Origin of the sequence: Pseudomonas sp. GXZC, from assembly GCF_026967615.1 — a bacterium.
Classification (GTDB): Bacteria; Pseudomonadota; Gammaproteobacteria; order Pseudomonadales; family Pseudomonadaceae; genus Aquipseudomonas; species Aquipseudomonas azotoformans_A.
Genome location: NZ_CP114115.1, coordinates 2,854,084 through 3,315,456, shown reverse-complemented (window position 1 = coordinate 3,315,456; position 461,373 = coordinate 2,854,084). Strand labels below are relative to the sequence as shown.

Below are 461,373 nucleotides of genomic sequence, written 5' to 3'. Positions count from 1 at the left end.
CACGGCAATGGCCTGGGCGCCCAGTGCACGCACCTGTTCGAGCACACGGTGGGCCGCCTCTTCGTCGGACTGATAGTTGATGCAGATGCGATAGCCCTGGCGAGCAGCCAGCAAGGCCGTCTCGGCGCCAATCCCACGACTGCCCCCGGTGATGATGACGACTTTGTCCATGCGTGCGGTCTCCTGATTCAACCTGATGTTTAGGGTTGGATCCAAGAATACCTGTCACGCACGGCTTTTGTCAGGCGCAACGGCCTCTTCGGCGCGTTGGATATCCGCCATGAAGCCCTCCGCCGGCAACGGGTGGCCCAGCAGGTAACCCTGGAGGGAATTGCAGCCCAACCGCGTCAGGAAATTCTGCTGCATATCCGTCTCGACACCCTCGGCAACAATCCGTAATCCCAAGGCCTGGCCAAGGGCGACGATGGCCGAGACGATGGCTGCGTCGTCGCTGTCGTGTTCCAGATCGCGCACAAAGCCCCGGTCAATCTTCAGCTCGTTGGCCGGCAGGCGCTTGAGGTACATCAGGCTGGAGTAGCCGGTGCCGAAGTCGTCGATGGACAAGTCGACGCCCATGTCCGACAGCTGCTGCAACACCGTCATGCTCGCGTCGGCGTCGCTCATGGCCGTGGTTTCGGTGATTTCCAGGGTCAGGCTGTTGGCCGGCAACTGGTGCCGCTCCAGCGCCGCCGCCACACTCTTGACCAGCCCGGCGTGGCAGAACTGCAAGGCCGACAGGTTTACCGCAATGCGCCAATCTTCGTAGCCCTGAACGTACCACAGGCTCATCTGGCGGCAGGCTTCGTTGAGTACCCATTCGCCGATGGGAATGATCAACCCGGTTTTTTCCGCCAGTTCGATAAACGTCGCCGGCAGCAGCAACCCCTGTTGTGGGTGCTCCCAACGCAGCAGGGCTTCGGCACCGACCGGAATACCGCTGACCGCGTCGAACTTGGGTTGGTAGTAGAGCCGGAATTGCTCCTGCTCCACAGCATTGCGCAAGTCTTGCAGCAGCTGCAATTGCTTGCGCGCGTTGGTGTTCATCGACACATCAAAGAAGCTGTAGCCGTTCTTGCCCATGCCCTTGGCGTGGTACATCGCGGCGTCGGCGTTCATCAACAGTTCCTGAGGGTTGTTGCCATTCCCCGGGAACATTGCAATGCCGACACTGGCAGAGATCTTCAGCTCATGCTCGGCCACCTGGAAGGCGCGGTTGATCAGGATCACCTGGCGTTCGGCAAGGCCCAGGGCATCGTCCGGCTGGGTCAGTTGCACCAGCAACACAAACTCGTCGCCGCCGATGCGCGCCAAGGTGTCCTGGCTGCGCAAGTCTTCGCGCAGACGCAGGCCGACTTCGCGCAGCAACTGGTCACCCATATGGTGACCAAACGCATCGTTGACGGGCTTGAAGCCATCGAGGTCGATAAACATCAGCGCGAAGCAACCGCCCTGCTCTTTTACGGCCTGCATGGCTTGCTGAATGCGGTCCGCAAGCAACGTACGGTTGGGCAGGCCGGTGAGCATGTCGTGCAGGGCCAGATGGGTCAGTTCCTGGTTGGCTTGGGTGAGGGAATCGGCCAGAACCGCCGTACGCGCTTCCAGGCGTGCATCGAGCAACGAGGTGAGCAAGGCGATGGCCAATACCGCCAGGGTCGTGACCAATACCAGATTATCCAGGCCCTTGCCGCTCAAGCCGCTCAGTGCAGCGCCGCAGAAACTCTCATCGGCAAAACGTGCGGCGGCCATGCCGGTGTAATGCATGCCGACGATGGCAAAGCCCATCACCACCGCTGCGCCCCCCCGTAAAAGGCGCACGTACGGTGTGTTACGGCGCAGATTGTGGGCGATCCACAGCGCAGCGCCAGACGCGACCACCGCGATCAGCAGCGACGCGCCAAACAAGGTGGGGTCATAGTCGATGCCTGGGGTCATACGCATGGCGGCCATGCCGGTGTAATGCATGCACGCGATGCCAGTGCCCATGACCAGCGCGCCAAACCCCAGTTGCCAGGCGGGCAAACGCGGCTGGCTGATCAGCCACAAGGCAAAGCCGCTGGACAACACCGCGATCAACAACGACAGCGCCGTGATACCCAGATCGAAGCCCAGGGCAAACGGCAAGCGCAGCGCCAGCATGCCGATGAAGTGCATCGACCACACCCCCACGCCCATCGCCATGGCGCCGCCGGCGATCCACAAATAAACGGCACGGCCTTTGGCGGTAGCGATGCGACCGGAAAGGTCCAAAGCGGTGTAGGAAGCGAGGATCGCGACAAACAGCGAGATCACGACCAGCGAGGGTGAATAACTACCGATGAGCATGGGACTTCTCGTGCGCAGCGGGCGTGAGAAGCCCGTGCCAGGTGGCAAAGCGGGCGATTGTAGCGAGAATAATTCTTGAGCAGTTGATTAATTATCAGAGGGCCATCAGTGGCATTTTGACGTCAATCAACTGGCTGCAAACCCCGCCAAAATCAGTCCTTCTCGGCAATCGGTGTCTGCCCGTCCCAACCACCGCCCAATGCCGCGATCAATTGCACACTGGCCACCAGGCGCGTCTGCAGAAGGGTCAACACCGTGCGCTCGTTGCTCAGTGCGGTCGCTTGCGTGGTGACCACATCCAGGTAGGCGATCAGACCCGCCTTGTATTGGTTCTGGGTCAGGCGCAACGACTCACGGGCGGCGTCGAGTGCTTCATTGCTGACCACCGCCTCGTCTTCCAGCACCTTGAGTTGCACCATGTAGTTTTCCACTTCACGGAACCCATCTAGCACGGTCTGGCGGTATTTGGCGACGGTCTCGTCGTAGCTGGCCACGGTGCGGTCGACTTCCGCCGAACGCTGGCCGCCGTCAAACAGCGTCATGGCCAGTTTCGGCCCCACCGACCAGAAGCGGTTCGGCAGGCTGATCCAGTCGGCATAGGTGCTGCTGGAGTAACCACCGGCCAGGCTCAGGCTCAGGTCCGGGTAGTAGGCGGCCTTGGCCACGCCGATATTGGCGTTGGCGGCGATCACTGAGCGTTCGGCCGAGGCGATGTCCGGGCGGCGCTCCAGCAGTTGCGACGGCAGGCTCACGGGAATCTGCGGCAGCGCCGGGATGTCCTTACTCACCGCCAGGTTGAAGTTGGCCGGTGCCTCGCCGATCAACACGGCAATCGCGTTTTCCAGTTGGGCGCGCTGCCAGATCAGGTCGATCAGGCTGGCCTGGGTGGTCTTGAGCTGGGTTTGTGCCTGGGCTACCGCGTCCTTGCCGGAAACCCCGGCGCGGTACTGGTTTTCGGTCATTTGCAGGGAACGTTGATAGGTTTCCAGCGTGGCTTGCAGCAAGCGCGTCTGTTCATCCATGACGCGCAGTTGGAGGTAGCTTTGCACCAGTTCGGACTGCTGGCTCAGACGCATCGCCGCAAGGTCCGCCGAGCTGGCTTCGGCGCTGGCTTCATTGGCTTCCAGGCCACGGCGCAATTTGCCCCAGATATCCGCTTCCCAGCTCACGCCCAACTGGGCATTGAGAGTGTCGCGGATACCGCTGCTGGAACTGCTCAGGCTTGCGTTGCTGCTGCCGGTGCCCTGGCTGGCGCGGGTTTTCCCAGCGCTCAGGTCAACGGTGGGGTAAAACGCGCCACGGGAGCTGCGCACCAGCGCCTGGGCCTGGCGAAAGCGCGCTTCGGCCTGGGCCACGGTTTGGTTGGACGTGTTCAGGCGCACCACCAAGTCATTGAGCTGGCGGTCGCCGTACAGTTCCCACCAGGCGCCACGGGCCAGGGAATCACTGGGGGTGGCCTGGCGCCAGCCCTGGGCTTCCTTGAATTGCGCCGGTTCGATGACTTCAGGGCGCTTGTAGTCGGGGCCGACGGCGCAGGCGCTGAGCAGCACGCCGCACAGCACCAGGCTCGCCACACGGGAGCCGCGGAACAGGGCCAGTCGGGCAAAGGTTGAATCGGTCATAGCGCAGTGTCCAGGGCAGCATCGGTACGCACGCCGCGCCATTTGTTGAAGCGATGGCGCGCGCGGTCGAGATAGAGGTAGACCACCGGGGTGGTGTAAAGGGTCAGGACCTGGCTGAACACCAGGCCGCCGATAATCGTCAGGCCCAAGGGACGGCGCATTTCCGCACCATCGCCCGCGCCCAGCAGTAACGGCAAGGCGCCGAGGATGGCGGCCAGGGTGGTCATCAGGATCGGGCGCAAACGCAACAGGCAGGCGCTGCGGATCGATTCCAACGGGCCCAGGCCATCGTGGCGTTCCAGCTGCAAAGCCAGGTCGATCATCAGGATCGCGTTTTTCTTCACCACGCCGATCAGCAGGAACAGGCCCAGCAAGGAGATCAAGCTGAACTCGCCCCCGGTCAGGTAGATCGCAAGCATCGCGCCGACACCGGCCGACGGCAACGTCGAGAGGATGGTCAGCGGGTGAATGTAGCTCTCATACAGAATGCCCAGCACCAGGTAAACCGCCACCAGCGCGCCGAGGATCATGAACGGCTGGCCCTTCTGCGTGGCGGCGAAGGCATCCGCGGTGCCGGCCATCTTGGCGATCACGTCTTCCGGCAGGCCAACCTTGGCAATCGCCCGTTCGATGGCGGCCGTGCCCTGCTCCACCGTCACGCCGGGCGCCATGTCGAAGGCGATGTTTTCCGAGGCGAACTGGCCTTCGTGGCTGACGCGGTCGTCGGCCAGGCTGTTCTCATAATGGGCAATGGTCGACAGCGGCACCCGCGCGCCCGTGGAGGTGATCACCTGCATCTGGTTGAGGGTGATCGGGTCCTGGGCGTATTTGGGATTGACCTCCATCACCACCTGATACTGGTTGAGGCTGTCGTAGATGGTGGAAATCTGCCGCTGGCTGTAGGCGTTGTTGAGCACCGCCGTGACCATGTCCATGTCGATGCCCAGGCGCTTGGCCTGGTCGCGGTCGACAATCAGCGTGACCTGCGCCGCGCCCCGCCCTTCGCGGGCGTCGATAGCGGTGAGTTGCGGCAGCTCGCGCAAGGCCGCCACTACTTTCGGGTACCACAGGCGCAAGGCCGCCAGGTCGCCGCTTTGCAGGATGTAGGAATACTGCGCGCTGGTCTGGTCGCGGCTACCGCCGAATTGCAGGTCCTGGTCAGCCATCAGGAACAACCGCCCGCCGGGCACCAGCGGCACGTCCTTGCGCAGGCGCTCGATCACCGCCTGGGCGGAAACCTTGCGCTCGCTGATGGGTTTAAGGCGCACCAGCATCACCGCATTGTTGGTGCCGTTGTTGCCGCCGATAAAGCCGGCCACGCTGAGTACCGCAGGGTCCTTGAGTACTGCCTTGCGGAAGGTTTCCATTTTCGGTTGCATCACGCTGAACGACAGGCCGTCATCGCCGCGCACAAAACCGATCAACTGGCCAGTGTCCTGCTGGGGCATGAAGGTCTTCGGCACCACCACGTACAGCGCGACGTTCATGCCGATGGTCAGCAACAGGCTGAGCAAAGTCAGGCGCCGATGGCGCAATACCCAGTCCAGGCTGGTGGCGTAGCCGGCGACCATGCGGTCGTTGACCTTCTGGCTCCAGCGCTGCAACCCGGTCATCTCGCCCTTCACATGCGGCTTGAGCCAGCGCGCACAGAGCATCGGGGTCAGGGTCAGCGAAACGATCAGCGACACAATGATCGCCGCCGACAAGGTGATGGAAAACTCGCGGAACAGGTTGGTGACGATCCCGCCCATGAACAGGATCGACAGGAACACCGCCACCAGCGACACGTTCATCGACAGCAAGGTAAAACCGACTTCCTTGGCCCCCAGGTACGCCGCCTTCATCGGCGGCACGCCTTCGTCGATATGCCGGGAAATGTTCTCCAGCACCACGATGGCATCGTCCACCACCAGGCCGGTGGCCAGGATCAACGCCATCAACGAGAAGTTGTTCAGCGAGAACCCATACAGGTACATCACCGCAAAGGTGCCCACCAGCGACACCGGCACCGCCAGCGTAGGAATGAGTGAAGCGCGGAAGTTACCCAAGAACAGGTACACCACCAGGATCACCAGGCCCACGGCAATCAGCAAGGTCATCTCGGCTTCATGCAAGGTTGCGGTGATCACCGGCGAGCGGTCCATGGCCAGGCTCAGCTTGACGCTGGACGGCAGCACCGCCTGCAACGCCGGCAACTGCGCCTTGATTTGCCGGACCGTCTCGATGATGTTGGCGCCAGACTGGCGGTTGATCACCAGCAGCACCGCCGGTTCGTTGTTGAAGAAACCGCTGTTGTAGCGGTCTTCCACGCCGTCACTGATCTTGGCCACATCGCCCAGGCGCAGGGCCGCGCCGTTCTGGTAGCGGATCAGCAGCGGCTCGTAGTCCTTGGCTTTTTCCAACTGGTCGTTGGCCTGGATCTGCCAGTTGCGCTGGCTGTCTTCCAGGGAACCCTTGGGCCGACGCTGGTTGGCGTTGGCGATGGTGTTGCGCACATCGTCGAGGGCCACGCCGTACTGGTCAAGGGCCTTGGGTTCCAGTTCGATGCGCACGGCGGGCAAGGAACTGCCGCCGATCTGCACTTCACCGACGCCGGGCACCTGGGACAGGCTCTGCGACAGGATGGTCGAGGCCAGGTCGTACAGCTGGCCCTTCTGCAACACGTCCGAGGTCAGCGACAGCACCATGATCGGCGCTTGGGACGGGTTGATCTTCTTGTAGGTCGGCATGCTGCGCATGCCACTGGGCAGCAGGTTGCGCGAGGCATTGATCGCCGCCTGCACTTCCCGCGCCGCGCCGTTGATATCGCGGTCGGAGTCAAACGCCAGGATCACCCGCGTAGAGCCCTGGCTCGACGAACTGCTCATGGTGGTGATGCCGGCAATCGCGCCGAACGAGCGCTCCAGCGGCGTCGCCACCGTGGATGCCATCACCTCGGGGCTGGCGCCGGGCAAGCTGGCCGACACCACGATCACCGGGAAGTCGATCTGCGGCAGCGGCGACACCGGCAGCAGGTTGAAACTCACGCCGCCCAGCAACAGGATCGCCAGGCTCAGCAGCATGGTCGCGACTGGCCGACGGATGAAAGGTCCGGACAGGTTCATGACTCAACCGGCTCCAGGCTTTGCGGCTCTTTGCGCCAGCGACGGCCCAGGCGATCGAAGTACAGGTAGATGACCGGCGTGGTGAACAGGGTCAACACCTGGCTCACCAGCAGGCCACCGACCATCACCAGGCCCAAGGGTTGGCGCAGTTCCGCGCCGGAACCGGTGGCCAGCATCAAGGGCACCGCGCCGAACAGTGCGGCCAGGGTGGTCATCAGGATCGGTCGGAAGCGCAGCAACGCTGCCTGGTAGATCGCGGTCTGAGGGTCGAGGCCCTGGTTGCGTTCGGCGTCGAGGGCGAAGTCGATCATCATGATCGCGTTCTTCTTGACGATACCGATCAACAAGATGATGCCGATGATCGCGATCATGCCCAGGTCATTGCCGCTGAGCAGCAACGCCAACAACGCTCCGACCGCCGCCGACGGCAAGGTCGAGAGAATGGTGATCGGGTGGATATAGCTCTCGTAGAGCACACCCAGCACGATATACATGGTGACCACCGCCGCCAGGATCAGCAGCAAGGTACTCGACAGCGAGGCTTCGAAGGCCTGGGCCGCACCCTGGAACTGAGTCTGCACGCCCACCGGCATGCCGATGTCTTTCTGGGTCTGGTTGATCAGCTCCACACCTTTGCCCAGCGCCACGCCGGGGGCCAGGTTGAACGACATCATCACCGCCGGGAACTGGCCGATGTGCGCAATCGCCAATTGCGCCTGGCGCTGCTCCACACGGGCCAGGCTGGACAAGCGCACCTGGCCGCCGTCGGTGGTTTTCACGTGGATCTGGTTCAGCGCATCCGGGCCGAGGGTTTCGCCGGACTGGGCCTGTAATACCACGCGGTACTGGCTGGCCTGGGTGTAGATCGTGGAGATCTGCCGCTGGCCGAAGGCGTCATACAGTGCATCAGTGATGGTCGACACACTGACGCCCAGGCGCGACGCCGCGTCGCGGTCGATCACCAGGTACACCTGCAGGCCCTTGTCCTGCAGGTCGCTGGCGACATCGGTGAGTTCGGGCAATTGGCTCAACGCGTGGACCAGTTTGTCGCTCCACAGCGCCAGCAACTCGGCATCCGGCGACGACATGCTGAACTGGTACTGGGTACGGCTCACGCGGTCTTCGATGGTCAGGTCCTGCACCGGCTGCATAAACAGGCGGATCCCCACCAGCTTATCGATTTCCGGCTGCAAACGCGTGATCACCTGGGCCGCGCTCAAGTCACGCTGGCCGTGGGCCTTGAGGTTGATCAGCAAACGCCCGCTGTTGAGGGTGGCGTTGTCGCCGTCCACACCAATATAGGAAGACAGGCTTTCCACCGCCGGGTCGGCCAGGATGATCTTGGCCAGTTCCTGCTGGCGCTGGCTCATGGCCGCGAAGGAGATCGACTGCGGCGCTTCGGAAATGCCCTGGATCACACCGGTGTCCTGCACCGGGAAGAAGCCCTTGGGCACGATCAGGTACAGGAACACCGTGAGGCCCAAGGTAGCGATGGCCACCAGCAGGGTCAGCGGCTGATGCTTGAGTACCCACTGCAACATGCTGCCGTAACGCGCGATCAACCAATCGATCCAGGCGCCGCTGGCCTTGTAAAAGCGGCTTTGTTCCTCTTCCTTCGGCTCACGCTTGAGCAAACGCGCGCACATCATGGGCGTGAGGGTCAGGGACACCACCAGGGAAATCAGGATCGCCACCGCCAGGGTGATGGCGAACTCTCGGAACAGGCGCCCGACCACGTCGGCCATGAACAGCAGCGGAATCAGTACCGCGATCAGCGACAGCGTCAGGGAAATCAGGGTGAAGCCGATCTGCTTGGCGCCCTTGAGCGCGGCGGCCAGCGGGGTCTCGCCTTCTTCGATGTAACGGGAAATGTTCTCCAGCATCACGATGGCATCGTCCACCACAAAACCAGTGGCGATGGTCAGGGCCATCAGCGTCAGGTTGTTGATGGAGAACCCCGCCAGGTACATCACGCCAAAGGTGCCCACCAGGGACAGTGGCACGGCGATGGACGGAATGATCGTGGCGCTGACCCGGCGCAGGAACAGGAACGTCACCATCACCACCAGGGCAATGGCGATGAGCAATTCGTGCTGCACGTCCTTGACCGAGGCACGGATGGTCTGGGTGCGGTCAGTGAGTACCGTTACGTCGAGGCCGGCTGGCAGGTTGTCGGTGATGCTTGGCAGCAATGCCTTGATGCGATCCACCACCTCGATCACGTTGGCGCCTGGCTGACGCTGGATGTTCAGCAGCACGGCCTGGTTTTCATTGGCCCAGGCGGCGAGGCGTTCGTTTTCGGCGCCGTCGACGATCTGGGCCACGTCTTTGAGGCGCAGCGGAGCGCCATTGTTGTAGGCCAGGATCAGTTCGGCATATTGCTGGGGCGAGACCAACTGGTCGTTGGCGTCGAGCATCGACACGCGGGTGGGGCCGTCAAAGTTGCCCTTGGGCTGGTTGACGTTGGACGCGGCGATCAGGGTGCGCACGTCGGACAGGTTCAAACCATTGGCCGCCAGGGCCTCGGGGTTGACCTTGATGCGCACGGCCTGGCGCTGGCCACCGGCGATGCTGACCATGCCGACACCGCTGATCTGCGCGATTTTCTGCGCCATGCGCGTGTCGACCAGGTCATTGAGCTTGGGCAGCAGCATGGTCTTTGAGGTGATTGCCAGGGTCAGCACCGGGGTATCCGCCGGGTTGACCTTGTTGTACACCGGCGGCGCCGGCAGGTCCTTGGGCAACAGGTTGGTCGCGGCGTTGATCGCGGCCTGCACCTGCTGCTCGGCGACATCCATATTGATGTCGAGGTTGAAACGCAGGGTCAACACGGACGCACCGCCGGAACTGGTGGAGGCCATCTGCGTAAGGCCGGGCATTTGACCGAATTGGCGCTCCAGCGGCGCGGTGACCGCACTGGTCATTACATCCGGGCTGGCGCCGGGGTACAGGGTCATCACGCGGATGGTCGGGTAATCCACCTGGGGCAACGCCGACACCGGCAACAGGCGATAAGCGATGATGCCGGCCAACACAATGGCCAGCATGCTCAGCGTGGTGGCGACCGGGCGAAGGATAAACAGCCGCGACAGGTTCATGAACCGACCTTTTGCGCCTTGCCGGCGGTGGTGCCGGTCTCCCCTTTCGCCGCAGGCTTGCCTTGCAGGTGTTCAGTCGGCGTGGTCGGCACTTCACTGCTATCGTTGACCACTTCGATTTCGCTGCCGTCCTTCAAGCGGTCGGTGCCTTCCAGTACCACGCGGTCGCCGGCCTTGAGGCCTTCCTTGATCACGGTGTTGTCGCCGTCGGTATCACCGACCACCAGCGGCTGCACCTTGACCTTCTTGTCGCCGTCGAGCACGTAGACGAAAGTACCGGTGTTGCCGAACTGGATCGCCGCCGACGGCGCCAGCACCACGTTATGCAGGGTGTCGGCCAGCAGGTGCACATTGACGAACTGGTTGGGGAACAGCGCCTGGTCCTTGTTATCGAAACGCGCCTTGAATTTCAGGGTGCCGGTGGTGACGTCGATCTGGTTGTCCAGGCTCTGCAACATGCCGACGGCCTGTTGCTTCACATCGCCACGGTCCCACGCTTCCACGGGCAGTTTGTTGCCGGCGTGGTAGCGGGTGAGTACGGTTTCCAGGGTATTTTCCGGCAGGGTGAAGGCCACGCTGATCGGCTGGGTCTGAGTGATCACGGCCAGGAACGTGGTGTCATTGGCCGCCACCAGGTTGCCCACGTCCACCTGACGCAGGCCGACACGGCCGCTGATCGGCGCGCGGATCTTGGTGAATTCGAGGTTGAGCTTGGCGTCATCGACCGCGCCCTGGTTGGTCTTGACCGTGCCCTGGTATTGCAGGACCAGCGCTTCGGCGGTGTCCAGGGTCTGCTTGGCGATACTGTCCTGGGCGTACAGGTCGCGGTAACGCTGCACGTCGACCTGGGCATTTTTAAGCTGGGCCTGGTTCTGCATCAACGTGCCCTGCGCCTGGAGCAAGGCGTTCTGGTAGCTGCGTGGGTCGATTTCTGCGAGCAGGTCGCCAGCCTTGACCATCTGGCCTTCTTCGAAGGCGATCTTCACCAACTCGCCGCCCACCCGGCTGCGCACATTGATGGTGTTGAGCGCGGTCACCGTGCCCAGCGCCTTGTAGTACACCGGGAACTCACCCAGCACCGCAGGCGCCACACGCACCGGCACCGGGCCGGTGTAGCCACCAAAGCCTGGGCGCATCATCCCCGACTTGCCGGCGCGTCCGGCGGGCGCCTGCGCAGCGGCATCCTTGTGGCTGCCAGGCCAGAATTTCCAGCACAAACCGGCGACAACCACCAGCACAAGCAGGGCGAACAGCCAGCGGCGGGACTTACGGGGGGAGGATTGCATGGAGTGATCAACCATTGGGCGCGAGAGCTTCTTCTTTGGGAGGCTGAAAGATAAGCACTGGGGCGCATTTAGAAAAGCGCCTTTACCGGCTATTTACCTTAGGCTTACAACTTTTAACTTCTGACCTTAGTTCATCGGCCGTTTCGCTAAGCATCTGAACCACAAATAAAAACGGCCTGGACTAGGCCAGGCCGCAATCATGCATCAAGCGTGTTACTGCAAAACGACAGTAACGTACCGAAACAGTTACTTCAAAACAGCCAGGGCTGCTTCGTAGTTCGGCTCTTGGCCGATTTCTGGCACCAGTTCGCTGTGCAGCACGTTGTTGTTCTCGTCCAGCACCACTACGGCGCGGGCGGTCAGGCCTTGCAGAGGGCCGTCGGCGAGGGAAACGCCGTAGTCCACTGCGAAGTCGGCGTTGCGAAAGTCCGACAGGCTCAGCACGTTGTCCAGGCCTTCGGTGCCGCAGAAACGCTTCTGGGCAAACGGCAGGTCAGAGGAGATGCACAGCACCACGGTGTTGCTCAGGTCGTTGGCCTGGGCGTTGAACTTGCGTACCGAAGTGGCGCAGGTCGGGGTGTCAACGCTTGGGAAGATGTTCAGAACCTTGCGCTTGCCAGCGAAAGTTTCCAGGGACGCTTCCGACAGGTCGACAGCAACAAGGCTGAACTCAGGAGCGGTGGAACCGGTTTTCGGCAATTCGCCTTCAACCTGGACAGGGTTACCACGAAGGGTGACTTGAGCCATGAACGGAATCCTTATGCTGATTTGGGTTTAACGAATTCGAGAGGCCGAAGTTAACCACAAAGTACGTTGGCTACCTACCGCCAAACATAAATTGTCATGCCGTAGGTTATGGTTTAATTGCGCGCTTTGCGCCCTGCCCCTCAAGGAAAACGATGTCGATGAGTGCCCCTGCCACCAAAGTACTGGTCATTGGATACGTCTGGCCGGAACCCCGTTCCTCGGCCGCAGGCGGGCATATGATGCAAATCCTTGAGAGTTTTCTTACGCAAGGTTGGGACATCACCTTCAGCAGCCCCGCCACTATTGGCGAACACAAGGCCGACTTGCCTGCGCTGGGCATCGCCGAATGCGCCATCGAACTCAATAACAGCAGTTTCGACGACTTTATCCGCGAACTGGCCCCGGACATCGTGCTGTTCGACCGATTCATGATGGAGGAACAGTTCGGCTGGCGCGTCGAGAAATGCTGCCCAAGCGCCCTGCGTGTGCTGGAAACCTCCGACCTTCAGAGCCTGCGCGACGCCCGTCACCAGCGGTTCAAGGATCACCTGAAGGCGCACCCCGACAGCGATGACTTCAGCGCGCTGTTTTCCCCGGCGCTGCAAGAAGAATTCCAGCTGATGGCCGACACCGACTTGGCCAAACGCGAAATCGCGGCGATCTACCGCTGCGATATCAGCCTGATGATCTCGGATGTGGAAATTCGCCTGCTCACCGAACAGTTCAAGGTGCCGGCCGCCCTGCTCCACTGGTGCCCACTGATGCTGGAGCCGCCGACCGAACCGTTCGCACCGTTTGAAGACCGCGCGCACTTCCTCAGCATCGGCAACTTCCGCCACGCGCCCAACTGGGATGCGGTGCTCTGGATGAAAAACAGCCTGTGGCCGTTGATCCGCCAGCAATTGCCGGGCGCGCAGCTGCATATCTACGGTGCCTACACGCCGCCCAAAGCCACCGCCTTGCACAACCCGGCTCAGGGCTTTCATGTGATGAACTGGGCCGAAGATGCCCTGCAAGTCATGACCGCCGCGCGTATCTGCCTGGCGCCCTTGCGCTTCGGCGCCGGCATCAAGGGCAAGCTGGCGGACGCGATGCTCTGCGGCACACCGAACATCACCACGCCCATCGGCGCCGAGGCCATGGGCGACGAGCAACCTTGGCCAGGCGTGATCGAACACAGCGCTCCGGCCCTGGCCGCGGCTGCGGTAGCGCTCTACCAGGACCGCAAACGCTGGACCCAAGCCCAGGAAAACGGCCGCCAACTGCTGGCCCGCCGCTATGCCCAGAACGTCCATGGCCCGGCGCTGGTGGCTTGCCTGGAACAGTGCCGCAGCACGCTAAATGCCCACCGACGCGATAACTTCACCGGCAGCATGCTGCGCCATCACGCGCATAAAAGTACGCAGTATATGTCCCAGTGGATCGAGGCGAAAAACCGCGTCGTATAAACACCGGAGCTGGCGAGGTGACGCGCGACGGGGCATTATCCTACGCAGCAACCACAATAAAGCGACGGCAGCATGACCCGAGCAACGCGTATCACCGACCCGTCCTACGAACTGATGGACGACCACAACGGCCTGTCCATCATCTATCGCCAGCACGGCTTTCCCTGCCCGCTGGTGCGCTGGCACTTCCACAAGGAGTACGAGCTGCATCTGATCGTCGCCAGTTCCGGCAAGGTGTTTATCGGCGACTACATCGGCAACTTCTACCCGGAAAGCCTGTTTCTCACTGGCCCCAACCTGCCCCACAACTGGATCAGCCAGGTGGAAGAAGACGAGGTGGTGCCCAAGCGCGACATGCTGGTGAACTTCACCGATGAGTTGTTCGAGCACGGCAGCCACATTTTTACCGAGTTAAAGAGCCTGGCGCCGTTGCTGGAGCGCGCTCAGTACGGCATCGAATTTCGCTGCAAAAAGACCATCGCCCAAGCCATGACTTTGATGCAGCGTATCGAAGACGCCCAGGGCATGGCGCGCCTGGGGCATTTCTTTATCCTGCTGGAGGTGCTGAGCGCGTGCGAGGACTACCAGCTACTGTCAGGAGTGACCACGCCACAACTGGCCGACGAGCACAGTATCGACCGCACCAACCGTGCAGTGGACTACATCTTTGCCCACTATGCGCGCGATTTGCCGCTGGAAGAGGTGGCGGATTACCTGGGGATGAAACCCACCTATTTTTCCAGGGTGTTCAAGCAGGCCACCGGGCGTACCTTCGTTGAATTCGTCAACCGCCTGCGCATCAGCAAGTCGTGCGAATTGCTCGCCGATGGCGAAAAACCCGTGACCGATGTGTGCTTCGAGTCGGGCTTCAACAATATTTCCAACTTCAATCGGCGCTTCCAGCAGCTCAAGGGCATGACCCCGTCGCACTACCGTCGGTTGGCAGTGCAGCGATTGACGGAGCAGAACCTGGCCTGACCACCCGTCGCTACTGTCAACTTTGACAGCTATACGCGCCACACCGAGGGGTGTGTGATTTCCTTACCCAGCTTTATGCTGCATAAGGAGCGCTCACTATGAAAAAACTCACGTCCTCCAACCTGCCCTGCCCTGTCTGCAAGCCCCATCGCCATGGGCCAAAGCCCCCCGTCATTGCCGACCCGCTGGACTCCCCCTTTGTCAGCGACGCAGTGCAGCCGATTCCAGGCGCTAAAATCGGTTTGAACATTCGACTGGTGCAGCCCTGGCTTACCGTACGTTTCAGCAAGTGGTTCAACTTCAATAAGGGCGACACGTTCAAGTTATTCATGGGCAGTTTCACTTACGCCATTGCCGCCGATGAAATCAGGCAAGAAGATTTGGATCCGGCTAAGAACTTTGTCACGCTGGTGATCCCAGAAGGATTGGTACCGAGGGGCTATATCTATCCGTGTTTTGGCCAAGTAAAGCGAGTGGGCAGCGACACCCTGAGCACCTCCCCTTATGAAACCTGGCTTGTCGAAACCGACCGCCCCGGCGGCGTCAGCACCAATCCCTATTATCACTCGCGGCTGATCATCCATTTACCGCCTGATCTGGTGGACGGTGTAATCGATCCCGAGCGGGCTGAGCAAGGCGTGGACTTGACAGTTGATCCTTATCCGAACATGGCGAAGGGGGACACTATTGAGACCTGGTGGAACGGGTTTAAGGTATTCCAGGAGATAGATCAGGACCACATCGACGGTATCAAGTCGATTGTCGTGCATGTGCCAGAGTCAACCATCATCGCCGGGGGCAGTGGCTGGGTGGTGATTTACTTCCGGATCTTCGACATCGTGTTCAACTATTCGGGGGAAGTGCCGCAGTGGTCGAAGCCTCTGAATGTAGAAGCGGACCTGGACCCGAACGCGCTCGAAAGGCCGCATTTGGTAGTCAACGGGAACTCTGTGACAGAAGTCAATGTAGACCTTGCGGGCGATGGCCCCTATAAAGGGGAGGTCTTCGTTCCCAAGCGCCTAGCCAACGGCACGACCACACCTGTCGGCACGCTGATCCACCTGACAGTCGTCGTCTTCGATGATGACGGCGGGAATACCGCCACCCCATTACCCGCGTTTCCCGCTCGAATCGGCCTGTCGGCCACCACTGACATTGACCCTAAATATATTGAAATGGCGGTCAATGGCCACCTCCAATTGCTCTACACACTGACCACCGCCACTGGAGGTCTCCTCGGAACCTCGCGACGCTTGAACGTCCCAGTTTCCGGCACGAAAAAGTCGATGTCTGCAATGACCATCGATAAAAACGAAGGTGGTTTTATTGACCCATCAACCCCCTACTTCCAGGCTCTTTTTCCGAAAAAAATCTCCCCCTATGACGCTGACTGGAGCGTGATCTTCCGCATGGAAGCCCTGGACTCGACAGGCAGGTTGGTCGAGTACGAAGAAGAATTGCTGGCTGGCGCGAAAGAGCCACCTCCGCCCCCGCGCACAGTGCTCCAGGAGCAGTTTTCGCGTTTCATCGGTCTGGGTTTGGTCCGCGTGTTCTACCTCATCAACGATGGCCGGATGCGGATCATGGGCTCAGGCATTCAGACGGTACGCAAGTCCGAGGTTCTGGAAGTGACCTTCGGCGCAGCCGTACGCTCGATGCCTGCACCGAAACTGCAATATGTAGACCTGTTCAACAATTTGGACATTGATAGCATTATTGGCACCACGCTCAACTTGACCTTGACCGAAACGCGTACGGCGCCCGGCGACATTTTTGAATGGTTTTTGAGAGGTTCTGCCAGCAACGGTTCCACCAGTGATGACATAAAACTGAACTCATCGACGGCAGGCAGGCAGGTCGTGCTTCCGGTAGACGCGAAATATGCCATTGCCAATAACGATGGGGAAATTCGTCTCAGCTACACACTGCAACCGGCGGATGGCAGCGCGAAACGTTTTTCCGATGTTTTGCTTATCACTGTAGGAAAAGCACTCACGCTGATACGACCGGAAGTCGCAGAAGCAACCCGCTACCCCGACCAACTGGCGGCAGTTGCCGCAACAGGGGGAGCGACCGTCGTGGCCAATATTGCGCAATTGCGGCCCACCGACCAAGTCGAGACCTGCTGGAGCGGAATCCCGGGAATTGGTACCTATTGCGAAACCCAGAATGGCAATACTTCGAAGGTCGTGTACACCGACATCGCCCCTGATGTAGTGGGTGCCAACATCCAGGAGAAGGGGCACTTTATCCAGGTGCAGTACACCGTAATCCAGGGCCTGCACAGAAGGCCATCGCCGGTGTTGAACCTGGAGTTGTTACCACCGCCATTCTCCAAACCCTATCTGGAAGGCCATGCATTGGATGCGGTGCTCGACCTCAGCACACTGAAGGGCACCGAACGCGCCCTTGTCGATCGCTGGTTCTTCATCCATCGCTTTCAGCGGGTGTGGTTCGAACTGTTCGGCACCTACGCAGACGACAAACAGTTCTACCATGCCTTCGACTATGGAGACCTGGTAGGGCTGGACGGCGAGCAGAACGGCCGTCATCCACTGGCGCCCATTGCAGAAATACGCAAGCTCAAGGACGGTACGCAATTGAGCATGCGCTGTGCCGTCACCTTCGACCAGAGCTCGGACCTGTCCAATGCCGCACGGTTTTTGCAACGCGACTACACCGTCAGCGCCTTGCCTGCGCAGTACCCGGTGCCCATCTTGGAAGAAGCAAGCGGTTCCGGCACGTTGGTGACATTGGCAGCGCAGGATGCACAAAACGGTGCAAATCTGCGGGTGAGCTATGGTCCGATGAGCACCACCGACAGGATCGATGTGGAAGTTCTAGGCAGCGCCGGCGCCGGCTCGGCTACGATCGGGCCGATTTATGGGGAAACCGATGGCACCGTCAATGTGCCCCTGCCCGCCGCATTGATTGCCGCCAATATCGGCAGTACCAGGACCCAATTCACGATCAGGTACACGGTAACCAAAGGTAAGGATACCCGGCCCTCTGTCTTGCTCACGGTGAATCTTGATCCGTTGTCTCAAGCCGAGCTGAAAAAAACCGTGCTGCAGATCGATGAAGCCACACCGGCCGGCATAATCGATTTGGACACGATCGGTAACGCCACAGCTCGGGCGGGGGTATGGCCATTCATTGCCCGGCACCAACCTGTATGGCTCAGGTTGTTCGGTACCGACCGCGACGGTAAGGCGTTCAACTTGACCCTGCTGGACGGTACGGTCAATGGCGAGGTAGACGCTGCCTGGATCAGCCAGCGTTATCACCTGGAAACAGTGTTGAGCAGTTACCTGCACAACCTTGGAAATGGCAGCCTGCTGACCCTGCAGTTGAAGGTGGCGCTCAACGGTATCAGGGATGAGTTGCGGGCGATTGAGTTCCCGCCAACGCGTTACACAATTAGAAGCGTGATGATCCACGACTGCACGTCGTTCACCGACAATTACGTGAATTACTGGCTCAGTGAGTGGCCTAATGCGGGCATCCGACGCGAACCCAATGGCAACTTCTTTTGGCAGGCAGGCCCCCTTACTGGCAATGGGGCCCGACTGTACAAAACCTTGACGCCTGCCACCGCAGGCTATTACCGGATCAGTTTCAGGTATCGGATCAACAAGTTTGCCACCATTGGCGCGCCAACGTTCCTTGAAATCCATCTGGGCACACTGAGAAGCACGCCTCAGGTCCCCGCGATCAATACCTGGCTGAATGTCGACATCCCGCTAGGCTACTTGCCCGGCAACCCGTTTGTCGCGTCGATAGCCTTCAGAAACCCAACCACCGGCGGGGTCTACGACCTGGATGATATTTGCATTATCCAGACCCCTTATCCGATTTGAGGCAAATGCAAAAAAACAGGGATCAGTACATGTACTGATCCCTGTGCACTCGCTTATTCATCTTACTAAGGCCAAACCTGGCGGGAAGATCAGGGCCTTACACAGGTTTGTAACGGCTCGCTGAATTCCAGACCCGAGGCGCAGGTAAAAGGGTATTGAGTCCATCGTTGATCGCGATCATTCCATACACAGCGGTAGTACCCACCGACCCTATCTTGACTTTTAAAATAGCCCGCCACTCGACAGGGCAGTTCATTGGTTTCGACTGGGGGAGTAGGTTCTGTTGTACAGGCACTGATCGAAACAGCAACGACCAAGCCCAATGCGATCTTATAAAGCGTGTTGTTTTTGAGGTTTACGCGAGAACAGTTCATAAACATCTCCTGGTTGGGTTGTGCCATACCATTAACCCTCCGCGACCTTTTAGCGTCTACTGTCAGAACTCACAGGTTGGCGCCCTCTCTGAGTGGTAGTGTCCGCCTTGCAAGCTCAGTGCAAAAAAGTATCAGCCGCAGTGTTCCCAAGGATTTGTCACAACGCCATTTGAAGGCTGTAATCAACGCACACTCTTCCAGCTGTCGTGGAAGACACAACAACAATAACTGTCCTTCCGTAGCCCCTGGGCGCGGAGATGGAGTGCGCGATGAAGTTCACAGCAAAAGCTCTAATTGCCTTTTCTTGCATGACCCTCAGCGCCGTCAGCCTTGGCGCGCAGACCCTGACCATTGCCACCGTCAACAACAGCGACATGATCCGCATGCAAAAGCTCTCGAAGACCTTCGAGGCCGAGCATCCGGAGATCAAGCTGAACTGGGTGGTGCTCGAAGAAAACGTGCTGCGCCAACGCCTGACCACCGATATCGCCACCCAGGGTGGGCAGTTTGACGTGTTGACCATCGGCATGTACGAAGCTGCACTGTGGGGTGCCAAGGGCTGGCTGGAGCCGATGAAGGATCTGCCGGCGTCCTACGACCTCGATGATGTGTTCCCTTCGGTGCGTGACGGTTTGTCCGTCAAGGGCTCGCTGTACGCCCTGCCGTTCTACGCTGAAAGCTCGATCACCTATTACCGCACCGACCTGTTCAAGGACGCCGGCCTGACCATGCCCGAGCACCCGACCTGGACCCAGATCGGCGAATTCGCCAGCAAACTCACCGACAAGACCAAAGAGCAATACGGCCTGTGCCTGCGGGGCAAAGCCGGTTGGGGTGAAAACATGGCGCTGATCACCACACTGGCCAACGGCTACGGTGCGCGCTGGTTCGATGAGAAGTGGCAGCCGGAATTCAACGGTCCAGAATGGAAAGACGCGCTTAACTTCTACGTCGACAACATGAAGAAATCCGGCCCACCGGGTGCTTCCAGCAACGGTTTCAACGAAAACCTGGCGCTGTTCAACAGCGGTAAGTGCGCGATCTGGGTCGACGCCAGCGTGGCCGGCTCGTTCGTCACCGACAAGACCCAGAGCAAAGTGGCTGACCATGTCGGCTTTACCTTTGCCCCGCACGAGAAGACCGATAAGGGTACTTCGTGGCTGTACTCCTGGAGCCTGGCGATCCCGACCAGTTCCAAGGCCAAGGACGCTGCCAAGGTATTCACCAGTTGGGCGACTTCCAAGGAATACGGCGCATTGGTCGCCAAGACCGATGGCATCGCCAACGTACCGCCAGGCACGCGCAAGTCAACCTACAGCGACGAGTACATGAAGGCCGCGCCGTTTGCCAAGGTGACCCTGGAATCGCTGAAAGTCGCGGATCCGACCAAGCCGACGCTCAAGCCGGTGCCGTATGTCGGTATCCAGTTGGTGACCATTCCTGAGTTCCAGGCGATTGGCACCCAGGTCGGCAAGTTCTTCTCGGGTGCGTTGACCGGTCAGCAGACGGTGGATGCCGCACTGACTGCCGCGCAGACCACCACCGAGCGTGAAATGAAGCGGGCCGGGTATCCCAAATAGTCCAGGCTCACCACCATAAATGTGGGAGCAAGGCTTTTGTGGGAGCTGGCTTGCCTGCGATGCAGACAACTTGGTCTGTCAGTTACACCGAGGTGATGCCATCGCAGGCAAGCCAGCTCCCACATTTGATCGCGCTCCGACTCTGGTTCTGCATGTAATCGACTGGCCTTGAATACCATGAATACACCCGCCAAAAACCGCCTGGCCAACCCCGGCTGGTTCCTTGTCAGCCCCTCGGTGGCCTTGCTGCTGCTGTGGATGATCGTGCCGCTGGGCATGACCCTGTACTTTTCGCTGATCCGCTACAACCTGCTCTACCCCGGCGAAAACCAATTCGTTGGGCTGGAAAACTTCACCTATTTCATCACCGACTCGGGCTTCCTGCCCGGCGCCACCAATACCTTGTTGCTGGTGGGCAGTGTGCTGCTGATCAGCGTGGTGTTCGGTGTGCTGATCAGCGCCCTGCTCGAAGCCAGTGAGTTCTTCGGCCGCGGCCTGGTGCGGGTGTTGCTGATTTCGCCGTTCTTCATCATGCCCACCGTCGGTGCGCTGATCTGGAAGAACCTGATTTTCCATCCGGTCTCGGGGATTCTCGCCGCCGTGTGGAAGTTCTTCGGCGCAGAACCCGTGGACTGGCTGGCGCACTACCCGTTGCTGTCGATCATCATCATCGTGTCGTGGCAGTGGCTGCCGTTCGCGATCCTGCTGCTGATGACCGCCATGCAGTCCCTCGACCAGGAACAAAAGGAAGCCGCGCGCCTGGACGGTGCCGGTGCCATTGCGATCTTCTGGCACCTGACCCTGCCGCACCTGGCCCGCCCGATTGCCGTGGTGGTGATGATCGAGACGATCTTTTTGCTCTCGGTATTCGCCGAGATCTTCACCACCACCAACGGTGGCCCCGGCTACGCCTCGACCAACCTCGCCTACCTGATCTACAACCAGGCGCTGGTGCAGTTCGATGTGGGCATGGCCTCGGCCGGCGGCTTGATTGCCGTGGTCATCGCCAATATCGCGGCGATCATCCTGGTGCGGATGATCGGCAAAAACCTGACTGACAAGCCTTGAGGGCCGCGCCATGACGCTTCAACAATCCCGCCGCCTGCAAAGCCTGTTGCTCGGCACGTTGGCCTGGGCCATCGCGATCCTGATCTTCTTCCCGATCTTCTGGATGGTGCTGACCAGCTTCAAGACCGAAATCGATGCGTTCGCCACGCCGCCGCAGTTCATCTTCACGCCGACGCTGGAGAACTACCTGCACATCAACGAGCGCAGCAATTACTTCAGCTATGCGTGGAACTCGGTGCTGATTTCCTTCAGCGCAACGGCGCTGTGCCTACTGATATCGGTGCCGGCCGCCTACTCCATGGCCTTCTACGAAACCCAACGCACCAAAGGCACGCTGCTGTGGATGCTGTCCACGAAGATGCTGCCGCCAGTGGGCGTGCTGATGCCGATCTACCTGTTGGCCAAGAGCTTTGGCCTGCTGGACACGCGCATTGCGCTGATCATCATCTACACCCTGATCAACCTGCCGATTGTGGTGTGGATGGTTTACACCTACTTCAAGGACATCCCCAAGGACATCCTCGAAGCCGCCCGCCTGGATGGCGCCACACTGTGGCAGGAAATGGTCCGCGTGCTGCTGCCGATTGCCAAGGGCGGCCTGGCCTCCACCGTGTTGCTGTCGCTGATCCTGTGCTGGAACGAGGCGTTCTGGTCGCTGAACCTGACCTCGTCCGCCGCGGCGCCGTTGACTGCGCTGATCGCCTCCTACTCCAGCCCCGAAGGCTTGTTCTGGGCCAAGTTGTCCGCCGTGTCGACCCTGGCCTGCGCGCCGATCCTGATCTTTGGCTGGATCAGCCAGAAACAGCTGGTGCGCGGTTTGTCCTTTGGCGCCGTCAAATAATAATTCCTAGCGGAGGCCCATCATGGCCAACCTGAAAATCAAGAATCTGCAAAAAGGCTTCGAAGGCTTTTCCATCATCAAGGGCATTGACCTGGAAGTGAACGACAAGGAGTTCGTGGTGTTCGTCGGCCCGTCGGGCTGCGGTAAATCCACCCTGCTGCGCCTGATCGCCGGCCTGGAAGAAGTCAGCGAAGGCACTATCGAACTGGACGGTCGCGACATCACCGAAGTGACCCCGGCCAAGCGTGACCTGGCGATGGTGTTCCAGACCTACGCGCTGTACCCACACATGAGCGTACGCAAGAACATGTCGTTTGCCCTGGACCTGGCCGGTGTCGACAAGAAGCTGGTGGAGAGCAAGGTCAGCGAAGCGGCGCGCATCCTGGAGCTGGGCCCGTTGCTGGAGCGCAAGCCCAAGCAGCTGTCTGGCGGCCAGCGCCAACGTGTGGCAATCGGCCGCGCGATTGTGCGCAACCCGAAGATCTTCCTGTTCGACGAACCGCTGTCCAACCTCGACGCCGCCCTGCGCGTGCAGATGCGCCTGGAACTGGCGCGCCTGCATAAAGAGCTGCAAGCGACCATGATCTACGTGACCCACGACCAGGTGGAGGCGATGACCCTGGCCGACAAGGTCGTGGTGTTGAACAGTGGCCGTATCGAGCAAGTCGGCTCGCCGTTGGAGCTGTACCACCAGCCGGCCAATCTGTTCGTGGCGGGTTTCCTCGGCACGCCGAAGATGGGTTTCCTCAAGGGCAACATCACCCGTGTTGAAAGTCAAAGCTGCGAAGTGCAGTTGGACGCTGGCACGCTGATCAGCCTGCCACTGAGCGGTGCCACCTTGAGCGTGGGCAGCGCGGTGACCCTGGGCATTCGTCCGGAACACCTGGAAATCGCCGCGCCCGGCCAAACCACCCTGACCGTCACCGCCGACGTCGGCGAGCGCTTGGGCAGCGACACCTTCTGCCACGTCAACACCGCCAACGGCGAGCCGCTGACCATGCGGATCCGTGGCGACATGGCCAGCCAGTACGGCGAAACGCTGCACCTGCACCTGGATCCGGCGCACTGCCATCTGTTCGACACCGACGGTGTTGCCGTGGCCCGCCCACTGCGCGCTGCCGCCTGATTTCGCGAGACTTTGCTGATGAAACTGAATAAACAAAACCTCACCCAGTTGGCGCCACACGTGAAACTGCCCGCCTACGCGATTGCCAGCACCACGCAAGGCATCGCCCATATCGGCGTCGGCGGTTTCCATCGCGCGCATCAGGCCTATTACACCGACGTGCTGATGAACACCGGCGTTGGCCTGGACTGGAGCATTTGCGGTGTCGGCCTGCGTGCCGAAGACCGCAAGGCCCGCGACGACCTGGCCGGCCAGGACTACCTGTTCACCCTGTATGAGCTGGGCGATACCGACGACACCGAAGTGCGCGTGATCGGCTCGATCAGTGACATGTTGCTGGCCGAAGACGGCGCCCAGGCGCTGATCGACAAACTGGCCGACCCGGCGATCCGTATCGTCTCGCTGACCATCACCGAAGGCGGCTACTGCATCGACGACAGCAACGGCGAGTTCATGGCCCACCTGCCGCAGATCCAGCATGATCTGGCGCACCCGAGCGCACCCAAGACCGTGTTTGGCTTTATCTGCGCCGCCCTGACCCAACGCCGCGCCGCCGGCACCCCGGCATTTACCGTGATGTCCTGCGATAACCTGCCGCACAACGGCGCCGTGACGCGTAAAGCCCTGTTGGCGTTTGCCGCGTTGCACAACGCCGAGCTGCACGATTGGATCAAGGCCAATGTGAGCTTTCCGAATGCGATGGTCGACCGCATCACACCGATGACCAGCACCGCGCATCGCCTGCAGTTGCATGATGACCACGGCATCGACGATGCCTGGCCAGTGGTATGCGAACCATTCGTGCAGTGGGTGCTGGAAGACAAGTTCGTCAACGGTCGCCCGGCCTGGGAACAAGTCGGCGTGCAGTTCACCGACGACGTCACGCCCTATGAAGAAATGAAGATCGGCCTGCTCAACGGCAGCCACCTGGCGCTGACCTACCTGGGGTTTCTCAAGGGTTATCGGTTTGTGCACGAGACCATGAACGACCCGGTGTTTGTCGCCTACATGCGCGCCTACATGGACCTGGACGTCACGCCGAACCTGGCGCCGGTGCCGGGCATCGACCTGACGGACTACAAGCAGACGCTGGTGGACCGCTTCTCCAACCAGGCGATTGCCGACCAGTTGGAACGCGTGTGTTCGGATGGCTCGTCGAAGTTTCCCAAGTTCACCGTGCCGACCATCAACCGCCTGATTGCCGATGGGCGCGAGACTGAGCGCGCGGCGTTGGTCGTTGCGGCGTGGGCGTTGTATTTGAAGGGCGTGGACGAGAACGGGGTGAGCTACACCATCCCGGATCCGCGTGCAGCGTTTTGCCAGGGGCTGGTGAGTGATGATGCGTTGATCAGCCAACGTTTGCTGGGGGTGGAAGAGATTTTTGGCAAGGCTATTCCCAATTCGCCTGAGTTTGTGGCAGCGTTCGAGCGGTGCTACAGGAGCCTGCAGGAAGTGGGTGTCAGCAGGACCCTGGAACGGTTACTCGCCAACATCCATTGAAGGCCCTCCCCATGACCCAGCAAAACCTGTTTCTCGGCATCGACTGCGGCACCCAAGGCACCAAGGCCATCGTCCTCGACACCACCAGCGGCAAGGTGCTGGGCTTGGGCGCAGCGGCACACACTTTGATCAGCGGCGCCAATGGTCGCCGCGAACAAGACACCCAGGAGTGGCTCGACGCCTTTACCGAAGCCACCCATCGCGCCCTGCAACAGGCCGGCGTGGACGGCCAGGACATCCTCGGCATCGGCGTCTCCGGCCAGCAACATGGTTTGGTGCTGCTGGATGACCAGGGCCAGGTACTGCGCCCGGCCAAACTGTGGTGCGACACCGAGACCACACCCGAGAACGACCGCCTCTTGCAGCACCTGGGTGGCGAAAGCGGCTCCCTGGAACGCCTCGGCGTGGCCATTGCGCCGGGCTACACCGTGTCCAAGCTGCTGTGGACCCGCGAACAGCACCCGGACATCTTTGCGCGCATCGCGCATATCCTGCTGCCCCACGACTACCTCAACTACTGGCTCACCGGCCGCGCCGTCGCGGAATACGGCGATGCGTCGGGCACCGGCTACTTCAACGTGCGCAGCCGTGGGTGGGATGTGGCGCTGCTCAGGCACATCGACCCGAGCGGTCGTCTTGAAAAGGCCCTTCCGCAGCTGATTGAGGCCGATCAGAGCGTCGGCACCGTTCTTCCGGCGATTGCCGAACGGCTGGGTATCAACCCCAACGCCATCGTCTCCAGCGGTGGCGGCGACAATATGATGGGCGCCATCGGCACCGGCAACATTGCCCCTGGCGTGATCACCATGAGCCTGGGCTCGTCGGGCACGGTGTACGCGTTTGCCGACCAGCCCAACGTCAGCCCACAGGCCTCGGTCGCCACCTTCTGTTCGTCCAGCGGCGGCTGGTTGCCGTTGATCTGCACCATGAACCTGACCAACGCCACCGGAGTGATCCGCGAGCTGTTCGATCTCGACCTGATTGCGTTCAACGCCTTGGTCGAGCAAGCACCGATAGGCGCCGACGGCGTGAGCATGTTGCCGTTCCTCAACGGCGAACGTGTGCCCGCCCTGCCCCACGCCACCGGCAGCCTGCACGGCCTGACCATGACCAACCTGACCCGCGCCAACCTGTGCCGCGCGGTGGTCGAAGGCACCACCTTCGGCCTGCGCTACGGCCTCGACCTGCTGCGCCAGACCGGCCTGCAAAGCCAGAGCATCCGCTTGATCGGCGGCGGCTCGAAAAGCCCGGTCTGGCGGCAGATGGTCGCCGATATCATGAACACCGAAGTGGTCTGCACCGAACAAAGTGAAGCCGCCGCCCTGGGCGCGGCGATCCAGGCGGCGTGGAGCCAGTCCGGCGAGTCGCTGGCCAGCCTGTGCGACAAATGTGTGAGCGTCGACCCGGCCAGCCGTACGCTGCCGGTGGCGGCCAGCGTCAGCGCGTATCAACACGCCTACGAGCGCTATCAACAGCTCGTGGCAACCCTTTAAGAGCGAACGACTATGTATTTGGTGTGTGGTGAAGCGCTGTTTGATTTTTTCAGCGAGGAAGATGCCAGCGGGCAGGCATCCAAGGTCAATTACAAGGCAATTGCCGGCGGTTCGCCGTTCAACGTCGCGGTCGGCTTGCGCCGCCTGGGTGTCGAGGCGGGCTTGTTCGGTGGGCTTTCCACCGACTTCCTGGGCCGCCGCTTGTTGCAGGTGCTCAAGGATGAAGGGGTCAGCGAGCAGTTCCTGGTGGAATTCGCCGCGCCGACCACCTTGTCGATGGTCGCCGTGGGCGCCAATGGCTCACCGCAGTACAACTTTCGCGGCGAAGGCTGCGCCGACCGACTGCTGGAAGTCGCCCACCTGCCCGAGCTGGGCGATTATATTCGTGGCTTGCACATCGGCTCGTTCTCCCTGGTGGTGCAACCCATCGGCGACACCTTGCTGAGCCTGGTCAAGCGTGAAAGCGGCAAGCGCCTGATCAGCCTCGATCCCAACGTGCGGCTCAACCCGCAGCCGGATATCCAGCTGTGGCGCGACCGTGTGGCAGAACTGGTCAAGCATGCCGACCTGATCAAGGTCAGCGACGAAGACCTGCACCTGCTCTATCCCGAGCAGTCGCCAGAAAGCGTGCTGCAGGGCTGGCTGCAACACCGTTGCCAATTGGTGTTCCTCACCCGTGGCGGCGACGGCGCCAGCGTATTCAGCCGCCAACATGGCCACTGGTCTGCACCGGCAGTCAAGGTGGTGATGGCCGATACAGTGGGGGCTGGCGACACCTTCCAGGCGGCGTTGATTGCCTGGTTGACCGAGCAGCAGTTGGACTCAGTGGACGGATTGCAACAACTCACCCGTGCGCAGATCGACACCATGCTCGGCTTCGCCATCCGCGCCGCCGCACTGACCTGCACCAAGACCGGCCCCGACCTGCCCTATCGCCAGCAGCTTGGATGAAGGTTTTGTCAGCCAGCTAAAAATTAATCGATGGTTAATCCCGCACGCCGACAGTGAAGTTGTACCCACTTGTTGCGGAGAACCACCATGAAACTGCGCACTCTCGTACTCGGCAGCGCCTTGGCGCTGGCCGCAGTATCAGGCCTGGCCCAGGCCGACGACCAAGGCGCCACTGTCAAACCCGTGCCTTACCAATACGGCATGCCGATGAACATCGACAAGGTCCTGGCCATGAACGAAACGCCCACCGATGAATGCAAAGTCATCAAGGCGGATATCAAGTTCCTGGATAAGGCGGGCAAGGTTGAGGACGTGAGCTATCGGAAAATGTCGGAAGCCTGCGACTTCCAGAACTGAGCCGTAAGCCGTCAGACGATACAGCGGGAATCAACCCCGTAAACATGTAGGATCTTTCTCAAAAACCCCAATTTAATCAATGGTTAAGCTTGGGAGACAACAGTGGCTTCGACCGCACCTCCATGGCCATCGGCTGAAGGTGCGGCCGCCGATTCATCACGCTGATGACCCGGACCACTGACGGAGAAACCTCATGAAAATGCGCAACGTATTTCTGCTCGGCTGCACCCTCGCCCTCACCACCGTATCGGCCATGGCCCAGGCTGAATCCAAAGCTGTGCCCTATCGGTACGGCATGCCCATGGACATCCAGAAAGTGATTGCCATGACCGAACCGGATACCCGTGAATGCAAGGTTATCAAGGCCGAGATCAAGTTTTTGGACAAGGCCGGTGAAGTGCAGCACGTGAGCTACAAGAAGTTATCCGAGGCCTGTTTGTTCCAGAACTGAACATGATGTTGATTAAGGGCGGCGTAACGCGTGAGCACGCGGTATCCTTTTGCACCTGTTAACCGTGCCGAAAGGATTCGCCATGCCGCCGCGCTTTCATACGCTCGCCCTCTTTACCGCCGTGCTCTGTTTTTCCCTGGCGCTGATATGGGGCCTGCGCCCCGAATGGATGCTATGGCTGTGGAGCGTGGAATATTCAAATACCACGGGCTTGGTGGCTCGGCGTAACGCCGCACTGTTCCTGGCTATCGGCGTGATGTTCTTCCGCGCACGCCACGCCCCACCTTCCGACACACGACGCGCCATGACCAGCGGTTTTGCCATTGGCTGTTGGGTGCTGGCGGTACTGGGGTTCAGTGAGTGGATAAACGGCAATGCCGGACCCGGCATCCTGCTGGCAGTGGCAACGGAAACCGTATTGGGCCTGGTGTTTATCCAGGCCCACAGGTCTTCGGTCATCCAACCCCAGGCATCTACCTAGTAGTAGCCGCGCCCTCCCACTCTTTGCAGGGCGGGTGCATGGCTGTGCTTGAGGTCTTCACGCAACCCGGTGATCAGGTTGCAAATGGCTCGACTGCTGTCGAGTTTGTCCGCGTTGATTCCTTTGACTTCCAAATCCACCCGGTCACGGTCGCGGTCGTCGTAGACCTTGATCGTCAGCGAAGCATCTTCGGCTTTGGTGCATTCGCACCGTTTGGGCAGGAAACTTCCTTCAATAATGCTGCGAAGTTCTAATTCCGAAAGCATGGTCAACCTCTCCTTTCTTGAGACTGCCAACAGATTTTTATGTGTCCGACGAGCGCTCACTCGTCGCGCCTTGCCGACCCTGGAAGACGCTTACAACACCCAAGCCTACTCGGCAAAATCAGCCTTCGTTGTAACTTTTCCTCATAAGCCCCGCGCCGGGTTATATATGTAAATTGGCCGTGTTTAAATCGTCGTCGAACCGCTGCGATTAAACGTTTAACTGTAGGCCTCAACGGCAACGGCGCCTTGTGCAGCCGCCCTTTCAGCAACATGTCGCAAACTATCGAAGTTGATGTTCGCCCCGGAATTGATCGCCACCAGGGTCTTCCCGCGCAGTTGATGGCGGGCGACATACTTGCGCACTCCCGCCACCGCCAAGGCACCGGAAGGCTCGGTGATCGAGCGGGTATCGTCGTAGATCAGCTTGATCGCACTGCACAGTTCATCGTTGCTGACAGTAATAACGTCATCCACCCAGTCCCGGCAGATTTCAAACCCGTAGGCACCGACTTGCGCCACCGCCGTGCCGTCGGCAAACCCGTCGACGCTGGGCAGCACCACACGTTCACCGGCCCGCAGCGCCGCCAGCAGACAGCTGGAGCCCTCAGGTTCGACGCCGATGATGCGCACCTCGGGCCGCAGGTATTTGACGTAGGCGGCGATCCCGGCGATAAGGCCACCCCCACCCACCGGCACGAAGATCGCGTCCAAGGGCCCTTGTTGCTGGCGCAGGATTTCCATGGCCACGGTGCCTTGTCCGGCGATCACCTCCGGATCGTCGAAGGGCGAGACAAAGGTGCAACCTGAGGTTTCGGCCAGTTGCAGCGCGTGGGCCAAGGCAAAGGGGAAGCTCTCGCCGTGCAGGACCGCTTCAGCGCCACGGGAGCGTACGCCGAGCACTTTCAACTCCGGCGTGGTGCTGGGCATGACGATCCGCGCCTGGATCCCCAACTCCCGCGCCGCCAACGCCACGCCCTGGGCATGATTGCCCGCCGATGCGGTGACCACGCCGCGCGCCTTTTGCTCGTCGCTCAACTGCACCAGTTTGTTGTAGGCGCCACGAATCTTGAAAGAGAACGTCGGTTGCAGGTCTTCGCGCTTGAGCAGCAGTTGATTGCCCAACAATGCCGACAGCGCCGGTGCCGCCTGCAACGGCGTGCGCACTGCCAGGTCGTAGACCGGCGCGGCGAGGATCTTCTTTACATAGTGTTCAAGCAAGCCTGTGTCAGCGGTAGGGGGACAGGTGCTCATGGGTATCTCCTGGCTTCTTGTTCGGGGCCCGGGAGACGGAAAAACAAAACCCGCCTCTAGGGCGGGTTTGGGTACAGCCGTGCGCTATCCCGCCAAATGAGGAATGGCGGTAATAATGCTTGGCTGGCTGCGAAAGGCTTGAAAGGTCATGTCACGAAATTAACCGCCCGTGACTGGACTCGTCAACAAAAGGTTTACTCAAAGCATACGAAACGCATACGCTTTGTATATCAACCCTGCACAGTGAACCCCATGGGCATCGTCAAGATCACCGACCAACTGCACGAACAACTGCGCCTGGCCAGCGCCGCGATGGACCGTTCCATCAACGCCCAGGCCGAGTTCTGGATCAAGATCGGCCTGCTCGCCGAGCTCAACCCCCACCTGCCCTACAACGAGCTGATCAACAAGCTGTTGCTGGACAAGCCCGATCTGATCCGGGGGCGCAGTTGATGATCAAGACTGCCGCCCAACTGGCCGTGATGCGTGAAGCCGGGCGCCTGCTGGCCCAGGTGTTCACGATGCTCGACGGCTTTGTCGCCGCCGGCCGTTCCACCCTGGAGCTGGACGCCGCCGTCGAAGCCTTCATCCGCAACGACCTCAAGGCCCGCCCCGCTAGCCTGGGCCAGTACGACTACCCCTTCTCCATCAACACTTCGATCAACGAGGTGGTGTGCCATGGCATGCCCAGCGCCAAGGACATCCTCAAGGACGGCGACATTATCAACATCGACATCACCCTGGAAAAAGGTGGCTTTATTGCCGACTCCAGCAAGATGTACATGATCGGCAGCGTCGCGCCCAAGGCCCAGCGCCTGGTCGAGAAAACCTTCGAAGCGATGTGGGCCGGCATCCGCCAGGTCAAGCCCGGCGCACGGTTGGGCGATATCGGCCACGCGTTCCAGAGCCATGCGCAGTCCAACGGCTACAGTGTGGTCCGCGAATACTGCGGCCACGGCATTGGCCGTCAGATGCATGAAGAGCCGCAAATCCTGCACTTCGGCCGCCCCGGCACCGGCTTGGAACTGCGCGAAGGCATGGTGTTTACCGTGGAGCCGATGCTCAACCAGGGCAGCTCGAAAGTGCGCAGCCTGAAGGATGGCTGGACGGTGGTGACCAAGGACAACAGCCTGTCGGCACAGTGGGAACATACCGTGGCGGTGACGGCGGATGGGTTTGAAGTGCTGACCCTACAACCTTCCTACAGGGTTTAGACGACATTGGCGCCGCCCGCTATCCGCTTCAGCCCCACGACCATCAAAGCAGCCCCGAGCCCCATCGCCGCCAGAAACAATGGGTACGACACCCACCACGGCGTCCCCGCCGTCATCATGCTGAACTCCGACATGCCGCCGATGCTCGCAATCAGGTTGAGCGGCAGGAACACCACGTTAATCAGGGTGAGCTTGCGCAACAGGTTGTTCATGCTGTTGTTCATCAGGTTGCCGCGGGCGTCGATCAGCCCGGAAAACACGTTGGAATAGATCTCCGCCTGTTTGTAGCACTGGTGGTTCTCGATGATCAGGTCGTCGATCAGCGCCAATATCTCCGAACTGAAATGCTCCTTTTCCGCGTGGTTGCGCAGCCGTGACAGCACCGCGCCGTTGCTGTGCAGCGCGTTGATGTAATAGATCAGGCTTTCGCTGAGGCTGAACATCTGCATCAAGTGGTGGTTGCTCATGGACGCATTGAACTGCTGCTGCAATTCCCGCGCGACCAGCTTGATCACCTTGAGATGGCCCAGGTAGTGATGGATGTTATTGAGCAGCAAGTCGAGCAACACATCCAGAGGCGTGTGCAGCGGGCGGCGTTTGCCGAGGCCGGTCAGCGGGGTTTCGTCGGTGGCGATCACCAGCAGGCGGCCCGGTGAAAACAGCAGCCCGCAGGACGACACTTCGAACACCAGGTTGCCGCCACCGGAGTAGTTTTCCGGGCGTTTCCAGATCAGGAACAGATTGTCCGGGTGAAACTCGATGCGCGAGACTTCGTCGGGGTCCAGCGCAGAGGCCAGGGCGTGTTCGTCCAGCTTATGGTGGGCGCGCAGCCACTCGCGCTCGGCCAGGTCAGGGTTGTTGAACAACTGGATCGGGGCATCGTCACGCTCCCCGCTGTGCAGCTTGCCATCGATCAGTTCGAAACGCTGGATCATCGCCGGGTCACCAGACCTGGCCCTGACGCTTCAACTCCAGGCGCCTGACGAACTCCTCCAGCACCAAACCGTACAAGTCGTCCTGCAAGTAGGCATCTTCAATACCCGCGTCCAGGTTGGGGTTGTCGTTGACTTCGATCACCACCACCTTGTCGCCGGACTGCTTGAGGTCGACGCCGTAAAGGCCATCGCCGATCAGGTTGGCGGTCTTCACGGCCAGTTCCACCACCGCCTTGGGCGCCTCGTGGACCGCCAGGGTGCGGCATTCACCGTTGATGGCCTGGCCGATGGCCTTGTGGTTGTAGATCTGCCAATGCCCTTTGGACATAAAGTACTGGCAGGCAAAGATCGGCTTGCGGTTGAGCACGCCGATGCGCCAGTCGTACTCGGTGTAGAAGAACTCCTGGGCCAGCAACAGCACCGAATGCTCGAACAACTCGGCAGTGGCCTTGAGCAAGGCCTCCTGGCTTTCGACCTTGATCACGCCACGAGAAAAACAGCCGTCGGGGATCTTCAGCACCAGTGGGAACCCCAGGCGCTCGCCGACCCGCTCAAAGTCTTCCGGTCGTTCCTTGTACAGAATCTCCGTGGCGGGCATGCCCAGTTGGTGACTGTTGAGCAGGTCGGTGAGGTAGACCTTGTTGGTGCAACGCAGGATCGACGCCGGGTCGTCCATCACCACCAGGCCTTCGCTTTCGGCTTTCTTGGCGAAGCGGTAGGTGTGGTTGTCGACGCTGGTGGTCTCGCGGATCAGCAAGGCGTCGTATTCGGCCAGGCGTGAATAATCCTTGCGTTCGATCAACTCCACATCGATGCCCAGGCCCTTGCCGACGCGGATGAAATTATCCAGGGCCTTGGCGTTGGACGGAGGCAATTGCTCTTGAGGGTCGTGCAAGATGGCCAGGTCATAACGGGCCAGGCGACGTGAGCGCGGCTGGCGCCAGATCTTGCGGCTGAAGTTGTCCAGAGCGTGGGCGAATTGATCTTCCTGATCGTCGCGTAACTTGTGCAATACGCCGGATTTAACGCCTTCTATATGCCAACCGTTATTCTTCTTGAACTCCACTAACAGGATCGGACACGGAAAGGCCTCAAATAACTGACGGGCCAAATCCTGCAACGGCTCTATATTGGTCCGGCCAAAATAAAGTGTCAGGGTGAAGCCTTCGGTATTGCTGTAAAGGTGATGACTCAAGGCTTTATCGAGGGTTTTATCCAGGTCGTCCAGGGCCAGGCCGTACAACGACTTCTTCGTCAGTTCGCTGATGGTACGCACCGACGGGATCACCTTGTGCCCACGGGCTTCAGCCAGCAGCGAGCAGTAATAACCGTGCCCCAGGTACTTGTAGCTGCGGCACAGGTTGATCACCTGTACGCGCTTGCCAGTCTCGTTTTCGCGGGTCTGCTCCAGGTATTCCTGGGCAGTGACGATGTCTTCGCTGGGGAAGTAGGAGGCCCAGTCTTCCTTGCGCTCGACAATGATCACGACTTGACTGCTGCCTTTCGGTGGTGCGGAAAAATAACCTTTATTGGTTATTGTCGCCGCGAGAGTTTGCTCGGATACTTCACGCCAATGACCTTGTACCGCCGACATATATTTGATCCGCTTTAGAGAACTCGACCTTTTCTATTAAGCACGATCTTTTAGAGAAGTCCCGTTTCGTTACGCAACTTTTACGGCGGTCATATGGCTCTTTGCTTTCGCGTTGCAACGCTCTTGGATGTGCCTGAATTACTGGCCTTGGAACAGCACTGCTTCACCACCGACAGGCTGTCACGGCGCAGTTTCCAGTGGATGATCAGCCGCGCCCACGGCGAGTTGCGGGTGGCGGAAAGTGCCGGGCAATTGCTCGGTTATGCGCTGGTGCTGTTTCGCCGTGGCACCTCGTTGGCGCGTCTGTATTCCATCGCCATTGCCGAACCTGCGCGTGGCATGGGGTTGGGTAGACAGTTGCTGAGCCGCGTTGAAGCTAGCGCCGTGGCACAGGGTTGCAATCGCCTACGCCTGGAAGTGCGCACCGACAACCCTGGCGCCCTTGCCCTCTACGAGCACAATGGTTACCGGCGCTTCGCCCTGATCAACGACTATTACGAAGACCACACCGCCGCCCTGCGCCTGGAGAAACCCATCGGCTAGCGCTGACCTGAAGTGAGCAAACTTCTTGTGGTGAGCGGGCTTGCCCCGCGCTGGGGCGCGAAGCGGCCCCAATAAAAAACACCACGTTCTGTCTGATAGAACGCGGTGTCTGTTTTAGGGCCGCTTCGCGCCCCAGCGCGGGGCAAGCCCGCTCACCACAACAAGCCCGCTCACCACAACAGCCCCCGCTCATCACACAGAGCCTGGCCACCACAGGAAGCCGGCTTACCCCAAAAAATGCGTCACGCCACCTGTTTGATCCCCGCCTTGGCTTCCAACTCTCGCACCAGCGGCAACACACGTTTGCCGAAGTACTCGACTTCTTCCTGAAAATGCAGAAAGCCCGCCAGCACCAAGTCCACCCCCACTGCCTTGAGCGCGACGATGCGCTCGGCAATCTGCTGGGGTGTACCGATCAGGTTGGTCTTGAAGCCATCGTTGTACTGCACCAAGTCTTCAAAGCTCGACTTGGCCCAGTTGCCCTCGCCTTCCGGTGACGCCTTGCCCGCTTGCCTGGCCGCATCACCAAAGGCGTTCACCGCCTCCGGATCGGCCTTGTCGATGATCTCTGCCAGCACGGCGCGGGCTTCTTCTTCGGTGTCGCGGGCGATCACGAAGGCGTTGACGCCGACTTTGACCGAATGGTTGTTCGCCGCCGCCTTGGCGCGGATGTCATCGACCTGGGCCTTGATGCCTTCCGGGGTGTTGCCGTTGGTGAAATACCAGTCCGACACCCGCGCTGCCATATCCCGCGCGGCCCGTGAGCTGCCTCCCTGGAACACCTCCGGCTGGCCCAGTGGCTTGGGCTTGAGGGTGTAGTTGTTGAAGCGGTAAAAGTCGCCCTTGAAGGTGAAATCGTCCTGTGTCCAGATGCCTTTGAGGGCCCGGATAAACTCTTCGGAACGGCGATAACGTTCATCGTGCTCCAGCCAGTGTTCGCCGATGGCCTGGAACTCGCCCTTGAACCAACCGCTGACGATATTCACGGCGATACGGCCGTTGGTGAGCTGGTCGATCGTCGCCAGTTGCTTGGCCGCCAACGCCGGTTGCCAGGGCCCTGGCAGGATCGCGGCGATCACCTTGAGCGTGGTGGTCGCGGCCAGCAGCGCATGGCTGAACGCCACGGACTCATGCTGGTTTTCGGCACCGTAGCCGGCGGTGAAGCGGATCTGTGTGAGGCCGTATTCGAAGCCGGCGGCTTCCGCCAATTGCGCCAGTTTGCGGTTGTAGTCGATGCCCCAGTGGGTGCGTTGTTCGATCTTGCTGACCACCAACCCACCGCTGACGTTGGGCACCCAGTAGGCAAATTTCACGGCTTGCTGGCTCATCTCGCGTTACCTCGCACAAAAGGGATGTACTGAGGGCTTGAGCAGCAAGCGTGCCAGGCCGTGGAAACGCACGGGCCATGGGCGTTGCACGCAATACCGCATGCAGCCGTCGATGTCGCAGAGCGGGCGGGTTTGTCGATCCGCTGTTGCCAGGGCAACAGTGGCTGAACGCTTTAGCCCCTGAATACGGGCGCCGATACCCGGCACGGAGTGTGCAATCCCCCTTGCATTGATCACTGCCCAGGAACCTTGCCCATGACCGAACAACACGTCATCAACCCCCTGTCCACTGGTGTCGACTACCCGACCCTGGCTGCGCGCTTCCGTCCGATTTTCCAACGCATCGCCGAAGGTGCGGTAGAGCGCGAACAGTCCCGCACCCTGCCCCATGAACCGATCCAGTGGCTCAAGGAAGCCGGTTTTGGCGCAGTACGCGTGCCGGTGGAATATGGCGGCGGCGGTGCTTCCCTGCCGCAATTGTTCGAACTGCTGATCGAACTGGCCGAAGCCGACTCCAACGTGCCCCAGGCCCTGCGTGGGCACTTCGCCTTTGCCGAAGACCGCCTGAACGCCCCGCCCAGTGCTGGCCGGGATCTGTGGTTCAAGCGGTTCGTGGACGGCGATCTCGTCGGCTGCGCCTGGACCGAGATTGGCAATGTGGCCATTGGCGATGTGGTCACCCAGGTCAGCCCTGACGGCGATAACTGGAAGCTCAACGGAGAGAAGTTCTACAGCACCGGCAGTATCTTCGCCGACTGGATCGATGTGTATGCCCAACGCAGCGACACCGGTGGTGATGTGATCGCGGCTACCCGCGCCCGCCAGCCGGGGGTGGTGCACAGTGACGATTGGGACGGCTTTGGCCAGCGCACTACCGGCAGCGGTACGTCGCGTTTTACCGACGCGGTGGTGGACGCGGAAAACGTCATCGACTTTGCCAGCCGGTTTAAATACCAGACGGCGTTCTACCAGCTGGTGTTGCTCGCCAGTTTGGCGGGGATTGGGCGAGCGGCCTTGCGCGATGTGGCGCATCAGGTACGCAGCCGTAAGCGTATCTACAGTCATGGTAATGCGGCGCATGTGAGCCAGGATGCGCAGGTTCTGCAGGTGGTGGGGGAAGTGGCTGCGCTGGTGTATGCCGCTGAGGCGAGTGCGTTGAAGGCGACGCTGCCGGCGCAACGAGCGTATGTGGCGCGGTTTGGGGGGGATGATGCGGTGGAGCGCGAGGCCAATGTGGCGGCCGAGATTGAGTCGGCTACGGCGCAGGTGGTGGTGTCGGGGTTGATTCAGCGGGCGACCAGTGAGTTGTTTAATGCGCTGGGGGCGTCGGATGTGCGGCAGGGGAAGGCGCTGGATCGGCATTGGCGGAATGCGCGGACGGTTTCGTCGCATAATCCGGTGATTTATAAGGCGCGGATTGTGGGGGATTGGGTGGTGAATGGGGTGGAGCCGCCGTTTGTTTGGCAGATTGGGAATGGGCGGGGTTGAATTGTGGGTTTGATTGGGGGCATATCCGTTATTTAGGTAATGGCGGGTATTGGTTCCGCCCTTACGGCGGCTCACTTTTGAAAAGCCGGAATGCCGGCCCAGCCAAAAGTAAGCAAAAGGCTCTTGCCCCAACACTCGGCACTTCGCCTAGGCTCGGTGTGCCCGTAATCCGACAGTGATTTGGGGGGCCGCCGCCACGCGCCATCCATGGCGCGGGGCGGCTAAACCGGCATCCCTGCCGGTTTACCCCCCCAAATCCCTGTCAGATTCCGGCCAGCGTGTTTGACGGGGCGCCTAAGATCAAAATCAAGATCAAAAGCAAAGCCAGAGCCAGAGCCAGAGCCGAATTGGATCTGCTTTTCTGTGGGAGCTGGCTTGCCTGCGAAGGTATCAACTCGATGTGCCTGATGTACCGAGGTGCCTGTATCGCAGGCAAGCCAGCTCCCACATTTTGACCGAGACCGGCTTTCAGGGACCGGTCGGCTACTAGGCCGCCGCGCTTTTGCTTTTGATCTGAGGCGCCCCGTCAAACACGCTGGCCGAACGCAGGCTTGAATCCGTGGGTAACCCGGCAGGACGCCGGGTTAGCCGCGCTGGGCCAAGGATGGCCCATCGCGGCGGCCCACGGATTCAAGCCGGAGCGAGGTGCCAAGTGTTGGGGCAAGAGCGCTTTGGTTACTTTCGCGCTTTTCGAAAGTGACCCGCCGTAAGGGCGGAACCAATACCCGCCATCACCCAAACAACGGATATGCCCCCAAATCAAAACGCCAACTTATAACCAATGGCCATCAACATAACCGCCAAGCAAGGCCGCAAAACCGCATCAGGCAACTTGCCCGTCATATGGCTACCCACATAGATCCCCGGCAACGACCCCATCAACAAAAACCCCAACAAATGCCAATCCATATTCCCCATGCTCGCATGCCCCAACCCCGCCACCAAGGTCAGCGGCACAGCATGCGCAATCTCAGTCCCCACCAACCGTCGCGTCGCCAGAAACGGATACAAAATAAACAACGCCACCGTACCCAAGGCCCCAGCACCGATGGACGTCAGCGCCACCATGGTGCCGAGGATCGCGCCGGTCACCACCGTCAACACATTCAAATTACGCGGGCTCATGTGATAGCTATCACCCGCATGCCGCTGCGCAAACGCCAACAAGCTCTTCTTGAACAGAATCGCCAACGCCGTCAGCAACAACACCACCCCAAGCGCCTGCTTGATCACCGCATTCATCACGCTAGGGTCAGTATGCAAACTGGCCAGGAACCACAAGGTCAACAGCACCGCAGGCACGCTGCCCAGGGTCAGCCAGCCAGTAATGGTCCAATCGATATTCTTGTTCTTGCTGTGTACCAGCACCCCACCCGACTTGGTAATGGCGGCATACAACAGGTCAGTGCCCACGGCGGTAGCCGGATTGATACCAAACCACAACAGGATCGGGGTCATCAAAGAGCCCCCGCCCACACCGGTCATGCCCACGATAAAACCAACGATCAGGCCAGCTACCACAAAACCAAAATTACCCACATCCATTCCAGCTACCTGCGGCCTTATAAATTTCTGGCCGCAGGATAGCGATTTTTCTTATAACGACTTATATCAATATGATCTGACTTTATGCCTTTTAACTCAGTCGATGACAGACATACGCCTGGGTCTGATACGGAAAGGCAACCGTGTCACGCCCCTTCAATGCCGGATGCGTGTCAATCAACGCCTGGAGTTGCGCGGTCACGACCGCCTTGGCCGCATCCGGCAGCGCGGCGATAAAGCTCACAGAGAGGAAGCGGTCCATGATCACCTCCTGAGGGCTGCCCACATGGCTGTAGGGAAAACAGGTCATTTCAGGCTCGGAAAAATACTCGCCAGTGAAGGCCTCACACCAACGTCCCGTATGAAAACGCGGCGTGTCGCCCTCGTACGGGGTAATGATGGCGGTGATGGCGGCGACCCAATCCACCGACTCATCCCGCACATTCCACACCAGGCCCAGTCGACCCTCGGGCTTGAGCACGCGATGGATTTCCGCCAGCGCGGCCTCGGTGGAAAACCAGTGAAATGCCTGGGCACACACCACCGCGTCGGCGCTGGCAGTCGGCAGTGGGATGGATTCAGCCGTGCCATTGACCAGGCGCACATCCGGCAGCAGCTTGGTCAACTGCGCGCCCATCGCCGCCACCGGCTCGACGGCAATCAAGGTCGGCGCCAGGGTGCTGAGCAAGCGGGTGAATTTGCCAGTGCCGGCGCCCAGGTCAATCACACTGGCATGCGCGTCAATGTGCAGTGTGTCGGCGAGCCAGCCCGTGAGTTGTCTTGGATAGTCCGGCCGGCCTTGGGCGTAGGTGACGGCCTGGGTCGAGAAACCTTGTTGAGCAGACGTGTGAACACCAGTCATTGCCAATCTCTCCTCGGGTAAAGCGGGGGCACAGTGTGCGCCCTCTCACTTTTATTTTCTAATCGCTGCATCCAATCGCGCAGGCCCTGGGTAGTCCTTTCAGAACCCCCGCTGTTTGACTGAAATGGAGACGTACCCATGAACGCTAAAGCACTGTTCTGCCTCACTGCCCTGCTCGCCGCCGCCCCCGCAGCCTTCGCCCAGACCGGCTTGCCGGACAGTATCAAGGTGCCGGACGGCCATAAGGTGGCGATGGAAACCACCGGCGTCGGCGAAATCACCTACGAATGCCGCGACAAGGCCAACGCCGTCGGCCAGACCGAGTGGACCTTCGTCGGGCCCAAGGCGGTGTTGAATGACCGCAGCGGCAAGCAAGTCGGCACCTACTTCGGCCCACCGGCCACCTGGCAGGCCAAGGACGGCTCGAAAGTCACCGGCACCCAATTGGCCGTGGCGCCGTCGGGCGCGGGCAACCTGCCGTATCAACTGGTCAAGGCCAACCCCGCTGAAGGCAAGGGCGCGATGAGCGGCGTGAGTTACATCCAGCGCGTGGCCCTCAAGGGTGGCGTAGCGCCGAGCAGCGAGTGCACGGCGGCCAACAAAGGCAAGCAGGAAGTGGTGAAGTACCAGGCGGATTACATCTTCTGGGCGGCCAACTGAGTAAAGTCGGCTACGCTGCCCCCCATGCCGATCATTGGGGGGTAGCCATCCGTGTTTGATTACGAAGCCTGTCTGCAGGCCTGCGCCCGTGGCGATCAACGCGCCTTGCGCCAGTTGTATGAGCAAGAAAGCAGCCATTTGCTCGGCGTGGCGATGCGCATCGCCAGGGACAAATCCCTGGCCGAAGACATCGTGCATGATGCGTTTATCAAGATCTGGCGCGGTGCCGGCAGTTTTGACCCCAGTCGTGGTTCGGCCCGTGGGTGGGTGTTCAGCGTGACCCGGCACCTGGCGCTCAATATCGTACGTAACCATTACCGCGAAATCCCGTTGGGCGACGAGCACGAACAAGTCGCTGCAACCGACACCTTTGAATTCAGCGCACGCTCCGGGCAAGTCCACACCTGTTTGGAGCAACTCGACCCGGCCCGTCGCACGTGCATCCTGCATGCTTATGTCGACGGTTATTCCCACAGCGAAATCGCCCAGAAACTCGACACCCCGCTGGGGACCGTCAAGGCCTGGATCAAACGTAGCCTCGCCGCGCTGCGGGAGTGCATGGCATGAGCAACCCACTGGACGAACTGGCCAGCGAATACGTGCTGGGCACCCTGCCCGGCGAACAACGCGCCGACGTCGAACAACGCCTGAAGCACGACGCTGAACTACGCGCCGCAGTGGATGCCTGGGAACAGCGCCTATTGCCGCTGACCGCCTTGGCGGAGCCGGTGCCGCCCTCCTCTGATCTGTGGCGACGTATCGAACGCAACATTGCCAGCGCCCGCACGCACTGGTGGGACCTGCTGGCCGTATGGCGCGGCCTGGCCGGTGCCGGGCTTTTGACCACGCTGGTACTGGCCGGGTTGCTACTGACCCGCCCGCCCACTGCCGACCCGACCTTTGTGGTGGTGCTGGTGGCGCCGCAAAGCCAGGCACCGGGTTGGGTGATCCAGGCGCGCAATGACCAGCAGATTCAGTTGATTCCCTTGGGGGTGATGGAAGTGCCGTCTGACAAGGCCCTGCAGTTCTGGACCAAAGGCGAAGGCTGGCAGGGGCCGGTGTCCCTGGGCCTGGTCAAACCGGGGCAGACGCTCTCGGTGCCGTTGGACAAGCTGCCGCCGCTCACCCCGAACCAGCTGTTCGAGCTGACCCTGGAAGACCCGCGCGGTTCGCCGACCGGCAAACCCACTGGGCCGATCCAGGCAATCGGCCGCGCGGTCAAGGTGCTCTGATCAGGCGACGGTGGGCAACCACACGCGAAACCGCGCACCGCCCAGCGGCGAAGCCAACGCCGTCAAGCTGCCGCCCTGGGCTTCCAGGGCGCGTCGGCTGATGGCCAGGCCCAGGCCAAAACCGCCGATGGCGCGGTCGCGGCTGCGGTCCAGGCGGTAGAACGGCTCGAAGATACGCTCGCGCTGGTCCACAGGGATGCCGATACCGTCATCGTCCACCCAGATTTCACAGCCCTCGGCGCACACCTTCACACCGACCTGGATGCGCTTGTCGCAGTAACGCGTGGCATTGCGCAACAGGTTCTGCAAGGCACGGGCAGTCAGACGCGGGTCGAGGCTGAAGCGCTCCACGGCGCAGTCGAGTGCCACATCGATGACGATCTCGGGGTTTTCCAATTCGTCATCGACGCTGCCCAGTACGCTGTCGATGAACTCATCGAGGACCACCTCGACCCGCTCCGGCAACTGCGCCGGGTTCTGCAGGCGGCTGTAGGACAGCAACTCCAGCACCAGCTCATCCAGCTCGCGGATATGCGCGACCAGACTTTGCAGGCGCTCGCGGCTGGCTTCGGGCAAGTCTTCGGACAACGCCAGGGCCAGGCCGAAATCCAGGCGCGTGAGCGGCGTGCGCAGTTCGTGGGACACCGCATTGAGCAGGTCGCGCTGTTGGTTGAGCAGGTGTTCGATGTCGTCGGCCATGGTGTCGAACACCGTGGCCAGGCTGCCGATGTTGGAGCTTGGGGGGATGTGTGTGCGCTCGCTCAGATTGCCCCGGCCCAATTGGGCGGCCGTGCTTTTCAGGCGCTCCAGGTCGCGCCAGTGGGGGCGCAGCCACATCAGCAGGCAGGCCAGCAATGCGGCGACGATCAACACATTGATCGCCCAGTACAGCACGTTCATGTCCAGTGGGTCGGGCGGTATGGTCAGCTTGACCGCGAACTGCTCGTTGATCGGCGAGCTGATTTCGGTCATCCAGCCCCACTCCCCCAGGCGCACGACCGACTTGCCTTGCTCCAGCAGTTGCTCTTCCGCCGGGGTGTAGCTGGCGTCCTGGCGCAGCAGCAGTTGCACTTTCAGCGGCGCAAAGTCGCGGCCCAGTTGCTCGGTCACCTGTGACCAGCGCTCCACCGGCGCCCGCAGGTATTGCTTGACGATCAGCTTCTGCTGGCCGCGGGTCTGCTCGATGTTGTAGTTCATGTAGCGGTGTTCGAACAGCTGGATCACCAGCGAGGGGATCAGGTAGATCGCCATGCTGTAGGTGACGATGGTGATCAGATAAAGCCGCAGCAGTACTCGAAACATGGCTCAGCATTCCCACTCGGAACGACTGAACAGGTAACCCTTGCCCCACACCGTCTTGATCTTGCGCGCTTCGCCGGCGTTGTCGTCAAACTTGCGGCGCAGCTTGGAGATGGCCACGTCCACCGAACGGTCGGTGCCGTTGAACTCGATACCGCGCAGGCGTTGCAGGATCTGGTCGCGACTCAGCACCTCTCCCGCATGGCGCGCCAGCACCACCAACAGGTTATATTCGCCGCTGGACAACTCCACCGGCTGCTCGCGCCAGGTCACGGTGCGCTCCGACAGGTCGATGCACAGGTTGCCCATGATGATCTGATCATTGGCCACCTGGGGCTCGGACAAACTGCTGCGCCGTAACAAGGTGCGCACCCGCGCCAGCAATACACGCGGCTCGCAGGGCTTGGTCACGTAGTCGTCGGCGCCCATTTCCAGGCCCAACACCTGGTCGTGGCTGTCATCACGGGCAGTGAGCATCAGGATCGGCAGGCCCGCCGAGTCGGCGCGCAGCAGGCGGCAGACTTGCAGGCCATCGAGGCCGGGCAGCATCAGGTCGAGAATCACCAGATCCGGCGGGTTCAGGCGCGCGCGTTCACGGACATGGTCGCCACGGCTGAGCACGCTGACGTGGTAGCCATTGCGCTCCAGGTAGCTGGCAATCAGCTCGGAGAGTGCGGCGTCGTCTTCCACCAGGAGGATGTTGGGCATGGTGTTTCCAAATAATGCGGTTTGTTGGTGTGTTGCAGGATTGTGCAAGGATATACGCCCCCGGCGCCCCGCGCGCCGCACCTTACATTTCTTCACAGACGAGCTACACAGCTTCACAGCACCAAGGCGCAGGTGACTTTAGGATGCGCCAGTCAATATTGGGATAAGAGCATGTCGAAGAATCTGTTTGCGCCATTTTGCCTGCTGGCCCTCACCCTGGCCCTGAGCGCGTGTGGCGACTCCGCCGCCGAAGCACCGCAGATGCCCCTGGCCAAAGTGCGCGTCGAAACCCTTGAAGCCAAACCCTTGGCCATCACCAGCGAACTCAGCGGCCGCATTGCCGCGCCGCGGATCGCCGAAGTGCGCGCACGGGTCGCCGGCGTGGTGATGCAACGGGTGTTCAAGGAAGGCCATGACGTGAAACAGGGCGACGTGCTGTTTCGCATCGATCCCGCGCCGTTCAAGGCCGACCTCGACAGCGCCCAGGCCAACCTGAGCAAGGCCGAGGCCGATGCCTTCAAGGCACGCCTGCAGGAGCAGCGCTACAGCCAATTGGTGGAAGGCAATGCCATCAGCGGCCAGGACTACGACAACGCCCGCGCCGCCGTGCGCCAGACCGCCGCCGAAGTCGCCGCCAACAAGGCCGCTGTCGAACGCGCCCGCTTGAACCTGGGCTACGCCACCGTGACCGCGCCGATTTCCGGGCGCATCGGCCGTGCGCTGGTCACCGAAGGTGCGCTGGTCGGCCAGAACGAGGCCACGCCGCTGGCACTCATCCAGCAACTGGACCCGATCCACGCCGACCTCACCCAGTCCACCCGCGAGCTGAATGACCTGCGTCGCGCCTTCCGCGCCGGCAGCTTGAAGCAGGTCGGCCAGGACCAGGCCAAGGCCACGCTGGTCGAGGACGATGGCAGCCTCTACCCGTTGCCGGGCAAGTTGCTGTTTGCCGAGATCAGCGTCGACCCTGGCACCGGGCAAATCATCCTGCGCAGCGAGTTCCCCAACCCGGACCTCGACCTGCTGCCCGGTAGCTTTGTGCGCGTGCGCCTGGAACAGGCCGTCGACAAACAAGGCATCAGCGTGCCGCAACGCGCCATCACCCGTGACAGCGCCGGTATACCGATGGTGTTGCTGCTGGACGCCGAGCAGACCGTGAGCCAGCAACCGGTAGAGCTGGGCGCGGTGATCAATGATCGCTGGATCGTCAGCAGCGGCCTCAAGCCCGGTGACCGCATCATCGTCGAAGGCCTGCAACACGCGCGCCCCGGTGAAAAAGTTGAAGTGGACGACAGCCCGCTCGTAAAGGAATAACCCGCCATGCCGCAGTTCTTTATTGACCGCCCGATCTTCGCCTGGGTGGTCGCCCTGTTTATCCTGCTGGCCGGTTTGCTGGCGATCCCGCAATTGCCGGTGGCGCAGTACCCCAACGTCGCGCCGCCGAAAGTCGAGATCTACGCGGTGTACCCCGGTGCGTCGGCGCAGACCCTGGATGAAAGCGTGGTGAGCCTGATCGAGCAGGAGCTCAACGGCGCCGATCACTTGCTGTATTTCGAGTCCCAGAGCAGCCTCGGTTCGGCCACCATCACCGCCACCTTCCAGCCCGGCACCAACCCGGAAATGGCCCAGGTCGACGTGCAGAACCGCCTCAAAGCGGTGGAGCCGCGCCTGCCGCAAGCGGTGACCCAGCAAGGCTTGCAGGTGGAGAAGGTCTCCGCCGGTTTTCTGCTGCTGGTGACCCTCACCTCCAATGACGGCAAACTCGATGACGTGGCGCTGAGTGATTACCTGGCGCGCAACGTGATGAACGAACTCAAGCGCCTCGACGGTGTGGGCAAGGCCCAGCTGTATGGCGCCGAGCGCGCCATGCGCATCTGGATCGACCCGCAGAAGCTGATTGGTTTCAACCTGACGCCGGCCGACGTGAACGCCGCGATCAGCGCGCAGAACGCCCAGGTTTCGGCCGGCAGCATCGGTGATTTGCCGGGCACCAACACCCAGGAAATCACCGCCGCGATCCTGGTCAAGGGCCAGCTTTCGACGCCTGCCGAATTTGCCGACATCGTGCTCAAGGCCAACCCTGACGGCTCCACCGTGCGCATCGGCGATGTGGCGCGGGTGGAAGTGGGCAGCCAGGAATACCAGTTCTCCACCCGCCTGAACGGCAAGCCCTCCACGGCGGTCAGCGTGCAGCTGTCGCCGGGCGCCAACGCGCTGAACACCGCGACGCTGGTGCGGGCGAAGATGGACGAGCTGTCGCGCTACTTCCCGGCCAATGTGGAATACAAGATCCCGTACGACACCTCGCCGTTCGTCAAGGTCTCGATCACCAAGGTGGTCTACACCCTGCTCGAAGCGATGGCGCTGGTGTTTGCGGTGATGTTCCTGTTCCTGCAGAACGTGCGCTACACCTTGATCCCGACGCTGGTGGTGCCGATTGCCCTGATGGGCACCTTCGCCACCATGTTGCTGCTGGGCTTCTCGATCAACGTACTGACCATGTTCGGCATGGTGCTGGCCATCGGCATCCTGGTGGACGACGCCATTGTGGTGGTGGAGAACGTCGAGCGCATTATGGCGACCGAGGGCTTGTCGCCCAAGGAGGCTACGAAAAAAGCCATGGGCCAGATCACCGGGGCCATCATCGGCATTACCCTGGTGCTGGTCGCGGTGTTCCTGCCGATGGCGTTCATGGCCGGTTCGGTGGGGGTGATCTACCAACAGTTCTCGTTGTCGATGGCGACCTCGATCCTGTTCTCGGCATTCCTCGCCCTGACCTTGACCCCGGCTCTGTGCGCCACCTTGCTCAAGCCGATCGCCAAGGGCGAGCACCATGCCAAGGGCGGTTTCTTCGGCTGGTTCAACCAGCGCTTTGAACGCCTTACCGACCGCTATGAAGGCTGGGTGGCCTATGCCCTCAAGCGCAGCGGCCGCTACCTGCTGATCTACCTGGTGCTGCTGGTCGGCCTGGGCTGGATGTTCAGCCGCCTGCCCTCCTCCTTCCTGCCGGTAGAAGACCAGGGTTACACCATCACTGACATCCAGCTGCCGCCCGGCGCGAGCAAGAACCGCACGGTGCAAGTGGCCGAGCAGATCGAAGCGCACAACGCCGAGGAACCTGGGGTGGGCGACACCACCATGATCATGGGCTTCAGCTTCTCCGGTTCCGGGCAGAACGCCGCGCTGGCGTTTACCACGCTCAAGGATTGGTCGCAGCGCAGCAGTGATGATTCGGCCTCTTCGATTGCCGACCGCGCCAACATGGCCTTCAGCGAGCTCAAGGATGCAATTGCCTACGCGGTGCTGCCGCCGCCGGTGGATGGCCTGGGCACCTCCAGTGGTTTCGAGTTCCGCCTGCAAGACCGTGGTGGCGTCGGCCATGCCGCGCTGATGGCGGCGCGTACCGAATTGCTGGCGGCTGCCGAGAAAAGCCCGATCCTGGCCAACGTGCGCGAAAGCGCCCTGGCCGAGGCGCCGCAAGTGCAACTGGAAGTGGACCGCAAGCAGGCCAACGCGCTGGGCGTATCGTTTGCGGACGTAGGCAATGTGCTGTCCTCGGCCATCGGTTCGGCCTACATCAACGACTTCCCCAACCAGGGCCGCATGCAACGGGTGGTGGTGCAGGCCGAAGGCGACCAGCGTAGCCAGGTCGCGGACTTGATGAAAATCAACGTGCGCAACAACGCTGGCAAGATGGTGCCGCTGTCGTCCTTTGTCGAAGCCAAATGGACCCAGGGCCCGACGCAACTGACCCGCTACAACGGCTACCCGGCTATCGCGATTTCCGGTGAAGCGGCTCCGGGGCACAGCACCGGTGAGGCAATGGACGAGATCCAGCGCCTGGTCAGCCAGTTGCCGGCAGGTCTTGGCCAGGAATGGACCGGTCTGTCGTTGCAGGAACGCCTGTCCGGTTCCCAGGCGCCCTTGCTGCTGGGCTTGTCGCTGCTGATCGTGTTCCTGTGCCTGGCGGCGCTGTATGAAAGTTGGTCGATCCCGACCTCGGTGTTGCTGGTGGTGCCGCTCGGTGTACTCGGCGCGGTGGTCGCGGTGAGCTTGCGCGGCATGCCCAACGATGTGTTCTTCAAGGTTGGCCTGATTACCATCATCGGCTTGTCGGCGAAGAACGCGATCCTGATCATCGAGTTCGCCAAGGACCTGTATGACCAGGGCGAAGACCTGGTCACCGCCACCTTGAAAGCCGCGCGGTTGCGCCTGCGGCCGATTATCATGACGTCCCTTGCGTTCATCCTCGGCGTGGTGCCACTGGCGATTGCCACCGGTGCCAGCTCGGCCAGCCAGCAGGCGATTGGTACAGGGGTGATCGGCGGGATGATCACCGCAACACTGGCCGTGGTGTTTGTGCCGGTGTTCTTCGTGGTGGTCATGAAGCTGGTGCGCAAGCGCCACAAGACCGAGTGATGCTATGGTGCTCACAACCGCCTGCGTTGTGAGCACCTATGTCGTTTCTAGCCCGCACCCACCCCCGCCTCTCCGCCGCCGCCGTGTTCGGGATTGCCGTGGGCATCCTGGTACCGGCCGACACCCTCGTCAGCAAAATCCTCATTGGCTGGAACGCCGGCGTCTGGACCTATCTGGTGCTGATGCTATGGCTGACCCGCCGCGCCAAAGCCGAAGACGTCAAACGCATCGCCGAGATCGAAGATGAAAACGCCGGCCTGGTGCTGTTCACGGTGTGCATCGCCGCCATTGCCAGTTTGGCGACCATCACCTTCGAACTGGTGGGCAGTAAAGACCTGGCGACCTCCGAGCGCCTGCTGCACTACGGTTTCACCGGGCTGACCGTGATCGGTTCGTGGTTGCTGATCGGGGTGATCTTCAGCGTGCATTACGCCCGCCTGTATTACACCTGGGACGGCAAGGAACCGGCATTGCGCTTTGCCGAGGGCCTGACCACCCCCAATTACTGGGACTTCCTGTACTTTTCCTTCACCATCGGCGTGGCGGTGCAGACCTCCGACGTGGGCGTCGCCACCCGTGGCATGCGCAAAGTGGTGCTGGGGCAATCGTTGATCGGCTTTCTGTTCAACACCGCGATCCTGGGGTTCTCGATCAACATCGCTGCCGGGCTGTTCGGTTGACGCTGCACAAACCTTCTAGACGCCCGGCACGCGCTGGGCGCTAATAGCCTCACTTAGTCCGCCTCGGTGTTTTATGGCCGCGCACAACTGGATCGACCTGTCCCAGGACGCCGACACCGGCATCGAGACCCTGCGCGCGCACTTTGAAGGCCACGCCTACGACCCTCACTGGCACGACAGCTACCTGATCGGCGTCACCGAACAAGGCGTGCAGCAATTCAACTGCCGCCGCACGCGCCACAATAGCGTACCGGGCCAGGTGTTCCTGGTGGAGCCCGGCGAGCTGCATGACGGTGACGCGCCCACCGCAGATGGTTTCACCTACCACATGCTCTACCTCGACCCGCACTGGCTGGCGCGGGAAGTCAGCGCGGTGTTCGAAGAAGCGCCGCTGGACAGCCAGTTGAGTTTCGCCAGCACCTTGACCAGCGACCCACGCCTGGCCCTGGCCACCAGTCAAGCCTTCCAGACCCTGCACAGCGGCGAACTGCGCATCGTGCGCCAGCGCGCCATGGACCAGTTGCTGGAGCGCCTTACCGGCCAGCTCTATTGGCGCACCCGCTACCGCGACGACCCGCGATTGCCCTTGGTGGCACACAAGGCACGGGAATACCTGCACGCTCATTTGCAGTTTGATGTGGGCATGGACGAACTGGCGCTCGCGTGTGGCGTCGACCGCTTCCGCCTGACCCGTGCGTTCAAGAGCGCGTTTGGCCTGCCGCCCCACGCGTATCTGGTGCAACTGCGCCTGGCCCGCGCCCGGCATTTGCTGGCCAAGGGCGAACAACCGGCAGATGTGGCGATTGCCCTGGGTTTTGCCGACCAGAGCCACCTGGGCCGCTGGTTCGTGCGCGTCTATGGGTTGACGCCTGCGGCGTACCGCAAGCGCTGCTCAAATCTTCCAGACAGGTCACCCGCGGGCTTGTGAAGATCGACTCCATCGATTGATTGTTCGGAGTCCACCATGCTGGCGTTTATCCTGTTTGCCTTTGTCGCATCCATCACCCCAGGCCCCACCAATATTCTGGTGCTCAGCAACAGCGCACGCTACGGTTTCAAGGCCGCGTTGCCGATCATTCTGGGGGCTTGCATGGGCGCGGCGGGCATTGTGCTGCTGGTGGGCGCGGGCGTCGGCCAGTCACTGGTGCAGTTGCCGAGGCTACACAGTGCCATGCAATGGGTCGGTGTGGCCTGGTTGAGCTATCTCGCGTGGCAGATTTTCAGCGCGCCCGCAGCGACCATAGAGGTGCAGTCAACACACAAGCGACTGGGCTTGCGTGGCGCCGCCGGCCTGCAATTGATCAATCCCAAGACCTGGATGATGGCGCTGGCCGTAGTCAGTGTATTCGCGGGTCACGGTGCAGAACGCCAGAGCCAGGTGCTGGTGCTGTCCCTGGTGTTTTTCCTGATAGCACTGCCGTGCCTCGGGGCCTGGGCGGTGTTGGGTGCGGGGTCGAGCCGGCTTCTGCGCTCGCCAAACGCCATGCAGCGCTTCAACCGATGCATGGCCCTGCTTCTGCTGGGTTCGACCTGGCTGAGTGTGCTGATCTGAACGCAAAAAAAAGGGGGAAGCCTTGGCTTCCCCCTGTTCAACTCAACGACAACGTTAGAAGTCGTAACGCACCCCGAAGTTGACACCCCACGGCTGATCGATCTTCTTGCCTTGGCTGGTTTCGACGTCAGCGTGCAACTTGACGTTCTCCGAAACCGACATCGCCAAACCGGCCGCCAGCTCGATGCGCGAGCCCGACAGGTCGTTGTTGAAGGTCTGGTCGTTGATGAACACCTTGTTGCTCTGATCGAACTCATGGGCCACGGCGGTACGCAAGTAAGGCTGCAACACACCGCCGCTTTCCAGCTGGATGTTCTTGCCGGCGGTCACGCCGAGCTTGCCCACCACGGAGCTGGAACGGTCGCCCTTGGCCTGCAGGCCGTTGGTCAACTCGTAGCTTTGCGCCTGAGTGATGGTTGCCGACAACTGGCCGTAGGGTTCCACGTAAAAGTCGTTGTCCAGCTTGATATGACGGCCGAACTCCGCCGAGGCGCCCACGGCATTTTGCGCGTAGTTGCCCTTGGCTTTCTTGCCATCGCTCATGGTCACGTCGTTTTCCGTGTGCAAGCGGTTGAGCTTGGCCACACCGTCGAAGTACAGCCCGCTTTCGGCATCCAGCCAGGTGGCGTAACCACCCACGTAGTAACTCTTCACTTCGCCGCTGCTGCCACGGGTCAGGCTGAGGTCGGAGGCACTGTGACCGGCCATCACACCCGCGATCCACTGGCCGTCACCGCCGGACAGTGGCGCATCGGCACCAATGGTGAAACCCTTCTGGTTCTGCGTGTAGCCCGCACCGTTCTTGTTCGCCGCCACGTCGAATTTGTTGCCGTAGCTGCGCATCCACATCCCGTTGCCAGCGCCTTCACTGAAGCGCAGTTCACCCATGCGCGTACGCAGGATGCTCATTTCGCCGTACAGCACGGTGGGCGCGCTGTTGAACAGGGCCAGTACCGAATGGGCGCTGGTGCTGGTGCCCTTACGGTTGGGGTCGAGGAACCAGTCGGTGCCGTCCTTCTGCAGACCGTAGGCGTACGCGCCGACATCCACCGTGCCGCTGGCCAGGCTGAACTGCGCATCACCGCCTTCAGTGTGGACCACTTTGATCGGCTCGCCGTCGGCCAGGTTCGAGCCGCTGGCGGCCAGCATCAGGCTATGGTTGCCTTCAGCCTTGCCTGCCACGTTGAGGAAGTCGGTCTGATGGGTCAGGAAATCGGTGTTCATGATGAACGTACCGTTGCCTTCCAGGCTCTTCACGTCCAACCGATAGAACTCATCCGCCCCACCGAAATGCACGGCGCCGCCGCCCATCTTCAAGGCGGTGACATTGCTGTCGCCCACCAGTACCCAATGGGAGGCGTCATTCACACTCAGCTCGGCGACGTTTTTCAACTGGCCGGTCAGCCAGGCGCCATTGTTGAGCTGCGCTTTGGCGGTGCTGCCCTCTTCGACCACGATGTCGCCGAACAACTCGCTGTGGTCGACGTTCATATTCGCAACGGAATTGCCGGTAACTTCCAGGATATTGCCGTTGCCGCCGGTCAGGGTCGAGCCATTGCGCACCTGAATATCAACTTGACCACCGCCCAGCTCATCCCCCTTCACCAGCAACGCAGCACCGTTTCGGCCCTCGGCATGTGTGCTGTCCAGTACAAGGCTGCTTGGGTTATCGATGTAGTATTCCTTCTCCAACACCACGCCATTCTGGCCGCCGATAATACGGCTGCCAATGGCGGTAGCATCCGCGCCCACCAGGTAGACGCCCACACCATCCTCTCGGGTTGCCGTGACATCTGAGTCGGTGAAATTCAATTGGCTGTACGCCGACGCAACTGCGCCCGTCGTCGAACCCGTGACGGTGCTGCCGAAAACATTCACGGTCGAGCCGTCAGTCGTCAAGAAATCGCGCCCTGCGACAATAGCCGCCCCGTTGGCATTGGTGATGGTGCTGGTGGTGATATCCGCTTCGCTGCCAATCAGTTGCAGGGCAAACGGCGAAGAACTGCGCGCTTCGACCGTCGCGCCATTCAAGGTGATTTTCGATCCATTGATAGCCTCGATGTCCTGGGCCAGGGTGCCTGCATTCAAGGTCATCCTTGCGCCAACCACCTGCGACTGACGCAGGGTCGAACCATTGGAGATCAGATGAGAGTCATTTTGGATATCCCAACTGTCGAGGTATTGACCCGGCCCGATCGTGTATTCATGGCCATCGATCAAGTGCGTGGTGGCTTGAGCAAGTGAAGCACCAAACAGCAGGAAACCCATTGCCGGGGCCTGGACCGCGATGGCCAATGGATGTTTTTGGAAACGTGTGTTGGTAGTCATTCTGCGTGTATACCCGTGAAGAACCTTCCCATAGGGAACGAATTGACCGGCACCAAGCGAGATAGGAGCAGGCCTTGAGGGGCCGCAGACTAGAGAGAGAGGAAGAATGAATATGTAGGATTTATCTGAGATGTAATGCGCAATGACGGAGGGGAATTGATGGGGCTTGAAGAGAAGCACCTGCGCTCCTCTTCAAGCTAAGTATTGCTAAGGCCAATTAGAGCCGTCGCAATAAGTCGGTGGCGAGCCGGAAACATAGGTCCTTACCAACGCAAGCAACTCGGCAGAGTCCGTAGGAGTGGGTCCAACAATAGGGACCGAATACTTGATGCGTACCGACCCCATATCCGTCATGTGGTCGTAGATTGGCTTGATATACATCGTCCCTGTTTCGATGCGCACTTTGAAACCGAACGCGATCTCACTGGTCGTTGTTATCGTATGAGGGAAAGTTCCCGAAGCCCCAGCGATTGGCATGTTGCCGGCATCATTGCTGTGTGCCTGCCACGACACTGGAATAGTCATACCTAAAGCGAAACGCGAGCTCGGCGGAACAATAACCTCCAAATAACCACCGGTCTGAGTTAAATTTTTAACTGCATTACAGGCAATGTACGTGACACCGCCGGCTACACCTGCCCCGTCTACAGTCGGTGCATCGAAGGAGGTTCCGTTTGCCGCGACATCAATGCCTTGAGCGGGTGAGATATCTCTATTGCTGGTGCCGGTCGTAACAATTTCATAATGTAACGGAATAGGATTGCCAGCGAGTGTATTGCCATATTTGGCAATGAACGGCCACGGCACGCTCGTATCAACGACACCGGAAGGCGGAAGGTTCAAGTTATCGACCGGGATAACAGCAACCCTTTCACCCGAGTAAAACAGGTGAATAGTGAACGCCCTGGCGGAAGGCAATGGCGCAACAGTCCACAAAGGAATCTTGACAGGAGCGTCCAGTCCCTTGTCACGGCCATCCAGTTGATTCGTCAAGCCTGACCCCGCCCCCGTCAATATCGGAAGTAGGAGATTCCTATTTGGCCGAGCAGGTTTGTCTGGGTTCACGGGGCCCGCTTTGGACAAGTCCAGTTCAACAGTGACTTCGTCGGTTGTAGCGATCCAATAGAACACCCCTCCGCGTTCTACCGCATAGCGGACGCTCATTGCAATGGGTCCAAAACTGGCAGTGCCATACAAAAACTCAAGTACGGGATAGTCGACAGGCAACTCCCCGGGCAAAACGGTCGAACCCACTGGCAGTGGGCCGACTCGGCGAGTGCCAATGCTGGTGGTGAGTTCGATGAATATATTGTCCCGCACACGATCCGCATCATAATTAGGGATGATGACGAGCGCCCCCGAAGCCGCTTCAGTATCATCCAGGTCGATCAGATGGTCGCCTGAGCCCGATAAGTTGACCGCAAACTTCACACCTGGAGCTCTCAAAATCGGCGCGGGACGAATCGCGATGCTCACGGACAGGCCGAGGGAGACACCACTGACATTACCCTCAACAGTCCGCAGTTGGTAATAGATGTCTTTCGCGCCCTCCCACAGCGCAGCCTGAGCCTCGGTCAATAGCACGACTTCATCGGGGAAGACATTACCGGTTGCAACCACTACCCCATTGGGACCGTCCAACAGCTCCCACTTGTCCCCTATATGCGCGCCCTGAGCGTCGTAATCTTGAATCCGAAGCCTTGCCACGCCACCATTGGCATCGAAATAGGCTTTAGTCAGCGGGCCGGAATGTCCTGCAGGCAACAACAAGGAGAACGGTCTAATACCTGCTGTATCAAAGGGTGCAATGCGGTTGACGATGAACCTTAGTGTTGCGGAGCCAGACTTGTTGACCCCACCACCCGGTATACGCCTCGACACTGCATATGTGTAGATGTGGGTGCCCTGGGTTAACCAAATCTGGGGAATCTCCGCTACATAAGGGCCCGGCGCAATGAGTACTTCCGATTTAAAAAGCCCACTTTGAAAATCCCCAATGTCATCAATATGATCATCTCGCGTAGAAGGATTAGCAACGGAGGATGGAGGAAACCATGTGGCTAGATTAAGTTTTAATGTGGGAGCGTCGACCGCTTTACGCGTCAATAAGCCCGGGTACTTAATGTTATCAACATAATCTTCAGGTTGAGCTACCGCTGCTGTCAGTGTAATAGGCACAGCAGTAATCGTATTTTTATTTTTAATTTGCGCGAACGGACCCAGTTTCTTTTTCATGTCAATTACTCACCATAGTTGAACACACAAGTATCGATAACTCGCCCCGGTGACGAGGCGAATCTATTTAAAGCGTGCGACAAGGTGAACGCCTGACACTTAAAACGCCCGCACCACTGCCCATCAGACCGCACCCGGTCGCGAGCAAGCGTCAGCACCGAATCACTCTGCTACTACTTAAATGTCTTAAAGTCCTGTAAGAGTTTTATCAACTTATCAATCAACTCATTGAGTTTGCCCAGTTGTCCGCTAGGCGAACGCTCCGGCGCTTCAAGCCATTGCACATCTGAGCCATCACAAAAACCGTGATCACCGGGTTGGCAGGGCTCTTCGGAGTTGGGGAACACTCGGTCTATGCGCACTTTGCCCATGGATGAATGACCAATAAGGACGCCGTTCCGGTAGAGGTAATATTCTGCTGTGGCCGAGGCGAACCTGCGCATCGGCTCGATCTTGGTGTCCCAAGGCAAGACCACCATCGGCACGCTTTTACTCACTAAGTGCTCATCTTTGATGGTCTCGCGCCCTTCGAACTCGGTACCTAAGATCGGTTGCTCCCAATTAATGACTTTGTACCCCTGCCAAAACAACCGAACTTCGTCATCAACCAGCATGCGCGAGTCGATAGGTATGGTCCAGCGAACGCCATGACAAGTGGCAGGCCGGGATTCACAGGTCAGAAGTTTGGCCCCGCCGTGCAGCGAATGGGCAATTACCGGCGCGTCAAGATCAAACAACGGATCAACATGCACATTCACCAAGGTTTCAGGCGCTTGCTGCTCATTCACGCCATTGCTGGTGGTATAGAACACCGGTAACGCAGCGTGATTGCCCTCTGCAACAATGTCCGTGCCTGAGAGATCGGGTACAAAACGAACCAGTTGATCGAACGCATCGCCTGTTTGCACGGTGTAGTACGCGAGCGGCCCTCTGTTCCCGTAATAGAGGGCAAGGACGTCGCCCTGTTTGGGATCGACGTACAAACGCACCCAGACACTGGCGCCCAACACCCGGTCCCGCTGGTCCAGTTCGTTGATCAACCCCGACCCATTGCCGATGACCTGCACCTTTGCAAGCGTAAGGTTAAGTTTGGCCGGCGCACCGGCATGGTCTTGGCCCGCGATGGTCCAGTCTTGCCAGAAAAAGTCGATAGGTGACGGGAACGGCGTGGGTCGACCGGGCCGATGTATCTCATATTGCACAGGCACCTGCTCACGCACCAAGGGGCCGGGTTGGCGCAAAATGCTCCAGGGAATCGGTACAGAAAAAGGAAAGCCGGTGATTCGCAGCGGCGGCAATACGCGCTGCCCGTTCCAGATCATCACAACCTCATCGCCCGTCATGAATCCAGGGTATTGAGGCGCAGGTATCTGGGCGGCAATACCTGCACGTGCATCGTCACGCTTGAGCAACGAGTCAAGGTAGGCAGGGGGTCGAATGACCGCCGCCAGCAGGCCGCTAGGTGAAGGGATCAAGCTGACGGGAAAGCTCGTTGAGGCCGTCAAAGGGCTGAAGTTTCCTGACCGGTCATAGGCCCGGCCAGCCATGTAAGCCGTGCCATTGGGCAAGGCTCGGAAATGGTCTCGGTCGACACAGATGATCAAAGGCTCATCGGTAAAATTGAGCGTCTTGATGACCGTATGGATCAATGGGAAGGGCGGTGTCACATTCGACAGATAAATAGAAATCCGGTCGCCCTTGGCTCGGGCCACAAAGGCGGGGAGTTCTATCTCTATACACGGATTGTCAGCGAGTACTTGTTCGGTGATGCCGGTGGCGGCGATGCTTGGATCAACAAATCTCGGGCCATCGGAAGGAAGCTGAAAGGTCGGTGGATTTCGATCTACCCTCAATGTCCTGAAGGGGGAATCCACATCGGGACTGCCAGGCTCTTTCACTCGATACAGCAGCTCAATGACAGCGTCGAAATACAGCATGTAATTGCGGGGTACGGACATCGAAAATGGGTCGGGCGCCGCTAAGTAATCTGCTCTATTGAACACTCGTGAATCCGCCACCGACTCGACACCGTTGACGCGCCAAATCAACTCCACCGTGTTGTCCCTAAACAGCGAAGGGCCTGGCGCCCATTTCTTGATCCAGCAAACCAAAGGCATCTCACGATAGGGGATAACGATCAGGCCTTCCGGATCAGATACAGGTACACCGACAATCTCGGCAAAGGGGTCGAGCGCCAACACACCGTTGCGCCGCGCTAGGGGGTAACCGGGGTTTTCCTTTCCAGACATGGCGTGCGCTCCCTTTAAGTAGCTGGTTCGTTAAGCACGATTAAGCGCCCGTCGCCCGTACCTGACTACTGTCAGAATTAACAGGTTCACCTGCCCATTCGTCGTTTCACCCCCATTGATTTCCCCAACATATTTTTCTCCATCGCTTGACGCCCCCCTTCACTTGGTGTTTTCTGAAACCGGTTTCAGCCCTGTCACTCATCCAATAAAAAAGGCCTGCCACAGTGACCCCTTTTTCCGCCGCCCAGCGCAGCCGCGTCACCATGCTCGACGTTGCCGAGCGCGCCGGTGTGTCCAAGGCCAGCGTGTCGCGTTTTATCGGCGACGACCGCGCCCTGCTCTCCGATGCCATTGCCTTGCGCATCGAGCAAGCCATTGAACAACTCGGCTACCGCCCCAACCAGATGGCCCGTGGTCTCAAGCGTGGCCGCACGCGGCTGATCGGCATGCTGGTGGCCGATATCCGCAACCCTTATTCCATTGCCGTGATGCACGGTGTCGAAACCGCCTGCCGCCAGCACGGCTACAGCCTGGTGGTGTGCAACACCGACCGCGATGACGAACAGGAGCGCCAGCATCTGGCCGCACTGCGTTCGTACAACATCGAAGGGTTGATCGTGAACACCCTCGGCCATCACCTCGACCAACTGCTGGAACTGCAACGGGAAATGCCCCTGGTGCTGGTGGACCGCAAAGTCGAGCCGCTGCACAGCGACCTGGTGGGGTTGGATAACCCTGCAGCCGTGCGTATGGCGGTCGAGCACTTGGAGCAACAGGGTTATCGCGATGTGCTGATGGTGAGCGAAGCCACCGATGGCACCAGTTCGCGCTTGGAGCGCCTGGACAGTTTCAAGGCTGAGATTGCCAGCCGCCTGGCATTGACCGGCGCCGTGCTGGAGTTGGATGGCGCGCTGCAACACCACCTGCAAACCTTTCTCGCAAAACCTGGCCCCAAGGCGCTGTTCTGTGCCAACGGCGTTGCGGCACTGGCCTGTACGCGTGCGCTCAAGAACCTTGGCTGCAACTTATTCGATGACGTAGGCCTGATCGCCCTGGATGACCTGGATTGGTATCCATTGGTGGGCGGCGGCATCACCGCCCTCGCCCAACCCACCGACGCCATTGGCGCCTCGGCGTTCGACTGCCTGCTCCAGCGCTTGCGCGGCGACACCGAGCCGACGCGTACCCTGGATTTCTTGCCCCAACTGATTATCCGAGGCTCAACACAGCTCCCACAGCTTTGATTTTCGCTTAAAAATGAAACCGGTTTCAGAGGTAAACAACAATGCATAAATACCCCGTCTCCATCAGCCTTTCCAGCTACGGCGCCGACTTGGTACGCCAGCAGGGCCAATTGAGTTTTGTCGAGGTCCTCGCCGCCGCCGGTGCACAGCGCATCGAATGGCGCGAAGAGCTTTTAACCGACGAACAGCCCACCGAACTGGCCCTGGCTGCGGCGCAACAGCACCTGGAATCGGTGTTCTCATCGCCCCTGGAACTGTGGGTCGCCGGCCGCGCCCAAGCGAATGCCGAACTTGCGGCCACTCTGGATCGGGCGCAGGCGTTCGGTTCACGCTGGCTGAAAGTCTCCCTCGGTTACTTCACCGACACCAACGACGTGGAAAGCCTGCACGCCCTGCTCAACCGTCACGCGGTTCAGCTGCTGGTAGAGAACGACCAGACCCTGCACGGCGGCCGCATCGAACCCATGCAGCGTTTCTTCACCGAAGTGGAACGCCTGGGCCTGCCGGTCAAGATGACCTTCGATATCGGCAACTGGCAGTGGCAGGACCAATCCGCCCTCACCGCCGCACGCCTGCTGGGCCGGCATGTGGATTACCTGCACTGCAAGGCCGTGGCCCGGCGCGCCGACGGCAAGCTGGTCGCCCTGCCGCCTGGCGCCACCGACCTGCATCTGTGGGAACAACTGCTCAAGCACATGACTCCAGGTATTAGCCGGGCAGTGGAATTTCCGCTGCAAGGCGATGACCTGGTCGCAATCACTGCTCAGCAGGTCGCCGCCCTCGCCCTGCTGGGCCAACCCCACGAGGAGCATGCTCATGTCTGAGATCGATATCCTGTCGTTTGGTGAAACCATGGCGATGTTTGTCGCCGAGCAAACCGGCGATTTGGCCCAGGTTGCACAGTTTCATAAACGCATCGCGGGCGCCGACAGCAATGTCGCCATCGGTTTGTCGCGCCTGGGTTTCAACGTGGCGTGGCTGAGTCGGGTGGGCAACGATTCACTCGGGCGCTTTGTGGTCGACACCTTGACCCAGGAAGGCCTGGATTGCCGGCATGTGGCGGTCGATCCGCTGCATCCCACCGGTTTTCAGTTCAAGTCCCGCGAAGAAGCCGGTGATGATCCCCAGGTGGAGTACTTCCGCAAGGGATCGGCGGCCAGTCACTTGTCCATCGCGGCCATCAGTCCGGCGTTGCTGCAAGCCCGCCATCTGCATGCCACCGGGATTCCGCCCGCGTTGTCCGAGGCCACACGCGAGTTATCCGTCGAGCTGATGACGCAGATGCGCAAGGCTGGGCGCAGTGTGTCGTTCGACCCCAACCTGCGCCCGTCCTTGTGGGCCAACCAACAGACGATGATTCGTGAAATCAACGCCCTTGCCGGTCTGGCCGACTGGGTCTTGCCGGGCCTGGGCGAAGGCCGTCTACTCACGGGTTTCGACGACCCGGCCGATATTGCCGCGTTCTATCTGGACCAGGGCGCCGAAGCCGTGACCATCAAGCTCGGCCCGGACGGCGCCTACTACCGCACTCACCTGGACCAAGGCTTTGTCGCCGCCGTGCGCGTGGACAAGGTCGTGGACACGGTCGGAGCCGGTGATGGTTTTGCCGTGGGCATGATCAGCGCCCTGCTGGAAAACCTCAGCTTTCCCGAGGCGGTACAGCGCGGCAACTGGATCGGCAGCCGCGCCGTGCAAAGCCGTGGCGACATGGAAGGCTTGCCCGCCCGCTCAGAGTTACCCATTCGATCCGTTGCCTAACCCACTACCTGTTGCCACAACTACAACAAGCTCAGGAGCAACCCCATGGACACCGTGAAACTCGCCACCCGCCGTTGGTGGTACATCATGCCCATCGTTTTTATCACCTACAGCCTGGCGTACCTGGACCGCGCCAACTACGGCTTCGCCGCAGCCTCCGGGATGGCCGAAGACCTGATGATCACCCCCGGCATGTCGTCCTTGCTGGGCGCGCTGTTTTTCCTTGGTTACTTTTTCTTCCAGGTACCGGGGGCGATCTACGCGCAAAAGCGCAGCGTCAAGAAGCTGATCTTCGTCAGCCTGATCCTGTGGGGCGGCCTCGCCACCCTGACCGGCGTGGTGTCCAACGCCTACATGCTGATCGTGATCCGCTTCATGCTCGGCGTGGTCGAAGCCGCCGTGATGCCGGCGATGCTGGTGTACCTGTGCCATTGGTTCACCCGTGCCGAACGCTCGCGCGCCAATACCTTCCTGATCCTCGGCAACCCGGTAACCATGCTGTGGATGTCGGTGGTGTCGGGCTATCTGGTGCAGCATTTCAGCTGGCGCTGGATGTTTATCATCGAAGGCCTGCCGGCGGTGCTGTGGGCGTTTATCTGGTGGAAGCTGGCCGATGAGCGTCCAAAAGATGCCAAGTGGCTGAGCGACACTGAGAAACAGGATCTGGAAACCGCGCTGGCCGCCGAGCAAGTCGGGATCAAGGCGGTGAAGAACTACGCCGAAGCCTTCCGCTCACCCAAGGTGATCATCCTGGCCCTGCAATTCTTTTGCTGGAGCATCGGCGTGTACGGCTTTGTGCTGTGGCTGCCGTCGATCCTCAAGCAAGGCTTGCAGATGGACATGGTCGAGGCCGGCTGGCTGTCGGCGCTGCCGTACCTGGCGGCGGTGATTGGCATGCTGGTCGTGTCCTGGGGCTCGGACAAGCTGCAAAAGCGCAAACGTTTCGTATGGCCGCCGTTGCTGATTGCCTCGATTGCTTTCTATGCGTCCTACGTGCTCGGTGCCGAACACTTCTGGTGGTCCTACACCTTGCTGGTGATCGCCGGGGCCTGCATGTACGCGCCCTACGGTCCGTTTTTTGCGATTGTCCCGGAGATCCTGCCGGCCAACGTCGCCGGGGGTGCCATGGCGCTGATCAACAGCATGGGGGCCCTGGGTTCATTCGGCGGCTCGTACCTGGTGGGCTACCTCAATAGCAGCACCGGTTCGCCCGGCGCTTCGTACCTGCTGATGAGCGGCGCGTTGCTGCTGTCGGTGGTGCTGACGATTTTTCTCAAGCCCGGCGCAAGTGATCGCACGCCGGTGCCCCACCTGGAATTGAAGGTAAAGACCGCATGAAAAAGTCTGTCGTGTTGTACAAGAAACTCTCCGCGCCACTGATGGCCCGCCTGCATGAACAGGCCGATGTCACCTTGATTGAAGCACTCGACGACACCGGCCTGGCCAAACTGCGCGACGCCCTGCCCGGCGCCCACGGCCTGCTGGGCGCCAGCCTGCGCTTGGACGCCAAGCTGCTCGACCTGGCGCCGCAGTTGCAAGCCGTGGCCAGCGTGTCGGTTGGCGTCGACAACTATGACATCGACTACCTGACCGCCCGCGGTATCCTGCTCAGCAACACCCCCGACGTACTCACTGAAACCACCGCCGACACCGGTTTTGCACTCATCCTCGCCACCGCCCGGCGTGTGGTGGAACTGGCCGATATGGTGCGCGCCGGCCAGTGGAACAAAAACATCGGCCCGGCGCATTTTGGCAGCGACGTGCATGGCAAGACCCTGGGCATCATCGGCATGGGCCGCATCGGTGAAGCCTTGGCCCAGCGTGGGCATTTTGGCTTTGGCATGCCGGTGATCTATCACAGCCATTCGCCCAAGCCGGCGGTGGAGGCGCGTTTTGGTGCGCAATACCGCAGCCTGAACGACTTGCTGCAACAGGCCGACTTTGTTTGCCTGACCTTGCCGCTCACCGCCGAAACCGAGAAATTGATTGGCGCCGAACAGTTCGCGCTGATGGGCCCGGAGACGATCTTCATCAACATTTCGCGGGGCAAAGTGGTGGATGAAGCAGCGCTGGTGGAGGCGCTGCAACAGCGCACCATTCGGGCGGCGGGGTTGGATGTGTTTGAGAAGGAGCCGCTGGATCACGACTCGCCGTTGTTGCGTTTGAACAACGTGGTGGCGACACCGCATATCGGTTCGGCCACCCATGAGACGCGGGAGGCCATGGCCAAATGTGCGGTGGATAATCTGTTGCAGGCGTTGGCCGGGGAAAGGCCAAAGAACCTTGTGAATGCAGCAGCGTGGAAACACTGATCCTACTGTAGTGAGCGAGCTTGCCTCGCGCGGGGCAAGCCCGCTCACTACAAAAAGCAGGTTCCTGACGCATTCAGATAACGAACCGCGCCACCATCCCATTCAAATCCACCGCCAGGCGCGACAGTTCATGGCTGGCCGCGCTGGTCTGGTTGGCACCCGCCGCCGACTGGGTCGCCAGGTCGCGGATGTTGACGAGGTTGCGGTCCACTTCGCGGGAGACTTGGGCCTGTTCTTCCGACGCACTGGCGATGACGAGGTTGCGTTCGTTGATCAGGCTGATGGATTGGGTGATCTGCTCCAGGGCCACACCGGCGGCGCGGGCCATTTCCAGGGTGTCCTGGGTGCGCTGGTTGCTCTGCTGCATCGACTGCACGGCTTCACCGGTGCCGTTCTGGATGCCGGCGACCATTTTCTCGATCTCCTGGGTCGACTGCGCGGTGCGATGGGCCAGTGCGCGCACTTCGTCGGCCACCACCGCAAAACCCCGCCCGGCTTCACCGGCACGCGCCGCCTCGATAGCGGCGTTAAGCGCCAGCAGGTTGGTCTGCTCGGCAATCGCGCGGATCACGTCCAGCACTTTGCCGATATCGCGGCCTTGGGTGGCCAAGCCTTCGATCATCGCGGCGGTGTTTTGTACGTCCTGGGTCATGGTCTGGATCGCACCGACGGTTTCCACCACGCGGTCGCGGCCTTCACGGGCGGCCTGGTTGGACTGGGTCGAGGCCTCAGAGGTGGAGACCGCGTTGCGCGCCACTTCTTCCACCGCCGCCGTCATCTCGTTGACCGCCGTGGCGGCCTGGTCGATTTCGTTGTTCTGCTGCTGCAAGCCTTTGGAGGCTTCTTCGGTGACCGCGCTCAACTCTTCCGCCGCTGAAGCAAGCTGCGTCGCGGAGCCGGCGATGTGCTGGATGGTCTGGCGCAGGTTGGCCTGCATCGCGGCCAGGGCGCCGAGCAGGCGGGCGGGTTCGTCCTTGCCGTCGTCTTCGATGGTTTTGCTCAGGTTACCGCTGGCGATGGTTTCTGCGACTTCCACGGCTTTGCGCAGCGGCGTGACGATGCTGCGCGTCAACAACCAGGCCAACAGCACGGTCAGCAGCGCGGCAGCGACCGAGACCGCAATCACGCCCGTGATGGCGCCGTCGTAACTTTGCCCGGCTTCAGCGTCGGCGGTCTTGGCATCCGCCGCGTTGATGGCGATGAGCTTATTCAACTGCTCGCCCATCTGGTCAGTGCCGTCCTTGATGCGCGTGTTGATCAAGGCACGCATGTCATCGAGGTTGCCCTGCCTGGACAGTGCCAGCATGTCGGCCTGGGCCTTGAAGTAGTTGTCCAGGGTGACCACAAACGTCTTGTAAAGCGCAGTCTCCTCCGGGCCGGCCGGCAGCGCAGCGTACGTGGCCTGGGCCGTCTTGACCTTGTCGGCGAGCACGCCCATGCGCGTTTCGGCTTCTTGCAGGCTGGCAGGCTCACGGTTGATCAACACACGGAACGACAGGATACGCAGGCGCAGTACGTTTTCCGTGATAACGCCCAGCGACGTCACGCTGGGCACCTGGTTGGCACTCATGTCCACCGAAGACTGCCGGATCTGCGTCATGCGGTTGACCGCAAACACCCCCAATAAAATCACTAACAATGCAATGAACGCGAAACCGAGAAACGCTCGTGGGGCAATATTCAGTTGACGGAGGGACATAGGGGGAGCTCTCAGAAGTAGTGTTTGCGAGCGTCCCTGCCGCGAAACGATCAGTCGACGTCAACGCGCCGTTCTAACCTTTGGTCACCACTGTTATCGTTGGTATGTGGGCCTATCCTCGATATCGGCAGGGCCTGGGGTTTCCCACAGGTCCTCCATAAATATTTTTTTACACTTCTGACGACCGGCAGTTTCTGGCATCCTGCGCCTCCATTTTCTGACCCGAGCCCGTATTTTGTCTGACGCTCAAGCCCCCCGCCCGCGCTATAAATCCGACCTGATCTACGGCCTGGAAGACCGCCCCCACTTCACCGCCGCGATTTTTGCCGCGCTGCAGCATGTGCTGGCGAGTTTTGTCGGGATCATCACGCCCACGCTGATCGTCGGCGGCGTGCTGGGCCTGGAAAGCGAAGTGCCGTATCTGGTGAGCATGGCGCTGTTTGTGTCGGGGCTCGGCACCTTTGTGCAGGCACGCAAGTTCGGCCCGATCGGTTCCGGACTGTTGTGCCTGCAGGGCACCAGTTTTTCGTTTATCAGCGTGATCCTCAGCGCCGGGTTTATGGTCAAGGCGCGTGGTGGCGGCACCGATGAGATTCTCTCGACGATCTTTGGTATCTGCTTTTTCGCCGCGTTTATCGAGGTGGTGCTGAGCCAGTTCATCGGCAAGCTGCGCATGCTGATCACCCCGGTGGTCACCGGTACCATCATTACCCTGATGGGCTTGTCACTGATCAAGGTCGCGGTCACCGACATGGCCGGCGGCTATGGCGCCCAGGACCTCGGCGCGGCCGCCAACATGGGCCTGGCGGCCTTGGTGCTGCTGACCATCGTCGTCCTCAACCGCTTCAGCAACCCGTTCCTGCGCCTGGGCTCCATCGTCATCGGCCTGACCCTGGGCTTTGTGGTGGCCTGGATGATCGGCCGCGTAGACATGGCGGCGTTGCCGCACGTGCCGTTGATCAGTGTGCCGGTGCCGTTCAAGTACGGGTTTTCGTTCGACTGGGTGGCGTTTATCCCGGTGGCGGTGATCTTCCTGATTTCGCCGTTGGAAGCGGCCGGTGACTTGACCGCCAACTCGATGATTTCCCAGCAGCCGGTCAAGGGCCCGCTGTACATCAAGCGCATCAAGTCGGGCCTGCTGGCCGACGGCCTCAACTCGGCAATGGCGGCCACCTTCAACAGCCTGCCGATGGTGACCTTTGCCCAGAATAACGGCGTGATCCAACTGACCGGCGTGGCCAGCCGCTACGTGGCGTACTTCATCGCCGGCCTGCTGGTGTTGCTGGGGCTGTTCCCGATGATTGGCGCGGTGTTGCAACTGATGCCCAAGCCGGTGCTGGGTGGCGCGACCCTGATCATGTTCGGCACCGTGGCGGTGGCGGGTATCAAGATCCTCGCCGAAGCCGGGCTGCACCGCCGTAACGTGCTGATTGTGGCGATCTCCCTGGGCATGGGCCTGGGCGTGGCCGCCGTACCGGAAGTGCTGCGCGACCTGCCCAAGGCGCTGCACAACATCTTCGAATCGCCGATCACCGTGGGGGCTTTCTGTGCAATCCTGCTGAACATTTTCCTGCCGGAAGAGTTCATAGAGCTGGAAGAAGATGAATTTGATCCGGAGTCCTCTACCCTCAAAGTGATGCAGGACCCGGACGTCACGACATAAGGGACACTTTTTATGCGCAAGCTCATGGTTCTATCGCTGTTGCTGCTGACCCTGAGCGCCTGCGCGCTGTTCCCCAACCGCGACCCGGTAAACATCAACGTGGTGGGCATCGAGCCCCTGCAAAGCCAGGACCTGGAAGTGCGCTTCGCCGTGAAACTGCGGGTGCAGAACCCCAATGAAACGGCAATCGACTACAACGGCGTGGCCCTGGACCTGGAGGTCAATGGTCGGCCGTTGGCGTCGGGAGTGAGTGATCAGGCCGGGAGCATCCCGCGCTTTTCCGAGACTGTCCTGATGGTTCCCGTCAGCGTTTCGGCATTTTCCGTGTTGCGTCAGACCCTGGGCCTGAGCCAGACCCAGAGTTTGAACAACCTGCCCTACGTGTTGCGCGGCAAATTGGCGGGTGGGCTGTTTGGCACCATGCGCTTCGTAGACCGTGGCACCCTCGACCTGCCGAACACCGCCACCTGGTAAATGCCATGCAACCCACCTTGTTCACCGAACGCCTGATCCTGCGCCCACTGACCCTGGATGACGCCGAGGGCATCCAGCAGCAGTTCCCCCATTGGGATGTGGTGCGCTACCTCAACGCCCTGGTGCCCTGGCCCTACCCGGCCGACGGCGCCCGCGACTACTTGCAACACGTCGCTCTGCCGGCCATGGCTCGGGGCGGGGAATGGCACTGGTCGATCCGCCTGAAAAGCGCACCGGAGCAGTTGATTGGCAATGTCAGCTTGATGGATGAAGTGGATAACAACCGAGGGTTCTGGCTTGGCCCGCAGTGGCAGGGGCAAGGGATGATGAGCGAGGCCAGCGCAGCGGTGACCGACTATTGGTTTGGCGTGCTGGAGCGGCCGTTGTTGCGGGTGCCCAAGGCGGCGCCCAACTTGGGGTCGCGGCGGATTTCCGAGCGTGAGGGGATGCGGTTGATCAGGACGGATGAAGGCGAGTTTGTTGAAGGCACCTTCCCACGGGACATTTGGGAAATGACACGTGCAGAGTGGCTGAAATCCAAATCCCCCAGCCGATGAAAACCAATGTGGGAGCTGGCTTGCCTGCGATAGCAGTGTGTCAGCTTGCACATCCGAGGCTGATGCTCCGCTATCGCAGCGATGCGGCGGCCCGACAAGCCAGCTCCCACATTTTTAATCCCTGTTTCAGTCAGTGATGAAGCGGACTCCGGGCTTTTCGCGTTCGTCTACGACCAACTCAAACACATCCGGCCGGGCATAGTGCCCCACCACGTCATAGTCATACCGCGCCCGCACCAGCTCATCGGTATCGATCTGTGCGGTCAACAACCCCGCCTCGCCCACCAACGGCCCGGCCAATACATCGCCCATCGGCCCGACAATCACACTGCCACCGGCAATCAACGGCCTTTGCGCCGGCCAATTGGCCACCTCCACGCCCAGCGCCTCGGGCGACGCCTGCACCTGGCACGCACTCACCACAAAACAGCGCCCTTCATGGGCCACATGGCGCATGCTCACCTGCCACATCTCACGCTCGTCCACCGTCGGCGCGCACCACACCTCCACGCCCTTGGCGTACATCGCCGTGCGCAGCAACGGCATCATGTTTTCCCAGCACACGGCGCCGCCGACACGTCCCACAGCCGTATCGATCACCGGCAGGGTCGAGCCGTCGCCCTTGCCCCAGATCAGCCGTTCGGTGCCGGTGGGCATCAACTTGCGGTGCTTGGCCACCAGGCCGTCCGTGGGTTCGAAATACAACACGGTGCAGTACAGCGTGCTACCGCTGCGCTCGATTACGCCGAGAACCAGGCTGGCGCCGGTGCGTGCCGACAGCCCGGCCAGTGCTTGCGTTTCAGGGCCTGGCACATCGATAGCATTGGCAAAATAGCGGGCAAAGGCTTCACGCCCTTCCGGCAGGCGGTAACCCAGTTGCGTGCCGAACCCTTCGCCCTTGGGATAGCCACCGAGCAACGCCTCCGGCATGACCACCAATTGCGCAGCGCTACGGGCGATTTCGTCTTCATAGCCCAGTATTTGCGCCAGGGTTTCAGCCTTGCCGCCAGGCAAGGAACCGATTTGCAACGCAGCCACGGTAGAAACAGGCATCACGATCACTCCAAAGTCAGGGGTTGCCCATTCTCCCGCCAGCCTCGATCATGAATAAAGCCCACTTCAGTGCTGAATGATATGAACCATATCAATATCGCCCAGGTCGATCTCAACCTGCTGAAAACCTTCGAGGCCCTGCATGACGAGTCCAGCGCCAGCCGCGCGGCCTTGCGCCTGGGCGTGACGCAATCGGCCATCAGCGCAGGCTTGCGGCGCTTGCGCGAGGTGTATGGCGATCAATTGTTCGTGCGCACCGGGCGTGGACTGGCGCCGACCTTGCGGGCCAACCAATTGAAACCGCTGATCAGTGAGGCACTGGATCGCTGTCGGCAGAGCCTGGCCATGGTCGACCCGAACAATCAGCACTATCAGGGGCGCTCCGTAGTGCTGGGGCTGTCGGACGATTTCGAGATTGCCTACGGGCGCCGTCTCATCGAAGAAATTGCACGACGGGCACCGAAGCTGCGGGTGATCTTCCGTCAGACTCATAGCCAGATCGTCGCAGGCGCCCTGCTCGACCGCACCCTGGACCTGGCGATCACCGCCGGTGGTTTTGCCCACGGCCGACTGAGCCGCCGCGTGCTGGGAGAAGGCGACTACCGTTGCCTTATGGATTCGGACCAGGCCAGCATCAGCCTGGACGAGTTCGTCGCACGCAAGCATGTGCTGGTGTCGTCCGGCGGGTTTATCGGGATCACTGACGAGGGTTTGGCGGCGCAAGGGCTGAGCCGCCAGGTGTGTGCGTCCACCAGCCACTTTGCTGCGCTGCCTTTTCTGCTCAAGGGCAGCCAGGCGGTGGCGACCATTCCCGGTCACGCCGCCGAGGCCATCGGCGCGATGACCGGCTTGCGGGTACTGGCTTGCCCACTGGCGCTGCCGCGCTACCCGGTGGAGTTGGGCTGGCGCACCCAGGCGCAGCTCGATCCGCTGCTGCTGAAAGTGCGTGAAGCGATTGTCGCGAGCGTTACTTAGCGGCCGCCATCAACTTGTTGACTTCACTGCGCACCATGTTGGAAAACTCCGGCGGCGACATGCCGTCCAGCTCCGCACGCACCCACTCGGCCCACTTGCCTTTGCGCTTGGCGCGTTCACCGAACAAACGTGCGGCCTCGCCCTTGGCCTTGCCCAGGTTGGTTTGCCACAGGTCGTAGAGGCGGGACTTTTCATCTTCCAGCTCGGCGCGTTCGGCGAGGGTCTTGTTGGCGAGATTGAAGCTCATGTTGATTTACCTGCTGCACAAATAGGCGACATCTTACACTGTAGGTTGAAATTTCCTGATTCGGATTTTGCTCAAGACCGGGCAACGGCAAAAAAACTGCAACTTTTGCCGTCGCCCGACACTCCATTGTTCACTGTCACATTCACCTGCAAGGAGTCACACAATGGCCCGCAAATCTGCCGCCCAAGCCGTCGAAGATCAAATCAAGGATCAAGCATTCAGTGAACTGACGGCGCTGATCGAAGAATCGGACAAATTGCTCAAAAGCAGCGCCTCCCTGGTAGGCGAAGAAGGCGAGACCCTGCGCGAACAGGTCGCCATCAAGCTCAAGCAGGCCCTGGACTCGGTCTCCAGCGTACGCGAACGCAGCAAGCCGGTGGTGGACGCCACCGAAACCTATATCGGTGGCCACCCTTGGCAGACCGTGGCGATTTCCGCAGGTTTTGGCCTGGTGGTCGGCCTGTTGCTGGGTCGTCGCAACTGAGTACAAAAGGCTGCGCCCAGCGCGCAGCCCTTTTTAGGCGTTTGCCAGGTCGCGCAAGTGCTGTAATTCGTCAGCGTTTACCACTATCCCTTCCTGCTCGGCCCTCGCCCTGGCGCGATGCCGACGATCCCCCGGTAACCGCCGCAACCCCGCCGCATGCATCTGCCGCACCAGCTCTTGGCTGCGCTCGGCAAACACCTGACCGCTGGTTTTGCTGGGGTCGATGACGATCAGCAGTTGGCCAGTCCAAGGCGTACGCGCCCCCGGATGATCGGCCCAATTGAACTCAAACGAGAAGTTGCCTCCCGTCAGTGCCGCTGCCAGTAATTCGACCATCATCGACAACGCCGAGCCCTTGTGCCCGCCAAATGGCAACAGCGCGCCACCCTCGAGAATGGCCTTGGGGTCTTGCGTCGGCTGGCCCAAGCCATCCACGCCCATGCCCGGCGGAAGACGCTCGCCCTTGCGTGCGGCAATCTGCACGTCGCCATGGGCGATGGCACTGGTGGCCAGGTCGAACACAATGGGCAAGCCGTCGGCGCGGGGTGCGGCGAAGGCAATCGGGTTAGTGCCAAACAACGGACGGTCGGCGCCATGGGGCACCACGCAGGTCATGCTGTTGACCACGCTCAACGCCACCAACCCTTGTTCAGCGAAGGGCTCGACGTCTGGCCACAAGGCCGCAAAGTGATGGGAGTTGTGGATCGCCAACAGCGCAATACCGGCGCTACGGGCTTTTTCCACCAACAATGGTCGGGCAGCTTCCAGCGCCGGCTGGGCAAAGCCATTACCGGCATCCACCCGCAGGAACCCTGACGCAACATCCGTGACCTGGGGGACGGCGCAGCCATTGACCCAGCCACTGGCCAGCGTGCTGATATAGCCAGGAATACGGAAAATGCCGTGGCTGTGGGCGCCGTCACGCTCGGCGCTGGCGCAGTTATTGGCAAGGATGGCCGCCACCTCCGGCGAGGTGCCATGGCGCACGAACACTTGTTGCAGCAAGGCTACCAGCGTACTGAAGCCTATAGAGACACTGGAACCTTCACTGACCTTGGACGGCGTAGACATCTGAAGCTCCGAATTATGATTGGAAGGGGCGACAAGACGAGAAACTAAGCCTGTGATTAAACAACGCGGCCTCGGCATGCTGTCAATCGACTTTGCCGGACCGCTCGTTTTTGCACCAGCTATCTACCGCAACCACAGCCTCGCCGCCGCTTAACGTGATGCTCATTTCCGCGCCAGCCCCCGGTGCAAGCAGAGAGCAGCCCATGACACACGTAAGCCCCCCCTATTTTTTCGATGAGTACCTAGGCTCGACTACAAGAACGCAGCCCACCGACCGAGAGCGTTTACTCGGCTTGACCCTCAAGGATGTCAACTGGCTGGGAACCCTCTTTGTCCCCAGCGATAGTGCGCGCCAGGACCGCGACACGCCAATGATCGTGGAAACGCTTCTATTGCAAAGACCCCGCAAGCCCGACATTGCACTGGCCGGAACGCTCATGATGAGCGCAAGCCCTGAGGGCAAAAAAACCGTGCTGTACACCCCTTACGCCGGAATCGAGGTTTTCGACCAGCGTGACGGTTGCCTGGCAGAGATCACGCGACGCTTGAGAAATCCGTTGTTATGCATTGATTTAAAACATTTTTTATCAATCGAGCAACGCAATGAACTTACCCATGACACCCCCTTTACCCTCACCACTGCCACGATCAAATACGCTGTATTCGAAGCCCAGGAACAAGCCATCAGGGCCAATCAGGCCATGGATCTACAGCGCGTGCTAAAAGAGTTACGCACCCTCCCTAAGCTACCCGAAATGCTCGGCGTAGCGCTTGGCTCCATGGGTATGACGATCCCCGGTATTCGCGGCCTCAATCTTGAAGACACTCGGGTCAACAGCTTCATGCCATCAACGCCGGACAACGATAACGGCGTGCCCCGCTGGATAGGCTCGGCCAGCCTTTTTGAAACCTTTCTTGAGTATTACGCCAAGAACGCATGGCCCGCAGATCGTACACGCACTTTCGTCACCCCCAAGCATGACACCAGCGGTTTTACCGCAGCCCAGCGTAAAAAAGACCTGGCTAACTGGGAGAAGTTGGTTCAGCTAGGCGCCAGTCTCCTGTCTAAATTACTCGGCGCGCAGCTCAATACCTGGTGGAACACACCCATCGATAAAGGTCCTTCGGGTGCGCAACAATCGCGCATGGAGCTGTTCACTCAGGTAATGAGCGACAAACTACGCGCACAAATGCTGTTTATGCGCCAGGCTGGAAGTCACGCGCTGTCCTCGGAGGAGGCTCACCGTCTGCTCGCCGTGTTTCTTCCAGACCAGGCGGCACGAAGCGCTTGGGACAAAAGCTTGCGCTTCGAAAAGATCAGGTTTTACGCGCCCTACCAGCATTATGTGGAGCTCGCCGCCACCCTACTGGTCACTGACAAACATGCCTACCTGTACAGCCAGTCACAGGGCTTGCAAGTGTTCAAGGACGTTGTCGATCTGAACGACACCCTGCTGAGCATGCTCAAGGCCGCCGGGCATAAGGACGAGTTGTCGAACTTCCTGTCCATGGAGGAGCGCAGCGCGTATCTCACCATGCGCGATGCGCAGGTCCGTGGGCAAGCGGTGGAAGGCGGTATATTTGAAGACATGGTCAAGGGGATTTACGACAAGCTCTTGAGCAACCTGGAGCACGCACTCACGGTGTTTCGCCGCAGCAATGGCACCGTGGATTTGACCGCATTGCTCGACAGCTCGCTGGATATACGCCCTATGCTGGACAGTCGCCTGCTGGACCTCGACGCCCAAGGGCGCTGGAGCCTGCATCCGATCAGCAGTGACAATGGCCGGCCTTCGACCGTGCAGGCCGAGCGCGCCAAACTGCAACTGCAGGCCCTGCAAGCCCAGGAAAAAACCTTGCTCAAGCATCGGGCCAAGCACCCGACCCTGCGCAGCCTGGCCACGAAGGCTCTGAATGACGAGATGAAAAAACGTTATTTGGGCCTGGATGCCAGCGACGTGTATGTCAATACCTATGCTACCGAAGCGCAGGAAAGGGAGGAGCGCCTGCCGGAGTCATCGGTGAATATGGTCGAGCACTTTATCCAACGCCTCGCCAACACCGCCGGACTAATAGGCAGTACGCCACGCATCGGTTTCTACAGCGCCCGTCGCGAAGGCGCGGCATTGAGCTGGAACGCCCTTAACAGCCGCATCTTCAATGACATCATCACGCAAATCACATCCAAGTTCCTGGGACACAATGTCCGAACGCTGCCCCGCCGTTTCCTCAAAACCCACGCTGACGAGATGGTCAAAGGCTTGATGCTCGGGTTGCGTAGCGAGGCGGACCTTCGGTTGCTCAACCACACCCTGAGCCCGGCCCACCATGCGATCATTGATACAGTATTACGCGCCGACAGCATGACCCGGGACAACCGCCATGGGCTGCAAGGGTTCTTGCCGGACGCCTTTGAAGTGACGGTGACTATCGGTGACCACGACACCCCTAAGGGCCTGGCCAACTGCTTCGTGTTGACGGAGCGCGGCGGCCTTGACCCGCAGCTCTCGGGCAAGGTGGTCTTGTGGACGCCTCAATACGGCCATGAACCCTTCGACTCGCTGACGGCCCTGCGCGCGACACTTACACAGCGCCTGAAGCAATCCACCCGGCGCGCCGGGTTGTTGCAAAACCTGCCTATCAGCCTTCGCCCTCCCCATCAGCGCTACAAACTGGGGCCCCTGCGCCGTATCGACAGTCATTTGCTGCTCAATCGCCAGTACAGCAACCTGGACAACCACCTGGACGCTATCGATAACTGGCTCTCCATGCCGCTGGGACCGACGCAATTGCAGGACCGCCTGGACGACGAGATGGGCCAGACGGCACCGTCAAACATCGGCAGGGCCAAGGCAATTGCCAATGCCATCATTCAACAGCAAAGCCTGCCTGCGTGGCTGGGCATGGCCTCGGCCGCAGACCAACTGCTGCATGCCGAGTTGCTTGAACAGTACCGCGTCAGCGCCCCTGACAACCAGGACTACCTGCACGGCCTGCCGACTTTGCGTGAACATGTCACTGAGGCCTTGAAAGCCCTGCTCAAGGCACATTTCCCGAACGACTTGCTAGACCCGGAAAACATCCTGATCCCCGCACGGATGGTGTTGAATGGGTATACCCAAAGCCTGACCGACTTCGCCTTACGCCACTTGCCTGACCTGCTGCCCGCCAACCTCACCCCCAGCGCACGCGGCACCACCCCATTACCGAAGTCACTGGACGGCAGTGCGATTGTCAATATTGTGCGCCAGTTGGACATTGGCAAAATCTTCCGCAACCTGCTCACCACCCACCTCACCGCCGACACCGACGATGCCCGAAAACGTCGCGATCTGTTCTGCAGCCAACTGCCCTGGCAAGTGCTGCGCCACGCCCACGAAGAGAAACTTGACGGGCGCCTGAGCGCGTCGGCCTGGGGCTTTATCCAGCAGATTTTCGATATGCCGGACGCCGTGGCGCGGGATGCCGTCAGCGGCGCAACCGCAATGATCCGCCCCCTGGAACTGATCGCCAAGCCAGGAGCGACCCCCGCAAAGGCACTCGGCGTGCACGTGATAGGCCCTGCGGCTAACGCCACCGGCCCGTTGGTGCTTTACGCACCGTATGCGCCATTCAACATACTGAAGGAGTATGGCAGCGAGGAAAAACTGCTGGCGGACATCTACACCCCAGGCCCGCTGCAGGAGTGGATCCTCCAACAACTGGGCGGACCGCAGCAGGCGACGTACCGCGATCTGTTCAAACAATCGGCGGGCGAGGAACAAAAAAAAGAAAAACCGAAAGAAGTCACGCTGGCTTCGAATCCAACTCGGGGCAATATCCTGCTGCATATGTTCCAGGACAATGCCGACCAACTACTGAAAATGCTCGCCTGCCAGTTCGAACGTAACGGCAAGGAACAGTGGAGTGCCGTCACCAACCTGTTGCGTAAAGGCCTTCCCATGGCACAGCAATTTGTTGCAGGCAAACTTAAATACCCGATGGTGATATGGAAAAGCTTCAAGCTGTTCTGGGCTTCAGCCAACGCTTTGCAAGATCAGCATTTTGGCGAAGGCTTGCGCACGTTTATCCAGGGCGTGGCGACGCTGGCATCGTTGCGCCACCCTTTAGACGAGCTGCTGCCATCCGCCAGCACGCCTGCAGACCCCGACACAGCAAAGGGCCCTGAACCCGCCACCACCATTGCAACCCTGGACGTCACGGACCCCCTGCGCACGTGGATGCGACGTTTTGAAAACGTGGCGGTGGCACTCAAAGACTTGCGTTTGGATTCAAGCAGCCATGTGTATACCCAACCCGTCGCCCATCGCAGCTATGTGCCAGTGGCGGGCCGGGTCTACCCGGTTGCACGCAGTGGTGAATACTGGCGCGTAAGCCTTCCAACGGAGTTGGGGCCTTTTGTCGAGCGTAACGCCCAAGGCCAATGGGTGTTGGATCTGTCCAAGGGTCACCCACGCTTTGGCCCGGCGTGGTCGCGCATGAAGACCCGGAGAGCCGAGCGCGACTCCATCAATATTGAAGCAGTAGGCATGCCAGCCATTCGTGGCCTGAGCTTTGACAAAGGGCTTGCCATTGACCGGGCGCTCACCGCTGCGCTGTATTACACCAACACCTGCCAACGCAACTTGACATTGTTTGCCCTGCAACGCGATCCCAACTCGAGGGTCGGCCGTTTTCTGACCGAGATGTTTGGCGTGTTCAACTTCAACCCGACGCAAGTCACAAAAATACAAGATCGAATCAAAGAGATCATGGACGGGTTGCTCCAGCCAGACCTGATAAAAATGGACTCAAGCCGATTCGTCTACGGAAAAGCGCGCTCAAGCAGAGATGGCGCAGTCGCATTCACGCTTGACGACGACGCAGAGAAAAAAATCTATTTGATGGAACCTTTTTTCAAGACGGGTACGTTGGTCTACCAGCCATACATTGATGTACCGTTTGACCTTGAAGATCACGCACGAGCAGCCACTCTGATTCATGAGATCAGCCACATTGTTTCGCGCACGGAAGACATTGCCTACTTGAATTCCATGCTCCCGTTCGCGGACCTGATCAATCGCACGACTGCCCAAGGCAAGAGCTTTTACACAAGCCAACATACCCTGCAGACAACCGCACTCTCGGTACTCACACCTGCAACCATGCTGTTCAAGATCAAGAACGAACTCACTGGCGCGTGGGAGGATTTAGGCCAAACCCAAGAGGCCGAAACTCGTAACAAGATACTGCGCCTCACCGGCGCCAGCACGTTGAACGAGGCCAGGCAAACGTTCATGAGCAATGCCGACCGTCGACTGGACATCATCCTGGCCAATGCCGACTCAGTGACCTTTTTGATTACCCATCTGGGCCGGCAGTTGGATCCGGGGGCCTGAACAGGCCCCCGAGGGGGTATCAGTCTTTCTGGTCACGCAGGATGTTGCCCGACGCACCATCGATACGCGCTTCATACACCGTGCCGTCGGACTTGCGCCCTTTGACTTCCCAATAGCCATTGTCATCGGCCTCGGCGGCATACACCTCGACATAACCGGCCTTGGTCTTGGCGACTTCAATCGCCTTCTCGATGGTGATCCAGCCTGCCCCCGGTTTATCGGCCAGGGCGGCACCGGCACTGAGCAGCGCGGAAGTTGCACACAGGGCGAGTAAGGTTTTCTTCAGCATTTTCGTTCTCCATTGTGGGAATGTCCTGAATCGTTTAGGTATTTCCAAACGAGAATAAGTTCCAATTGATGTGCAATCGCCATGATGGCTGTTCTCGCCGTCCACCCTGGGAGGTTAGAATGTGCGAAATCAGGATGAGTTAATGAGCGAAAAGTCCCTTTCAGAAGCCGAATATGACGCCATCACCGACGCCGCCGCGCATTGGTGCATGCGCCTGCACGCGGGTGATTGCACGGCGAGCGAGCGCCAGGCTTTTGAACAGTGGCACGATTCCCACCCGCTGCATGCCTTTGAATACGCGGCGATGCTGGAGATCTGGGACGTTGCCGACCACCTCCCCCGCCACGAACCCACGCCGGTGGTGGTGCCATTCAAGCCCCGCAGTCGCGTGCGCACCTACGCCGTGGCGGCGGCGATCTGCCTGGTCGCCCTGCCCCTGGCAGCCTTCACGGGTTGGGAAGCTGGTTGGCTGCCCAGTTCCTACGAGCGCTTCGAAGCTGCCAATGGTTTGCGCCAGGTGACCCTGGGTGATGGCAGCCAGGTGGAACTCAACCTGGGCACCGAGTTGGTCTACAGCAACTACAAGGACCAGCGCCGGGTCACGCTGAAAAAGGGCGAAGCGTTCTTCAAAGTCAGCCATGACAGCGCCCATCCCTTTATCGTGCACGCTGGCGCTGGCCAGGTTCGGGTGACGGGCACCCAGTTCAACGTCTGGAAATACGAAGACCAGGTACGGGTGATGTTGCTGGAAGGCTCAGTGCAGATTGCCAGCGACCAGGTCCACGGCAGCGTGCCCCTGACGCCCGGCATGCAGGCCAGTTACCAACAGGGTGATGCCACGCCCCGCGTGCGGACGATCAGCCCTGATGACACCGCCCTGGCCTGGCGCCAGGGCAAACTGATCCTCGACAACCTGGCGCTGGTCGACGCGTTGCCGTTGATCAACCGCTACCTCACCAAACCGGTGATGCTGGCCGACGCCAACACCGGGGCGATCCGCATCGGTGGCATCTACAACATCAGTGAGGTCAACCACCTCATTGCCTCCCTGCCAAAGGTTTTGCCGGTCTACCTGACCCAGAACCAGGACGGAAACCCCGTACTCAACGCCATTCCGCGTAAAGCGCCCAAGGGCTGAGCCTCTGCCCACCGTTGTGGGCTTTGTCATGCCTGAAGTGTCCGTTTTTTTAACACGTCCTTGCCCTGAAGCGCCCGTGCACAGCGGATTCATCGTTTTGCCATGGGCGGTGTTACAGCGCTGATACAACCGAGTGAAGCGTTTGCGCAGTGGCTGGGTAGCTGTGAATGGCCGGGGCGTTGTTTCATTCCTGAAACAGCGCTGCTATCACTTTGCCCATCGACGTCTTCAACTCCTTGAATAACCAAACAAAATAAAAAGCGGCACGGCTTCTGCTCTATCCCTTACAGCGCTGTTTAGGGTCAGCGCGAAGAATAAGGAATGCCGCCGTGAATACACTCACTCAAGGTTCGATGAACGTACTGCTGATCAGCTGTGTACTCAGCGCCAGCATCGTGGTTCCGAGCCATGCGGGTGACGGCGTGATCGTCACCGGGCGCGACGTACAGGGACATATGTACGGTCGGTCTTCGTTTGGTCCAGATCCTTACCCCCAGACCGCCAATGCCAATCCAAGCCGGGACATCCTCGGCGCCCTATCGGGCGAACTGAGCGACCGAGACTTCGGCGCCGTCAGCAGCGGCTTGAGTATCACCCGCGCCATCCAGCCTAACGGCAACCTCTCCGGCTTGAGTGCCACCCAGAACAGCATGTCCACGTTGGGCGCCGGCGCAGCCGCCAGCCGCTCCGGAGGCAGTGGCAGCATGGGGGGGCAGATTAGCGATTCGATCCAGCGTGGCCTGGCGCCCCTGAATAACATCGGCAGCATGATGGGGGGCAAATAATGAAACGTTCTCTGCTCCTTCTCGCCCTGCTCACCAGCGCCTCGGCCATGGCCGACAACACCGCCGTGATCAATAACAGCGGTAAAGCCTACCGCGGCAACCTGATGATCAACCAGGCCGCAGGCAACCAGCAGCAGACCGCCAACAACCGCGCCGTCGCGCTCGGCGGCCAGGCGACCACCAGCAATATCCAGAGAATGGACGGCAAGGTCGACCCTTCCCTGAACGCCAAAGCGGCGATCGAGGGCACTTCTTTCAGTAATGGCAACGGCATGTTGGGCATCAACCAGTCCGCCGGGGCCAATAACCAATTAGTCAATGCCGTGCGGATCAGCGTCAACCCTGGCCCGCAAAGCATCGACGACAGCGTCCTGTTGCAACAGAACACGACGACGCTGGCAACCGACTCAGGGCTCACCCCCACCACTGGCAGCCGCCAGGTCGTGACAAGCGACCAGGCCTTCACAGGCAGCCGAGGAGTGATTCAGGTGAACCAGAGTGCCGGGGTGGGGAACCGAGTGGCTAACACCCTGGGCATCACTATCAAGTAACCGCTTGGTAGCACTAGTTAGACCGTACCAACACTTAACCAACTAATTAGAAGCAAGGAGAAACACCATGAAACCTCAAATGGCTCTGAAACCAATGGTTTTCGCTCTCGCCGCACTCATGGCTGCTGCTGCTCAAGCAGGTGGCTGGCACCCTGCGCCTCAACCTACCGGCGTGGTTGCCTCGGTGGTTACCGATGTACAAAACAGCATCGGCAACAAATATGACGACACCAAAACTGAAAACAACGCCTCGGCCGATGGTTCGGTCACTTACAACAGCGGTAACACCGGCGTCAACATTCAAGCCGGCAGTGGTAACCAAGCCGACAACTCTGGCGCCATCTCCAGCGCCAAAGGCGACTTTGCTACCGTATTCGCCGTCGTTGATGTGAACCAGAACAGCGGTCTGAACAACTTCGTCAACAAAGGCACGCAAAACAACGCCTCCCTGGATAACTCCGTTAACCATAACTCCGGCAACGTGGGTTACAACGGCCAGGCCGGTCAAGGCAACCAAGGCAAAAACAACCTGGCAATCACCACCGCTGATGGCAAAAACATCGCAGCGGCGGCCAACACCGAGCAGAACTCGCTCGCCAACAACTACCTCAATACCGCTGCCACCGGGTACGGCCATCATGGCGGCAAACCTCAATACGTATCGAACAACGCAAGTGCCGACAACTCGATCAACAACAACTCCGGCAACATCGGTGTGAACCTGCAATCCGGTGCCGGCAACCAAGCCAGCAACAGCCTCTCTGTAGGCCAAGGTTGCAGCGTCTGCAGCAGCGGCGTGCGCTTCTGATCCAACGGGGCCTTGGCAACAAGGCCCTTTTTTATTCCAGTGTCCAACAGGTCATTCGATCATGCGCCTCGCGACCCTCACCCTCTTGATGCTGCTCACCGGCCCGACCTGGGCAGGCACCATGGCGATCTCCGCCATGCCTGGCGGTGCAGTCATCTACAAGAAGGTCGAGAGTATCCGTGAACGCAAGTTCGCCAACCTGGTGGAACAGAAAACCGATTTCAGCTGCGGTGCTGCGGCACTCGCCACCATCCTGCGCCAGGGCTATTGGCTCGACGTAGACGAAGACCACATCATAAAAGGCATGCTGGTCAATGCAGACCAGGACCTGGTACGTACCCAGGGTTTCTCCATGCTGGACATGAAGCGCTACCTCGAAAGCATCGGCATGCGTGCCCGGGGCTACAAGATCGGGCCAGACACCCTGGCGACCGTGAAGATCCCTGTGGTGGTGCTGCTGGAAATCCGGGGCTACAAGCACTTCGTGGTGTTGCAGCGCGCGGACAAGGACTGGGTCTATATCGGCGACCCGGTGCTGGGCCACAAACGCTATTCACACGATGACTTCGTCAAGGGTTGGAATGGCATCGTCTTCGCCGTGCTGGGTGAAGGTTACGACAAGGCCAACGCCTTGCTCGACCCGCCCACGCCACTGACCGCCAAGAACCAGTTGAATGAGTTCAGGCCCGTAGGCGATGCCGAGCTGATGGACTTCGGTTTCATCCAGAGCGACTTCTTCTAAGAAGCGCAATAAGGGGCAGGACGCTCCAGGAGCAGAAGATGAACACTTCCCGTTGGCTGACGGTCTTGTGTCTGGCAGCCTCAATGCCCGCTCATGCTTCGTCGGGGTTCAAGCCGATCGAACTCAAGGACTCGGAAATGGCCGAGCTGCGCGGTCGTTATGTGATGCCGGGGCGGATTATCAGCTTCGGTATTGTCATGAGCAGCACCTGGACCAATGCCGTGGGCGACACCATTACTGGCAAGGCCAGCATGCAAGTCGATTCCTCCACCATCACGCCACAATTCTACGTACAGACCACGGGCTCTACCGGTACGGGCACCAATCCAAATACGGGCACCGGTAACGTCAGCGGAGGCGCCGGCCTGGGCACAGGCACAGGTGTGACCCAAAGCGTGCGCGCAGCCGGCGACGGCAACACCGCGTACAACAATGTCGGGATCAACGTCACCGAGAACGGCTTCGCCCCGTCCAATATCGTGCAATCCGGCCAGGTACTGGTCGCCGGCGGCACCGTCACCGGGGACAGCGCGGCAGGTCGTGTGAGTGTGTCGGCCAACAATGGCGGCTTGCAGATGGCGATCCAGGGCAACCACAACCAAGGCAATAGCCTCCAGCAAATTGGCGGCGGCCAGGTGCTGCAAGGCACCGTGTTGACCGGCGATAGAAACTTCGTCTCCAACATGACCCAACTCAATGTAGTGATGAACAACGGCCTGAACAACCCGGCGCTGAACTGCAATCTGGATCAACTCAAAGGCCTACGCACTCTCGGTTATTGAACTACGCTGACCCTCGACACTTACGCATTAGAAAAGGACGGCTTATTTCATGCATCGATCGTTATCGCTACGTGCGGTGGTCTGTTTAAGTACGCTCTTGCCCGCATCCGTTCTGTATGCCGCGCCAGATGCCGATATCGAGACCCTCAAACAGGAACTTCTGGAACTCAAGCAGCGGTACGAAGTGCAGCAAAAAGCCTTGGCAGTATTGGAACAACGGGTTCGCCAAGTGGAGGACCAACCGGCGACGCCCGCGCCCAAACGCTTGGCCAAATCCCCGGCAGACTTCCAGAAAGCCAGTGGCGGCGCGACCGTGGCAGGCACAGGCGCTGCGGCCGCCTCCGGTGGGGCCGGTGGCGGTGGCGGTGGCAGTTCTTATGGGCAGTCGCTCAAGGACGACTCGGCACCCGCGCAAAGCGTGAGCAACCTCTACAACGAAGCCAGCGGCTTCTTCGGCAACGGCAAGTTCAGCTTTGAAACCGGTATTACCTACGCGCGCTACGATGCACGCCAGCTCACGCTCAACGGTTTCCTGGCACTGGACTCGATCTTCCTCGGTAATATCAACCTGGACAGGATCAAGGCGGATAACTGGACGCTGGACCTGACCGGTCGCTACAACCTCGATAACCGCTGGCAGTTCGACGTAAACGTGCCGGTGGTGTACCGCGAATCGACCTACCAGTCCGGCGGTGCGGGCAACAATGCCAATGCCACCTCCGAAGAGTCGGTGAGCCGCGACCCGACCATCGGCGACGTCAACTTCGGTGTGGCGTACAAATTCCTGGATGAAACCCCCACCCTGCCGGATGCGGTGGTGTCGCTGCGCGTCAAGGCGCCTACCGGTAAGGAGCCGTTCGGCATCAAGTTGGTACGCTCAACCGCCAACGACAACCTGTATGTACCGGAAAACCTGCCGACCGGTAACGGTGTCTGGTCGATCACGCCGGGAATCTCGCTGGTCAAGACGTTCGATCCGGCCGTGCTGTTTGGCTCGTTCTCCTACACCCACAACTTCGAAGAGTCGTTTGATGACATCAGCAGTGACGTCAACCAGAAAGTCGGCGGCAAGGTCAGCCTGGGCGACAGCTTTCAACTGGGTGTCGGTGTTGCCTTTGCACTGAACGAGAAGATGAGTATGTCGTTCTCGGTGTCCGACCTGATCCAGCGTAAAAGCAAGCTCAAGCCCAATGGCGGGGACTGGCAGTCCGTTGTGTCCAGCGATGCCAATGCCGGTTACTTCAACGTGGGCATGACGATTGCGGCGTCGGATAACCTGACGATCGTGCCGAACCTGGCGATCGGGATGACAGATGATGCGCCGGACTTTACGTTCAGCCTGAAATTCCCGTATTACTTCTGATTATAGTGAGCGGGCTTGTCGAATCGTCGCACCACCCGCGCCAGGAGGCGAAGCATCCCCGATAACAACGCCTCCATACTTCTGTTAGACCGAGGAGCCTGAGTTTAGGGCGGCTTCGCCACCCAGCGCGGGGCAAGCCCGCTCACTACAACCACACAAGGAAAAGCCCCGCAACGATAAGGGTCGTTGCGGGGCTTTTCGGTTTACCCGCCCTAGCGGATCTGGTGTTTATGCAGCAACCGGTAGAACGTGGGCCGGGAAACCCCCAGTACACGGGCTGCCACACTCAGGTTATCGCTGTGCCGGTTGAGCACGTCGCACAGCGCCTGACGTTCGGCGCGGTGCTTATAGTCTTCCAGTGTAGCCATAGGCGGCGAAATTGCCTGTTGGCCGTGTAATCCCAGATCAACGGCTTCGATCTGGCGCCCTTCGGCCAGTACCAGGCCGCGCCGGACTCGGTTGGCCAGCTCGCGGACGTTGCCCGGCCAAGCGTGTTCGCCCATTGCCACTAATGCATCGTCACTGAAGCTACGCGGACGACGGCCGGTTTCCTGACTGTAAAAGCGGGAAAAGTGGTTGGCCAGCATCGCCACGTCGCCATGCCGGTCCCGCAGGGGGGCTGTGATCACTTGCAGGACATTGAGGCGGTAATACAAATCTTCGCGGAAGGTGCCCTTCTCTACCGCAGCCTCCAGATCGACGTGAGTCGCGGCCAACACCCGCACATCCACGGGAATCGGCTGGCTGCCGCCGACGCGCTCAATCTGTTTTTCCTGCAGAAACCGCAGCAGGTTGGCCTGCAACTCCATCGGTAGATCGCCGATTTCATCGAGAAACAGTGTGCCGCCGTTGGCCGCTTCGATACGCCCGACCTTGCGCTGATGGGCGCCGGTAAACGCGCCCTTCTCATGACCGAACAATTCGGATTGGATCAAATGTTCAGGAATCGCCCCGCAGTTGATCGCCACAAACGGCTTGGCGTGGCGCTGGGACTGACGATGCAGGGTCTTGGCCACCAGCTCTTTGCCGGTGCCGCTGTCGCCACGGATCAGCACCGGAGATTCGGTGGGGGCAAGCTTGGACAATAACTTGCGCAGTTCGCGGATCGGTCGACTGTCACCCAGCAACTCATGCTCAGGTTCGTCCACTGGCATATGGCCCTTGCCGCGCAGACGTGCCATGCCAAAGGCACGCCCTAGCGTAACCTGCACGCGGGCCACATCGAACGGCAAGGTATGGAAATCGAAAAACCACTCACAAACGAAGTCACCGACGTTCTGCAGGCGCAACACGTCTTGACTGAGTACGGCGATCCACTCGGTGCCGCTGCGGCCGATCAGCTCCTTGACCGCTTCCGGACGCTCCAGGTGATAGGGCTGCAGGCGCAGCAGGCCGACATCGCAGGACCGGTCGCCCACGGCCTCCAGGGTACAGCTGTCCACTTCCCACCCGGCGGTGCGCAAACCGGGCAATAGCCCATGGCAGTCGTCACAGGGGTCGACCACGAGCAAGCGACGCTGCACAGGTGTAACAACCATGACTATTCCTTGGCGTCAAAATTGTTAAAGTTATTTAGAAACAACGGTTTGTAACGCCTGGCGCTAACACTAGCAAGGTCTTGACGCGTACCTTGTACCGTTTCGCTATAAGCCCCGGCAAAAAGCCCCTTGCGCGTCTTTACGCAAAAAAAATTACACGCCAGCGAAACTTTCATTCAGCTTTCAAAACAGCCGCTTACATGACGTTAATCACTAAAAGTTGAAAATAGTTGCTCTAACATGTGACCCGTACCCCGCCATCGTGCATCAGTACAAGTAACCCGCCGCACGGTCAGCCCAACCGCCGGCACTCACTTGAATGGGCAATGAGAGAGAACCCCACATGAACGCCCCGCTCCGCATCAACGAAGCTCTTTTGATCGCAGACCGTGCCTTCCAGCCCTTTCAGTGCGTGGCCTGGCATGACGGCAATGGCGCCCTGAGCCTGAGCGTCATCGACCGCACCAACAACCGTATCGGCAGCAAACAACTGTCTTCGAGCGCTTATACCGACCCGGCACAACTGGAAGACCTGCTGTTGCAGGCCCGCGCCGAGCTTGATAAAAGTGGCTACCAGTTGCAATCCTGGGCAATGCCAAAGTAATCCAACACGGCAACTTGCGCTTATCGGTTTAGATAAGCGCAAGTTCAGTGTTAGAGCGTATGACGCTTATTGAGCGGCCAGAATAAACCGTTCAATGGCCTCTGCGGCACCGTCCTCGATATTACTACCGGTTACAACGCTGGCCTGGCGCTTGACGGTTTCTTCAGCCTGGCCCATGGCAATCGACAAGCCGGCTACGTGAAACATTGCCGGATCATTGCCGCCATCACCTATAGCTGCCGTCTGTTCCATCGGGACGCCAAGGTGTGCAGCCAGCGTTTTCAAGGCCTCGCCCTTGTTAGCCAGCATCGCCGTCACATCCAGGTACACCGGCTGTGAACGCGACACCTGAGCCAGCCCTTGCACCTTGGGCTGCAACTGCGCCTCCAGTTCCACCAGCAATTGCGTGTTGTTGCTGGCCGCGACGATTTTATCCACTCGGTCCAGGTAGGGCTCAAAACTCTCTACCACAATCGGCCCGTAGCCCAGGCCATCGGCCTCGCGCTGCACCATCGGCCCTGGCGGGTCGCGGCGCAGCCAGTCGCCATCGGCAAACACCCAGACTTCCACGTCCGGCTCAGCCGAGAACAGCGCCAGGGTCACCAGCGCCGCCTCCGCCGGCAGATGGTGTGCAACCAGGATGCTGCCATCCGGGTTGATCAGCGTGCCGCCGTTAAAACCGGCCACGGGCACATCGATACCAAAGGTTTCGATCAGATGCAGCATGGCCTTGGGCGGGCGCCCGCTGGCCAGGCTGAAAAACACCCCGCTGTCACGCAAGGCCCGCACCGCGTCGGCGGTGCGTTGGCTGAGACTGTGATCGGGATGCAGCAAGGTGCCGTCCACGTCACTCAGGATAAAACGGATGGGATGGACCGCGGCATCACTCATCCGAGGCTATGCCAGGTGCGACCATCACGGGCCAGCAGTGCATCGGCGGCGGCCGGGCCGTCTTCACCAGCCTTGTAGGCCTGGATCCCGTCGTCTTCCTTCCACGCATCGAGAAATGGCTGCACCGCACGCCAGCCGTTCTCGATGTTGTCCGCGCGCTGGAACAAGGTCTGGTCGCCGGTCATGCAGTCGTAAATCAGGGTTTCGTACCCGGTCGACGGCTGCATTTCGAAGAAGTCCTTGTAGGCAAAACCCAGCTGGATATTGGCCATGTCCAGGGTCGGCCCAGGCTTTTTCGCCAGCAGGTCGAACCACATGCCTTCATTGGGCTGGATCTGGATTTTCAGGTAGGTGGGCTTTAGCTCATCCACTTCGGTATCGCGAAATTGCGCGTAAGGGGCAGGCTTGAAGCAGATGACGATCTCGGTGTCACGCACACTCATGCGCTTGCCGGTGCGCAGGTAGAACGGCACGCCGACCCAGCGCCAGTTGTCGATCATCACCTTGAGGGCGACAAACGTCTCGGTGCTGCTATCCGGGGCAACGTTGGCTTCTTCGCGGTAACCCGGCAGTTGTTTGCCGCCAATCTCTCCGGCGGTGTACTGACCGCGAACCGAGTTGGCCCGAGCATCTTCCAAGGACCAAGGACGTACCGCACCAATCACCTTGGCCTTTTCACCGCGCACGGCGTCGGCGCCAAAGGCTGCGGGCGGTTCCATGGCCACCATCGCCAGCAACTGGAAGAGGTGGTTGGGCACCATGTCGCGCAGGGTGCCGGTCTTCTCGAAGAAGTTGCCACGGGTTTCAACGCCGACGGTTTCGGCAGCGGTGATTTGCACGTGGTCAATGTAATGGTTGTTCCAGAACGCTTCGAACAGCACGTTGGAGAAGCGGCTGATCAGGATGTTCTGCACCGTTTCCTTGCCCAGGTAATGGTCGATGCGATAGATCTGCTTCTCGCTCATCACCTTGAGCAGGCTGGCATTCAACGCCTCGGCGGTGGCCAGGTCGGAACCGAACGGCTTCTCGATGACCACGCGACGGAAGCTGTCGTCAGTTTCCGTCAGCAGGCCGGCACTGCCCAGGCGCTGCACCACGTCACTGAAGAAGCGCGGTGCGGTGGCCAGGTAAAACACCGCGTTGCCCGTGCCGCTGTCAGCGATCTTCTTGCCGATGTCGGCGTAGGTGCCGTCGTCGAGGAAATCACCCTCGACGTAGCTGATGCCCTTGGCCAGTTGCGCCCACAGCTCAGAGTCCAGGGCGTTTTCGCCATTACCCCTGACCTTGCTCGCTGCTTCGGTGCGAATGAAGTCTTCGAGTTTCTTGGCGAAATCGGCGTCGCTGATGGCGTTGTGATCAACGCCAACGATGCGCAGGCCATCGCCCAGCAGCCCATCGCGGCTGAGGTTGTACAGCGCCGGCATGAGCAGGCGCTTGACAAGATCACCGTGGGCACCAAACAGAAACAGTGTGGTGGGCGGGGCAGGTTCGGCCTTGGGTTTCTTGCCGTTGGCGGTCATTTTTTGGAAGTCTCCACGTGGCCGCCAAAGCCGAAGCGCATGGCAGACAGCATTTTGTCACCGTAAGTGCTCTGCTGACGCGAACGGAAACGTGCGAACAGCGAGGTGGACAGCACTGGCACCGGCACGGCTTGTTCCATGGCGGCTTCGATGGTCCAGCGGCCTTCGCCACTGTCGGCCACGGAGCCGGAGTAACCGTCGAGTTTCGGGTCGGTGGCCAGGGCGTCGGCGGTCAGGTCCAGCAGCCAGGACGAAACCACACTGCCACGGCGCCAGACTTCAGCGATATCGGCGACGTTCAGGTCGAAGCGTTGGTCTTCGGGCAGGTTTTCCGAGTTCTTGGTCTTGAGGATGTCAAAACCTTCGGCAAACGCCTGCATCATTCCGTACTCGATGCCGTTGTGGATCATCTTGACGAAGTGCCCGGAACCCGCAGGACCGGCATGGATGTAGCCTTGCTCGGCGCGCGGGTCAGCGCTGTCTGAACGGTCCTTGGTGCGCGGGATATTACCCAGGCCTGGGGCCAGGCTCTTGAAGATCGGATCGAGGCGCTGCACGGTCTCGGCGTCGCCACCGATCATCATGCAGTAGCCACGTTCCAGGCCCCAGACGCCGCCGGAGGTGCCGACGTCAACATAGTGCAGGCCTTTTTCGGCCAGCGCCTTGGCGCGGCGGACGTCGTCCTTATAGTTGGTGTTGCCGCCGTCGATGATTGCGTCACCGTCTTCCAACAGCGTGCTCAATTCATTGATGGTGTCTTCAGTGGGTGCGCCGGCAGGCAGCATCACCCAAACGGTGCGTGGCTTTTGCAGCCCGGCCACCAGTGCCTTGAGGTCGGCAACGCCGGTGGCGCCCTCTTCGCTCAGGCCTTTTACAAATGCTTCGTTACGGTCGTAAACAACGGTGGTATGCCCATTGAGCATCAGGCGCCGTGCAATATTCCCGCCCATGCGGCCTAGTCCGATAATCCCCAGTTGCATGTGCTGATGCTCCTAACTACTAAAAAAATGTGTGCATAGTTTATAGCGCAATGAGGCCAATGAGGGTTAGTCAGGCGGATATCGATGTAGTTTCATGGAAAAAAGCTGCCACCATTTCACCATCACGACACGAAAAGTCACACGACCATCAAAAATAAAAAAGTTCCATTGCCCGCAAAAAGAATTCAGAATTGTCCTGACTGCTGCCGAGAACCTCGACTCAAGCGTTCTGGCACACCGCGACACACCGGCTATTTGCGAGGTAAGCAATGAGCACTGCACAGATGAATCGTCCGCCACAGACCCTCTACGTCACCATTCGACGCGACGAGTTGCGCCAGTTGAAAGACGAACGCGAACAATTGCAGCAAGAAGTCTTGCGCCTGCGCTCGCACATCATCCAAGCCCAGTTGGACCAGCCTTCCGGCGCCCAGCCACTGCTGTGCTAAGCCCTGTCATCGCTTTGTAAGATTACGCCTACGAAAATCTCACAAAGTTTTCACACGCCTCTCCCGATACTCCCGCCCGAAGGGCCACCCCATGCAAGGGTGGCCTCTGTTGCGCGCAGCCCTGCGTGTCGACTGAAAAATTATCGGGTTGGAGCGCTGGATGGCGATGTTCGAACGCAGCACGAAGTCTGCGAAAGGCTTTGATTGGGCCGGCCTTGGCTGGCTATTCGTGTTTTTCTGGTACTTCTCGGGTATTACCCAACTGCTGATTCAGCTCAGTGGCACCTCCGGCTTCAGTGGTTTCCGCCAGGCCTTCTTCATGAGTGCGATCTGGCTGGCGCCGCTGCTGATATTCCCCCGCCGCACGCGTTTGCTGGCCGCCTTGATCGGTGTGGTGCTGTGGGCCTGTTCCATGGCCAGCCTGGGTTATTTCTTCATCTACCAGCAGGAATTTTCCCAAAGCGTCATCTTCATCATGTTCGAGTCGAACATCTCTGAAGCTGGCGAATACGCAACCCAGTATTTCGCCTGGTGGATCGTACTGGCGTTCATTGCCCACACCGCCGTGGCTATTTTCCTATGGACACGCGTACGACCGGTCTATCTGCCACGCGGCCAGGCACTGATAGCGGCGACGGCCATCCTGGTGGGCATCGTCGGTTACCCGCTGGTCAAGCAGATCGCCCGCAGCGACACCCTCGACGATGCCATCGACCGCTTTGAATCACGCATCGAACCCGCTGTGCCGTGGCAGATGATCGTCGCCTACCGCCGCTACACCGAGCAGTTGGACAACATGCAAGGCATGCTCGACAGCGCCAGCCAGATTCCACCGCTCACCAACCTGAAGGACACCATGGCCGGCCAGCCGTCCACCCTGGTGCTGGTCATCGGTGAGTCGACCAACCGTCAGCGCATGAGCCTCTACGGCTACCCGCGCGACACCACGCCGGAATTGGACAAACTGCGCGACCAACTGGCGGTGTTTGACAACGTCATCACCCCGCGCCCCTACACCATCGAGGCGTTGCAACAGGTACTGACCTTCGCCGACGAAGAAAACCCGGACCTGTACCTCAAGACGCCGTCGATTGTCAGCGTGATGAAACAGGCAGGCTACAAGACCTACTGGATCACCAACCAGCAGACCATGACCAAGCGCAACACCATGCTCACGACCTTTTCCGAACAGGCCGACGAACAGGTGTACCTGAACAACAACCGCAACCAGAACGCCCGTCAATACGACGGCGATGTGCTGGCACCGTTTTCCAAGGCGTTGGCGGACCCTGCGGAACGTAAATTCATCGTGGTCCACTTGCTGGGCACCCACATGAGCTACCAATACCGCTACCCGCCGACCTTCGACAAATTCACCGACCGCCAGGGCGTACCGGCAGGCGTGACCGACGATCAACTGCCCACTTACAACAGCTACGACAATGCGGTGCTGTACAACGACTTTGTGGTCTCGAGCCTGATCAAGGACTACGCCAAGACCGACCCCAATGGCTTCCTGCTGTACCTGTCGGACCACGGCGAAGACGTGTTCGACTCGGCGGGCCACGCCACCCTGGGGCGAAACGAAGCCAAGCCGACGGCGCCGATGTACACCATTCCCTTCATGGCGTATGCCTCGCCAAAATGGCGGGAAACCCACGACTGGAGCTTCGCCGGCGATTTACAGCGGCCCTACAGCAGTTCGCAGTTGATTCACACCTGGGCAGACCTTGCCGGGCTGAGCTTCAAAGAGCTGGACCGCACGAAAAGCCTGGTGAGCGACAGCTTCACGGCCCGCCCACAAATGATCGGCAACCCCTACCTGCGTCAGCAGAAACCACTGATCGACTTCAGCCTGATCAAGCCGAAAAAAGTCAGTCCCACCGACGTTGTGCTTCAGGAAAAACCGGCGCTGTAACAGAAAGATAACAATCATTCTCGTTTAAGCCTAAAGTTCCTCCCCTCCTTTCGTCTTTGAACCATGGCCTTTTCCGACCGGAAAGGCCGCAAAGACGACAAGGAGTCTTCCGCGATGTTCGCGCCTTTCACCCGTTCCATGACCCTCACCCTCGGCCTCTTCAGTGTGGCCACCAGCCCTGCTCTGTTGGCGGAAACCGACCCCGAAAACAAAGCCCTGGAGTTGGGCGCCACCCGCATCTCCGCCGAAGGCCTGGGCGCCACCACCGAACACACCGGGGCCTACACCACCGGCTCCATGAGTACCGCCACCCGCCTCAACCTGTCCGTCAAGGAAACCCCCGCAATCGATCTCGGTGATCACGCGCCAGCAGATGGATGACTTCAATCTCAATACCTTGACCGAGGTGTTGCGCCAGACCACGGGGGTCAACGTCCAGCACAATGACTCGGACCGTGTGTCCTATTCATCGCGCGGCTATGGCATCAGCAACTTCCAGATTGACGGGATGCTCAACACGTTTGGCTACATGAAGTCCGATTCCGACACCATCATCTATGACCACATCGAAGTGGTGCGGGGCGCCACGGGCTTGACCACCGGCGCCGGCGACCCTTCCGCCACGGTCAATATGGTGCGCAAACGCCCGACGGCCCAATGGCAGGCGCAAACCGGGGTCAAGGCCGGCAGCTATGACAACTACTACAGCTACATGGACGTGGGCGGCCCGTTGGCATTTGACGGCAAGCTGCGCGGGCGGACGGTACTGGCCTACCGGGACAGCCAATCCTTTCGCGACAATTACGGGCTACAACGGGCGGTCGGCTACGGCATCCTTGAAGGCGACCTCTCAGACGATACGGTCTTGGCCGTAGGCTTTGATTACCAGAACAAGCAGGTCCAAGGCACCTCCTGGGGCACCGTCCCCTACTGGAACAGCCAGGGTGGCAAGGCCGGGCTGTCCCGCTCCACCAACATGGCGGCGCACTGGAGTTCCTGGCCACTCACGGACAAGACCACCTTCGCCACCCTCGATCATCGGCTCAGCGGTGACTGGCATTTGAAAGCCGCCTATACCCATCGCCAAAGCGACACGGATGGCAAGGTGTACTACGGCGGCGCGGGTTTCCCCAATGACGACCGCAGCGGCATGACCGCCTGGGCGAGCCACATGCGCAGCACCTCGAGAATGGAAGCGGTCGACCTCAACCTCGCCGGCAGCTACGCCCTGTTGGGCCGCGAACATGCACTGATGATGGGGTATGGAGAGGCGACACAGCGCGACGTGTCCCCGGTGATGCGCAGCAACATTCCTGACGGCTACTACACGATCGAAGACTGGAAATACATGGGCGGGATCGGCAAGTTCGGCGACACCGTCACCGGTCTCAAGGGCGAGCACAGCAGCAAGCAACAGAAAGCCGGCTACCTGGCAACGCGCCTGAGCCTCACCGACCGCCTGCACGCGGTACTCGGAAGCCGCTATGGCAGCTGGGAACTGGAAAGCGCGGCACCCGAATACGATGACAATGATCAGCTACTCAGGGCCAACAAGACCCGCCAGACCCACAACGATATGTGGACGCCCTATGCCGGCTTGCTCTACGACATCACGCCGGAGTACACCGTTTACGCGAGCTACACCGACATTTTCAAGCCGCAGAGCCTCAAGGACGTCAGCAACAAATACCTGGAACCGGTGGTGGGCAGCAACTATGAGGTCGGGCTCAAGGGGAGTCTGTTGAATGAGCGCCTGAACGTCGCGGCCGCGTATTTCTGGAGCAAGCAGGACAACGTTGCCGAACGGGATTATTCGGTGCCACTCAACCCAACCACCGGTGAGGAGTACTACAAGTCCGGCGGCAAGGGGAACAAGGTCAACGGCTTTGAACTGGAGGTTGCCGGCGAAGTAATGCCGGACTGGAACCTGACGGCAGGCTACACCTACACCCACTCGGTGAATGGCACGGACAAGCGCAACAACACCGGGCAGCCGCTCAACCTGGTGAAGGTTTCCAGCGCCTACCGGTTGCCAGGAGCATGGCGTAACCTGACGGTGGGCGGCGCGGTCAACTGGCAGAGCGATATCTACGAATTCAGCAACCGGCCTACAGGGCAACGCATCGGTAACAGGCTGGTGACCGAACGCGCGAAAATCACGCAACAGGCCTACACCGTGGTCAACCTGATGTCGCGCTACCAGTTTGACGAACAGGTTTCTGCGTCGATCAACGTCAATAATCTATTTGATAAAAAATATTACGAACGCGTCGGCTTTTATAACGGCGTTTATTGGGGCGACCCGCGTACTGTAACGCTTGCACTGGATTGGAAGCTTTAAAACATACTCCGCGCGCACTCCAACCTTAACGAAATCGTTAAGGTTGGAGGCTATCCAGTTAAGCTTCGCTTAATCGACCCTGCACATAATCGGCCCCACGAGTCTGATCTAAGAGAACAGACACCGATCACACTTTATGGGACTACCGACGATGAAACTCTCAACTCTGATGCTTGCTGGCTTGATGACCCTGACCTCCGCTGCCGCCTTCGCCGAGGGCGGCGCAGAGCGCTCCAAAGAGTTTTATGCCAACTTCAAGTTCATGCAGGACAAAGCGCACGGTACAGCGGAACAAACAGCCTCCAGTGATGTAAAGCAGCCAAACGTGAATGATACAGCGCAACCCAAAAGTTAAGGCAACGTTAACACCTTTGTCATTCCGCTCCGTTGACAAGGGTTAATTTGGCGCCACTCAGTGGCGCCTTTTTTATTTCTGGTTAAACCCAATAGTTTATAAAGGCTTATTCCAAAACAACATCGCACCATAAGCCGGATCAAACTTGGCACCATCAAACCCGAACTTGCGATAAGCCGACTTCGCCACTTCATTACCCTCGAGCACTTCCAGGGTGATCTTGCAGCAGCCGCGTTGACGGGCGATTTCCTCGACCTTTTGCAGCATTTTCTGACTCAAGCCCAAGCCACGAAATTGATCCATCACCACCACGTCATGCACGTTGACCAATGGGCGGCACGCGAAGGTCGAGAACCCTTCAAAACAATTCACCAGCCCGGCCGGCTCTCCGTTCACAAATGCCAATACGCTGAACGCGTGCGCACGCTTGGCCAATTCTGCCGGCAACTGCGCCAGCAAATCCGGGTCCAGGCTGTGCCCTCCCCCCATGGGATCTTCGGCGTAATGGTTGAGCACCAAAGCGATGGCTTCGGCATGCACGGCATTGGTGTAGCTGGCTTGCAGCACCAGGATGTCAGGGGTGTCCATTTCCTTCCTCGATAACGGCAACAAGGGATTCGGCTCCCTTTGAGAGGCATGATTGTAAGCGTGGAAGCGCCGTTAACTGAAGGAGATAAACTACAAATAGGCGTTTGAAAACGCCAAGGTTATCGCCCTAAAAAAGTCGGGACTGCTCGTTCCACAGGTTTCTTCGCACAGGCCTCAGGCAAAACGCTGCAATTGCATTTCTTGCAGGCGGCTCAAGGTACGGCGGAAAGGAAACTCCAGGTAACCCTCGGTATAGAGCTGTTCGAGCGGCACCTGCGCCTCAATGTACAACGGCACTTTACGGTCGTAACACTCGTCCACCAAGGCGATGAACCGCCGTACGCTGTCGTCGTGCACCGACAGCTCGGGCAATTCGCGATCACCTGCGACCACTCGCTGCGCACCATCTTCGGTACCACGAGCGATCCGGCCAGGTCGTTTTTGCGCGCTAAGGTTAGGCACTTCGCCCAGTAGAATCGCCTTGAAGCGATCGCATAGCTGCATGAAGTCCATGGCGGCCAAGGGTTGCTCGCACAGATCGGCATAACGGCACCACAGCACGGTGTCGCTCGATTGCACCGCAACGATGGAGCGATGCCCCACAGCAACCAGCCCGCTGCGGGTTGGCTGGCCTTCGGCCAATTGCGTGAACACGCTGGCCAGCGCCTCGGGCTGATTGACCCAATAGCGTTGAAGGCCCACACCCGGATGCAACCGGTGATCCTCTCCCCCATCCACCGCGACCACCTGTAGGTGCTGTTGTATGGCCGCAATTCCCGGCAAGAACCGCTCGCGGTTAAAACCATCGGCATACAGCTGGTCGGGCGGTTGGTTGGAGGTGCAGACCATCACCACGCCTTCCTCGAACATCACCTGAAACAGGCGCCCCAGGATAATCGCGTCCCCGATGTCATTGACGAACAGTTCGTCAAAGCACAGCACCCGCACTTCCCGGCTCAATTCCCGAGCAAGCGCCTGCAAAGGATCGTGCGTGCCGGTCAGGTGAAACAGGCGTTGATGCACCCAGCCCATGAAGTGGTGAAAATGCTGGCGACGCGCCAGCACCCTCAGGCTTTGGTAGAACTGATCCATCAGCAAGGTCTTGCCACGGCCCACCGGCCCCCACAGGTAAACGCCTGTGATCGGCGTACGGCCTTGGTGCAAGGCTTCATGGCAGGTTTGCAGGGCGTCCACCGCACGGCGCTGGGCGTCGTCGGCCAAGAAGCCCTGTTGAGCGATGGCGTGTTGGTAGGCTGCGAGGGGCGAGTCGAAAGTCATGTCCGCCAGTATGACCTACAGGGAAATATCCAGCCGCGAAATCTTGCCCTGTTCGTTCAAGCGAAAGGTGTAGCGCAGCTCCAAAGGACTGCCGGGAAAATTGCCTGACACCACATTGCTGACCAACACTTTGCCCGTACGGTGTTGCACCTTGAGCACTTCCACCCTTGGCTGGTAGCGGCGCGCGGTGTCTTCCATCCAGCGCGCGATGGCAGCAGTGCCAACTTGATGCTGCCCCTCGTCGAACACATTGGCGTCGTCGGCAAAACAGCGGGCGACCGCCGAGGTGTCACGGGCGTTGGCGGCTTCGAGGTAGGCCACGATGGCCGGTGCCAACTCAGGAATAGACATGGCACAGCTCCTTTCTTGATGATTTGTGACGCCATGCTAAGCCAGGGTTGTGTCAGTTTTTGTCAGGAGTAAACGGCCCGGACTCATTCTGTTCCATCAGCTTGCGCCAGCCGCGCAGCCAGTCGCTGCGCCGCCCCGGATAACGCTCGCCATGGGCCTCGGCGCTCGCCACACGGTCGGTACGAAAGGTGCGATACGCGCCACGCAACTCACACCAGGCGACGATCACCCGTACTTCGTTCAAAAAGCCCAGGGCCAGGGGCCAGATCAGGCGCTGGCTCTGGGTCTGACTGGCGTCCGCGTAATCGATATGCAGCTTGGCCTGGTTGCGGATGGCCTCGCGAAACACATTCAGCGGCACACGGTTCTCCGGGTAACCGAACCCGGGCGGGCCGGGCAACACCGTCGGGTTGCGCAAGGCTTCCTGGGCGGCAGGGTCGAGCACATCGGCGATTTTTGCCAGAGCGTTGGCGGCGGCGCGGCTGAGCACGTCATCACCGCGCTGATCCACGTAGCGCAAGCCAAGCACGATGGCCTCGGTTTCCTCGGCGTTCAGCATCAAGGGCGGCAGAAACAAGCCGCTGCGCAGCACATAACCTACCCCCGCCTCGCCGAAAATCGGCGCTCCCAGCGCCGTTAATTCCGCGATATCACGGTAAAGCGTGCGCTCGGAAACCTCCAACTGCGCCGCCAGCACGGCAGCCGTCACCGGGCGTTTCTTACCGCGTAAAGCCTGGAGCAAAGTCAGTAGACGAGTGGTACGCGACACGGAAAGCCCCGCCAAAAAACAAAGGTGCCGCAGCTTAGCAGAGCCCCCTGTCAGAAAACGTCAGCAGTGAAAAAGCCTCTTGACCGAATACATTACCAAGATCATATTAAATACATGTTGCTAGACATGTATGAAACATCACTGCCTCAGGAGTCCTTGTATGCGCAATAAAGTCTTTGGCCGCCGCAGCGGTCTGCAGGTATCTGAACTGGCCTTGGGCACCGGTAATTTCGGTACAGGCTGGGGCCATGGCGCCGAGCGCGATGAAGCCAAACAGATTTTCGACGGCTACTTGGAAGCCGGCGGCAACTTCCTCGATACCGCCAACGGCTACCAGTTTGGCCAGGCTGAAAAACTGCTGGGTGAATTTATCGCCACCGAGCGCGACAACCTGGTAGTGGCCACCAAGTACACCCTGCGCACCCAGCCGTCGGATGAAGGCACGATCAAGCTCGGCAACAACCGCAAGAACCTGGTTCGCTCGGTTGAAGAAAGCCTCAAGCGTCTGAACACCGACCGCATCGACCTGCTCTGGGCGCACATGAGCGACAACGTCACGCCCATGGAAGAGATCCTGCGTGGCCTCGATGACCTCGTCCGTGCCGGCAAGATCCACTACGCCGGCCTTTCCAACTTTCCGGCCTGGCGCATTGCCCGCGCCGACCTGCTGGCCGAAGTGCGCAACTTCGCGCCGATCATCGGCATTCAGGTGGAATACAGCCTGGTCGAGCGCACCGCCGACCGCGAACTGCTGCCGATGGCCGAAGCGCTGGGCCTAGCCGCCACCCTGTGGTCGCCCCTCGGCGGCGGCTTCCTCACCGGCAAGTACCGCAACACCCAGGACGACAACCGCGCCAACAAACTCGGGATCCTGGTGCACGCCGAACACAGTGCTCGCGAAACCGCCGTGTTGGATACACTGCTGGCAGTCGCCACCGAAGTGGACGCCTCGCCAACCCACGTTGCCATCGCCTGGCTGCGAGAAAAGGCGCGCCGCTCCACCACCGCACTGATCCCGATCCTGGGTTCGCGCACTCGCGCCCAACTGGACAGCACCTTGGGCGCGCTGACTGTGCAACTGTCAGCCGAGCAAGTCAGCCGTCTCGACAACGCCAGCGCTATACCCCTGGGTGTACCGCACGGCATCATCGCCGAGCGTTTCCCCATCGATCACGGCCTGGACACTCCTCGCCCACCCGTTATCTGAGGCGAAAAAAAACGGCCTGTCGAACAGGCCGTTTTTTTATTCAGCGATCCCGCTTAAGCCAGGCTCTTGCTGACCACCTCAAACACATCGCTCGACAGCTCACCCGACGCCCGAATGCGCTCCAGCTCCGCCTTCATCAGTGCCTGGCGCGCGCTGTCGTATTTACGCCAGCGGGTCAACGGCGCCAACTGGCGCGACGCGATCTGCGGGTTGAAGCCATTCAACTCGATCACCAGGTCTGCCAGGAAGCGATAGCCTGAACCGTCCGCCGCGTGGAAGTTGATCAGGTTCTGCCCGGCAAACGCGCCAATCAATGCACGCACCTTGTTCGGATTCTTCAGCGTGAACGCGGGATGTTCCATCAATGCCTTCACGCGCTCCAGCCCACCCGGCAAGGTGCTGCCGGCCTGTACGCTGAACCACTGGTCCATGACCAGCGGGTTGTCCTTGAAGTTCTCGGCAAACACCGCCAGGGCCTGGGCCTTCTCCGCTTCGAACGGCGAGTTCACCAGCACAGCCAATGCGGTCAGGCGCTCGGTCATGTTGTCGGCGGTGTCGAACTGTTCGAGAGTCGCCGCCAACACTTCCGGTTTGCCACTGAGCATCAGGTACGACAACGCAATATTCTGCAATGCACGGCGGGCAAAGTGCTCGGCCGCTGCCACATAAGGCGTTTGCTTGGACAGCTCGCGATTGGCCTGGTAGCGCAACCACAGTGCTTCGTGCAGATTCTCCGACAGTTGTTTGCGAGCAAACTCACGGGCGGCGTGGATGGCATCCACATCCGCGACCTCGCTGATTTCCGTAAGATAGGCTTCACCCGGCAGCGACAGCATCTCCGCCACCATGGCCTGGTCCAGACTTTCGTCGCTCAACACGCTGCGCAGCGCGGTGATCAAACGCTGATCCATGTGCAACGCCTGGCCCTGCTGATGCTGAGCGATCAGTTCCTGCAATACCTGCACCGACAACTGCTGGCCGGCATCCCAGCGGTTGAAGCCGTCGCTGTCATGCTGCATCAGGAACATCAGTTGATCGCGGTTGTACGGGAAACTCAGCTTCACCGGCGCCGAGAAGCCGCGCAGCAGCGAAGGCAATGGCTGCTCAGTGATATCAACGAAGGTGAAGGTCTGTTCGGCCTCGGTCACCGAAATCACGCGGGATGTCGCGCCAGCCACCGCTTCCCCAGCCAGGCGCAAGGCGATACCGGCGCCCTTCCCGTCCAGCAAGCCCAGTTCCACCGGGATCACGAACGGCAGTTTTTCCACTTTGTCCGGGGTTTCCGGGCAGCTCTGGCGGAAGGTCAGGCTGTAGGTTTTTGCCGTGGCGTCGTAGGACTCGCTCACTGCCAGACGTGGCGTGCCGGCCTGGCTGTACCAGCGCTTGAACTGGGTCAGGTCGGCGCCGTTGGCGTCTTCCATGGCCTTGATGAAATCATCACAGGTCACGGCCTGGCCGTCATGGCGTTCGAAGTACAGGTCACTGCCTTTGCGGAAGCCTTCGGCACCGAGCAAGGTGCGGATCATGCCCACAACTTCCGAGCCCTTTTCGTACACAGTCAGGGTGTAGAAGTTGGAGATTTCGATAAAGCTGTCCGGACGCACCGCGTGGGCCATCGGGCCGGCATCTTCGGCGAACTGGTGGGTACGCAGGTACGCCACATCCTGGATGCGCTTGACGGTGGCCGAGTTCATGTCGGCGGAGAACTGCGAGTCACGGTAAACGGTGAAGCCTTCCTTGAGCGACAGCTGGAACCAGTCGCGGCAAGTCACGCGGTTGCCCGACCAGTTGTGAAAGTATTCGTGGGCGACGATCGCCTCGACCCGCTGGTGCGCGGCGTCGGTAGCGGTTTCGGCGCGGGCCAGCACGGCGCTGGAGTTGAAAATGTTCAGGCCCTTGTTTTCCATGGCGCCCATGTTGAAGTCGTTTACCGCCACGATCATGAAGATGTCGAGGTCGTACTCGCGGCCGTAGGTTTCTTCGTCCCAGCGCATGGATTTTTTCAGGCTGGTCATGGCGTGCTGGCACTTGTCGATGTTTTCCGGCTCGACGTAGATGCGCAGCGCGACTTCGCGGCTGGTCATGGTGGTGAAGGTGTCTTCGACACACCACAAATCACCCGCCACCAGGGCAAACAGGTACGCCGGTTTCTTGAACGGGTCCTCCCAGGTCGCCCAGTGGCGGCCATCTTCACCGGGGCCGCTGGCAATCGGGTTGCCGTTGGACAGCAGGATCGGGTAGCGGTGTTGCTCGGCGATCACCGTGGTGGTGAAGATGCTCATCACGTCCGGGCGATCGAGGTAGTAAGTGATCTTGCGGAAACCTTCGGCCTCGCACTGGGTGCAGAACATGCTGCCGGACTTGTACAGGCCTTCCAGAGCGGTGTTGGTTTCCGGGTGGATTTTTACCGTGGTGTCCAGGGTAAAAGTCGCACTCTTCGGCTGTACCGTCAGATGGCTGTCGGTCAGTTGGTAGTCATCTGCCGTCAATTCCTGATCGGCCAGGTTGACACTCAACAGCTCAAGCTGCTGGCCGTCCAGCACCAATGGCGGCAAACCGGCGCCGCGCTCAGGGTTGCGGCGCATCACCAGTTGCGCGTGGACCAGGCTGTGGTCCTCGAACAACTCGAAGGTCAGGTGCGTCTCTTCGATCAGGTAGTCCGGCGCCTGATAGTCCTTCAGGTAGATCATCTTCGGTTGTTCGGTGCGCATGGGTGGCATCCTTCTACTGATGCACGGCGAGCTGGTAGGCCGTGTACTTACGAATGTTGATAACGCCGGTGTCGAAGATCAGGTATTGGCCTTTGATCCCCAGCAGCGTGCCTTCGGCAATCGGGTTCTTGTCCAGGTTGAAGCTGACGATCTTGGCCGGATACTGCTCGACCGGGTAGCGGATTTCGATCGGTTCGATGTCGGTTACCGCTTGGATGGCCTGCAGGCCAAAGCGTTCCTGCAAACCGAGCAAGCCTTCGGCGCAGGAGGCGAACAGCTCATCGCGCACCTGCTTGAGGTCGACGGCTTGGGCGTCGCCCTTGAGCAGCGCACGCCAGTTGGTTTTATCGGCTACCTGGCTGCGGAACAGGTCTTCGACGAAACCGGACTGCTGGCGGGTCGCCACGCGCATGATCGGCAGGGCCTGGCTCGCGCCCTGGTCCAGCCAGCGCGTCGGCAACTGGGTGGCGCGGGTGATGCCGACCTTGATCCCCGACGAATTCGCCAGGTACACCACGTGGTCGGTCATGCAGAATTTTTCGCCCCAGCCCGGATCGCGGCAAGTGCCGGCGTCGTAATGGCAACGTTCGGGGCTCATGATGCACAGGTCACACTGGGCCAGCTTGGTCATGCACGGGTAGCAGTAACCCTGGCTGAAGCTGGTCTTGGTCTTGCGGCCGCAATGGCTGCAATGGATGGCACCGAGGTATTCCAGGCGTACGTGCGTACCGATCAACGGGTTGACCGGCACCTCGACATCGCCCAGGCGAAACGCGTATTGAACGGTCGGCTCACCGAGTTGCGCTGACATTTTGCTGACTGCACCGCGACCAATTTCAATCAATGGATCGCATCCGACTTGAACAGGATATTCGGTACGGGCGCCGACTTGGACGCACATTCCTGTGGGCCCATGTAGCCGGTGCGCTGCTCTTCCGGCAGGTTCTGGATTTCCCAGGCGATCATGGCCTGCAACGACAGCTCGCGCTGTTCGGCGGAGAGTTTGCGGCCATCGGACCACTTGCCGATCTCTACGGCGAGCTTGAGGCTCTCGTAGATGTCCGGGGTGATGTTTTCGATCATTTCAGCAAAAGACGACATGTGAACAACCTCTGAGGTTCAGCGAGTACATGGGTGACGGGGCCTCTGGCCCGTCAGAATTCCTTGGAGAGCTTGACCTGCACAAGCTCCTTGTCCAGCAGGCGCCGGAATATCTGCGGCGCCGTGAAGGTGTAGGCGGCAAACGCCAGCCACAACCAATTGACCATTTCGGCCACTTGCGGGTAGCCCTGGTCGGTCAACGTGATCACCACGACACGGTAGACCACAAACATGCACAGCAGCAGAATGATGGCGCGGGTCGCGCTGCGCTCGTTCATCCAGCTGTTGAAGCGCCACCAGGTGCCGAGGAACACGTTGCTGCGGGCCTTGACGGCCGTGAGCAGGTGCAGCGCCGCAACGTTGGTGGCGTTTTGTTGCAGGGCCCAGATCGCGTGATCGCGAGCACCATTGATGTCCCCTTTACGCAGCAACAGATGGCCGAGTACCACCACGGCCGCCGCATTCGCAGGGTCGGCTTGCAACGCCTGGCGCGCGAATTGATATGCTTGGTCCCACTGGCTGCTGTCGCGGTGAAATTGCGCCATGGCGACCAGGTTAGCCGGATCGTCCGGCCCCAATTCCAGGGCTTTCTGCAACGGCTCGCGGCTCTGCGCCAAGCGGCCGGTAAGTTGGTACAACTCGGCCTGGCAACGGTAGTACGCCGGGTTCAGCGGCTCCATGTCCAACAACTGGGTCACGTGTTCCTGGGCCAACTTGAACTTGCGCAGGGCAATCGCTACCTGCGCGGCGGCATAGTGGGACAGCGGCAGTTGCGCATCGGCGGCCAAGGCCAGCTGCACTTCGCGCTTGGCGGCATGCACGCGGCGCATGTTCATCAAGCAGATCGCCAGCAAGGCGTGGGCCTCGGCGGAATCCGGGTCGCTGGCCAGCAGTTGGCGCAGGGCATCGATTGCGCCGTCGTTGTGGTCGGCCTGCAGGCGCTGGTAGGCCAGTTGCAGCAGATAGTCAGTATTCATCAGCTCACCACCAGGTACCACAAGGTGTACGGCAGCCATTTGACGACCATGCCTTTAAGCACGAAGCCACCAATCAACGCCAAGGGAAAACCAAAGCGGCTCAACTCGCCGCCGTAGTACTGGTAAATTTCGATGGTCGCGCTTTGCTGCATGTACAACAGGTAGCCCAGGGTGAGTTTCCACACCACCAGCACCAGCAAGGCGTACTGGATCTGCGCCTGCGTCTGCAGATAACCCGCACCCACCAGCTGCAACAAGGCAAAACCGATCACGATGCTGCCCAGCAGCGCAACGCCCGCCAGCACCCATTCGCGCACCCGCGTCGGGCTGCCGACGGCAATGGAGTTGAACACAAACCACGGCAGGCCCAGCCACGCGCCGCCGAGCATCAGGCCGAGCAGCGGCCAGAACGGCGAGACCGCCCACTTGGCCAAGGCGCCGGGACGCGGTTCATCCTCAATGCGATAACCTCCGTACTGCGCCATCAGCGACCCTTCCCGTGCTTGTCGAGGAAGGCCAGCACTTCGTCGTACTGGTTGCCTTCGTTGGCATAGCGCGCGTAATTGCGCGCGGTGGTCAGCCATTCCAGGGTGGTGGCGCGCACCTCTTTCAAGGCTTGCTTGAAATGCCGGTCGCAAATCGATTGTTCGGCACCGCTCTCGATGGAGGCTTCAATCGCCTCATCAGCAGCGGTTTCCACCAACTCGCTGAGGTCGGCACCGGAGAAGCCCGAGGTGTTCTTGGCCAGGAAGGCGAAGTCGATGTCGTCCGCCATCGGCCGACCTTTCATCATCGCCTTGAGCATGGCCTCCCGCGCCGGGCGGTCCGGTGGCGGTACAAACAGCACGCGGTCAAAGCGGCCAGGGCGACGGAACGCCGAGTCCACCGACCACGGCACGTTGGTCGCGGCCAGGATCAATACGCCGTGGTTGTCGTTGGTAAAGCCGTCCATCTCGGAGAGGAACTGGCTCACCAGCTTGGACGATGTCGACTCGCGGGTATTGGCACGTTTGCCACCCAGCGCCTCGACCTCGTCGAAAAACATCACCGCCGGCGCCTGGGCCCGCGCCTGTTCGAACAACGCGTGCAACTTGCGCTCGGATTCGCCGATGTACATGTCCAGCACATCGGAAATCGCCACGTTGAAAAACGTCGCCTTGCACTCCCCAGCCGTAGCCCGGGCCAGCATGGTCTTGCCGCAACCCGGTGGACCGTACAGCAGCACGCCGCCGCCGACTTTCTTGCGAAAGCGTTGGAACAGGCCCGGTTTCTGGTACGGCAGGATGATCTTTTTATGGATGGTCTTTTTCAGCTCATCCAGGCCGCCGATATCATCGAAGGTCAGGGTTTCGTTTTCCGGCACCAGCAGGCGCACGACTTCACTCTGGTCAGTGTCGTCATTGGAGATCACGCGAAGGCGCGGACGACCCTCGGCGCCAGGGAAATCCACCACCGACACGTTCAAGCGGCGCCACAGCGCCATGTCTTCCAGGGCTGGATTGGCGTCCACCGCTGCGCGGTATTCCACCTGGGCTTCCTTGAGACGCTCCAATGCCGCCAGGGCACGGGCCTTGAGCAGGCGCGAGGCCGGGTCTTCGCCTTTGATCAACGGCAGCGCCCTTTGCGCTTGACCGTCGGCCAGCAACAACTGCGCCGCCGCGAACTTCAAGGCGGGCGCGTCAGGCCATTGTTCAAGGTCGTCGGGCAACAGCTTCAGCCCGCGTGCGTGCTCGCCGCGCTCAACACTGGCGCTCAGCAGCACGGTCAGCAGCGCGACGTTACCAGGGGCCGCGGCCAGCGCAGCCTCCAGTTGGTCGAACGTCGAATCATCCATGGAGTTTCCTCAAAAGTGCATGTGCAGCGCGCAGGGGCTCATGTGAGCACCTCCGGCCGCTCGACATCGACCCAGACGAACTTGCGCGGGTCGAGGCGGGTTTCCTGGTCCAGGCGATAGGCGACCAGCTTGCCGTACAGCACCGCGCTGTAGTCCAGGCAAGCCAGGTTCTCGCGGATCGGCGCCGGTTTGCCGCTGCGCCAGTAGTGACCAACGAACAACAAGGGTTCGTCGACGCCGTAGCGCAGCAGGGAATTCTTTTCGGTGGACGACAACGGCGTGCGCGCCACCGGTTCCGGCAACGCGTCGGGCTGGAACACAATGTCGCCGTAGGTCTTGGGGTCGTCTTCCCAGAACTTGGTGCGAAAGAACGAGCGCGTCAGGCCATCGCCGCCGGTCAGCGTAAGGCCATCCGGCAGGCGCATGTCGGTGCCGCGCAGCAGCCGGTCGAAAGCGTTGCAGGCAAAACTGCCCGGCACGGCGGCGGCCTGCAAGAAATGCTGGTCGATGCAGCCATCCGGGAAGGTTGCGCGCAGCGGATCGATAAAGCCGTCATCCCAGCACGCATGCACCACGCGAAAGCGCCCGGCATCGACAAACAGCGGCATGTCGTAGAACCAGCCGAGGAAGTCGTGCCAGTCGGCCGGGTGGTGTTCGAACTGGGTCAGGGTCTCGTGGATCAACCGCGCATGCCGTGGGTTGTGCTCGCGCACGAACTGCTTGCCACTGCCCGGCGGCGCCGGTGTGGTCCAACCCAGGGCGTTGAATTCATGGTTGCCCATGATGCACAGCGCCTGGCCGGCCTCGGCCATGTCGTGGACGATGTGCAGCGCCTCGCGGATACGCGGCCCCCGGTCGATGATATCGCCGAGGAACACCGCCATGCGCGACGGATGGCGCCAGGTGCCGCCCTGCTTGTGGTAGCCCAACCGGTCGAGCAAATGCTCAAGGGTATGGGCGCAACCGTGCACGTCACCAATCAGGTCGTAGCTACGCGCGGGATCGAGCATCAGTCGCCTCCACCCCCCAAGCGGCTGCCCCAGCCCAGCTTGGTACGGCACACTTCGTAGTAGTTGTGGTCCAGCGGGTGGATCAACCGCAACTTCTGTGCCTTCTTGCTCACGGTGATGGTGTCACCGGGGGCGCAGGTGAAATGATTCTGCCCGTCACACGACACCTGCGGGTAGATCTGCATGTCTTTGGACACCACGATTTTCAGCTCACTGTTGCCGTCGACCACAATCGGCCTGCTCGACAACATATGGGGGTACATCGGCACGATCACAATGGCATCCAGCTTGGGATGCATGATCGGGCCACCCGCCGACAACGCGTAGGCGGTGGAACCGGTGGGCGTGGCCACGATCAGGCCGTCGGCCTTCTGGCTGCACACGAACTGGCCGTCTATATAGAGTTCGAACTCGATCATCCGCGTGGACTTGCCGGGGTGCAGCACCACGTCATTCAAGGCATCGCCCTGGCCGATGGCCTCGCCGTGGCGGCGCACTTCGGCTTGCAGCAGGAAGCGGTTCTCCACCAGGTAATGGCCGTCGAGCACCTTGGCCACTTCGACTTCCAGCTCATCAGGGCGGATATCGGTCAGAAAACCCAGGCTGCCCCGGTTGATCCCCAGCACCGGCACGTTATGCCGCGCCAAGGCACGGGCGGCCCCCAACAGGCTGCCGTCGCCGCCGACCACAATCACCATGTCACAGACTTCGCCGAGCATCTTGCGTGACGAGGTCTGCAGGCCGTGGCCGGGGAGGATTTCAGCGATGGTGTCTTCGAGGATCACATGCAGGTGGCGTTCCAGCAGGAATTTTTTCAGCCGGCGGACGGTGTCCAACACCTGGGTACTGCCCAGGCGACCGATAATGCCGATATTGCGAAATTGCTCCATGGGGCTCCTGCGGGATATGGGGTGTGGCAAAAAGAAGGATTATGGGCGAAAGGCCGCCCCAGGCAAAATCCTTTGTCGCCGTGACGCCTTGATGACAATGGTTCTCAGCCACCCATGCCCCTTGTAAACGGCTATGCTCGGACCATGACTGTGTTCCCGGATCTGCACAACCTGCCCCGCCAGCTGCGCCACCCCGAAGTGCGCGACCTGGCGTGGGTGATGCTCGCCCCGCCGATGCTGGCGCAGACACCTTGGCCGCAACGCCATCCGCTGGCCGACAGCGATTGGGTGCAGGCCCCGCATTTACTCGAGCAGTGGTTGCGCCAACTCGACCAGGACAGCAGCACCTTGCAGCAGTGGTTGAGCCAGTCGCGCACCCGGCGCCTGGGCCTGTATTACGAACGCTTGTGGCAGTTCGCCGTGCAGCATGCGCCGGGGGTTGAGTTGCTGGCGGCCAACCTGCCAATCCGGCGTGCCGGACATACCCTGGGCGAGCTGGACATGCTGCTGCGTGACCGCGACGGCGTGCATCACCTGGAACTGGCGATCAAACTCTATCTTGGGCCGCAGGACGGCAATGGCCAGGATACGGCGCAGTGGTTGGGGCCTGGCTGTCATGACCGGCTGGATCGAAAACTGGCGCATCTGGCCCAGCACCAACTGCCCATTTCAGCGCGGGCGGAAAGTCGCGAGGCGTTGGCGGCGTTGGATATCCAGCAGTTCGATGCGCATTTGTGGCTCGGCGGTTATCTGCTGTATCCCTGGCCTGGCGAGGCCCAAGCCCCCACTGGCGCCCATCCGCACCATTTGCGTGGGCGCTGGTTGCATCAGCGTGATTGGCAAGCGTTTGTCAGCCGCAGCCAGCCCGGCCGTTGGCAACCCTTGCCCCGGCATGCTTGGTTGGCGCCAGCGCATTACACGGCGGATCACGTCTGGAGTGAAGAACAGATGCGCGGCTGGCTGGCGGAGCTGGATCCGATGGCGCCGGCGCAGTTGTTGGTGCGCATGGTTCAAGTGGACGAGGATTGGGAGGAAGCCGAGCGGTTGTTTCTGGTGGCCGACCTGTGGCCGAACGTGCCCGGCAACACCTAATCGTCGATATGCCGGTAATCCAGTTGCAGCCCCACCGCCAGCGCCTGTGACCGACCCAACCGGATCGGCCCCCGCTCGATATCCACCAGCAAGCCAGGACACGCCAGCAAGGGCAACCCGTCGATATTCTTGAGTCGCCCATCCGTAATCACCAGCAACCGCTGTTGTTCAGCCGGATACCGCTTGCGCCGCTGCGCCAGCCACGCCCCGGCCTCGGTCAACGCCGCAAGCAACGGCGTACCACCGCCCGCGCCCAACTGATCCAGCCAACCCGCCAAGCCCTTCGCCGCCTTCAATCCCTGGACCTGCCATTTGGGCGAGTGCCCGCTGGCAGTCAACAACGCCATCCGCGCCCGTTGGCGGTAAGCATCATCAAACAGTTGCGCCAACAAACCCTTGGCGTCGGTGAGCGCGCTGTGCCGTCGGGTGGACGCCGAGGCATCCACAATCACCAGCCACAGCTCATGAGCCGAACGGCTGCGCAGGTGAAACAGCAAGTCTTCACGGGATTGGGGCCGACCACCGAGCAAGGTGCCCGGCCAATTGATCGAGCCTTGTTTCGCGCTGCGCGCCTTGCCGTGCCTGCCGCTGTCCAGTCGCCCGGCCTTGGGGCGGGCATCCGCCCCCACGTCAGGTCGGGGGCGAATGCCTAGGGCTTTTTTGGCCAGGTAGGTACATCCCGGCGCGCCCCCGTGGGCAGGGCCGGAGCGGGCATGTCGCCCCATTGGCCTTGGCCGGGCGAAGTGTCGGAGGGTTTGGGCGACTGCCCTTCGTTCGGAGGACTGGCCGGCGGCGCCTGCTCCTGGCGGCGGTGGCGCAAGGCAAACTCGGCAACCGCGTCGATATCTTCGTCGGCAATCGCGCTGGCGCCCCGCCAAGCAGCATGGGCCCTGGCACCCCGCAACCAGACAAGGTCCGCACGCAAACCATCGACGCCCGCGGCAAAACACCGCTCGGTGATCTGAGCCAGCGCGTCATCATCCAGCGCAATCGTGTCGAGCCGCGCCCGTGCCTGGGTGCAGCGTTCGCGCAAGGCCGACTGCGACGCTTCCCACTGCGCGCAGAACGCTGCCGGGGCGCTGTCGAAATCCAGGCGACGACGGATGATCTGCCCGCGCTCGGTCGGCAAGGTCTGCCCGCTCAACGCCACGTTGAAGCCGAAACGGTCGAGCAGTTGCGGGCGCAACTCGCCCTCCTCCGGGTTCATGGTGCCGATCAACACGAAGCGCGCCGAATGGCGATGGGAAATGCCGTCGCGCTCGATCAGGTTGGTGCCGCTGGCGGCCACGTCCAGCAGCAGGTCCACCAGGTGATCGGGCAGCAGGTTGACTTCATCGACGTACAACACGCCGCCATCCGCCTTCGCCAATACGCCGGGAGAAAACTGCGCACGGCCCTCGCCCAATGCAGCGTCCAGGTCCAACGTGCCGACAAGGCGCTCTTCAGTCGCGCCCAAGGGCAAGGTCACGAACTGACCGCTGGCCAGCAGGTCCGCCAAACCGCGCGCCAAGGTCGACTTGGCCATGCCGCGCGGGCCTTCGATCAGCACACCGCCGATCTTCGGGTCGATGGCGGTCAGGCACAGCGCCAGCTTCAGGTCATCGGCGCCAACTACGGCGGACAGCGGGAAATGGGGAATATCGGTCATCAGCTGTCTTCTTCTATATCGAGCAACAGGTTTTCCAACGCCTCGTGGTACGCCCCCGGCTCCTGCCACATGCCACGCTGTTGCGCTTCGAGCAAGCGCTCGGTCATATCCCGCAGCGCATCGGGGTTGTGTTGCTGCACAAAGGCGCGGGTGTCGGGGTCGAGCAAGTAAGCGTCGGCCAACAGGGCGTATTGGTGATCGTCAATCAGCGCCGTGGTGGCGTCGAAGGCGAACAGGTTGTCCACGGTCGCCGCCATCTCGAAGGCACCTTTATAGCCATGACGCTTCACGCCTTCGATCCACTTGGGGTTGGCGGCACGGGAACGGATCACCCGGTTCAGCTCTTCCTTCAGGGTACGGATCTTCGGCAGGTCCGGCTGGCTGTGGTCGCCATGATAGCTGGCAGCCTTGTCGCCACTGAGCGTTTCCACGGCAGCGAGCATGCCGCCCTGGAATTGGTAGTAATCGTTGGAGTCGAGCAAGTCGTGCTCGCGGTTGTCCTGGTTCTGCAACACCGCCTGCACCTGGCTCAAACGCTGGGCAAATTGCGCGCGGGCGGCGGTGCCTTCGTCGGAACCGCCATAGGCATAGCCGCCCCAGTTCAGGTAAACCTCGGCCAGGTCTTCACGGCTTTGCCAAAGACGACCATCCACCGCGCCCTGCACGCCCGCGCCGTAGGCACCGGGCTTGGCGCCGAAGATGCGCCAACCGGCCTGTTTCGCCGCCGCTTCTGCGTCCAGGCCAGACTCGAGCAGCGCCTCACGCTCACTGCGCACCTTGGCCGCCAGCGGGTTCATATCATCGGGCTCATCCAGCGCCGCCACGGCTTGCACTGCGGCGTCGAACAGGCGGATCAGGTTGGCGAACGCATCGCGGAAAAAGCCCGACACCCGCAAGGTCACGTCAACACGCGGGCGGTCCAACAGGCTGATCGGCAGGATCTCAAAATCATCCACCCGCTGGCTGCCGGTCGCCCACACCGGGCGCACGCCCATCAGGGCCATGGCTTGGGCGATATCGTCGCCGCCGGTGCGCATGGTGGCGGTGCCCCATACCGACAGGCCGAGCTGGCGCAGGTGGTCGCCGTGGTCTTGCAAATGCCGCTCAAGAATCAGGTTGGCGGACTGGAAGCCGATGCGCCAGGCCGTGGTGGTCGGCAGGTTGCGCACGTCGACGGTGAAAAAGTTGCGCCCCGTTGGCAGTACGTCCAAACGCCCGCGACTCGGTGCGCCACTCGGGCCTGCCGGCACAAAACGGCCGCTGAGGGCATCCAGCAATCCGAGCATTTCCGCCGGACCACAGGCATCCAGGCGCGGCGCAACCACAATGCGCAGGCTTTCGATAACCGCCTTCACCTCTTCCCAACCGGGTTCTTCCAACTGCTCAATCGGCCCTTCCAATGCTTGCTCGATCAATCGCGCCGCATAAAGCTCCAGGCGTTCGCGGGTATCGCCAGCGGTGCGCCACAACTGCGGATCAATCTTCTGCAACACCAACGGTCGACGCCCGGTCCAGGGCTCGGCCAAAGCACAGTCCAGCGGGTCGAACCCCAACTCAAAGGCCTTGGCCAGCACGCGCAGCAGGCTTGATTGCGGGCCACGGCCATCGCCACGCGGGATGCGCAGCAAGGCCAGCAAGGTGTCGATACGCAAGCGCCCTGTGGGCGACTCCCCAAAGATGTGCAGGCCATCGCGGATCTGCGACTCTTTCAAGTCGCATAGGTAAGTGTCCAGGCGCGGCAGCCACACGGCAGCGTCGGCGTCGCTCTCCAGCTCAAGTTCCTGGTCGATGCGGGTTTCGCGCACCAGCTTGAGGATGTCTTTCTGCAACTCCAGGGCGCGTCGCGGATCGAGCAGTTGCGCTTCGTAATATTCGTCGGCCAACAGCTCAAGGTTACGCAACGGGCCGTAGGTTTCGGCACGGGTCAGCGGCGGCATCAGGTGATCGATGATCACCGCCTGGGTGCGGCGCTTGGCCTGGGCGCCCTCGCCCGGATCGTTGACGATAAACGGGTAGATATTCGGCAGCGGCCCCAGCAGCGCATCAGGCCAGCAGTGTTCCGACAGGCCGACGCCCTTGCCCGGCAACCATTCAAGGTTGCCGTGCTTGCCCACATGGATCACACCATGGGCACCGTAGGTGTGGCGCAGCCAGAAATAGAACGCCAGGTAGCCGTGGGGCGGCACCAGGTCCGGGTCGTGGTAGACGGCGCTCGCGTCCACCTGATAACCCCGCGCTGGCTGGATACCAACGAACGTCAGGCCCAGGCGCAAACCAGCAATCATCAGGCGGCCGTCACGGAACATCGGGTCGTTATGGGGCGTGCCCCAGCGATCCAGCACGGCCTGGCGATTGGCCTCGGGCAAGCGACTGAACATCGCCTCGTACTCGTCCAGGCTCATGCTTTGGTGGCAGGGACGAAGGTCAAGGCTGTCCAGGTCGTTAGTGACGCCACCCAGCAAATCGTGGATCAGTGCCGTGCCATTTTCCGGCAGCGCATCCGGCACGGGATAACCCTCGGCGTGCAAGGCGCGCAGGATATTCAGCGCCGCTGCCGGCGTATCCAGGCCGACACCATTGCCGATACGCCCATCGCGGGTCGGGTAATTGGCGAGGATCAGCGCGATGCGTTTGTCGGCATTCGGCACCCGCGCCAGTTCGACCCAGCGTCGCGCCAATTCAGCGACAAAATCCATGCGCTCGGGCGCTGCGCGGTAGCACACCACGTCCGACTGACTGCGCTCGCTGCGCCACGCCAAATCCTTGAAGCTGATCGGCCGGCTGATGATGCGCCCGTCCAGCTCCGGCAAGGCAATGTGCATCGCCAGGTCACGCGGGCCGAGGCCTTGCTCGCTGGCTTCCCAACCGGGCTGGTTGTCCTGGGCACAAATGGCCTGGATCACCGGGATATTGCGGCGAAACGGGCGTAAATGTGGTGCTTCCGGGCTGGATTGGGCGAAGCCGGTGGTGTTGAGGATCACCGCCGCGCCCACCTCGTCCAGCAAGTCCTCGACCACCGCCAGGCAGCCGGGTTCTTTCAAGCTGGCCACCGCCATCGGCAACGGGTTGAGGCCCGCGGCCTGCAATCGCTGGCAGAACACATCGATAAAACCGGTATTCGCCGCCTGCAAATGAGAACGGTAGAACAGCACCGCCGCCACCGGCCACTCGGCATTCCAGTCGGCCTGCCAATGATTCAGCCGGGCGTTGGCGTGGCGCGGATGATAAATCGCCGTGCGCGGCAGGGTTTGCGGCTCGGCCCAGGCGTAATCACGGCCCAGATAGGCGCTGGCCAGACAGCGATAAAAATCCAGGGCATTGCCCAGGCCGCCCTGGCGCAGAAAGTGCCAGAGGCGATCACGCGCTTCGGCGCCGACGGTGCTCAGGCCACTGAGTTCCGGGTCCGGGCGATCATCCCCCGGCACCAGGATCAACTGCACACCCCGTTCGGCCAATTCCACCAGCCGCTCAATGCCGTAACGCCAATAACCGATGCCGCCATGCAGCGAAATCAGGATGACCTTGGCGTGGCGCAGTACCTCATCGACATACAGGTCCACCGAGGCATGGTTCTGCACCTGCATCGGGTTGGCCAGGCGAAAGCTGGGATAGTCGTCCGGCAACTGCTGCGCCGCTTCGGCCAGCAGCGCCAGGCTGGAATCGCCGCTGCACAGGATCACCAGGTCAGCGGGGGTTTGTCCGAGGTCGGCAATATTGTCGTCCGAGACGAAACCACCGGGCTGGGTCCTGAGCAGATGCATGGGTTAAACGCTGAGGGCAGCGCGCAGTTGCGCTTCGAGGCCAGCGGCGTCGAGGTCCTGACCGATCAGCACCAGACGCGTGATGCGCGCTTCGTCAGCGCTCCAGGCACGGTCGAAGTGCTTGTCGAAACGCGTACCCACGCCCTGGATCAGCAGGCGCATCGGCTTGTTCGGGATCGCGGCGAAGCCTTTGACGCGCAGGATGCCGTGTTGCACCACCAACTGGGTCAGGGCGTCGAGCAGCAGGGCTTCATCAGCTTGCGGCAGATCGATGGAGATGGAGTCGAAGGCATCGTGATCGTGATCGTCTTCACCTTCGTGATGATGATCGTGATGGCTGTGGCGACCGTCGATGTGCTCTTCGGAGCCCGCACCCAGGCCGATCAATACATCCAGGGGCAATCGGCCGCTGCTCGCCTCGATGATCTTCACCGCTGGCGGCAGTTCTTCCGCGACTTCCAGGCGCACGCGGGCCAGGTCTTCAGGGCTGATCAGGTCGGATTTGTTCAGGATAACGAGGTCGGCGCTGGCCAGTTGGTCGGCGAACAGCTCGTGCAGGGGCGATTCGTGGTCCAGGTTCGGGTCGAGCTTGCGCTGGGCATCCACTTGGTCCGGGAACGCAGCAAAGGTGCCGGCGGCTACAGCCGGGCTGTCGACCACGGTGATCACCGCGTCAACGGTGCAGGCGCTGCGGATTTCCGGCCACTGGAAGGCTTGAACCAACGGTTTTGGCAGGGCCAGGCCGGAGGTTTCGATGAGGATATGGTCGAGGTCACCGCGACGGGCCACCAATTCGCGCATCACCGGGAAGAACTCTTCCTGCACGGTGCAGCACAGGCAGCCGTTCGCCAGCTCGTAGACGCGGCCGTTGGCTTCTTCTTCGGTGCAGCCGATGGAACACTGCTTGAGGATTTCACCGTCGATACCCAGTTCGCCGAATTCGTTGACGATCACCGCAATGCGGCGGCCCTGGGCGTTGTCGAGCATGTGGCGCAGCAAGGTGGTCTTGCCCGAGCCGAGGAAGCCGGTGACGATGGTGACGGGGAGTTTGGCCAGTGTTTTCATCGGATGCCCTTGGGGGCGGGCATACGGGACGATAGGCCCTGCGACGGTGCGCAGCAGCGGATTTCGTCACCGGATCACCCCGCCCGGTTGAAGTAGAAAATCGGTTGCGAGGCAGGTCTCCTGGCTTGGGGCGTGCGGGTCTTGCGACCGGCGCTGACTGCGCCTTCCCGCCGGTTTGGCAGTGGCGTGGCAGTCAGCTGAACCCTTTACAGTTGCGGGGGCAGCCGCGGCTTGGACCGCGTTCCCTTCTTAGCTTCGGCCTGGGGCTGAAGAACCTCGAGGGTGCAAGGCTACGCAGTGCTTGGGGGATGGTCAATGATGGGGTTGGGTACATATCCGTTTCTGCGGTAACGGATACGCCCCCACCCAAAAGCACAACCCAATTGACTCCCCTCCCACCCCCATGCTCTCCTACACATCTTGTTTCGGGTGCCCTTCACAGGGTGAAACGGGAAACCGGTGCGTCATAACGATATGACCAGTCCGGTGCTGCCCCCGCAACGGTAAGCGAGCGAAGCGTCAGATCCACTGTGCCTACGGCATGGGAAGGCGATGCTTAATAGGCGCAATGCCCCTCGCAAGCCCGGAGACCGGCCCGAAAAAATCAGATAACAAACCCGCGGTGGGCGGGCGCTGTTCAAACCCTGCGTGCCCGGCTCGCGGGGTTTTCATGCGCTCGTTTCACCCTGACACCTGAAAGGGACGCGCCATGTCGATCATCAGCAGCACCTCGCACTCCGCCAGCAGCACCTCGACCCTGAGCCAACGCCTGACCGCCGCCATCGGCGCGTCGATCCTCGGCGCGTGCCTGGTGTATTTCGCCGGTTTCTCGCACATCGAGGCCGTGCACAACGCTGCCCACGATACCCGCCACAGCGCCGCGTTCCCGTGCCACTGAGACCTGCCGACATGATCAAGCGTATCGCGCAAACCGCAGGCTTCACCGGCCTGCTGGCTGCCCTGCTGCTGACCCTGCTGCAAAGCTTTTGGGTCGCCCCGCTGATTCTGCAGGCGGAAACCTTCGAAAAAGCCCCGGCCGCCACCGAAATGGCCCACGAACACGCCGAAGGCGCTGCCGCCCATACCCATGACGCAGAAGCCTGGGAGCCGGAAGATGGCTGGCAGCGCGTGCTGTCCACCACGGGTGGCAACCTGGTGGTCGCGGTCGGCTTTGCGCTGATGCTGGCCGGCCTCTACACGCTGCGTGCGCCAACCCGTACGGCCCAAGGCCTGCTGTGGGGCTTGGCCGGTTACGCAACCTTCGTACTGGCACCGACGCTGGGCCTGCCGCCTGAGCTGCCGGGCACCGCTGCCGCCGACCTGGCGCTGCGCCAGACCTGGTGGATCGGCACTGCGGCGTCTACTGCTGCCGGAATCGCTTTGATCGTGTTTGGTCGCAACTGGCTGCTGAAAGTGCTGGGCGTGGCGATCCTGGCGGTACCGCATGTGATCGGCGCGCCGCAACCGGAAGTGCATTCGATGCTCGCTCCAGAAGCCCTGGAAGCGCAGTTCAAGATCGCCTCGCAGTTGACCAACGTCGCCTTCTGGCTGGCCTTGGGCCTGATCAGCGCGTGGTTGTTCCGTCGCAACCGTGACGACCAATACTCGGCATGACTTTGGTGGTTGGCCTGGGTTGCCAGCGGGGTTGTGATCTTCACACCTTGTTGGCGTTGTTCGATTCTGCCCTCGCCGAGGGCGGTATCGAGCGCCAGCGCATTACTGCGCTGGCCAGTCTCGATCGCAAACAGCAGGAACCCGGATTGCTAGCACTGGCGCAGAAGCTGAACCTGCCGCTGCAGTGTTTCAGCGCTGAACAACTGGTGGTGTTTGAACACCGCCTGAGCCACAAATCCGACATCGCTTTTGCCCATACCGGCTGTTACGGCATAGCCGAAAGCGCCGCATTGGCCCTCGCTGAACAGCTCGCCGGCAGCCCTGCCCGCCTGTTGATCACTCGCCAAAAGAGCACCCAGGCCACCTTTGCATTGGCGTGCGCCGGCTAAAATCCCGATAATTGCCGACCTCGATCATGAGCAACATTCATGCTCGCCCGTTTTTAAACAGGAATTACCATGACCGTCTACTTCATCGGCGCAGGCCCCGGCGACCCGGAATTGATCACCGTCAAAGGCCAACGGCTGATCCGCAGCTGCCCGGTGATCATCTATGCCGGCTCGTTGGTGCCGGCGGCGGTTTTGGAAGGCCACTCGGCAGAAACGCTGGCCAACAGTGCCGAATTGCACCTGGAACAAATCATCGACCTGATCAAGACGGCCCACGCGAAGGGCCAGGATGTGGCGCGCGTCCATTCTGGGGACCCGAGCCTGTATGGCGCCATTGGCGAACAGATCCGCCACCTGCGGGAGCTGGGCATTCCCTTCCAGATCATTCCCGGCGTCACCGCCGTGGCTGCCTGCGCCGCCTTGCTGGAAAGCGAGCTGACCCTGCCTGACATCGCCCAGAGCGTGATCCTGACCCGCTACGCCGACAAGACCGGCATGCCCGCCGGCGAGGATTTCGACAGCCTGGCCCGACATGGCACCACCATGGCGATTCACCTGGGGGTCAATCACTTAGAGAAGATTGTCGCTGAACTGCTGCCGCATTACGGCGCGGACTGCCCGATTGCCGTGGTGCACCGGGCGACCTGGCCGGATCAGGATTGGGCGATGGGCACCTTGAGTGATATTGCCGACAAAGTGGCGGCCAAGGGCTTTCGGCGCACGGCATTGATTGTGGTCGGCCGGGTGTTGGCGAGTGACAGCTTCAGTGAATCGTCGCTGTATCGCGCGGGCCATGCCCATCTGTACCGCCCCTGAAACGGGACATAAAAAAACGGCGCTCACGGGGCGCCGTTTTTTTGTTCGCAGCGAACACCTTACTCAGTAGTAGGCGTTTTCTTTCTGCGTGTGGTCGGTCACGTCACGTACGCCCTTGAGCTCTGGAATGCGCTCCAGCAAGGTGCGCTCAATGCCTTCGCGCAGGGTCACGTCCGCTTGGCCGCAGCCTTGGCAGCCGCCACCAAACTTCAACACCGCAATGCCATCATCGACTACGTCGATCAGGCTGACCTGACCGCCGTGGCTGGCCAGGCCTGGGTTGATTTCGGTCTGCAGGTAGTAGTTGATACGCTCGTTCACCGGGCTGTCGGCGTTGACATTCGGCACCTTGGCGTTGGGCGCCTTGATGGTCAACTGGCCGCCCATGCGGTCGGTGGCGTAGTCGACTACGGCGTCATCGAGGAAGGCTTCGCTGAAGGCATCGATGTAGGCGGTGAAGCTTTTCAGCCCCAGGGCGGTGTCTTCAGGTTTCTCTTCCCCAGGCTTGCAGTAGGCGATGCAAGTCTCGGCGTATTGGGTGCCGGGCTGGGTGATAAAGACGCGGATGCCGATACCTGGGGTGTTCTGCTTGGACAGCAGGTCAGCCAGGTAATCGTGGGCGGCGTCGGTAATGGTTATGGCAGTCATGGAAACTCCTCACAGGCTTGCCGGCAGTTTACGCCAAAATATTACGCAGGTACAAAGTCCTAGTGTTTTTGTCGGGATAGGTTTGTTTGGGGGGGTGTACATATCCGTTATTTGGGTAACGGCGGCTATTGGTTCCGCCCTTACGGCGGGTCACTTTGGAAAAGCCTGTATGGACCGGACACATGGTGGACGGGTGTACGGGGACATGGTGGACACTTTTCGGCGAGCCAACTTCGCCGGAAAGCCATCATGCCCTGGAACACGAGAGACACCATGAGCCTGAAAGAAGAGTTCATTGCCTTTGCACGGCAACCCGGCAGTAATAAACGAGAGCTATGCCGACGATTCGGCATCAGTCCGCAAACGGCCTACAAGTGGCTCAAACGCTACGAAGCGCACGGTCAGCCAGGGCTGCAAGAGAGGTCTCGCAAACCGGCCACCAGTCCCAAACTGACCACCGCAGCTCTGGAAGCGCAGGTCATAGCACTTAGGCAAGACCATCCAGCATGGGGTGGACGCACAATCAGCAGCCTCTTGAACAAGCAGATCGCTCCCAGCACCGTCACCAATGTCCTGCACCGGCACGGTCTGATTCAGCCTTCTCAGAAGGAACAAGAGGCAAAGCTGAGATTTGAGCACGATGCGCCTAACGATCTTTGGCAGATGGATTTCAAAGGGCATTTTCCTACGCAAGAAGGCCGATGCCATCCGCTGACCATGCTGGACGACCATTCACGATTCAATTTGGCAATTCAGGCCTGTGACAACGAGCGTGGAGCTACGGTGAAGGAGAAGATGATCGAGGTATTCCAACGCTTCGGATTACCGGCTCGCATCAACGTTGATAACGGCCCGCCATGGGGCTCGCCACGCAACCCTGGTGAAATCACAGAGCTAAGTATCTGGTTGATTCGCCTAGGAATTCGGATCAGCTTCAGCCGTCCATACCATCCTCAAACAAATGGAAAAATCGAACGTTTCCACCGCTCACTCAAGGCCGAAGTGCTTGAAGGGCGTCATTTTTCCACTACCAAGGAGGCTCAAAAAGCGTTTGATCAATGGCGTGAGATTTATAACCTACAACGTCCTCATCAAGCGTTGGATTACAAGGTACCTATGGACCGGTATCGCTCCAGCCCCTGGATTTATCCGCAGCAGTTATCGGAGTTTGAATACGGTCCGGATGATAAGCTGGCTAAGGCTTATCACAGTCGATTTCGCTTTCAGAAACGCTATTTCAGCATTGCCAAGGGTTTGGCTGGGCTTCATATCGCGATACGGCCTAACCCTGAAAGTGATGGCCTTTTTGATGTCTACTTCTGTCATCACTTCCTACGAACGATCGACGTGAGCAAACCTGACTATGGTTCATAATGTGTCAACCATGTCCCCGCACATGTGTCCACCATGTATCCGGTCCATACAAAAAGCCCCAAAGTAACCAAAGGGCTCTTGCCCCAACACTCGGTACCTCGCCTAGGCTCGGTATGCCCGTAATCCGACAGTGATTTAGGGGGCCGCCGCCACGCGCCATCCATGGCGCGGGGCGGCTAAACCGGCATCCCTGCCGGTTTACCCCCCAAATCCCTGCCGAATTCCGGCCAGCGTGTTTAACGGGGCGCCTAAGATCAAAATCAAAAACAAGAGCAAGAGCAAGAGCACAGCGGCCTGACAGCCGGCTTGAGTGGTGTAGAGCGAAGGCAAGAGCAAACGCGGTCCCTTGTAGGAGCTGGCTTGCCTGCGATGGTCGTTAACGATGACGCGGGTAACCAGACAAAACGCGGCGTTCTCACGTTTTTCGCCGGCAAGCCGGCTCCTACAGTGGACCGCGTATCTACGATGCGAAGCGAGTCGCTCTTGATCTTGATCTGAGGCGCCCCGTCAAACACGCTGGCCGAACGCAGGCTTGAATCCGTGGGTAACCCGGCAGGACGCCGGGTTAGCCGCCCCGCGCCATGGATGGCGCGTGGCGGCGGCCCACGGATTCAAGCCGGAGTGAGGGCATGCCGAGCCTAGGCGAGGCACCGAGTGTTGGGGCGAAGGCCTTTTGGTTACTTTTGGGCCTTTCCAAAAGTGACCCGCTGTAAGAGCGGAACCATAAGCCGCCGTTACCTAAATAACGGATATGTACGCGCACCCCCCCTCACAAATTCTCATACCGATTCATATCCAACACCCCCTCCTCAACCGGCGTAGTCTCACGAATATACGCCGACAAATCATGGAAATACTGCCAAAACAGCGGATGACTACGCCGCACACCCCAACGATCCACAATCTTCTCAAACCGCTTGGCATCCTTGGCCCGCTCCATTTCAGCCACAAACTCCGGCACTTCCTGGGCCGGAATATTGAACATAAAGTTCGGATAGCTGCTCAACACACCCGGATAAATCGTCACCGTATCCAGGCCCGGCTGATAGCGATAAGCCTCACCCAACAGAAACGCCACGTTACTGTGCGCACGATTACGCAACATGCTGTAAACCACACGCTGACCGCTGGCAGTCTCAACCCGCAACATCGTCGCTTCCGGCAGCTGATCAATGACCTTGAGCCCGGCGGCCGGGCGTGACGTCAGGCGGCTCAGCGCCTGCTCCGCATCCTGAATGGCGGGGTCCACGCCATCACGGGAACAATAGGCACCCATACAACGGTTGATCGGATCCGGGCTCGCATTCAAATCGCCATAACGCGCCAGCAACTGGTTGGCAAAGTCACGCTTCGGATCCTTTTCGCTCAGGTGCAGGCCAGTAGGCTTATCGTCATCAATCGCCTCATAGTCCAGCCACAGCTTGAGTTTGCCGCTGTTCTGATACCAATCATCCATAAAGTCATCGCGAGAATCGGCCGGCATCAGGCGCAGGAAGTTCTGCTCGGCGCCATTGCGGATCAGGTCGAAGTACAACCGGGTCTGGGCCTGGTGCGACACGTTGCCGAACACATCGAAGTTCACCGCCAGCTGATAATAGGTGCGCTCCAGCAGCGGGTAGTCGAACAGCCACATCGTCTGCGGCACTTCACCAATCAAGCCCTTGGTCACCGAGGCGCTGTCGAAGTGGCGGAAGATGCTCAGCAAGGCATTGTCATTGCCGGCCCACAGGCTCGACCAGCTTGGCGGCGGCAAGTCGGCATAGCTGTCGCGGCGCAGGGCCTCGTAAGCATTGCGCTTGTCGCGGTAAGCCAGCCACAGACTGAGCACGCTGCCGACGTCATCGTTCTGCCCCGGCATGGCCAGCAACGGCGTGGCCTGGCCGCGATAGCGCGCATCGGTGATGTAGAGGTCGTGCTCCGGGTCCTGGAACAGGGTCCAGAAGTTGTCGCGGATCACGTCCGTGGCGATCTGCCCACGGCACACCGGTCCACGGATAAAGGTGCGTACGAAGTACTCGGCGTTGTCCAGCATGAACTGGTAACGTGCCTTGGCCGGGATGGCTTCGAAGGTTTCGAACGGATTGGCGCGACGGCCTGGGCCATAGCCCGGCAACGCGTCGACCTGCCAGTTGCCCGCGTAGAACAGCTCTTTAATACGTGCCATTTTCTCGGCACTGAACGGGTACGTGATGTGGGTCTTATGCACGATCACGCCCTGCACCGGCCACAGGCGATAATACACACGGGTGCCTGGGTCATCATTGGGGCGACGAGTGGCGATCAGGTCGATTGGCTGGCCGCTTGGCGTACGCGAGCGCACCCACTGGAAGAAATGCCCTGGCTCGCCGTTTTCAAAATAGATATGCGCGAGGAACAAGTGCTCGAACAGCCAGCGTGCCACCAGGCTTTCCCGCGCTCCGGGCTGGTTGAACAGGTTTTCCCACTGTTGCACCTGCAGGGCTTCCTTGGCACTGGGCGCCAAGCCTTGTTCATCTATAGGTGCGCCAGAAGCGAGCCAGCGTTGCAAGGTCTGGTACTGCTGGTCCGTCAGCCCCGTGACTGCCAACGGCATGCCTTCCTTGGGATGGGCACCCGCGTAAGCGTTGAACTCACCCGGCATGGCGCACATGTTTTCACGGTTCAGGCCCAGCACGATGTCTTCAGGCAACTTGGCGTTGGGTTGCAACGGTGCGTTATGGCCCAACTCCAGCATGCGCGCCATCAAGGCAGCCTGGCTGCCCTGGGCGTCCAGCACTGAATAGAAGCCCTTTTGCTGCCAGGCTTGCTTGCCAAACGCGTCATAAAACAAACGGGTGGTCGGCGTCGCCTGGCTGCGCTCGCCATCGTAAACCGGCACTTTGCTCGCACCACGGGCTGCGCCTTCGCCGCTGCCCAGGTTCAGTTGGCAGGCGGAGTCGTAGCAGGCGTGACAGGCCACGCATTTCTCGGTGAAGATGGGTTGAATGTCGCGGGTGTACGAAATCGCCGGGGCGGGTCCGTCGGCCTGTGCAATGCAGGCGACCAGTGCCAGGACGGCGCTGGTGATGAGGCGAAGTGACATGTATCCGGTCCCGATTCAATACGTACGCTGAAAATTTGCTGGTGATTCTACCGGGCCACACCCGACAGCAACATGAACGATATTCATGCAAAACCTGCACATGCTCTAAATCGGCACAGGTTTGCTATGATTCACGCCCTCCGAAATGCCTGACCAGAGTAGTCCCATGTCCGATCGTAGCGTTCGTCTGCAAGCCCTTCATCAAGCCCTCAAGGAACGTATCCTGATCCTCGACGGCGGTATGGGCACGATGATCCAGAGCTACAAGCTTGAGGAAAATGACTACCGTGGCAAACGCTTCGCCGATTGGCCAAGCGACGTCAAGGGTAACAACGACCTGCTGGTGATCACCCGTCCGGACGTGATCGGTGGCATCGAAAAAGCCTACCTGGATGCCGGTGCCGACATCCTCGAAACCAACACCTTCAACGCCACGCGCATCTCCATGGCCGACTACGGCATGGAAGAACTGGCCTATGAGCTAAACGTAGAAGGCGCACGCCTGGCGCGCAAGATCGCCGACGCCAAGACCGCCGAAAACCCGGCCAAGCCGCGTTTCGTCGCCGGCGTGCTCGGCCCGACCAGCCGCACCTGCTCGCTGTCGCCCGACGTCAACAACCCCGGCTACCGCAACGTAACCTTCGATGAGCTGGTGGAGAACTACACCGAGGCCACCAAAGGGCTGATCGAAGGCGGCGCCGACCTGATCCTGATCGAGACCATTTTCGACACCCTCAACGCCAAGGCCGCGATCTTTGCCGTGCAGGGCGTGTTCGAGGCATTGAACATCGAACTGCCGATCATGATCTCCGGCACCATCACCGACGCCTCCGGCCGCACCCTGTCGGGCCAAACCACCGAAGCGTTCTGGAACTCCGTGGCCCACGCCAAGCCGATTTCCGTGGGGCTGAACTGCGCCCTGGGTGCCAGCGAGCTGCGTCCGTACCTGGAAGAGTTGTCGAACAAGGCCAACACCCACGTTTCTGCGCACCCGAACGCCGGCCTGCCGAACGAGTTCGGCGAGTACGATGAATTGCCGTCACAAACCGCCAAGGTCATCGAAGAGTTCGCCCAGAGCGGCTTTCTCAACATTGTCGGCGGTTGCTGCGGTACCACGCCGGGCCACATCGAGGCCATCGCCAAGGCCGTGGCCGGTTACGCGCCGCGCCAGATCCCGGATATCCCCAAGGCCTGCCGCCTGTCGGGCCTGGAACCTTTCACCATCGACCGCAGCTCGTTGTTCGTCAACGTCGGTGAGCGCACCAACATCACCGGCTCGGCCAAGTTCGCCCGCCTGATCCGCGAGGACAACTACACCGAAGCCCTGGAAGTCGCCCTGCAGCAGGTGGAAGCCGGCGCCCAGGTAATCGACATCAACATGGACGAGGGCATGCTGGATTCGAAGAAGGCCATGGTGACCTTCCTCAATCTGATTGCCGGCGAGCCGGACATCTCCCGCGTGCCGATCATGATCGACTCCTCTAAGTGGGAAGTGATCGAGGCTGGCCTCAAATGCATCCAGGGCAAGGGTATCGTCAACTCCATCAGCATGAAGGAAGGCGTGGAGCAGTTCATCCACCACGCCAAGCTGTGCAAGCGCTACGGCGCCGCCGTGGTGGTGATGGCGTTCGACGAAGCCGGCCAGGCCGACACCGAAGCGCGCAAGAAAGAGATCTGCAAGCGCTCCTACGACATTCTGGTGAACGAAGTCGGCTTCCCGCCGGAAGACATCATCTTTGACCCGAACATCTTCGCGGTCGCCACCGGGATTGAAGAGCACAACAACTACGCCGTCGACTTCATCAACGCCTGTGCCTACATCCGCGATGAACTGCCCTACGCATTGAGCTCCGGCGGCGTGTCCAACGTGTCGTTCTCGTTCCGTGGCAACAACCCGGTGCGTGAGGCGATCCACTCGGTGTTCCTGCTGTATGCGATCCGCAACGGCCTGACCATGGGCATCGTCAACGCCGGCCAGCTGGAGATCTACGACCAGATCCCGGCCGAGCTGCGTGACGCCGTGGAAGACGTGGTGCTCAACCGCACGCCGGACGGCACCGACGCCCTCCTCGCCATCGCCGACAAGTACAAGGGCGACGGCAGCGTCAAGGAAGCCGAGACCGAAGAATGGCGCGGCTGGCCGGTGAACAAGCGCCTGGAACATGCCCTGGTCAAGGGCATCACCACGCATATTGTCGAGGACACCGAAGAGTCGCGACTGTCGTTCGCACGCCCGATCGAAGTGATCGAAGGCCCGCTGATGTCCGGCATGAACATCGTCGGCGACCTGTTTGGCGCGGGCAAAATGTTCCTGCCCCAAGTGGTGAAATCCGCCCGCGTGATGAAGCAGGCCGTGGCGCACTTGATTCCGTTCATCGAGCTGGAAAAAGGCGACAAACCCGAAGCCAAGGGCAAGATCCTGATGGCCACGGTGAAAGGCGACGTGCACGACATCGGCAAGAACATCGTCGGCGTGGTGCTGGGTTGCAACGGCTACGACATCGTCGACCTGGGCGTGATGGTGCCAGCGGAGAAGATCCTGCAGGTGGCCAAGGAGCAGAAGTGCGACATCATCGGGCTGTCCGGCCTGATCACGCCGTCCCTGGACGAGATGGTGCACGTGGCCCGTGAGATGCAGCGCCAGGACTTCCACCTGCCGCTGATGATCGGTGGCGCCACCACCTCCAAGGCGCACACGGCGGTGAAGATCGAGCCCAAGTACAGCAACGATGCCGTGGTGTATGTCACCGACGCCTCGCGTGCGGTCGGCGTGGCGACTCAGTTGCTGTCCAAGGAGCTGAAAGCCGGCTTCGTGGAGCGTACCCGCGAAGAATACGTGGAAGTGCGTGAACGCACCGCAAACCGCAGCGCCCGCACCGAACGCCTGAGCTACCCGGCCGCCATCGCCAAGAAGCCGCAGTTCGACTGGAGCACCTACACGCCGGTAGTGCCGACCTTTACCGGCGCCAAGGTGCTGGACAATATCGACCTCAAGGTGCTGGCCGAGTACATCGACTGGACGCCGTTCTTCATTTCCTGGGACCTGGCGGGGAAATTCCCACGCATCCTCACCGATGAAGTCGTCGGCGAAGCGGCTACCGCGTTGTACGCCGACGCCCAGGAAATGCTCGCCAAGCTGATCCACGAAAAACTCATCAGCGCCCGTGCAGTGTTTGGTTTCTGGCCAGCCAACCAAGTCAAGGACGATGACCTGGAAGTTTACGGCGAAGACGGCAAGCCGCTGGCGACCTTGCATCACTTGCGCCAGCAGATTATCAAGACCGACGGCAAGCCGAACTTCTCCCTGGCCGACTTCGTGGCGCCCAAGGACAGCGGCGTGACCGACTACATCGGTGGTTTCATCACCACTGCCGGCATCGGCGCCGAAGAAGTGGCCAAGGCCTACCAGGACGCGGGCGACGACTACAACTCGATCATGGTCAAGGCCCTGGCCGACCGCCTGGCCGAAGCCTGCGCCGAATGGCTGCACCAGCAAGTGCGTAAAGACTACTGGGGTTACGCCAAGGACGAGCAACTGGACAACGAGGCGCTGATCAAGGAGCAGTACAGCGGCATCCGCCCTGCCCCGGGCTACCCGGCGTGCCCGGACCACACCGAGAAAGGCGCCTTGTTCCAACTGCTGGACCCGGAGGCACGTGAGATGGAAGCGGGCCGCAGTGGCGTGTTCCTCACCGAGCACTACGCGATGTTCCCGGCGGCAGCGGTCAGCGGTTGGTACTTTGCCCACCCGCAGGCGCAGTACTTTGCCGTGGGCAAGATCGACAAGGACCAGGTGGCGAGCTACACCGCGCGCAAAGGCCAGGACCTGAGCGTGACCGAGCGTTGGTTGGCGCCGAACCTGGGTTACGACAACTGATTGACAACCCGACTGCTGGGCGTGTGTGTTTTGTGGTGAGCTAACTTGTTGTGGTGAGCGGGCTTGCTGTGGTGAGCGGGCTTGCCCCGCGCTGGGTGGCGAAGCCGCCCCAAAACCAGACGCTACAGTCTTACTGAAACACCGCGGCCCTCTGGTCGGGGCGGCTTCGCCACCCAGCGCGGGGCAAGCCCGCTCACTACAGACGGGATAGGGTCGGCTATGCTGTCCCTCACACACCTTGTGTCGAGGGATGTATGGACGATCCAGTCAACAACAAGCCCCCTACCTTCTGGCAAATGCTGCACAGCGTGATGGCGGCTGCGTTTGGCGTGCAAAGCGGCAAGAACCGCGCCCGCGACTTCACCCACGGCAAGCCCAGCCACTTTGTTGTGTTGGGCGTTCTGTTCACGGCGGTGTTTGCCTTGACACTGTTCGGCATCGTCAAGCTGGTGCTGCTGTTGGCCGGTGTCTAGCGCAGCAGCAGTTGCAGGCTGAACGGGTAACGGTAGGACACCGGCTTGCCGACGGCAGACAGTGCGCGAAAATCGACAGGCGCCGTGGGCCCCAGCAAGCGTTGTGCCTGGGAGGCGCCTATCAGCTGGAACAGCGCCTCCTGGCGGTCACGCCCACCATGGGCGCTAATATCCACGCCCTTGGCGTCATCATTGATCAACACCATCGCCCAGCCGCCCAGGGTGAAATGCCCGGCGACCAGCGTACTCAAGCGCCCCTCCAGCCGCGCCTGCAAGATCTGCGGCGAACTGTTCACCGCGCTGAACAACACCTCCTTGCCCGGCACGCGACCGCTGTCCTGCAACGCCTGCATGGCACCCAGCGCCATCTCGTCGTTGGCCGACCACACCAGCGCGGTTTGCGGATAGCGCTTGAACAGCAGCGTGGCTTGCTCGAACGCACGTTGACGGCTCCATTCGCCGTAGACCAACTGGCGCAGGCGAACTTCAGGGTGCTCGGCCAGGGCGCGGCGCAGGCCCTGTTCGCGCAATTGCGCGGCTGGGGTGGTCTTGGTGCCGGAGAATGCCAGCAGGTCGATGGTCTCACCGGCTGCGACCGGACCGTGCTGGCGCAGTAGATCGGTGAGCATCAGGTAGCCGGCCTGTTCGTCGTCGGCAACCATGCTGGCGATCCAGCCTGCACTGTTGCCGAGCAATTGCACCTGATCGGCGGTCAGCGCGTTGTTCACGATCAGCAGCTTCACCCCACTGCCCTGGGCCATGCGCAGGATCTGCGGGGCGACGTACTGCTCGTTCACCAGCACCAGATAATCCGGCCGCTCGCTGCCTTGCAGTGCTTCGCGGGCCTGGTTCAGGGTGTTATGGGCGTCACGCTCGGCATAGCGCACACGCAAATGCAGGCCGAGGTCCTTGGCACCGGCCTGCATGAATTGCGCGTAGCTGACCCAGAAGGTTTCCGTCGACATGCCAGGGTTGAGAAACACCACCGACGTGGCATGGGCCATCGCCCCGTACGCCGATCCCAGCAACCACACACACGTAATCAGCACCTTCGACATGGATGTTCAAGCCTTGAATATTGACCGCCATGATAGTGGCATTGCGACAGTCAATCGAGGCTGTTTACTGGTGGCTTACCCAGAACACGGCAGTTCCCACGACCAGAATGATCAGGAACAGGATGGCCCAGGCATCAACGGTACTGTCGGGTTTACGGGCTTTTGTCGGATTGCTCATCGCATCGCCTCTTGTCGGTTTTATAGGTGATTGCTAGGGGGCGTTCTCATCGATTTTCCCCGCCGCGCCGGGTCTGCTGCTGTGCAGGGCAAGGCGCGAGAAGCGTAGTTTGGTTTTTCCAAATAAGCTTCGAGCAACGCAGCCCTGCACAGCAGCAGGCCCGGCCCTTCGGGTTGTGCCTGAAAGCGGGCCATGCTGCGTTGCAGGCCTTGGAAAGGGAACACCATTCCCGGCGGCCTGCGCCTTGCCTGGCCCGCTTTAAGACACAACGCGGCGGGGAAAATCGATGAGAACGCCCCCTAAACACGCTCACAGTAAAGTTGACGATTGCCCGCATGACAAATGTGGGTATGGCGATAACGGTTCTCATTAGGCGATTTGGTTATTTGCATATACTCAAACATCACTTTTGCGCATAAACGCAAACTGGTATCGTGCGCCGGCTCCGTTGGGAGTGCGCGGCCGTGCGCGCAGATTTGCCGAGAACAGGACCTATATGTACGTATACGACGAATACGATCAGCGCATCATCGAGGACCGCGTCAAGCAGTTCCGTGATCAGACCCGACGCTATCTGGCAGGTGAACTGAGCGAAGAAGAGTTCCGCCCTCTGCGCCTGCAAAATGGCCTTTATGTTCAGCGCTTTGCGCCGATGCTGCGGGTGGCCGTGCCCTATGGCCAACTGACGTCGCGCCAGACGCGCATGATGGCCAAGATTGCCCGCGACTTCGACAAAGGCTATGCCCACATCAGTACCCGCCAGAACGTACAGTTCAACTGGCCGGCGCTGGAAGATGTGCCGGACATCCTGGCTGAGTTGGCCACCGTGCAGATGCACGCCATTCAGACCAGCGGTAACTGCCTACGCAACGTGACCACCGACCAATTCGCCGGTGTTGCCGCCGACGAGCTGATCGACCCACGCCCCTGGTGCGAAATCGTCCGTCAATGGACCACCTTCCACCCCGAATTCGCCTACCTGCCGCGCAAGTTCAAGATCGCCATCAATGGCTCGACCTCGGACCGTGCGGCCATCGAGGTGCACGATATCGGCCTGGAGCCGGTGCACAACGCAGCCGGCGAGCTGGGCTTTCGCGTATTGGTCGGTGGCGGCCTGGGCCGTACCCCGGTGGTCGGTGCCTTCATCAACGAGTTCCTGCCGTGGCAGGACCTGTTGAGCTACCTCGACGCGATCCTGCGGGTCTACAACCGCTACGGCCGTCGTGACAACAAGTACAAGGCCCGGATCAAGATCCTGGTCAAGGCGCTGACCCCTGAGGTGTTCGCCCAGAAAGTCGACGCCGAGATGGAACACCTGCGCGGCGGCCAGACCACCCTGACCGAAGCCGAAGTGCACCGCGTCGCCAAGCACTTCGTCGACCCTGAATACAAAGCCCTGAGCAATCAGGACGCCGAGTTCGCAGCGCTGGACCAAGAACACCCAGGCTTCGCCCGCTGGCGTGGCCGCAACACCCTGGCGCACAAGAAGCCGGGATACGTGGCGGTGACCCTGTCGCTGAAACCGACCGGCGTTGCACCGGGCGATATCACCGACAAGCAGCTGGACGCCGTCGCCGACCTGGCCGAGCGCTACAGCTTCGGTCAACTGCGCACCTCCCACGAGCAGAACATCATCCTCGCGGACGTCGAACAGAGCCAACTGTTCACCCTGTGGGGCGAGCTGCGCGAAGGCGGTTTCGCCACGCCGAACATCGGCCTGCTGACCGACATCATCTGCTGCCCGGGCGGCGACTTCTGCTCCCTGGCCAATGCCAAGTCGATCCCGATTGCCGAATCGATCCAGCGCCGTTTCGACGACCTGGACTACCTGTTCGACATCGGCGAGCTGGACCTGAACATCTCCGGTTGCATGAACGCCTGTGGTCACCACCACGTCGGCCACATCGGCATCCTGGGCGTGGACAAGAAAGGCGAAGAATTCTACCAAGTGTCCCTGGGTGGCAGCGCCAGCCGCGATGCGAGCCTGGGCAAGATCCTCGGCCCATCCTTCGCCCAGGAAGCCATGCCTGAGGTGATCGGCAAGTTGATCGACGTGTACATCGAACAGCGCACCGAAGATGAGCGTTTCATCGACACCTACCAGCGCATCGGCATCGACCTGTTCAAGGAGCGCGTCTATGCAGCGAATCATTAAGAACAACGAAGTCCTCGACGAAACCTGGCACCTGCTGCCCAAGGACGCGAGCTTCGACGGCATTTCCAACTGCGACGACCTGATCGTGCCGTTGGCCCTGTGGCGCGAACACGCGCACGCTCTCAAGGCGCGCGATGGCGGCCTGGGTGTGTGGCTGGATGCAGAGGAAGAAGCCGAAGAAATCGGTGACGACGTGGAGCACTTCCAGGTCATCGCCCTGAACTTTCCGGCCTTCACCGACGGCCGCAACTACTCCAACGCGCGCCTGCTGCGTGACCGTTATGGTTACAAAGGCGAGCTGCGCGCGATTGGCGATGTGCTGCGCGACCAACTGTTCTACCTGCGCCGCTGCGGGTTCGATGCCTTCGCCCTGCGCGCCGACAAAGACCCCTACGAAGCACTGGAAAGCCTCAAGGACTTCTCGGTGACGTACCAGGCCGCCACGGATGAACCACTGCCGTTGTTCCGCCGTCGCTGAGTCTTGGCGCATTAAAAAAGCCCTGGCATGCCAGGGCTTTTTTATGCGTTGAGTTTGATCGACGCCAGCACCTGCTTTTGCCCCATGCTGCACGGCACACCTTCGGGCTGCGCCCGCACCGCTTCGATCACCCCCAGCAATTGCGCCTTGCTATGAGCCAGTTGCGCTTGCATCTCTTCGATCTGCGCGACCTTGCGCTCCAGCGCCTCGATCAGCTCTTCACGCTTGTGCTCACCCGGCGCCGGCATCAGCGCCTTGAGTTCCTGCAAGGTAAAACCGGCCTGTTGCGCGCTCTGAATCAGCTGCAACGTCTGCAACGCTTCCGCCGAGTAGCGCCGATAACCATTGGCCTGGCGCCCCACCTGGCTGATCAGCCCCTCGGCCTCATAAAAGCGGATCCGCGACGCCGCCAGCCCACTCTGCTTTGCCAGCTCACCAATATTCATCGCCGCACCTGCTTGACATTAAAGTTAACTTTAAGCTTAGCCTGAGGCCTCCCCCGCTCAGGAGTCAACCCATGTCACCCTTTGAAGCCCTGCAACTGCCCAATGGCCAAGTCCTCTCCAACCGCATCGCCAAGGCCGCGATGGAAGAAAACATGGCCGATGGCAATCAGGCGCCGTCCCCTGAACTGAAGCAGCTGTACAAGGCCTGGGCGCAGGGCGAGCCTGGCTTGTTGATCACCGGCAACGTGATGGTCGACCGCCGCGCCATGACCGGCCCTGGCGGCGTGGCCCTTGAAGACGAGCAGCACCTGGCGAGCTTTCGCGAGTGGGCCGACGTGGCGCGCGGCAACGGCGTGCACTTCTGGGTTCAGCTCAGCCACCCAGGCCGCCAGACACCGGCCAACTTGCGCCAGCAAGCCATTGCTCCGTCCGCCGTGGCGCTCGACCTGGGCGGTTTCTCCAAGATGTTTGCCACGCCCAAGGCCATGACCGAGGACGATATCCAGGATGTGATCCAGCGCTTTGCCACCAGCGCACGCCTGGCTGAAAAAGCCGGGTTTACCGGCGTGCAGATCCACGGCGCCCATGGCTACTTGCTCAGCCAGTTCCTGTCGCCGTTGAGCAATCAACGCACCGACCGCTGGGGCGGCTCCCTGGAGAACCGCGCACGGTTGTTGCTGGAAGTGATCCGTGCGGTACGCGCCAACGTCAGCCCGTCGTTTTGTGTCGCCGTCAAACTCAACTCCGCCGACTTCCAACGGGGCGGTTTTGCAGAAGCCGATGCACGCGCCGTGGTCGAAATGCTCAACCCGCTGCCCATCGACCTGCTGGAATTATCCGGCGGCAGTTACGAAGCACCGGCCATGCAAGGCGAAGCGCGTGACGGCCGCACCCTGGCGCGGGAGGCGTACTTCCTGGAGTTCGCCAGCCAACTGGCAACCCTCGCCAAGATGCCGGTGATGGTCACCGGCGGCATCCGTCGCCTGCCCATCGTGCAACAGGTGCTGGACAGCGGCGTCGCCATGGCCGGGATCGCTACCGCCCTGACGCTGGAACCGCAGCTGATCCAGCACTGGCGCGAAGGTCGCGACCCCAACCCGCAGCTCAAGCCCATCGACTGGAAGCGCAAACCCCTGGCCTCCCTCGCCATCCTCGCCGTGGTGCGCTACCAGATGCGCCGCCTCAGCCGCGGCCATTTGCCCAAGGCCAACGTCGCGCCGTGCATGGCGCTGGTGCGTGATCAATGGTTTCTGGCGCGACGCACCCGGCAATACCGGGCGGCCATGACGCAATCTTCACATTAAAGGATGAACATCCGCCGTGATCGAACTGTCCCCTATTGATCAGCAGTTTTTAACCTCACTGACGATTGGAGTTCTTCATGGCGAAAATCAACCTGGCCCAGCAATTGGCGACCACCCTTGAACAGGCGGGTATCAAGCGCATCTGGGGGCTGACCGGCGACAGCCTCAACGGCCTCACCGACGCCCTGCGCACCATGGACAGTATCGAGTGGATGCATGTGCGTCATGAGGAAGTGGCTGCGTTCGCCGCCGGCGCCGAAGCGGCGGCCACCGGAGAACTGACCGTGTGTGCCGGCAGCTGCGGGCCGGGCAACCTGCATTTGATCAATGGCCTGTTCGACTGCCATCGCAACCATGTGCCGGTGCTGGCAATTGCCGCGCAGATTCCGTCGTCGGAGATCGGCCTGAACTACTTCCAGGAAACTCATCCGCAGGAACTGTTCAAGGAGTGCAGCCACTTTATCGAGCTGGTCACCAACCCCGAACAGATGCCTCACGTGCTGCACCGCGCCATGCGTTCGGCGATCCTCAATCGCGGCGTGGCGGTGGTGGTGATTCCGGGCGATGTGTCGCTGCTGGAAGTCGAAGACAAGCTCAAGCCGTGGCCCGCCTTGCATGCGCCACGCACGCTGCCGGCGGAGCAGGACCTGCAACGCCTCACCGATATCCTGGAAAGCAGCCAGAAAACCACCCTGCTGTGTGGCAGCGGCTGTGCCGGCGCCCATGACCAGGTGGTCGCCCTGGCTGACGCCCTCGGCGCCCCCGTGGTACACGCCCTGCGCGGTAAAGAGCACGTGGAATGGGACAACCCGTTCGACGTGGGCATGACCGGCCTGATCGGCTTCAGCTCCGGCTACCATGCCATGCTCGACTGCGACACCTTGATCATGCTCGGCACCGACTTCCCCTACCGCCAGTTCTACCCAACCGACGCCAAGATCATTCAGGTCGACCGTAACCCGCAGGCCCTCGGCCGCCGCGCCACACTGGACCTGGGTATTGCCGCGGATGTCAGCGAAACCATCGGCGCCCTGCTGCCGCGCCTGACGCGCAAGACCGATCGCAGCTTTCTCGAAACGTCCCTGAAGCATTACGAGAAAGCCCGCCAAGGGCTGGACGACCTCGCTCAACCCTCAAAAGCCAATCGACCGATTCACCCGCAATACGTCGCACGTTTGCTCAGTGAATTGGCGGATGACGATGCAATCTTTACCGCCGATGTCGGATCGCCCACCGTGTGGGCTGCACGCTATTTGAAGATGAACGGCAAGCGCCGCCTGATCGGTTCGTTCAACCACGGCTCGATGGCCAACGCCATGCCCCAAGCCATTGGTGCCCAGGCAGCCTTTCCGGATCGTCAGGTGATCTCGATGTCCGGTGATGGTGGTTTCGCCATGCTGATGGGGGACTTCATCTCGTTGGCACAGCTGAAACTGCCGGTGAAGGTCATCGTGTTCGATAACTCTTCCTTGGGGTTCGTAGCCATGGAAATGAAGGCTGCGGGTTATCTGGATACCGGTACCGAGCTGAAAAACCCGGACTTCGCCGCCATGTCCAACGCCATGGGCATTCTCGGCATTCGCGTGGAGCAATCCGAAGACCTGGAACCGGCCCTGCGCCGCGCCCTCGACCATGACGGCCCGGTGCTGGTGGACGTGGTCACCGCGACCCAAGAGTTGGTGATGCCGCCGACCATCAAGCTGGAACAGGCCAAGGGGTTCAGCCTGTATATGCTCAAGGCGGTGATGAGTGGCCGTGGCGATGAGGTGATCGAACTGGCGCGGACCAACTGGTTGCGCTAGCGCAAGGAAGCGCCGTAGCGGACCACTACTTCGGTGATCACCTCGACCATGCGTGGGTCCGCCTCCGGCGCGCTGAACAGGCGGAACTCGGCATCGGGCAATTCGGGTAACCCGTGCTCGGCGCCGAGTACCGTCAAGCCGGGCACCAGTTGGCTGCGCGCGATCGGTGCAATGGCAAACCCCGCCAACGCAGCGGCATGCAGCGCCGCATAGCTTGAGCACAGCATAGCGGTACGCTGGACAATGCCCGCCTGGGCCAGACGTGAAAGCGCCGCTTCGCGATAAGGACAAGGCTCGGGAAACAGCGCCAAGGGCAAGGGCGTCGGCAACGTCGTCAGCGGTTGCGCAGACCAGGCCCACACCAGCGGCTCCTGCCACAGCGCCAGGCCAGGCTCGCTGGATTCGCACAATGAACCCACGACCACATCCAATTCGCCCAGCTTCATCAACGCCAGCAATGAACCGGGAATACCCACCTGCACAGTGATTTGCAGGCCGGGGTATTGCGCGGCAACCTCCTGCAACTCGCGCAACAGACGCGCATCCGCGAACTCTTCCGACACTCCAACGCGCAAGCTTCCTTCAAATGCCGAGCGCGTCAGCTCGGCCCAGGCATTGCGATTCAGCGCCAGGATGCCCCGTGCGTAGGCCATCAAGCGTTCGCCGTCCGGCGTAAGTTGCTGGGAGCGCGTGGTGCGGGTGAGCAAGGGCTTGCCCACCTGTTCCTCCAAACGACGCAGATGCCCGCTGACCGCCGATTGGGTGAGGTGCAAACGGGCAGCGGCGCGGCTGAAGCCTTCTTCATCCACCACGGCGACAAAGGTTTTTAGCAGGACGGTATCGAACATATTCTTAAAACAGATTAATCAGGCAATAAAACACGATTTATATTTCACTTAGCGTTATGTTGCAATGCTTGGGTCATCTTTCTCCGAGACCCGCCATGACCACCCTCCTGCACATCGAATGCTCACCGCGCAAACAGCGCTCCGCCTCTTTGGAAATCGCCCGCCAGTTTATCGCGCGGTATCAGCAGAACGCGCCGGATACCCAGGTGAATACCCTGGACCTCTGGGCGCTCGACCTTCCCGAATTCGACGGCCCGATCATGGACGCCAAATACGCCGGGCTCAGTGGAACGCCCTTGAGCGAAGAACAAGCCCTCGCCTGGGAAACGCTGAAAAGGCTGGCGGCCCAACTGCATCAGGCTGACGTGCTGGTGTTCTCGGTTCCGCTGTGGAATTTCGCCGTGCCCTACAAGCTCAAGCACTTTATCGACGTGGTGTCGCAGAAGGACGTGTTGTTCGAATTCAGCCCGGAGCACGGGTTGCGCGGGCTGCTGCGCAACAAGACGGCGGTGAGCGTGTATGCGCGGGGTATGGATTTTTCGGCGCCGGACACTCAGGCGATGGATTTCCAGAAGCCTTACATGGAGGCCTGGCTAGGCTTTATCGGGGTGACGGATGTGCACTCGTTGTATGTAGAGAAGACCATCCTGGGGCCGGAGGTCGATCAGGCGTCGCGCCTGAAGAGCACAGCGTTGGCGCTGTTGCTTGCGGATCAGTTGGCCTGACAACACGCAAAAGACCCGGCCGCTTTGGCCGGGTCTACAGCCGTCAACCGTGCTGTTTTTCGACCCACTTGCCATAGGCGTCAATGAACGCCTGCAGGAACGGCTTGGTCTTTTCCGAGAGCTTGCCCGCCTCGTCAAACACACTGCCCGCGCCGCCCAGATAGGCCTCCGGCTGCTGCATGCACGGCACATCGAGAAATACCAGGGACTGGCGCAGGTGATGGTTGGCGCCAAATCCGCCAATCGCACCCGGCGAGACACTGATGATCGCCCCCGGCTTGCCACTCCAGGCACTCTGCCCGTACGGCCGCGAACCGACGTCGATGGCGTTCTTCAACGGGGCGGGCACGGAGCGGTTGTATTCCGGGGTCACGAACAACACCGCGTCGGATGAACTCACGTGTTTGCGGAAAGTACTGTAGGCTGCCGGCGGTGTCGCACCGTCAATGTCTTCGTTGTAGAGCGGCAAATCGCCAATTTCCACAATGTTCAACTTCAGGTTGGCCGGGGCCAGTTCGGCCAGTGCCAGTGCGACCTTGCGGTTGATCGAGTCTTTTCTCAAGCTGCCGACCACGACGGCTACGGTGTAGACCTTGCTCATTGGGGTTTCCCGACGTCTGACTAAAGGAGCTTGTAGTTATAGAGTCTTCGCGGCGTGTTCACCAGAAGGTTTTGATATTCCTGCGGGCGTTTGCCTGGCGCTGCGACACGTAGGAAGCATCTGAAAATATCAGCGAATAGTATTTTTATTCCGTAAGTAAACTACCCCGCTCCATGACGGTCTACAGAACCGCAAATCGAGTGTTTATCTCCAGAGGTTCTAAACAGATGGCAGCAGTATTAGTCGGACAGTTTCATGCCAGAGACGCAGAAGGACGCGTGTATTCGGTGCATGAGTTCCAGGAATCCAACCCGGCGCAAGGCGACCTGGCTGGCTCGGCACCTACCACCACCTACAAGCTGGCCATTGGCGACCGTGTAGAGAAACTGGAAGGCGACGAATTCAAGTTGATCCAATCGGGCACCATTCTTGTGCGCGAATCGCAAACTACCCTCGCGTCATAAGATCTCGCCCTATCCACCTGCTCAGTCCTGGCCATTGACGGCATTGACTGGGCTGGGGTGATCACGGACGACGGATTTCCGTGACCTCGATGCCCTGCTCTCCCTGTACCTTCTTCAGCGTGACCATCAACCGCCCCCGCTCGCCTTCAACGGCATACAGCGAACGCTGGTAGCCCGCCGAGTTGTAGCCCGGATGCGCGACCACCTGCCTGACCAACTCCATGCCCAGCACCGAGCCCACCTGCTCGACCACCTGTTCCTGGGAGCGGATAAAGGCTTCAAGGGCCAGGTTTTCCGGCGCGGTTTCGTTTTGAGTGTCGAGGAGATAAGCAGCCACGCAGCCGACGGTCACCAGGACCAGCAGTTGCTTGGCCGTTACCCCGAGGAAAATCGAGGGTAAAGGCATATGAGACCAGACCTGTTTTTGTTGTTAATGCCGGTAGCCGGCTGTGGTCGTTGATGATCAGCGCAGCCATTCTATTGAATACCCGGCCCGCTGCACATAGACTCCGGCGATGCGTTTACGTCATATCGAAGTGATTCAAGCCATCTTGCAGACCGGACACCCAGGCTTGGCCGCCGAGTGGTTGCAACTCTCCGTGGGCGATGTGGACGCGGCGCTCAAGGACGCCGAGCAGCAGCTGGGCTTTATGCTGTTCGCCAGTGTGCGTGGACGCTTGCAGGCCACCCGGGAAACCCTGGAACTGCAAGCTGAGATCGCCCACGTCTATGAAGCGCTGGAGCCGGTGCAACGTCTGGCCAGCCGCTTGAAACACCATCATGCCCCCACTCTGCGCGCCCTCTGCACGCCGCCCCTGGCCAATCAACTGCTACCGCAAAGCATTGCAGCGTTGCGCCGACGCTTTCAGGACACACCGTGCAACCTGTCGAGCCAACCGACCCGAGAGATCGTCAGGAGTTTGCTGCTGCACGAAGCCGATGTGGGTTTGAGCCTGCATGACCCGGAACATCCGCAGATCCACTGCACGGTATTGGCCCAGGGCAAACTGCAATTGCTCGCCCCCCATGGCTGGCTCAAGCCCAAGCAAAAATACATCGCGCTACAGGATCTGGCCGGGCAATCGATGATCGGCCTGGAAGGCCAGGACCCGCTCAGCCGCCTGCTGGATGCCAAGCTGCAAGCCCTGCGCCCGCTGCCCGTGGTGCAGACACGCGTACAGACCTACCAAATGATGCGCAGCATGGTAGAAGCGGGAGAAGGCCTGGCAGTGGTCGACCCCTTCACCGCGTTCGGCGCGCGTGAGGCGGGGCTGGATGCCTGCCCGGTGTCGCCGCCGATCATGGTCAGCCTGTACGCGCTGACCCTCAAGGATGGCGTGACCTCGCCCGCATTGAATGCGCTGCTGGAAATCGTGACGCAAAAGGCCGAGGGCCTGCTGGCGGGTTAAGGCTTGTCGACTTCGCTCTTGAACAGCCGATACCAGAATATCGCCACTTCACGGGTTTGCGGATCGATGCCGCGATAGCGCAGGTGATCGACCCCGCCCATCACATAACCGCAACGCTCATACAATCGGCAGGCGCCCAGGTTGTTGTTCTGGGTTTCCAGCATCATGCCCGGCAGGTTCTTCTTGCGACTCCAGAACTGCGCCACATCCAGCAACGCCTTGGCCACCCCGTGGCGCCGCGCGGGCAAGGCCACCGCCAGTTCGTCGACGTGGGCAAAACCGTTCCAGTTGGTGCTGACCACGATATGCCCCACCGGGCGATCATCCAGGTAGGCCATGAAGATCGCGCTGTCGGGCGCGTCACGGAAACTGGCGAACTCTTCAGGGTCGATGCCATAGCACTTGCGGTACGGCAGGATGCGCTCCACGGGCCATTGATCGACCCGCTTGCCCATCTGCGGCTCACCGTAGGCACTGACCTCAAAGCTGAAATCATTGCCCCACACGTAGGCATCAAAGCCTTCGTCGGCGACCCGTACACTGAGCCCCGGATACTTCGGGTTCATTACAGCTTGCATAACCATCCTTAAGCCTTGATGCAATCGACGGTGTAACAACGACCACTGCCGTCATCTTCGTGTTGCAACCCATGAACATCGGCGACAAAACCGGGAAAACTGCTATCGAACGTCCGGGCAAACGCCAGGTAGTCGATGATCGAGCGCGTCGACTCGGTAAAGCGCTCGCCCGGCATGATCAATGGAATACCGGGCGGGTAAGGCACCAGCATCACTGCTGCGACGCGGCCTTGCAAGGCATCAATGGACACTGCCTCCACTTCGCCCCTCACCAATTGATCGTAGGCGTCGGCCGGTTTCATCGCGATTTCCGGCAAGACGGTGTACATGCGCTTGAGGTGTTTCGCCGTGGCATTGCTGCGGTAACAGCCGTGCAATTGGTTGCACAGATCGCGCAAACCCAGCCCCTGGTAACGCGCCGGCCCTTGGGCGAACACCGAAGGCAGGCAACTGGCCAGGCTGACATTGGCGTCGTAACTGCGCTTGAATTCCAGCAACTCGGTGAGCAAGGTACTCCATTTGCCCTTGGTGATGCCCATGGAGAACAACACGAGGAAGGAATACAGCCCGGTTTTTTCCACCACCAGGCCACGTTCCCAAAGGAATTTACTGACGACCGCTGCGGGAATCCCGCAATCGCTGAGGGCGCCGCCGGCATTGAGGCCGGGCATCACCAGGGTCACTTTGATCGGGTCCAGCAGCACATAGTCTTCGGCCACGTCGCCGAAGCCATGCCAATCATCCTCAGGGTGCAACAGCCAATCGGCGGTGACGACGCGGTCGATACCCGCCACCGAGGGCGGCTGCCAGATCGAAAACCACCAATCCTCTTCAGCAATGTGCTGGCGTAAGTTGGCCAAGGCGCGGCGGAAACTCAACGCCTCGTCGAACATTTCCTGCAACAGCGAACGCCCGGCCGGACCTTCCATCATCGCCGATGCCACATCCAGCGAGGCAATGATGCTGTATTGCGGCGACGTGGAGATGTGCATCATGAAGGCTTCGTTGAACCGATCACGGTCCAGTTGACGTGCGCCACCGTCCTGCACATGGATCATCGAGGCCTGGCTGAAGGCCGCCAGCAGCTTGTGGGTCGAGTGGGTGGTGAACACCAACGGGCTGTCTGGCGTGCGCGAAGTACCCATGCCGTAGCGCCCGGCGAAGAACTCGTGGAATGCCGCATAGGCATACCAGGCCTCATCAAAATGCAGCACCTCGACACTGTTGCCCAGTTGTTGCTTGATCAGTTCGGCGTTGTAGCAGAGCCCGTCGTAGGTGGAATTGGTCACCACCGCCATTTTCACTTTCGGCGGGCGGCCACGGGTCAGCGGGCTGGCGTCGATCTTGGTGCGGATCGATTCGGGGCTGAATTCGCTCAGGGGAATCGGGCCGATAATCCCCAGTTCGTTACGTTCGGGGCACAGGTACAACGGGATGGCGCCGGTCATGATGATCGAGTGCAACACCGACTTATGGCAATTGCGGTCCACCAGCACCAAGTCATCGCGGCCGACCATGGAATGCCAGACGATCTTGTTGGCGGTAGAGGTGCCGTTGATCACGAAGAAGGTGTGGTCGGCGCCAAAGTTGCGCGCGGCGCGGGCTTCGGCTTCGGCCAGTGGGCCGGTGTGGTCCAGCAACGAGCCGAGCTCAGGCACCGATACCGACAGGTCAGAGCGCAGCGTGTTCTCCCCGAAGAACTGATGAAACGCCTGCCCCACCGGGCTCTTGCGGTAGGCCACGCCACCGCCATGGCCGGGGGTGTGCCAGGAGTAATTGGAGTCGGCGGTATGTTGCACCAGCGCCTTGAAGAATGGCGGCAACAGGCCATCCAGGTAAGTACGCGCCGCACGGGCGACTTGCCGCGCAAGAAACGGCACGGTGTCTTCGAAGAGATAGAGAATGCCGCGCAGCTGGTTGAGTTCGCTCATGGCGTCGGCGGGCGCATTTTCCAGGGTGACTTGCTCGCCCAGGGCAAAGATCGGCAGGCTCGGCGCCCGCAGCCGCGCCAGGCGGATCAGCTCGACCATGTTTTGCAGCAGGTGGGTATTTTCGCCAGCGCCTTCGGCGGCGATCAGCATGCACGCCAGGCCATGATGGGTAGAAGCCACCAGTCGCCCTTCGGCGTAATCCACTGCGGAAAAAATACTGAAGCCCTCTTGTTCCAGCTCTCGGGCGATGCCTCGGACCCGGTCACCGGCAACGGTGTCGGCCTTGATGTCACGGTGCACGATAAGCACAGGAAACTTCAGGTCTTTGTACATGAGTGCGTTCAGTCCTGAGGGCTATGCACTCAAGGGTAGAAGCTGGGGGGCGATGACGCGAATGAAGATTTTGAAAGCAATGGAGATCAGGTGGGAGCTGGCTTGCCAGCTCCACATCAGACCGTGTTCAGTCCTGGGGTTACTGCTGGGTCAGGGTTGACCACAACGCCGGCGCACCCGCCGACTTGGCAATCGCTTCCAGCCGCGCCGCATGCTCGGCCAGGTCCTGCTCACTGGCGCGGATGATCGTGGTCGGCTTGCGGTCGCCTGGCAGGCGACGGATTTCCGAAGGACGGTTGCCCGAGCCTTCCGCCGAGCCGCTGCCGTCTGAAGCGTTACCCGCCAGGGACAGGCTGGTCTGCCCACCAGTCATGGTCAGGTAGACGTCGGCAAGAATCTCGGAGTCGAGCAAGGCGCCGTGCAGCTCACGACCGGAGTTGTCGACGCCATAACGCTTGCACAAGGCATCGAGGCTGTTGCGCTGGCCGGGGTGGCGCTCACGGGCCATCATCAAGGTGTCGAGGATCGAGCAGTGCTGGGAAATGTCTGCACGATCAGTCTGCCCCATCAGGGCAAATTCGTTGTTGATGAAGCCGACGTCGAACGCCGCGTTATGGATGATCAGTTGCGCGCCGTTGATGAACTCAAAGAATTCATCGGCGACTTCAGCGAAACGCGGCTTGCCCTTGAGGAACTCGTCGGTGATGCCGTGGACGCCGATCGCGCCTTCGTCACTGTCGCGGTCCGGTTGCAGGTAGACGTGGAAGTGACGCCCGGTGAGGCGGCGACCCATCAGTTCGACACAGCCGATTTCAATGATCCGGTGGCCGTCGGTCACCGGCATGCCGGTGGTTTCGGTATCGAGTACAACAGATCGGATGGCCATCAGGGTTCAGCTCTCAACGGTGTAGTGTGATTCAAGGGGCGCGATATTAACACGTGAGTCGACATCAGCTCTGTTTGTACCCGCGCACTTCGTCCACGCCACGGTTGGCCAACTGGTCGGCGCGCTCGTTGCCGGGGTGGCCGATGTGGCCGCGTACCCACTTCCAGGTGATGTCATGGCGATTGCATTGCTCATCGAGCAGTTGCCACAGGTCGGCATTCTTCACCGGCTCCTTGGCCGCCGTCTTCCAGCCGCGTTTCTTCCAGTTGACCATCCACTCGTTGATGCCCTTCATCACGTATTGCGAGTCGGTCACCAGCAACACGTTGCAACGGCGCTTGAGTTCTTCCAGGCCGCGAATCGCGCCCATCAGCTCCATGCGGTTGTTGGTGGTATTGGGCTCGCCGCCCCACAACTCTTTCTCCACGCCCTTGCACACCAGCAACGCGCCCCAGCCGCCAGGGCCGGGGTTGCCTTTACAGGCGCCATCGGTGAAGAGTTCTACGCTATCGGTCATCGGTTGCTCGGTATTCATTCAAAAAGAGGGTCATGCGTCGCTTTGCTTGCGGTTGACCTTGGCCATCGGCATCGGCACCAACTTGCCCATCGGCTCGCGGCGTACCTGTTGCACCGGCCGCAACCCAACCACGATCTTGCGCGCCACCAGCAGATAGAAGCCGCCACCCGACAATTGCCAGGCGCCTGCGCGGCGCTCCCAGCCGGCCAGGCGGGCTTGCCACTTGGTCGACGCAAGCGGCGGACGATAGCACCCGAAGCGGCGTTTCTCCAGCGCGAAGCCCAGCAGGTTCAGCCAGTCCCCCACCCGTTGCGGCGAGATGCAGCGCGCCTGGCGCAAGGCGTCGTGGGCGAATACGTGGCGCAAGCCCCAACTGCTCCAGGGGTTGATCCCGACAATCAGCAAATGACCACCCGGACGCACACTGCTCGCCGCTTCGCGCAGCAAGCCGTGGGGCGACAGGCAGAAATCCAGGCCATGCTGCAACACCACCACGTCGGCGGCGTGCTCGCTCAACGGCCAGGCCTGCTCCTCGCAGACAATCTCCACCCCCGGCAACGGTGCACCCAGGCGAACATTGCGCTGCACCTGGGGCGCGCACGGCGGCGTTTCGGCCGAAGGTCCGTAATGCACCAGGTAGCCGCCAAAGAACCGGCCCAACTCGTCTTCGAGCATGCGCCGTTCTTCGTCCAGCAGAAATTGCCCGATCGGACCGGACAGCCATTCACGGGCTGCACTGATCAGGGCCAGCCACTCAGGATCGGCCTGGGCGAACGCTTTATCAGTCATTGCATTCTCCAACTCGCCTAGACGTTCTAAGATGCACCAATGTGTTCAGCTTGGCGAATCGAAGAATGATACAGATCAGTGCCCTGCCCGCCTTCACCGATAACTACATCTGGTTGTTACAAGACCCGAGCACCCAGCGCTGCGCCGTGGTCGACCCCGGCGATGCCGCGCCGGTTCTGGCCTGGCTCAAGCAAAACCCTGAGTGGGTCCTGAGCGACATCCTCATCACCCACCATCACCACGACCATGTCGGCGGCGTCGAACAACTCAAACGGGTGACTAATGCCAAGGTGTACGGCCCGGCCAACGAGAAAATCCCGGCGCGGGACGTCGCCCTTAACGATGACGAGCGGATCAGCGTGCTCGGCTGGGATTTCGACATTTATACCGTGCCCGGCCACACCCTGGGCCATATCGCGTTTTATCACCAAGGCGTGCTGTTCTGTGGCGACACCCTGTTCGCCGCCGGTTGCGGGCGTCTGTTCGAAGGCACGCCAGAACAGATGCACACCTCCCTTGAGCGTCTGGCCGCGCTGCCCGCCGACACCTTGGTGTACTGCACCCACGAATACACACAAAGCAACCTCAAGTTTGCCCAGGCCGTGGAACCGGACAATGCCGATATCGCCGAACGGGTGGAAAACGTCCGCCAATTACGCGAACGTGGCGAGATCACGCTGCCTTCCAATCTGGCCCTGGAAACGCGCACCAACCCCTTTCTGCGCACCTCTGAAACATCCGTTAAACAAAAAGCGGACGAACGGAATGGCCGCGACAACCGCTCTGGGGCCGAGGTGTTTGCTAGCTTGAGGGCGTGGAAAGATAAGTTCTAACGGGAAGCAATCTGATACGTAATTTCTGAATGGTTGACCGGAACCAAACGGGTTTCTAGAATCGCCCGACATTTTTGCCCGGAACTTACTTCCAGCCAATGTCGTCATCTATTCGTAAATCCAACCATTCAGACGCATTGACCCGCCTGGCTCAAGCTGTGGCGGTGGCTGTGTCCGCCACGCTGGCGGGCTGCCAATCAAGCAATTTCACCGCACAATCCACCGTGCAACCCAAGCCAAACCTCAGTGCCAAGATCAAACAGAAACCCGTCATCTGGCTTTCTCAAAAGCCCGCTCCCGAAGTGCCCCAGGATGTCTGGGAGCGCATGCGAAGGGGCTTTCAATTGCAGGATGGTGTAGGCGTCAACCCACGTATCGAGCAACAGCGACTGTGGTTCGCCAGCAACCCTTCCTTCCTCGAGAACGCCGGCGAACGCGGCAGCCTCTATATTCATTACATCGTCGAACGCCTTGAAGAACGCAACATGCCCCTGGAGCTGGCGCTGCTGCCAGTGATTGAAAGTGCCTACAACCCGATGGCCTATTCGCGCAGCGATGCGGTCGGCTTGTGGCAGTTCATCCCCTCCACCGGGCGCTACTTCAACCTGCGCCAGACCCGCGCCTATGATGGCCGTCGCGACATCACCGCCTCCACCACCGCCGCTCTCGACTACCTGACCCGTTTGCACGACATGTTCAACGGTGACTGGCTGCTCGCCCTGGCCGCCTACAACGCAGGCGAAGGCACGGTGAGCCGGGCGATCGAGCGCAACGAAAAGCTCGGCCTGCCGACCGACTACTGGAACCTGCCCCTGCCCCAGGAAACCAAGGACTACGTGCCCAAGTTCCTGGCGCTGTCCCAGGTGGTGCTGGCGCCTGAGGCCTATGGCGTCAACCTGAACCCGATTGCCAACACGCCGTACTTCGAAGTGGTTGAAGTCAAGCAAAGCATGGACCTGTCACGGGTCGCCGCGCTGGCCGAGATCGACGAAGACGAACTGTTCCAGCTCAACCCCGCGCTGAAACAGCGCACCACCCTGGATGGCCCGCAGCATCTGCTGGTGCCGAGTTCCAAGGCACAACTGCTCACCAGTACCCTTTCGACGATGAAGCCAGAAGAATTGCTGGCGATGCGGCCGAAAAAGCAGGTGTTCGACGAAGTCGAGACCGCGCGCGTTGCCGGCCGTAGCCGCAGCTACAAGGTGCGCAGCGGGGACAACCTGACGCTGATCGCCAAGGCCAACAAGGTCGATGTGCATGACCTGCAGCGCTGGAACAAGCTGAACGGCCAGGTGCTCAAGGTCGGCCAGACCCTGGTGATGCAGGACACGCGCAAGCTGGTGGCCAAGGCTGACAGCAAGAAACCGGTGCAATACAAGGTCAAGAAAGGCGACTCGTTGTACATCGTTGCCAAGCGTTTCAACGTCGAGATGCAACATCTCAAGCGCTGGAACCCGCGTACTGGCCAGGCGTTGAAGCCGGGGCAGATGCTGGTGGTTTCCGGGCCACGCTGACTGACAAACCAAGCCTGTTTGTGTGAACGGGCTTGGTGTGGTGAGCGGGCTTGCCCCGCTCACCACACAAGCCCCGCTCCCACATTGGATCTACATCATCCCAATCGGCTTTTTCCAACCGGAACAAGCTGTTACTGTACCGATCATAAAGCGCAAGCCGCCTGGATCGGATCCCTGACTTGAAGCGTCCCCTCCTTCTACTAATAAGTCTGGCCTTGAGCTTTGGTGCGAACGCGGCGATTACCGAGAGCCACGGTTATACGCAGTTCGGCAGGCTCAAGTACCCGGCCAAATTCACCCACTTCGATTGGGTAAACCCCGCAGCGCCGAAAGGCGGGACATTGCGGGTCATGGCCTTTGGCACCTTCGATACGCTCAATCCCTATACATTCAAGGGCTCCAGCCCAGTTTCCACGCCCAATTTCCTGCAGTACGGCGTCAACGAGCTGAACGAGCCATTGATGGTCGGCACCGGCCTGTACGCGCCCTCCGGCGATGAGCCCACCTCCAGTTACGGGCTGATCGCCCAGTCGGTGGAGTACAGCGAGGACCGCAGCTGGGTGGTGTTCAACCTGCGCCCGGAAGCGCGTTTTCATGATGGCAAGCCAATCACGGCCTATGACGTGGCGTTTTCCTATCGCACCCTGCTGACCGAAGGCCATCCGCAATACCGCACCAACCTGCAGGAAGTGGCGCGGGTGGATATCCTCAACCGACACCGGATCCGCTTTGTGTTCAAGCGCGCCGGCAACCCGTTGCTGATCCTGCGTCTGGGCGAATTGCCGGTATTGCCCCAGCACTATTGGAAAAACCGCGACTTCAAGGCCACCACCTTCGAACCGCCACTGGGCAGCGGGCCGTACCGTATCAGCAAGGTCACGCCTGGCCGGCAACTGGTGTTCGAACGGGTCAAGGACTACTGGGGCAAGGACCTGCCGGTCAACCAGGGTTTTTATAACTACGACAAGGTCGAAGTGGAGTTCTATCGCGACAGCGACGTGGCCTTCGAAGCCTTCAAGGCCGGCGAGTTCGATATCTATATCGAGCATCAGGCCAAAAACTGGGCCAACGGCTACAACTTCCCGGCGGTGAACCGGGGCGACGTGATCAAGGCGCAGATTGCCCACCAGATCCCGACCCAGAGCCAGGGCCTGTTCATGAACAGCCGGCGACCGAATTTCAGCCAGACCAAGGTGCGCGAAGCCCTGGGGCTGATGTTCGACTTCGAATGGACCAACCGCACCCTGTTCAGCAGCGCCTACAAACGTACTTTGAGCTATTACCCCAACAGCGAATTCTCCGCCACCGGCGTGCCCACCGGCCATGAATGGCTGATGCTCTCGCCCTACCGTGAGCAATTGCCGGCCAACCTGTTTACCCAGCCGTTCAGCCTGCCCCAGACCGACGGCCGTGGCATCCCCCGCGAGACCATGCGCCGCGCCCTGGCCCTGCTCGGTGACGCCGGCTGGAAGCTCTCCGGCCAACGTCTGCTGAACAAAGACGGCCAACCGCTGCGCTTCGAGATCCTGCTGGTCAACCCGAACCTGGAGCGCATCCTGCAGCCCTATGTCGAGAACCTGATCAGCATCGGCATCGACGCACGCCTGCGCACCGTCGACCGCGCCCAATACAAGCAACGCCTGGATCAGTTCGACTTCGACATGATCCTCATCACCCTCAACCAGACCTTGAGTCCGGGCCTTGAGCAGTGGCAGTACTTCCACTCCAGCCAGGCCGCGATCAAGGGCAGCAAGAACTACGCAGGCATTGCCAACCCGATTGTCGATCACCTGCTGGAACAACTGCTGGCTGCCAAGACCCGCGAAGAGCAACTGGCCGCCGGCCGTGCCCTGGACCGGGTGCTGCTGTGGCAGCACTACAGTATTCCCAACTGGTACCTCAACTATCATCGCTTGGCGTACCGCAACCGGTTCGCCTTTGTCACCACGCCGCCCTATAGCCTGGGCCTGAGCGCGTGGTGGCTGAAAGCTTCGGAGAAAGCCCAATGATGTATTTGCGTACTGCACTGCTCGGCGGCCTGCTGCTGTGCACCGCGGCCCACGCCGCCCCGCAACATGCGTTGACGCTCTACAACGAACCGCCCAAATACCCCGCCGACTTCAAGCACTTCGACTACGTCAACCCGGACGCGCCCAAGGGCGGCACGTTCCGCGAGTCGGCCATGGGCGGCTTCGACAGCCTCAACCCGTACATCAGCAAGGGCGTGCCGGCCGACAACCTCGGTTTGATCTACGACACCCTGGCCATGCAAAGCCTGGACGAACCCATCACCGAATACGGCCTGGTCGCCGGCAAGATCGAAAAAGCCCCGGACAACAGTTGGGTGCGCTTCTATTTGCGCCCCGAAGCCCGCTTCCATGACGGTCACCCGATCCGCGCCGAAGACGTGGTGTTCACCTTTCAGGAACTGATCAAGGAAGGCTCGCCGATCTACCGCACCTACTACGCCGACGTCGACGAAGTAATCGCCGAAGACCCGCTGAAGGTGCTGTTCAAGTTCAAGCGCACCAACAACCGCGAATTACCGCTGATCCTCGGGCAACTGCCGGTATTGCCCAAGCATTGGTGGGCCACCCGCGATTTTGCCAAGGGCAATCTCGAAGTGCCGCTGGGCAGCGGGCCGTACAAGGTGGCCGAGGTCAAGGCCGGGCGCATGATCCGCTACGAGCGGGTCAAGGATTACTGGGCCAAGGACCTGCCGGTCGCCAAGGGTTTCTACAACTTCGATAACCGCATCACTGACTATTACCGCGACAGCACCGTGTCCCTGGAAGCCCTCAAGGCCGGGCAGTTCGACTATTGGCTGGAGTTCAGCGCCAAGAACTGGGCCAACGCCTATAACATCCCGGCGGTGGCCCAGGGCCGCTTGATCAAGGAAGAAATTCCCAACGGCAACCCCACCGGCATGCAAGGCTTTGTGTTCAACATGCGCAAGCCGATGTTCCAGGACGTACGCGTGCGCAAGGCCATCAGCCTGTTGCTGGATTTCGAATGGAGCAACAAGCAGCTGTTCAACGGCGCCTATACCCGCACCCGCAGCTACTTTGAAAACTCGGAGATGGCCGCCACCGGCCTGCCGGGCCCGGATGAACTGGCGATCCTCGAACCGCTGCGCGACAAGATCCCGCCTGAAGTCTTCACCCAGGCCTTCGAACCGTCCAAGACCGACGGTAGCGGCATGATCCGCACCCAGCAGCGCGAGGCCTACCAACTGCTGCAGGAAGCCGGCTGGCGCATCGTCGATGACAAAATGGTCGACACCACCGGCAAGCCGGTGAAAATCGAGTTCCTGCTGGCCCAGACCGAGTTCGAACGCATCCTGCTGCCGTTCAAGCGCAACCTGGCCGACCTGGGCATCGACCTGGTGATCCGTCGGGTTGACGTCTCACAGTTCATCAACCGCATTCGCTCGCGGGACTTCGACATGCTGGTGGGCAGCTTCCCGCAGTCCACCTCGCCGGGGAACGAACAGCGCGAGTTCTGGAAGTCCTCCAGCGCCGACAAACCCGGCAGCCGCAACTACATGGGACTCAAGGACCCGGCCATCGACCAGTTGGTGGAAGAGCTGATCGACGCCGATTCGCGCAAAAGCCTGGTGGCGCACGCCAAGGCCCTGGACCGTGTGTTGCAGTTCGGCTACTACGTGATCCCGAACTGGCACATCAAGACCTTCCGCGTGGCGTACTGGGATCACTTGGGCCACCCCAAAGTCCCGCCGCGCTACGACGTCGGCACCGCTACCTGGTGGGCCAAGCCTGACGTAAAACCCGCCGTCACCTCAGAACCAGACACCAGCGCCGATCCGGCGAGTGGAGGCGATTAAATGCTGGCCTATATCTTTCGCCGCCTGTTGCTGATCATTCCCACCCTGTTCGGGATCCTGCTGATCAACTTCGTCATCATCCAGGCCGCCCCCGGTGGCCCGGTGGAGCAGATGATCGCCAAGCTTGAAGGTTTTGAAGGCGCCACCAGCCGCATTGCCGGTGGCGGCGCCGAAGTGTCGGTGGCCGGTTCCAGCAGCTACCGTGGCGCCCAGGGCCTGGACCCGGCGCTGATCAAGGAAATCGAGAAGATGTACGGCTTCGACAAATCGGCGCCGGAACGCTTGTGGATCATGGTCAAGAACTACGCCCAGCTGGACTTTGGCGACAGCTTCTTCCGCGACGCCAAGGTCATCGACTTGATCAAGGAGAAGATGCCGGTGTCCATTTCCCTCGGGTTGTGGAGCACGCTGATCATGTACCTGGTGTCGATCCCCCTGGGGATCGCCAAGGCCACGCGGCACGGCAGTCATTTTGATGTGTGGACCAGCTCGGCGATCATCGTCGGCTACGCGATCCCGGCGTTCCTGTTTGCGATCCTGCTGATCGTGGTGTTTGCCGGCGGCAGTTACCTCGACTGGTTCCCCTTGCGTGGACTCACGTCGAACAATTTCGACGAACTGAGCTGGGGCGGCAAGATCCTCGATTACTTCTGGCACCTGGCGCTGCCCATCACAGCCCTGGTGATCGGCAACTTCGCCACCATGACCCTGCTGACCAAGAACAGCTTTCTCGATGAGATCAACAAGCAGTACGTCGTCACCGCCAAGGCCAAGGGCCTGACCAACCACCGCGTGCTGTACGGCCATGTATTTCGCAACGCGATGTTGCTGGTGATCGCCGGTTTCCCTTCGGCCTTCATCGGGATTTTCTTCACCGGTTCTTTGCTGGTGGAAGTGATTTTCTCCCTCGACGGCCTGGGCCTGATGAGCTTTGAAGCGGCGATCAACCGCGACTACCCGGTGGTGTTCGGCACGCTGTTTATCTTCACCCTGCTGGGGCTGATCGTGAAACTGATCGGCGACCTCACCTACACCCTGGTCGATCCGCGTATCGACTTTGCCAGCCGGGAGCATTGAGATGAATCTATCCCCCCTCAATCGCCGCCGGTTCGAACGGTTCAAGGCCAACAAGCGTGGCTGGTGGTCGCTGTGGCTGTTCCTGATCCTGTTCGTGCTGAGCCTGGGCGCCGAGCTGATTGCCAACGACAAGCCGTTGGCCGTGCACTACGACGGCGGCTGGTATTTCCCGGCACTCAAGCGCTACCCGGAGACCACCTTTGGCGGTGAATTCCCGCTGGAGGCCAACTACAAGAGCCCGTATATCCAGGAGCTGCTCAAGGCAAAAAATGCCTGGACCTTGTGGGCACCGATTCCGTTCAGCTACCAGAGCATCAACTACGACCTGAAAGTGCCGGCTCCCGCGCCGCCTTCCAGCGTCAACCTGTTGGGCACCGATGACCAAGGCCGCGATGTGCTGGCGCGGGTCATTTATGGCTTCCGTGTGTCGGTGCTGTTTGCCCTGACGCTGACAGTGCTCAGTTCGATCATCGGCGTGATCGCCGGGGCCTTGCAGGGTTTCTACGGCGGATGGGTGGACTTGGCCGGGCAGCGCTTCCTGGAGATCTGGTCCGGGTTGCCGGTGCTGTACCTGCTGATCATCCTCGCCAGTTTCGTGCAACCCAACTTCTGGTGGTTGCTTGGCATCATGCTGCTGTTTTCGTGGATGAGCCTGGTGGACGTGGTGCGCGCTGAGTTCCTGCGCGGGCGCAACCTGGAATACGTGCGCGCCGCCAGGGCCCTGGGCATGCAGAATGGCGCGATCATGTTCCGGCATATCCTGCCCAATGCGATGGTGTCGACCATGACCTTCATGCCGTTCATTCTCACCGGCGCCATCGGCACCCTCACCGCCCTGGACTTCCTCGGTTTCGGCTTGCCGGCCGGTTCGCCGTCGCTGGGAGAACTGGTGGCCCAAGGCAAATCCAACCTGCAAGCGCCGTGGCTGGGCATGAGTGCCTTTGCCGTGCTGGCGATCATGTTGAGTTTGCTGGTGTTTATCGGCGAGTCCGCTCGCGATGCCTTCGACCCGAGGAAATGAGATGAATCAGGACAATCTGATCGAAATCCGCGACCTCTCCGTCGAGTTCGTCACGGGCGACCATCACCACCGCGTGGTGAACAACGTCAGCTTCGACATCAAGCGTGGCGAGACCATTGCCCTGGTGGGCGAAAGTGGCTCGGGCAAATCGGTGACCGCCCACTCGATCCTGCGCCTGCTGCCCTACCCGCTGGCGCGGCACCCCTCCGGCACCATCGACTATGCCGGGCAAGACCTGCTCACACTGAAAGAAAAAACCATCCGCCATATTCGTGGCAACCGCATTGCGATGATCTTCCAGGAGCCGATGACCTCGTTGAACCCGCTGCACTCCATCGAGAAGCAGATCAACGAAGTGCTCGGGCTGCACAAGGGGCTGCAAGGCAAGGTCGCCACCCAGCGCACCCTGGAGCTGCTGGATCTGGTGGGCATTCCCGAACCGCACAAACGCCTCAAGGCCCTGCCCCATGAGCTGTCCGGAGGCCAGCGCCAGCGGGTGATGATCGCCATGGCCCTGGCCAATGAGCCGGAGCTGATGATCGCCGATGAGCCGACCACGGCGCTGGATGTGACCGTGCAATTGAAGATCCTTGAACTGCTCAAGGAATTGCAGGCGCGCCTGGGCATGGCCCTGCTGCTGATCAGCCATGACTTGAACCTGGTGCGGCGCATCGCCCATCGCGTGTGCGTGATGCAAAAGGGTTGCATCGTCGAGCAGGCCGACTGTGAAACGCTGTTCCAGTCGCCCCAGCATCCGTACACCCAGGAACTGCTCGCGGCGGAGCCCAGCGGCGGACCGGCCAGCAACGAAGTCGGCCCCCCTTTGCTGGAAGTCGATGACCTGAAAGTCTGGTTCCCGATCAAGAAAGGCTTCCTGCGCAACACCGTCGATTATGTCAAGGCGGTGGACGGCATCAACTTCAGCCTGCCCCAGGGGCAAACCCTGGGCATCGTCGGTGAAAGCGGCTCGGGCAAATCCACCTTGGGCCTGGCGATTCTAAGGTTGATCGCCAGCAAGGGCGGCATTCGCTTTGAAGGCCAGCAACTGGACAAGCTCACCCAACAGCAAGTGCGCCCGCTGCGCCGGGAAATGCAGGTGGTGTTCCAGGACCCGTTCGGCAGCCTGAGCCCGCGCATGTGCGTCAGCGAGATCGTCGGCGAAGGCCTGCGCATCCACAAGATGGGCACGCCGGCCGAGCAGGAAGCCGCGATCATCGCGGCGCTCAAGGAAGTGGGCCTCGACCCCGAATCCCGCCACCGCTACCCCCACGAGTTCTCCGGCGGCCAGCGCCAACGAATCGCCATCGCCCGCGCCTTGGTGCTCAAGCCGCGCCTGATCCTGCTCGATGAACCTACCTCAGCCCTGGACCGCACGGTGCAACGCCAAGTGGTGGAACTGCTGCGTAGCCTGCAGGCCAAGTACAACCTGACCTACCTGTTCATCAGCCATGACCTGGCGGTGGTGAAGGCGCTGAGTCACCAGTTGATGGTGGTCAAGCATGGGCAGGTGGTGGAACAAGGCGATGCCAAGGCGATTTTTGCCGACCCGCAGCATGCCTACACCCGGCAACTGCTGGAGGCAGCCTTCCTCGTGCCCGCCTGACTAAACACTGTTAAATGTGGGAGCTGGCTTGCCTGCGATAGCGGCGGGTCAGCTAATACATCCGCTGACTGATACACCGCCATCGCGGGCAAGCCCGGCTCCCACACAAAAGCAATCCAATATCATTTGCGCACATCTCCTCCCTTTGCTTTAATCGCGACCAATTCTTATTTACGCCAATCCTTTTGCGCTGGATGGACATCGTGTCGACCTCTTTCACCCACCTCTACGGCACTCACCACGGCTGGCTGCTCGGCCTGCTGCGCCGTCGGCTGAACGACCGCTGGGATGCCGCTGACCTGGCCCACGACACCTTTGTTCGCCTCCTCAACCGCCCGCCGGTCGAGACCGACCACGTGGGCCAGCGCTCGTACCTGGCAACCATCGCGCGAGGCTTGTGCATCGACCTCTGGCGGCGGCGCCAGCTGGAAAGAGCTTGGCTGGACAGCCTGGCCCTGTGCCCGGAAGCCACCCAGCCGTCACCGGAACAACGCGCAATCATTGTCGAGACCCTCTACGAAGTGGACGCCATGCTTGCGCGTCTGCCAAAGAACGTCCGCGAAGCCTTCCTGCTCGCCCAACTGCACGGCCTGGCCTACAAGCAGATCGCCGAGCAGTTGGGCGTGGGCGAACGCATGGTCAAGAAGTACATGGCTCAGGCCCTGTTGCATTGCGCGATCCTGGAAGCGGAACTCGACGGCATGCTGGTGCAATGAACACGCCCGGCAAACTCAGCCACGCCAGCCTGGAGCAGGCGGCGCAATGGTACGTGCGCCTGCAGGATCAAGGGGGAGCCCTGGAGCAACTGCACTGGCAGGCCTGGGTCGCGCAGAACCCCGAGCACCTGGCGGCCTGGCACTATGTGCAACGTGTAAGCCAGCGGTTTACCCCGTTGCAGGAACACGCCCATGGCGCCAGCCGGGCGTTGCGCACCTCGCGCCGTCAAACCCTCAAGACGCTGCTGGTGCTGGGCGTCGGTTCGACACTGGCCTGGGGCACCTGGCGCAATACCGCCCTGCCCCGGCTGGTCGGCGGCTGGAGTGCGGACTATGCCACCCGTAGCGGTGAAACCCGCGACACGCTGCTGGCCGATGGCAGTCATGTGTGGTTGAACGCCTTGACGGCTCTGGATGTGCGCTTTGATGGGGTCCAACGCTTGCTGCAACTGCGTTTTGGCGAAGTGCTGATCGACACGGCCAAGGATGCCAGCCGGCCGTTCCTGGTGGATACCGCACACGGCCGTATGCAGGCGCTGGGTACTCGTTTCAGCGTGGTGCAAAGCGACGACCACACCCAACTCAACGTCTTCGAAGGCCGCGTGCAAGTCACCGCTGCCGACCACCCCGTGCGCATCATCGAAGCCGGCCAGCAAGTCTCATTCAGCCGCAACGGCTTCAGGCCAACCGCACCGGCCTCACCGTCGCGCGAGGCCTGGAGCCGCGGCGTATTGCTGGCGGACAACCTGCCGCTTGGCCAACTGATCGCCGAACTCAACCGTTATCGCCCCGGCCACCTGGGCTGCGACCCGGCCGTGGCGCACTTGCCGGTGATGGGTTCATTCCCGTTGATGGACAGCGACCACGCGCTACATCTGCTGCAAGCCGCATTGCCGATACGTGTCGATAAACCGATGACATGGTGGGTCACCGTCGGTCCTCGGTAAACAATCCTCAACCGCCAGTTCCCTTTTTGAAAACTCGTTCGGTTAACCCTGCAGACGCTTCATTTCGCCGATCGATTTGATCCAAAGGGAAACATCCATGTCGCAACCTGCTCGCTTCGCGCTGCGCCCATTGGCGCTGGCTACCTCGCTGTTTTGCCTCGGCGCACCGACGCTGCAAGCCGCCGAATCGCCCTCGACCCAGGAAGCCAGCCGCAGCTATCGCATCGCCGCCGGCTCCCTGGTCAGTGTGCTGAACAGCTTTGCCGAGCAGTCCGGTATTTACATCGCCGGCCACAACCACCTCGCCGCCGGGAAGACCAGCCCCGGCCTGAATGGCAGCTACACCCCGGCAGCCGGCTTGCAGCGCCTGTTGCAGGGCAGCGGTTTGCAGGCCCTGCCCCAAGGCAACAACGGCTATGTGCTGGAACAGATCCCGGCCAATACCGGTGCCCTCGAACTGGGCGCCACGACCATTTCTGGCCAGGACCTTGGCGCCACCACTGAAGACACCCACTCCTACACCACAGGCTCCATGGCCTCGGCCACCGGCCTGCCACTGTCGATGCGCGAGACCCCGCAATCGGTCACCGTGATCACCCGCCAGCAGATGGATGACCAAGGCTCCAACAGCATCGCCGACACCCTGCGCCGCGCCCCCGGCGTGAGCGTGCAGAACTACGACAGTGAGCGCTGGGAGTTCTCCAGCCGTGGCCTGCCGATCACCAATTTCCAGTACGACGGCGTCAACTCCACCTACGACGGCGTGTATGACTACGGCACCACCAGCACCGACATGGCGGTGTATGACCACCTGGAAATCATCAAGGGTTCGGCTGGCCTGTTGAGCGGTTCCGGCGACCCGTCCGCCACAGTCAACCTGATCCGCAAGAAACCCACGGCGGCGTTCAAGGCCTCCGTGACTCAGACCTTCGGCTCCTGGGACAACTACCGCACCGAAGGCGATATTTCCGGCCCGCTGACCGAATCGGGCAATGTGCGTGGACGGTTTGTCGGTGTGTATCAGGACCGCCAGTCGTACCTGGACCATTACCAGAACACCAAGGACATTGCCTACGGCATCCTTGAGGCGGACCTTACGCCCGACACGCTGTTGACCTTCGGCATCGACCAGCAGAACACCCGCTCACGCGGCGCCAGCTGGACCGGTTTCCCGATGTACTTCAGCGACGGCTCGCGCACGAACTTCTCGCGCTCGTTCAACCCGGCGGCCGACTGGAGCCGTCGCGACTTCCAGAACCAGACGCTCTTCGCTTCGGTGCAGCAAAAGCTGGCGAACGACTGGTCGCTCAAGGTCAGCCTCGACCGCAAGCGCAGCCAGCACGACACCCTGCTCGCCTCCGCCAGCGGCGGCAACCCGGACCCAGTCAGCGGCGAGAACATGTACATGTTCATGGGCAAGTACAAGGGCGATCAGGTGCAGAACACCCTAGACGTCAACCTCAGCGGGCCGTTCAGTCTGTTTGGTCGCGAGCACGAGCTGATCATGGGCTTCATGGCCACCCGCTCAAAGCAGGACGTGCCGGTGTATGGCTCGATCTACCCCGCGGTGGGCGGCAGCATCTTCGATTGGCGCGGCGAATATGCCAAGCCCGATATCCCACGCAGCGGCCAGAACGACATCGTGCAACGCCAGACCGGTGCCTACCTGGCCACACGCCTGAAACCCACCGATGACCTGTCGGTGATCCTCGGCACCCGCGTGAGCAATTTCAGTGGCACCGACACCACCGACTTCTACGACCCGACCAAGGCCGACAACCGCACCACGTATCATCAGAGTGGCGTGGTCACGCCGTACGCGGGGATTGTCTACGACCTCAACGACACTTGGTCGGTCTACACCAGCTACACGCAGATCTACCGTCCGCAAACCAGCAAGGACGCGGACCGCAAATTGCTCGACCCGATCGAAGGCGAAACCTACGAAGCCGGGATCAAGGCCGCGTTCTACGAGGGCCGTCTGAACGCCAGTTTTGCCGCGTTCCGCATCGAGCAGGACAACGTCGCCGAGTATGTCTCGGGCTTCGAGACCGACTCGGTGTACCGCCCTATTGCCGGCGCCACCACCAAGGGCTTCGAAGCAGAGCTGTCGGGTGAAGTGCTGGACGGCTGGAACCTTTCCGCGGGCTACACCTACCAGCACACCCGCGATGCCAATGATGGCTACGTCTACAGCTCGGTGCTGCAAACCACCACGCCGCAGCAAGTGGTACGCCTGTTCAGCGCCTATCGCCTGCCCGGCGCCCTGCAGAACGTCACCGTGGGCGGCGGCGTGAACTGGCAGAGCGAGTTTTTCGGCAATGTGTTCCAGCCCGACCCGAACGACTCGGTCAACTTCGGCCACGATTCGCGCATCACCCAGGACAGCTACTACCTGGTGGACTTGATGGCGCGCTACCGCTTCAACGAACACCTGAGCACCACGCTCAACGTGAAGAACCTGTTCGATAAAAAGTACTACACCGGCCTGGGTAACTTCGGTACAGGCTTCTATGGCGAGCCGCGCAGCGTGCAACTCGCCACGCGTTGGGACTTCTAACGCCTACAGCCATCGCTGAGACCCGCCACGGCATTCAGCGAGCGGCCTGCTGTCGACGAACGCCCGAGTGAGCCAATCATACGGGTTACCCTCACAGCAGAAGGCCGCCGTTATGGATGGTTTGTTTGTTCTAGCCTTGTCCCCCGAAGACTTTTCCCCCGACGCCCTGCCACTGGCGAGCATCCAGTACACCACCGCCGAACTCAGCGAGCGCGAGGACCTGCGCCGCTTGGGTGACAGTGAACTGATCGCCCAGTTGCTGGGTATCCTGGACGTCCCGACACTGGCATCTGCGAGCACATCGGTGATTATTTCCGAGCTGTCACTGCTGGGGCAATGGGGAGAGGTCTTTCACAAGGCCATCAACCAGGGAGACTTCCTCGACTGGGCAGACCGTCGGCAGTTGGACTTCACCACGCTGCAGGTGCGCAATGGCGTGTTGCTGGGCCGCACGCCGCAGCAAACCGTCCTGCAACGCTTTACCCTGGCTGATGACTCGGGCTGGTGGAAAGTTGCCAACCCGATTGTCTTCATCGCCCAACTGCTGGACCCCGCTGAGCTTGGGCTGCCCTACATTGGTGATCGGGTCGATAACCTCGCGCGAACGTTAACCCTGGACCGGGTGCTGGCGTTCTACGGCTACCCCATGCCCACCAATCGCCTGCAAGCCCTGGTGATCAGCGAAGAGCTGCGCGCCGCCGACGCCTTCCCGTCCATTGATGCGGTCGGCCTGAACCGCTCGTTGATACATGGCGAGCGCGTCAATCAACAGTTGGATTTCCAGCAGTTGGCCACTGCATTGCAAGCACTTGAGCCTTTCGACCGACCGGGGTTGCTCAGTACACGCCTACGTCTCACATCCGGCTCATGGCTGGCCCGGGCGTTGATAGACGCCGCGCAGCATTTGCAACGTATCCTCCAAGACAATGGCGACGAAGGCGTACAGGTGGCCTCGTCCCAGTACTACTTCGATCAGGCTGAACGCGCGATCCATGTCCAACCTCGGCCGGCAGACGAGGAGACGCTCCCCTACGAATTGCGCCCCGAATCCCCTGGCTGGCGCTGGCATGCGCTGATCCGGCTGGCGGACAAACTCGGCCTCGACCTTTACCCTGATCACAGCCTGAGCCTGGCTGCGTGCCTGCGGGCCTACGGCATTGATTTGCCTAGCGACAAGACCACGCGCACTGCGCTGGTGGCGCGTTTGCGTCAGTGGCCAATGCCGGCAGCACCGACTTTGTATGCAGCGGCTCGCAGCCTGGATGAGCGCTTTATCTACAGTCGCTTTATCGGGGTACTCAATGATCGTCACAACCTGCGCGACGCGCTGTACCGGGCGGTCAATACCGGCACGCTCAATGGCCCACTGGGGCTTGATGCGATCATCGAAATCGATGCCGACACCCTGCCGCCCAAACTGCTCTCCGCGCGTCTCCAGCTGCGCGAGCTGGTCGATCAACCTGAATTTGTCGCGATTCTCGTGAAACACAACATTGATCCGCAAAGCCATGTGCTGTTCAGCGTGAAGACCGGCCTGGGCGCCTTCGGCGCGGATGGCGTTTGGAAATCGTTTGAGGCCGACGTAACGGCCGACGCTCGGCTGGCGCCGAGGGTGAGCCAGCTTTTGCCCGTCGCCGAGCAACTGGGCGGTGAATTGCGTACCAACCAGGCTATCAGCCTGCGCCAGGCCCTACGGCTCTATAACATCCCATTGCCCACCACCCTGGAGGCGGCGCGACTGACCGCCCACCGCCGGGTAATCACCGTGCCCCATCCGATCTACGAAAGTAACTACTGGCGCGCACTCACCCCCGCCAAAACCACACATCCTGCAGGGTGGACCTTGTCGACAATGGATCGTCAGCGACTGGTCAGCGTCAGCCGTGGCTTCCTGCCCGACTCGGATCAGTCACTGTTCGCCTATCTGAGTGAACCGTTGCTGACGGGCAAGTCACGGCTCGACGTCAGGGCCGAAGCCGACTTGCTGATGGCCCGCCTGATTGCCTCGCCGCGTGCGCAGCAACTTGCCAAGCTATTGGACGAGGCAGTGCAATGGCAAGGCAGTGAGGCCAGTGTGAGCGGCGGGCGCGCGAGCCGAAGTGCATTGCTGTGGGCGGCGTTAATTCTCAGCTTCGACGCCCAGGCAGACGAGCACTCTACCGTGATCAACGGCCTGGATTGGGCAGCGCCCTACTATTGGGGTGAATCGGTGGCGTTCGTACGCTTGCACATCGAAAACAGCTTCAGGGGCCTTGACCCGGCTACCGCCGCATTGGCGGCGCACCTGATGCTGTGCGGCCAGGCGCCCTATTTGCTGGTACGGGATATTCCCGACTCGCTGCCTTTGCGCAGCACCCAGTCCTGGGTATTGTTTGAGCAATTCGCCACCTACCTGGAGCAACGTATACGCGGAAGCGCCCGACAGATGAGTCATGATGAAATTCTTTACGTGGCCTATCAGCCCGTGCGCGGCAGTTGGAGCCTGTTCCTCGATTCGCCGCAGGCGACCCCGCCGATCCTGACCTGGGCGGTCACCAACGGCATCCTGCCGCGCCAGGCGCACTACAGCATTGCGCAAACGAACAACGCAATCGGCGCGCTGAACAGCCTGCGCACACGCTTGCAGTCAGCCGAAGCTATCTTCAACCAAGCAGTCCCGACCCAACGCCAGGTCGCCCTTGAGGCGCTGAAGCAGGTCTACCCGAAGTCATCGCTGCTGCAAGACCTGGTGTGGGAGTGGGAGCCAGTCAATCCGTTGCAGAGAAACCCGCACCGAGGCAAAAAATATGCGTTTGTCGACCTGTATATGGCCAATGAACTGGTCGCCACGTCACACCGTTGGATATCGTCGGACCCAGGCATTCAGTTCGCGCAAATGGCCCCGCATTTCGGACAGTTGCAGCCCTTCGGCCCAATGTACGCCCAGGCCTTCGCCGCACACCTGAACCGGATGCAGACCGCCTATATCGACTACCTGAAAAACGCCTTTTGTTCGCTGTCACTGCCCCGCCGTGAGGCACTGGAATTCGGCAGAGTGGTGTTCTTTACCCTGCGCAGCGGCACCGGGCCGGTCGGGACGTTCGGTTTGATTATCTGTGCCAGTTTTTACAGCGACCAACACGTGTACGAATGCTTTCCCAAATACCTGCTGATGCGCCCACGGCGTGACCTGGACTACACCACCCTGATCAATGCCGCCACGACAGGGCAGGCCGTGTCGAACCTGGCGTTCGAGTGGCCAGCCTACGCCAAGGGTGCCGAACCCTCGGAAGACGTGCCGGTGAAGAGCTTGCCCGGGGTGCATATCAACCAGCTGGACAGCGTTCTGGCCGAAGTCGATCACTTGCCGGAGCCCGACGCCGATGGCCACCGCATCCCGCGCAGCCTCGACTCAACCCGGTCGCAGGCATTGGCCAACATCATTATCGAGCGCCACTACCTGCAACAAGGCGCACAGCTGCACGCCCAAGCCTTGCTGGTGCCCAGCCTGGCGCAACTCAGCCGTGGCGATGATCCGTGGGCCGATTATTTGCTGAGCATGGCACTGGCCGCCAAATGAAGCCTTGAACGTGCGGCGGGAATAGATAAACCTACACAGCGAATGTTTTCGGAGTGCCCTGCCATGTCCTCTTGCGCCAGCGCGACAGCCCACAGTTTCTGGCGTGACGCCGCCTTGCCATTTATCGAGGCCCGCACCATTGCCGATGGCCGCAAGGTGACCTACACCCGGCACGCACACGAGCATTTCTCCATCGGCGCGGTGACTACCGGGCGCAGCTATTACCACTACGGCGCCGAGACCTTCGAAATCAGCGCTGGCACCGTGGTGCTGATGAACCCCGGCGATGTGCATGCCTGCAACCCGATCGCTGATGAGCCCTGGTCCTATCAGATGCTGTACATCGACACGCCCTGGTTGACCGACTTGCAATACCAGCTGGGTTTCAGCACCGACCAGGGTTATCGAGCGTTCACCACCCCGCATACCCGCGACCCACAGCTGTACAGCGGCTTGCTGGAGTTGCACGCCCTATTGGTGGATGAACAGGCCGAACACCTGCAAAAGCAAAGCGCGCTGGTGAGTTACTTCACGCAGGTGCAACAGCGCCTGAGCCCTTGCGATGCGCCACTGCGCGAGGTGAACCACAAGCTGGAGCGTGCCGCCGACTACATCCGCGAGCACTGCACCCAGGCGCTGAAACTGGAAGATATCTGCGGTGCGGCCGAGCTGTCGCCCTCCTATCTGATCCGTGCGTTCAAGCAGTATTACGGGCTCACGCCCCATGCGTTCCTGGTCAACCAGCGCATCCAGTTTGCCCGTACGCAATTGCGCCAGGGCGAGTTGATCGCCGATGTAGCCCTGGCCGCAGGTTTCTCCGACCAGGCGCATTTCCAACGCACCTTCAAACAGCATTTCGCTGCCACACCAGGGCAGTACCGCGACCGGCTCACGCCATCAGCAAATAACCCACACTGGCCACCAGCAACGCGGCCATTGAACGGTTGAACACCCGCACGCCTCCGGGGTTGCCCAGGTAGCGGCGCAGGAAGGTTCCCGCATAGGCCCAGCAGGCCACCGACAGGTAGCAGATCACCAGGTAAAGCGCCGCAAACAGCCAGACTTGCGCGGCGTCGCCGTCCGCGACGAACAGCCCCATCCCCGCCACACAGGCCAGCCACGCTTTGGGGTTGAGCCATTGCATGATCGCGCCATACAGCATCGATGGTGCGGTGGCAGTGCCCTCGGCATCCAGTCGACCATCGTCGACCGCTAGCTTCCAAGCCATGTACAGCAGGAAGGCCACTCCGCCCCACTGGATCAGTTGGGTCAGGATCGGCCAGCGCACCAGTACCTCATGCAGGCCCAGGCCAATCAGCACCAGCAACAAGGTGAACCCCACGGCAGCGCCAACCACATGTTTCTGGCTGGCGACAAACCCGAAACGCGCCCCCGAACTCAGCGCCACCACATTCACCGGTCCCGGCGTGATGGAAGTGGCCAACGCGAAGGCGGCCATGGAAATGATCAAGCTCATTACAGTTCCTTTTTATTCGAACGAGTGACGAAGGCTCTACGGTAGAGAGCAACTGGATCGGGGTATTGAACAAAACGCCCCTCTTTGGAGAATTTTGTATACAACTGTAGACTTATAGCGATTTCAGCCCTAAAGTCAGCCTGAATTCATTCACACAGGCGGGAGAAAGGTCATGGCGGAAACGGTTCTGGTCACCGGAGGTACGGGCTACATCGCCGGTTGGTGCCTGGCAGGCCTGTTGCAACAGGGTTATGACGTGCGCACCAGCTTGCGCAGCCTGGCCAAGGAACCGGCCCTGCGCGCCGCCTTGAGCGGCCAGGGTATCGATCACACCCGTCTCACCTGTTTTGCCGCCGACCTGACTCGCGATGAAGGGTGGAGCGCGGCCATGGCCGGTTGCGACTACGTGCTGCACGTCGCCTCGCCCCTGGGCCTGGATGCGCCACAACACCTGGAGGACATGGTTGCCCCGGCGCGGGACGGGACCTTGCGTATCCTGCGTGCGGCAACCCACGCGGGGGTTCGCCGGGTGGTCATGACCAGCGCCGCCACCGTCGCCACCCCACCCTTGCAGAGTCCCGACAGCCTCAGCGACGAGTCCGTGTGGTTCGACCCCAATGAAACCCACGTGACCCCGTATCGCCACGCCAAGCGCCAGGCCGAGCGTGCCGCGTGGGACTTCATGCACAAACAGACCGGCCCGACCACACTGACCACCGTGCTCCCCGGTGCGGTGTTCGGCCCGATCATGAGCGCCGACACCCTCGGGTCCGTGCAAGTCATCGCCCGCCTGTTGCAAGGTCGCGCCAAAGGCAACCCGCGCCTGGGCTTCGAAGTCGTGGATGTACGCGATCTCGCCGCCCTGCATCTCCGCGCCATGACCGCATCGGCCGCCGCCGGACAGCGGCTGTTGGGGGTTGGGCAGTTCCTGTGGATGGCAGAAATTTCCCAGATACTGCGCGACCATCTGGGCGACGCCGCCAACAAGGTGCCCAGCCGTAACATCCCGGATTGGCTGCTGCGCCTGCTGGCACGTTTCGATCCGCTGCTGCGCGGCCTCACCCCCAACCTCGGCCGCCAACACCGCCACACCGCAGAAAAAGCCCGCGTGATGCTGGGCTGGCAGCCGCGCCCCAGCAGCGAGACGCTGATCGATTGTGCCAATAGCCTGATCGTCCACAAGGTCGTTTAGACGCTTTTATTCCATTGATATAACTGCATTTTTTTCTTTCAAACGGCCGGTTTTGATAGGCAAAAATGCGTATTTCCGGTGCTGGCGCCGGTGCTAGAGTTCGGCCCCTACTCATCGCAAACAAGGAACCGCTATGTCACGTCGCCTGCTGGCAGCTGCCTGCCTGATGCTGTCTTTTTCCGCCGCCCAAGCCGCTGAACGCTGGGAAACCCTGCCGCCAACGCCCGCCGCCGTGACCGGCGCCAAGACCGGCTACGCTGCCGTCAACGGCATCAAGGTCTACTACACCCGCGCCGGCCACGGCTCGCCGGTGGTGCTGCTGCACGGCGGCCTGTCCAACTCCGACTATTGGGGGAACCAGGTCAAGGCGCTGTCGGCCAAACACACGGTGATCAGCATCGACAGCCGTGGCCACGGGCGCAGTTCGCGGGATGAAAAACCCTACGGTTACGACCTGATGGCTGACGACGTGGTGGCCGTGCTCGACCACCTGAAAATCCCGCGCGCCGACATCGTCGGCTGGAGCGACGGCGCGATCATCGGCATCGACCTGGCCCTGCGCCATCCGGACCGTATCGGCAAAGTGTTCGCCTTCGCCGCCAACACCCAGACCGCCGGCGTAAAAGACGGCGTGGAGAAAAACCCGACCTTCGCTGCCTTCATCGAACGCGCGGGCAAGGAGTACGCCAAGCTGTCGCCGACGCCAAAAGAGTACGACGCGTTCGTCGAGCAAATCAGCCATATGTGGGCCAGCCAACCGAACTGGACTGACGCGCAACTGCAAAGCATCAAGACGCCGATCCTGATTGCCGACGGCGACCATGACGAAGCGATCAAGCGCGAACACACCGAGTACATGGCCGCAACCATCCCCGGTGCTGGCCTGCTGATCCTGCCGAACACCAGTCACTTTGCCTTCCTGCAAGACCCGGCGTTGTTCAATGCCGCACTGCTGGGCTTCCTCGACAGCAAATAGACCCTGTACCCTGTGGGCGCGCACCGTGTGCGCGCCCACAGTTTCCAGCCACGTCAGGATGCCAATGCCCAATCCCATTCCACGCCGGCGCAATGCCGCCGTCACCCGCGAAGCCATTTTGTTGTCCGCACGCAAGGCGTTTGCCCAGTCGGGCTATGACGGTGCCGGGGTACGTGAAATCGCCGCCGGCGCGGGCGTGACGGCAATGCTGGTCAACCGCTACTTCGGCTCCAAGGAGCAGCTGTTTGCCGAAGTGATCGCCGACACCATGGCCAGCCCGATCATCCTCACCGAGAACAATCTCAGCTCGGAAAACCTCGGCCGCACGATGGCTACCGCACTGGTCAGCATCACCGAAGCCGGCAGCACGCCGCTGGAAGGTTTCCTGATCATGCTGCATTCGGCGTCCAGCAAACGCGCGGCGATCATCGGCCGCGAGCAAGTGGAAAAGGGCCATCAGGCGACCATGGCCGCCGCGCTCAAGGGCGCCCATCACGAAGAACGCGCAGCGCTGGTGATGGCGCTGGTGTCGGGCTTCCAGGTGATGCGCCAGATGCTGGAACTGTCGGCATTGGCGAAGGCCGATCCGCAGGTGTTGATCGACCTGCTGACGCCGTTGTTCCAACAGTTGGTGGACGGCCAGCCGGGGCCTATTTGACGAACAGTTCGCGGTCCCGCGCCTTCACATGGCCGGGGCGATAGTAGGCGTCAAACCAGGCTTTCTCACCCGCAGCCGGAGGTTTGGCCAGGCGCAGGGTTTGCAGCGCGCCAGGCTGGCTGGCATTGACGCGAAAGTGGAAATGGTCGAACAGGCGCAACGCCTCGATGGCATACACCACGGCGATCTTGCGGTCTTCGATGCGGATCAGGTGGTCGCCGTTGTTCTTCTCTCCACCGCCGGCCAGGTTGGATGAACCGGTGTACACCGTGGGGTTGGCGCCATTGAAGTCCGTGACCACAAACTTGTTGTGCACCATGTTCCCCGCATTCCCCGACCACTCCGACTTGAACGGCGCCGGGGCGTTGCTCGCCAGGTAGGCGAACGGCAACAGCCCCACCGAACCGTCCGGCTTGCGCACGGCCAGCTTGCCGATGCGCTGGGCCACGCCGTAGGAGAACAGTGCGCGCTGCATCAGCTCGTCCAGTGCTGTGCGCACTTTGCCGTTGATCAGGCTCAAGAACACGATGGAATACAGCACCGAACTGGTGGCGTTTTCGATGCTGGTGGCGATGGGGTCGAGGGACAACGCGCTGTCGGCATGCGGCGCAAAACACAGCGATACCTTGGAGCCTGGCTCGTCGCGCACCACCCACCACTGTTGCGAGAGCGGGTGCTTGCGGAATGTCGTGGGTGAGGTCCAATAAGCGTCGAAGACTTCGGCGAACTTGCCCGCGACCGTTTCGTCGTCAAACAACAGCACGTTATTGGCCTGGATATACAAGCCGCGCAAAGCAAAGTTGGTGGAACCACCGAGCACCCGGATCGCCTTGCCGGCGCGGCGCACAATCAACACTTTATTGTGCTGCTGGCTGGAGAAATGCAGACGCTTGATCTGCGCTCCGGCGGTACTCAAGCGGGCGGCACTGATGCTTTCGCAGCTGTCGGCGGCGCCCTGGTCGCCATGGTCGTCGATGATTGCACGCAGGCGCGGGCCGAGTTGCTCCAGGCGGCGCAGGATGTCCGGCTCCTTGCTTTCGTAGATCAGTGCGTCGAGGCTCAACTCGGGGTCGTTCGCCACTTGGTCGAGCACCTGCAGAATCAACTGACGCGCCTCAAAACCCAGCCATTGGTAATTGCGCTCGAAAGGCGCCATGTCCAGTTCCAGATAGGCACTGGGGGCGGAACGGACCGGCGGCAGGATGCGTGTTTCATTGTCGAAACGGTCGCCGTAGGCCTGGGAGGACGCAAAGCCCCGGGTAAAGCCGATATTGACGAAATGGCTGATGGTCTGCGCTTCGAGGCTCACCTGCCCTTCCACCCCGACACCCTTGCTCAGTGTGCCGTCAGCCCCCATGTAGCAAGCGGTGACGCGGTAGCGGAAAAGGCCTGGTGGGATCTCACTGGGTACGTGGATCCAGCGGAATTTCTGGAACGGCGCCTCGGTGGACGGAAAAGTCCGCGGCCGCTCGGGCGGGGGTGGGTAATCGAAGTGCAGGCGGTTATGCAGCACGCCCCAATGTGTGGCGCCGGGGTAGCGCACTTCGATGCTGAAGCCGACAAAGTCAGGGGTGGCCAGGTCCGGCGCCAGGTCGAACGCCAGCAGTGCGGCGCCCTCTCCTCGGTACAGCTTGAAGGTCAACCCCTGGAACGTGGTCTTGCTCTCGAAATCGGCGCTCAAGCGATGTCCCTTCCAATGGGAGACGGTGCTTGGAGTCTAGCGCCTGCGCCGGATCAAGCCAGGTCTACCTCAACCATTGATCAACGAAAAGTGCGCGCCCACCCCGGCGCGCACGCCTTCGGCCACGGCCAGCGCGACGGAACCGGCGGCCAGCGACGTATCACCACAGGCAAACACGCCAGGCACGGAGGTCTGGCGCATGTCGTTGGTGTGCAGGTAAGGGCCGGTGGGGCCGTCGGCCAGTTCGCAACCCAGTTGCTCGGCCAAGGGGCTGATGCGGGTGCGGGACATCGTGAAGATGCCGTCGAGGTTGAAGACTCGGCCGTCGACCAACTCCAGGTCGGCGCGCTCACCGCTGATACGCCGTACCGCCGCGTTTTCCACGCTGACCCCACGTCGATCCAACTGCGCTTGTTGCTCGGCATCCGGGGTGAATACGCCATTGGTGAACAACGTAGTGGTGCCCCAGTCTGGCAGCATCAGTGCGTGGTGCATGGCCAGCGGTGAGGTGGCGAGTACGCCGATACGGCCTTGATCCAGCTCATAGCCGTGGCAGTACGGGCAGTGGAATACGTGCTTGCCCCAACGTTCTTGCAGGCCTTCGATAGTGGGCAACTCGTCGACAACGCCGGTGGCGAGGATCAGGCGCTTGGCCTGGAACGCACCGTTGTATTCGGTGCGAACGCTGCAACCTTCGGCCTGAACCACGCGGTCCTGCACCCACGTGACCGTCGGGTACTCCATCAATTGGCTGCGCCCTTCGGCAGCGATCATCTCCGGCGCCTGGCCGTCTTGGCCGAGAAAACCGTGGGAGGTGGCCGCAAAGCGGTTGCGCCGCTGCCCCGCATCAATCACCAGTACCTGGCGACGCGCCCGCGCCAATTGCAGGCCGGCAGACAGGCCCGCGTAGCTGCCACCCACGATAATCACGTCGTACATCATGAAAATGACCCCATGTTGTGTGCCGTCGGTTATCCGAGGGCTTTCACGACACACCATAAGTTACGTAAAAATAGCGCGTCAAGCATCTCGCAACTTTTAGGGTTACGAACGATACTTTCGGCTTGAGTGAACCGAGGCCCCATGATGAGAAATGACACCCGCCTTTCGCGCATGCTCCACGTGCTGATCCATATGGGTCGCCATGAAGAGCGCGCCACCTCGGAAACCATCGCGCAGATGCTCGGCACCAACCCGGTGGTGGTACGGCGCACGCTCGGGCTGCTCAAGGAAAAAGGTTACGTCCGTTCGGAAAAGGGCCATCAAGGTGGCTGGAGCCTGGGCAAGCCGTTGAGTGAAATCACCCTGCTGGAGATTCACAACGCCTTGGGCACGCCGTCGATATTCGCCATCGGTTTGTCCACCGACCACCCACAATGCCTGGTGGAACAAGCGGTGAATGCAGCACTGACGCAGGCCTTCGAGCAAGCCCAGGCGCTGCTGCTGGAGCGCCTGGGCCAGGTCACCTTGGCGCAATTGGCCGAGGATTTTGATGAGCGCTATCGCCTGGCGATGCAGCCTTAGCGCTGGCTTGGGATACGGATATCACCGTCGCGGCACTGGGTTTTTACACTGCGCGGGCAGCCGGTAAACGCCAGGTCCTTGGTCAGGCACACCCGCACTTCCGAGAACACCTTGCCTTTGCAGATCACCGCCAACCCATGGTTGCCCATGCGTGGGTTGCTCTCGCGGAACAGCGCCTCGATCTCACGCGCCTGCAACGCGGGCGGCGTATTGAACGGCTGCAGTTGCTGCGGAATGCTCACCACGCCCAACGCCTCATCGGTTTTTTCCAGGTAGGCCAACGGCTCCAGTCCACTGCAGGTGCCATGCTTGGCCCATTCGTGCCTGAGCAACGAACGGGTCGGGAACAATGCCGCACCTTTCTCGATTTCTTCACGGCTCAACTGTGTCTGCGGCGAGCACGACGCCGGCCACCCTCCCCGCGCGTACTGCGGCCACAGGCCGTGCAGCACAAACCCGTAGCCCTTGCCTGAACACTGTTCGTTGTCCGGGTGCGTCAGGCAAAAGGTCGGTGACCAGGATAACGACAACACGTAAAAATCAAACTCGCCTGGCGTGCCTTGGCTACGCGGGGCCGCCATTGCACTGGTGGCCAGGACCAGCCACACCGCTATCCAGTATTTCATCCGTCTATTCCTTGGAAAAAGAAAACCCTATCGTGCCTAGCCGGGGTGATGGGGGTTACGTTGTAGCACCTTGTCCAGGATCCGATCGGTCTTAAGCGCCTCGATGGCCAACGACGGATGCTCGACTTCGCCGCGAATATGCGCGTTCATCGCCAATACGTGATGCCACTGGATATGCGCGTGGCACGGTACTTCCAGCACCTCCTGCGCCTCGCCTTCAAGGTGCAGGGGCTGGTCCTCAAAGACCGAGAACTGGATTCGCCCACGGCTGCCGATCAGTTCCACCCGGTCTTCACGACGGTCCGCCACAAAGTTCCAGCAGCCCATGCCCAGCGCGCCGGACGCAAAGCGCCAGCTGGCCGTCACGGCATCTTCCGCCGCGTAACGGCCTTCCTGACGTGAGGTGTAACCGGACACTTCGATGATATCGCCGGCCAGGTACTGGAACAGGTCAAAGCCATGGCTCGCCAGGTCGGCAAAATAACCGCCCCCGGCAACGCTCGGGTCTGTGCGCCAGTTGGCGGCATTGGCGTCGTGGGCAGCCGGTGGTTTGCACAGGGTCCAGGTCAGGTGGCGCAGCTCACCGATACGCCCATCTCGCAGCCAGTCGCGCACTTGCTGGAAGCGCGGCAGCGAACGGCGGTAATAGGAAACAAACAGATGCAACCCGGCACGTTCGAACGTGCGCTGCATCAATGCGCTCTGCTCGGCATTCAAAGACATCGGTTTCTCGACGCAGCAATGCTTGCCGGCCGCCGCCACCATCAGGCTGTATTCGAGGTGACTGTCGGGCGGCGTGGCGATGTAGACGGCGTCCACTTCAGGGTCGCTGATCAGTGCCTGGGCGTCGGTGTAGAAGCGTGCAATACCGTGGCGTGCCGCATAATCACGCACGGCTTCTTCGCGGCGCCCCATCACGGCCACCAACGCAGAACCTGGCGCTTTGTAGAAAGCCGGTCCACTCTTCAGTTCAGTGACACTGCCACAGCCGATCATGCCCCAGCGTACGCTGCTCATCTGCTCTCCTCGTGCGTTTTGATCAATCGGGCAGTATCCACATCCCTCCGCTTATGCGCCATCCCTCATGATCAACCTGCGGCAAGTTCAGCGCTTTGGCCACTGGCCAACAGACCTCGCGTCACCCCACCATTCTCTTTCTGCCGTTCGACAAAGGACCTGACGAACGCGGCAGCGGCTGCGTGCGCCACCGGTACGGCCATGGCTTGGCGGATGGTCATGAAGTCGTCCTGCACCAAACGCCTTTGCGCGGTGATCTGGGTTTGCAGGAAGTCCCGCACCCCTGCCGCCGCATCCAGGCCTTGTTCGATAAACCAATCCACCGCTGCGGCCGAGGTCGGCGCGCGTACCAATTCGGCATGCTCGACCGTTCGGCTCAAGTACAGATCGTAGGCCGCGCCCTGGCCGACGGCGATGCGTCGGCCCGGCGCATCCAGTTGTGCGACGTGCGTAAAAGGTGAGTCCGCTGCCACCAGATACGTGCCCTTGATCGCCACATACGGCGCGCTGAAGGCGATTTCCTTTTCACGCACCGGCTCGATAGCCAGGAACGCCACGCGCCAGACGTCCTCGGCCAAGGCCGCGAATACCTTACCCGCCGCCTCAAACGTGATGAGCTCCAATTCGACACCCAGCTCTGCAGCCAGCGCCTTGGCCAGCGCCACGGAAACACCCTGGGGCTCTGCGTTCGTACCACGTTGCGCCAGCACCGGGTTGCCGAAGTTGATGGCGGCGCGCAGCACGCCATCGGGGGCCAATTGTTGCAGTACGCGGGTGTCAATCATCAAGCGCTCCTTGGCGGGTCCGTTGCACGGTCTTGCGGATCACAAACGGCAGCACGCCGCCGTGCACAAGGTAACCAAGCTCTTGCAGCGAGTCGAGGCGCAACACCAGACTGCATTGGGTGAGACCACCGTCGACGCGATCGATCTGCAGCGTAATCGGGTTTGCGCCCACCTGCAGGTTATCCAGGCCGAGGAAAGTCAGGCGCTCGCTGCCGTCGAGTGCCAAGTCCTGCACGGTTCTCCCATCGTTGAATACCAGCGGCAACACCCCCATGCCGATCAGGTTGCTGCGATGAATGCGCTCGATGCTGCGCGCCACCACCGCGTTGATCCCCAGCAGGCTCAACACCTTGGCCGCCCAGTCACGGCTGGAGCCAGCGCCGTAGTTGATCCCGGCAAACAACACCGTGGGCGTGCCGACGTAGCTCTGCGCGGCCAGGTACAACGGCTGATACTCCGTGTGGTCGGCGTTCCACGCCCACACGCCTTGGCGCCGCGCTTGCGTTGGGTCCAACAGGTTGTTCAGGCGCGGGTTGGTAAAGGCGCCACGCACCATCACCTCGTGGTTGCTGCGCCGGGTCGAGTACTGGTTGAAATCCGCCTCGGCTTCGCCCCTTTCACGCAGCCAGGCACCGGCCAGGCTCTGCGCCGGGATGGTGCCCGCCGGGGAGATATGGTCGGTGGTGACGTTGTCGCCCAGCACCACCAAGGCCTTGGCGTTACGTACCGAAAGACGCGGCGCCGGCAACGGCTGGACGTCCGCCAGGTACTGCGGGCGGCGTAGATAGGTAGAGCCGGGATGCCAGGCAAACTGCACGCTGCCTTCGGCCTCCAGCGCCTGCCAGTGATGCGTGCCTTGCCAGAGCAGTTCACTGCGTTGCTGGAACAGCGCCGGGCGCACGACTTCGGCGACTTGCGCGGACACTTCGGCATCGCTGGGCATCAGCTCATGCAGGTACACCGGCCGGCCCTGGGCATCCAGCGCCAGCGGTTGACTGGACAGGTCGATGTCGATGCTCCCGGCAATCGCATAGGCCACGCACAGCGCGGGCGATGCCAGATAACCGGCCGGGACTTTGGGGTTGACCCGTCCCTCGAAATTGCGATTGCCCGACAGCACCACCACGCCCTTTAGCCCCTGCTCGGCGAAGGCCTCCACATGCGCTTCGAGGCTGCCGGAGTTACCAATACAAGTCATGCAACCAAAGCCCGCCAAGTCAAAACCCAGCGCGGCAAAATCCTCCAGCAAGCCTGCCGCTTCCAAGTAGTCCGCCACTACCCGCGAGCCCGGCGACAGCGAGGTCTTCACCCACGGCCTGCGCCCCACGCCACGTGCCCGCGCATTGCGCGCCAGCAACCCGGCCTGGATCATCTGCGCCGGGTTGGCGGTGTTGGTGCAACTGGTGATTGCTGACATCACCACCGCACCATGGGTCAGCGGCGCATCAAACGATGGTGCGAAAAACTGCTGACCGGCCTCGCCCTTCACGTGCTGGTGAAACGAGGCACCGGCCGCCGCCAGCGACTGACGCTGATGGGGCTGATGCGGCCCGGCCACGCTCGGTTCCACCTGCGCCAGGTCCAGTTCGATCAATTCATCGAACTGCGGCTCGGGCTCCCCTTCCTGGCGCCACAACGACTGCGCCGCCATATAGGCCGTGACCTTGGCCAACAACGGCTTCGGCCGCGCGCTCAACTCAAGGTAAGACAAGGTCTCGTCGTCAAACGGGAAAAACACCACCGTCGCGCCATACTCCGGCGCCATGTTCGCCACCGTGCCTCGCGCCGCCCAACTCAAGGACGCCAACCCCGGCCCCGTGAACTCGACAAACTTGCCGACCATGCTGCGCCGACGCAGCGACTCGGTCACGGTCAGCGCCAAGTCCGTCGCCGTTACGCCGGGACGCAAGGCATTGCTCACGCGAATCCCCACCACCTGCGGGAACGGAATCGGCACCGGCTCGCCCAGCATCGCCGCCTGCCCTTCCAACCCACCCACACCCCAGCCCAACACTCCGATGGCATTGATCATCGGCGTGTGGCTGTCGGTGGCGACCATGCAGTCCGGGTGCAGCAGCACGCCGCCGTCGGACGCAGTGCTCTCCCAAACGACCTGTGCGACGGACTCCATGTTCATCTGGTGGATGATCCCCGTGCCCGGCGGAATCACGTTGAAGTTGTCCAGACTGGCCTGGGCCCACTTGATAAAACGGTAGCGCTCGCTGTTGCGGCGAAAGTCGATGTCCAGGTTGGCCTCTACCGCACCCGCTTCGGCGTAGTGCTCGACAATCACCGAATGATCGATGGTCAGCACCGCCGGAATAGCCGGGTTCACCGCCATAGGGTCACCGCCGAGTTCCGCCACCACATCGCGCATCCCGGCAAAGTCCGCCAGGGCCGGCAGGCACGTGGTGTCGTGGAACATCAGGCGGTTGGGCTGGAATGGCACCTCGCAATCAGGCCCGTGTCCGGTGGCGCGCGAAAGCACGGCAGGCAATGAGGCCGGGGCACAACGGGCGATGTTTTCCAGCAGGATGCGCAGCGAATACGGCAGCCGGTGCAATTGCGCTGGCGTCAGCAGCTTATGCAGGTCGATATAGGCGTAACGTTGCCCGTCGATGTGCAAATGGTTGAGAAAGTCGCTCATAGCTGCGCAAAGACCCGTTCGATACGGACCAGGCCCCACTCCAGTTCGTCGCGGGTGATGGACAACGGCGGCGCGATGCGCAGCACGTTTTCGTGGGTTTCCTTGGTCAGCAAACCTTCGGCGAGCAGGGCTTCGCAGATGGGACGTGCGTCGCGGTCCAGCTCCACGCCGACCCACAGCCCACGCCCGCGAATCTCCTGGATCGCAGGGGAGTTCATCGCCTTGAGACGTTCCACCAGGTAATGGCCGAGCTGCGCGCTGTTGTCGATCAAACCTTCGTCCTCGAGCACGTTCAGGGCTTCCAGGCCGATGGCGGCGGCCAGCGGATTGCCACCAAAGGTCGAGCCGTGGCTGCCGGCATCGAACAAGTCCATGATCGAGTGATCCGCCAAAAACGCCGACACCGGCATGATCCCGCCGCCCAGCGCTTTACCGAGGATCAGCGCATCCGGGCGAATGCCTTCATGCTGGAAGGCAAACCACTTGCCGGTACGGCCCAGGCCCGACTGGATCTCATCGAGGATCAGCAAGGTATTGGTCGCGTCACACAGTTTTCGCAGCTCGCGCAGAAACCCGGCCGGTGGCACGCGAATACCGGCTTCGCCTTGGATGGGTTCGATCAATACCGCGCAAGTGTCGGCGGTGATCGCCTGGCGGAAACTCTCGATATCGCCAAAGCGTGCCTCGGTGAAACCGTTGCAGAACGGACCGAAGTCGGCCTTGTAGTCCGGTTCGGACGAGAAGCCGACGATGGTCGAGGTGCGCCCGTGAAAGTTGTTGTCGGCGACCACGATCTTCGCCTGGTTTGCAGCGATGCCCTTGACCCGATAACCCCAGCGGCGCGCCGCCTTGATCGCGGTTTCCACCGCTTCGGCACCACTGTTCATCGGCAGCGCGGAATCGAAGCCGCTGAGGCGGCACAGCGCCTTGAGGAAATTGCCCAGCGGCTCACTGTAGAACGCGCGCGACACCACGCTGATCTTGTCGATCTGCGCCACGGCGGCGGCGCGGATGCGCGGGTGCACATGGCCGTGGCTGACGGCGGAATAGGCCGACATCATGTCCAGATAGCGCTTGCCGTCATCGCCAATGGCCCAGACGCCCTCGCCCTTGACGATGACCACCGGCAGTGGCGAATAGTTATGGGCGCAGAATTGGTTTTCGAGGGTGATTGCCGGGTTGGAGTGCATGGAGAGTCCTGCCTAGTAGGTATCTGATCAAGCGCTGAGCAGCTTGCCGCTGCGAATCGGTTTAGCCCCGGAGACGCGACCCAGCGGGTCCCCCGGTTTCACAAACCGCACATCACGGCGCATGTACAGCACACCGGTGTTGTGACTGTTGACCGTGACGGTCTTGCCGCTGTGAGGGTCGACGATATCGAACAGCGCCTGCCCTGCTTCGATCCGGCTGCCCACCGCCGCACGGTGCACCAGCACCCCGGCACTCGGTGCGTAGAACTGCTCGCTGCCCGCCAGCGGCGTGGCTGGGCTGCGCAGCGCTGGTAGCGGGCGTGGCGTGCCTTCGATGGCACCCAGGTGAGTCAGGTAATCGATGATCGCGGTGGCGTCATGGTCCGCCAGCTCGTAAGACACATCACGCTGGCCACGGTGCTCGACCGTCACTGCGATGCTGCTGTCCGGGATCGGGAAACGCGCGCCAAAACGCTCACGCAGGTTGACCCACAGCAGGTACAGCGCTTCGTCGAAGGAATTGGCTTGGGAGTCGGTCGCCAACAAGGTCGCCTCGGCACCGATGTAACGGGCCAGCGGCTCGATGGTCGGCCACACAGCTTCGCCGGTGTAGAGGTGCATTGCGGCTTCGCGGGAGCAATGCAGGTCGAGCACGATGTCGGCATCGTGGGCCAGCAGCATCAGCGTCTGTTGCAGCGACTGGTACTCATCCATCGGCTGAGCGGCGCGCAGGCACTCACCCCAGGCCTGGCGGATCAGCGCGCGGTTGGCGTCGATGTCCTGGCCGAGCCGGAACTCGATTTTTTCGGCGATGGCCTGATAAGGCACCGGGAATCCACGGTTGTAGTTGCGCCCGCTGCCCAGTTCAAAACGGCCACTGGGCGCGCCCAGGATGTATTGGCCCAGGCCGGCCGGGTTGGCGACCGCCACCAGCACGATCTGCGCGTTCAGGCGGCCGGCATTTTCCAACACTGCGAGTTGCCGGCGCAGATGCGCTGCCACCAACATCGCCGGGGTTTCATCGGCATGCAATGCCGCCTGGATGTAGATTTTCCGACCTGCACCCACAGCACCGTAATGCTCACTCTCCACGTGCCTGTGGGTACCTTGTGTCGCTTGCAGCAAGGGGTGTTGATTAAGTTTCATAACGCAGAAGTCTCGATATTCGAGTGACGGAACTTGAGAAAATACTAACGAGACCGGGTGATCGCCTGTAAGGGCGGCCGGGGCTATCTTGATCTGCAAAACCGATCAGCCCAGGCCGCCCCACCTGTGGTTACCAGAGCGCCAGGGTGTAGCCCAGCAGCACGCGGTTTTCGTTGACGTCGTTGTAGAAGTTGCCCTTGGCCAGGGCGTTGCGCCAGCGCATCGACACGCCCTTGAACGGGCCGGTCTGCACCACGTAGCTGATGTCCAGGTCGCGCTCCCATTCACGGCCTTCGCCGTTGAAGCCGATCACTTCAGCCGAATCACCCTTGGCGTATTTGATGCCGAACAACAGGCCCGGCAGGCCAAGGTCGGCAAAGTTGTAGTCGTAGCGCGCATGCCAGGCGCGTTCCTTGGTCTGGGTGAAGTTGGTGAACTGGTATTCGGTGAACAGGTAGCTGATGGAGCCATCGAGGTAGGTGAACGGCGTGGTGCCGTACTGCTGCTGGAAGCCGCCGCCGATGCTGTGACCGCCGTACTGGTAGGTCAGGCGTGTACTCAAGGCGCGGTTATCAACGTTACCGGCCAGGCCCGCACCGTCCTTGTCGGCCTTGAAGTAGCGCACGTCGGTCTTCAGGTTGCCCGGCCCCAGGCCAAAGCTGTTCTTGAAGCCGCCATATTGCTGGTGGTAGATGCTGTCCAGCTCGGCATAGTGGTAGCTGAGCAAGGTGTTGGGCGTCAGCGAGTAATCACCGCCGGCAAAACGGAACTGGTCGCTCAGGGCCGTGCTTTTGTAGACCTTGCTGATGGTGGTCAGCTTCATGTCTTCGTAGTTGGTGGAGTCGCGGTCCTTGGCCTGGTCCAGTTGGCCGAGGCTGATCTTGAGGTTGCTGATGTCGTTGGATACCAGTTGCGTACCGCTGAAGGATTGCGGAAACAGGCGGCTGGTGTTGGGTTGCAGGGTCGGCAGGTCCGGCACCAGGTAACCCACGCGCAGCTCGCTCTTGGCCAAGCGGGCCTTGGCGGTGACGCCCAGTTTGGAATAGCTGTCGGAAGCCCGCTTGTCACTGTCACGCTGCAGCAAGCCGGTGCCGGATTTGTCCGGACTGGAGTCGAGTTTCACGCCAAGCATGCCGATGGCATCCAGGCCAAAGCCCACGGTACCGTCGGTAAAGCCCGACTTGATCCCCAGCAAAAAGCCTTGGGCCCATTCGGCACGCACCGATTGGCTGGCCTCTTCACGGTAGTCACGGTTGAAGTAGTAGTTCTTCAATTCCAGCGTGCCGCTGCTGTCCTTGATGAAGTCGGCATGGGCGGCGAACGGGATCATCCCGCTGCTCACGACGCCAACGCCGGTGAAGAGTTGAGTCAGGGATTTTTTCATTTTTTTAGCTCCTGGCAGTGTGGGGTTTGGGGTGTTTTTATTGTTCTTCGGGCATGGCTTCGCCGTTCGCGCAAATCCGGGATTTGCGCGGTGGGCAAAGTCAGTCCTGGGTTACAGCGCTAGCGGTACGGGGCCCTGGCGGATGCGGTAGCCACCGTTTTCAAGCTTCTCCAAGGGGCTGGCAGCGGCCAGCAACTTGCGGGTGTAGGGGTGTTGCGGGCGGTCGAATATTTCATCGCGGGCGCCCATTTCCACCACCCTGCCCTCGCTCATCACCGCCACCCGGTGAGCGATGCGCTCTACCGCCGCCAGGTCGTGGGAGATGAACAAGCAGGCAAAGCCGTATTGCGCCTGCAGGCGTTCGAACAGCTCCAGAATCTGCTTCTGGATGGTCATGTCCAACGCCGAGATCGGCTCGTCGGCAATCACCAATCGAGGATGACGCACCAGTGCGCGGCCAATCGCGACACGCTGGCGCTGGCCACCGGAGAGCTGGTGCGGGAAGCGGTCGACAAACTGCTCGGCCAAACCAATGTCCAGCAAGGTCTTGGTGACCCGTTCACGCTTCTGCTCGGCACTCATGCCGGGCACATGGCGCAACGGTTCGGCGAGGATGTCACCGATTTTCATGCGCGGATCGAGGGACGAGTACGGGTCCTGGAAAATCATCTGGCATTGCAGGCGATGTTCGCGGTTGCCGGACTTGAGAATGTCCACTCCTTCAAACTCGATAGCTCCGGCACAGGCTTTGTTCAGGCCGACAATGGCGCGTCCAAGGGTGGTCTTGCCCGAACCGCTGCCGCCCACCAGCGCCAGGGTCTCCCCCGGTGCAATGGTGAGGTTGGCCGAATGCACCACGCGTTTGAACGCGGTGCGGCCCCACAGGCTGCGCGGGCCAGGATGTTCGATGCACACGTCCTTGACCGTCAGCAGCGGGCCGTCGGCCTGGGGCAAGTCCGCCAGTACCCCGCGACGCGGCAATGCTTCCAGCAACTGCCGGGTGTAGTCGGCCTTGGGCGCCAGCAGGATCTGTTCGATGGTGCCCTGCTCCACTGCGCGGCCTTCACGCATCACCACCACCTTATGGGCGTAGCGCGCCACCAGGGACAGGTCATGGCTGATGAACAGAATCGCCGTGCCCTGCTCGCGAGTGAGGTCGAGCATCAGCTTCAACACGTCCAGCTGGGCCAGGCAATCCAGCGCGGTGGTGGGTTCGTCGGCAATCAGCAGCGCCGGGCGCAGCAGCATCACCGAGGCAAGCATGATGCGCTGGCGCATGCCACCGGAGAACTCGTGGGGGAACGCGCTCAGGCAGCGTTCGGCGTCCTTGATGCCGATATGGCCGAGCATCTCCAGGCTGCGTTCGCGGATCTGCGCTTCCGTCAGTTTGGTGTGCAGGCGCAGGCCCTCGGCCATTTGCTCGCCGATGCTCATGGACGGATTCAGCGACACCATGGGTTCCTGGAACACCATGCCGATCTTGGCCCCGCGCAGCTCGCGCAGTTGCTCGGGCTTGAGGCTGTTGAGGTCATGGCCCTGGAAGCGCACCTGGCCGCCGCAGTGTTCCAGCGGTGGCGGCAACAGGCCGATGGCGGCGCGGGCGGCCATGGTCTTGCCGCTGCCGGACTCGCCCACCAAGGCGACGATTTCGCCGGGAGCGATGGTGAAGCTCAGATCATTGACCGCCAGCGGGCCGTCGGCGCCGATGCGGATCTTCAGGTGATCGACTGCCAGTAATACGTCAGTCATGCTCATTTACTCATCCGTGGATCAAGGCGGTCACGCAAGGCGTCGCCGCACAGATTGAACGCCAGCAACGCCATGGCGATGCAGACACCGGGAAACAACCCCAGCCAACTGGCCGTGGCGATGTACGGCCGACTGGCCGCGAGCATGTTGCCCCAGGTCGCCGCCGGTGGCGGTACGCCCAGGCCGAGGAAACTCAACGAACTCTCGGCAAGGATCGCCCAGCCGAACATGCTGGTGGCCAGCACGCACACCGGCGCGACGCAGTTCGGCGCGATGTGACGCAGCATGGTGTACAGCTCGGAATTGCCAATCACCCGCGAGGCTTCGACGAACTCCTTCTCCCGCAGCGACAGCACGGTGCCGCGCACCACCCGCACCACCGACGGCGTATAGGCCAGGCTCAGGGCAAAGACGATGCCATACAGGCTCGGGCCGATGATCGCCATTAGGCCCAGGGCCAACAGGATGCCGGGGAACGCCAGCAACGCGTCATTGACCATCATCAGGCCACGGTCGACCCAGCCGCGCAGGAAACCGGCGAGCAAGCCGAGGAAGGTTCCGGCGATGATCGCCATGCTCACCGTCAGCACACTCACCCACAGGCTGGTGTGCGCGCCGATCATCAGGCGGCTCAACACATCGCGGCCGTATTCATCAGTGCCCAACCAGTGCGCGGCGGTCGGCGCCTGCAAACGTGCCAGCAGGTTCAGCGCCAGCGGGTCATGGGGCGTCCACACCAGGCCGAGCGCGGCCATGATCAACAGCAAGCTCAACAGGAACGCACCGATCAGCGCGTTCAACGGCGGCACGCGCCAGGCCCTGGGGGCACGCACCGGTGCGGGCAATAGCACCTCGGGTGCAACAGGCAGTGGCTTATTCATAACTTAACCCTGGGGTCGAAGAGCGGGTACAGCAGGTCCACCAACAGGTTGACCAGCACATAGACAAAGGTCACCAGCAGCAGGCAGCCTTGCAGCACCGGGTAGTCCCGGGCATAGATGGCGTCGACCATCAGGCGGCCGATACCCGGCAGGGTGAACACGGTTTCCAACACGGCGATGCCGCTGAGCAGGTTGCCAAGGATCAGGCCGATCAGGGTCAAGGTCGGTGCAAACGAGTTGCGCAACGCATGGCGCCACAACACCGCCCGCTCCGACAGGCCCTTGGCGCGGGCATGGGTGATGTACTCCAGGCGCAGCACTTCGATGGCACTGGCCCGCGCCATCCGCGTGATCGCACCCAGTTCAACCAAGGTCAGGGTGACAATCGGCAGCACGATAAAACTCAAGGCCTGCCACGGCGATTGGCCGAACGACACATAACCCACCACCGGCAACCAGCCGAGCTTGATGCCGAAGGCATACAGCAACAGCAAGCCAAGCCAGAAACTGGGGATCGACAGCAACAGCGTCGCCGTCGACACCACGCCGAAGTCCAGCGCACTGTCCTGCTTCCACGCCGACAGCAAGCCCGCCGGCACCGCAATCAAGGCCGCCAACAACACCGACACCAAAACAATCCCGGCACTCATCTGGAACCGATCCAGGATCAGCGGCAACACCGCCTCATTGGTGGTGATCGAATGCCCAAGGTCACCGCTGAGCACCGCCTTGAGCCAGATCACAAACTGCACCGGCAGCGGCTGGTCCAGCCCCAGGGACGCACGCGCCACCTCCAGGCTGTGGGCGTCGGCCATGTCGCCGAGCATCAGCAGGGCCGGGTCACCGGGCACCAGGCGAATGATCGCGAACACCATCAGCGAGATCAGCAGCAAGGTCGGCACCGACATCGCCAGGCGTTGGGAGATAAAACGGAACATCCTCAATTACTCCCGGCGGCGGGGACGCTGACGGTCCACAAGCGCGGCTTGGACACCGGCCAGGTGCGCAGGCCCGTGACGTAGTCACGGCTGGCGGCAATCGCGTTGCCGTTGTACATCGGGATCATCGGCACGTCCTTGATCATCTGCTGGTGCAGTTGATCGAACAGCGCCTGGCGCTTGCTGATGTCACCTTCGCGTTGCGCTTCACGCAGCCACTCGCGGGCCTGGGGGTTGTCCCAGACCTTGCGTGACTCCTTGTCCTTGTCGCCGGTCATCGAGTCGAAACTCAAGGCCGGGTCGAGGCGCTCGGAGTACGGAAACGCCATCATCTGGTAGTTGCCGCTCTGGTAGCGCTCCAACTGCGTGCCCCACTCCAGGGTTTCCAGCTCCAGGTTGATGCCGCTGGCCTTGGCCATGGCCTGCACGAACACGCCCATGTCGAAGATCGCCGCGTAGCGCTTGTTGACGATCAGCTTGATCGGCTCGCCCTTGTAGCCAGCTTCGCGTAGCAGTTGCGCAGTCTTGGCCGGGTCGAAGGTGAAGCCCTGGTCTTCGACTGCAGTGTGGTAATGGCTGCCGCTGGCGACCATCGAGTTGTTGGCCTTGGAGCGACCGCCGGTGAGCGCCTCGACGATTTGCGCCGAATCCAGGGCATGGGCGATGGCCTGGCGCAAACGCACATCTTTAAGCAGCGGGTCGCGGGTCTGGAACAGCAAGGCATTGACCGACATGGTGCCGCTGGAAGTCACGCGCACACCGGAATGGGCGGCCAGCTCTGTGGCGTCCAGCGGGGTGACATCAATCAGTAGGTCGACGTTTTTCGACAACAGCGCGGCTTTGGCGGCGGCCGGGTCCGGGATTACCAGCAGGCGCACGCGGTCCAGGCGGGTGGATTTGTTGCCGGTGTAGCCATCGGGCTCTTTTTCGTCGCGCGGAGTGAAGTTGGGGTTGCGCAGCAGCTCGACGTATTGGCCGGGCTTCCACTCACCCAGCTGGAATGGGCCAGTGCCGACTGGGGCTCTCCAGCTGCCGTCGGCGCTAAGCGAATCGGCGGACAGGATGCCGCTGCCGCCACATTCAGGCAGCGCAGTGCTGGTCAGGAACAGGCCGTTGGGCTTGTCGAGGGTGAACACCACGGTAAGGGGATCCGGGGCGCTCATGTCGACGATCTTGGCGCCGCCATGCCCATCGAATTCCGGGGCGCAGCGCCATTGGGTCTTGGGATCGAGGAAGCGCTTCCAGGTCCACAGCACGTCAGCAGACGTCAACGCCTTGCCATTCTGGAACTTCACCCCGTCGCGCAGGTGAAAGGTGTAGCGCAAGCCGTCGTCGGACACCTGCACGTCCTTGGCCAGCAGCGGGCCAACGGTGGCATCTTCGCGGAAGGCTACCAGCCCCTCGGTGATGTGCATGATCACGGCGTCGGAGTTGGTGTCACGGTTCACACCCGGATCGGTGCTGCGGATGTCAGCGTTGAGCGCGACCTTCAATACACTTTCAGCGTGGGCAGTGCCCACCAGCGCCGCAGACAAGGCGCCTGCCAGGATAAGAGTCTTGTTCATGGATAACTGCACCTTAAATGTTCCTTACGCATGGGGTTCGGACGCTGGCAGGACCCAAAAAGAGGCACGGCCGAACACCTGGAGAGTTGTTGTTGTTTTAGTCGCCTTCACGGTTGGCGAATGTTCCTGGACCGATCTTATTCTTCACGCAGCAAGCTTGAGAAGAACGCTCCAAGTGATCAGGCTCGGCTTTTCCGATCACCTGCCCAGCCTGTCCTGACTTGCCTCCAGCCTACCGAAAAATCAGGGCCTGGAGCCGTTTGCATGCGTTCAAAAATAATGAACCTGATCGGCCAAACCGATCTGTGCGCACCTATAGCCATCAGATAAGCTGGCGGGCATTCAATGGTTTAAATGCTGAAACCTGAGGCAGTCCTTCATGACTCTCACCCATCTTCGTGCGTTCTGTGCCGTGGTCGAAAAAGGCAGCTTTCGCTCTGCCGCACGCCAATTGGACGTGGCGCAAAGCACCCTGACCCAGTCAATCCAGACCCTGGAAAAAGAACTCGGTGTGGTGCTGCTGCAACGCTCGAACCAAGGCATCAACCTGACCTCGGCCGGTGAAGTGTTCCTGGTACGCGCCCGCTCCATCACCCTCGACTGCGAACGCGCCCTGCTCGACCTGCAACCGTGGAAAGGCGAGCCCGAAGGCCATATCGACCTGGGCGTGACCTCCGAACCCCTGGCCGAACTGCTGGTGCCGGTGCTGAGCAACTTCACCCAGCGCTTCCCGCGCATCCAAGTGCATGTGGCTAGCGGCACCACCAAGGGCCTGGTGGAAAAAGTCCGTGATGGACGCCTGGATTTCGTGCTGTGCCCGTTGGCGCCGAACGTCACCGATATCGACCTGTCCATCGACCGTCTCTACAGCTCCAGCGCGGGCATCATTGCGCGTAAAGGCCACCCGCTGGCCCAGGCCAAGTCGGTGCAGGAACTGGTGGACTGCCAATGGATCAGCGTGCGCTCCACCGGCGTAATCGGCGGCGCGGAAAACCGCCTGGTCCAGCTGTTCCGCACCCAGGGCCTGGCGCCGCCGAAGATCGCCATCACCACCGACTCGCTGCTGGAAACCCTGCACATCGTCTCGGAAACCGACTACCTGACCATCGAGCCGCGCATGCTGCCGGGGATGAAGCTGTTCTCCAGCGCACTGACTACCATCGCCATCGAAGAACCTCTCGCGCCCCGCGATGTGTGCCTGATCAGCCGCCGTTCCGCGCCTCTCACCGGGGTCAGCCAGGAACTCACCAGCATGCTGATTTCCTATTCCCGGCTGGTGCACCGCAGCCGTTGATCCACCCTTTTGCCGAGCGTTTCCATGCCCCTGACCTCCTACGATGGTTTACCCCGCGCCAGCGCCAGCAGTGTTGGCGTTGACCCCGACCGCCTGATCGCGTTTCTCGACGAGGTCAAGGCCGCCGGCCTCGACCTGCACGGCTTCATGTTGCACCGCCACGGCCACGTCGTTGCCGAAGGCTGGACCTGGCCGGTGGACCCCAATGAGCCACGCGTGCTGCACTCCATGGCCAAGAGCTTCACCGGTTGCGCCATCGGCCTGGCCATCGAAGAAGGCTTGCTCAAGCTGGATGATCGCCTGGCCACCTACTTCCCCGACGAAGTGCCCGCCGACGCAGACCCACACCTGGCCGACATGACCGTCGAACACCTGCTGACCATGCGCACCGGCCACGCCAGCAACACCTCCGGCTCCGTGTGGCGCGGCATCAACACCAGCTGGATCGCTGAGTTCTTCAAGATCCCTTTGGCCTACGCGCCCGGCACCGAATATGTCTACACCAGCGCTGCCAGCTACATGCTTTCGGCGCTGATCAACCGCGTCACCGGGCAAACCTTGCACGACTACCTCAAGCCGCGCCTGTTCATCCCCCTGGATATTCACAACGAAACCTGGGACATCGGCCCCGACGGCGTGAACCCTGGCGGCAATGGCCTCACCGCCCCCGTGTCGGCGGCGCTGAAACTGGCAATGCTGCACGCCCAGGACGGCCTGTGGAATGGGCAGCAAATACTGCCGGCCGCCTGGGTCCGCGCCGCCACCCAACCCCAAGGCGGTCCGGACAGCCGTTACGGCTACCACTGGATGATGAAACCGCGCCCGGCGTTCAGTGCGTTGGGCGTGTTTGTGCAGATGGCAGCGGTGTACCGCGAGCACAACGCAACCTTGGTACTGGTGGGGGGGATGAAGAACTCGGCGGAAATCGTGCCGTCTATCGAGCGGCATTTTCCGGCGGTATTGGGTGAGGATCGCAGCGTGAAGCCCGAGGCGGATGCAAGATTGGAGCAGCGGTTAGCGAGTATGGCTGAGCGGCCTTCGCTGATCTCGGACTGCAAGGCGCCGGAGGATTCAAAGCGCGCATTTGCCGTGGCCGAGAACAGCCTGGGTGTAAGCCAGCTGTCGTTCGAATTTTCAGGCGATGTCTTGACCTTCGAACTGACCGACGACCAGGAGACCCATCGCGTACAGGTCGGCATTAACCATTGGCTCAACGGGCTCACCAGCATGCCCGGCCGTGCGTTGCACCATGGGTATGAATTCAACAACGCACAGATCGTGGCAGGTGCGCGTTGGTTGGATGAGACCACGTTGGAAATGACCTGGATCTATCCGCAGACGGCGTTTCGGGATCGGGTGGTGTGTGAATTCAAGGAGGGTGGCGTGAGCTTCGCTCGTACGGTGAATGTGAACAGTGCGGGGCGGGAGCAGGAAGTGTTGGTGGGTAAATCGCTCTAAGCGATCCCTCCCCCTTGTGGTGAGGGAGCTTGCTCCCGTTGGGCTGCGAAGCGGCCCCAATGAAGCTATCAAGTTCCTTCAGGCAGAATGAGGTGGCTGGATTTGGGGCTGCTGCGCAGCCCAGCGCGGGACAAGCCCGCTCACCACATGAAAGCGTTAGAGCGCTTCCTAACCGTAGCACCGAGGCGTCTGCATCGCAGCGATGCGGCGACCTTGCCAGTTAAAAACTGTTACCTATGTGCGTGAACTGATTTGTAACCCATGTGGGTGAGTCATACCGGCATGAGCCTTTGGGTTACTTTTGGGCTCTTTTTGTATGGACCGGACACATGGTGGACGGGTGTACGGGGACATGGTGGACACTTTTCGGCGAGCCAACTTCGCCGGAAAGCCATCATGCCCTGGAACACGAGAGACACCATGAGCCTGAAAGAAGAGTTCATTGCCTTTGCACGGCAACCCGGTAGTAATAAACGAGAGCTATGCCGACGATTCGGCATCAGTCCGCAAACGGCCTACAAGTGGCTCAAACGCTACGAAGCGCACGGTCAGCCAGGGCTGCAAGAGAGGTCTCGCAAACCGGCCACCAGTCCCAAACTGACCACCGCAGCTCTGGAAGCGCAGGTCATAGCACTTAGGCAAGACCATCCAGCATGGGGTGGACGCACAATCAGCAGCCTCTTGAACAAGCAGATCGCTCCCAGCACCGTCACCAATGTCCTGCACCGGCACGGTCTGATTCAGCCTTCTCAGAAGGAACAAGAGGCAAAGCTGAGATTTGAGCACGATGCGCCTAACGATCTTTGGCAGATGGATTTCAAAGGGCATTTTCCTACGCAAGAAGGCCGATGCCATCCGCTGACCATGCTGGACGACCATTCACGATTCAATTTGGCAATTCAGGCCTGTGACAACGAGCGTGGAGCTACGGTGAAGGAGAAGATGATCGAGGTATTCCAACGCTTCGGATTACCGGCTCGCATCAACGTTGATAACGGCCCGCCATGGGGCTCGCCACGCAACCCTGGTGAAATCACAGAGCTAAGTATCTGGTTGATTCGCCTAGGAATTCGGATCAGCTTCAGCCGTCCATACCATCCTCAAACAAATGGAAAAATCGAACGTTTCCACCGCTCACTCAAGGCCGAAGGATCGTGTCCCGGGAAGTGGTGTAACTGAACCAGCCGAAGGCGCCCTGCGGGCGAAAGAGGATGGTCATCGTGGTTCTTGGCTAACGTTGAGTTTGCGAAGACCAAACACTCACCAGAGAAACCACGATGACCAAGCCCACTATCGCATTGACCGAGTTGGTTGAGAAAGGGGCAGACGCTGATCTGCTCAAGCAAATGATCCAGTTCGTTGCCCAGCGCATGATGGAGTTCGATGTCGAAGGCCTGTGCGGCGCGGGCTTCGATGTCAAAAGCCCAGACCGGACAAATAGCCGTAATGGCTACCGTGATCGCCTTTGGCAAACCCGCGCCGGCGACGTTGACCTGAAGATCCCGAAGCTGCGCCAAGGCAGCTACTTTCCTGGCTTCCTCGAACCCCGACGTACCGCCGAGAAGGCCATGGCGGCGGTGATCCAGGAAGCCTACATCCAAGGCGTTTCAACGCGTTCGGTGGACGAGCTGGTCAAGGCCATGGGCATGACCGGTATCTCCAAAAGCCAGGTTTCACGGCTAGCGGGTGAGATCGATGAGCGCGTTCACGCTTTCCTTGATCGCCCGCTTGAAGGCGACTGGCCCTATCTCTGGATCGATGCCACCTACGTCAAGGTGCGGGAGGCCGGGCGCATCGTCTCGGTCGCCGTAATAATCGCCGTGGCCGTGAACACCGACGGTGGCCGCGAAGTCCTGGGCATGCGGGTTGGGCCGTCAGAGGCTGAGCCGTTCTGGACAGACTTCCTGCGCAGCCTCATGCGACGTGGCTTGCGGGGCGTGAAGCTTGTCATCTCCGACGCCCACGAAGGGCTCAAGGCGGCTGTTTCCAAGGTATTCAACGCGACCTGGCAGCGCTGCCGTGTGCATTTCATGCGCAATGCCATGGCCCACGTCGGCAAAGGTCAGCGCACGATGGTGGCGGCGTTGTTACGCACGGTCTTTGCCCAGGACAGTCGCACCGAATGCCATCAACAATGGCGCTTGGTCGCTGATCAACTGCGCGAAAAGTACCCCAAGATCGCAACGCTCATGGACGGCTGCGAGGATGAAGTTCTGGCGCACATGGCGTTTCCCAAGGCGCACCGGCAGCAGTTACACAGCACCAACCCGCTTGAACGGCTCAACGCTGAAATCAAACGCCGCACCGATGTCGTGGGGATTTTCCCCAACGATCCGGCCATCACACGGCTGGTAGGCGCGATGCTGCTGGAGCAGAACGACGAGTGGTGCCTGCAAAGACGTTACATGCAGTTGGAGGCCTTCGAAGCGGTCAGCGATAATCCACAAGCCAAGCTGTCAGCTGTGATCAACTAAACGGCGAACTTAATGGCAAGAGCCATGATGAGTTACACCACTTCCTGGGACACGATCGGCCGAAGTGCTTGAAGGGCGTCATTTTTCCACTACCAAGGAGGCTCAAAAAGCGTTTGATCAATGGCGTGAGATTTATAACCTACAACGTCCTCATCAAGCGTTGGATTACAAGGTACCTATGGACCGGTATCGCTCCAGCCCCTGGATTTATCCGCAGCAGTTATCGGAGTTTGAATACGGTCCGGATGATGTGCTGGCTAAGGCTTATCACAGTCGATTTCGCTTTCAGAAACGCTATTTCAGCATTGCCAAGGGTTTGGCTGGGCTTCATATCGCGATACGGCCTAACCCTGAAAGTGATGGCCTTTTTGATGTCTACTTCTGTCATCACTTCCTACGAACGATCGACGTGAGCAAACCTGACTATGGTTCATAATGTGTCAACCATGTCCCCGCACATGTGTCCACCATGTATCCGGTCCATACAGGCTCTTTTCAAAAGTGACCCGCCGTAAGGGCGGAACCAATATCAGCCGTTATCGCAGCAATGGATATTCACTCAAGACCGAGGCTTAACCCCACCCGCCTGCCCCCGCAAATACAACGCCTCCACCAGCTTCTGTCGCTCCTCCCGAGGCAACGTACCGGCAAACTGCGCCAAGGTCGAATCCACCAACGCCCGCAGCGCCATATCCGCCTCCCGCGCCTTGGCCAACTCCGCCACCAACACATCCCGATCCAAGGTCGGCGCCTCCAGCTGCTTGATCACCCCCAACCGCGCCTCCCGCCCCGCCATCACCAGCGGCTGGCTGTCGGCACGGTTATGGCGCAACAACTGACGCAACTCCCGCCGCCGCTCCGGCGGCAACTTGACCATCGCCTGGCGCAACCCATGCTGATTGACCACCGCCTCCACAGGCTTGGCGCTCGCCATCCAGTGGTAAAGCCCCCCGCCTACCCCGCCAATCAAAAACACATTGAGCAACACCGAGACCAGCAACCACGGTTTAAGAGATTGGGCGCTCATTGCTCGGTTTCCTCAGCGTTGACGGTAAAGATGACTTGCGCATCGCCCTGGTCAAACACGCTGGGCAACACCTCGGCAGACACCATCGGCAGCGGCACGCTCATGGACGCCACCAGCATGCCGGTGACAACACCGGCAATGCCCACCCCCACCAGCCCCGCCGGTGACAGCCAGCCGGCATAACGCGACCAGAACGACCTACGGCGCGGCGCCGACTCACGGATCTGTCGGGTCAGCGCCAGGTCGATAAATGCCAGTTGATGACTGTCCAGCTGGGCGTCGAGCCAACCGGCCTGATCCAACGCTTCACGGGCACTGGGATTGCCGCTATCGAGCAACGCCTTAGCCGCCCCGCGCTCAGCCAGCGGCCAACGCTGCAGGTCGGCGCCATAGGCGTCAGCCAGATAAGCAAATCGTTCGGGTGTCATGATGTTCCCCTTCCTGGGCGGGCAAGCCCGGGTGTATCGGCAAGTTGGCGGCGCAACTGGCGTCGGGCCCGCGACAGCAGGCTCTCCAGTGCCTCGACGCTGATATTCATCAGGGCCGCGGCGTCGATGTTCGACAGCTCCTGGTAGTACTGCAACACAATCGCCTCGCGCTGGCGCTCGGGCAAAGCGGCCAGTGCGGCGGCCATGCGCGCGCTGCGCTCGGTGCTTTCCAATTGTTCATCCAGAGGCGGTGCGCTGTCTGCCAGCTCCAGCGCCGCCTCCTCGTTCAAAGGCCGCTCCTTGCGCCGACGCAAGCGGTCATGGCACAGGTTGAGTGCCACGCGGTGCAGCCACGTGTCGAAACGCGCCTCGCCACTGCGCCAGGTGGATGCCTGGCGCCAGATACGCAGGAAACTTTCCTGGGCCACGTCCTTGGCTTCGTCGGCATCCCCCAGTATCCGGCTGGCGAGAGCCAGCAGACGCGGCAGTTTGCGCGTCACCATTTCGTTGACGGCCGCAGGTTCGTTGTTGCCGATACGTGCCAGCAGTTCAACGTCCGGATCAGTGTCGTTCAATCGGGCAATTCTCGGTCAGCGGATCCAATGCCCTTCGCGCCAGTACCAGTTGGGACCGTGGGCTTCCCAATGGCCGGGCTCCCAACGTGCATTGCGCATCACCGGCTGCCAATGACCCGGCACCCAGCCATAACCGCGTCCTTCCCAGCGCCAGTGGCCTCGGTCCCAGGCGTAACCGGGCCGCTCCACGGGGACCATTTCCACGCGCTCCGGTGGCGGCGCCTGGCGGATGATGATTTCGGTCTGGGCAAACACCGGGGTGCTGACAAACGCGGCAAGGGCCAGCGGAGCAAGCAAGGCAAAGCGCAATGTGGCCAGGGGTCTCATGGCAACTCCTTCAAGCGACGGGCGAAAGTGCCGGTTGCTGATGGGTTGAACGGGGCGTGTCGAAAAATCCGTCGCAGGACGCGCAGATTATTGTCGCAGGCAGTATTGCCCAGGGGAGGAAGGCACTTGATGAAAGGTTTGAAAGCTTCGCGACGGATTTACGCCGGTGGCAACGTTGAAGGATTAACGCTGATCAACCCAAGAGGAAACACCATGTCCCGCCGACTTTACCTGCTGGTTGCCGCACTGCTGATCGCCAGCCTCAGCGGCTGCGTGATCGTGCCGGAACACCGCCATTGCTGCTGGCGCTATTACGGCGCGCTCGATGCGCCGACCCACAGCGTCAACAGCTAACCGACTGCCGCAAACCCCCGGCGCCCGGCCTTGATTTCGGTGCGCAACTCGCCAATCAGGTTTGAGATGGAACGGATGCTGTCCAAACCTTCGGGGGACACACCGGTCAGCAGCAGGTCGACCCGGCCGGACACGGGCTCGAAGATGTTGATGCGCAGCGAGCCGTCGCTATTGAGCGTGCAATCGCACGCCAGCGGCAGGAAACCCGAGGCCATGATGCGGTTGAATTCAACGATTGAAATCATGACAAGTTCCCATCCCTGGGCCTCACGAGGTGTTGTGATTGAGACAGAGTAGATGAGGTTCTACAGGCCATGGAAGCATTAATGCAAAAGTGTTAGCCATGCCTCATTTCGCCCCGAAAACGCCGAATCACTGACGCCAGAAAACCCGCATTTCGACCTCTCGTCTGCTGCTCCGGCGAGGGCTTGACTCGAAGCGTCGATCACCAGACGCTCTTGGCTTTTCGCCATCATCTTGAGCCAAATCACCATGAGCATCGACCCTCCGAGCCAGCCCGACAGCGATGTGTACAAGACCTTGCTGGAGTCGACCAAGGCCATCCCTTGGCGCATCGATTGGCAGAGCATGACCTTCAGTTACATCGGCCCGCAGATCGAGACCTTGCTGGGTTGGACTCCGCAGAGTTGGGTGAGCGTGGACGACTGGGTTGAGCGCATGCACCCGGATGATCGGGAATACGTGGTGAATTTCTGCGTGTCGCAATCGCGCGCCGGGGTGGACCACGAAGCGGACTACCGCGCGCTGACCGTGAACGGCGACTACGTGTGGATTCGCGATGTGGTGCATGTGGTACGCAAGGACGGCGAGGTCGAAGCACTGATCGGGTTCATGTTCGATATCAGCGAACGCAAGAAGACCGAAGAGCACCTGGTGCGTCTGCAAAAACAACTCGAGGAATATTCCTACCAGGATGGCCTGACCGGCATCGCTAACCGGCGCATGTTCGACACCGTACTGGAACGTGAATGGGCCAGCGCCCAGCGCAGCCAGTTGCCGCTGTCGTTGATCATTCTGGATATCGATTTTTTCAAGCAGTACAACGACCACTACGGCCATATCAAGGGCGATGAATGCCTGCGTCAGGTGGCGAACACCCTGTCCCAGGCGGCCAACCGACCACGGGATTTCATCGCGCGTATTGGCGGCGAAGAGTTCGTGTGGTTGTTGCCGGAAACCGATGCCGCGTCCGCCCGGCAGGTGGCGCAGCGTTGCTTGCACCTGATCCGCCAGCAGCACATCGAGCATGGTTTTTCGGCGGTGTCGAACCTGCTGACCCTGAGCCTGGGCGTCGGTACGCGCATCGTGAAACCCGACAGCCCGATGCTGGGGTTTGTCGAGGAGGTCGACAAGTTGTTGTATCAAGCCAAACGCAATGGGCGGATGCGCGCGGAGTTCGCTGACGGTGAAGTGTGACGCGAAAGTCAAATCGCAGGCAAAAAAAATCCCAAGTAGCTGATGGAAACTTGGGATTTAAAAATGCATAAACCGTGGGAGGTGAACGCCCGGCTATAGTAACGATTGTAAAAACCTGTAACAAGATTATTTTAATCCTTTCGTCGGATTAAAAGCGCTGTAAGTCATTCAATAACCACACATTTTTTAAGGTAGCGCAGTATATGAGTGCCACTTTTTGGTGCAACTACTGAGATTATTTCCACTTATAAAAAAGGGTTATTGGATTAACGCGGCGTCACACTTTTGGATATACGCTCATTCAATTGTTTGCAGGCTTCCTGGGTTTCAAGGCTATTGGGCAGTACCGAGCGCCCTACACTTTCCACCTGCCTGCACAGTGCCAGGCGTTCGTTGGCGGCTTCCCGCTCGCGGTCAACCTCGGCGTTGAGCCGCATAAAATAGAACCCCAGCAATACTGCAGCGCAGAGCACGGCGAGCACGAAGTAGCGAAAGCTGTTGGACGGCGGCTCGGGTGGGTTCATGACGTTACTGCGCCCTGCTCTTCTCGTAACGCACATCATCGCCGTCTACTGGACCGACCACGCTCCACCCCAGCCGCTGATAAAACCCGTTGGCACGGATTCCGTCGCGGCCGTCGGTGATCAGGAACAACCGATCATGGTGTTCAAACAGCGCAGCCTCGGCCACCGCCATCAGTTGACGGCCCAGGCCCAGGTTTTCGAAAGTCGGTCGCACGAACATCGCGAATACCTCGCCTCCGGCCAGGTCGACCATGGCAAAGGCGGCAGGCTGGTCATTCACCTCGGCGATCCAAACGCAGGGCGCTGCGCGGATACTGTCGGCCAGCACTTGGGGCGTAATGCCCAGGTCGGCCATCTGCTCGACACTCAAATGGTTTTGCACCACCGAGGTGCGAATGGCGAAGAGCGTATCGACATCGTCCTGCGTCGCCACGCGGATTAGCGTTTGCATACTGGCCTCCCTAGTAGAGGGCGCAATTGTAAGCAAATAGAAACACAGTGAATGTCGTGGATTTGTAAAACGCCTACAGCGCCTCGCCCTGCTGCTGACGACGGAACTGCCCCGGTGCCACGCCATGGGCCTTGCGGAAACACCGGGAAAAATACGCCTCGTCAGTGAAACCGCAGCGGTGCGCGACCACGCCAATCATCTGCGCACTGTTGAGCAACAAGGTGCGCGCCAACTGCATGCGCCGGTCGAGCACCAGTTGCGAGAAGGGTTTGCCGGTTTCCTTGCGCAACAGGTGAGTGAGGTAGTTGGGCGACAGGAACGCCGCCGCCGCTGCGTCCGTGAGGTTGAGGGTCGGTTCATGCAGGTGCTCGCGGATATAGCCCTGCACCCGTGCCAACGCATCCTTGCGCCCGCGCCGCGTGGCATTGTTGGCGGCGAAGGCCTGCAACGGCTCGGCGTATTGTTCGCAGACCAGGCCGACCAGTTGAAACAGATAGCCCTTGAGGCGTTCGCGGGCGCCGAAGGTACGGTGGGCATCGAGTTCGCGCATATGGGCGAGCCAGGTTTTTACCTGCTCGAACGCCGCATCTTCAAGGATGAAGTCCAGCTGTTCCTGAAAGCGAAACGGCGAAAGCTCGGGCGCCTGGCCGATGGGGATGTCTTCCAGGTCTAAGGGGTCGCAGGTCAATTGCGGCAGGAAAAACGCCTGGCTGAAGTTGATCAGCATGAATTCGCCCTCTTCAGGATGGGGAATCACATGCAAGCGATGGGGCAGGATAAACGCCAGGGCTTTGCGCGGAAACGGCCGCACCGCGCCGCCGATATGCTGCACGGTGTCACCGCCGAGGTTGATCTGGATCTGGAAATACTCATGGCGATGAGGGCTGGTCAGCGCCGCCCGCCCGCGTTTGTCGCGGATATAGAAGTCGGGGCGGTCGCTGCGTTGTTGCATGCCGTAAGTGGTGACGCGGGTGCCTGGCATAACGGTCTCTCGGGTGGCCTGGGCACCACTGTAGCCTCAACCCTGGCCGAGGGTGAAACGCAACTCGCCGATGCCGTCGATGCCGGCGGTGACGACATCGCCCGGTTGCAAGGTGCCGACGCCCACCGGGGTGCCGGTAAAGATCAAATCGCCGGCCTTCAGTGCAACGGATTTGGACGCATGGCTGATCACTTCACTGACGGACCAGATCTGGTCGGCCAGGTCGCCCACCTGGCGCTGTTCACCATTCACGTTGAGCCAGATCTTGCCACTGGACGGATGCCCGACCGCGCTCACCGGTTGCAGCGCCGTTGTCGGTGCGGACGCATCGAAAGCCTTGGCCCAATCCCACGGGCGTGAGAGTTTTTTCGCCTGGGCTTGCAGGTCGCGGCGGGTCAGGTCGATGCCGACGCCATACCCCCAGATGTGGGAAAACGCCTGTTCCGGGCTGATGTCGACCCCGCCCTTGCCGATGGCCACCACCAATTCCACTTCGTGGTGCAGGTCGGCGGTCAGCGGCGGATAGGCGACCACGCCTTCGGCCGGCACCACGGCATCCGCCGGTTTCATAAAAAAGAACGGCGGCTCGCGGTCCGGGTCATGCCCCATCTCACGGGCGTGTTCGCTGTAGTTACGGCCCACACAGAACACCCGGCGCAGCGGGAAGCGGGCTTCGCTGCCCTGCACGGCCAGGGATGGGATGGGTGTCGGGGTGAATACATAGTCAGTCATGGCTTGGGCCTCGTCGTTACCTGGCGCCAGTATGGCGAGTGGCGCCGGCGCGAAGTTGGACAGGTCTACGCAGATTTTGCACTGGCCGGTGCTTGAGGCGACCGATCCAACAGGCGATACAACGGCAGGCACGCCGCCTGGATCAACAGCATGCGGATGACCTGCATCGCCGTCACCAATGTCACGGCCAGGCCCAAGGCCTCGGCGGTAAGGCTCATTTCCGGCGCGCTGCCGGGCATCATGCCCAGGGCCAGCGACAGCCACGGCATGCCCAACCCGGCACCCAGCGCCCAGGCCGCCAATGCGCTGGCGATCACCGAACCGGTCAATAGCAGCAGCACTTTGCCCAGCAGGCCCGGCGCGCGCTGGAAGAAACTGCGGTCAAACGCGACACCCAATGCACAGCCAATCAGCAACTGGCCGCTGCCGCTGAGCCAGCCCGGCATGCTCATCGAGAGGTGATTGCAGCCCACGCCCACCGCGCAAATCAGGAACGGCCCGAACGTCCAAGGGTTAGGCAACTTGCACTGCTTGAAGCCCAGGGCCGCCAGCCAGCCCACACCGAGGATGAAGATCAGCCAGGGCCAGACCACCGGCAATGGCGCATGCGCAGCGACGGGGGGCATGCCGAAGGTGGCGACTGCCGGCACCGTCAAAAGAATCAGCAACAATCGGATGCTATGGGCGGCGGCGATAAAACTGGTGTCCGCCTGGCGTTGGCGGCCCAGGTGCACCATCTCGCTGGAATTGGCCGGCATCAAGGCAAAGAATGCGGTGCTGAAAGGCACGCCCCAGCGATGCAGGAGCAGCACCGAACACAGCGCCAGTACCAGCGTCAGCAACACCGCAGTGACGATCAGCCCAAGATGGGCCGCCACCTGCTGCATCACCGGCAGGGTGAAATGACAGCCGATGGCAACCGCCACGATGAGTTGCCCGGCCTGGCGGCCATGGGGAATTTCCGGCACCAGGCTGCCAGCACAACGAGTCAACATCACGGCGACCAGCGAACCGATCACCCAGGGCAACGGCCACCCCGCCCAACTGGCAAGGCTGCCGCCCAACGCGCCGATAATCAGTGTGAAAAGCCAATGGTTGGGCATGGTCGGGTACTCGGCATGGAGAAGAATGCCGACAGGCTATAGACTTGCTGTCATCACAGAAAATATCCATTTGTTAAGCCAGCTATCACACTTTGTTATGCGAGCCATCATGAACCTGAAAGCGCTGGAGTACTGCGTCGAAATCGCTCGCCAAGGCAGCTTCACCAAGGCCGCCCAGGCATTGCACGTGGCACAGCCGGCGCTGAGCATGGCGGTGAGCCGATTGGAGGATGAGCTGGGTGTGGCCCTGTTCAACCGCGCGACGCGGCAGATCAGCGTGACTGCCGAAGGCCGGTTGTTCCTGGCACGCGCCGAGGCGTGCCTAGAAGGCTTGGCCGGTGCCCGCCGTGAATTGCAGGACCTGACCCAACTGCACAGCGGCGAAATCCGCGTGGGCGTGCCGCCCATGTATGGCATCCGCCATATTCCCGAACTGCTGATGCAATTTCGCGCCCGGTACCCCGGCATTGCCATGCATGTGGTGGAAGGCAGCGCCGATGACATCAGCGAACGCCTGGCCACACGGGATATCGATGTGGCGCTATTGGAGTCGCGACGGGTGGATCCGGCGTGGGAGTCGGTGCTGCTCGGCAGTGATGAGATGGTGTTGTGCATGGCCGAAGATCACCCGCTGGCGGGCAACTCGTCCATTGCGGCGCAGCGGCTGCAACACGAACCGATGCTGGTGTTCGATAACACCTTCCTGCAACGCCATCTGCTGGACGCCTTTTGCAGTAACGCCCGAGTGCGTTTCAACATCGCCCTGGAAAGCAACTTCGTGCCGCTGGTGATTACCGCCACGCGCAACGGCATGGGCGTCTCCACCTTGCTGCGGTCGGTGCAGGAGCAAGAGCCAGGGTTGGCCGGCGTTTCATTCGAGCCGGCGCAATTCATGCACTTCAACCTATGCTGGCGCGCCAGCGAATACCTGTCCCAGGCCAATCGGCGGTTCATTGAAACGGCGAAGGTGTATTTCCAGGAGGACGCCAGCTCGCCGCTGTCACGTTAAGCGGTTATTTGCGTGCGACTTTGTAGCGCACGCAATCCTGATAGAAACCCTGGCGGATCGCCTCGGGCTTGAGCCGTGAACGGCTGTCGTAGGTCTGTTCGGTGATGCCCATGGCCATCATGCGCATCCACGACTTGTTGAACTTCATGCTTTGGATCTTCTGCCGCGCCGCGTACAACGACACGCCCGACAGCTTGAGTTCCTGGGCCCTGGCGGCGGTGCCGGCGCCCCAACTGCACATGTACTTGTCACCCTCGCGCAGCTCCCGTGCCTGCACGGCAGCCGCGCCGCCAGCCAGGGAGCAGGCGATCAGCATCATTCCAACAGAGCGCATTTGCATCCTCACCTAACCACCTGAAAATAAAAGCGATTCTGGCGAGGATTTTGTTACAAAGGGGCCATTAAATTGCCTTATTGCGCAAGGTTTCAGCTGGCCGCCGCCGGCGTGGTGCGAAAGGTGATACCGAGGCGGTTGAAGGCGTTCATCAAGGCAATACCATAAGCCAGGTCGGCCAGTTCCTTGGCACTGAACTCGGCGGCGGCCGCTGCGTACTCGGCGTCCGAGACGTCGCTGTGGGTGACCGCTTCCGCGAAGGCCAGGGCGATGCGTTCACGGGCGGTGAACACATCCCGTGCGTCGTGCCACACCGGCACCAGTACCAGCTTGTCCACGGCCAGGCCTTGCTTGAGCAGGTCACGCGAGTGCATGTCGATGCAAAAGGCGCAGCCGTTGATCTGCGAAACGCGCAGGTAAACCAGGTCGATCAGCGTCTTGGGCAGGCCGCTGTTTTGCAGGTAGACATAGACGCCACCGAAAGCCTTGTAGCCTTCCGGGGATGCTTGGGTGTAATCGAGGCGAGTGGTCATGATAAATCCTGTCGAGGTTGAGTGAAGGCACCATGCTGCAGCGCCATGGCTCACCTCTGAAGAGCCAAGAATGGGCCCGGTGACCGGACCATGATGGTCTAGTCAAATATTGCAGTTATGGTCCTTGGGTACAGGTCATGCAGCCGCTACAGTTAAGGCAGCCGCGACCAGGAAATCCCCCCCATGCACACGTTGCCCCCTTTGGACCCTACCTCGGCCGAGCCGATCTACCGTCAGCTTTACTGGCGTTTTCGCAGTGCCATCGCCGAAGGCCTGCTCAAGCCCGGCGAGCGCGTCCCGGCAGCGCGGGCGCTGGCCAAGGAGTTGGGGCTCGCGCGCGGCACCATCGACAGCACCTACGCATTGCTGACCGCCGAGGGTTACCTTGAGGCTCGCGGCCAGGCGGGCACGGTGGTGGCGCACGGCATCCAGAGCGCCCAGCCTACGCCCGTGGTCATTACGCCCTACAACGCCGTGCGACAACAGTCACACGTACTGCCCTTCCAGATGGGCCTGCCGGCGCTGGACGCTTTCCCGCGCAAAATCTGGTCGAAAATTGCCGCCCGTTGCGTGCGCGCCACGCAACGAGCGGACATGGCCCACCCGCCGGTCTACGGCCTGCCTTCGCCGCGCACCGCTATCGCCAGTTACTTGCAGGTGGCGCGGGGAATCCATTGCTCGCCGGAGCAGATCTTCGTCACGTCGGGCTACCGCAACACGCTGAGCCTGGTCACCCATGCGTTGCTGTCACCCGGCGACGCGGTGCTGGTGGAAGACCCAGGTTATCTGCCCACGCGACCCTTGCTGGACCATTTGCAGATCAAGTCCATCCCTGTGCCGGTGGATCAGGACGGCCTCTGCGTACAGCACCTCAGCGCTGCCCGCGCCGTGGTCGTCACCCCGGCCCATCAAAGCCCGCTGTGTGTGTCGCTGTCGCTGCCGCGCCGCCTGGAACTGCTGGACTGGGCCCGCCGTGAACTCGCCTGGATCATCGAGGACGACTACGACGGTGAGTACCGTTACGTCAGCCGCCCTCTACCAGCGCTCAAGAGCCTGGACCGTGAGGGCCGGGTGCTGTACGCGGGCACTTTCAGCAAAGTGCTGTTCCCCGGCATTCGCCTGGCCTATCTGGTGGTGCCCGTTTCCCAGGTCAGGCGTTTCGAGCAGGTCAGCCAGAGCTTCCTCGGCAACTGCCCGGAACTGACCCAGGCCATCGTCGCCAGTTTTATCGCCGAAGGGCATTTCGCCCGGCACATCCAGCGCATGCGCAAGCTGTACGGCGAGCGCCGCGAAGCCACCGCCAACGGGTTGCGCAAGGTATTGGGCGCGCATATTTCCATTGATGCACAACCTGGCGGGATGCACCTGATCCTGCGGTTCAAGACCCCGCAATCAGACCGCCTGCTGGTGCAGAAACTGGCGAGCCTCGGTCTCTTCGCAGAAGCCTTGAGTGAATGGAATGTCGTGCAGCACAGCGGTCCCGGCCTGCTGTTGGGATTTGCCAACATCGACTCCCAGGCCAGCGCTGAAGCATTGGGCCGGCGCATCCTGGAATGCTGGGTGGCCTAGTCATCAGGCGATTTCTTGGCGCTGTGCTTGTCGGCCAACAGGCGTGAAACTGCAACGCCCTCCCCCAACCAGGAATTCTGATGCGCAGTCTCACGGTGTTTTGCGGCTCCAACTTCGGCACCCACCCTCGCTACAGTGAAGACGCCAAAGCCCTGGGCCGTGAAATCGGCCGACGTGGTATTCGCCTGGTCTACGGCGGCAGCGCCAAAGGCTTGATGGGCGTGATTGCCGATAGCGCGCTCGCTGAGGGTGGCGAAGTGATCGGCGTCATCACCCGATTGCTGCATGAGCTCGGGCACATGCATCCAGGGCTCAGCGCCTATGAAATCACCGAAGACATGCGCAGCCGCAAAGCGCGCATGAGCGAACTGGCCGATGGGTTTATCGCCCTGCCCGGTGGCCTCGGCACCTTCGAGGAGTTGTTGGAAGCGATGACCTTGACGCAGCTTGGCGAACACCACAAAGGCGTGGCCTGCCTGAATACTGCACAGTTCTTCGCGCCGCTGCAGGGCCTGTTCGCGCACGGCGTGCAGGAAGGCTTCATCAAGGCCGAACACAGCCAGATGCTGATCGTCGAAGACCACCCCGGCGCCCTGCTCGATGCCCTTGGGCGGTGGCAGGCGCCGGTGGTCAACAAATGGATCGAGCCCGCTAAGTGCTAGCCCGTTTCGGCCTTGGCGATGCTGCTCCCGAATCCTTTCGCCAAGGCCTTTTTTCACCTCACCACTGGTACGTGGCGCTTGCCTGTACGGTGCGCTGCGAGCCATACCAGCACCACGAATAGGAGTAGCAGGACGCAACGTACTCTTTATTCGCCAGGTTGGTGGCATTGAGCGCCAGGCGCAGGTTGTCCTTCAGGTTGGTGATGTTCGGGATGTCGTAGTGCACCGCCGCATCGAACAGGGTGTAGCCCGGCACCTTGAGGGTGTTGGCCGTATCACCCCAGGACGAGCCGACATACCGCGCACCCGCGCCCGCACCGAAACCTTTCAGGTTGCCATCATGGAAGGTGTAGTCGGCCCACGCCGACGCGGTGTGACGCGGTACGCCGTAGGTGGTGGTGCCTTCGGCGGCGATGGCCGGGCCTACGCCGATGTCACTGATGGGCGCATAGCGCACGGTGTTGTTGGACTTGCTGATGCGGTTGTCCAGGTAGGCATAGGCCGCGGTGATGTCCAGGTTGTCGTTGAGGCTGGCCTTGCCTTCCAGCTCAAAGCCGCGGGATTGCACTTCGCCGTCCTGGCTCTGGCAGCGCCCGGTGCCGCACAGATGAGTCGGGTCCGGGTCGGTGGTCAGCACGTTGGTCTGGCGCAGGTCGAAGATCGCGGCGGTGATAAAGCTGTTGCTGCCCGGCGGCTGATACTTGATGCCGATTTCATACTGCTTGCCTTCGGTCGGCTTGAACACCGAACCGCCGTAGCCGGTGCCCGACTGCGGGTTGAACGACTCGGCGTAGCTGGCATAGGGGGCCAGACCATTATCAAACAAGTAGACCAGGCCGATACGGCCGGTGAACGCCTTGCTGTCCAGGGACGACTCGGATTTGGCGCCGGTGCGAATCGTCTTGGTGCTGCTGTCGGTGCTGGCCCAGTCATAGCGGCCGCCCAACAACAGGACCCATTTGTCCCACTTCATCTGTTCTTGCAGGTACACGCCGGTCTGCTCGCTGCGCGACGTGCCGTCGGTGGTGTAAGCCGGCACCGGCACGGCTGCACCATAGACCGGATTGAAAATATCCAGGGTTGGCCCGGCGGTGTACACGCCCGAGCCGGACTTGGTGTCGGTGCTGGTGTTCTGGTAGTCGAGCCCCATCAACAAGGTGTGCTGCAACGGGCCGGTGTCGAATTTGGCCTGCACCTGGTTGTCGAGGGTGTAGGCATCCAGGTCGACGTCGCTGGCAATGGTCGAACGGCGGATGGTGCGGTAATCCGCCATCAGGTAGTTGCTGTAAAGGCTGCGGTACTGGCCTTCGCTGCGCAGGTAACGCGCATTCTGGCGCACGGTCCACACGTCATCGAAGTGATGCTCGAACGCCCAGCCGATGCTGTAGTACTCGCGGTCACTTTTCTCGAAATTCTTTTCACCGTCGTAGAAATCCACATCGATGCTGCGCCCGGTCGGACTCTGCAGCACCGAGCCCCAGGCCGGCACCGAACCGTAGGACGCGCCTTTGGGGTCCTTCTGGAAGTGCCCGAGCAGGGTCAGTGAGGTGGCGTCGTCCGGGCGCCAAGTGAAGGCGCTGGACAATGACTGACGGCGCGTCTCGGTGTGTTCGACCTGGCCATCGGCATCGTCGAAAAGCCCGGCCACGCGGTAGGAATACACGCCCTGATCATCCAATGGGCCACTCAAGTCGAAGGTCGTGCGTTTCTTGTTGAAGGTGCCGTATTCCACGCCCACTTCGTGAAACGGCGTGTCCAGCGGGCGCTTGCTGACCATGTTGATCACGCCGCTCGGCGTGCCCTGGCCGTAAAGGACCGAGGCCGGGCCGCGCAGCACTTCGACGCGTTCCAGGTCGAAAGCGTCCTTTTGCGGCAAGGCGTCACGACTCGAGGGCATGCGCAGGCCGTCGAGGTAAGTGGCCGGCGAGAAACCCCGGATGGTCAATTGGTCGAGACGTGATGCAGTGGCGCCACGGGTTTCCGGAATGACGGCGGCGCTGTAGCGCAGGATCTGGTTGAGGCTCTCGGCGTTTTGCGCGCGCATCTGGTCTTTAGTGACGATGGAGATCGACTGCGGGGTTTCGATCAGCGCGGTGTCAGTCTTGGTGCCCGACAAGCTGCGCGTGGCCACATAACCGGACACTGGCCCGGTTGGGCTTTCGGTCTGGTAGGCGCCGCTGATGGTGGTGGCCTGCAACTCCATGGCCCCGCCGTTATCCGGGATCGCTTCGAGGCGGTAGCGGTCGGCGGAAAGCTTCAAGGCTTGCAAGCCGCTGCCGGCGAGCAACTGGTTCAGCGCCACATCGGTGTCGTACTGCCCACTCAGGGCCTTGCTGCGCTTGCCACGGGTCAGGCTTGCATCAAACGCCAGCACCAGGCCCGCCTGCTCGGCCAGACTATTGAGCGCCTGGCTCAAATCACCAGCGGGAATCGAGAAACTGCGCACGACGCTGCTGCTTTCTTCGGCAAAGGAGGACTGGACGGTCAGCAACGGCACGGCGGCAAAAGCCATCGCCACTGACAAGGCCAGTGGGTGCAAGGGACGAGCAAGGCGCGACATGGGAAATCCTGGGTAAGGGAGGTTCTATAAACCATGACGGCCATGTCGGAAGATCGGGTAAGGATGAGAGCGATTTTTATTTGAGTTGATGCGCTGCAATCAGGTTTATCGCTTTTTTGCAGGCTGTTGAGTTGGATCTTTGCGGTGTTCTCCTATGTTCAGTCGGCCCTTTCTTACCCCCACGCCACCACCAACAACCCCACCCCCAACACCAGGCACAACGGCGAATAAAAATACGTATCCAACCGCGCAAACCGCGACCCACCGACCTTCTTGAAAAACCCCACCAACTCCGAATCCCCAATCGCCCTGGCAAACATCACCACCGCAATCGCACTGATCCCCCACTGTAAGGCTCCGTGGGACACCGCCGAGAAATACAGCCCGGCCCGCAGACACACCATCAGTGCAATCCCCACCAACCCCATGGCAACCAGAAACGTAGCCAGCGCGGAGGGTTTGAACGCTGGTTTCGGCCCGCGAGCGAATTCGCCGGGCAATTGGGGAATGGCGGCCTGGAAGCCGAGTTTGCCTCCGGCAGCCCAGTACAAATGCACCATGCTGATGAAGGTGAAAATGCCGACAATCCATCGTGCGACAACAAAGCTCATGGCTGGCTCTCCCTTAAAAGGTGCGAAAGAGGATAGTCGCCTGGAGATTTTTTGCAGGCATTTCGTCGGCAGCTGATGGTAAAGTGCCGCCCCATGAAAATCGCTCGTGCCGACCGCTCGCTCATTGCCTGGATGCTCTATTGCTGCGTCCTGTTCAATGTGTTCGCCTGCAGTATCGGTCATGGGCAGATGGTCGGGATGCAGCTCAATGGCATCGGTGGTCAGTTTTGTACGGTAGACCCGCGCACCCAGGCGCCCAAGCCGTCCAACTCCACTGAAGAGAACCTGCCAACGCTGTCCAAGGCGTTTGGTTGCCCGCTGTGTTCCACCGGTGGCATGGGCCCGGCGCTGAGTTCCAGCTTGAATGTGGCAGTACTGCCACAGCCCCATGCACCGCCGCCGGCCATTGTCCTGGCTGCCGACATTCCTGCCCGCTTCACCTGGCCTGCGGCTAATCCGCGCGCACCGCCGGCTTTCGCCTGATCCCTTCGCTTTCCAATCTGCACTGACCACCGTTTCCGCGAGGACGTACGGGCGGTTGTGCGTTGTTTTCAAGCCAAGTTTTTCAGGATTCAACCATGAAACATCTTCCCCTGTTGGCGGGCCTGTTCGGCTGCCTGCCTGTCTGCGCCTGGGCCCTTGAGTTGGCCCCGACCACCATTGATGGCGAACAAACCGCCGAGCCTGGCCTGGCCCTGGATCAATCCAGTGGCATGGCCTCGCGCTTGGGCTTGAGCGTGCGCGAAACTCCGGCGTCGGTGGCGATCGCCAACCGCAATGACATCGAGCGCCACGGCGCCAAGACCTTCCGTGATGCCGCCAACACCTTGCCTGGCGTGAATGCCAGCGCCCCGCCGGGGTTTGGCGGGTTTGTCTCCTACCGTGGCTTTACCAGCAGCCAGATCACCCAGATGTTCAACGGGATCAATGTCGCCACCGGCCTGGCCCGGCCAGTGGATGCGTGGATCTATGACCGGGTGGAGTTGGTAGGCGGCCCCTCCTCCTTGATCAACGGCGCCGGCTCCGTGGGTGGTTCGCTCAACTACGTGACCAAGCTGGCCACCCGCGAGGAACAGGCCGCCGAAGGCCAGCTCACCTATGGCAGCTATGACACTGCGGGCATGGCGTTTGGCGTCAATCACGCCCTGACCGAACCCGGCGCCGAGGTGCAGCACTACGCGCGCCTGGATGTCAGCCGCAACACCAATCACAGCTACATCGACCGCGACCAGCGCGAGGCCTGGAGCCTGGCGTTTTCCCTGCTCAGCGACCTCACGCCCAACCTGTCTCACACCCTGGCGCTGGAATACCAGGATGAGCATGAAGACAGCCCTTACTGGGGTACGCCGGTGCTCAATCCCAAGGTGGGTGAGCTTAAGATCGACAAGCACAACCGCTTCAACAACTACAACGTTGCTGACGGCCGCTATGAACAGCGCACGATCTGGGCGCGCTCGATCATCGACTACCGCCTCAACGACAACACCACCCTGAAAAACACCCTCTATCACCTGGACAGCCAGCGTGATTATCGCAACCTGGAAACCTACCAATACAACGCCGATAACAGCGCGGTGAACCGCTCGACGGCCTATCAGGTACGCCACCAGGGCGAACAGAACGGCAACCAGTTCGAGCTGCGCCACGATGACAGTATTTTCGGTTTGTCGACCACTTGGTCCGGGGGCTTCGAATACAAGGTCAACAGCACCACCAACACCCCACTGAATGTGCCGGGCAACAGCAGCGTGGATCCGAACAACTACAACCCTGGACACTTCTACGACATCCCGCGAACCCGCGAAAAGTTCGGCAAGGACAAGACCAACGAGGTCACCACCAAGGCGCTGTTCGTGGAGAACCGCCTGGGGCTCACCGATAAACTCTCGCTGCTCACCGGCCTGCGTTACGACGCCATCGACCTGGACGTCACCAACCATCGCGCGATCACCGCCACCAATCCACGCCACTTCAAGCGCAGTTGGGAACCGGTGACCGGTCGCGTCGGCCTGACTTACCAGTTCATTCCGTCGGCCAACGTGTATGTGCAATACAGCACCGCCGCCGAGCAGCCGAACACCACCACGCAAGTGTTTGATGTTTCGACGGGCAAACAGTGGGAAGTGGGCAGCAAGTTCGATTACCTGGACGGCCGTGGCTCGGCCACCGTGGCCGCGTACAAGATCGAGCGCAAGGATTTTGCCGTGACCGACCCGCAGGACCCGACCAGCAGCATTCCGGTCGGCGCGCAGTCATCCAAAGGCATCGAGTTGGCCAGTTCGTTGCGCATCACGCCAAGGTTGCTGGCGGAGGGTAACTTCGCCTGGGTCGACGCGGAATACGATGACTTCAACGAAAAAATCGCCAGTGGCGCAGTGGTCTCGCGTAAAGGTAATACGCCAACCAACGTGCCCAAGCGCGTGGGTAACCTGTGGCTGACCTATGATTTTGCCGAAGATTGGCAAGGGGGCGTGGATGCGCGTTATGTGGCCGAGGTGTACGCCGATAACGCCAACACCCAGACGGTGCCAGCCTACACGCTGTTCGGCACGTTCCTGCGCTATAAGGTCGACTCGCACACCTCGGTGACGGGCCGGGTGCGCAATTTGACGAATGAGGTATATGCCGAATTTGCGCATGTGTCGCCAGCGTATTACCTGGGCTCGCCGAGGACATTTGAGCTGGCGGTGCAAACCAAGTTCTAGCCTTGGAAAAACAGGCCAATGTGGGAGCTGGCTTGCCTGCGATAGCGCTGTGTCAGTTGATACATCTGTGACTGATACACCGCGATCGCAGGCAAGCCAGCTCCCACAATTTGATCTTTACCTGGCAGTTAGATCCGGGATCATTTCAGGCTTGCCTGAACCTTCTGCGCCACATCCTCGGTCAACCAGGCTTTCCAAACTTCTGGGTGTTCCTTTAAAAACGCCTGGGCCACGTCCCGTGGCGCCGTGTGATTTTCACTCATGGTCGCCAAGGCTTTGTTCAGCGGCTCAATCGGAAACTCGACCTTCTCGAAGAATTGCGCAATCTGCGGATGCTCTTTCTGGAAAGGCGTCGACACCCCGATACTCAACTTGGAGGCCAACGAGCGCGTGGGCTTCGGATCAGGATTATCCGCATCCGTCAGCGTCTTCCACGCCTCGGCATCAAACGGCGGCTCTTCCAGTTGGATCAACTTGTAGCGCCCCATCAACGGCGTTGGCGACCAGTAATAGAACAGCACCGGTTTGCCCCGGCGGATCGATGAGGCAATCTCGGCATCCAGTGCCGCGCCCGAGCCACTGCGGAAATTCACATAGCTGTCGTCCAACCCATAGGCCTTGAGCTTTTGTTTGTTGACCACTTCGGAGGTCCAGCCGATGGGGCTGTTGAGAAAACGCCCCTTGCCAGGGGATTCCGGGTCCTTGAACACGTCTTTGTAGCGCGCCAGGTCCTTCACGCTCTTGAGCTCCGGCGCCAGGGGCTTGAGCCCTTTGGCGGGGTCACCCTTGACCACGTATTCCGGCACCCACCAGCCTTCGGTCGCACCTTTGACCGTGTCGCCCAACCCAACCACTTTGCCTTCGGCTTCGGCCTTGACCCACACCGGGCTGCGGCCGGCCCACTCTTCGCCGATCACTTGGATGTCGTTCTTCGCCAGGGCGGTTTCCAGGGTGATGGTGGTGCCAGGCAAGGTATCGGTGGGCAGGTCGTAGCCCTTCTCGACGATCACTCGCAGCACTTCGGTAATCAGGCTGCCGCTTTCCCAGTTCAAATCGGCAAAGTGCACTGGCTTCTCGGCGGCCGAAACCGGCAGTGCGGTCATTGACAGGCTCAAGGTCGCCACGGACGCCGCCAACAGTGTTCTCAATCCTTTCATGCCCTTGCACCTCGCGTTATCGCAGCAGACAGCGGACGGCTTTGCTACATAAGCGCGAAGCCTCTGAATAGTTAAGTCAACTCAACTGTAGTAGAGGTTCCGGGAGATAACGGGTGTTCGAGGAATTTGATGCTTATTCGCTGGCCTTGAACGTGACCAATTCACCCTTGCGCCATTTGGCGGCCTTGCCGGTCACGGCCTTCAGGGTCTTGGTCAGGCCTTCCTGCAGTTGCTCGTTGGCGGCAAATACCAGCATCACGCTGTGGCCTTCCTTGAACACGATGCCCTGGCCTTCGGCCGAGGACACAAAGGCGTAGTCGCCCAGGCCATAAACCGTCAACTTGATGTCGCGGAACTTCAATTCGAACTTGCCACCTTCACGGCTGGGCAATACCGCTGCGCGGAAATGATCGCCGACTTTGAGTTCCAGGCGCGGCTTGTCATCTACAACCATCGCCGCCTCGGTGTCGATCTCGGCGATGTAGATGCCTTCCGGCGTCTGCTCGGTGATGTAAACAAAACGGGATTGAAACTGCTTGACCAACTTTGCGCGCAAATCACCCAGCACGAACAACGCGTGCATATCCAGATTACTGACTGCCAAGGAAACGCCCCCACATCGAAAAGAGCGCCGTCCGCCAGAGCGGGCAGCACAAAAAAACGGCCATAACGGCTCGGTTACATCACTCATTCTGTGAAAAAAACTGAAGAAGATCCCACTGTCGCGCCATAAGACTAGTACAGACGTACGCGATGGACCTTGTGCAAGGTCATCAGGCATCACAGGAGATCACAGGTTCAACAGCCCGAGAATACGGGCCGACCAACTTCAGAAAATAACCTAATTAAAAATGCGGTTTTCCGACATGCAAACACAAATAAACACGCTGTCATGGAACCGGGCGCTGGCCGCCGACGACAATACTAAAACAGCAGCACCGATCAAAACCACCCAAAACGTTGCAATCAAGTCAACCGGATCGATCGAAAGGAGCAGGCCATGCAACGATCAACCTACAATGCAATGTCTTCGCACACCCGTTCATCATGCCAGGGCGAGGCTCAATACTACCGCTTGGGCGGCTTCGACGGGTACCCGGATTCGGTTCTTTACCAAGTCGTACCTGCCGGCAAAAACTTTTTCCATATCCGTGAAGTGCTCAGCGGCCGAATCAAAGGCTTTCGCAGCGGCCATGTCAAGGCGTGTGAACTGGCCAAGACACTTGAAGCCCAGTTGCAGGCACCTCACGGAGCGGTCGTTTCGTCCGCCCGATAACTTAACTGCGCCGCCGACCTGCAACAACTGCCATACTGGCCCGTCCACCGAAGTATGTGCCCTGCGGGCCAGGCTTCACCAGTGCAGTTATCTCCAAGGGAAGGCTCTACGTGACGGAATTTGATATCGGCGAATTTTTCATCCATGGCGACGCAAGGGAAGTAGACGGTGAATTTCAAGCAGTGATCATCATGCGGGCCAAGCCTCCGCTGACCACTGTCACCACCCATCAAGTGGAAAAGGACCGCTGGTTCAAAACCGTCGACGCCGCTTCCCTCGCAGCCAAGGAATCCGCCAAGGCCCTGAAAGCTGCTGTGGATGCCGGAGCCTTGAATTCCTGACAATCCGATAGAACTCTGCTGCTCCGTAACCCTCCCATGCACAAAGACCACCCTGCATGGAGAACGATATGGACGCGCCAATTCCTACCCTTGAAACCCTGTTCGAACAATTGGGCCTGGATTCAACCCCGGACGCCATCGACGCCTTTATCGTCGCGCATCCCTTGCCTGAAGATGTAAAGCTGATCGATGCGCCTTTCTGGTCTAAACAGCAAGCAGCCTTTCTGAAAGAAGAGCTGCGCGAGGATGCTGAATGGGCGATTCCCGTGGATGAGCTGAATCAACGCCTGCATCAATCGCAATAAACCCGTCTCAATGCAGGCTGTCCGACTGCTCCAGGCGCAACAGCGCCTGCCAGGCAGCCCTGCACTCCTCCGCTTCATCGCGACTGGCGAACGCCGTACCGCGTTGCTCACCGTTGAGCAACACCACCCAGCAGGCCCTCTGGCCCAGCGCACGCAGGGTTTGGGGTACGCCACTGCCAATCATCACGGCGACATCGACTTTGTTTTGCATGGAGCTTCTCCGCAGCATTAGTTAGCTGGCTAACAATGTTGGCCATGCTACGGTTTTCTTCCAGTTGGAAAAAGCTATCCCCGGAATAGCTCCATTGCATAAACAGTAATAATCCCTAGCGCCCGCCCTTCGCTGCCTCGGGTTTATAGCCCAGGCGCAAGCCACCCCAATGCCGGCCCTTGACCATGATCGGCACCGACAAGTCGTGCATCAGCTCTCCGGTATCGCGGGTATAGGTTTGCAGCAAGACAGCCTGATGGTGGCTGCCACATCGGATTCCGGTGCGGTCTTCAAATTTGCGTTTGGTGCGATTCTGCACCGCATCCACCTGCGCATCGCCGGTCAGCGCGTGGGAAAACGCCTTGTTATGCGTCGGCACATAGCCCTGCGGCGTGCAGGCAATGGCAAAGACCAAGCCTTCATGGCGTGGCAGCAGCGCTTCTTGGATCGCCGGCAACACCTGGTCGGTGTAGCCGTCAAAGCGGGTGTGGTACTTAGTCGGGCGGGTGTTGGCAATCGGCGTGTAGCTGCGGTCGAACAGGTCGTCCAGGCTGATCCGGTTCTGCTGCACGTCGGCTTCGAATTGCGCGGCAATCCGGCTCGCCCCCTCGCGCGCCAGGTCGTAGATACGCTGGTGATAGTCATCCAGTCCAACTTCCGCCAAGCGCTCGCTGATGGTTTCGGCCTGCCCTTCCATCTGTACGGCAGCGTCGGCCAACTGGCGGGTTTGCTGATCACTGACAGCCAGGTCGCTGCGCATCTGTTCCACGGCATGGAACAAACTGTCGAGCTGGGTACGATTGGTGTCGGTGCCCTGGGCGATCTCATTGACCTGGCCTTCCACATCCGCCGCCAGGCTGGCGATGCTTTGCAGCTGCTCACCGGCGTGCTCCACCTGCTCCACGCCAGTATGCAGGTCCGCCGAGAGCTGGCGAATCTGCTCCACCACTTGGGCCGTGCGTTGCTGGATATCCGCGACCATCACCCCGACCTCATCGGTGGCGGTGGCCGTACGCCCCGCCAACCCCCGCACTTCATCCGCAACCACCGCAAACCCGCGCCCATGCTCACCGGCCCGCGCCGCTTCAATGGCCGCGTTGAGTGCCAGCAGATTGGTCTGGCTGGCAATGGATTGGATCACCAGGGTCACCCGCTGGATTTCCTCGCTGCGCAGGCTCAAGGCTTCGATCAGTTCACGGCTGGCGTTGGCGCGCTGGCTGAGCTGGTGCATGCGGGTGATCGACTGGGCCAGCACTTCACGGCCTTCGGTGCTGCGCTGGTGGGCCTGGCTGGCGGCACCCAGTGCTTCGCGGCTGAGTTGGGAGGTGACCTTTTCAGTGCCGATCATCACCTCGGCACTGCTGACAATCTGCTTCGCCGCGCCCAGCTGCGACTGCACGCGCGCGGCCAGTTGCTTGACCGAATAGGCCACACCGGCGGCGGACAACGCGTTATGACTGGTGGTGTAGGACAGGTCGCGCGTCAATTCGCCGATGGCATCGGCGGCATCGGAGGATGCGATAACAGGTGTGCGACTTTTCAATCGAGGCAGCCAGATCACCAGCAGAGCCAGTGGCAGGCAAAGGTAGAGCGGCAGGCTGGCGAGCGCCAATCCAAGCAGGACCAACACCAGGGCGGTGCTCTGCAACAGTGGCGTCAGCCAGCCGGGCAACCCGCGCGCCACCGTTTGCGGTGACACTGCTGCGCCCATCAGAGATCCGTCTCCAGCCATCTTCGTTACCCCACTGCTTGTCATTATTGTCGCTGCATTAAACGCCACTATCGGGCCATTATCCATGGGCCTTTAGTGGGGTAGCTTGCAACAGATCAATAGACCGGGTGTAACGGGTCTTTCCCTGGGAAACCGCAGGACGGTCCCCCAGCTTCACCGCATCAGGCTTGGCGCTGATGCTTGTCGATCTGCTCGTGGCGCTCTTGCGCTTCGATGCAGTACTTGGTGGTCGGGCTGATCAGCAGGCGCTTGAGGCCGATAGGCTCGCCGCTGTCATCGCACCAACCGAAGGAATCTTCCTTGATGCGCTCCAGTGCACGCTCCAGCTGCGGCAGCATGCGCTGGTCGCGGTCAATGGCGTTGACCAGCCAGGTGCGCTCTTCTTCAACGGAAGCAGCGTCAGCCGGGTCAGCCGGGGTGTCCAGGCTTTCAATGGCGATACGGTTCTGTTCAATGCGCTCGTGGTGTTCCACTTTCATGTCTTGCAGCAACTGCTCGAAAAAAGCGTGCTGTTCGGCATTCATGTAGTCATCCGCCGGCATGGCCAGCAACTTTTCCTTTGTCATTGATTTCTCTATAAAAAATACGTGCATTAAGGCGAATAAGGGAGCGTTCCGGCCGACCTCTGCAGGTCTCGGAAGGGCGCCATCCATTTCAAGCGCCACCCGGCACTCAATTTACGAGGGGCGGCAGTCTAAGGCCGACTTGAGGGCGCAGCAACTGAAAAGACAGGCAATTTTTCCGAGATAACCCCCAAAAGCACCAGGACGGGCTCGGCGAATGGTCATCGGAGTGCGTTTATAGCAGGAAAGTTCGTGAAGCAGCTATAAGCCGCAAGCTGCAAGCGACAAGCTGCAAACACTCGCCCTGCTTGCAGCTTGAGGCTTAAAGCTTGCCGCTGCGCTTCAGCGCTTGAGCTTGCGCTTGTTGCGATACTGGTCGATCACCACCGCCACCACAATGATCAAGCCTTTGATGATGTCCTGGATATACGCGTCCACTCCGACAAAAGTAAACCCGCTGGCCATCACCCCAAGGATCAGCGCGCCAATCACGGTGCCGGTGATACGCCCAACCCCGCCCGCCAGGCTGGTGCCGCCGATCACTGCCGCAGCAATCGCATCCAGCTCATAAGACATGCCCATGCCGGCCTGGCCGGTCGCGGCACGTGCCGAGGCCACCACGCCAGCAAGACCTGCCAGCAGGCCGGCGATGCTGTACACGATGATCAAGTGGCGTTTGACGTTGATGCCCGACGTACGCGCCGCCTGCATGTTGCCGCCAATCGCGTAGGTGTACTTGCCGTACTTGGTGTAGCGCAGGGCGATATGGAAGATCACCGCCACCACCAGGAAGATGATCACCGGCATCGCGCCATGGCCGATGGCCGTGTAGGAGTCCGAGAGCATGCTCACCGGCTGGCCTTCGGTGTAGTAACGCGCCAGGCCACGGGCCGAGACCATCATGCCCAGGGTCGCAATGAACGGCGGGATGCCGGTGACGGCGATGATGCTGCCGTTGATCGCCCCCGCCAGCAGCCCCACGCCCAACCCCATCGCCACCGGGATCCATACCGGCAAGTCGGTCAGGCTCGGGAACACCGCACGGGAAAAATCGGAAGTCTGGGCCAGACTCGCGGCGATCATCGCCGACAGCGCCAGCACCGAGCCGGAGGACAGATCAATCCCTGTGGTGATGATCACCTGGGTCACGCCGATCGCCAGCAGGCCGATGATCGACACTTGCAGGATCATCAGCACCAGGCGCTGGGAGTTCATCAGGAAACTCTGGTCCCGCACGATCCAGCCGAACAGCTCGAAGACCAGGCCGATACCGATCAGCACCAGGAAGATGCTCAGCTCGGTGGGCATGCGTCGACGACTTTTAGTGGGCACCGTCGCAGGTTTGTTGTCCGTTATTGCGTTCATAGCCAATCACCTTCTTATTCTGTACGTCAGTGGACTGCCGTCATCCCGGAGGCCAACTGCATGACTTTTTCCTGGGTCGCTTCGCTACGGTCCAGGGTGCCCATCAATTCGCCTTCGTGCATCACCATGACCCGGTCGCTCATGCCCAGCACTTCAGGCAATTCGGAGGAAATCATGATCACCGCCATGCCTTCGCTGGCGAGGAATGAAATCAATCGGTAGATCTCGGCCTTGGCGCCCACGTCGATGCCACGGGTGGGTTCATCGAGGATCAGCAGCCGCGGGTTGGTCATCAGCCAGCGCGCCAGCAAGGCCTTCTGCTGATTACCGCCGGACAAGGTGTCGATGCACTGCTCAAGGGACGGGGTTTTCACCCGCAGCTTCTTGCACATGTCTTCGCACAGCGCGCGCAGGGCTTTCTGTTGGATAAAGCCGTTGCCGGTGTAGTGCGGCAACACCGCCATTTCCATGTTTTCCAGGACCGACAGGCACGGGAAGAGGCCACTGAGCTTGCGATCCTCGGTCAACAGCGCGAAGCCTTTTTCGATGGCCATGTGCGGGTCGGTGATGCGCACCGCCTTGCCATCCAGGGTGATCTGGCCGCTGCTGCTGGGCGTGATGCCAAAAATGGTTTCCGCCACGTTGGTACGGCCCGAGCCCATCAGGCCAGCGATACCGAGGATTTCGCCGGCGTGCAGGTCGAACGACACGTCCTTGAACACGCCGTCCAGCGTCAGGTCGCGCACCGTCAGCAACAGGTCGCCGATGGGCGTCTCGCGCACCGGGAACAACTGGCTCAGTTCACGGCCGACCATCATCGAGATCAGGCTGTCGCTGTTCATGCTGTCGGCGCGCTGCAGACCGATGTAGTGGCCGTCTCGGAACACCGCCACTTCATCGGCGATGGCAAACACTTCGTTCATTTTGTGGGTGATGTAGACGATGCCTTTGCCCTGGGACTTGAGGTCGGCAATGATCGAAAACAGGTGGGCCACTTCCTTCTCGGTAATGGCCGATGTCGGCTCATCCATGATCAGGATGTCGGAGTCGTAGGACACCGCCTTGGCAATCTCGACCATCTGCCGCTCGGCGATGCTCAGGTTGCCCACATGTTCCTCGGGGTCCAGATTGATGCGCAGGCGCGCCAGCAATTCGGCAGTGCAGCGGTGCATTTCGCGGTGGTTGACCATGTGCAGGCTGTTGAGCTGCTCGCGGCCGATCCAGATGTTCTCGGCGATGCTCATGTGCGGCATCAGGTTGAGTTCCTGGTGGATCATCGCGATCCCGGCCTTCTGGGCCGCCAGGGGTGTTTCAAACACGATCGGCTTGCCACGCAGGCGGATTTCCCCGGCGTCGGGCTGGTAGATGCCGGCGATGATTTTCATCAGCGTCGACTTGCCCGCACCGTTCTCGCCCATCAGCGCCAGCACGGTGCCGGGGCGCACCCGCAATTGCACGTCGGCCAGGGCCACGACGCCGGGAAAGCCTTTGCTGATATTGACGATTTCCAGCAGGTAGGGTTCTTCCAGCGGCTGGGGCTGGATACCGGGAGGCTGCGAGACAGTCGCTTGAGCAAGCATAGGGAGGTACTCCATCGGCAGGGCGGGCACGACCGCCCTGCCGGCTTATTGTTGTTATGTAGGGACTATTTGAAGTCTTTGACGTTGTCCGGGGTGATCAGCTGGAACGGGATCACCACGTTCTGCTCGATAGGCTCGTTCTTGGCCATCTTGCGCGCCGTCTCCACCGACTTGTCGGCCTGACCCTTGGCGTCCTGGAAGGCCGACACGGTCATGTCACCCTTGGTGATCGCGTTCAGGCCATCCGGCGTGCCATCGACACCGGCGATCAACACGCCCTTCTTCCCCGCAGACTTCAGGGCCATGGACGCGCCGATGGCCATTTCATCGTTGTTAGCCAACACCGCGTTGAACTCACGGCCCTGGGTCAGCCAGTCGTTGACCAGGGTCATGCCCTTGTCACGCAACCAGATACCGGTCTGTTCCTGTTCAATCTTGATGCCGGGGTATTTAGTCAGGACTTCCTTCACGCCCTTGGTGCGGTTGGTGGTGGAGTTGTTCGCCAGGTCGCCCAGCAGGATCACGATGTTGCCTTTGCCGCCGAGCTTTTCAGCGATGTACTGCATCTGCAACTTGCCGGCCTCGACGTCGTCGGACGTCACTGCCGCGACGCCTGGGGCCAATGTCGGGCTGTCAGGGCGGCGGTTGACGAACACCAGCGGGATTTTTGCGGCGGTGGCGGCCTTGATGATGTTGGCCGTCGACGCGGTGTCTACCGGGTTGACGATGATCGCGTCGACTTTCTGACTGATAAAGTTCTCGACCTGGCTCAGTTGCTTGACCACGTCGGCACGCGCGTCTTCGAACTGCAATTGCACGCCATCGCCCTTGGGATAGGACTTGGCCTGCTTGTCCATGTCTTCGCGCAGGTAGGTCAGGAAGGTGTCATCGAAGGCGGACATGCTCACGCCTATCTTCAGATCAGCAGCCGAGGCAACACCGCTGGCGAGCAGCATGGACAAGGCCAGGGCGGTAAAACGGATCGGGGTCTTCATGAACGGTCTGTCTCCACTTTCTTGTTGGTTTTTTGGACGTTGCGTTTATCAGAGCTCGGCAGGCAGCCGGACGACGGGTGCACCGGGAATGCAGCACACCAGCGCGCCTTTGTTTTCGACGCACAGCACATTAAGGAAGGAGAAGTAGAACGGCCGGGCGCGGGGCAGACCGCGTGGCGCTTTGGCAGGGCGTAAAACTCGCAGTACAGCGTTGAAGATTTTCATCTGACGGTACCTGGTTGTTTTTGATCTTGTTTTTGTTGAGTCGCCCGGATCGAGCCCGAACGTACTTTATGCAACCTGGAAAAGACTTTATTGGAAAATAATTTCCATATCAACCTGTTTTAGAATTTTATTCTATTTTTGTTGAAACCACCTGCTGGCGCTCGGCGCTGAGCCGTGCGGCGTCCAATATACGGGTGGTTTCCAGGGCGTCATAGGCGTCCACCGGCAAGGGTCCCTGCCCTTGTACCGCCAGTTGCAACTGCCGATAGAACTGGGTCCAACAGCCTTTCTCCGAGGGGACTCGCTCACGCTCCGCACCTTGCTCGAACCAGCCCCAACGTCGATGCTCTTCGGCGCCCCAGTGCTCACCTTCGGTTTTAGGCGATTTGCCGGCCATTAGCGCCTCTTCCTGACCGTCCAGGCCTTCGACGGTGTAGCAACCTGCGCTGCCACTGACGCGAAAACGCGGTGCCTGGCTGTTTTGCAAAGCGTTGCCCCACAGGTGAGAGATCACGCCATTGGCATGGGTCAGCGAAACAAAGAAGCCGTGATCCACCGTGGGGTGTTCAGCGGTGTAATGCAGCTGGGCAAACACCCGGTCCACCGGGCCGAACAGTTGCAATGCCTGGTCGACCAAATGACTGCCCAGGTCGCGCAGCCAGCCACCACCACTGGCGTTGCCCACGGCCTGCGGGCTGTAGCGTTCCACACGGGATTCAAAACGGGTGATCTTGCCCAGGGCGCCGGCATCGATGAGCTTGCGCAGGGTCAGGTAGTCCGAATCCCAACGCCGGTTCTGGTACACGCTGAGCAGCGTGCCCTGGCGCTCGGCGGCAGTGATCAGCGCCTGGGCCTGTTCGGCGTTGGCGGCGAAGGGTTTGTCGCTGACCACGGTGACACCGTGTTCGATGGCCTCCAGCACCAGGGCCGGGCGGCCTTTGAGGGTGGTGGAGATGACCAGGGCGTCGACATCGGCCTCGACGATCTGGCCGATGGAGTCGAAGGCCTTTACACCGGGAAGGTCCGTGTTCAATTGCTGTCGTCGCTCCGGCGAGCGTGTCACCACGCCAACAAACGTAGCGCCGGGCAGCGTTGCAATCAGCGGCGCATGAAAGAAGCGCCCTCCGTGGCCGTAGCCGACCAATCCAATTCGCATGAGTAGATACCTTCTTGAACTGGAAACCGGATCAACTGTGGGAGCTGGCTTGCCTGCGATAGCAGTGTGTCAGGCAATGAATCTGGCACTGATAAACCGCTATCGCAGGCAAGCCAGCTCCTACAGTTTTTGACCGAGTTTCTTCATTGGTTTAGCCGTAGAAGTGCGGACGATCCGGCAGGCTCACCTTCACAATCTGCTCACTGTTCTGCGCCTCGATGCACGCATCCGCCGCCACCGCCGCGGCAAAGCCATCCCAAGCCGAGGGCCCGCCGACCTGGCCGGCACGTACGCTGTCGATAAACGCCTGCAACTCCACGTCATAGGCACCGATAAACCGGTCCTTCCAATCCATCAGGATCGCGTTGGACAGCTTCGCGCCACTGCGCAGTTGCACCTGGGACGGCTCCGGCAGCTTGGCGATGCCGGTCTCCCCCACCACTTCGCACTGGATGTCGTAGCCGTACTGACAGTTCACGAACACTTCCACATCAATGCGCGTGCCCTTGGCGGTTTCCAGCAGCACGATCTGTGGGTCGCGCAGGTGGGCCAGCGCCTTGCTGGATTTGCGCGGGAACACCACTTGCACCGACACGTAGTCGTCGTTGAGCAGCCAGCGCAACACATCCAGTTCGTGGATCAGCGTGTCGGTGATCGCCATGTCGGTCTTATAGTTCTCGCCCACCGTCGGGTTGCGGTGCGCGCAGTGCAGCATCAGCGGCTCGCCGATCTGGCCGCTGTCGATCACGGCTTTGAGGGCGCGATAGCCTTCGTCGTACGGGCGCATGAAGCCGACCTGCACCAGGCGCTTGCCGAACGCAACCTCCGCATCGACGATTTTGCGACAGCCTTCGGCGGTGACCGCCAGGGGTTTTTCGCAGAACACCGGCTTGCCGGCAGCGATGGCGGCCAGCACGAATTCTTCGTGGCTCGGACCCCAGGAGGTGACAAGTACCGCTTCAACTTCCGGGGAATTGATCAGCGCATGGCCGTCGGCGTATACCTCGGCACTGATATTCAAGTCAGCCACCACCTTGGCGGCCTGCTCCAGGTTGATGTCGGTCACCGCCACCACCTGGCTGTTGAGCAAGGTCTGGCTGCAACGACGGATATGGTCCCGGCCGATAGCGCCTGTACCGATGACACCAAGCTTCAAAGACATACAAACACTCCTCTTTTTATTAGTACTGCCGGGCCTTCGCCAGGTGTTCATTGAGTTGTTTCGCGGCGGCATTCGTGCGTTCGCTGGTGGAGACCTGCGCCACGCCCACCCGCCACCACGACAGGTAGCCGTGGATCATGGTCTTGGGCAGCACCTTGATATCGATCAACGTGGATACGGTTTGCGTACGCGCATCGGCCAGCGCGGCTTGCAACTGTTCCACGCTGCTGACCTTGTAGGTCTTGCAGCCATAGGCCGCTGCGCTCATGGCGAAGTCCACCGGCACCAGGCCACCGTCGAGCTTGCCGCTCTCGGGGTTGCGGTAGCGGAACTCGGTGCCAAAGCTGTCCATGCCGTTGCCGATCTGCAGGTTGTTGATGCAGCCGAACGCCATGTTGTCCAGCAGCACCACGTTGATCTTGCGCCGCTCCTGGATCGAGGTAGCCAGCTCCGAGTGCAGCATCATGTAGGAGCCGTCACCGACCAGGGCGTAGACCTCTTTGCTCGGTTCGGCGAGTTTCACGCCCAAGGCGGCGTTGATCTCGTAGCCCATGCACGAATAGCCGTACTCGACGTGGTAGGTGTTCACGCCCTTGCTGCGCCAGGCGCGTTGCAAATCACCGGGCAGGCTGCCGGCGGCGGCGACGATGATGGCGTCGTCGGCCAGGGTTTCATTCAGTACCCCCAGCACGCGGCTTTGGGTCAGGCACGAGCCGGTCAGCTCGATAAATTCACGCAGCACCGCGCGGTCCAGATGGTCGTCGACCTCAGGCACAAAATCGTCACCGGCATATTCGACCTGATGCACACGGTCCACTTCGGCGTCCAACTGCGCCTTGGCCTCGCTGATCTGCCCGCCCCAGCCGGAACGGTAATCGCCCAGGGCATCCGCCAGTGCTTCCAGGGCGACTTGGGCGTCGGCCAACACCTGCACGCCGTCCAGTTTCAAGGCATCGCAGGGGCTGATGTTGAGGTTGAGAAACTTGACGTCGGCGTGCTTGAACAACGACTTGGATGAGGTGGTGAAATCGGTGTAGCGCGTGCCGATACCAATGATCAGGTCAGCCTCGGGCGCCAGCAGGTTCGCCGCCAGGCAACCGGTTTCACCAATCCCGCCGACATTCAGCGGATGGCTGGACACCACGGCGCTCTTGCCCGCCTGGGTTTCCGCGAAGGGAATATCAAAGCGTTCGGCAAAGGCTTGCAGCGCGGCATTGGCGCCGGAGTACTTCACCCCGCCACCGCAGATGATCAGCGGTTTGCGCTTGCCACGGAAGGCGGCCAATGCATCACCGATCATCGCGGCCGTGGCCGGGCGGCGGTCGATGCGGTGCACGCGTTTCTGCAGGAAATAGTCCGGATAATCCCAGGCCTCGGCCTGCACGTCCTGGGGCAATGCCAGGGTCACCGCGCCGGTCTCGGCCGGGTCGGTCAGCACGCGCATGGCGTGGATGGCGGCGGTCATCAACTGCTCGGGGCGGTTGATGCGGTCCCAGTATTTGCTCACCGAGCGGAAGGCATCGTTGGTGCTGATGCTCAAGTCGTGGAATTGCTCGATCTGTTGCAGCACCGGGTCAGGCTGGCGGCTGGCGTACACATCGCCGGGCAACAGCAACAACGGGATGCGGTTGGCCGTGGCGGTCGCGGCGGCGGTGAGCATATTGGCGGCGCCTGGGCCGACAGAGGCCGTGCACGCGTAGATCTTGCGGCGCAGGTGCTGCTTGGCGAAACCGATGGCAGCATGGGCCATGCCCTGCTCGTTGCGGCCCTGGTGCACCACCAGGTCGCCGGCGTCCTGTTCCAGGGCCTGGCCCAGCCCCAGCACGTTGCCGTGGCCGAAAATCGTGAACACCCCGGCGACGAACTTGCTCTGCACGCCGTCGACTTCGATGTATTGATTATCCAGGAACTTCACCAGGGCCTGGGCCATGGTCAGTCTTGTTGTGGTCATCTCGCGCCCCTTATCGTTTCTGCAGGTGGGCGATGCTTGCCCCCAACGCCTGCTGGATATCCGCCAATGCATGCACGTTCTCGGCAAACGGTTCGAACGACAGGTAGCCGCTGTAGCCGGTGCTGAGCAAGGTGTCGATCTGCGCGGCGTTGCCCAGGATGTCGCCCTCGCCCACCAACACGCGGTGGCCGTCGCGAATCGAATTCAGCGGCGCCTCGCTATCGTCCACGCCGGAGATATGCACCAGCCCGGTCAGTTCCGGGAAGAACTCGTGTTCGCTGGCCAGGTGATGATGGAAGGTGTCGTGCACCAGTCGGAACACATCCAGGCCGCCGATGGACTTGATCGCCTCCACCGCCACGCGTTTGCGCCGCAGGGCGCATTCTTCAAAACCCAGGGGCTCAATAAAGCCGAGAATCCCGTAGTCGCGCAGGATCGGCGCCAGCTCGCTCAAGGCCGTGCGCAAACCGGCGGCACGCTGGGCTTCGTTGCGCGTGTCGCCCGGCTCATTGAGTGGGCACATCACCAGGCCCTGGGCCCCGCATTCACGGGCGTAGGTCGCCAGCTTGATCGCCTGGGCCCGGCGTTCGTCGTTCCACACATCAAAGGGGTACAGCGCGTTGATCGACAGCACGGTGATGCCCTGCACCGCGCACAGTTCACGCACGCGGCTGGCCGGGGTGCCGAACTCGATCTGCTTGTCGGCCAGGTCATTGCGGATCTCGATGGCATCGCACTTGAGCGTTGCAGCCAACTGGATGAAATCCGGCAGGGACAGATGCGGAGCAACCATGCGGTTAAGGGCGAAACGTAGAGGCGACTTCATTTATTGTTGTTCTCCGTCCAAACCGCTGATTAGAGGTCCAGCAGCCAGCTGTGCTGCGGGTCGTTGTGGAAATGCCAGGCACGCTTGGGGCCGGCCATCACGTTCAGGTAATAGGACTCGTAGCCGTAAGGCACGCTGACCGGGTGATACCCCTTGGGCACCACCACCAGGTCGCTGTTTTCCACGGCCATGGCCTGGTCGATGCTGCGGTCGTCGGTGTAGACGCGCTGGAACACGAAGCCCTGGGGCGGGTTGATCTGGTGGTAGTAGGTCTCTTCCAGGAAGCTTTGGTGCGGCAGGTCGTCGGTGTCGTGTTTGTGCGGCGGGTAGCTCGACGAATGCCCGGACGGCGTACGCACTTCCACCACCAGCAGCGAATGGGCCGGCTCGCTGTCGGGCAGGATGTCGCACACGTAGCGGGTGTTGGCGCCCTTGCCGCGAACGCTGCGCTTGCAGTTTTCGGGGCGGATCAGCCGAGGTTCGTAGCCCTCTGCGCCCGGCGCCGCGCACACGGCAATCTGCACATCGCTCAACGCGGTGACCTGGGCATCGGTGCCCGGTGGCAGGTAGGCGGCGAACGGCGATTTGTCTTCAAACACCGATTGGCGATCACCCAGGTTCTGCCAGTTGAAGCCTTCGCCTTCGATGTTCACCCGGCCGCTGAGCAGCACCAGGCACAGTTCTTTATCACCGGCGCTGACCGGCAGGGTTTCCCCCAGGCTCAGGCGGTAGGCGCAAAAGCCCACGTACTCCAGGCGCCCGGCTTCGAGGGCGACCATGGTCTGGCCGCGTTTACTGCTTTTGACCAACAAGCTCATCACTCAAGTCCTCTCGTTGAGAAGCGCACGCAGGGTGTCGTAGCCTTTTTTCGCATAGATATAGCTGGGTGCCACCGCCGGATCCTGCTCGGCTTCCACCACCAGCCAGCCCTCGTAATGCGCGGCCAGCAGCACATCAAGCAATTGCGCAAAGTCGATGTCGCCATCGCCGGGCACGGTGAAGGTGCCGTTGACGATGCAGTCGGGAAAACTCCACATCTGGTTGCGCGCCAGTTGCACCACAGGCTTGCGCACGTCCTTGAAATGCACATGGCAGACGCGGTCGATGTGTTTGCGCAGCACCTCGATAGGCTCACCGCCGCCCATGTAGCAGTGGCCCGAATCGAACAGCAGGCCGACTTCCGGGCCGGTGCGACGCATCAGTTGGTCGATGTCTTCCGGGGATTCAACATAAGCGCCCATGTGGTGGTGGTACGCCAGGCGCACGCCCTGTGACAGGGTGAAGCGCGCCAGTTCAGTGAGTTTGTCGGCGTAGTCCTGCCAGGCCTGTTCGCTGTGAAAGCGCGGACGTTCGATCAGGCGGATGCGCGAGCCCTGGATCGAATCGGCCACTTCGCCGTAGACCAAGACCTTGGCGCCATTGTGCTTGAGCAACTCGACATGCCCGGCGATGGCTTCGATTTCTTCGGCCGCCGAGCGCCGGGCCAGGCGGCTGGAGTACCAGCCGGAAACCAGCGCCAGGTCATAGGGGCGCAACACATCGCCGACGCCCTTGGCGTCCTTGGGGAATTTGCCGTTGAGTTCAAAACCTTCGTAGCCGATTTCCTTGCCTTCGCTCAGGGCGGTGCTCAAGGGCGTTTCACCGCCCAGGGCCGGCAGGTCGTCGTTGCTCCAGGAGATCGGGTTGATGCCAATTCGGATTGCGGGCATGGCTGCACCTTTTATTGTTTTTCAAAGTTGCCGGAAAGCGGTTCAGCGACGCGCACTGCGCCAGGCGTTAATGAGCTGTTCGAAGGTGGCTTGCACCTGCTGGATCAAAGTCTCGTCATCGATCTCGCCCGCCATCCACGCGCGGCTCGGTTCCTGGAAGATCGTGCGGCCCACGGCAAAGCCACGGCAGGTGGTGCTTTGGCTGGCCTGCTGGAAACCGTCGGCGAGAAATTCCGCCGACGCATTCAGGCCCAGCAGCACCACGCCACGGCAGTACGGGTCGCGCTCCTGGATCAGTTCGTCGAGCTTCTTCCAGTCCTCGGCCGTTTGCGCCTCGATCTTCCACCACGCCGGGTAGATACCCAGGTTGTACAGCCGCTTGAGGCTGCGGTAGAGCACGTCCGGGTAGGTGGACGGGTGATCTTTGGGCGGGATGACTTCCAGCAGCAGTTCATGGCCGCTGACAATCGACGCTTCGTACACCGCCTTGAGTTGTGCCTCTTGCTCCAGGCGCAGCATCGGCTCGTCGTCCGGATGGAATTGCACCAGGCACTTGATGATCTGCTCTTGAGGCCAGGCGATCAGGTTGCTGCCCACTGAACGGCCATGTTCGAACGCCAGGGGGCGCGAGTTTTGCACTTCTACCGGGCGCGCGATCCACCAACCACGGCCACTGGCGGCGTTGAGCGCGTCCTGGCCGAAGCGTTGGTCGGCGAGCAGGCCGACGTCGGCCTCCACCCCTTGCTCGGCGAGTTTTTTCTCGACGCGTTCGATGGCCTGGATAAACAGTTGCTTGGCATCACTGATGCGCGCCGGGTCCTGGCCGCCCTTTTGCGCCAGGTCCACCAGTTGCCAGCGGTGATCGAAGGCAAATACGAACAGCTGTTTCCAGGCCTTGCGCGGCACCGTCACGCGGTGCAGGCGTTGCAGGGTCACGTCCTGGTCCGGGCGGGTAATCGGCACGGGGCTGTTGAACAGGTATTCCAGCTCCGCCGGCGTCGGCATGGCCGGCGCGCAGGCGTGGCGGGAGACGACCAGGCCGCCGCAGGCATTGGCCAACTGGCTGCAACGCTCGTCACTCGCGTCGTTGATCCAGCCGCTGAGGAAACCCGACATGAACGCATCGCCGGCGCCCAATACGTTGAGCACTTCAACCCGCACGCCGGGGTAGATGGCGCCGTCTTCCAGGCGCGCGGGAATAGCGCCGTGGATCACCGTGCAACCCTGCGGGCCGAGCTTGACCACCAAGGTCGCCGGGGTCAGTTCACGCACTCTGCGCAACGCGGCGAGTAAATCTTCACTGCCGCCCGCGATGAGGAATTCTTCTTCGGTGCCGACGATCAAATCAAAACGCGGCAGGATGGTCTGCACGTGCTGGCTGACATTCTGGTCAGCGACAAACCGGGTTTCACCATCGGCCTTGCCCGCCAGGCCCCACAGCACGGGGCGGTAGTCGATATCCAGCACACGCTTGACGTTGTGCTTGGCCGCGTAGTCCAGGGCCTGGATGCTGGCCTTGTACACGCCGTCGGTGGAGAAATGCGTGCCGGTGATCAGTAACGCCTTGCTGGAGGCGATAAAGGCTTCGCTGATGTCTTCGGCGCGCAGGGCCATGTCGGCGCAGTTTTCGCGGTAGAACACCAGGGGAAAGGTTTCGCGGTCCTTGAGGCCGAGCAACACCAGGGCGGTGAGGCGTTCCGGGTCGACCTTGATGCCGCTGACGTCACAGCCTTCACGGGCCAGGGACTCCACCAGGAAGCGCCCCATATGGTCGTCACCGACCCGGCTCAACATCGCCGACTTGAGCCCCAGCCTGGCGGTGCCGAAGGCAATGTTGGCGGAAGAACCGCCGAGGTACTTGGCGAAGCTGGACACGTCCTCAAGCCGCGCACCCACTTGCTGCGCATAGAGGTCGACGCCCAGGCGCCCGAGGCAAATCAGATCCAATTGACGCCCACTGGCAAAACGAGTCTGGCCCATGCTGGCTCCTGTTATTTTTATCAGCCTGCGTTGCACCGACGTGGCGACGGCAAACGCTCTTGGTGGGAGCAGACTAGAACGTCCGGCGACACCAATCAATATTTATTCCAGATATTTTTTCATTGGAATATTTTTTCCATTAAGCTTGTACAGGGGCCATCCCACGACAGTGCATCGTTTCAGCAGGCCACGCCGGCCGTGATGCCGGGGTATTTTTTTGCGCCTACCCTGTAGACTTGCGCCACCCATCAGCGCAACAGACAAAAACGCCAGAAGGATTGCCCATGTCCCGCACCGATCCCGAGACCACCCTGGAAGACACTATCGCCAGCCCTCCGATCAATGCCGAGCGCCTGTTGCAGCTGATCACCGACGAATACGAGAGCCTGCCACGCCAGCTCAAGCGCATCGCCAGCTACATGAGCCAGCAGAGCGACCGGATCATGGTCGACCGCATCAGCGACATCGCCCGCGAGTGCGAGGTGCACCCGTCGGCCATCGTGCGCTTCTCGCAACGCTTCGGTTTCAGTGGCTTCAGTGAGATGCAGGCGTTGTTCCGCGAGGCCTACACCCACAAGACCACGCCGGTGCAGAACTACCAGCAGCGCATCCGCAGCATGATCGCCAACAAGTCGCAGAAGGCCAGCGGCGGCGACCTGGCGCGTGAGTGCGTCAACGCGACTTTGTCCGGCATCGAGCGCCTGGGGTTGGAGTTGGATGATGTCGCGTTCGACAAAGCCGTGGACCTGGTGGTCAACGCCGACAATATCTACGTGGTCGGCGTGCGCCGCTCTTTTGCGGTGGCCGATTACCTGGTCTACAACCTGCAGCACACCAACAAGCGTATTCACCTGATCTCAGGACTGGGCGGCAGTTATCGCGAACAGATGCGCAGCGTGCGCGCCAACGACTTGGTGATTGCCATCAGCTTTACGCCCTACGGCAAAGAGACCCAGCACTGTTTGCGGATTGCCCAGCATCATCAGGCCAAGACGTTGATCATCACCGACAGCAACCTGTCGCCCCTGGCCAAGCGGGCGAACGCGGTGCTGTTGGTGAATGAAGGTTCGTCGTTTGCCTTCCGCTCGTTGAGCGCCACCCTGTGCCTGTGCCAAGCGTTGTTTATTGCGGTGGCGTACCGGCTGGAGTTGAAGGTGGATGAGATTCATGAGCAGGTTGGCTTCGACGACTGACAGTCGTGTTACGGCTTCGATGTGGCGAGCGGGCGTGTTGTGGTGAGCGGGCTTGCCCCGCTCACCACAACAAGCCGGTTCACCACAACAAGCCCGCTCACCACAAAAAAAGCCCGCTCGCCACAACAAGCGGGCTCACTACAATAATTGCTGGTGAGTCAGCGCCGAATGCGGCGCATCAGGTGGTAGGCGGCGGGGATGACGAAGAGGGACAACAACGGTGCGGTGAGCATCCCGCCGATCATCGGCGCGGCGATGCGGCTCATCACTTCGCTGCCGGTGCCGCTGTCCAGCAGGATCGGCAATAAACCAGCGATGATCACGGCGACGGTCATTGCCTTGGGCCGTACCCGCAGCACCGCGCCCTCGGTGATGGCGGCCAGCAAGTTCCCATCCTTGCGATCGGCCCAGGCGTTTTTCAGGTAGAGCAGCATGATCACGCCGAACTCCGCCGACACACCGGCCAGCGCGATAAACCCTACGCCCGTGGCCACTGACAGGTTGAAACCCAGCCCGTAAAGCAACCACACCCCGCCCGTCAGTGCGAACGGCAAAGTCGCCAGGATCAGCAGCGCTTCATCCGCCCGGCGAAAGGTCAGGTACAGCAGCACGAAGATGATCAGCAAGGTCGCCGGCACCACCAATTTCAGGCGTTGATTGGCCCGCTCCAGGAATTCGAACTGCCCCGAATAGCTGAGGCTCATGCCCGGTTGCAGCTGCACCTGCTGGTTGATCGCTGTGCGCAGGTCCTTTACCACCGACGCCAGGTCGCGATCACGCACGTCGATGTAGACCCAGCCGGAAGGCCGTGCGTTTTCGCTCTTGAGCATCGGTGGGCCGTCGCTCACCTTGACCTTGGCCACCGTGCCCAGGGTGATCTGGCTGCCGGACGGCGTGTAGATCGGCAAGTTTGCCAAGGCTGTCACCGAGTCGCGCCATTCCTTTGGATAGCGCAGGCTGATCGGGAAGCGCGCCAGGCCTTCCACGGTTTCGCCAATGGTTTCCCCGCCGATGGCACCCGACACAATCGACTGCACATCGGCGATGTTCAGTCCGTATTGCGCGGCCGCCGCCCGGTCGATATCCACGTCGATGTAACGGCCGCCGGTCAAGCGTTCGGCCAAGGCTGAACTGACGCCCGGCACGCCCTTGGCGACCTTTTCCACCGCCTGGGTCACTGCGTCGATCTGCATCAGGCTGGTACCGGCCACCTTCACGCCGACCGGGCTTTTCACGCCAGTGGCGAGCATGTCGATACGGTTGCGGATCGGCGGAATCCAGATGTTGGTCAAGCCCGGCACTTGCACTACACGGTCAAGTTCCTTCACCAGTTTGTCCGGGGTCATACCCGGGCGCCATTGGTCACGGGGTTTGAACTCGATGGTGGTCTCGAACATTTCCAACGGGGCCGGGTCGGTCGCGGTTTCGGCGCGACCGGCCTTGCCAAACACATGGGCGACTTCCGGCACGGTCTTGATCAGCCGGTCGGTGCGTTGCAGCAACTCACCCGCGGTTTGCGTCGACAGCCCCGGCAGTGCCGAGGGCATGTACAGCAAGTCCCCTTCGTCCAGCGGCGGCAAGAATTCCCCACCCAGTTTAGAGATCGGCCACAGTGCACTGGCGACCACCAGCAACGCCACCACCAGAGTCAGGCGCGGCCGACGCAGCACCGCCTCCAGCGCAGGCTGGTAGAGCTTGATCAGGCCACGATTGAGCGGGTTACGCTGCTCATCCGGGATACGCCCGCGAATCCAGTAGCCCATCAGCACCGGGATCAAAGTCACCGACAAACCGGCGGCCGCCGCCATGGCGTAGGTCTTTGTGTAGGCCAGCGGACCGAACAGCCGCCCTTCCTGGGCCTGCAAGGTGAACACCGGAATGAACGACAACGTGATGATCAACAGGCAGAAAAACAGCGCCGGACCGACCTCTACCGCCGCGTCGGTCATGACCTTCCAATGATCGTCGCCCTTCAATTCCCGACCAGGGTTCGCGTGGTGCCAGGCTTCGATTTTCTTGTGGGCGTTTTCGATCATCACCACCGCCGCGTCGACCATCGCGCCGATGGCAATCGCGATGCCGCCCAGGGACATGATGTTGGCGTTGATGCCCTGGAAACGCATGACGATAAACGCAATCAACACCCCCACCGGCAGCGAGATGATCGCCACCAGTGACGAACGCAGGTGCCACAGGAATATCCCGCAGACCAGCGCCACCACCACGAACTCTTCCAGCAACTTGTGGCTGAGGTTGTCCACGGCGCGGTCGATGAGTTTGCTGCGGTCGTAAGTGGTGACGATCTCCACGCCGGGCGGCAGGCTGCTTTTCAGTTGTTCCAGCTTGGTCTTGACGGCGGCGATGGCCTCCCGCGCGTTCTTGCCACTGCGCAGGATCACCACCCCGCCCACGGCTTCGCCCTCACCGTCCAGCTCGCTCACGCCCCGGCGCAGGTCCGGGCCCAGCTGAATGGTTGCCACGTCGCCAAGCGTCACGGGCACATTATTCGCGTCCAGGCGCAAAGGAATCCCGCGAAAATCCTGCAGCGACTTGAGGTAGCCGGACGCGCGCACCATGTACTCGGATTCGCCCGTGTTCAGCACCGAGCCGCCGGTTTCCTGGTTGGCTTTGCCGATGGCCTCCACCACCTGTGCCTGGGTGATGCCGCGATTGGCCAGGGCCAGCGGATCGAGCTGCACCTGGTACTGCTTGACCTGGCCTCCGATGGTCGCGACTTCGGCCACATTGGGCAGGGTCTTGAGTTCGAACTTGAGGAACCAGTCCTGCAAGGCGCGCAACTGCGCCAGGTCATGCTGGCCGCTGCGGTCCACCAATGCGTACTGGTAGATCCAGCCAACGCCAGTGGCGTCCGGCCCCAACGCCGGTTTAGCCGATGCGGGCAAGCGCGCCTGCAACTGGCTGAGGTATTCCAGCACCCGCGAGCGCGCCCAATACAAGTCGGTGCCTTCGTCGAACAGCACATAGACGTAGCTGTCGCCGAAAAAGGAAAACCCGCGCACGGTCTTGGCGCCCGGCACCGAAAGCATGGTGGTGGTCATCGGGTAAGTGACCTGGTTTTCCACGATCTGCGGCGCCTGGCCGGGATAGGGCGTGCGGATGATCACCTGCACATCGGAGAGGTCCGGCAGTGCGTCGACCGGCGTGTTTTGCACCGCCCAGACACCCCAAGCGGTGACAAACAACGTCGCGAGCAATACCAGAAAACGGTTGGCGACTGACCAACGAATCAATAAGGCGATCATGGTTGGATAATCCCGCGCAAACTGGCTTCAGAGTCCAGCAGGAATTGACCGGACGCGACCACCTGCTGGCCCTCCTGCAAACCGCTGCGGATCACCGTCATCTCCTGGCTTTCAGCGCCGACCTCGACATCCACCGGACGGTAATGCCCGCCCTCTTCGGCCAGCATCACCAGCGTACGTTTACCGGTACGGATCAACGCTTCACTGGGCACTTGCAGTACAGATTGCGCGGAGGATTGCGCCAGACGCACTTGGGCCGTCATGCCGGGGCGCAAGGTGCCGTCTGTATTGGGCAGTTCAACGCGAACCTGCACGGTGCGGCTGTCGCCGGCAATCGCCGGCAGAATGGCACTGACCGCCCCCTTGACGACTTGACCCGGCATCCCGACAAAGCGGCTTTCCACCGCCTGCCCCACGGCCAGGTCCGCACCTTGAGATTGCGGCACAGCAACCTGCAACCACAGGCGATCCAGGCCATTGATGCGCGCCAGGGTTTGCCCCGCCGCCATCGTCATGCCTTCGCGCACGTCCAGGGTTTGCACCACACCACCGATGGGGCTGGTAACGGTCAATACCGATTGCGCACGGCCGCTGCGCTCCATCTGCGCGATCAACCCGGCGGGCATACCGCTAAGGCGCAAACGCTGACGCGCTGCCCCCAACAGACTTGCATCCGCGCTGCGGCGCAAGGCTAGGTATTCTTCCTGAGCCGCCGCCCATTCAGGTATCAACAGGTCAGCCAGAGGCACGCCGGCCTTGAGCACGTCGCCCGGCGCACGGTCATACACGCGCTCGACAAAACCGCCCGCCCGCGCCTGTACCACGGCGACGTCGCGCTCATTGAAGGCGAGGATGCCGGAGAGGTCCAGTGTGGACGCCAACACACCACGGGTGACCGTAGCCAGGCGCACACCGAGGTTTTGCGCCACACGGGGGTCGATCTGCACGGCGGCGCTGTCTGCGGCGCCTTCGGCGTAACGCGGCACCAATTGCATGTCCATGAAAGGCGATTTGCCGGGCTTGTCGAATTTCTGCTGTGGGTACATCGGGTCATACCAGTACAGCGCCGGTTTGTTGTCGGCCATGGCCGTGACCGGAGCCGGTGCCTGCGCCAGCCAGTAACCAGCGCCCAGGCCGCCGCCCAACAACGCCACTGCGAGGAGTCGATTAATCATGGGAAGCTTCTCCGTAGGCGAAATACAGCTGCGCGCCAACCAAGGCACGTTGCTCAAGGGCATCGATCTGTTTGAAACGGGCTTCGACCAGCTCACGGCGGGCACTGACCAGGTTGAGCAAGTCACCTTTGCCAGCGCGATAAGCGGCCAGGCTCAGTGCGACTTTCTCTTCGGCCAGGGGCACCAGGCTGTCCTGGCTGCGCTGCACGGCGCGGTCCAGACGCTGGTATTGCGCGAGGTCATCATCCAGTTGCTGGGTGTGTTCGCGGGTGACCGCTTCGCGCTCGGCGTCCAGTTGATCCAGTTCGGCTTGCTTGGCGGCGATCCCGGGGTTTTGCCGGCGACCGGGGAAGATCGGCAGGTCGAAACTCAATTGCAGGCTGACCATATCGCCGTATTCACGGCCACGGTGCTGGTAGTCCACTTCCCAACTCCAGTCCGACGTCTTTTGCGCCTTGGCTTCGCGCAACCGCGCTTCGGCTTCGCGGGTGCGCGGTGCAAAGGCTTGTAGCTCGGGGTGTTGATGCAGGTTATAACGCCCGTCGATGGGCCAGTTGGGCAACTGGCCGCTGGGTGCTTCATTGGCGGCTGGGCCGATCCAGCGCTTGAGCGCCGCGCGGGCCTGGGCGCGTTGCTGGGTCAGCGCGTCTTCACGCCCGGCCAGTTCGGCGGCTTCCTGTCGCGGTATCACCGCATCCGAAGGCTGACCGCGACCACCGGCCAGTTGCGCACGCACGCTGTCTTGCAGCAGGCGGTTCTGCTGGTAGAAGTCCTTGAACAAGGCCTCCTTGCGTTCCACCGCATAGGCACGGGTCCAGGCCTGGGCCGTGGCCTGGCGCACGTTCAGGCGCTCGATCCGACCTTCGGCCGCGGTGCGTTCCACCGTGGCATCGGCCAGCTCGATACGCGCCTTGCGCTTGTCGCGGCTGGGCACCTGTTGCTGAATACCGACCATTTGCTCGGTCATGTCATCACCATACAACGTGCCGCGATTGGGCCCACCGATGGGGAAGTTCTGCAGGCCAACCACCAGCTTCGGGTCGGGCAATTCGCCCGCCGGAATCGCCGCCTGAGTCGCGGCCCGCAATTTGGCCGACTCAGCGGCGAGCGACGGTGCGTTGTTCTGCGCCAGGCGCAGGGCGTCGTCCAGGGTCAGCGCACTCGCCCACGCCGGCCACGCCAGCACGCCCACCACCAGGGCGCGCATGTAGAGGGGATTCATGTTGAAAATTCCTGTTCCGTTGCGCTGCGCGCCGCATTACGCGGCCCACAGCAAAGCCATCCCGATCAGGGGATGCGTCTTGAGGTGCAACAGGAATCAGGAACGGGGTGGGCGCCAGACGCCGGACGACGTACGGTCGGGGATGAAATCCGAAGAGGCGCTGACGAGCAGCGGATGGGCCAGGGTCAGCGGCGCCTTGAGCACCGGCAGGGACAGTTGCAGCAGGCCGCCAGTCTTGCATTCCTGACCGGGTTTGCAGGCCTTGCCGTGATCGACGCCGTCCTGGCAGCAGTCCGGGTTCATGTCGGTCATCACCTGCACGTCCGACATCTTCATCGGGCAGGGTTCGGTGCTCGACGGCACACCCGCCATCCCGGTCAGGGGAAGCGAGAGGCTTAAAAGCATGACGAGGATGACGCGTAGAAGGCGGCTCATGGGGCGCGAGTCTAGCCAAGCACGGGTTAAGCCGCTATTAACAAATGTGGGAGATTCTACTGCAACATAGAATCTCCCACAGGGGACCGAGCCAGGCTCAGTATCAGTGCATGAAGATCGCGATCAGGATGATCACCGGAATAGGCACACCGAGGAACCAAAGCAGTAATGAGCGCATGTTGTTCTCCTAATAATTAACGGACGAAGTGTTCGGTTTCGACATACACCACGGCATCGCGACGGCGACCGCCAAAGGTGGCTGCGAAGCTGGCGAAGAACGCGCCGATCAACAAGGCCACAAAGGTCCACAGCGAGGTGTAGGCGGCAACCTTGGCGGCGGTATCAGCGGCCTGCTTGGCTTTGAGCTTGGCGTCTTCCACCGCTTTGCGGGCATCGCCGTAGACTTTGTCGATACGCGCTTCGGCATCTGCCTGGCTGAGGTTGGTGCGCTGGCTGATCAACTGGGCCAGGTAGGCACGGTCTTCAGGGGCCAGTTGGCCGTCGTTGCTCAGGGTGCGGGTGAAGATGCGGGCAACCACACCGTGGGCGGCGTCATCACTGACGGCGACTGGGCGGTCGTCGCGGAACAGGCTGTCGACGTAGTAGTCGAAGTCGCCACCGTTGACGCCCTTGGCAGCACTGCCGGCGGCTTGGGTGATGCCGCTGGCCGCACCGGCTGCAACGCTGGCACCGGCTTTCACGCCGCCGCTGACGACACTGCTGACCGAACCGACCACCAGTACCGCAGTGATCAAGGTGGCCACAGCCCAGGCCAGGAAACCATGGGCGGTGTCGCGGAAGTACACCTCATCGCCGTGCATATTCGCCCACTTCACCCGCAACCGGCCGGCGATGTAGCCGCCCAGCCCTGACGCGACGATTTGGGTAAACGCCAGCCAGACAATCGTGGAAATGCCAAGCCCCTTGGCACTGATACCGCTGTCAGCCCACGGCGACACCGCCGAAAAGCCCAGGCCGAAGCCCAGCAGTACCAGGATCAGCGACAATGCGGCCGCAGCGGCCGCCCCGGCAAAAATCGCCCCCCAGGAAACCCCGGAGAGCGTGCTCGACTCTTGCAGCGTGGATGAGGATGTGATCATTGTTGTTGTGCTCCAAGGCAGAAAAATAGTGTTACAAGTCTCAAAAGGGACAGTGCAGGCACCATGCCAGTCGCCACAAAAATAAATATCTATATATTTCAACAGGTTAAATAACTTGAACTTCCTAGGACCATGCAAGTTGCAAGAAAGGCCAGTGGCAGGCGGGCGTTATGCATTCCCGAAGGCCAATGTGGCGGTTTTGCCAACATGAAGTTTTATTTAGGAAGCGTTCAGCCATTTCTTGGCAAAATGCCCGTACTTCTAGTGTGAATCGCTCACCAGGTAATCCTATGACCCGTATTTTGACCATCGAGGATGACGCCGTAACGGCCCGCGAGATCGTCGCCGAGCTGAGTAGCCATGGACTGGATGTAGATTGGGTAGACAACGGCCGCGAAGGCCTGGTCCGCGCCGTGAGTGGCGATTACGACCTGATCACCCTCGACCGCATGCTGCCGGAGCTCGATGGGTTGGCCATCGTCACCACGCTGCGCACGATTGGTGTGTCGACGCCGATCCTGATGATCAGCGCCCTCTCCGACGTGGATGAGCGGGTGCGCGGCCTGCGTGCCGGCGGTGATGATTACCTCACCAAGCCGTTCGCTTCGGATGAAATGGCCGCCCGCGTCGAAGTGCTGTTGCGGCGCAAAAGCACGGTCCAGGAATTCGAAACCGCCCTACGCGTGGCCGACCTGGAGCTGAACCTGATCAGCCGCGAAGCCAGCCGCGCCGATCAGCCCCTGAGCCTGCTGCCCACTGAATACAAATTGCTGGAGTTCCTGATGCGCAACACCGGGCAGATCCTGTCGCGGATGATGATCTTCGAGGAGGTCTGGGGCTATCACTTCGACCCCGGCACCAACCTGATCGACGTGCACATCGGCCGTCTGCGCAAGAAGATCGACCCACCGGGCCTCACGCCGCTGATTCGCACGGTACGAGGTTCCGGTTATGTCATTGCTGAACCCCTCTAAGGGCTGGCGCTCTTCCAGCAGCCGTTTGCTGGCGCTGTACAGTTCGTTGTTCGTGGCGTGGAGTTGCATCCTCATGGGGGTGCTGTATTACGAGGTGTCGGGTTACCTGGGCGACCTGTCGCGCCATTCCCTGATGCAGCGCCAGCACTTGTTCCAGCGCTTTGACGGTGAGGAACTGGTGGAGGCCCTGACCACCAGCATGACCTTTGACATGAAGGGCGTGGACGCCTACGGTTTGTTCGACGAGCAATTCCGCCCGTTGAGCGGGCCGATCCGCGCGGTGCCGCCCGACCTGCCGCTGGACGGCAAGATCCACGCCCTGGCCAATTGCGTCGACTCCGACGACCCCAAGTTGCCCAAGGACAGCTGCGACGCCGTCGCCACCCACACCGAAGACGGCCGCTGGCTGGTGCTGGTGCGCGCCAACGGTTCGCTGTTCGGCGTGACCCGGATCATCTGGCATGCCCTGCTGTGGGCGCTTTCGTTGACGATTATCCCAGGCGTTGCCGGCTGGCACTTATTGCGTCGACGCCCGTTGCGACGCATTCGCGGAATCCAGGCCAGCGCCGAAGCCATCGTCGCTGGCGACCTGACTCACCGCCTGCCGCTGTCGAACCGACGCGACGAACTGGACATGCTCGCGGCCATCGTCAACGCCATGCTGGATCGCATCGAGAAGTTGATGAATGAGGTCAAGGGCGTGTGCGACAACATCGCCCACGACCTGCGCACCCCGCTGACACGCCTGCGTGCGCAGCTGTACCGGATCAAGCAGGAGGCCGAGGCGGAATCGGACTACGCGGTGAAACTGGATGACGCGATTGCCGAAACCGACACCCTGATGGCGCGCTTTCGCGGGCTGTTGCGTATCTCCGAACTGGAAGACCACCAGCGTCGCTCCGGCTTTTTGGTCATGGACCCGTTGCCGCTGTTGCGCGAGCTGCACGACTTCTACCTGCCCCTGGCTGAAGAAGGCGAACTGCAATTGCGCCTCGAAACCCCGGAATCCCTGCCGTGGATCACCGGCGACCGTGCCCTGCTGTTCGAGGCCCTGGCCAACCTGTTGAGCAACTCGATCAAGTTCTCCCCGCCGGGCGGCGAAGTGATCTTGCGCGGGGTCAATGATGCGGGCAGTACGCGCATTGAAGTGCACGACTCCGGCCCCGGCATACCCGCGGCGGAACGTGACGCAGTGTTCCAGCGCTTCTATCGCGTGGATGAAAGCGATCAGCAAGGCGGGTTCGGGTTGGGCTTGTCGATCGTGGCGGCGATCATCAACTTGCATGGGTTCAAGTTGGAAGTGGGTACCAGCGAGCAAGGCGGTGCCAGATTAGTCCTGGAATGCCGCCAACAGCTCATGCCCGAATAGCTTGGGCTGTGATGAGCGATCTTTTGTAGTGAGCGGGCTTGCCCCGCGCTGGGGCGCGGAGCGGCCCCAAACAAGAACGCCGCTTGGTGTCAGGGAAAACCCGGCGCCTGGTTTTGGGGCGGCTTCGCCACCCAGCGCGGGGCAAGCCCGCTCACCACAGCAAGCCCCCACACTACAAAAGCCCAATAACCTCAGGCTCAGTTTCAAGCCGGGAAGTTAGCCCGCAACGCCTCCAGCCCACCGCTGTAGACACCGGCAAACAACTCCTCCACCGCCGCATCCGTGGTCCCCGCCGCCGGCGTGAACACACCCGACCAGGTCACTTTCGCCGACGATTCGGTCAAGGCTTCAACCTGCAAGGTCGCCAGGTACGCACTCACCGGGAACGGTGACTGCTCGATGGTGTAGCTGTAGGTACGCCCGACGTTGTCAAAACTCTGCAACCGCTCCACCACCACACCACCGTCGGCAGTTTGCAGGTGACGCACGCGGCCGCCGTCGCTTGGCTCGCTTTTGACAATGAACGGCAGCCAGTCCGGCAGGCTGTTGAAGCCGCCGACCAATTGCCAGACCTGATCGGCCGAAACCGGGATTTCAATCACAGAAGACGCTGTTGCCACGTTAATTACTCCAGAAAATGAAAAACAATTCAGATGGCCATGCTGTCGACCACACCACCGTCGACCCGCAGCGCGGCACCGGTGGTGGCAGATGACAGGGGTGAAGCAATGTACGCCACCAGGTTGGCGACTTCATCCACATTTGCCGCGCGCTGGATGATCGAGGTCGGCCGTGCGTTACGCACAAACACATCCGCCTCGTCCCGCGCACTGCGCCCGGATTGTGCGGTGGCGTCCTTGAGCATCTGCTCCAGGCCGTCGGTAAAGGTCGGCCCAGGCAACACCGCGTTTACCGTCACGCCGGTGCCCGCCAAGCGCTTGGCCAAACCATGGGACACCGCCAGGTTGGCGCTCTTGGTCACGCCGTAGTTGATCATGTCCGCCGGGGTCGCCACGCCGGACTCCGACGACAGGAAAATCACCCGGCCCCAGCCCTGCTCGACCATGCCTGGCGTGTAATGCCGCGCCAGGCGCACGCCGGAGATCACATTGACCTCATAAAAGCGTGTCCATTCGCTGTCCGGGGCTTCAAAGAAATCCACATTGTTGAAGATGCCCAGGTTGTTGACCAGGATGTCGGCACGCGGTTCGGCGGCGAAGAGTTTTTCTGCACCTTCGGCCGTACCGAGGTCCGCCACCAAACCACGCAGGTCAGCACCGGGAACAGCCTGGCGGATACTCGCCAAGGCGTCATCCACCTTGCCCGCATCGCGCCCGATCACCACCACCGTGGCGCCGGACTGCGCCAGCGCCTGGCTGATGCCCAGGCCAATACCGGCGGTGCTGCCGCTGACAATCGCTACTTTGCCGCTTACATCAATTTTCATGGTTGAAACTCCTGAAGTTAAAGCGGCAGTGGTGCGCGATCCGAAATCAATCGGGCGTCGCGCAGGGCCTGCCAGAAGGCTGCCGGGATCTGTTCTGACAACGCCGCAACGTCTTCGGCAATCCTGCCCGGACGGCTGGCGCCCGGAATTACCGCCGCCACGGCCGGATGGGCCAGGGAGAATTGCAGCGCGGCGGCTTTCACACTCACGCCGAATGCCTGGGCAATCGCCTTGATCTGCTCGACCTTGCTGATGATCGCCGGGCTGGCTTTCTGGTATTCGAAGTGCGCGCCACCGGCAAGGATGCCGGAGCTGTAGGGGCCACCGACGACGATTTCGACGTTCTGCGCCAGGGCCGCGTCCATCAAGCGTTGCAGGGCGCGATCGTGGTCCAGCAGAGTGTAGCGGCCAGCCAGCAAAAAGCCGTCGGGTTGCGCTTCCGTCAAATCCAGGGTCAATTCGCACGGCTCGACGCGGTTCACACCCAGGCCCCAGGCCTTGATCACGCCCTCTTCGCGCAGGCGGGTCAGCACTTTGAAAGCGCCGGTGCGGGCCTGGTTGAAGTACTCCAGCCACTGGTCGCCGTAGAAGTCCTGGGCGATGTCGTGAATCCACACGATGTCCAGGCGATCGGTGTTCAGGCGAATCAGGCTGTCTTCGATGGAGCGCAAGGTGGCGTCGGCGCTGTAGTCGTTGAGCATCTTGTTTGGGCGGCCGTGTTCGAACACGCCGCTTTTTTCGCCGAGGTCACGGGCGCTGTCTTCGACTTCGTCGAGGATCACCCGGCCGACCTTGGTGCTGAGCACGAAATCATCGCGGTTGTACTGCGACAGCGCTTGGCCCAGGCGGATTTCCGAGAGGCCCGATCCGTAGAACGGCGCGGTGTCGAAGTAACGCACGCCGGCGTTCCAGGCGGCCTCCACGGTGGCCTGGGCCTCGTCTTCAGGAATGGCGCGGAACATGTTGCCCAGCGGTGCGGTGCCAAAGCCGAGCTGGCCGGGGAGTTTGTCTTTCAAGCTCATGATGGATCCTCAATGGGTTCAGGGGTCGCTGTGACCGTTGAGCAGATCCTAGATTGCAGAGATCGGACCGTCCAAGACATACTGCGACCAACTTGAGTCCTCGTAGGTCTAACATGATCGATCTCCGCCAACTGCGCTACTTCGAAGTGGTCGCCGAAGAAGAACACGTCGGCCGTGCTGCCGAACGCCTGCACATCTCCCAGTCGCCGCTGAGCCGACAGATAGCCCAGCTGGAAGAGCGCCTGGGCCTGACCCTGTTCGAACGGAGCCAGCAACGCATCCGCCTGACCCGTGACGGCCAGACCTTCCTGGCTGAAACCAAAGCGCTGCTGACCCATGCCAATCGCCTGGAGTCCCTGGGCAAGCGCCTGGGCCGTGGCGAAGAAGGTGGGCTGTGCATCGGCTACATCGAAAACGCCATGCATGCCGGTGTGTTGCCCAATGCCCTGCGCATCCTGCGCGACGACCGCCCCACCGTGCATATCAAGCTGTACAACCTGCCCTCTCTCGAACAACTGGAAGGCCTGCGTCAGCGCAGCCTGGATATCGCGCTGGTTAACGAGCCGCCGGCCGACGATGATCCCGACCTGATCGCGCTTCAAGTGCTGGATGACCCGATGCTGCTGGCCTTGCCGGAACACCATCCACTGGCAAGCCAAAGCGAGTTGCTGCCCGAACACCTGGCCGATCAGGAATGGATCGGCGTACAGCGCAAACCCGGCGCACACCCCACTGACGACTTTATCGCCGCCTGCATCCGCGCCGGTTTCACCCCGCAGATCCCCATGGAAGCCGGTGAACCGTTTACCGCCTTGGGCCTGGTCGCTTCGGGCCTGGGCGTGGCCATGGTGCAAAAGGGCCTGAGCCGCAATGCCCCGCCCGGCGTGGTGTTGCGGGAGTTGCCGTGGCTGAGCTACACCACGCCGCTGTGGGCGGCGTGGCATCGGATCAACCTTCGGCCGCTGGTGGAAACCTTCAGGAAAGTACTGACCGAACCCGTCGGTTGATCAACCCATCAGCTCCTTCAACCGATACCACAACATCCCCAACGCCAACAGCGGCGAGCGCAACGCCTTACCACCCGGAAACGTCATGTGTGGCACTTGGCTGAAAATATCCAGGCCCGTGCTGTGGCCGGCGTGGATACCTTCGGCCAGCAGCCTGGCGCACCAGTGGGTGACGTTCAGCCCATGCCCGGAATAGCCCTGGGCATAAAACACATTCGGGTACTGCTTCAACCGGCCCACCTGCGGAAAGCGGTTGGCGGTAATGCCAATCTTGCCGCCCCACTGGAACTCAATGGCGGTATGGGCCAGTTGCGGGAACACCTTAAGCATTTTCGGTTGCATATAGGCGGCGATGTCCGCCGGATCACGGCCGGAGTAATGGCAGGCGCCGCCGAATAGCAGGCGGCGGTCAGCGGACAATCGATAGTAATCCAGGCCGACTTTCTGGTCGCACAGCGCAAGGTTCTGTGGGATCAACTGGTGGGCCATTTCTTCCGATAAAGGCTCGGTGGCGATGATGTAGCTGCCCGCCGGGAGCACCTTGCCGCTCAGACGCGGCTCCAGTTCCTTCAGATGGGCATTGCACGCAAGCACCAGGTGGTCGGCACGCACGCTGCCGCCAGCGCAGCGCACTTGCACCCTGTCGCCGTGGATCAGTTCGAGGACTTCGGTGTGTTCGAAAATCCGCACCCCAAGGGATTCGGCCAACTGCGCCTCACCCAGCACCAGATTCAGCGGATGCAGATGCCCGGAGCCCATGTCTACCAAGCCGCCGGCATACACCGTCGAGCCCACCACCTGCGGCATATCCTGCGGCCCGACCAGGCGGGTTTGGTGGGCATAGCCCAGCGCCGCCAGGTGCGCCTGCTCGCCCTTGAACGCCGCGAATTGCGCCGAGGTATTGGCCAACTCGCAAAAGCCCCAACGCAGGTCGCAGTCGATGTTGTGCTCACGAATACGCTCGCCCACCAACGCCACCGAGTCGATGCCGGCACGCTCCAGGTAACACACGCCCTCCTCGCCCACGTACTTGGCGAAGCCCGACACGTCATGGCCGATACCGCGAATCAACTGGCCGCCATTGCGCCCGCTGGCGCCCCAGCCGATGCGCCGGGCTTCCAGCAGGATCACCGAGAGCCCACGCTGGGCCAGCTCGATGGCGGTATTCACACCGGTGAAGCCGCCGCCGATCACACACACATCGGCGGTCAGGTCGGTGCCCAATGCGGGGCGCTCCGTCAGGGCGTTGGCCGTGGCCCGGTAGTAAGACCGGGCGTGGTCAGTCGACAGCATCATTTGTTGGTCTTCACTTTGCTCCAGGCGCGGGTCATCAGGCGCATGGTCGCCGGGGTCGGCGTGGTGGAAATATAGAGTTTGTCGAGCACTTCCTGAGACGGGTACACCTCAGGGTTGTTCACCAGTTCCGGGTCCATGAACGCCTTGGCGGCCGGGTTGGCGTTGGCATACCCCACCGAGGCGCTGACCTTTGCGATCACCTCAGGGTCAAGCAGGTAGTTGATAAAGGCATGGGCTTCTTTCGGGTTGCTCGCGTCGGCGGGAATCGCCAGCAGGTCGAACCACAGGTTGGAGCCTTCCTTGGGAATCGAATAGGCGATGTTCACGCCGTTCTTGGCTTCCTTGGCGCGGTTGGCGGCCTGGAACACGTCGCCGGAATAACCGAAGGCCACGCAGATATCACCGTTGGCCAAATCCGAGATGTACTTGGAAGAATGGAAGTAGGTGATGTACGGCCGCAGCGTCAGTAGCTTGGCCTCGGCCTGTTTGTAGTCCTCGGGGTTCTCGCTGCGCGGGTCCTTGCCCATGTAGTTGAGGATCGCCGGGAACAGCTCGTCCGCCGAGTCGAGGAAGGCCACGCCGCATTGGTTGAGTTTCTTGATGTTCTCGGGCTCGAACAGCACCGCCCACGAATCGATATGGTCGATGCCCAGCACCTGCTTGACCTTGTCGACGTTATAGCCGATGCCATTGGTGCCCCACAGGTACGGCACCGAGTGCGCGTTGCCGGGGTCATTTTTTTCCAGCAGCTTGAGCAGCTTGGGGTCAAGGTTCTTGAAGTTGGGCAGTTGCGCGCGATCGAGCTTGAGGAACGCACCAGCCTTCACCTGGCGTGCCAGGAAGTGGTTGGACGGCACCACCACGTCATAGCCGGTGCGCCCGGCGAGCAACTTGCCTTCCAGGGTTTCGTTGGAGTCGAACACGTCGTAGATCGGCTTGATCCCGGTCTTGGCCTGGAAGTCGGCCAGGGTGGTCTCGCCGATGTAGTCGGTCCAGTTATAGACGCTGACCGTCGGCGCCGCCTGGCTAGCGCTGCTGAATGCGGCCACCAGGGCCAGCGGGAGAAGCTGTTTCACAAGACGCATATCGACACCCCTTTTTTGGTTTTTTTAGACGCTCAACAGCAGGAACTCACGCTCCCAGGAACTGATCACCCGCTTGAAATTCTCGTGCTCGGCGCGCTTGACCGCGACGTAGCCCCGCACGAATTTGTCGCCCAGGTACCGCTTGACCGTGTCGCAATCCTCCATGCGTGCCAGCGCATCTTCGAGGGTGAACGGCAGGCGCAGGTTGCGGCGCTCATAGGCACGCCCTTCCACTGGCGCGCTGGGTTCGATCTGCTCGATCATCCCGAGGTAGCCACACAGCAGACTAGCCGCAATCGCCAGGTAGGGATTGGCGTCGGCGCCGGGCAAACGGTTCTCCACGCGCATGGCGTCGGGGCTGGAGGTGGGCACGCGCAGGCCAACGGTGCGGTTCTCTTCGCCCCACTCGACGTTGACCGGCGCCGAGGTGTCCGGCAGGAAGCGGCGGAACGAGTTCACGTTGGGCGCAAACATCGGCAGCAGCTTGGGGATGTACTTCTGCAAGCCGCCGATGTGGTGCAGGAACAACGGGCTCTTGTTGCCGTCAGCGTCGACGAACACCGGTTTGCCGGTGGCGATGTCGACCACGCTCTGATGCAGGTGCATGGCGCTGCCCGGCTCGTCGGCCACCGGCTTGGCCATGAACGTGGCGGCCACGTTGTGTTTGAGCGCGGCCTCGCGCAGGGTACGCTTGAACACGGTGATCTGGTCGGCCAGGTCGAGGGCATCGCCGTGACGGAAGTTGATTTCCATCTGTGCCGGGCCGTCTTCGTGGATCAGCGTATCGAGGTCCAGGCCCTGGGCTTCGCACCAGTCATAGACGTCTTCGAACAGCGGGTCGAATTCGTTGGCCGCATCGATGGAAAACGACTGGCGACCGGTTTCGGCGCGGCCAGAGCGACCTACCGGGGTTTTCAGCGGCAGGTCCGGGTCTTCGCAGCGCTGGGTCAGGTAGAACTCCATTTCCGGCGCGACGATCGGCTGCCAGCCCTGGTCGGTGTACAACTGCAGGACCTTCTTCAGCACGTTGCGCGGCGACAGTTCGATGGGGTTGCCCTGCTTGTCGAAGGTGTCGTGGATCACAATCGCGGTGGGCTCGATCGCCCACGGCACCACATAAGTGGCATTGGACACCGGGCGGCAGACCATGTCGATATCGGCCGGGTCGAGCAGGTCGTAGTAGATGTCGTCGTCGACAAAGTCCCCGGTTACCGTTTGCAGCAGCACACTTTCCGGCAGGCGCATGCCTCGCTCATGCAGGAACTTGTTGGTGGGTGCAATCTTGCCGCGTGCGATGCCAGTCAAATCACTGATCACGCATTCGACTTCGGTAATCTTGTGTTCTTTCAGCCAGGCGGACAGCTGATCGAAGGGGGCGTTCATAAGGACCTCGTCATGGGTTGGGTGCATGCGCCGGCTTGTACTCCTGGCGCATTGAGGTCTATCTTGATGCCGCCGCCCCTGCGGCATCTATCCACTTTGCACGAACCACAACGCACCAATAGAGTGCGCCCAGGTTACCCATGACACAGGCAACAGCTTTGCGCGTACAGGCCTTCACCACCGGTGATGTGGCCGCTCAATGCAATGCGACACCCGGTTGGGTGCAGCAGTACCAGCAGATGTCCCCAGGGCATTTCGCCGGGCGAATCCGCTACCTCGACCTGCAAGGTGTGGAGGTGTACGAAGAGTGCATGAACACCCGTGTGGAGCAGCATTTCAACGCACCGCCAGGCTCATTGGCGTTCTGTTTCGACGGCAGCGATAACGCGCTGTATATGCTCAATGGCGAAAGCCACAACACCTGGATCACCCCGGAAAACTACCGTGAAGTGGCGGTGGTGTTCGGGCCGCAGTTCGTGCAACGCCATGGGCTGGATGTGGCGAAGCTGGAAGGTCTGTTCATGGCACCGTTGACCTGCCAGCAGAATGGGCTGTTCAGTCGCTGGCTGAGTGGCACGCTGACACGGCTGTCTACAGAAATCGACCCCGTCGCCCTCACCCAGCAACTGCTCGATGACTGCCTGTTTATCCTCGACAACGCCTGCGTGGGTCTGGATCGCAGCTCATTGCAGCGACGCAGCGAAGAACGCCGGCTGATGGCGCGCATCGGCGAGTGGGCGGCGGATGCGCCGGATGAATCCGTGAACCTGCTGGAACTGGCACAGATTGCCGGCGTGCCGTTGCGTCAGTTGCAGCAGGGCTTCAAGACCTATACGGGGATGAGCCCGGCGCAGTGGTTGCGGTTGCGCCGGTTGAATGGGGCGCGGCGGGAGTTGTTGAGTGGCGCCAACACCACCGTGGCCGAGGTCGCGATGAACTGGTCGTTCTGGCATTTGGGGCGGTTTTCCAGCAGTTATCGGGCGCTGTTCAAAGAGCTTCCCAGCGAAACCCTGAAACACCACCCGAATCACCGTTCACCCGCTGTAGCGTCAGCGTGCGGTTATTCCAATCGTGCACGTTTAGGCAACTGAAACATAGGATGGCCTTGCCTCAGGGCATCGTAATTCAATATGCCCTGCTCAAGGCTTTCCAACAGCACTCTTGGGTTTTCCGTTTGCGCCAAATCCTGATTGATCCCGCGCAGGCGTATTCGAAGTGGCTCATCCGCATAAGCGACTCGCTTGAGAAATACCCACAGTCGGTTCCGCAAGCCTTCATACCCCACTCGGTAATCGAGCGTCATGGACATTCTGGCAAAGCGCGACAGGTAGCCTGGGATGCGAGGATCGGCCCCTCGCTCCTGTGCCGCCACTTTTTGCCATAGCGCCGTTCTGGCGACCGCATCAGGCTCAAGCAAGCCCCTGACCCAGTCATCCGGTTGGTTCAGCGGCGCAGCGCTGGTGTCGATCCATAGTTCGAAACCGGTTTCCTGGCGAAACGCGAGCAGACGCTGGAGGGTGGTCAGATCGTCAAAGGGATTTTCGCGCAGGTCCAGCCCCCACCTTAAATCAAGCGTTCGGGGAATCGAGGTAAACCGATTACCCGCCAGCCCCAGAAACTCCAGCGACCTACGGTTAACCAATGCTTGGGGAATATCCACTAGCCCTGTTCGATCAAGCCTGAGGCTGCGTAATTTAGGCAGCGTATCAATCGATGGCGCCGCCCCCAAGGGGTTACCGCTCAGATCAAGTGACTCCAGCGTCGTCAGTTTGCCGAGCAGCGCATTATTATCCGGCACCATCTGCAGCGCCCCGTCGGTCAACTTCAGATCTCTCAAACGGCTCATTTTTGCTACGTCGGCCGGGATCAAGGCATCGGGAATGCCTTGAAGCTCGAGCGTTTCAAGACGTGGAAAACAGCCTAAATAAAGGTGAAGCTCCAATCTATGTATTGCCGCGGGTTTACTCAGCTCGACCACTGAGTTGAACTCGACGAATCTTTCAACGAAAGGTGCGCTGGGTAATCTGCCAGGGTTCAGACGTGGAAAACCGCCCTCAGGTGTAGCGTCAAACATAAACTTGAAGCCAACCATCCGACCATCCCGATAGACCTTGAGAGAGTCCGGACCACGCCATGTGTATAGCTGACGGAGCTTCTCGTTCATGTCATTTCGGGATACGCGCTCGCGGTCCATCCACGCTTGCTTGTCTTGCTCATCAATTTCGGCCTCAGAATCATCCAGGCTTGCGTAATAATCATCCTCAAGAACGTCCTCCCGCAGCCAATCTTGAAGACACACTTCCAGGTCCGCCTCAGAATCCTTGATACGCTGCAATTCGGCTTGCGCGTCACCAGGCCAATCGAAACAGCCCATAAACTCACTGACCTGTTGATCCGTGAAACCCGGAATGTAACTGTCAACCAGCATTCTATCGGTCTGCAGGACCTCCCTTGGCACGCCCCCTGCGCCGCCGCGCAACCCGCCCTCTTCAGGCTCAAAAAACGGAGTTCGCAATTGCTGGCGACGCAGTACCGTTTCCAAATCGCGCCTACCCAGGATATTGCGCCGTAGCATGAACTTGAAGTGTTCGAGGCTATCGGCCCGCACACCCATTTGGATTAACTCTGGGTTCGACAGGTTGTGTAAAATCGCGTCGGCAAAATCGTCTGTGGTATAGCCTGGTTGCAGCACTGAATCAGGGCATTTGTAGAGATTTCCCTCCTGAATGATCGTGCGTTGTGCTGCAAGGGACGGCGCGCCGATCCGATCCAGCACTGCCCCATTGGCCGCCCCTTCGCGGACTGTAATCGACAGCCGAGGACTCCAGCCCTGCATACGCTGGGCGCTGTGCAGCAGCAGCGTGTCGCTGTCTGCATTGCGTACCGTATTCAGATAGACCCCTTCATAAGCACGAACCAGGCGCAACTCCTGCTCACTGGCTGCCACTTGCGGTTCCAGGCGCTGTAGCAACGCCTTGATCTGGCCCAGGGTCAGCATGCTGTCAGGGCTCAATTGCTGTGAGGCTAATAGTTGATCGAGTACCGATGAAGGCAGTGATGGGTATTCATGCCCGAGGGCTTTCTGGAGATCACTCTGCGGGCTTGTGACGTTTTGGTAATAGCGCTCAAACATGGATACGCGCTGCTCACGAACGATCGCCTGGGCCTTGAGGCGCAGCAGTCGGGCCCTTACGTCAATAGAGGGGTAAGGGGCTTCTGGCATCAGGAGTTCACCCAGTAAACTCCGGGTGTCCTGCTCGCTCAGACGACGCGCCAAAGACCGGAAAAACGGGCTTTTTGTTTCAATGGTCAACACATCGTCCTTGGCCACGGTTGTCCCCGTTTCCCAGATGATGCGATCCCCCTCCTTCAGCCTCAAGCCGACGTCGGCCGGCCACGCTTTATCCGTCGTCAACCAGCGTAATCTGTGCATATCACTCAGTGGCAGCTCACTGCTGCCGAGTTGCACGATATAGGCTTCCACTCGTTGGGTGATATTGAAACGCAGCAATGTATCGGCCAGCAGCCCCTGGGGTCGGGCACCCGTGGTGAGTTGCAGGCGCAATTGTTCATCGGTCACGCCACTGACCTGACGGATCAGCTCAAGCCTCTCGTCCGAAAGGCCTTCCACTGCTCGCCCAAAGCCACGCATCAATTGTGGACGGGTCCACTGCGAGATCGGCACCCCTTCCGCTCCGGGTGGGATGAACACATCATGAGGCTCGGGTTGAGGCGTTGACGACTGACCACCTGGTTTTTCCTGGGCTTCAGGCTCTGCCGGCGTCTTGTCAGATACTGCGGGCTCCCGCGGCGGCTCGCTCACAGAGTCTGCCAGCCCCGTACCGCCCTTGATCAGCAGCGGCAGTGCATTGAGCAAGCCAAAGACTGTGCGTGTTACGCCTTCGTTAACCTGATCGCGACCTTCGGCATCCAGGATTTCAGACACACCTTGCGCGGCTTGGATCAGCCCGGCCAAGCCCAATAACCCTTCACCGCCAGGGAAGAAAATTGCCAGAGCGCCCCAGCGGTTGAGCCAGCCGACGACAGGGTTGACCACCGCTGCCAAGTTGTCGCGATTGACATCGGCATCATCGCGTATCGCTTCCTGGGCAGTGGTCAGGCTTGTCTGCTTGAACACCTTGACCAGTTCGGCAAACGGATCGACTGAGTTGGGGACGATGTCCAGCGTGATGTAATCGTCGGGGTTCCAATAACCGTCATTGTTGAAAAAACCGGAGTCTCGGGTCAGGTGATGTTGACGCGGGTACTCGGCCATGGCCTCCAGTGCCGTCAGTACACCGGCATGAAAAGTGCCGTCAATGCGGTCGTCCTTGGCGAAGTGCTCCGCCAGAGCGGTTCTTTTTTCCCGCACCTTGCCCTGCTCTACAATCCATGCGCGCAACGCCTTGATATCTGCGAACTGATGGAGCGGCGACGAATTGCCGGGCACATACAGCAACACCATCGCGCTGACACGGTGACGTAATACCCAAATATCACACGCCGTGTAGCGGTAGATCATCAGCCGGGACACCTCGACATGCGCCGCCGGGTGCGTACGTTGCTCCAATTGGTTTTTGTCGATGGCAGAAAACTCAACCTCGTTATCTCCCAGCCCTGCCGCCGACAATGCCAACTGCAAGCCCCCCAGGGTCAAACTGGACTCAAGCCGTTGCAGAAAGGCAACCATGACAAAAGCCGTCTTCATCGAGGTGCGCAAAGGGTACGGTGCGCTCCCCATCATCACGGCGTCCGATGGCAACGTACGATCCAGGTAGTCCTGATACAGCTCTTTGTATTCGAGGAGCCACACCCATTTCTTGTAGTCCGCCGCAGTGATCGCAAGCTGCGTCGAAGGCCCGTAAGTCTGCGGATCGCTGCGACGGTAAATGCCCTCGTAGTCCCTGTGATTACCACTGCCCACGTAGGCGAACTCATCGACATTCTTGACGATTTTTATCTCTGGCCCCACCGCTGGCGGTGTGTAAAAGCCAAAGGCGGTCTCTCCAAAACGATCATCAGCCACGGCTTGATAATCGCTGAGCAAGGCCTGTACCAGTGACTGTCGGAAGCGAATCTGGCCCTGATGCACGCCGTTGATGAGTGGGTGACCGTGGTAGTCGTAGTCCAGAGTCACCAATTGAGTGGTGACGGGGTCAACGTCGTCCCCCCATTTTTGGCGTATCAATGTTGCGCCATGCTCAGCCGGGGTCAGTACCAGGCTGTCTTGCAGCGCACGGTTCAGTGGCGCCAGCGCATTGTCTTGTGAGGCGGAGAGTGTCATGTCATCAGTTCCATCTGCAATTTAAGGCTGCGACTTTAGCGCCGCCTGACTGAGCGGCAGATCAGCAAAGCGCACTCCAAAGCGCTCCTGAAGACGATACATTCTGTAGTTCGCACCTCGTACGTGACGCCTCGCCCTGCACTCGGCCTTGTAATAAACAGCCGATATGCCTAGCTTATGCGCCCTCCCGCCCTGCGCTTTAAGGCCCTGCCCCCATGGTTTTGCGTTTTCGTCCCGTTGTCACCTCTCGTTTCGCCCTCGGCCTGCTGCTCAGCGGCGGCATTGGTAACAGCCTCGCGGCTGAAATCGAACTGCCGGCGGTGAACGTCCAGGGCCAGGATGAATCCGGCTACCGCAGTGAAACCGCCTCGGTGGGCGCCTTCGATAACGCGCCGCTGCTCGACACTCCCGCTTCGATCACGGTGATCAACGCCGCACTGATCAAGGACCAGCAGGCGCGTCTGCTCAGTGAAGTACTGCGCAACGATGCATCCGTGGGCGACAGCTACGCGCCCATCGGCTACTACGAAAACTTCGTGGTGCGCGGCTTTTCGCTGAACGCGGCGAGCAGCTACAAGATCAACGGGCGCACCATCACGGGCGAGCAGAACGTCGCCCTGGAAAACAAACAACAGGTGGAAGTGCTCAAGGGCCTGGCGGGCCTGCAAAGCGGGATTTCCGAGCCCAGTGGTGTGATCAACTACGTGACCAAGCGCCCGGAAGATGTGCGCTCGGTGACCGTCTCCACCGATGATCGCGGCAGCGGCTACCTCGCCACCGACGTCGGCGGCTGGTTTGGCAGCGAGCAGCAATTCGGCCTGCGCGCCAACGTGGCCCATGAAGACCTCAATTCCTATGTGGAGCACGCCAACGGCCAGCGTGATTTTGTGTCCCTGGCGTTCGACTGGAACATCAGCCCTGACGCGGTGTTGCAGCTGGATGCGGAATACCAGAACAAGCAACAACGTTCAGTGCCGGGCTACCAATTGCTCGGTGGCACTGAAGTACCCCACGATGCTTCGCCGAAAAAACTGCTGGGCCACCAGAGCGGGTCGAAGCAAGTGGGCATTGATTCACTGAACCTCAACGGCAAGTTTGAGTACCGCTTCAGCGATCAGTGGAAAGGAAGCGTCAGCGCGGCACACAGCAAGGTGGTGATTGACGATTACAGCTCGTTTGCCTGGGGCGGCGCGACAACCGGGCTCGGCAATTACTTCACCCCCGAGGGCAACTACGACATCTACGACTTCCGCAGTCCCGACGACACCCGCCGTGACGATGAAGTACAAGCGGCCATGACCGGGCTGTTCAACACTGCCGGCCTGGGCCATGAACTAACGTTCGGCACCAGCGCGTTTCGCCGGGTGGTCGACAAGCGTGAAGCGGTCAACGTCCCTATCGGCAGCGGGAATATCCATGAAGACGCACCGAGCTTCACGCCAACCGACCAACCGTTAAACGACAGCCATCGCAACCTCGACAGCCGCCAATACGGGCTGTTTATCACCGACCGCATCAAATTCAACGAGCAATGGCAAACCGTTTTGGGCGGGCGCGAAGTGCGTCTGGATGAGAAGGCTTACGACGGCACCACGGGTGATCAGACACGCCATACCCAGCAATACGTGTTCCTGCCTCAAGCCTCATTGATCTACAAACCGGTGGAGAACGTTTCGCTCTACACCAGCTACAGCAAGGGCCTGTCCCTGGGTGGTACAGCACCGTGGTTCGCGAACAACAAATTTGAAACACTCGCCCCCACCACCTCACGTCAAATCGAAGCCGGAGTGAAATACGACTGGCGCCGCATGAGTTTCACCGCCGCCGTATTCCAGACCCGTCAGGCCTACCAATACGCCAAACCGGACGGCACTGGTGCCTTCGACTACGTACAACAAGGCGAACAGAAGAACACCGGCCTGGAATTGTCGGCCAACGGCTGGGCCACCGAGCGCCTGCAGATCGCAACCAGCGTGGCGGCGATTCGCGCGCGGGTGAGCGGCAGCGGTACTGCCGACTATGAGGACCACCAAGCGATCAACGTGCCCAAGCTGCGCGCCAGTGTGTATGCCGATTATGCGTTGCCTTGGGTGAACGGCCTGGCGGTGCTGGGCGGCGTGCAATACAGCGCCAAGAAGTACGCCAACCGTAGCGGCAATGTGGAGGTGGGGGATTACGCCGTGGTGAACGTAGGCAGCCGCTACACCACCAAGGTGAGCGGCTATGAAACGGTGTTCCGCCTGAGCGTCGACAATCTGTTCGACAAGCGCTACTGGCGCGACGCGGGCGAGTACATGGGCGATGACTATCTGTTCCAGGGCGCGCCGTTGACGGCGCGCCTGAGTGCTTCGGTCAACTTCTGACGCTTACTTCGGCATCTTGCGGAAACCCACGGCCAGGCGATTCCAGCTGTTGATGGTGGCGATAGCCACGCTCAGGTCGATCTGCTCCTGAGGGCTGAACTCGGCGGCCAGGGCGTTGAAGTCTTCGTCCGGGGCGTGAGTGTGGCTGATCAGGGTCAGGCTTTCGGCCCAGGCCAGTGCGGCGCGTTCACGCGGGGTGAAGAACGGCGTTTCACGCCAGGCGGAGACGGTGTACAGGCGGCGCTCGGTTTCGCCGCCTTTGCGGGCGTCGGCGGTGTGCATGTCGAGGCAGAAGGCGCAGCCGTTGATCTGCGAGACGCGCAGGCGGACCAGCTCCAGCAGGGGCAGCTCGATAGACAGTTTGCCGACGGCGGCTTCCAGGGCGAGCATGGCTTTCATGGCGTCTGGGGAGGCGGTGTAGAAATCGGTACGGGTTTGCATGAGGGTGCTCCAAGGCAGTGGGGATTGGTGGCTAGGTTAGTCATCGGGCCTTGGGGGAGGAATATCCAATTTTGGGGAAGAATGGGTGACCAATTGTTTGGGCGGGGGGTATGGGGGCATATCCGTTATTAGGGTAGCGGCTACCTATGGTTCCGCTCTTACAGCGGCTCACTTTTGATAGAGCGCAAAAGTAAGCAAAACGCTCTTGCCCCAACACTCGGCACCTCGCCTAGGCTCGGTGTGCCCGTAATCCGACAGGGATTTGGGGGGCCGCCGCCACGCGCCATCCATGGCGCGGGGCGGCTAAACCGGCATCCCTGCCGGTTTACCCCCCAAATCCCTGTCAGATTCCGGCCAGCGTGTTTGACGGGGCGCCTAAGATCAAAATCAAGATCAAAAACAAAAGCACAGCGGCCTGACAGCCGGCTTGAGTGGTGTGGAGCAAAGGCAACGGCAAACGCAGTCCACGATGGTCTTCGACGATGACGCGATAAACCAGGATGTACGCCACGCTCTCACATTTTTCGCAGGCACACAGGCTCCTACACGTATCTGCTCTTGATCTAACCACTCAGGTCGGCTACTAGGCCGCCGTGCTCTTGCTTTCGATCTTGATCTTGATCTTGATCTAAGGCGCCCCGTTAAACACGCTGGCCGAACGCAGGCTTGAATCCGTGGGTAACCCGGCAGGACGCCGGGTTAGCCGCGCTGGGCCAAGGATGGCCCATCGCGGCGGCCCACGGATTCAAGCCTGCGTTCGGGCACACCGAGCCTAGGCGAGGTGCCGAGTGTTGGGGCAAGAGCCCTTTGCTTACTTTGGGGCTTTTCCAAAGTGAGCCGCCGTAAGGGCGGAACCTATTTCAGCCATCAACCTAATAACGGATATGTACTCAGTCAAAACCCCGAGCCATATGCTCCCCAATCCTCCCCCTCAACCACCGCTCCGCCGGATCATTGTCATGCACCCCGCTCCACACCATCGACAATTCCGCCGCGTCAATTGCAAACGGCGGATCCTCCGCCGTTAACGACGTCCCCTCGGTCAACGCACACGCCGCATAATCCGGCACCGTCGCAATAATCTGCGTGCCCGCCAACAACGCCCGCAACCCACTGAACTGCGGCACCGCCAACACCACCCGCCGCGCCCGGCCGATCCTCGCCAAATCCAGATCGATATTGCCGCTCAAATCCCCCGAAAACGACACCATCGCATGAGGCCGTTCACAGTAGTCATCCAGGGTCAGCGGCTCAGTCCCCCCATCCCCACGCAAGACCTTGCACGGAATATCCCGCAGTTTCTTGCGCTTGGCATTCGCCGGCAAGTCAGTGGTGTAACTCACCCCCACCGAAATCTCACCACTGGCCAGCAGCGACGACATCAACAGGTAATTGGCCCGGCGCACCACCACGATGATCCCCGGCGCCTCCTCGCGCAGTTGACTGAGCAACGGCGGAAACAGGCCAAACTCGGCGTCGTCCGAGAGACCAATGCGAAACACGGCACAACTGCTGGAAGGGTCGAAATCCTTGGCACGGCTGACCGCGCCGGAGATGGTGTCCATGGCCGGTTGCAACTCCTTGAGTATCGCCACGGCGCGTGGCGTGGGCTCCATGCCCCGCCCGTTACGCAACAGCAACGGGTCGTCGAACAAATCGCGCAGACGCCCCAATGCCGCACTCACTGCCGGTTGGCCCATAAAGAGTTTTTCGGCGACACGGGTCAGGTTCTTCTCGAACATCAGTGCTTCGAAAATCACCAGCAGGTTCATGTCGACGCGGCGCAGGTCGTTGCGGTTCATGGGGCTATCCAAACGGTTGGCAAGCCCACAGATAAGCACGCAAAACCCGACTTGCATTGCATGCCTGTGCTGTCTTTTCCACCCGCGTACCTGGCGAAATTAACAACGATTAACTCGTCAGCCGGACGGTCCGGCAACAAGATTGGTGACGTCTACACTGCATCCATTCACCGGGAACGCTCCCATCGACTGCGGATATTTGTCATGGCCCGACTCGAGCAATATGCCCCTCGTTTGTCCGCCACCGGAGGCCTGTGCCCTCGGCGCGAGCGCATCGCCAAGCAACTGATCCTGGCCAACCTCGGCGAAAGCCTGGCCATTGCCGACCTGGCCCAGGCCTGCGCGTTGTCGCGCAGCCATTTTTCCCGGGCGTTCAAGTGCACCACCGGGTTGTCGCCACAGGAGTGGATCCGTCAACAACGTATCCAGCGCGCCAAGGAACTGATCACCGGCTCGTCCCTGAGCCTGACGCAAATCAGCCTGGAATGCGGTTTTTGCGACCAGGCGCACTTCTGCCATATGTTCACCCGCAGCGAAGGTGTCAACCCGATGACCTGGCGAAATCACCACTCGCGCCACAAGCCTCAAGTGATCGCAGCCTAGTGGTCGGTGCGTACCTGGAATATGCTGGCCGCTCCCCATTTCCCGAGCATGGCCCCCCATGAGCGATCCCGGCGACCAGGCCGTGCATTTCGGCCCCTATCGCATCCACCCGCGCCAACGCCTGGTGCTGGAGGCGGGTCGCCCGTTGCGCTTGGGACGGCGCGCGGTGGATATCCTGCTGATCCTGCTGGAGCAGGCCGGCAATGTGGTGAGCAAGCAGGAATTGATCGCCCGCGTCTGGCCGAAAAGCGTAGTGGAAGACGGCAACCTGCGGGTGCATATGGCGGCGTTGCGCAAGGCCCTGGGCGATGGCCAGGCCGGGCAGCGCTATATCGTGACCGTGGCCCAGCGCGGCTACAGTTTTGTTGCGCCACTGAGCATCGAACCGATGACGCCGCCCACCGAAGGTGCCCCACAACGTCCTTGCCACAACCTGCCGTTGCGCCGTACGCGGATGATCGGCCGCCAGGCCCTGATCGACAGCCTGGTGCAGCAACTGCCGGAACAACGCTTTATCACCCTGACCGGCGCCGGCGGTATCGGCAAGACCACCGTCGCGCTGCGTGTGGCGGAATTGCTGATCGGCCATTACCGCGACGGCATTCGCCTGCTCGACCTGGCGCCGTTGAGCGCGCCATCGATGATCCTGCCCAACCTGGCAGCCCTGCTCGATCTCCCCCACGCCGAACATGAACCCTTGACCACCTTTGCGCGCAACGTGCAGGAGCGCCAACTGCTGCTGGTGATCGACAACTGCGAGCACCTGCTTGACGATATCGCCCTGATCAGCGAAACCCTGCTACGCCATGCGCCCAGGCTGCACATCCTGGCCACCAGCCGGGAGGCATTGCGCGCCGAGGGCGAGTCCGTGCAGCGCCTGGAACCGCTGGCCTGCCCGCCCGTCACCGGCAACCGCGCGCAGGCACTGGGCTACCCCGCCCTGCAATTGTTGATCGAGCGGGCCATGTCCCATCAGGACAGCTTTGAACTGAGCGAAGCCGAGCTGCCGCTGGCAATCGATATCTGCCAGCGCCTGGACGGCATTCCGTTGGCGATCGAGTTGGTGGCGGCGCAGATCGAGCGCTTTGGATTGCCAGGGCTATTGGTGCAGATGGAGGACAATTTCCGCCTGCTGACCCGTGGCCGGCGCAACGCCCTGCCCCGCCATCAAACCCTGCGCGCCACGCTGGACTGGAGCTTTGAGCTGCTGACCGCCTGCGAACAGATCTGCCTGCGGCGCCTGGCGGTATTTCGCGGCGATTTCAGCCTGGCCAGCGCGGCAGCGGTGATTGCCGGGGAAAAGATTGCACCGACCGAAGTGTTGGGCTCCATCACTCAATTGGTCGCCAAATCCCTGCTCAATGTGGAAGCCGGCGATGACGAGATGGTCTATCGCCTGCTGGACATCACCCGCACCTACGCCCTGGAGAAACTCAGCGTCGCCGATGAACTCGACACCACCCGCGAGCGCCACGCCGAACGCTGCCTGGCGCTGATGCACCAGGCCCAGGACGATTGGGAACTGACCGCGACCCAACCCTGGATCGACCGCTACGCGCCCCTGCGCGAAGACATCCGGGCCGCCCTCGACTGGAGCTTGGGTGACCAGGGCGTGCACGTGCTGGGCATGCGCCTCACGGTGAGTGCGATGCCGTTGTGGCAGGAGCTGTCGCTGCTGCGTGACCAGGGTTTGTACGTAGGCAAGGCCCTGGCACGGCTGGGGGAGTCAAGGACACCGAGCCAGCGCTTGAACATGGCGTTGCAGCTGGCGCTGGGCAGTTTTTCCTATCACACCCAGGGCGGCACGCCGCAGACCATCGAAGCCTTCCGTTGCGCCCGGCGCCTGGCGGAAGCCGGCAAGGACCTGGCAGGCCAACTGCGTGCGGTGTCGGGATACATGGCCGTGAACCTGTGCTGCGGCGACTACCGTGAGGCCTTGGCGCAAAGCCTGCACTTCGACCGCCTCGGTCCCGAGGCCGAGCCCCTGTTGGCCCTCAGCGCCCAACGCCTGCGGGTATTAGCGCAACACTTCGCCGGCAACCAGGCACTGGCGCAGCACAATGCTGAGCAGGTGATCCAGCGCATGGCCCACAGCGGTCACCTCAACCGTTTTACCCACGGTTTTGGCGTGCAGTACGACCAGAGCGTCGCCTCGTTGACCATCCTGGCGCGCATCCTGTGGCTGCGGGGTTACCCGGAGCGCGCGTGGCGCACCGCAAGCCAGGCGTTGGCGCTGGCCTTGAACATCAATCATGGCACGTCGATCTGCTATACCCTGGCCCTGGCCGGGGTGGTCATCGCCTACTACAACGGCGACAACAAGGTGGCACGCGAGCAGTTGGACCAACTGTTGCAACAATCGCAAAAGCACTCGGTGCAGCTGTTCCAGACTTGGGCGCGCTGCTACGAAGGCACGTTGCCGATGGCCGATGTGCAGGGGCTGGGCCTGGTCGAGGACATCCTGGTGACGTTCAACGCCATCGAGGTCAGTGACGGGCTATTTGAACGCGCCAGAAATGGCCTCGCAGGTTGGTGTACCCCGGAGATTCTAAGGGTGCGTGCAGACAGCCTGACAGATCGCCGTGCGGCCGAAACGCTGCTGCTGGAAGCCTTGGGCCTGGCACACCAGCAAGGCGCGCTTGCCTGGGAGTTGCGCTGTGCCACCTCACTGGCAAGGCTGTGGCAGGCGCAAGGCCGCGTGCAGCCGGCGCGGGATCTGCTGAGTTCGATTTACGCGCGGTTCACTGAAGGCTTTGCCACCCAGGACCTAGTCCGCGTACGCCGCCTGCTCGACGAGTTGCAGGACAAACGGCCGGCCTGAAAACGGCCCCAGGTAATGCCCATAGCCCTGCTGCAAACGCGCGACCTGCATCGGGTCGCGCAATTGCGTCAGGGCATAGCTGCGCACGCAGTTGAGCAGGCGGTAACGGGCATTGCCAGGGCCCGGTTCGAGGCTCAGCAGCGACGTGCTGACCAAACGGCCCAGCAGATAGGACAGGTCGGCGTGCTCCAGCTCAGTGCCAGCGATTAACTCGCTCAACGTGGGCAACGTCACCGCCATCTTGAACAAACCCAATTGCAGGAACAACCAGCGCTCCGGCAGGCTCAGCCGCTGGTAAGTCCAGTCCAGGGCGGCGCTCAGGGATTGATGACGTTCCACCGCCGTACGCCGGCCCCGGCTCAGTACCTGTACGCCTTTGCACAATTGCTGCTGCAATCCCCGCACACCCAGGGCATCCACTTGAGCGGCCGCCAGCTCCAGGGCCAGGGGAATACCATCCAGGCGCCGGCAGATGTCGCGCAGCGGGGCCAGGTCCTGAGGCCGCAGCACAAAGCCTTGCTGAGCCGCACGTACTCGGGCGACGAACACTTGCACGGCTGGGTTTACCATCGCCTCCTCGACACTGCCCAGCGTTGACGGCGCAGGCACCGCCAGCCGGGGCACGCGCTGCACCCATTCGCCGGGGACTTGCAGGGCTTCACGGCTGCTGACCAGTACACTGACCTGGGGCGCCGCTTCGCGTAGCACGCGCACCAGGTGACGGCAGGCGCCGAGCAGCAAGTCAGCACCGTCCAGCACCAGCAGCAACTGACGGGTCGCCAATTGCCGGCCCAGTTCAGCCGCGCTGGCGCAGGGTTCAAGGTGCAGCGCCAACGCCAGGTGGCGCAACATGCTCATCGGCGCTTCCACCGTGGCCAGGTCGACCCACCACACGCCGTCCCGATAACGCGGCAGCACCCGCTCGGCCAACGCCAGGGCCAGGCTGCTCTTGCCCACGCCGGCACACCCGGTGAGCGTCATCAGGCGTTGGCCGGACAAGCGCCGCACCAGCACACCCAACAGTTCATCGCAGCCCATCACCGGGCTAAGGCGTACGGCGAGGTTGTGCCGGGGTAACGTGGCCGGCACAACGCCGTGCACGGGGGCGGCGAAACAGTAGCCACGCTGCGGATCGTTGAGAATGAAGCGCTGCCCGTCAAGGGCGCGACGCAGTGCAGCGATGTGCACCCGCAGGTTGTTTTCTTCCACCACAGAGTTCGGCCACACGCGCTCGATCAAGGTGGCCTTGCTGATGTACTGCCCAGGCGCTTCGAGCAACACCGTGAGGATATCCAGCGCCCGCCCACCCAAAGGCACCGGCCAGCCTGCCTTGCTGACCAGACGTTGTTGCCGGTGAAAGACATAGGCGCCGAAACGCACCGTGCCTTCAGCCTCAATCGCCTGAGGGTTGTTCATCTGTGTAAAGCGCTGAAACACCCGGCCTTGGGCGTTCGCGCATCCTTTTCCATGGGCTTGCCGCTATCTTGCCAGTTGGCGATGACAGGACAATGCTGGCGCGGGGAGCGATACGGACATTCGGGTGCGCGAGACGGACATTCTGTCGTTAACTGAACTGCTGTCGGTATTGGGTCGGGTTGAGGCCCAGTTTTTCACTGAACAGAAAACGCATGTGCCGCACGCTGCCGAAGCCTGCGTGAAAAGCCACGGTCTTGAGCGGCAGGTCGGTGGTTTCCAGCAATTGCCGGGCACGGTCGATGCGCGCGCCTTGCAGGAATGCCATCGGCGTCATCTGCACATCCTTGGCGAATAGCCGCGCAAAATGCCGCGCGCTCATGCCGGCCAGCTCAGCCATGGACTCGATGGTGAAGGCTTGGTCGAGATGCTCCAGCACATGCTGCTGCACGCGGGTAATCGCGGTTTCCTGGGGCGCCACCGCCGCTGTCATGGGGCTGAACTGGGCCTGGCCGCCCTGACGTTTCATCACCACCAGCAGCACCTTGGCCACTTCGACGGCGACCTGCTTGCCGTGGTCCTGGGCTACCACTGACAGCGCGAGGTCGATACCCGCGGTGACGCCACCCGAGGTGATCAGGCGCCCGTCCTGCAAATAGATACGGTCGGTTTCGACAATCGCCTTGGGGAACGCCTTGATCAGCCGCTCGGTGTAGTGCCAGTGGGTGGTCACGCGATGTCCGTCCAACAGCCCGGCATGCCCGAGTACAAAGGCGCCGGTGCAGATGGAACCAAAGCGCCGTGCCCGTGGCGCCGCGGCCCTGAGCCAGGGCAATAACGCGGGGTGGCATTCGTTGTAGGCACCTGGGCCACCGGGCACCAGCAGCAGGTCGTAGGCATTCTGGGCCTGGTCCAGCAGCAGGTCGGTCTGTACCGCGACGCCATTGGAGGCGCGCAACGGGCCAGGCTCGGTGCCGAGGGTAAGGATCTGATAGTGATCCGCCGCTGGCAGGTAGCGATTGGCAATGGAAAACACTTCGAGCGGCCCGGCCATGTCGAGCAGGAGGAAGTCCGGAAACAGCGCCATGGCCACGGTTTTCATAACAAGAAAGGTCCATCGATAAGGAATGCGGCGGCCATTATTGCACGTTCACCACTGTCAACTTGAATGAGACAGTTATTCAGATTTCAGCTTCTTAATGAATCTCAGGATAACCATTAACCTTCCTCTCAACGCCGGAGCCCTGCATGTTGCAGCCCGCTCCCACTTGAGGATAAGACCATGCTGACCCTTCGCAAAGCTTCCGAACGCGGCGCCGCCAATCACGGTTGGTTGAAGTCGTTCCACACCTTCTCGTTTGCCAACTACTGGAACCCGAAAGAACAGGGTTTTTCCGACCTGCTGGTGATCAACGATGACCGTGTTGCGGCCGGCAAAGGTTTCGGCCAACACCCGCACCGCGACATGGAGATCTTCTCCTATGTGCTGGAAGGCGCGCTGGAACACAAAGACACCCTGGGCACCGGTTCGGTGATCCGTCCCGGCGATGTGCAACTGATGAGCGCCGGCAGCGGCGTGGCCCACAGCGAGTTCAACCACAGCCAGACCCGTGGCGTGCACTTCCTGCAGATCTGGATCGTGCCCAATGAAGCCGGCGCCGAACCGCGTTATCAGCAGGAGCACTTCAGCGAGGCGCAGAAACGTGGGCGCTTGCAGCTGATTATCTCGCCGGACGGCAACGACGGCTCCCTCAGCGTGCGCCAGGACGCACGGGTGTATGCCGGGCTGTTCAATGGCGACGAAGCCGCCACCCTGGACCTGCCACCGGATCGCCACGTGTACATCCATGTGGCCCGTGGCAGCGTTGAAGTCAACGGCCAGCGCTTGCAGGAAGGCGACGGCGCCCGCGTGCGGGATGAACGGCAGATCCGCCTGGGCCACGGTGAGGACGCCGAGGTGCTGGTGTTCGATCTGCGCCCGCAAGAACTGCCGCAGATGCCATGACCAGGCGTGCGATGGCTCGCCGAAACGAGCCATCGCTGGCGTCGATAGTCACCATCAGCCCAATGAAGTTCTCTTAAAAAATGCAATGCGTAACATCAACCCCATACCCGCAACAACCCAACTAAAACACTCGGAGCACACCAACATGAAACGCCAAATCTTGCTTAGCCTCGCTTTCTCGGTACTCGCTGCCAACGCATTTGCTCACCCTGTTGTCGCTGAAGGCGGCTCGGATCGACTGATTGAAAGCCGCGTTGCAGAAGGTGGCTCGGACCGCCTGCAAGGTAACCGCGTTGCCGAAAACGGTTCGGACCGCCTGCTGGAACGTCGTGTTGCCGAAGGTGGCGCTGATCGTCTGCAAGAACGTGGTCTGGCTGAAGGCGGTGCTGATCGTCTGCAAGAGCGTGGCCTGGCCGAAGGCGGTGCTGATCGTCTGCAAGAACGTGGCCTGGCCGAAGGCGGTGCTGATCGTCTGCAAGGCAACAACGTTTAACCCCGCGCTGCTGGCGGGAACCCCAAACCGGCCTGATCAGCCGGTTTTTTTGTGTTCGATCAGTGCCTGGAAGCGATTGTTATCAAATTGGCCTGTGCATCCTCTCTGGCGATATACAGATAGCCCTTGCCCTCTTGCACCTTGGATAACACCTTCATCCCGACCCATCGTTCCAAGTCATTGCGGGCAGTGTTTTCCGAAATATCATAGTCATGGGTAAGCTCCTTGGGCGTGAAGATCCGCCCCGGATGCTGAAGCACTTTCTTCAAAAAATGCCCCTGCCGGTAATTCAGCCCGCCGTTCAATTGCAGTGTCTGCACCCAGGCCGTCAGCTCAACGGCCTCCTGCCGTTTGTTCTCGAAATATTGCATGAACGCTTTGATTGCACGCTCAATCACCCGCAACTGATAGGTCACGAAATAGGTCAAGTCATAGGCGTCGGTTTCCGTATGCACATAGGAACGCCCATATTGCATGGGCGCTTCCTTGAGCAGTGTGCTGATGGAAATGTATTCAAATGGCCAATAGCCGTGTTTGAGCATGAACCAATAAAACAGACAACGTGCCGTCCGCCCGTTTCCGTCCCGGAAGGGATGCTCATAGCCAATCATGAAATGCAGGATGATGGCCTTGACCACAGGATGGATGAAGGGCCTGCCATCCTGACCATCATGCAGGTCATTGGCGAACAGGCAAAGGGCCTCAAGCCTGTCGGGCAGCAGCGAGGCTGGAGGTGGTTGATGGATGATTTCATCCGTTGGGCCGCCCACAAAAATGTCGTCATCCTCACGGATATGACCAGGATGGGCATCCTCCTCATCAACCCCTGCCGTCGCGATGCTCTGGAACTCGCAGATCAACGCAACAGACAGATTTTCGTCCTTGTTGTACTTGGCATGTTTCATCAGTTGATAGTTGTTGAGGATCATCCGCTCATCATCATTCTGAGGTGCGCGCTCCTTGGCCAACATGTCCTTGGCGATCTTGCGGGTCGTCGACGCCCCTTCCAACTGCGCACTGGAAATGGCTTCTTCCATCATCAACGCGTCAACCAGGTACTTCGCGTTGTCCCGGTAGTGGGGAGAAGACGCCGCGGCGCCCCCCAGCCTGGAGGTCACCTGTTCGATAGCGTGAATCACCGCTTCGCAAAACTCGGTGGTGCACAGGAAAAACGGGCTGCCGCACGCACTGCGAAGCTCAAGAGACTTGCTGCCACAGGCCCGGGACAGCTTGATTGCCGCCCATGCTGCCTCCTTTTGTACGCCTGGCGAGGGATACCGACGAAACTCATCCCAATGCAGGTAGCGGCCTTTGTCATCGACCGCCTTGAAAGTGCGGGCGAGCTCAAATACCTGCATGCCGTACTGGTTCAACAGGACATTGAAATCGGTCGGCTTGTGGACTTTCGCCATGGTTGAAACTCAATTTCTGAAAATTGAGTTGATCGTTACGCGAGCGCTTCGCAGTGTCAAGGCTCATGCCGTAAGGAAATCCGCCAACCCCGCCCCCACCGCCTCGAATACCACTGCCACCCTTGGCACCCGGCGCATGTCCTGGTGCATGGCCACCCACACATCCACGTCGAACCCCACCTGCTGCGGCAGCACCCGTACCAGGCCATACCGCTGGGCCAGTTGACTGGAACATACGCCAATGCCCAAGCCAGCACGCAAGGCGGCCAGTTGCGCCAGGTGGTCATCGGTACGAATCTGCGTGCGCTCACTGGCGCAGTCGAAACCCTGCTGCTGGAGCAATTCGATTTCTGCCAGATTGCGGTCTGGCCCGATCAACGGGAAATCCTTCAATTGCACGATCGAGTCCGGCACTCCCTGCTCTGCCAGCAACTCGGGCGTGGCATAGAGCCCGACGTGCAAGTCACCGACTTTGCGGGTGACCACGCTGGACTCGTTGGGCCGCCGTATGCGTACCGCGACGTCGGCCTCTTGCAGGGCCAATGCCTGCAGGCGGTTGGACACGCTCAACTCCATGGCCAATTGCGGATGGCTGCGGCGCAGGGTACGCAACAGTGGCGGTAGAACCTCAACGCCGAGTAACTGCCCGCTGGTAAGCCGCACCGTACCAGCGGCCACCGCGCTGTCCGCCGAGGCCGCGCGGTTGAAGGCATTGGCGGCAACGGCCATGGCTTCCACGTGGCCGATCAGTTCGCGAGCCATGTCCGTGGGGAGCAAGCCTTGGGGCGAACGAATAAACAGGCTGACGCCCACACTCTGTTCCAGCGCCTCGATGCGCCGTCGCGCGGTGGCCTGGGCGATGCCGAGCAAGCGTGCCGCGCCCGACAGGCTGCCGGTGCGTAACACGGCGAGGAAGGCGCGTTGGGTTTCCCATTGAAGTTGAGGGGCGTTCATACATTTCCTGTGAGCCGGTGGGCCATTTTGGCGAATGTTCTTTGGGTTGCCATTGGGGCAAGCTGGCGAGCATACCCGATGGGCCTTGCGCCCACGCTCACAGGAAAGGACTGGAAGTCGATGATATTCACTGGCCAATGCCGCTGCGCCGCTGTCACCTATCAGTTAGAGCTGCCGACGCTACCTGCCATCTATGCCTGTCACTGCCGCCATTGCCAGACCTGGAGCGGCAGCGCATTCGCTCTGCACGCACTGCTGCCGGCGGACGCCTTGACCGTCGAGGGGCCGCTGACCGAATACGCCTACGACATGCACGGCCAACACTCGACTCACCAGTTGTGCGCGCGGTGCCATACGCGTATCAGCAGCACCACCAGCGCCGCGCCGGGCCTGCGGGTTTTGCGGGTCGGCACGTTACACAACAGTCCCGCGCTGGCACCGGTCGCGCATATCTGGGTCAGCCGTAAACAGCCATGGCTGCTGTTACCGGACGGCGTGCCATGCTGGCCGCAGAGCCCGACACCCGAGGCATTCGCCTTGGCGCTACAGGATTAACTTGCCCCACGCCTCGGATACTCTCAACTGCCACGACGTGTCGTTCCCCCATTGACGATGCAAGGGTTTTCCCGATTCCGCCAAAAAAACGTTTGGGCTAAAATACTTATCGCGCATTAAAAATTTGCACTAGCATATGTGTACGCCCGTGCAAACATCCCCGCAATAACCGCACAACACCCTTTTCCTTTCTGAAAAAGAAACTGACGAATGTTAAAATTTGTCACGTTTTACCGTATTCAATTCGATTAGTATCTAAACGCTAGCAGCGATTGAACTGACGGCCTTGCATGCTGGAAAAGGGAGTAGGTGATGCAGTTTTCTAATGTCCTCGCTATTGCACGGACTCAATCTAAATCGGAGGACTTTCGGGAGCTGATAGTTCGCACTGTAGCGGATGATTTGAAAGTCGATACACGTTACTACGAACAACTAATTGACACCCAGGAAAGTCACGCAGACTACCGTGCGATCATTATAGAAATCGATACACCCTCGGCCAGCAGCCAAACCCTGGACATCATAAAAAACACCCGAGCCAACAACCCTGGCTGCACCATATTTGTCGTTATCACTTTTGCCTCTACCTTGAGCAAGACCAAATACTATTTAGCCGGTGCGGATTACTGCATCAAAGTGGCAGAGACCTCCCCTGAAAAAAAGTTGAGCCTGTTTGATGAGTTCCTCAGTGCGAACGCACGACTGAACCGCTGCGGCCTGGTGCTCGATCAGGATCGCATGTGCATTTATGGTGACGGTAAGAAACTTGAAATATCCTTCGTCGAAATGAAAGTATTGGAAGCGCTGATCCAACGCCGACTGCTCAGTCACACTGAGATCGCCGCCGTCATGGGCCTTAACACTAAGTATTATGACTCTCGAGCGTTGGAGAAATCCATCAGCCGACTGCGCAGCAAGATCAAGGCACACTACGGTGACAATATTATTCAGAATATCCGCGGTTACGGATACAAACTAAGCCGCGGCCTTATTTGCGCCAGCTACTTTCAACCCGCCAAGGAGAGATCGAATCGTGAATAACGAGAAACTGTCCTCTACGCCCAGAGGCGAATTCAACCTTGTCAGGCAGGTCATCGTTGATCGCAACCATTTACTCTGGGGCAATGAAATCAGCCTGACCTGCAAGGATGTTTACGAAAACCATCCACGCGCCTACAACGCGGCGCTACAGCGTATCGGCACACGCCGTAAAACCTCCCACCCGGCAGCAGGCCAGCAGTTTCTGCGGATCAATCAAGCAGCGTTGATGAACGAGAACGTTCACAAAAGCATTATCCAGACTGCCCAGTCACTGGAAAAGCACCGACAGACGTTCACCCTCTCCATCGACAACTCGCTGGATGCCCTTCCGGGCCCGGTTGAACGCCGGGCGATGGTGCGCCAGTTATATAAACTGAAAGACCAGTGCAGTATCACGCTTGCCTACAATAACTACAGGCTCGATACAAAACAGGTCGATCTGCTGATCGACCTCAAGCTCTATGACTACATTAAAATGCCGTTCCCGGATTCCGCCCTGCGCCTGAGCCTCAACACCCGATCCGATCTGTTTGATCGGCTCTACGACCGCATGCTAGAGCTGATCAATGCCAGCCAGGTGTCTTTCATTGCCGACACTGTCGAGTTTGCCGACAGCGCCCTGCTGGCTAAAAACCTGCCATTCGAATATTTTCAGGGCGGTTATTACTCCCCTGCTGACTGCTTATAACAACTGCACCTTCCTGATATCGGTGGACACTATGAGCTCCCTCAAGAAATACGCCTTTACACCAACACTTCCGGCCATCGCACTGCAAGACTTCACACCCAACGCAGAGTTGTTCCATTACGATCTGAACGCACCCGCGACAACAGCCGTTGCCGATAACAACCTGGTATTCACTCATCGACAAGCCCACCCCAGCGAAAATCGGCTGGTGAATACCTATGTCATTACCCATACACTCACCTTACCCTCACAACCTTTTAACGCCGTGCGACAAGAATCCAGAATGCCCATGCCCAAGGATGATGACAGCGCACCGAAAAACCATACGTTTCATCCGGAGACAGCATCTGATCGAACTCAACTGTATCCTCAGGACTTCTGGCTGCTGACTCAGCATGACCGAACCTTGGTCAAGGGTGGCCTGCGTATTTCACTGACCACCATTGAGTCCGCGCTGATTAAGAAGATGCTGCACCATGAAGAGCGCGTGGTCAGCAAAGAAGAGTTGATCCGTAATATCGGACGCGAGCCCGATTTATATCGCGGACTGGAAATGTGCCTGAGCCGACTGCAGGAAAAGTTCAAACGAGCGAATGACGGCGAACGCCTGTTCCGCGCAGTAAGAAACCGTGGTTATTGCCTTACACAGAAAATAAAAAAACCTCTTGAATTGACCCAGACACGCCGATAAAAACAAGCCACCTGACACTTTTTGTTCACCCTGCCTATTACCACACGCTGATACCTGCCCTTTTATAACATCCCGCCGACACGATGGAACTGAACTTGTTATAAGTCGTCAGCCACTGTTTCCTGCCGTTCATTACTATCCACGGGTACGCGACTGCGCGTGCCTGTCGTTTGCGTGCGGTATTGCACCGCGTGATTAAACCCTGCCACCACGCGCGTGGTCACCAACGGGAGCAGAACTATGCTGAATAATACTAGAATGCATCGCAACCTGACCCCCAAGGGTTTGACGTTCTGGGGCCAGTGGATGCTCGCATCGGGCTTGGTCGTTACAGTACTGTTTATGCTGGCAGTGTTTAAAACCGGTCAACTTGAGTACAACTATCGGGTCTTGGCGGCTTTTACCATACTGGCATCGCTTCCTGCTTATAGCTTATGTGATGTCTACAGTAAAAAAGATGACTATGGGGTCGGCCTGGGTCGCCTGTTCATGGGCTGGCTACTGACCGTAGGCATTGTGTCGCTGGTGGGCATCGCCTGCAATGCCAGTTCATTGTTTCCCCTCGAAATTCTACTGTTATGGGCAGCGGTAAGTTACCCCTTGTTGGCCGTGTGTTATATCCCGCTGCACAGTCTGTCCCGGTATTACCATCGTCAACTTCACCAGCGGCACAAGTCCTTGATCGTGGGCACCGGCAAACTGGCGGTCGACTTGGCTAAAACCCTGTCTCGCCAGAAGCGCTCCCCCCTGGTGGGATTGGTCGGCAGTCACGCCGATGCCGCCCAAGGTGCACACCCACAGATACTCGGCGAACTGCCGCAATTACCCCAACTGATCCGCCAGCACGGCATTCGCCGCCTCTACATCACTCACGCCTTGCAGGACGCCACACAGATCGAGGCGCTGTATCTCAACTTGCTGGAGATCAGTGTCGACGTAATCTGGGTGCCCGACCTCAACAACATGCTCCTGCTCAATCATTGCGTGGCCGAAGTGGATGGGCTGCCAGCGATCTTCCTCAATGAAAGCCCGCTGACCAGCCGCCCCACCGCCGCCCTGAGCAAATCGTTGCTGGACAAGAGTCTGGCGTTGCTGGCGATCCTGGTGTTAAGCCCGTTGTTGTTGATATTCGCGCTGTTGATCAAGCTCACCTCCCCCGGCCCGGTGATTTTCAAACAGGACCGCCATGGCTGGAATGGCGAAGTGATCAAGGTTTGGAAGTTCCGCTCGATGCGCGTGCATGACGATCACGAAGTACGCCAGGCCAGCCGCAACGACTCACGCATCACACCGGTCGGGCGCTTCATCCGCCGGACCTCCATCGATGAATTGCCGCAGTTGTTCAACGTGCTGCAGGGTCATATGGCCCTGGTCGGTCCACGTCCCCATGCCATTGCACACAACGACTACTACTCGGGGAAGATTCACGCCTACATGGCGCGCCATCGCATCAAGCCCGGTATCACGGGCCTGGCGCAGATCAACGGCTGCCGGGGTGAGACCGAAACCCTGGAAAAAATGCAGCAGCGGGTGGACATCGACCTGCGCTACATCAACACCTGGTCGCTGTGGCTGGATATCAAGATCCTGCTGAAGACGCCGTTCACGTTGCTGTCCAAAGATATCTACTGACATCAAAAGGGGGACCTCAAGTCCCCCTTCCCGCCTCACTCCGTGATCTTGTCGATGTTCTTGTAGAACAACGTACTGTCCCGCCCATCCGTCATCGAATGCAGTGAATACGCACGGTTCAGGCGTGCCCCGCCATCGCGGGTCAGCGGTGCCCACACCAGGTTGGCGCGGCGCAGGGTCGACAGGCTCATCAGCTCATCAAAGGGTATCGACAGGTAGAGGCCTTTGTCGAAACTGCCTTCACCAAACGCTTCTTTAGACACGTTGGTACGGGTGATCCACGCGCCGATACGCACGCCATTGTCGAACTGCCGCGACACGTCCAACGTTGCGCCCCAATCCCTGGCCAGGTAGCGCCCCACGCTCAATGCGCCTTGCAGGTTGAACGGCAAGTCGGTGTAGCCGGTAATGTGCCCGGTGACTGTGCGGTAATCGCGCAGGCTGAAGTCCTGCTCGAAACCGCGCTGGCGCACATAGTTCAGGTCCGCACCCAGCGCCCAACCCTGGCCCATCGGCCGGTACAACACTTCACTGCCGACACCGGCATACATCGACTCCAGCAAACCGCCGTAGACCATGCCATACAGGTCCTGGTCCAGGCGCTGCGCATGGTTGAGCTGGAAGGTCGGCAAGGTAACGTCGGCGCTGGTCATATAGCGGCGCAGATCGGTCCGCACCCGTGGCAAGCCAGTCGGCGCGTCGTAGGTGAAACCGTCGTAGTTATTCAACAGGTTGACGCTCAGCAAGCCGCTCCACCAGGTGTTGCGGGTGAAGCGGTACTCGGCGTCGAGATCGGCGGAAATCTGGTAGAGCAAGCCATCCGGCCCGCCGACGTTCTGCTTGTAGCCAAGCCCCACCCCATAGCTGAACGCCTTGGGTGGCTGGCTATAGAGCACGGTCTGCGTGCGCTCGCTGGCGCGATTGACCTCGACCTGGCGGTGCAGGTCCTTTATGTCTTCGCGGTTGTTGACCACCTCGCGAAACGTCGCGCGGGGCACGCTGGTTTCCTCGATCGGCATGGCATACCGCTCGCTGACCAGGGTGAACCAATCGATCTGGTCATTCACGCTGTTATCCAAAATGCGACTGGCCCGCCCTACCGCTTTGGCGCTGTAGAAATAGCGCTGCTGCTCGCCATACACCACCAACTCCGGCCCGCGTTGCGCAATACGCTGCACGGTGTAGCCGGCGTTGTCATGCAGGCGCTGGGACACTGCCGCCCAGTCCACCTGATCCGGCGGTGTGCCTGGCGTCTGCGCTGGCAATTTGGGGGCCGGCGGATCGTAGGTTTTCAACGGTGCCTTGCGGCTGACAAAGTTGGTGTGCAGGGTGATGCCGAACATCGCGGTGTTGCCCCGTTCCCAGGCCGCACTCAAGTCGATGGCATCGGCTAGCTTGTAGACCACCCCGACGTTGACCGGCGACTCCTGGCGAAAGCTGTTGCTTCGTGGCTCATGCTTGTAGTCGTTGCCTTCCACTTCCAGCTTGACGCTCAGCGGCGCCCAGGGTGTCTGGTAGGCGATGCCGCCAAACAGCGCGGGACGCCCGCGAAAATAGCCATTGGAGAAACTGCCGGAGCCCTCGGCGGTAGGGCGTTCGTTGAAGCGATCATCCAGCGCACCCAGCGGGTTGCCGAAGTCACCACGACTGCCCAGGTAGCCCCAGGCGATACCGGCGCTGAAATCCACGTCGCCATAGCGCTTGTTGGCCACCAGGTACTCGCTGGAAAACAACCCGGTGCCGCCCAGGTCCATGAACCCCAGTGCGACCTCCGGCAGCCATTGGCTTTCCTGATACAGGCGCACTTTGGCGTCTACGGCCTTGTCCTTGTAGCTCTGGCCGCCGCTGAACGACTCGGCGCCATAAGGACGGTTGGTAATCGCGGTGTAGCGAAAGGTGCCTTCCAGCCAATCCAGCGGCTGCGCCGAAACACTGTAGCGGCTGTAGGGCTCGGTGCGGTTGGCGTTGATGCTGAGTTCGCCGGCGGGCGCCATGCGTGCGGTGGGGGTTTGCAGCAGTCCCACACCGCCGAAGTCGCTTTGGGTGTAACGGGGATCGCCATGCACGACGCCACAGGGCACCAGCAGCACGGCCGCAATACATAATTTCAAGGCGTGACCTCGGCCAGGGGTTGGGTGGCGAGAAACTCGGCCAATTGCTGATTCAATTCGGGGGTGGGCGGGTCCAGGTCATCGCTGCGAATCGGCACCAGCAAGGTGCTGCCGGGCGCAGGCGGCTCGCCGTCTTCGCGGTTCCAGGGCGCAATACCCAGGCGCATGACCTGCCCGTCGGGCTGGACCAGCCACAGGTAATCGGTATCTGCTTCTTTCAACGAGGGGCACGCGGCCAGGTAGTCGCGCGCCTGACGCAACGGCACAAACGGCACCGTGCACCCAGCGGCAACCGCGCCGAGTACCCGTACGCTGTCGGGCCTCGACGGGTACATCAGGCGGTCGCCATCGCTGACCGGCAGGTTCGGTGCAAACCCCACCTCCACGGCCACCGGGTCCAGCATGGCGACCTGGCGACCCGTCACCGGCAAGGCCTGCACCTGCCGATAAAGCTCGGCCGCCGCATGGGCGCGCCCCTCAAGCCCGGCGGCCAATGCGGCGTGCTGCAAGGTTTGCAAGTCAAACAGCACACCGGCCTTGAGCTGCACCTGGCGTTGCAGCAAAGGCTGACGCAACCAGGCCGCACCGAGCCAATAGCCCTGGGCGTCCGGTTGCGCAGCGGTGATCACGTCCAACAACCGCGCCTCGGCTTGCAGCGCGACAGGGCCTGGGTTGCGCACCTGGCCACTCACCGTCATGGCGGCGTGACTCGTACCGGCGCAACTCCACAACAACACCAGCGCCGTGACTGTTCGACGCTTCATTGGGCATCCTTACGCGTGGGCTGCAACTGAGTAATGAACAACGTCAGGCGCGGTGTGAGGTGCTGTTCGCTCTGCACGATGAAGCCGTCGCCGGGATTCACCCAATACCGGTTGCGCGCCTGAAACCCAGGCGCCTCGACGTCTTCGTCTACCCGCAACAAGGTGTAGGGTTTGTCGAGGATTTCGATGGTTTCGAAACCCTTGCGGGTCATGCGGCTGGTGAGCGTGACGCCCATGCGATAGCCGTCCACGACGTCGATCTGCCGCGTACTGCGATAGCCCTCCGGCACGCGGTGCAGGCCAAGCTCGAACGGCGATTGCCCCTGCCAGCGCGTGCCATCCAGGTCGACGCCGAGGCCGACCGTACGGACCACCAGGCCGTCACGCAGCAGCAGCACCTGCTTGCCGGAAGCGACCCAGAACTGCAGGTCGCCACGTTGGCGGATCAGCGCCATCACCCCTTCGCTGGACAGCGTGGTGACCTTGATCTGCGGGTACGGCACAGCATCCACTTGGGCCTGGGTCAACGTCAGCGGCGCGGGGCCGCTCACGGCCGCCTTGAAGGTATCGAGTGAGGCTGTCATCAGCGGATTGCAGCCGGCCAGCAGCCACGCCAATCCCATGCACGTCGCGAGTTTCAGAGTGTTCACGCAGGTTCCACCCTATCGGTTGCTGGCTTCGCTCAGATTGTTCTGAGTGGACGCACCGATACCGACGATCGTGGCGGAAGGAATCAATTGGCTGATGAAGCGGTTCCAACGCGTGATATTGGCTGGGCCGACAAACACCACATCCTGGGGCTGCACCTCAAAGCGCGTGGCCAGCGCCATGGCCGAAGGTGAGGCCGCTTCCAGCTGGAACACCTTGGCCGGCTCGGCAGCACTGTTCTGCGCGCCACGAATCACGTAGACGGCGTCGGCGTTGGAGGTGTTCTGGTTCACCCCGCCGACCGAGCCCAGCACGTCGGAAAGGTTCATGCTGCGGGTCTTGAAGCTCAGCGCGCGCGGTTGCATGACCTCACCCATCACATAGATGCGCTTGCGGTCGTTGTAGGCCAGGTACAGTTGGTCGCCATCCTTGAGGTAGATGTCGTTCACCCGCGACTGCGCGAGGTTGAGCGTGTCGAGGTCGAGGGTGTAGCGCTTGCCGCCGCGAGTGAGCGTGAGGTTCGACAAGTCGGCATTGAGCGGGTCGATCCCTGCGGCGCCCATGGCCTCCATCACATTCAGGGGGATGGTGGTGATCGGCACCGGCCCGGCCTTGGCCACCGCGCCGGTGATCACCACACGCTGGCTGGCAAACCGCAGCACACTCACATCCACCTGGGGGCTGTCGATGTATTGGCGCAGCTTGTCGGTGATCTCGCTGCGCAGCGCTTCGATAGAGCGCCCCTTGGCGACCAATTCACCGACGTAGGGGTAAAACAGGTTGCCGTCGGGGCTGACCAAGCGGCCGTTGGCGTCGATCTGTTGTTGCGGGCCTGAGGGTGCCGTCAGTTCGGGGTGATCCCACACGGTGATATACAACGCGTCATTAGCGCCGATCAAATAGGGCCCCGGCTTATAACTCAATAGTTCGGCCGGGATGGAATAAGGCACTTGGGTTGCCGCCTCCATCGCCAGCAACTTTGGCGTGATTGGAATCAAATCCACCCGACTGTTCTCAGCACTGCCGCGCTCGGTCAATGCCGCCGTGTCCATATATTGGCCCGGGGCAAACATGCAGCCTTGCAACAATGCGGCGGCCAGGGCCGCCACAGAAAAAATACGCATCATGGTGCTAGGACACTCGTGATAAACGACAAGAAAAAAAGACCACTTGGGCGGGGAATCCAAGCAGTCGAAAAGCGCAAGGTTTACAACTTAGTTACCGGTCCCCGTGGTGCCGGTCGTGCCCGTGGTGCCCGTGGTGGTGCCCCCGTTGGAGCTGCCGCCGCTGTTGGAAGCCGCGACAACACCAGCAACGATGGCGCTGCCGACCAGCAGGGTTTCCCCTACCGTCACCGACCCCACCACAGCGGTGTCGAGCCCCAACGGCGCCTCGGCCGCCAGTGCAGAACCACTCATGACACTCAGCCCAATAATAGCCAGTGCTGTTTTCATACCAGACTCCTTATCGTCAGTGAGTAGTCATTCCGATAGTGCCACCCAACTAAACAACGCACCAGACAGATAATTTATAACAGGCTTAGTTGAAAATAACGTTTTGCCGCCAAACCGCCCGGCCCTCAATGTGTTGCTCACCACCGAAGTTATATAAAACGTTATTAATTGTCGGAAACTTCAAGCGCGGCCGTACTTGTCTTCGAAGCGCACGATGTCGTCTTCGCCCAAATAAGACCCCGATTGCACCTCGATCAATTCCAGGGCAATCACGCCCGGATTTTCCAGCGCATGCACCTGGCCGATAGGGATATAGGTCGACTGGTTTTCCGAGACCAGGTAGGTCTGCTCGCCATTGGTGACGCGAGCCGTGCCGCTGACTACGATCCAGTGCTCGGCGCGATGGTGATGCATCTGCACCGAGAGTTTGGCCCCCGGCTTCACGGTGATGCGCTTGACCTGATAGCGCTGGCCGTTATCCACCGAGTCATACATGCCCCACGGCCGATACACTTCTCGGTGATTGAGATGCTCATGGCGCCCAGCTTGCTTGAGCTGGTCGACAATGCCCTTGACCTGCTGCACCTGGTCCTTGTGGGCCACCAACACGGCGTCTTTGGTCTCGACAATGATCAGGTCCTGCACCCCGACAGCGGCGACCAGCCGGCTGTCAGCGTGCACGTAGGTATCGCGCGTCTCCAGCAGCAAACCATCGCCACGCAGCACGTTGCCACGGGCATCTTTCTCACTGGCCTCCCACAGCGCCGACCATGAGCCGATATCACTCCAGCCGGCGTGCAGCGGCACCATCACGGCGTCGCGGGTTTTCTCCATCACGGCGTAGTCGATGGAGTTGTCCGGGCACGCGGCAAACGTCGCGGCATGCACGCGGGTGAACGGCAGATCCTGGCTCCCGCCCTCCAGTGCGGCACGGCAGGCTTGGAGAATCGCCGGCTGGAAACGTTCGAGTTCCTCCAGGTAGCGACGGGCACGAAACATGAACATGCCGCTGTTCCAGGCGTAGTCTCCGCTGGCCACATACTGCGCGGCCGTGGCGGCGTCCGGCTTCTCGACGAAGCGCTTGACCCGGTAGCCGCCCTCGCCCACCGCCATGCCTTGCTCGATGTAGCCATAACCGGTGTGCGCGCTAGTGGGGGTGATGCCAAAGGTCACCAGTTTGCCCTCCCTGGCCAGGGGTAGCGCCACTTCCAGGCTGGCATGAAACGCCGGGATGTCTTCGATCAGGTGGTCCGCCGCCAGCACCAGCAGGATCGGGTCCTCTGACGCGGCAAGCGCCTGGCACGCCGCCAACGCGATGGCGGGTGCCGTGTTGCGCCCCACCGGCTCCAGCAGAATGCTCGCCTGCTCCATGCCCAGCTGACGCAATTGCTCGGCGACCAGGAAGCGGTGCTGTTCGTTGCAGATCAACTGCGGCAGGGCCACGTTGGCGCCCGTCAGCCGGGTGATGGTTTGCTGCAGCATCGACAAGTGCGCATCGGTCAGGCGCAGGAACTGCTTGGGGTTCAACTGCCGCGAGAGCGGCCACAGGCGCGACCCCGAACCGCCAGCCATGATCACGGGTATCAACATGAGAGCATCCTTGGGACAGGGTTTGTAAAGTAGGCGCGGGTGTTTTCATGCACCCGCGAACTGAAGCGCAGCTCATCCTGTGGCCACCAACGGTACTGCTGGTGTTGCTCGGCGGGCGGCTGCAGGGTTGAGTCGTCCAGCTCCAGGCAATAGCTGAGCACCACATAGTGGGTGTCCGGCCCGAACCCGGCATTGGCGAAAACACTGTCCTCGTAAAAGTGCTCGTACACCCCCAGCAGCCGTGCCGTGGCGCGCTCGAATGGACGCCCCAGCTCATCCTGGGTGATGCGCCGGAATGCGCTGTCCAGGCTCTCGTTTTTCCGGATGCGCCCACCGGGCACGAACCAGAAGCCATAAGCCGGCCGGTTGACGCGCAGGCCGAGAAAAACCTCACCACGGCCGTTTCTGACCACCAGATCAATCGCCACCAGGGGCGTCGACGCCACGACCGTTTGGAAGGTCGGTAAATCAAGCCACATACCCATCAGACCTGTGCCAGAAAACGTTGCAGAATGCGTTCCTTATCAAGGAACTCCTTGGCGTAGTTCAACGCCACTTCATTGCGCGACGGCAATGCCAATACCCGCTCGATCCCCGCGTTGATTGCCGCGACAGACTCCGGTTCAACCAGCACCGCAATGCCCGGATGCTCCTCGCACAGGCGTCCGAGGGTGGTGTCGGGGTCGGCGGTGATGATGGCGTTGCCCCCCACGGCCAGGATGTTGGTGAGCTTGGAGGGCAGCACCGAATCCGCCGCGCCGCGCTTCTGGATCACCAGGTGCGCGTCGGCCGAGGCCAACAGCGCCGGTAGATCCTCATAAGCCTGCAACGGCGCAAACAGCACATTGCGCAGGCCGTCGCGCTGCGCCCGCTCAAGCAGGCGCGCCTTGCCGGTGCCCTGGCCGACGATCAAAAACACCCGCTCCGGGTGATGGGCGTGGGCCTGGGCTGCGTCGAGGATCAACTCCAGTCCCTGTTTTTCACCGATGTTGCCGGAGTACAACACCACCCTCGCGCCTTGCGGAACCCCGAGGCGTTCAAGCAAAACCTGGTTGCGCGCTACCTGACGGAAACGTGCGGTTTCCGACCAATTGGGGAAGAACACCAGGCGCCGGCCGTGCACGCCCTTGCCGCGCGCCTTGTCGAGCATGCCGCTGGAAATCGTCGACACCCGGTCAAAGCGCCGCAACAGCCAACGCTCGACGCCCATCGCCAAGCGCCGCAACACAGAACTGCCACCGATGCCCAGGCCAAACATGGCGTCCACTTCATAGTCCTGGATATGCAACACCGACCGCGCACCACTGAGCTTGGCCAGCAACAGCGCCTGGGGCGCACAGAACAGCGTGGGCACCACCAACATCACCAGGTCCGGTTTCCAGCGCAGTTGCCCGAGCACCGCCAACAACGAGCTGGCGGAAAAGCTCGCCAGGTGCAGCAGGCGCGTCACCGCCGTGGGCTGGCGCGGCACGTACAGCGGGCAGCGAACCACCGTCACGCCGGCATCCTGCTCGGTACAAAAACGCCACGACGAATAGCCCTCGCCCACCTGCCACTGCGGGTAATACGGCGGCGCCGTCACCACCCGCACCTCGTGCCCCTGGGCGGCCAGCCAGCGCGCCTGCTCGCCGCTGTATTTGCCGATGCCGGTCAGTTCGGGGCTGTAATTGATGCCATACAAAAGGATCTTCATCACTGGCCCCGAGGCTGCTCAAGCGCTGCGAGATAAGCGTTGTAGGTATCGCGCAAGCCTTCCTCCAGCGGCACGTAGGCTTCCCAACCGAGGACGTTGATACGGCTCACCTCCAGTAGCTTGCGCGGTGCGCCGTCTGGCTTGCTGGTGTCGAAACGCAAGCGCCCCCGGAAGCCGGTGACCCGCGCCAGCGCCTCAGCCACTTGCGCAATCGTGCAGTCCACCCCGGTGCCGACATTCAGGTGCGAGCGCATCGGCAGGGTGGGTTCGCGGTAGCGCACGGCGTCGAGTTCCATCACATGCACGCTGGCTGCCGCCATGTCATCCACATGCAAAAACTCCCGCCGTGGCCGTCCACTGCCCCAGATCACCACTTCGTCATCACCGCGCAGGGTTGCTTCATGGAAGCGTCGCAAGAGGGCAGCGATCACATGGCTGTTTTCCGGGTGATAGTTATCGCCTGGCCCGTACAGGTTGGTCGGCATCACGCTGCGATAATCCCGACCGTGCTGGCGGTTGTAGCTCTCGCACAGCTTGATCCCGGCGATCTTGGCCACGGCATAGGGCTCGTTCGTCGGCTCCAGCGCGCCATCGAGCAGCACCGCTTCGATCATCGGTTGCGGCGCATGCACCGGGTAGATGCACGACGAACCGAGGAACAACAGCTGCTGCACGCCATGGCTGTGGGCGGCGTGGATCACGTTGGCCTGGATCATCAGGTTCTGGTAGATGAAGTCGGCCGGGTACGTCGCATTGGCATGAATCCCGCCGACCTTGGCGGCCGCCAGGTACACCTGGTCCACACGCTGGCGGGCGAAATACGCCTGCACGGCCGCCGGGTCGAGCAGGTCCAGTTCATCGCGGGCGGCGGTAAGGATCTGCGTATACCCCAGGGCCCATAGCCTGCGCACAATAGCCGACCCCACCATGCCGCGATGGCCGGCGACAAAGATCCGTGCATCAAGATCACGTGCCATGCTCAGTTCTCCACCGCAATCGGTGCGTCGTGCCCATGCAGGCGCAACAGGGCGTGGCGCTGGGCGATTTTCAGGTCTTCGCGGACCATCTCGGCACACATTGCCTGCGCCGTGATCTCAGGCACCCAACCGAGAGAACGCTTGGCTTTGGATGGATCACCGAGCAACGTCTCTACCTCTGCGGGACGGAAGTAACGCGGGTCCACCCGCACAATCACATCGCCCACGAGGATGCCGGGCGCCAGGCCGCCGTCGATGTGCTCGACCACCGCCACCTCATCCACGCCCTCCCCCACAAAGCGCAAGCCCAGGCCCAGCTCCGCCGCCGACCAGCGGATAAAGTCGCGCACCGAATACTGCAGCCCGGTGGCGATCACGAAGTCCTCGGGTGTGTCCTGCTGCAGCATCATCCACTGCATGCGCACATAGTCCTTGGCATGCCCCCAATCGCGCAGGGCGTCCATGTTGCCCATGTACAAGCACGGTTCCAGGCCCAGGGCGATGTTGGCCAGCGCGCGGGTGATCTTGCGCGTCACGAAGGTTTCACCCCGACGTGGCGACTCATGGTTGAACAGGATGCCGTTGCAGGCATACAAGCCATAGGCTTCGCGAAAGTTCACGGTGATCCAGTAGGCGTAGAGCTTGGCCACTGCATAGGGCGAGCGCGGGTAGAACGGCGTGGTTTCCTTCTGCGGGGTTTCCTGCACCAACCCATACAACTCAGAGGTGGAGGCCTGATAGAAACGGGTCTTCTTTTCCAGGCCCAGCAGACGGATCGCTTCAAGGATGCGCAAGGTGCCCAGGGCGTCCACATCGGCGGTGTACTCCGGTGAGTCGAAGCTCACTGCCACGTGGGATTGGGCGCCGAGGTTGTAGATCTCGTCGGGCTGGATCTGCTGGATGATGCGCGTCAGGTTCGACGAATCGGCCAAGTCGCCATAGTGCAGGATCAGGTTTTTATGCAGGGCTTGCGGGTCCTGGTAAATGTGATCGATGCGCTGGGTATTGAACGACGATGAGCGCCGCTTGAGACCATGCACGGTATAGCCTTTTTCCAGCAGCAGTTCCGCCAGGTACGAGCCATCCTGACCGGTAATCCCGGTGATAAGCGCGACTTTGTTCATGTCTGTCTCCCGATTGATAGGCGAGCGAAGGCCTTCACCCAAACTTGGGTGTTTGTTAAAAACGGTCAGTTACTGCTGTGTGGGCAGGTTCAAGTTATGTCCGGTCAACTTTGAAAGTTCGCGAACAATGGCGTCCTTATCGTTTAAATGAGCAATTGCGGTTTCCAGTTCGAGCACCTTCGCGCCCACCAGGAAGCGGTACCAATAGCCTTGCAGCAGGTGATAGACCAGACCGCTGCGGCCATCGAGAAACCCCAGCTGAATGATGTAGCGCCACAAGAAATACGCCGTGGAACTCAGGGTGAACGGCACGCGGTTGTACACGCGGTTCTTGACCAGGCGTTTGGCCTTGGCCTGGAACGAACTCTGCCCGGTATGCACTTCATCGCGGATGGCAAACAGCCCGAGCCGCGCATTGAGTATTTCGATGGCCTCGCGAGTGGCGTAGCCGTTGTGCTTGTGGGTAAAGAACGTCAAGTCATGCAGATTATGGTCGGCAAACCCACCTTCCAGGGTGATGGTGCGCCCCTCGGCAACCGAGATGTGCTCGTCCATCCAGCGGTCTTCCATGCGCCCCAGGCCCGTGCGCCACAGCCGCAGCATTTTCAACGGGTAGCGGCCGCCATGGCGCACCCAGCGGCCCATGAAAATATGCTTGCGCTTGAAGTTGATGCCGGTGATATCGCGGGCCAGGCCTGGCAGCCGCGTATTGATCTGCGCGGCAAGGTCGGCCTCGATGATTTCGTCGGCGTCCAGGCGCAGGGTCCAATTGCCGGTGATCGGCAAATTGTCCAGCGCCCATTGGAATTGCTTGGCCTGGTTGACGAAGGTGTGCTGCACCACCATTGCCCCATGGCGGCGGGCGATGTCGCAGGTGTTGTCGGTGGAAAACGAGTCCACCACCAGCACTTCGTCACTGAAGGCGCGCACCGAGTCGATGGCCCGTGCGATGTGCAGGCTTTCGTTGTAGGTGAGGATGATCACGCTGACGGTTTCGCGCTTCATGGTTTCACCGCCTGGTCGTGCTGGGTACGCAGGCCAATCTGCCGTGATGGATGCCCGGCGTGCACGCTCCACGGCTGCGCGATGCTCTTGATCACCAGGGAGCGGGCCCCCACCACCACCCCGTCGGCCACGCTGACACCCAGGGTGACAAAGGCTTCGGCACACACCCACACGTGTTCCCCCAGTACGATGGGCTTGGCATACAGCTGGAAGTTCTTGCTGTTGTAGTCGTGGGAGCCGCCGCACAGGTGCGCGCCCTGGGACACCACGCTGTAGCGCCCGATGCGGATCAACGCCATGTTGTACAGGGTGGTGCCGTCGGCGATCCCGACATGATCGCCCAGTTCCAGGTTCCAGGGGGCCCAGACCTTGGCCCGTGGATACACATGCACGCCCTTGCCCAGCCGCGCACCGAACAACCTGAGCAGGAACGCCCTCCAGGCATGAAACGGGCGTGGGCTGGTGCGAAACAGCACCACGTACACCATGTTCCAGAGCAGGCGACGCAAACGATGGCCCAGTGAGAAAGACGGCGAGCGATGCGGGTCATTGCCTTGAAGAATCACGGCAAGCACTCCCGCACAATTTCCAGCAGGCGCTGCGCCCCCCGGCGGATATGAAAGCGCTCGGCAAAACACACTTTGGCCCGTTCGGACATCTGCGCATAAGCAGGCGCATCCAGTTGCAACCAGCGCTGCAGGTTCTGCACGGCACCGGCCGCCGTGTCTGGGCTGACAAACCCCACAGCGTCCTTCTCGATTTCGCGCCAGATGTTCACCTTGTCACTGATCAGCACGGGCTTGCCGCAGGCCAACGCCTCCGCCACCACCACGCCGAAATTCTCTTGGTGCGACGGCAGGCAGAACACCTCGGCGGCATAAAACGCGCCCCACTTGGCCGCGCCCTGCAGCATGCCGGGCCAGGTGATACGGTCGGCGATGCCCAACTGCTCGGCCTGGTTGCGCAGCGCCTGCACCCACCCGCCCTGATCCGGACCCGCCATCACCAGGTGTAGGCGCTCGTCTAGCCCGGCTACCTGGGCGAACGCCTGCAACAGGTGGTCACAGCCCTTTTTCGGGTGGATACGACTGAGGTACAGCACCACCCGCTTGCCCTTGAGCTGCGGGTGCGCCGCAACGAAGTCTTGTGCCAGCCGTGCCTCGTCAGCCGGCGGACTGGACGTGCCATAGGCCGTAATCGTTTCATTGGCGCGATAGAGCCAGAACGATTCACGCGCGCGAAGCTGTTCTTCCTCACTGGTAAACACCACGCGCCGCGCATCCCTCAGCACGCGGTATTCACCCCAGGGCCAGTACAGCCATTTCTTTAAATGCTTGAGCGGGTATTCGTGCTTGAACCAGGGGTCGAGCATGCCGTGGGTATACACGATGTATGGCCGGCCGAGCTTGTTCAGTACCTGGCGGGCGACAAACCCGTGGTACTGCCACAAGCCGTTGATGATAAAAAAATCATAGTCGCGGGCATGCTGCTCCAACCAAGGGCGCAGGTTGCCATTCAACCCGTAGCCAAACCGGCTGGGGCCCATGAAGTGCACGGTGCCGGGATAGTCGACCGCGAACGCGCCATCCAGCGTCAGCACATCCACACGATGCCCGTCCCGAATGAGCAGCGTGTCGATTTCCCGAGCCGCGTTGATCGGCCCACCTTTTTCCGGTCTGACCGAAGAGATGATTCTGAGTAACTTCAAGTGCTGTCGTCCGCTGATGCGTTGAGTGAGTTCAGGTTTTCTTGCAAGCCGCGAGGATCAGGCAGGCGTAGAACACGCCAAACGCCAGGAACGTGCCCTGCATGGTCATCACGCCGTTGAACAGGATCGGTGCCAGGAACCCGCACAGCAGCAACGGCACGCCGGTGCCTTGCCTGACCAGCGCCGTGTAGGACTTGAGCAACAACCAGAGCAGGACGAAGATCCTGAACAGGATGAACATCAATCCGGCGGGAAGGCCCATCTCCAGCACGATGCGTGACCATTCATCCTCGGCCAGCAGAAACCCCGCACCCTGTTCCCGCCCGGCGCGCAGGATTGTCGAGGCGGCGTTGGTACCTGAACCGATGCCATGGCCCCACAGCGGCGCGTCGTCGACTACACGCGTGAAGGCATACAGGCTGGAGAACGCACGAGTGACCGGCGACCCTTCACTGGCCACCGCACTGCGGTTGCGCTCCACCAGTACCTGGTAGCTGTCGGTGGACATGAAGATCAGCAGGCTGACAAACAACGCGGCCGCCAGGAAAAACAGCGACAGCAGGTTGCGCTGGGACTTCTTGATCAAGGCGACCATCAGCGCGGCCAGCAGCACAATCGCGGCATACGCATAAATGGCCCTGGAGCCCGTGAGGAAGCACATCACCGCCACGGACGCCGCCGACACCGCAAAAAGCCCATAACGCCGCGCAAACACCGCACGGAACAAGGCCTTGTCGAAAACCGCCGCGACCAGGAACGCAAAGCAGGCCGACACATACACTACGTGCCCGGCCGTGAAGGTAAAGGTCCCGTACGGCCGCACCACGCCGTCGGCAATCATGAAGATGAAGTCATCATCGCCAATGCCTTTGTTCACGTACGCCTGCGGCCCGGACGAATACTGCAGCACCACCAGGACACTGATCGGGATCGCCGCAAACAGCGTGATACGCGCAAACCGGTAGACATCCGTCAGCCTGAGCGTCTTGCCGGCAACAAAGATCAACGGGAAATACAGCAAGTAGTTGCGCACGCCATAGCCGTAGATAACAACGCCTTCGGGGCTGCTCAACAAAAACGCCGACACCAGCACGAAAAACACCAGCACCAGCACAACAAAGTAGGCCGACACCAGGTTCTTCGAGAAAAACCCGAACCGGTAGGCGCACCCATAAATGTAAAGGACGATCGGGTCCTTGATGAAGTAGATGACCGAGCTGAGCCCCGGCACCACCCACTTGCGCAAGACCCCTTCGAACAGGATGAACAGGTAGATGAGCACGAACGCACTGACCACTCGCAACCGGTAGCGCTCACGCAGGCTGACCGGTTCAGGACTGGCAAAGGATGGCATCCATCACCCCCTTGGCGTAGCTCTCCCAGGTCGTGCCACCGGCGGACAAGACGGCGTTGTGCTTCAGCTCATTGAGTTTTTGCGTGTCCTCGGCCAGGTCCACCAGATGACGGGCGATGGCCTCGGCGCAACGGATCGGCACCACATAACCATTGACCCCCTCAACGATCAGGTCCGCCGCGCCGCAGTTGTGCGACACGATCACCGCCGTCCCCGTCGATAGAGCCTCCCCCACCACCAGGCCAAACGCCTCGGCGAGTGACGGCAGGACCAATACATCGGCCTCCAGCAAGTGCTGGATCACCTCATCGTGGGAGGCTGAACTGAACCATTGATACTTCTTCAGCTCGGCGTTGAGCGCCGGGTTGCGGCCATTGGCGTAGTCGCCGCCGATCACCGTGACGTCAAGGGCCACGCTGCTCGCGGCAAGGTTCAGCGCATCGAAGAAATACGAGATGCCTTTTTGCTGGGTCAGCGCGCCGATATACATCACCTTCAAGCGCCCACCCCGCCGCGCATTGACCTTATGGCACAGCATCGGCGCGGGGGCACCGTAAGGGGTGATCGAGATGTTGTCTGCAGCGATGCCATGGTCACCCAGTGTGCGCTTGGCAAACGTACTCGCCACGATGATCCGGTCCGCCAGCGCCAGCTCGTCGGTCTGCTTGCGTTGGGTATCGTCACTGATATTCGGGATGCTCGCCCGCCAGGCCGGGTTGGCCTCACGCTCATGCTCCAGTACCTTGCACGCGTAGGCGATAGAGCCGAAGGCCGCCTCATAGTTGAGGGCAATACCGCCGATGTGCCGGGCCGCTTTGAACAAGCCCAGGCACTTGCCGTCATAGCCATACACCTGGCTGGGTTTGCGCGGGGTCCGGTACAGGAAGTGGGCACTGGCCTGGTCAATGTGCTGGTACACATTTTCCGGACAGAACATTCCAACGTTGCGCTGCGTGAAGCGATACCACTTCAGCTTGTCACAGAGCACACGCGGCACATCAACCCGTGGGTAGCTGTGCAGCAAGGCGCCGTCCACTTGATCAAAGGTGCGCCGCAGGCACTCCTTGCCGATCACGGGGAGGCGACAGAGGAATGAATCCTTGTGCAAGGCCAGCGAGGTATGAAACGAGTGCAGCAACTGCCGCTGATTCAACGCGCGCAGCAATGCGCGGACATTCTGATTACCAACCGGATGGGCGACCAGGATCATCTTATTTCCCCATCCAGGCTTCGACCACGGCGCTGGAGCGTACCGGGCTGTAGGTGAAGGTCTGCGCAGCGCGCGCGCGAATGAACCGCGCCGGATTACCCGCCACGACGGTGTAGGGCTGCACATCGCGACCGACCACACTGCCCGCGCCAACCACGGCACCTTCGCCAATCGTCACCCCCGGCAAGATGATCGCGTCGGTGGCAATCCACGCGTAATCGCCGATCACCACCGGCGCCACCTTCAACCGCCATGCAGGATCATCCAGGCCATGGGTTCCGGTCAGAATGCGCACCCCCTCGTTGATCGCCACATGGGCACCCACGCGAACGGGAGCATGCAATTGGATAAAGCTGCGCTTGCCGATAAAACTGCCGGTGCCGAGGCTGAAACAACGCAGGGTGCCTTCGAACTCCACGGCGTTGATCATGACCAACTCACCCAGCGTGGCCCCCTGTCGGCGCAAGGCGCGCTGCCGACGACTGGCCGTTAGCAGCCGGCCCAGCAACAGCACGCGTTTGGCCAGGTACTTGAGCCCTTGTGGCGTCAGCAGGCTGACTTTGAGTCGATGGCGGATCAGGTGATCAATCAGCACGGGCCATCCTCACTTCAAGGCGATGGAACCCGCGCTTGGCGAAGCCGAACAGCACCACTTCGGTGGCCACCAGCACATAGCAAACGCCCAACAGACCGTAGTCCTGCGCCAGGCAAAACACCGCCAGGCTGCTGGCGATCGACACCAGCATGAACACCACGGCAAAGGACGCATAAGACGCCGTCGCCATCAGCGCGACCCAATACACTTGCCAGGCCACGTGGGTCAGCGCGCCGATGATCAGCACCAGCATGATGCTCGATGAGTAATCATCCTTGCGGCCCGACCACACATCAAAAATCGTCCCGCCGTACACCACCACCAGCGCCCCCATCACACAGGCGATGGGCAAGGAGAATTTCAACGCGTAACGGATCATTTTCCTGACCAACTGGTTGTCACCGATGGAGAACGCATAGGAAATTTCCGGCCACAGCGACTGGTTCACCACGGTCGAAAACTGCACCAGCACCCGAGAAATGGTGCGGTAAAGCCCGAATATCGCCGCATGGGCCGGAGACAGCAGCACCGACAACAAAATGATCAACCCCTGCACGTTCAGCGCCAGGCCAATCGGGAAGGCCAGCGAGGCAATCGACGGTTTGATCAAGGTGACGAACGCGCGTTTGCCGATCATCGAGGGGTTGAATCGCAAGGTGATGCCCAATCGGTTGGCGATCAGGTTCTTGCTCACCAGGCCAACCAGGCGCACAGCCAGCAGCATCAGGCTGGTGGCGACCAAGCTCTGGGTGAGATAAGCGCACAACAAGGCGGCCGACCATTCCAGCATGCGAATGACGTTCATGATGAACGACGACAACGGCAACACCTTGAAGGCCCGATAGCGGATCGAGATCATGTTGGTCAACAGGCACAGCAACGAATAGCCCGTCAGCGCCGACAGGATCAACACCCCGTCGCCGCTCCTGATCGACTTGAGATTGAGCAGGCTGAACAGGTCGAAAAACGCCAGCGATCCCACGGCCAGTAACAACACGCTGAGTCCGGCCAGCAGCAGGAACGCAAAGCTGGTGCTGTAGACCGCCCGCGCGACCCTCAACCGCCCGCGTTCATGCCAGATCACCACTTTGCTCGAAGCCGCCGTGGTCACGCCCAGGTCGGACAGCGCCAGGTAGGTCGGAATTGCCGACAGCACCACCCACTCGCTGTAGGCGCCAAACCCCCAACTGGCGATCAGCACCGGGACACTCACCAGTTGAATCAGCAGGTTCACTACCTGGCCGAACGAATTGGCGCCAATGCCGCTGACGATTCTCTTGAGCACGCTCATGGGTTCAGGGGTCGCCCAATGGAGACGTAATGAATGCCCTTCTTGTTCATGCTGACCGGGTCGAACAGGTTGCGCCCGTCGAAAATCAGCGGTTGCTGGAGTTGCTGCTGGATCACCCTGAAGTCCGGCGCCTTGAACACCTGCCACTCGGTGACGATCAGCAAGGCGTCGGCACCTTTGAGGCAAGCCTCCTTGGTGCCGCACAGGCGCAGGTCATCGCGGTCGCCATACAGGCGCTGGGTTTCTTCCATGGCTTCCGGGTCAAAGGCTTGCACCTTTGCCCCCGCACGCCAGAGGGCCTCCATCAACACACGGCTTGGCGCCTCGCGCATGTCATCGGTATTGGGCTTGAAGCTCAGCCCCCAGAGCGCGAAGGTCTTGCCTGCCAACTCACCCTTGAAATGAGTGGAGATCTTGTTGAACAGGCTGTTCTTCTGGTCAGCGTTGCGCCGTTCCACCGCCTTGAGCAACGTGGCGTCAAAGTCGAGGGTCTCCGCGGTCTGGATCAAGGCCTGCACGTCCTTTGGAAAACACGAGCCTCCATACCCCACACCCGCATACAGGAACTGATAGCCGATGCGCGGATCGGAACCGATACCCTGGCGCACCATCTCGATATCCGCACCAAGGCGCTCGGCCAGGTTGGCCATCTCGTTCATGAAGCTGATCTTGGTGGCGAGCAGGCAATTGGCGGCGTACTTGGTCAACTCCGCGCTGCGCACGTCCATCACGATGATCTTTTCGCGGTTGCGATTAAACGGTGCGTAAAGCTCACGCATCACCGCTTCCGCATGCCCACTGGCGGTGCCGATGACGATGCGGTCCGGCCGGATGCAGTCCGTCACCGCGCATCCTTCCTTGAGAAACTCCGGGTTGGACACCACGTCGAAGGCCAAGTCGGTACGCGCACGCAGCGCGAGCATGGCGGCAACGCGCGCACTGACCTTGTCAGCCGTGCCCACCGGAACGGTGGATTTGTCGATGACCGTCAGCGGCGCCTGCATGTGCTGCCCAATGGTCTCGGCCACCGCCAGCACATACTTCAAGTCGGCCGAACCGTCTTCATCTGGCGGCGTGCCCACGGCGATAAACTGCACCTCACCATGCTGGACTGCGGCCACGGCGTCGGTGGTGAAATTCAAGCGGCCGGCTGCATGATTTTCCCTGACGAGGGTCTCCAGACCGGGTTCGTAAATCGGGATGTGTCCCTGTTTCAGGCGCTCGACCCGTTGGGCGTCGATGTCGACGCACAGCACATCGTGGCCGACTTCGGCGAGCACTGCGCCCTGGACCAACCCCACATAACCAATCCCAAAAACAGTGACTTTCATAACGCTTCTCTTTGAACCTGCGGCCAGTGGTAGACGTGCTGCGCGTTGGATTTCAATTGCCTGCCATCAGGGGTCAAACGCTGTCTGACTTGTACTCGTAGTGGTAATAGCTGTAGGCGCCATACCCGTACTTGGCGGATGAGCGCTTCTCGATACCGTTGAAGATCGCGCCTTTGAGTTCGATGCCGTTCTGCTGGTAGCGGCGCATCGTCAGCTCCACTTCGCGCGCCGAGTTCAGTTCGAATCGGGCCACGATCAGGTTGGTGCCGGACTGGCGTCCAACGATGGTTGCGTCGGTGACGGCCAGGAACGGCGGCGTATCCAGGATCACCAGGTCGTAGAGCCCACTGACCTGTTCGAGGAACGCGCTGAAATTGGCGTGCATCAACAGCTCTGAAGGGTTCGGTGGAATGCGCCCACGGGCGAGGATGTGCAGGTTTTCCACCGCCGTGGAGTGGATGACGGCACTGAGTTCGCAACGCTTGGCCAGCAGATCGGACAGACCGTTGTCAGCCGGCACACCAAAGACTTTGTGCAAGTAGCCCTTGCGCATGTCCACGTCCACCAACAACACCCGCTGGCCCGAGTGGGCAACCACCGCCGCCAGGTTCGCTGAGACGAATGTCTTGCCGACTTGTGGGCTGGGCCCGGAAATCATCAGGCGGTTGTTGCTGGCTTCCAGCATCGCGAAATGCAGGCTGGTGCGCAGGCTGCGCAGCCCTTCAATGGCCAGGTCGGTTGGATGACTGAGGGCGAGCAGTTGCGTTGAGTCGGCCTTGCCGCCACGCGAAAGCTTCTGGTCCATGTCCTTCTGAATGGCGCTGAACGGGATCGCCGCATAGACCGGCAAGCCGAGCTTTTCCAGTTCACTGGGGTTGGCAACGCCGCGATTGAGCGCCTTGCGAAACAACACCAGGGCAATCGCGACAAAGGCACCGAGCAGCGTGGCGATCACCACAATCAGGGCTTTTTGCGGCCTGATCGGGTTGCGCAGGTCGACATCGGCAGTGTCGATCAAGCGCACGTTGCCGACTGTGCCGGCACGCATTACGTCCAGTTCCTGATATTTGTTCAGCAGTTGCGTGTAGATCTCGGTGCTGACTTTGAGGTCTCGGGTCAGGCTCAGCAGCTCTTGCTGAGTGGTGGGCAGGCTCTCGACCTTCTTGGCCAGCTCATTCTGACGTGCAGTGAGTTCTGCCAATTGCGTCAGCAGTGCCCGATACACCGGGTGCTGGGGCGTGAACTTACGTTCGATCTCGGCCTGCTGCATCTTGAGTTCCGAGATGCTGGCGTCCAGTGCGACGATCTGATCAAGAATCGCCTTGGCCTCAAGGCTGATGTCGATGGTCTTGTTGCGGATCTGAAACTTATTCAGCGCTGTCTCGGCCTGTTCGACATCCTTGCGCACCTGGGGCAGTTGATCCTTGAGGAAGGCCAGGCTCTGGGCCGCCTCAGCGGACGTGCGCTCGATATTCTGGCGCACATAGATGCGTGCCACTTCGTTGAGCACTTGAATGGCCGCGGCCGGTCGTGTGCTTTCCAACGCCAGGCCGATGATGCCCGATTCCTTGCCGCGCTCCGCGACATCGAGCAACTTCTGATAGCGCAGAATACTGGTCAGGCGTGGCGAACGGACCACGCTGAATTGCATGCCAGGGTTGGCTTGCAGCGTCTCGACCCGCAGCTGGATGCCATTGCTTTCGTAGAAGCGCCCCACCTGCCCCGTCAGCAAAACCCTGTCGTCTTGATCTGTCAGGGTAAAACGGTTGCCACTGTCGGCGGTCAAGGTCAGTTCCTGGCCCAACAGGTCTGCAGGAAGCCGAAACTGCGAGAACTTCAGGTCCTCGCCACCCCAACCGTAGCTGTCCAGACCCAGCCATGGGCTCGCCACAGCGTCAGCCTGTGCAGGTTTGAAACGGCGCGCCATGAAATCACCGATCAACGGAAAACGCTTGGGCTTCACCTCAAGGTCCAGGTTGAGGTTGTCGACGGCGGTACCAATGGTGATTCGCGAGCGGATCAGCTCGATTTCGGTGACGGTGGGCGACTCCTTGCCGAGCAGGCTGCCGACATCCGAAAAGCCCAGCATGTCGCTTTTCTTCGGCTCGACCTGGACCAGCGCAGTCGCCTGATAGACGGGAGGTGTCAACACGGCATAGGTCACACCCAGCGCCATAAAGACAAGACTGATCCCACCGATAAGCCACTTATGGTCCAGCAAAGTGCCCAGCAACATCATGAAATCCAGGTCTGTTTCTTCGCCGTTGTGCGACGTTATTGCAGGTGCTGATTGCATAAGTCAGTTCTTTTTTTCTAACAGATAGTCAAGCAATGGCACAGGATGATAAGTCGCCCGGCTCCATGCACATTTAACGGCTTCACTCACTACATACACGCTCAATTAACGTGCATAAATACTCAACTGATCAATCTTCGCGCCCACGCCTGTGTCGCTTGTTCTATCAGCGTATAAGCATGAACAAAGGCCGACTTGCCCTGACGATAAGGGTCCATGATTTCCCGATCGGACTGCCATTTACCCAACAGAAACACTTTGCCCCGCGCCTCAGGAGCGAGACTGAGCACCCCTTCGATGTGCCGCTGCTCCATCACCAGGACGAGGTCCGCATCACTGACCGCGTCGCTGGTCAGCTGCCGCGCCTTGTGTGAGCCTGGCGCATGACCATGCTCTTCAAGCACGCGTGAAGCCGTGGGCTCCAACGGGCTGTCACGCAATGCCGCGAGCCCCGCCGAACTGACTTCAATGGCGGAGGACGCAAGTGCATTGCGCAGTAATTGTTCTGCCGTGGGGCTTCGACAGATATTGCCGACGCACACAATCAAAATCCTATTGAACAAGGCAACCTCCCACGCGCCGTACAGTATTAACCCGGTAGTAAAAGGGATGACCTTACTTCAAGCAGCGAGACGATTATGCTCACAAGCCAGGAACTTCGACCACTCATCGAAACAGACTAAAAATAACAAAATCGTATTCACCGACGAAAAATAACATTCCCGTACTTTTAGTCCTTTGCATAATAAAGTGCCGCCCATCCGTAACAACAAGGGTCGGCCATGAACACTTCAAAGTTATTGGTAGAACGTATTGGCCTGTTCCCCTCTTCGGGGAATATTCATATCGAAGTGAATAACTCGACGTGCGTCGTCCAGCGCATGCAGGTGTTGTACAGCGACAACTCGCTGGCCAGCGACGAGTCCTGTTCCGGGCTGTCCATGGTGTTTGCCGATTGGCGTTTCAAGTTGCAGGTGAGTGACCCGTTGTCGGTATGCCTGTGCGTGGAAAGTCGGGGTGATAGCCAGTTCATGCAGGTCAAGACGGCCGAGTTGCTGGCGAACATCTCCGGCACCGAGGAACGGCCATGAGCCTGCTGGATGAGGTGATACGCAGCTATGCGCTGAGGAAACTCACGGGGATGTTCGAAGCCTTCGCCGAGCCGGCAGCGGGCGCGCAGTACCGGCGTAATACCCAGGCCATCGGCCGTTGGCTCAATCAACTGCAGGGCAGTTCCCCGCAGCAAATCACCCACACGCTGTTCAAGCAGATGAAGGAAGCGCGGCGTCGAGGCGATGTGCGGCGCTTCAACGCACAAACGGTGCTGCTGGAACTGTTGGTGGACAGCAACCGGGCATTGGACCTGGTGAATTACTCGGCGTCTCTGTGCGCCGAGTCCAACCGCCATGAAGGCGCTTGATGGGCTTGATCGGCGCCTGACAAGGCGATTGCCACGCGGTTGAGCAATAACTCGGCGTTGTATTTGGGCATCAGGGCGCACACCAGCAGGACCACCAGGCCACCGCTGATAAAAGAGGGTGACACCTTGATCGGGGTGGCTTCAATACGCCACAGAAACGCAATAGCCGCGCTGGCGCCCAACAGGCCTCCGGCGACGGCCTCGTTGAGTGGATGGATATAAGGTGCGACGCAATAGGCACTGAACCAGAGACTGGCGAACACTCCCACGCCTGCCGCCGGCCAGCGCAGCGCCGGGTTGAACTGGCGCGCCACCAGGCTGATTGCCACGGTGACCATCAAGCTCGTGTTCATGGCATGGCCACTGAGCACGGCAATGTCCAGGTGCTGGAAGGACAAGCCCCAGCCCTTGAACAGCAACTTGCTGAACGCGACTATCGAATACGTGACACCGACGGTAATGACCCAGGCTCGAAGCGCCCAAGGGTTGGAATACCTGAGCCACACGGCAATGATGATGGCGGCCGGAATCATCACGGTGATACCGCCATATTGCGCAAGTTCTGCCCGCATATATCCCCAATCTGACGTGGCCGTTTTCGGCGCCCATCAGACCTCAGTGTCGAGGGAAATACAACGTTATCGAGGGTCAGCCTTGGGCCACCCGTCGCAGGCTGACTGCTGTCGGCCGAGCCGCCGGTATGCCCACTTCCACGCCGAGCAGGTGCAGCAGGCGCGCGCGGATGGCCTGGAAGCCGTCCTGGCCGGTGTCCCGTGCGCGGGGAAGATCAATCGTCAGTTGCTCGGCCACCTTGCCATCCGCCAGCACGATCACCCGGTCGGCCAACAGGATCGCCTCGTCCACATCATGGGTCACCAACAACACCGCCGGGGTGTGCTTGCGCCATAGCTCGATGATCAGGCGGTGCATTTTGATGCGGGTCAGGGCGTCGAGGGCGGCGAACGGTTCATCCAACAGCAACAACTTGGGCTCGCGCACCAAGCCACGGGCCAGGGCCACGCGCTGGGCTTCGCCGCCGGACAGGGTGGCCGGGTAGGCCTCCAGGCGATGGGCCAGGCCGACTTCGGTCAAGGCTTGCACGGCACGGGCCTTGGCGTCGGGAATGCGCAAGCCGAGCACCACGTTTTTCCAGGCGCGCTTCCACGGCATCAGGCGCGGCTCCTGGAACACCGCCGCTCGCGCCTTGGGCACACGCAGTTGGCCGCTGTCGATAGTGTCGAGGCCGGCCAGGCTGCGCAGCAACGTGGTCTTGCCGGAACCACTGGCGCCGAGCAAGGCCACGAATTCGCCGGGAGCGATGTCCAGGTCCAGGCCATCAATGACCCGCTGCTGGCCGAACTGGCGAACCACGTTGCGCAGTTGTACGGGAGCTTCTAGCGTCGACATGTCAGTTCCTCACTAAGGATGGCCGCCAGGCCAGGGCGAAGCGTTCGAGGGTGCGGATCAGGCCGTCGATCAAGAGGCCGAGCACGCTGTAGATCAACAGGCAGATGACGATGACGTCGGTGCGCATGAAGTCGCGCGCGTCACTGGCGAGGAAGCCGATACCGGCAGTGGTGTTGATCTGTTCGACAAACACCAGGGCCAGCCAGGAAATGCCCAGGGCGTAGCGCAGGCCGACAAAGAAAGACGGCAGCGAGCCTGGAAGAATGACATGCCAGATCAGCTCACGCCGGTTGAGGCCCAGCGTGTTGGCGGCCTCGATCAATTTGGGATCGATATTGCGGATACCGGCGAACAGGTTGAGGTAAACCGGGAAGGTCGTGCCCGTCACGATCAGCGCGATCTTGGTGAACTCGCCGATGCCGAACCACAGGATAAACAGCGGCACCAGGGCCAGGGACGGGATGGTGCGCAGCATCTGCATTGGCGAATCGAGGACCACCTCGCCGCGCTTGGACAGGCCGCAAATCAGCGCCGCGACCACACCTATGCTCACGCCGATACTCAATCCAAACAACGCTCGCTGCAACGACACCAGCAGGTGCTTGCCCAGCTCGCCGGAGGCGATCATCGCCCATAACGTCCCGCCAATCTGCGAGGGCGCCGCGATGACCCGTGCAGGAATCCAGCCCACTTGCGACGCCAGCTCCCACAGCAGCAACAACACAATAGGACTGATCAGCCGTAGCAGGGCATCGGGAGGGCGCCAGGTGCGCACCACTTTCGCTGCGCTCTCGCGTTTGTTGACGGTGATCGTCTCGCTCATCAGGCTTTCATTCCCTAAAAGACACGGCCAGGCGCGCCGCTGCAGGGCCATGCTAATCGCATAAAAAACCGTCGTGAAAGTCTTTGTAGGAATAACCTAATGCGCACAAAATGCAAATTACTGATACAAAAGCTAAATCATGATTCTACATTTTAATAATTAGGTTAGAACCAATCGGCATTTTACAGCCCTTCCCCCTGCCCCTACTTTGGACGCGAATAACCGACCCCCTGCCCGGTGGAGGTGCCAATCACACCCAAGACAAGGACAGACCATGAGCATCGAATTCATCGGCTACATCGGCGGCCATCACGCTTCCGAGATCCACCCGCGCAGCGGCCCGACCCTGCAACCCGACTATGTCGAGACCGTGGCCCGCGCCCACGAAGAGGCCGGGTTTGACCGCGCGCTGGTGGCCTTCCACTCCAACAGCCCGGACAGCACGCTGATCGCGTCCCACGCCGCCAGCGTGACCCAAAAACTTCAATTCCTAATCGCGCACCGCCCAGGTTTCGCCCAGCCCACGTTGGCGGCACGCCAGTTCGCCACCCTGGACGTGTTCAACGGTGGACGCACGGCGGTGCATATCATCACCGGCGGCGATGATCGCGAATTGCGCGCCGACGGCAGCCACATCGGTAAAGACGAACGCTATGCCCGCACCGACGAATACCTGAGCGTGGTGCGCCAGGAATGGACCCGCGAACAGCCCTTCGATTTTTCGGGCACCTACTATCAGGTCGAAGGCGCGCATTCCACGGTGAAGTCGCCGCAACAACCGCATATCCCGTTGTATTTTGGTGGTTCGTCCAAAGCCGCGATCGAAGTGGCGGGCAAGCACGCCGATGTGTACGCGCTGTGGGGCGAAACTTACGAACAAGTGCGTGAGATCGTGACCCAGGTGCGCTCCGAGGCGGCCAAGCATGGACGTACGATTCGTTTCAGTTTGTCGTTGCGGCCGATCCTTGCCGAGACCGAAGAACTGGCATGGGCACGGGCCGAGCGCATCTTGCAGCAGGCCACCGAGTTGGCCGAAAAAAATGGCTTTGTGCGGCGTGAACCGCCGAATGAAGGCTCGCGCCGGCTGCTCGCGGCGGCCGCGCAAGGATCGCGGCTGGATAAGCGTTTGTGGACGGGGATTGCGGGGTTGCTCGGTGCACAGGGTAACTCCACCTCGCTGGTAGGCACCGCTGAGCAAGTCGCGGAGGCGTTGGTGGATTACTACGATCTGGGGATCACCACGTTCCTGATCCGTGGGTTTGATCCGTTGAATGATGCCATTGACTATGGCAAGCGCCTGATTCCTCTTACCCGCCAGCTGATCGCTGAACGCGAGCAGGCCCAGCAAGTGGCTTGATCCCCAGGGGAGTTGGTGAGCCAACTCCCCCACTGAAGATTCAGTTCTTGTAGTCGGTATCACTGCGCTCCAACTGCCGGATCAACGCATTCCAATGCCGCGCCACACCTGGCCCATCACCACTGGCAAACACCTTGGCCTGCTGCTCAACCTTCTCCACCACCTCCCTCGGCGGGAAAATCAACTCCGCATTCCCCGCAGCCTGCGCTGCGACCTGGATATTGCACGCACGCTCCAACTGCTGCAGCTGCTGGAACGCATGTTCAACACTGACGCCCGCCGTCAACAACCCATGGTTACGCAGGATCATCACGCTCTTGTCACCCAAATCCGCGACCAGCCGCTCACGCTCGTCAAGGTCGAGGGCAACGCCTTCATACCCGTGGTACGCCACGCGCCCGGAGAAACCAATGGAGTGCTGGGAGATCGGCAGCAGGCCGTCTTTTTGCGCCGATACCGCAATACCGTCGCGGGTGTGGGTGTGCAGCACCGCTTGCAGGTCGTGGCGTGCGCCGTGAATGGCGCTGTGGATCACATAGCCGGCATAGTTGATGCCCAGGCCGGTAGGGTCGTCGACGATGGTGCCGTCAAGGTCGACCTTGACCAGGTTGGACGCGCTGATTTCATCGAACAACAAGCCAAAGGCGTTGATCAGGAAATGCTCGTCCGGGCCCGGTACGCGGGCGGAGAAGTGGGTGTAGATATGGTCGGTCCACTTGTACAAGGCCGCCAGGCGATAGGCGGCGGCCAGTTTGACGCGCACTTCCCATTCTTCCGGAGTGACGCGCTGGCGGACATTGGTGGAAACGCTGGAAATCGAGGTGACGCTGCTCATGGCAAAACTTCCTGGATGGCCTTAAGGACTTCCAGGCAAGCCTAGGGGATGCAAAAAAATAATAAAAAGCACATTTTAATCTAAGCTAATTATTATTTTTTTTCATATCATGCTGCATCCTTGATCTTGTGCAACGAGGCCGCGACCCACTTGCCAAACGCATCCACCGGCCCCTGCAGGTTACCGAGGAAGTGCGGGTAGATCAGCCACAGGTCCATCACCGGCTTGAAGTCCTTGAGCGGCATCACCGCCAGTTGCTCACGGTGTGCGCTGCGTTCCAGCAACGGACGTGGCACCAGGCCAAGGCCGAGGCCGTCCGCCACCAGGCCCAATTGCAGCTCAGTACCGAACGTCTCCAGGTTCACCCGCAATGCCAGGCCCTGATCGGACAGGGTCCGCTGCAACCCCGCGCGGAAACCGCAGCCGTCCGGGTTGAGGATCCAGCCATTCTGGTACACATCCGCCAGCTTGCAAGGCTTCTTGGGCAGTTGGGCCTTGGCGCAGACCACCACCAGTTCCATCTTGCCGATGGACTCGCCGATGATGTTGTCCGGGAAGATCTTGCCCGCCGGGAACAACGCCGCCGCCGCATCCAGCTCGCCGCGCTCGATCTTGCCGACCAATTGGCTGCCCCAGCCCGTGGCGACCTGGGCACGCAGGTCCGGGTATTCGGTACGCAGGTGCTTGAGCGCATCGAGCAGCACCACATCACCGATGGTCTGCGGCACACCCAGGCGCAGCACGCCGGTGGGCGGAGCGTCGGTGGCCACCAGTTCACGCAGCGCATCCATCTCGCGCAGAATCAGCCGGCACTGCTCGTAGACGCGGGTGCCGATCAGCGTAGGCTTGAGGGGTTTGGTGTTGCGGTCGAACAGCTCCACGCCCAGCGCCTGCTCGAAGTTCTGCACGCGGCGGGTGATGGCTGGCTGAGTCAGTTGCAACGACTCGGCGGCATGGCTGATGGACTGGCAACGAATCACTTCGACAAAGGCATCGATATCGTCAATTTTCATTTGGGCCGCACATAGAGAACAGTCATTAAGATGTGTGCGAAGCATAGTTGCAGGAACGCTGTCTGGATAGCCCACGCTGTGATCGATAACGTCTAACGCTATTCAGACCGGTTCTAAATTACCTTCAGCTATAAGCTAATCATTAAAAAATAGCATATTAACTATAAACATTATGCTTAGATAATCCCATTACCACCGACCATGGAATTGTCATGACCCAGGCCAAGCACCCCGAAAGACTCAGAGCCTTCATCGGCGCCCTGGCGGAATTGATCGACGGCAATCCACGCGAAGGCGACCTGTTGCACCGGGGCGGCAAGCTACTGGCGCAGCTGGTCAGCCATGACGACTGGCTGCCCGATGCATTCGCCCAGCCCGATCCCGAGCGCTATCAGCAATTTCTGCTGCATGCCGACTCGCGCCAGCGCTTCAGCATCGTCAGTTTTGTGTGGGGGCCGGGGCAAAGCACGCCGATCCATGACCACCGGGTGTGGGGCCTGATCGGCATGCTGCGCGGTGCGGAATTTTCCCAAGGCTTCGAGCGCGCGCCGGATGGCCGCTTGGTGGCTGAAGGCAAACCGATCCAGTTGGTGCCGGGCCAGGTTGAAGCCGTGTCGCCCAAGGTCGGCGACATTCACCAGGTGAGCAATGCCCACAGCGACCAGGTGTCCATCAGTATCCATGTGTACGGCGCCAATATCGGTGCGGTGCGCCGGGCGGTGTACCAGCCCGACGGCAGCGAGAAACTGTTTATCTCCGGTTATTCCAACGTCTTCCTCCCGAATATCTGGGATTTGTCCAAAGAAAAGAGCCCTGCCCTATGACGACTGTATCCACCCGCAGTTTTGCCCAGCTTCGCCAGGCCCTGTTGGACCATCAAGAAGTGGCCCTGATCGACGTGCGCGAAGAGGCGCCGTTTGCCGAATCCCACCCGCTGTTCGCCGCGAACATACCGCTGTCCAAACTGGAGCTGGAGGTGTATTCGCGCATTCCACGGCGCGCTACCCAGGTCACCGTCTACGACAACGGCGAAGGCCTCGCGCCCCGTGCTGCCGAGCGTCTGGTCGCCCTGGGCTACACCCAGGTCAGCCTGCTTGAAGGCGGATTGGACGGTTGGCGCAAGGCCGGTGGCGAGCTGTTCATCGACGTGAACGTGCCGAGCAAGGCGTTTGGTGAACTGGTAGAAAGCGAGCGGCACACACCGTCACTGGCCGCCGAAGAAGTACAGGCCCTGCTCGACAGCCAGGCCGATGTGGTGGTGCTCGATGCGCGGCGATTCGACGAATACCAGACCATGAGCATTCCCACCGGCATCAGCGTGCCCGGTGCCGAGCTGGTGTTGCGCGCCCGCGAACTGGCGCCGGACCCGGCCACCCGCATCATCGTCAACTGCGCCGGACGCACCCGCAGCATTATCGGCACCCAGTCGCTGATCAATGCCGGCGTGGCCAACCCGGTGTCGGCGCTGCGCAACGGCACCATCGGCTGGACCCTGGCCGGGCAGAAACTCGCCCATGGCCAGTCACGCCGCTTTGCGCCGACCTCGGAAGAACATCGCCAGGTCGCCGCCGCCGATGCGCGCCGCGTTGCCGACAAAGCCCGCGTGGGTCGTGCGACCCTGGCCGATCTGCAGGCCTGGCAGCAAGAAGCGACGCGAACTACTTACCTGTTCGACGTACGCACGCCGGAAGAATTTGAAGCCGGCCATCTGCCCGGCGCACGCTCCACGCCCGGCGGCCAGTTGGTGCAAGAAACCGACCACGTCGCCAGTGTGCGTGGCGCACGCCTGGTACTCGCGGATGACGACGGTGTGCGCGCCAACATGTCCGCCTCCTGGCTGGCCCAGTTGGGTTGGGAAGTGTACGTACTGGATAACCTGCAACCGGCGCACTTCAGCGACAAAGGCGCCTGGGTCGCGCGGGTTCCGGCACCCGTGCAAGCCGAACTGATCAGCCCGCACACCCTCAGCGACTGGCTCGGCCATGGCGACACCGTGGTGCTGGACTTCACCGCCAGCGCCAACTACGTCAAGCGCCACATCCCCGGTGCCTGGTGGGCCCTGCGCGCGCAACTGCCCCAGGCCCTGGCCAAGGTGCCCGCCGCCCAACGCTACGTGCTGACCTGCGGCAGCAGCCAGTTGGCGCGCCTGGCGGTGGCCGAAGTCGAAGCCCTCACCGGCAAGCAGGTGTTCCTGTTGCAAGACGGCACCGCCGGCTGGATCAATGCGCAACTGCCGTTGGAAGAAGGTGAAACTCACTTGGCCTCACCGCGCATCGACCGCTACCGCCGCCCGTACGAAGGTACCGACAACCCCAAGGAAGCCATGCAGGCCTATCTGGATTGGGAGTTCGGCCTGGTCGACCAACTGGCCCGCGACGGCACCCATGGTTTCTACGTGATCTGACTCACCCAACCTGCCTGCCCCCACACCGGGTGCAGGCCCGACATCCGACCCCTCTCCAGGCGGAGGCTGAACCCCTGTGGCGAGGGAGCTTGCTCCCGTTGGGTCGTGAAGCGACCCCAGGCAACCGCTCGCGCTCTTTCTGACGGAACGCAGTGACTTGCAAAGGTCTGCTTCGCAGCCCAACGGGAGCAAGCTCCCTCGCCACAATGACCGCCAGGAATCCCCCATGCCCCCATCCCGCTTTCAATACTGCGCAGCCGCCCTGAGCCTGCTCGCTGTCAGCCTTCCCGTTAAAGCCGACGCCCCCGACAAAACCCTCGGCACCGTCGTCGTCACCGGCAACCGTGGCAACCAGCCCCGCACCCTCGCCGACAGCCCCTCGCCCATCGACGTGATTAGCGCCGAGCAGCTGCAAGCCAGCGGCAAGGTCGGCCTCAAGGAACTGCTGGCGCGTCTGTTGCCGTCGTTCAACCTGCCGGCGATCAACGGCGGCGGCACCTCATGGTCGGTCCGCGGCGTGACCATGCGCGGGCTTTCCGGTGACCAGGTGTTGGTGCTGGTCAACGGCAAGCGCCGCCACAACACCGCGCTGATCAATAACCTGGCGCGCATCGGCACGGCGGCGGTGCCGGTCAACCTGGACCTGATCCCGGTGTCGGCCATCGACCATATCGAAGTACTGCGCGACGGCGCGTCCGCCCAATACGGCTCGGATGCAATCGCCGGGGTGATCAATATCATCCTCAAGGAAAACGACAGCGGGGGCAGCGCCGAAACCTCGTTCGGCCGCTATGGCGCAGGTGATGGCGACACCGTGCACCAGACCATCAACTATGGCCTGGCGCTGCCCAACGACGGTTTCGCCAACCTGGCGCTGGACGTCAAGGAACAGGAACCCTTCGACCGGACCGGCAGCGCCACCGGCCGCCTGTACGGCACCGCCGCCGCACCCGACAGCCGCGACCAGACCGTCAACCGCCACGGCTGGAACCCCAGCTATGGCCTGGGCCGCGAAAAGGTCACCAACGCCAGCTATAACCTGGAACTGCCGCTGCAGGACGACCTCAAGTTCTACTCGTTCTCCACCGCCAGCTACCTGGAAACCACCAAGGTCACCGGCAACTACCGCCCCAACGAGATCACCGCCCTGGCCGGCGACCCGAACACACCCTACCCCGACGGCATCCACGCGCAACGACGCAACCGCACCAAGGACTTCCAGGTGGCTGGCGGCTTCAAGGGCTTGGTCGGCGGTTGGGATTACGACATCAGCTCGACCTGGGGCGAAGACGACTCCACGCTCAATGCCAACAACACGCTGAACCCGTCCTGGGGTCCCACCAGCCCGACCTCATTCAACCTGGCCTCGCAGATCTTCGACCAGTGGACCAACAACCTGGACCTCAGCCGCCGCTTTGATATCGGCCTTGCCCACCCGCTGCAAACCGCGTTCGGCTTTGAGTACCGCTGGGAGAAGTACCAGATCGAAGCCGGTGACTATGCGTCCTATACGCCCGGCAACTACGTGCTGCCCAGCGGGCCGTTCGCCGGGCAGACGCCACTGCCGGGGCTGGCCTCGTACAACGGCACCAGCACAGCGGATGCCGGGGAAATCAGCCGCAGCAACGTCGCCAGCTATGTCGACCTGGGCCTGGACGTGACCGACCGCTGGTACGTCGGCGCCGCTGCGCGTTACGAGCGCTACACCCAGGACATCGGCAGCACTTGGAGCGGCAAGTTGTCGACACGCTTCAAGCTCACGCCTGAGTTTGCTCTGCGCGGCACGATCAACAACGGCTTCCGTGCGCCCTCGCTGGCGCAGACGATTTACGCGTCATCCACCTTTACCTCCGGCGGTGTGGTCAACGGCCAGCAGGTCTCGGTGCCGGTCAAGGTGTTGCCGGTGGACACGCCTGAAGCCCAGGCGTTGGGCGCAGAGAAACTCAAGCCGGAAAAATCGCTGAACTACAGCTTCGGCTTCACCTACGAACCCACGCAGAACTACCGGTTGACCACCGACCTGTACCAGATCGGCATCCGCGACCGCATCGTGTCCACCAGCCTGCTCGGCGGGCCGGCGGTGTCACAGGTGCTGGTCGCCAACGGCCTGTCGCCCGGGTTGTACGCGCAGTACTACACCAACGCGGTGGACACCCGCACCCGTGGCGTCGACATCATCAACGAATACCGCCAGCAACTGGACCAGTACGGCCAAGTGCGCTGGAGCCTGGCCTACAACTGGAACCAGACCAAGATCGAAAAACTCCAGGACACCCCGCCCGCGCTGGCCGGCCTGGGCGCCAACTACCAGATTTTCGACCGCCGCCTGCAAAAGGACCTGACCGTCGCCACACCGCAATCCAAATTGATCCTGGCGGCCAACTGGAAAGTCACCGCCTACACCCTCAACCTGGCCCTGACCCGCTTCGGCAGCTACACCGAAGGCGACAACAACCCGATCAACGACCGCACGTTCAGCGCCAAGTGGATCAGCGATATCGACGCCGCCTACGACATCAACAAGCATTTCACCATCGCCCTGGGCGCCAACAACCTGTTCAACGTCTACCCCGACAAAAAAGGCATCAAGGACTGGGCTGGCGGTTACGAATACGGACAGTTCTCGCCCTTCGGCTTTGGCGGCGCGTATTACTACACGCGCCTGGCGTACAACTTCTGAGGCCTGGGCGATGACTGAATTGAGCTGTGACGTAGTGATTGTCGGCGGTGGATTGGCCGGCACCTGGGCCGCCATCGCCGTTGCACGCGAAGGCGTGAGCGTGATCCTGGTAGACAAAGGTTACTGCGGCACCAGCGGCGTCACTGCCACCGCCGGTCCTGGCCACTGGTGGGTGCCGCCCGGCGCCCGCGAAGCCGCCATCGACAAACGCCTGGGCACCGCCTACGGCCTGGCGGATGCACGCTGGATGGCCCGCGCCATCGAGACCACCTGGACCAGCCTGCCAGGCTTGAGCGACTATTACGCCTTCCCGCAAAACGAACACGGCCAGACCCAGTACCGTGGCCTGCGCGGCCCGGAATACCTGCGCGGCCTACGCCGTCGGGTGCTGGACAGCGGCGTGAAGATTCTCGATCACCACCCCGCCCTGGAACTGCTGCGCGACGACCATGGCAGCGTCGTCGGCGCCCGTGGCTGGCGACGCCAGGCCGGCGGCGACTGGTTGATCCGCGCCGGCGCCGTGGTACTCGCCACCGGAGGGTGTGCGTTCCTCTCCCGCTTGCTGGGCAGCCACACCAACACCGGCGACGGTTACCTGATGGCGGCCGAAGCCGGCGCCGAACTGTCGGGCATGGAGTTCTCCAACTACTACTGCATCGCGGCGGCCGGCAGCAGCATGACCCGTTCGATGGTGTACAGCTTTGGTGAGTACTTCGATGCGGCGGATCGCCCCTTGGGCATCAATGGCGGTCCGAGTTTCACCGAGGACCTGGCCAAGGCACTGCTCAATGGCCCGGTGTATTGCCGCTTGAATAGAGTGCCTGCGGACATCCGTGCGCAACTGCCGAGTATCCAGCCGAACCTGATGCTGCCGTTTGACCGACGCGGGGTTGATCCTTACCGCGAGCGATTTGCCGTGACCCTCCACCCTGAGGGCACCATCCGTGGCGTCGGCGGGCTGAGGCTGATGGATGATGATTGCCAGACCAGCGTGCCCGGCGTTTTCGCCGCCGGTGATGCCGCCAGCCGTGAACCGATTGCCGGCGCCACCTCCGGCGGTGGTGCGCAGAACTCGGCGTGGGCCTTGTCGACCGGGCAATGGGCGGGCCGTGGAGCCGCGCGACTGGCACGGCAGAAGGCCGCGTATCACGGCGCGCTACGCGGGTTCGAGGGTGCCTCGGGGGGCAGCGCAGAGCTGGTCCAACGTATCCAGGCCGAAGTGCATCCATTGGACAAGAACCTGTTCCGCAGCGGCCATCAACTGGAGCGTTCGTTGCGTGAACTCGATAACGTCTGGGACCAGTTGCAATCCACGCCCCTCACCGGCAACCCCCTGCGCGCCCGTGAAACCGCCGCCATGGCCGCCACTGCGCGCTGGTGCTACACCGCCGCCGCGCTGCGCAAGGAGAGTCGTGGCATGCATCAGCGTAGCGATACGCCTGGGCAGCGCTCGCAGTACGACGCGCATCTGCGGCTGTCCGGTGTGGACACGATACAAACGCGCTTCGACCCCATTTCCCCAATGGCATGACGGCCTCTGTGGTGAGCAGGCTTGCCCTGCGCTGGGTTGCGCAGCAGCCCCAAAACCAGGCGTCACAGTTTTACCTGGAAAAATACGCTGACATTCATAGGGCCGCTTCGCAGCCCAACGCAGGGCAAGCCTGCTCACCACAAAAAGCCCTCCACAACGGGATATTCAACCATGATCGAACTGATCTACTCCGACCTGTGCAACGGCTGCGGCCAATGCGTCGCGGTGTGCCCCACCAATGTGCTTGCCGCCGACACAGCCGGCAAACCGCTGATTGCCGAGCAACACGCCTGCCAGACCTGCTTCATGTGCGAGTTGTATTGCAGCAGCGACGCGCTGTACGTCGACCCGGACGTCGAACACCTGCGTCATCCTGACCCCGTGGCAGTGCGTGAAGCCGGCTTGCTCGGCCAATACCGCCGCGACTCCGGGTGGGACGAATGGGCCGATGATCCTGCCCATCGCAACGAGCACTGGCGCATGGATGGCATCTTCGCGCTCGCCCGCACCTCATCAACAAATGCAATTAGCGAATAATCAATCTACTCATAATGAATTATTTTGATAATTAACATATAACCAAAAAGAACTTCACAGTGGGTTTTTATGGGAATAACGTTAACTCACTCACCGACCCCTTCTCCAGGCGGAGGTAAACGAACCCCTTCTTGATCTGCCTGGAGCCTGCATCCCATGGTCTTTACCACCCCCTTCAAGCGCCTGCTCCTGGGCACCGCCCTCGCCTTCGGTCTGATCGGCAGTGCTCATGCCGCCGACCTGCAACCGCTGCGCGTGGCCAATCAGAAATCCACGATCAAGGCGCTGCTGGAAGTCTCCGGCGAAGCCAAAAATGTGCCTTACCAGATTCAATGGTCGGAGTTCCCTTCTGCCTCGCCGCTGGGCGAAGCCCTGAACGCCGGCGCCGTGGACATCGGCGCCCTCGGTGACGCGCCCTACGTGTTCGCCCTGGGGGCCGGTGCGTCGCTCAAGGTGGTCAGCATCATTCACGCCGAAGGCCGAAACACCACGGCCGTACTGGTGCCCAAGGACTCGCCGATCAAAACCGTCGCCGACCTCAAGGGCAAGAAAATCGTCACCGGGCGCGGTTCCATCGGCCATTACCTGGCGATCAAGGCCCTGGCCACCGCCGGGCTGACCACCCAGGATGTGCAATTCATTTTCCTGCTGCCGAGCGAGTCGCGCCTGGTGCTGGATAACGGCACCGCCGACGCCTGGGCCACCTGGGACCCGTACACCACCGTGGTCACCTCGCAAAGCCAGGCCCGCGTGCTGATCAGCGGCAACAAGCTGTTGAGCAATCACCTGTACCTCGCGGCTACCAGCCAGGCTATCGCCGACAAGCGCGCGCAACTGGATGACTTTGTCGCCCGTCTTGATCGCGCCTATGCCTGGGCCAACGTGCACCCCAATGAATACGCGGCCGCCCAGGCCAAGATCACCGGCCTGCCGCTGGCGGTGCATGTGGAAGTCGCCAAGGACACACACCTGACCCCAGTCGCCATCGACGACGCGGTCATCAGCGGCCTGCAAGCGACCGCCGACACCTACCAAAAAGAAGGCCTGTTGCTCAAGCATATCGACGTGTCACAGGGCTTCGACAAGAGCTTCAACGCCAAGCGTGTCCCCCTTTCCCAAGCCTCGCGCTAATCAGGAGCAGAACATGAGCAAGCCACGCCATTTAAAATTGGGTGCAATGGTCCACGGTGTCGGTCACGGCTGGGGCGAATGGCGCCACCCGAACGCCCAACCCAACGCCAGCACCAGCTTTGGTTTCTACAAACAGCAGACTGAACTGGCCGAAGCTGCCAAGTTCGACTTCGTGTTCATCGCCGACAGCCTGCATATCCACGCCAAATCCAGCCCGCATTACCTCAACCGTTTCGAGCCGCTGACCATCCTGTCGGCGCTCGCAGCGATCACCACCCACATCGGCCTGGTGGCGACCGTGACCGTCAGCTACACCGAGCCCTACCAGGTGGCACGCCAGTTCTCGTCCCTGGACCATATCAGCGGCGGCCGCGCCGGCTGGAACGTGGTCACCTCGTGGCTGAGCGGCACCGCCGACAACTTCGGCAAGGCCGAGCACCCACCCCATGCCGTGCGCTACCGCATCGCCAAGGAACACGTGAACGCGGTCAAGGGCCTGTGGGACTCCTGGGAAGACGACGCCTTTGCCTACAACAAGCAATCCGGCGAGTTCTTCACCCCAAGCAAGCTGCATGCGCTGAACCACAAGGGCGAGTTCTTCTCGGTAAAAGGCCCGCTGAATATCGCGCGTTCACGTCAGGGCCAGCCGGTGATTTTCCAGGCCGGCACCTCCGAAGATGGACGCAACTTCGCCGCAGAAAACTCCGACGCGATCTTTGTGCATGTGGACAGCATCGAGGAAGGCCTGGCCTATGCCCAAGACCTGAAGCGCCGCGCCAAAGGCTTTGGGCGCGACGCCAACAGCCTGTCGATCCTGCCGGGTATCCGCCCGATTGTCGGCCGCGACGAGGCCGAAGTGGAAAGCCGCTACCAGCAGGCCGTGAACCTGGTCACCGTAGAGGATGCGATCGTCGCCCTCGGCCGCCCATTCAACGACCACGACTTCAGCCAATACCCATTGGACGCGCCGTTTCCGGAACTCGGTGACCTCGGTTCCAACAGCCAGAAAGGCGGTTCCGACCGCATCAAGCAACTGGCCAAGCACGAAGGCCTGACCCTGCGTGAAGTGGCCCTGCGCTTCTCGCGACCCAAACGCGATTTTGTCGGCACCCCGGAGCAAGTCGCCGATGCGATCCAGACCTGGTTCGAAACCGGCGCCAGCGATGGTTTCATCATCAATTCGGTCCTGCCGGATGGCTTGCAGTACTTCACCGAGTTGGTTGTGCCGGTGTTGCAGCAACGCGGCCTGTTCCGCACCGACTACAGCGGCCAGACCCTGCGTGACAACCTGGGCCTGGCGGTGCCGGTCAACCGCTACAGCGTCGCCGCCGAGGTTGAAGAGCAGCAGGAGGCGCTGGCATGAGTGAATCCCTCAACCGTCAATTGGCCAACCTGCACGCCGAGCGTGTCGCGACCTGGGCGCCGGAGTCGCTGAAGATCAATATCGACCAGCGCCAGCGCCTGGTGGATGAAGCGCGACCCGACGACTACGTACAGGTGGGCGATGAACTGGACCCGTTCACCCTGCTCACTGTAGAAGGCGGCGAATTGAACCGCGAGCTGCTGTTGGCCGACGGCCCGGCGGTGCTGGTGTTCTTCCGCTTTGCCGGCTGCCCGGCCTGCAACATCGCCCTGCCCTATTACGAGCGCCAACTCTACCCACGCTTGCGCGAACTCGGTGTGCCGCTGGTAGCGGTGAGCCCGCAGGTGCCGGAGCGCCTGGTGGAGATCAAGACCCGTCATAACCTGCAGTTGCTGGTGGCCAGTGACCCCGACAACAACCTCGGCCGACGCCTGGGCATTCTCTACAGTTTTGACGAGGCGTCGCGCAACGCCGCATTGGCCAAGGGCAACCCCATCGGAGAAACCACGGGTACCGGCACCTGGGAATTGCCACAACCAACGGTGGTGGTGATTGCCAGGGATGGCAGCGTGGCGTTTGTGGAAGTGAGCCCGGATTGGTTGGTGCGCACTGAAGCTGAGCCGGTGTTGCAAGCCGTTGAACAGCTGCTTGCCCAACAGCCTGTGCAACTCGCGATTTAAGGACACCCCCATGAGCCAATCCTCGCAACCTTCCTTACGCTCCGTGGAAGTCGCCCACTTCGACGCCCTGCTCGAACGCCTCACCACCGAGCTGGCCAGCACCGCGCACGTCTATGACGAAAGCGGCGCCTTCCCCCATGCCAACTTCCAGTTACTGCACCAGCATGGCCTGGTCGCCCTCACCGTGCCCAAGGCCCTGGGCGGCGGCGGTGCCAGCCTGCCACAGGCGCGCAAAGCCATCAGTGCGATCGCCAAGGGCGAGCCGTCCACCGCGCTGATCCTGGTGATGCAGTACCTGCAACACACACGCCTGCAAGACAGCAAGACCTGGCCCGCCCACCTGCGCACCCAAGTGGCCGAAGACGCCGTGCGCAACGGCGCCTTGATCAACGCCCTGCGCGTCGAACCCGACCTTGGCACCCCGGCCCGTGGCGGCCTGCCGGCGACCACTGCGGTGCGCACCGCCGAGGGTTGGCGCATCAGTGGCCGCAAGATCTACTCCACCGGCAGTCATGGCCTGAGCTGGTTCAGCGTGTGGGGCCGCAGTGACGATGCCGATCCACTGGTAGGCGCCTGGCTGGTGCCCAAAAACAGTCCCGGCGTGACCATCATCGACACCTGGGACCACCTGGGCATGCGCGCCACCTGTAGCCATGAAGTGGTGCTCGACAACGTGCTGGTGCCGCTGGACCACGCCGTCAGCGTCAGCCCCTGGAGCGCGCCGTCGCCGGAGCTGGATGGCGAAGGTTTCCTGTGGATGTCGGTGTTGTTGTCCTCGGTATACGACGCCGTAGCCCAGGCTGCGCGGGACTGGCTGGTGAACTGGCTGGAAGAACGCGCGCCGTCCAATCTCGGTGCTGCCCTGTCGACCTTACCGCGCTTCCAGGAAACCGTCGGCCATATCGACACCCTGCTGTTCGCCAACCGCAGCCTGCTCGACGCTACCGCCGAAGGCCACACCCCCGCCGCCCATGCGGCGCAGTTGAAGTACTTGGTGACCAACAATGCGATTCGCGCCGTGGAGCTGGCCATCGAGGCCTCGGGCAACCCTGGCCTGTCGCGCCATAGCCCGTTGCAACGGCATTACCGCGACGTGCTGTGCAGCCGCGTACATACCCCGCAGAACGACGCCGTATTGCAGGGCGTCGGCAAAGCCGTCTTCGCCCAACGCCAGAAGGAACGCACATGAGTCAGGTGATTATCGCCAGCCAGCTGGACGAAGATTTCAATGAAGTGATTCGCGAGCGCCTGGCAAAAATCCATCCCAAGGCCCAGGTGATCGGCGTGCCCGTTGGCGTCCCGAGCGACCTGCCACCCCAGGCGAATATCCTGCTGCTGCGCCCGATCAATGTGCGCGGCTACACCGCGCCGGACACCCCGCCACCGGGTTGGCCGTACGGCGCGCAATGGGTGCACCTGGTGTCGTCGGGCATCGATTTCTATCCGCAATGGCTGTTCAACGGCCCGCCGGTGACCACCTCCCGTGGCAGTGCCGCTGACAACCTGGCCGAGTTTGCCTTGGCCGCGATCTTTGCCGCCTCCAAGCATTTGCCGGACATCTGGGTAAAGGATTCGCAGTGGAATTTCACCGCGTTGCGTCCACTGAAGGGCACCACCCTGGGCATCCTGGGGTTTGGTGCGATAGGCGAACGCCTCGCGCAAAAAGCCCTGGCCCTGGGGATCAAGGTCGTAGCGCTGCGCCAAAGCCAGGCGCCGTTCAGCGCGGGCGTAGAAGCTGCCAACGACATCCACGACCTATTCGCCCGCGCCGATCACCTGGTGGTGGCGGCACCGCTGACCGAGTCCACGCGGCAGCTCATCAACCGTGACGTGCTGGGCAGCGCAAAGCCGGGGTTGCACCTGATCAACATCGCGCGGGGTGGTTTGCTGGATCAGGAGGCCCTGCTGGAAGCGCTGGACAATGGGCAGATCGGACTGGCATCGCTGGATGTGACCGAGCCGGAGCCGCTGCCAGATGGGCATCGGTTGTACAGCCATCCGCGTGTGCGGTTGTCACCGCATACCTCGGCCATTTCGACCAACAGCAAGGAGGAGATTGCCGAGACGTTTTTGGCCAATCTGGAGCGGTATGTCGCCAATTTTGAGCTCTACAACCGCGCCAATTGATCGCCGTCTACTTGATGCGGTAGTGAAAGGTATTGCGCACTGCCGGCACCGGCACGGGCTTTCCATCGACGATCCTCGGCTGGTAGCGAAAGGTATTCGCCGCCGCCAGTGAAGGCCGCATGAACAGCGGATGGCAGCCGTCCAGCACCTTGGGGTTTTCGACACGCCCTTGGGTGTTGACGGTGTACTCCACCGAACAATCGCCTTCGATGTTTTTGTCCAGGGCACGCTCCGGATAGTCCGGCGCCTCTTTGCTCAAGGGTTGGTACTGGCGGCTGTCGAAGGCCGGCGCGGCGACCGGTGCTGCGGGGCGCGCGCGTTCCGCAGCGAGGCGCTCCTGGGCCAGGCGCTGCTGTTCCAGCTCGCGATTGCGCTGTTCGGTGGCCAGGCGCTCCTGTTGCTGTTCCAGCTTCTTTTCCTCGACCCGCTTGCGCGCCAACGCGGCTTTTTCCAGCTTTTGTGCCTGGATCTGTGGATCGATCACCGGTTTCGCCGGCACGGGAACGACCACAGGCTCCGGCGCAGGCGCTGCGACGGCCACAGGCTCAGGCACGGGAGCTGGCGTCGGCGCTGGCGGCATCATCACCAACTGGGTATGCATCACCCTCGGCGTTTCCACCGGCGGTCTATCTGTCGACCCGCCCAGCATCAGCGCCGCCAGGACGCCCACATGCAGCGCCACCGCGAGGCTGGCCGCCACGCTGTTTCTCCAGAACCCGGAAGGCTCCCCAGGTGCTACCGCCAGCATCGGACTGTGCATGATCATCGCCGTCATTGCGGGGCCTCGGTCACCAACCCCAGATTGCTGACACCGCCCTTCTGCAACACCGCCATGGCCGCCACGACCCGGCCGTAGCCCGCGTTGTCGTCGGCGCGGATATACACCTGGGTGTCGCTGCGCGCCGCCACCACCTGCATGACCTTGGCGCCCATTTCGTCGAGGGTCACGGCGCTGTCGGTCTGGTGGGTGGTGTCGAGTTCGCCGCCCAGGTTCCAGTAGTAGCCGCCGTCGGCCTTCACTGACAGCGTGAGGATCTGTTGGCGGGTGTCGGTGGCCAGGGCCTCGGCGGCGACCTTGGGCAGCTCGATTTTTACGCCTTGGGTCAGCATCGGCGCGGTGACCATGAAGATCACCAGCAGCACCAGCATCACGTCGATATAAGGCACCACGTTCATCTCGGCCTTGGGCCCGTGCTTGCGTTGCGGCCTGGTCAACATCGGTTTGCTCCTTGCTCAGGCGGCCACGGCCAGGTTGATCGGCGTACCGCGCAAGGTGCGGTGCAGGCGCACTTGCAGCTCGTTGCCGAAGGCGTAGTAGCGTGTCAGCAAGGTCTGGCCACGTGCGGCGAAACGGTTGTAGGCAATCACCGCCGGGATGGCCGCAAACAAGCCAATGGCGGTGGCGATCAGTGCTTCAGCGATGCCCGGCGCCACGGTGGACAGCGTGGCCTGCTGCACTTGGGACAAGCCGATAAAGGAATTCATGATGCCCCACACAGTGCCGAACAGGCCGATGTAGGGGCTGACCGAACCCACGGTCGCCAGAAATTGCAGGCCCTTTTCCAGCTCGATTTCCTGCTCGGTAATCGCCACCTGCAACGCCCGCTCGACCCCTTCCAATACGGCCGGATCGTGGCCCTGCAAGTGCTGGTATTCCTGCACCCCGGCGATAAAGATCGGCGCAATGCCGCCCTCGCCCGCCTGCAGGGTTTCGCGGTACAGCGGCTGCAAGTCCGCAGCGCTACGAAAGCGCAGCACAAAACCCTTCAACTGGCGCTCCAGGCGGCCCAACACACTGGCGCGCTGGATGATCAGGTACCAGCTGAGCAAGGAGGCCAGCAGCAACGTCACCATCACCGCCTTGACCAACAGGCTGGCGTCACTGATCAAACCCCAGATCGTCATATGTTCCATCGTCGCGTGCATAGTGGGTTCCCTATTCGATTAAAAAGTGATGACCGGGTGATGACGCCTACGGCAATTTCAGTGCGCGGGTCACGTCTGCCCACGGCACGAACTTGAAGTTCTGGGTCTGCTCGGGCATGCGTTTGCGGCCGTCCTGCACCACCAGCAGGCCCTTGCTCCAGGGTCCGCCGAGGTTGATGGCGGTGACTTCCAGGCCATCGGTTTCCGAAGCACCATCAATCCCCGCTGCCGCATTCAGGCCGACACGGAAGGCGCCGTGGGTGGCGAACGGTGGCTCGGCATCCAGCACCAGGTAGCTGTCATTGCCTTGGCTGGAGATCACCAGGTAGTCGCGTTCATGGCTCTGGTAGAGCGCCAGGCCCTCGACATCCGCATGCAACTGCGGGCCGACCTTGATCACACTGGTGAGCGTGGCCGGTTGGTCAGCACGGGCATCCACAGCCCAGACGCCGACGTCTTCTTCACCGATGAACAGGCGCTGGCGCTGGTCATCGGCCACGCAGCCCTCGGGTTGGCTGTCGACGTTGAACTGGCGCACCAGCTCGCCCTGCACTCGGCCGTCCGGCGCACTCAGGCGGTATTGCAGAACGGTGCCGTCCTTGCCATTGGCGATCGCGTAGATCTCACCGCTGGCAGGCTGGAACAGGCAGATGCCGTAGATTTCCTTGAGCGGCGTCGGCACTTCACCGGCCTCGCGCAGTTCGCCGCTCTGGCGGTCGATGCTGAACAGGCTCAGGCTGTTGTGATCGAGATTGCTCGCCACGGCCAGGTCGACTGTTTGCGCGCCGAGCTTGAAGTTGGGGCGCACATCGACGTTATTCAGGCGGCCGACCGCCAGTTCCTGCAGCAGCTTGCCGTCGAGGTCATAGGCCAGCAGGCCCTGCTTTTTGTTGGTGCCGAGCACGCGGCTTTTGGCCGGTTGTTCGGGGTGGATCCAGATCGCCGGGTCATCCGCCGCATCCCCCTGGCGACCGACCGGGTCGGTCTGACGCAGGGCGGCGACTTCCGGCAATACCGGCTCGGCGGCCACAGGCTTGGGCTTCCAGTCGAGCGTGCCCTGGTAGAGTTTTCCGGTGTCGTCATCCCGTACCAGCACATGCTGGCCGTTGACGCTCAGTTGCTCCGGTTCTTTCAAGCCTGGCAGCGTCAGGCTGCCCTGTTCAACCCAGCGCTCGCCGGTTTGCTGGAACAGATGCAGTTGGGCGGTCTTCGGGTCCAGCGCCACCACCCCGCCCGGCACCAGCGCCATGGCGCCGGCCTCGCGTTTGGGGTTGTCGAACAGTGCCACCGGCGTGCGTTTCACCTCCGCCTCCGGGTGCGCCGGGTAGGCCCACCAGCCGACGTTTTCTTCATTGACCAGCAACTGCTGGGTCGCGTCATCCACCTGGCAGAACTGTGCCGACGGCGGCAATGGCAAACCGCGCACACGCTGAGGCTCGCCTAACAACGTCGAGCCGTTGCCTACCAGCCATTGCTCGCCCTTGCCCTCTTCCCCCACCAGGAATACAAACAGGTTGGCGGCTGCGTCGCGGAACAGGCACAGGCCATTGACCGGGTAGTCGCGGGTGGGCAGGTACAGCGGTTTGCCAAAGGTTTTAGTCGCGGCATCAAGGCTCACCAACAGCGCTTGCTGGCGATCGTTGTCGAGGCTGGCCACCAGCACCTGGGTGCCGGTGGAACGGGTGTCGAGGCTGCTGAAATTGCCTTTGAAGCGGGCCAGTTCAGCACCTTGATGGTCGAGCAGTTGCAGGCCGTCGCGGGTGCTGGTGGCCACGCGTTCAGTGCGACCCGGCACAAAAGCCACCGCCTGCGCATTCAGGCTCGGCGCCCAAGGCGTCAGCGCCAGGTCAGCGGCCATGACCGGCGAGCAAGCGGCCAACGCGATCAGCAGGTACAGCTTGGAAATTCTCATGAACAATCAAAATCCTTGGGTCAATCAGAAATGGGTGAAGGTCAGGCCCAGCTTGTAGGTCGGGCCATACTCTTCGTACTGGCCGTTGTAGCTGCGATGGCCGGTGTAGACGAAGTACGACTCATCGGTAAGGTTCTGGGCCTCGAAGCTGACTTGCAGGTTCTTGGTCAGCGAATAGCGCGCGCTGAAATCGACGAAAGTCTGGGCGTCGACATGCAGGTCGTGGGCCTTGTCGTTGATCGAGGCCAGCTCAAAGAGGTAGGCCGATTTGTAGTTGGCCGAGAGACGCAGGCTGAGCTTGTCGTTTTCCCAACCGAGCATCAGGTTGCCGACGGTGTCCGACTGATTGGGCAGGCTGATGCTGCGTTTGCGATTCGCGCCGCTGGCGCTGTCGAAGCCTTCAATGTCAGCACTGGAACGGCTGAACGTGGTGTTGGCACCGACCAGCAGGCCGTTCCACGGTGCCGGCAGCCAATCGAATTTCTGTGAGTAGGCCAGTTCCAGGCCGTAGAGCTTGGCGCTGTCGCCGTTGGCGTAGGTATGCGCCTCGGAAAAGTTGGTCCAGGCCCCGGTGCCGGCAAGGTCGGTGTTGTAGACGAAGTTCTTGATGTCCTTGTAGAACACGAATGCCGATACGGTGCCGGCGCGGCCCATGAAATGTTCGATGCCCAGGTCCAGGTTGCTCGATTCCAGGGGCTTGAGGTCCGGGTTGCCAAAAGTGGCTTCGTCATCGTCGATCACGAACCCCGGCGCCAATTGGCCGAAGGTCGGGCGCACCACCGATTTGGTCCAGGCCGCACGCACCTGGGTGTTCTTGTCGATCTGGTAGCGCGCATGCAGGCCCGGCAGCCAGTGGTGATAACGGCGCTTGGTCTCGGTGGGCGTGAACACACCATCGGTGGCGCCAGTCCCCTTGGCTTCGAACTCGGTGCCCTCGTAACGCAGGCCGGCGATGAAGCGCCAGTCGTCGATATCAACGGTGTTCATCAGGTAGCCGGCGTTGATGTCTTCACGGATGGTGAAGTCGTTGACCCGGGATTCGATCTCGTCATAGAAGTCCGCAGCGTTGAGGCCACCGATCAAGTGCTTGATGCTGCTGGGGCTGATGCCCGGCCCGTAGTTGCCCAGGCGATAGTCGACGTTGCCCTTCTGGAATTGGCTGAGGTTGAGCTGGTCGGCGGTAAAACCGAGGGTGTCGAAGTCTTTGTAGACCCAGGCTTCCAGGTCGTTGTCCTTGTTGCGACGACTGACCTTGCCGCCGAACTTCACCTGGGAGGCATAGCCGCTCAGGTCGTAGTCGCGGGCCAGGTCCAGGCGCAGGTTTTTCTCGGTGTCTTTAGTGTTCTGTTTTTCCCAGTCGACCTTGTCGAGGGTGAAGTTGCGCGCGTCGTAGAAGCCGCTGCCGATGATCGGGCGTGGCTTGTCCTTGTCGTAGAAGCCGCTGTTGGCAAAGTCGCCGCCGTCGAAGGTGGCACCGGCGATGTGCGCCGGGCTGTCTTCGCTGGACTGGCTGTAGCCGGCCTGGCCGCTCAGGGTCCACAGGCCGAGCATGCGCTCGCCGCCGAATACGTAGGACTGGATCTCCTGGGTCTCTTCGCGGTTCTTCAGCTTGCGCTTGGCCTCGGCATCACCCAGTTCGCCGGCGGCCAGCGGGTCGGCAAATTCGAGGCTGGTGGAGTTGCGGGTCTCGGTGTCTTTGTAGCGGCTGTAGAGGGTGCGCAGGTAGTAGCTGCTGAGGTCATCGGGCTTGTAGTCGAAGTTCAGGCCGCCACCGGCACGTTCGCGGCTGATGTCGTAGTCGCGTTGCTCGAATTCATTGAGCTTGGCGCCATTGGTGAAATCCCAGGCGCCGCCGGTTTCGACGTTGTCCGAGCCGAAGTCACGCTTCTGCCAACTCAGCGCGGCGGCGACGCCGAAGTTGTCGATACCGTCGCCGAGGCTGAAACGGTTACTGGCGGCGCCGGAAACCTTGGGGCTGGTCTGGCTTGTGTTCTTGTCGTAGCTGGCCTCGGTGCTGCCGGTGTAGAACAGGCCCTTGTGGTCGAAGGCCGACAGGCTCTGCACATCAACGGTGCCGCCCAGGGAGTTGGCGTCCATGTCCGGGGTGAGGGTCTTGATCACCGACAGCGACTGCACCAGTTCCGAAGGCAACACATCGAGGGCCACCGCGCGGCGTGCGCTTTCCGGGGCGGGCACCAGAGTGCCGTTGATGGTCACGCTGTTGAGGTCCGGGCCGAGGCCGCGCACGCTGACAAAACGCCCTTCGCCCTGGTCGCGCTCCACGCTGATACCCGGCAGGCGCTGCGCCGCTTCCGCGACGTTTTCATCCGGCAACTGGGCCACGCCGTCGGCATGCACCACGCTCTTGATGCTGTCGGCGCTGCGTTGCTCCTTGAGCGCCTGATCAATGGCTGCCGCCTGGCCGACCACTTCGACGTGCTCGGTGTTGGCCACTTCGGCCGCCCAAAGCCGCTCGCTGGCAATCGCCAGGGCCAAGGCAGTAAGCGTGAAGCCGACGAGCCCGGTGCGCTTGTACATGCAATCCTCCCCAAGAATCCATTGGCGCCAGGCAAGAGGCCCGGCAACTGGGAGGGCACGCTAGGGGTGGGGGATGACGGTTCTGTGACAGGGGGCGCCTGCAAACCCCGTAAACCGGGGTTTTGAGCGGTTTTAAGCGAACAAATGAGCTGAAATGACCTCGATCAAAATGTGGGAGCGGGCTTGATGTGGTGAGCAGGCTTGTCCTGCGCTGGGCTGCGAAGCAGCCCCTTGGGCCGGCGGTGAATCCGTCGGGGGACACGCCCCACTCACCACATCAAGGCAGCTCCCAGATTGGATCTGTGTCAGGAGAAAAAATGTGTGTGTCCCATGAGCTGATTCGACCCCTCCCCACCGTCACGCAACCGTCACATCCATCTGCTGTGCTGGCGCCCATCGCTTTTTTGCCCAAGGACTCGCGGCCATGTTTTCCGTGCTCAAACCCCACCGCTGGAAACTCTCCCTGTTGCTGGTCGCCGCCAACCTCGGGCTGATCCTGCACCTGGCGTGTGGCGAGCTTAAGAGCTTCAGCGAATGGGTGTGGCTGGATATCTTCGGCGAAGGCGGCTCTGCGCTGTTGGCGTTGGTGTGGCTGGGCCTGGTGCTGAAAAGCCGCCCTGCCGGGCGCGTTACCAACTACCTGGCGCTGGGCCTGTCGTGCATATTTTTCTCCTGGTGGATCGACAGCCTCGATGAGTTCATCCGCCTGCCCGACAGCATCACCTGGGATCACTGGCTGGAGTCCGGGCCGATGCCGGTGGGCATGATCCTGCTGACCATCGGCATCTACCACTGGCACCGCGAACAACTGGCGATCAGCGCGCAGATGGAAAAGCGCGAGCGGCTGTTCCGCGAGCACCGGCTGTTCGACAAACTCACGCCGCTGGCCGGTGCCGACTACCTCAAGCGCCAGTTGGCCGACAGCCTGTACGACAGCCACGCACAGCAACAACCGCTGTCGTTGCTGGCCCTGGACCTGGACAACTTCGCCGCCATCAACCAGGCCTACGGGCATGCCGAAGGCGATGCGGTGTTGCAGGCGCTCAGCCATTTGCTGCTGCTCAACCTGCGCCGCCAGGACCTGCTGTGCCGCCTGGCCGGTGACCGGTTTGTGGTGCTGTTGCCCAACACCGGCGAGCGCCAGGCCAAGGAGCTGGCGCTGGAGTTGCAGCAGGCCGTGCGCGGCCTTGCCCACAAGACCCGGCTGCACGGTGAGCGCCTGCAACTGGCGGCGACCACCGCCGTGGTCATGGCCCTGGACGAGCCGCCCCACGACTTGCTCAAGCGCCTCAACCTGGCCTTGGCCAGGGCCAAGCAACCCCTGGCGAAAAGTGCCTGAGATGGCCGTCAAGACCAGCTGGTATGAAGCGGACAGTCGCTTCATTCCTGGGCACTACCAACCGGCCACGCTGATCGACCTGGCCCTGTCCCGGGACATCGACAGCCACCGGCTGCTGCGCGGCACCGGCTTGTTCCACGACGACATCCTGGCTGGCACGGCGCGGCTGAGCCCGCAGCAGTTCCTCGGTTTGATCGGCAACAGCCGCAAACTGCTCGACGCCGACGACAGCAGCTTCCTGTTTGGCCAACGCCTGTTGCCCGGCTATTACGGCGCCGCCAGTCACGCGTTGGGCCATGCACAGAACCTGCACCAGGCACTCGACATCCTGATCCAGCAACAGGTGCTGCTCAGCCCGTTGGTGACGCTGCAACTGGAACTGGATGAGCACCACGCCTACCTGTACTGGCTGGACAGTTGCGGTGCCGGTGAACACTGGCGCTTCTTGCTGGAAGCCAGCATGACCTCACTGGTTGCCATGAGCCAATGGCTCAGTGGCGAGCGCCTGCCATGGACGGCCAGCTTCAGCCATGCTGAGCCGCGCTATGTAGAGCAATACTGGGTGAACTTGGGGGAAGACACGCGTTTCGAGCGACCACTGGACATGCTGAGCATCCCCCGCCAATACCTCACCCGTGCCTGGCCGGGCGCCTCGGCCACCGCCGGCCAGGTGGCGCGCCAACAAGCGCGCGAGCAGATCGAACAGCTGGGTTTCACCGGCAGTTTTCTGGATTGTCTCTACGACTACCTGCGCGAGCAGGTGCGCCAGCCGCCGAGCCTGGAACAAGCCGCGCACGCTTTCGCCATGAGCCCGGCGACCCTCAAGCGCAAGCTGCACAAGCACGACACCGGTTTTCAGCAGCAGGTCGACCGTGTGCGCAAACAAGTGGCGCTGCACCTGTATCAGGTCAAGGGCTACAACAATGACGAAGTGGCGGCGTACCTGAACTTCAACGACGCGGCGAACTTTCGCCGCTCATTCAAGCGCTGGACCGGCAGCACGCCCAACCTGATCCGCCAGTTGTTCAACAGCCGCTAGCCAGGCGTTCGCGCAGGAACTCCACCAGCGTCTGCACCGGCCGCGAGCTTTGCCGGTGTTGCGGGTACACCGCCGACAAGGTCAGTGCTTCGGGGGCGAACTCGTCGAGGACGGTGACCAGGCGGCCATCCTTCAAGGCATCGCCGACGATAAAGGTCGGCAGGTAGGTCACACCCAAGCCAGCGATGGCGGTGTCGCGCAGCAAGTCGCCGTTGTTCACGCGCATACGCCCGCTCACATTCAGCGCCTGCACCTTACCCTTGAAACGCCATTGCACCTGGCGGCCATGGCCGTAGGGCAGGCAGTCATGGTCGGCAAGGTCTTCCGGTTTTTGCGGCGTACCATGCAGGGCCAGGTAGTCGGGGCTGGCACAGTACACCCGTGGGATGCTGGCGATACGGCGGGCAATCAAGGTGGAATCTTCCAGGGTGCCGATGCGCAGCACCAGGTCGTAGCCTTCGCCGATCAGGTCCACGGGGCGGTCGCTCAAGTCGACCTCCACCGACACCTGGGGATGGCGCTGCAGAAACAGCGGCAACAGGCAGCCCAAGTGGGCCATGGCAAACGACAACGGCGCGCTGAGGCGGAGGGTGCCACGGGGCTCGCTGTTCTGCCCGGCGATGCCCTGCTCCACTTGCTCGACTTCACCGAGCAGGCGCAAGGCGGACTCGTAGTAACTCTGGCCGAGTGGCGTGACATCCAGGCGGCGCGTGGAGCGGTTGAGCAGACGCACGCCGAGGCGGTCTTCCAGCTGGATCAGGCGGCGGCTGACGAACTGCTTGGACAGGCCCAGTTGCTCGGCGGCAGCAGTGAAACTGCCGGATTCCATGACCTGGCAGAACAGGCGCATGTCTTCGAAGGGGTTCATTGTCGCTTCTCGGTGGACATTTATGCGGTTGTATAACCGGTTAGTCGCAACACCACAAAGCAAAATGTGGGAGCTGGCTTGCCTGCGATAGCGGTGTACCAGCCAACATTTCTGTCGACTGACACACCGCCATCGCGGGCAAGCCCGGCTCCCACAGGGTTTTGCGGTGTTTTTCGGGTGGGTTACTTGGTAAACGCCGAGTAGCTGTTCATCAGGTTGCGGTAGTTGGGAATACGCGGCGACAGCAGGTTGGCCAGGCCTTCCATGTCGTTGCGCCAGTCGCGCTGCAATTCGCAGGCAACCGCGAACCAGTTCACCAGTTGCGCACCGGCGGCGGTCATGCGTGCCCAGGCCGCCTGTTGCACGGTTTCGTTGAAGGTGCCCGACGCATCGGTGACCACGAACACTTCAAAGCCTTCCTCCAGGGCGCACAAGGTCGGGAACGCGACGCACACGTCCGTCACCACACCGGCGATGATGATCTGCTTGCGGCCGGTGGCCTTGACGGCCTTGACGAAATCTTCGTTGTCCCAGGCGTTGATCTGGCCAGGGCGGGCGATGTACGGCGCGTCCGGGAACAGCTCTTTGAGCTCGGGCACCAGTGGGCCGTTGGGACCGCTTTCGAAGCTGGTGGTGAGGATGGTCGGCAGGTTGAAGAACTTCGCCACATCGGCGAGGGCCAGGACGTTGTTCTTGAATTCGTTGGGTGAGAAATCCTGTACCAGGGAGATCAGGCCAGTCTGGTGGTCGACCAACAGTACAACGGCGTCATCTTTGTTCAAACGAGGGCTAGCCATGGTTCAACTCCTTACGGGGGATGGGAAATCAGAAAGCAAAGCACGAACAGCCAAACGCACCCCAGAATCCCTGGAAGTCGCTGACCGGCACGCTGGAGAGCCGCGCTTTTTCGTGGCCGTGGGCATGCACGCCACACGGGCCGCTGCATTGGTGAACTTGAGCCTGCAACGGCGAACTCGGGCGCCAGTGCCCCGGCACCTTGACCACCGGCGACCAGTCCGGCAGCACCGGCACGCGGGGCGGGGCGAAATCTTCGAAATCACCGGCGCCGTAGACCACCTTGCCGCCGACCACGGTGAGCACCGATTCGATCCACTTGATGGCTTCTTCATCGACACTGAAGAAGTCCGCCGACAACGCGGCTACATCCGCCAGTTGACCGACCTTGATCTGGCCCTTCTTGCCCTGCTCGGACGAGAACCAGGCGCTGCCATGGGTGAACAGTTCCAACGCAGTGAGGCGCGGCAGGCCTTCGGCGTGCAGCTCCAGGCCGCCAACGGTTCGACCGCTGACCATCCAGTACAGCGAAGTCCACGGGTTGTAGCTCGACACCCGCGTCGCGTCAGTGCCCGCGCCGACCGGCACGCCTTCGGCAAGCATGCGCTTGATCGGCGGCGTGGCTTCCGCCGCCTTGGCGCCGTAACGCTCAACGAAGTACTCGCCCTGGAACGCCATGCGGTCCTGGATCGCAATACCACCGCCGAGGGCACGCACCCGCTCGATATTTTTCGGTGTGATGGTTTCAGCGTGGTCGAAGAACCACGGCAAGCCATTGAACGGAATGTCGCGGTTGACCTTCTCAAACACGTCGAGCATGCGCGAGATGGACTCGTCATAGGTCGCGTGCAAACGGAACGGCCAGCGCTGCTCCACCAGGTGGCGTACCACCGGTTCCAATTCCTGCTCCATGGTCAATGGCAGGTCCGGACGCGGTTCCAGAAAGTCCTCGAAGTCGGCCGCCGAGAACACCAGCATCTCGCCCGCGCCGTTGTGGCGCAGGTAGTCATCGCCCTGGTGCAGGGTGACGCTGCCGGTCCAGTTCTTGAAGTCGCTGAGTTCTTCCTTGGGCTTCTGGGTGAACAGGTTGTAGGCGATGCGCACCGTCAACTGTTCGTCCTTGGCCAACTGCTCGATCACCGCGTAGTCATCGGGGTAGTTCTGGAATCCACCGCCGGCATCGATGGCACTGGTCAGGCCCAGGCGATTGAGTTCACGCATGAATTGGCGGGTGGAATTGACCTGATATTCCAGGGGCAGTTTCGGGCCTTTGGCCAGGGTCGAATACAGGATCATCGCGTTGGGACGCGCAACCAGCATGCCGGTGGGATTGCCGTTGCTATCCCGCACAATCTCGCCGCCCGGCGGGTTCGGCGTGTCCTTGGTGTAGCCGGCCACGCGCAGGGCGGCGCGGTTGAGCAAGGCGCGGTCGTACAAGTGCAAGACAAACACCGGGGTGTCCGGCGCGGCCTGGTTCAACTCTTCGAGCGTGGGCATGCGTTTTTCGGCGAACTGGAATTCGTTCCAGCCGCCGACCACGCGCACCCATTGCGGCGTCGGCGTGCGGTCCGCCTGGTCCTTGAGCATGCGCAAGGCATCGGCCAGGGACGGCACGCCTTCCCAGCGCAGTTCCAGGTTGTAGTTCAGACCGCCACGGATCAGGTGCAGGTGCGAGTCGTTGAGGCCGGGGATGACGGTACGGCCCTTGAGGTCGATGACCTGGGTGCCACTGCCGCGCAGGGCCATGGCTTCACCGTCGGTGCCCACGGCGACGAAGCGCCCCTGGTGAATGGCGACGGCAGTAGCACGGGGGTTTTCACGGTCCACGGTGTGGAACTGGCCATTGAACAGAATCAGATCGGCGTTCATAGGGTTTCCTTTGCAGAGGCTTCAAGCCAGGGGGCGAACAGGCGGGTGGCGGCCGGCATCAACAGGTAAACCACCAGCAACACGATAGTCAGGGTGATCAGGAAGGTGGCGACCACGTAATGGGAGAGGAACGGGTGCAGGCGCAACACCGGGCCCCAGATGATTGGCACCAGCAGGGTCAGCGGCAGGATCACGAACAGGGTGACCACGGCCTGCTTCCAGCGTGGCGGCTTGGCGGCGTTTTCGGTTATGGGGTTGAACCAGAATTCGTTGACCGCACCGATTTCGGTGTTGTCGCCGTCGGCGAGCATGGGGGTGGCTTCGGCGACCAGGGTTTTGCGTTCGGGGGAGTCGAGCCAGGTTTCGAGGTCGTCGGTGGAGCGGTAGCGTAATACGCAGGTGAACAGCGCCAGGTTGCCTTGCTTGCCGCGTACCACATCGACGCCAAGGTGGCCTGGGCGTGCGCCGGCGATGCGTACGATGCGGCGTAGCCAGGCTTCGTAGTCGGTTTCTCGACCTGGTTTGATCAGGTGTTTGACCACCAGGGTGACGACTTCGTCGGGGGCTGGTTTTGTTGCTGGGTCCATGGGGTGTCCCTCTGCCTTGATGTTTCAGCGATGAGGGAGTTTGCGGGGGTTGGGGTGGGGAAAATTGGATGTACGTGCTGTTTGGGTTGGGTTGGGTACATATCCGTTATTTGGGTAACGGCTGGTATTGGTTCCGCTCTTACAGCGGCTCACTTTTGAAAAGCCGGAATGCCGGCCCAGCCAAAAGTAAGCAAAAGGCTCTTGCCCCAACACTCGGTACCTCGCCTAGGCTCGGTATGCCCGTAATCCGGCCAGCGTGTTTGACGGGGCGCCTAAGATCAAAATCAAAAACAGAGCCAGAGCCAGAGCCAGAGCCAGAGCCAGAGCAGATTGATGTCTACCTGAGATCTAAATTGTGGGAGCGGGCTTGCTCGCGAAAGCGGCGTGTCAGCGATTGCATCTCTAACTGATCCACCGCTTTCGCGAGCAAGCCCGCTCCCACATTTGAAACTGAGACCAGCTTCCAAAAAACGGTCGGCTACTAGGCCGCCGCGCTCTTGCTTGTGATCTGGGGCGCCCCGTCAAACACGCTGGCCGAACGCAGGCTTGAATCCGTGGGTAACCCGGCAGGACGCCGGGTTAGCCGCGCTGGGCCAAGGATGGCCCATCGCGGCGGCCCACGGATTCAAGCCGGAGTGAGGGCATGCCGAGCCTAGGCGAGGCACCGAGTGTTGGGGCGAAGACCTTTTGGTTACTTTTGGGGCGTTTGCCAAAAGTGACCCGCTGTAAGAGCGGAACCATAAGTAGCCGTTACCGAAGCAACGGATATGTACACAACACACAACACCACACCATCCCCCATCACCCCGGCAACGGAATCACCCTCAACGCCCTAACCGACTTATAAGAAAAACTCGAATAAATCTCCTTGACGCAAGGCAACGTCTGCAACACCTCCCGCGCAAACTCCCCAAACGACTCCAGATCCTTCGCCACCACTTCCAACAAAAAATCATAGCGCCCGGACACGTTATGACACGCCACAATCTCCGGAATCTCCAACAACCGCTGCTCAAATGCCCGAGCAATTTCCTGGGTGTGACTCTCCATCATGATGCTGACAAACGCCGTCACCCCATACCCCAATGCCTTGGGCGAAAGAATCGCCTGATACCCACTGATCACCCCACTCTCTTCCAGGTTGCGCACCCGCCGCCAGCACGGCGAGGTCGTCAAGGAAACGCGGTCGGCCAATTCAGCCACCGTGAGACGGGCATTGCCCTGCAACGCGTTTAAAAGTGCTTTATCGGTGCGATCCAGACTGACAGGCATAACGTGCCTCTATTCATTATTTTTATGAGGTTTTCATCCAAAAACACAGGAACCAGCAGCAAAGATTGCAAAGTTCATCTCTGATTATGAGCATAGCATTGTAGGAAATAAGGAGCGTCCGACATGAACAATAAACACAATGCATTCGGCTTTTCCACCCGCGCCATCCACCATGGCTATGACCCAAAAGACCACCACGGCGCACTCGTCCCGCCGATTTACCTGTCAGCCACCTTTGCGTTCCCAACCGCTGAATACGGCGCCGCCTGTTTTGCCGGCGAAGCGAGCGGCCACTTCTATACACGTATTTCCAACCCGACCCTGGCGCTGCTGGAATCACGCATGGCCACCTTGGAAAATGGTGAAGCGGCCGTGGCGTTCAGCTCAGGCATGGGTGCGATTGCCGCGACGTTCTGGACCCTGCTGCGCCCTGGTGATGAGGTGATCGTCAGCCAGACCCTGTACGGCTGCACGTTTGCCCTGCTGCACCATGGCATCGGTGAATTCGGTATCAAGGTGCGGCATGTCGACCTCACCGACCTCGAAGCCCTGCAAGCCGCTCTCAGCCCCGCCACTCGCATGATCTATTGTGAAACCCCGGCCAATCCCAACCTGCGACTGGTGGACATCGCCGCCGTAGCCGCCCTCGCCCACCTGCAGCCAAATGTCACCCTGGTCGTCGACAACACCTACTGCACACCCTACCTGCAACGCCCCCTCGACCTGGGCGCCGATGTGGTGGTGCATTCGGCCACCAAGTACCTCAGCGGCCACGGCGATATCACCGCGGGCATCGCCGTGAGCAGCCAGGCCCTGGCCCAGCGCATTCGCCTGCAAGGCCTCAAGGACCTGACCGGGGCGGTAATGTCGCCGCAGGACGCCTCGCTGTTGATGCGCGGCCTCAAAACCCTGGCCCTGCGCATGGACCGTCATTGCAGCAATGCCCAGGCCGTGGCCGAAGCCCTGCAGGCGCATCCGGCCGTGCAGTGGGTGACGTACCCTGGATTGCGCTCTTTCCCGCAATACGAATTGGCAACACAGCAGATGAAACTGCCCGGCGGCATGATTGCCTTCGAACTCAAGGGCGGCATCGAAACCGGTCGGCGTTTCATGAATGCACTCAAGCTGTTCACCCGTGCGGTCAGCCTGGGTGACGCGGAGTCACTGGCCCAGCACCCGGCGAGCATGACCCATTCCACCTACACCCCAGAGGAACGCGCGGCACACGGGATCAGCGAAGGGTTGGTGCGCTTGTCGGTGGGGCTTGAGGACGTGGCCGATCTGCTGGCGGACGTGCAGCAGGCACTGGCCAAATGCACACGTACGGTGACGCGTGCTTCTAAGCCGGTAAGTGTTTAATCCGTTTTTTTAAGATTGGATCCCCTTCCCGCCGCCAGGCTGTACTAGCATAGGTTCCGGCGGGAAGGACTATCACGGTAGGTTATTCGCATTGGCTTGCACCTTAATCCCCGCTGCTATAAAGCCGAATGCCTGCACGCCTCATGGACGAAATGATGAACTCACAGCTGTTCCCTCATATTGGCAAAGTCATCGCCAGCACCGGCAGCCGCCATTTCCCACGCATGCTGCATGACCTGATCCTCACCCAACTGGCAGTGGACGCCACCCATATCACGCAATTGCAGGTCAGCGCCGACGGGCAAACCCGCCGCAAGATCAGCCCGGTCTACACCGATTCGGTGGAAGCGTTGGGCGACGAACAACCCGCCGCGCAATTGCACCTCACCCGCCGCAAGGATGACGTGCGCTACGTGTTGTCGGTGTATCGATCGCACCAGTCCGAAAGCTTTTCGCCCCAGGAACGCAGCATATTGCAGGACTTCTCCACCTTGTTGCTGCCCATGGTGGAAAAGCACATCGCCGCGATCCAACCTTGCCGCCAGGACAGCGACCCGATGGTGCCGGAAAACCAGGGCCTCGAAACCCTGCGCAGGCGCATTGAAGAACGACTGGTGCAGTCGGGACTGACCTTGTCCAACCGTGAGCTTGAGGTGTGCGTGGGCCTGTTGGCCGGGCGCACGGCGCCGGAGCTGGCGGAGCAGTTGGCGTTGAAGGTCAACACCATCGAGAGCTACCTCAAGCGCGCGTCGATCAAGCTGGGGATCAGCGGGCGGCATTCGTTGTTGCGGTGGATGTATGCCACTGAGGACACGCTCTCGTAAAAAACACTGCAGAAGCCGGCTTGCCGGCTCCTGCAGCGGGTTGCTCAATCTCTGGCAAGCGCCTCGATCGGGTCCAGCCGCGCCGCATTCCTGGCCGGCACAAAGCCGAACACAATGCCGATCAACGTCGAACAGGCAAATGCCGTGATGATCGAGCCCAGGGAAAACACCATCTCCCATTCCTTCACAAACAACGAAAACAGAAAGCCCAGGGCATAGGACAGCGAGATTCCGATCAGCCCGCCGATCAAACACACCATTACCGCCTCCACCAGGAACTGCTGGCGGATATCCGACTGCCGCGCCCCCACCGCCATGCGAATGCCGATTTCACGGGTACGCTCGGTGACGGACACCAGCATGATATTCATCACGCCAATGCCCCCCACCAGCAACGAGATCACCGCGATCAACGACAGCAGCAACGCCAGGGAGCGGCTGGTTTTCTGCACTGTCTGCATGATGCTATCGAGGTTGTTGGTGAAAAAATCCTTGGTGCCGTGGCGTTGCAGCATGAGCTTGTTGACGTTGTCTTCCACCACCTTGCTCGGCTGGCCGTCCTTGATACGCACCGTGATGCTGTCCAGATGGCGCTGCCCGAGCAAGCGCCCCGCCGCTGTTTCATAGGGCACCCACACGTTCAACGCCTTGCTGGCGGCGAACATGTTCTTATTGTCCGCGGTAACCCCGATCACGGTACACGGCAGGTTGCCCACCAGGATCACCTGGCCCAGCGGGTCGACGTTAGGGCCGAACAGTCGGTGACGGGTGTTGTGGTCGATCACCACCACCTGGGCCTGGCGCCGCGCATCGCTTTCACTGAAGGCGATACCGGCTTCGAGCTTCAAGCCCTTGACCTTGAAGTAGCGATCACTCACGCCATTGACCTGCGCATCCAGGTCGATATTGCCAAAGCGCAGCAACAGGTTGCGGCCCACCACCGGCGTGGCGCTGTCGACGTAATACAGCTGGTTCAACGCGTCCACGTCCGAAGGCATCAACGTCTCGATAGCCGAGGCGCGACTGTCGCCAAAACTGGTGCCGGAAAAGATATCGATGGTGTTGCTGCCAATCGCCTGGATGTCCTTGAGCACATAACGCTTGGCGCCTTCGCCGATGGCCGAGATCGACACCACCGAAGTGATACCGATAACGATACCGAGCATGGTCAACAAGGTGCGCATGCGGTGAGACACCAGCGCGACCCAGGCCATGTTGAAGGCCTCCTTGAACAACCCCAGGCTCGCCACCAAGCGCCGGGCGCCGCTGCGTTTTGGCTCGATGGGTGTGTCGCTGGGCAACTCCAGGCCAGCACGCTCATTGGCCTTGTCGCTGACGATCTCGCCATCGCTCACCTCGACGATACGCTGCGCATTCGCCGCAACCTTGGGGTCGTGGGTGACGATAATCACCGTGTGCCCCGCCGCGTGCAGCTCGGCGAGAATACGCATCACCTCTTTGCCACTGTGGGTGTCGAGGGCGCCGGTGGGTTCGTCGGCGAGGATCACTTCGCCGCCGTTCATCAGGGCGCGTGCGATACTCACCCGTTGCTGTTGGCCACCGGAGAGCTGGCTGGGACGATGGGTGGTGTGACCGGACAGGCCCAGCCGCGCGAGCAACTCCCGTGCACGGCTGTGCCGCTGGGTTTCCGGTGTGCCGGCGTAGATCGCTGGCATTTCCACGTTGTGCAAGGCACTCAGATGCGCCAGCAAGTGGTAGCGCTGGAAGATAAAACCGAAGTAATCACGGCGCAGTTCGGCCAACTGCTCATCCCCCAGGGAACGGGTTTCGATGCCGTTGATCTTGTAGCTGCCGGCCGTGGCGTAATCCAGGCCGCCGAGGATGTTCATCAGGGTCGATTTCCCTGAGCCTGAGGCGCCGATAATCGCGACCATTTCCCCGGCATGGATCGTCAGGTCGATGCCCTTGAGCGCGATAAATTCGCGCTCGCCGGCCATGAAGCTGCGGGTGATGCCCTTGAGTTCCAGCAGTGGCTGAGTCATCCGTCAGTTCCCCGCCACAGCCGGCGTGGCGTCGCCGATCACCACGTTGTCGCCTTCGGCCAGGCCTTCGAGGATCTGCACCTTCACATTGTTATTGATCCCGGTCTTCACCTCCCGCGACACTGCCTTGCCTTTCGCGTCCAGCACCCGCACCGAGTAACTGCCGTCGTTGTTGCGCGCCCCCAGCGCCGCCACCGGCACCATCAGCGCGGCCTCGGCAGTGTCGAGTACGATACGTACCTGGGCGGTCATGGCGATGCGCAGACGGTGGTCGGGGTTGGGTACGTCGAACAGTGCGTTGTAGAACACCGCCGTGTTTTGCTTCGGCGTGCCGGCGGTCTGGGTTTCCAGGAAGTTCTGCGGCGCCGGTTCCGTGCCGCGCAGCTTGGCGTAGTAGCGCTTGTCGGCCTCACCGAGGATGGTGAAGTACACCTGCTGGCCGGGGCTGATGTGAATCACATCCGCCTCGGAGACCTGGGCCTTGACGGTCATGGTGTCCAGGTCCGCCAGCTTGAGCAGCACCGGCGCCAGTTGGTTGGCGATCACGGTCTGGCCTTCCTGGGTGACGATGCCCACTACATCACCGTCGATGGGCGCGACGATGCGGGTGTAGGCCAGGTTGACTTTGGCGGTGTCGATCTGGATGTGGGCGCTTTTGATTTGCGCGTCCAGGGACAAGAGGTTGGCCTGTTGCACCTGGAAGGTGGATTCGGCGTCTTCGAAGTCTTGGCGGGAGACTGACTCGTCAATCTGCAGGCCTTTGTAGCGTTCGTACACGGACTTGGCCTGCTTGAGTTGGGCAGCAGTGGCGCGGCGTTGGGCCTGGAGGTTTTCTTCGTCGACCTGGGCTTTGCGCAGGGTGTTTTGCAGGATCAATGGGTCGATTTCGGCTAGCCATTGACCCTTTTTGACCTTGTCGCCGACTTTGACTTTGAGGGATTTCAATTGGCCGGAGACTTGGGCGCCGACGTCGACCTGTTTGATGCCTTCGAGCAGGCCGGTGGCGAGGACGGCGTTTTCGATGTTGCCGCGTTCGGCGGTGGCGGTGAGGTATTGCGGTGCGTCGGCGGGAGCTTGGACCGTGTAGATGATCAAGCCTATGGCGATGGCCAGTGTGGCGAGCATTCCTAGTTTGCGTAGCGTTGGCTTTTGCATAGATGACCTTTGATCGAGAACATATCCGTTATTTGAGTAACGGCCACTATTGGTTCCGCTCTTACAGCGGGTCACTTTTGAAAAGCGCAAAAGTAACCAAAACGCTCTTGCCCCAACACTCGGCACCTCGCCTAGGCTCGGTGTGCCCTCACTCCGGCTTGAATCCGTGGGCCGCCGCGATGGGCCATCCTTGGCCCAGCGCGGCTAACCCGGCGTCCTGCCGGGTTACCCACGGATTCAAGCCTGCGTTCGGCCAGCGTGTTTGACGGGGCGCCTAAGATCAAAATCAAAAGCACAGCGGCCTGACAGCCGGCTTGAGTGGTGTGGAGCAAAGGCAAGGGCAAAGGCAAACGCGGTCCACTGTAGGAGCTGGCTTGCCGGCGATGGTCGTTAACGATGATGGGGGGACATCTGGATAAACGCAGCGGCCTCACGTTTTTCGCCGGCAAGCCGGCTCCTACAGAAGACAAAAAACGTATCCACGATGCGAAGCGAGTCGCTTTTGATCTTGCTCTTGATCTTCGGCGCCCCGTAAAACCACGCTGGCCGAACGCAGGCTTTGGAGCGTGGGTAACCCGGCAGGACGCCGGGTTAGCCGCGCTGGGCCAAGGATGGCCCATCGCGGCGGCCCACGCTCCAAAGCCGGAGTGAGGGCACACCGAGCCTAGGCGAGGTGCCGAGTGGTGGGGCGAAGGCCTTTTGGTTACTTTTGGGCCTTTCCAAAAGTGACCCGCTGTAAGAGCGGAACCATAAGTCGCCGTGACCACAGCAACGGATATGTACACCAACAGCCCCCTCACGAAACAACCTCCCCAACCACCAAACCATCCACCCACCACCGCGCCAACCCAACCACATTGGGCGCCTTGAGCAACGTAAAGTGATTCCCCCCGCCATACCAAACCTGCAACCCACTCCCCTGCTGCCGCCACCCCTCAACCATCAACCCCTGCTCCCGCTGATTCCCCGCCGCATCCAACGCCGGATCCTCAGCCAACACCAACCGCACAACCCCGTTAAATCGCACACCCGGCCGATACCGCGTACGCAACGCCGCCGCATAAGTCCGCGCCGGCCCATCCATCGCATCCACAGCCGACCGCCCAGGCAACAGACCAACGCCAACCATCCCTGCGTGTAACTGCCGCCGCTGCGCCACCTCATCCGCTCCTGCAAAATCCCCCAGATCAATCCCCAGCGACATACCCGCAGACAACTGCATCGCCTCAATCAACCGCACCAACGCCGCCGTCGTCGTATAAGGCCTAACGGCGCGCTCCGGAGACTCACTGTCAATCACCGTCAACGAAGCCACCTCCCGCCCCGCCGCCTGCAACCGCAACGCCATCTCCAGCGCAACCCAGCCGCCAAACGAATGCCCCACCAAATGCACCGCCCCCTGCGGACACTCCTGCTCCAACGCCTTCAAGTAACAAGTCGCCGCCACTTCCACCTGACTATGGGGCACCGCCTCACCGTCCAACCCACGCGGCTGCAAGCCAAATAACGGCCAATCCCGCCCCAGCGCTTCACTCAAGCCAATAAACCCGGTGACGCTGTCCCCCGCCCCCGGCACACAGAACACCGGCGCATACCCCGCCCGGCCACTCTGAATCCGCAGCAAGGGCTGATGCGGGGCCTGAACCTGCGGCGTGCACGTCACCAAGGCCTCAGCCATCGCCTGACCCAGCGCCTGGATATGCGGCGCCTGCATCATGCTCTGGTGATCCCCCGGCACCGCCACCTGGCGCAATTGCCCCGGCGCCAACACCTCATTCCAACCCAGTGTTTCACTGCGCCGCGACAACTCGGTCGGCCGCTCACTCGCGCTGAACAGATGCACCGCGATCGGCAACGGGAACAGGCTGTAATGCGCCAAAGCATGCCCGTGACCCACTTCCCGCTCGATATAGTTCAAGAGGTCCGCATCCGTCGCCGCTGCCATTTGCGCGTGCAGCACACCTTCATCGCGACAACGTTGCAGCAGGCCTGCAAAGTCCAGCTGTCCAACCTGCGCCTCCAACTGCCCAAGGCTCGCCAACTCATCCACACCTCCCTGTGTTTTCCAGTACGCCGTGCACTGCAACAACAAATGCCGCTTGAGCGCATCCGGCCCGCTCCAGCGCGCCTTGCCCTGGTCGGTCATGCGCGGCACGTAGCTGTCGATCAAACCGAGAAACGCCACCGGTTCATCCAGCCCCAGCAGTTGCATCGCCACTTCATAGGCCAGCACCCCGCCAAACGACCAACCGGCAACCCGGTAAGGCCCATGGGGCTGAATGCCTCGGATCAACCCGACCAGCCGCGCAGCCAGACCTTCCATCGTGTTCAGGTGCGGTTCGCCCAGCGCTACGCCCGGCAAGCCATAGATCGGATAATCACCCGGCAGATGCTGGCCGAGCGCCGGGAAATACACGTCCATGCCGCTGAATTCGTGGACCAGGAACAACGGCGCTTGCGAACCACCGCTGCGTACCTTGATCACCGACGTGTCACGCACCGGCTCATCCGTACGCTGGCGCAGCATCGCGGCGACGGAGGCAACACTGGCATGCTGGAACAGCTCAGCCAGTGACACCTGCAACCCCGCTTCTTCCATCAGGTTGACCAGCCGGATCGCCAGCAATGAATGCCCGCCCAACTCGAAGAAACTGTCATGGCGACCAACCTGCTCCAGCTTCAGCACCTCGGTCCATAGCTGGGCCAGGGTGTGTTCCAGTCCATCGGCCGGTGCTTCAAACTCACGGCGGTTGAACGTGTCCAGGGCCGGCACCGGCAAGGCCTTGCGGTCGACCTTGCCGTTGGCGGTCAACGGCAGGTGATCCAGCGGTACAAAGGCCGACGGCACCATGTACTCCGGCAATTGGCTGTGCAGATAGGCGCGCACGCTGTCGAGGTCGACAGGCTGATCAGCCCAGGTGAAATAGGCCGCCAGCCGCTTGTCGCCCGGTGCATCTTCGCGAGCCAGCACCACCACGTCCTGGATACCGGCGTAGGTCGCCAGGCGCGCTTCGATCTCGCCCAATTCGATGCGGAAACCACGGATCTTCACCTGGTCGTCATTGCGCCCGATGCAGTCCAGCAGGCCGTCCGCCGTCCAACGGCCGAGGTCGCCGGTGCGGTACATCAAGGCCCCGTCAATCAAAGGGTCTCGCACAAACTTTTCAGCGGTCAGATCAGGTCGATTCAGATACCCCAAGGCCACGCCATCCCCGCCTATGCAGATTTCACCGGTCACGCCCACGGGCACTGGCTGAAGGTGCGCATCCAGCACATGAATCTGCGTGTTGGAAATCGGGCGGCCAATCGGCACGCTGTCGGCGTCCTCGGCCAGCGCGCGCACCTCATAGGTGGTGGCGTAGGTGGTGGTTTCGGTCGGCCCATAGCAATGCACCAGGCGCAACGCGGGCGCCTGGGCCAACAAGCTGCGGAAGGCGGCCGGGTCGGCACGCTCACCGCCGCACAGCAGGATGCGCAAGCCCGCCAGGGCCTGGGGAATCAGCTGCACATACTGGTTGAACAATGCCGTGGTGACAAACAGCACCGTTGCGTCCGCCAAAGCCACGCCGAAGGCCACAGGATCCAGCAAGGTGGCGTGGTCGATCACCTGCACCTGGCCGCCGTTGAGCAGCGGGCCCCACACATCCATGGTGCTGGCGTCGAACGCCGGGTTGGAGGCGAAGGCCACGCGGTCGCTGGCATTGAAGTCGGCGTAGCCGTTGTTGATCACCAGACGCGTGATGCCGCGATGGGGTACCAACACACCTTTGGGCGTGCCAGTGGAACCGGAGGTGTACATGATGTACGCCACACTGTCCGAGGACTGCGAGAGGTCCGGGTTGTGGCTGGGCTGCGGGTCGAGGGCCAAGGTGTCCAGGTCCAACCGCTGTACACCGTAGTCGACGGCCATATCGCTGCGGGTCAACAACCAGGCGGCGCCGCTGTCCTGCACCATGAAACCCTGGCGCTCGGCAGGCGCATTGATATCCAGCGGCACATAGGCGGCGGCGCATTTGAGCACGGCCAGTTGGCTGACCAACAGGTCCAGGCAGCGCGGCAGCAGGATCGCCACTTTATCGCCGGGACGCAACCCAAGGCCCAACAGGTGATGGGCCAGGCGATTGGCACGGATATTCAGCTCGCCATAACTCAGTGACTGCCCGCCATGCAGCGCCGCCAATGCGCCAGGACGCGCCTGGGCCTGGGCTTCGAACAGGCGTTGCACGGTGTGTTCACGCGGGAATGGTCGCGTGGTGGCGTTGAACTCCAGTAGTTGCTGGCATTCGGCAGCAGGCAGGATTGGCAAGTGGCTGATGCCCATCGCGCTGCCCTGCTCCAACGCCTGCACCACCTGTTCCACGGCAACCTGCAAGTAGCCGCACAACCGGCGCGCGCCCTGCCCCACGATTTTCAGGAAGAAACCGTCGCCCAGGTCATCCACGCTCACTGACAGGCCATAGTTGCTGCGTTCTTCAGCCTTGAGCATCCGAATGCCTTGCCACGCCTCGCTGGCAGCCTGCGGCGCACTGTGACGATAATTGAACAACGTGTCGAACAGCGGCGTCGCCGCCGGCACGCCGCTGCAACGCTGGGCCAACGCCAGCGGCGCCTGCTCATGGCTGAGCAATTGACTGAGACGTGCGTGGGTGGCCCGCAGCGCGTCGCGCACCGAGTGTTCACCCAGGTCGGCCCGCAGCGGCAAGGTATTGATAAACACCCCCATGGCCCGCTCGGCGCCTTCACCACCTTGCAAGCGGCCGAGCATCACGCTGCCGAACACCACGTTGTCGCGGCCCGAGACCTTGCCCAGCACCTGGGCCCAGGCCAGGTGCATCAGGCTGGCGGCGCTGACGCCGGATTGCCGCGCTTGGGTGCGCAGGCGTTGGCTCAAGTCCGCATCCAGTGGGTGTTGAATCTGCTCATTTTCGCCCAGGCGTTCGACCTGGGTCGGCTCATCGATATCACCGAGCATATCGCGGAAGAACGCTTCGTGATCCTCTGCACCGACGCGGGTCTGGGCCACATAGTTGCGGTACGGCACCGCCGCGCCCAAGGTGTGTTGAGTGCCCATGAGGAACGCCTGCATCTCCTGTTGCAGGATCTCCAGGGCGATGTGGTCCATCACCAGGTGGTGGAACAGCAACGAGGCACTGTGCGCATTGACCACCAGGCGCATCAATGGCGCTTGCACCAGATCAAGCCGTTCCGGCACCGCGCCGTGTTCGACGCGCAGCGACGCCTGGCGCCACACCACCTGCACCGGTTCTTCCAGGCCGTCCCAATGGAACGACGAACGCAGGATGTCATGGCGCTGGATCACCGCCTGCAAGGCCAGGGCAAACGCCTCCAGGCGCTGTGGGCTGTCGAATGTAAACTGCGCGCGCAGCACATAGTCGTCAGCACCCTGCACCGCACGATGGTGATACAGCATGCCGGCCTGCAACGGCGCCAGCGGGTAGATGTCCTGCACGTTCGCCGCGCCGCCCGGAATGCAAGCGACGATACGCTCGATGGCCGGCGGGTCCAGTTGGATCAACGGCAACATATCCGGGGTGATCAAGGTGCAATCAGGCGCGATGCGATTGGCCGGCACCGCCACTTCCCGACCGCCACCCAACGCCGCCGCCAAGGCCGACAAGGTCGGCTGGCCGAACAACACCTTCACATCCGCCGACAACCCGAGGCGGCGCATGCGCCCCATCAGGCTCACCGCGAGCAGCGAGTGCCCGCCCAATTCGAAGAAGTTGTCGTGACGACCCACGCGCTCCACGTTGAGCAACTCGGCCCACAGGCTGGCCAAGGCGATTTCCGTGTCGCCCTGGGGCGCTTCGTATTCGCGTACCACCACCGACTCCAGGCCCGGCGCAGGCAAGGCCTTGCGGTCGAGCTTGCCGTTGGGGCTCAGGGGCAGGCTGTCGAGGTGCACAAAGATCGCCGGCACCATGAACTCCGGCAGGTGCTGCAACAGGTGCGCACGCAACCCGTCGATCTCGCTGAATGCCCCGGTGTAGTAAGCGATCAAACGATTGTCGCGGGCGATAACGGCCGCTTCGTTGACCGGCGGATAGTCGGTGAGGCGTGACTGGATTTCCCCCAGTTCAATGCGCAAGCCACGGATTTTCACCTGATCGTCATTGCGCCCCAGGTACTCAATCGTGCCGTCCGCCAGGTAGCGGCCCACGTCGCCGGTGCGGTACAGGCGACCGTCGGTGAACGGGTCCTTGAGGAAACGCTCGGCAGTCAATTCCGGCCGGTTCAGGTAACCCCGCGCCACTTGCACGCCGCCGATGAACAACTCGCCCACCACGCCCAAGGGCACCGGCTGCATCTGTGCATCCAGCACATACATGCGGGTGTTGGCGATCGGTTTGCCAATCGGCATGTTGTCCGGCGTCACCGGGCCGGCGCAGTTCCACGCGGTCACGTCGACGGCGGCTTCGGTCGGGCCATACAGGTTGTGCAATTCGCTGCCCGGCAACTGCTGCTTGAAGCGCCGCACCAAGCTGCCCGGCAAGGCTTCGCCGCTGCACATCACCCGCACCAGACCGGCCGCTTGGCTAACGTCGCCATGGGCCAGGAACACATCTAGCATCGACGGTACGAAGTGCAGCGTGGTGATCTGCTCAGCGGCGATCACCTCGCACAGATAGGCCGGGTCTTTATGCCCGCCAGGACGCGCCATCACCAGGCAAGCGCCAGTGAACAGCGGCCAGAAGAACTCCCACACCGACACGTCGAAACTGAATGGGGTTTTCTGCAACACCCGGTCATGGGCTTGCAGGCCGTAGGCGTCCTGCATCCACAACAGGCGGTTGACCACGCCGGGATGGTCGTTGATCACGCCCTTGGGTTTGCCGGTGGAGCCGGAGGTGTAGATCACATAAGCGCTGACGCCTTCTACACCGGGGTTGTCTTGACGTTGGTGCTGCCAGGTCGGCCGATCCAGATCGACCACCGGCACATCCCCCAGCAACCCGCGTGTCGCGCCCTGGGCCAACACCGCGACCGGCGCGCTGTCTTCCAACATGTAGGCGACACGCTCCAGCGGATACGCCGGGTCCAGCGGCACATAGGCCGCGCCGGCCTTGAGAATCGCGTACAGGCCGATGACCATCTCCAGGCCACGTTCCACACAGATCGCAACCCGTGAATCCGGCTGAACGCCGATTTCCAGCAGGTGATGCGCCAACTGGTTGGCCCGTGCGTTCAGCTCGGCATAGGTTAGTACCCGGTCATCAGCCTTGACGGCGACGGCATCCGGTGTCCGCGCCACCTGCGCTTCGAACATAGCGTGCACGGTCTGGTCGAGGTCGTAGGCCACCTCGGTGGCGTTGAAGTCGAACAGCAACTGCTGACGTTCGCGCGGATCCACCAGCGACACCTGTTCCAGCACCGCTTGATCGTTATCGACCATGGCCTGCAACACGCGGGTGAAATAGCCGACGTAACGCTGCACCGTCGACTCATCGAACAGCGCCACCGCGTACTCCAGCGCGCCGATGATCGTGCCCTGCACTTCGCTCAAGTCCAGGGACAGGTCGAACTTGGCAAAATGGCTGTTCTCGACGATGCCTTCCAGGGCCAGGTCGCCCAAGGCCAGGGTCGGCGCGCTGCTGTCCTGCCAGGTCAACAGCGTCTGGAACAACGGGCTGTGGGCCAGGCTGCGCGGCGGCCGGGTGATTTCCACCACCTGCTCGAACGGCAGGTCCTGATGGGCCTGGGCTTCCAACGCCAGGGCCTTGACCCGCGCCAGCAGCGCCTCGGTGCTCAGCTCGCCGGAGGTGTCGATGCGCACGGCCAAGGTGTTGACGAACAGGCCGATCAGCCCTTCCACCTCGCTGCGCGTGCGATTGGCGACGGGCGAGCCGATCACCACATCCTGTTGCCCGGACAGCCGCGCGAGCAGTGAGGCCCAGGCGCTCATCAAGGTCATGTACAAGGTGGTGCCGTGGCGTTGGCTCAAGGCCTTGAGCCCGGCGGTGAGGCGTTCGTCCAGGCGCACCTCGACACTGCTGCCGGCGTAGTCCTGTTGCGCCGGGCGCGGGCGGTCAGTGGGCAAGGTCAGCAAGGCCGGCGCACCGGCCAGCGCCTGCTGCCAATAGGTGCTCTGGCGATGCAGCACTTCGCCGCTCAGCCACAGGCGCTGCCACACGGCAAAGTCGCCGTACTGGATCGGCAGCGGCGGCAATGGGTCGGGCTGGCCGTGGCTGAACGCCTGGTACAGCGCCATCAGTTCGCGGGTGAGCACGCCCATGGACCAGCCATCGGAAACGATATGGTGCAGAGTCAGCAACAGCACATGGTGGTCGTCGGCCATGACCATCAGGCGCCCGCGCAGCAGCGGGCCACGTTCCAGGTCGAACGGCGCCGAGGCCTCGCCGTGGATCAACGCATCCAGCGCCTGCTGGGGTTGCGGGTGGCGACGCAGGTCCTGTACTTGCAGGAGCAGCACGTCCTCGGCGGGGACGATCAACACCTGGGCGTCATCACCGTGCTGGGCGAAGCGGCTGCGCAGGGTTTCGTGGCGCGCGACGATGCGTGCCAGCGCCCGTTGCAGCGCCTCGACATGCAACTGCCCACGCAAACGCAGGCCGATGGGGATGTTGTAGGCGGTGTTGGCGCCTTCCATCAGCGCCAGGAACCACAGGCGCTGCTGGGCAAAGGACAGCGGCACCTGCTCGTCACGATTGGCCGGCAGGATATCCGGCAAGGTGCTGCGGCCAGACCGGGCCAGCACCTCGGCAACGGCCGCCAGTTCGGCGTTGGCAAACAAATCGCCGAGCAGCAACTCGACACCGAGGCGCTGGCGGACCTGCGAGACCATGCGCATCGCCAGCAACGAGTGCCCGCCCAGTTCGAAGAAGTGATCACGGCGCCCGACGCGCTCCACATGCAGCACATCGGCCCAGATCTGCGCCAGCACGCTTTCAATTTCGCCTTCGGGTGCCGCGTACTCGCGGGTAAACACGGCGGCCATGTCCGGCGCCGGCAAGGCCTTGCGGTCAAGCTTGCCGTTGGCGGTCAGGGGCAGCGCGTCCAGCTTCACGTAGGCGACCGGCACCATGTAGTCCGGCAGGTGCGCTACCAGCTGGGCGCGGATATCGCCCACGGCCAATGGGTCGAGTTGGCGGTTTTCGGTGAAATACGCCACCAGCCGTTCTTCACGCACCAGCACCACCGCTTCCTGGATGCCTGCCACTTGGTTGAGCTGGGTTTCGATTTCGCCCAGTTCGATGCGCATGCCGCGAATTTTTACCTGGTCGTCGTTACGCCCCAGGTACTCGATGTTGCCATCCGGCAGCCAGCGCGCCAGGTCGCCGGTGCGGTACATGCGCCCAGTGTTGAAGGGATCTTGCAGGAAGCGTTCGGCGGTCAGTTCCGGGCGGTTCAGGTAACCCCGCGCCACGCCTTTGCCGCCCACGTACAACTCACCGGCCACGCCCAATGGGACGGGACGCTGGTGCTCATCGAGCAGGTAAACCGTGGCATTGGCGATGGGCTTGCCGATATGCAGCGGTTGGCCGGCCTCGACCTTGCCCGAAGTGGCAACCACGGTGGCCTCGGTCGGCCCGTAGTTGTTGATCAAGTCAAAGCGCTGCGCCCGGTTGTACTGGCGCAGGCGATCGCCACCGATCAGCAAGGTGCGCAGCGTCGGGTGCTCGATCTGCTGGCTGAAGGCGTACTCAGCCACCGGTGTGGGCAGGAAGCACACGTCCAACGGCTGCGCGCACCACCAGGCCAACAACGCGTCGATATCTTCGGTGCCGTCATGGGCCGGTGGCAGGTGCAGGGTCGCGCCTACACACAGCGCCGGCCAGACTTCCCAGGCCATCGCATCAAAGCCGAACCCGGCGACGCTGGCGGTGTGGCGCCCGGCGCACAGGTCGAAGGCGTTGCAGTGCCAGTCCACCAGGTTGGCCACGGTGTGATGCTCCACCATCACGCCTTTGGGCAGGCCGGTGGAGCCGGAGGTGTAGATCACATAGGCGAGGTGGGACGGGGTGACTGCCACCGTGGGGTTGCTCGCCGAATGGTGCTGCCAGGTGTAGCGGTCGAGGTTTATTACCGGCACTTCCAAGGCCGGCAAGCGTGCGAGCAAGGCGTGCTGGGTCAACACCGCCACCGGGGCGCTGTCGGTCAGCAGGTACGTGAGGCGCTCGGCCGGGTGCGACGGGTCCACCGGCACATAACAGGCGCCGGCCTTGAGGATCGCCAGCAAGCCGGCCAGGGTGTCCAGGCCCCGTCGGGCGACAATGGCGACACGGTCGTCCGGCTTGACCCCCAGCGCCAGCAGGTGATGGGCCAGCAGGTTGGCTTGCTGGTTGAGTTCGGCATAGGTCAGCTGACGGCCCGAATGCACGGCGGCAATCGCGTCCGGCGTGAGGGCGGCCTGGGCTTCGACGCGAGCGTGCAGCGTGGTGCCCTGGGGAAAATTCGCTTGCGTGGCGTTGAAGTGTTCCAGCAGCAAACGCAGTTCATCGGCAGGCAGCACCGAGACTTGGTTGAGCGCGGTGTGTGGCGCCTGTTCCAACGCGGTCACCAGGTTGTCCAGGGCGGTTTGCAGGTAAGCGCAGACACGCTGTGGATCGACCTGGGTGGTCGCCAGCAGGCGCAGGATGAACCCATCGCCCAGGTCATCCACGCTGAGGGTCAGCGGGTAGTTGGTGCGTTCATCCGAACGCAGCGTCTCGATGCCCTGCCACGCGGCCACGGCTTCGCTGCTGGTGCCGGTGCCGCTGTGGCGATAATTGAGCAATGCGCTGAACAACGGCGTCGGCGCCACCACCCCACTGCAACGTTGCGCCAGCGCCAGGGGCGCGTGTTCGTGGCGCAGCAGCGCGGTGAGGCGCGTGTGGGTGGCCTTGACTGCGCTGCGCAGGTCGCCGCCGCCCACGTCCACACGGAATGGCAAGGTATTGATGAAAATCCCCAAGGCACGGTCCGTGGCATGTCCACCTTGCATACGGCCCATCAGCACGGTGCCAAACACCACTTGGGATTTGCCGGCCAGCACGCTCAGCACCTGGGCCCAGCCTAGGTGGAACAGGCTGGCAACGCTGACGCCCAGCGATCGAGCCTGGGCGCGCAGGCGCTGGTTGAGCGCGTCCGACAGCGGCCAATCTAGTTCATTGATGTCACGCCCATCGCCCTGCACATCCTGCAAGCCGAAGGGCAAGGTCGGCTCGACCACATCGCCAAGCATCTGCTGGAAAAACGCCTCATGCTGTTGCTCGCTGACACCCAGCCGCGCCTGCGCCACGTAGTTGCGAAACGGCACGGCGTGACTCAATTGCCCGGCGTGGCCTTGCAGGAACGCCTGCATTTCATGGCGCACCACTTCCAGGGCGCTGTGGTCCAGGGCCATGTGATGGAACAGCAGCATCGCAACGATGCGCCCCTGCGCCGGATCCTTCGCCCAGGCCAGGCGCAGCAGCGGCGCCTGGGTCACGTCCAGCCGGTAATGGCGGGCATCAAAGCGCGCGTGCAGTTGGGCAGCAATATCACCGTCGGCCGGGTCGAGTTCCAGCGCCTGCACCGGCAGCTGCGCGCTGCGCCAGACCACTTGCGACGGCTGTTGCAATCCGTCCCAGACTACGCCAGTGCGCAGGATGTCGTGACGGTCGATCACCCCCTGAAGGGCCAGGGCAAACGCCTCGAAACGCTCGACACTGTCGAAGGCGAATTGCGACTGCATCACATAGGGGTCGCCCTGCTCGGTGCTGACGTGGTGAAACAGAATGCCTTCCTGCAGCGGCGCCAGCGGGTAGATGTCCTGGATATTCGCCACGCCACCGTCGACCGTGGCGACGATACGGTCGATCTCATCCTGGCTCAGCTCGGACAGGGTCAACATGGCCGGCGTGATCCGTTCGGCATTGGCCGGGATGCCATTGGCCGGCACCTCGTTGGCGGCCGAATACTCGCCGGCCTTGATCAGTGCGATCAGCGCCGGCTTGTGTTCACGCAAGGCGGCGAGGATCACCGGGTCGCTCAGCGCTTGCTTGTTGCCTTGCACCGACAACTGCTCGCCCTTGAGCGCGAGTTGCACGTCCTTGGTTTTCAGCGTCGCCAGCAGTTCGAGAATGCTCACAGGACGATCTCCATTCGTTCAGTCATCGCGGCGTAGCCAGCCAGGGTCGGCTGTTCGAACAACGCACGCACATCGGCTTCCATGCCTTCCTGGCGCAAGCGCCCGATCAAGCTCACGGCGAGCAGCGAGTGCCCGCCCAGTTCAAAGAAATTGTCCTGGCGCCCTACCCGCTCCACGTTGAGCAGCTCGGCCCAGAGTTGCGCCAGGAGGATTTCGGTGTCGCCCACCGGGGCTTCGTACTCGCGCACGGTCAGGGCTTCGCTGCCCGGCGCCGGCAAGGCCTTGCGGTCGAGCTTGCCATTGGGGCTCAGCGGCAACGCGTCGAGGTGCACGAACAGCGCGGGCACCATGAAATCCGGTAGGTGGTGCAGCAGGTGTTCGCGCAGGTCCGTTGCCCGAACGCCGGTGTAGTAGGCGACGAGCCGGTCATCGCGAGCCAGCACGGCGGCCTCGTTGACCTGCGGATGTTCCAGCAGGCGTGCCTGGATCTCGCCGAGTTCGATACGCAGGCCACGGATCTTCACCTGGTCGTCGTTGCGGCCCAGGTACTCGATTGTGCCGTCAGGCAGGTAGCGCCCCAGGTCGCCGGTGCGGTACAGGCGGCCGTCGGTGAACGGGTCCTTGAGGAAACGTTCGGCGGTCAATTCCGGCCGGTTCAGGTAACCGCGTGCCACTTGCACACCACCGATGAACAACTCGCCTACTACGCCCAGAGGCACTGGCTGCAGCTGTGCATCGAGCACATACATCCGGGTGTTGGCGATGGGTTTGCCAATCGGCGTGTTGTCCGGCATGTCCGGGCGCGCACAGTTCCAGGCGGTCACGTCCACCGCCGCTTCGGTCGGACCGTACAGGTTGTACAGGCCGATGCCCGGCAACTGCTGCTTGAAGCGCCGCACCAGGCTGCCCGGCAGGGCTTCGCCGCTGCACATCACCCGTTGCAGACCCGCCGCCTGGCTGACATCACCATGGGCCAGGAACACATCGAGCATCGACGGCACAAAGTGCAACGTGGTGATCTGTTCGTTCGCGATCACCTCGCACAGATAGGCCGGGTCTTTATGCCCACCAGGACGCGCCATCACCAGGCACGCTCCAGTGAACAGCGGCCAGAAGAACTCCCACACCGACACGTCGAAGCTGAACGGGGTTTTCTGCAACACCCGGTCGTGGGCCTTGAGGCCGTAGGCGTCCTGCATCCACAACAGGCGGTTGACCACGCCGGGGTGGTCGTTGATCACGCCCTTGGGCTGGCCGGTGGAACCGGAGGTGTAGATCACATAGGCGCTGAGGGCCTGCACCTGTGGGTTGTCAATGGATTGGTGTTGCCAGGTCGGACGGTCCAGATCGATCACCGGCGCGTTGCCCAGCAACCCACGCGTACTGCCTTGGGCCAGCACCGCGACAGGCGCGCTGTCTTCCAGCATGTAGGCGATACGTTCCAGCGGATACGCCGGGTCCAGCGGCACATAGGCGGCACCCGCCTTGAGGATCGCGTACAGGCCGACCACCATGTCCAGGCCCCGCTCCACGCAAATCGCCACCCGCGAATCGGCTTGCACGCCCCTGTCTATGAGGTGATGCGCCAGTTGGTTGGCCTGCGCGTTCAGTTCGGCGTAGGTCAATACCAGCTCACCTGCCTTGACGGCGATGGCGTCCGGTGTGCGCGTCACTTGCGCTTCAAATAGGCCGTGCAAGGTCTGGTCGAGGTCATAGGCGACCTCAGTGGCGTTGAAACCCGACAGCAGTTGCTGACGTTCCTGAGCCTCCAGCACCGGCAGGCGATTGACCGCCAGCTGCGGCGCCTGCTCCAGCGCGTCGACCAGCCCTTGCAAGGTCACCTGCAGATAACCGCAGAGGCGTTGCGCGCCAATCGACTTCGCGGTCATGGCAGTGAGACGGAAGCCGTCGCCCTGGTCGTCCACGTTCAGCGTCAACGGGTAGTTGGTGCGCTCCTCGCTGGCCAGGGTCTGGATGCCTTCCCAGGCCTGGGAGACTGGCGCCTGCTGGCTGTCGCTGTGGCGATAGTTGAGCATGGCGCTGAACAACGGCTGCGGCGCGGCGACACCGCTGCAACGCTGAGCCAGGGCAAGGGACGCGTGTTCATGCCCGAGCAGTGCAGTCAATCGCGCGTGGGTCTGCTTGACCGCCACGCGCACGCCGCTGCCATCGATGTCCACGCGCAGCGGCAAGGTGTTGATAAACATGCCCAGCGCGCGGTCACTTCCTTTACCGCCTTGCATGCGCCCCAGCAACACGGTGCCGAACACCACGTTTTCCTGGCCGGAGGTGCTGGCGAGCACCCGCGCCCACGCCAGGTGGAACAGGCTGGCGGCGCTCACGCCGAGCAAGCGCGCCTGGGTCCGCAGGCGCTGGTTGAGAGTTGGGGCCAGGTTCAGCTGGACCTCTTCGATAGCATTACCGTCGCCGCGCACATCCTGCAGGCCGAATGGCAAGGTCGGTTCGTTGATATCGCTGAGCATCCCACGGAAGAACTGTTCGTGTTCCTCTTCACTGACACCCAACCGCGCCTGGGCCACGTAGTTACGGTACGGCGTGGCGTCGCCGGCAGGTTGTGGCTGCCCGAGCAGGCTGGCCTGCATCTCGTGGCGCACACCGTCGAGGGCGGTGTGGTCGAGGGCAATGTGGTGGAACAACAGGATCGCGACCACGCGCTGATTGGCCGGGTCCGGCGCGTACACCAGGCGTATCAGCGGCGCCTGATTCATCGGCACACGGTACTGGCGCGGGTCGAAGCGCTGGTGCAGTTGGTCGATCACGTCCGCCTGCACCTGCAAGCGGGCCTTGCGCCACACCACTTGGAGCGGCTGGGCCAGGCCTTCCCAGACCACGGCGGTGCGCAGGATGTCGTGACGGTCGATCACCTGTTGCAGCGCCTGGGCGAAGGCATTCAAGCGGTCGAGGCTGTCGAACGCCAGGTGCGATTGCAGCAGGTAAGGGTCGCCCTGCCCTGCGCTGATGTGGTGGTAGAGAATGCCCTCCTGCAACGGCGCCAGCGGATAGATATCCTGCACATTGGCGGCGCCACCGGGCACCTGGGCAACGACGTGGTCGATGGTCGATTGGTCGAGTTGCACCAGGGACAACAGGTCCGGGGTGATACGTTGACAACCCGCCGGAATGCGATTGTCCGGCACCGACACATCGCGCCCACTGCCCACGGCAGCCGCCAGCGCGGCCAGGGTCGGCTGGCTGAACAGCACGCGCACATCGGCACTCAGGCCGACCTGGCGCATGCGTTCGATCAGGCTGACGGCCAGCAACGAATGGCCGCCCAGCTCGAAGAAATGGTCATGGCGCCCGACCTGCTCCACTTGCAGAACCTCGGCCCAAATACGCGCCAGGGTGCTCTCAACCTCGCCTTGGGGTGCTTCATAATCGCGCGTCAGCAACGCCGCCTGATCCGGTTCCGGCAACGCCTTGCGGTCGAGCTTGCCGTTGGCGGTCAGAGGCAAGGTATGCAGCTTCACATAGGCGACCGGCACCAGGGCATCCGGCAATTGGGCTTGCAGTTGCGCGCGTAGGGTGTCGATATCCAACGGTTGCTGTTCGGTGAACCAGGCAATCAAGCGCCCTTCGCGCACCAGCACCACCGCCTCAGCGACGCCGTCCAGTGCGGCCAGGCGGCTTTCGATTTCACCCAGCTCAACCCGCACGCCACGCACTTTGACCTGGTCATCGTTACGCCCCAGGTACTCGATATTGCCATCCGGCAACCAGCGCGCCAGGTCGCCGGTGCGGTACATGCGGCCCTCGTTGAACGGGTCTTGCAGGAAGCGTTCGGCGCTAAGGTCCGGACGGTTCAGGTAACCGCGCGCCACGCCGCTGCCGCCCACATACAACTCGCCCGCCACACCCACCGGCACCGGACGCAAGTGCGCGTCCAGCAGGTAGACGCTGGCATTGGCGATGGGCCGGCCGATATGCAGCACCTGCCCGGCGCGTACGCGGCCGGAGGTGGCAACTACCGTGGCTTCGGTGGGGCCGTAGTTGTTGATCACTGCAAAGCGGCGTTCCTGAGTGAACTGGCGCAGGCGATCACCGCCAATCAGTAGAATGCGCAACGTGGGGTGTTGCAGGTTCTGGCTGAAGGCGTATTCGGCCACAGGCGTTGGCAGGAAGCTGACGTCCAACGGTTGCGCCAGCCACCAGGCGAGCAGCGCATCGATGTTTTCATTGCCTATATCGGCCGGTGGCAGATGCAGGGTGGCACCCACGCACAGCGCCGGCCAGACCTCCCAGGCCATTGCATCAAAACCAAAACCGGCGACGCTGCTGGTGTGGCCCGTCGCAGCCAGGCCAAAGGCCTCGCAGTGCCAGTGCACCAGGTTTTCCACGGTGCGGTGTTCCACCATCACACCTTTGGGCTGGCCGGTGGAGCCGGAGGTGTAGATGACGTAAGCCAGGTGCGCCGGGGTCAACGCGCTGAGTTGCGGGTTGCTGACGGCCTGCTGCTGCAAGCGCGGATCGTGCAGGTCGAGGGTGGCAACCGCGCCCAACAGGTCGCGGGTACTGGCTTCGGCCAACACCGCCACGGGGGCGCTGTCTTGCAGCAAGTAAGCGATGCGCTCGGCGGGATACGCCGGGTCGACAGGCACGTAGCCGGCACCGGCCTTGAGGATGCCCAGCAAGCCCACCAGCATCTGCGGGCCGCGACGGCAGCACAGGGCGACGCGATCGTCGGGCTGTACGCCCTGTTGCAACAGATGATGGGCCAACTGGTTGGCGCGAATATTGAGCTGCTGGTAGGTCAGCGATTCGCCGTCTTGCACCACGGCAATGGCGTGAGGTTGGCGCTCGGCCTGGACCTCGAATGCCCCATGCACCGTGTGGCCCTTAGGGAAATCGCTGGCGGTGGCATTGAACTCGCGCAGCAGGGTTTCACGCTCCGCTGTCGGTAGGATCGGTAGCTGGGTCAGCACAGTCTTCGGTGCGTTTTCCAGCGTCTCGACCAACTGTTCGACAGCGTTATGCATATAGGCACACATGCGCTGGGCACCGATCTGCGGCAGTGCCAAGACGGTCAGGCCGAAGCCTTCGCCCAGGTCATCCACGCTCAAGGTCAGCGGGTAGTTGCTGCGTTCCTCACCACCGAGCAGTTGCACCCCTTCCCAGATACCGTGCCCGTCGCGAGCCATTTCGCCAGGCGTGTTGTGGCGGTAGTTGAGCAAGGCACTGAACAGCGGCGAGGCATTCGCCACGCCACTGCAACGCTGGGCCAGCGCCAGGGACGCGTGTTCATGGCCGAGCAAAGCGCTCAAGCGCCCATGGGTCGCCTTGACCGCAACCGCCGCCGGCGCGGCTACATTGACCCGCAGCGGCAAGGTGTTGATGAACATGCCCAGCGCACGGTCCGCACCGTCACCGGCCTGCATGCGGCCCATCAATACGGTGCCGAACACCACGTCGTCACGCCCGGACACCAGGCCCAGTACCTGCGCCCAGGCCAGGTGCATCAGGCTTGCCGCGCTGACGCCCAACTGCCGCGCCTGTTCGCGCACGCGCTGGGCCAGCACGGCATCCACCGGCCATTCGGCTTCTTCGATCTCACGCCCATCGCCCTGCACGTCTTGCACGCCGAACGGCAAGGTCGGCTCATCCACGTCAGCAAGCATGTCGCGGAAGAAAGCTTCGTGTTCCTCCACGCTGACACCCAGGCGCGCCTGGGCCACGTAGTTGCGGAACGGTGCCGCCTCGGGCAAGTCCTGCGCCGGGTTGAACAGGAACGTGCGCATCTCCTGGCCCACCACTTCCATGGCGGTGTGGTCCAGCGCCAGGTGGTGGAACAACAGGATCGCCGCGACGCGGTTATGCTGCGGATCCTGGGCGTAAACCATGCGCAGCAGCGGCGCCTGGGTGATGTCCAGGCGGTAATGGCGGGCATCGAAGCGCGCGTGCAATTGTTCGATGATGCCGCCGTCTGCCGGGTCCAGATCGACCTCTTGGACCACCAACTGCGCCTCACGCCAAACCACCTGTACCGGGCTGTCCAGCCCTTCCCAGACCACGCCGGTACGTAAGATGTCATGGCGGGCCACCACCTTTTGCAATGCGCCCATGAACGCGTGCAGGCGCTCGATACTGTCGAATGCCATGCGCGATTGAAGCAGGTACGGATCACCCTGCTCGGCACTGATGTGGTGGTAAAGAATGCCTTCCTGCAGCGGCGCCAGTGGGTAGATATCCTGCACGTTCGCCGCACCGCCCGGCACGTTCGCGACGATACGCGTAATAGCCGTCGGGTCGAGCTGTACCAGCGTGAGCATGGACGGCGTGATCTGGGTGCAACCCGCTGGAATGCCGTTGGCCGGCACCACGACTTCCCGGCCACTGCCCACGGCCGCGGCCAGCGCCGCCAGGCTTGGCTGGCTGAACAACACACGTACGTCGCAGCTCAGGCCGACCTGGCGCATGCGCTCGATCAGGCTGACCGCCAGTAATGAATGCCCGCCCAACTCAAAGAAGTGATCGTGACGGCCCACGCGGTCGAGCTTGAGCACGTCCTGCCAGATCTGCGCCAGCTGGGTTTCCACTTCGCCTTCCGGCGCTTCGAAGCCACGGCTGAGCAGCGCACTCTGGTCCGGCACCGGCAGGCCCTTGCGGTCGAGCTTGCCGTTGGCGGTCAGCGGTAGCAGCTCCAGCCACACATAGGCCGACGGCACCATGTAATCCGGCAGGTGGCCTTGCAGGTGGGCGCGCAGTGTTTCGATGTTCAATGGTTCACTGGCGGTGTAGTAGGCCACCAGGCGTTTGTCGCCGGGCTCGTCTTCACGGGCCAAGACCACAGCGTCTTTTACGCCAGGGAAGCTGGCCAGGCAGGTTTCGATCTCGCCGGGTTCAATCCGGAAACCACGGATCTTCACCTGCAGGTCATTGCGCCCCTGGTACAGCAAGGTGCCGTCGACCTGCCAGCAGGCCAGGTCACCGGTGCGGTACAGCAGGCCTTCACCAAACGGGTTCGGGATGAATCTTTCGGCGGTCAGTTGCGGCTGGTTCAGATACCCCTTGGCCACGCCCGCACCGCCGATGTACAGCTCGCCCACCACGCCCAACGGCACGGGTTGCTGGCGCGGGTCGAGCACGTAGGCCTGGGCATTCGCTATCGGCCGGCCGATGGGAATGCCGCCCTCGCCCACCGAGGTGATCTCGAAGGTGGTGGAAAAGGTGGTGGCTTCGGTGGGGCCATAGCCGTTGAGCAGGTGTTGAGGTTTACCGTGTTCAAGTACACGGCCAATCACCTGCGGGTCGAGCACATCGCCGCCAACGATCAGGTAGCGCAACTGGCGGAACACCGACATCAGCGCGTCGGCGTACTGGTGGAACAGCCCGGCGGTCATCCACAACACGCTGACGGATTGCTCCTGCAATAACGACGCAAACGCCGCCTGGGACAACAGCACGCCATGCTCGACCACCACCACGCAGCCGCCATTGAGCAACGGTGCCCACACGTCGAGGGTGCTGGCATCGAACGCCGGATTGGAGGCGAACGCCACGCGGTCGCGCGCGTTGAATTCGGCGTAACCGTTGTTGAGCACCAGGCGCGAAATGGCGCGGTGCGGCACTTGCACGCCTTTGGGCGCCCCGGTGGAGCCGGAGGTGTAGAGGATGTAGGCGACGCTTTCGGCGGACTGCGGCAGTTCAGGGTTACGCGGCGACTGGGCGTCCAGGTTCAGGTCGGCCAGGTTGTTGAGCACCCGGTGCGCACCACTGTCCTGCACGATAAACGCTTGGCGCTCGACCGGCGCGTTGACGTCCAGCGGCACATACACCGCGCCGCACTTGAGGATCGCCAGCTGGCAGATCAGCAGATCGAGGGAACGCGGCAGGGCAATCGCCACGCTTTCGCCCGGCTGCACGCCCTGGCTCAGCAAGTGATGGGCCAGGCGGTTGGCATGCCGGTTAAGATCGCGGTAGCTCAAGGACAGCTGGCCATGCACGGCCGCCACGGCTTCCGGACGGGCCAGCGCCTGGGCTTCGAACAGCTGGTGCACGGTGAGCTGGGACGGGTATTCACGGGCCGTGGCGTTGAAGTCCATCAGCAATTGGTGACGCTCGGCGGCTGGCAGGATAGAGACTGCCTGCAACGGCGTGGTCGGCGCCTGCTGCAACGCGGTCACCAGGTGGCCCAACGCGGTGAGCATGTATTCACCCACGCGTTGTACATCGAGGGTCGCGACACCCTGTACGGTGAGCGCGAAGCCCGTGCCCAAGTCATCGACGTTGAGCACCAGCGGGTAGTTGCTGCGTTCTTCGGAGCTGAGAATCTGGATACCGGAGGCGGCGAACGGGCTGTCCCCCGGCGCCTCCCCCGGTGCGCTGTGGCGGTAGTTGAGCAAGGTGCTGAACAGCGGCAGCGAACCCGGCACGCCGCTGCAACGCTGGGCCAGGGACAACGAGGCGTGCTCATGCCCGAGCAATTGCGCCAGGTGTGCATGGGTGGCGCGCACGCCGGCTTGCACGCCGACCGTGCCGAGGCTGACCCGCAGCGGCAAGGTATTGATGAACATGCCCAACGCGCGGTCGGCGCCCTCGCCGCCCTGCATCCGGCCGAGCAACACAGTGCCGAACACCACGTCCTGCTGGCCGGACACCTGCCCCAGCACTTGGGCCCAGGCCAAATGCACCAGGCTGGCGGTACTCACCCCCAGTTGCCGTGCCTGTTCACGCAAGCCCAGGCTGAGCGCCGGCTCCAGCGGCAGGTGGGCGTCGAGGATGCCACTGCCGTCACCATTCACGTCCTGCAGGCCGAAGGCCAGGGTCGGCTCATCGATATCGCCGAGCATTTCGCTGAAGAAGGCTTCGTGCTGGGCCTGGCTGACCCCAAGTCGCGCCTGGGCCACGTAATTGCGGTACTGCACGGCGTCCGGTAGTTGTGCGCTGTTGCCGGACAGGCTGGCGCTCATTTCGTCCACCAGCACCTGCAACGCGGTGTGGTCCAGCAGGATATGGTGCAACAGCAAGATGCCGACAAAACGGCCTTGCTCTTCTGAGTAGGCGAAGCGCATCAGTGACGCGCGGGTCAGGTCGAGGCGGAAGTGACGCGGGTCGAAGCGTTGCTGCAATTGGGCAAGCGACTCGTCGCTACGCTCAACGGCCAAGGTCGCCTGGCGTAAGACCACCTGCACCGGCTCGTTGAGGCCCTCCCAGAGAATCGCGGTGCGCAGGATATCGTTGCGTTCGATCACGCTGTGCAGTGCCTGGATGAACGCGTCCACCGCCAATTGGTCGTTGAAACTGAACTGCACCTGCAACACGTAGGGATCGCCCTCGGTGGTCGCCAGGTGATGGTAGAGAATGCCGGCCTGCAACGGCGCCAGGCCGTAGATGTCCTGCACGTTGCTGAGGCTACCGGGTACGCTCTGGATGATGTGGTCGAGCGCCGCCTGATCCAGTTCCACCAACGGCACCATGTCCGGGGTGATGTGCTGGCTGGCCTGGGTGATCAGGTTGGCCGGGACCTGCACCTCCTGTTGCCCACCGACGGCGGCGGCGAGTGCCGCCAGGGTCGGTTGGCCGAACAGCACGCGCACATCGGCGCTGAGGTCGACCTGGCGCATGCGTTCGATCAGCTTGACGGCCAACAGCGAATGGCCACCCAGTTCGAAGAAGTTGTCGTCACGGCCGACCTGGTCGAGCTTGAGCAGGTCTTGCCAGATCGTGGCGATGGCGGTTTCCACCGCGCCTTGTGGCGCCGTGTAACCGCGACGGGCCAGGGCGTCGGCATCCGGCGCGGGGAGTGCCTTGCGGTCGAGCTTGCCGTTGGTGGTCAGCGGGAATTTATCCAGCTGCACAAAGGCGCTGGGCACCATATGCTCGGCCAGACTCTGCAGCAGATGGTCGCGCAGGTCGGCTGCCTGTAGTTCGCCCTCGGCAATCACGTAGGCCACCAGGCGCTTGTCGCCCGGTTCGTCCTCACGGGCGATGACCACCGCGTCACGCACACCAGGGGCCGTGGCCAGGCGCGCTTCGATCTCGCCCAATTCGATGCGGAAACCGCGGATCTTCACCTGGTCATCGTTGCGCCCCAGGTATTCGACGCTGCCGTCGGCCAGCAGGCGGCCGAGGTCGCCGGTCTTGTACAGGCGCTGGCCGGTGGCGGGGTCGGCCAGGAAACGCTCGGCGGTCAGCGCCTCACGGTTGAGGTAACCGCGCGCCACCCCGGCGCCGCCGACGTATAACTCACCGACCACCCCCAACGGCAGCGGCTCGCGACGCGCATCCAGCACGTACAGCTGCAAGTCGGGAATACGCACGCCAATCGGGCTGACGCCAACTAATTGCGCATCCGCCGCTTCAAGGGCGCGATAGGTCACATGCACGGTGGTTTCGGTGATGCCATACATGTTCACCAGTTGCGTCCCGGCGTTGATCGCCCGGGCGTACCACGGCTTGAGCATGCCCGGTTCCAGCGCTTCGCCGCCAAAGATCACCTGGCGCAAGGAGTGGGATTGCGGGTTCTGGCTCTGTGCCGCGATCAGTTGGCGGAAGGCGCTCGGCGTCTGGTTGAGGATGCTCACACCCGCTTCGCACAGCAGCGAATAGCATTCATCCGGCGAACGGCTGACCAGTTGCGGCACGATCAGCAACTGGCCGCCGTGCATCAGCGCGCCCCAGATTTCCCACACCGAGAAATCGAAGGCGAACGAGTGGAACAACGCCCATACATCGTTGGCGTTGAAGCCGAACCAATGCTCGGTGGCCGTGAACAGGCGAGCCACCTGGCGGTGTTCGATCATCACGCCCTTGGGCTGGCCGGTGGAGCCGGAGGTGTAGATCACGTAGGCCAAATGGGCCGGGCTGACCCTGACCCGTGGGTTGACGAGGGACTCACCGCGCAAGCCATTCAGGTCGATCTGTGGCAGGTCGCCGACCAAGTGACGCGTGTTGGCTTGCACCAGCACCGCCACCGGCGTGCTGTCGGCCAGGGTGTAGGCAATGCGCTCCAACGGATAGGCCGGGTCGATCGGCACATAGCCGGCGCCCGCCTTGAGGATGCCGAGCAAGCCAATGATCATCTCCGGACCGCGCTCCACGCAGATCGCCACGCGGTCATCCGGGCAGATGCCTTGGGCCAGCAGGCGATGGGCAACCTGGTTGGCGCGCTCGTTCAGCTGGCGGTAGGTGAGGCGCTGGTTGTCGAAGCGCAAGGCGATGGCTTCGGGCTGGGCGGCGGCGTGGGTTTCGACTTGCTGATGGATCAGGGCGGTGTCGGCGTAGTGCGCGGGGCTTTGATTGAGGCTGTGCAGCAGGGTATGGCGTTCGGTGTCGGGCAGGATGTTCAGGCCGCTGAGCGGCATGTCCGGTCGTTGCTCCAGAGCGTCGGCCAGGCTTGCCAGGGCGGTGTGCAGGTACGTGGCAACCCGTTCGGCACCGATGGACGCGTCGACCATCACGGTCAGCGTGAAATCCTCCCCCAGGTCATCGACGTTGACGGTCAGCGGGTAGTTGGTGCGCTCCTCGGCGCCCAGCACGCGGATGCCCTCGGCGACCTCGATCACATCGGCCATGTCCGTGGCGGCGCTGTGGCGGTAGTTGAGCATGGCGCTGAACAGCGGCGTCGGCGCCGCCACGCTACTGCAACGCTGGGCCAGCGCGAGGGACGCATGTTCGTGGTTGAGCAAGGTCGTGAGGCGTTCATGGGTGGCCTTGACCCCGGCACGCACGCCCTGTTCGCCCACATCCGCACGCAAGGGCAAGGTGTTGATGAACATGCCCAGGGCCCGTTCACCGCCCTCGCCCGCGCCCATGCGGCCGAGCATCACAGTGCCGAACACCACTGCGTCACGCCCGGAAACCACGCCCAACACGCGGGCCAGCGCCAGGTGCATCATGCTCGCCACGCTGACGCCAAGGGGGCGTGCCAGAGCGCGCAGGCGGCGGCTCAGTGTGCCGTCGACGGGGATGCGTGCCTCGTCGATGCCCACGCCGTCACCCTGTACGTCCTGCAAGCCGAAAGGCAGCGTCGGCTCATCAATGTCCGCCAGCATCTCGCGGAAGAACGCCTCGTGGGCCTGCTCGCTGACGCCATGGCGTACCTGGGCGATGTAGCTGCGAAACGGCACCGGCTCACCGGCCTGGGCGTGCTCGCCGGCCAGGTACAGCTGGATTTCATGGCGCACCACGTCCAGGGCGGTGTGATCGAGGATGGTGTGATGGAACAACAGGGTCGCGGCCACTCGCCCAGTGTGCGAATCCTCGGCAAACACCAAGCGCAGCAACGGCGCCTGGCCCAGGTCCATGCGATAACTACGCGGATCGAAATCAACCGCCTCGCAAGACAGGCGAGCCTTGCGCCACACCACCTGCAACGGCTCGTCGAGACGTTCCCAGACCATGGAGGTGCGCAGGATATCGTGACGATCAATCACCCATTGCAGCGCTTCGGCAAACGCCTCCAGACGCCCACGGCTGTCGAACTCGAACTGCGCGTGCAGCACGTACGGATCGCCCTGCTCCGCCGACAGATGGTGGTACAGCATGCCTTCCTGGAGCGGCGCCAGTGGGTAGATATCCTGCACGTTCGCCGCGCCGCCGGGGATGGCCGCGACAATCCGGTCGATGGCGGCCTGGTCGAGGCTGACCAGGGGCAGCATGTCCGGGGTGATGCGGTAGGCCGGGCTCAGCCAGTCGCCGCCATGCTCGGCCACCAGTTGGAGCAGCCGGGGCTTGTGGGCGATCAATTGATCCCACAGCGCATCGTCCAGTGCTTCGTCATCGCCCAGGATGATCAGGTCGCCTTCTTCCAGTTGCAGACGGATCGCATGGGTGGAAATCGCTGCCAATAATTCGCTGAACTGCATGGGGTAACCTGCCTGATAAGTCACGGTGGAGAAGAAAGTCCGTTTTCAGCTGCCGCTTGAATCGGGTGCTGTGCGCCCCGCATCCAAAACGCGGGCGCAGCCGGGGGCCTGGAGAGGCTTCCGGCAGGCTTGGAAAATTAAGGGATTTGGCAGGCGGGGGGTGACATGGGAAGCGGGGACAAGGGGGGATTGGGTTGGTTCAATCTCGATTGGGGAACACCGCCTTCCTATAATGAGCGGGCTTGTTGTGGTGGTGAACGAGCTTTCTGTGGTGAGCGGGCTTGCCCCGCGCTGGGGCGCGTAGCGGCCCCAATACAGCCACCGCGTTCTTTCAGGTAAAACGAGCCGGCCGGATTAGGGCCGCTGCGCGCCCCAGCGCGGGGCAAGCCCGCTCACCACAAATTAAATTCGGCCCAAAAAATCAGGTGGCTTTGAGCTTGAGGTGCCGCGCATACCAAGGCCGCTTCGGTACCCGCTTGAACAAGCCCTGCAACATTCCCTCGTCTTCGCCAAAAGTAATGCGCAGCGCCAGCTTCATGACCTCCGGGTCCATCTCCATCGACTTGCCCACCTGCAACCCCGGCGTGGTGCTGCAACCATGGGTATCCGGGCCCAGCCAGGGGTCGCCGACTTCCACCCAGCGACCCGGTGCGAACCAGGCCACGCCGTTGACTTGCAGGCGCTGGACTTCGCCCGGATTGAAGCGTTCATGGGCGCGGAACCAGTCTTCGATGCGGTCGTCGATCCAGCCGTGGAAATGCCAGAACACCGGGTTGACGTGGGAAGAAAACGGGTCGCCGAGGAAGTCGTTTTCCGCCGCATACCAGCGTGCAGCGAAGTCGGAAGGGTCACGGGCCATGGGCACGGGGGCGCCGTTGGAGGGATCACGCGGCACCGAGGCCCAGCGCATGTGCAGCCAGTCGTGCAGGCCAAGCTCCATCTCGGAGCCCAGTTGCCCCAGGGTGAGTTTGGCCAGGTAGCGCGGGTCGCGGTATTGGGACTCCCACACCTGGAAGTTGCTGTGATAGGTCTCGGCGGCCTTGATATCGCTGACCCACTGGGTGTAGTCGCTGTCATCCGGCGCCCACCAAGTGGGCGGCAGTGCGAAACCGTCGTGGTTGTCGAAATAGCGCAAAAAGCCGTGGCGATCACGCTCCAAGGCCGGTTGCGGCTCGGGGAATTGCGGCCATGAGGGGAGGTCTTGCATGGAGCGCGCGGTGCCGAGCATGTGGCGGTGCATGAAGAAGAAGTCGATACCCGAGCCGTTGCGGTCTTTGCGCTTGCCCCGTGCATCGCGCTCCAGGCCGCGCGGGCCGGGTTGCCAGCCTATGCCGCGCAAGGCCTCGCGCTTTTCCTCGGAGAGTTTGTGCCACTGGTCACGGGTGGCATGCCACAGCTGGTGGAACAGCCGGTGTTCGGGAGCAATCAGCCAGGCCAGCAAGGTCGGATTGAGGCCGATGCGTTGGCGGGCTTCTGGGAACCATTGTTTATGGGCGATGAAGCGATTATCGCGCTCGACCAAGGCCAGGGGGCGGTCCAGGTCGAGGATCTGCCCGCTGAGGGTGCTGCTGCCGGCGTTGGCAAAATCAGCCCAGACCTGGTCGAGGGTCATCTTGAATTCATAGGCGGGCGTACCGTCGGCCGAATCGCGGTCGATCAGCCGCCAGTAGAGCACGGCGCTCTCCCCCGTCAACAGGTCACCCAACACCCGGTAGCGCGGCTCGCCCTCGGCGCGCAGGTGGGCGGCGGTGTCCAGGTAACCGCGCAAACCGCGTCCACGGGGCGCAATGTCGAGCAGCAGTTGCAAATCTTGCAATGGCAGCCCTTTGAGGCCGGCGTCGCGGCCTTCCAGGCGCAGGTCCCACACCCCACGCAGGGTGTTCGCCAGGTGCTGGCCGGCGGTGTCGGCCAGGTCCACCGTGGCTTCGCCGGGGGTGATGGGGAATTCTTCTTCGCGCGTCAACTCGCGATGGGCATAGAAGGCGGCCGGCACCGCGGCGCCTGTCAGCGCCAGGCCTGCGATGAACCCACGTCGAGAGATGGTCATTGTCTACCTTAGGAAACGGCTTTATCAGAGCTAGAACGTTTGCCCGCCGGGGAAATTTACCGAGGCGCCCTCGCCGCCTAAATTTTGCCGCCGATCACTCGTTCTTCCCTGATAGCGAAGGCCTCAACTGACTGAGATGGCAATGACAAAACCACGTTCGAAAAAGGCGCTGTACATCGGCTTGCCACTGGCACTGGCCATCAGTGCCGGGGCCGGTTTCCTGGTCTGGGATCACTGGTTCAAGGGCAATGCCGGTTACCCGCTGGAGGTGATCAAGCAGGCCAATGAAATGCAGGACCGGCTGCTGTCGTTCGACAGCCATATCACCGTGCCCGTGGATTTCGGCACTGCCGGCAACGAAGCGGACAAGGACGGCGAAGGCCAGTTCGACCTGGTCAAGGCGGCACGTGGGCGTTTGTCCGGTGCAGCATTGACCATCTTCGGCTGGCCGGAAATCTGGAACGGCCCCAACGCCCCGCACAAACCCACCGACGGTTTTGTCGAAGCCGCGCGCAACGAGCAGGAAGTGCGCTACAAGATCATCAGCGGCATGGTGCGCGATTTCCCCAACCAGGTCGCCATCGCCTACACCCCGGATGACTTCCGACGCCTGCACGGCGAGGGCAAGTTCGCGATCTTCATCAGCATGCTCAACGCCTACCCGCTGGGCAACGACTTGAACCAGCTGGACCTGTGGGCGGCGCGTGGCATGCGCATGTTCGGCTTCAGCTACGTGGGCAACAATGCCTGGTCGGACTCGTCGCGGCCGCTGCCGTTTTTCAATGATTCCACTGACGCCCTTGATGGCCTGTCGGACATCGGCAAGCAAGCGGTGCACCGCCTTAACGACCTGGGGGTGATCATCGACGTGTCGCAAATGTCGACCAAGGCCCTGGAGCAAGTGGCGCAATTGAGCCGCACGCCGATGGTGGCGTCCCATTCGGCGCCACGCGCCTCCGTGGACATCCCGCGCAACCTGAGCGACAAAGAGCTGCAACTGATCAAAAACAGCGGCGGCGTGGTGCAGATCGTCGGCTTCTCCGCCTACCTGCGCCCGCTGAGCCAGCCGACCCAGGACAAGCTCAACACCCTTCGCGCCCGCTTCGACCTGCCACCCCTGCCCAACCTGGCCGTGGCGCTGATGCCGGGCGACGCAATCATTGCCGCCTGGCCCGAACACAAGTTCGGCGAATACGCCGGCGCGCTCTACGCCATCCTTGATGAAGAGCCCAAGGCCACCCTCAAGGACCTGGGGGACGCCATTGACTACACCGTGCGCAAGATCGGCATCGACCATGTCGGCCTGTCGTCGGACTTCAACGATGGCGGCGGCGTCCAGGGTTGGAACAACGTCGGCGAAATACGCAACGTCACGGCCGAACTGATCCAGCGCGGCTACTCCGAAGCCGATATCGCCAAGCTGTGGGGAGGCAACTTCCTGCGCGTATGGGACCAGGTCCAAAAATCCGCCAAGCCCTTGGCCAACCGTTAATCATCCAGAAGCCAGTCCATGACCGACCGCCGTACCTTTCTCAAGCAGGCCGGGGTATTTGCCGCCAGCCTGCCACTGGGCGCCGCCCTGCTCCCGCAAGCCATCGCCGCCAATGCACCAACAGATGACCCATGGACAGGGCTCAAGCAACTGTTCAACCAGGACCCGGCTTACCTGCACTTTTCCAACTTCCTGGTGGCTTCGCACCCCAAGCCGGTGCGCGAAGCCATTGAGCGTTACCGCGCACAGATCGACCGCAACCCCGGGCTGGCCATGGACTGGGACCTGCAGGAAACCTGGAAACGCGAAGGCCAGGTACGCGAGTGGGCCGGTCGCTACCTGAAGGCCACACCACCGCAAATCGCCCTGACCGGCAGTACTTCCGAAGGTTTGGCGATGATTTATGGCGGGATCAAGGTGCGGCCTGACCAGGAAATCCTCACCACCGTCCACGAACACTACGCCACCGAGTTCAGCCTGGATTTCCGGGTGCGCAAGGAGCAGACCCAGGTCCGCAAGATTCGCCTGTTCGACAACGCCAACCGGGTGTCCGCCGACGAAGTACTGGGCAACATCCAGCGCAATATCCGCCCCAACACCCGCGTACTCGGCATGACCTGGGTGCAGTCCGGCAGCGGCGTGAAGCTGCCTATCGGCGAGATCGGCAAGCTGGTGGAGGAACACAACCGCAACCGTGACGACAAGGACCGCATCCTCTATGTGGTGGACGGCGTGCACGGATTCGGCGTGGAAAACCTCGACTTCCCGGACATGCACTGCGACTTTTTCATCGCCGGCACCCACAAGTGGATGTTCGGCCCACGCGGCACGGGCCTTGTCTGCGCCCGCGACCCGCAGAACAACGACGTGACCCCGATGGTGCCGACCTTCTCCGAAGACAAGGACTTCGCCACCAGCATGACGCCAGGCGGCTACCACGCCTTCGAGCATCGCTGGGCGGCGGACGAGGCCTTCAAGCTGCACCTGCAACTGGGCAAGGCCCAGGTTCAGGCGCGGATTCACGCACTCAATACCGAACTGAAAGAGCAATTGCTGACCCACCCAAAAATCGAACTGGTCACCCCGCGCAGCCCAGAACTGTCGGCCGGTTTTACCTTCTTCCGCGTCAAGGGCCAGGACAGTGATGCCGTGGCGGCCTACATGATGAAAAACCGCGTGGTGATCGACGCGGTGGACCGCGATGTCGGCCCGGTGATCCGCACCGCCCCCGGCCTGCTCAATTCCTCCGCCGAGATCCAGCGCTTCATGACCCTGCTGAACCAGCGGGCGTGATGCACACCTTTTCCCCTTTGAATGAGAGGCCCACATGAACAAACCCCTCACAGCCCTGGCGCTCACCGCCCTGTGCGCTGCCTTGCTGCCCAACCTGGCCCAGGCCGCCGCGCCGCAACCTGGCAAGGTGTTCAAGGACTGCAAGGACTGCCCGGAAATGGTGGTGCTGCCCGCTGGCACCTTCACCATGGGCACGCCCGAGGATGAAGTCGGCCGCGAGCCGGATGAAGGCCCGATGCATGAAGTGACCTTCGCCAAGCCGTTTGCCATGAGCCGTTTTCATATCACCGCTGGCGAATGGGACAGCTACGTGCGCCAGACCGGCGTGAAGATCGCCGATGGCGACACCCGCCCCGGCCGCGAATGTATCGCCAGCAAGCCACGCTATCCCCAAGGCCCGCGCCAGCCGGCGGTGTGTATGGACATGGATGACATCAAACGCTATGTGGCCTGGCTGTCGAAAAAGACCGGCCAGCATTACCACATGGTCAGCGAGTCCCAGCGCGAATACGCCGCACGCGCAGGCTCTACCGGGCCGTTCCCCTTCCCGTTCGATGAAGGCAAGGACTACAGCATCGCCAAGCATGCCAACACGTACGGGCCAGCCGATGGCTACAGCTACTCGTCACCGGTCGGCAGCTACCCGCCGAATGCGTTTGGCATGTACGACATGCATGGCAACGTTTACGAACGAGTGGCCGACTGCGAACACCCCAACTACATCGGCGCGCCTACCGATGGCAGCGCGTGGATGGAGCCTAACTGCGAGGGTTACATGATTCGGGGTAATGACTGGGGTGAAGCGCCGGTGTTTTCGCGCTCGGGTAACCGCAACACGATCTACCCGCAGACGCGCGGGGATTGGATTGGGTTTCGGGTAGTGCGCGACCTGTAACACGGACACCCTCCAATGTGGGAGCTGGCTTGCCTGCGATGGCGGCAGGTCAGCTAACATCAATTTGTCTGCCCCACCGCTATCGCAGGCAAGCTAGCTCCCACATTTGGACCGCAAGCCTCAGGAAGATTTGGGGGTCAGCCCTTTTGGGCCAACAACGCCAACCCCTCATGCAACGCCGGGAACAGGCTGTTATTGAAGTTGTTCCAGCGCAACTCAAGGATGGTGTCTTGTGGCGTGATCTCGGTCTTGAGCACGTCGTGGAACACTTCACCCGAATCAATGCCGTTGTCGACGTAGTGGAACGAGGCACCGGTGAGGTACAGCGGCTCCGATGGCGTGGTGGCCTTGGTCGCCCAATCCGTGATCGTCAAACCACGCGCACCGTACAAGGCGTTCCAGGTGGCATAGGCACCGCGGCGCTCGTACGGCGATTCAATGCGGGTAATGCCCGGATGGATGTTCATGATACGACGGGCAAATGGCGCACCGGGACGCACCAGTTCATCCAGGATCACCAGCAAACCGTCCAGCACCACGATATCGGCCTTCAACTCCACCAGCGTGTCGTGCAGGCGGCGCTCGAAGTCCTGCTTGCCGGCGATGTGTTCCGCACTGCCCCGTGGCAGGCGTCGATAGGTCGACGGCACGCTCAGCAGCAAGTCATTGACCAGGCGCCCCTGCACGCGCAGGTCGGCCGGATACAACCATTGACGGCCCGGCTGGTAGGCGAAGCCGTAGTCGCTGACCAATTGCTGGTCCCGTGGGTTCTGCTCGTCGTCGTCATACACCACGCCCACCAGGTTATAGGCCTCGCCCAGCGGCGTGTCGTTCAGTGCGCCCGCCAGGGATTCCAGCACCGACATCATGTAGCGCTCATGGTCCTTGTAGGCCACCGGCTGCCCGGCCTTGTCGGCCGCGGCATTGCGCAGGGACCACACGTACACCAGATTCTTTTTCGTCATTGTTTCGCTCTCGCTGGATAGATCAGGCACGCGCCAATACGCGTGCGCCTACACCACAAGAACGAACCAGCCACCGTGCAATTTATCCACGACCGCCACCATCGGGCACACCGAGCTAAATAGTCGCGCCAATCCTTCGTTTGTCATGGGTAAGGGTCTGTGTGCCCAGCCCCCTCTTTTTCACTTTCCGGGAAGTATTTATGACCGACCCCAAGCGCGGCGCCTTCAGCGGTTTGCTCGCATTGCTCAGGCCCTTTCGCACCATCGTGACGGTCTCCGTCGCCCTGGGCATGGCCGGCGGCCTGGCCATCACGTTGCTGCTGGCCACCATCAACAATGCCCTGCACTCCTCCACCGGAATGACGCAGGGAGTGATTCTGACGTTTGCGGCGCTGTGCCTGCTGGCACTGACCAGTTCGATCGTCTCGGATATCGGCACCAACTACGTCGGCCAGCGGATTATCGCCGCCCTGCGCAAGGACCTGGGCGAAAAGGTGCTATCGGCGCCTATTGAACAGATCGAGCAGTATCGCTCCCACCGCCTGATTCCGGTGCTGACCCATGACGTCGACACCATCAGCGATTTCTCCTTCGCGTTCACCCCACTGGCCATCGCGACCACCGTCACCCTCGGCTGCCTGGGCTACCTGGCGTACCTTTCGGTACCGATGTTCCTGATGATGATCGTTGCCATCGTCATTGGCAGCAGCGTGCAATTTATCGCAGGCCACAAGGGCATCCGCGGCTTCGACGAGGCCCGCGACCAGGAGGACGAGCTGCAACGCTATTACTCTGCGATCGCCTCGGGCGCCAAGGAGCTGCGTATTCACCGGCCACGCCGCTACCGCATGAACACGCACCGCATCCAGAAAACCGCCGACCGCATCAGCGACATCCAGGTGCGCTCGGTGAACATCTATATCGTCGCCAAGACGTTCGGCTCGATGCTGTTCTTCGTGGTCATCGGCCTGGCCCTGGCGATGCAGGCCTACAACCCCAACCCGGACCCGGCGGTGATCACAGGCTTTGTGCTGGTGCTGCTGTACATGAAAGGCCCGCTGGAGCATGTGGTGGGTTACTTGCCGATCATTGGCAAGGCACGCATTGCCTTTGCGCGCATCACCGAGCTTTCTGACCGTTTCTCGTCGCCTGAACCCCATCTGCTGATGGATGGCAGCGAAGCCCCCACGCCGGTAGTCAACAGCCTGGAATTGCGCGGCGTGAGCTACAGCCCGCCGCCGGTGGAAGGCAGCCAGCCGTTCCATCTGGGGCCGATCAACCTGAGCATCAAGCAGGGCGATATCGTGTTTATCGTGGGCGAGAATGGCTGTGGCAAAACCACGCTGATCAAGCTGCTGCTTGGCCTGTATCAACCGCAGGCCGGGGAAATCCGCCTCAACGGCGAAACCGTGACCGACCCCGCGCGCGATGACTATCGCCAGCTGTTCACCACCGTATTCGCCGATTACTACCTGTTCGATGACCTGGTCCAAGGCAGCGCCACGCAGTCCCTGGACAGTGCCGCCAAGTACCTGGAGCGCCTGGAAATCGCGCACAAGGTCAGCGTCAAGGACGGCGTATTCAGCACCACCGACCTGTCCACCGGCCAGCGCAAGCGCCTGGCCCTGGTCAACGCCTGGTTGGAAGAACGCCCGGTGCTGGTGTTCGACGAATGGGCGGCCGACCAGGACCCAGCCTTCCGTCGCGTCTTCTACACCGAGTTACTGCCGGACCTCAAGCGCCTGGGCAAGACCATCATCGTGATCAGCCATGACGACCGCTATTTCGACATCGCTGACCAGTTGGTGCGCCTGCGCGCCGGCCAGGTGGTGCACGAAATGGAACCGGCGTGAATTTCTTTTCCGGTTTCTGCAGGTAGGAACGTCTCACTAGTGGTAATGAGAATTGACCTCAATAAACACCTATAAACTGCCAACCTAAAACATAGAAGAGAACTCATCCATGTCAGTAAGACTCGGTCTCAGCCCTCTGAGCAAAGCGCTATCCATGCGAAGGGCCCTGAACTTCAACCTCAAGCCTTGTGCCCTCGCCCTTGCGGTGTCCTTGCCCATGGCTGGTTATGTACAGGCCCAAGAGATCGAGATCGATATTCCTGCACAACCGTTGGGGACGGCGTTGCAGGCGTTTGGTCGCCAGACCAATCTGCAGGTGCTGTACAGCCCGACGGATGTGCAGGGTAAAACCAGTGTTGCAGTGAAAGGCAAGCTTGAGCCGACCAAAGCTATCGCCAGCCTGCTAAAGGGCACAGGCGTCAACTATGGTCTGCAAGGCAATGCTGTGACCATTAGCGCCAGCGGCGGATCCGCCCTGGAACTGGGTACCACCCAGGTCATGGCCAACCAGTTGGGTACGGTCACCGAGGGCACGGGCTCCTATACCCCCGGCACCATCGCTACCGCTACACGCATGGTTCTGACACCCCGCCAGACACCGCAATCAATCTCGGTGGTCACACGCCAGGCCATGGATGACTTCGGCCTGACGGGTATCGACAGTGTCATGCGCCACACGCCGGGCATTACCGTGTCGACGTATGACAGCGAGCGTACCAACTACTATTCACGCGGATTTGCCATCCAGAACTTCCAGTACGATGGCATTCCAATGACGCGCAACGCGCCCTACTCTGCCGGCCAGACCCTGACCGACATGGCGATCTACGACCGCGTCGAGGTACTCAAGGGCGCCACCGGGCTGCTGACCGGCGCCGGCGGCCCGGGCGGGACCATCAACCTGGTGCGTAAAAAACCGACTTCGGTGTTCCAGGGCCACATCGAACTGGGTGCGGGCTCCTGGGATAAATATCGCTCGGAAGTCGATGTCAGCGGTCCGCTGACGGAAACCGGCAACGTCCGCGGCCGGGCCGTTGCCGCTTACCAGAAAGAACACTCGTTCATGGATCACTATGAACGCAAGACCAGTGTGTTCTACGGCATTCTCGAGTTCGACCTGGACGAGGACACTCTGCTGACCGTCGGCGCCGACTATCAGGACAACGATCCGAAAGGCTCCGGCTGGTCCGGCAGCCGCCCCATCTATGACCGGGCCGGTAACACGATCAGCCTGCCGCGCTCGTTCAACAACGGCGCCAAGTGGAGCAAATGGGAGCAGTACTCGCGCACCGCGTTCGCCACCCTCGAGCACACCTTCGACAACGGCTGGGTCGCCAAAGGCCAATACAACCACCAGATCAACGGCTATAACGCCCCGCTGGGCTCCCTCACCCGGCCAGATCCCGTGACGGGGCTGTCCTCGATCTACGGCAACAAGTTCACCGGTGAAACCGTCAGCGACAGCGGCGATGTATACCTGACCGGTCCCTTCAGCCTTTTCGGTCGCGAGCATGAACTGGTGGTCGGCTCATCGATCTCTTCTTCGCACTGGGTGGGCAAGGACTACTACAGCCCGACCTACATCAACAACGTTCACGATTTCTACAACTGGAATGGCGACAGCATCGAACCGGATTGGGGCAAAGTGGGTTTCAAGAACGACGAAACCACACGCCAGACCGGCAACTACATGACCGCGCGCTTCAGCCTGATGGACGATCTGCACCTGTTGTTGGGTACGCGGGTCGCCAATTACCAGGTGACCGGCACCAGCGACACCAAGGACACCGGCAAAGTCATCCCGTATGCCGGGTTGGTCTATGACCTCAACGACAACTACTCCTTGTACGCCAGCTACACCGACATCTATCTGCCCCAAACGGCTTACCGCGATACCAGCAACAAAATGCTCGAACCGGATGAAGGCACCAACTACGAGATCGGCCTCAAGGGTGAGTTCTACGACGGTCGCCTGAATGCCAGCCTGGCTTACTTTGAAATCAAGGAGGAAAACCGCGCTGAAGCCGACTTGAACTACAGCGGCATATCGCTGATCGACAACCCTTATAAAGGTATCAAAGCCAAGACCAAGGGCTTCGAAGCGGAAATCTCCGGCGAACTGGCCCCCGGCTGGCAGCTGCAAGCTGGCTACACCCATAAAGTCATTCGTGACCAAAGCGGCGAAAAGGTCTCCACTTGGGAGCCGGAAGACCAAGTCAATCTCTACACCACCTACAAACTCAAGGGTCCTCTGGATAAGCTGACCCTGGGCGGTGGTGTACGCTGGCAGGGGGAAGGTTGGCAGGTGCTGACCAACCCCACCACAGACCGCAAGGAAAAATTTGCGCAAGACCCCTACTGGCTGGTGGACGTGATGGCCCGCTACCAGGTGACCGAGAGCGTCTCTGCCACAGTCAACGTCAACAACGTGTTCGACAAGAAGTACTACACCAACATCGGGTTCTACAACTCGGCGTACTACGGTGACCCACGCAATGTGATGCTGACGACGCGCTGGAGCTTCTAAGCTCGGGTAACAACAATAGCCCCTGGCCACTTGAGTGGTCAGGGGCTTTTTTATGGGCGCGTGCCCATCGCGTACAAATGATTATGCATACCCGCAGGCATCACCCATAAAAAAGCCCCCGGCCACTGACGCGACCGGGGGCTTTTCGTCCTCCGTTTATCTGCCCATCACATCCACGAAACTACTGACAAATTCGGCATTGTCCACGATCCGCTCATGGGTAGTGTCGATCACGACCGATCGCTCGATTGCCATTTGCCCCAGCACTGCCCGCAGGCTCGACTCGATCAGCTCACGGTGTTGCCCACCCTTGCTCTGCGCCGCCCACCAGCACAGTACCGGTGCAGTGATCGCCGAGTATCGGGCCTCTTGCAGCCGCTGATCCAGTTCGCGCTTGACGTCCCAGGACACCTGCGCCTCGGAACCTTCCAGCAGTTCGCGCTTTAGCGTCAGGTAGGCCTCACCCAAGGTGTGCTCAGCCCAGGCATCCAGTCGTGCCCATTGCCGCACTTGATCTTGCTCGCACGCTTGGGCCTCCTGCCAGGCTGTTTGGATCTGCAGGGCCTGGGCCGGGAACATCACGCCGAGCAACTCAGCCCGCTGCTCACCGTCGGACAAGTGTCGATCATCGGCGTTATCGTCTTCCTTCCAGAATGCAGTCACGTCATGCGGCGGCGGCGTGTCGACCAGGCCGACGCACTCTACCTCCCTCCCCGCCTGCTCCAGGCGATAGGCCACGTCCAGTGCCAAGTTGCCCCCAAGCGACCAACCGGCCAGGCGGAACGCACCTTGCGGATGAGCGACCAACAATTGCTCGGTGTAGTCCTCGACCATAGTGGCCCAGGCAGGCACCGTCCCACCCTCTTCTGTCAGCGCCCGACAGACAACGCCCAGCACTGGACGCTGCTCCTTGAGCGCCAGGGCGACGGCCTTGTAGCAATGCACCGAGCCATAGCTGGGATGGAACAGGAACAACGGCGTCCCCGATTCCACGCTGTTGAGCGGCACAATCAGCGAACGGCGTGCGCTGCCCAGCAGGCAATCGACTTGCCCTTGCACCGTAGGGTTGAGCATCAACTGGGTCACCGACAAGTTGGTGCCGCAGGCGTTTTTGATGCGTTCCTTAAGCATCAATATCAACAAAGAGTGCCCACCCAGTTCGAAGAAATTATCGCGCAGGCCGACTTGTTCGACACCCAACACATCCCTCCAGATCGCTGCCAGCTGTTTCTCCAACGGGCTTTGCGGTGCCAGGTAAGCCTGGGCGTGCTGGGCTGCATCAGACGTTGGCAAGGCCTTGCGGTCAAGCTTGCCGTTAGGGCTCAGCGGCATCTGCTCCAAGAGCATCCACTGCGCCGGAACCATGTAGTCCGGCAGCTGTTGAGCCAGGTGGGCGCCCAGCACATCGCGCCAATCGTCACCCGCGTTTTGCAGCACCAGGTAGCCCACCAGGGACTTGCCGTCCACCGCCAGCACGGCAGCCTCACGCACCCACTCGTGTTCCAGCAGGCGTGCTTCGATTTCGCCCAACTCGATGCGCAGGCCGCGCAACTTGACCTGATGGTCGATACGCCCGGCGTACTCGATCACGCCGTCGTCGCGGTAACGCGCCAGGTCGCCGGTGCGGTACAAGCGTTCGCCGCTTACGAATGGATGCGCAATAAAGCGTTCGGCTGTGAGTGCCGGGCGGCGATGGTAACCACGGGCCAGGCCGATGCCACCCAGGTACAACTCGCCCAGTACACCCACCGGTACCGGCTCGAAGTTGCTGTCGAGGATGTAGCAGCCCAGGTTGGCAATCGGCTTACCGATAGGCACCGCATCGCAGCCCTCCTCTACGCAAGTCCAGTGGGTCACGTCGATAGCGGCTTCAGTCGGCCCGTACAGGTTGTAAAGACTGGCGTGCGGCAACTTGGCGAACACTTGTTGCTGAGCGTCCACCGGCAACGCTTCACCACTGCAGACAATGCGCTGCAGGCTGGCGCAGGTCGACACCTTCGAGTCCTGCAGGAACGCCTGCAGCATCGATGGCACAAAATGCAGCGTGGTGATCTGCTCTTGATTGATCAGGTCGATCAACTTGGCCGGATCACGGTGATCCCCAGGCGCTGCAACCACCAGGCGCGAGCCGGTCATCAGCGGCCAGAAGAACTCCCACACCGATACGTCGAAGCTGAACGGGGTCTTTTGCAGTACGCTGTCGCCGGCGTCCAGGCTGTAGGCTTCTTGCATCCAGTGGAGCCTGTTAGCCAGGGCCGAATGTCGATTGCCGGCGCCTTTGGGCTGGCCGGTGGAACCGGAGGTGTAGATCACATAGGCAAGGTTCTCGCCGTCCAGGATGATGCCCGGGTTGGCGTCGCTATAGCCTTCGAACCCTGTTTCGCCCAGCACCAGGCTGCTCATACCCTCCGGGATCGGCAACTGCTCCAGCAGATGCGCCTGGGTCAACAACAGCTTCACGCCGCTGTCATCGAGCATATAGGCCAAGCGTTCACGCGGGTATTCCGGGTCCAGCGGTACATAGGCACCACCGGCCTTGAGCACTGCCAGCAGGCCCACCACCATTTCGATGGATCGCTCTACGGCCAGGCCCACCAGCACGTCCGGCCCTACGCCGGCGGCGATCAATCGATGAGCCAGGCGGTTGGCGCGACGGTTCAGCTCGGCATAGCTCAGGCGCTGCGCACCGAACACCAGGGCCGGTGCGTCTGGCGCCAGGGCCACCTGGTCTTCGATCATCTGGTGCACGCCACGCTGCAACGGATAATCCCGCGCCGTTGCGTTCCAGTCCTCGACGATCAACTGGCGCTGAGCCGCGGGCAACGACGGCAGGTCCGCCAGGCGCTCCACCTGCGGCAGCATCAACGCCAGCAGCAACTGCTGGAAATGCGCCGACAGGTTAACGACGTCCTGCGTGTCGAACGCAGCGTGATCGTAGTTGAACTCCATCGCCAGGCGATCACCCATGGCCAGCAGCACGGTCAGCGGATAGTGGGTCTGTTCCAGGCTGTCCATCGTGCCGAAACGCAGGCCCGCCGGGGATCCCTGCTCTAAAGCCTCGGACACCGGGTAGTTCTCGAATACCAGGATGCTGTCGAACAACGCCTCGCCGCCCAGCCCTGCCCAGCGCTGGATCTCGAACAGCGGCGTGTGCTCCTGTTCACGCAGGCGCAGGTTTTGTGCCTGCACCTGCTGCAACCAATCATCCACGCTCAGCTGTGGGCTCGGCGTGGCCACCACTGGCAGCGTGTTGATGAACAACCCCACCTGCTGTTCGATACCCGGCAATTCGGCCGGGCGTCCCGCCACCGTGGCACCAAAGGCGACGGTGTCCAGGCCGGTATGACGCTGCAACAGCAACAGCCAGGCGCTTTGCACCAGGGTATTGAGCGTCACCTTGTGGCGCTGGGCAAACGCTTTGAGCTGGTCGGTGGCCGTCTGCTCCAGGGTCAGCCGGTGAATGCCATTGACCTCGGACACGTCCTGTTCGCGGGTGAGCCCACGGGACAGTCGCGTTGGCGTCTGCAAACCCGCGAGCTGGGCTTTCCAGAAGGTCTCGCTGGTGAGCGGATCCTGTGCCTGCAACCAGCCGATGTAATCACGATAGCGTCCGTTCGGCGCGCGTAGCGATTCGCCGGCGTATTGTTGCAGCACCTCGCCAAACAGCTGCGAAGCACTCCAGCCATCCATCAGAATGTGGTGGTTGGTGTAAATCAGGTGATGGCTGTCGATGCTGGTACGCACCACGACCAGGCTCAGCAAAGGCGCCTGCTCAAGCACGAAGCCATCTGCACGAAGGGTTTGCGCCAAAGCATCGAGCGCTTCACCGAGGTCTTCACGCTGCTGCCAATCGTGCTCGACCAAAGGCACCTGGGCCGTCTTGTAAACCACCTGCAACGGCTGCTCCAGTTCGGTCTGCCAGAGGAACCCGGTGCGCAGGATGTCGTGGTGCTCCAGGGCGACCTGCCAGGCCGCCTGGAAGCGCGCCACATCCAGCCCTTGCACGTCAACGCGCATCTGGTTGATGTAGTCGCCCGAGCCCTGGCCGAACAAGGATTGGAACAGCATGCCCTGCTGCATCGGCGACAGCGGGTAAATATCGTCGACCTGGCTCAACGGCAACGCCAGGCCATCCAACTGAACCTGGCTCAAGCGGGCCAGTGGGAAGTCTGACGGGGTGGCGCCGGTATGTTCAGGCTGGCAGCAATGCTCGATCAGCGCCTTGAGTTCTTGCGCGTAATCATCGGCCAACTGCTGGATGCTCGACGAATCGAACATCTGCTGGCTGAAGCTCCAGTTCAGGTTCAGCTCACCGCCATACACCTGGCCGTTGATTTCCAGCCAGTTGCCCAGCGATGCATCCGGGCTCTGGTCGCTGCCGGCAGCATCACCAGAAGGCGCAAACAAGCCCTGCTGTTCATTGCCATCAAAACTGGTATCGAACTGGCCCAGGTAGTTGAAGGTGATGCGCGGTTGCGGCAGGCGTGCCAATGCGTCACGCACATCGAGCTGGCCCAGGTAACGCAGGGCACCAAAACCGATGCCCTTGTCGGGAATCGCGCGCAGCTGCTCCTTGATGCCCTTCAATGAATCCGCCAGGGTCGAAGCCGGGGTGAGTTTTACCGGGTAGAGGCTGGTGAACCAACCGACCGTACGTGTCAGGTCGATGTCCTCGAACAGGTCTTCGCGGCCATGCCCTTCCAAGCGGATCAGGGTCGAATCGTGGCCGGTCCAGCGCCCGATCACCCGCGCCAGCGCCGTCAGTAACAGGTCGTTGATTTGAGTGCGATAGGCTGCCGGGGCGTCCTGCAGCAGGCGACGGGTATGGCTAGCGTCCAGGTGCGTGGTTGCGCTGCCGGCATGGCGGTTGCTCAGGCTCGCTCCTGGCTTGGCGCTTGGCAGGTCGGCCTCGGCGCCGTTCAATTGTGCTTGCCACCACGCCAGTTCCTGGGTCAGTGCCTCGCCTTGGGCGTATTGCTGGAGACGTTGCGCCCAATCGCGGGTGGAACTGGTCTTGGCAGGCAATGCCACTGGGGTGCCTGCGGCGAGTTGGCGGTAGGCCGTTTGCAGATCCTCCAGGAGAATCCGCCACGACACGCCGTCTACTACCAAGTGATGGATGACCAGCAGCAAGCGCTGCGAACCATCGTCCAATTGAACCAGCACGGCGCGCATCAGCGGGCCCTGGTCGAGATCAAGGCTGCGTTGCGCCTCCTCGCCCAAGGCCGCAAGCTCTTCAATGTCGTGCAGCGCGCTTTGCCACAACACGGTATCGGCCTGATGGTGCTCGGCCGTACGGTACAGGCCCTGCCAGCCCTGCGCGCCTTCGACAAACCGCGAGCGCAACGCATCGTGGTGCACCAGCAACGCTTGCAAGGCCTGGGTCAATGTCGCGGCATCGAGGTGTTCGTGGGGCTGCAGCACCACCGACTGGTTCCAGTGGTGACGTTCGGCAATCTCATCGGCGAAGAAGGCTTGCTGGATCGGCAACAGCAACGTCTCGCCGCTCAAGGCGGCTTGGTTGATGGTCAAGCCTTCGACACCCTGGCGCGCGACGCCGGCCAGGCTTTGTACGGTCTGGTGCTGGAACAGGTCCTTGGGCGTGAACCGGATGCCCGCTTGCCGCGCACGGCTGACCACCTGGATCGAGATGATCGAATCGCCGCCCAGCTCGAAGAAGTTGTCGTTCAAGCCCACCTGCGGCAAGCGCAGCACGTCGGCCCAGATGGCGGCGAGCTGTTGTTCCAGCTCGCTTTGCGGCGCCACGTAGGCTTGTTGCAACAGGCTTGCGTCCGGTTGCGGCAAGCCTTTGCGGTCGAGCTTGCCATTGGGCGTCAGCGGCATTTGCGCCAGGAACATGAAGTACGTCGGCACCATGTAGTCGGGCAGACGGGTTTTCAAGGCGCGGCGCAGGGTTTCGCGGAACTCGGTTTCGTTGGCAGGGCCAGCATTGGCCGGCACCACGTAGGCCACCAGTTGTTTGCCGGTCGGACCTTCCTGGGCGACCACCACGGTTTCGCCGACGTTGTCCTGTTCGCGCAGGCGCGCTTCAATCTCGCCCAGTTCGATGCGGAAACCACGGATTTTCACCTGATGGTCGACACGCCCAAGGTAATCCACCACCCCGTCCGGACGGCCACGGGTCAGGTCGCCGCTGCGATACACACGGCTGCCCGGCTTGCCGAATGGGTCCGGTACAAAACGCTCGGCAGTCAGTGCCGGACGCTCCAGGTAACCACGGGCAACGCCCTCGCCGCCCAGGTACAACTCGCCGGCCACGCCGACAGGTTGCAGATTGAGTTGCGAGTCGAGTACGTAGCCGCTGCGGTTGCCCAACAGGGTGCCGATTGGGGCATAAACCGCGCCGCACGGATCGCCCCGGCGGGCTTTCCACAGCAACGGCGTGACCACGGTTTCGGTCGGGCCGTAGCCGTTGAACAGGTAGGTCGGTTTGAGCGCGCGCCATGCCAGGTCGTAGCTGGCCTGGGCGACCGCGTCACCGCCAAAGCAGTACACACGCACCTTCGGTGGGTTGCCGTCACGCTCGGCATGCTCGGCCAACTGTTGCAGGTAAACCGGCGGGAACACGGCCATGGTCACGTTGTGACGGTGCATCTGTTCGTAGGTGTACTCCGGCAGCCACAGGCTGTCGTCACGGATCAACACGCTGGCGCCGTTGATCAACGGGTGCATCCAGCCTTCGTGGGAGCCGTCGAAGGCGAACGACATGAAGTGCAGTTCGCAGTCAGACGGGCTGGTTTCATAACGCTCGCCAGTGGCGATGATATGCGCCACCAACGGGCCGTGGGACACCGCCACGCCCTTAGGCATGCCGGTGGAACCCGAGGTATAGATCACGTAAGCCAGGTTATCGCCGTCCAGCTTCACATTGGGGGCAGTATCGCTGTAGCCAGCCCATTCTTCAGTGCGGTCAATCGCCAGGCTGTCCAGGCCGTCGGCCACCGGCAGGTGCTGCTGCACCGCCGTGTGAGTCAACAGCAACTTCGCACGGCTGTCCTGCATCATGTACAGCAGACGGTCACGCGGGTATTCCACGTCCAACGGCACATACACGCCACCGGCTTTTATCACCGCCAGGAACGCCACCATGATTTCGGCACTGCGCGGCATGGCGATGGCCACGCGCACTTCCGGGCCGACACCACGGGCGATCAGCGCATGGGCCAGGCGGTTGGCCTGGCGGTCCAGCTCGCCGTAGGTGAGTGTCTGTGCATCGAACTTCACCGCCACGGCCTGCGGGTTTTCCCGGGCACGATCAGCGAACAGTTCATGCACCAACCGCTCAGCAGAGAAGCCCGAACCGCTGCGGTCCCACAGTTGCAAGATCTGCTGGCGCTCGGACGGATCGAGCAGGTTCAACTGGCCGATGCTCTGCTGCGGATCGGCAACCATGCCCTGCAGCAGGTTCAGCCAGTGCCGGGCCATGCGCTCGATGGTCGACGCATTGAACAGGTCGGTGGCGTAACCCAGGGTGGCCCAGATGTTCTCGGCGCCCTCATGCACATCCAGGTCCAGGTCGAAGTGGGCGGTCTGGCTTTCCCACTCCAACCCTTCCACCCGCAGCGTGGACAGTTGATGGGCCGTGCCGCCCAGCCGCGCTTCGGTCTGATGGTTGAACATCACTTGGAACAGCGGGTTGAGGCTCAAGCTGCGCTCGGGTTGCAGCGCTTCCACCAGTTGCTCGAATGGCAGGTCCTGATGGTCCTGGGCTTCCAACGCGCGTTGGCGGGCCTGCTGCAACAGTTGCAACACCGAGGTCTGCTCGTCGATATCGGCCTTGAGCACCTGGGTGTTGACGAAAAAGCCCAGCAACCGCTCGGTCTCGACACGGTTGCGGTTGGCAATCGGCACGCCCACGCGCACATCTTCCTGGCCGCTGTAGCGGTGCATCAGCGCCTGGAACGAGGCCAGCAACAGCATGAACATCGTCACGCCTTCACGCTGTGCCAGGCCCTTGAGGTCTGCGACCAAGGCGGACGGCAGCTCGACAAACAGGCGCGCACCGCGATGGCTTTGCTCAGCCGGGCGCTGGTGGTCAAACGGCAGCTCGAGCACCGGTTGCTCACCGCCGAGCAACGTTTGCCAGTAGGCGAGTTGCCGTGCTTTTTCTCCGGCGTCCATCCACTCGCGCTGCCAACGGGCATAATCGGCGTATTGGATCGGCAGGGCCGGCAGTTGCACGGCCTGGCCCTGGCTGTAGGCGCTGTACAACTGCACCAGCTCATCGACCATGATCTGCATCGACCAACCGTCAGAGACGATATGGTGTTGCACCAGTACCAGCACGTGTTCGTCTTCACTCAGGCACAGCAGCGTGGCGCGTAGCAACGGGCCCTCTTGCAGGTTGAACGGCCGGGCGATCTCGGCCTCGACCTGCGCCTTGACCTGCGCTTCATCGCTGCGCACCGACGCAATCTCGATGCGCGCTTCTGGCAGGATCACCTGCACCGTTTGCTCATCACCCTGATGCAAATGCGTGCGCAGGCTTTCATGGCGCGCCACCAGGGTATCGAAGCTGCGTTGCAGGGCATCCAGGTCCAATTGCCCCTTGAGGCGCAAGGCGCTGGGCACGTGGTACGCGGTGCTTTCGGGGTCCAGCAGCCAGAGGAACCACTGACGCTCCTGGGCGTAGGACAACACCAACGGCAGATCGCGATTCGCCGGCACCAACGCAGGCGCGGCCGAACCACCGCGCTTGCCCTCGGTGTGCAGCGCGGCCACAAAGCCCTCCAGGCGCGGCTGCTCGAACAGCACGCGCAACGGCAACTCGATCCCCAGGTTATGCCGCAGGCGCGAGGCCACTTGCATGGCCAACAACGAATGGCCACCGCGTTCGAAGAAATGGTCCGTCAGGCCAATGCGCTCGGCGCCGAGAATCTCGGCCCAGATCGCTGCCACCTGCTGCTCCAGCGCGCTGACGGGCGCCACCCAGTGGTGGGTGACCTGGCTTGCGTCAGGACGCGGCAAGGCGTGGCGGTCCAGCTTGCCGTTGGGGCTCAACGGCAAGCGCTCCAGGAACATGAAATGCGCCGGTACCATGTAGTCCGGCAACTCATCGCGCAGGACAGAACGAATCTGCTCGCGCAACTCTGCGTGCTCGGACGCCGGCAGAGGGGTGACCAGGTAGGCGATCAACTGCTGGTCGGCCGCAATCACCAAGGCTTCGCGCACACTGTCTTGCGCCAGCAAGCGGGATTCGATTTCACCCAGCTCGATACGGAAACCACGCACTTTGACTTGATGGTCGATACGCCCGAAGTATTCGATCACGCCGTCGGCACGGTAGCGGGCCAGGTCGCCGGTACGGTAGAGCCGCCCGCCGCCGATAGGGTCAAAGGGATCGGGAATAAAACGTTCGGCGGTCAGCCCGGCCCGGTTGAAGTAACCGCGCGCCAGCAGTGGCCCGCCAATCACCAGCTCGCCGGCCACGCCCACAGGCACCGGATTCAGGCTGGCATCCAGCAGGTAAATGGCGCGGCCGTCCAACACACGACCGATCGGCATCATCTGCGTGACGGCTTCGCGCCCCTCCACATACCCCGCGCAATCCAGGGCGGTAACCGTGACGGTCGCCTCGGTGGGTCCGTAGGTGTTAAGCAGCCGCACATGGCCCAGCCCGGCATCACGCCAGGACGCCAGGCCTTCCGGCGGCATCGCTTCGCCGCCCGCGTGCACCTGGCGCAGGCGGCCATAGTCGCGTACGCCGCGCTCGGCAAAGTCACGGGCGATCAGGTGCCAGTAGGCGGTGGTCAGGTCGACCACCGAAATCTCATGTTCGATCAGTTGCGCATAGAAGGTGTCGCTGTCCCACAGTTCACCGCCGCGCACCACCACGGCCGCACCACAGCACAGCGCCGGGTAGAGTTGCTCGACAAACCCGTCGAAGTTGAACGTACCGAACTGCAGCACGCGGTCGGCGGCGGTCAGTTCGAACAGCTCGATAAACACTTCAACATGCCGCGCCAGCGAGGCCTGGTCGATGCCGACGCCCTTGGGCCGCCCGGTCGAACCGGAGGTGAACATCAGGTACGCCAGGTTCGTGGGGAACGCACGTGCGGGTGGGTTGCTGCCCGGGTATTCAGCCAGCCAATCGGCGTCGGCTTCCAGACAAATCAGCGCCAGCCCGGCGCTGATCGGCAGGCGCTCCAGCAGCGGCTGCTGGGTCAGCAGCAACTGCAAGCCGCTGTCCTCGATCATGCATTGCAGGCGGTCCGCCGGATATTGCGGGTCCAGCGGGACATAGGCGCCGCCGGCCTTGAGGACCGCCAACAGCGCAACGATCATTTCCAGCGAACGGTCCACCGCTACGCCGACCAGGCTGTCGGCAGTAACGCCCTGCTCGATCAGTTTGTGTGCCAGGCGGTTGGCGCGCAGGTTCAGATCGGCATAGGTCATGCGCCGCTGATCCATGATCAGTGCAATTGCTTGCGGCTGGTTCACCACCTGTTGCTCGAATTTATGCAGCACGCTGCTGTGGGCGGCACGCGTCGGTTGCGGCGGGTTCCACTGGTACAGCATTTGCGCCTGCTCATCACTGCCCAGGATCGGCAGGTCAGCAACACAATGACGAGCATCGCTGACCACACTCTTCAGCAGGTTCTGCCAGTGCGCGGCAAAGCGCTGCAAGGTACTGGCGTCGAACAGTGCGGTCGCGTAAGTCAGCGAAGCCAGCAGGCCTTCGTCTGACTCTTCGGTGTCCAGGCTCAGGTCGAAGTGCGCCGTATGGCTGTCCCATGCCAGCCCCTCCACACGCAGGCCAGGCAATTGCTGGCCGTCAGGATTGGCTTGGGCAGCCGACTGATGGTTGAACATCACCTGGAACAACGGGTTGTGGCTCAGGCTGCGCTCGGGCTGCAAGGCCTCGACCAATTGCTCGAAGGGCAAGTCCTGATGCGCTTGTGCGCCCAGTGCCTGTTCCTTGACCTGCTGCAACAGTTGGGCAAAGGTCATGTGCCCGTCAATGTCGGCCTTGAGCACCTGGGTATTGACGAAAAAGCCGATCAGTTGTTCGGTTTCCAGGCGGTTGCGGTTGGCGATGGGCACGCCGACGCGGATATCCGACTGCCCGGTGTAGCGATAGAGCAGCGACTGGAACGACGCGAGCAGCACCATGAACAGCGTGGCGCCCTCGCGCTGCGCCAAGGCACGCAAGCCCTCGACCACCGACGGTTGCAGCACCAGGTCCAGGCGTGCGCCCTGATAGCTCTGCATGGCCGGGCGCGGACGGTCCAGCGGCAGCTCCAACACAGGTTGCACATCGCCCAAGCGGGCACGCCAGTACGCCAGTTGGCGGTCCTTTTCACCCGCCTCCATCCAGCTACGCTGCCATTGGGCATAGTCGGCGTATTGAATCGGTAGATCCGGCAAGGTCGGCTCGAGGCCCTGGCTGTAGCCGGCATACAGGCTCACCAGCTCATCGACCATCACTTGCATCGACCAGGCATCCGAAACGATATGGTGCTGTACCAGCACCAGCACATGCTCGCGCTCGCCCAGTTGCAGCAGCTTGATGCGCAGCAACGGGCCGGCCTGCAGATCGAATGGCTGGGCGATTGCGTCTTCGACCAACGCCTGCAAGCGGGCCGGCTCAGTCGAGCCCAGTACTTGATAGTCGATGAGGGGCGCGGCTTGCGCGATCACGCGCTGGACAGTCTGGTGCGTGTCAGCGAAAAACACAGTCCGCAGGGTTTCGTGGCGCTGCACCAGGGTATCGAAGGCCCGTTGCAGGGCTACGCGATCCAGCGTGCCCTCTAGGCGCAACGCGGCAGGAATGTGATAGGCCGCGCTGTCCGGCTCCAGTTGCCAGAGGAACCACTGGCGCTCCTGGGCATAGGAAAGCAGCAACGGCTGTTCGCGATCGGCCAGGGTGATGCGCGCAACGTCGGCACCCTTTTCACCCAGTGCCTGCACAAACGCACCCAGCACCGGCTGTTCAAACAGGCTTTTGAGGGCCACCTCGATCGCCAATGCCTGACGTACCCGTGACACCACGCGGGTCGCCAGTAACGAGTGACCGCCCAATTCAAAGAAATGGTCTTCAAGGCCAACCTGCGGCACACCCAGCACTTCGGCCCAGATCGCGGCCACTTGCTGGGCTTTCTCGCCAACCGGTGCCACATAGCGTTTCTGCAACAGGCTGGCGTCCGGCTTCGGCAGTGCCTTGCGGTCGAGCTTGCCGTTCGGCGTCAGCGGCAGGCGCGCCAGGAACAGCATGTGCGCCGGCACCATGTAGTCCGGCAGTACGTCGCGCAACGCGGCCTTGAGTGTTTCGCGCAAGGCGCCCTGGTCGGCATCCGAGATCGCGGTGTGCGTCACCAGATACGCCAGCAGCTGATCATTCTCGGCCACCACCACGGCTTCGCGCACGCCACGCTGCTCGCGCAGGCACGCCTCGATCTCACCCAGCTCGATTCGGAACCCACGCACCTTGACCTGATGGTCGACACGGCCGATGTACTCGACCACGCCATCCACGCGATAGCGCGCCAGGTCGCCGGTGCGATACAGCCGCTCGCCATTGCGCGCAAACGGGTTGGGCACGAAGCGCTCGGCGGTCATCGCTGCCCGGCCGTGGTAACCCCGTGCCAGGCCGACGCCGCCAATCAGCAGTTCGCCACTGGCGCCGACCGGGCTTGGGGTGAGTTCGCTATTGAGGACAAACAACGAGGTGTTGGCAATCGGCCGACCGACAAAAGGCATCGGTTCAACCAGCGGGTGGGCCGCCGACCAAATGGTGGTTTCCGTCGGGCCATACAGGTTCCACACCGCGCCGCCCTGGGCGAGCATGCGCTGGGCCAGGTCGGCCGGCAACGCTTCGCCACCGCACAGGCTTTTGACCCCGTGCAGCAAGGCACGGCGGTCACTGTCCAGCAGCATGCGCCAGGTCGACGGCGTGGCCTGCACCACGTTGATTGCCTGGGCATGCACCAGGCTCAGGATCGCCTCTGGGTCCTGGGACACTGACTTGTCCGCCAGTACCACGGTGGCACCTACCGAAAGCGGAACGTACAGCTCAAGGGCAAAAATATCGAAGGAGAACGTGGTCAGCGACAGCAGGCGCACGCTGGCGTCGATGTCCAGGGTCTGCGCCATGCCCAGGGTGAAGCTGCCCAGGGCGCCATGGCGCACCATCACCCCCTTGGGCTTGCCGGTGGAACCGGAGGTATAGATCACATAGGCCAGGTGTTCGCCGCTCAGCTCGACCTGCGGGTTGTCACTGCCGTAGCGCGCATCCTCCTGCTCGCTGATGAACAGCACCTGTTGGTCGGCTGCCAGGGGCAGGCGCTTGTGCAGGTCGCCGGCGGTCAACAGGACCTGTGCGCGACTGTCTTCGAGCATGAACGCCAGCCGGTCGGCCGGGAACTGCGGGTCCAGCGGCACATAGGCGCCGCCGGCCTTGAGGGTCGCCAGCAACGCCAACACCATGTCCACCGAACGATCCAGGGCAACGGCCACCAGCACGTCCGGGCCCACACCCGCCGCACGCAGGCGATGGGCCAGGCGGTTGGCACGCTGGTTCAGTTCGGCGTAACTCAGCGCCTGGCCATTGCAGAGCAGCGCCGTTGCGTCCGGACGCATCTGTGCCTGGGCTTCGAACAGCCGATGCACCCCCACATCCTGCGCGAATGCCTGGTGCGTGTCGTTCCAGGTGTGCACCAGTTGCTGCCATTGCGCATCGTCCAGCAACGGCAACTCGCCGACGCGGCCGTTGCAATCCTGCACTACCTGGCGCAACAGACGGTGCCAGTGCGCGAGGAAACGCTCCAGACCCGGTGCGTCAAACAGGTCGGTGGCGTAGGTCAGGGATGCGTGGATGCCGTCAGCCGACTCCTGGGTGTCGAGGTTGAGGTCGAACTGCGACGTCTTGCTGTCCCACTCCAGCCCCTGCACCTGCAGGCCGGTGACGCTGCCGCCAGCACGCTGGGTGTCGGTCTGGTGGTTGAACATCACTTGGAACAACGGGTTGTAGCTCAGGCTGCGCTCCGGCTGCAGTGCTTCCACCAATTGTTCGAACGGCAAGTCTTGATGCGCCTGGGCCTCGACCGCGCGCTGGCGGGTTTGTTGCAGCAGCTCGCGGAACGTCATCTGCCCGTCAATATCGGCCTTGAGGATCTGCGTATTGACGAAAAAGCCGATCAAACGCTCGGTTTCTACCCGGTTACGGTTGGCCACCGGCACACCGATGCGGATGTCGCCCTGGCCACTGTAGCGATGCAGCACGGCCTGGAACGACGCCAGCAGCAACATGAACACCGTCACGCCTTCGCGTTGCGCCAGGCTTTTGAGGCCCGCCACCAGCGACGTTTCAAGTGTCAGGTCGAGCCGCGCACCGCGGTAGCTCTGCACCGCAGGGCGTGGTCGGTCCATCGGCATTTCCAGTACCGGTTGCTCGCCACCGAGCATGCCGGTCCAGTAACCCAGCTGGCGCTCGCGCTCACCCGCCTCCATCCAGCTGCGTTGCCACAGCGCGTAGTCGGCGTACTGGATCGGCAAGGCCGGCAATTGCAGGTCCTGCCCCTGGGCATGGGCGGCGTAGAGCTGGACCAACTCGTCGACCATGACCTGCATCGACCAGCCATCGGAAACGATGTGATGCTGTACCAGCACCAGCACATGCTCCTGGGGTGCCAGGCGCAACAGCTTGACCCGTAACAGCGGGCCTTGCTGCAAATCAAACGGCTGGGCGATTTCAGCCTCCACTAGAGCCTTGAGCTGTGACTCCTGAGCATCGACCAGCGCGATGTCCACCCGCGCCTGCTCGGCAATCACCTGCAAGGCGCTGTCGCCCTCTTCCTGCAAATGCGTGCGCAGGCTTTCATGGCGCATCACCAGCGTGTCAAAACTGCGCTGCAGCGCGGCTACATCCAAGTGGCCGGTCAGGCGCAGCGCCCTGGGCACATGATAGGCGGTGCTTTGCGGCTCCAGTTGCCACAGGAACCACTGGCGTTCCTGGGCATAGGAGAGTCGAAGGGGTTCGCCTTCCTGGCGCTTGAAAACCGGGGCAATCTCAAACAGGTTGATGCCTTGCTGCTTGAGCATTACCGCCAACGCTTTCTTTTGTTGCGCCGAAAGTGACCCTACCGACTCGATTAATGCTTGCACGCCACGCCCCTCAGGAAATCAATTTATCCAAATCTTCTGCTGATAGACGTTTGAGGGCCTCCAAGGATTTAGCCAATGCGTCCTGCACCGGCGAATTATTTGTCTGCTGGGCCGCTACATGGGCACTGAACTCGGCCAGGGTCGGGGTGGTGAAGATCGATTTGACGTCGAATTCGGCGTGCAACTGCTCGCGCAGGCGCACCACCACCTGGGTGGCCAACAGCGAATGCCCGCCCAGCTCGAAGAAGTTGTCGTGCAGGCCTACACGTTCCACGTCCAGCACTTCGGCCCAGATGGCGGCGATCTGCTGCTCCAGCTCGCTGTTCGGGGCGACGTATTCCCGGGCCTGCAAACTGGTGTCCGCTTTCGGCAGGGCCTTGCGGTCCAGCTTGCCGTTGGGGCTCAGGGGCATCTGCTCCAGCAGCATCCACTGGGCCGGGACCATATAGTCCGGCAGCTGTTGCGCCAGGTGGGCGCTCAACACATCGCGCCAATCGTCAGCGGCGTTTTGCAGCACCAGGTAGCCCACCAGATATTTGCCGTCGATCGCCAGCACAGCGGTCTCCCGCACCCAGTCGTGCTCCAGCAGGCGCGCTTCGATTTCGCCCAACTCGATGCGCAGGCCACGTAGCTTGACCTGATGGTCGATACGCCCGGCGTACTCGATCACACCGTCTTCGCGGTAGCGCGCCAGGTCGCCCGTGCGGTACAGGCGCTCGCCCTTGACGAACGGGTGGGCAACAAAACGCTCGGCAGTCAGTGCCGGACGGCGATGGTAACCTCGCGCCAGGCCGATGCCGCCCAGGTACAACTCACCCAGCACACCGACGGGGACAGGTTCGAAGTTGCTGTCGAGAATGTAGCAACCGAGGTTGGCAATCGGGCGGCCTATAGGCACCGCATCGCGGCCTTCATCGACACAGGTCCAGTGGGTCACGTCGATGGCGGCTTCGGTCGGGCCGTACAGGTTGTAGAGCCCGGCCTGGGGCAACTTGGCGAACACCTGCTGCTGGGCATCCACCGGCAAGGCTTCGCCGCTGCACACGATGCGGTGCAGGGTGTGACAGGTCGCCACCGTCGGGTCTTGCAGGAAGGCCTGCAACATCGACGGCACAAAGTGCAGTGTGGTGACCTGCTCTTGGTTGATCAGCTTGATCAACTTCGCCGGATCCCGGTGATCCCCCGGCACGGCCACCACCAGGCGCGAGCCGGTCATCAGCGGCCAGAAGAACTCCCACACCGATACGTCGAAGCTGAACGGGGTCTTTTGCAACACCGTGTCGCTGACGTCCAGGCCATAAGCCTCCTGCATCCAGTGCAGGCGGTTGGCCAGGGCCGAATGACGGTTGCCGGCGCCTTTGGGTTGGCCGGTGGAGCCTGAGGTGTAGATCACGTAGGCGAGGTTTTCGCCATGCACCTCAATTTCAGGATTGGCGTCGCTGTAGCCTTCGAATGTGGCTTCACCCAGCACCAGGCTATCCAAGCCTTGCGGAATCGGCAGTTGCTCAAGCAAATGTGCCTGGGTCAACAGCAGTTTCACACCGCTGTCGTCGAGCATGTAGGCCAGGCGATCACGCGGGTATTCCGGGTCCAGCGGCACATAGGCGCCACCGGCCTTGAGTACGGCGAGTAGACCGACCACCATTTCGATGGAACGCTCCAAGGCCAGGCCCACCAGCACGTCCGGGCCCACACCCGCTTCGATCAAACGATGCGCCAGGCGGTTGGCTCGGCGGTTCAGCTCGGCGTAGCTCAAGCGCTGCTCGGCAAATACCAATGCCGGGGCGTGCGGCGTGCGCGCCGCCTGCTGCTCGATCAGTTGATGCACACAGTGCTGCAACGGGTAATCCCGCGCCGTGGCGTTCCAGTCAACGACCACTTGTTGGCGTTCCGCCACCTCCAACATCGCCAGGTCGCCCAGGCGTTGTTGGTCGTCGTCGAGCATGGCTTGCAGCAGGTTGACCAGATGGCGGCCGTAGGTTTGCACCGTGCTTGCCGCGAAATGCGCACGGGTAAAACTGAATTGCACCGACAGGGTGTCAGCCACGTCCACCAGCACCGTCAGCGGGAAGTTGGTCTGCTCGCGTGAATCCGGCCGGCCGAAACGGATCCCGCTGCCGCCGCTCTGCTCCAGGGCCTTGGACACCGGGTAGTTTTCGAACACCAGAATGTTATCGAACAAGGCCTCACCGCCCTGCCCGGCCCAGCGCTGGATATCGTACAGCCCGGTATGTTCATGCTCACGCAACGCCAGGTTCTGCGCCTGTACCGCTTGCAGCCAGTCGACCACGGTCTGCTGGGCATCCACCGCACAGATCACCGGCAGGGTGTTGATGAACAGGCCGATCTGCTGCTCCACCCCCGCCAACTCTGCCGGGCGACCGGCCACGGTGGCACCGAAGGACACCACCGACTGCCCGCTATGGCGCTGCAACAGGACCAGCCAAGCTGCCTGGATCAGGGTGTTGAGCGTGACCTTGTGATTGCGCGCGAAGGCTTCAAGCCGTTCAGTCAGCGCGCGATCCAGGTTGAGCTGATGCTCGCCATGCCCGTCCGCCGCCATCGGCTGGCTGCTGCCCAGGCGCGTGGGTGCTTGCAGAACGCTCAGTTGCTCACGCCAGAACGCTTCAGTCGCTGCGCCATCACGCTGCTGCAGCCAGCCGATGTAGTCGCGATAACGCCCGGCCGCTTCAGGCACCGCGACACCGGCATAACGTTGCAGCACTTCGCCGAACAGCCGCGAATTGCTCCAGCCATCCATCAAGATGTGATGGCTGGTGTAGATCAGTTCGTGGCGTTGCTCCTCGGTACGCACCAGTACCAGGCGCACAAGGGGTGCCTTGGCCAGGTCAAAACCCTGGCGACGTTGAGCTTCCTGAAGGTTCTGCAACTCCAGTTCGCGCTCCGGCATGGCGCGCCAATCGAGGTGTTCGATGACCAAACGGGCCTCGCGGTAGACCACCTGGCAAGGCCATTCCAGCTGGCCTTCCCAGAAGAACCCGCTGCGCAGTACGTCATGGGCTTGCACTGTGGCATCCCAGGCCTGCTGGAACCGCGCCACGTCCAATCCATCGGCCGTCACGCGGATCTGGTTGATGTAGTCGCCGGCCGCCTGTTCGTACAGGGTGTGGAACAACATGCCCTGCTGCATGGGCGACAGGGTGTAGATGTCTTCAACGGCGTCGGCGGCCAGCGGCAGGGATTCCAACTGCTGCTGGTTCAGGCGCGACAACGGGAAGTCGGAGGCCGTCACGCCGCTATTGCCAGGGGTGCAGCAGTGTTCAACCAATGCGGTCAGTTCGCGGGTGAAGGCCTGGCTCAAGGCTTCGATCTGCGATGCGTCGAACATCAGCGGGCTGAACGTCCACCCCATGTGCAGTTCGCCGCCGTACACCTGGCCGTTCAGGGTCAACCAGTTGCCCAGTGGCGCATCCGGGCTCTGTTCGGCGCCGGCGTTTTCCGAAGCCGGTGTGAACAGGCCGTCCGGCTGGTCAAAACTGCCATCGAACTGGCCCAGGTAGTTGAAGGTAATGCGCGGCACCGGCAACGCGTTGAACGCCTGACGCGTGGCGTCGTCGCCCAAGTAGCGCAGCGCGCCGAAACCCAGGCCTTTGTCAGGCACGGCACGCAGTTGCTCCTTGACTTGCTTGATCGAGGCAGCCAGGGATTCGGCCGGGGTCAGGCGCACCGGGAACAGGCTGGTGAACCAACCCAGGGTGCGGGTCAGGTCGATGTCGTCGAACAGGTCTTCACGGCCATGGCCTTCCAGCTGGATCAGGCTGGAGGCTTGCCCGGTCCATTGGCAGATGACGCGTGCCAAGGCGGTCAGCAGCAGGTCGTTGATCTGAGTGCGATACGCCGTGGGCGCCTGTTGCAGCAATTGCCGAGTTCGCTCGGCATCCAGTTGGCTGACCACCGTCTGGGCCAGGCGGCCCGGACGTGCGCCTTGCGGATCACGGCAGGGCAAATCTGTCGGCACGCCTTGAAGCTGTTGCAGCCAGAAGGCTTTTTCCGGCTCGATCGATTCGCTGCGGGCATGCGCCTGCAAACGCTCGGCCCAGGTCTTGAACGAAGAGGTTTTTGCCGGCAATTTCTGCTGGCGATACAGGCTTTGCAGGTCTTCAAGGAACACCCGCCAGGACACGCCGTCCACCACCAGGTGGTGCATGACCAACAGCAGGCGCTGTGAGCCGTCAGCCATGTCTGCAAGTACCGCACGCAACAATGCGCCTTGTTGCAGGTCGAGGCTGCGCTGGGCGCGTTCGCACAGCGCTTGCAGTTCGGCGGCGTCCTGCACGCTGGCCTGCCATAACAGCGTTGCAGGTTGCGCATCATGCCGCGCGGTCCAGCCTTCGGCTTGCTGGCTGAAACTCAGGCGCAGCACGTCGTGGTGTTGGATGAGTGCTTGCAGCGCAACGTCCAACGGTTGCGCAAGAAGGGTCTCGCGCGGGGTGAGCAACAACGACTGGTTCCAGTGATGACGGTCCGGCAGGTCCATGTCGAAGAACAGTTGCTGGAACGGCAGCAGCGGCGTCTCGCCCTGCACCGGGCCCTGGTCGATCACCTGTGCCGTCTGCAATTGCGCCACGCGGGCCAGGCTGCGCACCGTCTGGTGCTGGAACAGCGCCTTCGCGGTGAAATGAATACCGGCCGCCCGAGCGCGGCTGACCACTTGGATGGAGATGATCGAATCACCGCCACGCTCGAAGAAGTTGTCGTTCAAACCTACCTGCTCAACGCCCAGCACGTCGGCCCAAATCGCGGCGATCTGTTGCTCCAGCGCACTTTGCGGCGCTTCGTACGGCTGAGTGGCTTCGGGTTTGGGCAGCGCCTTGCGGTCCAGTTTGCCGTTGGGGCTCAGGGGCATCTGTTCCAGCACCATCCATTGTGCGGGCACCATGTAGTCCGGTAGATGTTGACCCAGGTGCGCGCCCAGCGCGTCGCGCCAGTCATCACCGGCGTTTTGCAGCACCAGGTAACCCACCAGGTATTTGCCGTCGACCGCCAGCACAGCGGCCTCACGTACCCAGTCGTGTTCCAGCAGGCGCGCTTCGATTTCGCCCAGTTCGATGCGCAGGCCGCGCAATTTGACCTGATGGTCGATACGCCCGGCGTATTCGATCACGCCGTTGTCGCGGTAGCGCGCCAGGTCGCCGGTGCGGTACAGGCGCTCGCCCTTGACGAACGGGTGGGCGACAAAACGTTCGGCGGTGAGTGCCGGACGGCGGTGGTAACCCCGCGCCAGACCGATACCGCCCAGGTACAACTCGCCCAGTACACCGACCGGCACCGGCTCAAAGTTGTTGTCAAGGATGTAGCAGCCAAGGTTGGCAATCGGACGGCCGATCGGCACCGCATCGTGGCCTTCGTCCACGCAAGTCCAGTGGGTCACGTCAATGGCCGCTTCGGTCGGGCCGTACAGGTTGAAGAGCCCGGCGTGCGGCAGCTTGGCGAAGACCTGCTGCTGGGCATCCACCGGCAAGGCTTCGCCGCTGCACACGATGCGTTGCAAGCTCTGGCAGGTCGACACTGCCGGATCCTGCAGGAAGGCCTGCAACATCGACGGCACAAAGTGCAGCGTGGTGACCTGTTGTTGATTGATCAGGTTGATCAGCTTGGCCGGATCACGGTGATCACCCGGCGCGGCGACCACCAGGCGCGCGCCGGTCATCAGCGGCCAGAAAAACTCCCACACCGACACGTCGAAGCTGAACGGGGTCTTTTGCAGCACCGTGTCGCTGGCGCCCAGGCCATAGGCTTCCTGCATCCAGTGCAAGCGGTTGAGCAACGCCGAATGACGGTTGCCCGCGCCTTTAGGCTGGCCGGTGGAGCCCGAGGTATAGATCACATAGGCCAGGTTTTCGCCATCCAGGGGAATACCTGGGTTGGCGTCGCTGTAGCCGGCGTAATCGGACTCACCCAACACCAGGGTTTCCAGGCCTTGGGGAATCGGCAACTGTTCACGCAGATGCGCCTGGGTCAGCAGCAGTTTCACGCCACTGTCTTCCAGCATGTAGGCCAAGCGCTCACGCGGGTATTCCGGGTCCAGCGGCACATAGGCGCCACTGGCCTTGAGCACGGCAAGCAGGCCGACCACCATGTCGATGGAGCGCTCCACGGCCAGCCCCACCAGTACGTCCGGCCCAACGCCGGCTTCCATCAGGCGATGGGCCAGGCGGTTGGCGCGGCTATTCAATTGGGCGTAGTTCAGGGACAAGTCGTTGAAACACAGCGCCAGTGCTTCCGGCTGCGCCAGCGCCTGGGCCTCGATCAACTGATGCACCCACTGCCCTTGCGGATAGTCGCGCTCGGTGGCGTTCCACTGACAGAGGATTTGCTCGCGCTCATGGGCGTTGAGTGTCGCCAGGTCCTGCAAAGGCAACGCGCTGTTCGCCACCGCGTCACGCAGCAGGCTCAGCCAATGCTCACCCATGCGCGTGACAGTCGCAGCGCTGAACAGGTCAGTGGCATAGGTCAACGAGGCCCAGATGCCCTCGCCGCTTTCCTGGGTATCCAGGCTCAGGTCGAACTGAGCACTGTGGCTGTCCAACTCCAGGTTGGCCACGCTCAGGCCAGGCAGTTGCTGTGCTGTGGAATGCGAACGGGCCTGGTGGTTGAACATCACCTGGAACAGTGGGTTATGGCTCAGGCTGCGCTCGGGTTGCAGCGCTTCCACCAGTTGTTCGAAAGGCAGGTCCTGGTGGGCCTGGGCTTCCAGCGCGCGGCGCTTGGTGTGCTGCAGCAACTGGGCAAAGCTCATCTGACCATCGAGGTCGGCCTTGAGCACTTGCGTGTTGACGAAGAAGCCGATCAGCGATTCGGTCTCGACACGGTTGCGGTTGGCAATCGGCACGCCGACGCGAATATCCGGCTGGCCGCTGTAGCGGTACAGAAACGCCTGGAACGAGGCCAGCAACAGCATGAACATGGTCACGCCTTCGCGTTGAGCCAGGGCTTTCAACCCCTCGACCAATGCCGGCTCCAAGGCAATGTCCTGACGCGCGCCACGAAAGCTCTGTTGCGCCGGGCGCGGTTGGTCGAACGGCAGTTCCAGCACCGGCTGCGTGCCGCTGAGCAGTTCACGCCAATACGTCAATTGGCGGGCCTTCTCCCCCGCTTCCATCCAACGGCGTTGCCACAGCGCATAGTCGGCGTACTGGATCGGCAGCGGCGCCAACACACAGTCCTGCCCCTGGCTATAGCCGGCGTAGAGCTGCATCAGCTCTTGCACCATCACGCCCATCGACCAACCGTCGGAGACGATATGGTGTTGCACCAGGACCAGCACGTGTTCCTCTTCACTCAGTGCGAACAAGCTGACGCGTAGCAACGGGCCTTGCTGCAAGTCGAAGGGACGGGCGATTTCAGCTTCTACCGATGCCTTGAGGTTGGCCTCGTCAACCGTGTTTTCGGTGATCTCGAGGGCGGCATGGGCGAGCACTTCCTGGGCACGCTGCTCACCCTCCAGATGCAGTCGGGTGCGCAGGCTCTCATGACGTGCCACCAGGGTGTCGAAACTGCGTTGCAAGGCCGCCTTGTCCAGGCGCCCGCTCAGGCGCAGCGCACCGGGGACATGATAGGCGGCACTGTCCGGGTCTAATTGCCATAGAAACCACTGGCGCTCCTGGGCATAGGACAATGGCAGAGGCTGGCCGTCCTCGCGGATTGAGGCAATCGGCAGTTGGGCGAAGCTCATGCCCCGGCTTTGCAGGCGCTGAAAAAACTGCTGGCGCTGCTCCAGAGGCAGACGAAGAAAGCGCGAAACCAGATCGATGTTTGGGTTGGAAAGCATGGGTCAAATCGCCTCTAGTTCGCTTAAAAAGTCACGAAGATCATCAAAATCTTCCGCGCTGCCGGCACGGAAGGTGGCGGCTGCCTGTACATAGGCGCGCAGGGTTTCGGTCTGGAATACTTCCACCAACGGCACTTCCAGGCCCAGTTCGGCCTGGACCCGCGAAGTGATCTGGATCGCCAGCAGGGAATGGCCGCCCACTTCAAAGAAGTTGTCGTTCAGACCGACCTGCGGCAGACGCAATATGTCGGCCCAAATCGCCGCGATCTGCTGTTCCAGTTCGGTTTCGGGGGCCACGTAGGCCTGTTGCAGCAGGCTCGCATCCGGTTCAGGCAGGCCCTTGCGGTCGAGCTTGCCGTTGGGCGTCAATGGCATTTGGGCGAGGAACATGAAGTGCGCCGGGACCATGTAGTCCGGCAGACGGGCCTTCAGGGCACGGCGCAGGCTGTCGCGGAACTCGGTTTGGCCGTCCAGGTTGGCATCGGCCGGCACCACGTAGGCCACCAGTTGTTTGCCAGTCGGACCGTCCTGGGCGACCACCACGGTTTCACCAACGTTGTCCTGTTCACGCAGGCGCGCTTCGATCTCGCCCAGTTCGATACGGAAACCACGGATCTTCACCTGATGGTCGACACGTCCAAGGTAATCCACCACCCCGTCCGGACGACCACGGGTCAGGTCGCCGCTGCGATACACACGGCTGCCCGGCTTGCCGAACGGATCCGGTACAAAGCGTTCCGCCGTCAGTGCCGGACGCTCCAGATACCCTCGGGCCACGCCCTCGCCGCCCAGATACAACTCGCCGGCCACGCCGACAGGTTGCAGATTGAGTTGCGAATCCAGCACGTAGCCGCTGCGGTTGCCCAATAACGTACCGATCGGAGCGTAGACGGCCCCACACGGATCGGCCCGGTGTGCCTTCCACAGCAACGGCGTGACCACGGTTTCGGTCGGGCCGTAGCCATTGAACAGGTAGGTCGGTTTAAGCGCGCGCCAGGCCAGGTCATAGCTGGCCTGCGCAACCGCGTCACCTCCAAAGCAGTACACACGCACTTTGGGTGGGTTGCCGTCGCGCTCGGCATGTTCGGCCAGCTGTTGCAGGTACACCGGCGGGAACACCGCCATGGTCACGTTGTGACGATGCATCTGTTCGTAGGTGTACTCCGGCAGCCACAGGCTGTCATCACGGATCAACACGCTGGCGCCGTTGATCAACGGGTGCATCCAGCCTTCGTGGGAGCCGTCGAAGGCGAACGACATGAAGTGCAGTTCGCAGTCAGACGGGCTGGTTTCATAACGCTCGCCAGTGGCGATGATGTGTGCCACCAACGGGCCGTGGGACACCGCCACACCCTTGGGCAGGCCGGTGGAGCCGGAGGTGTAGATCACGTAGGCGAGGTTATCGCCGTCCAGCTTCACGTCCGGTGCAGTGTCGCGGTAATCCGCCCAGCCCTCGGTGCGATCAATCGCCAATGTGCTCAGTCCTTCGGGAATCGGCAGTTGCTGCAACGCGCTGCTATGGGTCAGCAACAGCTTCGCGCGGCTGTCCTGCATCATGTACAGCAGGCGGTCACGCGGGTATTCGATGTCCAGCGGTACATACACGCCACCGGCTTTCATCACCGCCAGGAACGCCACCATGATTTCGGCACTGCGCGACATGGCGATGGCCACGCGCACTTCCGGGCCGACACCACGGGCGATCAGCGCATGGGCCAGGCGGTTGGCCTGGCGGTCCAGCTCGGCATAGCTCAGGGTTTGCGCGTCGAATTTCACAGCGACCGCATCGGGGGTTTCCCTGGCGCGGTCAGCCACCAACTCATGCACAAGACGCTTGGCCGAGAAGCCGGCATCAGTCTGGTTCCACAGTTGCAGAATGTGCTGCTGCTCATCCTGGCCCAGCAGGTTCAATTGGCTGATGGGCTGTTGTTGATCAGCAACCATCGCCTGCAACAGGTTCTGCCAATGGCCGGCCATGCGCGCGATGGTCGCCGGGGCAAACAGATCGGTGGCATAACTCAGCGATACGCCGAGCTGTTTCCCGGACTCCTCGATGTCCAGGATCAGATCGAAATGCGCGGCTGTTTCATCCCAGCTCACCGGGCTCATGTCCAGCTGCGCCAGGCGCTGCAAATGCTCGCCGGCCTGGCTGATGTGGTGGTTGAACGCAACCTGGAACAAGGGGCTCAAGCTCAGGCTGCGCTCGGGTTGCAGGGCCTCGACCAGTTGCTCGAACGGCAGGTCCTGATGCGCCTGGGCTTCCAGTGCGCGCTGTTTGACCTGGGTCAGTAGCTGGCGAACGGTGGTCTGGCCGTCGACATCAGCCTTGAGCACCTGGGTATTGACAAAGAAGCCGATCAGCCGCTCGGTCTCGACACGGTTACGGTTGGCAATCGGCACGCCGACGCGAATGTCCTGCTGGCCGCTGTAGCGATGCAACAACGACTGGTACGAAGCCAGCAGCACCATGAACAGGGTCACACCTTCGCGCTGAGCCAGGGCCTTGAGGCTGTCGACCAGCGTGGTCGGCAGTGCAATATTCAGGCGAGCGCCCCGATGGGTCGGCGCCGCCGGGCGCTGGTGGTCGAACGGCAACTCCAGCACCGGTTGCTCGCCGCCGAGCACCTTGCACCAGTAGTCAAGCTGGCGGGCCTTCTCCCCCGCCTCCATCCATGTGCGCTGCCACTGCGCATAGTCGGCGTACTGGATCGACATGGCCGGTAATTGCAACGTCTGCCCTTGGCTGTAGGCGGTGTAAAGCTGCACCAGTTCGTCAACCATGACCTGCATCGACCAGCCATCGGAAATAATGTGATGCTGCACGATCACCAGCACATGCTCATCCGGGGCCAGGCGCAACAGGCTGACCCGCATCAATGGGCCCTGGCGCAGGTCAAATGGCTGAGCGATACGCGCTTCAACTTCGGCTTTAAGGCTCGCTTCGTCAGTATCGGCCGACACCAGTTCGATGCGTGTACACGCACTGATGACTTGCACCGTGCGCTCCGCATCCTGGTGGAAGTGGGTGCGCAGGCTTTCGTGGCGCACGACCAGGGCATCAAACGCCTTCTGCAACGCAGCCTTGTCCACTAGCCCCTTGAGGCGCAGGGCGCTGGGAACATGGTAAGCCGCACTGGTCGGGTCCAATTGCCAGAGGAACCATTGACGCTCCTGAGCAAACGACAGCGCCAGCGGCTGGTCACGTGTCACCGCCACAAGCGGCAGTGCCGTGGTGGCCTGCAACCCTGCGCAAGCGGCTGCGAACGCTTCCAGCGTCGGCTGTTCGAACAGCGTGCGCAAAGGCACTTCCAGCTTGAGGTCATGGCGCACCCGCGAGACCACTTGGGTGGCGAGCAAGGAATGGCCGCCACGCTCGAAGAAGTGGTCATGGAGCCCCACCTGCTCCACCTGCAACACGGCTTGCCAGATGGCGGCCAGTTGCATTTGCAGGGTATTTTGCGGGGCTGCATAGGCCTGGCGCGCTTGATTCAGGTCTGGCGCCGGCAGCGCGCGACGGTCGAGCTTGCCGTTGTTGTTCAATGGCAGCGCATCGAGGGTGACCCAATGCCCCGGCACCATGTAGTCCGGCAGGGACTGGCGCAAGGTGGCGGCCAATGCGGGCAAGTCCAGGGACTGCCCATTGACGGGCACCACGTACGCCACCAATTGCGTGCCCGTCGCACTCGACTGCGCGATGACGGCGGCTTCGCGCAACTGCGGCACGGCTTGCAGGCTGGCTTCGATCTCGCCCATTTCCACGCGGAAACCACGGATCTTCACTTGATGATCGATGCGCCCGACGTACTCAAGCGCACCCGCCGCGTTGTAACGCGCCAGGTCGCCGCTGCGGTACAGACGCGAACCCGGCACGGCAGAAAACGGGTCCGGCAGGAAGCGTTCAGCAGTCAGCGCCGGACGGTCGAAATAGCGCTGGGCCAGGCCGTGTTCGGCGCCGATGCACAATTCGCCAACGCCCTCTGTTGCCAACAGGTCGAAACCGCTGTCCAGCACATACAAGGAGCGCCCCTGGATCGCCCGGCCAATCGGCACGCCAAACGCATCGCTGGCGTCCGCTAACTGGCAGTCGTGCACGCTGGACACCACGGTCGCCTCGGTAGGCCCGTAGGTATTGACCAGGCGCACGTCGCCCAGGCCAGCGGCGTGCCAGGCGCGCAGCCCTTCCACCGACATTGCCTCGCCGCCCACATGCACCTGGCGCAGGTTGCCTAGGCTGCGTGGGTCGACAGCACATTCCTTGGCGAGCAAGTACCAGTAAGCAGCCGGCAAATCCGCCAAGGTCACGCCTTGCTCGACGATTTCCCGGGCCAATTGCCCGGCGTCCCACAGCTCATCGCCGCGCATGATCAACGCAGCGCCGACACACAGGGGTGGGTAGCATTGCTCGACGAAGCCGTCGAAGCTGAAGGTCGCGAACTGCAGCACGCGGTCCGCAGCACTCAAGCAGCTGTAGGCCTCGGCGCTGTCGCAGAATTGACCGAGGGCGGCATGATCGATTGCCACACCTTTGGGCTGGCCAGTGGAGCCGGAGGTGTAGATTACATAAGCAAGGTCAGCGGCGCTTGTGTGATTGAGTGGATTGGTCGACGGGTAGTCTGCCAACTCTGTGCCGGAGGCGGTGAAGTCCACACGCTCCAGCCCTTGAGGCAGCGGCAGGTCGGCAAGCAACCCTATTTCGCTGAGCAGCAGATCGAGGCGGCTGTCCGACAGCATGTAGGTCAGGCGATCCAGCGGGTAGCTCGGGTCGAGCGGCACATAGGCGGCGCCGCTTTTGAGCACGGCGAGCAAGCTGACAATCAATTGCGGACCCCGTCGAGCCGCCAGGCCGACGCGTTGGCCTGGCCCAACGCCCAGCGCCAACAGGCGATGGGCCAGACGGTTGGCGTGAGCATTGAGCTGTGCATAGCTCAAGCGTGCATCGCCAGCTTGTACCGCCAGCGCCTCCGGCGTGGCGACAGCCTGGGCGGCGATACGTTCGTGTACGCGCAGGTCATTTTGTGCAGCACCTGGCGACTGGCTGAGGGCGAGCATGTCGCGCTGGGCTACGTCGTCGAGCAGACGCAGATTGCCAAGCGGTGCCTGCGCCTCCGCGAGCATCTGAACCAGCAGATGTTGCAGGTTGCCACTCAGTCGAGCGACCTGCTGCGCGCTGAAACGCGCTTGGTCATAGCCAAACTCCAGGCGCAGGCTGGCGCCCAGCTCGATCCCCAGGGTCAGCGGATAGTGGGTCTGTTCATGGTTGTGCAGGCGGCCGAACACCAGGCCGGCTGGCGCGCCTTGTTTCAAGGCTTCGGCCACCGGGAAGTTTTCGAATACCAGCAAGGTGTCGAACAGCGCATTGCCCTGTTGCCCCGCCCAACCCTGGATGTCATACAGCGGCACATGCTCGTGGTCGCGTAGGCTCAGGTTGAGGGCTTGCAGTTCGCTCAGCCAGCCGGCAACCGACTGCGCGGGCGAGGCACTGCTGACGATGGGCAGCGTGTTGATGAACAGGCCCAGTTGTTGCTCAATCCCCGGCAATGGCGCCGAGCGGCCTGCGACAGTGGCGCCAAAGGCCACGCAGTCTTGCCCGGTATAGCGTTGCAACAACAGGCTCCAAGCGCCTTGCAGCACAGTGTTGAGGGTGACTTTCTGGCGGCGGGCAAACTCACCGAGGGCCTGCGTGAAATCACCCTCCAGCACCACCTGATGATCGGCCATTCCTTTGCCTTCGGTCGGTACACGCAGCGCCTGGGCCAGCAAGGTCGGCGTTTGCAACGGTGCCAGGCTGGTTTTCCAGAACGCTTCACCTGAGGCTTGCTGCTGCAACCACCCCAGGTAATCACGGAACTGCCCCTGCGGCGCCGGCACCTGTTGCCCGGCGTAGTGAGCGATGACTTCGCCGAGCAACTGGGCGTTACTCCAGCCGTCCATGAGGATGTGGTGGCTGGTGAAGATCAGATGCCAAGCGGTGCCGGCACCCCGTACCAGCATCAGGCGAAACAGCGGCGCCGCATTCAGCACAAAGCCTTTCCCGCGTTCGGCAGCGGCGAGCGCATCGAAATCGGCGTCGATGTCTTCGATGACTTGCAACTGCACATCCACCTGGCGTTGGATCACCTGGTGGGCGCTTTCCAGACCGAGCCAGTGGAAGCTGCTGCGCAGGATGTCATGGCGGTCCAGCGCGGCCTGCCAGGCACGGCCGAATGCCAGCAAGTCCAGACCATCGATGTCCAGGCGCAACTGGTTGATGTAGGCCTCGGCCTCGGGCTCGTACAGCGTATGGAACAACATACCCTGCTGCATCGGCGACAGCGGGTAGACATCGGCAATCGCTGGCCCGGCGATGGGCAAGGCGTCCAACTGCGACTGGGTCAGGCGTGCCAACGGAAAATCGGAAGGGGTGACTTGCCCTGCTGGCGTGTCGCAACAATGCTTGATCAAGGCCTTGAGTTCGGCCACGTAGTCATCCGCCAGGCGCTGGACCGTCGCAACATCGAACATCTCACGGCTGAACCCCCATTGCAGCGCCAGTTCACCGCCATACACCTGCCCTTCCACCGTCAGCCAGTTAGCCAGCGGCGCCTCGGGATCCTGGGCCTGCCCACTGCCTTGGGTAGCCGGAACGAACAGCGCCGACTCGTTGAACTGGCGGTCGAACTGGCCCAGGTAGTTGAAGGTGATGCGTGGCACAGCCAGGCTCGACAGGGCCTCACGGGCATCCGGCGTCCCGAGATAGCGCAGCAGGCCGTAGCCGATGCCCTTGTGCGGTACGGCGCGCAGTTGCTCTTTTACCGATTTGATTGCAGTCGACAGCTCGCCATCGGCTTGCAGGCGTACCGGGAACAGGCTGGTGAACCAGCCGACAGTGCGGCTCAGGTCAACCGTGTCGAACAGGTCTTCGCGGCCATGGCCTTCCAGCTGGATCAGCGCGGCAGGCTGTTCGCTCCAGCGGCTGATGACACGCGCCAGGGCAGTCAGCAGCAGGTCGTTGACCTGGGTGCGGTAGGCCGCTGGCGCGTCCTGCAGCAGTTGACGGGTATGTTCGGCACTCAGGCGAATATCGACTTTGCTGCCCAAGCGGTTTTGCAGGCCACCCTGGGGGTTATCGCACGGCAGATCGACGTTCGTGGTCTGGGCCTGCCAGTACGGCAGTTGCTCGTCCAGCGTCAACGCATGGGCCTGCAACTGCTGCGCCCACAGTTGATAGGCGCTGGTCTTGGCCGGCAACGCGGCATTGCGGTAGGCCTGTTGCAGGTCTTCGAGCAGAATGCGCCACGATACGCCGTCTACCGCCAGGTGATGCACCACCAGCAGCAAGCGCTGGGAGCCGTCGGCCATCGCCACTAGGGCAGCACGCAACAACGGGCCCTGTTCAAGATCAAGACTGCGCTGGGCTTCGTCGCAGAGTGCGGCCAATTCAGCGTCATCAGCAACTTGGGTTTGCCACACTTCAGCCGTGGTCACAGGCTCGGCATGGGTTTGCCGCCACCCGTCAGCCTGTTGCACAAACCGCAGGCGCAGGGCGTCGTGGTGGTTGATCAGTTGGGTCAACGCCGCTTCAAGCCGTGCAGGTTCCAGGGTTTCCCGTGGCGTCAGCAGCAGCGACTGGTTCCAATGCTGACGCACTGGAATCGCCTGCTCGAAAAAGCTCTGTTGCACGGGCGTGAGAATGACTTCGCCGGTGACTGGCCCTTGGTCGATGATAGCCGCTTGCTCGCGGGTCGCGACCAGCGCCAGGGTGCGCACACTCTGGTACTGGAACAGGTCCCTTGGACTGAGGCGAATCCCGGCCTGGCGCGCACGGCTGACCACCTGGATGGAGATGATAGAATCGCCGCCCAGCTCGAAAAAGTTGTCTTCCAGGCCGATCTGCTCGACGCCCAGTACGTCACTCCAGATAGTCGCCAGTGTTTTTTGCAGGTCATTTTCCGGTGCGACATAAGCCTGTTGTGGCGCAGCATCCGGCACCGGCAAGGCCTTGCGGTCGAGCTTGCCATTGGCGGTCACCGGCAGCTTGGCCAAGTACATTATATGAGTGGGTACCATGTACTCCGGCAGGCTGCTGAGCAGCCAGGCCTTGAGATCGACCGGCGCTTGATCTTCCAGCACCAGGTAGGCCACCAACTGCTTGCCGCCTTGCACCAGCACCACGGCCTCGCGCACCGAGGGGTGTTGCATCAGGCGCGTCTCGATTTCACCCAGCTCGATACGCAGGCCACGCAGTTTGACCTGATGGTCGAGGCGGCCGAGGTATTCGATCACTCCGTCGCCCCGTTGGCGCACACGGTCGCCCGTGCGGTACAGGCGCGCACCGTCGCCGAAGGGACTCGGTACAAAACGTTCGGCGGTGAGTGCCGGACGCAGATGGTAACTACGGGCCAGACCCATACCGCCCAGGTACAGCTCGCCGCTGACGCCAGCGGGAACCGGGTTGAGCTGGGCATCGAGCACGTAGGTGCCGAGGTTAGCGATGGGGCGGCCGATGGGCACGCTGTCGGCGCCTTCGTCGACGCAGGTCCAATGGGTGACGTCGATGGCGGCTTCGGTTGGGCCGTACAGGTTGAACAGACCGGCTTGGGGCAACTTGGCAAACACTTGCAATTGCGCATCCAGCGGCAAGGCTTCGCCACTGCAGACGATGCGGCGCAGGCTCGTGCAAGCCTGCACGCCCGACTCATGGATAAACGCCTGGAGCATCGACGGCACAAAGTGCAACGTGGTGATGCCGTGCTGCCCAATCGTCTCGATCAGGCGTGCCGGTTCGCGATGCTCGCCGGGCGCTGCTACCACCAGGCGTGCGCCGGTCATCAGCGGCCAGAAGAACTCCCACACCGACACGTCGAAGCTGAACGGGGTTTTCTGCAGGACCGCATCGCTGGCGTCCAGGCCATAGGCTTGCTGCATCCAGCACAGGCGGTTGACCAGCGCACGATGGCTGTTGCCGGCGCCCTTGGGCTTGCCGGTGGAGCCGGAGGTGTAGATCACGTAGGCCAGGTTCAGCGCGTGAAGCGTAACGTTTACCGGTTCGGTGCTGTAACCATCAAGCCAGTCGGCGGGCTGGTCCAGGGCAATTACCTGGATGCCTTCGACAGGCAACAACGGCAACAGACTGTGTTGACTGAGCAACAACTGAATGCCGCTGTCTTCGATCATGTAGGCCAGGCGTTCCTGGGGATACTCAGGGTCCAACGGGACGTAGGCTCCACCTGCCTTGAGGATAGCCAGCAGGCCGACCACCATTTCAATCGAGCGCTCAACGCAGATCCCGACCAGAACGTCCGGACCTACGCCCTTCTCGCGCAAGGCATGGGCCAGCTGGTTGGCGCGAGCATCAAGCTGGGCATAGGTCAGCGTTGTGGCGCCGAACACCAGCGCTGGCGCGTCGGGCGTGGCCTGTACCTGGTCTTCGATCAGGTGATGGATGCCGCGCTCGATCGGGTACGCCTCGGCGGTCTGGTTCCAGCTGTGGACCAGCACTTGCTGCTCATCCGCATCCAGCATCGGCAACTCACCGATGCGCTGCGCACCGTCGGCCACCATGGCCTGCAACAGACGGATCCAATGCCCAGCCATGCGCTCGATGGACGCCGCGTCGAACAGGTCATTGGCGTAGGTCAACGCGGCGTGCAGGGTGCCGGATTTTTCATAGGTGTCGAGGGTCAGGTCGAACTGAGTGGTGCGGCCTTGCCACTCCACCAGCGCCAGCTCCAGGCCGGAGGCCGTGCTGACGCCCGCAATGTCGGCCACCACCGGCTGGTGGTTGTACATGACCTGGAACAACGGCGTATGGCTGAGGCTGCGCTCTACCTTGAGGGCTTCCACCAGGCGCTCGAACGGCAATTCCTGATGGGCCTGGGCGCCCAGTGCGTGTTCCTTGATGCTTTGCAATAACTCGGTGACAAGGGTTTGCCCGGTCAGCTCGGTGCGTAGCACTTGGGTATTGACGAAAAAGCCGATCAGCCCTTCGACTTCAGTACGGTTGCGGTTGGCGATTGGCACGCCGACGCGGATATCGCCCTGCCCGGTATAGCGATGCAGCAGCACGTTGAACGCACCGAGCAAGAGCATGAACAAGGTAACGTTGCGCTTTTGTGCGCAGCTACGCAGTTGTGCGGCCAGCGTGGGTTCGATCGCGAAATTATGGCGCGTGCCCTGGTAGCTCGGCATGGCCGGACGTGGGCGATCCGTGGGCAGTTCCAGCACCGGGTGCTCATCGCCCAGGCGCGCTTGCCAGTACTCCAATTGTCGAGCCTGCTCACCCGCTTCCAACCAGCGACGTTGCCACAGGGCGTAGTCGCTGTACTGGATCGGCAAGGCCGGCAGTTGCGGCGTTTCATTGCGCTCATGGGCGTCGTAGCAGCGGATGAACTCGTCGATCAGCACGTTCATCGACCAACCGTCGGAGACGATGTGATGCAGGGTCAGCAGCAACACGTGTTCCTGCGTGTCGAGCGTGAGCAATTGCACGCGCAGCAACGGGCCGTTTTCCAGGTCGAACGGCAGCAGCGATTGACGGATCGCGGCGTCGTTGACGGCTTGTTCGCGCTCAGCAGGAGACAGGTGGCTCAGGTCGAGTTGATCGACGACCAATGATTTTACTGTCGCGACCTGCAATAGGCGCTCATCGGCCTGTTGCTGGAATACCGTGCGCAGGGTTTCGTGGCGCGCAACCAAGCTGGAAAACGCCTGTTCCAACGCACCCAGGTTCAACGTGCCTTTGAGACGTACCGCGCCCGGCAAGTTGTAGGCGCCACTGGCCGGGTCCAATTGCCAGAGAAACCACATGCGCTGCTGCGCGTAGGACAGCGCCTGGCGATCCTCCGCCTCCACCCCTGCCGGAATCGGAAACCGGGAAAAATCCACCCCTTCTTTCTGCAAGGCCTGCAGGAACAATTGGCGTTTTTCCAGGGGCAACCCGATAAACCGGCGAGCAAGTTTCAAGGAGTCTTCAGCATTCATTTCTTGGAGTCCGGAGCAATAGGCGGGAAGCACAAAGGCACGTCGTCCCTATAAAACGAACCGGACAGGGAAAAATTAGCGGGGAGTGGAAGGCGTGGAGCGAGGTGTCATCAAGGGTTACATCAATCTCAGCAGAGACACCCGAACCCGAGCTAGCATTGACGAACACCACTTTTTGCAACTACATTTAGTTACACGCAGGGAACGCCGTGTCCAAAAATGAAAAGCTGCTCGCCAAACTGCTCAATGAGCACATGGCATTTACCTGGCCTGAGCTCGTAACGCTGCTGCGTCGACTGGGCTACACACAGATTGAAGGGGCTGGAAGCCGGGTCAAATTCGACATCGGCGACCCCAGTGCAATGATCACCTTGCACAAGCCTCACCCTGGCAACGAACTGAAACACTACATTCGGCGCCAGATCATCGAACAGTTGAAATCAGGAGAACTGATTCAGTGAACAACCAACTGAAACACAAGGGCTACATCGGCTCCATCGAAGCCAGCGTCGAAGACAACTGCCTGTTCGGCAAGATTCTGTTCATCAAGGCGCTGGTGAGCTATGAAGGGAAAACCGTCGCTGAACTGGACGCTGCATTTCGTGAGGCGGTGGATGACTACCTCGCCACTTGCCAAACCCTCGGGCATACCCCGGAGAAGCCTTGCAAAGGCTCCTTCAATGTTCGGGTCGGCCATGACTTGCACTTGGCGGCAGCCCTGGCGGCAACCCGTAAAAAGGTGACCCTCAATGACCTGACACGCCAGGCATTGAATGAGTTTTTACAACATCACAGCGATGACGCGTGTCCCGCGATTGGCTGATCACCCCAACCGCCGATAACCCAACACTGCCGCCCCCAGCACCACCGCGCCCGCCACCAGCGCTACGTAGAAACCACTGGTGGCACCAAAGTGATCGATCATCCAGCCGGAACTGGCGGCGCCGATAGCTACACCGATGCTGAGGCCGGTGATCAGCCAGGTCATGCCTTCGGTCAAGCGGCTGGCGGGTACGATCTGCTCCACCAGGGCCATGGACACGATCAACGTGGGGGCGAAGAACAACCCAGAGATAAAGATCGCCACGGCGAGCCCAGGAATGTTGGTCACCAGCAGCAACGGCAAGGTGGTCAACGCGGTGGCCACGCCGCAGAACAGGAACTGCCGGGGCAACGGCGCCTTGAGTTTAAGTGTACCGAACGCCAGTCCCGCCAGGCATGAGCCGATGGCATACACCGACAGTACGATGCTCGCCGCCGCCGGCTGGCCCTGATGCTGGGCAAAGGCGACGCTGACCACATCCACCACGCCGACAATCACGCCCATGGCCAGCAACAGGATCATCAGGATCAGCACCGAGGGTGACGCAATCAGCCAGCGGCCGTGGCGGCCCTGATGCGCATGCACGGGTGGTTCGGTCTCACGCTGCAACACAAAGGTGGTAACACCCACCGCCAGCAACAACGCAGCAACCAAAGGCCCCGCCTCCGGAAACAGCACCACGCTCAACCCCACCGAAATAGGCGGGCCGATGATGAAGCACACTTCGTCCAGCACCGATTCCAGGGCAAACGCGGTTTGCAGCTTGGGTTGGCCCCGATACACCTCGGTCCAGCGTGCCCGCACCATGGCCGACATATTGGGCATGCAACCCGCCAAAGCGGCAAACAGGAACAGCAGCCAGTTCGGTGCTTGCAAACGGGTACACAGCAGCAACATCAATAAAGCGCCGCCGCCAATCAATGCGGCAATCGGCAGCACTCGGCCCTGACTGTGTTGGTCCACCAGCCGCGACACCTGCGGCGCACAAAACGCCGTGGCCAAGGCAAAGACCGCTGCGACCGAGCCCGCCAGGCCATAGCCGCCGTGCACCTGCGAGAGCATGGTGATCAAACCGATCCCCGTCATCGATACCGGCATGCGCGCCAGCATGCCCGCCAGCACAAAAGCCCGGGAGCCAGGAACCTGGAACAACTCGGCGTAAGGGTTTGCCATGACTCAGAAACCTTCTGTCCTAAAGTGCGCGACCTTTTATCACACCAACCGCTTGATCTGCTTGTGCCGCCACACCAACCGGTAATACGCAGTCTGCAAAGCCAGCATTGCCAGATAGGTTACCGGGAACGCCATCCACACGCCCTCTAGGCCGAAATGCGCGTTGAACAGGTAAGCCATCGGCAGTTCGACGCAGAGCACACAGAAAATCGAGATCACCACCGGCATCAGCACCACACCGCTGGCCCGCATGATCCCGCCCACCACCGCCTGGAAGCCAAACACCAAGATGCTCCATAACATGATGTGCAGCAGGTGTTCAGCGTTGACCCGTGCCGCATCGTCGGTAATGAACAGCCCGAGCAACCAGTGGGACAACACATAACCCAATACAATCAGGCCACCGGTGAGACACAGGTTGATCAATAACCCCGTGCGCAGAATCGGCCCGATACGCTCCAACCGCCCGGCACCAATCGCCTGTGCACCCAGGATCGAGGCGGTGATGGCAATCGACAGGGCCGGGAACTGCACGTAGTTAACGATTTGTGTCACCGCGCCATACGCCGCCGTGGCCTGGGAGCCGTGGCCGTTGACCAGGGCAAGGATGACCAATTCCGACAGCGACAGCACCACCATCTGTAGGCCGGTCGGCAAGCCGATGCGCAAGACCTTGCCGAGAATCACGCGGTCCAGGCGCAAGGCGGCAAGCAACTCACGATCCGGCGCCATCACATGGTGCTTGTGGCGCAGGCGCAAGATCAAAAACAGCATGGCCAAGGCATTACCTACCAGCCCGGCATACACCGCGCTCTGGATGCCCATGGGCGGCAGGCCGATCCAGCCGCCAATCAGTGCAGGGGTCAGCAACAGGCCGACCAGGGTCGACACCATCAACGCCAGCAACGGCGAGATCGTGTCGCTGACGCCACGCAACAACTGGGTGTAGAGGATGAACACCAGCAACAACGGCATGATCAACATCATCTTCTGCGCATAGCCGACGGCATCGTCCAGCACATCAACCGGCGTGCCTAATGCCTGCAACGCCGGACGTGCAAACAGACTGCCCAGCACCGCTGCGATCACACCCACCAGCACGCCCAGCGTCAAGGTTGCTCCGGTAATCACCTTGACCATCCCCGTTTCCTGCGCCCCCCAGGCTTGGCCGATCAACACTGAGGCACCCGCCCCCAGGCCGATCACCAAGGCAATGAAGAAAAACACGATGGGGAACATGCCCGACACCGCCGCCAACGCTTGGGTGCCGAGCATTTGCCCGACATAGATGCCGTTGAGGGTGCCGGAAAAACTTTGCAGGAAGTTGGACAGCACCATCGGTGCCAGAAAGATCAGGTAGATCTGCCACAACGGCCGTTGTTGAGTGACGTCCATGAAGGTAGGGATCCAGGAAGGGTGATCAGACAGGGAACGCGTTGCGCGACAACCAGGCCAGGTACGTTTGCACGTCCAGCGGCCAGTGCGCGATCTTGCGGGAGAAGTCCACCGCGTCAAAGGCAAACAACGCCCGTGAAGCCGCTTCGAAACCGGGCAGGTCACCGCCGATAGCGCTCATGAAGCGATACCCGGCTTCCTTTGCCTGGCGTATCTGATCACGGGAAGCATGGGCCGCGCGAGCCTCATCCACCAGCCGGCGCAACGCCGCCGATGCGCCGCCGCGTTGCTGGCCCAGCCATTCCCAATGGCGCGGTAATAACGTGACCTCCCGAGCGACCACTCCCAGTTTAGGGCGCCCGACCGAGGGCGTGGCGGGAGGCTCGTCCGTGACTTCGGCCTGGACCGGTTGTTCAGGCGCATAGCCTGCGGGCCAGGGGAAGTCGACTTGGAGCCCGGTGGCGTCATCGAATACCAGAAAGCTGCCCGCAGGATGATCAAGACTGGCGAGCGCATCGGCGACATCAGCGTAGGAACCCGCCGCCACACGCTGGTGGCCAACAAAGGCCGTACACGTAAGAAGGTTTTGCGTAGGCATAGCTATTACCCGGATATTAATCATTTTACCCGGATCATATTAGCCAAAGTTTTACGACATGCAAGGCGATATTGTGGTGAAAATTCCAACTGCCTGCCGCTGAGCGGCAAAAATACATCGGATGACGTGTCAATCCAGGTTTTATTCCATCAATTCGCTCGATGGCAGGGTCAGCAATTTCTGATTGGACGCGTGACAGGCGGGTCGATAGATTCCCCCGCGAAGATAGCTATTAGCCATCACCTCTCAATTCCCTGAATATCGAGCTTTCCATGAAAAAACCTGTCTCGTTGGCGATGCGTATCGGACTGGGCTTTGCGTCCACCCTGTCGTTGCTGGTGCTGATCACCGCCGTCGGTATCCAGCGCGTGGGTTTTATCGACAGCACCCTCAAGGAAGTGGCCGAAAAAGCTGCTGTGGTGCAGCGTTATGCGATCAATTTCCGTGGCAGCGTGCACAACCGCGCTATCGCCATCCGCGATGCAGTATTGGTCAAGGATGAACCGTCGCTCAACCGCCACCTGGCCGAGATCGACCAGCTCAAGCGCGATTACCAGGACTCTGCGGTGATGATGGATCGCCTGTTCGCCAACACCGCCGCCAGCGCCGAAGAGTCCCGTCTTTTGGCTGATATCAAGGCCATCGAGACCCAGGCCCTGGCCTCCACCGAACGGGTGATCAGCCTGCGTCGCGGCAATGACATCGCCGGCGCCCAGGACTTGCTGCTGGCCCAGTCGTCGGCCCACTACACCGAATGGCTCAAACGCGTGAATGCCCTGATCGACTTCGAAGAAGCCCAGATCAAGCAACGCCTGGACACGGTGCAAGCCGCCGCCAGTAACTTTGCCGTGCTGATGCTGCTGGCCAGCGCCGTCGCGATCCTCTTGAGCGTGCTGGTGTCCCTGTTGATCATCCGCAAGGTCAAGGCCACTCTTGGCGCCGAGCCGGAGGAAGTCGCCGAGGCGATCCGTCGCCTGGCCAATGGCGACTTGAACCAGCCTATCGAAACCCGCTACCCCGACAGCGTGATGGGTATTTTGAAAAACGCCCTGGCGCGCCTGGGCGACACCATCACCGAAGTACGCTCGGCAGCCCAAGCCCTGCGCCACTCCTCGGTCACCCTGTTGTCCGTAGCCAGCGACAACCGTCAGCAAATCACCCTGCAAACCAGCGAAGCCCAGCACGTAGCGGCTGCGATTACGCAAATGGCGGCCTCGGTCAGCGAGGTCTCGGGCTACGCATCCGCTGCGTCCAAGGCGACCATTTTGGCGGACGCAGAAGTCGACAGTGGCCACCGCCTGGTCGGCGAAGTGACCGTGGCTATCGAGGAGCTCGCCACCATCCTCGACCAGGCCACCAGCCGGGTCAACCAAGTGTCCAGCGACAGTGAAAGCATCGAAACCGTGATCGAAGTGATCAACGCCATCGCCGCCCAAACCAACCTGCTGGCACTCAACGCGGCCATCGAAGCCGCGCGGGCCGGTGAACATGGCCGTGGTTTTGCGGTGGTGGCCGATGAAGTGCGCTCGCTGGCGACGCGCACCCAGGAATCGACCCAGGAGATCCGCGACATGATCGGCAAGCTGCAAAACGGCACCCAGGACGCCGCCGATATCATGCAACGCAGCCGCAGCCTGGCCCAGGTCACCGTGGCGCAGACCCGCGATTCACAGGTGGCCCTGGGCAAGATCAGCCAGGAAGTCAGCGCGATCAATGCGATGAACGCGCAGATCGCCAGTGCTTCGGTGCAGCAAAGCGCTGCGGCGGAAGAAGTTGCGCAGAATGTCACTCGCATCCACAGCTCCACCGTGCAGTCGGCGGCGGGCTCCGAGCAGGTGGAGCATTCCAATCACGAACTGGCGGAGCTGGCGGATCGCTTGAGTACCAAGGTGGCGTTTTTCAACGTGGCCTAGCGTTTGTCGCGCTTCATCTGCATGGTCAGGGTAAAACGGTCTGCGGGGTAGACCGTTTCCGATACCGCGATCACCCCGCCAGCCTCATCGCGATACTGGCGGATGATATTGAGCCCCAACGCGCCACCCTGCGCCTTGAGGCTGGCGGCCACCTCAGCTGATAGCTGCACCGGCCGCACCTGTTGGTCCACCACATCGATATGCCGCGAGAACGCCTTGCCGATCAACGCGGCGATCAGTTCATCCGGGTGCTTGCGCGCTTCGGGAATGACCTCGGCATAGGTCTGCTCGGCGTACACGTCGGTCCAGCACAGCGGCGCGTTGCCGGCGCTGGCATCGACCTTGATGCTCGACACACAGAAGTAATGCCCGCCCGGTTCCAGCCCCAGGCGCCGCGCCAGCGCGATATCAGCGACGAACTCGCGAACATCCTGGATATCGCGGATATGGGTTTCGGCCACCTGCACCAGGTCGGCCACCGACGCCATCGCCTGGGAATACCCGCCCTGAGGTGAGGCGGCTTCGACCCGCGTGCCCACACGCTTGCGCCGCGAGACCATGCCCTGCCCCTGCAACTGGTCGATGGCCGCGCGCACGGTGTGCCGGCTCACCGCGTACAGCGAGCAGAGTTCGAATTCAGTCGGCAACAACGACCCCACCGGGTAATGGCCGCTGCCAATCTGATCGATCAAGTCCTTGGCAACCGCCGCATAACGCCTCTGGCTCACGCTTTCCATTTTTACCCTCGTTGTCGAGTTGACAGTGTATCAGCACAGGCGTAATCATATTGTACGGACATATTAAATATGTATGGTTTAAAAATAACAATTAGGATTTTCCCATGTCGAGCACCGTTTTTGATTCCGCCCTGTTCCGCGACATGTTCGGCACCGCCGAAATGCGCGGTGTGTTTTCCGATAAAGCCCTGATCGAACGCTACATCGAAGTGGAAGTCGCCCTGGCCCGCGCCGAAGCCCGTTGTGGCGTGATCCCGAGCGAGGCCGCCGAGCAGATCGCCACGCTATCGAAATACGAGGCCCTGGACCTGGCGCTGATGCAACACGAGACCGAGATCGTCGGTTACCCGATCCTGCCTTTGGTGGAGCAACTGTCGAAGATCTGCGGTGAAGCCGGCCGCTATGTGCACTGGGGCGCCACCACCCAAGACATCATGGACACCGCCGTGGTCCTGCAAGTGCGCGCTGCGCTGGCCATCGTCGAGCGTGATATCCAGGCCGTACGCGGCTTGCTCGCCGGCCTGGCCGAGCGCTATCGCGACACACCGATGGCGGGCCGCACCCACTTGCAACACGCGCTGCCGATCACCTTCGGCTACAAGTGCGCGGTGTGGTTGAGCATGTTCGATCGCCACGCCGAGCGCCTGGTGGAACTGCGTCCACGCGTCGAAATCGGCCAGTTCGCCGGGGCCGCCGGCACCCTCGCCTCCCTCGGCGACAAGGGCCTGGAAGTACAGGAAGCCCTGATGGCCGAACTGGGCCTGGGCGTGCCGCAAGCCACCTGGCACGTGGCCCGCGATGGCCTGGCCGAAACCCTGAACTTCCTCGGCCTGGTCACCGGTTCCCTGGGCAAGATCGCCCTCGACATCATGATGATGACCAGCGAACTGGGCGAAGTGTACGAACCTTTCGTAAAAGGCCGTGGCGCCAGCAGCACCATGCCGCAGAAGCGCAACCCGATTTCCTGCGAGCTGATGTACGCCGCCGCCAAGGGCGTGCGCCAACACGCCGGGCTGATGCTCGATGCGATGATCCAGGACTTCGAACGCTCCACCGGCCCGTGGCAGGCGGAGTGGATCGCCATCCCCGAAGCCTTCGCCCTCAGCGCCGCGTCCCTCGGCCAGGCGACCTTCATGCTCGCCGGCCTGGAAGTGCGCCCCGAACGCATGCGCAAGAACCTCGACATGACCCAGGGCCTGATCGTCGCCGAAGCCGTGATGATGGGCCTCGCCCCGGCCCTCGGCCGCCAGGTCGCCCACGATGTGGTCTACGCCGCATGCCGCATGGCCAATGACCAGGGCACCAGCCTGCTCGACGCTCTCCTCGCCCAGGGCGAAGTCACCGCGCAACTGGACCTGGCCGAACTGCAACGCCTGACCGACCCGGCCAACTACCTGGGGCTGGCGCCACAGATGGTCGATATCGCGCTGGCGCGCCAGGGCTCAGTCAAACGCTGATCTTTCGGGCACATCGGGTTTTTGTAGTGAGCGGGCTTGCCCCGCGCGAGGCAAGCTCGCTCACCACAAAAGCCAGGCTCCTGACACATCGTTCAAACACAGCCAATAACAACAATGAGATCACAGACATGTCATCCACCCCCGCAAAAAAACCGCTCTACAAGGACCTGACTTTCCAGGTCGTCGCCGCCATGTTCCTCGGGATCGCCTTCGGCTTTCTCGCTCCGGAACTGGCCGCCAGTTTCAAGATCCTCGGCGATATCTTCCTCAAGCTGATCAAGACCGCCGTCGCGCCGCTGGTGTTTTTCACCGTGGTCCACGGCATCGCTTCGGCCGGTGATATCAAGCGCGTCGGCAAGGTCGGCCTGCGTGCGTTGATCTACTTTGAGGTGGTGTCCACCATCGCCCTGGCCATCGGTCTGCTGTGGGGCAACCTGTTGCAGATCGGCTCCGGCATGCACGACGCGCACCCGAGCAGTGCCGCCGCTGCCGCCGCCAGTGCTGCGGTTGCCAAAGGCCATGCGCCCGCGTCGACCATGGACTTCATCTACGGCATCTTCCCGGACAATTTCGTCGGTGCCTTCGCCGGTGGCCAGCTGTTGCAGGTGCTGGTGATCTCGGTGTTGTTCGGTTTCGCCCTGCTGGCCTTGAAGCCCGAGCGCCGTGAAGTGATCGAAGACGGCCTGAACCGCATCTCCGAATGCTTCTTCGAGTTCATCAACCTGATCATGAAGTTTGCGCCCCTGGGTGCCTTCGGCTCGGTGGCGTATGCAGTAGGCAGCAATGGCACCGCAGTGCTGATGTCCCTGGCCAACCTGGTGTTGATGTTCTACGTCGGCATTGCGTTCTTTATCTTTGTGGTGCTGGGCGCGGTGTGCCGGTTGAGCGGCTTCAGCCTGTGGCGCTTCCTCACCTACATCAAGGATGAAATCTTCATCGTGCTCGGCACCGCGTCGTCGGAAAGCGCCCTGCCGCGCCTGCTGCAAAAGCTCGAAAAATTCGGCTGTTCCAAGCAGAGCGTCGGCCTGGTGTTGCCCACCGGCTACGCGTTCAACCTCGACGGTACATCGATCTACATGTCGCTGTGCGTGCTGTTTATCGCTAACGCCTACGGCGTGCCGCTGAGCTGGGAGCAACAGCTGGGCATCATCGCGATCATGTTGGTGACCTCCAAGGGCGCGGCGGCGGTGTCGGGTGGCAGCTTCGTGGTGTTTGCCGCGACCGTCACGGCTATCGGCGTACTGCCGGCGGAAGGTTTGGCGTTGCTGTTCGGTGTGTACCGCTTCATGTCCATGGCGATTGCCACCTGCAACACCATCGGCAACAGCGTGGCGACGGTGGTGGTGTCCAAGTGGTCTGGCGAGTTCTCCCAGCAAACCGCCCAGGATGAATATCAACGCGTGCTCGGCCGTGCTGCCGGCGCGGCGCTTTAACGGAGCCTGGAGATGACTGCTCTGCGAATCGAACATGACGCGTTCGGCCCGGTGTCGATCCCGGCCGACCGTTACTGGGGCGCACAGACCCAACGGGCACTGGAGGTGTTCGGCAGCAAACAGCCGTTCCCCTCCAGCCTGATCCGCGCCTTTGGCCAACAAAAACGCGCGTGTGCCCGCGCCAACGCACGGCTCGGCACGCTGGCGCCGAGCCTGGCACACGCGATCGAACTGGCGGCGCAGGCCTTGGCCAACGGCGAGCTTGACCTGCACTTCCCGCTGTCGATCTGGCAGACCGGTTCGGGCACCCAGACCAACATGAACGCCAACGAAGTCATCGCCAACCACGCCAACCTCGCGCTTGGTGGTGAACTGGGCAGCAAGTCGCCGGTGCATCCCAATGACCATGTGAACCGCTCCCAGTCGTCCAACGACAGTTTCCCCACGGTGATGCACCTGACCACCGTGCTGGAACTGCGCGGTCGCCTGCTGCCTGCTTTGGGCCATCTGCGTGATGGACTCAACGCCAAGGCAGACGCCTGGCAGGACGTGCTGAAAATCGGCCGCACCCACCTGATGGATGCGGTGCCGATGAGCCAGGGTCAGGCCTTTGGTGCGTTTGCCCAGCAGATCCAGCATGGCATCGCGCGAATCGAAGCCTGCCTGCCGCGCCTGCGCCTGCTGCCCCAGGGCGGCACGGCGGTGGGCACCGGGTTGAACACACCTGTCGGTTTTGACCTGGCGTTTTGCGAAGAAATCAGCCGACTCACCGGCGAACCCTTCGAAACCAACCCCTGCAAATTCGAAGGCATGGGCACCCACGATGCCCTGGTCGAAGCCTCCGGGGCGCTGAATGTACTGGCTGTTTCCTTGACCAAGATCGCCAATGACATCCGCCTGCTCGGTTCGGGTCCGCGTTGCGGCCTGGGTGAATTGATCGTGCCAGACGATGGTCTGACCTCCTCGATCATGCCCGGAAAACGCAACCCGACCATCGCCGAAGTACTGGTGCAGGCGGCGATGCAGGTGATGGGCAATCACACCACCATTACCCTGGCGGGCGCTTCCAGTACCTTCGAATTGAACGTGGCCAAGCCGGTGCTGATCCACAACCTGCTGCACTCGATCGAGGTCCTCACCGACTGCGTCAGCCTGTTCACCCACAAGCTGCTGAGCGGCCTGGAGGTGAACCGTCCACAGCTGGCGCGCAATGTGGAGCATTCATTGTTGATGGCGACGGTGCTGAACCCGCTGCTGGGTTATGACCGCGTGGCGCAAATCACCCGCAAAGCGGCGGATGAAGGCTTGTCACCCAAGGAGGCGGCGGTGCAGCTGGGACTGATCACCGCCGCAGACTATGACCAACGGGTGCGGCCGGAAAGCATGATCAGCCCCGACTGATCACAGGCTCAGCCAGCACGTTGACGCCCTGATCAGGCCGATACGCGCCCGTTGTCGAGGATAAAGTTGATGTTATCCATGTCGAAGCGCTTGTCCTCGTAGCCTGGCCCGCCTTGGTTGTTGGTACCGATATCCAGTTCCCGCAGAAGGCCAGGACGGTTGAGAAGCTCAGCGGCAAAGTGTCGTGCTTCAGGACTGAACGTACGATTTGATGGCGTCTGACCAGCCGCTTCCTTCAACTCATTGACGTTGATGTATTGATCGTCCGCACCAGCGGTAAATTGCCTGAAGTTATCTTTCACGCCTTGAATCAAGTCGTGGTCACTCATGTTTTTGTACTTGTCCGAGGAATAGGCCAGGTTTTCCCTGGAGAACGCACCGTCGAACACGCCCATGCTGCTCTGGTCGAGTTCCTTGAACACATCACCCCGCTCAAGCAGCTCATTGGCCAGGTCTTTTTCGGCTTGGGTGGCCGGCTGGCCATCCAGTTTGCATCCACTGGCCACCGCATTCAGGGATTTGTCGGTGATCAACCCAGGGGAACTCGGGTCTTCAAATGAACTGAAACGGGCCTGTATCTTGTTGAGAAGCTGCTCCTTGCTGTCGTTCGCGTAAGGACGCTGGCCCGACGCAGACAGGGATGGCTGTTGCCAATCGGCCTGAGGTGAGTAATGGCTTTCCAGGCGCTGGCGCTGCATGCCGCCGCTGTACCGGCCTGGAAACTCGCGCATGGGAGGTGCTTCTTGCTGCTCAATTTGATCAATGGTGCGCTCCACATCGCCCATGCTGATCAACCCATCTGTAGAACCTGCGTGGCCGATTGAATCCAGCATCGTGTTCAATTCAGGACGTTGGAGAATCTCCCTTGCCAAAAACGTCATCCGATCATTGAATGGATTACCGGTCAGTGGGCGATTGGCGACCTGCTGGAGGGTTTGCTGTGTCACAAACCCACTGTCAGCACTCTGGAAGTAATCGAAATTTTTCGCGAAATCCCGCGCAACCTCCGAGTTGGGTACGCGCCAGCCAGCGCTCCCGGAGGACGCTTGGGGCTGCTCGAAACGAGGACTGAAATCACTTCTAAAAGGAGTTTCCTGACGAAGGTTTACATAGGACATGGCAAAGGCCTCAGAGACTGGAATCGATAACTGCCCACCCGAATCGGCTGTGCGGCGGATCAACGTTCCATCTGTGGCGATGAGCAGAAAAACGGTTCCTGCGCGTATTAACGACGGCCATTCACCCGCAGTTGGCCGCCCTCTGAACTACCCACCAAAGGTCTGCGAGGGCCGGCGCAACGTCGGATCAAACGGATTGATCCTTGGACCAATCGCCGCCGCTTCGCGCTTGAGCAACTCCACCACCATCGGCAACCGGCTCGGCCCCAGCCGATCACTGATGGTCGCCACGCTCAACGCCGCCACCGCATGCCCGTCGCGATTGAGGATCGGCACCGCCAACCCCGCCATGCCTTCCAGCACCCCGGTATTACGCGCCGCGTAGCCCAGATTGCGCACATTCTCCACTTCCGAGCGCAGCAGCACTTCGTCATACAGGTGGAAGTCCTTGAGCCGTGGCAGGTTGTAGCGGATCACCGTCTCGCGCTCTTCCTCTGGCAAGAACGCCAGGATGGCCAGGCTGCCCTGCCCTACACCCAACGCCACGCGTCCGCCGATGTCCCCGGTGAAGGTGCGGATAGGGTACGGGCCTTCGCTGCGGTCCAGGCAGATTGCGTCGAAGCCTGAGCGCGCGAGCAGGAACAGTGAATCACCCAATGACGCACTCAGGCGCAGCATGCTCGGTCGCACCAGGTCACGCAGATTGCCGGTCTTGCCCGCATTCGCCGCGAGAGCGAAGAACTCCAGGCTCAGGCGATAGCGCTTGCTGCGCGCGTCCTGCTCGACCATGCCTTCGTCCATCAGGCTGCGCAGTAAGCGGTGGGTGGTGGGTTGGGACAGGCCCACCTGTTGCGCAAGCTGAGTGACGCGTTCGCCCCCCTCCGGCACGTCACCCAGGGTGCGCAGTAGCGCGAACAGTCGGGACACCCCACCGGAGCCGACTTCTTTAGCGCTGTCATTTCGATCAGTGGAATCCATAGCAATCAATATCTCAGTAAATTCCGGTGAGTGAATAAATACGAAAATAGTAGTCCGTTCAGTGAAATTTCATCTTCCGCCCATCCTAGTCTTCGCCCTAATCTGCGTCCACAGGGGCGACATGAACAACTAACGGCAGCCGACTCAAGATCGAGCGCCAACGCACCGGCAACACTTCATTCGCATCTGCCCAAAACAAAAAAGCGCGTTTCGACGCGACTCAAAAAAGGTGGAACGCAGACATGGCATTTCTCCAACTCAACGCCTTGAGCAAACGCTACGGCGCCGTCGATGCAGTGGTCGCCACCGACCTGGCGGTGGAAAAAGGCGAGTTCGTTTCCCTGCTCGGCCCCTCGGGCTGCGGCAAGACCACCACCCTGCAAATGATCGCCGGCTTCGTTGATGTGAGCGGCGGGCAAATCGTGCTCGACGGCCGCGACATCACCCACGCCAAACCCGCCAGCCGTGGCCTGGGCGTGGTGTTCCAGAGCTACGCGTTGTTCCCGCACATGACCGTGCGCGACAACGTTGCCTTCGGCCTGAAGATGCGCAAAGTGCCGGCGGCGCAGATCGCCAGCAAGGTCAAGACCGTATTGGAACTGGTGCGCCTGGCGCCGCACGCCGATCGATACCCACGTGAATTGTCCGGCGGCCAGCGCCAACGTGTGGCCCTGGCCCGCGCTCTGGTGATCGAGCCGCCGGTGTTGCTGCTGGATGAACCGCTGTCCAACCTCGACGCCAACCTGCGCGAAGAAATGCAGTTCGAAATCCGCCGCATCCAGTGCGCCGTGGGCATCACCACCTTGATGGTCACCCACGACCAGGCTGAGGCGCTGTCCATCAGCGACCGCGTGGTGGTGATGCAGGCCGGGCGCGTGACCCAGATCGACGCGCCGTACAAGCTCTACGAACACCCGCGCACGCGCTTCATCTCGGACTTCGTCGGCAAGGCCAACCTGTTGCCGGGCGACTACGATCAGTTGGGCACTCCACAGGTCCGCCACGAAAGCGGTGACGGCGAACTGACCCTGAGCCTGCGCCCGGAAAAGATCCAACTGGTGGACGCCGGCACCGGCCGACTGCAAGGCAAGGTGCTCGACAGCTACTTTTTCGGCAGCCAATGGCTGTATCGCATCCACACCCGCCTGGGCGAAATCACCGTGGTGCGCAGCAATGACGGCAGCGCGCCGCTCGGTTGCGGAGCCGCGGTGGGCCTGGACTGGCAAGCCAGCCTGCTGCGCGTATTGGCGGCGGATGAGGTGCGCGCATGAGCCGGGGCTATCTGTTGTCGTTGCCCGCCCTGGTGCTGTTTGTCGGGCTGCTGATTCTGCCGTTGGGCCTGACGCTGGTGCTGTCGTTCAACGTGTTCGATTACCAAGTGGGCGTAAAGGGCGATGAGTGGACCCTGGCGCATTATTTGTCGCTGTTCAGCGATGCGTACTTCTACGAAATCTTCTGGCGCACCTTCTGGATCAGCGCCTTGGTCACCCTGCTCTGCGTGGTGATCGGGGTGCCCGAGGCTTACATCCTTAGCCGCATGGGCACCCCGTGGCGCTCGATCTTCCTGATCCTGATCCTCACGCCGCTGCTGATCTCGGTGGTGGTGCGTGCTTTTGGCTGGAGCCTGCTGCTCGGCGCGGATGGGCTGGTGAACCAAGTCATTCAATTCCTCGGCGGGCGCCCGGTAAAGCTGTTGTACACGCCGTTCGCGGTGATCATCGCCCTGGTGCACGTGATGCTGCCGTTCATGATCATCCCGGTGTGGACTTCCCTGCAGAAGCTCGACCCATCGGCTGAACAAGCGGCGTTGTCCCTCGGCGCCAGCCAGACCACGGTGATGCGCAAGATCGTATTGCCCCAGGTGATGCCCGGCGTACTGTCCGGCACGCTGATCGTGTTCGGCCTGGCCGCCAGTTCCTTTGCGATCCCCGGCCTGCTCGGTGGACGCCGCCTGAAAATGGTCGCCACCGTGGTGTACGACCAGTACCTCTCGGAACTCAACTGGCCCATGGGCGCAACCATCGCGGTGGTGCTGCTGTTGGTCAATCTGCTGATCATGCTGAGCTGGAACCGCATGGTCGAAGGCCGCTACAAAAAGTCCCTGGGGGTTTAAACGCATGTCCAGAAACGGTCCTTTGGCCCTCGGCTTTCATACGCTGGTGGTGCTGTTCATGATGGCGCCGCTGGTGGTGGTGTGCCTGGTGGCCTTCACCCCGGAAAACACCTTGAGCCTGCCCACCTCGGGCTTCTCCCTGCGCTGGTTCCGTGCGGTGTTCGAGCGCGCGGATTTTATCCAGGCGTTCTACAACAGCTTGATTTTGGCGTTTACCGCCGCGAGCCTGGCGACCTTGATTGCAGTGCCGGCCGCCTTGGCGATCAGTCGCTATCAGTTTGCGGGGCGCAATTTCTTCAGTGCGCTGTTCTTGTCACCGATCATCATTCCGCACCTGGTGCTTGGCGTAGCGATGCTGCGCCTGTTCGCACTGATGGGCGTCAACGGCAGCTTCACCTGGCTGATGCTGGCGCACGTGGTGATCATCACGCCCTATGTGCTGCGCCTGGTGTTGGCCGCCGCCATCGGCATTGATCGCAGCGCCGAGCAGGCCGCGGAGTCCCTGGGCGCCAGCCGCTTCACGCTGTTCCGCCAGATCACCCTGCCGATGATCTTGCCCGGTGTGGCGGGCGGCTGGTTGCTGGCGTTCATCAACAGTTTCGATGAGGTGACGTTGTCGATCTTTGTCAGCTCGCCAGCGACCCAGACCCTGCCGGTGCGCATGTATGTGTACGCCACCGAGTCCATCGACCCGATGATGGCGGCGGTGTCGGCGCTGGTGATTGCACTCACGGCCGTCACCATGATTTTGCTGGACCGGGTCTATGGCCTGGACCGTGTGCTGGTGGGGAAACACTGATGGCCCTGTTCAAACGCCTGGCCGAAACCCAACGCCCTGCCCTCGCCTTCACGCTTGACGGGCAACCGGCCAGTGGCTTGCTCGGTGACACCTTGCTGACCGCCGTGCTGACCTGCGCCGAACACCTGCGCGGCAGTGATTTCAGCGCCGAACCACGGGCCGGTTTCTGCCTGATGGGCGCGTGCCAGGATTGTTGGGTACGGCTTGAAGATGGGCGTCGCGTACGCGCCTGTTCGACGCTATTGGAAGAAGGCCAGGCCATCCGCCGCGATCCGGGGCGCCAGTCATGAAGCCTGTGGTGATTGTGGGCGCAGGCCCGGCCGGGATCAGCGCGGCGCGCACGTTGCTCGACCATGGCATCAACCCTTGCCTGGTGGATGAAAGCCTGCGCGGTGGCGGGCAGATTTATCGACGCCAGCCACTGGGCTTCCAGCGCACCGCCAAGCAGCTCTACGGTTTTGAAGCGCGCAAGGCCGAGGCCGTGCACCGCACAATGGATGAGCTAGCACCGCTGATCGACTACCGCCCGGAAACCCTGGTGTGGAATGCTGAGGACGGGCGCGTGGATATGCTCAACAACGGCCGCGCCGAAAGCCTCGAGTACGCGCAACTCATCGTTGCCACGGGCGCCACCGACCGCATCCTGCCCGTACCGGGTTGGACTTTGCCGGGCGTGTACAGCCTGGGCGCGGCGCAAATCGCGCTGAAGTACCAGGGCTGCGCCATCGGCGAGCGTGTGGCGTTTTGTGGCAGCGGGCCATTGCTGTATCTGGTGGCTTACCAGTACGCCAAGGCCGGCGCCAAGGTGGTGGCAGTGCTCGACAGCGCGCCGTTCAGTGCCCAACTCCGTGCATTGCCAGCGTTGCTCGGGCAACCGGCGACCTTGGCCAAAGGCTTGTACTACCGCGCCTGGTTGACGGCCCATGGGATTCCCGTGCATCAGGGCGCCACGCTTGAACAGATCGACGGCGCGCAACGGGTCAGCGGCATTCAATGGGCTGATCAGAGCTTGGAATGCGACGCCGTGGCCTTCGCCCATGCCCTGCGCAGCGAGACGCAACTGGCGGACTTGCTTGGCTGTGAGTTCGCCTGGAATGCCTTGAACCGCGCGTGGCTGCCACAACGGGATAGCGCCGGACGCAGCAGCGTCAACGGCGTGTACCTGGCGGGCGATGGGGCTGGGATCATGGGCGCGGACGCCGCACAAATGGCCGGTGAACGTGCAGCGCTGGCGGTGCTGGAGGACTCGGGTGTTGCCATCGATCAGCGCCGCCCTGCTGTGCTGGAGCAACAATTGGAGGCCATCCAACGCTTTCGTCATGGTTTGGAAACTGCGTTCCCGTTCCCAGAGAAGTGGGCGGCCGAAGCCCCCGATGAATTGATCCTCTGTCGCTGCGAAGAAGTCAGCGTCGGCGACATACGCGCGGTGGTGGATGAAGGCCACTGGGAAATCAATCGCGTCAAGGCCCACTGTCGTGTCGGCATGGGCCGCTGCCAAGGCCGTATGTGCGGGTTGGCGGCAGCGGAAATTGTCGCGGAGCGCAGTGGCCGGGCCATCGAAAACGTCGGCCGCTTGCGGGGTCAGGCACCGATCAAGCCGCTGCCGTTTGGCGTGGAGGTGCAGCCGTGATCGACGTCATCGTACTGGGCGGCGGGATTGTCGGCGCCTCGGCGGCGCTGATGCTGGCGCAGAAAGGCCAGCGCGTGGCGCTGGTGGAGCGAGACTTCTGCGGCTCCCATTCCAGTGGCGTCAACTACGGCGGCGTGCGGCGCCAAGGCCGGCCATTGCACCAATTACCGCTGTCGCAGCGTGCCCACCAGCTGTGGGCAGACTTGCCGGGATTGATCGGTATCGACGGCGAGTACTTGCGTTCCGGTCATTTGAAGCTGGCGCGCAGTCATGCCGATTTCGCCGCGTTGCAGGCGTATGCCGAGCAGACACGCGGATTTGGCCTGGGTTTGCAGCTGCTGGATTACGCCGAGCTGCGCGCACGATTTCCCTGGGTCGGCGATATCGCCGTCGGTGCCTCGTTGTGTCCGGAAGACGGCCACGCCAATCCACGCCTGGTGTCGCCCGCCTTTGCCCGCGCGGCAAAACAACGCGGCGCGCAGGTTTATGAACAGTCGCCCGTCACACGTGTCGAGCATGACGGCCAGCACTTTCAGGTGCACTGCGCCAACGGCCTGCACGTGCACGCGCCGTGGCTACTCAACTGCGCGGGTGCTTGGGCCGGTACGGTCGCCGAACAGTTTGGCGAAGCCGTACCTATGACCTCGGCACACCCGGCGATGCTGGTCACTGAGCCCTTGCCGGTGGTGATGGACGTGAGCACCGGCGTTGAAGGCGGTGGGATCTATGCGCGACAGGTCGCCCGGGGCAATTGCATCCTCGGCGGCGGTCGCGGCTTTGCCCTCGGTCCGCAGCAAGCGCGACCTGGGCAAGCTGCGGTGCTGGAGATCCTGCGCAATGCCGGCGAGCTGTACCCCTTCCTCAAAGGTGCCCAGGCCATCCGCACCTGGAGTGGCACCGAAGGTTATCTACCCGATCACGAACCGGTAATCGGCCCCAGCAGCACCCAACCTGGCTTGCTCCACGGTTTCGGCTTTGCCGGCGCCGGGTTCCAGCTCGGTCCCGCGGTCGGTGAAGCCCTGGCAGAGATCGTCTGCACCGGTGCCAGCCGCCAACCCATCGAAGCGTTTTCCATCCGTCGTTTCCAAGCCTGAGAGGAAAAACATCCATGAACCCACGTATTGCGCTGTCCTGCTTGTCCCTCGCCCTGCTCGCCTCAACAGCACACGCCGCGCCCACGCTGTACCTGGGCATGAACGGCGGCACCATGGAACGGGTGTACGCCGACAAGGTGCTGCCCGCGTTTGAAAAGGCCAATAACGTCAAGGTGGTGATCGTGCCCGGCACCTCGTCGGACATCCTCGCCAAGGTCCAGGCCAACAAAGACAATCCGCAGATGCACGTGATGTTCCTCGACGACGGCATCATGTACCGCGCGATTTCCATGGGATTGTGCGACAAGCTGGCGCCCAGCCCGACCCTGGAGCAGATCCCCGCCAAGGCAAAGATCAAGGAACACGCCGTGGCCGTGACCCTCGGCGTCACCGGCCTGGGCTACAACGCCAAGATGTTCAAGGAAAAAGGCTGGGCCGCGCCCACCTCCTGGATGGACCTGGCCGACCCGCGCTTCAAGGACAAAGTGGTGTTCCAGTCCCTGGCCTCCTCCACTTTCGGCCTGCATGGCTTTCTGATGTTCAACCGCCTCCAGGGCGGCGACGAAACCAACGTCGACCCCGGCTTCAAGGCCTGGCCAAAAACCGTCGGCCCCAACGTGCTGGAATACATCGCCAGCTCCGCGAAGATCTCTGAAATGGTGCAGACCGACGAAGCCGCGCTCTTCCCGCTGACGCCCACCCAGGTCGCCACCCAGAAACTGCTCGGCGTGCCCATGGAATATGCGCAACCCAAGGAAGGCGCGGTGGTGCTGAACGTGGCCGAATGCGTGATCGCGCGCAACGACCAGTCGGAACTGGCGCAGAAACTCGCCGCGTTTTTGCTGACCGCCGAAGCCCAGGCCCCGGCGTTGGAAGAAGGTGACCAGATCCCGTCCAACCCGACCACGCCAACCACCGACAAGACCCGCGCACGGGTGGAAGCGATGCAGGGTTACTTACAGACGGCAATTTCGATTGATTGGGACCAGGTCAACCAGGCGCGGCCGGAGTGGAATGCGCGGTGGAGTCGGTCGATCGAGCGGTAGAACTTCATAATCCTTCCCGGCGCCGAACGCGTTGACGCTGGGTACGGATTATCTTCGCGATGCGCTGGCGCTTTTGACGGAGTTTTACCCATTCAGCGCGGGCCTCTCGATAGCGTTTACTATTGATCAGCAGCAGAGCCAGCAGCGGGAACAATAGGCCCAGGACATAGAACACCTTGTGAGGGTGGTGTTCAATGGTTGGTAAAACACCCAACAGGCTAAACACCATCAGAACGACCGGGATCCATAGCCAGTTCGGGTAGCCGCGCACGATCATAAAGTTGCAGTGAGCAAGGAGACAGGCCGAACCGAGAGTAGAAAAGAAAGAGTATTTGAGATTTAAGTCAGCAGGTAACGCATCGAAGTAACTGTCAAACATCATCGGAACACCAATCGCCAGCGCGAATATTTGAAACACGTTTGCCGCAGCGAATACCGGAAAATAGCGCAGCAGGAAATGCCGAAGCTGCTCAAGGGTCATCAGAAGAATCATTCGTCAAATTCCTCGTACAGACCTACTGCGATTGTTCTCAGATTTCCAGACATTGCACTGCCTGCCACCGCACCTCCGACCGCAACGGTATCCTTGAGCTGAACGAGCGTTGCATGTCGAAGCTGGGCCTGGGTATATCGCTTAGGAAAGTCACCCGATAGTTGTTTCAACTTAATAAGCTTGGCGCTCAAATGCGGGTGGTTGACGCTGAGCAATTCCTTCGTCAATTTCGCACGTTCCTGGCGACTCATCCTTCTGAGGACATCACGCCACGACCTGCCGGTCGAGGCTTTGGTTGCGCTTGCTAGCTTGACCGTGGCCAGGAACGAAGTACTTGCTCCTATCAACGACACAGCATCCAGAATGGCCGTCGTTTGTTGATACCAAGGTTCGCTATCGAGCCAATCAATATGATCAGGCTCCCTGGCTTCTTTGTAGACACGGTATAAACCGTTTGCACACTGCCCAAAACTGGCAACAAATGCAGCTCTGCCAATCACAGCCATTGCACCACTCAGCCCTGCGGTGAACGGCGAAAGCGCGGACCCGCCAGCGATCACCAACCAACTCAATAATGCAGTCCCACAGGCCGCTCCCATTCCGATCGCTTCAAATACAAGCTGCGACTCGCGCGGCTCACTCTCCAACCTACGCACAAAATCCAGCCTCGCCAACGAGCCAGGCATCTCCCGCAAAACCACCCGCTTGGGCAACACGCTGCAAATCGGCTGAAACTCACGTAACGTCACTGGCCACAGCTGTGAATCGAGATACACCACCCCTGCCCCCGCAATCGCAGGATCGGCGTCGATAGCCGCAAACAACCGGCGCACATCAATACTGTTTTCCACTCGCTCACGCGTTGTGAGGTGGGCATTGGGGAAACCGTCCTTCAAGACACTGCCAGCCATTCCTTTACTCCTGAACGCACAAGAGCGCAGAGCGTAAAGAATCAATATCCGGCAAGAATGTCGGAAATATTCCTTTTTGCAGCCAGGCACTTCCCGTTCTCACCTTGGCGTCTTGAGGTCAATCGTCGAAATGGGAAAAGTACGCCCCGCGCCACTCTCGGCGGATGAGAAGACAAGGAACGAACATGGCAACCGATATGTTTTTGAAACTGGGAGACATCAAGGGCGAGTCCAGGGACCAGACCCATCGCGATGAAATCGATATTGCCCGCTGGGGCTGGAGGATGACTCAATCGGGCTCGATGCACAGTGGCACGGGCGGTGGTGCCGGCAAGGTTGATATGGCCAACATCGCGATTGAAAAGTCGCTGGATAAATCCTCGCCCAACCTCATGATGGCGTGCGCAACCGGCAAGCATTACCCCGAGGCTCGAATCGTGGTGCGCAAGGCTGGGGGCGATAGCAGCGTGGAGTACCTGGTGATCATCTTGAAGGAAGTGATGGTCGCCTCCTACGACAGCCGCGCGGCGACAACCAGTGACGTGCTGACCGAGGAAATCAGCCTTAACTTCGCCAGGGTAGAAATCAGCTACCAGCCCCAGAAAGCTGATGGCGGCAAGGATGGCGGGCCGATTCGGTTCGGCTGGAATATCCGCGAGAACATCAAAATCTGATTGTCTGTTCAATCCGGAATGATCGGCAGCGCACGCTTGTGCGCTGTCTTGCTATACGCGCCCTCGACAATCGCTCTCACCCGCTCGCTCACTGGTTCGCCCATCAGGTACGCGTCGACCTCTGCGTAAGTGCAGCCGTAGGCCTGTTCATCCAGCTTGCCCGGCACAAGCTCTTCCAGGTCGGCAGTCGGTTGTTTGTGCACCAGGTTGTCCGGGGCGCCGAGGGCCGTGGCGAGCAGGCGCACTTGGGTTTTGGTCAGGCCCGACAATGGAGCCAAGTCACAGGCGCCGTCGCCGAACTTGGTGAAAAAGCCCATCAGCGCTTCAGCGCCGTGGTCGGTGCCGACCACCAGGCCGTTGTGCAGGTTGGCCACGGCGTACTGGGCGATCATCCGCGTGCGTGCCTTGACGTTGCCCTTGATGAAATCGACATGGGCGGCGCTGGCTTCAGTGGCGGTCAGGCTGGCCATGAGGCCGTCGACGCTGGCGGCGATGTTGAGGGTGTCGATCTGGTCCGGGGTGATGAAGTCCAGGGAAGCCTGGGCGTCGCGTTCGTCAGCCTGGGTTTTATAAGGCAGGCGCATGGCGATGAAGCGCGCAGCGTTGCCTTCGCCGCGCAGTTGCTCCACAGCCAACTGGCACAGACGGCCGGCGGTGAGGGAGTCAACACCCCCGCTGATGCCCAGTACCAACGCCTTGCCGCCGGAGCCGCGCAAGGTGGTCTTGATGAAGTCGATGCGCCGCTGGATCTCTTTGGCTTCGCCGCCTTTGACCAGTTGCCGATTGATGTTCAGTTCCTGTGCGATACGTGCTTGCATGTCACACCTCCAGGCTGCCGACATTGAACACGTGTGCTGCGTACTGCAAAAACGAGGCGTCTTCGCAGACGTTCTTGATCGGATCATCCGAGAATTTCACCACCGGCTCGCCGTGCACCCGCACCAGTTTCATCACGATGCTCAGCGGTTCGACGCCCTCCACATCGCAGGCCAGGCTGGTACCCATGCCGAAACCAAATTTGGCCTTGCCACGCACGTGACGCAGGATCGGCAGGCATTTTTCGAAGTTCAGGCCGTCAGAGAACATCAGGTCCTTGGTCATCGGGTCGATGCCCAGTTGCTGGTAGCGGGCCAGGACTTTGTCGGCCCAAGCGATGGGGTCGCCGGAGTCCTGGCGCAGGCCGTCATACAGCTTGGCGAAGTAAAGGTCGAAGTCCTTGAGGAAAAAGTCGGTGCTGATGCAGTCAGTCAGGGCGATGCCGAGACGGCCACGGTATTCGCGCACCCAGTTTTCCAGGGCGGCGTTCTGGCTTTCGCGCAGGCGGCCCAGTTGCTGGTGCACCATCAGCCATTGGTGGGCCATGGTGCCGATCAGCGGCAGGTCGAATTCGTAGGCCAGGTGCGCATTGCTGGTGCCGACGAACTGGCCAGGGAAGTCGCGACGCATGATGTCGACCACTTCACGCTGGGCCTTGAACGACAGGCGGCGCCGGGTGGAAAAGTCAGACACACGCAGGTCGGCGAGTTCTTCGCGGCTGAGGTTTTTCTGTAGCCAGTCGAATTTCTGGTAAAGCTTGCGGGTGACATCTTCCAGGGTCACGTCGGGGTATTTGTCGCGGTTGCGCAGCTCGCTGACCAGGGCCAGGACCGGTTGTTCGAACATGATGCAGTGCAGCATCGGGCCGACCACGCGGATGTTCAGTTGGCCGTCGACTTCGCTGACGTGGATATAGCGCAGGTTGAAGCGGAACAGGCCGAGGAAGCGCTCGTAGTCCGGGGTGAGGTATTCGCGAAAGCGGGGGTTGAACAGAAAGCGCAGCTCACCTTCGCGCATACGCAGGCTGGCGAGTTGATCCAACTCAGCACGGATTTCAGGAATCAGATGACCGAGCTTTTCCTTGGACCGCACAATGAAGTTGTACTCCACATCGACATTGGGATACTGGTGCAACACGGCCTGCATCATGGTGAAGGTGTAGTAATCGGTGTCGAGCAAACCCTGGATAACGGGCGTTTTGTAGTCGTAGGCACTTTCCATGGTGTGTCTCCTTAACGCGCGGCCATCGCGGCCAGTTCTTCGCGGGTGCTGCTGATGACAGCACCGGCCTTGAGCAACTCATTGACCGCCTGTACGCCGCCCTCCTGCGTAATGGCCCGGCACGCCGGCAAGTGCAAAACCACTTCCAGGCCAGCCTTGAGCAATTGCAACGCGGTGGTCTTGACGCAGTAGTCCAGCGCCAGGCCGCCGACGATTACGCGGCTCACGCCCTGGGCCTTCAAGTACTCGATCACGCCGGTAGACAGTTTGTCGTGCAGGTCGTGGTAGCAGGCGCCATAGGGGTGCAGGTCGGGTTCCACGCCTTTCCAGATGAAGTAGTCGTAGTCATAAGGCGTGGGCAATTCGTCCAGCAAGGTGAAGCCCTCGGTGCCCGGCACGCAATGGCTCACCCAGGTCACATCGGCGTGGGCCAGGCCGGTGGGTTGCAGCATCTCGCTGTGCTGCGACACCACCCAGGGCGCGTGCGGGGTGTGGGCGTCCTTGCTGCCGACGCGATGGCCGGCCAGGCTCGCCATGTAGTTGAGCTCGGCACCGATCTGGTCGCCACCGGCCACAGGCAACTCACTGGGGCACAGCGGCGTGAAGCTCTTCTGGGCGTCGACATCGAATGAAGCGATGGCGGATATCGAGAGGGTCATGATGGTTCTCCTGTGGCCTGAAAACAAAAGTACATGTCATGTACTTTCATTGCAAGAAACATTTGTTTATCTATCCTGGAGCAAGTACATGACATATCTGCTCGATTCGTTAGACTGTGCGTCATCGCTGTCTAGAAGGACGTCCACATGCCCCTGAGCCCCTACCTCCACACCGTCGACCTGTGCGTAGTGTTTTATTGCCGCGCCTCAGGGGAGCTGAAATTGCTGCTGAACAAACGCGACGCCGAGCCCTTCACCGGGCATTGGGCGCTGCCGGGCGTGGTGGTGAATGGCGGCGTGCAAGATCTGAGCCTCAAGGATGCGGTGGAGCGCTTGCGCGCGAGTGACAAGGTGGGCCTGGCGCTGGCGTGGAGCGAGCAAGTGGGCACGGTAGGGGATGCGTTTCGTGATCCGCGCTGTTGGTCGTCGTCCACTTACTACCTGGCGATCGTGGCGGATGAGGTAGCGCTGGGTGAGCATCAGGCCTGGTTTTCACTGTCGGGGGTCGCGGATGGCAGCATCAAGCTGCCGTTCGATCACAACAGCATCGTGGCCGCCGTGCAGGAACGCTTGTTCTCCAAGTCGCTGTACAGCAGCTTGCCGCTGATGTTCCTGGGCGATGAATTCAGCGCGCCGGAGGCGACCATGATCTTTTCCCTGGTGCTGGGGCGGCCGGTGTTGAAGACCAGTATTCGCCAGCGCTTGCTGAAGCTGACTGAGGCGGGGTTTCTGCGCGAGACCGGGCGCAAGAAAAATGGTGAAGGCGGCAGGCCCCAGGCGACGGTGACGGTTCTCAAACCTGGAGAAATCTACTTCTTCGACCGCAGTTTTGCCGATTAACGACTTCAATGGTTTGAGGCGCAGGTGTGGTGAGCGGGCTTGTTGTGGCGAGCGGGCTTGCCACAACAAGCCCGCTCACTACACGAGGGTTCTATTCAAGGCCAGCGGCTCTAGTTCATCCAATTGCCGCCGTCGACGTTGTAGGTTTGGGCCACCACATAGTCTGCGTCCTTCGAGGCCAGGAAAACCGCCATCCCGGTCAAATCCTCCGCCGTGCCCATCCGCCCAAACGGCACCTCGTCCCCTACCCGCTTTTTCTTCTCGCCAGGCGCCAATCCCTCATGCCTGGCGAACAACGCATCCACGCCATCCCAATGCTCGCCATCCACCACACCGGGTGCGATGGCGTTGACGTTGATCCCCTGCTTGATCAGGTTCAACCCCGCCGATTGCGTCAGGCTGATCACCGCCGCCTTGGTCGCGCAGTAGATCGCCACCAACGGCTCGCCACGGCGTCCGGCCTGGCTGGCCATGTTGATGATCTTGCCGCCATGGCCCTGGCTGATCATCTGCCGCGCGGCGGCCTGCAAGGTGAATAGCGTGCCGGCGACGTTGATCGAGAACAGCCGTTCGTAGCTGTCGCGGGTGATGTCGACGATAGGCGCCAAGTCGAACAATGCGGCGTTATTGATAAGGATATCCAACTTGCCGACCTGGGCGACCACAGTGGCAATCGCGCTGTCGATGGACGCCTGGTCGGTGATATCCATGGCGACGGCATAGGCCTGTGGACCCAGCTCAACAGCCGTGGCCTGGGCCCGTTGCAGGTTGATGTCGGCGATGGCCACGGTGGCGCCCTCGGCGATGTAGGCCTGGGCAAAGGCGCGGCCGATGCCACGCGCCGAACCGGTGATCAGTGCGCTCTTGCCTTCAAGTCGTTTCATGAAAAAGTCCTGTTGAAGTTATTTCGGGTAGCCGGCGCGTTTCATTTCGCGCTCGGTGGTGGACTGGGCTTCCAGCAAGGCCTGGTCAACCGACATGCCACCGGTCAGCGCCGCAGAGAACAGCTTGCCGACCGAGGTGCCGATGGCCTGGAACTCGGGAATGGTCACGTACTGAATGCCCACGTACGGCACCGGCTTGGTCGAAGGGTGCGCGGGGTCGGCGTGTTTCATCATTTCCAGGGTTACCTGGGCAAACGGTGCGGCCTTCAAGTACGCCTCGCTGTAGGTAGATTGGCGGGTGCCCGGCGGTACGTTGGTGATGCCTTCTTTATCAGCGACCAACTGGATGTACTCCTTGGAAGTCGCCCAACTGATGAAGGCCTTGGCAGCGTCCTTGTGCTTGGAGGTGGCCGGAATTGCCAGGGACCAGGCATACAGCCACGAAGAACCTTTATCGGTGACTTCGGTAGGCGCGGCAGCGAAACCGACACTGTCCGCGACCTTGCTCTGGCTCTTGTCGGTGGTGAAGGAGCCGGCGACGCTGGCATCCACCCAGATCGCGCACTTGCCGCTGTTGAACAGCGCCAGGGTTTCGTTGAAACCATTGCTGGACACACCCGGCGGGCCGTATTGCTTGAGGGTGTTGACGTAGAAGTTGGCGGCCGCCGTCCACTCGGGGCTGGTCAGCTCGGGTTTCCACTGCTCGTCGAACCAGCGCGCGCCAAAGGCATTGGCCATGGTGCTCAGCAAGGCGATGTTCTCGCCCCAGCCGGCCTTGCCGCGCAGGCACAGGCCATATTGGCCCTTGTCCTTGGCGGTGAGCTTGGCGGCGAACTCGCCGAGTTGGGTCCAGGTAGGATGCGCGGGCATGCTCAACCCGGCCTGTTTGAACAGGTCGGTGCGGTAGTAGGTGACGGTGCTTTCGCCGTAGAACGGCAAGGCGTACAGGGTGTTATTGACCGACAGGCCCTGGCGTACCGAGGGGAAGATATCGTCGGCGTCATAATCGGCCGGCAGCTGGGTCAAGGGTTCCAGCCAGTGCTTGGCGCCCCAGAGTGGGGTTTCGTAGGTGCCGATGGTCAGCACGTCAAACTGCCCGCCCTGGGTCGCGATGTCGGTGGTGAGGCGCTGGCGCAGCACGTTTTCTTCCAGCACCACCCAGTTGAGCTTGATGTCCGGATGCTGCGCTTCGAACACCTTGGACAGGCGCTGCATGCGGATCATGTCGCTGTTGTTGACCGTGGCGATGGTCACGGTGTCGGCGGCGTGGCTGGGCATGGCCAGCGCCAGGCCGGAAAGCAGGAACAACGCTTGCGGGAGCTTGGACATAGCGGTTTCTACCTGTTGTTTTTGTTGTTGAGCGCCGATTACAGCAGCTTGGCCAAGCCCCCACAAACGCCTGGAGGATGGGCGACTGGTACTTTTTTAACCTGGATATGAAAGTTAAAAAAGTATCAGTACCAGGCAAAACCAGGGGTAGCGCGCTCACGGTTGAGGCGCGTATTTTGGAGCGATTCCAAGCATCATAAGAATCCCGCCATGCCCATCAGCCGCGCCAAGCTGTTCGAGCACCGCCCCGCCGAACTCGAAGTGATCCTGCCCGAGCCGGACCACTGCTTCCGCTGGTTCGAGCATGACTACCCCTACGACCTGGCGCGCTGGAACCACCATCCCGAATTTGAAATCCACCTGATCCGCCAAGGCAGCGGCAAACTGGTGGCGGGCGACTACATCGGTGCGTTCAGTGCCGGGCATGTGGCCCTGATCGGCCCCGACCTGCCCCACGACTGGATCGGTGAACTCGCCCCCGGCGAATACCTGAGCGGTCGCGACGTGGTGTTGCAATTCGATGGCGCCGCCCTCCTCGCCCTGCGCAAGACCCTGCCGGAACTCGGTGACTTGCAACCGCTGTTCGAGCATGCCCGGCGCGGGCTGGAATTCACCGGCGACACCGCGTTGCAGGCTGCATGCTTGATGGAAGCCATCGGCAGCGCCCACGGCCTGCAACGCCTGATCCTGTTCCTGCAATTGCTCGACACCCTGAAGAACGCCCCGACGCAACAGGTCAAGGCACTCGCCAGCCCGTGTTATGCGCCGACGTTGGATGCACGCAGCGCCGAACGCATCAACAAGGCGTTCGATTATCTGATGCGCGAGCTGACCGGCGATGTGCGCTTGTCGGTAATCGCGCAACAGCTGGAGATGAGCGAGCCAGGCTTCTCACGCTTCTTCAAGCGCAACACCGGCCACGGCTTTATCGACCTGATGCGCAAGTTCCGTGTACAGCGCGCCTGCCGGCTGCTGTTGCAAAGCGACATGTCGGTGGCGGACATCTGCTTTGAAGTGGGCTACGCCAATCTGTCGAATTTCAATCGACACTTCCGTATCGAAATGCACCAGACGCCAAGCGACTATCGACGTGAAACCGCGATGCACCTGTTCCAGCACATTGAAAAAATGACACCCAGTCAATTCTGACCAAAAGGTCGACTAAATCCCGGTTTTTTTCAATTTGATCAATCGATTGAGCAAACTTGGTACAGCCTGTGCAAACGTTTGCGGTACGAACTTGCCAGCCAAGTTCACCCTTACCCGAAGAATCGGGTTCAAACCGCGTACGAATAGGGATTTTCAATGCACCCCACCTCAAGGCGTCCTGCCTCCTTTGGTGTTTCCTTGCTACTGGCCGCCGTTACGGGAGTACTCAGCGCCCCCATTTTGGCGCAGGAAAAACCCGTGGATGACTCAGCACAGGGCGAAACCCTCAGCCCTGAAGCCAGCCCGGCGAAAAAAGGCGTGTACCTGTCGGATTGGTTCAACCAGGACCTGACATTGATCGGGAGCAAAGACATCAGCTTCGGCCCCAAGCCACAGGATGATGTCTACCTGGAATACGAGTACTTCGGCCGTAAGGGGCCTTTTGAGCTGTACGGCTACATCGACGTGCCGAAGATCCTCACCATCGGTAACAGTAATGACAAAGGCGTGTGGGACCATGGCTCGCCGGTGTTCATGGAACACGAACCGCGTATCTCCATCGACTACCTGGCGGGCCGCAGCCTGGCCATCGGGCCGTTCAAGGAATGGTACGTGGCGTTCGACTGGATCTACGACCATGGCAGCCGCAAGGAAAACCGCGCCAACACTCTGTACAGCGGCCTCGGCACCGACATCGACACCCATTCGCGGGTGAACCTGTCGGCCAACTTCTATGGGCGTTACCAGTGGGAAAACTACGGCGCCAGCAATGAATACTCATGGGACGGCTACCGCGCGCAGATGAAGTACATCGTGCCCATCAGCAAGTTCGATAACGGTGCTTCGCTGACCTACATCGGCTTCACCAACTACGATTTCGGCTCCGACCTGCACAAGGACAACCCGGCGCGCACCGCCAACTCGCTGGTCGCGACCAATGTACTGCTGTACTCGTTCACTCATCTGCGCTTTACCTTGGTCGGCCGTTACTTCCATAACGGCGGCAACTGGGAAGACGGCAGTGAGTTGAATTTCGGCGAAGGCAACTTCCGCGCCCGTTCCGATGGCTGGGGTTACTACGCCGGCGTGGGCTACCAATTCTGATCAAGGAGCTTTAGATGAACGCGTTTACACGTTTCTCAATGGCGGTCGGCCTGGCGCTGCTGCCCCACGTGGTGCTGGCCGATACCGCACCGATCAAACCCAAGGTGATGCTGATCACCATGTTCGCCCCTGAGGCGCAAACCTGGATCGATCGCCTGGAACTCAAGCAGGAAGTCCGCGTACCGGGGCTGTCGGCCGAATACCCGGTGATCCGCTGCAACACCCAGGACGTGTGCCTGCTGGTCACCGGCATGGGCCAGACCAACGCCGCCGCGTCCACCCTAGCCTTGGCCTTGTCGCCCAAATTCGACCTGCGCCAGAGCTATTTCCTGATCGCCGGGATCGCCGGCATCAGCCCCAAGCACGGCACCCTCGGCACCGCCGCCTGGGCGCATTACCTGGTGGAATTCGGCACCCAGTGGGAGTTGGATTCGCGGGACGCGCCCAAGGATTGGCCGACGGGTTATATCGGCATCAACACCAAAGGCCCCAACGAGAAACCACCGTTGGACTACAAGACCGAAGTGTTTGAGCTGAACCCCAAGTTGCAGGCCAAGGCGTTTGCCTTGTCACAAAAAGTGGAGCTGACCGAGAGCAAGGAGTCCGCCGCCTGGCGCAAACACTACCCCGCCGCCCCGGCCAACCAGCCGCCGCAAGTCACCCGCTGCGACACCCTGGCGGGCAACACCTGGTTTTCCGGTACACGCCTGAGCGAACGCGCCGAAGTCTGGACCAAGCTGCTGACCGACAACAAAGGCGAATACTGCACCACCCAACAGGAAGACAACTCCACCTACGAAGCCCTGCTACGCGCCAGCCGCGAAGGCCTGGTGGATATCCAGCGCCTGGCGGTGGTACGTGCCGGTTCCGACTTCGACCGCCCATACCCTGGCTACAGCGAAGTAGACAACCTGCTGAAGTACGCGGATCAGGGCGGTTTTGTGCCGGCGCTGGAGAACCTGTACCGCACGGGCAACCCGCTGGTACAGGCGATTCTCAACAACTGGTCGGCCTGGGAGAAAGGTGTTCCGGAGGCCTGACCACCGTAATCAAGGCAGGAAGATGATTTTGTCTGCGCTGCCTTGATTCACCTCCTCATAGCACTGCACCCCATCGGCCAGCGCCACTTCACGCAAGCCGGTGGGCAACGGCAACAGGCCTTCATCAAAGAATCGTCCGAACTGCTCCAGCATCACCGCGCACTGCTCGCAGTTGTAGAGCAACGAATTGATCCCCACCACCGAGCCACCTTTGCGATACAGCGCCAGGGCCGGCAGTTGTACATGGCCGTCCACCGGCGCGGCGATGATCGCGATGCGGCCGAACGGTGCCAAACCTGCAACGGCTGCCGGCAGCCAGAAACCGGTGGTGTCGAAGATCACATCGGCACCGCCCTTGAACACCGCATTGGCCTGCGCACCGAGCTCTTCCGGTTTGCCCAAGGCAATCGCCTCAAAACCTTGCGCCTGCAATACCTCGACCTGCTCTGGTCGACGTACAGCGGCCAGCACCTGGGCGCCACGGATTTTTGCCAGGGCCAGGGTCGCGCTGCCCACCGCGCCATTGGCACCAATCACCAACAGACGCGTGCCTTGGGTCACGCCACTGCGTTCCAGGGCATCCCAAGCGGTGGTATAGGGCACACCGAGGCTGGCCGCCTGGGCAAAACTCAAATGGCTGGGCTTATGCGCCACGCCCTTGGCCGACACGGTGAGGTACTGGGCGTGGGAGCCATCGGCGAAAAAGCCCAGGTCGCGGCCGGTGCCCCAGACTTCCTGGCCCAGCAGTGCCTGCGGCCCTTCCACCACCACACCGGCAAAATCGCGACCGGGAATACGCGGCAAGGTGGTGTAGGGAAAGCGGCCGAGCACGTTTTTGACGTCGCTGGGGTTGAGGCCGGCGGCCTTGACCTGCACCAGCACTTCACCGGCGGCCGGCACCGGGGTGGCGACGTCAACGAAGCGCAGGGCGGCGAGGTCGCCGGTGGCGGAAAATTGCAGTGCTTTCATGGCCAATATCCATCGAAGTTAAGAGAGAGATCAGGAGAACCAGTCGCCCACCAGCTGTCGGCCCATGGGCCAGAGCTTTTCACCCAGCAGCATGCCCATCAGGCCCACCAGGGCGATGGCCGGCGGTGCGGGCGAACGGAAATCCAAGGCGCCGTAGATCACGCCGACAAACAGGCCGATGGCGAGGGAAATCAGGTAGTTCATGGGGGCAGCGCCTTGTGGGTGGATGCGCTCAGTCTAGAGCGCTGAATCCTGAAGCATCGGCCAAGTTCTTCAGGATTTCGGCCAAACCCGTCAATCGACGTACTGCGAAGGCGCCACGCCGAGTTCACGGCGAAACATGTCGCTGAAACTGCTGGGGGAATAGCCTAGGGAACGTGCGATGGCACTGACCGGCTGGCCTTGGATCAGCTCCGCCACCGCCGTGGCCAATTGCACCTGGCGCCGCCATTCGGCAAAGCCCATGCCCAGGTTATTCTGGAACAGCCGCGACAAGGTACGCACACTGGCGCCGGCAGCTTCGGCATGCTGTTCGAACAGGATCTCCAGGGACGGCGCAGCCATGACCGCCTGGCACGCACTGATCAATCGACGGTCGGCGTCCACCGGCATGGCGATGCGCATCGGTGAACGGCGCGCCCGCTGCAGCTCCAGCAAAGCCAGGCTGACCAACGCTTCGTAATACGCCACATCGCCGTTATCGCCCTCGTCCACCAGTGTGACGATCAGCTCACGCAATAACCCACCGACTTCGATCACCTGCACCTGGCTGTCCAACGTGGCTGCCAGGGCCGGGCGCAGGTAGATGTTGCGCATCTGCAAATCCGACACCACGCGAATCCCATGTTCCACCCCCGGCGGCAGCCAGACGGCACGCTGTGGCGGCACCACCAGGGCTTCATGCGGCGTCTCGACCCACATCACCCCGCTCATGGCGTAGAGCAATTGGCCCCAGTCATGGCTATGCGGTTCAACGTACAGCCCGCGCGGATAAGTACGCGCCAAGGGCTGTACGGGCACGGCGTGATCACTGAGGTCGGGAGGCGCAGCCAGGGCCATGATGTACACATCAATCAAGGGTGAGCCGCCATGGTAATGACCACCGTTCGACAATCCGAGTGAATTTTTACGGACCACGGAGATCATTGGCTTATACCGGCGCCGCTCGGAAGCGTGCGCTACAGGCTTGATCAAGGAGAGAGACCATGGATGCAATACTGTCGGTCAACGGCAAGGCACGGATCGATTACACCCAGGACACCCTGTTCGGGCCGATTACCCGGCATGTCGAATGCCAAGTGAGCTTGCAACACCAAGCTACCAGGACGGTACTGAAGGTATTCCAACCGCTGCCGGACGATCTACGTGATGCGCAAATGGTGGTGTTTGCGCTGGAGGGACGGCGCACCCATGGTGTGGTCAAGCATCGTCGACACCTGGCCGACCATAGCCTGCGGCTCGAACTCGAACGGCAATAGGAGCCGGCTGGCCGGCTCCCGCAAGCACGTCAGCCTTTGGCGGATTTGGCGCATTCGCACCCGGTCGCCGCCGCACACGGCTCACCATGGGCATGGTGCTCCGCACAGCCCTGACAGCAATAACCCTTGCCGTCCTTCATTACCGCGTCAGCTCCCAGCACACACTTGCAGTGTGGGCAGGCACAGGTTTTATCTGGCATGGTCAGACTCCTTTTTCGTGGTCGTCCCGGTGCGGCGGGCGCCGGCACCTTAATGAGGGACTGCGGCCCGCCGGCGATGGTTCAAACCGTCAGTCGGCGCGGGTATTGCTGCGGTACATGAACAGCAGCGCCAGGGCCAGGCAGACCATCGCCACGATCCGCGCACCCGACAACTCAATCGCCGGGTTGCCCAGCCAACCGAAGTTGTCGATCAACATGCCCATGCCCAATTGCCCGACGATCACCGCCACCGTCGCCACCGCCGTGCCGACTACAGGCACCGCGCCGACCATCACCATCATGTACACCACACCGAACAAGGCGCCCGTGAGCTGCCATTTCGGCACATCCAGCAGGCTCACCGACTGGGCCGGCTCAAAGAACAAGATCATCAATGCAGTGACAATCGCCCCCACGCCAAAGGTCACCAGGCTGCCGCGCAGCACGCCCACCGCCTGGCCCAAGCGACCATTGATGGCGGCTTGCACACTCAACACCGCACCTGCGGCGACCACCACTACCAGCAACAAAATCAGGTTCATCGCTTTAACCCCGCGCAATCAGAACAAGTGCCACCACAATCAACGCCAGGGCGATCCAGCGTTCGCCATTGACCCGCTTGCGCGCCGCGCCGAACCAGCCGAAATGGTCGATCAGCACGCTCTTGCCGACTTGCCCCGACAGAATCGCGATCATGGTCATCGCAATACCGATATGCGGCGTGGCCAGGGTCAGTACCACCACGTAGATCGGCCCCAGGAAACCACCGATCAACTGCCAGCGCGGCAGCTCGGACAACGCCGGGCCTTTTCGCGGACCACTGAACAACAGCAGTAGAAACAGGATCGCCGAGCCCACGCCAAAGATGCTCAAGGTGGCCCACAAATGCCCGACCTGCACACCCAATGGCCCGAGCAGGCCGGCTTCAACTGACAGGCCCATGCCAGCCAGGATCACCAGCGGCAAAAGCAGTAGCCGCAGGCCGTTTTTTTTCGGCTTGGCTGGCGCCACGCCCTCGATGGAACTTGCTTGCATACACCACCTGCACATCAACAAAGGATTGGATGGCGCGCATTATCCGGTGGCCGTGCTGTGCGATAAATGGGAGCATGCCAACAACACCTTTGCGCAAAACGCACAGCCTGGAGGCACGATGCAAGGCTTGAATGAACTGAGCTTCAAGGCGCTGCGCCTGTTCGTCGCCGTGCTGGACCTCGGTAGTTTTTCCGAAGTGGCACGCCGTGAGGGCCTGGCGCCCTCTTCCATCTCCCGGCAGATCCAACTGATGGAACAGGCCCTAGGCCAGCAATTGCTCTACCGTCACACCCGCGCTGTCAGCCCCACCGAGGCCGGGCGCTTGCTCGGACGACATGCGCGCTTGATGCTGGAACAACTGGAAGCCGCCGGCCAGGCGCTGCAGGAACAGGAAAGCGAGCCCAGCGGCCTGGTGCGCATCAATGCGCCGATGGTGTTCGGCCAGCGCCATCTCTCCCCTTGGCTGGGCGAGTTGTGCCGGCGTTATCCGAAGCTGCAACTGGATATCCAACAAACCGACACCTATGTGGACCCGTTGCAGGACGGTACCGACCTGCTTTTTCGGATCGGCGTGCTCAACGATTCCAGCATGCAGGCGCGCATCTTCGCGCCCCAACGCTTTCGCATCGCCGCGAGCCCGGCCTACCTGGCCCGACACGGCACACCGCAGCATCCTGACGAACTGATCAACCACCAGTGCCTGGCCTACAAAGGCATTACCGGCCAGCAACGCTGGTTCTTCCGCAAGGGCCAGGGCGACTGGACACCTTATAGCGTCAAGGGCCCGATCACCGGCAATCATGCCGACACGCTCACCTACGCCGCCGAACAAGGGCTGGGGCTGGTGGTGTTTCCCTCCTGGTTGATCGGCGACAGTCTGCGTGCGGGCACTCTGCAGGCGGTGCTGACAGAGTACGACGTGGCGACGACATTGGAGCCCCAGCAAATAGCCGCGCTGTGGCCGGGGAGCCGGCGCTTGTCGCTGAAGGTGCGCACGGTGATTGATTATTTTGTGGAGTGTTTTGGAGCGGTGCCGTATTGGGATCGGTGACTTTTCCAAGTCGAGAAGAACGTCGCTATGAAGGAAATTTCCTTACAGAAACAGGTAGGTCCGTTCTGATTTTCCGAGCCAGTATTTCTGGCCTCTGCATGCTGCGGCAGACTCTGACGATATCTTTTTGAGAGAGCTGCCATGGAATTCACTTACCCCAAAATATCGCGCGCTGCGCGAGCCGCTTCAGTCAGCGGTCTGGCCGTCTTTGATAGCGCACGTAGTTTTGGCTATATTTGGCCAAAATACGGAGATAACCACATGACAACCGTACCTTTGGGCGAAGCAAAAAATAATCTGTCGAAACTGGTTGATGAAGCTGCCGCCGGCAAAATCATTACCATTGCCAAGCATGGACGTGCGATGGCTCAGCTTGTGCCCGTCGGCAAGTCCAAGGGTCGGAGAATCGGTGCAATGCAGGGCAAGCTCGTCATTCCTGAAGACTTCGACGCACCTTTGCCTGACGACCTACTGGATGCCTTCGAAGGCAACCGCTTATGAGAATGTTGCTGGATACCCATATTCTGCTTTGGACGCTGAGTGAAGATCCTAAGCTATCCAGCAAAGCCAGGAAGCTGATTGAGAACGCAGCAGAGATTTACATCAGCGCTGCAACATTCTGGGAGCTGTCAATTAAGGTCGGCCTGGGGAAACTCACCGTCGATCTGGATGAAATCCGTGAGTACTGCCTGGAAAGCGGATTCGTCGAACTGCCCATCACTCCAGAACATGCGATCGCGGTCAAGGACCTTGAGCACCATCACAAGGATCCGTTTGATCGACTCATCGTTGCGACCGCCATCAGCGAGCCCATGAAGCTATTGACCGCCGATCCGCAGGTCGCCCAATACACGTCCCTGGCAATTCTGGTGTAAGTCGTCCCAATTGCTTCGGTGCGCCTACCCAAACACCCACTGCCCTATCAACCAGGCATTCGCCCCACTGATCACCGCAAACAGAAACCACGCCAGCAAGCGTGTCGGCAGCCGATTCACGAATGGCCCCATCAGTTGCTTGTCACCGGTCATGCGGATCAGCGGATACAGCGCGAACGGCAATTGCAGGCTGAGCACCACCTGGCTGAGGATCAGCAATTTGCCGATGGCATCGTCGCCCATCAGCCATACCCCCAAAAACGCAGGGATCAGCGCCAGGCCACGGGTGATCAGGCGCCGTTGCCAGCAGGGAATGCGCAGGTTGAGGTAGCCCTCCATGATCACCTGCCCGGCGATGGTGCCGGTAAAGGTGGAGCTTTGCCCGGAGGCGAGCAAGGCAATGCCGAACAGGATGCTGGCGAAGGCACCACCGACCAGCGGGTCTAGCAGGTGATAGGCGTCCTGGATCTCAACCACCTCAGTGTGGCCGGTCTTGTGGAAGGCTGCGGCGGCGAGCACCAGGATCGCGGCGTTGACCAACAGCGCCAGGGCCAGGGAGCCGATGGTGTCGATACGCGCCAACTTGACCGCGTCCTGTTTGCTTGCCAGATCCTTGCCGATCAGGCGGGTTTGCACGATGGAGCTGTGCAGGTAGAGGTTATGGGGCATCACCGTAGCCCCGAGGATGCCGATGGCCAAATACAGCGGTGCAGCATCGCTTATGGCCGACAGTGACGGGGTGAAACCACTGAACACGTCCGGCCAGTAAGGTTTGATCAGGACCAGTTCGATGAAAAAACACACGCCGATGGTCGCGACCAGCGCCAGCATGATCGCTTCCAAACGGCGGAAACCACGGTTCTGCAGGGCCAGGATCAGCAGTGTGTCGAAGGCGGTGATGACAATGCCGGTGGTCAGCGACACCCCCAGCAGCAGGTGGAATGCCAAGGCGCAGCCCAGCACCTCGGCAAGGTCGGTGGCGATGATGGAGATTTCCGCCAGCACCCACTGGGTGCGTGCAGACCGCTGGCTATAGCGCTCACGGCAGAGTTGCGCCAGGTCCTTGCCGGTGGCGATGCCCAACCTTGAACACAGGCACTGCACCGCCATCCCTGCCAAGCTGGCCAGCAGCACCACAAACAACAGGTTGTAACCGTAGCGCGAGCCGGCCTCGATGGCCGTGGCCCAGTTGCCGGGGTCCATGTAGCCGATGGAGATCAGCAGCCCAGGCCCGGCAAACATGAGGATGCGCTTAAAGAACGAAGCCTTGGGATCAACGGCGACAGAACCCGCCACTTCCGGCGGGCAGAACGGGGCGGTGGCGATTTTTGGCAGGCTGAATTTCACGCGGTATCCCAGGCAAACACACAAGACAGAGGCGCAGCTTATCAGTCGGAAGCAACCGTGCGCATCACCGTGTCCCGTGGCAGGTCGAACGCCTCGACCACTTGCACCACCAGGTCCATCTCCTGGTTCAGTGCTTCACGCTCCATGCGCTGGCGAATCACGCCGATCACCAGCACCGCCAGGGTGGTGATCGAATACGCAGGGCCGGAAAACGCGCGCACGCCGCTCACCACCAGCATCGCCGCTGCCACCGCCTGCCCCACCACCGGAATCGCCGTGGCCGCACCGCGTCGCAGGATAAAACCGGTCAACCCGGCCAGCGCTGTACCGCTCAACGCAGTGGTGGCCGACCGACCCACGTCAAAACGCCTGAACAGCCCCTGCTCCTTTTGCGCGGCAGCTTTGAGTTCCGCGTCGAACACCAGCCGGTCCGCATGGCTGAGTTTGTCTTTGTACTGTTCGATGAGTTTTTCGGCGACCTGGGTTTCAAGGTCAGCCAATTCGACGGTATCGAGCGGTTCATCGAACTTGATGCTCAGCCGCTGCGCCACATCCTCAGCAATCTGGCGATAACTCACGCCATGGCCACGGGCCAGGTTCATAAAGGTATCGCCGCCCATGCGCTGCAACTCGATGGCCAGCTTGAGCGGCTCGCGCATGCTGGCGTCTATGGATGCACTGCGTTTTTGCGCCATCAACTCGGCGAGGAACTTCAACTCTTCAGGCCGCGCCTGGACCAACGCCGGGAACAGGTCCGCGTCCTCTTCGGCAAAACGCACATCGGCGCTGCGCTGGTCGGAGCGGATCATGCCGCGCCGCTCGTGCAGCAGGTCGGTGTACTGCACCACCGTCTGCAGCTGCGGCCAGTAAGCGGCGTGATCGAAAGTTGCCAGATGCACATTGGTGACCTTGGCCTTGAGCGCCGGCGTTACCGGAATGGCATAGCGGCCGATGCAACGCTCAGTATCCGGTTTCAGGGCCAAGGCCCAGTCTTTGCTGGAGTGGCAATTGATCACACGGCCTTTTAGCGACGCGGACACGTCATCCCACGGGCTGGACGTGCAGATCGCCCCACCCATCAACAGCAGGTTGTCCAACGGCAGCTCGCGGGCGGTATCAGGGCGGGCCAGCAAACTCTTGACCAAGATGCGCGCGCCCAGTGAATGGCCAATCAGGTTGATGCGCCGCACTTCAAGGGATTCACCGTGCAGGTAGGCGGCCAGCTCCGGCAGCAGGCTCCTGGCAACTTCATCTACCCGCGCCTCGACGCTTTTATAGTGGTCGAGAAAGTAGGCAATCGCCTTGCCCACGCCCACAGTGGCTGCACCCAGGCTGCCGCCGCCGAGCATCGCGCCGATCACGTCCTTGAACGGCGCGAACAGGTTTTCCAGGAAATGCCCCGCCGGCCAGAACAGCATCAGGTTGGTCGAGCCTTCGATGCCCGCCAACTGCGCCTTGAAGCTGCCCAGCTGTTGCAGGTTGAAGAACGCCGAATAACCGTGGACATAGAGATTAAGCACATCACCCTCGGGCTCACCACACATCAAGAACGTGGGCTTGCGAGTGCGGTGCATTTCATCCCACTGGTGCTGCATGGGGCAATGACTCCTGGTAACGAGGGACGGCGATAGTAACAAAGGGCGGGGTTCAACGTGGTACCGCTGGGGGAAAAGGCACCGCATTGGCCTCATCATCCTTTCAAAACAGAGAGGCCGCCTTGGACTTGGCCAGGTAGCGCGCCGGTGAATCGCCCAGGTTGCGGCGGAACACTGAAGTGAAAGCGCTGGAACTGCTGAACCCCAACTCGAACGCCACATCGGTGATGGACGAGCCATGACTGAGCCGCGCCGTCGCCTCCAACAGGCACACCTGTTGGCGCCAGGACACAAAGGTCATGCCGGTGCATTCACGAAAGTTACGGGTAAAGGTGCGCCGGCTCATGCTCGACCAGTCGGCCATCTCGCCGATGGAGATCTTCTGGGTCGGGGCTTCGAGAAAGCGCTGACAAGAACGGGCCAGACGCGCTTCGGAGGGCAACGGCGCACTGAGGGGCAACTCGGGCATGGCGCCGATTTCATCGATCAATAGGGTCAGCACACAACGGTCGCGCACGCTGGGCGAGGCCGATGGCCCAATCGCCAACGCCGCTTCCAGCAGATGGCGCAACAGTGGCGAGACGCCAAATACCTGGCAATAGTCCTGCAACCCTGCGCGCTGAGCGGCGTCGTCGTCCAGGTAAGTATTGAGCATCACCACATCGCCGCGCATGTGCATCTCATGGGAAATCCCGCCCGGCACCCAGATGGCGCGCTGCGGCGGTACGACCCAATTACCGAGGTCAGTAAACATTTTCAACGCGCCTGTGGATGCGTACGCGAACTGCCCACGACGATGGGTATGCCGTGGAAACACCGTACCGGACGGGTACTCGCGCAGCGTCACCACCGCTTCGGGGCTATCGGGTTCGTAAGGAGAATAGGTAAAGGTCGGCGGCATGGCCCGATTTTGTCAAAGTATGACCTGACATAGCAAGCGGGCCACTACTCTGCCACCTAGAATCGTCGCTCCCCAAGTTGGGTTCATCTCGAAGGGATATTCGGAAAATGAGTGTCAAAAACTACTTGGACGTACGAGTAGACGGCGCCGTTCTGATGGTGGGTCTCAACCGCCCGCAGAAGCGAAACGCCATGTCTCTGGAAGTCATGCACGAACTGCGCGATACCTTTACCAACATGCCTGAAGGCATTGGTGCCGCCGTGCTCTACAGCACCAGCCAACATTTCTGCACGGGGCTGGATCTGTCGGAAATCCGCGACCAGTCGGTGATCGATAACGTCCAGGCCTTCCGCGAATGGCACAAGACCTTCGAACTGATCCAGTTCGGCAAGGTGCCCGTCGTCGCCGCCATTACCGGTGCCGCCATCGGTGGTGGCCTGGAGATCGCCACCGCTTGCAGCCTGCGCGTGGTGGATGACAGCGCCTTCTTCTCGCTGCCCGAAGCCATGCGCGGCCTGTATGTGGGTGTCGGCGCCTCGGTGCGTTTTCCACGCATTGCCGGCATCGCCCTGATGACCGACATGATGCTCACCGGCCGCACGCTCTACGCCAAGGAAAGCTATGAGCGCGGCGTGGCCCAGTACCTGGTGCCGGTCGGCCAGGCGGTGCTCAAGGCCACCGAGTTGGCGCACAAGATCGCCGGCAACCTGCCCATGACCAACTACGCAGTGACCCACGTGCTGCCGCGTATTGTCGATCAAAGCCAGCAGGACGGCCTGATGACGGAAGCCTTGATTGCCGCCGTGGTGTCTTCCGACATCCGCACACAGGATCGCCTGGCGGACTTCCTGGATCGCAAGAAGGACAAGATCCAGACCGCGCCAGCGGTGTAACTCCCGGTCGTGAACGTTGCCGAGCGCACCTCGGCAAACCATGGATGGCCTTCACAACTCACTCTCAACCCGGTGAAACCATGTTTCAGCACAGCACTCAAGACGATCTTTATCGCAGCAATGACGCGACCGATGAACGATTGATCAAAATCGAACGCAGCTGGCACAAACGCGCACAGATCAAGCTCGATTCCCAGCGCCCGGATATCCAGCTTGACCTGCAGGCGCCGGACTTTCTCGAGGCCCTGTTACCTTTCGCCCATGATCCGTACTATCAGAATTACCCCCATGCCCTGAAGCTGCTGATCCTGTCGGCCGGCTGGGTGATCTACAACCAGAAAACCATCGCCATCGAAACCGAAATCATCTGCCCGTCCTGCATCGACCTGCTGCAGTTGGGCTCACGCCTGAGCTCCGCCAGCGCCGCGACGATTTCCGAAACCCTGGCGGATGAGGCTTATCACACACTGTTTTCGATCAACATGTGTGAACTGGCCATCACTCAGCGCGGCATGCGCATCAAATGGCCGGAACTGGAACTGACCCGCCACTTGAGCCAGGCCCAGGCCACCCTGTCCGAGGCGGATTTCAAGATCTACCGCCTGGCCTTCTCGCTGGTCTCGGAAACGTTTATCAGCGACTACCTGGCCGACCTCAGCGACGCGCCAGACATCCAGCCGGTGTTCCGCCACGTGGTGGCCTTGCACAAAAAAGACGAACTGGTGCACAAGCACATCTTCCCGCTGTTCGTACAGCAGGTGGTCGGTGACTTCACCGCGCAGCAAACCGCCTTGTTCACCCGCGGCATCGCCAACTCGATCCGAATCTTCCCGATGCGCGAGATTTCGGCGTGGCGAATCATCCTGCCGCAACTGCTCGAAGTGTTCGGCGATCAATCGCTGCTGCTACCGACTCAATTTACCGAGACCGGCGAAGCGGACTACTCGGCCATGCCCGAGATCCTCAGCTCCATTGGCATACACCCCGAAGCGGTGCTACCCGAGCTGCCAGTGATGAGCGAACCGGCCACCACCGTTTAAAACCAGCGTGCCGCTGACCAATACAAATTCAATAGAGTAATTGTCATGTGTGGATACATTGGCGTCTTTGCCAAACAACCTCGTGCATTCAACCCGAACATGTTCGATGCCGCCCTGCGTGCCATCCACCATCGCGGCCCGGACAGCTCCAGCCAGTGGTTCGACCCCAACGGCCAGGCCGCCTTTGGTTATGTGCGCCTGGGCCTGGTCGGCCTGGGTAACGGCACCCAGCCTATCGTCGCCGACGAAGGCGACCTGGTGATGATGGTCAACGGCGAGTTCTATGACTATCAACGCATCCGCGCCGAACTGGAAAGCTACGGATGCCGCTTCAAGACCTCGTCCGACAGCGAAATCGCCATGCACCTGTACCGTCGCCATGGCGTACGTGGCCTCAAGCAACTGCGCGGCGAGTTCACCATCCTGATCTTCGATCGCCTGCGCAAAAAGCTGTTTGCCGTGCGTGACCGGGTGGGCGTCAAGCCGCTGTACTACACCGAGCATGAAGGTGCCTGGTACTTCGCCTCCGAAATCAAAGCCTTGCTCGCCGCCGGCGTGCCGGCGCAGTGGGACCACGAAGCCTACGCCAATCGCGGTTTTATCCTGCGTGACCGTACCGTCTTCAACAACATTCGCAGCGTGAAACCGGGTTGCTGGATCATCGCCGATGAAAGCGGCCTGCAGACCGAGCAGTACTGGGACTGGGACTTCCCGGATGCCCAGGACACCGAACAGCGCAGCGAAGCCGAGATGATCGAGTCCCTGCGCAGCACCATCGAAGAGTCCGTGCGCCTGCGCCTGCATGCCGATGTACCGGTCGGTGTGTGCCTCAGTGGCGGCCTCGATTCATCGGCCATGCTGGGAATTGCCACCGAGCTGACGGGTCAGCCATTGCAGGCGTTCCACTTGTCCTTCGAAGGCGAGCAGGCCTACGACGAGCGCCAATTCGCCGAAGTGGCCGCCCGACATAACCGTGCTCACCTCAACGTGCTGTCGGTGAACTCTTCCGACATGGCGGATAACTTCGAAAATGCCCTGTGGCACGCCGAAATGCCCTTCGCCAACGCCCACAGCGTGGCCAAGTACCTGTTGTGCAAATACGTGCAGAACCAGGGCATGCGCGCCGTACTCACGGGTGAAGGTGCCGACGAAGTCTTCGGCGGCTACCCGCACTATCGTCGCGACATGGTGTTGTACAACCACGAAAACCAGGACCCGACGGCGATTGCCGAACTGACCCGGCGCCTGCATGCCAGCGAGGACCGCTACCTGCCCGGCGGCAAAAATGATGTGAAATGGGTGCAGGACGAACTCGGCCACGGCGTGTCCTGGCTGCAAACCCAGTCGGCGTTGTTCGGCCCCCTGGCGCAACTGTACAGCGATGACTTCCGTGAGCGTTTCAGCAACACCGATGCCTATCGTGAGTTCTACGACCGCCTGAGCCCACGGGCGCTCAACGGCTGGGAACCGGTCAACCGTTCGTTGTACATGGTCGCCAAGTCCAGCCTGCCCAACGTGGTGCTGACCTCCCTGGGCGACCGCATGGAAATGGCCGGCAGCCTGGAGGGCCGTCCACCGCTGCTCGATCACCAAGTGATCGAAGCGGCGTGCCGCTTGCCGGTGAACATGAAAGTGCGCGGCGCCACCGAGAAATACGCCTTGCGCGAAGCCATGCGCCCTTACGTGCCGCAGGCTGTGCTGGACCGCAAAAAGCAATACTTCCGCGCTCCACCGGCATCCGAAAGCCCACAGTCGAAGCTGTATGAAATGATCAATGATGTGTTGAGCGGCCCGGCATTGCACAACGTGCCGTTCTTCGATCCGCGTAAAGTACGCGCCTTGCTGGCAACCTTGCCAAGCCTGTCCACCGCACAGCGCGCCTCGGCAGATAACCTGCTGATGGAAATCGCCGGGCTGTGCCTGATGCAAAAACGCTTCGCCTTGAATTGACTTCCCGGCGGCACCTCGCGATTGCGGTGTGCCGCCTGACCCAAGGAGGGTCCATGCTGAAAAAACATCTGTCTCTTGCCGTGCTCGTCACCCTGGTATGGGGGGTCAATTTCCCCATCACCAAGCTCGGCCTGCGTGCCATCGACCCGTTTGTACTCACGGGTATCCGCTTTGCCCTCGCCGCCCTGCCGCTGGTGTTCTTTATCAAACGTCCCGCCGTCAAGTTCAGCTACGTGGCCGCCTATGGCTTTATCTTCGGGCTGGGTATGTGGGGCGTGATCAACTATGGCATCCAGGTGGGCGTGAGCCCCGGTATCGCCTCGTTGATTATCCAGCTCAGCGTGTTCTTCACCATGGGCTGGGGCTTTTTGCTGTTCAAGGAAAAGATCCGTGGCGCGCAGATGCTCGGCGCCGTGCTGGCCTTGATAGGCCTGGCGGGGATCATCTCGACCCAGGAAGGCAACCATGCGGTGCTGGGCGTCATGCTGATCGTGCTCAGCGCGGTGGCCTGGAGCGTCGGCAACGTGATCATCAAGAAATCCGGGGTCAAGGAGATCTTCTCGTTCATGGTGTGGGCCAGCCTGATCCCGCCGATCCCGCTGTTCCTCACGGCCTGGGTGATGCACGGCAGCGCCGCGTTCGAAGGTTTGCAGGCCAGCCTCGACCTGACGGCGGTGTTGTCGATCCTGTTCCAGGTGTACCTGGCCACGCACTTCGCCTACTGGGGCTGGAACTCGTTGCTCAAGCTGTACCCGGTGTCCACCGTGGCGCCGCTGTCGTTGCTGATTCCGGTGTTCGGTATCACCAGCTCGATGCTGATTCTGGACGAGCGCATTTCTACGCCGAACCTGATCTCGATCGGGATCATCATCGTCGGGTTGGCGGTGGGCCTGTACCGCAGGCCAGTCAACCTCGCGCCCGTGGAACCGCATCCGATTGTCCACATGGATAGATAGTCATGGCATAAATTCGGGATTTTGTTCGTGTATTGAGTGCTTTAGCCTGGGTCCAGTCCTGTACTGAACCGAAGGAAATACCATGAGCACGCCTGAATTTTTTGTCACCCCCGGCTACGGCGATTACATGCGCGAGCACCTGCATTACTCGCAGGCGGTAAAAGTCGGTAATCGCGTGGAAACCTCAGGCCAAGGGGGCTGGGACGATGAGTTCCAGATCCCCGCCGACCTGGCCGACGAGATCGCCCAGGCGTTCCACAACCTGGAACGCACCCTCGCGACTGCCGGCGCCAGTTGGGAGCACGTGATTCACGTCAACTCCTACCACGTCGGTGGTTTCCCGCCCGAAGTCAACGAGGCGATGGTCAAGCACTACCGCCAGTACATGCCCGACCATGCGCCGATCTGGACGCAAGTCGGCGTCGAGGCTCTGGGGCTGCCGACCATGCGCGTGGAAATCCGCGTGACCGCGATCATTCCCTGACCCCGAACCTGCGAATCACCCACTCGACAAACACCTTGAGCCGCGCGCTCTGGTGGCGATTGGGTGGATAGAGGATGTGCAGCGGCGTAGCCGGACGCGTCCACTGCGGCAACACACTGACCAATTGACCGTTGTCCACGTAGTACTGAACGATGGCTTTGAAATGCTGCCCGACGCCCAGGCCGGCAAGCAGCATTTCCTTGAGGCCGTTGCCTTCATTGGTGGAATAGGCGCAATCGCCCACTTCGATGCGCCTGTCGCCCTGTTCGAAAATCAGTGGCTCCGCTTTACCTGATCCAGCAAAAAAATAGCCGGCCTTGAGGTGGTTGAGCGCCAGATCCTCCGGGGAAACCGGCACACCTCGGCGCTCCAGGTAATCAGGGGCCGCGCAGGTCAAATATTCCAGGTCGGTCACCTTGCGCCCGATCATCGCCATGTCATCCAGCTTGCCGGCACGGATCACGCAATCCACACCCTCCCCCACAATGTTCACCGCGCGATCACTGATACCCAAGGCGATGGTGATATCGGGATACTCGCGATGAAAATCCACCAGCGCCGGAATCAGCAGGCAATTGGCAAACGACGCCGGTGCATCGACCCGCAGATGCCCGCGGGGCTTGAGGACTTGCCCGCGAATGGCGCTGTCCACTTCGTCCAACTCTGCGACCAGGCGCCGGGCATGTTGGTAATACTCCAATCCCTCGGACGTGGGCGCCATAGCCCGCGTGGTGCGGTGCATCAGCTTGATGCCCAGGTGTTTCTCAAGGTCGGTGATCAGCTTGCTCACGGTGGAGCGCGGGAGTGCCAACTGGTCGGATGCACGACTGAATGAGCTGGTTTCGACGACGCGAACAAAGGCACGCATGGCGAGAAGTTGGTTCACAAGGATGACCTTCTGGATAGCTACAAGCGCTTTCAGTAAGCAAAGTTGTCGATCTTGACCTGACCATCGGGAAACGTCGCAATAATCTCCAACTCGCCGCCCATCGCGCGGATATAGTCGCGCAACGTGCTGATGTACATGTCGGTGCGCCGCTCCATCTTGGAGACGGCCGCCTGGTTGATGTTCAGTGCTTTGGCCAGGCTCGCCTGGCTCAACTGCTGAGCTTTGCGCAACTCATGCAGTGGCATTTCCTGCAGGTGCTGCTGAAACAACAGCTTGGCTTCGGCACGGGACTCCGGCGTCATGCGCGTTTGCAGTTCAGCGAATTTCTTAGCCATGGTGACGGCCCTCCCAACCAGAATTCGACCCTGCAAAATATTCCACCAAAGGAATAAAAAATTCAACCTGTCAAAAAGCGTTTTACCTGAGTCTCTACCCACCCCGCTCAAAAACACAATTTTCGAAATGTAAAAAGCGCTCTAATACCCCCCTGTTGATTGGTTTTAAAGATCCTGGAGTTCGCAATGCCCCATGAAGGCAACCTGTTACAAGCAGCGGTGGTGTTCCTGCTCGCCGCCGTGCTGACCGTGCCCCTGGCCAAGCGCCTGCAACTGGGCGCGGTGCTGGGCTATCTGTTCGCCGGTGTGATCATCGGCCCGTCGGTGCTGGGTTTGGTCGGCAACCCGCAAAGCGTCGCGCAGTTTTCCGAGCTGGGCGTGGTGTTGTTGCTGTTCATCATCGGCCTGGAATTGTCGCCCAAGCGTTTATGGGTGATGCGCAAGGCGGTGTTTGGCGTCGGCCTTGCGCAGGTGCTGCTGACGGGCCTGGTGATGGGCGTGGTGGCGTTGTGGCTGTTTGGCCAGTCGTGGAACAGTGCGATCGTGCTCGGCCTGGGCCTGGCCCTATCGTCCACCGCGTTTGGCCTGCAAAGCCTGGCCGAGCGCAAGGAACTGAACCAGCCCCACGGCCGCCTGGCCTTTGCGATATTGCTGTTTCAGGACATCGCCGCGATTCCGCTGATCGCCATGGTGCCGTTGCTGGCCGGCAGCGATCACCCGACCACCGAAGCCCAGGGCCTGCAACATGTGTTGCAGATTCTCGGCAGCATCGCGGTGGTGATCATCGGCGGACGCTACCTGTTGCGGCCGGTGTTTCGCATCGTCGCCAAGACCGGCCTGCGCGAAGTGTCCACCGCCACCGCACTGTTGGTGGTGATTGGCACGGCCTGGTTGATGGAACTGGTGGGCGTATCCATGGCCCTGGGCGCCTTTCTCGCCGGCCTGCTGCTGGCGGACTCGGAATACCGCCACGAACTGGAATCCCAGATTGAACCGTTCAAGGGCCTGCTGCTGGGCCTGTTTTTCATCAGCGTGGGCATGGGCGCCAACCTCAGCCTGTTGCTCAGCTCGCCGCTGGTGGTGATCGGCCTGACGTTGCTGCTGATCGGCTTGAAGTTGCCCTTGCTCTACGCCGTAGGCCGGCTGGTGGGCGACCTCAATCGCGAAAGCGCCCTGCGCCTGGGCGTGGTGCTGGCGGCGGGTGGTGAATTCGCCTTCGTGGTGTTCAAGATCGGCCGCGACCAAGGCCTGTTCGAACCACATCTGTACGACATCCTGGTCCTGACCATCACCCTCTCCATGGCCGTAACACCGCTGCTGTTGCTGGTGTGCCCGAAGCTGTTCAAGCCCAAGGTCAAGCCGGTGGAAATCCCCGAGGAATACCGCACCATCGAAAGCGACGCGCCCCGCGTGGTTATCGCTGGCATGGGCCGTATGGGCCAGATCGTCGCGCGAATCCTGCGTGCGCAGAACATCTCGTTCATTGCCCTGGACACCTCGGTGGAAACCATCGAACTGACCCGCAGCTTCGGCGGCATGCCGGTGTTCTATGGCGACCCGCAACGCCCCGAGATCCTGCATGCGGCCAAAGTCGACCAGGCGGAGTTCTTCGTAATCGCCATGGACGATCCGGAGATCAACATCAAGACCGCCGAGCTGGTGCGCAACCTCTACCCGCACATGAAGATCATCGCCCGCGCCCGTAACCGTCAGCACGTGCACCGCCTGGTGGACCTGGACGCGTCACCGATTCGTGAGACCTTCTACTCCAGCCTGGAGATGAGCCGTCGCACCCTGGTCGGCCTGGGGTTGAGCCAGGCCCAGGCCGATGCGCGCATCACCCGCTTCAAGAACCACGACCTGCAAGTGCTCGCCGCGCAACATGCGGTTTACGACGATGCCGCCAAGGTGATGCAAACCGCCCAGGAAGCCCGGGCAGAACTGGCGCGGCTGTTTGAGATGGACCGACTTGAGGAAGAGTCCGACAAGGTGTGAGTCTATGGATGAACGATTTTGCGAAAATTCTGACAGAATACGGCGCAATTTCGTTCACCCCTGGAGCGCTTCATGGCCACTTTCACAAAGACCGCCGTCCTGCTGGCCCTCGCGTTGGCCGCTGGCAGCGCATTCGCCGCTTCCAAGCCGACCACGCAAACCATCTCCACCTTGGGTGGCAAGTTCACCTTCAACCTGCCCAAGGCCTACGCCGCCGACACCCTGCCGGCTGGCAAGGCCGAGGATGGCACCGCTGACACCCAGGGTACGATGTATGCCAACCAGACCACAAAAAGTGTGGTAATCGTCGCCGAAACCGTGCGTAACGACGGGGTAACCATCGGCGATAACGACGCGCAATTCCTTGATGGCGCCGTGGCCGGGTTCGTCAAGGACCAGAGCGCAGCGCTGCCTGACTTTAAGAAACAGAGCGAGAAAAAACTGACGTTCAAGGGCCTGGGCCTGCGCCAGGTGGACAGCACCGCCACCCAAGGCGGCGGCAAAACGCTGAACTCCACGTTCCTCGGTGGTTCGGGTAATCACCTGCTGGTGATCCAGGCGATTTCGCGGGCGGATGATGCCAAGGGGCATGCGGCGTTGGTGAAGCAGATTACCGGCGGCAAATAACCTACGGCGGTCAGTTCAGGCTTTTTTCCAACCAGGCTTTCAGGTCCTGCACTTCCGCCTCGCTGATGGTATGCGGCATGCCGGGGTACCCATGGAACTCCGGCTGCAACCCCAACCCCGTCAGCACCTCATTGGCCCGCGTCCCCGACGCATACGGCAGCGCCTGGTCCAAGGTGCCATGGCCGATAAAGATCGCCAGCTTGCCCAATAACGCATCCTGCTTCAGCTCAGCCTTGAGCACCGGCAACACGCTGCCGCTCAATGCCGCAATGCCACGCAGCAGCTCCGGCCGGCGCAGGCCCACCTCGTAGGACATGATCGCGCCCTGGCTAAAACCCACCAGGAACACTCGATCCGGCTGGGTGTGATATTTGGCGGTGGCTTTGCCGACAAAATCTTCGATCAGCTTCGCACTGCGTTGCAGGTCGGCGGTTTCGCCGTCGTAATCGCCGTCACCGGGCGTCTTGGTAAACCAGCGATAGCCGTGCGGGTCCACCGGCATAGGCGCACGGGCCGACAGGTACGTCCAAGTAGAGGGCAGCGCGTCCTTGATGCCAAACAGGTCCTCCTCGTTACTGCCAAACCCGTGCAGGAAAATCACCAGCGGCTGGTTGCGCGCGTCGCCCTGGGTTTGTTCCAGATACGACAACGGCAAATCGGTGTGCAGCGTGTCGTCGGCATGGGCGGTGCCGGCCACGAGGGTGAGTGCCAGGGCAAACAGTTTGAGCATGGGACGTTACCTCAAGGTTTGCGTAACAGATAAGTGTCCATGATCCAGCCATTTTCCAGGCGAGCGGCCTTGCGCACCCGTTCGATTTCTTCTGCGACTTCACTGACTTTGCCGCTGATCAGGATCTCGTCCGGTGTGCCCAGGTAGGCGCCCCAGTAGATGTCCAGGTCTTGATCCGCCACTGTGCGGTAGGAGTCTTCGGCGTCGAGCATCACCACCAACGTGTCGGCGTCACTCGCCTGCCCCGCCGCCAAACGGCGCCCGGTAGTGATCTCGATGGACTTGCCGATACGGTTCAGCGGCACTTTGTGCTGGGCCGCCAGGGCCTGCACGCTGGTGATGCCAGGGATCACTTCGAACTCGAACTCACTGCGACCGCTGGCAAGAATCGCCTGCAAGATGCGAATGGTGCTGTCGTACAGCGCTGGATCACCCCAGGCGAGGAAAGCGCCCACTTCACCTTCAGCCATTTCTTCGTTGATCATGCGTTCGAAGGTCTGCTGCTTGTCGCGGTTGAGGTCCTGCACGGCGGTGGTGTAGTCGATCTCGCCGCGCACACGCTCGGGGCAATCGGCCTCGACGAAACGGTAGCCGGGCTCGGTGATGTAGGTCTCGCAGATCTCGCGACGCAGGTCGATCAACTTGTCTTTGCTTTGGCCCTTGTCCATCAGGAAAAACACGTCGGTGCGGTTGAGCGCCTTCACGGCCTGCATCGTGATGTAGTCAGGGTTGCCGGCGCCAATGCCGATGATCAGGATGCGTTTCATGGGTTGCTCTCATTGCGGGGCGTGGATTTTGCCATGTTCACGTGCCTAGGCGTGAGTTTCCAGGCGCAGGCGCCAGACATTGTTGAAGCGCAGCTCGGTGGCGGACAGCGGTTCGACGTCGATGCGGTAAAACATCGACAGCGGAAACTGCATGGCATGCCACATCGCGGCACGTATCACAAAGGGATGGGTGATGGCCACGACATGGCCGGGCTGGGATTCGAGGGTTTTCATCCACTCAGCCACCCGCAGGCAGATCTGCTCCACCGACTCGCCCCCATGGGGCGCGCACGTGGCGTCGGTGAGCCAGGTGTTCAACTGGTCACTTTCCAGCTGGCCGATGTCCTGGCCCCTCCACTGCCCGAAATCAGCGTCGCGCAACGCGGCGTCGATCACCCCGTCAGCGCCGAACAAGCCTGCCGTCTGCCAAGCCCTGGCCTCCGGACCACATAACAGGCGCCGGGATTTCCTGTAGCGATCAGCCAGCGACAACGCCTTGCCCTGCCAATCCATCGCCACTGCCTCGTCATCGGGAAAACGCCCCTGTTTTTGCAGAGGCGTGACGGCATGGCAAATGAGCGTCAAACGAGTGGTGTGCATTGCAGAGTGCTTGAGACCAAGAAGATAAGGTTCCCAAGACTGGCGCAGTTAGCGCTGGGGCGCAACACAGAAATCAGGCTTGCCAGCCTGCTTTTCTGTGGGAGCATTAGACCTGAAAATCAAACCACTCGCGTCGTCCCTCAAACGTGCCAATGATCAACTCCACAATCATCCGCACCGCCTCCACATCCCCCACTTGCGCATTCACCGCCAGCCACACCTGCCGCTGCATGCTCTCGCCCAACAGCCCCGGCAACGCCACCAGGCCCCGGTCAAAACTGCTCATGTAATGGGGCAGCAAGCCGATACACGCGCCACAGCGGATCATCTCCAGCATCAACGAATACGCGTGCACCTGCACCACCGCCGCCAGGCGCTGCTGCACCACCTGATTCCATGCCTGCAACGCGCCCACCTGCGCATCAGGTTGCCACTGCACCAGCATGTAGTCGTCAAGGTCTTCCACGCTGTCCGGCCGTGTGGTCAACCGCGAATAACGCTTGGCGATATGTGGCAAGTACTGCAAGCGCGCCAGGGCCTGTGGCGGCTCGGTAGCAAAGCTCGGGCCAGGCACCGGGCCGTCGGCGTCCGACAGCCACAGCACCACATCCACATCCACCGCTTGCAGCGACAACTGGCTGTCGATGGAGATGATCTCCAGGCGCACGCTGGCGTTGCGCCGCAACAAGGCGATCAGGTCACGCCCAAGGATGTCATGCAGGATCGGTTCGGCCACTGCCAGCCGAATCAACGGCTGCTCGGTGACCGGCAACCGCCGTTCATGGGCCAGGGCAATCAATTGGGCCTGCAACTGCTGGCCATCGCGACTGAGCACCAAACCACTGCCCTGGTAACTGAACAGCGAATGCCGCAGATGTTCTTCAAGCTGCGCCAGGCGCTTGCGTAACAGCGTTGCCTTGATATTCAGGCTGCGCGCCGCCTGCATGAAGCAGCCGCAGCGCGCACTCACCAGAAAGTAGCGCGCCACCTCCGGGTCGATCTCCTGGGCCAGGGCCAGCCAGCTACTGCGCCCCTCGTTCGGGGCGCGATAAGAGGACGGCCCCTGGGGGGCGGACGGTTCTAGAAATGCCATGGGAGACTCCCTGTCTTGTCTGTCTGTGCATCCAATGCGGGTTGACGCGGGTTACTCCAGCACCTTGTTCAGCTCGGCGCCGTCGATACTCAGGGTTGCGGTGTTGAGCATGCCTTCGAGGTAGGCCTTGGCGATCTGCTCTTGGCGCTGGGCACGCAGGGCCTGGGTCAGGCGCTCGCGCAGTTCGTCGAGGGTTGCGCTACGCGCCGGTTGCTGGCCCGTGAGCTTGAGTACATGAAACCCCGCCGCGCTCTGCACCACGTCCGACACGGCACCGACCTTGAGGCGCGACACGGCATTGCGCACTTCCGGCAACAGCTGTTGCAAAGGCTGCATGCCCGAGTCGCCACCGCGTGCGGCGGAGTCGGTGTCCTGGGAAAACTGCGTGGCCAGGGCGGCAAAATCACCCGGCGCAGCCTGGGCACGACGGCTCAGTTCCTGGGCCTGGCGGCGCACGTTGTCGACGGTTTGCGGGTCATTGGTCGCCAGGAAAATCTGGCTCACCCGGTACAACGGCGGTGTCACCCATTGCGCCTTGCCACTGTCGTAGGCCTGCTGCAACTCAGCCGCACTCGGGTAATCGGCCGGCACCTGGCTGACTGACAGCATGTAGTCGCGGAACACGATCTGCTCGGCGGCGGCGCGGGTCTGCTGTTCCACGTCCGGGCGCTGGCGCCAGCCCTGGGCGTCGGCCTGTTCAAGCACCGCCTTTTGCGCCAAGCGTGAACGAATCCAGGTTTCCAACGCGCCACGGTTGCCGCGCAATTGCTCGCGGGACTCGGCAGGCAGGCTGGCCAGCACGGTTTTCAGTTCCGTCAGGTCGATCTGCTGATTGCCCAGGCGCGCCACCGCCGGGCCGGCCGATACAGGGTTGATCACCGGCGTCGGTTGCTGCGCCGCCACCGGGTCGCTGCCCGGCCGCAGGCTCAAGCCCACCGCCACCACCAGCAAGGCCAGCGCACCCGCGCCGACCATCAGGGTTGGTTTCTTCACAATACCGGCGCCTCGGCTTCAGCCTGCAACTGCGCGGCCTGCTGGCTGTATTCACGCAGGTAGACGATGAATTCCTGCAACAGACGGTCCCACAGCTCCAACTGGCTGCGCAGGTGTGTGGCGCCCACGCCGGCCACCACAACGTCCATTTCCATCAACAGGAATTCGCCCTGCACCGACAACCGCGCAAAACGTCGCGATGCGTTCCACACCTGGGCCAGGCCTTCGGGCAATTCGCCCTGGATGCGCAGCGCGCAGCTGTAGGTGAAATCCACATACGTACCCTGCTCCGCCGCCGGGTTGCCAAAGCGCACGGCAAAACCGATGCCTTGGCTGGCACTGAGCAATTGCACGATGCCATTTTGTTCAGTCTGGTTGACCCGGTAACCGGCTTCCTGCAACAGCTCGGTGAGGCTCTGGGTGGTGACGCTGGTGATCAATTCGCTCATGGTGATCTCTTCCCTGTCTATCAATGATTGGCGGTTGCCTGGGGCGCATCGAAGCGGCTCTTGTACAAATCATCGCCAAAGCCCTGGGCCAGTTCCTCGAACTTGACCCGCGCGCTGCTGGCGAAGGGCTGGCGAATACTCATCACCTCGGCCACGTCGATTTTTTCGTAGGCCGCGAGCAACTGCTGGGCCACGCCGTACATCTGTTGATTCTTGACTGAACATTGCTGCACTTGTGTGTCACGGTCGCTCAGTTGTGCCTGCAAGCGCGCACGCTCAGCCTCTTTGCCCTTGGCCAGCACCAGCAGTTCGTCATAGGCCTTCTTGAATTTGCCGATCTGCTCGTTGCTGGCCGCCACCTGGGCCTGTGCCTGGCTGTGCAGGCTCTGTTGCTGACCGGCCATTTGCTCGGCCACGCCACGGGCCTGGGCGAGTTCGGCGGTCAATTGCTTGATTTGCGCCTGGGCCTGCTTGGCCTGGTTTTCCGCCGCAATCCGCGCAGCGCTGGCCTGGGCCTGTTCGCTTTGCAGGGCCTGCAATTGCTGGGTGGTGCTGCGCAGTTGCGTGCGCAGGCGTTCCTCCATGCCTTCAGCCGACGCGCCGGTGGTGACCAGCAGCAACAACAGCCCGCAGATTCGCGTGTTCATGTGGCATCTCCGTGCGCATCAAAAGCGCGTGTTGAGTTCCAGTTGCATCACATCGACTTCGAACGGCGCGCCATACACTTCGGACGCGCTCAACCAACGCGCACTGGCGTAGATGTTCTTTTCGATGCCGTAGTTGGCGCCAATGAAATAACCCTTGGCGTTGGTGCCGCCCAGGTGAAACGACGAATCGTTGAAGCCATCAGGCAATGCGTCAGGCTGGATGTATTTGTAGCCGGCCAACACGTTCCAATCGCCGCGCTTGCGCATTTCCAACGCGCTGCCGAGGGTGAACGAGACCATCAGCGCATTGCCGCCACTTTCAAACTGGCCCTTGCTGTTGATGTTGTTGACGATCTCGCCTTCGCTGCGCTTGAGCATCTCGCCCTTGTCGTAGGCCAGGTTGTGGATGAAGTTGCCTTGGGTGCGCAGCTTGAAATCGCTGGGCAGCTCGGCATCCCAGGCCAGGTTCAGGTCGAGCACGTCGAACTTGGATGCCAGACCGACGAACTGCGGTTGCGGGGTCAGGCCCGGAGTGGCCGGATTCGGCGTGATGTCGCGCAGCAGGAACACGCTATTGCCCTTCTGCATGAAGGCCAGGCGCGAGCCGTCGCTGTCACACGCCGGCTGGCCGGACCACGGCTGGCAGGCGCCGGAGCGCTTACCTTCGATATCGTCAAAGTGGTAGTAGGCCACTGCGCCCTTCAGGCTGTTCTCGCGGTTGATCTTCCAGTTGGCGCCGATCTGCCCGCCAAACAGCCACTTGGTCTCGCTGTCTTCCTTGTCGAAGCCGTTGCTGCTGGCCGAGTCGGAGGTGTACTCCACCGGGAACGCACCCAAGGTGCCGAACAAGCCCCACTGGCTGTTCAGAGCGTGGTTGAAATTGGCGGCAATACCGTCGAAGTTCAAGTCTCCCGAATACATCATGTCCGTGGAATAGAACGGGTTGGCGAAACGCCCGGCGGTGAGGGTCACATCCGGGGTGGCCTTCCAGCTCAGGTAACCCTGGTCGAGCCAGATGTCTTTCTTGCCAAAGCCGCCGCCCAGGGTCTGGGTGGTGGACACCGGGTTGTTGTCGGAGCCGGTGCCCACACGGATGCCGGCCGTCCAGTCGGGTGACAGCACGGCTTTCATGCCCAGGCGCGCACGCAGGCGGAACAGGTTTTCGCGGTCCTTGGTGGTGTTGAGCAAAGGCGGCAGCTTGGTGTTGGTGTCCTTGTTGGTGTCGTACGGGCCGCTTTCATTGAGTTTGGCGTAGTCGACGATCTCGTTGCTGTTGTTGCCCGAGAAGTAACGCGACTCGTCGCGCAGGCGGATATCACCGTCAAAGCTGATGCGCGAGACCCAGTCCGGGAAGGTGTTGGGCTGGGCCCAGTTTTCCTGCTTGGCGGTGGCCATGACTTCAGCCTTGACCTGGTCGCGGATCTGATCCTTCACCGCCTGCGGCACGTATTGCACACGCACGTCACCCGGCGCTGCAGCCGGACCTGCGGCCACCACCGGCGCGGCATTGGCCTGGCGTGCCTGCTGGGCCTCTTTTTCGGCCTGGGCGATCAGCCCGTTGGCGGTATCCTGGGTCAGCACGCCTTGCTGCACCAACAGGCGGATCAGGTTGATGGTGACGTTTTCCGAGGGCGCGACCGGGGCTGCAGCCGCCTGGCCGACCAGGGTCGCGATGACCATGCCGACCGCCAGGGTCAGTCGATTCACGGGGGAAATCATGTGTACGCAACTCCTGTAAAAAACCGTTGAAATAGGGTGTGTTCAATCCGGACGCCGGCCCTTGAGCGACAGGCGCATGGGCAGCGTCAACGACGCCGGCGGCTTCTGTGTGGCGCGCGGTGCCTGGATCAAGGCGAGCATCTGCGCGTCGGTCTCGGCATCCCCGCTGGACTTGGCCACCAAAGCTTTGGTGACCTGGCCCTCGGCGCCCAACCACAGGTCTATCTGTATCGAGAAGGCCTTCTTGCGCAGCTCAGGGTCTTCGCGCATCAGCCGCTGATAAGTGCCGGCCAGGTACTGCTTGTAGGTGCCCGTCCCCAACCCGCCGCCGCCACTGCCGGCCATGCCACCGCCCTTGCCGGCGCCGATGTTGAAACCGTCATTGCCGGACTGGGCATCGCCGTCGATCTGCATCGGGTTGGCCAAGTCTTCGTTAGGCGAAGGCGGCGCTTCCTCGGCCGGCTTGACCTCCTCGGGTTCGGGGCTTGGCACCGGTTCCGGGATTTTTTCTTCGACCTGGGGCTCAGGTTCCTTGGGCTTTTCCGGCGGTGGTGGCGGTGGCGGCGGCAACGGGATGATCGTCGGCACCTTCGGCGCTTCGCGGCGCACGCCGCTCATGTCATTGGCCCATTGCCACAAGCACCAGGCCGCCACGGCGCCCAGCAACAGGCCGGCACCCCACTTCAATGGGCGCAACGGCGGCTTCTTTTTCACGGGCAAGGGCGCAATCGGGATCTGTGCAGTCATGACTCAGCCCTGGCTCGGTTTGCCGGTAACCAACCCGACCTGGGACAGTTCCAGTCGACGCAGCAGGTCGAGCACTTCGATCACCTTCTGGTACTGCACCATCGCATCGCCACGCACAATCACCGGGAAGTCCGGGTTCAGCGCTTTCTCGATGCGCAGGCGTTCTTCCAGCTCACCGAGGGTCACCGGGTAGGCGTCGAGGAACACCTGGCCACCGTCGTTCACGGAGATGGCCTTGGTCTTGGCCTCCGACAACGACACCGAGGCGCTGGCCTTGGGCAGGTGAATCTGGATGCCCGAGACCTGGGCGGTGGCGGTGAGGATAAACATCACCAACACCACCATCAGCACGTCCACCAGGGGCGTGATGTTGATGCTGTCGACGGCGGCATCATCGTCATCGTCGTGGGAGGTATTTACGGAAGCCATGGCGGTTCTCCTCAGGCCGGAACAGCGGCGTGATGGTCACGACGATGCGCCGCTTCACTGTGCTGGCTCTCGCCGTGCATCTCCGCCAGGCGGGTGATGAACTCGTCGACAAACACACGCATGTCCGCGCTGACTTCCTTGTTGCGCGTGATCAGGCGGTTGTAGCCAAACAACGCCGGGATCGCGACAAACAGGCCCATGGCCGTGGCCAGCAACGCCGCCGCCATACCGGGGGCAATCGCGTTGATGTTCACATCGCCGGCCATGGCCGTGCCGAGGAACACCACCATGATCCCCAGCACCGTGCCGAGCAGGCCGATGTAGGGGCCGCCGGCAATGGCGTTGGACAGGGTCGAGAGTTTGGAGCTGAGCGCCTGGTTTTCGCGGGTGCGCACGCCGTCCATGGAGCAGCGGATGGCTTCGATGGTCGCGGCCGAGACCGATGAGGTGTCCGCGCCCTGGGCACGCCGGGTGCGGATCTCCTTGACCGCCACCAGGTACAGGCGCCACAGCGAAGAATGAGCCAAGCGTTCACCCAACTGGGCGTCGTCGGCGTACATCTCCAAGCGCGTGCCAATCTGCGCAAAATGCTCGCGGAACACCTCGTTGGCGCTGCTCACGCGGCTGACCTGGCGGTTCTTGCGCAGCATGATGACCCACGATTGGAACATCATCGCCACCAGCACCAGGATGATCACCCAGGCATCCACCGGCACCGCGTTGAGCAAGAAGCCCAGGCTACCGAAACCGAAGCCGGACTGTTCTTCATCAACGCCATAGGCCACCAGTTTCGACTCGGCGCCCTGGGCGCTGGCATCGGCCAGCAACAGTGCCGCCGGACGCGCTACCTTGGACAGACGCAGCTCATCGATGGCTCCGGCGAATGGCAAGTGCGTGCTGCCCGCTTCCGGCAAATCGGCACCAATGGCCAGCTGGGAATTGAACGCCGGCAAGGCAACGGCAAGGATGGCGGTTTCGCGGCCATTCACATACAGCGAGACCTTGTCACCCTCGGCGGTGAACGCCAGGTGCTGCCATTGGCCGGGGTTCAGCGGTTGGCTCGACACGGCGCGCTGGCCGTCGATTTCCACGAACGGCATGCCTTGGTTCAAGCCCAGCAACAGGCTATGGGGGCCATCGCGGCGGGCAAGCACGACTTGTTCGCCACTGGCCTGGTCCAGGCGCAACCAGGCGCTGAAGGTGAACGCGCCACCCGCAGCGTGTTGCAGCGAAGGGCTGGCCGGCAACATCAGGGGTTGACCACTGAGCTGCAAGGCACGGCCGATCACACCGTCGATGCTCGCACCGGTGGCGTTCAACGCGGTGTTGGCGTAGGCCGTGGTGTCGCGGGCCGGTGTGCCGTTGGCCCCGTCAAAATGGTAGAGCGCGGTGTAGTTCGGGTCGAACGTCAGTTGGCCGTTGGCGGTAGCCGGGGCCTTCTGGTTGCCGTAGTACATCCACAGGTCCTGGCGCTGGCCGCCTTCGACCTTGGGCACATCGACCCAGATCAGTGCCATGCCCATCAACGGGTCGAAGCTCTCGATCTGGTGATTGAACACGGTTTTGTCATCGGCACTCACAAAGCGCAGGTCGGCGCCGTCATCCTTGACCCCGTCAAAGGTGAAGTTGCCCGTGTGCAGGCGCACCAGCAGCGCGGTGCGGCCCAGGGCCTGGTTGATCGCGGCGCCTTGGGCGGTGGTGTCCACCGAAATCTGTTTGCGGTAGTGCCAGTCGTCCTGCCACCAGGCATGGGCGGTGGCCGGGAGCGTGAAGCCCAGGCAGATCAACAGGCTCAGGAATAGGCGTTGCATGGGTGAAGTCTCCGGAAGAAAAAGTCAGAAAGTCGCCTGCACACTGAAGTGCAGTCGCGAGTCCTGTTTCTGGGTGTTCGGTCCATTGAGCAGCGGGTAGCCCCAATCCAGGCTGCCGGACAACCATTTGCTCAAACTGGCGCGGGTGCCCAGGCCGACACTGGCCAGGCTGTATTCGTCTTCTTGCTCGGGCAGCGGGTCGTGCAGCCGCATGCGCGCGCCTTCGGCGAACGCGTAGAAGCGCCACTCCTGCACATAACTGCCAAGGAACTTGGCCAGGGACGGCGTGCGCAGTTCCTGGGAGAGCAAGTACCCCTCATCCCCAGTGCGCTCCGCCGCGAGGTAACCGCGCACCGATGTGGCGCCGCCGGCGGAATACTGCTCGTTGGACACCAGCGGCCCCGACGCCAGCTGGAAGCCGCCCTTGGTTGCCGACTGCCAGTCGTTGGCGAAGGTATAGGTGTAATTCAGGTCGCCCTTGAGCACGGCAAAACTGGCGCTGGCCTTGTAGCGTTTGTACTCGAACTCTTCGGCATCGCTGCCGTAGCCGAAGAACGCGCGAGTACCCACCACCAGGTTCAAACCCAGGCCCAACTGCGCTTGTTCGGTGTAGCGAAAACCGTTGTAGCCGAAGGTGAATGGCGCGTATTTAAGGGGCACCTGGTCGCTGCTGGAACCGAACTTCATCTGTTCGTCGAAGTCCTTGAAATCCACACCAAACGAGAACGAGTTGGCCCAGTTGCCCGCCGCCGGCAGGTTGTAGATGGCCGATACACCGTAGGAATGACCCTTGCCCAGCACGTTGCTGCCGCCGATGGTGGCGATGTTGCTGTCCGACTGGTAACCGGAGAACTGCAAGGTCCAGCGTTCATCCAGTGGCGCGCTGTAGGAACCCGACCAAACCTTGGCATTCTCGGTGTCCTGGGGCGCGGTGAAGTAGGTCAGGGAAATGCTGTGGCCCAGTTGCCAGAGGTTGTCGTACCCCAGGGTCGCCACCGAGCGCAGCTTTTCGGTGTCGGCGCTGTAGTCGTTGTTCAGGCCGATACTGGCGTGCCAGGGGTTCTGGTCTTCCACCTGCAAATCCACATCCATGGTGCCGGAGCGTTGGCCCTCGCGTACCAGCGGCGTGACCTGGCGCCCAGCGCCGCGATTGAGGCCCGCCAGCTGGGTTTGCACCGTGGCAAAGTCCGGCACCGCGCCCTCCTCCAGGGCCGGCACCTGCTCGCGGATTTCCACCGGCGAATAGTGCTTGGCACCGACCACGCGCACACGGCCGACCTTGGTCTCGCTGACCTGCAGGTAGACGATACCGTCATCGACCTTCTGCTCCGGCAACTCGACAAACACCGACTGATAGCCACGCGACTGGTAGATCTTCTGCAACGCATCGCGCGCGCCTTCGATATCGCCCAAGGTCTTTTGCGGCCCCAGGAACGGATACACCGCCTCCTCGATCGTCGCCGCATCCAGCACCGTATTGCCGCGCACGAAGTACTCGTTGACGTCGACCTTGCGCGCGCCCTCGTCTTCCTCGGCCAACACCGGTTGCGCCAGGCTCCCCAGCGTCACGCAACACAGCGCCAACGTTAATTTGAACAGATGCTCCACACCGCCCCCTGACTGTCTGATTTTTTGCGCCGTCGCCGGATGCCCGGCGTGCGGCCTGCTCAATTGCTGGTGATCGAAGTGCTGCCGTGGCGTGCCAGCCAGGTGTGCAACAGGGCGAAGTTCAACGAGAACTCCGGCATGTGCAGCAAGGCGCCACAAAACACGTCACCGATGATTTTCTGGATGAGTTGCACCGCACGCGGGTTGTTGAGCAGCGTGGCGATGTCGCGGTTCAGTACGTGAATGCTCCAGACCTTTTGGTTGAGGTCCAAGCCGACGAACCAGCGGAACAGCAGGTTGTAGTTCAGCTGTTCATGCAGCTGTTGTTCGCTGGGCACCGAGTACAGCAGTTGCAGCAGCAGGATCTGCAGCACGGTGTGCGGGGCGATCGACATCGCGGGTTCGGCGGTGAGCCAGTCACGGTGCTGATCGAGCACTTCGTCGATCTGTGGGCGCAGCAGCACCAGGGAATGGCCTGCCGGGATGTAGCTGGAGACTTCCTTGCGAGCGCCTTGCCAGTCTTCCTGGGAAACGATCCAGACCCAGGGTGCGCCATAGCGATAGACCGACACCGGCTTCTTGCGCGCGGCTTCGACGATCTTTGACAGGCGCTGGTCGAGCTCCTGCATGCCGACTTTCGAGTAACGTTCCATAGTTCCCATCGCCCCACTCCTGGCATCCTGCTTGCAGCTGAAAAGCCCAACATTCTGGTGGGCTCAAGCGCGTTACACAGGAGAGACGGGAGTGGCCGGGGACTACCGAACTTTTGTCATGAAAGCTTCATTTTGGATTGGGTGGGGGGCAATTCTTGGTGGTGTGTATATCCGTTGTTTAGGTAACGGCGGCTATTGGTTCCGCCCTTACGGCGGGTCACTTTGGAAAAGCCGGAATGCCGGCCCAGCCCAAAGTAACCAAAGGGCTCTTGCCCCAACACTCGGCACCTCGCCTAGGCTCGGTGCGCCCGTAATCCGACAGGTATTTGGGGGGCCGCCGCCACGCGCCATCCATGGCGCGGGGCGGCTAAACCGGCATCCCTGCCGGTTTACCCCCCAAATCCCTGCCGAATTCCGGCCAGCGTGTTTGACGGGGCGCCTAAGATCAAAATCAAAATCAAAAGCACAGCGGCCTGACAGCCGGCTTGAGTGGTGTGGAGCAAAGGCAGTTTTTTGTGCACCGCTGATTGCTTTTCTGTGGGAGCTGGCTTGCCTGCGATGCGGGCACCTCGGTGAATCAGATAGACCCAGGCGATACATTCGCAGGCAAGCCAGCTCCCACATTTGACCGAGTTCGACCACACAGTACCGGTCGGCTCGAAGGCCGCCGCGGTTGTTTTTGATTTTGATCTTAGGCGCCCCGTCAAACACGCTGGCCGAACGCAGGCTTGAATCCGTGGGTAACCCGGCAGGACGCCGGGTTAGCCGCGCTGGGCCAAGGATGGCCCATCGCGGCGGCCCACGGATTCAAGCCGGAGTGAGGGCACACCGAGCCTAAGCGAGGTGCCGAGTGTTGGGGCAAGAGCCTTTTGGTTACTTTTGGGCTTTTCAAAAGTGACCCGCCGTAAGGGCGGAACCAATACCCGCCATTACCCAAATAACGGATATGTACTCAATCAAAATCCCACCCCCTGCAACGGCAACTCATAAGACTTCTTAACCGTCCGAACCACCAACGTAGAAGAATAAGTCCGAATCGGAATATCCCGATAAGTCTCCAAAAACCGATAGATATACTCAGTATATTCAGCAGCATCCCGAAACTTCGCCACCATCACAAAATCAAACTCCCCCGTCATCAAGTAGCAGTCCTGAATCTCCGGATGACCAGAAAGTATGTGCTGCATCCTGCGATCAATATCATTACTGTCCCTGTCCAGCTTGATCAGAAAAAACGCCGTCACCTGGATCCCCAACTTGCGCTCATCCAAGACCGCCACTTTTGCCTTGATAATCCCCACGCTCTCCATCCGGCGAATCCGCCGGTAACAACTGGTGGAAGACAGCCCCACACTGTCGCTCAACAACTCCAGGCTCTGGTCGCAATCCTTTTGCAACTTGCCCAGGATCTTCAAATCCATGGCGTCTGTCATCGGTTCTAAATCGTCCTTGAAAATTGCAATGAATCCGTCGCATTGACGGGCCAATTTGCACAAATCCTGCGCAGTGGCTAGTTAACATCGATTCAGCTTAGCAGCCTGGCCAACACCTGGCCTCAAGGCGGCATGAGAGGGATCTTATGATAGTCGCGAAACCGACATGGACCGCTGATATCCAAGGACTTTTCAGCGCACCCTACTGGATACCCGCCAGCCAGCGCGCCGCCGTTGCGGCCACTTGGATCGGCTGCATGAATGCCTACGACGTGTTCCTGGAAGACCCGGCGTCGGTCAAGACCTGGTCGCAAACCATCTACCAGCACCTCGCCTCGCGCAACATGCCGCTGACCACCGACCAACAGCAGTTCTGGCCCATCGATGCCCTGGAAACCTTCCGCCTGTGGGTCAACCAGGGTTGGCGGCTGGACAGCATCTCGCCGTTTGACCTGGCCGAGCGCATCCCGCCACCAGCGCTGCCGCACCCGGTCAAGCGCGTACGCCAGGACATCCGCTCGCTGAGCGCCGACGAACTGAATCTGTACCGCGCCAAACTGGATGACGTGATGCGCATCAGCGACCCCGACAGCGGTTCGCCCTGGCAGCGTTACGCCTACATCCATACCAACTGGTGCCTGCATTACCAGGAAGCCTTCGCCCTGTGGCATCGCGCCTATCTGCTGTACCTGGAAGCGTTGATCGACTGCGCGATCCCTTACTGGGACTGGATGGCCGCCGACGCCAGCATCGACGGCAGCCCCCAGGCCGGCCTGCCCCAGGCGTTCCTTGACGAAACCTATGTGCACCCGCAGACCGGCGAAGTGCGGCGCAACCCGTTGCGTTATGCGGCGGCCAAGGACGGCTGTTCCAAGGTGTGCGCCACCGCGCCGGTCGGGGACGTGGATTGCCTGTATGTGCAGCGCAACCCGCTGTTCTATACCCAGGGCGAGGCCTTTCGTTTCGAGCGCACCCAACTGTATGGCATGAGCCGGATCTTCCAGCAGCAGGTGGTCGATGCGCTCACGTTCACCACATTTAGCCAGCCCCAAGGGGTGCCGGGTTACCCCTGGGCCAACATCACCAGCTTCGACCCGCCGCAACCGAATGACCTGTATCCCAACCGCGCGCTGAATTTCGACGGGCTCTACGAGCAGCCCCACGACAACTATCACGGGTGGATCGGTGGTGACATGGCCGACAACGCCTACACCGCGTTCGACCCGGTATTCTGCTCCTACCACGCCAATATCGACCGCATGCTGGAAGTCTGGATCCGCGCCAACCCGGCGGCGCAGTACACCACCCAATGCCTGTTGCAGCCCTTCGCTGGCCATCAGGCGGCCGAGGTGAGCTTCACCAGCGCCGACGCCTGGCGCTACACCACTCTGGGTGACATGGCCCAGGACAGCCGGCACATCGGCTACGACTACGGCACCCCGGTGGCCCCGCAGTTCGGCGCAGCCAAGGCTGCGTGCTGCCATCAGCAAAAGGCTGCCATCACCGGCCCCTGGGTGGTGTTCGATCACGTGCGCTGCACCCACGACACTTACCTGATCGACGTTTTCCTCAACCAACCGGACGCTACGGCGCAACACGCCAATACCGACAACCCGCATTACGTCGGACGCTTCAGCCGCATCGGCATGGGCCTGGTGGACGACAAGGGCCGCTGTATCACCCAGGGCGTCTGCCGCGCACTGAATGCCGCGCGCAACGCCCAGGCGCTGAACCTTAAACCGAGCGATACAGCGCAGTTATCGCTGATCGTGACCCATCCCGATACTGGCCAGGTATTGACGCCCGATGCATACGCGCCGCTGCCTGGCTTTATCGCGCAACTGGTGTGGGACGACCCACGCCAAACCTCTGCCGGGCCCGCTCCGGGTACCGGTTGCTGCTCCACTTCCACCACCGCCAATGCTGGAGAACCGACATGAGCACGCCCTTCACCCAATTCACCTCCCCGGCCGAACAAGCCCCCAAGGACTACAACAAGCTAGGCCTGGAAAACCAGTTGCCGACCTTCGAAACCGACTGGAACAACAACGTCACAGGCTGGACCCAGATGTCGGTGATCGGCAACCCCTGGTCCAACCTCAACGACGCACCGCGCTCGGGCTACTACAACCCGATTGAAAGCGGCTACGGCACACAGACGCCAGTGACCATCACCTGGCAGCCCTTCCCCAACCGGCTGTGGACGTTTTTCTATAACAATGGCGCCGCCGTGGTCCCGCAACTGGGTGGCAAGGCCATGACCCTGGACCAGGTGATGCAGTTGACCGATCACGGCCAGATCACCCTCAACAACACCCTGTATTCGCTCTACCCGGACCCGAAGGCGACCCAACTGCAGATCCCCAGCGTGCTGTGCAAGTCCATCAACTGGAACGGCCCCTACGCCGACTTTTCACCTTCGGGCCCACGGGGCTGGCTGGATGAATACTGCGAGTGGTCGATCACCCGCGACCCCGACGGCAACATGCGCAGCATCATGTTCACCAGCGAGAACCCGGCGTATTTCCTGACCATGTGGAACATCGACCCGCAGGCCGTGCTGGGGCTGTACAAAGCCTATGTCGACCCACAAGTGAAGATCGAAGACCTGTACCTGCGCTACACCGCCAACGGCCCGACCGGCAAGGCCGGTGACCCGGTGCTTGACCCCACCACCGGCCAGCCCGCCTACGACACCGTGAACAAATGGAATTCCGGCACCGTGCGTATTCCCGGCGTGTCGGGCGGCGCAATGCACCTGACCTCCGGCCCCAATACTTTGAGTGCCGAAATCTACCTGGCAGCGGCGGCGACTATCTTGCGCCCGCTCAACAGCAGCCGTAACCAGCAAAGCCTGATCTGCTGCGCCCAATACGGGCAGAACTATCGCAATTCCGATCCGCATATCGGGTTCTCCGCCAACCAGGAAGCCGTCAAAGCTCTGATTTCCTTGACCAACCCCATCGGTCTGTACCTGCAACAACCGAAGTCCTTCAGCACCTGGAAAGGCCCGCAAGGCCAGGACGTGAGCAGCTACTGGCGCATCACCCGTGGCACCGCCGGCACCGGGCCGAACAACTCCGACCAGATCCTGCAGGCGGTGTTCGAGGTGCCGGCCAGCGCGGGGTTCTCGATCAATGACATCACCATCAACGGCACGCCGATTGACTACGTGTGGGTGATCGCCAACGAGCTGAATGTGGCCTTGAGCGTCACCCCGGCACCGCTCAGCGGAACGCCCAAGGAGTGCGATTGCGTGGCGGCCAACAACACCGATGCGCAACCCTGGCCCGTGCAGTTGCTGCCGATTGACCTGTTCTACGGCCAATCCCCCAGCGACTTGCCCGCCAGTTTTGCACCTGGCAGCTCAGGCCAGTTCGTGCTGGTGGTGCAAGGCG

At 61.3% G+C, this 461,373-nt stretch carries 359 protein-coding genes, 6 pseudogenes and 2 riboswitches (2 of these 367 cut by a window edge); of the genes and pseudogenes, 164 read left to right on the top strand and 201 right to left on the bottom strand.

Annotated features, from left to right (window positions below; all coding sequences use genetic code 11):
* From OZ428_RS15420 to tpx, 7 genes are all read right to left on the bottom strand, one after another.
* On the bottom strand, positions 1–171 hold the beginning of the coding sequence (locus OZ428_RS15420; RefSeq protein WP_269133966.1) for an SDR family oxidoreductase. 576 nt of this gene lie to the left of the window's left edge; only the first 171 of its 747 coding nucleotides appear in the window; the start codon lies at positions 169–171; its stop codon lies beyond the left edge, outside the window.
* 54 nt (positions 172–225) lie between these two features.
* Positions 226–2,322 (bottom strand): putative bifunctional diguanylate cyclase/phosphodiesterase, encoded by a 2,097-nt coding sequence (locus tag OZ428_RS15415; RefSeq protein ID WP_269133965.1) that lies wholly within the window; start codon positions 2,320–2,322, stop codon positions 226–228.
* Between the two features lie 152 nt (positions 2,323–2,474).
* Positions 2,475–3,944, bottom strand: coding sequence for an efflux transporter outer membrane subunit (locus tag OZ428_RS15410; protein WP_038850191.1), 1,470 nt, complete (start codon positions 3,942–3,944; stop codon positions 2,475–2,477).
* Positions 3,941–7,048, bottom strand: a complete 3,108-nt coding sequence (locus tag OZ428_RS15405) for an efflux RND transporter permease subunit (protein WP_269133964.1) — start codon at positions 7,046–7,048, stop codon at positions 3,941–3,943. Before OZ428_RS15405 ends, OZ428_RS15410 begins: the two co-directional genes overlap by 4 nt.
* A complete protein-coding gene (locus OZ428_RS15400) occupies positions 7,045–10,146 on the bottom strand; it encodes an MdtB/MuxB family multidrug efflux RND transporter permease subunit (RefSeq protein WP_269133963.1) in 3,102 nt (1,033 codons plus the stop codon). Before OZ428_RS15400 ends, OZ428_RS15405 begins: the two co-directional genes overlap by 4 nt.
* Positions 10,143–11,447 (bottom strand): MdtA/MuxA family multidrug efflux RND transporter periplasmic adaptor subunit, encoded by a 1,305-nt coding sequence (locus OZ428_RS15395; protein WP_269133962.1) that lies wholly within the window; start codon positions 11,445–11,447, stop codon positions 10,143–10,145. Before OZ428_RS15395 ends, OZ428_RS15400 begins: the two co-directional genes overlap by 4 nt.
* A gap of 231 nt (positions 11,448–11,678) precedes the next feature.
* The gene (tpx, locus tag OZ428_RS15390; RefSeq protein ID WP_016980349.1) at positions 11,679–12,179 is read right to left on the bottom strand and encodes a thiol peroxidase; all 501 of its coding nucleotides are present in this window, start codon (positions 12,177–12,179) and stop codon (positions 11,679–11,681) included.
* Positions 12,180–12,337: 158 nt separating this feature from the next.
* On the opposite strand from tpx, the gene OZ428_RS15385 reads away from it, so the two are divergent.
* The 3 genes from OZ428_RS15385 (at position 12,338) to OZ428_RS15375 (ending at position 18,465) form a co-directional block, all read left to right on the top strand.
* A complete protein-coding gene (locus OZ428_RS15385; RefSeq protein ID WP_269133961.1) occupies positions 12,338–13,627 on the top strand; it encodes a glycosyltransferase in 1,290 nt (429 codons plus the stop codon).
* A gap of 72 nt (positions 13,628–13,699) precedes the next feature.
* Positions 13,700–14,605, top strand: a complete 906-nt coding sequence (locus OZ428_RS15380) for an AraC family transcriptional regulator (RefSeq protein ID WP_269133960.1) — start codon at positions 13,700–13,702, stop codon at positions 14,603–14,605.
* Between the two features lie 98 nt (positions 14,606–14,703).
* Positions 14,704–18,465: a hypothetical protein gene (locus OZ428_RS15375; RefSeq protein ID WP_269133959.1), complete on the top strand. Its 3,762-nt coding sequence runs from the start codon at positions 14,704–14,706 to the stop codon at positions 18,463–18,465.
* Positions 18,466–18,554: 89 nt separating this feature from the next.
* Here OZ428_RS15375 and OZ428_RS34720 read toward each other — a convergent pair whose 3' ends face one another.
* Positions 18,555–18,839 (bottom strand): chitin-binding domain-containing protein, encoded by a 285-nt coding sequence (locus tag OZ428_RS34720; protein ID WP_442964840.1) that lies wholly within the window; start codon positions 18,837–18,839, stop codon positions 18,555–18,557.
* Positions 18,840–19,147: 308 nt separating this feature from the next.
* Here OZ428_RS34720 and OZ428_RS15370 point away from each other — a divergent pair, with 308 nt between their 5' ends.
* The 10 genes from OZ428_RS15370 (at position 19,148) to OZ428_RS15325 (ending at position 28,687) form a co-directional block, all read left to right on the top strand.
* The gene (locus OZ428_RS15370) at positions 19,148–20,419 is read left to right on the top strand and encodes an ABC transporter substrate-binding protein (RefSeq protein ID WP_371317970.1); all 1,272 of its coding nucleotides are present in this window, start codon (positions 19,148–19,150) and stop codon (positions 20,417–20,419) included.
* A gap of 177 nt (positions 20,420–20,596) precedes the next feature.
* Positions 20,597–21,487, top strand: coding sequence for a carbohydrate ABC transporter permease (locus OZ428_RS15365; protein WP_032864136.1), 891 nt, complete (start codon positions 20,597–20,599; stop codon positions 21,485–21,487).
* A 10-nt stretch (positions 21,488–21,497) separates the two neighbouring features.
* Entirely contained in the window at positions 21,498–22,328 is an 831-nt protein-coding gene (locus OZ428_RS15360; RefSeq protein ID WP_003173672.1) for a carbohydrate ABC transporter permease, read from the top strand.
* Between the two features lie 22 nt (positions 22,329–22,350).
* Positions 22,351–23,454 carry an ABC transporter ATP-binding protein gene (locus OZ428_RS15355; RefSeq protein ID WP_269133958.1) on the top strand — a complete coding sequence of 368 codons (1,104 nt, stop codon included), beginning with the start codon at positions 22,351–22,353 and terminating at the stop codon, positions 23,452–23,454.
* A gap of 18 nt (positions 23,455–23,472) precedes the next feature.
* On the top strand, positions 23,473–24,954 hold the full coding sequence (locus tag OZ428_RS15350) for a mannitol dehydrogenase family protein (protein ID WP_269133957.1): 1,482 nt from the start codon (positions 23,473–23,475) through the stop codon (positions 24,952–24,954).
* An 11-nt stretch (positions 24,955–24,965) separates the two neighbouring features.
* Positions 24,966–26,447, top strand: coding sequence for a xylulokinase (gene xylB, locus OZ428_RS15345; RefSeq protein WP_269133956.1), 1,482 nt, complete (start codon positions 24,966–24,968; stop codon positions 26,445–26,447).
* A 12-nt stretch (positions 26,448–26,459) separates the two neighbouring features.
* Positions 26,460–27,398 (top strand): carbohydrate kinase family protein, encoded by a 939-nt coding sequence (locus tag OZ428_RS15340; RefSeq protein WP_269133955.1) that lies wholly within the window; start codon positions 26,460–26,462, stop codon positions 27,396–27,398.
* An 87-nt stretch (positions 27,399–27,485) separates the two neighbouring features.
* A complete protein-coding gene (locus OZ428_RS15335) occupies positions 27,486–27,755 on the top strand; it encodes a DUF2790 domain-containing protein (RefSeq protein ID WP_269133954.1) in 270 nt (89 codons plus the stop codon).
* 193 nt (positions 27,756–27,948) lie between these two features.
* Complete coding sequence (locus OZ428_RS15330) at positions 27,949–28,206, top strand: DUF2790 domain-containing protein (RefSeq protein WP_033901499.1); 258 nt, start codon at positions 27,949–27,951, stop codon at positions 28,204–28,206.
* Positions 28,207–28,288: 82 nt separating this feature from the next.
* Positions 28,289–28,687 carry a hypothetical protein gene (locus OZ428_RS15325; protein WP_269133953.1) on the top strand — a complete coding sequence of 133 codons (399 nt, stop codon included), beginning with the start codon at positions 28,289–28,291 and terminating at the stop codon, positions 28,685–28,687.
* Here the strand turns inward: OZ428_RS15325 and OZ428_RS15320 are convergent.
* Positions 28,684–28,953 carry a DUF1652 domain-containing protein gene (locus OZ428_RS15320; RefSeq protein WP_033901501.1) on the bottom strand — a complete coding sequence of 90 codons (270 nt, stop codon included), beginning with the start codon at positions 28,951–28,953 and terminating at the stop codon, positions 28,684–28,686. The two genes, OZ428_RS15325 and OZ428_RS15320, sit on opposite strands and share 4 nt — an antisense overlap.
* 255 nt (positions 28,954–29,208) lie before the next feature.
* Positions 29,209–30,204, bottom strand: a pseudogene (gene ilvA, locus OZ428_RS15315) (threonine ammonia-lyase, biosynthetic); the annotation flags it as partial.
* A 252-nt stretch (positions 30,205–30,456) separates the two neighbouring features.
* Here ilvA and OZ428_RS15310 point away from each other — a divergent pair.
* Both OZ428_RS15310 and map read left to right on the top strand, forming a co-directional pair.
* A complete protein-coding gene (locus OZ428_RS15310; protein ID WP_003190946.1) occupies positions 30,457–30,657 on the top strand; it encodes a ParD-like family protein in 201 nt (66 codons plus the stop codon).
* Positions 30,657–31,418 carry a type I methionyl aminopeptidase gene (gene map, locus OZ428_RS15305; protein WP_269133951.1) on the top strand — a complete coding sequence of 254 codons (762 nt, stop codon included), beginning with the start codon at positions 30,657–30,659 and terminating at the stop codon, positions 31,416–31,418. The genes OZ428_RS15310 and map overlap by 1 nt, the downstream gene beginning before the upstream one ends.
* On the opposite strand, the gene OZ428_RS15300 is transcribed toward map, so the two are convergent.
* Together OZ428_RS15300 and OZ428_RS15295 are read right to left on the bottom strand one after the other, a co-directional pair.
* Positions 31,415–32,353, bottom strand: coding sequence for a magnesium transporter CorA family protein (locus tag OZ428_RS15300; RefSeq protein WP_269133950.1), 939 nt, complete (start codon positions 32,351–32,353; stop codon positions 31,415–31,417). The two genes, map and OZ428_RS15300, sit on opposite strands and share 4 nt — an antisense overlap.
* Before the next feature lie 7 nt (positions 32,354–32,360).
* Positions 32,361–33,947: a RimK family protein gene (locus OZ428_RS15295; RefSeq protein WP_269133949.1), complete on the bottom strand. Its 1,587-nt coding sequence runs from the start codon at positions 33,945–33,947 to the stop codon at positions 32,361–32,363.
* A 93-nt stretch (positions 33,948–34,040) separates the two neighbouring features.
* On the opposite strand from OZ428_RS15295, the pseudogene OZ428_RS15290 reads away from it, so the two are divergent.
* Positions 34,041–34,484: pseudogene (locus tag OZ428_RS15290) on the top strand (GNAT family N-acetyltransferase); the annotation flags it as partial.
* Positions 34,485–34,732: 248 nt separating this feature from the next.
* Here the strand turns inward: OZ428_RS15290 and sfnG are convergent.
* Positions 34,733–35,818 (bottom strand): dimethylsulfone monooxygenase SfnG, encoded by a 1,086-nt coding sequence (sfnG, locus tag OZ428_RS15285; RefSeq protein WP_033901506.1) that lies wholly within the window; start codon positions 35,816–35,818, stop codon positions 34,733–34,735.
* A 255-nt stretch (positions 35,819–36,073) separates the two neighbouring features.
* Between sfnG and OZ428_RS15280 the strand changes: the two genes are divergently transcribed.
* Positions 36,074–37,306, top strand: a complete 1,233-nt coding sequence (locus OZ428_RS15280; protein WP_269133947.1) for an acyl-CoA dehydrogenase family protein — start codon at positions 36,074–36,076, stop codon at positions 37,304–37,306.
* A 759-nt stretch (positions 37,307–38,065) separates the two neighbouring features.
* Here OZ428_RS15280 and OZ428_RS15275 read toward each other — a convergent pair.
* Both OZ428_RS15275 and OZ428_RS15270 read right to left on the bottom strand, forming a co-directional pair.
* Complete coding sequence (locus tag OZ428_RS15275) at positions 38,066–38,851, bottom strand: sulfite exporter TauE/SafE family protein (protein WP_061436680.1); 786 nt, start codon at positions 38,849–38,851, stop codon at positions 38,066–38,068.
* A gap of 91 nt (positions 38,852–38,942) precedes the next feature.
* The gene (locus tag OZ428_RS15270) at positions 38,943–39,713 is read right to left on the bottom strand and encodes a class I SAM-dependent methyltransferase (protein WP_269133946.1); all 771 of its coding nucleotides are present in this window, start codon (positions 39,711–39,713) and stop codon (positions 38,943–38,945) included.
* A 138-nt stretch (positions 39,714–39,851) separates the two neighbouring features.
* On the opposite strand from OZ428_RS15270, the gene OZ428_RS15265 reads away from it, so the two are divergent.
* Genes OZ428_RS15265 through OZ428_RS15255 form a run of 3 tightly spaced genes read left to right on the top strand, consistent with a single transcriptional unit; the run spans position 39,852 to position 41,605 of the window.
* Positions 39,852–40,373, top strand: a complete 522-nt coding sequence (locus OZ428_RS15265; RefSeq protein WP_269133945.1) for a DUF3455 domain-containing protein — start codon at positions 39,852–39,854, stop codon at positions 40,371–40,373.
* 51 nt (positions 40,374–40,424) lie between these two features.
* Positions 40,425–40,940 carry a sigma-70 family RNA polymerase sigma factor gene (locus tag OZ428_RS15260; protein WP_038848535.1) on the top strand — a complete coding sequence of 172 codons (516 nt, stop codon included), beginning with the start codon at positions 40,425–40,427 and terminating at the stop codon, positions 40,938–40,940.
* Complete coding sequence (locus OZ428_RS15255; RefSeq protein WP_269133944.1) at positions 40,937–41,605, top strand: anti-sigma factor; 669 nt, start codon at positions 40,937–40,939, stop codon at positions 41,603–41,605. Before OZ428_RS15260 ends, OZ428_RS15255 begins: the two co-directional genes overlap by 4 nt.
* Here OZ428_RS15255 and OZ428_RS15250 read toward each other — a convergent pair whose 3' ends face one another.
* On the bottom strand, positions 41,606–42,907 hold the full coding sequence (locus tag OZ428_RS15250; RefSeq protein ID WP_269133943.1) for an ATP-binding protein: 1,302 nt from the start codon (positions 42,905–42,907) through the stop codon (positions 41,606–41,608).
* Positions 42,908–42,910: 3 nt separating this feature from the next.
* Positions 42,911–43,612: a response regulator transcription factor gene (locus tag OZ428_RS15245; protein ID WP_010210801.1), complete on the bottom strand. Its 702-nt coding sequence runs from the start codon at positions 43,610–43,612 to the stop codon at positions 42,911–42,913.
* Positions 43,613–43,783: 171 nt separating this feature from the next.
* Between OZ428_RS15245 and OZ428_RS15240 the strand changes: the two genes are divergently transcribed.
* The 5 genes from OZ428_RS15240 (at position 43,784) to OZ428_RS15220 (ending at position 50,263) form a co-directional block, all read left to right on the top strand.
* The gene (locus OZ428_RS15240) at positions 43,784–44,926 is read left to right on the top strand and encodes an efflux RND transporter periplasmic adaptor subunit (protein ID WP_269133942.1); all 1,143 of its coding nucleotides are present in this window, start codon (positions 43,784–43,786) and stop codon (positions 44,924–44,926) included.
* A 6-nt stretch (positions 44,927–44,932) separates the two neighbouring features.
* Positions 44,933–48,031 (top strand): efflux RND transporter permease subunit, encoded by a 3,099-nt coding sequence (locus OZ428_RS15235; protein ID WP_269133941.1) that lies wholly within the window; start codon positions 44,933–44,935, stop codon positions 48,029–48,031.
* A gap of 38 nt (positions 48,032–48,069) precedes the next feature.
* Entirely contained in the window at positions 48,070–48,711 is a 642-nt protein-coding gene (locus OZ428_RS15230) for a DUF1345 domain-containing protein (RefSeq protein WP_038845347.1), read from the top strand.
* A gap of 73 nt (positions 48,712–48,784) precedes the next feature.
* The gene (locus OZ428_RS15225; protein ID WP_269133940.1) at positions 48,785–49,639 is read left to right on the top strand and encodes an AraC family transcriptional regulator; all 855 of its coding nucleotides are present in this window, start codon (positions 48,785–48,787) and stop codon (positions 49,637–49,639) included.
* 36 nt (positions 49,640–49,675) lie between these two features.
* On the top strand, positions 49,676–50,263 hold the full coding sequence (locus tag OZ428_RS15220) for a LysE family translocator (RefSeq protein ID WP_269133939.1): 588 nt from the start codon (positions 49,676–49,678) through the stop codon (positions 50,261–50,263).
* 54 nt (positions 50,264–50,317) lie between these two features.
* Here the strand turns inward: OZ428_RS15220 and OZ428_RS15215 are convergent, their stop codons facing one another.
* The 3 genes from OZ428_RS15215 to OZ428_RS15205 all read right to left on the bottom strand — a co-directional run bounded on the left by OZ428_RS15215 (position 50,318) and on the right by OZ428_RS15205 (position 57,075).
* Positions 50,318–52,591, bottom strand: a complete 2,274-nt coding sequence (locus OZ428_RS15215) for an autotransporter outer membrane beta-barrel domain-containing protein (protein WP_269133938.1) — start codon at positions 52,589–52,591, stop codon at positions 50,318–50,320.
* A gap of 207 nt (positions 52,592–52,798) precedes the next feature.
* Complete coding sequence (locus tag OZ428_RS15210; protein WP_269133937.1) at positions 52,799–54,826, bottom strand: hypothetical protein; 2,028 nt, start codon at positions 54,824–54,826, stop codon at positions 52,799–52,801.
* Between the two features lie 173 nt (positions 54,827–54,999).
* Positions 55,000–57,075 (bottom strand): hypothetical protein, encoded by a 2,076-nt coding sequence (locus OZ428_RS15205; RefSeq protein WP_269133936.1) that lies wholly within the window; start codon positions 57,073–57,075, stop codon positions 55,000–55,002.
* 224 nt (positions 57,076–57,299) lie between these two features.
* Between OZ428_RS15205 and OZ428_RS15200 the strand changes: the two genes are divergently transcribed.
* The 5 genes from OZ428_RS15200 to OZ428_RS15180 are packed head-to-tail and all read left to right on the top strand — an operon-like array spanning position 57,300 to position 62,389.
* Positions 57,300–58,319: a LacI family DNA-binding transcriptional regulator gene (locus OZ428_RS15200; RefSeq protein ID WP_330913808.1), complete on the top strand. Its 1,020-nt coding sequence runs from the start codon at positions 57,300–57,302 to the stop codon at positions 58,317–58,319.
* A gap of 41 nt (positions 58,320–58,360) precedes the next feature.
* Complete coding sequence (locus OZ428_RS15195) at positions 58,361–59,143, top strand: sugar phosphate isomerase/epimerase family protein (protein WP_269133935.1); 783 nt, start codon at positions 58,361–58,363, stop codon at positions 59,141–59,143.
* A complete protein-coding gene (locus OZ428_RS15190) occupies positions 59,136–60,077 on the top strand; it encodes a sugar kinase (RefSeq protein WP_269133934.1) in 942 nt (313 codons plus the stop codon). The genes OZ428_RS15195 and OZ428_RS15190 overlap by 8 nt, the downstream gene beginning before the upstream one ends.
* 45 nt (positions 60,078–60,122) lie before the next feature.
* Positions 60,123–61,415 (top strand): MFS transporter, encoded by a 1,293-nt coding sequence (locus OZ428_RS15185; protein ID WP_269133933.1) that lies wholly within the window; start codon positions 60,123–60,125, stop codon positions 61,413–61,415.
* A complete protein-coding gene (locus OZ428_RS15180) occupies positions 61,412–62,389 on the top strand; it encodes a 2-hydroxyacid dehydrogenase (protein WP_269133932.1) in 978 nt (325 codons plus the stop codon). The genes OZ428_RS15185 and OZ428_RS15180 overlap by 4 nt, the downstream gene beginning before the upstream one ends.
* A 73-nt stretch (positions 62,390–62,462) precedes the next feature.
* Here OZ428_RS15180 and OZ428_RS15175 read toward each other — a convergent pair whose 3' ends face one another.
* Positions 62,463–64,088, bottom strand: a complete 1,626-nt coding sequence (locus OZ428_RS15175) for a methyl-accepting chemotaxis protein (protein WP_269133931.1) — start codon at positions 64,086–64,088, stop codon at positions 62,463–62,465.
* A gap of 235 nt (positions 64,089–64,323) precedes the next feature.
* Between OZ428_RS15175 and OZ428_RS15170 the strand changes: the two genes are divergently transcribed.
* From OZ428_RS15170 to OZ428_RS15160, 3 genes are read left to right on the top strand one after another with little or no spacing between them, the layout of a single operon-like run.
* On the top strand, positions 64,324–65,751 hold the full coding sequence (locus tag OZ428_RS15170) for a nucleobase:cation symporter-2 family protein (protein ID WP_269133930.1): 1,428 nt from the start codon (positions 64,324–64,326) through the stop codon (positions 65,749–65,751).
* Between the two features lie 12 nt (positions 65,752–65,763).
* A complete protein-coding gene (locus OZ428_RS15165) occupies positions 65,764–66,225 on the top strand; it encodes an LEA type 2 family protein (RefSeq protein ID WP_177075178.1) in 462 nt (153 codons plus the stop codon).
* Between the two features lie 5 nt (positions 66,226–66,230).
* The gene (locus OZ428_RS15160; protein WP_269133929.1) at positions 66,231–66,782 is read left to right on the top strand and encodes a GNAT family N-acetyltransferase; all 552 of its coding nucleotides are present in this window, start codon (positions 66,231–66,233) and stop codon (positions 66,780–66,782) included.
* A 126-nt stretch (positions 66,783–66,908) separates the two neighbouring features.
* Here the strand turns inward: OZ428_RS15160 and OZ428_RS15155 are convergent, their stop codons facing one another.
* Positions 66,909–67,835, bottom strand: a complete 927-nt coding sequence (locus OZ428_RS15155; protein ID WP_269133928.1) for a carbon-nitrogen hydrolase family protein — start codon at positions 67,833–67,835, stop codon at positions 66,909–66,911.
* Positions 67,836–67,916: 81 nt separating this feature from the next.
* Between OZ428_RS15155 and OZ428_RS15150 the strand changes: the two genes are divergently transcribed.
* Positions 67,917–68,810, top strand: a complete 894-nt coding sequence (locus OZ428_RS15150; RefSeq protein ID WP_269133926.1) for a LysR family transcriptional regulator — start codon at positions 67,917–67,919, stop codon at positions 68,808–68,810.
* Here the strand turns inward: OZ428_RS15150 and OZ428_RS15145 are convergent.
* Positions 68,803–69,057, bottom strand: coding sequence for a hypothetical protein (locus tag OZ428_RS15145; RefSeq protein WP_003190904.1), 255 nt, complete (start codon positions 69,055–69,057; stop codon positions 68,803–68,805). The genes OZ428_RS15150 and OZ428_RS15145 overlap by 8 nt on opposite strands.
* A 163-nt stretch (positions 69,058–69,220) precedes the next feature.
* On the opposite strand from OZ428_RS15145, the gene OZ428_RS15140 reads away from it, so the two are divergent.
* Entirely contained in the window at positions 69,221–69,541 is a 321-nt protein-coding gene (locus tag OZ428_RS15140) for a DUF883 family protein (RefSeq protein WP_269133925.1), read from the top strand.
* A gap of 33 nt (positions 69,542–69,574) precedes the next feature.
* Here OZ428_RS15140 and OZ428_RS15135 read toward each other — a convergent pair whose 3' ends face one another.
* Positions 69,575–70,612, bottom strand: a complete 1,038-nt coding sequence (locus tag OZ428_RS15135) for an Ldh family oxidoreductase (protein ID WP_269133924.1) — start codon at positions 70,610–70,612, stop codon at positions 69,575–69,577.
* A gap of 437 nt (positions 70,613–71,049) precedes the next feature.
* Between OZ428_RS15135 and OZ428_RS15130 the strand changes: the two genes are divergently transcribed.
* Positions 71,050–75,990, top strand: a complete 4,941-nt coding sequence (locus tag OZ428_RS15130; protein ID WP_269133923.1) for a dermonecrotic toxin domain-containing protein — start codon at positions 71,050–71,052, stop codon at positions 75,988–75,990.
* A 19-nt stretch (positions 75,991–76,009) separates the two neighbouring features.
* Here OZ428_RS15130 and OZ428_RS15125 read toward each other — a convergent pair whose 3' ends face one another.
* On the bottom strand, positions 76,010–76,279 hold the full coding sequence (locus tag OZ428_RS15125) for a PepSY domain-containing protein (RefSeq protein WP_269133922.1): 270 nt from the start codon (positions 76,277–76,279) through the stop codon (positions 76,010–76,012).
* Between the two features lie 142 nt (positions 76,280–76,421).
* On the opposite strand from OZ428_RS15125, the gene OZ428_RS15120 reads away from it, so the two are divergent.
* The 7 genes from OZ428_RS15120 (at position 76,422) to OZ428_RS15090 (ending at position 82,448) form a co-directional block, all read left to right on the top strand.
* Positions 76,422–77,417, top strand: a complete 996-nt coding sequence (locus OZ428_RS15120; RefSeq protein WP_269133921.1) for a FecR family protein — start codon at positions 76,422–76,424, stop codon at positions 77,415–77,417.
* 329 nt (positions 77,418–77,746) lie between these two features.
* Complete coding sequence (locus OZ428_RS15115; protein WP_269133920.1) at positions 77,747–78,202, top strand: hypothetical protein; 456 nt, start codon at positions 77,747–77,749, stop codon at positions 78,200–78,202.
* Complete coding sequence (locus OZ428_RS15110; protein WP_269133919.1) at positions 78,202–78,753, top strand: adhesin; 552 nt, start codon at positions 78,202–78,204, stop codon at positions 78,751–78,753. Before OZ428_RS15115 ends, OZ428_RS15110 begins: the two co-directional genes overlap by 1 nt.
* A gap of 67 nt (positions 78,754–78,820) precedes the next feature.
* Positions 78,821–79,561 carry a hypothetical protein gene (locus tag OZ428_RS15105; RefSeq protein WP_016979408.1) on the top strand — a complete coding sequence of 247 codons (741 nt, stop codon included), beginning with the start codon at positions 78,821–78,823 and terminating at the stop codon, positions 79,559–79,561.
* A 61-nt stretch (positions 79,562–79,622) separates the two neighbouring features.
* The gene (locus OZ428_RS15100) at positions 79,623–80,303 is read left to right on the top strand and encodes a C39 family peptidase (RefSeq protein WP_033900357.1); all 681 of its coding nucleotides are present in this window, start codon (positions 79,623–79,625) and stop codon (positions 80,301–80,303) included.
* 38 nt (positions 80,304–80,341) lie between these two features.
* The gene (locus tag OZ428_RS15095; protein WP_269133918.1) at positions 80,342–81,085 is read left to right on the top strand and encodes a hypothetical protein; all 744 of its coding nucleotides are present in this window, start codon (positions 80,342–80,344) and stop codon (positions 81,083–81,085) included.
* A 49-nt stretch (positions 81,086–81,134) separates the two neighbouring features.
* Positions 81,135–82,448, top strand: a complete 1,314-nt coding sequence (locus tag OZ428_RS15090) for a hypothetical protein (protein WP_269133917.1) — start codon at positions 81,135–81,137, stop codon at positions 82,446–82,448.
* A gap of 212 nt (positions 82,449–82,660) precedes the next feature.
* On the opposite strand, the gene OZ428_RS15085 is transcribed toward OZ428_RS15090, so the two are convergent.
* A complete protein-coding gene (locus OZ428_RS15085) occupies positions 82,661–83,986 on the bottom strand; it encodes a sigma-54 dependent transcriptional regulator (protein WP_269133916.1) in 1,326 nt (441 codons plus the stop codon).
* Between the two features lie 343 nt (positions 83,987–84,329).
* Between OZ428_RS15085 and OZ428_RS15080 the strand changes: the two genes are divergently transcribed.
* Complete coding sequence (locus OZ428_RS15080; protein WP_033897462.1) at positions 84,330–84,590, top strand: hypothetical protein; 261 nt, start codon at positions 84,330–84,332, stop codon at positions 84,588–84,590.
* A gap of 66 nt (positions 84,591–84,656) precedes the next feature.
* Here the strand turns inward: OZ428_RS15080 and OZ428_RS15075 are convergent, their stop codons facing one another.
* From OZ428_RS15075 to gnd, 3 genes are read right to left on the bottom strand one after another with little or no spacing between them, the layout of a single operon-like run.
* On the bottom strand, positions 84,657–85,481 hold the full coding sequence (locus OZ428_RS15075; RefSeq protein WP_269133915.1) for an HAD family hydrolase: 825 nt from the start codon (positions 85,479–85,481) through the stop codon (positions 84,657–84,659).
* Entirely contained in the window at positions 85,478–87,001 is a 1,524-nt protein-coding gene (zwf, locus tag OZ428_RS15070; protein ID WP_269133914.1) for a glucose-6-phosphate dehydrogenase, read from the bottom strand. The genes OZ428_RS15075 and zwf overlap by 4 nt, the downstream gene beginning before the upstream one ends.
* Complete coding sequence (gnd, locus tag OZ428_RS15065; RefSeq protein WP_021491799.1) at positions 86,998–87,981, bottom strand: phosphogluconate dehydrogenase (NAD(+)-dependent, decarboxylating); 984 nt, start codon at positions 87,979–87,981, stop codon at positions 86,998–87,000. Before gnd ends, zwf begins: the two co-directional genes overlap by 4 nt.
* 269 nt (positions 87,982–88,250) lie before the next feature.
* Between gnd and OZ428_RS15060 the strand changes: the two genes are divergently transcribed.
* The 4 genes and pseudogenes from OZ428_RS15060 (at position 88,251) to OZ428_RS15045 (ending at position 93,044) form a co-directional block, all read left to right on the top strand.
* On the top strand, positions 88,251–88,430 hold the full coding sequence (locus tag OZ428_RS15060) for a DUF6026 family protein (RefSeq protein WP_269133913.1): 180 nt from the start codon (positions 88,251–88,253) through the stop codon (positions 88,428–88,430).
* Between the two features lie 160 nt (positions 88,431–88,590).
* Positions 88,591–90,348: a phosphoethanolamine transferase CptA gene (locus tag OZ428_RS15055; protein WP_269133912.1), complete on the top strand. Its 1,758-nt coding sequence runs from the start codon at positions 88,591–88,593 to the stop codon at positions 90,346–90,348.
* A 114-nt stretch (positions 90,349–90,462) separates the two neighbouring features.
* Positions 90,463–92,689: pseudogene (locus tag OZ428_RS15050) on the top strand (TonB-dependent siderophore receptor).
* A 151-nt stretch (positions 92,690–92,840) separates the two neighbouring features.
* Positions 92,841–93,044, top strand: coding sequence for a hypothetical protein (locus OZ428_RS15045; protein WP_269133911.1), 204 nt, complete (start codon positions 92,841–92,843; stop codon positions 93,042–93,044).
* 96 nt (positions 93,045–93,140) lie between these two features.
* On the opposite strand, the gene OZ428_RS15040 is transcribed toward OZ428_RS15045, so the two are convergent.
* The 4 genes from OZ428_RS15040 to OZ428_RS15025 all read right to left on the bottom strand — a co-directional run bounded on the left by OZ428_RS15040 (position 93,141) and on the right by OZ428_RS15025 (position 96,030).
* Positions 93,141–93,632, bottom strand: coding sequence for a GNAT family N-acetyltransferase (locus OZ428_RS15040; RefSeq protein WP_033897456.1), 492 nt, complete (start codon positions 93,630–93,632; stop codon positions 93,141–93,143).
* A 174-nt stretch (positions 93,633–93,806) separates the two neighbouring features.
* Complete coding sequence (gene zapE / locus OZ428_RS15035) at positions 93,807–94,910, bottom strand: cell division protein ZapE (RefSeq protein WP_269133910.1); 1,104 nt, start codon at positions 94,908–94,910, stop codon at positions 93,807–93,809.
* A gap of 15 nt (positions 94,911–94,925) precedes the next feature.
* Positions 94,926–95,261: a nuclear transport factor 2 family protein gene (locus tag OZ428_RS15030; RefSeq protein ID WP_033897454.1), complete on the bottom strand. Its 336-nt coding sequence runs from the start codon at positions 95,259–95,261 to the stop codon at positions 94,926–94,928.
* Positions 95,262–95,313: 52 nt separating this feature from the next.
* Entirely contained in the window at positions 95,314–96,030 is a 717-nt protein-coding gene (locus tag OZ428_RS15025; protein WP_016979424.1) for a helix-turn-helix transcriptional regulator, read from the bottom strand.
* Between the two features lie 160 nt (positions 96,031–96,190).
* Here OZ428_RS15025 and OZ428_RS15020 point away from each other — a divergent pair, with 160 nt between their 5' ends.
* Positions 96,191–97,237 (top strand): aldo/keto reductase, encoded by a 1,047-nt coding sequence (locus OZ428_RS15020; protein WP_269133909.1) that lies wholly within the window; start codon positions 96,191–96,193, stop codon positions 97,235–97,237.
* Positions 97,238–97,290: 53 nt separating this feature from the next.
* Here OZ428_RS15020 and pepN read toward each other — a convergent pair whose 3' ends face one another.
* From pepN to OZ428_RS14980, 8 genes are read right to left on the bottom strand one after another with little or no spacing between them, the layout of a single operon-like run.
* Entirely contained in the window at positions 97,291–99,948 is a 2,658-nt protein-coding gene (pepN, locus tag OZ428_RS15015) for an aminopeptidase N (protein WP_269133908.1), read from the bottom strand.
* A gap of 13 nt (positions 99,949–99,961) precedes the next feature.
* Positions 99,962–100,792, bottom strand: a complete 831-nt coding sequence (locus OZ428_RS15010) for a DUF2797 domain-containing protein (protein WP_038845285.1) — start codon at positions 100,790–100,792, stop codon at positions 99,962–99,964.
* Positions 100,789–101,049, bottom strand: coding sequence for a YeaC family protein (locus OZ428_RS15005; protein ID WP_033902243.1), 261 nt, complete (start codon positions 101,047–101,049; stop codon positions 100,789–100,791). The genes OZ428_RS15010 and OZ428_RS15005 overlap by 4 nt, the downstream gene beginning before the upstream one ends.
* Positions 101,050–101,102: 53 nt before the next feature.
* Positions 101,103–102,026: a tetratricopeptide repeat protein gene (locus OZ428_RS15000; RefSeq protein WP_269133907.1), complete on the bottom strand. Its 924-nt coding sequence runs from the start codon at positions 102,024–102,026 to the stop codon at positions 101,103–101,105.
* A complete protein-coding gene (locus tag OZ428_RS14995) occupies positions 102,026–102,511 on the bottom strand; it encodes a hypothetical protein (RefSeq protein ID WP_033902245.1) in 486 nt (161 codons plus the stop codon). Before OZ428_RS14995 ends, OZ428_RS15000 begins: the two co-directional genes overlap by 1 nt.
* Positions 102,511–103,860, bottom strand: coding sequence for an AAA family ATPase (locus OZ428_RS14990; RefSeq protein WP_269133906.1), 1,350 nt, complete (start codon positions 103,858–103,860; stop codon positions 102,511–102,513). The genes OZ428_RS14995 and OZ428_RS14990 overlap by 1 nt, the downstream gene beginning before the upstream one ends.
* A 38-nt stretch (positions 103,861–103,898) precedes the next feature.
* Entirely contained in the window at positions 103,899–104,873 is a 975-nt protein-coding gene (locus tag OZ428_RS14985) for a metallophosphoesterase (RefSeq protein WP_426130314.1), read from the bottom strand.
* Positions 104,870–105,760 (bottom strand): NAD(+) kinase, encoded by an 891-nt coding sequence (locus tag OZ428_RS14980; protein WP_003217892.1) that lies wholly within the window; start codon positions 105,758–105,760, stop codon positions 104,870–104,872. Before OZ428_RS14980 ends, OZ428_RS14985 begins: the two co-directional genes overlap by 4 nt.
* A 144-nt stretch (positions 105,761–105,904) precedes the next feature.
* Here OZ428_RS14980 and OZ428_RS14975 point away from each other — a divergent pair, with 144 nt between their 5' ends.
* A complete protein-coding gene (locus OZ428_RS14975) occupies positions 105,905–106,852 on the top strand; it encodes a DUF1853 family protein (RefSeq protein ID WP_269134182.1) in 948 nt (315 codons plus the stop codon).
* On the opposite strand, the gene OZ428_RS14970 is transcribed toward OZ428_RS14975, so the two are convergent.
* From OZ428_RS14970 to cobW, 4 genes are read right to left on the bottom strand one after another with little or no spacing between them, the layout of a single operon-like run.
* Complete coding sequence (locus tag OZ428_RS14970) at positions 106,849–107,448, bottom strand: vWA domain-containing protein (RefSeq protein WP_269134181.1); 600 nt, start codon at positions 107,446–107,448, stop codon at positions 106,849–106,851. The genes OZ428_RS14975 and OZ428_RS14970 overlap by 4 nt on opposite strands.
* Positions 107,449–107,501: 53 nt before the next feature.
* Positions 107,502–108,500, bottom strand: coding sequence for an ATP-binding protein (locus OZ428_RS14965; protein WP_269133904.1), 999 nt, complete (start codon positions 108,498–108,500; stop codon positions 107,502–107,504).
* Positions 108,500–112,261, bottom strand: coding sequence for a cobaltochelatase subunit CobN (gene cobN / locus OZ428_RS14960; protein ID WP_269133903.1), 3,762 nt, complete (start codon positions 112,259–112,261; stop codon positions 108,500–108,502). Before cobN ends, OZ428_RS14965 begins: the two co-directional genes overlap by 1 nt.
* A 3-nt stretch (positions 112,262–112,264) precedes the next feature.
* A complete protein-coding gene (gene cobW / locus OZ428_RS14955) occupies positions 112,265–113,326 on the bottom strand; it encodes a cobalamin biosynthesis protein CobW (RefSeq protein WP_038851265.1) in 1,062 nt (353 codons plus the stop codon).
* 93 nt (positions 113,327–113,419) lie between these two features.
* A riboswitch (cobalamin riboswitch) is annotated at positions 113,420–113,620 on the bottom strand.
* A gap of 116 nt (positions 113,621–113,736) precedes the next feature.
* Positions 113,737–113,939, top strand: a riboswitch (cobalamin riboswitch).
* Between the two features lie 96 nt (positions 113,940–114,035).
* On the opposite strand from cobW, the gene OZ428_RS14950 reads away from it, so the two are divergent.
* The 4 genes from OZ428_RS14950 to cobM all read left to right on the top strand — a co-directional run bounded on the left by OZ428_RS14950 (position 114,036) and on the right by cobM (position 116,145).
* The gene (locus OZ428_RS14950; RefSeq protein ID WP_012723860.1) at positions 114,036–114,224 is read left to right on the top strand and encodes a CbtB domain-containing protein; all 189 of its coding nucleotides are present in this window, start codon (positions 114,036–114,038) and stop codon (positions 114,222–114,224) included.
* Between the two features lie 11 nt (positions 114,225–114,235).
* A complete protein-coding gene (locus OZ428_RS14945; RefSeq protein ID WP_038851263.1) occupies positions 114,236–114,940 on the top strand; it encodes a CbtA family protein in 705 nt (234 codons plus the stop codon).
* Complete coding sequence (locus OZ428_RS14940) at positions 114,937–115,329, top strand: cobalamin biosynthesis protein (protein WP_033902254.1); 393 nt, start codon at positions 114,937–114,939, stop codon at positions 115,327–115,329. Before OZ428_RS14945 ends, OZ428_RS14940 begins: the two co-directional genes overlap by 4 nt.
* Before the next feature lie 69 nt (positions 115,330–115,398).
* Positions 115,399–116,145: a precorrin-4 C(11)-methyltransferase gene (gene cobM, locus OZ428_RS14935; RefSeq protein WP_269133902.1), complete on the top strand. Its 747-nt coding sequence runs from the start codon at positions 115,399–115,401 to the stop codon at positions 116,143–116,145.
* Between the two features lie 63 nt (positions 116,146–116,208).
* Here cobM and nfuA read toward each other — a convergent pair whose 3' ends face one another.
* Positions 116,209–116,793, bottom strand: coding sequence for a Fe-S biogenesis protein NfuA (nfuA, locus tag OZ428_RS14930; protein ID WP_003190728.1), 585 nt, complete (start codon positions 116,791–116,793; stop codon positions 116,209–116,211).
* A gap of 249 nt (positions 116,794–117,042) precedes the next feature.
* On the opposite strand from nfuA, the gene OZ428_RS14925 reads away from it, so the two are divergent.
* Positions 117,043–118,167, top strand: coding sequence for an IS481 family transposase (locus OZ428_RS14925; protein ID WP_269132942.1), 1,125 nt, complete (start codon positions 117,043–117,045; stop codon positions 118,165–118,167).
* A gap of 769 nt (positions 118,168–118,936) precedes the next feature.
* Here OZ428_RS14925 and OZ428_RS14920 read toward each other — a convergent pair.
* Positions 118,937–121,228 (bottom strand): fatty acid cis/trans isomerase, encoded by a 2,292-nt coding sequence (locus tag OZ428_RS14920; RefSeq protein WP_269133901.1) that lies wholly within the window; start codon positions 121,226–121,228, stop codon positions 118,937–118,939.
* 166 nt (positions 121,229–121,394) lie between these two features.
* Between OZ428_RS14920 and metH the strand changes: the two genes are divergently transcribed.
* Entirely contained in the window at positions 121,395–125,105 is a 3,711-nt protein-coding gene (gene metH / locus OZ428_RS14915) for a methionine synthase (protein WP_269133900.1), read from the top strand.
* Between the two features lie 254 nt (positions 125,106–125,359).
* Positions 125,360–125,578: a DUF2970 domain-containing protein gene (locus OZ428_RS14910; RefSeq protein WP_269133899.1), complete on the top strand. Its 219-nt coding sequence runs from the start codon at positions 125,360–125,362 to the stop codon at positions 125,576–125,578.
* Here the strand turns inward: OZ428_RS14910 and OZ428_RS14905 are convergent.
* Complete coding sequence (locus OZ428_RS14905) at positions 125,575–126,636, bottom strand: ABC transporter substrate-binding protein (protein WP_269133898.1); 1,062 nt, start codon at positions 126,634–126,636, stop codon at positions 125,575–125,577. The two genes, OZ428_RS14910 and OZ428_RS14905, sit on opposite strands and share 4 nt — an antisense overlap.
* A gap of 674 nt (positions 126,637–127,310) precedes the next feature.
* On the opposite strand from OZ428_RS14905, the gene OZ428_RS14900 reads away from it, so the two are divergent.
* Positions 127,311–128,969 (top strand): nitrite/sulfite reductase, encoded by a 1,659-nt coding sequence (locus OZ428_RS14900; RefSeq protein WP_033902260.1) that lies wholly within the window; start codon positions 127,311–127,313, stop codon positions 128,967–128,969.
* Positions 128,953–129,447 carry a DUF934 domain-containing protein gene (locus OZ428_RS14895; RefSeq protein WP_033902261.1) on the top strand — a complete coding sequence of 165 codons (495 nt, stop codon included), beginning with the start codon at positions 128,953–128,955 and terminating at the stop codon, positions 129,445–129,447. The genes OZ428_RS14900 and OZ428_RS14895 overlap by 17 nt, the downstream gene beginning before the upstream one ends.
* Before the next feature lie 41 nt (positions 129,448–129,488).
* On the opposite strand, the gene OZ428_RS14890 is transcribed toward OZ428_RS14895, so the two are convergent.
* Positions 129,489–129,893, bottom strand: a complete 405-nt coding sequence (locus tag OZ428_RS14890) for a MerR family transcriptional regulator (RefSeq protein ID WP_033902262.1) — start codon at positions 129,891–129,893, stop codon at positions 129,489–129,491.
* 71 nt (positions 129,894–129,964) lie between these two features.
* On the opposite strand from OZ428_RS14890, the gene OZ428_RS14885 reads away from it, so the two are divergent.
* On the top strand, positions 129,965–131,197 hold the full coding sequence (locus tag OZ428_RS14885; RefSeq protein ID WP_269133897.1) for an NADH:flavin oxidoreductase/NADH oxidase family protein: 1,233 nt from the start codon (positions 129,965–129,967) through the stop codon (positions 131,195–131,197).
* 77 nt (positions 131,198–131,274) lie between these two features.
* The gene (gene poxB, locus OZ428_RS14880; RefSeq protein WP_269133896.1) at positions 131,275–132,999 is read left to right on the top strand and encodes a ubiquinone-dependent pyruvate dehydrogenase; all 1,725 of its coding nucleotides are present in this window, start codon (positions 131,275–131,277) and stop codon (positions 132,997–132,999) included.
* Here poxB and OZ428_RS14875 read toward each other — a convergent pair.
* Positions 132,996–133,847 carry a LysR family transcriptional regulator gene (locus OZ428_RS14875; RefSeq protein WP_269133895.1) on the bottom strand — a complete coding sequence of 284 codons (852 nt, stop codon included), beginning with the start codon at positions 133,845–133,847 and terminating at the stop codon, positions 132,996–132,998. The genes poxB and OZ428_RS14875 overlap by 4 nt on opposite strands.
* Before the next feature lie 95 nt (positions 133,848–133,942).
* On the opposite strand from OZ428_RS14875, the gene OZ428_RS14870 reads away from it, so the two are divergent.
* A complete protein-coding gene (locus OZ428_RS14870; protein ID WP_269133894.1) occupies positions 133,943–134,572 on the top strand; it encodes an FMN-dependent NADH-azoreductase in 630 nt (209 codons plus the stop codon).
* Positions 134,573–134,615: 43 nt separating this feature from the next.
* Here the strand turns inward: OZ428_RS14870 and OZ428_RS14865 are convergent, their stop codons facing one another.
* Entirely contained in the window at positions 134,616–135,173 is a 558-nt protein-coding gene (locus tag OZ428_RS14865) for an NADPH-dependent FMN reductase (RefSeq protein ID WP_269133893.1), read from the bottom strand.
* A gap of 227 nt (positions 135,174–135,400) precedes the next feature.
* Between OZ428_RS14865 and OZ428_RS14860 the strand changes: the two genes are divergently transcribed.
* Positions 135,401–135,637: a hypothetical protein gene (locus OZ428_RS14860; RefSeq protein WP_016979714.1), complete on the top strand. Its 237-nt coding sequence runs from the start codon at positions 135,401–135,403 to the stop codon at positions 135,635–135,637.
* 61 nt (positions 135,638–135,698) lie between these two features.
* Here OZ428_RS14860 and OZ428_RS14855 read toward each other — a convergent pair whose 3' ends face one another.
* Complete coding sequence (locus OZ428_RS14855) at positions 135,699–136,043, bottom strand: hypothetical protein (RefSeq protein ID WP_269133892.1); 345 nt, start codon at positions 136,041–136,043, stop codon at positions 135,699–135,701.
* Positions 136,044–136,152: 109 nt separating this feature from the next.
* On the opposite strand from OZ428_RS14855, the gene OZ428_RS14850 reads away from it, so the two are divergent.
* Positions 136,153–137,046: a LysR substrate-binding domain-containing protein gene (locus OZ428_RS14850; protein WP_269133891.1), complete on the top strand. Its 894-nt coding sequence runs from the start codon at positions 136,153–136,155 to the stop codon at positions 137,044–137,046.
* Here OZ428_RS14850 and OZ428_RS14845 read toward each other — a convergent pair.
* From OZ428_RS14845 to OZ428_RS14825, 5 genes are all read right to left on the bottom strand, one after another.
* Entirely contained in the window at positions 137,043–137,624 is a 582-nt protein-coding gene (locus OZ428_RS14845; RefSeq protein WP_177112536.1) for a GNAT family N-acetyltransferase, read from the bottom strand. The two genes, OZ428_RS14850 and OZ428_RS14845, sit on opposite strands and share 4 nt — an antisense overlap.
* Positions 137,625–137,632: 8 nt before the next feature.
* On the bottom strand, positions 137,633–139,888 hold the full coding sequence (locus tag OZ428_RS14840; RefSeq protein ID WP_269133890.1) for an Orn/Lys/Arg decarboxylase N-terminal domain-containing protein: 2,256 nt from the start codon (positions 139,886–139,888) through the stop codon (positions 137,633–137,635).
* A 139-nt stretch (positions 139,889–140,027) separates the two neighbouring features.
* Positions 140,028–140,768 carry a DNA polymerase III subunit epsilon gene (gene dnaQ, locus OZ428_RS14835; RefSeq protein WP_177053027.1) on the bottom strand — a complete coding sequence of 247 codons (741 nt, stop codon included), beginning with the start codon at positions 140,766–140,768 and terminating at the stop codon, positions 140,028–140,030.
* A gap of 70 nt (positions 140,769–140,838) precedes the next feature.
* The gene (rnhA, locus tag OZ428_RS14830) at positions 140,839–141,291 is read right to left on the bottom strand and encodes a ribonuclease HI (protein ID WP_010210917.1); all 453 of its coding nucleotides are present in this window, start codon (positions 141,289–141,291) and stop codon (positions 140,839–140,841) included.
* A 30-nt stretch (positions 141,292–141,321) separates the two neighbouring features.
* On the bottom strand, positions 141,322–142,080 hold the full coding sequence (locus tag OZ428_RS14825) for a methyltransferase domain-containing protein (RefSeq protein ID WP_016979721.1): 759 nt from the start codon (positions 142,078–142,080) through the stop codon (positions 141,322–141,324).
* 65 nt (positions 142,081–142,145) lie between these two features.
* On the opposite strand from OZ428_RS14825, the gene gloB reads away from it, so the two are divergent.
* From gloB to OZ428_RS14765, 12 genes are all read left to right on the top strand, one after another.
* The gene (gene gloB / locus OZ428_RS14820) at positions 142,146–142,913 is read left to right on the top strand and encodes a hydroxyacylglutathione hydrolase (protein ID WP_269133889.1); all 768 of its coding nucleotides are present in this window, start codon (positions 142,146–142,148) and stop codon (positions 142,911–142,913) included.
* Positions 142,914–143,011: 98 nt separating this feature from the next.
* The gene (locus OZ428_RS14815) at positions 143,012–144,427 is read left to right on the top strand and encodes a lytic transglycosylase domain-containing protein (protein ID WP_269133888.1); all 1,416 of its coding nucleotides are present in this window, start codon (positions 143,012–143,014) and stop codon (positions 144,425–144,427) included.
* A gap of 179 nt (positions 144,428–144,606) precedes the next feature.
* The gene (locus tag OZ428_RS14810; RefSeq protein WP_033902275.1) at positions 144,607–146,436 is read left to right on the top strand and encodes an extracellular solute-binding protein; all 1,830 of its coding nucleotides are present in this window, start codon (positions 144,607–144,609) and stop codon (positions 146,434–146,436) included.
* Positions 146,433–148,271, top strand: coding sequence for an extracellular solute-binding protein (locus tag OZ428_RS14805; protein ID WP_269133887.1), 1,839 nt, complete (start codon positions 146,433–146,435; stop codon positions 148,269–148,271). The genes OZ428_RS14810 and OZ428_RS14805 overlap by 4 nt, the downstream gene beginning before the upstream one ends.
* Positions 148,272–149,348, top strand: coding sequence for a microcin C ABC transporter permease YejB (locus OZ428_RS14800; protein ID WP_033902277.1), 1,077 nt, complete (start codon positions 148,272–148,274; stop codon positions 149,346–149,348).
* Between the two features lies 1 nt (position 149,349).
* A complete protein-coding gene (locus OZ428_RS14795) occupies positions 149,350–150,369 on the top strand; it encodes an ABC transporter permease (RefSeq protein ID WP_269133886.1) in 1,020 nt (339 codons plus the stop codon).
* 1 nt (position 150,370) lies between these two features.
* On the top strand, positions 150,371–151,972 hold the full coding sequence (locus OZ428_RS14790) for an ABC transporter ATP-binding protein (RefSeq protein WP_269133885.1): 1,602 nt from the start codon (positions 150,371–150,373) through the stop codon (positions 151,970–151,972).
* Between the two features lie 194 nt (positions 151,973–152,166).
* A complete protein-coding gene (locus OZ428_RS14785; protein ID WP_269133884.1) occupies positions 152,167–152,688 on the top strand; it encodes a sigma-70 family RNA polymerase sigma factor in 522 nt (173 codons plus the stop codon).
* Positions 152,685–153,635 (top strand): FecR domain-containing protein, encoded by a 951-nt coding sequence (locus tag OZ428_RS14780; RefSeq protein ID WP_269133883.1) that lies wholly within the window; start codon positions 152,685–152,687, stop codon positions 153,633–153,635. The genes OZ428_RS14785 and OZ428_RS14780 overlap by 4 nt, the downstream gene beginning before the upstream one ends.
* 97 nt (positions 153,636–153,732) lie before the next feature.
* Entirely contained in the window at positions 153,733–156,195 is a 2,463-nt protein-coding gene (locus OZ428_RS14775; RefSeq protein WP_269133882.1) for a TonB-dependent siderophore receptor, read from the top strand.
* Between the two features lie 112 nt (positions 156,196–156,307).
* Complete coding sequence (locus tag OZ428_RS14770) at positions 156,308–159,754, top strand: hypothetical protein (RefSeq protein ID WP_269133881.1); 3,447 nt, start codon at positions 156,308–156,310, stop codon at positions 159,752–159,754.
* 63 nt (positions 159,755–159,817) lie between these two features.
* A complete protein-coding gene (locus OZ428_RS14765) occupies positions 159,818–160,702 on the top strand; it encodes an AraC family transcriptional regulator (RefSeq protein WP_269133880.1) in 885 nt (294 codons plus the stop codon).
* On the opposite strand, the gene OZ428_RS14760 is transcribed toward OZ428_RS14765, so the two are convergent.
* Positions 160,644–161,231 (bottom strand): LysE family translocator, encoded by a 588-nt coding sequence (locus tag OZ428_RS14760; protein ID WP_269133879.1) that lies wholly within the window; start codon positions 161,229–161,231, stop codon positions 160,644–160,646. The genes OZ428_RS14765 and OZ428_RS14760 overlap by 59 nt on opposite strands.
* Before the next feature lie 172 nt (positions 161,232–161,403).
* Here OZ428_RS14760 and OZ428_RS14755 point away from each other — a divergent pair, with 172 nt between their 5' ends.
* The 3 genes from OZ428_RS14755 to OZ428_RS14745 all read left to right on the top strand — a co-directional run bounded on the left by OZ428_RS14755 (position 161,404) and on the right by OZ428_RS14745 (position 164,057).
* On the top strand, positions 161,404–162,423 hold the full coding sequence (locus OZ428_RS14755; RefSeq protein WP_269133878.1) for an NAD-dependent epimerase/dehydratase family protein: 1,020 nt from the start codon (positions 161,404–161,406) through the stop codon (positions 162,421–162,423).
* A 133-nt stretch (positions 162,424–162,556) separates the two neighbouring features.
* Positions 162,557–163,399: an alpha/beta fold hydrolase gene (locus OZ428_RS14750; RefSeq protein ID WP_269133877.1), complete on the top strand. Its 843-nt coding sequence runs from the start codon at positions 162,557–162,559 to the stop codon at positions 163,397–163,399.
* 64 nt (positions 163,400–163,463) lie between these two features.
* Positions 163,464–164,057, top strand: a complete 594-nt coding sequence (locus tag OZ428_RS14745; protein WP_033902286.1) for a TetR/AcrR family transcriptional regulator — start codon at positions 163,464–163,466, stop codon at positions 164,055–164,057.
* On the opposite strand, the gene OZ428_RS14740 is transcribed toward OZ428_RS14745, so the two are convergent.
* Together OZ428_RS14740 and OZ428_RS14735 are read right to left on the bottom strand one after the other, a co-directional pair.
* A complete protein-coding gene (locus OZ428_RS14740; RefSeq protein WP_269133876.1) occupies positions 164,050–165,738 on the bottom strand; it encodes a phospholipase D-like domain-containing protein in 1,689 nt (562 codons plus the stop codon). The two genes, OZ428_RS14745 and OZ428_RS14740, sit on opposite strands and share 8 nt — an antisense overlap.
* Before the next feature lie 69 nt (positions 165,739–165,807).
* Positions 165,808–166,680, bottom strand: coding sequence for an NAD(P)/FAD-dependent oxidoreductase (locus OZ428_RS14735; protein WP_269133875.1), 873 nt, complete (start codon positions 166,678–166,680; stop codon positions 165,808–165,810).
* Positions 166,681–166,824: 144 nt separating this feature from the next.
* Here OZ428_RS14735 and OZ428_RS14730 point away from each other — a divergent pair, with 144 nt between their 5' ends.
* On the top strand, positions 166,825–167,262 hold the full coding sequence (locus OZ428_RS14730) for an Rrf2 family transcriptional regulator (RefSeq protein WP_038846582.1): 438 nt from the start codon (positions 166,825–166,827) through the stop codon (positions 167,260–167,262).
* Here OZ428_RS14730 and OZ428_RS14725 read toward each other — a convergent pair.
* The 11 genes from OZ428_RS14725 to OZ428_RS14675 form a co-directional block, all read right to left on the bottom strand.
* Positions 167,259–167,888, bottom strand: a complete 630-nt coding sequence (locus OZ428_RS14725; protein WP_269133874.1) for a ribonuclease T2 — start codon at positions 167,886–167,888, stop codon at positions 167,259–167,261. The two genes, OZ428_RS14730 and OZ428_RS14725, sit on opposite strands and share 4 nt — an antisense overlap.
* 36 nt (positions 167,889–167,924) lie before the next feature.
* The gene (locus OZ428_RS14720) at positions 167,925–168,905 is read right to left on the bottom strand and encodes a Gfo/Idh/MocA family protein (RefSeq protein WP_269133873.1); all 981 of its coding nucleotides are present in this window, start codon (positions 168,903–168,905) and stop codon (positions 167,925–167,927) included.
* Positions 168,906–168,976: 71 nt separating this feature from the next.
* Complete coding sequence (locus tag OZ428_RS14715) at positions 168,977–169,690, bottom strand: transporter substrate-binding domain-containing protein (protein WP_269133872.1); 714 nt, start codon at positions 169,688–169,690, stop codon at positions 168,977–168,979.
* Complete coding sequence (gene acnA / locus OZ428_RS14710; RefSeq protein ID WP_269133871.1) at positions 169,683–172,337, bottom strand: aconitate hydratase AcnA; 2,655 nt, start codon at positions 172,335–172,337, stop codon at positions 169,683–169,685. The genes OZ428_RS14715 and acnA overlap by 8 nt, the downstream gene beginning before the upstream one ends.
* Positions 172,334–173,527, bottom strand: coding sequence for an ornithine--oxo-acid transaminase (gene rocD, locus OZ428_RS14705; RefSeq protein WP_051422206.1), 1,194 nt, complete (start codon positions 173,525–173,527; stop codon positions 172,334–172,336). Before rocD ends, acnA begins: the two co-directional genes overlap by 4 nt.
* A gap of 27 nt (positions 173,528–173,554) precedes the next feature.
* Positions 173,555–174,673, bottom strand: a complete 1,119-nt coding sequence (locus OZ428_RS14700; protein WP_269133870.1) for a succinylglutamate desuccinylase/aspartoacylase family protein — start codon at positions 174,671–174,673, stop codon at positions 173,555–173,557.
* A gap of 130 nt (positions 174,674–174,803) precedes the next feature.
* Positions 174,804–176,057: an OprD family porin gene (locus OZ428_RS14695; RefSeq protein WP_269133869.1), complete on the bottom strand. Its 1,254-nt coding sequence runs from the start codon at positions 176,055–176,057 to the stop codon at positions 174,804–174,806.
* 111 nt (positions 176,058–176,168) lie between these two features.
* Positions 176,169–177,812 carry an ABC transporter ATP-binding protein gene (locus OZ428_RS14690; RefSeq protein ID WP_269133868.1) on the bottom strand — a complete coding sequence of 548 codons (1,644 nt, stop codon included), beginning with the start codon at positions 177,810–177,812 and terminating at the stop codon, positions 176,169–176,171.
* Complete coding sequence (locus OZ428_RS14685) at positions 177,809–178,687, bottom strand: ABC transporter permease (RefSeq protein WP_082461867.1); 879 nt, start codon at positions 178,685–178,687, stop codon at positions 177,809–177,811. The genes OZ428_RS14690 and OZ428_RS14685 overlap by 4 nt, the downstream gene beginning before the upstream one ends.
* Entirely contained in the window at positions 178,684–179,625 is a 942-nt protein-coding gene (locus OZ428_RS14680; protein WP_033902298.1) for an ABC transporter permease, read from the bottom strand. The genes OZ428_RS14685 and OZ428_RS14680 overlap by 4 nt, the downstream gene beginning before the upstream one ends.
* Positions 179,626–179,627: 2 nt before the next feature.
* A complete protein-coding gene (locus OZ428_RS14675; protein ID WP_269133867.1) occupies positions 179,628–181,190 on the bottom strand; it encodes an ABC transporter substrate-binding protein in 1,563 nt (520 codons plus the stop codon).
* A 379-nt stretch (positions 181,191–181,569) separates the two neighbouring features.
* On the opposite strand from OZ428_RS14675, the gene OZ428_RS14670 reads away from it, so the two are divergent.
* The 5 genes and pseudogenes from OZ428_RS14670 to OZ428_RS14650 form a co-directional block, all read left to right on the top strand.
* A complete protein-coding gene (locus OZ428_RS14670; RefSeq protein ID WP_028616574.1) occupies positions 181,570–182,484 on the top strand; it encodes a LysR substrate-binding domain-containing protein in 915 nt (304 codons plus the stop codon).
* A 24-nt stretch (positions 182,485–182,508) separates the two neighbouring features.
* A complete protein-coding gene (locus tag OZ428_RS14665) occupies positions 182,509–183,942 on the top strand; it encodes a serine hydrolase domain-containing protein (RefSeq protein WP_269133866.1) in 1,434 nt (477 codons plus the stop codon).
* Positions 183,943–184,338: 396 nt separating this feature from the next.
* Positions 184,339–185,091, top strand: a pseudogene (locus OZ428_RS14660) (IS481 family transposase); the annotation flags it as partial.
* A 128-nt stretch (positions 185,092–185,219) separates the two neighbouring features.
* Entirely contained in the window at positions 185,220–186,416 is a 1,197-nt protein-coding gene (locus OZ428_RS14655; RefSeq protein WP_060501916.1) for an IS256 family transposase, read from the top strand.
* Positions 186,417–186,474: 58 nt separating this feature from the next.
* Positions 186,475–186,852, top strand: a pseudogene (locus OZ428_RS14650) (integrase core domain-containing protein); the annotation flags it as partial.
* A 123-nt stretch (positions 186,853–186,975) separates the two neighbouring features.
* Here the strand turns inward: OZ428_RS14650 and OZ428_RS14645 are convergent.
* Genes OZ428_RS14645 through OZ428_RS14630 form a run of 4 tightly spaced genes read right to left on the bottom strand, consistent with a single transcriptional unit; the run spans position 186,976 to position 188,773 of the window.
* Positions 186,976–187,443 carry a periplasmic heavy metal sensor gene (locus tag OZ428_RS14645; RefSeq protein ID WP_269133864.1) on the bottom strand — a complete coding sequence of 156 codons (468 nt, stop codon included), beginning with the start codon at positions 187,441–187,443 and terminating at the stop codon, positions 186,976–186,978.
* On the bottom strand, positions 187,440–187,871 hold the full coding sequence (locus tag OZ428_RS14640; RefSeq protein ID WP_269133863.1) for a hypothetical protein: 432 nt from the start codon (positions 187,869–187,871) through the stop codon (positions 187,440–187,442). The genes OZ428_RS14645 and OZ428_RS14640 overlap by 4 nt, the downstream gene beginning before the upstream one ends.
* A complete protein-coding gene (locus tag OZ428_RS14635; protein WP_033902308.1) occupies positions 187,868–188,446 on the bottom strand; it encodes an RNA polymerase sigma factor in 579 nt (192 codons plus the stop codon). The genes OZ428_RS14640 and OZ428_RS14635 overlap by 4 nt, the downstream gene beginning before the upstream one ends.
* A 15-nt stretch (positions 188,447–188,461) precedes the next feature.
* A complete protein-coding gene (locus OZ428_RS14630; protein WP_028616441.1) occupies positions 188,462–188,773 on the bottom strand; it encodes a YXWGXW repeat-containing protein in 312 nt (103 codons plus the stop codon).
* Positions 188,774–188,986: 213 nt separating this feature from the next.
* Here OZ428_RS14630 and OZ428_RS14625 point away from each other — a divergent pair, with 213 nt between their 5' ends.
* Positions 188,987–189,127: a hypothetical protein gene (locus OZ428_RS14625; RefSeq protein WP_177077778.1), complete on the top strand. Its 141-nt coding sequence runs from the start codon at positions 188,987–188,989 to the stop codon at positions 189,125–189,127.
* Here the strand turns inward: OZ428_RS14625 and OZ428_RS14620 are convergent.
* Entirely contained in the window at positions 189,124–189,372 is a 249-nt protein-coding gene (locus OZ428_RS14620; RefSeq protein WP_033902309.1) for a DUF1652 domain-containing protein, read from the bottom strand. The genes OZ428_RS14625 and OZ428_RS14620 overlap by 4 nt on opposite strands.
* Positions 189,373–189,619: 247 nt before the next feature.
* On the opposite strand from OZ428_RS14620, the gene OZ428_RS14615 reads away from it, so the two are divergent.
* A complete protein-coding gene (locus OZ428_RS14615) occupies positions 189,620–190,564 on the top strand; it encodes a sensor domain-containing diguanylate cyclase (RefSeq protein ID WP_269133862.1) in 945 nt (314 codons plus the stop codon).
* Positions 190,565–190,830: 266 nt separating this feature from the next.
* On the opposite strand, the gene OZ428_RS14610 is transcribed toward OZ428_RS14615, so the two are convergent.
* The 5 genes from OZ428_RS14610 to OZ428_RS14590 all read right to left on the bottom strand — a co-directional run bounded on the left by OZ428_RS14610 (position 190,831) and on the right by OZ428_RS14590 (position 194,356).
* Positions 190,831–191,088 carry a hypothetical protein gene (locus OZ428_RS14610; RefSeq protein ID WP_269133861.1) on the bottom strand — a complete coding sequence of 86 codons (258 nt, stop codon included), beginning with the start codon at positions 191,086–191,088 and terminating at the stop codon, positions 190,831–190,833.
* A 4-nt stretch (positions 191,089–191,092) separates the two neighbouring features.
* Positions 191,093–191,539 (bottom strand): GNAT family N-acetyltransferase, encoded by a 447-nt coding sequence (locus OZ428_RS14605; protein ID WP_269133860.1) that lies wholly within the window; start codon positions 191,537–191,539, stop codon positions 191,093–191,095.
* Positions 191,540–191,612: 73 nt separating this feature from the next.
* Positions 191,613–192,521 carry a helix-turn-helix transcriptional regulator gene (locus OZ428_RS14600; protein ID WP_033898240.1) on the bottom strand — a complete coding sequence of 303 codons (909 nt, stop codon included), beginning with the start codon at positions 192,519–192,521 and terminating at the stop codon, positions 191,613–191,615.
* A 36-nt stretch (positions 192,522–192,557) separates the two neighbouring features.
* Complete coding sequence (locus OZ428_RS14595) at positions 192,558–193,253, bottom strand: fumarylacetoacetate hydrolase family protein (RefSeq protein WP_033898239.1); 696 nt, start codon at positions 193,251–193,253, stop codon at positions 192,558–192,560.
* A 65-nt stretch (positions 193,254–193,318) separates the two neighbouring features.
* A complete protein-coding gene (locus OZ428_RS14590) occupies positions 193,319–194,356 on the bottom strand; it encodes an AbrB family transcriptional regulator (protein ID WP_269133859.1) in 1,038 nt (345 codons plus the stop codon).
* Between the two features lie 109 nt (positions 194,357–194,465).
* Between OZ428_RS14590 and OZ428_RS14585 the strand changes: the two genes are divergently transcribed.
* Positions 194,466–195,365, top strand: a complete 900-nt coding sequence (locus tag OZ428_RS14585; protein WP_269133858.1) for a LysR family transcriptional regulator — start codon at positions 194,466–194,468, stop codon at positions 195,363–195,365.
* A 4-nt stretch (positions 195,366–195,369) separates the two neighbouring features.
* On the opposite strand, the gene OZ428_RS14580 is transcribed toward OZ428_RS14585, so the two are convergent.
* Positions 195,370–195,699, bottom strand: coding sequence for a hypothetical protein (locus OZ428_RS14580; protein WP_033898242.1), 330 nt, complete (start codon positions 195,697–195,699; stop codon positions 195,370–195,372).
* A 92-nt stretch (positions 195,700–195,791) separates the two neighbouring features.
* Positions 195,792–196,232, bottom strand: a complete 441-nt coding sequence (locus OZ428_RS14575; protein WP_269133857.1) for a carboxymuconolactone decarboxylase family protein — start codon at positions 196,230–196,232, stop codon at positions 195,792–195,794.
* A 183-nt stretch (positions 196,233–196,415) separates the two neighbouring features.
* Between OZ428_RS14575 and pdxR the strand changes: the two genes are divergently transcribed.
* Together pdxR and OZ428_RS14565 are read left to right on the top strand one after the other, a co-directional pair.
* Positions 196,416–197,801, top strand: coding sequence for a MocR-like pyridoxine biosynthesis transcription factor PdxR (gene pdxR, locus OZ428_RS14570; protein WP_269133856.1), 1,386 nt, complete (start codon positions 196,416–196,418; stop codon positions 197,799–197,801).
* 80 nt (positions 197,802–197,881) lie between these two features.
* Entirely contained in the window at positions 197,882–198,463 is a 582-nt protein-coding gene (locus OZ428_RS14565; RefSeq protein ID WP_442964826.1) for a TIGR00730 family Rossman fold protein, read from the top strand.
* A gap of 58 nt (positions 198,464–198,521) precedes the next feature.
* On the opposite strand, the gene OZ428_RS14560 is transcribed toward OZ428_RS14565, so the two are convergent.
* Together OZ428_RS14560 and OZ428_RS14555 are read right to left on the bottom strand one after the other, a co-directional pair.
* Positions 198,522–201,023: a TonB-dependent siderophore receptor gene (locus OZ428_RS14560; RefSeq protein ID WP_269133855.1), complete on the bottom strand. Its 2,502-nt coding sequence runs from the start codon at positions 201,021–201,023 to the stop codon at positions 198,522–198,524.
* 173 nt (positions 201,024–201,196) lie between these two features.
* Positions 201,197–201,634: a DUF3995 domain-containing protein gene (locus tag OZ428_RS14555; RefSeq protein ID WP_033898231.1), complete on the bottom strand. Its 438-nt coding sequence runs from the start codon at positions 201,632–201,634 to the stop codon at positions 201,197–201,199.
* A 93-nt stretch (positions 201,635–201,727) separates the two neighbouring features.
* On the opposite strand from OZ428_RS14555, the gene OZ428_RS14550 reads away from it, so the two are divergent.
* Both OZ428_RS14550 and OZ428_RS14545 read left to right on the top strand, forming a co-directional pair.
* A complete protein-coding gene (locus tag OZ428_RS14550) occupies positions 201,728–202,117 on the top strand; it encodes a DUF2946 domain-containing protein (RefSeq protein ID WP_016975551.1) in 390 nt (129 codons plus the stop codon).
* Between the two features lie 95 nt (positions 202,118–202,212).
* Positions 202,213–204,339 (top strand): TonB-dependent receptor, encoded by a 2,127-nt coding sequence (locus OZ428_RS14545; protein WP_269133854.1) that lies wholly within the window; start codon positions 202,213–202,215, stop codon positions 204,337–204,339.
* Positions 204,340–204,479: 140 nt separating this feature from the next.
* On the opposite strand, the gene OZ428_RS14540 is transcribed toward OZ428_RS14545, so the two are convergent.
* The gene (locus OZ428_RS14540; protein WP_269133853.1) at positions 204,480–205,496 is read right to left on the bottom strand and encodes an ABC transporter substrate-binding protein; all 1,017 of its coding nucleotides are present in this window, start codon (positions 205,494–205,496) and stop codon (positions 204,480–204,482) included.
* 133 nt (positions 205,497–205,629) lie between these two features.
* Positions 205,630–206,079, bottom strand: a complete 450-nt coding sequence (locus tag OZ428_RS14535; protein ID WP_050554011.1) for a hypothetical protein — start codon at positions 206,077–206,079, stop codon at positions 205,630–205,632.
* A 417-nt stretch (positions 206,080–206,496) separates the two neighbouring features.
* Here OZ428_RS14535 and OZ428_RS14530 point away from each other — a divergent pair, with 417 nt between their 5' ends.
* The 3 genes from OZ428_RS14530 to OZ428_RS14520 all read left to right on the top strand — a co-directional run bounded on the left by OZ428_RS14530 (position 206,497) and on the right by OZ428_RS14520 (position 207,418).
* Positions 206,497–206,772, top strand: a complete 276-nt coding sequence (locus tag OZ428_RS14530) for a hypothetical protein (protein WP_269133852.1) — start codon at positions 206,497–206,499, stop codon at positions 206,770–206,772.
* 110 nt (positions 206,773–206,882) lie between these two features.
* On the top strand, positions 206,883–207,113 hold the full coding sequence (locus OZ428_RS14525; protein ID WP_269133851.1) for a hypothetical protein: 231 nt from the start codon (positions 206,883–206,885) through the stop codon (positions 207,111–207,113).
* A gap of 68 nt (positions 207,114–207,181) precedes the next feature.
* On the top strand, positions 207,182–207,418 hold the full coding sequence (locus OZ428_RS14520) for a DUF2789 domain-containing protein (RefSeq protein WP_033898226.1): 237 nt from the start codon (positions 207,182–207,184) through the stop codon (positions 207,416–207,418).
* Positions 207,419–207,425: 7 nt separating this feature from the next.
* Here OZ428_RS14520 and OZ428_RS14515 read toward each other — a convergent pair whose 3' ends face one another.
* From OZ428_RS14515 to OZ428_RS14450, 14 genes are all read right to left on the bottom strand, one after another.
* A complete protein-coding gene (locus OZ428_RS14515) occupies positions 207,426–207,629 on the bottom strand; it encodes a hypothetical protein (RefSeq protein ID WP_033898225.1) in 204 nt (67 codons plus the stop codon).
* Positions 207,630–207,744: 115 nt separating this feature from the next.
* Positions 207,745–208,977: a methyl-accepting chemotaxis protein gene (locus tag OZ428_RS14510; protein ID WP_442964839.1), complete on the bottom strand. Its 1,233-nt coding sequence runs from the start codon at positions 208,975–208,977 to the stop codon at positions 207,745–207,747.
* A gap of 545 nt (positions 208,978–209,522) precedes the next feature.
* A complete protein-coding gene (locus OZ428_RS14505; RefSeq protein ID WP_010564800.1) occupies positions 209,523–209,927 on the bottom strand; it encodes a TraR/DksA family transcriptional regulator in 405 nt (134 codons plus the stop codon).
* 339 nt (positions 209,928–210,266) lie between these two features.
* The gene (locus OZ428_RS14500; RefSeq protein ID WP_016975559.1) at positions 210,267–211,289 is read right to left on the bottom strand and encodes an ABC transporter permease; all 1,023 of its coding nucleotides are present in this window, start codon (positions 211,287–211,289) and stop codon (positions 210,267–210,269) included.
* Between the two features lie 26 nt (positions 211,290–211,315).
* Complete coding sequence (locus OZ428_RS14495; protein ID WP_033898222.1) at positions 211,316–212,869, bottom strand: sugar ABC transporter ATP-binding protein; 1,554 nt, start codon at positions 212,867–212,869, stop codon at positions 211,316–211,318.
* Positions 212,870–212,934: 65 nt separating this feature from the next.
* On the bottom strand, positions 212,935–213,864 hold the full coding sequence (locus OZ428_RS14490; RefSeq protein WP_038848453.1) for a sugar ABC transporter substrate-binding protein: 930 nt from the start codon (positions 213,862–213,864) through the stop codon (positions 212,935–212,937).
* A 48-nt stretch (positions 213,865–213,912) separates the two neighbouring features.
* Positions 213,913–214,089 (bottom strand): hypothetical protein, encoded by a 177-nt coding sequence (locus OZ428_RS14485; protein WP_177004141.1) that lies wholly within the window; start codon positions 214,087–214,089, stop codon positions 213,913–213,915.
* 127 nt (positions 214,090–214,216) lie between these two features.
* Positions 214,217–215,245, bottom strand: a complete 1,029-nt coding sequence (locus OZ428_RS14480) for a Gfo/Idh/MocA family protein (RefSeq protein WP_269133849.1) — start codon at positions 215,243–215,245, stop codon at positions 214,217–214,219.
* A gap of 151 nt (positions 215,246–215,396) precedes the next feature.
* Positions 215,397–216,407 (bottom strand): Gfo/Idh/MocA family protein, encoded by a 1,011-nt coding sequence (locus OZ428_RS14475; protein WP_038848455.1) that lies wholly within the window; start codon positions 216,405–216,407, stop codon positions 215,397–215,399.
* A 19-nt stretch (positions 216,408–216,426) separates the two neighbouring features.
* Positions 216,427–218,358: a 3D-(3,5/4)-trihydroxycyclohexane-1,2-dione acylhydrolase (decyclizing) gene (gene iolD, locus OZ428_RS14470; protein ID WP_269133848.1), complete on the bottom strand. Its 1,932-nt coding sequence runs from the start codon at positions 218,356–218,358 to the stop codon at positions 216,427–216,429.
* 10 nt (positions 218,359–218,368) lie between these two features.
* A complete protein-coding gene (locus OZ428_RS14465; RefSeq protein WP_269133847.1) occupies positions 218,369–219,184 on the bottom strand; it encodes a TIM barrel protein in 816 nt (271 codons plus the stop codon).
* A gap of 29 nt (positions 219,185–219,213) precedes the next feature.
* Positions 219,214–220,002, bottom strand: coding sequence for a 5-deoxy-glucuronate isomerase (gene iolB / locus OZ428_RS14460; RefSeq protein WP_033898212.1), 789 nt, complete (start codon positions 220,000–220,002; stop codon positions 219,214–219,216).
* Positions 220,003–220,005: 3 nt separating this feature from the next.
* A complete protein-coding gene (gene iolE, locus OZ428_RS14455) occupies positions 220,006–220,893 on the bottom strand; it encodes a myo-inosose-2 dehydratase (RefSeq protein ID WP_269133846.1) in 888 nt (295 codons plus the stop codon).
* A gap of 42 nt (positions 220,894–220,935) precedes the next feature.
* Positions 220,936–222,873, bottom strand: a complete 1,938-nt coding sequence (locus OZ428_RS14450; protein WP_269133845.1) for a bifunctional 5-dehydro-2-deoxygluconokinase/5-dehydro-2-deoxyphosphogluconate aldolase — start codon at positions 222,871–222,873, stop codon at positions 220,936–220,938.
* A gap of 284 nt (positions 222,874–223,157) precedes the next feature.
* Here OZ428_RS14450 and OZ428_RS14445 point away from each other — a divergent pair, with 284 nt between their 5' ends.
* The gene (locus OZ428_RS14445; protein ID WP_010211026.1) at positions 223,158–224,066 is read left to right on the top strand and encodes a MurR/RpiR family transcriptional regulator; all 909 of its coding nucleotides are present in this window, start codon (positions 223,158–223,160) and stop codon (positions 224,064–224,066) included.
* Between the two features lie 158 nt (positions 224,067–224,224).
* On the opposite strand, the gene OZ428_RS14440 is transcribed toward OZ428_RS14445, so the two are convergent.
* The 5 genes from OZ428_RS14440 to OZ428_RS14420 form a co-directional block, all read right to left on the bottom strand.
* Positions 224,225–227,329 (bottom strand): efflux RND transporter permease subunit, encoded by a 3,105-nt coding sequence (locus OZ428_RS14440; RefSeq protein WP_269133844.1) that lies wholly within the window; start codon positions 227,327–227,329, stop codon positions 224,225–224,227.
* On the bottom strand, positions 227,326–228,504 hold the full coding sequence (locus OZ428_RS14435) for an efflux RND transporter periplasmic adaptor subunit (RefSeq protein WP_269133843.1): 1,179 nt from the start codon (positions 228,502–228,504) through the stop codon (positions 227,326–227,328). Before OZ428_RS14435 ends, OZ428_RS14440 begins: the two co-directional genes overlap by 4 nt.
* Entirely contained in the window at positions 228,497–229,726 is a 1,230-nt protein-coding gene (locus tag OZ428_RS14430) for a TolC family protein (protein WP_269133842.1), read from the bottom strand. Before OZ428_RS14430 ends, OZ428_RS14435 begins: the two co-directional genes overlap by 8 nt.
* 96 nt (positions 229,727–229,822) lie before the next feature.
* Positions 229,823–230,161 carry a hypothetical protein gene (locus OZ428_RS14425; protein WP_269133841.1) on the bottom strand — a complete coding sequence of 113 codons (339 nt, stop codon included), beginning with the start codon at positions 230,159–230,161 and terminating at the stop codon, positions 229,823–229,825.
* 194 nt (positions 230,162–230,355) lie between these two features.
* Complete coding sequence (locus tag OZ428_RS14420) at positions 230,356–231,261, bottom strand: hypothetical protein (protein ID WP_177077642.1); 906 nt, start codon at positions 231,259–231,261, stop codon at positions 230,356–230,358.
* A 290-nt stretch (positions 231,262–231,551) separates the two neighbouring features.
* Here OZ428_RS14420 and OZ428_RS14415 point away from each other — a divergent pair, with 290 nt between their 5' ends.
* Together OZ428_RS14415 and OZ428_RS14410 are read left to right on the top strand one after the other, a co-directional pair.
* Complete coding sequence (locus OZ428_RS14415; RefSeq protein ID WP_010211030.1) at positions 231,552–232,235, top strand: response regulator transcription factor; 684 nt, start codon at positions 231,552–231,554, stop codon at positions 232,233–232,235.
* Entirely contained in the window at positions 232,213–233,604 is a 1,392-nt protein-coding gene (locus OZ428_RS14410; protein ID WP_269133839.1) for a sensor histidine kinase, read from the top strand. The genes OZ428_RS14415 and OZ428_RS14410 overlap by 23 nt, the downstream gene beginning before the upstream one ends.
* Positions 233,605–233,807: 203 nt before the next feature.
* Here OZ428_RS14410 and OZ428_RS14405 read toward each other — a convergent pair whose 3' ends face one another.
* The 3 genes from OZ428_RS14405 to OZ428_RS14395 are packed head-to-tail and all read right to left on the bottom strand — an operon-like array spanning position 233,808 to position 236,073.
* Positions 233,808–234,224, bottom strand: coding sequence for an SRPBCC family protein (locus OZ428_RS14405; RefSeq protein WP_269133838.1), 417 nt, complete (start codon positions 234,222–234,224; stop codon positions 233,808–233,810).
* A gap of 29 nt (positions 234,225–234,253) precedes the next feature.
* Entirely contained in the window at positions 234,254–235,051 is a 798-nt protein-coding gene (locus OZ428_RS14400) for an SDR family NAD(P)-dependent oxidoreductase (RefSeq protein ID WP_269133837.1), read from the bottom strand.
* Between the two features lie 17 nt (positions 235,052–235,068).
* Positions 235,069–236,073, bottom strand: coding sequence for an aldo/keto reductase (locus OZ428_RS14395; protein ID WP_269133836.1), 1,005 nt, complete (start codon positions 236,071–236,073; stop codon positions 235,069–235,071).
* A 113-nt stretch (positions 236,074–236,186) separates the two neighbouring features.
* Between OZ428_RS14395 and OZ428_RS14390 the strand changes: the two genes are divergently transcribed.
* Complete coding sequence (locus OZ428_RS14390) at positions 236,187–237,080, top strand: LysR substrate-binding domain-containing protein (RefSeq protein ID WP_269133835.1); 894 nt, start codon at positions 236,187–236,189, stop codon at positions 237,078–237,080.
* Here OZ428_RS14390 and OZ428_RS14385 read toward each other — a convergent pair whose 3' ends face one another.
* Genes OZ428_RS14385 through OZ428_RS14375 form a run of 3 tightly spaced genes read right to left on the bottom strand, consistent with a single transcriptional unit; the run spans position 237,081 to position 240,844 of the window.
* Complete coding sequence (locus OZ428_RS14385; RefSeq protein WP_269133834.1) at positions 237,081–238,376, bottom strand: NAD(P)/FAD-dependent oxidoreductase; 1,296 nt, start codon at positions 238,374–238,376, stop codon at positions 237,081–237,083.
* Positions 238,373–239,461, bottom strand: a complete 1,089-nt coding sequence (locus tag OZ428_RS14380; RefSeq protein ID WP_033898190.1) for a polyamine ABC transporter substrate-binding protein — start codon at positions 239,459–239,461, stop codon at positions 238,373–238,375. Before OZ428_RS14380 ends, OZ428_RS14385 begins: the two co-directional genes overlap by 4 nt.
* 24 nt (positions 239,462–239,485) lie before the next feature.
* Positions 239,486–240,844 carry a glutamine synthetase family protein gene (locus OZ428_RS14375; protein ID WP_269133833.1) on the bottom strand — a complete coding sequence of 453 codons (1,359 nt, stop codon included), beginning with the start codon at positions 240,842–240,844 and terminating at the stop codon, positions 239,486–239,488.
* Between the two features lie 140 nt (positions 240,845–240,984).
* Here OZ428_RS14375 and OZ428_RS14370 point away from each other — a divergent pair, with 140 nt between their 5' ends.
* Entirely contained in the window at positions 240,985–241,935 is a 951-nt protein-coding gene (locus OZ428_RS14370) for a helix-turn-helix domain-containing protein (protein WP_269133832.1), read from the top strand.
* Here OZ428_RS14370 and OZ428_RS14365 read toward each other — a convergent pair.
* Entirely contained in the window at positions 241,905–246,128 is a 4,224-nt protein-coding gene (locus tag OZ428_RS14365) for a leucine-rich repeat domain-containing protein (RefSeq protein WP_269133831.1), read from the bottom strand. The two genes, OZ428_RS14370 and OZ428_RS14365, sit on opposite strands and share 31 nt — an antisense overlap.
* Positions 246,129–246,343: 215 nt before the next feature.
* On the opposite strand from OZ428_RS14365, the gene OZ428_RS14360 reads away from it, so the two are divergent.
* Positions 246,344–248,491: a TonB-dependent siderophore receptor gene (locus tag OZ428_RS14360; protein WP_269133830.1), complete on the top strand. Its 2,148-nt coding sequence runs from the start codon at positions 246,344–246,346 to the stop codon at positions 248,489–248,491.
* Positions 248,492–248,494: 3 nt separating this feature from the next.
* Here the strand turns inward: OZ428_RS14360 and OZ428_RS14355 are convergent, their stop codons facing one another.
* Together OZ428_RS14355 and OZ428_RS14350 are read right to left on the bottom strand one after the other, a co-directional pair.
* The gene (locus OZ428_RS14355) at positions 248,495–248,932 is read right to left on the bottom strand and encodes a carboxymuconolactone decarboxylase family protein (protein ID WP_033898184.1); all 438 of its coding nucleotides are present in this window, start codon (positions 248,930–248,932) and stop codon (positions 248,495–248,497) included.
* Between the two features lie 890 nt (positions 248,933–249,822).
* A complete protein-coding gene (locus OZ428_RS14350; protein WP_269133829.1) occupies positions 249,823–250,734 on the bottom strand; it encodes a LysR family transcriptional regulator in 912 nt (303 codons plus the stop codon).
* Positions 250,735–250,938: 204 nt separating this feature from the next.
* On the opposite strand from OZ428_RS14350, the gene OZ428_RS14345 reads away from it, so the two are divergent.
* On the top strand, positions 250,939–251,337 hold the full coding sequence (locus tag OZ428_RS14345; protein ID WP_016977268.1) for a helix-turn-helix domain-containing protein: 399 nt from the start codon (positions 250,939–250,941) through the stop codon (positions 251,335–251,337).
* Positions 251,338–251,395: 58 nt separating this feature from the next.
* Positions 251,396–254,158 carry an ATP-binding protein gene (locus tag OZ428_RS14340; protein ID WP_269133828.1) on the top strand — a complete coding sequence of 921 codons (2,763 nt, stop codon included), beginning with the start codon at positions 251,396–251,398 and terminating at the stop codon, positions 254,156–254,158.
* On the opposite strand, the gene OZ428_RS14335 is transcribed toward OZ428_RS14340, so the two are convergent.
* Both OZ428_RS14335 and OZ428_RS14330 read right to left on the bottom strand, forming a co-directional pair.
* Positions 254,105–255,574: a winged helix-turn-helix domain-containing protein gene (locus OZ428_RS14335; protein WP_269133827.1), complete on the bottom strand. Its 1,470-nt coding sequence runs from the start codon at positions 255,572–255,574 to the stop codon at positions 254,105–254,107. The genes OZ428_RS14340 and OZ428_RS14335 overlap by 54 nt on opposite strands.
* A gap of 148 nt (positions 255,575–255,722) precedes the next feature.
* Positions 255,723–256,673, bottom strand: a complete 951-nt coding sequence (locus OZ428_RS14330; RefSeq protein ID WP_269133826.1) for a GlxA family transcriptional regulator — start codon at positions 256,671–256,673, stop codon at positions 255,723–255,725.
* A 180-nt stretch (positions 256,674–256,853) separates the two neighbouring features.
* Here OZ428_RS14330 and OZ428_RS14325 point away from each other — a divergent pair, with 180 nt between their 5' ends.
* Positions 256,854–257,576, top strand: a complete 723-nt coding sequence (locus OZ428_RS14325; protein WP_269133825.1) for a pirin family protein — start codon at positions 256,854–256,856, stop codon at positions 257,574–257,576.
* 145 nt (positions 257,577–257,721) lie between these two features.
* Complete coding sequence (locus tag OZ428_RS14320; RefSeq protein ID WP_095015705.1) at positions 257,722–258,069, top strand: hypothetical protein; 348 nt, start codon at positions 257,722–257,724, stop codon at positions 258,067–258,069.
* 59 nt (positions 258,070–258,128) lie between these two features.
* On the opposite strand, the gene OZ428_RS14315 is transcribed toward OZ428_RS14320, so the two are convergent.
* Complete coding sequence (locus OZ428_RS14315; protein WP_269133824.1) at positions 258,129–259,481, bottom strand: Fic family protein; 1,353 nt, start codon at positions 259,479–259,481, stop codon at positions 258,129–258,131.
* 63 nt (positions 259,482–259,544) lie between these two features.
* Positions 259,545–260,435, bottom strand: coding sequence for a LysR family transcriptional regulator (locus OZ428_RS14310; RefSeq protein WP_269133822.1), 891 nt, complete (start codon positions 260,433–260,435; stop codon positions 259,545–259,547).
* Between the two features lie 120 nt (positions 260,436–260,555).
* Between OZ428_RS14310 and OZ428_RS14305 the strand changes: the two genes are divergently transcribed.
* From OZ428_RS14305 to OZ428_RS14285, 5 genes are all read left to right on the top strand, one after another.
* Complete coding sequence (locus OZ428_RS14305; RefSeq protein ID WP_269133821.1) at positions 260,556–260,990, top strand: GFA family protein; 435 nt, start codon at positions 260,556–260,558, stop codon at positions 260,988–260,990.
* Positions 260,991–261,302: 312 nt separating this feature from the next.
* Positions 261,303–262,031, top strand: a complete 729-nt coding sequence (locus OZ428_RS14300) for a winged helix-turn-helix domain-containing protein (RefSeq protein WP_033897198.1) — start codon at positions 261,303–261,305, stop codon at positions 262,029–262,031.
* A complete protein-coding gene (locus OZ428_RS14295; protein WP_269133820.1) occupies positions 262,024–262,719 on the top strand; it encodes a hypothetical protein in 696 nt (231 codons plus the stop codon). Before OZ428_RS14300 ends, OZ428_RS14295 begins: the two co-directional genes overlap by 8 nt.
* A gap of 31 nt (positions 262,720–262,750) precedes the next feature.
* Entirely contained in the window at positions 262,751–263,410 is a 660-nt protein-coding gene (locus tag OZ428_RS14290) for a winged helix-turn-helix domain-containing protein (RefSeq protein ID WP_269133819.1), read from the top strand.
* Positions 263,411–263,650: 240 nt separating this feature from the next.
* Positions 263,651–265,042, top strand: a complete 1,392-nt coding sequence (locus tag OZ428_RS14285) for an undecaprenyl-phosphate glucose phosphotransferase (RefSeq protein WP_269133818.1) — start codon at positions 263,651–263,653, stop codon at positions 265,040–265,042.
* 35 nt (positions 265,043–265,077) lie between these two features.
* On the opposite strand, the gene OZ428_RS14280 is transcribed toward OZ428_RS14285, so the two are convergent.
* The 20 genes from OZ428_RS14280 to OZ428_RS14185 all read right to left on the bottom strand — a co-directional run bounded on the left by OZ428_RS14280 (position 265,078) and on the right by OZ428_RS14185 (position 286,756).
* Positions 265,078–267,153: a YjbH domain-containing protein gene (locus tag OZ428_RS14280; protein WP_269133817.1), complete on the bottom strand. Its 2,076-nt coding sequence runs from the start codon at positions 267,151–267,153 to the stop codon at positions 265,078–265,080.
* Positions 267,150–267,917 (bottom strand): capsule biosynthesis GfcC family protein, encoded by a 768-nt coding sequence (locus tag OZ428_RS14275; protein WP_269133816.1) that lies wholly within the window; start codon positions 267,915–267,917, stop codon positions 267,150–267,152. The genes OZ428_RS14280 and OZ428_RS14275 overlap by 4 nt, the downstream gene beginning before the upstream one ends.
* A complete protein-coding gene (locus tag OZ428_RS14270) occupies positions 267,914–268,567 on the bottom strand; it encodes a YjbF family lipoprotein (protein ID WP_270049165.1) in 654 nt (217 codons plus the stop codon). The genes OZ428_RS14275 and OZ428_RS14270 overlap by 4 nt, the downstream gene beginning before the upstream one ends.
* A 12-nt stretch (positions 268,568–268,579) precedes the next feature.
* Positions 268,580–269,692: a polysaccharide biosynthesis/export family protein gene (locus OZ428_RS14265; protein WP_033897192.1), complete on the bottom strand. Its 1,113-nt coding sequence runs from the start codon at positions 269,690–269,692 to the stop codon at positions 268,580–268,582.
* An 87-nt stretch (positions 269,693–269,779) separates the two neighbouring features.
* Complete coding sequence (locus OZ428_RS14260) at positions 269,780–270,019, bottom strand: hypothetical protein (RefSeq protein ID WP_269133815.1); 240 nt, start codon at positions 270,017–270,019, stop codon at positions 269,780–269,782.
* Positions 270,020–270,199: 180 nt separating this feature from the next.
* A complete protein-coding gene (locus OZ428_RS14255) occupies positions 270,200–271,609 on the bottom strand; it encodes a mannose-1-phosphate guanylyltransferase/mannose-6-phosphate isomerase (protein WP_269133814.1) in 1,410 nt (469 codons plus the stop codon).
* Positions 271,603–272,088 carry a GDP-mannose mannosyl hydrolase gene (locus tag OZ428_RS14250; protein ID WP_033897203.1) on the bottom strand — a complete coding sequence of 162 codons (486 nt, stop codon included), beginning with the start codon at positions 272,086–272,088 and terminating at the stop codon, positions 271,603–271,605. Before OZ428_RS14250 ends, OZ428_RS14255 begins: the two co-directional genes overlap by 7 nt.
* 5 nt (positions 272,089–272,093) lie before the next feature.
* Positions 272,094–273,302 carry a glycosyltransferase WbuB gene (locus OZ428_RS14245; RefSeq protein WP_269133813.1) on the bottom strand — a complete coding sequence of 403 codons (1,209 nt, stop codon included), beginning with the start codon at positions 273,300–273,302 and terminating at the stop codon, positions 272,094–272,096.
* Positions 273,302–274,279 carry a GDP-L-fucose synthase gene (gene fcl / locus OZ428_RS14240; protein WP_269133812.1) on the bottom strand — a complete coding sequence of 326 codons (978 nt, stop codon included), beginning with the start codon at positions 274,277–274,279 and terminating at the stop codon, positions 273,302–273,304. Before fcl ends, OZ428_RS14245 begins: the two co-directional genes overlap by 1 nt.
* A gap of 2 nt (positions 274,280–274,281) precedes the next feature.
* Positions 274,282–275,403 carry a GDP-mannose 4,6-dehydratase gene (gmd, locus tag OZ428_RS14235; RefSeq protein ID WP_269133811.1) on the bottom strand — a complete coding sequence of 374 codons (1,122 nt, stop codon included), beginning with the start codon at positions 275,401–275,403 and terminating at the stop codon, positions 274,282–274,284.
* A 69-nt stretch (positions 275,404–275,472) separates the two neighbouring features.
* Complete coding sequence (locus OZ428_RS14230) at positions 275,473–276,408, bottom strand: glycosyltransferase family 2 protein (RefSeq protein ID WP_269133810.1); 936 nt, start codon at positions 276,406–276,408, stop codon at positions 275,473–275,475.
* Positions 276,405–276,974, bottom strand: a complete 570-nt coding sequence (locus OZ428_RS14225) for a putative colanic acid biosynthesis acetyltransferase (RefSeq protein WP_269133809.1) — start codon at positions 276,972–276,974, stop codon at positions 276,405–276,407. Before OZ428_RS14225 ends, OZ428_RS14230 begins: the two co-directional genes overlap by 4 nt.
* Positions 276,971–278,116 (bottom strand): glycosyltransferase, encoded by a 1,146-nt coding sequence (locus tag OZ428_RS14220; RefSeq protein WP_269133808.1) that lies wholly within the window; start codon positions 278,114–278,116, stop codon positions 276,971–276,973. Before OZ428_RS14220 ends, OZ428_RS14225 begins: the two co-directional genes overlap by 4 nt.
* A 31-nt stretch (positions 278,117–278,147) precedes the next feature.
* Complete coding sequence (locus tag OZ428_RS14215) at positions 278,148–279,470, bottom strand: O-antigen ligase family protein (protein ID WP_269133807.1); 1,323 nt, start codon at positions 279,468–279,470, stop codon at positions 278,148–278,150.
* Entirely contained in the window at positions 279,448–280,680 is a 1,233-nt protein-coding gene (locus OZ428_RS14210; RefSeq protein ID WP_269133806.1) for a glycosyltransferase family 4 protein, read from the bottom strand. Before OZ428_RS14210 ends, OZ428_RS14215 begins: the two co-directional genes overlap by 23 nt.
* Before the next feature lies 1 nt (position 280,681).
* On the bottom strand, positions 280,682–281,275 hold the full coding sequence (locus OZ428_RS34505) for an acyltransferase (RefSeq protein ID WP_330913710.1): 594 nt from the start codon (positions 281,273–281,275) through the stop codon (positions 280,682–280,684).
* Positions 281,265–282,566 (bottom strand): lipopolysaccharide biosynthesis protein, encoded by a 1,302-nt coding sequence (locus tag OZ428_RS14200; RefSeq protein WP_269133805.1) that lies wholly within the window; start codon positions 282,564–282,566, stop codon positions 281,265–281,267. The genes OZ428_RS34505 and OZ428_RS14200 overlap by 11 nt, the downstream gene beginning before the upstream one ends.
* The gene (locus OZ428_RS14195; RefSeq protein WP_033897181.1) at positions 282,563–283,897 is read right to left on the bottom strand and encodes a UDP-glucose dehydrogenase family protein; all 1,335 of its coding nucleotides are present in this window, start codon (positions 283,895–283,897) and stop codon (positions 282,563–282,565) included. The genes OZ428_RS14200 and OZ428_RS14195 overlap by 4 nt, the downstream gene beginning before the upstream one ends.
* A 73-nt stretch (positions 283,898–283,970) precedes the next feature.
* Positions 283,971–286,193: a polysaccharide biosynthesis tyrosine autokinase gene (locus OZ428_RS14190; protein WP_269133804.1), complete on the bottom strand. Its 2,223-nt coding sequence runs from the start codon at positions 286,191–286,193 to the stop codon at positions 283,971–283,973.
* Between the two features lie 122 nt (positions 286,194–286,315).
* Positions 286,316–286,756 carry a low molecular weight protein-tyrosine-phosphatase gene (locus tag OZ428_RS14185; RefSeq protein WP_269133803.1) on the bottom strand — a complete coding sequence of 147 codons (441 nt, stop codon included), beginning with the start codon at positions 286,754–286,756 and terminating at the stop codon, positions 286,316–286,318.
* 219 nt (positions 286,757–286,975) lie between these two features.
* Here OZ428_RS14185 and OZ428_RS14180 point away from each other — a divergent pair, with 219 nt between their 5' ends.
* Entirely contained in the window at positions 286,976–287,284 is a 309-nt protein-coding gene (locus OZ428_RS14180) for a phosphomannomutase (RefSeq protein ID WP_241495483.1), read from the top strand.
* Positions 287,281–287,613 (top strand): hypothetical protein, encoded by a 333-nt coding sequence (locus OZ428_RS14175; protein WP_033897177.1) that lies wholly within the window; start codon positions 287,281–287,283, stop codon positions 287,611–287,613. The genes OZ428_RS14180 and OZ428_RS14175 overlap by 4 nt, the downstream gene beginning before the upstream one ends.
* Here OZ428_RS14175 and OZ428_RS14170 read toward each other — a convergent pair.
* The 3 genes from OZ428_RS14170 to OZ428_RS14160 form a co-directional block, all read right to left on the bottom strand.
* Entirely contained in the window at positions 287,565–288,185 is a 621-nt protein-coding gene (locus OZ428_RS14170; RefSeq protein WP_269133802.1) for a hypothetical protein, read from the bottom strand. The genes OZ428_RS14175 and OZ428_RS14170 overlap by 49 nt on opposite strands.
* A 76-nt stretch (positions 288,186–288,261) precedes the next feature.
* Complete coding sequence (locus tag OZ428_RS14165) at positions 288,262–289,020, bottom strand: ABC transporter ATP-binding protein (RefSeq protein WP_269133801.1); 759 nt, start codon at positions 289,018–289,020, stop codon at positions 288,262–288,264.
* 1 nt (position 289,021) lies between these two features.
* Positions 289,022–289,843: an ABC transporter permease gene (locus tag OZ428_RS14160; RefSeq protein ID WP_269133800.1), complete on the bottom strand. Its 822-nt coding sequence runs from the start codon at positions 289,841–289,843 to the stop codon at positions 289,022–289,024.
* 274 nt (positions 289,844–290,117) lie between these two features.
* On the opposite strand from OZ428_RS14160, the gene OZ428_RS14155 reads away from it, so the two are divergent.
* Positions 290,118–291,200: an LLM class flavin-dependent oxidoreductase gene (locus tag OZ428_RS14155; protein ID WP_269133799.1), complete on the top strand. Its 1,083-nt coding sequence runs from the start codon at positions 290,118–290,120 to the stop codon at positions 291,198–291,200.
* Positions 291,201–291,240: 40 nt separating this feature from the next.
* Here OZ428_RS14155 and OZ428_RS14150 read toward each other — a convergent pair whose 3' ends face one another.
* A complete protein-coding gene (locus OZ428_RS14150) occupies positions 291,241–292,035 on the bottom strand; it encodes a class II aldolase/adducin family protein (RefSeq protein WP_038846144.1) in 795 nt (264 codons plus the stop codon).
* A gap of 107 nt (positions 292,036–292,142) precedes the next feature.
* Positions 292,143–293,048 carry a LysR family transcriptional regulator gene (locus OZ428_RS14145; RefSeq protein ID WP_016980074.1) on the bottom strand — a complete coding sequence of 302 codons (906 nt, stop codon included), beginning with the start codon at positions 293,046–293,048 and terminating at the stop codon, positions 292,143–292,145.
* 212 nt (positions 293,049–293,260) lie between these two features.
* Here OZ428_RS14145 and OZ428_RS14140 point away from each other — a divergent pair, with 212 nt between their 5' ends.
* The 10 genes from OZ428_RS14140 (at position 293,261) to OZ428_RS14095 (ending at position 305,501) form a co-directional block, all read left to right on the top strand.
* Positions 293,261–293,872 carry a cysteine dioxygenase gene (locus OZ428_RS14140; protein ID WP_269133798.1) on the top strand — a complete coding sequence of 204 codons (612 nt, stop codon included), beginning with the start codon at positions 293,261–293,263 and terminating at the stop codon, positions 293,870–293,872.
* Complete coding sequence (locus OZ428_RS14135) at positions 293,869–295,452, top strand: rhodanese-related sulfurtransferase (protein WP_269133797.1); 1,584 nt, start codon at positions 293,869–293,871, stop codon at positions 295,450–295,452. Before OZ428_RS14140 ends, OZ428_RS14135 begins: the two co-directional genes overlap by 4 nt.
* A gap of 226 nt (positions 295,453–295,678) precedes the next feature.
* Entirely contained in the window at positions 295,679–298,132 is a 2,454-nt protein-coding gene (locus OZ428_RS14130) for a TonB-dependent receptor plug domain-containing protein (RefSeq protein ID WP_269133796.1), read from the top strand.
* Between the two features lie 10 nt (positions 298,133–298,142).
* Entirely contained in the window at positions 298,143–299,663 is a 1,521-nt protein-coding gene (locus OZ428_RS14125) for an FAD-dependent oxidoreductase (RefSeq protein ID WP_269133795.1), read from the top strand.
* 171 nt (positions 299,664–299,834) lie between these two features.
* The gene (locus tag OZ428_RS14120; protein ID WP_269133794.1) at positions 299,835–300,200 is read left to right on the top strand and encodes a 4Fe-4S dicluster domain-containing protein; all 366 of its coding nucleotides are present in this window, start codon (positions 299,835–299,837) and stop codon (positions 300,198–300,200) included.
* A 156-nt stretch (positions 300,201–300,356) separates the two neighbouring features.
* Positions 300,357–301,331 (top strand): ABC transporter substrate-binding protein, encoded by a 975-nt coding sequence (locus OZ428_RS14115; protein ID WP_269133793.1) that lies wholly within the window; start codon positions 300,357–300,359, stop codon positions 301,329–301,331.
* Positions 301,332–301,344: 13 nt separating this feature from the next.
* The gene (locus tag OZ428_RS14110) at positions 301,345–302,694 is read left to right on the top strand and encodes an LLM class flavin-dependent oxidoreductase (protein ID WP_269133792.1); all 1,350 of its coding nucleotides are present in this window, start codon (positions 301,345–301,347) and stop codon (positions 302,692–302,694) included.
* A complete protein-coding gene (locus OZ428_RS14105; protein WP_269133791.1) occupies positions 302,691–303,374 on the top strand; it encodes a peroxiredoxin-like family protein in 684 nt (227 codons plus the stop codon). Before OZ428_RS14110 ends, OZ428_RS14105 begins: the two co-directional genes overlap by 4 nt.
* 10 nt (positions 303,375–303,384) lie before the next feature.
* Positions 303,385–304,563 (top strand): acyl-CoA dehydrogenase family protein, encoded by a 1,179-nt coding sequence (locus OZ428_RS14100; protein WP_269133790.1) that lies wholly within the window; start codon positions 303,385–303,387, stop codon positions 304,561–304,563.
* The gene (locus tag OZ428_RS14095; protein ID WP_269133789.1) at positions 304,560–305,501 is read left to right on the top strand and encodes a D-isomer specific 2-hydroxyacid dehydrogenase family protein; all 942 of its coding nucleotides are present in this window, start codon (positions 304,560–304,562) and stop codon (positions 305,499–305,501) included. Before OZ428_RS14100 ends, OZ428_RS14095 begins: the two co-directional genes overlap by 4 nt.
* Positions 305,502–305,508: 7 nt before the next feature.
* Here OZ428_RS14095 and OZ428_RS14090 read toward each other — a convergent pair whose 3' ends face one another.
* The 5 genes from OZ428_RS14090 to OZ428_RS14070 are packed head-to-tail and all read right to left on the bottom strand — an operon-like array spanning position 305,509 to position 311,877.
* Complete coding sequence (locus OZ428_RS14090; protein WP_269133788.1) at positions 305,509–306,276, bottom strand: TonB family protein; 768 nt, start codon at positions 306,274–306,276, stop codon at positions 305,509–305,511.
* Entirely contained in the window at positions 306,273–306,719 is a 447-nt protein-coding gene (tolR, locus tag OZ428_RS14085) for a protein TolR (protein WP_016980081.1), read from the bottom strand. Before tolR ends, OZ428_RS14090 begins: the two co-directional genes overlap by 4 nt.
* A gap of 15 nt (positions 306,720–306,734) precedes the next feature.
* Complete coding sequence (tolQ, locus tag OZ428_RS14080) at positions 306,735–307,427, bottom strand: protein TolQ (RefSeq protein WP_269133787.1); 693 nt, start codon at positions 307,425–307,427, stop codon at positions 306,735–306,737.
* 46 nt (positions 307,428–307,473) lie between these two features.
* Positions 307,474–309,339, bottom strand: coding sequence for a phytase (locus OZ428_RS14075; protein ID WP_269133786.1), 1,866 nt, complete (start codon positions 309,337–309,339; stop codon positions 307,474–307,476).
* A 24-nt stretch (positions 309,340–309,363) separates the two neighbouring features.
* On the bottom strand, positions 309,364–311,877 hold the full coding sequence (locus OZ428_RS14070) for a TonB-dependent receptor (protein WP_269133785.1): 2,514 nt from the start codon (positions 311,875–311,877) through the stop codon (positions 309,364–309,366).
* 424 nt (positions 311,878–312,301) lie between these two features.
* Here OZ428_RS14070 and OZ428_RS14065 point away from each other — a divergent pair, with 424 nt between their 5' ends.
* Together OZ428_RS14065 and OZ428_RS14060 are read left to right on the top strand one after the other, a co-directional pair.
* Entirely contained in the window at positions 312,302–313,216 is a 915-nt protein-coding gene (locus tag OZ428_RS14065; protein ID WP_269133784.1) for a GGDEF domain-containing protein, read from the top strand.
* Position 313,217: 1 nt separating this feature from the next.
* Complete coding sequence (locus OZ428_RS14060) at positions 313,218–314,255, top strand: AraC family transcriptional regulator (protein WP_269133782.1); 1,038 nt, start codon at positions 313,218–313,220, stop codon at positions 314,253–314,255.
* On the opposite strand, the gene OZ428_RS14055 is transcribed toward OZ428_RS14060, so the two are convergent.
* The 5 genes from OZ428_RS14055 to OZ428_RS14035 all read right to left on the bottom strand — a co-directional run bounded on the left by OZ428_RS14055 (position 314,242) and on the right by OZ428_RS14035 (position 319,646).
* Positions 314,242–315,123, bottom strand: coding sequence for a LysR family transcriptional regulator (locus tag OZ428_RS14055; RefSeq protein WP_269133781.1), 882 nt, complete (start codon positions 315,121–315,123; stop codon positions 314,242–314,244). The two genes, OZ428_RS14060 and OZ428_RS14055, sit on opposite strands and share 14 nt — an antisense overlap.
* Before the next feature lie 182 nt (positions 315,124–315,305).
* Positions 315,306–315,920 carry an isochorismate family cysteine hydrolase YcaC gene (ycaC, locus tag OZ428_RS14050; protein ID WP_016980087.1) on the bottom strand — a complete coding sequence of 205 codons (615 nt, stop codon included), beginning with the start codon at positions 315,918–315,920 and terminating at the stop codon, positions 315,306–315,308.
* A gap of 28 nt (positions 315,921–315,948) precedes the next feature.
* Positions 315,949–317,787, bottom strand: coding sequence for an amidohydrolase (locus OZ428_RS14045; protein WP_033897152.1), 1,839 nt, complete (start codon positions 317,785–317,787; stop codon positions 315,949–315,951).
* A complete protein-coding gene (locus tag OZ428_RS14040; RefSeq protein WP_269133780.1) occupies positions 317,784–318,374 on the bottom strand; it encodes an antibiotic biosynthesis monooxygenase in 591 nt (196 codons plus the stop codon). The genes OZ428_RS14045 and OZ428_RS14040 overlap by 4 nt, the downstream gene beginning before the upstream one ends.
* 801 nt (positions 318,375–319,175) lie before the next feature.
* The gene (locus OZ428_RS14035) at positions 319,176–319,646 is read right to left on the bottom strand and encodes an Lrp/AsnC family transcriptional regulator (protein WP_016976082.1); all 471 of its coding nucleotides are present in this window, start codon (positions 319,644–319,646) and stop codon (positions 319,176–319,178) included.
* Positions 319,647–319,769: 123 nt separating this feature from the next.
* Between OZ428_RS14035 and OZ428_RS14030 the strand changes: the two genes are divergently transcribed.
* Together OZ428_RS14030 and OZ428_RS14025 are read left to right on the top strand one after the other, a co-directional pair.
* On the top strand, positions 319,770–321,005 hold the full coding sequence (locus tag OZ428_RS14030; protein WP_269133779.1) for a methionine gamma-lyase: 1,236 nt from the start codon (positions 319,770–319,772) through the stop codon (positions 321,003–321,005).
* A 155-nt stretch (positions 321,006–321,160) separates the two neighbouring features.
* A complete protein-coding gene (locus tag OZ428_RS14025) occupies positions 321,161–321,829 on the top strand; it encodes a response regulator transcription factor (RefSeq protein ID WP_269133778.1) in 669 nt (222 codons plus the stop codon).
* Positions 321,830–321,873: 44 nt separating this feature from the next.
* On the opposite strand, the gene OZ428_RS14020 is transcribed toward OZ428_RS14025, so the two are convergent.
* The 5 genes from OZ428_RS14020 to pvdP form a co-directional block, all read right to left on the bottom strand.
* The gene (locus OZ428_RS14020) at positions 321,874–323,832 is read right to left on the bottom strand and encodes a MacB family efflux pump subunit (protein WP_038846601.1); all 1,959 of its coding nucleotides are present in this window, start codon (positions 323,830–323,832) and stop codon (positions 321,874–321,876) included.
* Positions 323,833–323,835: 3 nt separating this feature from the next.
* Positions 323,836–324,987 carry a macrolide transporter subunit MacA gene (gene macA, locus OZ428_RS14015; RefSeq protein ID WP_269133777.1) on the bottom strand — a complete coding sequence of 384 codons (1,152 nt, stop codon included), beginning with the start codon at positions 324,985–324,987 and terminating at the stop codon, positions 323,836–323,838.
* Positions 324,988–325,783: 796 nt separating this feature from the next.
* The gene (locus tag OZ428_RS14010) at positions 325,784–337,078 is read right to left on the bottom strand and encodes a non-ribosomal peptide synthetase (protein WP_269133776.1); all 11,295 of its coding nucleotides are present in this window, start codon (positions 337,076–337,078) and stop codon (positions 325,784–325,786) included.
* Positions 337,075–349,902, bottom strand: a complete 12,828-nt coding sequence (locus OZ428_RS14005) for a non-ribosomal peptide synthetase (RefSeq protein ID WP_269133775.1) — start codon at positions 349,900–349,902, stop codon at positions 337,075–337,077. Before OZ428_RS14005 ends, OZ428_RS14010 begins: the two co-directional genes overlap by 4 nt.
* A 421-nt stretch (positions 349,903–350,323) precedes the next feature.
* Positions 350,324–351,949, bottom strand: coding sequence for a pyoverdine maturation tyrosinase PvdP (gene pvdP, locus OZ428_RS14000; RefSeq protein ID WP_269133774.1), 1,626 nt, complete (start codon positions 351,947–351,949; stop codon positions 350,324–350,326).
* A 142-nt stretch (positions 351,950–352,091) separates the two neighbouring features.
* On the opposite strand from pvdP, the gene pvdM reads away from it, so the two are divergent.
* The 3 genes from pvdM to pvdO are packed head-to-tail and all read left to right on the top strand — an operon-like array spanning position 352,092 to position 355,629.
* The gene (gene pvdM, locus OZ428_RS13995; protein ID WP_269133773.1) at positions 352,092–353,441 is read left to right on the top strand and encodes a pyoverdine-tailoring dipeptidase-like protein PvdM; all 1,350 of its coding nucleotides are present in this window, start codon (positions 352,092–352,094) and stop codon (positions 353,439–353,441) included.
* Positions 353,442–353,459: 18 nt separating this feature from the next.
* On the top strand, positions 353,460–354,734 hold the full coding sequence (gene pvdN, locus OZ428_RS13990; RefSeq protein WP_269133772.1) for a pyoverdine-tailoring periplasmic protein PvdN: 1,275 nt from the start codon (positions 353,460–353,462) through the stop codon (positions 354,732–354,734).
* A 34-nt stretch (positions 354,735–354,768) separates the two neighbouring features.
* Positions 354,769–355,629: a dihydropyoverdine dehydrogenase gene (pvdO, locus tag OZ428_RS13985; RefSeq protein WP_269133771.1), complete on the top strand. Its 861-nt coding sequence runs from the start codon at positions 354,769–354,771 to the stop codon at positions 355,627–355,629.
* Between the two features lie 137 nt (positions 355,630–355,766).
* Here the strand turns inward: pvdO and OZ428_RS13980 are convergent, their stop codons facing one another.
* Positions 355,767–356,594 (bottom strand): N(5)-hydroxyornithine transformylase PvdF, encoded by an 828-nt coding sequence (locus OZ428_RS13980; RefSeq protein WP_269133770.1) that lies wholly within the window; start codon positions 356,592–356,594, stop codon positions 355,767–355,769.
* Between the two features lie 200 nt (positions 356,595–356,794).
* On the opposite strand from OZ428_RS13980, the gene OZ428_RS13975 reads away from it, so the two are divergent.
* Positions 356,795–358,447: a cyclic peptide export ABC transporter gene (locus OZ428_RS13975; RefSeq protein ID WP_061436343.1), complete on the top strand. Its 1,653-nt coding sequence runs from the start codon at positions 356,795–356,797 to the stop codon at positions 358,445–358,447.
* Positions 358,448–358,601: 154 nt separating this feature from the next.
* Positions 358,602–360,974 (top strand): TonB-dependent siderophore receptor, encoded by a 2,373-nt coding sequence (locus tag OZ428_RS13970; protein ID WP_061436342.1) that lies wholly within the window; start codon positions 358,602–358,604, stop codon positions 360,972–360,974.
* A 156-nt stretch (positions 360,975–361,130) separates the two neighbouring features.
* Here OZ428_RS13970 and OZ428_RS13965 read toward each other — a convergent pair whose 3' ends face one another.
* From OZ428_RS13965 to OZ428_RS13955, 3 genes are read right to left on the bottom strand one after another with little or no spacing between them, the layout of a single operon-like run.
* Positions 361,131–376,097: a non-ribosomal peptide synthase/polyketide synthase gene (locus tag OZ428_RS13965; protein WP_442964825.1), complete on the bottom strand. Its 14,967-nt coding sequence runs from the start codon at positions 376,095–376,097 to the stop codon at positions 361,131–361,133.
* A gap of 10 nt (positions 376,098–376,107) precedes the next feature.
* On the bottom strand, positions 376,108–383,889 hold the full coding sequence (locus OZ428_RS13960) for an amino acid adenylation domain-containing protein (protein ID WP_330913691.1): 7,782 nt from the start codon (positions 383,887–383,889) through the stop codon (positions 376,108–376,110).
* Positions 383,890–383,892: 3 nt separating this feature from the next.
* Positions 383,893–394,848, bottom strand: a complete 10,956-nt coding sequence (locus tag OZ428_RS13955; RefSeq protein ID WP_269133769.1) for a non-ribosomal peptide synthetase — start codon at positions 394,846–394,848, stop codon at positions 383,893–383,895.
* A gap of 209 nt (positions 394,849–395,057) precedes the next feature.
* Here OZ428_RS13955 and OZ428_RS13950 point away from each other — a divergent pair, with 209 nt between their 5' ends.
* Together OZ428_RS13950 and OZ428_RS13945 are read left to right on the top strand one after the other, a co-directional pair.
* On the top strand, positions 395,058–395,309 hold the full coding sequence (locus OZ428_RS13950; protein WP_038846635.1) for a type II toxin-antitoxin system HicA family toxin: 252 nt from the start codon (positions 395,058–395,060) through the stop codon (positions 395,307–395,309).
* A complete protein-coding gene (locus tag OZ428_RS13945) occupies positions 395,306–395,671 on the top strand; it encodes a type II toxin-antitoxin system HicB family antitoxin (protein WP_269133768.1) in 366 nt (121 codons plus the stop codon). Before OZ428_RS13950 ends, OZ428_RS13945 begins: the two co-directional genes overlap by 4 nt.
* Here OZ428_RS13945 and OZ428_RS13940 read toward each other — a convergent pair whose 3' ends face one another.
* The 3 genes from OZ428_RS13940 to OZ428_RS13930 are packed head-to-tail and all read right to left on the bottom strand — an operon-like array spanning position 395,672 to position 398,837.
* Positions 395,672–396,844 carry an MFS transporter gene (locus OZ428_RS13940; protein WP_269133767.1) on the bottom strand — a complete coding sequence of 391 codons (1,173 nt, stop codon included), beginning with the start codon at positions 396,842–396,844 and terminating at the stop codon, positions 395,672–395,674.
* A 39-nt stretch (positions 396,845–396,883) separates the two neighbouring features.
* Positions 396,884–398,239: an MATE family efflux transporter gene (locus tag OZ428_RS13935; RefSeq protein WP_269133766.1), complete on the bottom strand. Its 1,356-nt coding sequence runs from the start codon at positions 398,237–398,239 to the stop codon at positions 396,884–396,886.
* 25 nt (positions 398,240–398,264) lie between these two features.
* Positions 398,265–398,837 (bottom strand): DUF2239 family protein, encoded by a 573-nt coding sequence (locus OZ428_RS13930; protein WP_269133765.1) that lies wholly within the window; start codon positions 398,835–398,837, stop codon positions 398,265–398,267.
* Positions 398,838–399,109: 272 nt separating this feature from the next.
* Here OZ428_RS13930 and OZ428_RS34715 point away from each other — a divergent pair.
* Positions 399,110–399,625, top strand: a pseudogene (locus OZ428_RS34715) (MCP four helix bundle domain-containing protein); the annotation flags it as partial.
* A 66-nt stretch (positions 399,626–399,691) separates the two neighbouring features.
* The gene (locus tag OZ428_RS34710; RefSeq protein ID WP_442964838.1) at positions 399,692–400,750 is read left to right on the top strand and encodes a methyl-accepting chemotaxis protein; all 1,059 of its coding nucleotides are present in this window, start codon (positions 399,692–399,694) and stop codon (positions 400,748–400,750) included.
* Here OZ428_RS34710 and OZ428_RS13920 read toward each other — a convergent pair.
* Positions 400,747–401,478 (bottom strand): GntR family transcriptional regulator, encoded by a 732-nt coding sequence (locus OZ428_RS13920; RefSeq protein ID WP_269134177.1) that lies wholly within the window; start codon positions 401,476–401,478, stop codon positions 400,747–400,749. The genes OZ428_RS34710 and OZ428_RS13920 overlap by 4 nt on opposite strands.
* A gap of 113 nt (positions 401,479–401,591) precedes the next feature.
* Here OZ428_RS13920 and OZ428_RS13915 point away from each other — a divergent pair, with 113 nt between their 5' ends.
* The 3 genes from OZ428_RS13915 to OZ428_RS13905 all read left to right on the top strand — a co-directional run bounded on the left by OZ428_RS13915 (position 401,592) and on the right by OZ428_RS13905 (position 405,778).
* On the top strand, positions 401,592–402,944 hold the full coding sequence (locus OZ428_RS13915) for a class-II fumarase/aspartase family protein (RefSeq protein WP_269133763.1): 1,353 nt from the start codon (positions 401,592–401,594) through the stop codon (positions 402,942–402,944).
* Positions 402,945–403,072: 128 nt separating this feature from the next.
* A complete protein-coding gene (locus tag OZ428_RS13910) occupies positions 403,073–404,377 on the top strand; it encodes a cation:dicarboxylate symporter family transporter (protein ID WP_033897419.1) in 1,305 nt (434 codons plus the stop codon).
* A gap of 12 nt (positions 404,378–404,389) precedes the next feature.
* Positions 404,390–405,778, top strand: a complete 1,389-nt coding sequence (locus OZ428_RS13905; RefSeq protein ID WP_269133762.1) for a class II fumarate hydratase — start codon at positions 404,390–404,392, stop codon at positions 405,776–405,778.
* Positions 405,779–405,810: 32 nt separating this feature from the next.
* Here OZ428_RS13905 and OZ428_RS13900 read toward each other — a convergent pair whose 3' ends face one another.
* Complete coding sequence (locus OZ428_RS13900) at positions 405,811–406,896, bottom strand: hypothetical protein (RefSeq protein ID WP_269133761.1); 1,086 nt, start codon at positions 406,894–406,896, stop codon at positions 405,811–405,813.
* Between the two features lie 147 nt (positions 406,897–407,043).
* Positions 407,044–407,874, bottom strand: coding sequence for an IclR family transcriptional regulator (locus tag OZ428_RS13895; RefSeq protein WP_178953162.1), 831 nt, complete (start codon positions 407,872–407,874; stop codon positions 407,044–407,046).
* A gap of 242 nt (positions 407,875–408,116) precedes the next feature.
* Between OZ428_RS13895 and OZ428_RS13890 the strand changes: the two genes are divergently transcribed.
* The 7 genes from OZ428_RS13890 to OZ428_RS13860 are packed head-to-tail and all read left to right on the top strand — an operon-like array spanning position 408,117 to position 414,556.
* Entirely contained in the window at positions 408,117–409,145 is a 1,029-nt protein-coding gene (locus OZ428_RS13890) for an ABC transporter ATP-binding protein (protein WP_269133760.1), read from the top strand.
* The gene (locus OZ428_RS13885; RefSeq protein WP_016977228.1) at positions 409,142–409,987 is read left to right on the top strand and encodes an ABC transporter permease; all 846 of its coding nucleotides are present in this window, start codon (positions 409,142–409,144) and stop codon (positions 409,985–409,987) included. Before OZ428_RS13890 ends, OZ428_RS13885 begins: the two co-directional genes overlap by 4 nt.
* A gap of 4 nt (positions 409,988–409,991) precedes the next feature.
* Positions 409,992–410,786, top strand: a complete 795-nt coding sequence (locus OZ428_RS13880; protein ID WP_269133759.1) for an ABC transporter permease — start codon at positions 409,992–409,994, stop codon at positions 410,784–410,786.
* Positions 410,786–411,076, top strand: coding sequence for a (2Fe-2S)-binding protein (locus tag OZ428_RS13875; RefSeq protein ID WP_269133758.1), 291 nt, complete (start codon positions 410,786–410,788; stop codon positions 411,074–411,076). The genes OZ428_RS13880 and OZ428_RS13875 overlap by 1 nt, the downstream gene beginning before the upstream one ends.
* Positions 411,073–412,416 (top strand): FAD/NAD(P)-dependent oxidoreductase, encoded by a 1,344-nt coding sequence (locus OZ428_RS13870; protein ID WP_269133757.1) that lies wholly within the window; start codon positions 411,073–411,075, stop codon positions 412,414–412,416. Before OZ428_RS13875 ends, OZ428_RS13870 begins: the two co-directional genes overlap by 4 nt.
* A complete protein-coding gene (locus OZ428_RS13865; RefSeq protein WP_269133756.1) occupies positions 412,413–413,510 on the top strand; it encodes an NAD(P)/FAD-dependent oxidoreductase in 1,098 nt (365 codons plus the stop codon). The genes OZ428_RS13870 and OZ428_RS13865 overlap by 4 nt, the downstream gene beginning before the upstream one ends.
* A gap of 14 nt (positions 413,511–413,524) precedes the next feature.
* The gene (locus OZ428_RS13860) at positions 413,525–414,556 is read left to right on the top strand and encodes an ABC transporter substrate-binding protein (RefSeq protein ID WP_269133755.1); all 1,032 of its coding nucleotides are present in this window, start codon (positions 413,525–413,527) and stop codon (positions 414,554–414,556) included.
* Between the two features lie 4 nt (positions 414,557–414,560).
* On the opposite strand, the gene OZ428_RS13855 is transcribed toward OZ428_RS13860, so the two are convergent.
* Positions 414,561–415,049: a hypothetical protein gene (locus tag OZ428_RS13855; RefSeq protein WP_269133754.1), complete on the bottom strand. Its 489-nt coding sequence runs from the start codon at positions 415,047–415,049 to the stop codon at positions 414,561–414,563.
* Entirely contained in the window at positions 415,046–415,960 is a 915-nt protein-coding gene (locus OZ428_RS13850; RefSeq protein ID WP_269133753.1) for an NAD synthetase, read from the bottom strand. The genes OZ428_RS13855 and OZ428_RS13850 overlap by 4 nt, the downstream gene beginning before the upstream one ends.
* 185 nt (positions 415,961–416,145) lie before the next feature.
* Between OZ428_RS13850 and OZ428_RS13845 the strand changes: the two genes are divergently transcribed.
* Positions 416,146–416,634 (top strand): Hcp family type VI secretion system effector, encoded by a 489-nt coding sequence (locus tag OZ428_RS13845; protein WP_269133752.1) that lies wholly within the window; start codon positions 416,146–416,148, stop codon positions 416,632–416,634.
* Between the two features lie 8 nt (positions 416,635–416,642).
* On the opposite strand, the gene nadE is transcribed toward OZ428_RS13845, so the two are convergent.
* From nadE to OZ428_RS13830, 3 genes are read right to left on the bottom strand one after another with little or no spacing between them, the layout of a single operon-like run.
* Positions 416,643–417,452, bottom strand: coding sequence for an ammonia-dependent NAD(+) synthetase (gene nadE / locus OZ428_RS13840; RefSeq protein WP_269133751.1), 810 nt, complete (start codon positions 417,450–417,452; stop codon positions 416,643–416,645).
* A gap of 1 nt (position 417,453) precedes the next feature.
* On the bottom strand, positions 417,454–418,671 hold the full coding sequence (gene pncB, locus OZ428_RS13835; RefSeq protein ID WP_269133750.1) for a nicotinate phosphoribosyltransferase: 1,218 nt from the start codon (positions 418,669–418,671) through the stop codon (positions 417,454–417,456).
* A gap of 11 nt (positions 418,672–418,682) precedes the next feature.
* Positions 418,683–419,330 carry a nicotinamidase gene (locus OZ428_RS13830; RefSeq protein WP_033901989.1) on the bottom strand — a complete coding sequence of 216 codons (648 nt, stop codon included), beginning with the start codon at positions 419,328–419,330 and terminating at the stop codon, positions 418,683–418,685.
* A gap of 147 nt (positions 419,331–419,477) precedes the next feature.
* On the opposite strand from OZ428_RS13830, the gene OZ428_RS13825 reads away from it, so the two are divergent.
* Positions 419,478–420,170 (top strand): NUDIX hydrolase, encoded by a 693-nt coding sequence (locus tag OZ428_RS13825; RefSeq protein ID WP_269133749.1) that lies wholly within the window; start codon positions 419,478–419,480, stop codon positions 420,168–420,170.
* Positions 420,171–420,280: 110 nt separating this feature from the next.
* On the opposite strand, the gene OZ428_RS13820 is transcribed toward OZ428_RS13825, so the two are convergent.
* Positions 420,281–421,054 carry an L-iditol 2-dehydrogenase gene (locus tag OZ428_RS13820; protein ID WP_269133747.1) on the bottom strand — a complete coding sequence of 258 codons (774 nt, stop codon included), beginning with the start codon at positions 421,052–421,054 and terminating at the stop codon, positions 420,281–420,283.
* A gap of 18 nt (positions 421,055–421,072) precedes the next feature.
* Positions 421,073–422,332, bottom strand: a complete 1,260-nt coding sequence (locus OZ428_RS13815; RefSeq protein WP_442964837.1) for an ABC transporter substrate-binding protein — start codon at positions 422,330–422,332, stop codon at positions 421,073–421,075.
* A gap of 261 nt (positions 422,333–422,593) precedes the next feature.
* Here OZ428_RS13815 and OZ428_RS13810 point away from each other — a divergent pair, with 261 nt between their 5' ends.
* The 3 genes from OZ428_RS13810 (at position 422,594) to OZ428_RS13800 (ending at position 425,676) form a co-directional block, all read left to right on the top strand.
* On the top strand, positions 422,594–423,532 hold the full coding sequence (locus OZ428_RS13810) for an AraC family transcriptional regulator (protein WP_038850758.1): 939 nt from the start codon (positions 422,594–422,596) through the stop codon (positions 423,530–423,532).
* Positions 423,533–423,688: 156 nt separating this feature from the next.
* Positions 423,689–424,636, top strand: coding sequence for a nucleoside-specific channel-forming protein Tsx (locus OZ428_RS13805; protein WP_269133744.1), 948 nt, complete (start codon positions 423,689–423,691; stop codon positions 424,634–424,636).
* 14 nt (positions 424,637–424,650) lie between these two features.
* Complete coding sequence (locus OZ428_RS13800) at positions 424,651–425,676, top strand: purine-nucleoside phosphorylase (protein ID WP_269133743.1); 1,026 nt, start codon at positions 424,651–424,653, stop codon at positions 425,674–425,676.
* A gap of 9 nt (positions 425,677–425,685) precedes the next feature.
* Here the strand turns inward: OZ428_RS13800 and OZ428_RS13795 are convergent, their stop codons facing one another.
* The 3 genes from OZ428_RS13795 to OZ428_RS13785 all read right to left on the bottom strand — a co-directional run bounded on the left by OZ428_RS13795 (position 425,686) and on the right by OZ428_RS13785 (position 427,704).
* On the bottom strand, positions 425,686–426,645 hold the full coding sequence (locus OZ428_RS13795) for a quinone oxidoreductase family protein (RefSeq protein ID WP_269133742.1): 960 nt from the start codon (positions 426,643–426,645) through the stop codon (positions 425,686–425,688).
* A 30-nt stretch (positions 426,646–426,675) separates the two neighbouring features.
* A complete protein-coding gene (locus OZ428_RS13790) occupies positions 426,676–426,849 on the bottom strand; it encodes a DUF1427 family protein (protein ID WP_269133740.1) in 174 nt (57 codons plus the stop codon).
* A gap of 90 nt (positions 426,850–426,939) precedes the next feature.
* Complete coding sequence (locus OZ428_RS13785; protein ID WP_269134176.1) at positions 426,940–427,704, bottom strand: AraC family transcriptional regulator; 765 nt, start codon at positions 427,702–427,704, stop codon at positions 426,940–426,942.
* A gap of 146 nt (positions 427,705–427,850) precedes the next feature.
* On the opposite strand from OZ428_RS13785, the gene OZ428_RS13780 reads away from it, so the two are divergent.
* A complete protein-coding gene (locus OZ428_RS13780) occupies positions 427,851–428,123 on the top strand; it encodes a hypothetical protein (RefSeq protein ID WP_269133739.1) in 273 nt (90 codons plus the stop codon).
* Positions 428,124–428,152: 29 nt separating this feature from the next.
* Here the strand turns inward: OZ428_RS13780 and OZ428_RS13775 are convergent, their stop codons facing one another.
* The 3 genes from OZ428_RS13775 to OZ428_RS13765 form a co-directional block, all read right to left on the bottom strand.
* The gene (locus OZ428_RS13775) at positions 428,153–428,323 is read right to left on the bottom strand and encodes a metallothionein (protein ID WP_016977247.1); all 171 of its coding nucleotides are present in this window, start codon (positions 428,321–428,323) and stop codon (positions 428,153–428,155) included.
* 89 nt (positions 428,324–428,412) lie between these two features.
* Positions 428,413–428,865, bottom strand: coding sequence for a DMT family transporter (locus OZ428_RS13770; RefSeq protein ID WP_269133738.1), 453 nt, complete (start codon positions 428,863–428,865; stop codon positions 428,413–428,415).
* Positions 428,866–428,869: 4 nt separating this feature from the next.
* A complete protein-coding gene (locus OZ428_RS13765; RefSeq protein ID WP_033901583.1) occupies positions 428,870–429,358 on the bottom strand; it encodes a DMT family transporter in 489 nt (162 codons plus the stop codon).
* Between the two features lie 118 nt (positions 429,359–429,476).
* Here OZ428_RS13765 and OZ428_RS13760 point away from each other — a divergent pair, with 118 nt between their 5' ends.
* The 3 genes from OZ428_RS13760 (at position 429,477) to OZ428_RS13750 (ending at position 431,284) form a co-directional block, all read left to right on the top strand.
* Positions 429,477–430,409, top strand: a complete 933-nt coding sequence (locus OZ428_RS13760) for a LysR family transcriptional regulator (protein ID WP_061449448.1) — start codon at positions 429,477–429,479, stop codon at positions 430,407–430,409.
* Between the two features lie 141 nt (positions 430,410–430,550).
* Positions 430,551–430,910, top strand: a complete 360-nt coding sequence (locus tag OZ428_RS13755) for a type II toxin-antitoxin system Phd/YefM family antitoxin (RefSeq protein WP_269133737.1) — start codon at positions 430,551–430,553, stop codon at positions 430,908–430,910.
* Entirely contained in the window at positions 430,907–431,284 is a 378-nt protein-coding gene (locus tag OZ428_RS13750; protein WP_033901585.1) for a type II toxin-antitoxin system VapC family toxin, read from the top strand. The genes OZ428_RS13755 and OZ428_RS13750 overlap by 4 nt, the downstream gene beginning before the upstream one ends.
* A gap of 24 nt (positions 431,285–431,308) precedes the next feature.
* Here the strand turns inward: OZ428_RS13750 and OZ428_RS13745 are convergent, their stop codons facing one another.
* The 3 genes from OZ428_RS13745 to OZ428_RS13735 form a co-directional block, all read right to left on the bottom strand.
* Positions 431,309–432,631, bottom strand: coding sequence for an Nramp family divalent metal transporter (locus OZ428_RS13745; RefSeq protein ID WP_177076820.1), 1,323 nt, complete (start codon positions 432,629–432,631; stop codon positions 431,309–431,311).
* A 41-nt stretch (positions 432,632–432,672) separates the two neighbouring features.
* On the bottom strand, positions 432,673–434,226 hold the full coding sequence (locus OZ428_RS13740; RefSeq protein WP_269133736.1) for a DUF726 domain-containing protein: 1,554 nt from the start codon (positions 434,224–434,226) through the stop codon (positions 432,673–432,675).
* Between the two features lie 103 nt (positions 434,227–434,329).
* Positions 434,330–435,127: an AraC family transcriptional regulator gene (locus tag OZ428_RS13735; RefSeq protein WP_177110818.1), complete on the bottom strand. Its 798-nt coding sequence runs from the start codon at positions 435,125–435,127 to the stop codon at positions 434,330–434,332.
* A 107-nt stretch (positions 435,128–435,234) separates the two neighbouring features.
* Between OZ428_RS13735 and OZ428_RS13730 the strand changes: the two genes are divergently transcribed.
* The 5 genes from OZ428_RS13730 to OZ428_RS13710 all read left to right on the top strand — a co-directional run bounded on the left by OZ428_RS13730 (position 435,235) and on the right by OZ428_RS13710 (position 440,450).
* Positions 435,235–436,020 (top strand): crotonase/enoyl-CoA hydratase family protein, encoded by a 786-nt coding sequence (locus tag OZ428_RS13730; protein WP_016977256.1) that lies wholly within the window; start codon positions 435,235–435,237, stop codon positions 436,018–436,020.
* An 80-nt stretch (positions 436,021–436,100) separates the two neighbouring features.
* Positions 436,101–437,060 (top strand): diiron oxygenase, encoded by a 960-nt coding sequence (locus OZ428_RS13725; RefSeq protein ID WP_269133734.1) that lies wholly within the window; start codon positions 436,101–436,103, stop codon positions 437,058–437,060.
* Positions 437,061–437,105: 45 nt separating this feature from the next.
* Complete coding sequence (gene asnB / locus OZ428_RS13720) at positions 437,106–439,010, top strand: asparagine synthase (glutamine-hydrolyzing) (RefSeq protein ID WP_269133733.1); 1,905 nt, start codon at positions 437,106–437,108, stop codon at positions 439,008–439,010.
* A gap of 53 nt (positions 439,011–439,063) precedes the next feature.
* Entirely contained in the window at positions 439,064–439,966 is a 903-nt protein-coding gene (locus OZ428_RS13715) for an EamA family transporter (protein ID WP_269133732.1), read from the top strand.
* A gap of 82 nt (positions 439,967–440,048) precedes the next feature.
* On the top strand, positions 440,049–440,450 hold the full coding sequence (locus OZ428_RS13710) for a RidA family protein (RefSeq protein WP_269133731.1): 402 nt from the start codon (positions 440,049–440,051) through the stop codon (positions 440,448–440,450).
* On the opposite strand, the gene OZ428_RS13705 is transcribed toward OZ428_RS13710, so the two are convergent.
* Complete coding sequence (locus OZ428_RS13705; protein ID WP_269133730.1) at positions 440,440–441,336, bottom strand: LysR family transcriptional regulator; 897 nt, start codon at positions 441,334–441,336, stop codon at positions 440,440–440,442. The genes OZ428_RS13710 and OZ428_RS13705 overlap by 11 nt on opposite strands.
* Positions 441,337–441,368: 32 nt before the next feature.
* Complete coding sequence (locus tag OZ428_RS13700; RefSeq protein WP_269133729.1) at positions 441,369–441,674, bottom strand: XRE family transcriptional regulator; 306 nt, start codon at positions 441,672–441,674, stop codon at positions 441,369–441,371.
* Positions 441,675–441,860: 186 nt separating this feature from the next.
* Here OZ428_RS13700 and OZ428_RS13695 point away from each other — a divergent pair, with 186 nt between their 5' ends.
* Positions 441,861–443,669: a monovalent cation:proton antiporter-2 (CPA2) family protein gene (locus OZ428_RS13695; RefSeq protein ID WP_033901599.1), complete on the top strand. Its 1,809-nt coding sequence runs from the start codon at positions 441,861–441,863 to the stop codon at positions 443,667–443,669.
* Between the two features lie 72 nt (positions 443,670–443,741).
* Positions 443,742–444,296, top strand: coding sequence for a hypothetical protein (locus OZ428_RS13690; protein WP_028619790.1), 555 nt, complete (start codon positions 443,742–443,744; stop codon positions 444,294–444,296).
* Between the two features lie 10 nt (positions 444,297–444,306).
* Here the strand turns inward: OZ428_RS13690 and OZ428_RS13685 are convergent, their stop codons facing one another.
* The 14 genes from OZ428_RS13685 to OZ428_RS13620 form a co-directional block, all read right to left on the bottom strand.
* Entirely contained in the window at positions 444,307–445,026 is a 720-nt protein-coding gene (locus OZ428_RS13685) for an alpha/beta hydrolase (RefSeq protein ID WP_269133728.1), read from the bottom strand.
* Positions 445,027–445,037: 11 nt separating this feature from the next.
* The gene (cobF, locus tag OZ428_RS13680; RefSeq protein ID WP_269133727.1) at positions 445,038–445,793 is read right to left on the bottom strand and encodes a precorrin-6A synthase (deacetylating); all 756 of its coding nucleotides are present in this window, start codon (positions 445,791–445,793) and stop codon (positions 445,038–445,040) included.
* Positions 445,794–445,838: 45 nt separating this feature from the next.
* Positions 445,839–446,393 carry a histidine phosphatase family protein gene (locus OZ428_RS13675; RefSeq protein ID WP_269133726.1) on the bottom strand — a complete coding sequence of 185 codons (555 nt, stop codon included), beginning with the start codon at positions 446,391–446,393 and terminating at the stop codon, positions 445,839–445,841.
* Positions 446,394–446,499: 106 nt separating this feature from the next.
* Positions 446,500–447,486 (bottom strand): LysR family transcriptional regulator, encoded by a 987-nt coding sequence (locus OZ428_RS13670; protein ID WP_269133725.1) that lies wholly within the window; start codon positions 447,484–447,486, stop codon positions 446,500–446,502.
* 51 nt (positions 447,487–447,537) lie between these two features.
* Complete coding sequence (locus tag OZ428_RS13665) at positions 447,538–448,479, bottom strand: peptidylprolyl isomerase (RefSeq protein ID WP_269133724.1); 942 nt, start codon at positions 448,477–448,479, stop codon at positions 447,538–447,540.
* The gene (locus OZ428_RS13660) at positions 448,476–448,928 is read right to left on the bottom strand and encodes a YbjN domain-containing protein (protein ID WP_080642458.1); all 453 of its coding nucleotides are present in this window, start codon (positions 448,926–448,928) and stop codon (positions 448,476–448,478) included. The genes OZ428_RS13665 and OZ428_RS13660 overlap by 4 nt, the downstream gene beginning before the upstream one ends.
* Positions 448,929–448,948: 20 nt before the next feature.
* Positions 448,949–449,575: a hypothetical protein gene (locus OZ428_RS13655; RefSeq protein WP_033901606.1), complete on the bottom strand. Its 627-nt coding sequence runs from the start codon at positions 449,573–449,575 to the stop codon at positions 448,949–448,951.
* Positions 449,576–449,593: 18 nt separating this feature from the next.
* Positions 449,594–451,294 (bottom strand): putative porin, encoded by a 1,701-nt coding sequence (locus OZ428_RS13650; protein ID WP_033901607.1) that lies wholly within the window; start codon positions 451,292–451,294, stop codon positions 449,594–449,596.
* Positions 451,295–451,336: 42 nt separating this feature from the next.
* Complete coding sequence (locus tag OZ428_RS13645; protein ID WP_033901608.1) at positions 451,337–452,041, bottom strand: energy transducer TonB family protein; 705 nt, start codon at positions 452,039–452,041, stop codon at positions 451,337–451,339.
* A 3-nt stretch (positions 452,042–452,044) separates the two neighbouring features.
* Entirely contained in the window at positions 452,045–452,470 is a 426-nt protein-coding gene (locus OZ428_RS13640) for an ExbD/TolR family protein (protein WP_016980095.1), read from the bottom strand.
* An 11-nt stretch (positions 452,471–452,481) separates the two neighbouring features.
* Positions 452,482–454,281, bottom strand: a complete 1,800-nt coding sequence (locus OZ428_RS13635; RefSeq protein WP_269133723.1) for a DUF2341 domain-containing protein — start codon at positions 454,279–454,281, stop codon at positions 452,482–452,484.
* A gap of 24 nt (positions 454,282–454,305) precedes the next feature.
* A complete protein-coding gene (locus tag OZ428_RS13630) occupies positions 454,306–455,889 on the bottom strand; it encodes a ShlB/FhaC/HecB family hemolysin secretion/activation protein (RefSeq protein WP_269133722.1) in 1,584 nt (527 codons plus the stop codon).
* Between the two features lie 59 nt (positions 455,890–455,948).
* Positions 455,949–456,542 (bottom strand): transposase, encoded by a 594-nt coding sequence (locus tag OZ428_RS34705; RefSeq protein WP_442964836.1) that lies wholly within the window; start codon positions 456,540–456,542, stop codon positions 455,949–455,951.
* Between the two features lie 956 nt (positions 456,543–457,498).
* Positions 457,499–457,963 (bottom strand): Lrp/AsnC family transcriptional regulator, encoded by a 465-nt coding sequence (locus OZ428_RS13620; RefSeq protein ID WP_033901455.1) that lies wholly within the window; start codon positions 457,961–457,963, stop codon positions 457,499–457,501.
* Positions 457,964–458,121: 158 nt separating this feature from the next.
* On the opposite strand from OZ428_RS13620, the gene OZ428_RS13615 reads away from it, so the two are divergent.
* Together OZ428_RS13615 and OZ428_RS13610 are read left to right on the top strand one after the other, a co-directional pair.
* The gene (locus OZ428_RS13615; protein WP_269133721.1) at positions 458,122–459,915 is read left to right on the top strand and encodes a tyrosinase family protein; all 1,794 of its coding nucleotides are present in this window, start codon (positions 458,122–458,124) and stop codon (positions 459,913–459,915) included.
* Positions 459,912–461,373, top strand: partial view of a hypothetical protein gene (locus tag OZ428_RS13610; RefSeq protein WP_269133720.1) — the 5' portion only. Its footprint extends 272 nt past the window's final position; only the first 1,462 of its 1,734 coding nucleotides appear in the window; its start codon is at positions 459,912–459,914; the stop codon falls past the right edge of the window. The genes OZ428_RS13615 and OZ428_RS13610 overlap by 4 nt, the downstream gene beginning before the upstream one ends.

Bases quoted from the DNA above. Each gene is read 5' to 3' on its own strand.
- OZ428_RS15415 (WP_269133965.1), bottom strand. From the start codon at position 2,322: ATGCTCATCGGTAGTTATTCACCCTCGCTGGTCGTGATCTCGCTGTTT.
- OZ428_RS15410 (WP_038850191.1), bottom strand. From the start codon at position 3,944: ATGACCGATTCAACCTTTGCCCGACTGGCCCTGTTCCGCGGCTCCCGT.
- OZ428_RS15405 (WP_269133964.1), bottom strand. From the start codon at position 7,048: ATGAACCTGTCCGGACCTTTCATCCGTCGGCCAGTCGCGACCATGCTG.
- OZ428_RS15400 (WP_269133963.1), bottom strand. From the start codon at position 10,146: ATGAACCTGTCGCGGCTGTTTATCCTTCGCCCGGTCGCCACCACGCTG.
- OZ428_RS15395 (WP_269133962.1), bottom strand. From the start codon at position 11,447: ATGGTTGATCACTCCATGCAATCCTCCCCCCGTAAGTCCCGCCGCTGG.
- tpx (WP_016980349.1), bottom strand. From the start codon at position 12,179: ATGGCTCAAGTCACCCTTCGTGGTAACCCTGTCCAGGTTGAAGGCGAA.
- OZ428_RS15385 (WP_269133961.1), top strand. From the start codon at position 12,338: ATGAGTGCCCCTGCCACCAAAGTACTGGTCATTGGATACGTCTGGCCG.
- OZ428_RS15380 (WP_269133960.1), top strand. From the start codon at position 13,700: ATGACCCGAGCAACGCGTATCACCGACCCGTCCTACGAACTGATGGAC.
- OZ428_RS15375 (WP_269133959.1), top strand. From the start codon at position 14,704: ATGAAAAAACTCACGTCCTCCAACCTGCCCTGCCCTGTCTGCAAGCCC.
- OZ428_RS34720 (WP_442964840.1), bottom strand. From the start codon at position 18,839: ATGAACTGTTCTCGCGTAAACCTCAAAAACAACACGCTTTATAAGATC.
- OZ428_RS15370 (WP_371317970.1), top strand. From the start codon at position 19,148: ATGACCCTCAGCGCCGTCAGCCTTGGCGCGCAGACCCTGACCATTGCC.
- OZ428_RS15365 (WP_032864136.1), top strand. From the start codon at position 20,597: ATGAATACACCCGCCAAAAACCGCCTGGCCAACCCCGGCTGGTTCCTT.
- OZ428_RS15360 (WP_003173672.1), top strand. From the start codon at position 21,498: ATGACGCTTCAACAATCCCGCCGCCTGCAAAGCCTGTTGCTCGGCACG.
- OZ428_RS15355 (WP_269133958.1), top strand. From the start codon at position 22,351: ATGGCCAACCTGAAAATCAAGAATCTGCAAAAAGGCTTCGAAGGCTTT.
- OZ428_RS15350 (WP_269133957.1), top strand. From the start codon at position 23,473: ATGAAACTGAATAAACAAAACCTCACCCAGTTGGCGCCACACGTGAAA.
- xylB (WP_269133956.1), top strand. From the start codon at position 24,966: ATGACCCAGCAAAACCTGTTTCTCGGCATCGACTGCGGCACCCAAGGC.
- OZ428_RS15340 (WP_269133955.1), top strand. From the start codon at position 26,460: ATGTATTTGGTGTGTGGTGAAGCGCTGTTTGATTTTTTCAGCGAGGAA.
- OZ428_RS15335 (WP_269133954.1), top strand. From the start codon at position 27,486: ATGAAACTGCGCACTCTCGTACTCGGCAGCGCCTTGGCGCTGGCCGCA.
- OZ428_RS15330 (WP_033901499.1), top strand. From the start codon at position 27,949: ATGAAAATGCGCAACGTATTTCTGCTCGGCTGCACCCTCGCCCTCACC.
- OZ428_RS15325 (WP_269133953.1), top strand. From the start codon at position 28,289: ATGCCGCCGCGCTTTCATACGCTCGCCCTCTTTACCGCCGTGCTCTGT.
- OZ428_RS15320 (WP_033901501.1), bottom strand. From the start codon at position 28,953: ATGCTTTCGGAATTAGAACTTCGCAGCATTATTGAAGGAAGTTTCCTG.
- OZ428_RS15310 (WP_003190946.1), top strand. From the start codon at position 30,457: ATGGGCATCGTCAAGATCACCGACCAACTGCACGAACAACTGCGCCTG.
- map (WP_269133951.1), top strand. From the start codon at position 30,657: ATGATCAAGACTGCCGCCCAACTGGCCGTGATGCGTGAAGCCGGGCGC.
- OZ428_RS15300 (WP_269133950.1), bottom strand. From the start codon at position 32,353: ATGATCCAGCGTTTCGAACTGATCGATGGCAAGCTGCACAGCGGGGAG.
- OZ428_RS15295 (WP_269133949.1), bottom strand. From the start codon at position 33,947: ATGTCGGCGGTACAAGGTCATTGGCGTGAAGTATCCGAGCAAACTCTC.
- sfnG (WP_033901506.1), bottom strand. From the start codon at position 35,818: ATGAGCCAGCAAGCCGTGAAATTTGCCTACTGGGTGCCCAACGTCAGC.
- OZ428_RS15280 (WP_269133947.1), top strand. From the start codon at position 36,074: ATGACCGAACAACACGTCATCAACCCCCTGTCCACTGGTGTCGACTAC.
- OZ428_RS15275 (WP_061436680.1), bottom strand. From the start codon at position 38,851: ATGGATGTGGGTAATTTTGGTTTTGTGGTAGCTGGCCTGATCGTTGGT.
- OZ428_RS15270 (WP_269133946.1), bottom strand. From the start codon at position 39,713: ATGACTGGTGTTCACACGTCTGCTCAACAAGGTTTCTCGACCCAGGCC.
- OZ428_RS15265 (WP_269133945.1), top strand. From the start codon at position 39,852: ATGAACGCTAAAGCACTGTTCTGCCTCACTGCCCTGCTCGCCGCCGCC.
- OZ428_RS15255 (WP_269133944.1), top strand. From the start codon at position 40,937: ATGAGCAACCCACTGGACGAACTGGCCAGCGAATACGTGCTGGGCACC.
- OZ428_RS15250 (WP_269133943.1), bottom strand. From the start codon at position 42,907: ATGTTTCGAGTACTGCTGCGGCTTTATCTGATCACCATCGTCACCTAC.
- OZ428_RS15245 (WP_010210801.1), bottom strand. From the start codon at position 43,612: ATGCCCAACATCCTCCTGGTGGAAGACGACGCCGCACTCTCCGAGCTG.
- OZ428_RS15240 (WP_269133942.1), top strand. From the start codon at position 43,784: ATGTCGAAGAATCTGTTTGCGCCATTTTGCCTGCTGGCCCTCACCCTG.
- OZ428_RS15235 (WP_269133941.1), top strand. From the start codon at position 44,933: ATGCCGCAGTTCTTTATTGACCGCCCGATCTTCGCCTGGGTGGTCGCC.
- OZ428_RS15230 (WP_038845347.1), top strand. From the start codon at position 48,070: ATGTCGTTTCTAGCCCGCACCCACCCCCGCCTCTCCGCCGCCGCCGTG.
- OZ428_RS15225 (WP_269133940.1), top strand. From the start codon at position 48,785: ATGGCCGCGCACAACTGGATCGACCTGTCCCAGGACGCCGACACCGGC.
- OZ428_RS15220 (WP_269133939.1), top strand. From the start codon at position 49,676: ATGCTGGCGTTTATCCTGTTTGCCTTTGTCGCATCCATCACCCCAGGC.
- OZ428_RS15215 (WP_269133938.1), bottom strand. From the start codon at position 52,591: ATGACTACCAACACACGTTTCCAAAAACATCCATTGGCCATCGCGGTC.
- OZ428_RS15210 (WP_269133937.1), bottom strand. From the start codon at position 54,826: ATGAAAAAGAAACTGGGTCCGTTCGCGCAAATTAAAAATAAAAATACG.
- OZ428_RS15205 (WP_269133936.1), bottom strand. From the start codon at position 57,075: ATGTCTGGAAAGGAAAACCCCGGTTACCCCCTAGCGCGGCGCAACGGT.
- OZ428_RS15195 (WP_269133935.1), top strand. From the start codon at position 58,361: ATGCATAAATACCCCGTCTCCATCAGCCTTTCCAGCTACGGCGCCGAC.
- OZ428_RS15190 (WP_269133934.1), top strand. From the start codon at position 59,136: ATGTCTGAGATCGATATCCTGTCGTTTGGTGAAACCATGGCGATGTTT.
- OZ428_RS15185 (WP_269133933.1), top strand. From the start codon at position 60,123: ATGGACACCGTGAAACTCGCCACCCGCCGTTGGTGGTACATCATGCCC.
- OZ428_RS15180 (WP_269133932.1), top strand. From the start codon at position 61,412: ATGAAAAAGTCTGTCGTGTTGTACAAGAAACTCTCCGCGCCACTGATG.
- OZ428_RS15175 (WP_269133931.1), bottom strand. From the start codon at position 64,088: ATGTCCCTCCGTCAACTGAATATTGCCCCACGAGCGTTTCTCGGTTTC.
- OZ428_RS15165 (WP_177075178.1), top strand. From the start codon at position 65,764: ATGCGCAAGCTCATGGTTCTATCGCTGTTGCTGCTGACCCTGAGCGCC.
- OZ428_RS15160 (WP_269133929.1), top strand. From the start codon at position 66,231: ATGCAACCCACCTTGTTCACCGAACGCCTGATCCTGCGCCCACTGACC.
- OZ428_RS15155 (WP_269133928.1), bottom strand. From the start codon at position 67,835: ATGCCTGTTTCTACCGTGGCTGCGTTGCAAATCGGTTCCTTGCCTGGC.
- OZ428_RS15150 (WP_269133926.1), top strand. From the start codon at position 67,917: ATGAACCATATCAATATCGCCCAGGTCGATCTCAACCTGCTGAAAACC.
- OZ428_RS15145 (WP_003190904.1), bottom strand. From the start codon at position 69,057: ATGAGCTTCAATCTCGCCAACAAGACCCTCGCCGAACGCGCCGAGCTG.
- OZ428_RS15140 (WP_269133925.1), top strand. From the start codon at position 69,221: ATGGCCCGCAAATCTGCCGCCCAAGCCGTCGAAGATCAAATCAAGGAT.
- OZ428_RS15135 (WP_269133924.1), bottom strand. From the start codon at position 70,612: ATGTCTACGCCGTCCAAGGTCAGTGAAGGTTCCAGTGTCTCTATAGGC.
- OZ428_RS15130 (WP_269133923.1), top strand. From the start codon at position 71,050: ATGATGAGCGCAAGCCCTGAGGGCAAAAAAACCGTGCTGTACACCCCT.
- OZ428_RS15125 (WP_269133922.1), bottom strand. From the start codon at position 76,279: ATGCTGAAGAAAACCTTACTCGCCCTGTGTGCAACTTCCGCGCTGCTC.
- OZ428_RS15120 (WP_269133921.1), top strand. From the start codon at position 76,422: ATGAGCGAAAAGTCCCTTTCAGAAGCCGAATATGACGCCATCACCGAC.
- OZ428_RS15110 (WP_269133919.1), top strand. From the start codon at position 78,202: ATGAAACGTTCTCTGCTCCTTCTCGCCCTGCTCACCAGCGCCTCGGCC.
- OZ428_RS15105 (WP_016979408.1), top strand. From the start codon at position 78,821: ATGAAACCTCAAATGGCTCTGAAACCAATGGTTTTCGCTCTCGCCGCA.
- OZ428_RS15100 (WP_033900357.1), top strand. From the start codon at position 79,623: ATGCGCCTCGCGACCCTCACCCTCTTGATGCTGCTCACCGGCCCGACC.
- OZ428_RS15095 (WP_269133918.1), top strand. From the start codon at position 80,342: ATGAACACTTCCCGTTGGCTGACGGTCTTGTGTCTGGCAGCCTCAATG.
- OZ428_RS15090 (WP_269133917.1), top strand. From the start codon at position 81,135: ATGCATCGATCGTTATCGCTACGTGCGGTGGTCTGTTTAAGTACGCTC.
- OZ428_RS15085 (WP_269133916.1), bottom strand. From the start codon at position 83,986: ATGGTTGTTACACCTGTGCAGCGTCGCTTGCTCGTGGTCGACCCCTGT.
- OZ428_RS15080 (WP_033897462.1), top strand. From the start codon at position 84,330: ATGAACGCCCCGCTCCGCATCAACGAAGCTCTTTTGATCGCAGACCGT.
- OZ428_RS15075 (WP_269133915.1), bottom strand. From the start codon at position 85,481: ATGAGTGATGCCGCGGTCCATCCCATCCGTTTTATCCTGAGTGACGTG.
- zwf (WP_269133914.1), bottom strand. From the start codon at position 87,001: ATGACCGCCAACGGCAAGAAACCCAAGGCCGAACCTGCCCCGCCCACC.
- gnd (WP_021491799.1), bottom strand. From the start codon at position 87,981: ATGCAACTGGGGATTATCGGACTAGGCCGCATGGGCGGGAATATTGCA.
- OZ428_RS15060 (WP_269133913.1), top strand. From the start codon at position 88,251: ATGAGCACTGCACAGATGAATCGTCCGCCACAGACCCTCTACGTCACC.
- OZ428_RS15055 (WP_269133912.1), top strand. From the start codon at position 88,591: ATGGCGATGTTCGAACGCAGCACGAAGTCTGCGAAAGGCTTTGATTGG.
- OZ428_RS15045 (WP_269133911.1), top strand. From the start codon at position 92,841: ATGAAACTCTCAACTCTGATGCTTGCTGGCTTGATGACCCTGACCTCC.
- OZ428_RS15040 (WP_033897456.1), bottom strand. From the start codon at position 93,632: ATGGACACCCCTGACATCCTGGTGCTGCAAGCCAGCTACACCAATGCC.
- zapE (WP_269133910.1), bottom strand. From the start codon at position 94,910: ATGACTTTCGACTCGCCCCTCGCAGCCTACCAACACGCCATCGCTCAA.
- OZ428_RS15030 (WP_033897454.1), bottom strand. From the start codon at position 95,261: ATGTCTATTCCTGAGTTGGCACCGGCCATCGTGGCCTACCTCGAAGCC.
- OZ428_RS15020 (WP_269133909.1), top strand. From the start codon at position 96,191: ATGCGCAATAAAGTCTTTGGCCGCCGCAGCGGTCTGCAGGTATCTGAA.
- pepN (WP_269133908.1), bottom strand. From the start codon at position 99,948: ATGCGCACCGAACAACCGAAGATGATCTACCTGAAGGACTATCAGGCG.
- OZ428_RS15005 (WP_033902243.1), bottom strand. From the start codon at position 101,049: ATGTCGTCTTTTGCTGAAATGATCGAAAACATCACCCCGGACATCTAC.
- OZ428_RS15000 (WP_269133907.1), bottom strand. From the start codon at position 102,026: ATGAATACTGACTATCTGCTGCAACTGGCCTACCAGCGCCTGCAGGCC.
- OZ428_RS14995 (WP_033902245.1), bottom strand. From the start codon at position 102,511: ATGGCGCAGTACGGAGGTTATCGCATTGAGGATGAACCGCGTCCCGGC.
- OZ428_RS14990 (WP_269133906.1), bottom strand. From the start codon at position 103,860: ATGGATGATTCGACGTTCGACCAACTGGAGGCTGCGCTGGCCGCGGCC.
- OZ428_RS14980 (WP_003217892.1), bottom strand. From the start codon at position 105,760: ATGGAGCAATTTCGCAATATCGGCATTATCGGTCGCCTGGGCAGTACC.
- OZ428_RS14975 (WP_269134182.1), top strand. From the start codon at position 105,905: ATGACTGTGTTCCCGGATCTGCACAACCTGCCCCGCCAGCTGCGCCAC.
- OZ428_RS14965 (WP_269133904.1), bottom strand. From the start codon at position 108,500: ATGACCGATATTCCCCATTTCCCGCTGTCCGCCGTAGTTGGCGCCGAT.
- cobN (WP_269133903.1), bottom strand. From the start codon at position 112,261: ATGCATCTGCTCAGGACCCAGCCCGGTGGTTTCGTCTCGGACGACAAT.
- cobW (WP_038851265.1), bottom strand. From the start codon at position 113,326: ATGAAAACACTGGCCAAACTCCCCGTCACCATCGTCACCGGCTTCCTC.
- OZ428_RS14950 (WP_012723860.1), top strand. From the start codon at position 114,036: ATGTCGATCATCAGCAGCACCTCGCACTCCGCCAGCAGCACCTCGACC.
- OZ428_RS14945 (WP_038851263.1), top strand. From the start codon at position 114,236: ATGATCAAGCGTATCGCGCAAACCGCAGGCTTCACCGGCCTGCTGGCT.
- OZ428_RS14940 (WP_033902254.1), top strand. From the start codon at position 114,937: ATGACTTTGGTGGTTGGCCTGGGTTGCCAGCGGGGTTGTGATCTTCAC.
- cobM (WP_269133902.1), top strand. From the start codon at position 115,399: ATGACCGTCTACTTCATCGGCGCAGGCCCCGGCGACCCGGAATTGATC.
- nfuA (WP_003190728.1), bottom strand. From the start codon at position 116,793: ATGACTGCCATAACCATTACCGACGCCGCCCACGATTACCTGGCTGAC.
- OZ428_RS14925 (WP_269132942.1), top strand. From the start codon at position 117,043: ATGCCCTGGAACACGAGAGACACCATGAGCCTGAAAGAAGAGTTCATT.
- OZ428_RS14920 (WP_269133901.1), bottom strand. From the start codon at position 121,228: ATGTCACTTCGCCTCATCACCAGCGCCGTCCTGGCACTGGTCGCCTGC.
- metH (WP_269133900.1), top strand. From the start codon at position 121,395: ATGTCCGATCGTAGCGTTCGTCTGCAAGCCCTTCATCAAGCCCTCAAG.
- OZ428_RS14910 (WP_269133899.1), top strand. From the start codon at position 125,360: ATGGACGATCCAGTCAACAACAAGCCCCCTACCTTCTGGCAAATGCTG.
- OZ428_RS14905 (WP_269133898.1), bottom strand. From the start codon at position 126,636: ATGTCGAAGGTGCTGATTACGTGTGTGTGGTTGCTGGGATCGGCGTAC.
- OZ428_RS14900 (WP_033902260.1), top strand. From the start codon at position 127,311: ATGTACGTATACGACGAATACGATCAGCGCATCATCGAGGACCGCGTC.
- OZ428_RS14895 (WP_033902261.1), top strand. From the start codon at position 128,953: ATGCAGCGAATCATTAAGAACAACGAAGTCCTCGACGAAACCTGGCAC.
- OZ428_RS14890 (WP_033902262.1), bottom strand. From the start codon at position 129,893: ATGAATATTGGTGAGCTGGCAAAGCAGAGTGGGCTGGCGGCGTCGCGG.
- OZ428_RS14885 (WP_269133897.1), top strand. From the start codon at position 129,965: ATGTCACCCTTTGAAGCCCTGCAACTGCCCAATGGCCAAGTCCTCTCC.
- poxB (WP_269133896.1), top strand. From the start codon at position 131,275: ATGGCGAAAATCAACCTGGCCCAGCAATTGGCGACCACCCTTGAACAG.
- OZ428_RS14875 (WP_269133895.1), bottom strand. From the start codon at position 133,847: ATGTTCGATACCGTCCTGCTAAAAACCTTTGTCGCCGTGGTGGATGAA.
- OZ428_RS14870 (WP_269133894.1), top strand. From the start codon at position 133,943: ATGACCACCCTCCTGCACATCGAATGCTCACCGCGCAAACAGCGCTCC.
- OZ428_RS14865 (WP_269133893.1), bottom strand. From the start codon at position 135,173: ATGAGCAAGGTCTACACCGTAGCCGTCGTGGTCGGCAGCTTGAGAAAA.
- OZ428_RS14860 (WP_016979714.1), top strand. From the start codon at position 135,401: ATGGCAGCAGTATTAGTCGGACAGTTTCATGCCAGAGACGCAGAAGGA.
- OZ428_RS14855 (WP_269133892.1), bottom strand. From the start codon at position 136,043: ATGCCTTTACCCTCGATTTTCCTCGGGGTAACGGCCAAGCAACTGCTG.
- OZ428_RS14850 (WP_269133891.1), top strand. From the start codon at position 136,153: ATGCGTTTACGTCATATCGAAGTGATTCAAGCCATCTTGCAGACCGGA.
- OZ428_RS14845 (WP_177112536.1), bottom strand. From the start codon at position 137,624: ATGCAAGCTGTAATGAACCCGAAGTATCCGGGGCTCAGTGTACGGGTC.
- OZ428_RS14840 (WP_269133890.1), bottom strand. From the start codon at position 139,888: ATGTACAAAGACCTGAAGTTTCCTGTGCTTATCGTGCACCGTGACATC.
- rnhA (WP_010210917.1), bottom strand. From the start codon at position 141,291: ATGACCGATAGCGTAGAACTCTTCACCGATGGCGCCTGTAAAGGCAAC.
- OZ428_RS14825 (WP_016979721.1), bottom strand. From the start codon at position 142,080: ATGACTGATAAAGCGTTCGCCCAGGCCGATCCTGAGTGGCTGGCCCTG.
- gloB (WP_269133889.1), top strand. From the start codon at position 142,146: ATGATACAGATCAGTGCCCTGCCCGCCTTCACCGATAACTACATCTGG.
- OZ428_RS14815 (WP_269133888.1), top strand. From the start codon at position 143,012: ATGTCGTCATCTATTCGTAAATCCAACCATTCAGACGCATTGACCCGC.
- OZ428_RS14805 (WP_269133887.1), top strand. From the start codon at position 146,433: ATGATGTATTTGCGTACTGCACTGCTCGGCGGCCTGCTGCTGTGCACC.
- OZ428_RS14800 (WP_033902277.1), top strand. From the start codon at position 148,272: ATGCTGGCCTATATCTTTCGCCGCCTGTTGCTGATCATTCCCACCCTG.
- OZ428_RS14795 (WP_269133886.1), top strand. From the start codon at position 149,350: ATGAATCTATCCCCCCTCAATCGCCGCCGGTTCGAACGGTTCAAGGCC.
- OZ428_RS14790 (WP_269133885.1), top strand. From the start codon at position 150,371: ATGAATCAGGACAATCTGATCGAAATCCGCGACCTCTCCGTCGAGTTC.
- OZ428_RS14785 (WP_269133884.1), top strand. From the start codon at position 152,167: ATGGACATCGTGTCGACCTCTTTCACCCACCTCTACGGCACTCACCAC.
- OZ428_RS14780 (WP_269133883.1), top strand. From the start codon at position 152,685: ATGAACACGCCCGGCAAACTCAGCCACGCCAGCCTGGAGCAGGCGGCG.
- OZ428_RS14775 (WP_269133882.1), top strand. From the start codon at position 153,733: ATGTCGCAACCTGCTCGCTTCGCGCTGCGCCCATTGGCGCTGGCTACC.
- OZ428_RS14770 (WP_269133881.1), top strand. From the start codon at position 156,308: ATGGATGGTTTGTTTGTTCTAGCCTTGTCCCCCGAAGACTTTTCCCCC.
- OZ428_RS14765 (WP_269133880.1), top strand. From the start codon at position 159,818: ATGTCCTCTTGCGCCAGCGCGACAGCCCACAGTTTCTGGCGTGACGCC.
- OZ428_RS14760 (WP_269133879.1), bottom strand. From the start codon at position 161,231: ATGAGCTTGATCATTTCCATGGCCGCCTTCGCGTTGGCCACTTCCATC.
- OZ428_RS14755 (WP_269133878.1), top strand. From the start codon at position 161,404: ATGGCGGAAACGGTTCTGGTCACCGGAGGTACGGGCTACATCGCCGGT.
- OZ428_RS14750 (WP_269133877.1), top strand. From the start codon at position 162,557: ATGTCACGTCGCCTGCTGGCAGCTGCCTGCCTGATGCTGTCTTTTTCC.
- OZ428_RS14745 (WP_033902286.1), top strand. From the start codon at position 163,464: ATGCCCAATCCCATTCCACGCCGGCGCAATGCCGCCGTCACCCGCGAA.
- OZ428_RS14735 (WP_269133875.1), bottom strand. From the start codon at position 166,680: ATGATGTACGACGTGATTATCGTGGGTGGCAGCTACGCGGGCCTGTCT.
- OZ428_RS14730 (WP_038846582.1), top strand. From the start codon at position 166,825: ATGAGAAATGACACCCGCCTTTCGCGCATGCTCCACGTGCTGATCCAT.
- OZ428_RS14725 (WP_269133874.1), bottom strand. From the start codon at position 167,888: ATGAAATACTGGATAGCGGTGTGGCTGGTCCTGGCCACCAGTGCAATG.
- OZ428_RS14720 (WP_269133873.1), bottom strand. From the start codon at position 168,905: ATGAGCAGCGTACGCTGGGGCATGATCGGCTGTGGCAGTGTCACTGAA.
- OZ428_RS14715 (WP_269133872.1), bottom strand. From the start codon at position 169,690: ATGATTGACACCCGCGTACTGCAACAATTGGCCCCCGATGGCGTGCTG.
- acnA (WP_269133871.1), bottom strand. From the start codon at position 172,337: ATGAGCGACTTTCTCAACCATTTGCACATCGACGGGCAACGTTACGCC.
- rocD (WP_051422206.1), bottom strand. From the start codon at position 173,527: ATGCACTCCAACCCGGCAATCACCCTCGAAAACCAATTCTGCGCCCAT.
- OZ428_RS14700 (WP_269133870.1), bottom strand. From the start codon at position 174,673: ATGAAACTTAATCAACACCCCTTGCTGCAAGCGACACAAGGTACCCAC.
- OZ428_RS14695 (WP_269133869.1), bottom strand. From the start codon at position 176,057: ATGAAAAAATCCCTGACTCAACTCTTCACCGGCGTTGGCGTCGTGAGC.
- OZ428_RS14690 (WP_269133868.1), bottom strand. From the start codon at position 177,812: ATGAGCATGACTGACGTATTACTGGCAGTCGATCACCTGAAGATCCGC.
- OZ428_RS14685 (WP_082461867.1), bottom strand. From the start codon at position 178,687: ATGAATAAGCCACTGCCTGTTGCACCCGAGGTGCTATTGCCCGCACCG.
- OZ428_RS14680 (WP_033902298.1), bottom strand. From the start codon at position 179,625: ATGTTCCGTTTTATCTCCCAACGCCTGGCGATGTCGGTGCCGACCTTG.
- OZ428_RS14675 (WP_269133867.1), bottom strand. From the start codon at position 181,190: ATGAACAAGACTCTTATCCTGGCAGGCGCCTTGTCTGCGGCGCTGGTG.
- OZ428_RS14670 (WP_028616574.1), top strand. From the start codon at position 181,570: ATGACTCTCACCCATCTTCGTGCGTTCTGTGCCGTGGTCGAAAAAGGC.
- OZ428_RS14665 (WP_269133866.1), top strand. From the start codon at position 182,509: ATGCCCCTGACCTCCTACGATGGTTTACCCCGCGCCAGCGCCAGCAGT.
- OZ428_RS14655 (WP_060501916.1), top strand. From the start codon at position 185,220: ATGACCAAGCCCACTATCGCATTGACCGAGTTGGTTGAGAAAGGGGCA.
- OZ428_RS14645 (WP_269133864.1), bottom strand. From the start codon at position 187,443: ATGAGCGCCCAATCTCTTAAACCGTGGTTGCTGGTCTCGGTGTTGCTC.
- OZ428_RS14640 (WP_269133863.1), bottom strand. From the start codon at position 187,871: ATGACACCCGAACGATTTGCTTATCTGGCTGACGCCTATGGCGCCGAC.
- OZ428_RS14630 (WP_028616441.1), bottom strand. From the start codon at position 188,773: ATGAGACCCCTGGCCACATTGCGCTTTGCCTTGCTTGCTCCGCTGGCC.
- OZ428_RS14625 (WP_177077778.1), top strand. From the start codon at position 188,987: ATGTCCCGCCGACTTTACCTGCTGGTTGCCGCACTGCTGATCGCCAGC.
- OZ428_RS14620 (WP_033902309.1), bottom strand. From the start codon at position 189,372: ATGATTTCAATCGTTGAATTCAACCGCATCATGGCCTCGGGTTTCCTG.
- OZ428_RS14615 (WP_269133862.1), top strand. From the start codon at position 189,620: ATGAGCATCGACCCTCCGAGCCAGCCCGACAGCGATGTGTACAAGACC.
- OZ428_RS14610 (WP_269133861.1), bottom strand. From the start codon at position 191,088: ATGAACCCACCCGAGCCGCCGTCCAACAGCTTTCGCTACTTCGTGCTC.
- OZ428_RS14605 (WP_269133860.1), bottom strand. From the start codon at position 191,539: ATGCAAACGCTAATCCGCGTGGCGACGCAGGACGATGTCGATACGCTC.
- OZ428_RS14600 (WP_033898240.1), bottom strand. From the start codon at position 192,521: ATGCCAGGCACCCGCGTCACCACTTACGGCATGCAACAACGCAGCGAC.
- OZ428_RS14595 (WP_033898239.1), bottom strand. From the start codon at position 193,253: ATGACTGACTATGTATTCACCCCGACACCCATCCCATCCCTGGCCGTG.
- OZ428_RS14590 (WP_269133859.1), bottom strand. From the start codon at position 194,356: ATGCCCAACCATTGGCTTTTCACACTGATTATCGGCGCGTTGGGCGGC.
- OZ428_RS14585 (WP_269133858.1), top strand. From the start codon at position 194,466: ATGAACCTGAAAGCGCTGGAGTACTGCGTCGAAATCGCTCGCCAAGGC.
- OZ428_RS14580 (WP_033898242.1), bottom strand. From the start codon at position 195,699: ATGCGCTCTGTTGGAATGATGCTGATCGCCTGCTCCCTGGCTGGCGGC.
- OZ428_RS14575 (WP_269133857.1), bottom strand. From the start codon at position 196,232: ATGACCACTCGCCTCGATTACACCCAAGCATCCCCGGAAGGCTACAAG.
- pdxR (WP_269133856.1), top strand. From the start codon at position 196,416: ATGCACACGTTGCCCCCTTTGGACCCTACCTCGGCCGAGCCGATCTAC.
- OZ428_RS14565 (WP_442964826.1), top strand. From the start codon at position 197,882: ATGCGCAGTCTCACGGTGTTTTGCGGCTCCAACTTCGGCACCCACCCT.
- OZ428_RS14560 (WP_269133855.1), bottom strand. From the start codon at position 201,023: ATGTCGCGCCTTGCTCGTCCCTTGCACCCACTGGCCTTGTCAGTGGCG.
- OZ428_RS14555 (WP_033898231.1), bottom strand. From the start codon at position 201,634: ATGAGCTTTGTTGTCGCACGATGGATTGTCGGCATTTTCACCTTCATC.
- OZ428_RS14550 (WP_016975551.1), top strand. From the start codon at position 201,728: ATGAAAATCGCTCGTGCCGACCGCTCGCTCATTGCCTGGATGCTCTAT.
- OZ428_RS14545 (WP_269133854.1), top strand. From the start codon at position 202,213: ATGAAACATCTTCCCCTGTTGGCGGGCCTGTTCGGCTGCCTGCCTGTC.
- OZ428_RS14540 (WP_269133853.1), bottom strand. From the start codon at position 205,496: ATGAAAGGATTGAGAACACTGTTGGCGGCGTCCGTGGCGACCTTGAGC.
- OZ428_RS14535 (WP_050554011.1), bottom strand. From the start codon at position 206,079: ATGCACGCGTTGTTCGTGCTGGGTGATTTGCGCGCAAAGTTGGTCAAG.
- OZ428_RS14530 (WP_269133852.1), top strand. From the start codon at position 206,497: ATGCAACGATCAACCTACAATGCAATGTCTTCGCACACCCGTTCATCA.
- OZ428_RS14520 (WP_033898226.1), top strand. From the start codon at position 207,182: ATGGACGCGCCAATTCCTACCCTTGAAACCCTGTTCGAACAATTGGGC.
- OZ428_RS14515 (WP_033898225.1), bottom strand. From the start codon at position 207,629: ATGCAAAACAAAGTCGATGTCGCCGTGATGATTGGCAGTGGCGTACCC.
- OZ428_RS14510 (WP_442964839.1), bottom strand. From the start codon at position 208,977: ATGATCGGCACTGAAAAGGTCACCTCCCAACTCAGCCGCGAAGCACTG.
- OZ428_RS14505 (WP_010564800.1), bottom strand. From the start codon at position 209,927: ATGACAAAGGAAAAGTTGCTGGCCATGCCGGCGGATGACTACATGAAT.
- OZ428_RS14500 (WP_016975559.1), bottom strand. From the start codon at position 211,289: ATGAACGCAATAACGGACAACAAACCTGCGACGGTGCCCACTAAAAGT.
- OZ428_RS14495 (WP_033898222.1), bottom strand. From the start codon at position 212,869: ATGCTTGCTCAAGCGACTGTCTCGCAGCCTCCCGGTATCCAGCCCCAG.
- OZ428_RS14490 (WP_038848453.1), bottom strand. From the start codon at position 213,864: ATGAAGACCCCGATCCGTTTTACCGCCCTGGCCTTGTCCATGCTGCTC.
- OZ428_RS14485 (WP_177004141.1), bottom strand. From the start codon at position 214,089: ATGAAAATCTTCAACGCTGTACTGCGAGTTTTACGCCCTGCCAAAGCG.
- OZ428_RS14480 (WP_269133849.1), bottom strand. From the start codon at position 215,245: ATGCGAATTGGATTGGTCGGCTACGGCCACGGAGGGCGCTTCTTTCAT.
- OZ428_RS14475 (WP_038848455.1), bottom strand. From the start codon at position 216,407: ATGTCTTTGAAGCTTGGTGTCATCGGTACAGGCGCTATCGGCCGGGAC.
- iolD (WP_269133848.1), bottom strand. From the start codon at position 218,358: ATGACCACAACAAGACTGACCATGGCCCAGGCCCTGGTGAAGTTCCTG.
- OZ428_RS14465 (WP_269133847.1), bottom strand. From the start codon at position 219,184: ATGAAGTCGCCTCTACGTTTCGCCCTTAACCGCATGGTTGCTCCGCAT.
- iolB (WP_033898212.1), bottom strand. From the start codon at position 220,002: ATGAGCTTGTTGGTCAAAAGCAGTAAACGCGGCCAGACCATGGTCGCC.
- iolE (WP_269133846.1), bottom strand. From the start codon at position 220,893: ATGCCCGCAATCCGAATTGGCATCAACCCGATCTCCTGGAGCAACGAC.
- OZ428_RS14450 (WP_269133845.1), bottom strand. From the start codon at position 222,873: ATGGGCCAGACTCGTTTTGCCAGTGGGCGTCAATTGGATCTGATTTGC.
- OZ428_RS14445 (WP_010211026.1), top strand. From the start codon at position 223,158: ATGTCCCGCACCGATCCCGAGACCACCCTGGAAGACACTATCGCCAGC.
- OZ428_RS14440 (WP_269133844.1), bottom strand. From the start codon at position 227,329: ATGATCGCCTTATTGATTCGTTGGTCAGTCGCCAACCGTTTTCTGGTA.
- OZ428_RS14435 (WP_269133843.1), bottom strand. From the start codon at position 228,504: ATGATTAATCGACTCCTCGCAGTGGCGTTGTTGGGCGGCGGCCTGGGC.
- OZ428_RS14430 (WP_269133842.1), bottom strand. From the start codon at position 229,726: ATGAATCCCCTCTACATGCGCGCCCTGGTGGTGGGCGTGCTGGCGTGG.
- OZ428_RS14425 (WP_269133841.1), bottom strand. From the start codon at position 230,161: ATGAGCCGCCTTCTACGCGTCATCCTCGTCATGCTTTTAAGCCTCTCG.
- OZ428_RS14420 (WP_177077642.1), bottom strand. From the start codon at position 231,261: ATGATCACATCCTCATCCACGCTGCAAGAGTCGAGCACGCTCTCCGGG.
- OZ428_RS14415 (WP_010211030.1), top strand. From the start codon at position 231,552: ATGACCCGTATTTTGACCATCGAGGATGACGCCGTAACGGCCCGCGAG.
- OZ428_RS14410 (WP_269133839.1), top strand. From the start codon at position 232,213: ATGTCATTGCTGAACCCCTCTAAGGGCTGGCGCTCTTCCAGCAGCCGT.
- OZ428_RS14400 (WP_269133837.1), bottom strand. From the start codon at position 235,051: ATGAAAATTGATGTAAGCGGCAAAGTAGCGATTGTCAGCGGCAGCACC.
- OZ428_RS14395 (WP_269133836.1), bottom strand. From the start codon at position 236,073: ATGAGCTTGAAAGACAAACTCCCCGGCCAGCTCGGCTTTGGCACCGCA.
- OZ428_RS14390 (WP_269133835.1), top strand. From the start codon at position 236,187: ATGATCGATCTCCGCCAACTGCGCTACTTCGAAGTGGTCGCCGAAGAA.
- OZ428_RS14385 (WP_269133834.1), bottom strand. From the start codon at position 238,376: ATGATGCTGTCGACTGACCACGCCCGGTCTTACTACCGGGCCACGGCC.
- OZ428_RS14380 (WP_033898190.1), bottom strand. From the start codon at position 239,461: ATGCGTCTTGTGAAACAGCTTCTCCCGCTGGCCCTGGTGGCCGCATTC.
- OZ428_RS14375 (WP_269133833.1), bottom strand. From the start codon at position 240,844: ATGAACGCCCCCTTCGATCAGCTGTCCGCCTGGCTGAAAGAACACAAG.
- OZ428_RS14370 (WP_269133832.1), top strand. From the start codon at position 240,985: ATGACACAGGCAACAGCTTTGCGCGTACAGGCCTTCACCACCGGTGAT.
- OZ428_RS14365 (WP_269133831.1), bottom strand. From the start codon at position 246,128: ATGACACTCTCCGCCTCACAAGACAATGCGCTGGCGCCACTGAACCGT.
- OZ428_RS14360 (WP_269133830.1), top strand. From the start codon at position 246,344: ATGGTTTTGCGTTTTCGTCCCGTTGTCACCTCTCGTTTCGCCCTCGGC.
- OZ428_RS14355 (WP_033898184.1), bottom strand. From the start codon at position 248,932: ATGCAAACCCGTACCGATTTCTACACCGCCTCCCCAGACGCCATGAAA.
- OZ428_RS14350 (WP_269133829.1), bottom strand. From the start codon at position 250,734: ATGAACCGCAACGACCTGCGCCGCGTCGACATGAACCTGCTGGTGATT.
- OZ428_RS14345 (WP_016977268.1), top strand. From the start codon at position 250,939: ATGGCCCGACTCGAGCAATATGCCCCTCGTTTGTCCGCCACCGGAGGC.
- OZ428_RS14340 (WP_269133828.1), top strand. From the start codon at position 251,396: ATGAGCGATCCCGGCGACCAGGCCGTGCATTTCGGCCCCTATCGCATC.
- OZ428_RS14335 (WP_269133827.1), bottom strand. From the start codon at position 255,574: ATGAACAACCCTCAGGCGATTGAGGCTGAAGGCACGGTGCGTTTCGGC.
- OZ428_RS14330 (WP_269133826.1), bottom strand. From the start codon at position 256,673: ATGAAAACCGTGGCCATGGCGCTGTTTCCGGACTTCCTCCTGCTCGAC.
- OZ428_RS14325 (WP_269133825.1), top strand. From the start codon at position 256,854: ATGCTGACCCTTCGCAAAGCTTCCGAACGCGGCGCCGCCAATCACGGT.
- OZ428_RS14320 (WP_095015705.1), top strand. From the start codon at position 257,722: ATGAAACGCCAAATCTTGCTTAGCCTCGCTTTCTCGGTACTCGCTGCC.
- OZ428_RS14315 (WP_269133824.1), bottom strand. From the start codon at position 259,481: ATGGCGAAAGTCCACAAGCCGACCGATTTCAATGTCCTGTTGAACCAG.
- OZ428_RS14310 (WP_269133822.1), bottom strand. From the start codon at position 260,435: ATGAACGCCCCTCAACTTCAATGGGAAACCCAACGCGCCTTCCTCGCC.
- OZ428_RS14305 (WP_269133821.1), top strand. From the start codon at position 260,556: ATGATATTCACTGGCCAATGCCGCTGCGCCGCTGTCACCTATCAGTTA.
- OZ428_RS14300 (WP_033897198.1), top strand. From the start codon at position 261,303: ATGCAGTTTTCTAATGTCCTCGCTATTGCACGGACTCAATCTAAATCG.
- OZ428_RS14290 (WP_269133819.1), top strand. From the start codon at position 262,751: ATGAGCTCCCTCAAGAAATACGCCTTTACACCAACACTTCCGGCCATC.
- OZ428_RS14285 (WP_269133818.1), top strand. From the start codon at position 263,651: ATGCTGAATAATACTAGAATGCATCGCAACCTGACCCCCAAGGGTTTG.
- OZ428_RS14275 (WP_269133816.1), bottom strand. From the start codon at position 267,917: ATGAAGCGTCGAACAGTCACGGCGCTGGTGTTGTTGTGGAGTTGCGCC.
- OZ428_RS14265 (WP_033897192.1), bottom strand. From the start codon at position 269,692: ATGATGCGTATTTTTTCTGTGGCGGCCCTGGCCGCCGCATTGTTGCAA.
- OZ428_RS14260 (WP_269133815.1), bottom strand. From the start codon at position 270,019: ATGAAAACAGCACTGGCTATTATTGGGCTGAGTGTCATGAGTGGTTCT.
- OZ428_RS14255 (WP_269133814.1), bottom strand. From the start codon at position 271,609: ATGTTGATACCCGTGATCATGGCTGGCGGTTCGGGGTCGCGCCTGTGG.
- OZ428_RS14250 (WP_033897203.1), bottom strand. From the start codon at position 272,088: ATGTGGCTTGATTTACCGACCTTCCAAACGGTCGTGGCGTCGACGCCC.
- OZ428_RS14245 (WP_269133813.1), bottom strand. From the start codon at position 273,302: ATGAAGATCCTTTTGTATGGCATCAATTACAGCCCCGAACTGACCGGC.
- fcl (WP_269133812.1), bottom strand. From the start codon at position 274,279: ATGGCACGTGATCTTGATGCACGGATCTTTGTCGCCGGCCATCGCGGC.
- gmd (WP_269133811.1), bottom strand. From the start codon at position 275,403: ATGAACAAAGTCGCGCTTATCACCGGGATTACCGGTCAGGATGGCTCG.
- OZ428_RS14230 (WP_269133810.1), bottom strand. From the start codon at position 276,408: ATGAAGCGCGAAACCGTCAGCGTGATCATCCTCACCTACAACGAAAGC.
- OZ428_RS14215 (WP_269133807.1), bottom strand. From the start codon at position 279,470: ATGCCATCCTTTGCCAGTCCTGAACCGGTCAGCCTGCGTGAGCGCTAC.
- OZ428_RS14210 (WP_269133806.1), bottom strand. From the start codon at position 280,680: ATGATCCTGGTCGCCCATCCGGTTGGTAATCAGAATGTCCGCGCATTG.
- OZ428_RS14200 (WP_269133805.1), bottom strand. From the start codon at position 282,566: ATGAGCGTGCTCAAGAGAATCGTCAGCGGCATTGGCGCCAATTCGTTC.
- OZ428_RS14195 (WP_033897181.1), bottom strand. From the start codon at position 283,897: ATGAAAGTCACTGTTTTTGGGATTGGTTATGTGGGGTTGGTCCAGGGC.
- OZ428_RS14190 (WP_269133804.1), bottom strand. From the start codon at position 286,193: ATGCAATCAGCACCTGCAATAACGTCGCACAACGGCGAAGAAACAGAC.
- OZ428_RS14180 (WP_241495483.1), top strand. From the start codon at position 286,976: ATGAACACTTCAAAGTTATTGGTAGAACGTATTGGCCTGTTCCCCTCT.
- OZ428_RS14175 (WP_033897177.1), top strand. From the start codon at position 287,281: ATGAGCCTGCTGGATGAGGTGATACGCAGCTATGCGCTGAGGAAACTC.
- OZ428_RS14170 (WP_269133802.1), bottom strand. From the start codon at position 288,185: ATGCGGGCAGAACTTGCGCAATATGGCGGTATCACCGTGATGATTCCG.
- OZ428_RS14165 (WP_269133801.1), bottom strand. From the start codon at position 289,020: ATGTCGACGCTAGAAGCTCCCGTACAACTGCGCAACGTGGTTCGCCAG.
- OZ428_RS14160 (WP_269133800.1), bottom strand. From the start codon at position 289,843: ATGAGCGAGACGATCACCGTCAACAAACGCGAGAGCGCAGCGAAAGTG.
- OZ428_RS14155 (WP_269133799.1), top strand. From the start codon at position 290,118: ATGAGCATCGAATTCATCGGCTACATCGGCGGCCATCACGCTTCCGAG.
- OZ428_RS14150 (WP_038846144.1), bottom strand. From the start codon at position 292,035: ATGAGCAGCGTCACCTCGATTTCCAGCGTTTCCACCAATGTCCGCCAG.
- OZ428_RS14145 (WP_016980074.1), bottom strand. From the start codon at position 293,048: ATGAAAATTGACGATATCGATGCCTTTGTCGAAGTGATTCGTTGCCAG.
- OZ428_RS14140 (WP_269133798.1), top strand. From the start codon at position 293,261: ATGACCCAGGCCAAGCACCCCGAAAGACTCAGAGCCTTCATCGGCGCC.
- OZ428_RS14135 (WP_269133797.1), top strand. From the start codon at position 293,869: ATGACGACTGTATCCACCCGCAGTTTTGCCCAGCTTCGCCAGGCCCTG.
- OZ428_RS14130 (WP_269133796.1), top strand. From the start codon at position 295,679: ATGCCCCCATCCCGCTTTCAATACTGCGCAGCCGCCCTGAGCCTGCTC.
- OZ428_RS14125 (WP_269133795.1), top strand. From the start codon at position 298,143: ATGACTGAATTGAGCTGTGACGTAGTGATTGTCGGCGGTGGATTGGCC.
- OZ428_RS14120 (WP_269133794.1), top strand. From the start codon at position 299,835: ATGATCGAACTGATCTACTCCGACCTGTGCAACGGCTGCGGCCAATGC.
- OZ428_RS14115 (WP_269133793.1), top strand. From the start codon at position 300,357: ATGGTCTTTACCACCCCCTTCAAGCGCCTGCTCCTGGGCACCGCCCTC.
- OZ428_RS14110 (WP_269133792.1), top strand. From the start codon at position 301,345: ATGAGCAAGCCACGCCATTTAAAATTGGGTGCAATGGTCCACGGTGTC.
- OZ428_RS14105 (WP_269133791.1), top strand. From the start codon at position 302,691: ATGAGTGAATCCCTCAACCGTCAATTGGCCAACCTGCACGCCGAGCGT.
- OZ428_RS14100 (WP_269133790.1), top strand. From the start codon at position 303,385: ATGAGCCAATCCTCGCAACCTTCCTTACGCTCCGTGGAAGTCGCCCAC.
- OZ428_RS14095 (WP_269133789.1), top strand. From the start codon at position 304,560: ATGAGTCAGGTGATTATCGCCAGCCAGCTGGACGAAGATTTCAATGAA.
- OZ428_RS14090 (WP_269133788.1), bottom strand. From the start codon at position 306,276: ATGACGGCGATGATCATGCACAGTCCGATGCTGGCGGTAGCACCTGGG.
- tolR (WP_016980081.1), bottom strand. From the start codon at position 306,719: ATGTTGACCAGGCCGCAACGCAAGCACGGGCCCAAGGCCGAGATGAAC.
- tolQ (WP_269133787.1), bottom strand. From the start codon at position 307,427: ATGCACGCGACGATGGAACATATGACGATCTGGGGTTTGATCAGTGAC.
- OZ428_RS14075 (WP_269133786.1), bottom strand. From the start codon at position 309,339: ATGAGAATTTCCAAGCTGTACCTGCTGATCGCGTTGGCCGCTTGCTCG.
- OZ428_RS14070 (WP_269133785.1), bottom strand. From the start codon at position 311,877: ATGTACAAGCGCACCGGGCTCGTCGGCTTCACGCTTACTGCCTTGGCC.
- OZ428_RS14065 (WP_269133784.1), top strand. From the start codon at position 312,302: ATGTTTTCCGTGCTCAAACCCCACCGCTGGAAACTCTCCCTGTTGCTG.
- OZ428_RS14060 (WP_269133782.1), top strand. From the start codon at position 313,218: ATGGCCGTCAAGACCAGCTGGTATGAAGCGGACAGTCGCTTCATTCCT.
- OZ428_RS14055 (WP_269133781.1), bottom strand. From the start codon at position 315,123: ATGAACCCCTTCGAAGACATGCGCCTGTTCTGCCAGGTCATGGAATCC.
- ycaC (WP_016980087.1), bottom strand. From the start codon at position 315,920: ATGGCTAGCCCTCGTTTGAACAAAGATGACGCCGTTGTACTGTTGGTC.
- OZ428_RS14045 (WP_033897152.1), bottom strand. From the start codon at position 317,787: ATGAACGCCGATCTGATTCTGTTCAATGGCCAGTTCCACACCGTGGAC.
- OZ428_RS14040 (WP_269133780.1), bottom strand. From the start codon at position 318,374: ATGGACCCAGCAACAAAACCAGCCCCCGACGAAGTCGTCACCCTGGTG.
- OZ428_RS14035 (WP_016976082.1), bottom strand. From the start codon at position 319,646: ATGCCTGTCAGTCTGGATCGCACCGATAAAGCACTTTTAAACGCGTTG.
- OZ428_RS14030 (WP_269133779.1), top strand. From the start codon at position 319,770: ATGAACAATAAACACAATGCATTCGGCTTTTCCACCCGCGCCATCCAC.
- OZ428_RS14025 (WP_269133778.1), top strand. From the start codon at position 321,161: ATGAACTCACAGCTGTTCCCTCATATTGGCAAAGTCATCGCCAGCACC.
- OZ428_RS14020 (WP_038846601.1), bottom strand. From the start codon at position 323,832: ATGACTCAGCCACTGCTGGAACTCAAGGGCATCACCCGCAGCTTCATG.
- macA (WP_269133777.1), bottom strand. From the start codon at position 324,987: ATGCAAAAGCCAACGCTACGCAAACTAGGAATGCTCGCCACACTGGCC.
- OZ428_RS14005 (WP_269133775.1), bottom strand. From the start codon at position 349,902: ATGCAGTTCAGCGAATTATTGGCAGCGATTTCCACCCATGCGATCCGT.
- pvdP (WP_269133774.1), bottom strand. From the start codon at position 351,949: ATGACCATCTCTCGACGTGGGTTCATCGCAGGCCTGGCGCTGACAGGC.
- pvdM (WP_269133773.1), top strand. From the start codon at position 352,092: ATGACAAAACCACGTTCGAAAAAGGCGCTGTACATCGGCTTGCCACTG.
- pvdN (WP_269133772.1), top strand. From the start codon at position 353,460: ATGACCGACCGCCGTACCTTTCTCAAGCAGGCCGGGGTATTTGCCGCC.
- pvdO (WP_269133771.1), top strand. From the start codon at position 354,769: ATGAACAAACCCCTCACAGCCCTGGCGCTCACCGCCCTGTGCGCTGCC.
- OZ428_RS13980 (WP_269133770.1), bottom strand. From the start codon at position 356,594: ATGACGAAAAAGAATCTGGTGTACGTGTGGTCCCTGCGCAATGCCGCG.
- OZ428_RS13975 (WP_061436343.1), top strand. From the start codon at position 356,795: ATGACCGACCCCAAGCGCGGCGCCTTCAGCGGTTTGCTCGCATTGCTC.
- OZ428_RS13970 (WP_061436342.1), top strand. From the start codon at position 358,602: ATGCGAAGGGCCCTGAACTTCAACCTCAAGCCTTGTGCCCTCGCCCTT.
- OZ428_RS13960 (WP_330913691.1), bottom strand. From the start codon at position 383,889: ATGCTTTCCAACCCAAACATCGATCTGGTTTCGCGCTTTCTTCGTCTG.
- OZ428_RS13955 (WP_269133769.1), bottom strand. From the start codon at position 394,848: ATGAATGCTGAAGACTCCTTGAAACTTGCTCGCCGGTTTATCGGGTTG.
- OZ428_RS13940 (WP_269133767.1), bottom strand. From the start codon at position 396,844: ATGGCAAACCCTTACGCCGAGTTGTTCCAGGTTCCTGGCTCCCGGGCT.
- OZ428_RS13935 (WP_269133766.1), bottom strand. From the start codon at position 398,239: ATGGACGTCACTCAACAACGGCCGTTGTGGCAGATCTACCTGATCTTT.
- OZ428_RS13930 (WP_269133765.1), bottom strand. From the start codon at position 398,837: ATGCCTACGCAAAACCTTCTTACGTGTACGGCCTTTGTTGGCCACCAG.
- OZ428_RS34710 (WP_442964838.1), top strand. From the start codon at position 399,692: ATGCTGCTGGCCAGCGCCGTCGCGATCCTCTTGAGCGTGCTGGTGTCC.
- OZ428_RS13915 (WP_269133763.1), top strand. From the start codon at position 401,592: ATGTCGAGCACCGTTTTTGATTCCGCCCTGTTCCGCGACATGTTCGGC.
- OZ428_RS13910 (WP_033897419.1), top strand. From the start codon at position 403,073: ATGTCATCCACCCCCGCAAAAAAACCGCTCTACAAGGACCTGACTTTC.
- OZ428_RS13905 (WP_269133762.1), top strand. From the start codon at position 404,390: ATGACTGCTCTGCGAATCGAACATGACGCGTTCGGCCCGGTGTCGATC.
- OZ428_RS13900 (WP_269133761.1), bottom strand. From the start codon at position 406,896: ATGTCCTATGTAAACCTTCGTCAGGAAACTCCTTTTAGAAGTGATTTC.
- OZ428_RS13895 (WP_178953162.1), bottom strand. From the start codon at position 407,874: ATGGATTCCACTGATCGAAATGACAGCGCTAAAGAAGTCGGCTCCGGT.
- OZ428_RS13890 (WP_269133760.1), top strand. From the start codon at position 408,117: ATGGCATTTCTCCAACTCAACGCCTTGAGCAAACGCTACGGCGCCGTC.
- OZ428_RS13885 (WP_016977228.1), top strand. From the start codon at position 409,142: ATGAGCCGGGGCTATCTGTTGTCGTTGCCCGCCCTGGTGCTGTTTGTC.
- OZ428_RS13880 (WP_269133759.1), top strand. From the start codon at position 409,992: ATGTCCAGAAACGGTCCTTTGGCCCTCGGCTTTCATACGCTGGTGGTG.
- OZ428_RS13875 (WP_269133758.1), top strand. From the start codon at position 410,786: ATGGCCCTGTTCAAACGCCTGGCCGAAACCCAACGCCCTGCCCTCGCC.
- OZ428_RS13870 (WP_269133757.1), top strand. From the start codon at position 411,073: ATGAAGCCTGTGGTGATTGTGGGCGCAGGCCCGGCCGGGATCAGCGCG.
- OZ428_RS13860 (WP_269133755.1), top strand. From the start codon at position 413,525: ATGAACCCACGTATTGCGCTGTCCTGCTTGTCCCTCGCCCTGCTCGCC.
- OZ428_RS13855 (WP_269133754.1), bottom strand. From the start codon at position 415,049: ATGATTCTTCTGATGACCCTTGAGCAGCTTCGGCATTTCCTGCTGCGC.
- OZ428_RS13850 (WP_269133753.1), bottom strand. From the start codon at position 415,960: ATGGCTGGCAGTGTCTTGAAGGACGGTTTCCCCAATGCCCACCTCACA.
- OZ428_RS13845 (WP_269133752.1), top strand. From the start codon at position 416,146: ATGGCAACCGATATGTTTTTGAAACTGGGAGACATCAAGGGCGAGTCC.
- nadE (WP_269133751.1), bottom strand. From the start codon at position 417,452: ATGCAAGCACGTATCGCACAGGAACTGAACATCAATCGGCAACTGGTC.
- pncB (WP_269133750.1), bottom strand. From the start codon at position 418,671: ATGGAAAGTGCCTACGACTACAAAACGCCCGTTATCCAGGGTTTGCTC.
- OZ428_RS13830 (WP_033901989.1), bottom strand. From the start codon at position 419,330: ATGACCCTCTCGATATCCGCCATCGCTTCATTCGATGTCGACGCCCAG.
- OZ428_RS13825 (WP_269133749.1), top strand. From the start codon at position 419,478: ATGCCCCTGAGCCCCTACCTCCACACCGTCGACCTGTGCGTAGTGTTT.
- OZ428_RS13820 (WP_269133747.1), bottom strand. From the start codon at position 421,054: ATGAAACGACTTGAAGGCAAGAGCGCACTGATCACCGGTTCGGCGCGT.
- OZ428_RS13815 (WP_442964837.1), bottom strand. From the start codon at position 422,332: ATGCCCAGCCACGCCGCCGACACCGTGACCATCGCCACGGTCAACAAC.
- OZ428_RS13810 (WP_038850758.1), top strand. From the start codon at position 422,594: ATGCCCATCAGCCGCGCCAAGCTGTTCGAGCACCGCCCCGCCGAACTC.
- OZ428_RS13805 (WP_269133744.1), top strand. From the start codon at position 423,689: ATGCACCCCACCTCAAGGCGTCCTGCCTCCTTTGGTGTTTCCTTGCTA.
- OZ428_RS13800 (WP_269133743.1), top strand. From the start codon at position 424,651: ATGAACGCGTTTACACGTTTCTCAATGGCGGTCGGCCTGGCGCTGCTG.
- OZ428_RS13795 (WP_269133742.1), bottom strand. From the start codon at position 426,645: ATGAAAGCACTGCAATTTTCCGCCACCGGCGACCTCGCCGCCCTGCGC.
- OZ428_RS13790 (WP_269133740.1), bottom strand. From the start codon at position 426,849: ATGAACTACCTGATTTCCCTCGCCATCGGCCTGTTTGTCGGCGTGATC.
- OZ428_RS13785 (WP_269134176.1), bottom strand. From the start codon at position 427,704: ATGGCCCTGGCTGCGCCTCCCGACCTCAGTGATCACGCCGTGCCCGTA.
- OZ428_RS13780 (WP_269133739.1), top strand. From the start codon at position 427,851: ATGGATGCAATACTGTCGGTCAACGGCAAGGCACGGATCGATTACACC.
- OZ428_RS13775 (WP_016977247.1), bottom strand. From the start codon at position 428,323: ATGCCAGATAAAACCTGTGCCTGCCCACACTGCAAGTGTGTGCTGGGA.
- OZ428_RS13770 (WP_269133738.1), bottom strand. From the start codon at position 428,865: ATGAACCTGATTTTGTTGCTGGTAGTGGTGGTCGCCGCAGGTGCGGTG.
- OZ428_RS13765 (WP_033901583.1), bottom strand. From the start codon at position 429,358: ATGCAAGCAAGTTCCATCGAGGGCGTGGCGCCAGCCAAGCCGAAAAAA.
- OZ428_RS13760 (WP_061449448.1), top strand. From the start codon at position 429,477: ATGCAAGGCTTGAATGAACTGAGCTTCAAGGCGCTGCGCCTGTTCGTC.
- OZ428_RS13755 (WP_269133737.1), top strand. From the start codon at position 430,551: ATGGAATTCACTTACCCCAAAATATCGCGCGCTGCGCGAGCCGCTTCA.
- OZ428_RS13750 (WP_033901585.1), top strand. From the start codon at position 430,907: ATGAGAATGTTGCTGGATACCCATATTCTGCTTTGGACGCTGAGTGAA.
- OZ428_RS13740 (WP_269133736.1), bottom strand. From the start codon at position 434,226: ATGCAGCACCAGTGGGATGAAATGCACCGCACTCGCAAGCCCACGTTC.
- OZ428_RS13735 (WP_177110818.1), bottom strand. From the start codon at position 435,127: ATGCCGCCGACCTTTACCTATTCTCCTTACGAACCCGATAGCCCCGAA.
- OZ428_RS13730 (WP_016977256.1), top strand. From the start codon at position 435,235: ATGAGTGTCAAAAACTACTTGGACGTACGAGTAGACGGCGCCGTTCTG.
- OZ428_RS13725 (WP_269133734.1), top strand. From the start codon at position 436,101: ATGTTTCAGCACAGCACTCAAGACGATCTTTATCGCAGCAATGACGCG.
- asnB (WP_269133733.1), top strand. From the start codon at position 437,106: ATGTGTGGATACATTGGCGTCTTTGCCAAACAACCTCGTGCATTCAAC.
- OZ428_RS13715 (WP_269133732.1), top strand. From the start codon at position 439,064: ATGCTGAAAAAACATCTGTCTCTTGCCGTGCTCGTCACCCTGGTATGG.
- OZ428_RS13710 (WP_269133731.1), top strand. From the start codon at position 440,049: ATGAGCACGCCTGAATTTTTTGTCACCCCCGGCTACGGCGATTACATG.
- OZ428_RS13700 (WP_269133729.1), bottom strand. From the start codon at position 441,674: ATGGCTAAGAAATTCGCTGAACTGCAAACGCGCATGACGCCGGAGTCC.
- OZ428_RS13695 (WP_033901599.1), top strand. From the start codon at position 441,861: ATGCCCCATGAAGGCAACCTGTTACAAGCAGCGGTGGTGTTCCTGCTC.
- OZ428_RS13690 (WP_028619790.1), top strand. From the start codon at position 443,742: ATGGCCACTTTCACAAAGACCGCCGTCCTGCTGGCCCTCGCGTTGGCC.
- OZ428_RS13685 (WP_269133728.1), bottom strand. From the start codon at position 445,026: ATGCTCAAACTGTTTGCCCTGGCACTCACCCTCGTGGCCGGCACCGCC.
- cobF (WP_269133727.1), bottom strand. From the start codon at position 445,793: ATGAAACGCATCCTGATCATCGGCATTGGCGCCGGCAACCCTGACTAC.
- OZ428_RS13675 (WP_269133726.1), bottom strand. From the start codon at position 446,393: ATGCACACCACTCGTTTGACGCTCATTTGCCATGCCGTCACGCCTCTG.
- OZ428_RS13670 (WP_269133725.1), bottom strand. From the start codon at position 447,486: ATGGCATTTCTAGAACCGTCCGCCCCCCAGGGGCCGTCCTCTTATCGC.
- OZ428_RS13660 (WP_080642458.1), bottom strand. From the start codon at position 448,928: ATGAGCGAATTGATCACCAGCGTCACCACCCAGAGCCTCACCGAGCTG.
- OZ428_RS13655 (WP_033901606.1), bottom strand. From the start codon at position 449,575: ATGAACACGCGAATCTGCGGGCTGTTGTTGCTGCTGGTCACCACCGGC.
- OZ428_RS13650 (WP_033901607.1), bottom strand. From the start codon at position 451,294: ATGATTTCCCCCGTGAATCGACTGACCCTGGCGGTCGGCATGGTCATC.
- OZ428_RS13645 (WP_033901608.1), bottom strand. From the start codon at position 452,041: ATGACTGCACAGATCCCGATTGCGCCCTTGCCCGTGAAAAAGAAGCCG.
- OZ428_RS13640 (WP_016980095.1), bottom strand. From the start codon at position 452,470: ATGGCTTCCGTAAATACCTCCCACGACGATGACGATGATGCCGCCGTC.
- OZ428_RS13635 (WP_269133723.1), bottom strand. From the start codon at position 454,281: ATGCAACGCCTATTCCTGAGCCTGTTGATCTGCCTGGGCTTCACGCTC.
- OZ428_RS34705 (WP_442964836.1), bottom strand. From the start codon at position 456,542: ATGGAACGTTACTCGAAAGTCGGCATGCAGGAGCTCGACCAGCGCCTG.
- OZ428_RS13620 (WP_033901455.1), bottom strand. From the start codon at position 457,963: ATGGATTTGAAGATCCTGGGCAAGTTGCAAAAGGATTGCGACCAGAGC.
- OZ428_RS13615 (WP_269133721.1), top strand. From the start codon at position 458,122: ATGATAGTCGCGAAACCGACATGGACCGCTGATATCCAAGGACTTTTC.